The organism is Bradyrhizobium sp. UNPA324 (assembly GCF_006658635.1).
Taxonomy (GTDB): Bacteria; Pseudomonadota; Alphaproteobacteria; order Rhizobiales; family Xanthobacteraceae; genus Bradyrhizobium; species Bradyrhizobium nanningense.
In genome coordinates this window covers 2,974,270-3,372,254 of record NZ_LFJD01000004.1, presented here as the reverse complement: position 1 = coordinate 3,372,254, position 397,985 = coordinate 2,974,270, and the positions used below count along the sequence as shown (strand labels likewise).

The 397,985-nt window shown below is 63.9% G+C and carries 373 protein-coding genes, 1 tRNA gene and 5 pseudogenes; 143 read left to right on the top strand and 236 right to left on the bottom strand.

The features are described 5' to 3' along the window. Window positions 1–1,247, top strand: a 1,247-nt coding sequence (locus UNPA324_RS16305; protein ID WP_246667179.1) for a multicopper oxidase domain-containing protein, incomplete at its 5' end; no start/stop codon positions are given. A 6-nt stretch (window positions 1,248–1,253) separates the two neighbouring features. Here UNPA324_RS16305 and UNPA324_RS16300 read toward each other — a convergent pair. Continuing rightward, the gene (locus UNPA324_RS16300; RefSeq protein WP_246667178.1) at window positions 1,254–1,691 is read right to left on the bottom strand and encodes a GNAT family N-acetyltransferase; all 438 of its coding nucleotides are present in this window, start codon (window positions 1,689–1,691) and stop codon (window positions 1,254–1,256) included. Then, window positions 1,691–3,190 (bottom strand): NAD(P)H-hydrate dehydratase, encoded by a 1,500-nt coding sequence (locus UNPA324_RS16295; RefSeq protein WP_141935136.1) that lies wholly within the window; start codon window positions 3,188–3,190, stop codon window positions 1,691–1,693. The genes UNPA324_RS16300 and UNPA324_RS16295 overlap by 1 nt, the downstream gene beginning before the upstream one ends. A gap of 377 nt (window positions 3,191–3,567) precedes the next feature. Here UNPA324_RS16295 and UNPA324_RS16290 point away from each other — a divergent pair, with 377 nt between their 5' ends. Both UNPA324_RS16290 and glnA read left to right on the top strand, forming a co-directional pair. Continuing rightward, a complete protein-coding gene (locus UNPA324_RS16290; RefSeq protein ID WP_007603495.1) occupies window positions 3,568–3,906 on the top strand; it encodes a P-II family nitrogen regulator in 339 nt (112 codons plus the stop codon). 151 nt (window positions 3,907–4,057) lie between these two features. Beyond that, on the top strand, window positions 4,058–5,467 hold the full coding sequence (gene glnA / locus UNPA324_RS16285) for a type I glutamate--ammonia ligase (protein WP_128917437.1): 1,410 nt from the start codon (window positions 4,058–4,060) through the stop codon (window positions 5,465–5,467). A gap of 80 nt (window positions 5,468–5,547) precedes the next feature. Here glnA and UNPA324_RS16280 read toward each other — a convergent pair whose 3' ends face one another. Continuing rightward, window positions 5,548–6,687, bottom strand: a complete 1,140-nt coding sequence (locus UNPA324_RS16280; RefSeq protein WP_141935135.1) for an asparaginase — start codon at window positions 6,685–6,687, stop codon at window positions 5,548–5,550. 151 nt (window positions 6,688–6,838) lie between these two features. After that, the gene (locus tag UNPA324_RS16275) at window positions 6,839–7,102 is read right to left on the bottom strand and encodes a tautomerase family protein (RefSeq protein ID WP_128917439.1); all 264 of its coding nucleotides are present in this window, start codon (window positions 7,100–7,102) and stop codon (window positions 6,839–6,841) included. Window positions 7,103–7,253: 151 nt separating this feature from the next. Between UNPA324_RS16275 and UNPA324_RS16270 the strand changes: the two genes are divergently transcribed. Then, window positions 7,254–8,231, top strand: coding sequence for a GlxA family transcriptional regulator (locus UNPA324_RS16270; protein ID WP_141935134.1), 978 nt, complete (start codon window positions 7,254–7,256; stop codon window positions 8,229–8,231). Window positions 8,232–8,307: 76 nt separating this feature from the next. On the opposite strand, the gene UNPA324_RS16265 is transcribed toward UNPA324_RS16270, so the two are convergent. Next, window positions 8,308–9,270, bottom strand: coding sequence for an AraC family transcriptional regulator (locus UNPA324_RS16265; protein ID WP_141935133.1), 963 nt, complete (start codon window positions 9,268–9,270; stop codon window positions 8,308–8,310). Window positions 9,271–9,577: 307 nt separating this feature from the next. Here UNPA324_RS16265 and UNPA324_RS16260 point away from each other — a divergent pair, with 307 nt between their 5' ends. Next, window positions 9,578–11,095 carry an outer membrane protein gene (locus tag UNPA324_RS16260; RefSeq protein WP_141935132.1) on the top strand — a complete coding sequence of 506 codons (1,518 nt, stop codon included), beginning with the start codon at window positions 9,578–9,580 and terminating at the stop codon, window positions 11,093–11,095. A 119-nt stretch (window positions 11,096–11,214) separates the two neighbouring features. Here the strand turns inward: UNPA324_RS16260 and UNPA324_RS16255 are convergent, their stop codons facing one another. Together UNPA324_RS16255 and UNPA324_RS16250 are read right to left on the bottom strand one after the other, a co-directional pair. After that, window positions 11,215–11,976, bottom strand: coding sequence for a slipin family protein (locus UNPA324_RS16255; RefSeq protein ID WP_128917734.1), 762 nt, complete (start codon window positions 11,974–11,976; stop codon window positions 11,215–11,217). After that, the gene (locus tag UNPA324_RS16250; RefSeq protein ID WP_128917443.1) at window positions 11,973–13,355 is read right to left on the bottom strand and encodes an NfeD family protein; all 1,383 of its coding nucleotides are present in this window, start codon (window positions 13,353–13,355) and stop codon (window positions 11,973–11,975) included. Before UNPA324_RS16250 ends, UNPA324_RS16255 begins: the two co-directional genes overlap by 4 nt. A 504-nt stretch (window positions 13,356–13,859) precedes the next feature. Here UNPA324_RS16250 and UNPA324_RS16245 point away from each other — a divergent pair. The 3 genes from UNPA324_RS16245 (at window position 13,860) to UNPA324_RS35155 (ending at window position 16,525) form a co-directional block, all read left to right on the top strand. After that, on the top strand, window positions 13,860–14,078 hold the full coding sequence (locus UNPA324_RS16245) for a hypothetical protein (RefSeq protein ID WP_128917444.1): 219 nt from the start codon (window positions 13,860–13,862) through the stop codon (window positions 14,076–14,078). Between the two features lie 416 nt (window positions 14,079–14,494). Beyond that, window positions 14,495–14,686, top strand: coding sequence for a hypothetical protein (locus UNPA324_RS16240; RefSeq protein WP_128917445.1), 192 nt, complete (start codon window positions 14,495–14,497; stop codon window positions 14,684–14,686). A 1,686-nt stretch (window positions 14,687–16,372) separates the two neighbouring features. Continuing rightward, window positions 16,373–16,525 (top strand): hypothetical protein, encoded by a 153-nt coding sequence (locus tag UNPA324_RS35155; protein ID WP_181769413.1) that lies wholly within the window; start codon window positions 16,373–16,375, stop codon window positions 16,523–16,525. Window positions 16,526–16,607: 82 nt separating this feature from the next. Here the strand turns inward: UNPA324_RS35155 and UNPA324_RS16230 are convergent, their stop codons facing one another. The 3 genes from UNPA324_RS16230 to UNPA324_RS16220 form a co-directional block, all read right to left on the bottom strand. After that, window positions 16,608–17,216 (bottom strand): AbiV family abortive infection protein, encoded by a 609-nt coding sequence (locus tag UNPA324_RS16230; RefSeq protein WP_141935131.1) that lies wholly within the window; start codon window positions 17,214–17,216, stop codon window positions 16,608–16,610. Next, complete coding sequence (locus UNPA324_RS16225; RefSeq protein ID WP_141935130.1) at window positions 17,213–17,692, bottom strand: hypothetical protein; 480 nt, start codon at window positions 17,690–17,692, stop codon at window positions 17,213–17,215. The genes UNPA324_RS16230 and UNPA324_RS16225 overlap by 4 nt, the downstream gene beginning before the upstream one ends. A gap of 770 nt (window positions 17,693–18,462) precedes the next feature. Next, window positions 18,463–18,777, bottom strand: a complete 315-nt coding sequence (locus UNPA324_RS16220) for a hypothetical protein (protein ID WP_141935129.1) — start codon at window positions 18,775–18,777, stop codon at window positions 18,463–18,465. A gap of 154 nt (window positions 18,778–18,931) precedes the next feature. On the opposite strand from UNPA324_RS16220, the gene UNPA324_RS16215 reads away from it, so the two are divergent. Next, complete coding sequence (locus UNPA324_RS16215; protein WP_141935128.1) at window positions 18,932–19,276, top strand: hypothetical protein; 345 nt, start codon at window positions 18,932–18,934, stop codon at window positions 19,274–19,276. Between the two features lie 70 nt (window positions 19,277–19,346). Here UNPA324_RS16215 and UNPA324_RS16210 read toward each other — a convergent pair whose 3' ends face one another. Then, complete coding sequence (locus UNPA324_RS16210; protein ID WP_141935127.1) at window positions 19,347–19,679, bottom strand: P27 family phage terminase small subunit; 333 nt, start codon at window positions 19,677–19,679, stop codon at window positions 19,347–19,349. Between the two features lie 679 nt (window positions 19,680–20,358). Between UNPA324_RS16210 and UNPA324_RS16205 the strand changes: the two genes are divergently transcribed. After that, window positions 20,359–21,561 (top strand): hypothetical protein, encoded by a 1,203-nt coding sequence (locus UNPA324_RS16205; RefSeq protein WP_141935126.1) that lies wholly within the window; start codon window positions 20,359–20,361, stop codon window positions 21,559–21,561. Here the strand turns inward: UNPA324_RS16205 and gmk are convergent. The 9 genes from gmk to UNPA324_RS16160 all read right to left on the bottom strand — a co-directional run bounded on the left by gmk (window position 21,494) and on the right by UNPA324_RS16160 (window position 30,099). Then, on the bottom strand, window positions 21,494–22,153 hold the full coding sequence (gene gmk, locus UNPA324_RS16200; protein ID WP_141935125.1) for a guanylate kinase: 660 nt from the start codon (window positions 22,151–22,153) through the stop codon (window positions 21,494–21,496). The genes UNPA324_RS16205 and gmk overlap by 68 nt on opposite strands. Before the next feature lie 3 nt (window positions 22,154–22,156). Further along, on the bottom strand, window positions 22,157–23,044 hold the full coding sequence (locus tag UNPA324_RS16195) for a YicC/YloC family endoribonuclease (protein ID WP_128917550.1): 888 nt from the start codon (window positions 23,042–23,044) through the stop codon (window positions 22,157–22,159). A 114-nt stretch (window positions 23,045–23,158) separates the two neighbouring features. Continuing rightward, a complete protein-coding gene (mltG, locus tag UNPA324_RS16190) occupies window positions 23,159–24,433 on the bottom strand; it encodes an endolytic transglycosylase MltG (RefSeq protein WP_128917551.1) in 1,275 nt (424 codons plus the stop codon). 123 nt (window positions 24,434–24,556) lie between these two features. Beyond that, on the bottom strand, window positions 24,557–25,822 hold the full coding sequence (fabF, locus tag UNPA324_RS16185) for a beta-ketoacyl-ACP synthase II (protein ID WP_128917552.1): 1,266 nt from the start codon (window positions 25,820–25,822) through the stop codon (window positions 24,557–24,559). 108 nt (window positions 25,823–25,930) lie between these two features. Further along, on the bottom strand, window positions 25,931–26,170 hold the full coding sequence (locus UNPA324_RS16180) for an acyl carrier protein (RefSeq protein ID WP_008130699.1): 240 nt from the start codon (window positions 26,168–26,170) through the stop codon (window positions 25,931–25,933). 313 nt (window positions 26,171–26,483) lie between these two features. Continuing rightward, the gene (gene fabG, locus UNPA324_RS16175) at window positions 26,484–27,221 is read right to left on the bottom strand and encodes a 3-oxoacyl-[acyl-carrier-protein] reductase (RefSeq protein WP_126258275.1); all 738 of its coding nucleotides are present in this window, start codon (window positions 27,219–27,221) and stop codon (window positions 26,484–26,486) included. A 10-nt stretch (window positions 27,222–27,231) separates the two neighbouring features. Continuing rightward, entirely contained in the window at window positions 27,232–28,191 is a 960-nt protein-coding gene (fabD, locus tag UNPA324_RS16170) for an ACP S-malonyltransferase (protein ID WP_128917553.1), read from the bottom strand. 174 nt (window positions 28,192–28,365) lie between these two features. Then, window positions 28,366–29,391, bottom strand: a complete 1,026-nt coding sequence (locus UNPA324_RS16165) for a fatty acid desaturase family protein (protein WP_141935124.1) — start codon at window positions 29,389–29,391, stop codon at window positions 28,366–28,368. A gap of 3 nt (window positions 29,392–29,394) precedes the next feature. Beyond that, window positions 29,395–30,099: a TetR/AcrR family transcriptional regulator C-terminal domain-containing protein gene (locus UNPA324_RS16160; protein ID WP_141935123.1), complete on the bottom strand. Its 705-nt coding sequence runs from the start codon at window positions 30,097–30,099 to the stop codon at window positions 29,395–29,397. A gap of 336 nt (window positions 30,100–30,435) precedes the next feature. On the opposite strand from UNPA324_RS16160, the gene rpsF reads away from it, so the two are divergent. From rpsF to rplI, 4 genes are all read left to right on the top strand, one after another. Further along, entirely contained in the window at window positions 30,436–30,939 is a 504-nt protein-coding gene (gene rpsF, locus UNPA324_RS16155) for a 30S ribosomal protein S6 (protein WP_128917556.1), read from the top strand. Between the two features lie 5 nt (window positions 30,940–30,944). Continuing rightward, window positions 30,945–31,184, top strand: a complete 240-nt coding sequence (gene rpsR, locus UNPA324_RS16150; RefSeq protein WP_007592020.1) for a 30S ribosomal protein S18 — start codon at window positions 30,945–30,947, stop codon at window positions 31,182–31,184. A 131-nt stretch (window positions 31,185–31,315) separates the two neighbouring features. Then, entirely contained in the window at window positions 31,316–32,293 is a 978-nt protein-coding gene (locus UNPA324_RS16145; protein ID WP_141935122.1) for a hypothetical protein, read from the top strand. Between the two features lie 50 nt (window positions 32,294–32,343). Further along, window positions 32,344–32,943 carry a 50S ribosomal protein L9 gene (gene rplI, locus UNPA324_RS16140; RefSeq protein ID WP_128917558.1) on the top strand — a complete coding sequence of 200 codons (600 nt, stop codon included), beginning with the start codon at window positions 32,344–32,346 and terminating at the stop codon, window positions 32,941–32,943. A 133-nt stretch (window positions 32,944–33,076) separates the two neighbouring features. Here the strand turns inward: rplI and UNPA324_RS16135 are convergent, their stop codons facing one another. From UNPA324_RS16135 to UNPA324_RS16125, 3 genes are all read right to left on the bottom strand, one after another. Continuing rightward, window positions 33,077–33,544, bottom strand: a complete 468-nt coding sequence (locus UNPA324_RS16135) for a PaaI family thioesterase (protein WP_128948008.1) — start codon at window positions 33,542–33,544, stop codon at window positions 33,077–33,079. Window positions 33,545–33,555: 11 nt separating this feature from the next. Next, the gene (locus UNPA324_RS16130) at window positions 33,556–34,152 is read right to left on the bottom strand and encodes a TetR/AcrR family transcriptional regulator (RefSeq protein WP_141935121.1); all 597 of its coding nucleotides are present in this window, start codon (window positions 34,150–34,152) and stop codon (window positions 33,556–33,558) included. A 107-nt stretch (window positions 34,153–34,259) separates the two neighbouring features. Continuing rightward, window positions 34,260–35,228 carry a hypothetical protein gene (locus UNPA324_RS16125; protein WP_181769412.1) on the bottom strand — a complete coding sequence of 323 codons (969 nt, stop codon included), beginning with the start codon at window positions 35,226–35,228 and terminating at the stop codon, window positions 34,260–34,262. Between the two features lie 278 nt (window positions 35,229–35,506). Between UNPA324_RS16125 and UNPA324_RS16120 the strand changes: the two genes are divergently transcribed. From UNPA324_RS16120 to alr, 4 genes are all read left to right on the top strand, one after another. Further along, window positions 35,507–36,757, top strand: a complete 1,251-nt coding sequence (locus UNPA324_RS16120) for a cyclopropane fatty acid synthase (RefSeq protein ID WP_164935996.1) — start codon at window positions 35,507–35,509, stop codon at window positions 36,755–36,757. 350 nt (window positions 36,758–37,107) lie between these two features. Next, window positions 37,108–37,398 carry a hypothetical protein gene (locus UNPA324_RS16110; protein ID WP_141935119.1) on the top strand — a complete coding sequence of 97 codons (291 nt, stop codon included), beginning with the start codon at window positions 37,108–37,110 and terminating at the stop codon, window positions 37,396–37,398. 119 nt (window positions 37,399–37,517) lie between these two features. Then, on the top strand, window positions 37,518–39,026 hold the full coding sequence (locus UNPA324_RS16105; RefSeq protein ID WP_128917564.1) for a replicative DNA helicase: 1,509 nt from the start codon (window positions 37,518–37,520) through the stop codon (window positions 39,024–39,026). Between the two features lie 46 nt (window positions 39,027–39,072). Continuing rightward, window positions 39,073–40,350 carry an alanine racemase gene (alr, locus tag UNPA324_RS16100; RefSeq protein ID WP_181769665.1) on the top strand — a complete coding sequence of 426 codons (1,278 nt, stop codon included), beginning with the start codon at window positions 39,073–39,075 and terminating at the stop codon, window positions 40,348–40,350. Window positions 40,351–40,514: 164 nt separating this feature from the next. Here the strand turns inward: alr and UNPA324_RS16095 are convergent, their stop codons facing one another. After that, window positions 40,515–40,736: a cysteine rich repeat-containing protein gene (locus UNPA324_RS16095; protein WP_128917566.1), complete on the bottom strand. Its 222-nt coding sequence runs from the start codon at window positions 40,734–40,736 to the stop codon at window positions 40,515–40,517. Between the two features lie 40 nt (window positions 40,737–40,776). Here UNPA324_RS16095 and UNPA324_RS16090 point away from each other — a divergent pair, with 40 nt between their 5' ends. Beyond that, window positions 40,777–41,547: an exodeoxyribonuclease III gene (locus tag UNPA324_RS16090; protein WP_141935117.1), complete on the top strand. Its 771-nt coding sequence runs from the start codon at window positions 40,777–40,779 to the stop codon at window positions 41,545–41,547. Window positions 41,548–41,665: 118 nt separating this feature from the next. Here UNPA324_RS16090 and UNPA324_RS16085 read toward each other — a convergent pair whose 3' ends face one another. Both UNPA324_RS16085 and UNPA324_RS16080 read right to left on the bottom strand, forming a co-directional pair. Continuing rightward, complete coding sequence (locus tag UNPA324_RS16085) at window positions 41,666–42,481, bottom strand: SGNH/GDSL hydrolase family protein (protein WP_128917568.1); 816 nt, start codon at window positions 42,479–42,481, stop codon at window positions 41,666–41,668. 93 nt (window positions 42,482–42,574) lie between these two features. Further along, the gene (locus UNPA324_RS16080) at window positions 42,575–42,943 is read right to left on the bottom strand and encodes a GFA family protein (RefSeq protein ID WP_128917569.1); all 369 of its coding nucleotides are present in this window, start codon (window positions 42,941–42,943) and stop codon (window positions 42,575–42,577) included. Between the two features lie 296 nt (window positions 42,944–43,239). Between UNPA324_RS16080 and UNPA324_RS16075 the strand changes: the two genes are divergently transcribed. After that, the gene (locus UNPA324_RS16075) at window positions 43,240–43,965 is read left to right on the top strand and encodes a sulfite exporter TauE/SafE family protein (protein ID WP_128917570.1); all 726 of its coding nucleotides are present in this window, start codon (window positions 43,240–43,242) and stop codon (window positions 43,963–43,965) included. Window positions 43,966–43,971: 6 nt separating this feature from the next. Here the strand turns inward: UNPA324_RS16075 and UNPA324_RS16070 are convergent, their stop codons facing one another. After that, window positions 43,972–46,038 (bottom strand): putative bifunctional diguanylate cyclase/phosphodiesterase, encoded by a 2,067-nt coding sequence (locus tag UNPA324_RS16070; protein ID WP_141935116.1) that lies wholly within the window; start codon window positions 46,036–46,038, stop codon window positions 43,972–43,974. Beyond that, entirely contained in the window at window positions 46,038–47,198 is a 1,161-nt protein-coding gene (locus UNPA324_RS16065; RefSeq protein WP_141935115.1) for an ABC transporter substrate-binding protein, read from the bottom strand. Before UNPA324_RS16065 ends, UNPA324_RS16070 begins: the two co-directional genes overlap by 1 nt. A gap of 194 nt (window positions 47,199–47,392) precedes the next feature. Here UNPA324_RS16065 and radA point away from each other — a divergent pair, with 194 nt between their 5' ends. The 6 genes and pseudogenes from radA (at window position 47,393) to UNPA324_RS16035 (ending at window position 53,949) form a co-directional block, all read left to right on the top strand. Then, on the top strand, window positions 47,393–48,838 hold the full coding sequence (gene radA / locus UNPA324_RS16060; RefSeq protein ID WP_128917573.1) for a DNA repair protein RadA: 1,446 nt from the start codon (window positions 47,393–47,395) through the stop codon (window positions 48,836–48,838). 166 nt (window positions 48,839–49,004) lie between these two features. Continuing rightward, window positions 49,005–49,634 (top strand): CvpA family protein, encoded by a 630-nt coding sequence (locus UNPA324_RS16055; RefSeq protein ID WP_018646074.1) that lies wholly within the window; start codon window positions 49,005–49,007, stop codon window positions 49,632–49,634. 28 nt (window positions 49,635–49,662) lie between these two features. Continuing rightward, entirely contained in the window at window positions 49,663–51,186 is a 1,524-nt protein-coding gene (gene purF, locus UNPA324_RS16050; RefSeq protein WP_141935114.1) for an amidophosphoribosyltransferase, read from the top strand. Between the two features lie 139 nt (window positions 51,187–51,325). After that, window positions 51,326–52,066 carry an SDR family NAD(P)-dependent oxidoreductase gene (locus UNPA324_RS16045; protein WP_141935113.1) on the top strand — a complete coding sequence of 247 codons (741 nt, stop codon included), beginning with the start codon at window positions 51,326–51,328 and terminating at the stop codon, window positions 52,064–52,066. Window positions 52,067–52,140: 74 nt separating this feature from the next. Further along, window positions 52,141–52,554 (top strand): annotated as a pseudogene (locus UNPA324_RS16040) (NHL repeat-containing protein); the annotation flags it as partial. 168 nt (window positions 52,555–52,722) lie between these two features. Further along, window positions 52,723–53,949 (top strand): ABC transporter substrate-binding protein, encoded by a 1,227-nt coding sequence (locus UNPA324_RS16035; protein WP_141935112.1) that lies wholly within the window; start codon window positions 52,723–52,725, stop codon window positions 53,947–53,949. A gap of 89 nt (window positions 53,950–54,038) precedes the next feature. Here UNPA324_RS16035 and UNPA324_RS16030 read toward each other — a convergent pair whose 3' ends face one another. From UNPA324_RS16030 to UNPA324_RS15990, 9 genes are all read right to left on the bottom strand, one after another. Beyond that, window positions 54,039–57,305: an autotransporter outer membrane beta-barrel domain-containing protein gene (locus UNPA324_RS16030; protein ID WP_246667177.1), complete on the bottom strand. Its 3,267-nt coding sequence runs from the start codon at window positions 57,303–57,305 to the stop codon at window positions 54,039–54,041. Window positions 57,306–57,486: 181 nt separating this feature from the next. Continuing rightward, complete coding sequence (locus UNPA324_RS16025; protein ID WP_141935111.1) at window positions 57,487–58,743, bottom strand: TCR/Tet family MFS transporter; 1,257 nt, start codon at window positions 58,741–58,743, stop codon at window positions 57,487–57,489. Continuing rightward, entirely contained in the window at window positions 58,740–60,122 is a 1,383-nt protein-coding gene (gene der / locus UNPA324_RS16020; RefSeq protein WP_128917578.1) for a ribosome biogenesis GTPase Der, read from the bottom strand. The genes UNPA324_RS16025 and der overlap by 4 nt, the downstream gene beginning before the upstream one ends. Before the next feature lie 48 nt (window positions 60,123–60,170). Beyond that, window positions 60,171–60,725 (bottom strand): hypothetical protein, encoded by a 555-nt coding sequence (locus UNPA324_RS16015; protein ID WP_128917579.1) that lies wholly within the window; start codon window positions 60,723–60,725, stop codon window positions 60,171–60,173. A gap of 44 nt (window positions 60,726–60,769) precedes the next feature. Further along, window positions 60,770–61,423 carry a tetratricopeptide repeat protein gene (locus tag UNPA324_RS16010; RefSeq protein ID WP_128917580.1) on the bottom strand — a complete coding sequence of 218 codons (654 nt, stop codon included), beginning with the start codon at window positions 61,421–61,423 and terminating at the stop codon, window positions 60,770–60,772. 166 nt (window positions 61,424–61,589) lie between these two features. Beyond that, entirely contained in the window at window positions 61,590–63,182 is a 1,593-nt protein-coding gene (locus tag UNPA324_RS16005; RefSeq protein ID WP_128917581.1) for a class I adenylate-forming enzyme family protein, read from the bottom strand. Between the two features lie 131 nt (window positions 63,183–63,313). After that, window positions 63,314–63,898 (bottom strand): NnrU family protein, encoded by a 585-nt coding sequence (locus UNPA324_RS16000; RefSeq protein ID WP_128917582.1) that lies wholly within the window; start codon window positions 63,896–63,898, stop codon window positions 63,314–63,316. A 220-nt stretch (window positions 63,899–64,118) separates the two neighbouring features. Beyond that, a complete protein-coding gene (locus tag UNPA324_RS15995; RefSeq protein WP_128917583.1) occupies window positions 64,119–64,697 on the bottom strand; it encodes a UCP034077 family protein in 579 nt (192 codons plus the stop codon). A 253-nt stretch (window positions 64,698–64,950) separates the two neighbouring features. Then, on the bottom strand, window positions 64,951–66,573 hold the full coding sequence (locus tag UNPA324_RS15990; protein WP_128917584.1) for a peptide chain release factor 3: 1,623 nt from the start codon (window positions 66,571–66,573) through the stop codon (window positions 64,951–64,953). A gap of 172 nt (window positions 66,574–66,745) precedes the next feature. Here UNPA324_RS15990 and sugE point away from each other — a divergent pair, with 172 nt between their 5' ends. Further along, window positions 66,746–67,060: a quaternary ammonium compound efflux SMR transporter SugE gene (gene sugE / locus UNPA324_RS15985; protein ID WP_128917585.1), complete on the top strand. Its 315-nt coding sequence runs from the start codon at window positions 66,746–66,748 to the stop codon at window positions 67,058–67,060. Here sugE and UNPA324_RS15980 read toward each other — a convergent pair. The 7 genes from UNPA324_RS15980 to UNPA324_RS15950 form a co-directional block, all read right to left on the bottom strand. Then, window positions 67,053–68,060: an inorganic phosphate transporter gene (locus UNPA324_RS15980; protein ID WP_128917586.1), complete on the bottom strand. Its 1,008-nt coding sequence runs from the start codon at window positions 68,058–68,060 to the stop codon at window positions 67,053–67,055. The genes sugE and UNPA324_RS15980 overlap by 8 nt on opposite strands. A 12-nt stretch (window positions 68,061–68,072) precedes the next feature. Next, window positions 68,073–68,717: a DUF47 domain-containing protein gene (locus UNPA324_RS15975; protein ID WP_128917587.1), complete on the bottom strand. Its 645-nt coding sequence runs from the start codon at window positions 68,715–68,717 to the stop codon at window positions 68,073–68,075. A gap of 156 nt (window positions 68,718–68,873) precedes the next feature. After that, on the bottom strand, window positions 68,874–69,842 hold the full coding sequence (locus UNPA324_RS15970) for a branched-chain amino acid ABC transporter permease (RefSeq protein WP_128917588.1): 969 nt from the start codon (window positions 69,840–69,842) through the stop codon (window positions 68,874–68,876). A gap of 1 nt (window position 69,843) precedes the next feature. Beyond that, window positions 69,844–70,707: a branched-chain amino acid ABC transporter permease gene (locus UNPA324_RS15965; protein WP_128917589.1), complete on the bottom strand. Its 864-nt coding sequence runs from the start codon at window positions 70,705–70,707 to the stop codon at window positions 69,844–69,846. Between the two features lie 73 nt (window positions 70,708–70,780). Next, on the bottom strand, window positions 70,781–72,004 hold the full coding sequence (locus UNPA324_RS15960; RefSeq protein ID WP_141935110.1) for an ABC transporter substrate-binding protein: 1,224 nt from the start codon (window positions 72,002–72,004) through the stop codon (window positions 70,781–70,783). A 111-nt stretch (window positions 72,005–72,115) separates the two neighbouring features. Continuing rightward, on the bottom strand, window positions 72,116–72,862 hold the full coding sequence (locus tag UNPA324_RS15955) for an ABC transporter ATP-binding protein (protein ID WP_128917591.1): 747 nt from the start codon (window positions 72,860–72,862) through the stop codon (window positions 72,116–72,118). Further along, window positions 72,855–73,610 (bottom strand): ABC transporter ATP-binding protein, encoded by a 756-nt coding sequence (locus UNPA324_RS15950; protein WP_141935109.1) that lies wholly within the window; start codon window positions 73,608–73,610, stop codon window positions 72,855–72,857. The genes UNPA324_RS15955 and UNPA324_RS15950 overlap by 8 nt, the downstream gene beginning before the upstream one ends. A gap of 354 nt (window positions 73,611–73,964) precedes the next feature. Between UNPA324_RS15950 and UNPA324_RS15945 the strand changes: the two genes are divergently transcribed. Further along, on the top strand, window positions 73,965–74,612 hold the full coding sequence (locus UNPA324_RS15945; RefSeq protein ID WP_181769411.1) for a PAS domain-containing protein: 648 nt from the start codon (window positions 73,965–73,967) through the stop codon (window positions 74,610–74,612). A 3-nt stretch (window positions 74,613–74,615) separates the two neighbouring features. Here UNPA324_RS15945 and UNPA324_RS15940 read toward each other — a convergent pair whose 3' ends face one another. Next, window positions 74,616–74,975: an ArsC family reductase gene (locus UNPA324_RS15940; RefSeq protein WP_141935107.1), complete on the bottom strand. Its 360-nt coding sequence runs from the start codon at window positions 74,973–74,975 to the stop codon at window positions 74,616–74,618. A gap of 104 nt (window positions 74,976–75,079) precedes the next feature. Between UNPA324_RS15940 and UNPA324_RS15935 the strand changes: the two genes are divergently transcribed. From UNPA324_RS15935 to UNPA324_RS15925, 3 genes are all read left to right on the top strand, one after another. Next, window positions 75,080–75,454: a tRNA-binding protein gene (locus tag UNPA324_RS15935; RefSeq protein WP_141935106.1), complete on the top strand. Its 375-nt coding sequence runs from the start codon at window positions 75,080–75,082 to the stop codon at window positions 75,452–75,454. A gap of 209 nt (window positions 75,455–75,663) precedes the next feature. Then, window positions 75,664–76,296: a TetR/AcrR family transcriptional regulator gene (locus UNPA324_RS15930; RefSeq protein WP_128917595.1), complete on the top strand. Its 633-nt coding sequence runs from the start codon at window positions 75,664–75,666 to the stop codon at window positions 76,294–76,296. Window positions 76,297–76,299: 3 nt separating this feature from the next. After that, window positions 76,300–77,082: a sulfite exporter TauE/SafE family protein gene (locus tag UNPA324_RS15925; protein ID WP_141935105.1), complete on the top strand. Its 783-nt coding sequence runs from the start codon at window positions 76,300–76,302 to the stop codon at window positions 77,080–77,082. Here UNPA324_RS15925 and UNPA324_RS15920 read toward each other — a convergent pair. Next, window positions 77,079–77,789 carry a glutathione S-transferase family protein gene (locus UNPA324_RS15920; protein WP_128917597.1) on the bottom strand — a complete coding sequence of 237 codons (711 nt, stop codon included), beginning with the start codon at window positions 77,787–77,789 and terminating at the stop codon, window positions 77,079–77,081. The two genes, UNPA324_RS15925 and UNPA324_RS15920, sit on opposite strands and share 4 nt — an antisense overlap. 122 nt (window positions 77,790–77,911) lie before the next feature. Continuing rightward, window positions 77,912–78,058 carry a hypothetical protein gene (locus UNPA324_RS35150; protein ID WP_164935998.1) on the bottom strand — a complete coding sequence of 49 codons (147 nt, stop codon included), beginning with the start codon at window positions 78,056–78,058 and terminating at the stop codon, window positions 77,912–77,914. 143 nt (window positions 78,059–78,201) lie between these two features. Here UNPA324_RS35150 and UNPA324_RS15915 point away from each other — a divergent pair, with 143 nt between their 5' ends. Then, window positions 78,202–78,417, top strand: a complete 216-nt coding sequence (locus UNPA324_RS15915; RefSeq protein ID WP_128917598.1) for a hypothetical protein — start codon at window positions 78,202–78,204, stop codon at window positions 78,415–78,417. Window positions 78,418–78,422: 5 nt separating this feature from the next. Here UNPA324_RS15915 and UNPA324_RS15910 read toward each other — a convergent pair whose 3' ends face one another. The 5 genes from UNPA324_RS15910 to UNPA324_RS15890 form a co-directional block, all read right to left on the bottom strand. Next, complete coding sequence (locus UNPA324_RS15910; RefSeq protein ID WP_141935104.1) at window positions 78,423–79,088, bottom strand: DUF429 domain-containing protein; 666 nt, start codon at window positions 79,086–79,088, stop codon at window positions 78,423–78,425. Between the two features lie 22 nt (window positions 79,089–79,110). Continuing rightward, on the bottom strand, window positions 79,111–80,295 hold the full coding sequence (locus tag UNPA324_RS15905) for a serine hydrolase domain-containing protein (RefSeq protein ID WP_141935103.1): 1,185 nt from the start codon (window positions 80,293–80,295) through the stop codon (window positions 79,111–79,113). 72 nt (window positions 80,296–80,367) lie between these two features. Further along, entirely contained in the window at window positions 80,368–81,060 is a 693-nt protein-coding gene (locus UNPA324_RS15900; protein WP_181769410.1) for a GNAT family N-acetyltransferase, read from the bottom strand. Window positions 81,061–81,064: 4 nt separating this feature from the next. Beyond that, the gene (locus UNPA324_RS15895; RefSeq protein ID WP_018646107.1) at window positions 81,065–81,412 is read right to left on the bottom strand and encodes a Lin0512 family protein; all 348 of its coding nucleotides are present in this window, start codon (window positions 81,410–81,412) and stop codon (window positions 81,065–81,067) included. Between the two features lie 249 nt (window positions 81,413–81,661). Next, window positions 81,662–83,326 (bottom strand): acetolactate synthase large subunit, encoded by a 1,665-nt coding sequence (locus tag UNPA324_RS15890; RefSeq protein ID WP_141935102.1) that lies wholly within the window; start codon window positions 83,324–83,326, stop codon window positions 81,662–81,664. A gap of 447 nt (window positions 83,327–83,773) precedes the next feature. Between UNPA324_RS15890 and UNPA324_RS15885 the strand changes: the two genes are divergently transcribed. The 6 genes from UNPA324_RS15885 to UNPA324_RS15860 all read left to right on the top strand — a co-directional run bounded on the left by UNPA324_RS15885 (window position 83,774) and on the right by UNPA324_RS15860 (window position 89,591). Continuing rightward, the gene (locus tag UNPA324_RS15885; RefSeq protein ID WP_128917603.1) at window positions 83,774–84,076 is read left to right on the top strand and encodes a hypothetical protein; all 303 of its coding nucleotides are present in this window, start codon (window positions 83,774–83,776) and stop codon (window positions 84,074–84,076) included. 113 nt (window positions 84,077–84,189) lie between these two features. After that, the gene (locus tag UNPA324_RS15880) at window positions 84,190–85,932 is read left to right on the top strand and encodes a type I secretion system permease/ATPase (RefSeq protein ID WP_141935101.1); all 1,743 of its coding nucleotides are present in this window, start codon (window positions 84,190–84,192) and stop codon (window positions 85,930–85,932) included. Continuing rightward, window positions 85,929–87,248, top strand: a complete 1,320-nt coding sequence (locus UNPA324_RS15875) for an HlyD family type I secretion periplasmic adaptor subunit (RefSeq protein WP_141935100.1) — start codon at window positions 85,929–85,931, stop codon at window positions 87,246–87,248. The genes UNPA324_RS15880 and UNPA324_RS15875 overlap by 4 nt, the downstream gene beginning before the upstream one ends. Window positions 87,249–87,263: 15 nt before the next feature. Beyond that, window positions 87,264–88,205, top strand: coding sequence for a hypothetical protein (locus tag UNPA324_RS15870; protein WP_141935099.1), 942 nt, complete (start codon window positions 87,264–87,266; stop codon window positions 88,203–88,205). A 70-nt stretch (window positions 88,206–88,275) separates the two neighbouring features. After that, window positions 88,276–89,148 (top strand): bifunctional helix-turn-helix transcriptional regulator/GNAT family N-acetyltransferase, encoded by an 873-nt coding sequence (locus UNPA324_RS15865; protein WP_141935098.1) that lies wholly within the window; start codon window positions 88,276–88,278, stop codon window positions 89,146–89,148. Window positions 89,149–89,204: 56 nt separating this feature from the next. Then, window positions 89,205–89,591: an ester cyclase gene (locus UNPA324_RS15860; RefSeq protein ID WP_141935097.1), complete on the top strand. Its 387-nt coding sequence runs from the start codon at window positions 89,205–89,207 to the stop codon at window positions 89,589–89,591. 22 nt (window positions 89,592–89,613) lie between these two features. Here UNPA324_RS15860 and UNPA324_RS15855 read toward each other — a convergent pair whose 3' ends face one another. The 3 genes and pseudogenes from UNPA324_RS15855 to UNPA324_RS35960 all read right to left on the bottom strand — a co-directional run bounded on the left by UNPA324_RS15855 (window position 89,614) and on the right by UNPA324_RS35960 (window position 91,910). Then, entirely contained in the window at window positions 89,614–90,834 is a 1,221-nt protein-coding gene (locus tag UNPA324_RS15855; protein WP_141935096.1) for an MFS transporter, read from the bottom strand. A gap of 304 nt (window positions 90,835–91,138) precedes the next feature. Then, window positions 91,139–91,532: pseudogene (locus tag UNPA324_RS15850) on the bottom strand (helicase-related protein); the annotation flags it as partial. 255 nt (window positions 91,533–91,787) lie between these two features. Beyond that, a complete protein-coding gene (locus UNPA324_RS35960; protein WP_283810246.1) occupies window positions 91,788–91,910 on the bottom strand; it encodes a hypothetical protein in 123 nt (40 codons plus the stop codon). A 406-nt stretch (window positions 91,911–92,316) separates the two neighbouring features. Between UNPA324_RS35960 and UNPA324_RS15845 the strand changes: the two genes are divergently transcribed. Both UNPA324_RS15845 and UNPA324_RS15840 read left to right on the top strand, forming a co-directional pair. Then, the gene (locus tag UNPA324_RS15845) at window positions 92,317–92,814 is read left to right on the top strand and encodes a peptide deformylase (protein ID WP_141935095.1); all 498 of its coding nucleotides are present in this window, start codon (window positions 92,317–92,319) and stop codon (window positions 92,812–92,814) included. A gap of 110 nt (window positions 92,815–92,924) precedes the next feature. Then, window positions 92,925–93,338, top strand: a complete 414-nt coding sequence (locus tag UNPA324_RS15840; RefSeq protein WP_141935094.1) for a GFA family protein — start codon at window positions 92,925–92,927, stop codon at window positions 93,336–93,338. Window positions 93,339–93,427: 89 nt separating this feature from the next. Here the strand turns inward: UNPA324_RS15840 and UNPA324_RS15835 are convergent, their stop codons facing one another. From UNPA324_RS15835 to UNPA324_RS15825, 3 genes are read right to left on the bottom strand one after another with little or no spacing between them, the layout of a single operon-like run. Beyond that, window positions 93,428–93,790: an ArsR/SmtB family transcription factor gene (locus UNPA324_RS15835; protein ID WP_128917612.1), complete on the bottom strand. Its 363-nt coding sequence runs from the start codon at window positions 93,788–93,790 to the stop codon at window positions 93,428–93,430. Continuing rightward, window positions 93,790–94,452 (bottom strand): SRPBCC family protein, encoded by a 663-nt coding sequence (locus tag UNPA324_RS15830; RefSeq protein WP_128917613.1) that lies wholly within the window; start codon window positions 94,450–94,452, stop codon window positions 93,790–93,792. The genes UNPA324_RS15835 and UNPA324_RS15830 overlap by 1 nt, the downstream gene beginning before the upstream one ends. A 53-nt stretch (window positions 94,453–94,505) precedes the next feature. Beyond that, the gene (locus tag UNPA324_RS15825; RefSeq protein ID WP_128917614.1) at window positions 94,506–95,381 is read right to left on the bottom strand and encodes an AraC family transcriptional regulator; all 876 of its coding nucleotides are present in this window, start codon (window positions 95,379–95,381) and stop codon (window positions 94,506–94,508) included. 117 nt (window positions 95,382–95,498) lie between these two features. Between UNPA324_RS15825 and UNPA324_RS15820 the strand changes: the two genes are divergently transcribed. Next, window positions 95,499–97,046, top strand: a complete 1,548-nt coding sequence (locus UNPA324_RS15820; RefSeq protein WP_128917615.1) for a carboxylesterase/lipase family protein — start codon at window positions 95,499–95,501, stop codon at window positions 97,044–97,046. A gap of 7 nt (window positions 97,047–97,053) precedes the next feature. Here the strand turns inward: UNPA324_RS15820 and UNPA324_RS15815 are convergent, their stop codons facing one another. From UNPA324_RS15815 to UNPA324_RS15800, 4 genes are all read right to left on the bottom strand, one after another. Then, on the bottom strand, window positions 97,054–98,310 hold the full coding sequence (locus tag UNPA324_RS15815; RefSeq protein WP_141935093.1) for a serine hydrolase domain-containing protein: 1,257 nt from the start codon (window positions 98,308–98,310) through the stop codon (window positions 97,054–97,056). A gap of 159 nt (window positions 98,311–98,469) precedes the next feature. Further along, window positions 98,470–99,648: an acyltransferase family protein gene (locus UNPA324_RS15810; protein ID WP_141935092.1), complete on the bottom strand. Its 1,179-nt coding sequence runs from the start codon at window positions 99,646–99,648 to the stop codon at window positions 98,470–98,472. Between the two features lie 307 nt (window positions 99,649–99,955). Next, window positions 99,956–100,915 carry an OmpA family protein gene (locus UNPA324_RS15805; RefSeq protein ID WP_141935091.1) on the bottom strand — a complete coding sequence of 320 codons (960 nt, stop codon included), beginning with the start codon at window positions 100,913–100,915 and terminating at the stop codon, window positions 99,956–99,958. A 216-nt stretch (window positions 100,916–101,131) separates the two neighbouring features. Beyond that, window positions 101,132–101,692, bottom strand: coding sequence for a zinc metalloprotease (locus tag UNPA324_RS15800; protein WP_141935090.1), 561 nt, complete (start codon window positions 101,690–101,692; stop codon window positions 101,132–101,134). Window positions 101,693–102,368: 676 nt separating this feature from the next. On the opposite strand from UNPA324_RS15800, the gene UNPA324_RS15795 reads away from it, so the two are divergent. Together UNPA324_RS15795 and UNPA324_RS15790 are read left to right on the top strand one after the other, a co-directional pair. Then, window positions 102,369–104,234 carry a caspase family protein gene (locus UNPA324_RS15795; protein WP_141935089.1) on the top strand — a complete coding sequence of 622 codons (1,866 nt, stop codon included), beginning with the start codon at window positions 102,369–102,371 and terminating at the stop codon, window positions 104,232–104,234. Window positions 104,235–104,353: 119 nt separating this feature from the next. Next, window positions 104,354–105,346, top strand: coding sequence for a hypothetical protein (locus tag UNPA324_RS15790; protein WP_141935088.1), 993 nt, complete (start codon window positions 104,354–104,356; stop codon window positions 105,344–105,346). A 24-nt stretch (window positions 105,347–105,370) separates the two neighbouring features. Here UNPA324_RS15790 and UNPA324_RS15785 read toward each other — a convergent pair whose 3' ends face one another. From UNPA324_RS15785 to UNPA324_RS15775, 3 genes are read right to left on the bottom strand one after another with little or no spacing between them, the layout of a single operon-like run. Next, window positions 105,371–106,021: a DUF4384 domain-containing protein gene (locus UNPA324_RS15785; protein ID WP_141935087.1), complete on the bottom strand. Its 651-nt coding sequence runs from the start codon at window positions 106,019–106,021 to the stop codon at window positions 105,371–105,373. A 15-nt stretch (window positions 106,022–106,036) separates the two neighbouring features. Continuing rightward, the gene (locus UNPA324_RS15780; protein ID WP_181769408.1) at window positions 106,037–107,812 is read right to left on the bottom strand and encodes a caspase family protein; all 1,776 of its coding nucleotides are present in this window, start codon (window positions 107,810–107,812) and stop codon (window positions 106,037–106,039) included. 57 nt (window positions 107,813–107,869) lie between these two features. Continuing rightward, window positions 107,870–109,591: a hypothetical protein gene (locus UNPA324_RS15775; RefSeq protein WP_141935085.1), complete on the bottom strand. Its 1,722-nt coding sequence runs from the start codon at window positions 109,589–109,591 to the stop codon at window positions 107,870–107,872. 179 nt (window positions 109,592–109,770) lie between these two features. Here UNPA324_RS15775 and UNPA324_RS15770 point away from each other — a divergent pair, with 179 nt between their 5' ends. Both UNPA324_RS15770 and UNPA324_RS15765 read left to right on the top strand, forming a co-directional pair. Beyond that, a complete protein-coding gene (locus tag UNPA324_RS15770; protein WP_245471584.1) occupies window positions 109,771–110,028 on the top strand; it encodes a hypothetical protein in 258 nt (85 codons plus the stop codon). Window positions 110,029–110,078: 50 nt separating this feature from the next. Then, the gene (locus UNPA324_RS15765) at window positions 110,079–111,104 is read left to right on the top strand and encodes a DUF4424 domain-containing protein (protein ID WP_246667176.1); all 1,026 of its coding nucleotides are present in this window, start codon (window positions 110,079–110,081) and stop codon (window positions 111,102–111,104) included. Between the two features lie 9 nt (window positions 111,105–111,113). Here UNPA324_RS15765 and UNPA324_RS15760 read toward each other — a convergent pair whose 3' ends face one another. Genes UNPA324_RS15760 through UNPA324_RS15720 form a run of 9 tightly spaced genes read right to left on the bottom strand, consistent with a single transcriptional unit; the run spans window position 111,114 to window position 124,725 of the window. Continuing rightward, the gene (locus UNPA324_RS15760; protein ID WP_141935083.1) at window positions 111,114–112,922 is read right to left on the bottom strand and encodes a serine/threonine-protein kinase; all 1,809 of its coding nucleotides are present in this window, start codon (window positions 112,920–112,922) and stop codon (window positions 111,114–111,116) included. Next, entirely contained in the window at window positions 112,919–113,695 is a 777-nt protein-coding gene (locus tag UNPA324_RS15755; protein WP_141935082.1) for a PP2C family protein-serine/threonine phosphatase, read from the bottom strand. Before UNPA324_RS15755 ends, UNPA324_RS15760 begins: the two co-directional genes overlap by 4 nt. A 6-nt stretch (window positions 113,696–113,701) precedes the next feature. After that, window positions 113,702–114,403 (bottom strand): type VI secretion system-associated protein TagF, encoded by a 702-nt coding sequence (gene tagF / locus UNPA324_RS15750; protein ID WP_141935081.1) that lies wholly within the window; start codon window positions 114,401–114,403, stop codon window positions 113,702–113,704. Further along, window positions 114,400–117,951: a type VI secretion system membrane subunit TssM gene (gene tssM / locus UNPA324_RS15745; RefSeq protein WP_141935080.1), complete on the bottom strand. Its 3,552-nt coding sequence runs from the start codon at window positions 117,949–117,951 to the stop codon at window positions 114,400–114,402. The genes tagF and tssM overlap by 4 nt, the downstream gene beginning before the upstream one ends. Window positions 117,952–117,994: 43 nt before the next feature. Next, window positions 117,995–119,521 carry a type VI secretion system protein TssL, long form gene (gene tssL, locus UNPA324_RS15740; RefSeq protein ID WP_128917631.1) on the bottom strand — a complete coding sequence of 509 codons (1,527 nt, stop codon included), beginning with the start codon at window positions 119,519–119,521 and terminating at the stop codon, window positions 117,995–117,997. After that, window positions 119,518–120,855 carry a type VI secretion system baseplate subunit TssK gene (tssK, locus tag UNPA324_RS15735; protein WP_164936004.1) on the bottom strand — a complete coding sequence of 446 codons (1,338 nt, stop codon included), beginning with the start codon at window positions 120,853–120,855 and terminating at the stop codon, window positions 119,518–119,520. The genes tssL and tssK overlap by 4 nt, the downstream gene beginning before the upstream one ends. Window positions 120,856–120,904: 49 nt before the next feature. Then, the gene (gene tagH / locus UNPA324_RS15730) at window positions 120,905–122,275 is read right to left on the bottom strand and encodes a type VI secretion system-associated FHA domain protein TagH (RefSeq protein ID WP_141935079.1); all 1,371 of its coding nucleotides are present in this window, start codon (window positions 122,273–122,275) and stop codon (window positions 120,905–120,907) included. A gap of 12 nt (window positions 122,276–122,287) precedes the next feature. Further along, window positions 122,288–122,851, bottom strand: a complete 564-nt coding sequence (locus tag UNPA324_RS15725) for a DUF6931 family protein (RefSeq protein WP_128917634.1) — start codon at window positions 122,849–122,851, stop codon at window positions 122,288–122,290. Window positions 122,852–122,856: 5 nt separating this feature from the next. Further along, the gene (locus UNPA324_RS15720) at window positions 122,857–124,725 is read right to left on the bottom strand and encodes a type VI secretion system Vgr family protein (protein ID WP_128917635.1); all 1,869 of its coding nucleotides are present in this window, start codon (window positions 124,723–124,725) and stop codon (window positions 122,857–122,859) included. A gap of 347 nt (window positions 124,726–125,072) precedes the next feature. Between UNPA324_RS15720 and UNPA324_RS15715 the strand changes: the two genes are divergently transcribed. From UNPA324_RS15715 to UNPA324_RS15675, 9 genes are all read left to right on the top strand, one after another. Further along, on the top strand, window positions 125,073–126,389 hold the full coding sequence (locus UNPA324_RS15715; protein WP_128917636.1) for a type VI secretion system protein TssA: 1,317 nt from the start codon (window positions 125,073–125,075) through the stop codon (window positions 126,387–126,389). A 115-nt stretch (window positions 126,390–126,504) separates the two neighbouring features. Then, window positions 126,505–127,029 (top strand): type VI secretion system contractile sheath small subunit, encoded by a 525-nt coding sequence (gene tssB, locus UNPA324_RS15710; RefSeq protein WP_128917637.1) that lies wholly within the window; start codon window positions 126,505–126,507, stop codon window positions 127,027–127,029. Window positions 127,030–127,046: 17 nt separating this feature from the next. Next, entirely contained in the window at window positions 127,047–128,549 is a 1,503-nt protein-coding gene (gene tssC / locus UNPA324_RS15705; RefSeq protein WP_164936005.1) for a type VI secretion system contractile sheath large subunit, read from the top strand. A gap of 50 nt (window positions 128,550–128,599) precedes the next feature. Further along, a complete protein-coding gene (locus UNPA324_RS15700; protein ID WP_128917639.1) occupies window positions 128,600–129,085 on the top strand; it encodes an Hcp family type VI secretion system effector in 486 nt (161 codons plus the stop codon). A 175-nt stretch (window positions 129,086–129,260) separates the two neighbouring features. Beyond that, on the top strand, window positions 129,261–129,809 hold the full coding sequence (gene tssE, locus UNPA324_RS15695; RefSeq protein WP_141935078.1) for a type VI secretion system baseplate subunit TssE: 549 nt from the start codon (window positions 129,261–129,263) through the stop codon (window positions 129,807–129,809). 1 nt (window position 129,810) lies between these two features. Further along, complete coding sequence (gene tssF / locus UNPA324_RS15690; protein ID WP_128917641.1) at window positions 129,811–131,778, top strand: type VI secretion system baseplate subunit TssF; 1,968 nt, start codon at window positions 129,811–129,813, stop codon at window positions 131,776–131,778. Then, a complete protein-coding gene (gene tssG, locus UNPA324_RS15685) occupies window positions 131,742–132,806 on the top strand; it encodes a type VI secretion system baseplate subunit TssG (protein WP_141935077.1) in 1,065 nt (354 codons plus the stop codon). The genes tssF and tssG overlap by 37 nt, the downstream gene beginning before the upstream one ends. A 95-nt stretch (window positions 132,807–132,901) precedes the next feature. Further along, window positions 132,902–135,541, top strand: coding sequence for a type VI secretion system ATPase TssH (gene tssH, locus UNPA324_RS15680; protein WP_128917643.1), 2,640 nt, complete (start codon window positions 132,902–132,904; stop codon window positions 135,539–135,541). A gap of 5 nt (window positions 135,542–135,546) precedes the next feature. Then, window positions 135,547–137,133 (top strand): class I SAM-dependent methyltransferase, encoded by a 1,587-nt coding sequence (locus UNPA324_RS15675; RefSeq protein ID WP_181769406.1) that lies wholly within the window; start codon window positions 135,547–135,549, stop codon window positions 137,131–137,133. A gap of 83 nt (window positions 137,134–137,216) precedes the next feature. Here UNPA324_RS15675 and UNPA324_RS15670 read toward each other — a convergent pair whose 3' ends face one another. Further along, the gene (locus UNPA324_RS15670; RefSeq protein ID WP_246667175.1) at window positions 137,217–137,912 is read right to left on the bottom strand and encodes a hypothetical protein; all 696 of its coding nucleotides are present in this window, start codon (window positions 137,910–137,912) and stop codon (window positions 137,217–137,219) included. Between the two features lie 73 nt (window positions 137,913–137,985). Here UNPA324_RS15670 and UNPA324_RS15665 point away from each other — a divergent pair, with 73 nt between their 5' ends. Next, window positions 137,986–138,918 (top strand): hypothetical protein, encoded by a 933-nt coding sequence (locus tag UNPA324_RS15665; RefSeq protein WP_246667174.1) that lies wholly within the window; start codon window positions 137,986–137,988, stop codon window positions 138,916–138,918. Window positions 138,919–139,032: 114 nt separating this feature from the next. On the opposite strand, the gene UNPA324_RS15660 is transcribed toward UNPA324_RS15665, so the two are convergent. The 7 genes from UNPA324_RS15660 to UNPA324_RS15630 all read right to left on the bottom strand — a co-directional run bounded on the left by UNPA324_RS15660 (window position 139,033) and on the right by UNPA324_RS15630 (window position 145,283). Then, complete coding sequence (locus UNPA324_RS15660) at window positions 139,033–139,599, bottom strand: OmpA family protein (protein WP_128917645.1); 567 nt, start codon at window positions 139,597–139,599, stop codon at window positions 139,033–139,035. 356 nt (window positions 139,600–139,955) lie between these two features. After that, window positions 139,956–140,333: an NUDIX hydrolase gene (locus UNPA324_RS15655; RefSeq protein WP_128917646.1), complete on the bottom strand. Its 378-nt coding sequence runs from the start codon at window positions 140,331–140,333 to the stop codon at window positions 139,956–139,958. 3 nt (window positions 140,334–140,336) lie between these two features. Beyond that, on the bottom strand, window positions 140,337–141,176 hold the full coding sequence (locus UNPA324_RS15650) for an endonuclease/exonuclease/phosphatase family protein (protein WP_141935075.1): 840 nt from the start codon (window positions 141,174–141,176) through the stop codon (window positions 140,337–140,339). Then, window positions 141,176–141,985, bottom strand: a complete 810-nt coding sequence (locus tag UNPA324_RS15645) for a carbohydrate ABC transporter permease (protein ID WP_128917648.1) — start codon at window positions 141,983–141,985, stop codon at window positions 141,176–141,178. Before UNPA324_RS15645 ends, UNPA324_RS15650 begins: the two co-directional genes overlap by 1 nt. Continuing rightward, on the bottom strand, window positions 141,982–142,902 hold the full coding sequence (locus tag UNPA324_RS15640; protein WP_128917749.1) for a carbohydrate ABC transporter permease: 921 nt from the start codon (window positions 142,900–142,902) through the stop codon (window positions 141,982–141,984). The genes UNPA324_RS15645 and UNPA324_RS15640 overlap by 4 nt, the downstream gene beginning before the upstream one ends. A gap of 45 nt (window positions 142,903–142,947) precedes the next feature. Continuing rightward, window positions 142,948–144,201: an ABC transporter substrate-binding protein gene (locus UNPA324_RS15635; protein WP_141938886.1), complete on the bottom strand. Its 1,254-nt coding sequence runs from the start codon at window positions 144,199–144,201 to the stop codon at window positions 142,948–142,950. A 62-nt stretch (window positions 144,202–144,263) separates the two neighbouring features. Further along, window positions 144,264–145,283, bottom strand: coding sequence for an ABC transporter ATP-binding protein (locus UNPA324_RS15630; RefSeq protein ID WP_128917649.1), 1,020 nt, complete (start codon window positions 145,281–145,283; stop codon window positions 144,264–144,266). Window positions 145,284–145,518: 235 nt separating this feature from the next. Here UNPA324_RS15630 and UNPA324_RS15625 point away from each other — a divergent pair, with 235 nt between their 5' ends. Next, the gene (locus UNPA324_RS15625) at window positions 145,519–146,322 is read left to right on the top strand and encodes a DeoR/GlpR family DNA-binding transcription regulator (RefSeq protein ID WP_141935074.1); all 804 of its coding nucleotides are present in this window, start codon (window positions 145,519–145,521) and stop codon (window positions 146,320–146,322) included. Between the two features lie 12 nt (window positions 146,323–146,334). On the opposite strand, the gene UNPA324_RS15620 is transcribed toward UNPA324_RS15625, so the two are convergent. The 3 genes from UNPA324_RS15620 to UNPA324_RS15610 are packed head-to-tail and all read right to left on the bottom strand — an operon-like array spanning window position 146,335 to window position 149,809. Further along, window positions 146,335–147,057, bottom strand: coding sequence for a GntR family transcriptional regulator (locus UNPA324_RS15620; RefSeq protein ID WP_128917651.1), 723 nt, complete (start codon window positions 147,055–147,057; stop codon window positions 146,335–146,337). Between the two features lie 29 nt (window positions 147,058–147,086). After that, complete coding sequence (locus UNPA324_RS15615; protein ID WP_141935073.1) at window positions 147,087–148,682, bottom strand: GMC family oxidoreductase; 1,596 nt, start codon at window positions 148,680–148,682, stop codon at window positions 147,087–147,089. Next, on the bottom strand, window positions 148,682–149,809 hold the full coding sequence (locus UNPA324_RS15610) for a mandelate racemase/muconate lactonizing enzyme family protein (protein WP_141935072.1): 1,128 nt from the start codon (window positions 149,807–149,809) through the stop codon (window positions 148,682–148,684). Before UNPA324_RS15610 ends, UNPA324_RS15615 begins: the two co-directional genes overlap by 1 nt. 106 nt (window positions 149,810–149,915) lie before the next feature. Here UNPA324_RS15610 and UNPA324_RS15605 point away from each other — a divergent pair, with 106 nt between their 5' ends. From UNPA324_RS15605 to UNPA324_RS15585, 5 genes and pseudogenes are all read left to right on the top strand, one after another. Beyond that, on the top strand, window positions 149,916–150,686 hold the full coding sequence (locus UNPA324_RS15605) for an ABC transporter permease (RefSeq protein ID WP_128917654.1): 771 nt from the start codon (window positions 149,916–149,918) through the stop codon (window positions 150,684–150,686). Further along, on the top strand, window positions 150,683–151,492 hold the full coding sequence (locus UNPA324_RS15600; protein WP_128917655.1) for an ABC transporter ATP-binding protein: 810 nt from the start codon (window positions 150,683–150,685) through the stop codon (window positions 151,490–151,492). The genes UNPA324_RS15605 and UNPA324_RS15600 overlap by 4 nt, the downstream gene beginning before the upstream one ends. Window positions 151,493–151,515: 23 nt before the next feature. Continuing rightward, complete coding sequence (locus tag UNPA324_RS15595; protein ID WP_141935071.1) at window positions 151,516–152,511, top strand: ABC transporter substrate-binding protein; 996 nt, start codon at window positions 151,516–151,518, stop codon at window positions 152,509–152,511. 132 nt (window positions 152,512–152,643) lie between these two features. Then, window positions 152,644–152,859: pseudogene (locus UNPA324_RS15590) on the top strand (PIN domain-containing protein); the annotation flags it as partial. Window positions 152,860–153,024: 165 nt separating this feature from the next. After that, entirely contained in the window at window positions 153,025–153,402 is a 378-nt protein-coding gene (locus UNPA324_RS15585; RefSeq protein ID WP_141935070.1) for a Rossmann-fold NAD(P)-binding domain-containing protein, read from the top strand. Window positions 153,403–153,560: 158 nt separating this feature from the next. Here the strand turns inward: UNPA324_RS15585 and UNPA324_RS15580 are convergent, their stop codons facing one another. Together UNPA324_RS15580 and UNPA324_RS15575 are read right to left on the bottom strand one after the other, a co-directional pair. After that, complete coding sequence (locus tag UNPA324_RS15580) at window positions 153,561–153,926, bottom strand: VOC family protein (RefSeq protein WP_141935069.1); 366 nt, start codon at window positions 153,924–153,926, stop codon at window positions 153,561–153,563. A 497-nt stretch (window positions 153,927–154,423) separates the two neighbouring features. Continuing rightward, complete coding sequence (locus tag UNPA324_RS15575) at window positions 154,424–155,089, bottom strand: glutathione S-transferase family protein (protein ID WP_141935068.1); 666 nt, start codon at window positions 155,087–155,089, stop codon at window positions 154,424–154,426. A 277-nt stretch (window positions 155,090–155,366) separates the two neighbouring features. Here UNPA324_RS15575 and UNPA324_RS15570 point away from each other — a divergent pair, with 277 nt between their 5' ends. Continuing rightward, entirely contained in the window at window positions 155,367–156,410 is a 1,044-nt protein-coding gene (locus UNPA324_RS15570) for an AraC family transcriptional regulator (protein ID WP_141935067.1), read from the top strand. A gap of 101 nt (window positions 156,411–156,511) precedes the next feature. Here UNPA324_RS15570 and guaA read toward each other — a convergent pair whose 3' ends face one another. Beyond that, window positions 156,512–158,110 (bottom strand): glutamine-hydrolyzing GMP synthase, encoded by a 1,599-nt coding sequence (gene guaA, locus UNPA324_RS15565; RefSeq protein ID WP_164936009.1) that lies wholly within the window; start codon window positions 158,108–158,110, stop codon window positions 156,512–156,514. Window positions 158,111–158,291: 181 nt separating this feature from the next. On the opposite strand from guaA, the gene UNPA324_RS15560 reads away from it, so the two are divergent. The 3 genes from UNPA324_RS15560 to UNPA324_RS15550 all read left to right on the top strand — a co-directional run bounded on the left by UNPA324_RS15560 (window position 158,292) and on the right by UNPA324_RS15550 (window position 159,724). After that, window positions 158,292–158,717: a nuclear transport factor 2 family protein gene (locus UNPA324_RS15560; RefSeq protein WP_128917751.1), complete on the top strand. Its 426-nt coding sequence runs from the start codon at window positions 158,292–158,294 to the stop codon at window positions 158,715–158,717. A 199-nt stretch (window positions 158,718–158,916) separates the two neighbouring features. Continuing rightward, entirely contained in the window at window positions 158,917–159,249 is a 333-nt protein-coding gene (locus UNPA324_RS15555) for a DHCW motif cupin fold protein (RefSeq protein WP_141935066.1), read from the top strand. A gap of 265 nt (window positions 159,250–159,514) precedes the next feature. Then, entirely contained in the window at window positions 159,515–159,724 is a 210-nt protein-coding gene (locus UNPA324_RS15550; protein WP_008141931.1) for a cold-shock protein, read from the top strand. A gap of 209 nt (window positions 159,725–159,933) precedes the next feature. On the opposite strand, the gene UNPA324_RS15545 is transcribed toward UNPA324_RS15550, so the two are convergent. Both UNPA324_RS15545 and UNPA324_RS15540 read right to left on the bottom strand, forming a co-directional pair. Beyond that, window positions 159,934–161,235 (bottom strand): RsmB/NOP family class I SAM-dependent RNA methyltransferase, encoded by a 1,302-nt coding sequence (locus UNPA324_RS15545; protein WP_141935065.1) that lies wholly within the window; start codon window positions 161,233–161,235, stop codon window positions 159,934–159,936. A gap of 35 nt (window positions 161,236–161,270) precedes the next feature. Further along, complete coding sequence (locus UNPA324_RS15540) at window positions 161,271–161,693, bottom strand: MAPEG family protein (protein ID WP_128917664.1); 423 nt, start codon at window positions 161,691–161,693, stop codon at window positions 161,271–161,273. A gap of 161 nt (window positions 161,694–161,854) precedes the next feature. Between UNPA324_RS15540 and UNPA324_RS15535 the strand changes: the two genes are divergently transcribed. After that, window positions 161,855–162,469, top strand: coding sequence for an acriflavin resistance protein (locus UNPA324_RS15535; protein WP_141935064.1), 615 nt, complete (start codon window positions 161,855–161,857; stop codon window positions 162,467–162,469). A 69-nt stretch (window positions 162,470–162,538) separates the two neighbouring features. Then, a complete protein-coding gene (locus UNPA324_RS15530; RefSeq protein WP_141935063.1) occupies window positions 162,539–163,381 on the top strand; it encodes a metallophosphoesterase family protein in 843 nt (280 codons plus the stop codon). A 15-nt stretch (window positions 163,382–163,396) separates the two neighbouring features. Here the strand turns inward: UNPA324_RS15530 and UNPA324_RS15525 are convergent, their stop codons facing one another. From UNPA324_RS15525 to guaB, 3 genes are all read right to left on the bottom strand, one after another. Further along, window positions 163,397–163,696, bottom strand: coding sequence for a hypothetical protein (locus tag UNPA324_RS15525; protein WP_141935062.1), 300 nt, complete (start codon window positions 163,694–163,696; stop codon window positions 163,397–163,399). 167 nt (window positions 163,697–163,863) lie between these two features. Beyond that, complete coding sequence (gene curA / locus UNPA324_RS15520; RefSeq protein ID WP_164936010.1) at window positions 163,864–164,898, bottom strand: NADPH-dependent curcumin/dihydrocurcumin reductase; 1,035 nt, start codon at window positions 164,896–164,898, stop codon at window positions 163,864–163,866. A 298-nt stretch (window positions 164,899–165,196) separates the two neighbouring features. Continuing rightward, complete coding sequence (guaB, locus tag UNPA324_RS15510; protein ID WP_141935061.1) at window positions 165,197–166,690, bottom strand: IMP dehydrogenase; 1,494 nt, start codon at window positions 166,688–166,690, stop codon at window positions 165,197–165,199. A 483-nt stretch (window positions 166,691–167,173) separates the two neighbouring features. Between guaB and UNPA324_RS15505 the strand changes: the two genes are divergently transcribed. Further along, window positions 167,174–168,664, top strand: a complete 1,491-nt coding sequence (locus tag UNPA324_RS15505) for an MFS transporter (protein ID WP_128917670.1) — start codon at window positions 167,174–167,176, stop codon at window positions 168,662–168,664. A gap of 104 nt (window positions 168,665–168,768) precedes the next feature. On the opposite strand, the gene UNPA324_RS15500 is transcribed toward UNPA324_RS15505, so the two are convergent. After that, window positions 168,769–169,590 carry a class I SAM-dependent methyltransferase gene (locus UNPA324_RS15500; protein WP_206734084.1) on the bottom strand — a complete coding sequence of 274 codons (822 nt, stop codon included), beginning with the start codon at window positions 169,588–169,590 and terminating at the stop codon, window positions 168,769–168,771. 182 nt (window positions 169,591–169,772) lie between these two features. On the opposite strand from UNPA324_RS15500, the gene UNPA324_RS15495 reads away from it, so the two are divergent. Further along, window positions 169,773–170,471, top strand: coding sequence for a winged helix-turn-helix transcriptional regulator (locus UNPA324_RS15495; RefSeq protein WP_128917672.1), 699 nt, complete (start codon window positions 169,773–169,775; stop codon window positions 170,469–170,471). 124 nt (window positions 170,472–170,595) lie between these two features. Here UNPA324_RS15495 and UNPA324_RS15490 read toward each other — a convergent pair whose 3' ends face one another. Both UNPA324_RS15490 and UNPA324_RS15485 read right to left on the bottom strand, forming a co-directional pair. Further along, window positions 170,596–171,303, bottom strand: coding sequence for an RlmE family RNA methyltransferase (locus tag UNPA324_RS15490; protein WP_128917673.1), 708 nt, complete (start codon window positions 171,301–171,303; stop codon window positions 170,596–170,598). A 1-nt stretch (window position 171,304) separates the two neighbouring features. Further along, window positions 171,305–172,378, bottom strand: coding sequence for a Ppx/GppA phosphatase family protein (locus tag UNPA324_RS15485; RefSeq protein WP_141935060.1), 1,074 nt, complete (start codon window positions 172,376–172,378; stop codon window positions 171,305–171,307). A gap of 209 nt (window positions 172,379–172,587) precedes the next feature. On the opposite strand from UNPA324_RS15485, the gene UNPA324_RS15480 reads away from it, so the two are divergent. Further along, window positions 172,588–174,960 carry a xanthine dehydrogenase family protein molybdopterin-binding subunit gene (locus UNPA324_RS15480; RefSeq protein WP_141935059.1) on the top strand — a complete coding sequence of 791 codons (2,373 nt, stop codon included), beginning with the start codon at window positions 172,588–172,590 and terminating at the stop codon, window positions 174,958–174,960. A gap of 174 nt (window positions 174,961–175,134) precedes the next feature. Here UNPA324_RS15480 and UNPA324_RS35145 read toward each other — a convergent pair whose 3' ends face one another. Further along, complete coding sequence (locus UNPA324_RS35145) at window positions 175,135–175,935, bottom strand: hypothetical protein (protein ID WP_164936011.1); 801 nt, start codon at window positions 175,933–175,935, stop codon at window positions 175,135–175,137. Between the two features lie 104 nt (window positions 175,936–176,039). Between UNPA324_RS35145 and UNPA324_RS15470 the strand changes: the two genes are divergently transcribed. From UNPA324_RS15470 to UNPA324_RS15460, 3 genes are read left to right on the top strand one after another with little or no spacing between them, the layout of a single operon-like run. Beyond that, on the top strand, window positions 176,040–176,543 hold the full coding sequence (locus tag UNPA324_RS15470) for a YaiI/YqxD family protein (RefSeq protein WP_141935058.1): 504 nt from the start codon (window positions 176,040–176,042) through the stop codon (window positions 176,541–176,543). Between the two features lie 2 nt (window positions 176,544–176,545). Then, window positions 176,546–178,357 (top strand): ABC-F family ATP-binding cassette domain-containing protein, encoded by a 1,812-nt coding sequence (locus UNPA324_RS15465; RefSeq protein WP_141935057.1) that lies wholly within the window; start codon window positions 176,546–176,548, stop codon window positions 178,355–178,357. A 3-nt stretch (window positions 178,358–178,360) separates the two neighbouring features. Beyond that, the gene (locus UNPA324_RS15460) at window positions 178,361–179,440 is read left to right on the top strand and encodes a D-TA family PLP-dependent enzyme (RefSeq protein WP_141935056.1); all 1,080 of its coding nucleotides are present in this window, start codon (window positions 178,361–178,363) and stop codon (window positions 179,438–179,440) included. Between the two features lie 183 nt (window positions 179,441–179,623). Here the strand turns inward: UNPA324_RS15460 and UNPA324_RS15455 are convergent, their stop codons facing one another. The 8 genes and pseudogenes from UNPA324_RS15455 to UNPA324_RS15420 form a co-directional block, all read right to left on the bottom strand. Beyond that, window positions 179,624–180,844 carry a BaiN/RdsA family NAD(P)/FAD-dependent oxidoreductase gene (locus UNPA324_RS15455; RefSeq protein WP_283810313.1) on the bottom strand — a complete coding sequence of 407 codons (1,221 nt, stop codon included), beginning with the start codon at window positions 180,842–180,844 and terminating at the stop codon, window positions 179,624–179,626. After that, complete coding sequence (locus UNPA324_RS35730; protein WP_128917680.1) at window positions 180,841–181,758, bottom strand: SDR family NAD(P)-dependent oxidoreductase; 918 nt, start codon at window positions 181,756–181,758, stop codon at window positions 180,841–180,843. Before UNPA324_RS35730 ends, UNPA324_RS15455 begins: the two co-directional genes overlap by 4 nt. Before the next feature lie 118 nt (window positions 181,759–181,876). Then, entirely contained in the window at window positions 181,877–182,356 is a 480-nt protein-coding gene (locus UNPA324_RS15445) for a MaoC family dehydratase (protein ID WP_128917681.1), read from the bottom strand. Next, window positions 182,357–184,075: an AMP-binding protein gene (locus UNPA324_RS15440; RefSeq protein ID WP_141935054.1), complete on the bottom strand. Its 1,719-nt coding sequence runs from the start codon at window positions 184,073–184,075 to the stop codon at window positions 182,357–182,359. Between the two features lie 128 nt (window positions 184,076–184,203). Continuing rightward, window positions 184,204–185,097 (bottom strand): annotated as a pseudogene (gene mmsB / locus UNPA324_RS15435) (3-hydroxyisobutyrate dehydrogenase); the annotation flags it as partial. A gap of 19 nt (window positions 185,098–185,116) precedes the next feature. Next, window positions 185,117–186,184 (bottom strand): enoyl-CoA hydratase/isomerase family protein, encoded by a 1,068-nt coding sequence (locus UNPA324_RS15430; protein ID WP_141935052.1) that lies wholly within the window; start codon window positions 186,182–186,184, stop codon window positions 185,117–185,119. Next, a complete protein-coding gene (locus UNPA324_RS15425) occupies window positions 186,181–187,326 on the bottom strand; it encodes an isobutyryl-CoA dehydrogenase (protein WP_128917685.1) in 1,146 nt (381 codons plus the stop codon). The genes UNPA324_RS15430 and UNPA324_RS15425 overlap by 4 nt, the downstream gene beginning before the upstream one ends. Before the next feature lie 131 nt (window positions 187,327–187,457). After that, window positions 187,458–188,954, bottom strand: a complete 1,497-nt coding sequence (locus UNPA324_RS15420; RefSeq protein WP_128917686.1) for a CoA-acylating methylmalonate-semialdehyde dehydrogenase — start codon at window positions 188,952–188,954, stop codon at window positions 187,458–187,460. Window positions 188,955–189,052: 98 nt separating this feature from the next. Between UNPA324_RS15420 and UNPA324_RS15415 the strand changes: the two genes are divergently transcribed. After that, the gene (locus UNPA324_RS15415) at window positions 189,053–189,961 is read left to right on the top strand and encodes a LysR family transcriptional regulator (protein WP_141935051.1); all 909 of its coding nucleotides are present in this window, start codon (window positions 189,053–189,055) and stop codon (window positions 189,959–189,961) included. Window positions 189,962–190,097: 136 nt separating this feature from the next. Here the strand turns inward: UNPA324_RS15415 and UNPA324_RS15410 are convergent, their stop codons facing one another. Both UNPA324_RS15410 and UNPA324_RS15405 read right to left on the bottom strand, forming a co-directional pair. Beyond that, window positions 190,098–190,715 carry a TetR/AcrR family transcriptional regulator gene (locus UNPA324_RS15410; protein ID WP_141935050.1) on the bottom strand — a complete coding sequence of 206 codons (618 nt, stop codon included), beginning with the start codon at window positions 190,713–190,715 and terminating at the stop codon, window positions 190,098–190,100. A 64-nt stretch (window positions 190,716–190,779) separates the two neighbouring features. Then, on the bottom strand, window positions 190,780–191,313 hold the full coding sequence (locus UNPA324_RS15405; protein ID WP_141935049.1) for a PaaI family thioesterase: 534 nt from the start codon (window positions 191,311–191,313) through the stop codon (window positions 190,780–190,782). Window positions 191,314–191,466: 153 nt separating this feature from the next. Between UNPA324_RS15405 and UNPA324_RS15400 the strand changes: the two genes are divergently transcribed. The 3 genes from UNPA324_RS15400 (at window position 191,467) to UNPA324_RS15390 (ending at window position 194,983) form a co-directional block, all read left to right on the top strand. Then, entirely contained in the window at window positions 191,467–192,237 is a 771-nt protein-coding gene (locus tag UNPA324_RS15400) for an enoyl-CoA hydratase (protein ID WP_141935048.1), read from the top strand. A 141-nt stretch (window positions 192,238–192,378) separates the two neighbouring features. Beyond that, a complete protein-coding gene (locus tag UNPA324_RS15395; protein WP_141935047.1) occupies window positions 192,379–193,575 on the top strand; it encodes an acetyl-CoA C-acyltransferase in 1,197 nt (398 codons plus the stop codon). A gap of 112 nt (window positions 193,576–193,687) precedes the next feature. After that, the gene (locus UNPA324_RS15390) at window positions 193,688–194,983 is read left to right on the top strand and encodes an MFS transporter (protein ID WP_141935046.1); all 1,296 of its coding nucleotides are present in this window, start codon (window positions 193,688–193,690) and stop codon (window positions 194,981–194,983) included. Here the strand turns inward: UNPA324_RS15390 and UNPA324_RS15385 are convergent. The 8 genes from UNPA324_RS15385 to UNPA324_RS15350 all read right to left on the bottom strand — a co-directional run bounded on the left by UNPA324_RS15385 (window position 194,980) and on the right by UNPA324_RS15350 (window position 203,717). Next, the gene (locus tag UNPA324_RS15385; RefSeq protein WP_181769405.1) at window positions 194,980–196,371 is read right to left on the bottom strand and encodes a carbohydrate porin; all 1,392 of its coding nucleotides are present in this window, start codon (window positions 196,369–196,371) and stop codon (window positions 194,980–194,982) included. The two genes, UNPA324_RS15390 and UNPA324_RS15385, sit on opposite strands and share 4 nt — an antisense overlap. A 12-nt stretch (window positions 196,372–196,383) precedes the next feature. Next, a complete protein-coding gene (locus UNPA324_RS15380) occupies window positions 196,384–197,400 on the bottom strand; it encodes a transporter (protein WP_141935044.1) in 1,017 nt (338 codons plus the stop codon). Window positions 197,401–198,512: 1,112 nt separating this feature from the next. Next, complete coding sequence (locus tag UNPA324_RS15375) at window positions 198,513–199,259, bottom strand: CoA-transferase (RefSeq protein WP_141935043.1); 747 nt, start codon at window positions 199,257–199,259, stop codon at window positions 198,513–198,515. Then, window positions 199,256–200,026: a CoA transferase subunit A gene (locus tag UNPA324_RS15370; RefSeq protein WP_502705466.1), complete on the bottom strand. Its 771-nt coding sequence runs from the start codon at window positions 200,024–200,026 to the stop codon at window positions 199,256–199,258. Before UNPA324_RS15370 ends, UNPA324_RS15375 begins: the two co-directional genes overlap by 4 nt. 116 nt (window positions 200,027–200,142) lie before the next feature. Beyond that, on the bottom strand, window positions 200,143–200,718 hold the full coding sequence (locus UNPA324_RS15365) for a peroxidase-related enzyme (RefSeq protein WP_141935041.1): 576 nt from the start codon (window positions 200,716–200,718) through the stop codon (window positions 200,143–200,145). Between the two features lie 368 nt (window positions 200,719–201,086). After that, window positions 201,087–201,731, bottom strand: coding sequence for a TadE/TadG family type IV pilus assembly protein (locus UNPA324_RS15360; RefSeq protein ID WP_141938884.1), 645 nt, complete (start codon window positions 201,729–201,731; stop codon window positions 201,087–201,089). Between the two features lie 8 nt (window positions 201,732–201,739). After that, window positions 201,740–202,288 carry a TadE/TadG family type IV pilus assembly protein gene (locus tag UNPA324_RS15355; protein ID WP_141935040.1) on the bottom strand — a complete coding sequence of 183 codons (549 nt, stop codon included), beginning with the start codon at window positions 202,286–202,288 and terminating at the stop codon, window positions 201,740–201,742. 10 nt (window positions 202,289–202,298) lie between these two features. Then, window positions 202,299–203,717, bottom strand: coding sequence for a TadE/TadG family type IV pilus assembly protein (locus tag UNPA324_RS15350; protein ID WP_141935039.1), 1,419 nt, complete (start codon window positions 203,715–203,717; stop codon window positions 202,299–202,301). Window positions 203,718–204,210: 493 nt separating this feature from the next. Between UNPA324_RS15350 and UNPA324_RS15345 the strand changes: the two genes are divergently transcribed. After that, complete coding sequence (locus UNPA324_RS15345; protein ID WP_141935038.1) at window positions 204,211–205,686, top strand: FAD-binding oxidoreductase; 1,476 nt, start codon at window positions 204,211–204,213, stop codon at window positions 205,684–205,686. Window positions 205,687–205,770: 84 nt separating this feature from the next. Here UNPA324_RS15345 and UNPA324_RS15340 read toward each other — a convergent pair whose 3' ends face one another. From UNPA324_RS15340 to UNPA324_RS15330, 3 genes are all read right to left on the bottom strand, one after another. Continuing rightward, window positions 205,771–207,468, bottom strand: coding sequence for a GMC family oxidoreductase (locus tag UNPA324_RS15340; RefSeq protein ID WP_141935037.1), 1,698 nt, complete (start codon window positions 207,466–207,468; stop codon window positions 205,771–205,773). Between the two features lie 277 nt (window positions 207,469–207,745). Beyond that, a complete protein-coding gene (locus tag UNPA324_RS15335; protein ID WP_141935036.1) occupies window positions 207,746–209,305 on the bottom strand; it encodes an acyl-CoA carboxylase subunit beta in 1,560 nt (519 codons plus the stop codon). After that, entirely contained in the window at window positions 209,235–210,209 is a 975-nt protein-coding gene (locus UNPA324_RS15330) for an IclR family transcriptional regulator (RefSeq protein WP_128917704.1), read from the bottom strand. The genes UNPA324_RS15335 and UNPA324_RS15330 overlap by 71 nt, the downstream gene beginning before the upstream one ends. A gap of 93 nt (window positions 210,210–210,302) precedes the next feature. On the opposite strand from UNPA324_RS15330, the gene UNPA324_RS15325 reads away from it, so the two are divergent. The 4 genes from UNPA324_RS15325 (at window position 210,303) to glsA (ending at window position 216,041) form a co-directional block, all read left to right on the top strand. Continuing rightward, window positions 210,303–210,524, top strand: coding sequence for a biotin/lipoyl-containing protein (locus tag UNPA324_RS15325; protein WP_128917705.1), 222 nt, complete (start codon window positions 210,303–210,305; stop codon window positions 210,522–210,524). 166 nt (window positions 210,525–210,690) lie between these two features. Next, window positions 210,691–211,857, top strand: a complete 1,167-nt coding sequence (locus UNPA324_RS15320) for a TAXI family TRAP transporter solute-binding subunit (RefSeq protein WP_141935035.1) — start codon at window positions 210,691–210,693, stop codon at window positions 211,855–211,857. A gap of 242 nt (window positions 211,858–212,099) precedes the next feature. Next, the gene (locus tag UNPA324_RS15310) at window positions 212,100–214,172 is read left to right on the top strand and encodes a TRAP transporter permease (protein WP_181769404.1); all 2,073 of its coding nucleotides are present in this window, start codon (window positions 212,100–212,102) and stop codon (window positions 214,170–214,172) included. Between the two features lie 21 nt (window positions 214,173–214,193). Next, a complete protein-coding gene (gene glsA, locus UNPA324_RS15305; RefSeq protein WP_141935033.1) occupies window positions 214,194–216,041 on the top strand; it encodes a glutaminase A in 1,848 nt (615 codons plus the stop codon). 201 nt (window positions 216,042–216,242) lie between these two features. Here the strand turns inward: glsA and UNPA324_RS15300 are convergent, their stop codons facing one another. From UNPA324_RS15300 to UNPA324_RS15235, 14 genes and pseudogenes are all read right to left on the bottom strand, one after another. Continuing rightward, the gene (locus tag UNPA324_RS15300) at window positions 216,243–216,545 is read right to left on the bottom strand and encodes a nucleoside triphosphate pyrophosphohydrolase family protein (protein ID WP_164936014.1); all 303 of its coding nucleotides are present in this window, start codon (window positions 216,543–216,545) and stop codon (window positions 216,243–216,245) included. Window positions 216,546–216,573: 28 nt separating this feature from the next. Next, window positions 216,574–217,101, bottom strand: coding sequence for a carboxymuconolactone decarboxylase family protein (locus UNPA324_RS15295; protein WP_141935032.1), 528 nt, complete (start codon window positions 217,099–217,101; stop codon window positions 216,574–216,576). Between the two features lie 489 nt (window positions 217,102–217,590). Beyond that, entirely contained in the window at window positions 217,591–217,950 is a 360-nt protein-coding gene (locus UNPA324_RS15290; protein ID WP_128917711.1) for a Zn-ribbon domain-containing OB-fold protein, read from the bottom strand. Further along, a complete protein-coding gene (locus UNPA324_RS15285; protein WP_141935031.1) occupies window positions 217,947–219,083 on the bottom strand; it encodes a thiolase family protein in 1,137 nt (378 codons plus the stop codon). The genes UNPA324_RS15290 and UNPA324_RS15285 overlap by 4 nt, the downstream gene beginning before the upstream one ends. Window positions 219,084–219,105: 22 nt before the next feature. Further along, window positions 219,106–220,304 (bottom strand): annotated as a pseudogene (locus UNPA324_RS15280) (CaiB/BaiF CoA transferase family protein). A 124-nt stretch (window positions 220,305–220,428) separates the two neighbouring features. Continuing rightward, entirely contained in the window at window positions 220,429–220,635 is a 207-nt protein-coding gene (locus UNPA324_RS15275) for a hypothetical protein (RefSeq protein WP_124158772.1), read from the bottom strand. A gap of 184 nt (window positions 220,636–220,819) precedes the next feature. Further along, window positions 220,820–221,989, bottom strand: a complete 1,170-nt coding sequence (locus tag UNPA324_RS15270; RefSeq protein ID WP_128917714.1) for an acetyl-CoA acetyltransferase — start codon at window positions 221,987–221,989, stop codon at window positions 220,820–220,822. A gap of 60 nt (window positions 221,990–222,049) precedes the next feature. Further along, window positions 222,050–222,700: a bifunctional 4-hydroxy-2-oxoglutarate aldolase/2-dehydro-3-deoxy-phosphogluconate aldolase gene (eda, locus tag UNPA324_RS15265; RefSeq protein ID WP_141935030.1), complete on the bottom strand. Its 651-nt coding sequence runs from the start codon at window positions 222,698–222,700 to the stop codon at window positions 222,050–222,052. A gap of 17 nt (window positions 222,701–222,717) precedes the next feature. After that, window positions 222,718–223,686, bottom strand: coding sequence for a sugar kinase (locus UNPA324_RS15260; RefSeq protein ID WP_141935029.1), 969 nt, complete (start codon window positions 223,684–223,686; stop codon window positions 222,718–222,720). 24 nt (window positions 223,687–223,710) lie between these two features. After that, complete coding sequence (denD, locus tag UNPA324_RS15255) at window positions 223,711–224,697, bottom strand: D-erythronate dehydrogenase (protein ID WP_128917717.1); 987 nt, start codon at window positions 224,695–224,697, stop codon at window positions 223,711–223,713. Window positions 224,698–224,765: 68 nt separating this feature from the next. Then, window positions 224,766–225,632: a carbohydrate ABC transporter permease gene (locus UNPA324_RS15250; protein ID WP_430641867.1), complete on the bottom strand. Its 867-nt coding sequence runs from the start codon at window positions 225,630–225,632 to the stop codon at window positions 224,766–224,768. A 52-nt stretch (window positions 225,633–225,684) separates the two neighbouring features. After that, window positions 225,685–226,602, bottom strand: coding sequence for a carbohydrate ABC transporter permease (locus UNPA324_RS15245; RefSeq protein ID WP_164936022.1), 918 nt, complete (start codon window positions 226,600–226,602; stop codon window positions 225,685–225,687). Window positions 226,603–226,702: 100 nt separating this feature from the next. After that, window positions 226,703–228,022 (bottom strand): ABC transporter substrate-binding protein, encoded by a 1,320-nt coding sequence (locus tag UNPA324_RS15240; RefSeq protein WP_128917720.1) that lies wholly within the window; start codon window positions 228,020–228,022, stop codon window positions 226,703–226,705. A 47-nt stretch (window positions 228,023–228,069) separates the two neighbouring features. Continuing rightward, complete coding sequence (locus tag UNPA324_RS15235; RefSeq protein ID WP_128917721.1) at window positions 228,070–229,137, bottom strand: ABC transporter ATP-binding protein; 1,068 nt, start codon at window positions 229,135–229,137, stop codon at window positions 228,070–228,072. Between the two features lie 202 nt (window positions 229,138–229,339). Here UNPA324_RS15235 and gntR point away from each other — a divergent pair, with 202 nt between their 5' ends. The 7 genes from gntR to UNPA324_RS15200 all read left to right on the top strand — a co-directional run bounded on the left by gntR (window position 229,340) and on the right by UNPA324_RS15200 (window position 235,850). Continuing rightward, window positions 229,340–230,440 carry an HTH-type transcriptional regulator GntR gene (gene gntR / locus UNPA324_RS15230; protein WP_128917722.1) on the top strand — a complete coding sequence of 367 codons (1,101 nt, stop codon included), beginning with the start codon at window positions 229,340–229,342 and terminating at the stop codon, window positions 230,438–230,440. A 122-nt stretch (window positions 230,441–230,562) separates the two neighbouring features. Continuing rightward, entirely contained in the window at window positions 230,563–232,392 is a 1,830-nt protein-coding gene (locus UNPA324_RS15225; RefSeq protein WP_128917723.1) for an IlvD/Edd family dehydratase, read from the top strand. A gap of 136 nt (window positions 232,393–232,528) precedes the next feature. After that, complete coding sequence (locus UNPA324_RS15220; RefSeq protein ID WP_128917724.1) at window positions 232,529–233,260, top strand: SDR family oxidoreductase; 732 nt, start codon at window positions 232,529–232,531, stop codon at window positions 233,258–233,260. 124 nt (window positions 233,261–233,384) lie between these two features. Next, on the top strand, window positions 233,385–234,131 hold the full coding sequence (locus tag UNPA324_RS15215) for an SDR family NAD(P)-dependent oxidoreductase (protein WP_128917725.1): 747 nt from the start codon (window positions 233,385–233,387) through the stop codon (window positions 234,129–234,131). Between the two features lie 7 nt (window positions 234,132–234,138). After that, window positions 234,139–234,531: a GFA family protein gene (locus tag UNPA324_RS15210; RefSeq protein WP_141935028.1), complete on the top strand. Its 393-nt coding sequence runs from the start codon at window positions 234,139–234,141 to the stop codon at window positions 234,529–234,531. Between the two features lie 153 nt (window positions 234,532–234,684). Next, window positions 234,685–235,365 carry a site-2 protease family protein gene (locus tag UNPA324_RS15205; protein ID WP_128917752.1) on the top strand — a complete coding sequence of 227 codons (681 nt, stop codon included), beginning with the start codon at window positions 234,685–234,687 and terminating at the stop codon, window positions 235,363–235,365. Window positions 235,366–235,427: 62 nt separating this feature from the next. After that, window positions 235,428–235,850 carry a hypothetical protein gene (locus UNPA324_RS15200; RefSeq protein ID WP_128917753.1) on the top strand — a complete coding sequence of 141 codons (423 nt, stop codon included), beginning with the start codon at window positions 235,428–235,430 and terminating at the stop codon, window positions 235,848–235,850. Here UNPA324_RS15200 and UNPA324_RS15195 read toward each other — a convergent pair. From UNPA324_RS15195 to UNPA324_RS15170, 6 genes are all read right to left on the bottom strand, one after another. Further along, window positions 235,838–236,656: an energy transducer TonB family protein gene (locus UNPA324_RS15195; protein WP_128917727.1), complete on the bottom strand. Its 819-nt coding sequence runs from the start codon at window positions 236,654–236,656 to the stop codon at window positions 235,838–235,840. The genes UNPA324_RS15200 and UNPA324_RS15195 overlap by 13 nt on opposite strands. Before the next feature lie 11 nt (window positions 236,657–236,667). Next, complete coding sequence (gene exbD, locus UNPA324_RS15190; RefSeq protein WP_128917728.1) at window positions 236,668–237,123, bottom strand: TonB system transport protein ExbD; 456 nt, start codon at window positions 237,121–237,123, stop codon at window positions 236,668–236,670. 3 nt (window positions 237,124–237,126) lie between these two features. Further along, window positions 237,127–238,083 (bottom strand): tonB-system energizer ExbB, encoded by a 957-nt coding sequence (gene exbB / locus UNPA324_RS15185; RefSeq protein WP_141935027.1) that lies wholly within the window; start codon window positions 238,081–238,083, stop codon window positions 237,127–237,129. After that, on the bottom strand, window positions 238,080–238,769 hold the full coding sequence (locus tag UNPA324_RS15180; RefSeq protein ID WP_141935026.1) for a Fe2+-dependent dioxygenase: 690 nt from the start codon (window positions 238,767–238,769) through the stop codon (window positions 238,080–238,082). Before UNPA324_RS15180 ends, exbB begins: the two co-directional genes overlap by 4 nt. Window positions 238,770–238,788: 19 nt before the next feature. Continuing rightward, window positions 238,789–241,326 carry a TonB-dependent receptor gene (locus UNPA324_RS15175; RefSeq protein WP_141935025.1) on the bottom strand — a complete coding sequence of 846 codons (2,538 nt, stop codon included), beginning with the start codon at window positions 241,324–241,326 and terminating at the stop codon, window positions 238,789–238,791. A gap of 222 nt (window positions 241,327–241,548) precedes the next feature. After that, window positions 241,549–241,788: a hypothetical protein gene (locus tag UNPA324_RS15170; protein ID WP_128916226.1), complete on the bottom strand. Its 240-nt coding sequence runs from the start codon at window positions 241,786–241,788 to the stop codon at window positions 241,549–241,551. A gap of 375 nt (window positions 241,789–242,163) precedes the next feature. On the opposite strand from UNPA324_RS15170, the gene UNPA324_RS15165 reads away from it, so the two are divergent. From UNPA324_RS15165 to UNPA324_RS15155, 3 genes are all read left to right on the top strand, one after another. Beyond that, window positions 242,164–243,333, top strand: a complete 1,170-nt coding sequence (locus UNPA324_RS15165) for an efflux RND transporter periplasmic adaptor subunit (RefSeq protein WP_128916225.1) — start codon at window positions 242,164–242,166, stop codon at window positions 243,331–243,333. Next, on the top strand, window positions 243,330–246,476 hold the full coding sequence (locus UNPA324_RS15160; protein WP_141935024.1) for a multidrug efflux RND transporter permease subunit: 3,147 nt from the start codon (window positions 243,330–243,332) through the stop codon (window positions 246,474–246,476). Before UNPA324_RS15165 ends, UNPA324_RS15160 begins: the two co-directional genes overlap by 4 nt. Window positions 246,477–246,540: 64 nt before the next feature. After that, a complete protein-coding gene (locus UNPA324_RS15155; RefSeq protein ID WP_164935835.1) occupies window positions 246,541–247,107 on the top strand; it encodes an invasion associated locus B family protein in 567 nt (188 codons plus the stop codon). A gap of 151 nt (window positions 247,108–247,258) precedes the next feature. On the opposite strand, the gene UNPA324_RS15150 is transcribed toward UNPA324_RS15155, so the two are convergent. After that, window positions 247,259–249,547: an arylsulfatase gene (locus tag UNPA324_RS15150; RefSeq protein ID WP_128916222.1), complete on the bottom strand. Its 2,289-nt coding sequence runs from the start codon at window positions 249,545–249,547 to the stop codon at window positions 247,259–247,261. Window positions 249,548–249,668: 121 nt separating this feature from the next. On the opposite strand from UNPA324_RS15150, the gene UNPA324_RS15145 reads away from it, so the two are divergent. Next, the gene (locus UNPA324_RS15145) at window positions 249,669–250,337 is read left to right on the top strand and encodes a TetR/AcrR family transcriptional regulator (RefSeq protein ID WP_128916221.1); all 669 of its coding nucleotides are present in this window, start codon (window positions 249,669–249,671) and stop codon (window positions 250,335–250,337) included. A gap of 371 nt (window positions 250,338–250,708) precedes the next feature. Here UNPA324_RS15145 and UNPA324_RS15140 read toward each other — a convergent pair whose 3' ends face one another. From UNPA324_RS15140 to UNPA324_RS15105, 8 genes are all read right to left on the bottom strand, one after another. Further along, window positions 250,709–251,071 (bottom strand): DUF1428 domain-containing protein, encoded by a 363-nt coding sequence (locus UNPA324_RS15140; protein ID WP_164935834.1) that lies wholly within the window; start codon window positions 251,069–251,071, stop codon window positions 250,709–250,711. A 170-nt stretch (window positions 251,072–251,241) separates the two neighbouring features. Next, window positions 251,242–251,315: transfer RNA gene (locus tag UNPA324_RS15135), tRNA-Gln, on the bottom strand. 145 nt (window positions 251,316–251,460) lie between these two features. Then, the gene (locus UNPA324_RS15130) at window positions 251,461–252,432 is read right to left on the bottom strand and encodes a Bug family tripartite tricarboxylate transporter substrate binding protein (RefSeq protein ID WP_181769403.1); all 972 of its coding nucleotides are present in this window, start codon (window positions 252,430–252,432) and stop codon (window positions 251,461–251,463) included. A 57-nt stretch (window positions 252,433–252,489) separates the two neighbouring features. Next, window positions 252,490–253,620: an iron-containing alcohol dehydrogenase gene (locus UNPA324_RS15125; RefSeq protein WP_246667298.1), complete on the bottom strand. Its 1,131-nt coding sequence runs from the start codon at window positions 253,618–253,620 to the stop codon at window positions 252,490–252,492. 13 nt (window positions 253,621–253,633) lie between these two features. Further along, window positions 253,634–254,671, bottom strand: a complete 1,038-nt coding sequence (gene pdxA / locus UNPA324_RS15120) for a 4-hydroxythreonine-4-phosphate dehydrogenase PdxA (protein ID WP_128922366.1) — start codon at window positions 254,669–254,671, stop codon at window positions 253,634–253,636. Next, window positions 254,668–255,774 carry a four-carbon acid sugar kinase family protein gene (locus UNPA324_RS15115; RefSeq protein WP_141938882.1) on the bottom strand — a complete coding sequence of 369 codons (1,107 nt, stop codon included), beginning with the start codon at window positions 255,772–255,774 and terminating at the stop codon, window positions 254,668–254,670. The genes pdxA and UNPA324_RS15115 overlap by 4 nt, the downstream gene beginning before the upstream one ends. Before the next feature lie 2 nt (window positions 255,775–255,776). Next, a complete protein-coding gene (locus tag UNPA324_RS15110) occupies window positions 255,777–257,216 on the bottom strand; it encodes an FAD-binding oxidoreductase (protein WP_128922367.1) in 1,440 nt (479 codons plus the stop codon). Between the two features lie 27 nt (window positions 257,217–257,243). Beyond that, on the bottom strand, window positions 257,244–258,164 hold the full coding sequence (locus UNPA324_RS15105; RefSeq protein WP_181769402.1) for a dihydrodipicolinate synthase family protein: 921 nt from the start codon (window positions 258,162–258,164) through the stop codon (window positions 257,244–257,246). Window positions 258,165–258,284: 120 nt separating this feature from the next. On the opposite strand from UNPA324_RS15105, the gene UNPA324_RS15100 reads away from it, so the two are divergent. Then, window positions 258,285–259,118 carry an IclR family transcriptional regulator gene (locus UNPA324_RS15100; RefSeq protein WP_141935021.1) on the top strand — a complete coding sequence of 278 codons (834 nt, stop codon included), beginning with the start codon at window positions 258,285–258,287 and terminating at the stop codon, window positions 259,116–259,118. Window positions 259,119–259,134: 16 nt separating this feature from the next. Here UNPA324_RS15100 and rnz read toward each other — a convergent pair whose 3' ends face one another. Continuing rightward, entirely contained in the window at window positions 259,135–260,037 is a 903-nt protein-coding gene (rnz, locus tag UNPA324_RS15095) for a ribonuclease Z (RefSeq protein ID WP_141938879.1), read from the bottom strand. Window positions 260,038–260,404: 367 nt separating this feature from the next. On the opposite strand from rnz, the gene UNPA324_RS15090 reads away from it, so the two are divergent. Then, complete coding sequence (locus UNPA324_RS15090) at window positions 260,405–261,907, top strand: amidase (RefSeq protein ID WP_502705455.1); 1,503 nt, start codon at window positions 260,405–260,407, stop codon at window positions 261,905–261,907. On the opposite strand, the gene UNPA324_RS15085 is transcribed toward UNPA324_RS15090, so the two are convergent. Then, window positions 261,908–262,513: a TetR/AcrR family transcriptional regulator gene (locus UNPA324_RS15085; protein ID WP_128922370.1), complete on the bottom strand. Its 606-nt coding sequence runs from the start codon at window positions 262,511–262,513 to the stop codon at window positions 261,908–261,910. A 199-nt stretch (window positions 262,514–262,712) separates the two neighbouring features. Between UNPA324_RS15085 and UNPA324_RS15080 the strand changes: the two genes are divergently transcribed. Further along, window positions 262,713–263,954 carry an efflux RND transporter periplasmic adaptor subunit gene (locus UNPA324_RS15080; protein ID WP_128922371.1) on the top strand — a complete coding sequence of 414 codons (1,242 nt, stop codon included), beginning with the start codon at window positions 262,713–262,715 and terminating at the stop codon, window positions 263,952–263,954. Between the two features lie 182 nt (window positions 263,955–264,136). Beyond that, window positions 264,137–267,325, top strand: coding sequence for an efflux RND transporter permease subunit (locus UNPA324_RS15075; RefSeq protein WP_141935019.1), 3,189 nt, complete (start codon window positions 264,137–264,139; stop codon window positions 267,323–267,325). Here the strand turns inward: UNPA324_RS15075 and UNPA324_RS15070 are convergent. From UNPA324_RS15070 to UNPA324_RS15040, 6 genes are all read right to left on the bottom strand, one after another. After that, window positions 267,322–268,050, bottom strand: a complete 729-nt coding sequence (locus UNPA324_RS15070) for a sulfite exporter TauE/SafE family protein (protein ID WP_128922373.1) — start codon at window positions 268,048–268,050, stop codon at window positions 267,322–267,324. The two genes, UNPA324_RS15075 and UNPA324_RS15070, sit on opposite strands and share 4 nt — an antisense overlap. A gap of 186 nt (window positions 268,051–268,236) precedes the next feature. Continuing rightward, entirely contained in the window at window positions 268,237–268,473 is a 237-nt protein-coding gene (locus UNPA324_RS15060) for a hypothetical protein (protein WP_245471873.1), read from the bottom strand. A 250-nt stretch (window positions 268,474–268,723) separates the two neighbouring features. Continuing rightward, a complete protein-coding gene (locus UNPA324_RS15055; RefSeq protein WP_141935018.1) occupies window positions 268,724–269,842 on the bottom strand; it encodes a helix-turn-helix transcriptional regulator in 1,119 nt (372 codons plus the stop codon). Between the two features lie 204 nt (window positions 269,843–270,046). Further along, window positions 270,047–270,295, bottom strand: coding sequence for a DUF6894 family protein (locus tag UNPA324_RS15050; protein ID WP_128922377.1), 249 nt, complete (start codon window positions 270,293–270,295; stop codon window positions 270,047–270,049). Between the two features lie 102 nt (window positions 270,296–270,397). Next, window positions 270,398–271,363 (bottom strand): helix-turn-helix transcriptional regulator, encoded by a 966-nt coding sequence (locus UNPA324_RS15045; RefSeq protein ID WP_181769663.1) that lies wholly within the window; start codon window positions 271,361–271,363, stop codon window positions 270,398–270,400. 237 nt (window positions 271,364–271,600) lie between these two features. After that, a complete protein-coding gene (locus UNPA324_RS15040) occupies window positions 271,601–272,530 on the bottom strand; it encodes a helix-turn-helix transcriptional regulator (RefSeq protein WP_246667171.1) in 930 nt (309 codons plus the stop codon). Here UNPA324_RS15040 and UNPA324_RS35725 point away from each other — a divergent pair. Next, window positions 272,501–272,905 carry a hypothetical protein gene (locus UNPA324_RS35725; RefSeq protein WP_246667170.1) on the top strand — a complete coding sequence of 135 codons (405 nt, stop codon included), beginning with the start codon at window positions 272,501–272,503 and terminating at the stop codon, window positions 272,903–272,905. The two genes, UNPA324_RS15040 and UNPA324_RS35725, sit on opposite strands and share 30 nt — an antisense overlap. Before the next feature lie 146 nt (window positions 272,906–273,051). On the opposite strand, the gene UNPA324_RS15035 is transcribed toward UNPA324_RS35725, so the two are convergent. The 6 genes from UNPA324_RS15035 to UNPA324_RS15010 form a co-directional block, all read right to left on the bottom strand. Then, a complete protein-coding gene (locus UNPA324_RS15035) occupies window positions 273,052–273,549 on the bottom strand; it encodes a hypothetical protein (protein WP_141935016.1) in 498 nt (165 codons plus the stop codon). A 429-nt stretch (window positions 273,550–273,978) separates the two neighbouring features. Continuing rightward, window positions 273,979–274,401 carry a hypothetical protein gene (locus UNPA324_RS15030; protein WP_128922381.1) on the bottom strand — a complete coding sequence of 141 codons (423 nt, stop codon included), beginning with the start codon at window positions 274,399–274,401 and terminating at the stop codon, window positions 273,979–273,981. Window positions 274,402–274,413: 12 nt separating this feature from the next. Beyond that, window positions 274,414–274,635: a hypothetical protein gene (locus UNPA324_RS15025; protein ID WP_007592399.1), complete on the bottom strand. Its 222-nt coding sequence runs from the start codon at window positions 274,633–274,635 to the stop codon at window positions 274,414–274,416. Between the two features lie 194 nt (window positions 274,636–274,829). After that, the gene (locus UNPA324_RS15020; RefSeq protein ID WP_128922382.1) at window positions 274,830–275,645 is read right to left on the bottom strand and encodes a lytic murein transglycosylase; all 816 of its coding nucleotides are present in this window, start codon (window positions 275,643–275,645) and stop codon (window positions 274,830–274,832) included. A 119-nt stretch (window positions 275,646–275,764) separates the two neighbouring features. Then, on the bottom strand, window positions 275,765–276,568 hold the full coding sequence (locus UNPA324_RS15015; RefSeq protein WP_128922383.1) for a shikimate dehydrogenase family protein: 804 nt from the start codon (window positions 276,566–276,568) through the stop codon (window positions 275,765–275,767). Next, a complete protein-coding gene (locus tag UNPA324_RS15010; protein ID WP_141935015.1) occupies window positions 276,565–278,418 on the bottom strand; it encodes a flavin-containing monooxygenase in 1,854 nt (617 codons plus the stop codon). The genes UNPA324_RS15015 and UNPA324_RS15010 overlap by 4 nt, the downstream gene beginning before the upstream one ends. Window positions 278,419–278,594: 176 nt before the next feature. Here UNPA324_RS15010 and UNPA324_RS15005 point away from each other — a divergent pair, with 176 nt between their 5' ends. Beyond that, window positions 278,595–280,220 carry a long-chain fatty acid--CoA ligase gene (locus UNPA324_RS15005; protein ID WP_141935014.1) on the top strand — a complete coding sequence of 542 codons (1,626 nt, stop codon included), beginning with the start codon at window positions 278,595–278,597 and terminating at the stop codon, window positions 280,218–280,220. Window positions 280,221–280,267: 47 nt separating this feature from the next. Continuing rightward, window positions 280,268–281,479: an acyl-CoA dehydrogenase family protein gene (locus tag UNPA324_RS15000; RefSeq protein ID WP_141935013.1), complete on the top strand. Its 1,212-nt coding sequence runs from the start codon at window positions 280,268–280,270 to the stop codon at window positions 281,477–281,479. A gap of 51 nt (window positions 281,480–281,530) precedes the next feature. On the opposite strand, the gene UNPA324_RS14995 is transcribed toward UNPA324_RS15000, so the two are convergent. Further along, a complete protein-coding gene (locus UNPA324_RS14995; protein ID WP_141935012.1) occupies window positions 281,531–282,439 on the bottom strand; it encodes an amino acid ABC transporter substrate-binding protein in 909 nt (302 codons plus the stop codon). 176 nt (window positions 282,440–282,615) lie between these two features. After that, window positions 282,616–283,035, bottom strand: a complete 420-nt coding sequence (locus tag UNPA324_RS14990; protein WP_164936627.1) for a nuclear transport factor 2 family protein — start codon at window positions 283,033–283,035, stop codon at window positions 282,616–282,618. Window positions 283,036–283,180: 145 nt separating this feature from the next. Between UNPA324_RS14990 and UNPA324_RS14985 the strand changes: the two genes are divergently transcribed. Further along, window positions 283,181–284,422: an amidohydrolase family protein gene (locus tag UNPA324_RS14985; protein ID WP_141935011.1), complete on the top strand. Its 1,242-nt coding sequence runs from the start codon at window positions 283,181–283,183 to the stop codon at window positions 284,420–284,422. A gap of 207 nt (window positions 284,423–284,629) precedes the next feature. Further along, window positions 284,630–284,950, top strand: a complete 321-nt coding sequence (locus UNPA324_RS14980; protein ID WP_141935010.1) for a hypothetical protein — start codon at window positions 284,630–284,632, stop codon at window positions 284,948–284,950. Window positions 284,951–284,966: 16 nt separating this feature from the next. Here the strand turns inward: UNPA324_RS14980 and UNPA324_RS14975 are convergent, their stop codons facing one another. The 8 genes from UNPA324_RS14975 to UNPA324_RS14940 all read right to left on the bottom strand — a co-directional run bounded on the left by UNPA324_RS14975 (window position 284,967) and on the right by UNPA324_RS14940 (window position 292,161). Continuing rightward, window positions 284,967–285,881, bottom strand: a complete 915-nt coding sequence (locus UNPA324_RS14975; protein ID WP_141935009.1) for a DUF1932 domain-containing protein — start codon at window positions 285,879–285,881, stop codon at window positions 284,967–284,969. Continuing rightward, entirely contained in the window at window positions 285,881–286,750 is an 870-nt protein-coding gene (locus UNPA324_RS14970; RefSeq protein WP_141935008.1) for a substrate-binding domain-containing protein, read from the bottom strand. Before UNPA324_RS14970 ends, UNPA324_RS14975 begins: the two co-directional genes overlap by 1 nt. Window positions 286,751–286,774: 24 nt before the next feature. Further along, window positions 286,775–287,458 (bottom strand): 4-carboxy-4-hydroxy-2-oxoadipate aldolase/oxaloacetate decarboxylase, encoded by a 684-nt coding sequence (locus UNPA324_RS14965; protein ID WP_141935007.1) that lies wholly within the window; start codon window positions 287,456–287,458, stop codon window positions 286,775–286,777. Next, on the bottom strand, window positions 287,455–288,168 hold the full coding sequence (locus tag UNPA324_RS14960) for a PIG-L deacetylase family protein (protein WP_141935006.1): 714 nt from the start codon (window positions 288,166–288,168) through the stop codon (window positions 287,455–287,457). Before UNPA324_RS14960 ends, UNPA324_RS14965 begins: the two co-directional genes overlap by 4 nt. A gap of 66 nt (window positions 288,169–288,234) precedes the next feature. Further along, the gene (gene dctA / locus UNPA324_RS14955; protein WP_141935005.1) at window positions 288,235–289,536 is read right to left on the bottom strand and encodes a C4-dicarboxylate transporter DctA; all 1,302 of its coding nucleotides are present in this window, start codon (window positions 289,534–289,536) and stop codon (window positions 288,235–288,237) included. Continuing rightward, window positions 289,533–290,417: an amidohydrolase family protein gene (locus UNPA324_RS14950; RefSeq protein WP_141935004.1), complete on the bottom strand. Its 885-nt coding sequence runs from the start codon at window positions 290,415–290,417 to the stop codon at window positions 289,533–289,535. The genes dctA (UNPA324_RS14955) and UNPA324_RS14950 overlap by 4 nt, the downstream gene beginning before the upstream one ends. Then, window positions 290,417–291,376, bottom strand: coding sequence for an amidohydrolase family protein (locus UNPA324_RS14945; RefSeq protein ID WP_141935003.1), 960 nt, complete (start codon window positions 291,374–291,376; stop codon window positions 290,417–290,419). The genes UNPA324_RS14950 and UNPA324_RS14945 overlap by 1 nt, the downstream gene beginning before the upstream one ends. A gap of 74 nt (window positions 291,377–291,450) precedes the next feature. Then, complete coding sequence (locus UNPA324_RS14940) at window positions 291,451–292,161, bottom strand: TetR/AcrR family transcriptional regulator (RefSeq protein ID WP_141935002.1); 711 nt, start codon at window positions 292,159–292,161, stop codon at window positions 291,451–291,453. A 116-nt stretch (window positions 292,162–292,277) separates the two neighbouring features. Here UNPA324_RS14940 and UNPA324_RS14935 point away from each other — a divergent pair, with 116 nt between their 5' ends. The 3 genes from UNPA324_RS14935 (at window position 292,278) to UNPA324_RS14925 (ending at window position 295,188) form a co-directional block, all read left to right on the top strand. Continuing rightward, entirely contained in the window at window positions 292,278–293,255 is a 978-nt protein-coding gene (locus tag UNPA324_RS14935; RefSeq protein ID WP_141935001.1) for a tripartite tricarboxylate transporter substrate binding protein, read from the top strand. 10 nt (window positions 293,256–293,265) lie between these two features. Then, window positions 293,266–294,066 carry an ABC transporter substrate-binding protein gene (locus UNPA324_RS14930; protein WP_141935000.1) on the top strand — a complete coding sequence of 267 codons (801 nt, stop codon included), beginning with the start codon at window positions 293,266–293,268 and terminating at the stop codon, window positions 294,064–294,066. A gap of 198 nt (window positions 294,067–294,264) precedes the next feature. Then, entirely contained in the window at window positions 294,265–295,188 is a 924-nt protein-coding gene (locus UNPA324_RS14925; RefSeq protein WP_141934999.1) for a PepSY domain-containing protein, read from the top strand. Between the two features lie 12 nt (window positions 295,189–295,200). On the opposite strand, the gene UNPA324_RS14920 is transcribed toward UNPA324_RS14925, so the two are convergent. Further along, window positions 295,201–296,340: a mechanosensitive ion channel family protein gene (locus tag UNPA324_RS14920; protein ID WP_141934998.1), complete on the bottom strand. Its 1,140-nt coding sequence runs from the start codon at window positions 296,338–296,340 to the stop codon at window positions 295,201–295,203. Window positions 296,341–296,467: 127 nt separating this feature from the next. On the opposite strand from UNPA324_RS14920, the gene UNPA324_RS14915 reads away from it, so the two are divergent. Beyond that, window positions 296,468–297,718: a DUF763 domain-containing protein gene (locus UNPA324_RS14915; protein WP_141934997.1), complete on the top strand. Its 1,251-nt coding sequence runs from the start codon at window positions 296,468–296,470 to the stop codon at window positions 297,716–297,718. A 34-nt stretch (window positions 297,719–297,752) separates the two neighbouring features. Here the strand turns inward: UNPA324_RS14915 and UNPA324_RS14910 are convergent, their stop codons facing one another. From UNPA324_RS14910 to UNPA324_RS14880, 7 genes are all read right to left on the bottom strand, one after another. Beyond that, the gene (locus UNPA324_RS14910; RefSeq protein ID WP_141934996.1) at window positions 297,753–297,995 is read right to left on the bottom strand and encodes a hypothetical protein; all 243 of its coding nucleotides are present in this window, start codon (window positions 297,993–297,995) and stop codon (window positions 297,753–297,755) included. A gap of 25 nt (window positions 297,996–298,020) precedes the next feature. Then, on the bottom strand, window positions 298,021–298,284 hold the full coding sequence (locus tag UNPA324_RS14905; protein WP_128922403.1) for a hypothetical protein: 264 nt from the start codon (window positions 298,282–298,284) through the stop codon (window positions 298,021–298,023). A gap of 15 nt (window positions 298,285–298,299) precedes the next feature. Then, window positions 298,300–298,500 (bottom strand): hypothetical protein, encoded by a 201-nt coding sequence (locus tag UNPA324_RS14900; RefSeq protein ID WP_141934995.1) that lies wholly within the window; start codon window positions 298,498–298,500, stop codon window positions 298,300–298,302. A 14-nt stretch (window positions 298,501–298,514) separates the two neighbouring features. Beyond that, a complete protein-coding gene (locus UNPA324_RS14895; protein ID WP_128922404.1) occupies window positions 298,515–298,700 on the bottom strand; it encodes a hypothetical protein in 186 nt (61 codons plus the stop codon). Between the two features lie 151 nt (window positions 298,701–298,851). Then, window positions 298,852–300,123 carry a cytochrome P450 gene (locus UNPA324_RS14890; RefSeq protein ID WP_141934994.1) on the bottom strand — a complete coding sequence of 424 codons (1,272 nt, stop codon included), beginning with the start codon at window positions 300,121–300,123 and terminating at the stop codon, window positions 298,852–298,854. 96 nt (window positions 300,124–300,219) lie between these two features. Next, entirely contained in the window at window positions 300,220–300,543 is a 324-nt protein-coding gene (locus UNPA324_RS14885; RefSeq protein ID WP_128922406.1) for a hypothetical protein, read from the bottom strand. A gap of 95 nt (window positions 300,544–300,638) precedes the next feature. Beyond that, entirely contained in the window at window positions 300,639–301,412 is a 774-nt protein-coding gene (locus tag UNPA324_RS14880) for a ferredoxin--NADP reductase (RefSeq protein ID WP_128922407.1), read from the bottom strand. A gap of 159 nt (window positions 301,413–301,571) precedes the next feature. Between UNPA324_RS14880 and UNPA324_RS14875 the strand changes: the two genes are divergently transcribed. Beyond that, window positions 301,572–302,768 carry an amidohydrolase family protein gene (locus UNPA324_RS14875; protein WP_128922408.1) on the top strand — a complete coding sequence of 399 codons (1,197 nt, stop codon included), beginning with the start codon at window positions 301,572–301,574 and terminating at the stop codon, window positions 302,766–302,768. 114 nt (window positions 302,769–302,882) lie between these two features. Here UNPA324_RS14875 and UNPA324_RS14870 read toward each other — a convergent pair whose 3' ends face one another. The 8 genes from UNPA324_RS14870 to UNPA324_RS14835 form a co-directional block, all read right to left on the bottom strand. Continuing rightward, the gene (locus tag UNPA324_RS14870) at window positions 302,883–303,338 is read right to left on the bottom strand and encodes a MarR family winged helix-turn-helix transcriptional regulator (RefSeq protein WP_128922409.1); all 456 of its coding nucleotides are present in this window, start codon (window positions 303,336–303,338) and stop codon (window positions 302,883–302,885) included. 25 nt (window positions 303,339–303,363) lie between these two features. Then, on the bottom strand, window positions 303,364–304,068 hold the full coding sequence (locus UNPA324_RS14865; RefSeq protein WP_141934993.1) for an ABC transporter ATP-binding protein: 705 nt from the start codon (window positions 304,066–304,068) through the stop codon (window positions 303,364–303,366). Continuing rightward, a complete protein-coding gene (locus UNPA324_RS14860; protein ID WP_141934992.1) occupies window positions 304,065–304,856 on the bottom strand; it encodes an ABC transporter ATP-binding protein in 792 nt (263 codons plus the stop codon). Before UNPA324_RS14860 ends, UNPA324_RS14865 begins: the two co-directional genes overlap by 4 nt. Next, window positions 304,853–306,742: an ABC transporter permease gene (locus UNPA324_RS14855; RefSeq protein ID WP_141934991.1), complete on the bottom strand. Its 1,890-nt coding sequence runs from the start codon at window positions 306,740–306,742 to the stop codon at window positions 304,853–304,855. The genes UNPA324_RS14860 and UNPA324_RS14855 overlap by 4 nt, the downstream gene beginning before the upstream one ends. A 179-nt stretch (window positions 306,743–306,921) precedes the next feature. Then, window positions 306,922–308,124 (bottom strand): ABC transporter substrate-binding protein, encoded by a 1,203-nt coding sequence (locus tag UNPA324_RS14850; RefSeq protein WP_141934990.1) that lies wholly within the window; start codon window positions 308,122–308,124, stop codon window positions 306,922–306,924. Window positions 308,125–308,202: 78 nt separating this feature from the next. Continuing rightward, window positions 308,203–308,787, bottom strand: coding sequence for an amino acid synthesis family protein (locus UNPA324_RS14845; RefSeq protein WP_141934989.1), 585 nt, complete (start codon window positions 308,785–308,787; stop codon window positions 308,203–308,205). A 15-nt stretch (window positions 308,788–308,802) separates the two neighbouring features. Continuing rightward, entirely contained in the window at window positions 308,803–309,699 is an 897-nt protein-coding gene (locus UNPA324_RS14840) for a UPF0280 family protein (RefSeq protein ID WP_141934988.1), read from the bottom strand. Then, entirely contained in the window at window positions 309,696–311,153 is a 1,458-nt protein-coding gene (locus UNPA324_RS14835; RefSeq protein ID WP_141934987.1) for a 6-hydroxynicotinate reductase, read from the bottom strand. Before UNPA324_RS14835 ends, UNPA324_RS14840 begins: the two co-directional genes overlap by 4 nt. A gap of 248 nt (window positions 311,154–311,401) precedes the next feature. Here UNPA324_RS14835 and UNPA324_RS14830 point away from each other — a divergent pair, with 248 nt between their 5' ends. Both UNPA324_RS14830 and UNPA324_RS14825 read left to right on the top strand, forming a co-directional pair. Continuing rightward, a complete protein-coding gene (locus tag UNPA324_RS14830) occupies window positions 311,402–311,884 on the top strand; it encodes a (2Fe-2S)-binding protein (RefSeq protein WP_128922417.1) in 483 nt (160 codons plus the stop codon). Further along, a complete protein-coding gene (locus UNPA324_RS14825) occupies window positions 311,884–315,405 on the top strand; it encodes a molybdopterin cofactor-binding domain-containing protein (protein ID WP_141934986.1) in 3,522 nt (1,173 codons plus the stop codon). Before UNPA324_RS14830 ends, UNPA324_RS14825 begins: the two co-directional genes overlap by 1 nt. A 209-nt stretch (window positions 315,406–315,614) precedes the next feature. Here the strand turns inward: UNPA324_RS14825 and UNPA324_RS14820 are convergent, their stop codons facing one another. Further along, window positions 315,615–316,583, bottom strand: coding sequence for a catechol 2,3-dioxygenase (locus UNPA324_RS14820; protein WP_141934985.1), 969 nt, complete (start codon window positions 316,581–316,583; stop codon window positions 315,615–315,617). A gap of 438 nt (window positions 316,584–317,021) precedes the next feature. Between UNPA324_RS14820 and UNPA324_RS14815 the strand changes: the two genes are divergently transcribed. After that, window positions 317,022–318,761 carry an ATP-binding protein gene (locus UNPA324_RS14815; protein ID WP_128922420.1) on the top strand — a complete coding sequence of 580 codons (1,740 nt, stop codon included), beginning with the start codon at window positions 317,022–317,024 and terminating at the stop codon, window positions 318,759–318,761. Window positions 318,762–319,095: 334 nt separating this feature from the next. Continuing rightward, window positions 319,096–319,599 (top strand): MgtC/SapB family protein, encoded by a 504-nt coding sequence (locus tag UNPA324_RS14810; RefSeq protein WP_128922421.1) that lies wholly within the window; start codon window positions 319,096–319,098, stop codon window positions 319,597–319,599. Here the strand turns inward: UNPA324_RS14810 and UNPA324_RS14805 are convergent. Next, window positions 319,596–322,160 (bottom strand): cation-translocating P-type ATPase, encoded by a 2,565-nt coding sequence (locus UNPA324_RS14805; protein WP_141934984.1) that lies wholly within the window; start codon window positions 322,158–322,160, stop codon window positions 319,596–319,598. The two genes, UNPA324_RS14810 and UNPA324_RS14805, sit on opposite strands and share 4 nt — an antisense overlap. Next, the gene (locus UNPA324_RS35140) at window positions 322,157–322,324 is read right to left on the bottom strand and encodes a hypothetical protein (protein WP_164936628.1); all 168 of its coding nucleotides are present in this window, start codon (window positions 322,322–322,324) and stop codon (window positions 322,157–322,159) included. Before UNPA324_RS35140 ends, UNPA324_RS14805 begins: the two co-directional genes overlap by 4 nt. Window positions 322,325–322,740: 416 nt before the next feature. Between UNPA324_RS35140 and UNPA324_RS14800 the strand changes: the two genes are divergently transcribed. After that, window positions 322,741–323,691: a hypothetical protein gene (locus tag UNPA324_RS14800; RefSeq protein ID WP_128922423.1), complete on the top strand. Its 951-nt coding sequence runs from the start codon at window positions 322,741–322,743 to the stop codon at window positions 323,689–323,691. Between the two features lie 33 nt (window positions 323,692–323,724). Here UNPA324_RS14800 and UNPA324_RS35135 read toward each other — a convergent pair whose 3' ends face one another. Further along, the gene (locus tag UNPA324_RS35135; protein WP_164936629.1) at window positions 323,725–323,868 is read right to left on the bottom strand and encodes a hypothetical protein; all 144 of its coding nucleotides are present in this window, start codon (window positions 323,866–323,868) and stop codon (window positions 323,725–323,727) included. A 274-nt stretch (window positions 323,869–324,142) separates the two neighbouring features. On the opposite strand from UNPA324_RS35135, the gene UNPA324_RS35130 reads away from it, so the two are divergent. Then, window positions 324,143–324,298 (top strand): hypothetical protein, encoded by a 156-nt coding sequence (locus tag UNPA324_RS35130; protein ID WP_164936630.1) that lies wholly within the window; start codon window positions 324,143–324,145, stop codon window positions 324,296–324,298. Between the two features lie 13 nt (window positions 324,299–324,311). On the opposite strand, the gene UNPA324_RS14795 is transcribed toward UNPA324_RS35130, so the two are convergent. Further along, on the bottom strand, window positions 324,312–324,941 hold the full coding sequence (locus tag UNPA324_RS14795; RefSeq protein ID WP_128922424.1) for a ParB-like protein: 630 nt from the start codon (window positions 324,939–324,941) through the stop codon (window positions 324,312–324,314). A gap of 340 nt (window positions 324,942–325,281) precedes the next feature. Here UNPA324_RS14795 and UNPA324_RS14790 point away from each other — a divergent pair, with 340 nt between their 5' ends. The 6 genes from UNPA324_RS14790 (at window position 325,282) to UNPA324_RS14765 (ending at window position 330,052) form a co-directional block, all read left to right on the top strand. Then, complete coding sequence (locus UNPA324_RS14790; RefSeq protein WP_128922425.1) at window positions 325,282–325,623, top strand: hypothetical protein; 342 nt, start codon at window positions 325,282–325,284, stop codon at window positions 325,621–325,623. A gap of 221 nt (window positions 325,624–325,844) precedes the next feature. After that, complete coding sequence (locus UNPA324_RS14785; protein WP_007592476.1) at window positions 325,845–326,132, top strand: acyl carrier protein; 288 nt, start codon at window positions 325,845–325,847, stop codon at window positions 326,130–326,132. Between the two features lie 10 nt (window positions 326,133–326,142). Continuing rightward, the gene (locus UNPA324_RS14780; protein WP_128922426.1) at window positions 326,143–326,613 is read left to right on the top strand and encodes a 3-hydroxyacyl-ACP dehydratase FabZ family protein; all 471 of its coding nucleotides are present in this window, start codon (window positions 326,143–326,145) and stop codon (window positions 326,611–326,613) included. After that, complete coding sequence (locus UNPA324_RS14775; RefSeq protein ID WP_141934983.1) at window positions 326,610–327,815, top strand: beta-ketoacyl-ACP synthase; 1,206 nt, start codon at window positions 326,610–326,612, stop codon at window positions 327,813–327,815. The genes UNPA324_RS14780 and UNPA324_RS14775 overlap by 4 nt, the downstream gene beginning before the upstream one ends. 18 nt (window positions 327,816–327,833) lie before the next feature. Continuing rightward, window positions 327,834–329,111 carry a beta-ketoacyl-ACP synthase gene (locus UNPA324_RS14770; protein WP_128922428.1) on the top strand — a complete coding sequence of 426 codons (1,278 nt, stop codon included), beginning with the start codon at window positions 327,834–327,836 and terminating at the stop codon, window positions 329,109–329,111. Window positions 329,112–329,119: 8 nt separating this feature from the next. Next, window positions 329,120–330,052 (top strand): lipid A biosynthesis lauroyl acyltransferase, encoded by a 933-nt coding sequence (locus UNPA324_RS14765; protein ID WP_141934982.1) that lies wholly within the window; start codon window positions 329,120–329,122, stop codon window positions 330,050–330,052. A gap of 135 nt (window positions 330,053–330,187) precedes the next feature. Here the strand turns inward: UNPA324_RS14765 and UNPA324_RS14760 are convergent, their stop codons facing one another. From UNPA324_RS14760 to UNPA324_RS14710, 11 genes are all read right to left on the bottom strand, one after another. Next, the gene (locus UNPA324_RS14760; RefSeq protein WP_141934981.1) at window positions 330,188–331,315 is read right to left on the bottom strand and encodes a polyamine ABC transporter substrate-binding protein; all 1,128 of its coding nucleotides are present in this window, start codon (window positions 331,313–331,315) and stop codon (window positions 330,188–330,190) included. 2 nt (window positions 331,316–331,317) lie between these two features. Continuing rightward, window positions 331,318–332,499 carry an aminotransferase gene (locus UNPA324_RS14755; protein WP_141934980.1) on the bottom strand — a complete coding sequence of 394 codons (1,182 nt, stop codon included), beginning with the start codon at window positions 332,497–332,499 and terminating at the stop codon, window positions 331,318–331,320. Window positions 332,500–332,507: 8 nt separating this feature from the next. Beyond that, window positions 332,508–332,834: a rhodanese-like domain-containing protein gene (locus UNPA324_RS14750; RefSeq protein WP_128925005.1), complete on the bottom strand. Its 327-nt coding sequence runs from the start codon at window positions 332,832–332,834 to the stop codon at window positions 332,508–332,510. A gap of 158 nt (window positions 332,835–332,992) precedes the next feature. Further along, a complete protein-coding gene (locus UNPA324_RS14745) occupies window positions 332,993–334,921 on the bottom strand; it encodes a potassium transporter Kup (protein WP_141934979.1) in 1,929 nt (642 codons plus the stop codon). 141 nt (window positions 334,922–335,062) lie between these two features. Then, entirely contained in the window at window positions 335,063–336,961 is a 1,899-nt protein-coding gene (locus UNPA324_RS14740) for a potassium transporter Kup (protein WP_164936631.1), read from the bottom strand. A gap of 261 nt (window positions 336,962–337,222) precedes the next feature. Next, the gene (locus tag UNPA324_RS14735) at window positions 337,223–338,053 is read right to left on the bottom strand and encodes an OmpA/MotB family protein (RefSeq protein ID WP_128922435.1); all 831 of its coding nucleotides are present in this window, start codon (window positions 338,051–338,053) and stop codon (window positions 337,223–337,225) included. A gap of 23 nt (window positions 338,054–338,076) precedes the next feature. Then, window positions 338,077–338,850 carry a motility protein A gene (locus UNPA324_RS14730; RefSeq protein ID WP_128922436.1) on the bottom strand — a complete coding sequence of 258 codons (774 nt, stop codon included), beginning with the start codon at window positions 338,848–338,850 and terminating at the stop codon, window positions 338,077–338,079. Window positions 338,851–339,306: 456 nt separating this feature from the next. Next, complete coding sequence (locus UNPA324_RS14725; RefSeq protein WP_181769401.1) at window positions 339,307–340,026, bottom strand: RraA family protein; 720 nt, start codon at window positions 340,024–340,026, stop codon at window positions 339,307–339,309. A 120-nt stretch (window positions 340,027–340,146) separates the two neighbouring features. Then, window positions 340,147–341,028: a CDP-alcohol phosphatidyltransferase family protein gene (locus UNPA324_RS14720; RefSeq protein WP_128922438.1), complete on the bottom strand. Its 882-nt coding sequence runs from the start codon at window positions 341,026–341,028 to the stop codon at window positions 340,147–340,149. A gap of 86 nt (window positions 341,029–341,114) precedes the next feature. Further along, window positions 341,115–341,819 (bottom strand): phosphatidylserine decarboxylase, encoded by a 705-nt coding sequence (locus UNPA324_RS14715; RefSeq protein WP_283810312.1) that lies wholly within the window; start codon window positions 341,817–341,819, stop codon window positions 341,115–341,117. A gap of 72 nt (window positions 341,820–341,891) precedes the next feature. Next, window positions 341,892–343,850 (bottom strand): ABCB family ABC transporter ATP-binding protein/permease, encoded by a 1,959-nt coding sequence (locus UNPA324_RS14710; protein ID WP_128922440.1) that lies wholly within the window; start codon window positions 343,848–343,850, stop codon window positions 341,892–341,894. 200 nt (window positions 343,851–344,050) lie between these two features. Between UNPA324_RS14710 and UNPA324_RS14705 the strand changes: the two genes are divergently transcribed. Further along, entirely contained in the window at window positions 344,051–344,656 is a 606-nt protein-coding gene (locus tag UNPA324_RS14705; RefSeq protein ID WP_181769400.1) for an LOG family protein, read from the top strand. 4 nt (window positions 344,657–344,660) lie between these two features. Here UNPA324_RS14705 and UNPA324_RS14700 read toward each other — a convergent pair whose 3' ends face one another. The 4 genes from UNPA324_RS14700 to cysS all read right to left on the bottom strand — a co-directional run bounded on the left by UNPA324_RS14700 (window position 344,661) and on the right by cysS (window position 348,770). Then, on the bottom strand, window positions 344,661–345,038 hold the full coding sequence (locus tag UNPA324_RS14700) for a VOC family protein (RefSeq protein ID WP_128922442.1): 378 nt from the start codon (window positions 345,036–345,038) through the stop codon (window positions 344,661–344,663). Between the two features lie 147 nt (window positions 345,039–345,185). Then, window positions 345,186–346,784, bottom strand: coding sequence for a citramalate synthase (gene cimA, locus UNPA324_RS14695; protein WP_141934975.1), 1,599 nt, complete (start codon window positions 346,782–346,784; stop codon window positions 345,186–345,188). Then, entirely contained in the window at window positions 346,781–347,272 is a 492-nt protein-coding gene (locus UNPA324_RS14690) for a GNAT family N-acetyltransferase (protein WP_164936634.1), read from the bottom strand. Before UNPA324_RS14690 ends, cimA begins: the two co-directional genes overlap by 4 nt. Window positions 347,273–347,387: 115 nt before the next feature. Next, window positions 347,388–348,770, bottom strand: a complete 1,383-nt coding sequence (gene cysS, locus UNPA324_RS14685; protein WP_141934974.1) for a cysteine--tRNA ligase — start codon at window positions 348,768–348,770, stop codon at window positions 347,388–347,390. A 292-nt stretch (window positions 348,771–349,062) separates the two neighbouring features. Between cysS and UNPA324_RS14680 the strand changes: the two genes are divergently transcribed. Next, window positions 349,063–349,368: a hypothetical protein gene (locus tag UNPA324_RS14680; RefSeq protein ID WP_128922446.1), complete on the top strand. Its 306-nt coding sequence runs from the start codon at window positions 349,063–349,065 to the stop codon at window positions 349,366–349,368. Between the two features lie 157 nt (window positions 349,369–349,525). Then, entirely contained in the window at window positions 349,526–350,719 is a 1,194-nt protein-coding gene (locus UNPA324_RS14675) for a DUF2865 domain-containing protein (protein WP_128922447.1), read from the top strand. A gap of 179 nt (window positions 350,720–350,898) precedes the next feature. On the opposite strand, the gene UNPA324_RS14670 is transcribed toward UNPA324_RS14675, so the two are convergent. From UNPA324_RS14670 to UNPA324_RS14660, 3 genes are read right to left on the bottom strand one after another with little or no spacing between them, the layout of a single operon-like run. After that, window positions 350,899–352,656, bottom strand: a complete 1,758-nt coding sequence (locus tag UNPA324_RS14670) for an NAD+ synthase (RefSeq protein WP_141934973.1) — start codon at window positions 352,654–352,656, stop codon at window positions 350,899–350,901. A gap of 24 nt (window positions 352,657–352,680) precedes the next feature. Next, window positions 352,681–353,034 carry a diacylglycerol kinase gene (locus tag UNPA324_RS14665; protein WP_128922449.1) on the bottom strand — a complete coding sequence of 118 codons (354 nt, stop codon included), beginning with the start codon at window positions 353,032–353,034 and terminating at the stop codon, window positions 352,681–352,683. Between the two features lie 4 nt (window positions 353,035–353,038). Then, complete coding sequence (locus UNPA324_RS14660; protein ID WP_141934972.1) at window positions 353,039–354,427, bottom strand: class II 3-deoxy-7-phosphoheptulonate synthase; 1,389 nt, start codon at window positions 354,425–354,427, stop codon at window positions 353,039–353,041. 181 nt (window positions 354,428–354,608) lie between these two features. Between UNPA324_RS14660 and UNPA324_RS14655 the strand changes: the two genes are divergently transcribed. After that, window positions 354,609–355,505, top strand: coding sequence for an alpha/beta hydrolase family protein (locus UNPA324_RS14655; protein ID WP_141934971.1), 897 nt, complete (start codon window positions 354,609–354,611; stop codon window positions 355,503–355,505). Window positions 355,506–355,845: 340 nt separating this feature from the next. On the opposite strand, the gene gstA is transcribed toward UNPA324_RS14655, so the two are convergent. Next, window positions 355,846–356,478 (bottom strand): glutathione transferase GstA, encoded by a 633-nt coding sequence (gene gstA, locus UNPA324_RS14650; RefSeq protein ID WP_128922452.1) that lies wholly within the window; start codon window positions 356,476–356,478, stop codon window positions 355,846–355,848. A 253-nt stretch (window positions 356,479–356,731) separates the two neighbouring features. On the opposite strand from gstA, the gene UNPA324_RS14645 reads away from it, so the two are divergent. Both UNPA324_RS14645 and UNPA324_RS14640 read left to right on the top strand, forming a co-directional pair. Further along, complete coding sequence (locus UNPA324_RS14645) at window positions 356,732–358,498, top strand: adenylate/guanylate cyclase domain-containing protein (protein WP_246667169.1); 1,767 nt, start codon at window positions 356,732–356,734, stop codon at window positions 358,496–358,498. A gap of 297 nt (window positions 358,499–358,795) precedes the next feature. After that, window positions 358,796–359,326 (top strand): DUF2380 domain-containing protein, encoded by a 531-nt coding sequence (locus UNPA324_RS14640; protein WP_128922453.1) that lies wholly within the window; start codon window positions 358,796–358,798, stop codon window positions 359,324–359,326. 181 nt (window positions 359,327–359,507) lie between these two features. Here the strand turns inward: UNPA324_RS14640 and UNPA324_RS14635 are convergent, their stop codons facing one another. From UNPA324_RS14635 to UNPA324_RS14605, 7 genes are all read right to left on the bottom strand, one after another. Further along, window positions 359,508–359,771: a hypothetical protein gene (locus tag UNPA324_RS14635; RefSeq protein ID WP_141934970.1), complete on the bottom strand. Its 264-nt coding sequence runs from the start codon at window positions 359,769–359,771 to the stop codon at window positions 359,508–359,510. A gap of 203 nt (window positions 359,772–359,974) precedes the next feature. Continuing rightward, on the bottom strand, window positions 359,975–360,559 hold the full coding sequence (locus tag UNPA324_RS14630; RefSeq protein ID WP_128922455.1) for a TIGR00645 family protein: 585 nt from the start codon (window positions 360,557–360,559) through the stop codon (window positions 359,975–359,977). Between the two features lie 34 nt (window positions 360,560–360,593). Next, window positions 360,594–361,229 (bottom strand): TerC family protein, encoded by a 636-nt coding sequence (locus UNPA324_RS14625; RefSeq protein ID WP_128922456.1) that lies wholly within the window; start codon window positions 361,227–361,229, stop codon window positions 360,594–360,596. Then, window positions 361,226–361,585 (bottom strand): hypothetical protein, encoded by a 360-nt coding sequence (locus tag UNPA324_RS14620; protein WP_141934969.1) that lies wholly within the window; start codon window positions 361,583–361,585, stop codon window positions 361,226–361,228. The genes UNPA324_RS14625 and UNPA324_RS14620 overlap by 4 nt, the downstream gene beginning before the upstream one ends. A gap of 2 nt (window positions 361,586–361,587) precedes the next feature. Beyond that, window positions 361,588–362,061 (bottom strand): TerB family tellurite resistance protein, encoded by a 474-nt coding sequence (locus UNPA324_RS14615; protein ID WP_128922458.1) that lies wholly within the window; start codon window positions 362,059–362,061, stop codon window positions 361,588–361,590. A 393-nt stretch (window positions 362,062–362,454) separates the two neighbouring features. Next, on the bottom strand, window positions 362,455–362,937 hold the full coding sequence (locus UNPA324_RS14610) for a hypothetical protein (RefSeq protein WP_141934968.1): 483 nt from the start codon (window positions 362,935–362,937) through the stop codon (window positions 362,455–362,457). Then, entirely contained in the window at window positions 362,934–363,533 is a 600-nt protein-coding gene (locus UNPA324_RS14605) for a hypothetical protein (protein ID WP_245471859.1), read from the bottom strand. The genes UNPA324_RS14610 and UNPA324_RS14605 overlap by 4 nt, the downstream gene beginning before the upstream one ends. Window positions 363,534–363,745: 212 nt before the next feature. Here UNPA324_RS14605 and UNPA324_RS14600 point away from each other — a divergent pair, with 212 nt between their 5' ends. The 3 genes from UNPA324_RS14600 (at window position 363,746) to UNPA324_RS14590 (ending at window position 366,072) form a co-directional block, all read left to right on the top strand. Next, window positions 363,746–364,573, top strand: a complete 828-nt coding sequence (locus UNPA324_RS14600) for a class II glutamine amidotransferase (protein ID WP_128922460.1) — start codon at window positions 363,746–363,748, stop codon at window positions 364,571–364,573. 20 nt (window positions 364,574–364,593) lie between these two features. Next, window positions 364,594–365,823: a carboxylate-amine ligase gene (locus UNPA324_RS14595; protein WP_141934967.1), complete on the top strand. Its 1,230-nt coding sequence runs from the start codon at window positions 364,594–364,596 to the stop codon at window positions 365,821–365,823. Window positions 365,824–365,886: 63 nt separating this feature from the next. Next, window positions 365,887–366,072 (top strand): hypothetical protein, encoded by a 186-nt coding sequence (locus UNPA324_RS14590; protein WP_128922462.1) that lies wholly within the window; start codon window positions 365,887–365,889, stop codon window positions 366,070–366,072. A 13-nt stretch (window positions 366,073–366,085) separates the two neighbouring features. On the opposite strand, the gene UNPA324_RS14585 is transcribed toward UNPA324_RS14590, so the two are convergent. Then, the gene (locus UNPA324_RS14585) at window positions 366,086–366,394 is read right to left on the bottom strand and encodes a hypothetical protein (protein ID WP_141934966.1); all 309 of its coding nucleotides are present in this window, start codon (window positions 366,392–366,394) and stop codon (window positions 366,086–366,088) included. A 379-nt stretch (window positions 366,395–366,773) separates the two neighbouring features. On the opposite strand from UNPA324_RS14585, the gene UNPA324_RS14580 reads away from it, so the two are divergent. Further along, complete coding sequence (locus tag UNPA324_RS14580; RefSeq protein WP_128922464.1) at window positions 366,774–367,913, top strand: hypothetical protein; 1,140 nt, start codon at window positions 366,774–366,776, stop codon at window positions 367,911–367,913. An 8-nt stretch (window positions 367,914–367,921) separates the two neighbouring features. Here UNPA324_RS14580 and gor read toward each other — a convergent pair whose 3' ends face one another. From gor to rpiA, 3 genes are read right to left on the bottom strand one after another with little or no spacing between them, the layout of a single operon-like run. Further along, on the bottom strand, window positions 367,922–369,310 hold the full coding sequence (gor, locus tag UNPA324_RS14575) for a glutathione-disulfide reductase (RefSeq protein WP_141934965.1): 1,389 nt from the start codon (window positions 369,308–369,310) through the stop codon (window positions 367,922–367,924). Window positions 369,311–369,356: 46 nt separating this feature from the next. After that, a complete protein-coding gene (locus tag UNPA324_RS14570) occupies window positions 369,357–369,902 on the bottom strand; it encodes a DUF2059 domain-containing protein (protein WP_141934964.1) in 546 nt (181 codons plus the stop codon). Between the two features lie 2 nt (window positions 369,903–369,904). Further along, entirely contained in the window at window positions 369,905–370,618 is a 714-nt protein-coding gene (gene rpiA / locus UNPA324_RS14565; RefSeq protein WP_128922674.1) for a ribose-5-phosphate isomerase RpiA, read from the bottom strand. Between the two features lie 154 nt (window positions 370,619–370,772). Between rpiA and UNPA324_RS14560 the strand changes: the two genes are divergently transcribed. From UNPA324_RS14560 to UNPA324_RS14535, 6 genes are all read left to right on the top strand, one after another. Beyond that, a complete protein-coding gene (locus UNPA324_RS14560; RefSeq protein WP_128922467.1) occupies window positions 370,773–371,447 on the top strand; it encodes an HAD family hydrolase in 675 nt (224 codons plus the stop codon). A gap of 158 nt (window positions 371,448–371,605) precedes the next feature. Continuing rightward, window positions 371,606–372,100 (top strand): hypothetical protein, encoded by a 495-nt coding sequence (locus UNPA324_RS14555; protein ID WP_141934963.1) that lies wholly within the window; start codon window positions 371,606–371,608, stop codon window positions 372,098–372,100. Between the two features lie 107 nt (window positions 372,101–372,207). Next, window positions 372,208–373,227, top strand: coding sequence for a GTP 3',8-cyclase MoaA (gene moaA / locus UNPA324_RS14550; protein WP_128922469.1), 1,020 nt, complete (start codon window positions 372,208–372,210; stop codon window positions 373,225–373,227). Between the two features lie 169 nt (window positions 373,228–373,396). After that, window positions 373,397–373,978, top strand: a complete 582-nt coding sequence (locus UNPA324_RS14545; protein ID WP_128922470.1) for a TRAP transporter small permease subunit — start codon at window positions 373,397–373,399, stop codon at window positions 373,976–373,978. Window positions 373,979–374,004: 26 nt separating this feature from the next. Further along, a complete protein-coding gene (locus UNPA324_RS14540; RefSeq protein WP_128922471.1) occupies window positions 374,005–375,660 on the top strand; it encodes a TRAP transporter large permease in 1,656 nt (551 codons plus the stop codon). 119 nt (window positions 375,661–375,779) lie between these two features. Further along, window positions 375,780–377,069 (top strand): M20/M25/M40 family metallo-hydrolase, encoded by a 1,290-nt coding sequence (locus UNPA324_RS14535; protein WP_141934962.1) that lies wholly within the window; start codon window positions 375,780–375,782, stop codon window positions 377,067–377,069. 73 nt (window positions 377,070–377,142) lie between these two features. Here UNPA324_RS14535 and UNPA324_RS14530 read toward each other — a convergent pair whose 3' ends face one another. The 5 genes from UNPA324_RS14530 to UNPA324_RS14510 form a co-directional block, all read right to left on the bottom strand. Beyond that, window positions 377,143–377,457: a type II toxin-antitoxin system RelE/ParE family toxin gene (locus UNPA324_RS14530; RefSeq protein WP_349630208.1), complete on the bottom strand. Its 315-nt coding sequence runs from the start codon at window positions 377,455–377,457 to the stop codon at window positions 377,143–377,145. After that, the gene (locus tag UNPA324_RS14525; protein ID WP_245471860.1) at window positions 377,429–377,767 is read right to left on the bottom strand and encodes a type II toxin-antitoxin system ParD family antitoxin; all 339 of its coding nucleotides are present in this window, start codon (window positions 377,765–377,767) and stop codon (window positions 377,429–377,431) included. The genes UNPA324_RS14530 and UNPA324_RS14525 overlap by 29 nt, the downstream gene beginning before the upstream one ends. Window positions 377,768–377,823: 56 nt before the next feature. Further along, window positions 377,824–379,209 (bottom strand): sensor histidine kinase, encoded by a 1,386-nt coding sequence (locus UNPA324_RS14520; protein WP_181769399.1) that lies wholly within the window; start codon window positions 379,207–379,209, stop codon window positions 377,824–377,826. A gap of 1 nt (window position 379,210) precedes the next feature. Further along, complete coding sequence (locus tag UNPA324_RS14515) at window positions 379,211–379,885, bottom strand: response regulator (protein WP_128922474.1); 675 nt, start codon at window positions 379,883–379,885, stop codon at window positions 379,211–379,213. A 191-nt stretch (window positions 379,886–380,076) separates the two neighbouring features. Continuing rightward, a complete protein-coding gene (locus UNPA324_RS14510) occupies window positions 380,077–380,640 on the bottom strand; it encodes a MarR family winged helix-turn-helix transcriptional regulator (protein ID WP_128922475.1) in 564 nt (187 codons plus the stop codon). Between the two features lie 428 nt (window positions 380,641–381,068). Between UNPA324_RS14510 and UNPA324_RS14505 the strand changes: the two genes are divergently transcribed. Then, on the top strand, window positions 381,069–381,593 hold the full coding sequence (locus tag UNPA324_RS14505) for a P-loop nucleotide/nucleoside kinase family protein (protein WP_245471861.1): 525 nt from the start codon (window positions 381,069–381,071) through the stop codon (window positions 381,591–381,593). Window positions 381,594–381,989: 396 nt separating this feature from the next. On the opposite strand, the gene UNPA324_RS14500 is transcribed toward UNPA324_RS14505, so the two are convergent. The 4 genes from UNPA324_RS14500 to UNPA324_RS14485 all read right to left on the bottom strand — a co-directional run bounded on the left by UNPA324_RS14500 (window position 381,990) and on the right by UNPA324_RS14485 (window position 386,258). Next, a complete protein-coding gene (locus UNPA324_RS14500; protein WP_128922476.1) occupies window positions 381,990–383,078 on the bottom strand; it encodes a TRAP transporter substrate-binding protein in 1,089 nt (362 codons plus the stop codon). A 168-nt stretch (window positions 383,079–383,246) separates the two neighbouring features. Beyond that, the gene (locus UNPA324_RS14495) at window positions 383,247–384,335 is read right to left on the bottom strand and encodes a TRAP transporter substrate-binding protein (protein WP_128922477.1); all 1,089 of its coding nucleotides are present in this window, start codon (window positions 384,333–384,335) and stop codon (window positions 383,247–383,249) included. 219 nt (window positions 384,336–384,554) lie between these two features. After that, a complete protein-coding gene (locus tag UNPA324_RS14490) occupies window positions 384,555–385,691 on the bottom strand; it encodes an Mrp/NBP35 family ATP-binding protein (RefSeq protein WP_141934960.1) in 1,137 nt (378 codons plus the stop codon). Window positions 385,692–385,820: 129 nt separating this feature from the next. Beyond that, window positions 385,821–386,258: a VOC family protein gene (locus UNPA324_RS14485; protein WP_128922479.1), complete on the bottom strand. Its 438-nt coding sequence runs from the start codon at window positions 386,256–386,258 to the stop codon at window positions 385,821–385,823. A 198-nt stretch (window positions 386,259–386,456) separates the two neighbouring features. Here UNPA324_RS14485 and UNPA324_RS14480 point away from each other — a divergent pair, with 198 nt between their 5' ends. The 5 genes from UNPA324_RS14480 (at window position 386,457) to UNPA324_RS14460 (ending at window position 391,289) form a co-directional block, all read left to right on the top strand. Then, a complete protein-coding gene (locus UNPA324_RS14480) occupies window positions 386,457–387,329 on the top strand; it encodes an NAD(P)-dependent oxidoreductase (RefSeq protein ID WP_128922480.1) in 873 nt (290 codons plus the stop codon). Between the two features lie 114 nt (window positions 387,330–387,443). Next, window positions 387,444–388,724, top strand: a complete 1,281-nt coding sequence (gene nhaD / locus UNPA324_RS14475) for a sodium:proton antiporter NhaD (protein ID WP_128922481.1) — start codon at window positions 387,444–387,446, stop codon at window positions 388,722–388,724. A gap of 138 nt (window positions 388,725–388,862) precedes the next feature. Then, window positions 388,863–390,458, top strand: a complete 1,596-nt coding sequence (locus UNPA324_RS14470; protein ID WP_128922482.1) for a sensor histidine kinase — start codon at window positions 388,863–388,865, stop codon at window positions 390,456–390,458. A 44-nt stretch (window positions 390,459–390,502) separates the two neighbouring features. Next, entirely contained in the window at window positions 390,503–390,706 is a 204-nt protein-coding gene (locus UNPA324_RS14465; protein ID WP_128922483.1) for a DUF1289 domain-containing protein, read from the top strand. Window positions 390,707–390,734: 28 nt separating this feature from the next. Then, entirely contained in the window at window positions 390,735–391,289 is a 555-nt protein-coding gene (locus UNPA324_RS14460; protein WP_128922484.1) for a TIGR02281 family clan AA aspartic protease, read from the top strand. Between the two features lie 90 nt (window positions 391,290–391,379). Here the strand turns inward: UNPA324_RS14460 and UNPA324_RS14455 are convergent, their stop codons facing one another. Next, window positions 391,380–391,982 (bottom strand): metallophosphoesterase family protein, encoded by a 603-nt coding sequence (locus UNPA324_RS14455; RefSeq protein WP_128922485.1) that lies wholly within the window; start codon window positions 391,980–391,982, stop codon window positions 391,380–391,382. Window positions 391,983–392,001: 19 nt separating this feature from the next. Further along, window positions 392,002–393,042, bottom strand: coding sequence for a phosphonopyruvate hydrolase (locus UNPA324_RS14450; protein WP_245471862.1), 1,041 nt, complete (start codon window positions 393,040–393,042; stop codon window positions 392,002–392,004). 46 nt (window positions 393,043–393,088) lie between these two features. Between UNPA324_RS14450 and UNPA324_RS14445 the strand changes: the two genes are divergently transcribed. Next, window positions 393,089–393,943 (top strand): LysR substrate-binding domain-containing protein, encoded by an 855-nt coding sequence (locus tag UNPA324_RS14445; RefSeq protein ID WP_181769398.1) that lies wholly within the window; start codon window positions 393,089–393,091, stop codon window positions 393,941–393,943. A 30-nt stretch (window positions 393,944–393,973) separates the two neighbouring features. On the opposite strand, the gene UNPA324_RS14440 is transcribed toward UNPA324_RS14445, so the two are convergent. The 3 genes from UNPA324_RS14440 to dctA (UNPA324_RS14430) are packed head-to-tail and all read right to left on the bottom strand — an operon-like array spanning window position 393,974 to window position 396,707. After that, the gene (locus UNPA324_RS14440; RefSeq protein WP_128922679.1) at window positions 393,974–394,813 is read right to left on the bottom strand and encodes a bifunctional allantoicase/(S)-ureidoglycine aminohydrolase; all 840 of its coding nucleotides are present in this window, start codon (window positions 394,811–394,813) and stop codon (window positions 393,974–393,976) included. Window positions 394,814–394,847: 34 nt separating this feature from the next. Then, window positions 394,848–395,348: an ureidoglycolate lyase gene (locus tag UNPA324_RS14435; RefSeq protein WP_128922487.1), complete on the bottom strand. Its 501-nt coding sequence runs from the start codon at window positions 395,346–395,348 to the stop codon at window positions 394,848–394,850. 24 nt (window positions 395,349–395,372) lie between these two features. After that, entirely contained in the window at window positions 395,373–396,707 is a 1,335-nt protein-coding gene (gene dctA / locus UNPA324_RS14430) for a C4-dicarboxylate transporter DctA (protein WP_141938873.1), read from the bottom strand. A gap of 215 nt (window positions 396,708–396,922) precedes the next feature. Here dctA (UNPA324_RS14430) and UNPA324_RS14425 point away from each other — a divergent pair, with 215 nt between their 5' ends. Then, window positions 396,923–397,819 (top strand): LysR substrate-binding domain-containing protein, encoded by an 897-nt coding sequence (locus tag UNPA324_RS14425; protein ID WP_141934958.1) that lies wholly within the window; start codon window positions 396,923–396,925, stop codon window positions 397,817–397,819. Window positions 397,820–397,985 lie beyond the last annotated feature (166 nt).

Genomic DNA, 397,985 nt, shown 5'->3' with positions numbered 1-397,985 from the left:
GCGCGGCGGGCGTGCGGGCGGGCGGAGCACCCCCGCCTGTGACCGCCCAGCTCGCCCTTCAGGCAAGGGCGTCAACCCTGGCTCTGGGAGCGGGGCAGCCGGCTACACCAATTTGGGAGCTGGCCGCCATAAGCCATCTCCGGGACGTCCGGCTCAAGCGCGGCGACCGTTGCGAAGTGGTGTTTCGGAACGACCTTCCTGTGCCACTTGCGCCAGTCTGGTACGGCCTCAATGGCCCTGTTACGACCGACCCGCTGCGAGGGCGCGCTCCCGCGCCGCCGAACGCAGTCGAAACATCAATTATTTCAATACCCAATGCAGGAACCTTGCTGGCCGACTTCCGCCTGTTCGAGGATGGCCTGAAGCAGCCCGCGCGCCCACTTCCGATCATCGCGGCCGAGACCAGCCCGGCCGTCGTCGATCGTGACGAGGTGCTGTTGATCGAGGAATGGCGCCTGCGCCCCGATGGCACGGCTGTCCCGCCGGGCGAGACCCCAAAGGACGCGACGCCGCTCTATACGATCAACGGGCAGACTTCATTCGAACTCTCAGCGTTGGGCCATCAACGGCTGCGGCTGCGCTTTATCAACGGTTCCCAACGCACTGTTCTGGCTATCAAATTGGAAGGCCACGACGTCCGCGTGCTGGCTTTGGATGGACAGCCGGCCGAGCCGTTTTCGGCGCGCAACGGCGCCCTGGTTCTGGCGCCCGGCGCACGGGCCGACGCCTTTGTGGATGCGGCCGCATCAGCCCCATTCTTGCTGCATGACGGCAAGGCGGCGCACCAGGTCGGCAGCCTCAAGATCTCGGACCAATTGGAGCGGCGCGTTCTGCTGGCGCCGCCGCCGCCGCTCCCTTCGAACGACCTTCCCGAGAAGCTCGACTTAAGAGGCGCCCTGCGGTTCGATGTCGCGCTCGGCTTCCCCGACGCCGGCTGGACGCGGCCCGTGTACTTCTCCACGGCCTCCGCGCCCGCCTTCCGGGCCAAGACCGGCCGCACCGTCGTGCTGGCCCTCAACAACCCCGGCTCTGTCACCGCCGTGTTCCACCTGCACGGCCACCCCTTCCGCCTGCTCGACAAGCTCGACGATGGCTGGAAGCCCTATTGGCTCGACACGCTCGTGATCGAGCCCGGCCAGACCCACCGCATCGCCTTCGCGGCGACCGCGCCCGGACGATGGCTGCTCGAATCCATCGCGACCGACTGGGCCGCGCCGCGGCTGGTGCGCTGGTACGCGGTGGAGTGAGGCCGCCTATTGGCGCTGCCAGAGGTAACGGACGTCCGGCTCCTTCTCCTCGTTCCGCGCCCCATCGGTCTGCTCGACCGGCGCGAAGCCGCGCGCTTCGTAGAAGTGCCGTGCCTTCGTGTTGCGCTGGAAGGTCCAGAGCTCCAACCGATCACAGGCCTGCTTGGCGATATCAAGGAACTGGGTACCGGCGCCGCGGCCCTGGACGGTGGGGAGCACGTAGAGCTGCTCGATCCAGCCCTCGCGGAACGCAATGATCCCGCCGAGCACCTCGTCGTCAAAACATCCCCACACGCGGCATGCCGGAAAGACACGCTCGCGATAGAACCAAAGGTCCTCATCCGGCGTGTGCAGCCCGGCGAGCCACGGCATCGCCTGGTCGAATGCGATCCGATGGACCCGCGCAGCTCCGCCCATGTCCGCGAGCGCGAGTTGTCTGAGCACTAGTACTCCACCCCCAGCGCATCATAGATCCTCCGGTGCACGGCGGGCAGCGTTTCGGTGAGGTCCTCCGCAATCAGTCCGGGCCCGGCTTCGCGCGCCGCCTCGCCATGCATCCAGACGCCGATGCTGGCGGCTTCGAATGCCGGCACGCCCTGCGCCAGCAGGCCTGCAATGATGCCGGAGAGGACGTCACCAGCTCCGGCGGTGGCGAGCCAGGGCGGCGCGTTGGCGGCGATGGTGGCACGGCCGTCGGGGGCGGCGATCGTGGTGTCCGGCCCCTTCAGCAGCACGACGGCGCCGGAACGCTCGGCGGCGGCGCGAACGCGCTCCAGCTTGGAACGGCCCGGAAATTTGTTGCTGAGGTCGGAGAACAGGCGCGGAAACTCGCCTTCATGCGGCGTCAGCACCACCGCATTGTCCTGGGAAGACTTGATCGATTCGAACAGCCGCTCGGGGGTTGCGGCAAAGCTCGTCAGCGCATCGGCATCGAGCACCAGACGACGCTGCGCGGCGAGCGCGGTGTGGACGAGATCGCAGGTGCGCTCACCGATGCCCGCGCCGGGGCCGATGATGCAGGTGCCGTAGCGCTTGTCGCCGAGCAGCTCGCCGAACTCGATCGCCGTGTCGACGGGGCGAACCATCACCGCCGTCAGCGCAGCCGCATTGATCGCGAGCGCATCGCGCGGGGTCGCCAGCGTCACCAGGCCCGCCCCTGCCCGCAGCGCGCCGCGCGCGGCGAGCCGCGCCGCCCCGGTTGCCGCGGCATCTCCCGAGACCGCCAGCACGTGCCCGCGCGCGTATTTGTGACCGTCGATGCGCGGCACCGGAAAGGCGGCGCCCCAGACATCCGGATCGTTCTCGAAGGTCTGCGGCGCGATCTCGTCCAGCACCCGCGTGTCGATGCCGATGTCGGCGACGCGCACGCGGCCGCAATGCATCCGGCCCGGCAGCAGCAAATGCGCCGGCTTCTTGCGAAAGAAGGTGACGGTCTCGGTGGCGTTCACCGCCGCGCCCATCATTGCCGCGCTGGTGCCGTTGATGCCGCTCGGCAGGTCGACCGCGAGCACCGGGGCGCCGTTGGCGTTGATCGCCTCGATCATCGCGCGCGCCTCGCCATCCACGGGGCGGCTGAGACCGGCGCCGAACAGCGCATCGATGATCAGCGCGGGCTTTCCGATCGCCTGCGGATTGAACGGCAGCACCGGGTGCTTCCAGCCGCGCGCGGCGGAGGCCGCATCGCCCTGGAGCTGGTCGCGCTCGCACATGGCGATCACCGAGACCTCCCGCCCCTGGGCCGCGAGCTCGGCGGCTGCGACAAAACCGTCACCGCCATTGTTGCCGGGACCGGCCACGATCAGGATCGGCCCCTCCTCCACCAGCGCCTGGGCGGCATCAGCGACCGCCTGGCCCGCGCTCAGCATCAGCTTGAAACCGGGTGTGCCGCCCGCGATGGTGAGCTGGTCCGCCCGCTGCATTTCCGCGTTGGTCAGAACTTCCATGCCACTTCCCTAGTACAATCGCCTTTTCAACAGGCATCTTCCGCGCCGATCCGACGCGGGGAACAACGATCTGCACACATATTGAACCGTTTGCCTATTTCGTAGTCTTCGGTATTTTGTGCAAGTTGGCGCCACCACTCAGAGATGCTCGTTAAAAGGCTGATAACGCTCCAATAATCAGGGCATTTGCAACTTGGCATAGACCCTGCTTTCGAGGAAGCCGCTTCGGTTCGTCGTGCTCACTGGCATTTATCAGGGTGTCGCCGGCCGTTGGTGCCGGTCAGGTCAGGATTTCCGGCATAGCGAAGACAAGATCATGCGTATAAGGCGCATCCTGACGAAGACGTTGCTATTGATCGAAAGGCCGGAGGCGCGCAGTGAAGAAAATCGAAGCCATCATCAAGCCATTCAAGCTCGACGAGGTGAAGGAAGCGCTTCAGGAAGTCGGCCTTCAGGGCATCACCGTGACCGAGGCCAAGGGCTTTGGCCGGCAGAAGGGTCACGCCGAGCTCTACCGTGGCGCAGAATACATCGTCGACTTTCTGCCCAAGGTGAAGATCGAGATCGTGATCGGCGACGATCTGGTCGAGCGCGCCATCGACGCGATCCGCCGCGCCGCGCAAACCGGGCGCATCGGCGACGGTAAGATCTTCGTCTCCAACATCGAAGAGGCGATCCGCATCCGAACCGGCGAATCCGGGCTGGACGCTATCTGAGCCGGGTGCTATCCCGAATTTTGCGACACTCCGACTGGAAATAAGGCTGCTTCGGCGGCCTGATTTCGTTTGTGCGGTCGCGCAAAACTCGCCCGAGCGAGAATAATTTTGCTCATCTGGAAACCGACCCGCAGAGCCAAAAGGGGTATGCATGAAGACCGCCAAAGACGTCCTGAAATCGATCAAGGACAACGACGTCAAGTACGTCGACCTGCGCTTCACCGATCCGCGCGGCAAGTGGCAGCATGTGACGTTCGATGTCAGCATGATCGATGAAGACATCTTCGCCGAAGGGACGATGTTCGACGGCTCCTCGATCGCCGGCTGGAAGGCGATCAACGAGTCCGACATGTGCCTGATGCCCGATCCGGTCACCGCGACGATCGACCCATTCTTCGCCGAGACCACCATGGTCATCACCTGCGACGTGCTCGAGCCGACCACCGGCGAGCCCTACAACCGCGACCCCCGCGGCATCGCCAAGAAGGCCGAAGCCATGGTGAAGTCGATGGGCGTGGGCGACAGCGTGTTCGTCGGCCCCGAAGCCGAGTTCTTCGTGTTCGACGACGTGCGCTATTCGGCCGAGCCCTACAAGACCGGCTTCCGCCTCGACTCCTCGGAGCTGCCGACCAATTCCGACACCGAATATGAAGGCGGCAATCTCGGCCACCGCGTCCGCACCAAGAGCGGCTATTTCCCGGTTCCGCCGCAGGACTCCGTGCAGGACATGCGCTCGGAGATGTTAGGGGCCATGGCCAAGATGGGCGTCAAGGTCGAGAAGCACCACCACGAGGTCGCGTCCGCCCAGCACGAGCTCGGCATGAAGTTCGACACGCTGACGCTGATGGCCGACCATCTGCAGATCTACAAATACTGCATCCACCAGGTCGCCCACATCTACGGCAAGACCGCCACCTTCATGCCGAAGCCGGTCTTCGGCGACAACGGCTCGGGCATGCACGTGCATCAGTCGATCTGGAAGGACGGCAAGCCGGTGTTCGCCGGCAACAAATACGCCGACCTGTCGGAAACCTGCCTGCACTACATCGGCGGCATCATCAAGCACGCCAAGGCGATCAACGCCTTCACCAACCCGTCGACCAACTCCTACAAGCGTCTGGTCCCGGGCTATGAGGCCCCCGTGCTGCTCGCCTACTCCGCGCGCAACCGCTCGGCCTCGTGCCGTATCCCCTACACCGCTTCGCCGAAGGCCAAGCGCGTCGAGGTGCGCTTCCCCGATCCGCTCGCCAATCCCTATCTCGGCTTCGCCGCGATGCTGATGGCCGGCCTCGACGGCATCAAGAACAAGATCGATCCGGGTCCGGCGATGGACAAGGACCTCTACGACCTGCCGAAGGAAGAGCTGAAGCAGATCCCGACCGTGTGCGGCTCGCTCCGCGAGGCGCTGGAAAACCTCGACAAGGACCGCGGCTTCCTCAAGGCCGGCGGCGTGTTCGACGACGACTTCATCGACGCCTACATCGAGCTGAAGATGACCGAAGTCGCCCGCTTCGAAATGACCCCGCACCCGGTCGAGTTCGAGATGTACTATTCGGGCTAAGCGGCTCGGACTTTATGCGACAAGCAAAAGGCGCTTCCGATGGAAGCGCCTTTTCGTTTGGGGACTCGTAGGGCCGGCAATCACCACGTCGCCGTGAACGCCTTCTGCAGCTCGGCCGGCGCGGTCACGCCGCCCGCGATCAGCAACTGGGTGAGCACACGGGCCTTCTGCGGATTGAGATCCTCGGACACGACGAAGCCGTTCTTGTCGTCGTCGACCTCGACGTTGCGCGTGACGAAGCCGGACCGGACCCGCGTCGAGCGCACCACCATGATGCCCTTCTTCGCCGCCGCTTCGAGCGCATCGAGCGCCGGCTTCGAGGTGTTTCCGTCGCCAACGCCGGCCAGCACGATGCCTTTGGCGCCGTGCGCAATGGCGTCCTCGACCGGAACGGCGTCCATGTTGGCGTGCGAGTACACGATCTCGACGCGCGGCAATTGCTCGCCCGCCGGCAGCTGATAGGTCCCGCGCCTGAAGGCGGCGCCTTGGGTCATGAAGCGAATGCCGCCGGCGGCGTCGACATAGCCGATCGGTCCGTCATTGGGTGAGCTGAACGTCTCGATGCTGGTGGTGTTGGTCTTGGTGACCGAGCGCGCGCCTTGAATCTTGTCGTTCAGCACCGCCATCACGCCGCGCCCGCGCGAGCGCGGATCGGCGGCGACCTGCACGGCTTCATAGAGATTGCCGGGGCCGTCGGCGCTGACCGCCGTGGCCGGCCGCATCGAACCGACGATCACCACCGGCTTGTCGCCGCGCACCACATTGTCGAGAAAGAACGCGGTCTCCTCGAGCGTGTCGGTGCCATGGGTGATGACGACGCCATCCGCTTCGTTCTTGTCGAAAGCGTCCTGGATGCGGCGGGCCAGCGCAAACCAGACCTTGTCGTTCATGTCCTGGGACCCGATGGACGAGATCTGCTCGGCATTCAGCTTCGCCAGCTTGTCGAGGCCCGGGACGGACTGCAACAGCTGCTCGCCCGTGATCTGGCCCGACTTGTACGCGCCGGTCGCGCGCGCGTCGGCCTGGCCCGCGATGGTGCCGCCCGTCGCAAGAACGAGAATGCGCGGCAGGCCGCCAGCTGAAGCATCCTTGCCCGGCTCCGCCGCCTGCGCTGTCGCGCCGATGCAGCCAGACCAGAGCACGAAAGCCATCAGCGGAATGGCAAGTCGCGATATTCGGCAAGGCCAGTGAAGTGCTGATGTGACGGCGTCGCTGATCATCGAATGTCCTCCTGCTGTCCCGGGCAGGCTATTCGAAACCGCGCAATGGGGCCGAAGATGGGCGGCACACGCAGGGCGGGTAGAGTCCTTGCAAAACATCATCTCGCCGGCCGTATCGAGATGCCCCGCTCCGCCCTACCCGCCCAGGCAGTTACGGCTTCGGCGGCGCGATCCGCAGCCCGTCGGCGCCGATCGCGCCGAACGTGCTCGCAATGATCTCAGCTGTCGGCTCCATGCCGCCGAGCGACCAGTGCGAGGGCTCCTGCTCTTCGATCCTGACCCAGACGTTGCGGCGGAAGTCCGCATTGCCCTGCCCCTCGACCTCGACCAGGAGGTCGGTGACGCGTTCCAGCAGTAGCTTCTTCTGTGCGGCGTCCAGGATGCCGCGGACGGTGGAAATGGTGACGTAAGGCATGTCTCTCTCCAATCATGTGATGTGACGACGGCGGCAGATTGCCCCCAACGTGACCGGCGCGGCAGTGGCGGATAAGACAGAGATCGGGCAATTTCCGCCACGCGCCCGCGGACCCGATCGGATAGGATCGCCGCGTCCGCCTGGAGGTCTCATGAAGCTTGCAATTCTGGCCGTGGAAGGCTGCATGCACTCGGCGATCGCCGGTGTCGCCGACATCCTGGCGCTCGCCAATCACGTCATGCAGCAGAGCGGCGCAAAACCCCGCTTCAGCTGGCAGACGCTCTCGCTCGACGGCAGGCCGGTGCGTGCAGGCGGCGGCCAGATGATCGCGGTCGATGGCGCGATCGGACGACGCGGGCGCTTTGACGCGATCCTCGTCCCCGGCAATCTCGTCGATCACGTCACGGCGGAGCGACTGCAACCGCAATACGCCCGGGCCGGCGCCTGGCTCCGGCAGCAGCACGCGAACGGCCGGCTGATCGGCGCCTTCTGCAGCGGCGTGTTCCTGTTGGCCGGCGCCGGCCTGCTCGACAATCGCCGCGCCACCATCACCTGGTGGCTGCAAGGCGAGTTGCGGCAGCGTCATCCCACGGTCGACCTCGCCGCCGACGCCGTCGTCACCGTCGCCGACCGCATCGTTTGCGCCGCCGGCCCGATGTCGTGGGTCGATCTTCTGCTCAGGCTGATCGAGATGGTCGAAGGCAAGGAGATCGCAAGACTATGCGCGGACTACGTCGTCATCGACACGGCGCAGCGCAGCCAGTCGATCTTCATGCCGGTCGGCTATCTGCTCTCGCAGGACCCGCTGCTGACCAGGGCGGACCTGCTGGTGCGCCGCACCGGCAAGGCTCCGATGACCGTCAAGCGCCTTGCCGGCGCGCTCGGTGTCAGCGAGCGCACGCTGAACCGGAAGTTTCAGGAGCTCACGCGCGAGCCGCCGCAGGCCTTCATCATGCGCCGCCGCGTCGAGCACGCGCGCACGCTGCTGGAGACGACGAGGCAGCCGATCAAGGCCATTGCACGCACGACCGGCTATGAGGACGAAAGCAGCTTTCGCAAGGCGTTCCGCAAGCTCACTCTGATGTCGCCGCAGGCCTATCGCGCGCGGCGGATGGAGCGAACGGCGTGAGGCGGCCGCGCGTGCCGCTCTACGATCTCACTCGTCCGGAAATATTCCTCCCGATCTCCGTCGCTGCCGGCCGCCGTCATTTGCGAACCCGGATTTCCGATGGAGAGGCGCCGTAGACACGACGAAAGGTTCGATTGAAATACGAGATGTCGTTGAATCCGGACTGGTGGGCGATCTCGCTGATCGAACGGCCTGCGAGCCTCACGTCCGTCAACATCTTGTAGGCCGAGGCCAGCCTCTGATTGAGAACGAACTCGGTAAAGCTCGTGCCTTCGAGTTCGAACAGCTTTCGGACATAGGACTTTGAAATGCCCTGCTTGGCAGCCACGGAGTCCAGGCTCAGCCCGGGACTGCCGGACTGCGCGCGAATGTTGGCCTTGATGCTCCGCATTCTGGCGGCGGCAACGCCGCGCATGTTCGCCATCTCGGCGGCATCCGGCGTGGCGCCGAGCAACAGGGCGCCGAGATCGAGCATGTGGTTCACGACGGCCCGCCGCATCGCTGCGTTCGCGAGCGTCTGCCTTTCATTGACGATGCCGAGGTAATCCAGAAAGAGCGACAACGCCGGATTGCGCCTGTCGAGCGGCCTGCCGATGGCGTCGTCGAAATTGCTGACCAGGGGCGCAATCAGTGCGCGGCTGATCCGCCAAGTGACCACGCGCCTCGGCGTGCAATTGGTCGCAGTCCCCGGCAATCCATTCGTAGTCAAGATCGCGTCGCCGGGACCGAGATGCGTCTCGTGACCGTTTTGATTGTGGGTCGCCGCACCGTCGCGGTTGAGCACGATCACCGGATCGTCGTTATCGATCATCGCTTCGGTATGGCGACAGAAAATCGGAGAGACGGCCGCGACCGCGACCGACATTCCGGGCAACGCCCGCAACTTCATATCGATCTGAAGCGCCGTGTCGGGCAACGGCTCGATCTCGAGCTTGAGGATTTCGCGGCCGTAGATTTCCTGAAAGGCTTCCGTCCTGTCGCGCCCGGCAAACGCGGAGCTGGACAGCTCCAATGCGATCAATTCGTCGCCACTATCCAACGCACCGCTCCATAAGAGTGAGATCGCCCGGCGCTCCTTTTGTCGCAGGAAATCCTGCAGCGTTCAAAGGCCTTTCCTTGCCGCCTCCAATTCGGATCGTGCGCGTTGAAGCGCTGTCTGATGCGACACCGGCTCCGGACCGATGCGCCTGCCGATGTGGCAAGGTGATCACAGTGGATGGCAATCGTCGGGCTTGTGGTGATCAGTCCAAGTCGATGTAGCGCGTACCCCAAGCCGAACCAGCCGCACTCCCGGTATAGCTCTTCGACGTCGCTTGACGTTGCGCGCACCGGTTGCAGAGGGGCTCATGGCAATCACGGGAAAGATCATTTCGGTTACTGTCCTTGGTCTGGCATTGACGCAGGCGGCGTCCGCCGCGGACCTGCCAGTCAAGGCGGCCGCGTTTCCGGCCCCCCTCGTCGACTGGAGCGGCGTCTATGTCGGCGTGCATGCCGGCTATGGCGGCGGCATGAAGGATTGGACCAACCAGCAACTCAACTTTCCCGCGCAGGGCCTCTTGAGCGGCGCGCAAATCGGCATCAACAAGCAGATCGCCAGCCTCGTGTTCGGCGTCGAGCTGGAAGGAGCCTGGACCGGCATCAGCGGCTCACAAACTGTTACGACCGGCAGCATGGGGCCCTTCTTCCTGGGCACGGTCACGGCTTCCGGGACTTCCAGGATCGAGGCGATGGCCAGCGTCACCGGGCGCGCCGGCCTCGCCGCTGACCGCTGGTTTGTCTTTGCCAAGGGCGGGCTGACCGGCGCCTGGGAGAAGCATTCTTACAACCTGGCCCTCAACGATGCCTTCGGCGGAGCGATTGTCGAGACTTTGGAGGCTCGCGAATTTCGCTTGGCTCCCACGATCGGCTTTGGCGCCGAATACGCCCTTGATGGCCGTTGGTCGGTCAAGGCGGAGTACGACTACGTGGCCTTGGGCACCCGGACTGCGCCCCTTACCGGCCCGGCCACGTTCAATGGCGGGACCCTGCCCTCCTTCAGGGTAAACGAGCCGATCGCGCAGGATGCAATCCATCTGCTCAAGGTCGGAGCGAACTACCGGCTCGGCACTGTGGCAGTCGATCCGATCTATCCGCGAGTCAAACCGGCGTCGGGCGCCGACTGGACCGGCGCTTTTCTGGGTGCGCAGGGAGGTTACGGACTCGGCCACATGGGACGTTCGACGCTCGTTGACCCGGCCAATCCCGGACGTGGCACTTACGACATGAAGGGCTGGCTCGGCGGGATCAACGGAGGCGTCAACGTCCAGTCCGGTGTGCTCGTCTTCGGCATCGAGGGCGAGTGGATGTGGACTGGCATGCGGGGTGGCCAGACTCTCACGGGGCCCGATCCGTTCTTCGGCGGCACCGCGGTCACTAAGCTCGACAGCTCGATCGACTGGCTGGCGATCGCCAGCGCCAGGGCCGGATTTGTCGCCGGCGACCGGCTGTTGATCTATGGCAAGGGCGGCATTGCGATCGCCAGCGAAAGACACTCGGCCAGTACCGTCGAGCCCCTCCCCGCTATCGGCGGCCTCGTCACATCATCGATCAGCGGAAGGGCCACGCATTCCGGAATCGCCGTTGGCGCCGGCGCCGAGTATGCACTGGGAGGCAATTGGTCGATCAAGGGCGAGTACGATTACATCAAGATGATGGCGCAGCAACATACCGATACCGGTCTTCTGACGATCAATGCAGGCCTGGCGACGGATCAGGGCAACATTGCCCCGGGCGTCGACAAGGTCGGTCAGACCCTGCATCTGTTCAAGCTGGGCGTGAACTACCATTTCAATCCGCTGCCGGGAGCCGTCGCCGCACGCTACTGACGCGGTCAGCCTGCCGCTTCACTTGTCGGGAAAATTCGACCCGATCTCTGTAGAGCCGCGCTGGCGTCTCGGCAAATAGAGGAAGCGGTGGGTGCAAGGGGCTCAACCCATCCTACAGGCTACGGGTTGTCACGCCGCGGCATCAAATGGTCGAGCAGGCCCGTCGGCAGCGGGAAGACGATGGTCGACGACCGCTCGCCGGCGATGTCGTGCAAAGCCGCGAAATAGCGCAGCTGCATCGCCTGCGGCTCCTGGGCCAGGATGCGGCCAGCCTCGACGAGCTTTTCGGCGGCCTGCTGCTCACCCATGGCGTTGATCACCTTGGCGCGCCGCAAGCGTTCCGCCTCGGCCTGCTTGGCGATCGCACGCACCATGGTTTCATTGATGTCGATGTCCTTGATCTCGATGCCCGTGACCTTGATGCCCCAGACGTCAGTTTGCTTGTCGAGGATCTCCTGGATGTCGGCGTTCAGCTTGTCGCGTTCGGCCAACATCTCGTCGAGATCGTGCTTGCCGAGCACAGAGCGCAGCGTCGTCTGCGCGAGCTGGCTGGTCGCGGCCATGTAATCGCCGACCTTGATGATGGCGCGCTCGGGATCGACGATGCGGAAGTACAGCACGGCGTTGACCTTGACCGAAACGTTGTCGCGCGAGATCACGTCCTGGGGCGGCACCACCTGCACCATCACCCTGAGATCGACCTTGACGAGCTGCTGCACGACCGGAATGAGGATGACGAGGCCCGGGCCCTTCACCCCGGCGAAGCGGCCGAGCGTGAAAACGACGCCGCGCTCGTATTCCCTGAGGATGCGAACGGCCTGGGTGAGAAACACGACGACGAGCAGCGCAAGCACCGCATAGATCGAATATTCAATCATCAGAGTTGACCTCCCTCGCCGCCGGCCGGACCCGGACGCCGGACCACCAGCGTCAAATCGACGATGCTCGCGACCTCGACCCGCTCGCCGGGCCTGAAGGCGTCGGCACCGCGCGCTTGCCAGCGTTCGCCATGCGTAAAGACGTGGCCCTCGGTCTCGTTCCAGTCGAGAACCTCGGCGGACAGGCCTTGCATGGCTTGTGCGCCGACCCGGGCCGGACCTTTGCCGGCGCGCCGAAGCGCGCCGAGCACGACGAGAATGAAGCCGGTGAACGTCGCCGCGACGATGGCGATCACCGTCCATGACAGCCGGTAGCCCGGCGCTTCGACCCGGATCAGCATGATCGCTCCCAGCACGAAGGCGACGACGCCGCCAAGACCGACCACCACGGTCGGATTGAAGGCCTCGACGGCGAGGAGCGCGATTCCGATCAGCATCAGGCCGAGGCCGGCATAGTTGATCGGCAGCAGGTTGAGGGCATAGAGGCCGATCAGGAGGCAGATCGTCCCGACGACCCCCGGAGCAACCGCGCCGGGGGACATGAACTCGAAGATCAGGCCGTAGATGCCGACCATCAGGAGAATGAAGGCGACGTTGGGATCGGTGATGACCGCGAGGAATCGCGAGATCCATCCGGGGTCGACGACCTCGACCACCGCGTCCTTCGTCGCGAGGCGCCGTGACCCGCCGCCCGCGATCTCGACCACGCGACCGTCGATCTGCCGGAGCAAATCGGCCGGATCGCGCGCGACGAGGTCGATGACCTGCGCCTGCAACGCGCCATTGGCGGAAAGGGTGGCGGCTTCGCGGACCGCCTTCTCGGCCCAGTCCGCATTGCGATTGCGCAGCTCGGCGAGGCTGCGGATGAAGGCGACGGCATCGTTCGTCACCTTTGCCGTCATCGCATCCTTCGGCTCATCCTTCTTGTCCTTGCTGTCTTTGTCGGGCGTGCCGCTCGGCAGGCCCGGGAACGAACCGCCGATCTGCACCGGCGTCGCGGCACCGATATTGGTGCCCGGCGCCATCGCCGCGATATGGGTGGCATAAAGAATGTAGGTCCCCGCGCTCGCCGCATGGGCGCCCGAGGGCGCGACGTATCCCACGACAGGAACGGGCGAGCCGAGCACATCGGCGATGATCTCGCGCATGCTGGAATTGAGGCCGCCCGGCGTATTCATTTTCAGAATCACGATCTCGGCGCGTCGCTCGGCTGCCCTAGCCAAGGCGTCCTTGACGTAGCTGGCCGACGCCGGCCCGATGGCTCCGTCGATCGTGACAGTCAGGGCACGACGCCCGCTCTCCTCCGCCAAGCCGGGCAGGAAGCAGAGAAGCAGGGCGACGAAGGCAATCGCCGCGACGAGGGCCGCCTTGATGATCTGCACGGCAAGGGCTCCCTTGCCATGAATATGGTAGCGGGTTCGCGAACCTCAATGCGGTGGCTGTCGGCCGCAATTGTGATTGTGCGATGCGGTGGACGCCTTGGAGGTGCCGATGTCGCGGGCGACCCGCGCCCGCTGCCGCGACGATGCCGCGGCCCCGTTCGCGCCGTGATCTCCGCCCGATTCTATGCGACGTGCCAATCGTGATGGCTCATCGAGTTGAACACCAATGATCGATGTCGAGCGATGGCGTGACGCCGGAAGCGTGGTCCTGCCCTGCGCCTTCACCTTGGCCGGTGCCCGAGTTCTATCGAAGTGGACCAGCTTGGAGACCATAGCTCGCTTTAGTCGCCTCTGGTCGCCTCCGATCTATTCCGATTGACGGACGATTGGGCGCCGTCCATGGGCATCGCATAGGATTGATCCTTTGGGCGGTCCAATCGCGTACGTCCGATTCTTGATGTACTATCTAGTTGGGTGGCAAGATGGTCGCAGGAGAAGCCGATCATGACTGACGATCAGGTCAATCTCGTCGTTCAGCACCTTTGCGAGCAATTGCACTTGGCGCTCCGATTGAAGGACAGCGAGGCACATCCACCAAATGCCAAAGATATTGGATTTGATCCTGCTTCTGTAAGAACTGTATTGCTGACCGGGTTACGTTCGGCGGGTGTCATGCCCCACCACGAGGCAGCCGGGGCAAGCGAAGAGCCGCCGTGGTCCTAAACGCAGAATGCGGGACAGAAGCCGGCGCCAATGTCTCAGTTGGGTCAAAAGCGGCAAGAGCGGGATGGGACGGCGCGGAAATATGCCGCGTGGGCGCGCGGCGAAAGGACGCTGGTCCGGTGAAGCGCACCACCGCTGCGCTCCGGGGAAGGACGTTCTCAGCCAAGGTGCGCCAGCAGGAGCCAAGCGGTGATAGAGAGGCAGACGGCAATTCCGGAATAGGGCAACGCGACCCGCATGGTCGATCCCCTTGCGAAGCAGCGCTCATACGCGCTCTTTCGCGGCCGTTCGTCGACGACATTCAAAGGCGGTCGATGGTATCCGCACTCCTTACGTCGGACTCGACTGGGCCGCCCGCTTTCCGATAGGTTTACCCATGGACTGCGGCTTTCCAATTACAACTAGCGGGGAGCGAAATGGCAGAAAAAATCGATGTCGCGGTTACCGGCAAATCGCAGTTTGAAGTCGCCTATGAGATGGCGAGATTCATTCTCACCAATATGGAAGGCCGCCAAGTGAAAAGCATAAAGCGGCAAGAACTCTTGCATTTGGTGGCCGACTGCATCGAAGCCTTGCGCGGCATCAAGGTCAAGGAGATCATCAGCTAGAAAGGTAACTGGCAGGTCCCGCCGCCTCTTGTCCGAGCGACAAGGAAGCAGAATGCATCTGCCGAGCCCACAACAAGGCACTCATACGCTGTTTGGTGAAACCCGCCACGCGTAAAGCCCAAATCGATCAAGCGATCAGACAGCCCACTAGGCCCAGCGCGGCGCACGAGGATGGGCATATAACCGAAGCTCATAGCTGACGTCGGTATCTTCCAGCCATGCGCAGCATGTTGAATTTTGCGGGCAACTCCCAAGCGGGCGCGTCGGGACGACACCCGGCTCCGCGGGGTTTACGCCAAGCGCGCCACCCGTAAATTTCCCAAGTGCTGACAACCAGGCGCACTGATTAACTGGTGCGGGTCGAGCGCCGCACCATGAAAACACCGAAGCCAAAGCAATGGGCCGAGCAGGAGGTCCGACGATTGGTCAGGCTCGCCCGGCAGGGAGTTGGCGCATCGAAGATAGCCGCCGAACTTGGCCGCTACGCCGGATCAGTAAGGCGAATGGCGCGAACGATGGGAATACTGTTGAAGAAATAGCCGCAGACCAAGCGCAGCGGAAATTGGGGACAAGTTTCGTCGACTTCGCTAAGAAACTAGAGGTTTGAACCCGACGCAGCCGTCGAGCTGCACTTGTCTGTGCTGATCTCGCTTTGAGCCATTTAGCCAGAGCCCGTAGCCGACAGCTCGTAGGATGGGTAGAGCGAAGCGATACCCATCGTTTCCGTCACGCGACGATGATGGGTTTCGCAAGGCTCAACCCATCCTACAGCACCCATTGTTCTGGTTTGCCGCGGCGATACTTCGATCGGGTCGAACGTCTGACATTCCCAACCCCTGGACCGCATTGGCTATTTAAAGTGAGCCAACATGCAAGCGACGACTTGACGACAAGCGATACGACTCTTCGCGCGCCCCTGATCACGTCGGCAGTGACGTAGCTGTTGACTGAGTCACCGTCGCCACAACCTCCGTCATTCCGGGATGCATACGCGAGGACGCAGGGCCTGAATCCATCCATCCGCATGCTCTGCCGTACGTTGGATTCCGGGTTCGCCCTTTCAGGACGCCCCGGATTGACGAGCGGAGGTCGAGACAGGCCCCGGCGAGGCGTCGGGCAACACACCCCGTCAAGCCCTCACGTCAAAAATATTCCACTTTCCCGAATTTCGGATTTGTGGCATACACACCTCATCCCGGCCCTGCCAAAGGGGCGCTTCGCGATCGTCACGAGATGCGGGCCGGGTGGCGGTGGACGCGGTAGCGCCGGCGCGGCGTGCGTGACGACAGGGCGGGCAACCGTGAGTCCTCAGGCGGCGCGATACGACCCGGCGCGGTCACAGCGGTCTCGTTGATGCCTGGGGGCGAGCACACGCAAGCCTTCAGGTGTTTCGGCGGGATCGTCCGCGGACGGAGAAGTCGTGTGGTTATGTCGCTTCCTAATGAAATCAAGGGGATACGTTATCTAACCGGCATTCTCCGGTCCTTGATACATTTAGGCTTTTTGCCGATTTGGCTAACCGATAGGCCCTCCGCGCGAGGTGCGGTCAATCCTGTCTCTGCCAACCGGATGTGCGCCACGTCTGTTCGGTGGCCCAGTAGCTTCGCTTGTTGTGGCCGCGCGCGCGAGCCGAACGATCCTGCCCTCGGCGACAAGCTTGGCGAGTGCGCGCCGGACACTGACCAATTGAGCGTCATCGAGCAGGACTTCACCGAGCCTGTTCGGCTTGACCCGGTAAACGTCCGCCGCGAGATCGAACGTGTCAACCGGCGCGACCTGCCGCTCCACTGCGGCGATCAAGTCGCGCTGCAAATGTCCATGCCCTCGGCTCATTTTTAAGTGTTTCGACAAAAGATCCTATGGCGCTCGAACGAAACACTTAGACCACGGCCTTTTTGTGCCAAAAGTCCCCTGCCGCTAGTCACAGCGTTTGGGAATTGATCCGGTCAATCACCGAAATGCCGAGCACGGTCGCTTCGTAGAACGCTCGGGCTGCAGCTCGGTTGAAGGGGCTGGCCAGCGCTTCCTGTGCGTGGCGGGCAATGTCGAAAATCCCGCCGACATGCAGCTCGGCGAACTCGTCTTCGACAGCAGTGATCAGGTCGTCCTGATACAGCGATTCCTGCTTCCTGCGGTCCAGATGGCCTTCGCGGATCAACACGAGTAGCCGGCCCTCGTCGCTGTCATTGAACGCCTCGGTGAGCGCGTTGGTGTCGAGCATCTTCCAATCGACGCCGTGAGGAAAGGTCCGTGCTAGGAGTGCGCCAGCCAGCAGGTTCGCCACTGCCGCTTGCTTCAAGATATGTTGTGAATACCGTTTCTTGGCCTTCGCGAGAGGCTGCTCCGCCTCCCAGCTCGTGAGCAGCACCTTGCCGATCTCTTCCATGCCGAGCACGGCAAGTGCGAACGCGCTCGCGTAGCGCCGACGATCGACCAGCAGCCGTGCGTCGTCGAGCAGGCGTGTCGCTTTGCCGAGAATTACGCTGAGTTGTTGGGGGTGCGCCGCAGCGACAGCAGGGAGCCTCATCATGGAGGATTCTCCACGCGAGCCTGCAATGATTCCAAGTGACGAATGACCTGAGTTCGAAGACTCAAAAAATCCAGCATAATCGGGAGCAACGTCGGCGCATTTTGTAAGACACGGTCAACCTGCGTCGGTCCGAAATCATGAAAGAGGCGATCGCGAATTCGTTTTGCCGACGTGGGTTGTGCTGCATTCGCTTGCCGCTCAAACAGAAGCTTGAGCCTTTGGGCATCGAACTGGATGTTGAGCTTCAACAATCCGCTAGAAACGTGAAGGTGGTCCTTGATCGACTTGCCTAGCTTGTCTTCTGGCATGTGCGTTGTTGCAGGACTCTCATCCGCAATTCCGATGATAGCTCGACCCAACTTTTCGCAAGCCCAGTAGTACGCGACAAATTTGGCAGCAAGTGGAAGTTCGCGGGCTCCGTACTTTTCGAGGGCAAGGTCGATATCGTTGATTCTACGAAGATAGGTGCCCTTCACCTTTCTCCCATTGTGAACCTCTTTGATTGAGAATGTCCAATGCAGCATCACGGTCGTCCCTCTGCGAGAGCGCGGGGGTCTCAATTCCGCGCTCTCTAAGAAACCTTGATTGTGAAACGGTTCAGAGCCGCCAACGCAAGCCCGTCACCGTAAACAGCTCAGGACCTAGTCCTTGGGCCGGAAGTGAGCGCGCACGTGCTCAGGCCGACGATGCCGGACCCGAACATAGGAACGCACCCAATGCCTTTGACGTTTACGCATCCGTAAACCTCCGCACAGGGTTGTTTAGAGGTCCGGTTGAAAAGCTCGTACGAACATGCAAGTCTGCGAGTGCGCCCCGCGATCATGCTGAGTCTCCCAACCGGGACCGGTTTACGCGGTCTGAGGCCTGCATCACGGGCAAGGTGGTGCAGGCCTTTACGCCATCAGGGGCCGACCGCACGCCCCTGACGCGGCTAACGTCATCCCATCGGTTAGTCTCCACCATCTGTCACGCGTGCTGAAGTGCAGCGCATGCGAGTGATCTGCTGCATCATCATTCCCAAAGCTAAAACCGGGGCGGTTACCGGACCGTTCCTCAGGCCGTTTTGGAATCAGCGCGAGCACATGACGATCATTGGACACCCGGGTGCCAACTCGACGCAACGCACATCGTAGGCACTCGTGAAGTTACGAACAGGCACATGCCTGTTATTTGTGCGAATCTCTGTCTATATTGGCTCGTTTCCAGAAAATGTCACTTGGTCGCAACATCCGGGCATTGCCGGAGATCAACCATTAAGCGCTGCAGCATCGATCAATGCTCGACGCAGCTGCGCCGCCTTGCGCCACAGTTTCGGATTGATCTCCCATGCTGGCGGTGCGCCCTCGCAGGCGAGCGGCGACAGGTCGAATGCCTGCAGGCCGAGCGCACGGTACAGCTGATCGACGACGTCGAGATATTCGCGGCGGCTGCCGCCATCCTCTTCCCAGAAGCTTTGATCGTCGCAGGCCTCGATGGCGAGCGCGCGCCTGAACAACGCGATGGCCTCGGGCGTGATGCGCGCGTGCGGCGGGCGGTTGATCGGGTGTCGCGTGGTGGGCATGGTGCGCCTCCAAGGAAGGCACGGACGCAATGTCGGCTTTCTGGAGTTTAGCAGAATTGTTATAGCTCAATCAGGGTATTGCTGCTTGTGACCCGTAGCGGGCATTTGCCTGAAGCGTTATGGTCTTGGCATGAATAGAGACATAATCGCTGCGATGCTGGCACCGCTGACGTTCTTTGAGGCTCGGTGCGAGGACAAGGATACGCTTCGAAAACTGATTGCACTGGCGAACGATAGGTCCCGCCGCAAGCAAGCGCACGCCCTGTTCTATGACATCAGAAATAAAACGCTGGCGGCACAAAAACGCGACGATCAATTAGGTGTGGCCCAATATGCCTTCGAAGAGATTTGCGCCAAGACACTCTACAATCTCACCCGTGAACCCGCGCCGTTCGATCCCGATGCTCCATTTTGGGTCTTGCCGCTTGCGCTGAAGCTGGCGCGAATGCTCGGCATCAAAAACGCGGGCTTGATAAGTCCACTTCTGAAATCAGAGTGAGTCCCCTTTTGGCCCATTGCTGACCTCAAGGCGATGCCACCCTTGGTCCGCATTTGAGGGCAAAGCGGGCCTAGTCACAGCCACGCCATCCGAGCCCGCCGCTCGGCGGTCGGCCGGGTGACTTGACCGTTTCCAGATTCAAACCCAGGCGCTGCAAATTTCGCGTGACGAAGGCTCTGCACGCCAGTTCCGCCTTCATTGCTGGATGCTCGCGCATGCCGGCTTTTGTCATGATCATCGGACCGTCGCGCGCAACTTCGTCGGCCAGCTGTTCGGCACGATCCACCGCCGCGCAAATCTGTGCCAGAACCTCAACACCGCCCGCATCCCCGATGCGGTACTCGGACTGGATTTTGTCCCACAATGCCGCGCCGTGTTTGCCGAGCTTGCGTGGCGGGGCCATGTCGGACGATCTCGATGCGATGACGGACAGCGGCGGTGTCTTTGGCAAGGACGATTAGCCAAAACAGCCAAAAAGCGTTGTGAAAACAACGCGAAATTTCTGAGGCGACAGGTCGTGTGGTCCTGACGCCCGGGGTCTGTGCGTCAAGTCTCAGCGGTGGTGCGGCGGCCCGACCGGGTGCGCGCATCGATCATCCGCAAAGGCGACGGGGGCAATAGTGCATCGCTCCCCGAGGAGAGCACGAAGGACACCGTTAAAACCATCCGCGCAGGGAAGGCCGGGAGCCGGCATCACCTGTGGTCCACCCCGTGTGCAACTCTTGTCGCGCACGGACTTGCGGGTGCCGCCGGCACCCGGCCTTCCCTGCGCCCTTTGGCTTCATCGGGCGCAAACGAAGCTGCAAAGCTCGGGCGGAACGCGCCGCGAGACTGCACGGCCGCGGCCGCTGCCCGGTCAGATCATCGGCGCAAGGACGTCGGAACCCTCATGCGGAAGCTTCTTCGGAACCCAACTCTCCGCCTAGCCAGAGCGCCACGAAAACACCCTCCTCACTGCGGAACAAACATCCCGCAGGCCCGATTCAAGCCACATCCTCTCCGGATTTGCGGCTCATTGCCACCCAAGTCTTTGATGACAAAGGGCTGGTTAGAGTTGCGTCACGCGTAACCGGGAGACCAGGATGGGCAACCGCACCGCAAAATTCGTATCCGCGCTGGTCGGCAGCATCATTGCCGGCGCGCCACTGGCCGCCGTGTCGCAGAACGCGCCGAGCGCATCGAGCACCGCCAACGCGGCCGCCGACTGCCTGGCCTCGCCGAAGGGCGCCGCGCCGCAGGGGCAGCACTGGCATTATCGCCTCGAACGCACGACCAAACGGCAGTGCTGGTATCTCCGGGCCGCCGGAGACAAAGACGGCGCTAAGGCCGTGCAGGCCACGGCGGACACGCCACCGGATTCAACAGCTTCGCCGCAGCAGACCGTGCAGGACGCGCGCGCCGAATATGTGGGTCCGCGCAGGGGAGCAACTCCCAAGGAGCCGAACGCAATCACGCCGGCCGCAACAACGCCGGCACAGCAACCTGCGGACCAGGTTGATAGCAGCGCGCAGCAACCTGCCGCCGCCACGGCGTGGCCCGATGTCTCCACCGCATCCGCCGCGCCAGCGCCGCAGCCCGCGCCGACCGTGGTCGCAGCAGCCGCGCAGCCGAACGCAAAGCCGTCGAAATCCCCTGCCCCACTCCCGCCCGCCGCAGCAGAGGGCACGACCGACAAGCCCGCCGGCTCGGTGCAGATGCTGCTGCTCGTGATCGGCGGCGCGCTGGCGCTCGCAGGGATCCTCGCCAGCCTCATCTACCGCTTCGCCGGCGGACGCGTCCGCGTCCGGGCCGCCGACCGCCGCGGGCATTGGGACGATTGGGCGCCGCAAGACCATGCCGGAAGCCGCGCGCCCTGGCTCGGTGCGACGCCGGCCGTCACGCCGCGCCCGCAGCCGAGGCCGGTCGACTTCGACGAGGCACGGCCGCAGACCGCGCAACTCGCCGCATTCACCAAGGAGATCGGCATTATCGCGGCCCAATCCTCCTCCATTCGCAACAAGGCCGCAGAGCTCGACAAGGCCGACATATTCAACGGCGAGTTCGAGATCGGGCCATCGCCCCTACGCCTCGCGGCCAAGGAGATCGATGACAAAAAGCCCGCTGCTCGCGACGAGATCGATCGCGCTGAAGATGTGCAGACCGAGGATGCCGTCGACGTCGACGTGATCACCGCGATGCTGGAACGGCTGGCGAAGCAAGGGCCGCGGCTGCGAGAGCCTAGCCCTGAAGCTGCCCTTGTAAACCTCGCACGAAACCAACGAGGCCAATCCGCCGCTCGCGCTTGAGGCGCTCGGCCTTCAGGATCGACTGCACCTCGGCGAAGGCCTCATCGACATCGTGGTTGATGACGATGTAGTCGTACTCGGCCCAGTGGCTCATCTCGTGGCTGGCGCGGCTCATCCGCTTGCGGATCACCTGGTCGGAATCCTGCGCGCGCGAATGCAGGCGCTTTTCGAGATCGGCCGCCGAGGGCGGCAGGATGAAGACGCTGACGACGTCGGCGCGCGCCTTCTGCTTCAATTGCTGCGTGCCCTGCCAGTCGATGTCGAACAGCACATCCTGGCCCGCTGACAGCGCCGCCTCGACGGGGCCACGCGGCGTGCCGTAGCTGTTGTCGAACACCGTCGCCCATTCCAGCAGCTCGTCGGCTTTCACCATCGCGTCGAACGTGAGCTTGTCGACGAACGTGTAGTCCTTGCCGTTGACCTCGCCCGGCCGCATCGGCCGCGTGGTCGCCGAGACCGACATTTTCAGGCCGGACATCCGCTCGATCAACAGACGCGACAGCGTCGTCTTGCCCGCGCCCGAGGGCGAGGACAGCACGAACATCAGTCCGCGCCGCTCGACACCGTCAGTTCCGTGACCGCCCGCCGTCATCGATCACTCCAGATTCTGGACCTGCTCGCGGAACTGCTCGACCACGTTTTTCATGGCCAGCCCCGTATTGGTCAGCTCGATGTCGTTCGACTTCGAGCAGCAGGTGTTGACCTCGCGGTGAAACTCCTGCGCCAGGAAATCGAGCTTGCGGCCGATCGGGCCGCCCTTGCCGATCAGCTCACGCGCCTGCGCGATGTGGGATGCGATGCGGTCGAGCTCCTCGCGGATGTCGGCCTTGGTCGCGATCAGGATCGCCTCCTGCATCAGGCGGTCGGAATCGAAGCGGTCGGAGGTGTCGAGCAATGCAGCGATCTGCTCGGCGAGCCGGGCCTTGATCGCCTCCGGCTTGCGGCCGGGCGCGGCTTCCGCCCTCCTGGCCAGCTGCTCGATCTCGTCGACGCGCTGCGTCAGGATCTGCCCGAGCGACGTGCCCTCGCGCTTGCGCATCGCAACGAGCTCGTCGAGCGCCTTGTCGAAGGCCGCGGCGGCAGCAGCGCGCGCCGCCTTGTCCTCCTCCTCGTCACCCTCGGGCTCGGCGACCTCGACCACACCCTTGATCGCGAGCAGGCCGTCGATGCTCGGGGCAACCGCGTCGACCTTGCCGGCGATCATGGCGGCGGCCTTCAGGACGGCGTTGAGCACGTCCTCGTTGACGCGAACCGTTGCGGCAGCGTTGGCGCGCTTGACGGTGAGATTGGCGTAGACCGTGCCGCGCGACAAAAGCTCCCCGGCGCGCTTCTTGGCGTGCGCCTCGAGCTCGTCGAAGCCCTGCGGCAGCCGCACCCTGAGGTCAAAGCCTTTGGCGTTGACCGACTTCAATTCCCATTCGAACGTGTACGGCCCGCTTGCGCCGTGGCTTCGAGCAAAGCCGGTCATGGACGACAGCGCCATCAGGTCAAGTTCTCCAGAAACACGGGATTCGCGAGGCATCAAGCCACGCGAATCTTAAGACTATTTTGCAGGAAAGTGGAATCCGCAAAGTCCCGCAGGCAGGTCTGCAACGCACTAGCGCTGGACCACCGGCGGCGAGGGCTGCACCGCGCCCTGCCGCGCAGGTGGCGGAGCCGCGGGGCGTGCCGCCGGCGGCTTTTTCTGCTGGTTGGGCCGCGCCGGCGTGGTCGCGGTCGGCGTATCGGCGGCCCCGGGCGCGGCGGCAGCCGGCGGCGGCGCATCCTCGGCCGGCTCGACCGTGTCGTTCTGGATCTGCTTTTCCATCGCGCGCAGCTTGGCGACGTTCTTCTGATGCGCGTCGTAGGTCTCGGTAAAGGCGTGCCCGCCGGTGCCGTCGGCGACGAAATAGAGGTCGCGGGTGCGGGCCGGATTGGCGGCGGCCTCCAGCGAGGCACGGCCGGGGTTGGAGATCGGGCCCGGCGGCAGGCCCTCGATCACATAGGTGTTGTACGGCGAAGGCTGCGTGATCTCGCTGCGCTTGATCGGGCGGCCCAGCGTGCCCTTGCCGCCGACGAGACCATAGATGATGGTCGGATCGGACTGCAGCTTGATCCGCTGCTTCAGGCGATTGACGAACACCGCGGCGACGCGGCTGCGCTCGTCGGGCTTGCCGGTCTCCTTTTCCACGATCGAGGCCAGCGTCACCAGCTGCTCTGCCGTCTTGACCGGGATGTCCTGACTGCGGCGCTCCCAGATCTCGGCGAGCACGCGCTTGTGCGCCTGCTGCATGCGCTGGATCACCTGTTCGCGCGGCGTGCCGCGCGGGAATTTGTAGGTCTCCGGCAGCAGCGTACCCTCACGCGGCAGCTCGCGCACGCTGCCGGTGAAGATGTCGTTATCGGACAGGCGCGCCACGATCTGCTCGGAGGTCAGGCCTTCCGGAATCGTGACGGCGTGCTGTACCACCTTGCCCTCGACGATGGTGGCGATGACGTCGCGGAGCGAAGCGTTCTTCTGGAACGCATATTCACCCGGCTTGAGGTCCGAACTCGCCTTCAGCGCGGCGACACTGGCGATGAACACCCAGGGATTGACGTCGGTCACGCCTTCCCGATTCAGAGTCTCGGCGATGTCGCGCTTGCCCGCGCGCTGCGGGATGTTGACGATCTTGTCGTCCTTGAGCGGCCCGGGCGCCTCGAGCACCTGCCGGCCGTAATAATAGATGCCGCCGGCGCCGAGCATGGCGATCAGCAGAAGGGTGATGATGGCGTTGCCGACGACCACGAAGGGATTGCGCGCACGGTCCGATCGCTTCGGCGGCGGCGGGAGCTGCTCGGGCTCGAGTGCTGCCCGTGGGCTCCGGGGCGAAATGGGCGGCCTTTCACTCATAGAAGCAACCTGAATCCTGCCGGTTCAATAGCGGCCCGACAATCGCTTGCCGAGCCAAATGCACGCCCACTTCCATGACTATCGCCGAATACGGCAAAACGGTGGATTCGTTTCAAACGCAAACTAATTGGCCAAGCGCCGGACGATCACCGACGCATTGGTACCGCCAAAACCAAACGAGTTCGACAAGGCGACATTGACCTCACGCTTCTTGGCAATGTGCGGCACGAGGTCGATCGCGGTCTGCACCGACGGATTGTCGAGGTTGATGGTCGGCGGCACGACATTATCCCGAATCGCGAGGATGGCGAAGATCGCTTCGATCGCACCGGCCGCGCCGAGCAGATGACCCGTCGACGATTTCGTAGATGACATCGCGACCTTGGAGGCGGCATTGCCGAGCAGACGCTCGACGGCGCTGAGCTCGATCTCGTCACCGAGCGGTGTCGAGGTGCCGTGCGCGTTGATGTAGTCGAGATCGGACGCGGTGAGGCCAGCGCGCTTCAGCGCCGCCGACATGCTGCGGAAGCCGCCATCGCCGTCGGGCGAGGGCGAGGTAATGTGATAGGCATCGCCCGAAAGACCATAGCCGATCACCTCGGCATAGATCTTCGCGCCGCGGCGCCTGGCGTGCTCGAGCTCTTCCAGCACGAGGACGCCGGCGCCCTCGCCCATCACGAAGCCGTCGCGGTCCTTGTCGTAGGGACGCGAGGCCTTCTCGGGCGTGTCGTTGAAGCCGGTCGAGAGCGCGCGCGCGGCGTTGAAGCCGGCGATACCGATGCGGCTGATCGGCGACTCGGCGCCGCCTGCGACCATCACGTCAGCATCACCCAGCGCGATCAGGCGGGCGGCATCGCCGACCGCATGCGCGCCGGTCGAGCAGGCCGTGACCACCGAATGGTTCGGTCCCTTCAGGCCGTGCGCGATCGAGACGTAGCCGGAGGCAAGATTGATCAGCCGGCCGGGAATGAAGAACGGCGACACCCGGCGCGGTCCGCGCTCCTTCAGGAGGATCGCGGTGTCGGCGATGCCGCTGAGGCCGCCGATGCCGGATCCGATCATGGTTCCGGTCGCGCACTTGTCCTCTTCGGACTCGGGGTGCCAGTTGGCATCGTCGAGCGCCTGGCCCGCCGCGGCCATGCCGAAGATGATGAAGTCGTCGACCTTGCGCTGGTCCTTCGGCTCCATCCACTTGTCGGGATTGAAGGTGTCGTTCGTGCCGTCGCCGCGCACGACGGTGCAGGCGTATTTTGTCTGAAGATCGGAGACATCGAAGCTCTCGATCCGGCGCGCGCCGCTTTCGCCGTTGAGGATGCGTTTCCAGGTCGGTTCGACGCCGCAGCCGAGCGGCGACACCATGCCGAGACCAGTGACGACAACCCGCCTCATATCCGAAAACTCCGCATCGAAAGACTCACGGCCAATAACAAGAAACCGGCTGACCGCTGCGAAGCGGCCCGTCCGGTTTCAATGTTGTCCCCGCGAAAATGAAGAGCCTTAGCTCTTCGCGTTCTTCTCGAGAAACTTCGTGGCATCGCCGACGGTGAGAATCGTTTCCGCGGCGTCGTCCGGAATCTCGCAACCGAATTCCTCTTCGAACGCCATCACCAGCTCGACGGTGTCCAGACTGTCGGCGCCGAGGTCGTCGATGAAGCTCGCAGCGTCGACAACCTTCTCGGGTTCAACACCAAGGTGTTCGACCACGATCTTCTTAACCCGCTCGCCAATGTCACTCATTGCTTAACCTCGTGTTGTTCCCTGTAGACCCGACCCCCCGGGACGATACGAGCCGTCGTGGTCGTGTTACTTGCCTTCGCTTACGAACTTTGATTTGGCCCCATCTAACCGATACAGGGCCCGGCGAACGACGGCCAAGGCTCCGCATCGCCAATATACAGGGTTTCAAAAACCTGCAATGGCGTTCTTTGCCCATCCGTTGAAGGTCCGGTTATCACACTTCAATTGCCTTGACTACAAGCCTCATTTCGCTCCGGAAACGGCCGTTTGCCGCATCCCGCGCCGCCGATGTGGGCAGTGCGGAACGAAGGCCTCAGATCATGGCCATGCCGCCGTTGACGTGGATGGTCTGGCCGGTGACGTAGGCTGCTTCGTTCGAACTCAGGTACACGGCCGCCGCCGCGATGTCCTCGGGCGTCCCCAGACGGGCAGCCGGAACCTTGGTCAGAATCGTTTCGCGCTGCTTGTCGTTGAGCGCGTCGGTCATCGGCGTCTTGATGAAGCCCGGCGCGATGCAGTTCGCGGTCACGCCGCGCTTGGCGTATTCGGCCCCTAGCGTCTTGATCATGCCGATCAGGCCCGCCTTCGAGGCGGTGTAGTTGCCCTGTCCGGGATTGCCGGTGACGCCGACCACCGAGGTGATGGCGATGATGCGGCCGAAGCGCTTGCGCATCATCAGCTTGGTCGCGGCACGCGCGAGGCGGAAGGTCGCGGTCAGATTGACGTTGATGACCTCCTCCCAGTCCTCGTCACGGAGCTGCACGAAGAGATTGTCGCGGGTGATGCCGGCATTGGCGATGAGGATGTCGACCTGGCCCATTGCCGCTTCCGCAGCCGGCACCAGCGCTTCGACCTCGTCGGCCTTGGAGAGATTGCAGGGCAACACAAAGACGCGTTCGCCAAGCTTGCCGGCAAGCTCGTCCAGCACCTCCTTGCGCGTTCCGGAGATCGCAACGGTCGCGCCCTGCGCGTGCAGCGCCTGCGCAATCGCGCCGCCGATGCCGCCGGTGGCGCCGGTGACGAGCGCCTTTTTGCCAGTCAGATCGAACATCGATAACTCCTCAACCCTGCTTCGCGGCGGCCAAGGCATCCTTGGCGGCGGCAATGTCATTGGGACCGCCGACCGCAACCCCGACGGCGCCGTCCGCAATGCGCTTGACGAGACCGGTCAGCACCTTGCCGGCGCCGATCTCGAAGAAACGGGTGACGCCCTGCCCTGCCATATAGGCAACCGACTCGCGCCAACGCACCGTTCCCGTGACCTGCTCGACCAGGCGGCGGCGAATCTCGTCGGGGTCGGTGATGGCGCTCGCCAGCACGTTCGACACCAGCGGCGCGGCCGGCGCCTTGATCGTGACTTTCGAGAGCGCCTGCGCCATGGCGTCGGCCGCGGGCTGCATCAGCTTGCAATGGAACGGGGCGGACACCGGCAGCAGCATCGCGCGCTTGGCGCCCTTGGTCTTGGCGATCTCGACGGCGCGATCGACGGCGGCCTTGTCGCCTGAGACGACCACCTGACCGCCGCCATTGTCGTTGGCGGCCTGGCAGACCTGCCCCTGCGCCGCTTCATTGGCGACCGCCATGGCAGCCTCGTAGTCCAGACCAAGCAGAGCGGCCATCGCGCCGGCGCCGACCGGCACGGCCTTTTGCATTGCGAGACCGCGGGTGCGAAGCAGACGGGCGGTATCCGAAACCGTCAGGCTGCCGGCCGCAGCCAGCGCCGAATATTCACCGAGCGAGTGGCCGGCGACGAAGGCCGCGTCTCGTCCCACGGAAAAACCGGCCTCGGCCTCCAGCACGCGCAGGGTGGCGATAGACACCGCCATCAGCGCCGGCTGGGCGTTTTCGGTGAGCTGAAGGGTTTCGGCCGGGCCATCCCAGATGATGGCCGTCAGCTTCTCGGAAAGCGCGGCATCGACCTCGTCGAACACGGCGCGCGCCACCGGAAACGCGTCGGCCAGAGCCTTGCCCATGCCAACCGCCTGGGACCCCTGCCCCGGAAATGTGAATGCTGCCGTCATCGGCGCTCCCTGCTTGTCGGGCACGATCCCTCTTAAGAACCGGCAGCCGATTACGCGCGGCCTTGGGCCATGGTTCCGGATCACGCTCCAAAGGGGGCCGTAGACACTGTCCGGGGCGGGACTGTCAAGCCGAGATGGGAACCCCGGCCGGCATTCAATTGGGGATACGCCGCTTCAAAACCCGCCAGCGGTCTGATTGCCATCGACCTTCGCCCCGGCCTGCGCACGGCGCGCGCTGTTCACCAAGCGACCCGGCCGATCGTCCCGGTCGGGCTTCGCCGTCGCCAGCCGCAGCACCGCGGCATAGCCCGGCTGCACTTCCATGCGGCCCGCATGCCGGCTTGCGCTCAGCAGCCGATGCACCTTCGGCAAATTGTAGCAGGGCACGTAGAACAGCAGATGATGCTCAAGGTGATAGTTCACGTAGTACGGCGCGATGAACAGGCGCTCGAGAAAATTGGCATGCGTGGTGCGGGTATTGCGCAAGGGATCGCTGCTGTCGGGGACGACGGCATGCTCGGCGATATTACGGATACGGGTGATGACCATCATCCAGGTCAGGAGCGGCACCAGCCATAACAGCGGATAGGCCCACCATACGCCGGCCGCCGCGCACGCGGCGAACATCACGGCATTGACCATGCATTGCGGACCGAGCTTGTCCCAGAAATGCGCCAGGCGCTGACGCCATGGCCAGTCCTTCGAGCCGAGCGCGTTAAGCAGTTGCGCCTTGCGCTGCTGGTAGCCGGTCTGTCCGGTAATGTCGCGAATGAACTTGCGGCGATAGCTCAGCTTGGTGATCGGAAACGGCGCCGACAGCACGAGATCGGGATCGTCCTCCTGCTGGGTGCGCGCATGATGCTGAAGGTGGTAACGCCGGTAGCTGCGCGTCTCCGCAAACAACGGATAGGCGCATAACCATTGGCTCAGGGTCAGATTGATTTTCTCGTCGGCGGACAGGCAGCCATGCGCGCCGTCATGCATCAGGATCGCAAGGCCCAGCTGGCGCGAGCCGATGATCGCGACAGCGAGGACATAGGTGACCGGATTGGGCCACCACGCGACCAGAGCAATCGCGCCAACGATCAGCGCCCAGGCGTGCGCGATCAGCGCAACGCCTTTCCAGGTCACACGCTGGCGCACGTCGGCAAGCTGATCGTCGGTCAGGAAATCGCGGGCACGCATGCGAAGCGCGGTCATGGCCTAACTCTCCTCATCCGGAGTGGTCGTTGCGTCACGCTCATCGACAAGGCGCAGGCGCGCCATGTCGGTGGATTTCGCCTGCTCGCCAAGCACGCGTAGCATCTCGGCGCAGAGCTCCTCGGGCGAGCGGCCCATGGCGTAGCCTTCGAGGATGACGCCGACGGCGACGGCCCAGAACCGCCGCGAGCTTTCGTCGGGCGCGCGCAGCGAGCGCCAGCCGTGCCGCGCCACCTGGCTCGCATAGGCGCGCGCGCCTTCTCCGTGCAGACGCTCGATCGTGCGCTCGACGAGCGGCGCCAGATCCTGCCGGCGCCGCGTCAATGTCAGCGCTTCGGCGAAGAAAGCGACGGAATCGCTCGCCGTCACGGTCTGCGCCAGCGCATGGGTGTATTCCCGTGGCGTCCGCGCCTTCAGCGCCGCCTGCTCGGTCGCACGTGCCAGATACAAGAGGTCGCGGCAGGCGCATTCGACGAACAGCGCCTCCTTGGTGCGGAAGTAATAAGTGATCTGGCTCGGGAATGCGTCCGCTGCGGCCGCGATGTCGGTGATCGCCGTGCCCGACAGCCCCCGCTCCCGGAACAGCGGACTTGCCGCATCCAGCAGCAAGGAGCGCATCTTGCGGCCGGCCGACCGTGTGGCGCGCGCGGTGTGCTTGGGGTCGCCAGTCGAAGTCTCGAACGGAGCCTGAATCGATTCACCCGTCATCAGTACCTCCCGACCCGTTATTTGTATGGCATACAAACAAATAAATCAAGCCGGTATGCGAGGGTGGGTTTGGCGAGCCGACCAGCACCGTTTCGCCAGAAGCGAGGCGTTCAAACCTTGCCAAGTCAGCCAAAATCCGTATAAGGCGCGCATCCGCAGACCCCGGCCGGGAGCTGAACGGACGGTCTCAGCAAATCCTTCGTGATTTTGGTGTGGCAGGGCCAGTCGGCCCGTCGTCCCGTGTTTCCGCCTTCTGAGCTTAATCCCAGAGTCCTTTCCGAAGGCCTCTTAAGGGCTTGACGCCGGGCGATGCGCCAACATGAGGAAAGGACCACCATGGCTCTTTATGAGCATGTTTTTCTCGCGCGTCAGGACGCGAGCACGCAGCAGGTCGAAGAGCTGACTGCGCAGATGACCGGCATCGTCGAGGGTCTCGGCGGCAAGGTCACCAAGACCGAGAATTGGGGCGTGCGCTCCCTCACCTACCGTATGAACAAGAACCGCAAGGCGCACTTCGTGCTGCTCAACATCGACGCGCCGTCCGCGGCGATCGCCGAGATCGAGCGCCAGGAACGCATCAGCGAAGACGTGATCCGCTACCTCAGCGTCCGCGTCGAGGAGCTCGAGGAAGGCCCGTCCGCGATGATGCGCAAGGCCGACCGCGACCGCGAGCGTGACGATCGTGGCGGCGGCTTCCGCGATCGTGAAGGCGGCGGCTTCCGTGGCGACCGCGAAGGCGGTTTCCGTGGTGGCGATCGCGACGGTGGTGGCTTCCGCGGTGATCGCGGCCCGCGCCGTCCGCGCGACGAAGCTGAAACCACGACGACGGATGGGGAGTAAGAACAATGGCTGAAGCTGGTGCACGCCGCCCGTTTTTTCGTCGTCGCAAGAGCTGCCCGTTCACGGGCGCCAACGCTCCGAAGATCGACTACAAGGACTCCAAGCTCTTGATGCGTTACGTCTCCGAGCGCGGCAAGATCGTGCCGAGCCGCATCACGGCGGTGTCCGCGAAGAAGCAGCGTGAGCTCGCCCGCGCCATCAAGCGCGCGCGGTTCCTGGGCCTGCTGCCCTACGTCATTCGCTAAGATGACCAATTCGGCCGGCGGCCTCGAGCCGCCGGTCGCAACTTTTTCGAACTCATAAGGCTTCCGGGTCGTCCGGTCGCCGATGGTTGGGGCGAAATGCCTCTAACCGCTCGAAGGGAGCGGGACAGCTGATGATGCCATTTGTGCTGATCGCCCTGATCGCCGGCGCTGCGTCGGCCCTGATGTTCGCCTCGATCATTTCGGGCGCGCTGATCTCGCTCGTCCTGTTCTATCTCGCACCGCTGCCGCTGATGGTCGCCGCGATCGGCTGGGGACCGCTTTGCGCCAGCCTCGGCGGCATCGCTGCTGCGATCGGCCTCGGCGCCCTGTTCGGCCTGCCCTATTGCATCGCGTTCGCCGTCACTGTCGCCCTTCCCGCATGGTGGCTCGGCCATCTCGTGCTGCTCAGCCGTCCCGTCGGACCTGGCGCGCTGGACGACGCCACCGAACCGCCCGCCGAGCCTGAGCTCGAATGGTTTCCGGTCGGCCGCATCCTGCTATGGCTCGCCGGCTTCGCCGCGCTGACCACGATCGCCGCCCTGCTCACGCTCGGGACCGACGCCGACACCATCCTCGGCACGCTGCGGCGCGGCCTGATGCGCCTCCTCCGGGCCACCGACCCGCAAGGCTCCGGCGAAGCCGGTCAGTTCGTCGACGCGCTGGTGCGCATCGCACCGGCCGGGGCCACCATCATCGCGATGATGACGCTGACCCTCAACCTCTGGCTCAGCGCCAAGATCACGGCGACGTCGGGCCGGCTGCGGCGCCCGTGGCCGGACATGATGACGGCCGAGCTGCCGCCGATGACGCTGGTGGCGCTCTGCATCGCGCTCGCCTTCTGCTTCACCGGCGGGCTGCTCGCGATCGTCGCTCAGATCGCCGCGGCGGCGCTGATGATGGGCTATGCGCTGACCGGCTTCGCCGTGCTGCACACCCTCACGCTGGCGATGAAGAGCCGCACGTTCTGGCTCGGCTCGACCTACGCCGTCGTGGTCGTGTTCGGATGGCCCGTGATCGCGATGGTGATCCTCGGCCTTGCGGACGCCGTGTTCGGCTTCCGCGAACGTTTCCTGCGCAGCCGGCAACCGCCGCCGCTGCCGACCCCTTGAGTTCAACCCCGAAACCGAAACCAAGAGAGCACTTCAAAAGGAGAACGAATATGGAAGTCATTTTGCTGGAACGCGTCAACAAGCTCGGCCAGATGGGCGAAGTCGTGAAGGTTCGCGACGGCTACGCCCGCAATTTCCTGCTCAAGCGCGGCAAGGCGCTGCGCGCCACCGCCGACAACCGTTCCAAGTATGACGGCATGAAGGCCGAGCTCGAGGCCCGCAACCTCCAGGCCAAGGGTGAGGCGTCCAAGGTCGCCGAGAAGATCAAGGACAAGAACATCATCGTGATCCGCCAGGCCTCGGAAGCCGGCCAGCTGTTCGGCTCGGTCACGGTGCGCGACATCGTCATGGCGTTCGAAGCCGACGGCGTCCACCTCGACCGTCCGCAGGTGCAGCTCGACGCGCCGATCAAGACCATCGGCAAGCACACGGTCATCGTTGCCGTTCACCCCGAGGTCGAGGTCGAGATCACCGTCACGGTCGCCCGCAGCCAGGACGAGGCCGAGCGGATCAACCGCGGCGAGGACATCTCGACCCGCAACGAGGACCGCGACGCGGCCGCCGAGGCGATCGCCGCCGCCGGCGAGTTCTTCGATCCGGAAGCCGAGCACGACGAGGTCGAGCCGGCGGCGGCCGCGGAAGAGAAGTAACTCCAACATTGTCATTCCGGGATGGTCCGAAGGACCAGACCACAGGTGCGCAATTGTGCACCGGGGAATCTCGAGATTTCGGGTTCGATGCTTCGCATCGCCCCGGAATGACCAACAAAAAGGCTCGGTCGCCTCAGGCGGCCGGGCTTTTCGTTTTCGCGGCAACGTCCTCGCTCAACATCGCGATCGAGGCCAGCGCCGTTGCCGTATGCTTCTCGACACCGTCGCTGACGCAGAACACGTCGGCCGCAACCACCGAGACCTGGCGGCCCGGCTTGATCACCCGGGCGCGGCAGATCAGCTTCTCGCCGACCGCGGGCGACAACAGGTTGAGCTTGTATTCCGCCGTCAGCGCCGGTTGGCCGCGCGAGGTGGCGGCTGCGATCGTCGTGGCGTTGTCGACCAGAAAGGCGGTCACGCCGCCGTGGAAGAAGCCATGCTGCTGCAACAGCTCCGGCCGGCGATCCACGGCAATCGTGCAGGTGCCGCGCGACAATTCCGAAAGCTCGGCACCGACCAGGTTCATGAAGCCCTGCCGGCCGACATTGGCATGAATGCGCTCGGCAACGGCTGCGAATTCGGGGTCTGCTTCGGCGCGCATGCAGTCTCTCCTTATTGCTTGTTGATGCGATCGGGCGGCCGTAGCGCACGGATGGCGCAGGCGATCAGCGTGTCGGCCTCGACGCGCGGATCGGCGCGGTCCCGTCCCGACAGGAAGGCGCGGCAGAAAATCTGCGCCGGACCGATGAGCTGGCTGACGAACATCGCCGGCGTCATCGCCAAGAGCTCGCCGTTTGCAACCAGCGGCGCGCGCCAGCGCTCGATGCCTTCAGTGAGCCGCGCATTCTGTGCGCGCTGGGCGTCGCGAACGTCCTCGCCCCACTCGCTGCGCGAAATCTCGAAGAGGTAGCGCGCCTCGCGACGGCTGGTCACGACCCAGCCTAGATGTGCCCTGATCAAGCGATCGATTCCCTGCTCGGCACCCGGGGCGGGATGGAGCGCGACCAGCACCGCGGCGTGGTAGTGCCGCAAGACCTCCAGGAACAGCGCACCGGCAAGCTCCTTCTTCGAGCCGAAGGCGTGGAAGAAGCTGCCATTGGAGGCGCGCGCCCGGCTGCGGATCGCGGCCACCGTCGCAGCTTCGAAGCCGACGCGGTCGAACACGATCAGCCCGGCCGCCAACAGGTCGTCTCGCACGCTCGTCGTCATCGACGCCTCCTAGAGTATTACTCTAGAGTAAAGCTCCAATCCTGGTCAATACAGTGCGGAGGCCGCGACGAGCGCGGCCTCCGCATCTCGATCGAAAACGAGCTGGCTTAGCGCGAGATCGGCGGCGCTGGAGGCCCGGAGGACTCGGCTGGCGGGGCCGCGGCGGTCGCGGGCGGTGCCGGCTCCTGCGGCTTGGCCGCCGGTTCAGAGCTGGCAGCCGGCGCGGCGGGCTTGGGAGCAGCCTCTTCCGCCGGTTTGGGCTCGGCAGGCTTCGCGGCCGGTGCAGCCGGCGTTACCGCCGGGACCGGATCTGGCCGCAGAGCCGGAGTCTCGCTGCCGCGGGATTCGACCTTGGCGCTGTCAGGCTTGATCTCGACTGGTTTCTCGGACGCCTTGCTGCTGTCGGGCTTGGCCTCGTCGCGGCTGGGCTCGACCTTGGCTGCGTCGGGCCTGGTCTCCGGCTTGGTCTCGGGCTTGGGCTCGCTCTTCTCTTCAGTGGCTGGCGCAGCGGCGTCGAGCTTCGGCGTCTCTCCGGCGGCGGGCTTGCCGCGGCGCTTGCCCTTGCGTCCCTCGGGCGCAGCCTGGCCCTCGGGCTTCGAGCCGTCCTCGGCCGGCCGCGCCGCACGCTTCTGGCGGGCGCCCTCGGGCGCCGGAGCAGCAGCCTCGCCCTCCGGCCTGGCGGCGTCCTGGGCGCGCGGGCGGCGGCCCTGATGCTCGCCCGCCTGCCCCGGAGCGGTGTTGGCTTCCTTGTCCCTGGCGCCGTCCTTCTTGTCCTTGCCGTCCTTGGCCTGGAAGCGGGCGTCGGTGGCGCCGTTGGAGACGAGATAGGAGGCGAGAATGCCCGCCATGTCCGAGCTCGTGGTGTAGTGCTGGCGCAGGAAGCCCGGCAGCGAGCCCGGCGCGACGGACTTCAGAAGCCCGCGCGGGCTCTTGTGGCACGCGTTGCAGGTCTGCGCGAAAATCTGAGACGGGGTTTTGCCGGCCTCGAGGTTCGTCGCCTGCGCAAGGACGGTATCGGTCGCGCCGAAGCCGATCAGAAGCAGTACCGTCGCGAGGCTGAGCGCTCGGCTCGACATTCCCATCATCTCCATTGAATTCCGAGGGGTGCCGCCGGCCTCCGGCGCGGCGGCGGGTCACCTTTTATCCGATTGGGCCGCGAATGGAAGCAGCCTCCAAGCGCAAGGATGTGATTAAGCGCTTTTCGAATATCGGCTGTGAACTCAGCGCAATAGCGCAACCCGCCCCCGCACCCTAGATTTAGATGCAAGCGCATAGGAACCGCTGCGGCGCCTGGGCGTCAGATGTGAAGGCCGGGTTAGTCGCATCTTTCGGGTTCGCTCGAGAGGAAATGTCGATGGACCGTTTGTTACGTAGATTCCTGTCTCAATTCATCCGCCGCGGGTCGATGACGGTGACCGGCTCCAGTGGATCGAAGTTCACCGTCGGCGACGGCACCGGCGAGCCGGTCGCGGTGCGCTTCGGCACCGCAGAGGCGGAGCGGAAGATCCTCGTCAATCCCGAGCTCGGGCTTGGCGAGGCCTATATGGACGGCGAGTTCATCGTCGAACGCGGCACCATCGCCGATGCCCTCGCTATCCTGCTCGATCAACCCGACCTATTGCCGCAATGGGCCAAACCCTGGTGGCATCTGCGCTATCTGACGCGGCACCTGAAACAGTTCAATCCGCGCTCGCGCTCCCGCCAGAACGTCGCGCATCATTATGATCTCGACGCCCGGCTCTATTCGCTCTTCCTGGACGCCGACAAGCAATACAGCTGCGCCTATTTCGAGACGCCGGAAAGCACGCTCGACGACGCGCAGCTTGCCAAGAAACGGCACATCGCCGCCAAACTGCTCATCAAGCCCGGCCAGCGCGTACTCGACATCGGCTCCGGCTGGGGCGGGCTCGGGCTCTATCTCGCCGAGACCACGGGCGCCGATGTCACGGGCGTGACGCTGTCGACCGAGCAGTTGCAGATCGCCAATGCGCGCGCGGCCGAAAAGGGCCTGACCGGCTCGGCCCGATTCCTGCTTCAGGACTATCGCGACGTCGCCGGCCCGTTCGACCGCATCGTCTCGGTCGGCATGTTCGAGCATGTCGGCGCCCGCTTCTACGACACCTACTTCCAGCGCTGCGCCGAGCTGCTCAGCGAAAACGGCATCATGCTGCTGCATTCGATCGGCCGTTCGCAGGGCCCGGATTCGACCAACCCCTGGATCGCCAAATACATCTTCCCCGGCGGCTACATCCCGGCCTTATCGGAGGTGCTGCCGGCGATCGAGCGCGCCGGCCTCCTGGTCTGCGATATCGAGATCCTGCGCCTGCACTACGCGGAAACGCTGAAAGCCTGGCGGGAACGTTTCATGGCGCGGCGTGAGGAGGCCGTACAGCTCTACGACGAGCGCTTCGCGCTGATGTGGGAATTCTATCTGGCGGCCTGCGAGATGACGTTCCGCAAGCAAGCCATGATGAACTTCCAGATCCAGCTCACGCGCCGCCAGGGCGAGGTGCCGATGACCCGCGACTACTTGCCGCGCGAAGAAGCCCGGCTGCGCGCTCACGAAGGCGTGGCCAGGCCGAGGCTCAAATTGGCTGGTGAATAGGTTCTAGTGACGCAGGGTCGAAATCGGGGGGCACCGGACGAGGGCCGTTAACGCCAGTTGCGCCCGCAGTTCACGTAGGATTTCGGGAGCGACAGGCTGGCAACGCACTTCGGGTCGTTCAGCGTGCTCCATGGCCGCAATCAGTCCCGACAGCCAAAGCCGGCTACCTGCCTCGCTTCGCCAAATCTGGTGCTGCCGTTCTGGCCGCATCGCTTGCCTCGTTCCCTGTTGGCGGGCCGTGGGAGACAATTCCCTGCCCGTCCGCCTGTTCCGCTCATAGCCCCGAAAGAATCCGGGAGGATGTGATCCAGTTCACATAAGTCCGGTCGGGCCTGGCTTAGACCGTCGCCATGAGCAAAGAGACCCGAACCTCATTCGACGTGCAGGACGACCTCCGCACTGATTACGCCCTGATCATTACCGGCGTCGGGGCGGCTCTGGTTGCGCTGGTCTACCTTCCTGCTGGTCTGAACCCGAGCCGGAAGCGCGCCGGCGTGCGCCTTTTCGCGCGCTTCTTGATTAGGTCTGCACGCCAATCCATAAAGTTCATGATTTCAGGATCTTTCCATGGCGCGGCCGCATCCGGGCCGGAGCGGGTTCCGCGAAAATCCGTCAAGCGCGGCGCGTGCTGCGACTGCTAATCATCCACCATTTTAACTGAGCGGTTGATAGCGGTCAGCTTTCGCTTCCGCTTTGACCTGCGGCGGCGCTTTATCCCGGCCCCGCATCCGCCCAAGAAAATTGCTAAGCACGTCCGACCATGGCCCTGACTGATTCGAACGTTCTCAAACTCGCACCCGACGCCGGAACTCCCGCCTATCGGAGCGCTCCGCATAATATCGAGGCGGAACAGAGCCTTCTGGGCGCGATCCTGGTCAACAACGATGCCTTCTACCGCGTCTCCGACTTCCTGGAGGCGAAGCATTTCTTCGAGCCGCTGCACCAGACCATCTTCGAGACCGCCGGCAGCCTGATCCGGATGGGCAAGATCGCGACGCCCGTCACGCTGAAGACGTTCCTGCCCGCCGACACCGATGTCGGCGGCATGACCATCGGGCAATATCTTGCGCGGCTCGCCGCCGAAGCGACCACCATCATCAACGCTCAGGATTACGGCCGCACCGTCTACGACCTGTCGCTTAGGCGCGACCTGATCGGCATCGGCGAAGACATGGTCAATGTCGCCTATGACGCTCCGGTCGACTTCCAGCCCCGGGCGCAGATCGAGGACGCCGAGCGCAAGCTTTACGAACTCGCCGAATCCGGCCGCTATGACGGCGGCTTCCAGAAATTCTCGCAGGCACTGGCAGTCGCGGTCGATCTCGCGGCCAAGGCGTTCCAGCGCGACGGCAAGCTGTCCGGCATCTCGACGGGCATGCGCGACCTCGACACCAAGATGGGTGGCCTGCAGCACTCCGACCTCATCATCGTCGCGGGCCGTCCCGGCATGGGCAAGACCTCGCTGGCGACCAACATCGCCTACAACGTCGCCCAGGCCTATGTGCCGGAGCTCCAGGCCGACGGCACCATGAAGGCCGCCAATGGCGGCGTCATCGGCTTCTTCTCCTGTGAAATGTCGGCCGACCAGCTCGCCACGCGTATCGTCGCCGAACGCACCGGCGTCCCCTCCTCCCAAATCCGCCGCGGCGGCATCTCGGAAGCCGATTTCGAGAAGATCCGGGAGGTCTCGATCGAGCTGCAGTCGCTGCCCTTCTACGTCGACGCCACCGGCGGCCTGTCGATCGCGCAGCTGATGGCGCGGGCGCGCCGGCTGAAGCGCCAGAAGGGCCTCGATCTCCTCGTGATCGACTACATCCAGCTGCTCTCGGGCTCGGGCAAGCGAAGCGACAATCGCGTGCAGGAAATCACTGAGATCACGACGAGCCTGAAGGCGCTGGCCAAGGAGCTCAACGTTCCCGTGATCGCGCTGTCGCAGCTCTCGCGCCAGGTGGAATCGCGCGACGACAAGCGGCCGCAGCTCTCCGACTTGCGTGAATCCGGATCAATCGAGCAGGACGCCGACGTCGTGCTGTTCGTTTACCGCGAGGAATATTACCTCGCGATGAAGGAGCCGCGCCCAGGCACGCCTGAACACGAGAAGTGGCAGCTTGACATGAGTCTTGCGCATGGAAAGGCCGAGGTCATCATCGGCAAGCAGCGCCACGGCCCGACCGGCACCGTCGATTTGGCGTTCGAAGCCTCAGTCACGCGGTTCGGCGACCTCGCGCCTGACAGTCAGCTCCCCGCGCGCAGTGGCAACGACTACTGAGTTCCTTGAACAATATCTGCCTCTTGCGTAAAACGGCGCCATGACAATGGCGTCCGATCCGAAAATGAACCCGCAATCCGGCCTTCTCTCCGCGGAGGCCAATCAGGCTGCCGCGCTCGCCGCTTATGGCGGCGTGCTGACCGTCGATCTCGACGCCATCATCGCCAACTGGCGCAAGCTCGAGAAGACGGCGGTGCCGGCCGAATGCTCGGCGGTGATCAAGGCCGACGCCTATGGCTGCGGTGCCGAGCAGATCGCGCGTGCGCTGAACAAGGCCGGCTGCAAGACCTTTTTCGTCGCCACCATCGAGGAAGCGCGCAAGGTGCGCGCGGCCGTCCCGGAGCCCACGATCTACGTGCTCGGCGGCTATTTCCAGAACACCGGCGAGCACTACGCCAAGATCAATTGCCGCCCGGTGATCGGCGACCTCAACGAGCTTGCCGAATGGGACGTGTTCTGCCGTCGCACCGGCTGGACCGGCGGCGCGGCGGTTCACATCGACACCGGCATGAACCGGCTTGGCCTCACGCTTGCAGAAGCGCAGGCCATCATTCCCCGCATCAACGCCGGCGATCACGGCATCACCCTGGTGATGAGCCATCTGGTCTCGGCCGAGCAGCTCAACAGCCCGGTGAACGCCAGGCAGCTCGCCGCCTTCCGCAGCATCGCCAGCGAATTCTCCGGCGTGCCGGCCGCGCTCGCCAATTCCTCCGGCATCTTCCTGGGCGCGCCCTTCCAGTTCGACCTGGTGCGGCCGGGGGCTGCGCTCTACGGCGTCAACCCGACGCCGGAGGCCGACAATCCGATGCAGCAGGTGGTCGACCTCAAGGCGCGCATCGTGCAGACCCGCACCATCGAGCGCGGCGAGAGCGTCGGTTATGGCGGCACCTGGACCGCACGGCGGCCGACGAAACTCGCGATCATCGCGGTCGGTTATGCCGACGGCTATTTCCGCGCCGCCAGCTCCAATGACGGCACCCGCGGCGCCGAAGTCATCGTCGCCGGCAAGCGCTGTCCGGTCGCGGGACGCATCTCTATGGACCTCATCGCGATCGACATCACCGATCTGCCGCCAAATGCGGCGCGGCGTGGCCATATGGTGACGCTGCTCGGCGAGGGCATCACCGTCGACGAGCTCGCACATCATTTCGGCACCATCGGCTATGAAGTGCTGACCAGCCTCGGCCACCGCTACGCGCGACTCTACAAGGGCGGCAATGTGGAGGAGCCGCTGGCGAAGCCGGAGCCCGCGTCGAACGCCACGCAGCCGCCCTCGCCGCCACCACTCGAGCAGCCCGCCGCCCCGCCGCCGCTGCCGGGCTAGACGTCGCGCACGTGCCCCGGACGCAGCGCAGTGCGCCCCTGGCGATGCGAAGCATCGTCCAGCACGCGGTGCGCTGCAGAGCCGGGGCCCATCTCGTTACATTCTGACCGTGTTGCCCTTCTGGGTCCCGGCTCGCACTAAGTCCGGGACACGGAAGGGATCGCTTACTTCTTCTTCCTGTTGTCCAGCGCCTCTTTGCAGGTCGCGCTGAGCTGATCGCGCTTGTCGGTGAGGCAGGCGACGACTCGGCCGCCACCGGGCGCGATGCCGGCGCAGAATTTGTCGTAGTCTGCCTTGCAGGCACCGCGCGGGTCGGACGATTGTGCCGACGCGAGCCCGGAGAGCGCGACGGCGACGACGATGACGGCAAAGTTCAACTTGGACATTGTATCTCCGGGTACGGAAGGCAGGAGCCGGTAGCTCTACATGAAGATCGCGACATTCAACATCAACAACATCAACCGCCGCCTGCCCAATCTCTTGGCGTGGCTGCGCACGGCGAAGCCCGATGTCGTCGCGCTTCAAGAATTGAAGGCAAGTGATGGCGAATTTCCGGCGGCCGCGATCGAAAAGGCCGACTATGGCGCGGTGTGGCGCGGACAAAAGACCTGGAACGGGGTCGCCATCCTCGCACGCAAGGCTACGCCGATCCTGACCCGCGACCGCTTGCCCGGAAGACCTGGCGATCACGAAGCCCGCTACATCGAGGCCGCCGTGCGCGGCATCATCGTCACCAGCATCTATCTGCCGAACGGCAATCCGCAGCCGGGTCCGAAATTCGACTACAAGCTGGACTGGTTCGCGCGCCTCAAGCGCCACGCCAATACTTTCATCAAGCAGGATCTGCCCGTCGTGCTTGCCGGCGACTACAACGTCGCGCCAACGGAGATCGACATCTATCCGACGCGCTCATGGGACAAGGATGCGCTGGTCCAGCCCAAGAGCCGCGCGGCATTTGCCTCGCTGGTCTCACAGGGCTGGTGCGATGCGATCCGCGAGCAGCATCCGGAGCGGCGCATCTACACGTTCTGGGACTACAAGCGGAACCGCTGGCCGCGCGATGCGGGCCTCAGGCTCGATCATCTCCTGCTCAGCCCTGCCCTTGCCTCACGGTTGGCGAAGGCTGGTGTCGACAGAGACGTGCGCGGCGAGGACGGTGCGAGCGATCACGCGCCGGCATGGGTGGTTTTGAAATAGCCACGATGACGGTGCCGTAGGTGAGCAAAGCGGAGCGTGCCCACCATAATTCGCTTACCGAGACAGGTGGTGGGCGCGGCGCAAGTGCGCCTTTACCCAGCCTACAAAAGAGTGTGGTTCACCGTCCGTAATATTCCTGAACCGTATCCCACGCCGCCTTCTGCAGCAATTGCCTCGTCCCGGCGTCCAGCCCCACGATCGTGTATGCATTGTCGACCGGCGAACGTCCCGTCACCGCCGCGAACGTCACGCATGCCGCAAGGTACGTGCCCGCCGGACTCGGATGCCGCTTGTCCGGCGCGTAGAGATTGAGTTCCGGCTGCAGCTTGCGCACGCGCGCGAAGGCAAGACCTGCGGGAATGACCAGTGCATCGTTGGCATTGCCCGCGGTCGTATAAGCCTCGGCCAATGCCTCCGTCATCTCGGGCTTGTCGGCATAGGCCCAGGACATGAACAGCGCCGGCCGCATGCCGTGGGTGCGGACGATCTCGCTGTCTTTCTTCGCGAAGGTCGTGAACGCATCCTTCAATTGCGGATGGATCGGGCACTGGCTGCAATCCATCATCACGACGGTGTCGTACTGCCGGCCCGGCTTGTTGAAGATGACGTTGTTCTGCTCGTCGAAGGAATAGGCGCCGAGGCCGGCCGGCCGCAGCAGATTGTCCATGTCGTGCCAGTCGAGGCCGGAGCCGCCGATGGTCACCATGGTGTTGCGGTACGCCCTCTTGTTTGCGGGATCGGCAGCCCGCTCCATGAAGGTGAGATGCCCGGGCATGCCGTTGTTGTAGTAGAAGAAGCTGTTGCCGACGAACAGCACGGCCTTTGGGAAGTCAGGTCCGAGCGATGTCACCTTCGGCTTGGTCTGCGCCTCTGCGTTGAATCCGGCTACAACGGCCAGACACATTGCGAGCATCACTCGCGCAAAAAGACGCATGGCTTCCTCCCTATTCTTCAGAGCCGGAACCAAATCAGCTTTTCAAAATCGCCTCAAGAGCACCAACACGCGGCGGACATGCGCCTTGCATGCTCACCACAGATTCTTCCCGTCGATCACGTTGACCGGCACCGCCTCGAGATCGAAATCGTCGAACAGCCGCGCATTCACCGCGACCTTGGGATTGTCGAAGTCGGGCTTGCCGGTCGACCAGTCCGGTGACTCCGAATAGGTGCCGCAGCCGCAATTCGCGCAGAAATGGTGTTTGACCGTGCGGCTGCCCCAGAGATAGGTCGCGACATTGTCCAGCGGTGACAACAGGCGAAACTGCGCCGGCGTGTAATAGGCCCACAACGCGCCGCGCTTGGCGCAGAGCGAACACGTGCAGCGCGTGACGTTCGAGGGCGCCTCCGTCACCTCGAACACCGTCTCCCCGCAATGACAGCTTGCCTCGATCGGCATGACCCGCTCCCCGTTTTGTCAGGGGATGGTCGTAGCCAGCCCCTGCTGCCAACATGCTGTCAGCAGCGCGACGCCTGAACAAGAAATACGAAAACAACCCCATGCAAAGTAGCCGGCCTCAGTTGATTCAATGACTTACGGGTATTCCGAAAGTCCCCAGCCCCGGCCTGAAATGCCTCGAGTCCGTCCCGAGACCGGCATGGCCCATGCGCCATGCAAATAGGTTCCTTCGCCGGGGACGGATCGCTCGCGCCGCTGCCAGCGGCTAAGCTCTCCCGATTCCCGGAGCGTTCTTCGTGGCCTTTCTCTTCGTCCTCGCGGTCGGCCTCATCGCCGGCACCATATCAGGCATCGTCGGCACCGGCTCGTCGATCATGCTGATGCCGGTGCTGGTCTATGCCTATGGGCCGAAGGAGGCCGTGCCGATCATGGCGGTGGCTTCCGTGATGGCGAATTTCTCGCGCATCCTGGCCTGGTGGCGTGAGGTCGACTGGCGGGCTTGCGCGGCCTATTCGGTCACGGGCATTCCGGCCGCGGTGCTCGGCGCGCGAACGCTGCTGGCGCTGCCTTCGCATGCCGTCGACCTCGCCATCGGCGCCTTCCTGATCGCGATGGTGCCGGTCCGGCACTGGCTGGCGCGGCACGATTTGAAGGCCAATCTCCGGCACCTTGCGATCGGCGGCGCGATCATCGGCTATCTCACCGGCATCGTCGTCTCCACCGGCCCGCTCAGCGTGCCGCTGTTCCTGTTCTATGGCCTCAGCAAAGGGGCGTTTCTTGCCACCGAGGCCGCCTCCTCGCTCGGTCTCTACTTTGCGAAGTCGGTGACCTTCGAACGTTTCGGCGCGCTGACCGGCGATGTCTTCATGAAGGGCCTGATCGCGGGCGCCTCGCTGATGTCGGGCGCCTTCATCGCCAAGCGCTTCGTGCTGCACCTGAAGCCGGACATGTTCCGCCTGCTGATGGACGCAATCATGATCGCAGCCGGGCTCTCGATGCTGTGGAACGCGACGCAGTCCTGATCGCGCTCAGGCGAATTCGGGCGCGATCGAGGGGCTGTCGACGAGGACGCAGCTGTTGGCCGCCGGCTGCCCCTCGAGCCATTGCAGCACGGCGTCGAGCGGCTGCGGCCGCTGATAGAAATAGCCCTGCCCGAACCTCACGCCCATCTCACGCATGGCCGCGGCCTGTTCGGCGCGCTCGATGCCCTCCGCGACCAGAGTGAGCCCCAGCGTGCCGGCGAGCGATGCGATCACGCCGACGATCGCCTTGTCTTCGGCGCTATCGGGAATCTCGCTGATGAACGCCTTGTCGATCTTGACCTTGTCGAGCGGGAAGCGCCTGAGATGAGCGAGCGAGCTGTAGCCGGTGCCGAAATCGTCGAGCGCGATCGTGGCACCGAGGCGGCGCAGGCGATGCAGCGTCTCGGCGGCGCTGGCGATATTGTTGATCAGCGAGCCCTCGGTGATCTCGAGCTCCAGCAGCGATGCCGCGACATCGAAGCGCGCGCAGGTCGCGCGCAGCTCGGCGGCGAGCGAATGGTCGGCGAGCTCGGACGGCGGCAGATTGATCGCGATCCGGATCTGCGGCCTGCCGGCGGCGGCGAGCCGTTGCAGCGCCCAGCAGGCGTCGGTCAGCACGTAACGGGTCAGTCGTGCATTATTGCCGCTGCGCTCGATCAGCGGCAGGAATTCGGCCGGCCCGATCACGCCGTGTTCGGGATGACGCCAGCGGATCAACGCTTCCAGGCCGACCACGTCGTGGCTTTCGAGGTCGACCTGACTCTGGTACCAGACCTCGAACTGTCCCTCGGCAAAGCCCGCGGGAATGGCGAGCTCGAGATCCCTGCGGCGGCGATAGTCGCGCTGAAGCGCTTCATCCAGCACCGCGACCGTGCCCGGCGCCTTGCTCTTGGCATGATAGAGCGCGATATCGGCCAGCGTCGGCAGATGCGACAGCTCCGGATCGTCAGCGCGGCGCACGGCAAGGCCGATGCTGGCGCGCGGCACCACCTGCTTGTCGTGGAGCCGGATCGGATCGGAAATGGCGTCCAGCACCTGCTGTGCGAATGCGTGCGCCGAGGCTTCGTTGCTCACCTCGGGACGAATGACGACGAATTCGTCGCCGCCGAGCCGGGCGACCCAATCTTCCGCTTCGACCGCGCGACGAAGACGCTGGGAAATCTGAACCAGGAACTTGTCGCCGGCCTCGTGGCCGAAAGTGTCGTTGATGCCCTTGAAGTCGTCGAGATCGATGAAGCAGAACGCGACCAGCGCGTCCGGCCTGCCTCCATCGCGGCTCGCGACGGCCAGACGCTCGGTCAGGGAGCGCCGGTTGGGTAGCCCCGTGAGCGGATCGTGCGCGGCCATGTGTCCGAGCCGGTCGAGCGCGCCTGACGTCGTATGCTGCATGGCGTTGAAGGCGCGCGCGAGCTGGCCGAATTCGTTCGAGGATGTGACGTCCGCCGGATAGGCCCGGCCATCCTGCTTGCTGCGCTGGATCGCCGACATCATGGCCGCCAGCGGCCTGCCGATGAAGATGTTGGCGGAAATCCGCATGGCGATCAGGGTCGCAAAGGTTGCGAGCAGGCCGACGACCAGCAGCAGCACCAGCCGGCTGCCCGCGTCGGCGGAAAGCGCCGCATGGGAATAGGCGATCGCGATGCGACCGGCCTGAACGGCCATGTTGCCGTTGCTGTAGTGGATCGGACGCGAGACCTCCGCGACCGCCTGGCCTTCGGGGTGCGCCACCACGCGGGCAATCGCCGCGCCCGTATCGTCATAGACGGTCGCCGCCGCGATGGTCTCGTCGTGCATGATCTCGTTGAGCACGCCCGTGACCTGGTCGTAGCGCATCTTCCAGAGCGGCTCGGCGATCAGCTCGGCCCGGCTCTCGGCGACGCGGGCCATGCGGGCGTCGAGCTGCCTGATCTGCGACCAGAAGCTCGAAGCCTCGACGCCGGCCGAGGCGAGCAATTGCACCAGCAGCAGAACGGGGACGGTGGCCCAGATCATGGCGCGGACGACGGAGCGCAAGCGCGGCGGCGCGGCCTCGTCGTTGCGTTCGGGATCGGTCATCGCCTCGTCCTTGCGCATCAGTCTGCGGCGCCTTCGGGAAGCGGCAGGGACGAAATGAGCGCGTCGAGGGAAAAGTCATAGTGACCGCAGCGTCCGGCCTTCGCCCGGAACTTCGCGAAGTCGATCCGGTCGAAGGCGCGCGTCTTGATGAGATCGCCGACCGAGGCGAGATTGTCGCGCGTGATTGCTGAGGTCTTGACCTCGACGCGGGGTGAAACTGCCGCGAAATCGCAGCCGTCGGCATAGTCGCGCAGCAGGACGATCGACCAGCCGCCGAGCAGGAAATGCCCGCCGTCGGTCAGCAGCAGGCGGCCTGCCCTGATCTCGCGTAGCGCATCCTCCGACCAGTTGAGGCCGACCAGCTGGATGTCGCGGCCGGGCACGAGGCCGGCCGCGACCACAGCGCGCAGCGCGCCGAGCGCCATCGGATCGTTTCCGGCCCAGATGCCGGCGGGCCGGATCTCCTTGCGCGAGGCCCAGCCCAGATAATTCGTCGTGACCTGCTCGGCCTCCGACTGCGTCCAATTGGCGAACAGCAACCGGTCCATCACGACGTCAGGCGCGGCATCCACCGCGAGCTTGAGACCGGCATTGCGCGCGATCGAGGCGGGCGTGATCTCGTCGCCGCCGATGCCGAGAAGATGGATCTTGCCGTCCGCGCTCTGCCATTTCTCGGTACGCGCCGCCGCGATCAGGGCATTGGCCATCCGTGCGCCCGCGGTCTGAAGGTCGGTGGTGATGTCGCCGAGCCATGTCTTGAGCTTTTGCCGCGGCGGTCCAAGACGCGCCGCATCCTCGCCGATCAGCGTGTTCGAGAGCAGCAGCGTCTTGACGCCCGCAGCCTCGGCCGCCTCCAGGATCGGAACGGCGGCGGATTCCTCGTTCGACAGGATGAGGAAATCGGGCTTGTCGCGACGTGCCACCACGCCGAGGCCGAGCTCCTGCATGGTGCGGTAGTTGCGTTCGCTGGTCAGCACCTCGACATGCGCGTCGAGCTTGCGGCCGGCGGCCTGCATGCTCTGCGCGACCATGTCCCAGAAGACCTCGCCGGTCTTGCCGGGATTGACGAAGACGATGTCGAGGGGCTTGGCAAGGGGCTTGGCAAGGCTACGGCCGGCAGACGCGAAAACGCCGCAGGCCATGCCCGCAGCGAGCAATATTCGCAGGAATCCCTTCATTTCGCTTCGCCCGCCCCTGATGGTTCCGAGGTTGGACCCACGTCCGCTAACATTTCGCAAAATCCACCGGGCCACAGCGGCACAGAGCTAATGAAAGGTTTATCTGCCGTTCCGGATTGAGATAATCGAAGCGCCGGCGATCACCCCGCCATTCCGTGCTATCAGCAAGCTGAAACCTCGACTCATCCGTCCCCATGGCCAAGAACACGCTTTCCTTCGTCTGCCAGAACTGCGGCGCGGCCTATAACCGCTGGCAGGGCAAGTGCGAGTCCTGCGGCGAGTGGAATACGCTCGCCGAGGAGGACACCAGCGGCAGCGTGCCCGTCTCGATTCGCTCCAGGCGCAAAGGGCGGACGTTCGCGCTGGAGAGCCTCGCCGGCAAGAGCCCGGACGCGCCGCGCCTGTCCTCAGGCATGACCGAGCTCGACCGCGTCACCGGCGGCGGCTTCGTCCGCGGCTCGGTGCTGCTGGTCGGCGGCGATCCCGGCATCGGCAAATCGACGCTGCTGACGCAGGCGACCAGCCTGCTGGCGCGCGCCGGCCACCGCGTCGTCTACATCTCCGGCGAAGAGGCGGTCGCGCAGGTGCGCCTGCGCGCCGAGCGGCTCGGGCTGTCGGATGCGCCGGTGCAGCTCGCGGCCGAGACGTCTGTCGAGGACATCGTCTCGACCCTGTCGGAGGGCGCGGTGCCCCGGCTGATCGTGATCGACTCGATCCAGACCATGTGGACCGACACGGTGGAATCGGCGCCCGGCACGGTGACGCAGGTGCGCGCCTCGGCGCAGGCGCTGATCCGTTTTGCCAAGAAAAGCGGCGCGGCCATCATCCTGGTCGGCCATGTCACCAAGGACGGCCAGATCGCCGGTCCCCGCGTGGTCGAGCACATGGTCGACGCCGTGATGTCGTTCGAGGGCGAAGGTTCGCAGCAATTCCGCATCCTGCGCGCCGTGAAGAACCGTTTCGGCCCGACCGACGAGATCGGCGTGTTCGAGATGACGGGGCTGGGCCTGCGCGAGGTCACCAACCCCTCGGAGCTGTTCCTGTCCGAGCGCGATCTCGGCACGCCCGGCACCGCAGTCTTCGCGGGTATCGAGGGCACGCGGCCCGTTTTGGTCGAATTGCAGGCGCTGGTGGCGCCGACCTCGCTCGGCACGCCGCGGCGCGCGGTGGTCGGCTGGGATCCGAGCCGGCTGTCGATGGTGCTGGCGGTGCTTGAGGCCCATTGCGGGGTCAAGCTGTCCGGCCACGACGTCTATCTGAACGTGGCGGGCGGCCTGCGCATCCAGGAGCCGGCAGCGGACCTCGCCGCGGCGGCGGCGCTGGTGTCATCCCTGGTTAACGCGCAATTGCCGACCGATGCGGTCTATTTCGGCGAGATCTCGCTGTCCGGCGTGGTTCGCCCGGTGGCGCAGACGCCGGCCCGGCTGAAGGAAGCCGCCAAACTCGGCTTTCAGCGCGCCGTACTGCCCGAATCGGCACGCGGCGAGAGCGGCGGCGATGCCGGATTGTCGCTGAATGCGGTCAATAGCCTGACGACCTTGGTGGCCGAGATCGCCGCCCGCGGCTCCCGCCGGGGCGAATCGAACGCGCCGGCAGAGAAAAATGCCACACCAGCAAGATTCCGCCGCGGAGAGGGTTAGGTGGAGGTGACGCCGGAGGCCCCCGCCGCTATACAGCCGTCACAAAAGCAGCATGGGATTGCGTGGTTGCGGCCTTGCCGGGAACGCCGTCTGCCCCTCTTTTAAGGCAGCGGCCAAGCACCGATTCGCTGAGCACCTTTGAAGTACGAGCGGACCAGACCAGCCGATGCCAGTAACACTCCTCGACCTGATCCTGCTCGGTGTGATGCTGATCTCGGGCCTGCTCGCCATGGTCCGCGGCTTCATGCGCGAAATCCTCTCGATCGCAGCGTGGGGCGCGGCCGCGATCGTGACGCTCTACTCCTTCTCCAAGCTGCTGCCGACCGCCAAGACCTATTTCAACAACGACACCGTCGCGAGCGTGGTCGTCGTCGCGGGCGTGTTCGTCGGCACCCTGGTCGTGGTCTCCGTGATCACGGTCCGAATCTCCGACATGATCCTGGATTCGCGCATCGGCGCGCTGGACCGCACCCTCGGCTTCCTGTTTGGCCTGGCTCGCGGGCTTTTGATCGTCGTGGTCGCCTTCCTGTTCTTCACCTGGCTGGTGCCGGACAAGCAGCGCCCGGACTGGGTCACGGGGGCCAAGTCCCGCGTGGTGCTCCAGGGAACCGGGGATTGGCTGATGGCCCTCTTGCCTGACGACCCCGAGAACACCATCTTGAAGAGATTCAAGAAAAACAAACCAGATGATGATCAAGCTGATTCCGAGCAGCAGCCTTCGGGCGGTGGCGACGGATACAGTAAACCTGCTCGCGACAGTTTGAAGAAACTGATCGAGAAACCTGCGGCGCGTTGATTGCCCCTAAATGAGAGGCGCGGACGAGATGCGACACCCTGACCAGGACGCCCAACTTGATCTCGATCCAAACGCCGGTCCGGGCCCGGCCACGCTAGAGGTTCAGGACGACCTGGAGGGCGATACGCTGCGCGAGGAATGCGGCGTATTCGGCATCTACGGTCACCCCGACGCCGCCGCCATCACCGCGCTCGGCCTGCATGCCCTTCAGCACCGCGGCCAGGAAGCCGCCGGCATCGTCTCCTACGACGGCGGCCGTTTTCACAGTGAACGCCGGCTCGGCCTCGTCGGCGATACTTTCTCCCGCCGCGAGGTGATCGACCGCCTGCCCGGCAATATGGCCGTCGGCCATGTCCGCTATTCCACCACCGGCGCCACCATCCTGCGCAACGTGCAGCCGCTGTTCGCCGAGCTCAATGCCGGCGGCCTCGCGGTGGCCCACAATGGCAACCTCACCAACGGCCTGACGCTGCGTCGCGAGCTCGTGAAGAGCGGCGCGATGATGCAGTCGACCACCGACACCGAGGTGATCCTGCACCTGGTCGCGCGCTCCAGACGCAGCCGCTTCATCGAGCGCTATATCGACGCGCTGCGCGAGATCGAGGGCGCCTATGCGCTGGTCTCGCTGACCAACAAGAAGCTGGTCGGCGCGCGCGATCCGCGCGGCATCCGCCCGCTGGTGCTCGGCGAGCTCGAAGGCTGCCCGATCCTGACTTCGGAGACCTGCGCACTCGACATCATCGGCGCGCGCTTCATCCGCGACATCGAGCCAGGTGAGGTCATCGTGTTCGACGAGAACGGCCAGGACATCCACAAGCCGTTCCCGCCGATGGCGCCCCGCCCCTGCATCTTCGAGTACATCTATTTCTCCCGTCCGGATTCGATCGTCCACGGCCGCTCGGTCTACGAGGTCCGCAAGGCCTTCGGCGCACAGCTTGCGCGCGAGAGCCACGTGCCGATCGACGTCGTCGTGCCGGTGCCGGATTCCGGCGTGCCCGCCGCGGTCGGCTACAGCCAGCATTCCGGCGTACCGTTCGAGCTCGGCATCATCCGCAACCATTATGTCGGCCGCACCTTCATCCAGCCGACGCAGGCGATCCGCGAATCCGGCGTGCGCATGAAGCACTCCGCCAACCGCGCCGCGATCGAGGGCAAGCGCATCATCCTGATCGACGACTCGCTGGTGCGCGGCACCACCTCGAAGAAGATCGTGCGCATGATGCGCGATGCCGGCGCCAAGGAAGTGCACTTCCGCCTCGCTTCGCCCCCGATCCTGTATCCCGATTACTACGGCATCGACCTGCCCGACCGCGGCGGCCTTCTGGCGGCGACGCATTCGCTGGAGGAGATGCGCGAGATCATCGGCGCCGACTCGCTCGCCTTCCTGTCGATCGACGGCATGTACCGCGCCATGGGCGAGCCCGGCCGCGACCCCGCCAATCCGAAATTCTCGGATCATTGCTTTACCGGCGCCTATCCGACCCACCTCACCGACCAGACCCAGACCGAGCAGCAGCCGCGGCAGCTGTCGCTGCTGGCGGAGGCGAGCTGACGGCGGAGCGCCCCCCGGGGGCTCATCAGAGGTCCTTTTCGTCATGGCCGGGCTTGTCCCGGCCATCCACGTCTGTAATACCCGCCACAAAGAACGTGGATGCCCGGGACAAGCCCAGGCATGACGGAAGTATTCGACGATGACAAAACCCCTCACCGATCGCATCGCTCTCGTCACCGGCGCCTCGCGCGGCATCGGCTATGCCACGGCCCTCGCTCTGGCGAAGGCTGGCGCGCATATCGTTGCCGCCGCGCGCACGCAAGGCGGGCTGGAAGAGCTCGACGACGAGATCCGCAAACTCGGCGGCAGCGCCACCCTGGTGCCGCTCAACCTCACCGATTCCGACGGCATCGCACGCCTCGGCGCCGGCCTGCACGAACGCTATGGCAAGCTCGACATCCTCGTCGGCAATGCCGGCGTGCTCGGCCCCTCCTCGCCGATCGGCCATATCGAACTCAAGACATTCAACGACGTGATGGCCGTCAACGTCTCCGCGAACTTCCAGCTGATCCGCTGCATGGAGCCGCTGCTGAAGCAGTCCGACGCCGGCCGCGCCGTGTTCATCACCTCGGGCGCCGCCACCAAGGCGACCGCCTATGTCAGCCCCTACGCGGCATCCAAGGCCGCGCTGGAAACATTGGCGCGCGCCTGGGCGCAGGAGACCGCGAACACCAAGCTGCGCGTCAATCTGTTCAACCCCGGCCCGGTCCGCACCCGCATGCGGGCCACGCTGATGCCGGGCGAGGATCCGGCAGCGCTCGACACGCCCGAGCAGGTCGCCGAATTCATCGTGCCGCTATGCACGCCCGACTGGACCGAGACCGGCAAATTCTACGACTACAAGACCCGCAAGCTGATGAGCTTCCGTTCGCCCGCCTGATTGACTCGCTAACCTCCCCGCGATTGACTGCCGCTGCTCAAGCGGCAGCAAGCCGCGAGCCAAGAAATGGGAGACAGCAATTCGGCAACCCGGTCCATTGCGTGAAGCTCGCCAATGACGGCCTCGCCGATGTCTGCGACCGCATCAACAACCGCATCCAGGCGTTCAGGAAGGACGGCAGCTTCGTGAAGGAGTTCTTCTTCGAGAAGAACACGCTAGGCAACGGCGCGGTGTGGGACATCGCGCTCTGGCCCGATCCAAAGCAGACCTATCTGCTCAACGCCGACGGCGAGAACAACGAAATCAGGATCATCAAGCGCGAGGACGGCAGCGTGGTCGGCAGCTTCGGGCACAGCGGCCGCAATGCCGGTCAATTCCACTGGGTGCACGCCATGGCAATCGACGGGAGGGGTAACGTCTATACCGCCGAGGTCGACACCGGAAAGCGCATCCAGAAATTCAAGCTGACATCGGATGCGCTGAAATAGCGTCTCAACGCATTTTGTCCAAAAGTTAACCGACGGATGACGCTACGGCGCCGTGTCATCCGGCTTTAGGCGCATTGCCGCCGGGCCTCGGACAGGCTAGAGCCATCGGAAGGACCAAGACTCCGCAAAGAGAGCCGTCCGCATATTTGACAATGGAGGAAACCTTTTATGACGACGACGTTCGCGCGCCGCTCCGCGGCCCTTCTCGCCTGTGCCGCCTTCGGTTTTGCAACATCCGCTTTCGCGCAGGACAAGACCGTCAAGATCGGCGTGCTCAACGACATGTCGAGCCTCTATGCCGACATTGGCGGCCCGAACTCGGTGGTCGCGATCAAGATGGCGGTCGAGGATTCCGGCCTGCTCAAGAAGGGCTGGAAGATCGACGTCATCAGCGGCGACCATCAGAACAAGCCCGACGTCGGGGTCAACATCACCCGGCAGTGGATCGACACCGAGAAGGTTGACGCCATCGCCGACACGCCGAATTCCGGTGTGGCGCTCGCGGTCAGCAACGTCGTCAAGGAGAAGAACGCCGTGCTGCTCAATTCGGGAGCGGCCTCGGCCGACCTGACGGGCAAGGCTTGCACCCCGAACACGATCTCGTTCACCTACGACACCTACATGCTCGCCAACGGCACCGGCAAGGCGCTCACGAAAGCGGGCGGCGACAGCTGGTTCTTCCTGACCGCCGATTATGCCTTTGGTCATGCGCTCGAGCGTGACACCAGCGCCGTTGTCACGGCCAATGGGGGCAAGGTGCTCGGTGGCGTCAAGCATCCACTGAACACGGCGGACTTTTCGTCCTTCCTACTGCAGGCGCAATCCTCCAAGGCCAAGGTGATTGGGCTCGCCAATGCCGGCGGCGATACCACCAACGCGATCAAGCAGGCCGCCGAGTTCGGCATCGTTCAAGGCGGCCAGAAGCTCGCCGCGCTCCTGCTCTTCATCAACGACGTGCACTCGCTCGGTTTGAAGACCGCGCAAGGCCTGACGTTCACGGAATCCTTCTATTGGGACCTGAACGACAAGACCCGCGAATGGTCCAAGCGGTTCGCCGCTGCCGCCAGCAAGAACGCGATGCCCTCGATGACCCAGGCCGGCAATTACGCGATGGTCCTGCACTATCTCAAGGCCATGGACGCGCTCGGCGGCAATCCGCATGACGGCGCCAAGGTCGTCGCCAAGATGAAGGAGCTGCCGACCGACGACCCGCTGTTCGGCAAGGGCCCGCTGCGCGAGGACGGCCGCCGTATCATCCCCGCCTATCTGTTCGAGGTGAAGAAGCCCGAGGAATCGAAGGGCCCGTGGGACTATTACAAGCAGATCGCCACGATCTCGGCGGAAGACGCGGCCAAGCCGCTCAAGGACAGCGATTGCCCGCTGGTGAAGAAGTAAATCAAGCAGAAGGCGGGCAAGGCGCCGCATGCGTCTTGCCCGCGTTCACTCTGCAATGGAAATACATCGGGACCAGCATCCCCGCATTGTCACCAAGTGTAGCGCGCTAGGCCTTTTCCGGCGAAGCTCGAGGTGACGCTTGAGAACTCGCCCTCGAAGGTTGCCGCGAGCGAGAACCCGTTCAGCCATCTCATTTCGGCTGTCGCGGAAGTAAGCGCAGCATCCCGCGCTGGCGCTGCCCCACCCACAACAAAGGATGCGCCTGGCAACGTCTGGAAGGTCGCGGCAATGCTGCGATCGGTGTTGTAGTCGTGTGCCCAGCCGAAGCGGCTGCGTAGGGTCAGGATCGAGCTCGACCATGCGAACGACCTGTCGGTACGAAAGCCGAGCTCCGAGCGCGGCGACGTTACGTTCTTGGCGGCATAAGCCAGCGCAAAGGTGTTGGTGCCGCCAACGGCTTGCTCGGCGTAATTCGGCAGTTCGAAGCTTGTAAATTGCGCGGCGGCATAGGGTGTGACTCCCACCCCGCCCCAGGGGATGATGAAGCGATAGCCGCCTTCGAGACGCCCGGCCCACGCATTGGCGTTGAACTGCGCGCGCAATTGGTCAGCGCCGGCAATCGCAACCGTCCGGTTGGTCGTGACATCCTGCCAGCCATAGGCCAAAGCGGCCGAGACATAGGCAGCACCGGCCGTATGGAGCACATTTGCACCGGCCTGGAACAGATCGGATCGGCCTGAACCAAGACCATTGGCGACAACGAAGTTGGTGCCACCGCCTGCGAGCGCGAAACCGATTTGTGTGAATGGCGAGATCCGGTATGCGGCGCCGACGGCCGCGCCGCCGATGCGGCTTGTCGCCGCGTTCGATCCCTGTGCCGCATTGCCATCGGTGGTCTGCGAACCGCCAAAGCCCGCGCCCCACACCTGCCAACGCTGGTCGAAACCGGCAGCCGCCGTTGCCTTGGTGATCATGGTGTAGGCGTCACGTTCGGAGCCGGAGCGGCGGCGACCGCCGCTTGCATAGCTATCGACCGTCCCCTCGTCCTGAAATGAAGTCGCTGTCGACGCAATCCTGTCCCGTCCTGCAGCCAACGGATCGGTCAGCAAATTGACGAACAGGCTCATGACGTCGAACGTCGCCTGCTGTGAACCCGTAGCTACCTCGCCTGACGCCTGGGTCAGGTTTGCCGGAACGTTCCCGCTGAAGATGCCGCCATATGCCGCGGGCACGCTGCCGAAGGAATTGAACGCATGATCCAGCACGGTGGCAACCGCGCGCTGGTTCTTATTGAGGCCGGTGATTTGCGCAAGACCCGAGCCTAGAACGAGTTGTACCGTATTGCCCGAATATGTCAGCGAGCCGGAGATTCCGGTTGGCGTCGCCACGGAATCAAACCGGGAGCCGTTCAGCGTCGCAGCACTGAGGATGGTGTAGGGCGAATTGAATCGGACGGTACCGTCGGCGAGAGCAACCCGGACCGTGCCGGCCAGTGTCGCCGCCCCCGTCACATTGGTGAGGTCGGAGGCGGACGACGACACCTGAACCAGGTAGGCCGAAGCCGCCGTGAACACGAGGCTACCCTGAACCGCAATCGTCCCGATCGAATTGCCCGGGGAGAGGATACCGCCGCTTACGACGGTGTTACCGACGGTGCCGATGCCACCGAGAATCCCGCCGGCGTTGACCACGAGATTGTTTGCCGACGCGATATTGCCGTTCACGATGAGCGCGCCGCCATCGACATGAATGTCACCGGCAAAGGAGCCCGTGCCGGTCAGCGTCCAGATTGAATCGTTCACCTTGTTGAAGCTGCTGAATCCCTGGTACTGGGCAGCCGCACCCAACGCGCTGACATCGAAGGTCGCGGCACCGCTGCCGCCGAGCTGGAACGTATCGCTGCCTCCGCCAAGCACATTGCCGGTGATGATCGATCCAGGCGCGAGCGTGAGAACGTTGCCGCTGCCGGCAAATTGTATGGCGGCCGTCCCGCCGCTTATGGTGCCCGCGTTGAAGACGGACGACCCGCCCGTCCCTGCATAGATGCCGTTGCCCGCGAGGCCCGAGATCGCGCCGTAATTGATCACCGAGACAGATCCAGCGCTGGCGCGGACGCCGGTGTCGCCGCCACTGATCTGCGCACCGATGTAATTGGTTACAACCGCGCTCGTCTCAGCGCGAATGGCATAGCCAGAACCGCCTGCGCTGATCGTCCCGGAGTTGGCGATGGAGGCGACCCCATGATTGGCATAGATCGCGTTATTGATCAGGCTCGTGATCTGCCCGCCGACGCCATTGGTCACATTGACGTCAGTGAAGGCAAGAATCGCGGTGTTGTTCAGGCCGGCAATGGTCCCGAAGTTTGTGACGCTTGCAGAGCCCGCATTGGCGACCAAACCACCGCTCAGGCTTCCACCGGCGCCATTCGCTATCGTCAGATTGGCGTGCGCGGAGGCGGCCGATCCGGCGCTACTTGTGATGGTCCCGAAATTCCTGATCGTAATCGATCCACTGGAGGTGTGGACGCCGTCCGTGGCACCGGTAATGGTCCCGGTGGCAGCGTTGGTAACGTCGACGTCGCCGGTCGCATCGAGCCCGTAACTGGTGCTACCTGTAATCGTGCCGGCATTGGTGAGGTTCAATACCTGATTGGCCGCAACGCCGGTTATGCCGCCGGAAATCAGGCCGCCTGCCATGTTGGAGACGGTCGCTGTACCGTAAGCAAGAACGCCATATGAGGTGCCGACGATATTGCCGAAATTCGTGACATTGGCGGCAGCGGAATATCCGGAATTGATGCCCAGATCGCCTGTGATTGTACCGCCCGCATTGTTGGTAACCGTGGCGTTGACAAAGGCGAATACGCCAATGTTCGCGTTGGCCGTGATGGTGCCGGCGTTGATGACAATCACGCTGCCATTGTTCGAGCCAACGCCGAATGACGCAGTCCCGGTGATACTGGCGCTGGGGCCATTTGTGACGGTGAGGTCGTTCTGTGCGAAAACGCCGCTTGTCGCCCCGGTGACGGTTCCGGAGTTACTGACCGTCGCGCTCCCGACCCTGATTCCGCTGCCAGCGCTTCCCGTCACCGAGGCGCCGCTGCCGACATCGATGACGATGCCGGCTTGATTGCCGGTGCCGTAGCCGTTGGTCCCATTTTGGTCGGTCGTAGACCCCGAGCATGCGACGATCGTACCCGGTGGGGGATTGGGACTATTGTCGGCCGCCGGTGAACAAGCCGCAAGCGCCCCATCCGTCAGCGCGAGCGTTACGCAACCAGCGATCGCAGCAACAGCTCCCAAAGATGGCAAGCGCAACCGGGGAAAATACCCTGTCCAGACCGGCACACGCGCCATCGCAATCTGCTTTGCCTCGGGCACAATAGATTGCCCGACCTTCAATGCGGAAAAGAACGAATCAACAGATCCATTTTTTGCACGCCAAACCCACGTTCGGAAGCTTCTGCGCGGGTCAATCGGACAGAATTCCTAAGAAACGCACATGCTGTTGCAGATCGGCGACAGTCGCAACCGCGCGTCAGCGGATGGGTGCGGCCATCGCCGTCGCACGAGCCGCGATCATGAGCGACAGCACGATCAAGGCCGCCGCCAGCAGGAACGGCGCGCCGGGCAAATGCAACGGCGCGCTGCTGCCGATGAAATACGAGAACGTCAGCGTGAACAGGAACGGGCCGACCAGCTGCGACACGCTCTGCACGCTCGCGGTCGCGCCCTGCAGCTGGCCCTGCTGATCGGGCGCGACGAGCCGCGTCATCAACGCTTGCGACGCGGCGCCCGAGATGCCCCACAGCGCCAGAATGGGAATTCCGATCCAGGACAGCGGCCCCGTCGGTGCAGCGCCGAGGACCACGAAGCCGACCGCGCCGCAGCACAGCCCGAGCAACAGGGCCTTGGGTTCGCCGAGCATGCGCACGATCGGGCCGATCGCGAGCCCCTGCACCACCATGGCGCAGATGCCGACCATCGCCAGCGTCAATCCCACGGTCTTGGAATCCCAGCCATAGCGATAGGTCGCATAAAGCACGAAGGTCGAGGGCAGCACGACATGCGCGACCTGCGCGATGAAATTGACGACCGACAACGCGGCAAGCGTTGCATTGGAGCGCAGCAGGCGCAGCGCCCCGAGAGGACTGGCCGTTCGCCAGCGAAACGGCGCGCGCTTGTCGGCCGCCAGCGATTCCGGCAGGACGAACAGCCCATAGAGCGCGTTGGCGAGGCTCAATCCCGCCGAGGCCCAGAACGGCAGGCGCGGATCGATATCGCCGAGCAGGCCGCCCAGCGCCGGACCGAGCACGAAGCCGGCACCGAAGGCTGCGCCGATCCGGCCAAAGACCGCCGCACGCCGCTCCGGCGGGGTGATGTCCGCGATATAGGCAAAGGCCGTCGAGATGCTGGCCGAGGTAATGCCGGAGATCACGCGGCCGACGAACAGCCAGGCCAGCGACGGCGCCAGCGCCATCAGCACATAGTCGGCGGCAAGGCCAAAATTCGACAGCAGCACCACCGGCCGTCGCCCGAACCGATCCGACAGCGCCCCTAACAGCGGCGAGAACACGAATTGCATCAGCGCCCAGGCGGTGCCGAACAGGCCGAAGATGCGGGCCGCATGCGCGGTGTCGTTGTCGACGAAGCTCTCGATCAGCTTCGGCAGGATCGGCATGATGACGCCGAGCGCGAGCATGTCGAGCAGGATGGTGACGAAGATGAAGGCGACCGCCCCGCGCCTCGCCGGCACAGCGCCCTGCGCCGTCGCCTCGCCGGCACTGTGGCTCACGACGGGCGCTTGCGCTTGTGCGCGAAGGGATTGGCCTTCTCGCGCAGGGTGATGCGCACCGGCGTGCCCGGCAGATCGAAGGTCTCGCGCATGGAATTGGTGAGATAGCGCAAATAGGACTGCGGCACCGCGTCGGCGCGCGAGCAGAACAGCACGAAGCTCGGCGGGCGCGCCTTGTTCTGCGTGATGTAGTTCAGCTTCAGCCTGCGGCCGGACACCGCCGGCGGCGGGTTGGCCTGGACCGCCTGCTCGAACCAGCGATTGAGCGCCGAGGTCGGCACGCGCCTGTTCCAGACCGCATAGGCATCCTGGACCGCCTGCATCAGGCGGTCGATGCCTTCGCCCATCAGACCGGAGACGGCGACGATTGGCACGCCCTTGACCTGCGGCAGCCAGTGATCCGCATCACGGCGCAGAGTCGAGATCGCGCCGCCGCCCTTGGTCTCCATCAGATCCCATTTGTTGACGGCGAGCACGATGGCGCGGCCCTCGCGCTCGACCAAATCGGCGATGCGCAAATCCTGCTCCTCGAAACGGTTCTGCGTGTCCATCATCAGCACGACGACTTCGGCAAAGCGGACCGCGCGCAGCGCGTCGGCGACCGAGAGCTTTTCCAGCTTCTCCTCGATGCGCGAACGCCGGCGCAGGCCGGCGGTGTCGAACACGCGAAATTCGCGGCCCTTCCAGTTGATCTCGACCGCGATCGAATCCCGCGTGGTGCCGGCCTCCGGGCTGGTCAGCAGGCGCTCCTCGCCGAGCAGGTGGTTGATCAGCGTCGACTTGCCGGCATTGGGCCGGCCCACGATGGCGACGCGGATCGGGCGGGTCGCGGCCTCTTCCTCGGAGAGCGGCTCGTCGTCCTCGGTCTCGTCTTCGTCGACGGGCTCCGGCATCAGCTTGGCGAGCGCATCGTAGAGCTCGCCCATGCCCTCGCCGTGCTCGGCCGAGATCTGGATGGGATCGCCAAGGCCGAGCGCGAAGGCTTCCATCGCGCCGGCATCGCCGTGCTTGCCCTCGCTCTTGTTGGCGATCAGCAGCACCGGCTTGTTGGCCTTGCGGGCGAAGTCGGCGAAGGCGCGATCGGTGGGCGTGAGGCCGATGCGGGCATCGATGACGAAGAACAGCGCGTCGGCTTGCGCGATCGCGGTCTCGGTCTGCTCCTGCATGCGCGCGGTCAGCGAGCCCTTGGCGCCCTCGTCGAGGCCGGCGGTATCGATGATGGTGAACTCGAGGTCGCCGAGCCTGGCCTCGCCCTCGCGGCGGTCGCGGGTGACGCCCGGCAAATCATCGACGAGCGCGAGCTTCTGTCCGACCAGGCGGTTGAACAGCGTCGATTTGCCGACATTGGGCCGGCCGATGATGGCGATCGTGAAGGGCATCGGTCATTCGTGCGCTGCCGGGGCTGCGCGTGTCAATGAAATGAATGATCAGCGCGAGAAGCTGCCGCTCGGCAGCGGCGCCGGAAACGCCCCCTGCGATTGCTGCTGCGTGGTCTGGGTGGGTTGCGCCTGCTGGACGGGTTGATCCGGCGGCGGCGCGGTGGTGCGCTTGCGTACGATCTTGTGCTTGGGCGGCGGAGCGGCCGTGGACGGCGCCGCCTCCGGCTGGGCCTCGCCGTCAACCTCGCCGGCAGGCGCCTCGGCCGGCGCGACGGCTGCGGCGGCCGGCTGCCTCGTGTGCTTCGCCTTGGCGCCCTTCGCCGGCTTGGCCGGCTCGGGCGGCGGCTCCGCAGGCAAGGCCGCCACGGCGGGTGCGTTCGGATCGGGCTGTTGCTGCTGCGCGCCCTTGTACAACTCCTTCGGCACGCCCTGCTCGAGGCCCGGCACACCTTCCGGAAAGACCGGCTTGCGGTCGCCCGGCAGCTTCTTCTTGGTGTCGAGGAAGTCGAGCATGTCGCTTGGATCGAAGCTGGAGCAGCCGCCCAGGACGCCGGTGAAGGCGATCAGGACGGCGGCTGCGATCAAGCGTGGCGTGCGGCGCATCTTGTGTCTCGTTTACGTCAGAGGGCCCGTCAGTCAGCTCTTGGTCAGCTCTTGGCGACGGGCGGCAGCAGGGCCTGGAGCGCCTCGGCGCGCGAGCGCAGACCGGGCGGCGTTTCGCCGTCCTCGGCGATCGCGTCGAGCCATTTACGGGCCGCGGTCATGTCGTTATTGCGCCAAGCCGACAGCGCCAGCATCTCGCGGGCGCTGTGGCGGAAGGTCGCCTTGGGGGCGGCAGAGGGCTCGAGCCGCTGCTGCACGTCGGCATAGCTGGCGCTGTCGAGGAGCAGGCCGGCAGCGCGAATCTTCGCCAGATCCTGCCACTCACCACCCACGCCGCGATCCGCAGCAAGCTCATCATACATCTTCGCGGCAGCCTTGGGATCGCGTGCGGCAACCTCGGCCGCGGCGCGCAGCCGCGCCAGGGTGCGATAGCCCGACGGCGCCTTGGCCGCGAGTTCGGTGAAGGCCGTCTCCGCCTCAGCGTGTTTGTCCTGCTCGGCCAGCTCGGCGGCCTTGTCGAAGGCGGCGCCGGCCTCGGCGGCCTTCTTGGCTTCGAGATATTGGTAGCCGCGCCAGCCGCCGACGGCGGCCACGATCAGGACCATCAGGGCGATGAAGTAGATCGAATATTTATCCCACAGCTTCTTGAGCTGTTCGCGACGTACTTCCTCGTCGACTTCGTCAAATAATTCAGACACTTATGCTAATCCCATGCCCATCCGGGTGCGCGCGCCGAAGCGTCCGCGTCAGGAATCCCGTCCCCCGTGTGGCGGCGAGGTACCCTAACGTTATGGCGGTGGCAAGGCAAAGCGAGCCCGATCAAGGCGTTAACCACCCGGGAGAGCCCGGATGCCGCCGCCCGGCTCAAGCTCCCAGCAGCTCCCGCAGCTGCCGCTTCAGCACCTTGCCGTTGGCATTGCGCGGCAGCGGTTCCGCCGTGATCGCCATGGTCTCGGGAACCTTGTAGTCAGACAGCCGCTCGGCGCACCAGGCCCGCAGGACCTCGCCGGCGACCGGCTCCCGCGTCACCACCACGGCGTGGACGCGCTCGCCCAGCACCGGGCAGGCCCTGGCAACGATCGCGCTCTCGACCACGGCGGGATGGCCGGCCAGCACGGATTCGACCTCGGCCGAATAGATCTTCAGGCCGCCGCGATTGATCATGTCCTTTTGCCGGTCGAACACGCGGACGAACCCTTCCGCGTCGACCGAGCCGAGATCGCCCGAGTGCCAGAATCCGCCCGTGAAGCTTTCGGCGGTGGCTTTCGGGTTATTCCAATAGCCCTTGATGACGGAGGCGCTCTGGATCCAGAGCTCACCGATCTCGCCGCGCGGCAATGTGCGCCCATCTGGGTCCATCGCCACGATGCGCGCGCCGGGGCACGGCAGGCCGACGCTGTCGATGTGGCTCTCGGTCAGCTCGCCCGGCATGATCGTCGAAGGCGACGTCGTCTCGGTCGCGCCGTAGCAGTTCATCAGCTTCAGGCCCGGAATCTTCGCCTTGAGCTTCTCGATGGTCGCGACCGGCATCGGCGCGCCACCAAAACCGCCGATGCGCCAGCTCGACAGATCGTAACCGTCGAAATCGGGCTGCAGCAGGCAGAGATTATACATCGCCGGCACCATCACCGTGTAGGTGACGCGCTCGCGCGCGGCGAGCTTGAGGTAATCGGCAGCCTTGAACTCGGGCATGATGATCAGCGCGCCGCCGCAGCGGATCATGGTCGTGATGTTGGCGACGACGCCGGTGACATGGCCGAGCGGCACCGCCGCGATCGAGCGATCGGCTTGCGTCAATTGCAGGCAGGACACGAACACCATCGAGGAATGCACGATGTTGCAATGGGCCAGCATCGCGCCCTTCGGCTTGCCCGTGGTGCCCGAGGTGTAGAGGATCATCGCGGTGTCCTCCTCGCTCACCTCGACCGGCGCCGGCGCCGGGGCGTTGTCGGCGAGCGCGGCGAAGCGCGATCGGGCAGGATCCTCGTCGATGGCGATGCGATGGATCAGATCGGGCACATCCTGCGCGTCGGGCAGCCGCTCGGCAAGCGAGGCTTCGTGGATCAGAATCTTCGCGCCGCAATCGGCGAGCACATAGGCGATCTCCGGCTTCTGCTGGCGCGTGCTGAGCAGCACCGTCACCAGCCCCTCATGCGCGGCGGCAAACAGCAGCAGCGGAAATTCGATGCGGTTGCCGAGCAGGATCGCGACACGATCGCCGCGCTGCAAGCCCAGCTTGCGAAAACCCGCGGCGATCCGCGTCGCCTGCTCCACGGCCTGCCGCCAGCTCAGCCGGACATTGCCTGCGATCAATGCCTCGCCATTCGGATGACGCGCGCAGGCGTCCGCGACCATCGCCCACAGGCTCGCCGGCCGGTCGCAAAAGGCCGGCACCACGCGATCGCCAAAGCGCGCCTCGAGCCGCATCGGCGGGATCTGAGATTGCGACCAATCCATCGGAACACCCTCGGCCTGTTGCTTTGCCACCTTCCGCGCACGGCTGCGCGGAACGGTCTTGCGCTGAGCGGCTGGCTAATTTTGGCGCATGATCTTGTCGGAAAACCGCCCGCACTTTTCCGGATCATGCGCTACACGCCTATGACCGGCACGCCGATCACGACCGGATGGAACGCGAACGCGAGAGCAAGATAGGCGACGACACCGACCGCGACCGCGATCAGGTCATTGGTGACGCCGCCGACCGGGATAGGCGGGCCGCCGGCGTCGGTGCGAGCTTTAAGCGAAATGCGGTCATAGACCGCCCAGCCCAGGAACGAGCCGAACAGGATGATGGAGCCGAGATCGCCGTTGGCCAACAGATGCGCCGCCGCCCACAGCTTGACGCCGGCCAGCATCGGATGCTTCAGCGTCGCGTAGATGCGGCCGCGCAAATAGGAGGCGACCACCAGGATCACCGCAGGCAGCATCAGCGCGACCGTGATGTGCTTCATCGCCTTCGGCGGATACCAGACGTCGATCCAGCCGGAGCTGCGGTAATGGGCAAAGCCCCAGATGATCAGCGCGAGCCCCGCAAGCGAGACCAGCGCATAGAGGATCTTGTAGGTCCCCTCGCCCAGCCTCGCGATTGCCTGCGCACGCGCCTCACGTTTCGTCGTGAAAACATGGGTGGCGAAGAACAGCACCAGCCCCAGGATCATGACCAACAGACCCACGACATCCTCCCCGCAAAGCAGCCCCGCCCCAATGGCGTATCATCGATCGGCCGCAGCTCGCAACTCTTCCTCCTCGTGGTGAGGAGGCGCGAAAGCGCCGCTAACGGACGGCGCTGCGCATCGCCGGGCGAACCATGCAGGCCCGGCTGTTGCGACATTTGGGCCTTTCATCCTTCGAGACGCGCGTGAAGAACGCGCTCCTCAGGATGAGGGGATAGAGCTACTTACCGAGCTCGCGATTGTCGACATAGCGGATCGCGATCGGCCGCCCGGCCAGCGCGCCGCCGAGACCGCCAGTGAATTTCAGCGGCAGGCAGGCTTTCAGCGACGAATTGATCGCATTGAGATAGCTGGTTCGGGTCTCTGCGGGCACGCCCGTAGTCGCATATGTCAGGCGCGGCGGGCCGATCAGGCCGCCCGCCTTGTTGAAGCTGAAGCGCACCGACATCTGCATGCCCGCGCGCGCATTGTCCGATGGCGGCGACCAGCAGCTGCGCAGCTCGGCGAAGAGGTCGCCGATCGTATCGAGATCGTGATCGGGCTTTTGATACTTGGCGCGGTCGGCCTCTGATGGAACGCTCTGGATGATGAGCTGGAGGTTCTGGCCGTAGGGGTAGTCGATCTCGGGAATGCAGGGGCCGGGTTCGAGCGGGCTGCAATAGGACGGCGTGCAGGGCCTGTAGTCGAGCACGCTGCACGGCTCGTGCGCAAACGGGATCGGATTGATCTGGCGTGGCCGCGCGTCGGCGGCGACGATTGATAGCGCCAACAACGTGAAAAAGAAAATGCCGCGCCACATGATGCGAGCTCGCGATGCCACTCAGGGAGATGTGGCATTATCCCTGAACGCGTCAACTCCGTGCGCGTTCACATGCCCGCGTTCAGGCACGCTGTCGTCGCCCGGCTTGACCGGGCGACCCAGTATTCCAGAGACGACAGTGATTGAGCCGAGGGGCCGCGGCGTACTGGATGCCCCGGACAAGCCGGGGCATGACAGCGGTGGGGGTGGCTGCGAGCGGAGAACGTATCCGCTTGGTCGAGGACGTCGCCACCTACCCTTTCTTCTTCACGTCCTTGACGTTGGTGAACTCGATGCCCTCGGCGCGCTCCTTGGTGTAGCCGAGATAGAACTCGTTTCGCGCCAGATACACGGGATCGCCATCGACGTCGTCGGCGATGCTGGAGGTGTTGGCGGCGATGAAGGTGTCGAGCTTCTTGCGGTCCTCCGAGGAGACCCAGCGCGCCAGCTGGAATTCGCTGACCTCGAACTCGACCGGCAGCGAATATTCGGCATCGAGCCGCGCCTTCAGCACGTCGAGCTGCAGCGCGCCGACGACGCCGACCAGCGCCGGTGCGCCATCGCGCGGCCGGAACACCTGCACCACGCCCTCTTCGGACATCTGCTGCAGCGCTTCCTTCAACTTTTTCGCCTTCATTGCGTCGGTGAGCCGCACGCGGCGGACGATTTCCGGCGCGAAGCTCGGCACGCCCACGAAGTTGAAATCCTCGCCTTCGGTCAGCGTATCGCCGATGCGCAGCGTGCCGTGATTGGGAATGCCGACGACGTCGCCGGCGAAGGCTTCGTCCGCGACAGAGCGGTCCTGCGCGAAGAAGAATTGCGGGCTCGACAGCGGCATGCTCTTGCCGGTGCGCACCAGCTTTGCCTTCATGCCGCGACTGAGCTTGCCCGAGCAGAGGCGCGCAAACGCGATGCGGTCGCGGTGGTTCGGATCCATGTTGGCCTGGATCTTGAACACGAAGGCGCTCATGCGCGGATCAGTGGCCTCGACCTTGCGCTGGTCACTGTCCTGCGCGCGCGGCTCGGGTGCGAACTTGCCGAGGCCTTCCAGGAGATCGCCGACGCCGAAATTGCGCAGCGCGCTGCCGAAATAGACCGGCGTCAGATGGCCCTCGCGGAACGCCGCGAGTTCGAACGGCTTGGACGCCGCGGTGACGAGTTCGAGCTCGTCCTTTACGGCAGACACGTCGAGATTGGCGCTGAGCTTGGCCAGTTCCTCGATCTCAATCTGCTGCGCCGCGCCGGTCTTGGCGCCGCCGCCTTCGAGCAGGCGCACGCCACCATTGACGACGTCGTAGGTGCCGAGAAAGTCGCGGCCGCGGCCGACCGGCCAGGTCATGGGCGTGGTGTCGAGCGCCAGCGTCTTCTCGATCTCGTCGAGCAGCTCGAAGACGTCGCGGCTCTCGCGGTCCATCTTGTTGATGAAGGTGATGATCGGGATATCCCGAAGACGGCACACCTCGAACAGCTTGCGGGTGCGCGCCTCGATGCCCTTGGCGGCGTCGATCACCATGACTGCGGAATCGACCGCGGTGAGCGTGCGATAGGTGTCTTCCGAAAAGTCCTCGTGGCCCGGCGTGTCCAGGAGGTTGAAGACGAGGCCCTCGAACTCGAAGGTCATCACCGAAGTTACGACCGAGATGCCGCGCTCGCGCTCGATCTTCATCCAGTCCGAGCGCGTGTTGCGCCGCTCGCCCTTGGCCTTGACCTGGCCGGCGAGGTTGATGGCGCCGCCGAACAGCAGCAGCTTCTCGGTCAGCGTGGTCTTGCCGGCGTCAGGATGCGAGATGATCGCAAAGGTGCGCCGCCGCGCCACTTCAGCGGCAAGCGGGGAACGGGCCGGCGATTCGGCCGTGGTGGTGGCGATGTCGGACATAGCGGCAGCGTTTGGCAGGGAAAATGGGCCTGATCAAGCCTCAATTGGCGATTGCGGAGCCCTTCGGCCAGCCCCATATCGGCTTGACCGGATCGATCATGGGGAAGGACGGCCTTCCCGCTCGTCAGCATATCAGCCGCGGGGACGACCCTGCCTTGAATGGAGGGTCGTCATGGCCTGGAGCATCCTGTTCGTCGCCGGGCTTCTCGAGATCACCTGGGCGATCGGCCTGAAATACACCGAGGGTTTTAGCAGGCTTGTTCCGTCCGTCGTCACGCTCGCGGCCATGGCCGGCAGCATCGTCCTGCTCGGCCTCGCCCTCAAATCGCTGCCCGTCGGAACCGCCTATGCGGTGTGGACCGGGATCGGCGCGGTCGGCACCGCGACGCTGGGCATCGTCCTGTTCGGCGAGCCGGCCACGGCCCTGCGTCTTGCCAGCATCGCCCTGATCATCGCTGGGATCGTCGGGCTGAAGCTGGTTACTTGACGAAGATCTTGACCGCCCACCAGGTCAGCGCCGCGACGATCGCGGACGCCGGCATCGTGATGACCCAGGCATAGACGATCGAGCTGGCGACGTTCCAGCGCACCGCCGAGAGGCGACGGGCGGCGCCAACGCCGACGATGGCGCCGGTGATCGTGTGCGTGGTCGAGACGGGAACCCCGAGATAGGTCGCCATGAACAGGGTCGCGGCGCCACCGGTTTCGGCGCAAAAACCCTGCATCGGCGTCAATTTGGTGATGCGCAGGCCCATGGTGCGGACGATGCGCCAGCCGCCCATCAGCGTGCCCATCGCCATCGCCGCCTGGCAGGACAGCACCACCCAGAATGGCACGAAGAATTCGCCGCCGAGATGGCCCTGCGAATAGAGCAGCACGGCGATGATGCCCATGGTCTTCTGCGCGTCGTTGCCGCCATGGCCGAGCGAATAGAGCGAGGCGGAGGCGAATTGCAGGATGCGGAAGGCGCGATCCACCGCAAAGGGTGTGGAGCGCACCGAGGCCCAGGACACGATCGCAACCAGCACCATCGCGAGCAGGAAGCCGACCAGCGGAGACAGCACGATTGCAATCACCGTCTTGGACAATCCGCTCCAGACCGCCGCCGAGATCCCGGCTTTGGCCACGCCCGCACCGAATAACCCGCCGATCAGCGCGTGCGACGAGGAGGACGGGATGCCGAGCGCCCAGGTCACGAGGTTCCAGACGATGGCGCCGACCAGGGCCGCAAAGATCACCTGGGCGTCGACGATCGAGGGATCGATGATACCGGTTCCGATGGTCTGAGCGACGTGCAGCCCGAACACCATGAAGGCGACGAAATTGAAGAACGCGGCCCAGAACACCGCGAATTGAGGCCGCAGCACCCGGGTCGAGACGATGGTCGCGATCGAATTGGCGGCATCGTGCAGGCCGTTCAGGAAATCGAACAGCAGCGCGACGGCGATCAGTCCGACCAGGACGGGAAGACCCAACGCAGCATCCACGGCAACCCTGCCCTACACTTGCTCGATGACGATGCTGTTGATCTCGTTCGCGACGTCGTCGAAGCGATCGGCCACCTTCTCCAGATGGTCGTAGATCTCGACGCCGACGATGAAGTCCATCGCATTGCCGTCGCGATGCTTGAGAAACAGCTCCTTCAGCCCGATGTCGTGAAGATCGTCGACGCGGCCTTCCAGCTTGCCCAGCTCTTCCGTGATCGCGGTCAGCATGGCCACGTTGGGGCCGATCGATTGCATCAGCGGCAGCGCACGGCCGACCAGATTGGCGCATTCGATCAGAAGCCCGCCGATCTCGCGCATCGGCGGCTCGAAGCTGCGGACCTCGAACAGCATCACGGCCTTGGCCGTCTGCTGCATCTGGTCGATGGCGTCGTCCAGCGAGGTAATCAGGTTCTTGATGTCGCCGCGGTCGAACGGGGTGATGAAGGTGCGGCGCACCGCCGTCAACACCTCGCGGGTGATGTTGTCAGCGTCGTTCTCGAACTGGTTGACGCGCTGGCAGTAGACCGGCGTCTCCTCGCCCCCGTTGAGCATGCCCTGCAGCGCGATCGAACCCTGGATCACCGTCTGGGCATGCCGGTCGAACAAGTCGAAGAACCGTTCTTCCTTGGGCAGGAAAGCGCGAAACCATCGCATCATGGGGATAGGCTACCGGTTGGAAATGGCGCGGCCCGAGGGGGCCGTCATGAAACTGTCATAGACCATTTTCGATCCGCGCGCGTGTCATCTCACGCCCGCGGAGCCGGATCATCCACCGCTTTCGCGCGCTAAGTAAATTGACTTTAAATCAACTACTTAGAGCGATCTCCGGAAGTAATGCGCGATTTCACCGATGACGCCGCGGCGGAAGGTGAGCACGCAGATCACGAAGATCGAGCCCTGGATCACCGTCACCCATTGGCCGAAACCCGCCAGATATTGCTGCATGGCGATGATCACGAAGGCGCCGACGACGGGGCCGAAGATGGTGCCGAGGCCGCCAACCAGCGTCATCAGCACGACCTCACCGGACATCGACCAATGGACGTCGGTGAGCGAGGCGTTCTGCGCCACGAACACTTTCAGCGCACCGGCAAAACCGGCCAGCGTACCTGACAGCACGAAGGCCAGGAACTTGTACTGGTCGGTCCGGTAGCCGAGCGAGATCGCCCGCGGCTCGTTCTCGCGGATCGCCTTCAGAACCTCGCCGAACGGCGAGTTGATGATGCGGAAGATCAAGAGGAAGCCGGCGAGGAACCCGGCCAGCACGACGTAATAGAGCACCGTCGGCTTGGACAGATCGAAGAGGCCGAACATGTGTCCCTGCGGGATGCCCTGGATGCCGTCCTCACCGTGGGTGAACGGGGCCTGGAGGTAGATGAAGTACAAGAGCTGCGACAGCGCCAGCGTGATCATCGAGAAGTAGATGCCCTGGCGCCGGATCGAGATGTAGCCCGTGATGAGCGAGAGCACGAAGGCCGCGGCGATGCCGACGAGGATGCCGAGCTCGGGCGGCAAGGCCCACACCTTCAGCGCATGCGCGCTGCAATAGCCGGCGGTGCCCAGAAACATCGCGTGGCCGAACGACAGCAGGCCGCCGTAGCCGATCAAGAGGTTGAAGGCGCAAGCGAGCAGCGCAAAGCACAGCGCCTGCATCACGAAGAACGGGTAGACGCCCGTGAATGGCACCGATGCCAGGAGCAGCGCCATCAGGGCGAAAGCGATCATCTCGTCGCGCATCGCGCGCGGGGTTGCCGGCAGCGTGTCGTCCGTCAGGGTTGTCATATCAGGCCGCCCTTCCCGTCAATCCCGTTGGCTTCACCAAGAGCACCAGCACCATCAGCACGAACACGACGGTGTTGGAGGCCTCGGGGTAGAAATATTTGGTCAGCCCCTCGATCACGCCGAGTGCGAAGCCGGTGATGATGGAGCCCATGATCGAACCCATGCCGCCGATCACGACCACGGCGAACACGACGATGATGAGATCCGCGCCCATCAGCGGCCGCACTTGGTTGATCGGCGCCGACAGCACGCCGGCGAGCGCGGCAAGGCCGACGCCGAGACCGTAAGTCAGCGTGATCATGCGCGGCACGTTGACGCCGAATGCGCGGACCAGCGTCGGGTTTTCGGTGGCGGCGCGCAGGTAAGCGCCGAGTCGGGTCTTCTCGATCAGGAACCAGGTGGCGAGACAAACCACCAGCGAGAACACGACCACCCAGCCGCGATAGATGGGCAGGAACATGAAGCCGAGATTCATGCCGCCCTTGAGCTCGTCCGGGATGGCGTAAGGCAGACCGGACGAGCCGAAATAGTTCTGGAACACGCCCTGCACGATCAGCGCGATGCCGAAGGTCAAGAGCAGGCCGTAGAGATGGTCGAGGCCGGTCAGCCATTGCAGCATGGTCCGTTCGAGGATCATGCCGAAGATGCCGACGATGATGGGGGCCAGCAACAGCGCCCACCAATAGTTGATGCCGCCGAGGTTCAGCAGGAAATAGGCGACAAAGGCGCCCATCATGTAGAGCGCGCCATGGGCGAAATTGATGATGTTGAGCATGCCGAAAATCACGGCAAGCCCGAGACTGAGCAGCGCGTAGAACGAGCCGTTGATCAGTCCCACCAGTAGCTGAGCGTATAGAGCCTGCATCGATCCCGCACCCGGTCCCTTCGGCGTTCCCTGAAAGTCGCCCGCAAGCCTTTAAGGCCTGCGGGCGGTTATCTTACTTCTTAAGCAGCGCGCACTTGCTTTCGGACAGCGGCGTAAAGGCCTGATCGCCCGGCACCGTGCCGACCAGCTTGTAGAAGTCCCACGGACCCTTGGATTCCGAGGGCTTCTTCACTTCGAACAGATAGGCGTTGTGGATGGTGCGGCCGTTGGGCTGGATCTCGCCCTTGCCGAACAGATCGTCCTCCGTCGGCATCGACTTCATCTTCTCGACGACCTTGACCCCGTCATGGGGATTGCCGCCGAGCGCGTCCAGCGCCTTGAGATAGTGGCGCACGCCCGCATAGACGCCGGCCTGCACCATGGTGGGCGGCGCGTTGTTCTTCATCTTCTCGGCGAAGCGCTTCGAGAACGCCCGGGTCTGGTCGTTCATGTCCCAGTAGAACGTCTCGGTGAAGTTGAGGCCCTGCGCGGTCTCCAGGCCGATTGCCTTGACGTCGGTGAGGAAGAGCAGCAGCGCCGCGAGCTTCTGACCGCCCTTGCCGATGCCGAACTCGGCAGCCTGCTTGATGGTATTGGTGGTGTCACCGCCGGCATTGGCAAGACCGATGATCTTCGCCTTGGACGACTGCGCCTGAAGCAGGAAGGACGAGAAGTCCGGCGTATTCAGCGGATGCTTGACGCCGCCGATCACCTTGCCGCCGTTGGCGGTGACGACCGCCGTGGTGTCGCGCTCGAGAGCAGCACCGAAGGCATAATCGGCGGTCAGGAAGAACCAGCTGTCGCCCCCCGCCTTGACCAGCGCCTGGCCGGTGGTGTGGGCCAGCATGTAGGTGTCGTAAGTCCAATGCACGGTGTTGGGCGAGCACTGCGCGTTGCTGAGGTCGGAGGTCGCCGCACCCGAATTGATGTAGACGCCGTTCTTTTCCTTGATGACGTTGTTGACGGCGAGCGCCACGCCGGAATTCGGCACGTCGACGATGATGTCGACCTTGTCGACGTCGAACCATTGCCGCGCGATCGCGGTGCCGATGTCGGGCTTGTTCTGGTGATCGCCGGAGATGATGTCGATCTTCCAGCCCTTCGCAGCGAGGCCGGAATCCTCAACGGCCATCTGCGCCGCGAGCGTCGAGCCGGGACCGCCGAGGTCGGCATAGAGGCCGGACTGATCGGACAGTGCACCGATCTTGACGGTCTTGTCCTGCGCAGACGCGACGCCTGCCGCAGCGAATGTCAGCGCGGTGGTCAGCAGCAATGACGCAATCGACCTGGTCTTCATGCAACTTTCCTTTTTTGAATTCTTCTCGTTGGCAGTTCGTCTTGAGCATGATCTTTCGGAAAACCGCTACACTCTTTGCGCTAACGCGGCCCTCCGGGTCCGGATCATGCGCTAGACACCAAGATAGGTGTGCAGCTTGTCCATGTTGGCGGCAAGCTCGGCATTGGAAAATCCGTCAATGATCTTGCCGTGCTCGACCACGTAGTAGCGGTCGGCGACGGTGGACGCGAAGCGGAAATTCTGCTCGACCAGGAGGATCGTGAAACCCTCCTTCTTGAGCCGCGCAATGGTGTGGCCGATCTGCTGGATGATAACGGGCGCGAGACCCTCGGTCGGCTCGTCCAGCATCAGGAAGCTCGCGCCGGTGCGCAGGATGCGCGCAATCGCGAGCATCTGCTGCTCGCCTCCGGACAGCTTGGTGCCCTGGCTATTGAGGCGCTCCTTCAGATTCGGGAACAGCTCGAAGATCTGATCGAGCGGCAGTCCGCCCTCGCGGACGACCGGCGGCAGCATCAGATTCTCGCGCACGTCGAGACTGGAGAATATGCCCCGCTCTTCCGGGCAAAACGCGATGCCCATGCGCGCGATCTTGTCGGAGGTCGCGCGGATGATCTCCTGGTTGTTGAACTTCACCGAGCCGGTACGCTTGCCGATGATGCCCATGATCGACTTCAGCGTGGTCGTCTTGCCGGCGCCGTTACGCCCGAGCAGGGTGACGACCTCGCCCGCTTTCACGTCGAAGCTGATCCCGTGCAGGATGTGGGACTCGCCGTACCAGGCTTCGAGGTTGCGGACTTGAAGGATGTTTCCGCCGGTCGCAGCCTTGGCCGGAGCCTCGGCGATCGCAGTGTCAGGCATGACCGGCTCCCAGATAGGCTTCCTTGACGCGCTCGTCCTTGGTGAGCTCGCTGTAATGACCTTGCGCGAGCACCTGGCCGCGCGTCAGCACGGTGATGATGTCGGAGAGGTTGGCCACGACGCTTAAGTTATGCTCGACCATCAGGATGGTATATTTCGCGGAGATGCGCTTGATCAGCGCCGCGATCTTGTCGATGTCCTCGTGGCCCATGCCGGCCATTGGCTCGTCCAGCAGCATCATCTCCGGGTCGAGCGCGAGCGTGGTTGCAATTTCGAGTGCACGCTTGCGCCCATACGGCATCTCGACCGCCGGCGTGTTGGCAAACTCGTCGAGGCCGACGTCGTTGAGCAACTCCCGCGCGCGATCGTTGAAGCGGTTGAGGACCGACTTGGAGCGCCAGAAATCGAACGAAGAGCCGTGCTGGCGCTGGAGCGCGACACGGACGTTCTCCAGCGCGGTGAGATGCGGAAATACCGCCGAAATCTGGAATGAGCGAACAAGCCCCAGGCGGGCCACGTCCGCCGGCGCCATCGCCGTGATGTCCTGCCCCTTGTACAGGATTTTTCCGGCGGACGGTTTGAGGAACTTGGTCAGAAGATTGAAGCAGGTCGTCTTGCCGGCCCCGTTCGGGCCGATCAACGCATGAATGCTCCCACGGCGAACCTTGAGCGCAACGTCGCGGACGGCGAAGAAGCCCGCGAACTCCTTGGTCAAGCCTTCCGTTTCGAGAATAAACTCATCGGCCAAACAGATTTCCCCCTGCCCGCGCCTCGCGCGTGGCTATCCTTGTTGCTTCGGCTTTCCGGAGGCCTTGGAGCCACTCCTTGGAGCCCATCCGGAACGCCGCCTCCGGGCGCGGAATATGCCGGAGGTGACGGGGGTTAGGCAAGGCGGAAAGCTGAGCAGATCAGGTCTCCGGCTGGGATCCAAATGCTCCCTTAGTCGGAGGTGCGTGATGTCGTGCCTGCCCGGCCTCCCGGTTCGCAAGGCACCGGTCGTCAAGCCGTCGTTAACGGTCTTTCGTTCGGTGCGCCAGCCTTCATCAAAAATTTTCCCGCACCTGGCATCTTGTGCGGGTTTCGACGCTCCGGGAATATTGTCTTGGATTTCGCAAGCGCCGCTCCATCCGTCGTCAAGTCGATCAGGCAGCGTGATCTCCTCAACACGTGGCTGCGACTTTATGCGCGCCAGCAGATCGCGCCGGCGGTCTGGGAGTATCAGCCTGCACGGCTCGAGGAAGAGCTGTCCGATCTCATCTATTATACGGTGGACGCTTCGACGCCGGCGCCGCGCCTGACCATCCAGAGCGAAAACACGCGCATCTCGCGCGCCTATGGACATACCGGCAAGGGCGTTCTGCTCGACGAGTATCTCGGGCCGCGACTCGCGCCGTTCGTGATGCCGATCTACCACGAATGCGTGGCGCGCGGGCTGCCCGTCTACAGCGTTGCCGACGTCGACGACATCTACGGGCGCATCGTCGCCTATGAACGGCTGCTGCTGCCTTTCCAGACCGACGGCAAGGTCTGTCACATCATCGCGTCGGTCAAAATCTTCTGCGAGGACGGCAGCTTCGAGATCAAGAATCTGATGCGCGGAAATGACGCGCCGCCGCGCCCAAAACTGCGCGCCGTGATCGATCGCGAGCTCTTCCATCGCGCGCCTGGCCGCATCGCGACGGCCGATGTGGTCGAGTTCGCGGACCAGCCGCGCCCCGGCGTCAGCAACGAGATCATCGAGCTGAACTAGCAGTCAGCGCGATTTGGCGCCGACTTCCTTGGCATAGATATCCGGCTTGAATCCGACCAGCAGCTTGCCGCCGATTTCCAGCACCGGCCGCTTGATCATCGATGGTTGCGCTAGCATCAACGCCAGCGCCTTCTTCTCGGAGAGGCCTTCCTTGTCGGAATCGGGGAGCTTCTTGAACGTCGTCCCGGCGCGATTGAGCAGCGTCTCCCAGCCGACCTTGTCGCTCCACTGCTTGAGCTTGTCCTTCTCCACGCCCGCCGCCTTGTAGTCGTGAAACGCGTAAGACACACCATTTGTGTCGAGCCAGGCGCGCGCCTTCTTCATGGTGTCGCAGTTCTTGATGCCGTAGATGATGTTGGACAAGACGTTCCTCGCGCATGACGGATCATGATGGACGTGGCGTTGTACGAAACTCCGGTTCGCGCGACAATATTGCGAACGACGCCAACTCGCCGAACGGACATCCCATGCACGTCACCCACGATCCCGCAGCCGCCGCCGCCGCGCCGACCATCGACTTCAACAGCTTCCTCGCTGTCGATATCCGCGTCGGCACCATCGTCGACGCCAGGCCGTTTCCCGAAGCACGCAAGTCTGCCTTTCGGCTGTGGATCGACTTCGGACCCGCGCTCGGCGTGCGCAAGAGCTCGGCCCAGATCACCGAAAACCATCCGCTCGAGACGTTGGTGGGACAACAGGTCGCGGCCGTCGTCAATTTCCCACCACGCCAGATCGGGCCGGTCGTCTCGGAGGTGCTGACGCTCGGTTTGCCCGACGCCGAGGGCAAGGTCGTGCTGGTGCAGCCGAGCAAGCCCGTTCCGAACGGCGGCCGGCTGTTCTAGCCGCGCGATCCGGTGCTGCGCGCAGCCTCTGCCGGCGCATTCGCAACGAATCCCCCATTTTCCGCCTTCGGCTGGTCAGGACTTGACCAGATCCATTTTCCATCATAAAAATGACTGACTGATCATTTTTTTATTTAGATCGGCCTGCCTTAGACCAAACCGTCGCCCACAAGAAAACGATCGACCTGTCAGTTATTTGAGGCGGCCGAATGCCCAAGATCAGCGATAAGCAACGCGAAAGCCGGCGGCAGCAGATTCTCGAGGCGGCCCTCGCCTGCTTCGCCGAAGACGGTTTTCACCAGACCGGCATGGCCGACATCGTGAAGCGATCCGGCCTGAGCCACGGCGCGGTCTATCTCTACTTCCAGAGCAAGGACGATCTGATCGAGGCGCTCGCCGACGACCGGCATCGCCGCGAAGCCGTGCTCAATTCGGTCGCGCAGGGATCCGGCGACCCGATCGAAGGCCTTCACGCGTTGATCCGCGTCTACGCGCAATGGCTGACCGATCCCGCCGGCGAAGCCCGCCGCCGTGTCGGCATCCACGGCTGGGCCGAAGCCCTGCGCAACCGTCGCGTCCGCGCCAGCGTCGTCGAAGGCATCGACATGCCGCGCGCTCTGATCGTCGCGCTGGTCGAGCGCGGCCAGCACGACGGCCTCATCAAACGCGATCTCGGCGCGGACGCGATCGCGCGGGTGCTGATCGCGATCTTCCAGGGTTTCGTGCTGCAAAGATGCTGGGGCGAGGATGTCGACATCGAGGCCTGCATGGCGGCTGTGGCCGCCGTGATCGAAGGATTTCGCACGACGAAGCCCGACGTCAGGCGGCGAGCCAGGACCTGAGGGATGTCGGGGATTCACGACCTCCTCGCCGGTGGTGGCGTCGGTCTGGTCGCAGGCCTGGCATCGGGCTTCACGGGGACGAGCCCGGGCGGCGGCCTCGTGATCTTCTCCGTGCTGCTGCTCGGGGCCGAGCAACACGTTGCCCAGGGCACCTCGCTGATCACCCAAATTCCGCCGACGGGTCTCGCCGGCATACGGCGCTACCGGCAAAACGGCAATCGCAGCCCCTTGCCGTGGATCATCTGGATCGGCTTCGGATTTCTGATCGGTGGCGCCGGCGGCGGCTATGCCGCAACATTGGTTTCCGACTCCGTCCTGCAATGGACTTACGTCGTCTATCTCGTCGCGCTGATCGCCCTGTTGATCGTGCGCCGCGAAAGCAAGGAGGGTAGCCACGAAGTCGGCAAGCGCGATGAACTTCACTGGCTGCCCCTGCTCCTGATCGGCACGCTTGCAGGCTTTTCCTCCGGCTTCATGGGCATCGGCGGCGGCCTCGCGATCACCGTCGGCCTCGCCGCCGGATTTCGCGTGCCACAACATCAGGCGCAGCTCGTCAGCCTCGTCTTCTCGGTGATCCCGACCAACCTTCCGGCAGCCTGGATCTACTGGAGCAAGGGGCTCATGGTCGGCTGGCCGGCCATCATCGGCATTCTCGCCGGTCTCTGGATTGGCACCGACCTCGGCGCACGCTTGGCCAACGGTGTCAGCCGCTCCGTGCTCCGCCGGGCCATGATCGCCCTCGTCTCGCTGATGGCGCTCTATATGACGTACAAGGCGCTGAGCTAGCCTTGCGGCCGCGGTGGAATGTTCAGCCCGCGCTGCACCGCCGGACGCGCAAGCCCCCGCTCAAGCCAGGCACCGACCGATTTGAACTGGGTGAATTCGACGAGATCGCCGGCGCCATAGAAGCCGATGAGATTGCGCACCCAGCCGAGCATGGAGATGTCGGCGATGGTGTAGTCGTCATCCATGAACCATTGCCGCCCCGCAAGATGCGTCTCCATCACACCGAGCAGGCGCCTGGCTTCGGCGACGTAGCGGTCACGGGGCCGCTTGTCCTCGAAATCCTTGCCCGCGAATTTGTGGAAGAAGCCGACCTGGCCGAACATCGGCCCGACGCCGCCCATCTGGAAATGCAGCCACTGGATGGTCTGGTAGCGCCGCGCGGCGTCTTCGGGCAAGAGCTTGCCGGTCTTCTCCGCGAGGTATTGCAGGATCGCCCCGGACTCGAACAGCGGCAGCGGCCTGCCGCCAGGGCCGTTGGGGTCGAGGATCGCCGGGATCTTGCCGTTCGGATTGAGCGAGAGGAATTCAGCCGTCTTCTGGTCGTCCTTGCCGAAATCGACCAGATGGACTTCGTAAGGCAATCCGATCTCCTCCAGCATGATCGAGACCTTGACGCCGTTCGGCGTCGGCAGGGAGTAGAGCTGGAGCAACTCGGGATGCTTGGCCGGCCAACGTTTGGTAATGGCAAAGGCGGACAGATCAGACATCGGCGCTCCGGCGGTTCGTGAGATGCCGCCTAATCTAGGCGAGCAAGCGAACGGCGCAAGGCCGACAAATCGTCTGGAAGATCGCAGGGAAGCGGTGATGGGCCACAATGCCCATGAAGCGACTAGGGCGGCAGCGTCGCGACCTTCACGATCGGGGTCATGGTTTCATGCTGCAGTCGATACTGGATGAACCATTGACCTGTGATCAGCAGCGCGGCCGTGAAGGCAATCGCAAGCGTCGCGGTCGCCCATTGGCAAACATCGTACATGGCATCTGTCCCTCAACTCCTTTGGCCTAAACGCCCGCTCGCCTGCCGGTGTTCCTACCTTGTATGAAAATTTTGCCGGTTTTTCCCGCTCCTTAAACAGGTTGTTTCGAGGGACCATCGAGCGTCTTGCGCGTTGTGAGGAGATGAACATTGAGAAGTGCGCCCTGCTCGATCACGCTCAGCGCTGTCGCCGCGTCGCGGACGATCTCGCCCATCGCGAAGCCGCACGACGGCTACGGGCGATGGCCGACGTGTACGAAGCGAGAGCAGCACGACTGGACGACGACGAGGCCGGCTCCTCGACGCCGGGCCATCACGGCCACGGCCATCTTGCCGGTGCAAGCGATCGGCAGAATTGAGCGATTCAATAATTGATCTCCATCCGCAGTCCGCGCGGATCGAGCTCATCCCCACCAACGCGCCGCGTGCTGTCGCGCGCGGCGACCGCGCAGGCACAGGCATCGATGAGATCGTCGCGGCCGATGCCGGTGCCGTGGCGCAGCGCCAACCATCTTTCGACCTTCGTGAAGCCACGGTCTCTCAGCAGCGCAACGCGCTGCTCGCGGCCCCGCGACGACGCCTTCGGGTCAAGCCGCACGCGCCCTGCCAGATTCCAGAACACCAATTCAGGATGCGCTTCGCCGATCGAAGCCTGTAGCGACGGCGTTATGACGTCGTCGACCTCCTTGAGCTTGTCCCTGATATTCCAGAGCTGCGCCGACACGCCCCTGCCCTTGCCTTCGCGCTCCCAGTAATGGCGATTGGCCGTGGCCATGTCCGGGAATGTCCAGAGGTCGCGACGTGCGTCGAGAAACACGGATGGGCCAACCAGCTCGCGTGCGCGCAGATCGCATGTACGATAACCGCTAAGGTCCAATCCGATCGGCATGTCGATCATCGCGCGCGCATGCGGCAGCGCGAGCAAACGCGTCAGGCCCGGCGAATAGTCGAAGCCGTGACCGCCGCGCTCGTCGATCCAGGCTGCGACCCAGCCGAAACGAAATCCGTCGAGGCCGAGATAGGCTCGCATGACGCGCCGAACGGACTTGCCGTCAGCCTCCGACGGCCTGATAGGCCAGGCGCTTGAACTCGAAGAAGAACGGATTCCAGAAGCCCATGTAGCGCTGGGCCATCAGCACGCCGGCGGTATTGGCCTCAGGGCAAATCCACCAATGGGTGCCTGCCAGCCCGCCCCATTGGAATTCGCCGGTGGAGTTCGGCGGATCGAACGGCGTCGGCGCAAAGGTGACGGCGCCGCCGAGGCCAAAACCCTTGCCGGGAATCGGGCCGAGATTGGCAAAGCGGATGGTCTGCCCCGCGGGCAGCTGGTTCGTCATCATCTGCCGCAATGTTTCCGGCTTGAGCAGCGCGTCCGAACCCGGCAGCAGCGCGCGGACCAGCGCGAGCATGTCGGGCAAGGTCGAGACCAGACCGCCACCGCCCGAGAGCCGCGGGAAAGGCCGGCGATAGGCCTGCGGAAACGGCAGATTATCGGCGCGTGTGAGACCCGGCTTCATGGGATCGAGCACGTCGGCGCCATTGTAGAGCGCGACCAGCCTGCCCTGCTGTGCCTCGGGAACGTAGAAACCGGTGTCGGTCATGCCCAGGGAATCGAAAATGCGCGCCTTGAGGAAGGCATCGAGGGATTTACCCGAGACGACCTCCACCACGCGGCCGAGCACGTCGGTGGCAACGGAATATTCCCAGGCCGTGCCGGGATGATAGGACAGCGGCAGATCGGCAAGCTTGTCGATCATATCGGAGAGCGGCGTCAGCGGATTGAGCACGCCCGCCTCGTTGTATCCTTTGAACAGCACCGTTCCGGGATCGAAGATGCCGTAGCTGAGACCTGAAGTGTGGGTCAGGAGCCGGCGGATCGTGATCGGGCTCTTCGCCGGCTCGACATCGGCAAGGCTCGAAGCGCCCTGCTTGAGCACCTTGCGATGGCCGAGCTGCGGCAGGAATGTCTCGATCGCTTCGTCGAGCCCGATGCGGCCTTCCTCGACGAGCAGCATGATCGCGCAGGTGACGAAGATCTTGGTGTTGGAGAACGCGCGGAAGATATGGTCAGGCCGCAGCGCGGTGTTCGCTTCGCGGTCGGCGAAGCCGACGCATTGCTGGTCGACCACCTCGCGCCCGCGCAGCACGGCCCAGGATGCGCCCGGAATGATCTCCTGATCGACGTAGCGCTGCATCGCCGTCCGCGGGGCGGAAAAATCTGTCGTTCTGGCGTCCATGTGCTTCCCCAATTATGGTTGGGACGGATATAGCGGAATCTCATAGGAAATGAAGGGCGCTCCGGAGCGCGCCTATCCTTCCCTCATGAACGCCGTCACGTACAGCCGACGCCGGATCCGCATGCCCTGCCGCTCGTAAAGCGCGATCGCAGAGGTGTTGTTCGAAAACACGTGCAGGAACGGGATTTCGCCGCGGGCCTCGATCCGTCGCGCGACCGCCGCGAGCAGCGCCTGCGCATAGCCGCGCCCGCGATAGTCGGGATGCACGCAGACCGCCGTCATCTCGACAAACTTTCCCGGCTTCATCCGCTCGCCCGTCATCGCGACCAGTTCGCCATTGGCGCGGATGCCGAGGAACGTGCCGAGCTCGTGCGTACGCAGCGCGAACGGCCCGGGCTTGGTCAGCTCCGTCAGCGCCATCATCGCGGGAACGTCGGCGGCACCGAGCGTGACGATCTCCGCGTCGCGCAGCGGACTATCGGCGGGCGAGCCGATCATCTGCTCACCTGTCTCGGCCAGCACGACCTTGAAGCCGGCGGGCATCTCGACCGGCTCCGGCGTGAACAGCGCGGCGACCTGCGACCCCGACAGGAGATCGCGGAGCGCAGCAAAGCTCGCCGCGGACATGTCGACCATGTCGGCAAACGGCGTCATGTCGATGGGATAGCGCAGTGCCCGCGGACCGCCTTCGGCCAGATGCTTCTGGCTGGTCGTCAGCGCGCTCCAGATCGGACGATCCAGCAGCGCCTCATTGTTGTCGGACACCGGTCTAGTCCTTGTCGAAGCTGACGATGACGGCAGCGTTGGCAATGAGGATGGGGTCATTGGCCACTTCCGTGGCCGAGGGAATCTCCAGCCCGCCCTTGACCGCGGTGACGGTCACGGTGCCGTAAGGCAGCTCCTTGGCGACGGCTTCCTTGTCCACCGCCTCGGGGTTGGGCACGCCGATCGTGACGTCGACGAACATGTCGTTCGCGGTCTTGCCGATCATCCGGAAGAAGCCGAGGCTGGAATGCCGGATCGCATCCGACACCGCCCGCTTCGCCGCCTTGGTCGCATCCCTGCCGTGGACGTCGACGCCCATGCCCATCTCGGTGACACAACGAACGCGGGTCATAGTTTTCATTCCTGTGGTTGGTTAAGTTTGGAGTGTCGGCGATCGGAGAGTGCGACACAAGTCGTTGGTCTCGTGTCCCGGACGCGCTGCAACGCCATAGCGTGTCGAAGACGCGCGTAAACGCGCTTGTGGCGTTGCTGCGCCGATCCGGGACCCAGGAAGCCGCAGAGCTCGCTGATGTATGGGCCCCGGCTCTTCAGCGCACCGCCAAGGGGCGCTGCGCTGCGTCCGGGGCACGAGACCGTCGTTTCACGCCTTCGCCTTCTCATGCGCCCGCAGTTCGTCCACGAGCACCCGCACATTCTCCGAATAATCGATCGGGATCGAGACCAGATGCACGCCGCCTTCCTTGAAAGCAGCGTCGAGCGTCGGACCAAAACTATCGATGCTCTCGATCCGATGGCCCTTGGCACCGTAAGCCTTGGCGTAAAGTGCAAAGTCCGGGTTGCCGAAGGTCATGCCGTAATCGGCAAAATGATCGACGGCCTGCTTCCAGCGGATCATGCCGTAGGCGTTGTCCTCCAGCACCAGCACGACCAGATTGAGCTTGAGGCGGACGGCGGTCTCCATCTCCTGGCTGTTCATCATGAAGCCACCGTCGCCGGCGACCGCGAGCACGCGGCGGTCGGGATAGAGCATCGCGGCCATCATCGCCGACGGCAGGCCGGCGCCCATGGTCGCCAGCGCATTGTCGAGCAAGAGAGTATTGGCAACGCGGGTCCGGTAGTTGCGCGCAAACCAGATCTTGTACATGCCGTTGTCGAGCGCGACGATACCGTTCTCGGGGATTACCTGGCGGATGTCGTGCACGATGCGCTGCGGCGTCGGCGGCCAGCGCGCCTCGGTGGCGCGGTCGGCGATGTGCCCTAGGATTTCCTCGCGTAGCGGCAGCAGCGCTGCAGCCTGCGGCAGCTTGCCTTCAAGCCGGTCGGCGAGCAGCTCCAGGCTCGGGCCGACATCGCCGACCACCTCGGCGTCCGGAAAGTAGACCTGCTCGACGCTGGCCGACGTGTAGCTGACGTGAATCACCTTCGGCCCCGACGGACCCATGATGAAGGGCGGCTTCTCGATTGGGTCGTGACCGATCGCGACGATCAGGTCGGCGGCGTCGATGGCGTCGTGGACATAGTCGCGCTCGGACAGCGCGGCGGTGCCCATGTAGAGATTGGTGCCGCCGGGCACGGTGCCCTTGCCCATTTGCGTCGTGAAGAAGGGAATGCCGGTGCGCCGCACGAAGCTGGCGATGCCGTGGGTCGATCGCGGCCGGCTGGTTGCCGCGCCCATCATCACCAGCGGGCGCTTGGCGGCTAAAATCATCTCGGCCGCACGGTCGAGCGCGGCGCGATGGGCGACGGGAATCTCGATCGGATGGACGGGGATCACCGGGACGGCAGGCACCTCGTCGCCGGCGATGTCCTCGGGCAGCTCGAGATGCACCGGTCCGGGCCGCTCCTCCATCGCCACGCGAAAAGCGTCGCGCACCACGGTCGGAATGCTGGAGGCGCTGACGATCTGCCGCGACAGCTTCGTCAGCGGCTTCATGGTCGCGACCACGTCGACGATCTGAAAGCGCGCTTGCCGGCTGCTCATGATCGGCTTCTGGCCAGTGATCAGGATCATCGGCATCGCGCCTAGATGCGCATAGGCCGCACCGGTGGACAGGTTGAGCGCACCGGGGCCGAGCGTCGACAGGCAAACACCGGGCTTGCCGGTCAGCCGGCCATGGGTGGCGGCCATGAAGGCGGCGGCCTGCTCGTGGCGGGTCAGGACCAACTCGATCTTGGACGTGCGGAGCGATTCCACCACATCGAGATTTTCCTCGCCGGGGACGCCGAAGATGCGATCGACACCCTCATTCTCAAGCGCGGCGACAAACAGATCCGATCCCTTCACCTTGCGCTCCTGCCCGCTCATGTCATCTCCCGCCCGTTGCGCATCCCGCACGCCGGGAGCCGCCGCATCGTAGCCGTCCATCGACCCGGCACAACTCACAATGCAGCGTGGTCCGGGCGCAATCTTCTGTCCGTCATCCTGAGGCGCGAGGGATGCGATGCGAATGCATCGCGTCCAGAGGCTCGAAGGATGAACGGCCGGAGACAGAGCCGGGCCGCCGCCCCTTCGAGGCCCGCCTCGCGGCGCGTTTGCGCCGCCAGACGAGCACCTCAGGGTGACGGTGTTCGCGACAGCGTCTGAAGCACACGCCCATGCGATTCAGGCCCGCTGCCCTTCCCGCATCAAGTTCCTCGCCCAACAAATCAGCACCAAATGGCCGCATATGAGTCCGCAACCTTCCGCGCCGCAGGGGATTCATGGGCAGCGGCTATTCTGTCGCGATCTCAACTGCCAACCAAAGGAGTTCACATGGCTCTTCTCGGAAACCTGCTCGGCACGGTCGATGGCCTGCTTGGAACAGCAACGGGTACGCTGTCAGGCGTCGCCGATGCAGGTGGAAGTGCAACGGCCGGCGCCAGCGGCTCGGTCGACCTGTCGCACACGCTCGATGTCGGGGCATTGATCGAGACCAATCCCAGCATCGACGTCTCCGCGTCAGGCCTTGCGGGAACCGGTGGCATCGACGCCTCGGTCTCCGCACCGACCGCGATCGGACTCAGCGCAGACGTCGGACACCTCGACGTCGGTGGCCTCCTCCACGGACTCGTTTGATCGCAGTTCCCTGACGAACGATAGACGGCGTGGGGCTTCGGCCCCACGCCAAGCTGCGCGTGAGCCGCCAGCGTCCGGACACAGATACGTTTCACCCTTTAAGGACATCTAAGATGGCGGCAGCGCTTTCGACGGTCGCGGGCGAGGCGGCAGAGCCGTCGTATCGTCGCGGCGACGATTTGCGCGAGGCGCTCCAAAACCTCTGGCCGCACTTTCTCTGGGCCGGATTGTTCTCGAGCGTGATCAATCTGCTCTATCTCTCTTCGCCGCTCTATCTGATGCAGGTCTACAACCGCGTCCTGCTCAACGAGAACATCTCCACACTCGTCCTTCTCACACTGATCCTCGCCATCGCGCTTCTAACCATGGCCGGGCTCGACGCCGTACGCGCCTGGATCCTGATCCGCTGCGGCATCCGGCTGGACATGGAGCTGTCGACGCGCGTGTTCGAAGCGCTGGTGGTGCGCTCGGCTGAGCGCGGTGCCTCGCGGGGCGCCCAGCAACTGCGCGATCTCGACCAGTTCCGCACCTTCATAACCGGCCCCGGCATCTATTTCGCGTTCGATCTTCCCTGGATTCCGATCTACCTGCTGCTGCTGTTCTTCATCCATCCCCTGCTCGGCCTCGTCGCCGGCATTGGCGCGCTGTTGCTGCTGGGGCTCGCCGGCGTGAACGAGGTCCTGACCCGCAATCCGATGAAGCAGGCCGAGGCATCCGGCAACCAGTCCTACGTCTTCACCGAGAATGTGCTGCGCCACGCCGACGTGATCCGCGCCATGGGCATGCAGCCGGCGGTCGAACGCAACTGGCAGAGCCAGCGCTCCGCGATGCTGGTGCAGCAGGCCATCGCCAGCGACAAGAATGCGGTGATGACCTCGTCGATCCGTTTCTTTCGCCTGCTGCTGCAGTCGCTCATGCTCGGTGCAGGTGCCTGGCTCGCCATCGACCACGCCATTACGCCTGCAACCATATTCGCCGCGAGCATCGTCATGGGCCGCGCGCTGGTCCCGGTCGAGCAGGCGGTCGGCACCTGGAAGCAGTTCATCGGCGCGTGCGATGCCTACACGCAGGTGCGCGACCTCCTCGCCACCATTGATCTCACCACGCCGCAGACCATCGTGCCGAAGCAGCGCAACACCGTCGAGGTGCGGGATCTCGTCTGCGAACTGCCGTCGCGGCAAGAGCCGGTGCTGAAAGGTCTGTCCTTCGAACTCGCCGGCGGACAAGCACTCGGCATCGTCGGCCCCAGCGGGTCCGGAAAGAGCACGCTGGCGCGCCTGCTGGTCGGCGCGATGGCACCCGCCGCGGGGCGGCTGCGCTTCGGCGGGCTCGACTACAATCACTGGGATCCCCTCGAATTCGGCCGCCATGTCGGCTATCTGCCGCAGGACGTCGGCCTGTTCGCCGGCACCGTACGCGAGAACATCGCGCGGTTCGGGGACGCCTCGACCGACGAGATCATCGATGCTGCGATCCGCGCCGGCATTCACGACATGGTGCTCGACCTGCCCCGACAGTACGACACACGGCTCGGCGTCGGCGGCGTTGGACTATCCGGCGGTCAGCGCCAGCGGCTCGGCCTCGCGCGCGCCCTGCTCGGCCGTCCTCCGCTGCTGGTGCTGGACGAGCCCAATGCCAATCTCGATGGTCCCGGCGAGGAGGCGCTGAAGGACGCCCTGCTCCAGGCCAAGGCCGACGGCGCGGCCGTCATCGTCATCACCCACCGCACCACGATCCTCGACATCGTCGACATCATGATGGTGCTGCGCAGCGGCATGCTCGACATGCTCGGACCGCCCGGCGAAGTCTATCAGGCCCTGCAGCAGCAGGCGGCCGCTCGGACGGCTGCGTCATGAGCACCGCAACTTATATCGCCGATCGCGAACGCGCCTATTACGCGCGGCCGGAGCGGCCCGCCCTGGTGGGCGCGATCGTGGTCGGAGCATTTGCTTCAGCCATGACGCTGTGGGGCACACTCGCTCCGATCTCGGGCGCGGCGATCGCCAGCGGCAATCTCCAGGTCGAGGGGCGGCGCCAAAACGTGCAGCATCCCTATGGCGGGGTGATCCGCCAGCTTCTGATCCGCGACGGCGCGCACGTCGAGAAGGGACAACTTCTGCTCGTACTCGACGATAGCGACCCCCGCGCCAAGCTGGACGTGCTGGTTGCCGACCGCGATGCATCGCGCGCCGCGCAAGCGCGGCTGATGGCCGAGCGTGACGGCCGCGCAGCACCCGACTTCGGCGTCGATCCGAACGACGCCAAGCCCGCGCTGCGTCAGGCGATGGCGAACGAGATCGCGATGATGGCCGCGCGCAAGCATCAGTTCGAGGCCGAGACCGCCGTGCTCAAGGGCAAGATTGCCGAGCTGACCGCCCAGATCGGCGGCACCCAGGCACAGCTGACCGGCACCGAAAAGCAGCGCGAATTGCTGTCGGACGAGATGAACGGTGCGCAGCACCTCTACGAACAGGGCTACACGCCCAAGACCCGGATCCTGGCCTTGCAGCGCGAGGATGCCAAGCTGCAGGCCGACATCGGCGCGCAGCGTGCCACCATCGCCGGCATGCAGCAGCAGATCGCGCAGAACGAGGCCGAGATCGCCAAGGCCGAGCGCGCCCGCATGAGCGAGATCACCGACCAGCTCCGTTCCACCGAGAACAAGCTCGCAGAGCTCGCCCCAAAAGTCGACGCCGCAACCGACGTGGTGACCCGTACCCAGATCCGCGCGCCCGCCACCGGCTCGGTGGTCGGGCTCGACGTCTTCACCGAAGGCGGGGTGATTCAGCCCGGCGCAAAACTCATGGACATCGTGCCGTCGGACAATCCGCTAATCGTGGATGCCCAATTGAAACTGTCCGACATCAACGATGTCACGGTCGGCCGCCGCGCCGAGATCCGGCTGACCGGCGTCAACTATGTCGAACGTCCCCGCCTCTACGGCACCGTGCGGACGGTGTCGGCCGACCGCGTCACCAACGAAAAGACCAGCGGCCCCGGCTATTACGCCGTCGAGGTCTCGCTTGAGCCGGAGGACGTGAAGAAGTCTCGCATCGAATTGCAGTCGGGCATGCCGGCCGAGGTGATCGTACCGACACGCCCGCGCACGCTGTTCGAATATCTGTTTGGTCCGCTCCGTGACGAGCTGACCCGTGCCTTCCGCGAACGCTGACGAGGAGCAAGGCCGATGTCTGCATCCGAGCGGAACAGCCGTCGCGCCGAGAAGGCGGAGACGGCCCGCAACATCACGACGGAAGAGACGGTTGCGTTCATGACCGCCCTGGTCGCCTTCCTGAAGGAGGCCGAAGGCGCCGGGCATCATGGCGGCGATGCGCAGCCGGCACCCGCGGATTTGCCGTCCATGCCGGTACACGCCGCTGATCCGACGCCTGCGGAAGCGATGCCTGCTGAGCATCAGACCGCCCCCGACGATCGGCACGCCGATGCCGGCGCGGCCCCGACGGAGGAGACCGCGACGGCGCTTCACGCGGATCGGACGAGTGGCGACCTCGCGCACGCCGACGAAAACACCGGCCTCGCCGCGATGACGGACAGCCCGGTCAGCGCGTCCGTTTCACCTGCCAGTCACATCGTGACGCCCACCGCCGTTGCCTCCGATCATCTTTCGGGAGCCGGCGCCAACGCCACTCACACCGATCTCGCGACATCCACGCCCATTGATCCAGCCTCGTCCCTGCATGAGCTCGGCAGCACGATCACGAACCTCGTCGACACCTCGCTGTCGGCGATCTCGCATACGCTCGACAGCCTGAGCACCACTGTCAGTCAGTTAACATCCACCATCACCGGAACGATCGGACAAGTCACCGACAGCGTCACCGGCCTTGTCGGCGGCTTGCTGCATTCCGTCGATGGCAGCGCCCATGATGCGGCCTCCCCCGACCTGTTCAGTGCACTGGTCACGGATATCGTGAGCACGCCGATCGCCACGCCGCATGATGCCGCGACGACGCACGCCGTCGATATCGGCGGCCTCGACACCGCCGGCGCAGTGCCGATGGCGGCGCTACCGCCGCTGACGCTGCATCTCGGCTTTCTCGGCCAACCCAGCGACGGCCACGAACTTCACGATGGCGCGTTCTCGGCGCTCGGTGTGCATCATTTCTAGCGGGTTCCCCCAATCGACGCCGCGGCCACGCGCGTTGACAGAACGGCATATCTGACTAAAGTCAGACATCATGCTGGACCCGATCTCGCGCGTTCGCCGCTTCAACCGCGCCGTCACCTCGGCGGTCGGCGCGCTCGACACCTCCTTTCTGGGCCGCGGCCGGCCGCTGGGCGCGGCGCGCGTGCTCAATGCGATCGGACATGGACGCTCGGACGTGGCGGAGATCCGCGACTATCTCGGTCTCGATTCCGGGCTGATGAGCCGGCTGCTCCGCAGCCTCGAGGACGAGGGGCTGATCGAGACCGCCGCGCGTGAAGACGATGCGCGCTGCCGTGTCGCGACCTTGACGCGTGCGGGTCGGCGCGAGTTCGCCGCTTATGAGGCGCTGTCGAACGCGCAGGCCGAGGGCTTTCTCGCGCAGCATTCACAACGCGAGGCGCTGCTGGCGGCGATGGACCTGATCGCCTCCACCCTGACGCGCGAGCGAGTTGCGCTGGACGAGATGGATCCTCGAAGCGAAGAAGCGCGCCACTGCCTCGGCAAATATTATGCCGAGCTCGGCCGCCGCTTCAGCCAAGGCTTCGACGTCTCGCTGTCGCGCGACCCCGACGCCAAGGACATGCGCCGCCCGCGCGGCACCTTCATCGTCGCGATGTCGGACACGCTGCCGATCGGCTGCGTCGGCTTGAAGGGAACGGAGAGCGGCTACGCCGAGGTCAAGCGTCTGTGGGTCGCTCCCTCCGCACGCGGATTGCGGCTCGGCCGGCGGCTGATGGATGCGACCGAGAGCGCCGCGCGCGAGCTCGGCATCTCGCTGCTGCGGCTCGACACCAACAGCGCGCTGCCCGAGGCGGGCCAGCTCTACCGCAGCACGGGCTGGCGCGCGATCCCGCGCTACAACGACGATCCCTATCCCGACCTGTTCTTCGAAAAGCAGCTGTGACGCCGCGAGGCGAATTCGCCTCTGCTGCGTTGTCCTTGCGGCATGGGAGCTTCACGATGAACGCCGCCGATCTCGACGAGACCTATCGCAGCTACATCGCCTGCCTGAACCGGCAGGACTGGCCGGCCCTCGGCCGGTTCGTGCATGACGACGTCGTTCACAACGGCCGGCCGCTCGGCCTGTCCGGATATCGCGCGATGCTGGAGCAGGATTTCCGCGAGATTCCGGATCTACGCTTCAACATCGCGCTGCTGATCTTAGATCCGCCCACCATCGCCTGCCGGCTGACATTCGACTGCACGCCGGCCGGAAAATTCCTGGGCCTCGACGTGAACGGCAGGCGCGTGTCCTTTTGCGAGCACGTCTTCTATGCGTTCCACGATGGAAGGATCCGGCAGGTCTGGTCGCTGATCGACAAGACGGCGATCGAGGCGCAGCTCTGACGCTTGCGCCTCGATCTCGAACTTACGCCGGCACCGGTGCCGCCTCGCCTTGCGGCTTTGCGAAGGGGCGGAACGTCATCGCCATCAGGAAGGCGCCCAAGCCCATCGCCCAGGAGGCGATGTAAAGCCAAGCGTAGCTGGAGAAGGCGTCGTAGATCAGGCCGCCGGCGAGCGGGCCGGTGGCCATGCCGAGGCTGCCGGCCATCGCCGTGCCGCCGATCACCGTGCCCATCATCTTGAGCGGGAAGTTCTCGCGGATGATCACCGCGTAGAGCGGCATGGTGCCGGCATAGATGAAGCCGAAGACGGCGCCGACCGCATAGAAGGTCGCAAGCTGATGGGCAAAGACGTAAGCCAGCGCGCCGAACGCCTGCAACGACAGGCCCGAAACCAGCACCCGCTTGGCGCCGAACTTATCGCCCATCAGGCCGAAGGCGATGCGGCCGCCGAGGCCCGCAAACCCCTCGATGCTGTAGATCGTCACCGCCGCGATCAGCGGGATGCCGCAGCTCACGGCATAGCTGACGGTATGGATGATCGGGCCGGAATGGGTGGCGCAGCAGAAGAAATTGGTCGCGAGCAGGACCAGGAATTGCGGCGAGCGCAGCGCCTCGCTCATCGACATCTCGCTCTGCGCGGCGCCCTCGCCCTTTGGGGCGGCCTCGGCCTGCGCGAGCGCGGGCGGACGGCGCACCAGCAACGAGACCGGGATCATGATGGCGCCGACCACCAGCGCCACGATCTGCATCGAGGTGCGCCAGTCGTGGCCGGAGACCAGCCAAGCCGCGAACGGCGCCATCGTCATCGGCGCGATGCCCATGCCGGCCGACACCAGCGACACGGCGAGGCTGCGATGGGTCTCGAACCAGCCGGTGACGGTCGCCATCATCGGCGCGAAGATCGCGGCGCAGGACGCGCCGACCAGAAGGCCGAACACGAACTGGAACGCAAGCAGCGAGGCCGCATGGCTCGCGGCGAACAGGCTGAGCGCCAGCACGGTCGATCCCGTCAGCACCACCGGCCGTGGCCCGAACCTGTCGGTCAGTGTGCCCCAGGCCATGCTGGTGAATGCCATCGCCAGAAAGCCGATCGTCATCGCGCTGGAAATGCCGGTCACCGACCAGCCGGTGTCCTTGACGATCGGCTGCAGGAACACCGGCAGCGAAAACATGCCACCGATCGCGACGCAGCCGAGCAGGCCGCCGGCGGCGACGATCACCCAGCGATAGGGGGATTGGGTCATATTGGTCTCCCGAGATGATCTTGTCTGAGTGGAAGACGAATGGGAACCACGCCAGCCGACAGGATCGAGCAAGTTTTTGCGGACCTGCCGACACAAAACGCGAAAACAACCCCATGCACAGTAGCCGGCCTCTGCGAGATCAAGGACTTAGCGAGCAGGCAAGATGAGCCATCGGCGGCTTGCGACGGCCGGCCGCGATTTGACTCGTCGGGCAAAACCCCGGCGTCGCGGCATCATCCCGCCGGTATCGCGCGCAAGAGGCCATGGTTCACGGCCTCGTGCGCACGACGGCCATCGGGTTCGGTCAAGCTTCGAACAGAGCTTTCACATCGTTCTCAGTGAGCGCCGAAGCGATCTGTCCATCTCGCTCGAACAGGCTGTCGGCCAGGGCCCGCTTTCGGGCCTTGAGCTCGTCCATCTTCTCCTCGATCGTGCCGGCAGCGACCAGTCTGTAAACGAACACCGCTTTGTCCTGCCCGATCCGGTAGGCACGATCGATCGCCTGTTCCTCAACGGCGGGATTCCACCAGGGATCGAAGATGATCACGGTGTCGGCGGCGGTGGAGATTGAGGCCCACCCCACCCGCCTTCAGGCTGACGAGGAACACCTCCGCCGCTCCGTTCTGGAAAGCCTCGATCGCCGCTTTGCGATCCTTGGTGTCGCCGGTCAGCAGGCTGTAACGCAGGCCGTCGGCGTCGTGAAGCCGGGCGCCGAGACCAGCGCGGCGACGTGCGGGGCAAGGTCGTGGCGCTCGCCGTCGATGTCGATGCCGAGCGCGAGCTCGAACCAGTCGATACCGCTCGATTCCAGCGCCGCGTCGAAATCGCCCGAGGAGTCCGCGAGCCGGAACGGAAAATCGTCGTCGAACAGAATCTCGAACCCTTTCGACGCCGCGCACCTCCGCGGTGACTTGCTTCAGGTCATCGCTGACCTTCAGATTCGAGACGCGGGCCTATGCCTGATAGGAGACCGCCTTCTCCATCGCCGATCGGCTGAAGTAAGTGTAGATCGATTTGCGCTTGAGAACGTCCGAGAGCACCGCAGCATTCCACGACAGGCTTTGAGCTTTCAGCATAGCGCCCAGGACCGGATGAGTGTAGCCACCCTGTCCAGCTTGCAAACAGGAACCGCAACCATCGCGGCCTGAAATGACAGGGAAGCCGCAGGAAGGAAGTGATTCAATGATCGGTGAGTGCTAGGGGAATGGCTTTAGGGAGCGATCTCGCCCGTGGCCATCCTTCGAGACGCCCGCCGTTGGCGGGCCCTCAGGATGAGGACCGGGCGCGCGGCGCCAGTTTCAGCGAGCACCAATGCTGCTGAGCCTCATCCTGAGGAGACCGCGAAGCGGTCGTCTCGAAGGACGACGCGCTTGCTCAATTGCCGCTCTGAAGTCATATGCGATTGCCCTCTCCCGCAAGCGGGAGAGGGAGTGCACTTGGCTTGTAGTCAAACCTGATCTCATCACGCCCTAGGGGAGCCATATGGCCATCCGCCCTATCCTGCGCTATCCCGACCGCCGCCTCGCGAGCCCTGCCCACCCCGTCACCGCGTTCGACCACGGCTTGCGCGAGCTCGCGGCGGATTTGCTGGAGACGATGCGGGCCGCGCCGGGGATCGGCATTACCGCGCCGCATATCGGCGTGCCCTTGCGCGTCGTCGTGCTCGAGCTCGACGCCAAGGACGGCCCCCTCACCTACGTCAATCCGGTGATTGAATGGGCCTCACCCGAGATGATCCTGCACCGTGAAGGCAGCGTCTCGATGCCAGGGGTCAACGACGAGGTCCAGCGGCACGCGCGCGTGCGGATCAGCTACTCCGATCTCGACGGCAACATGCAGAGCGAGGAATCGGAGGGCTTATGCGCCGTATGTCACCAGCACGAGATCGACCAGCTCGACGGCATCTTCTGGATCCAGCGATTGTCGCGGCTGAAGCGGGAGCGGCTGGTGAAGAAGTACGAGAAGATGGCGCGGGGGTGACCTGCGGTCCGGGATCGACCTTGTTTGACCCTACCCTGCCGTTCGATGTGGAGAAATGAGCCGGGGCAGATAAGATCACGATCTGTCGGCTTCACCGCGGGAGCGAAACGATGAATTTTTCCGGCCGCTGCGCCTGCGGCGCGGTTCGTTACACCGTCGCCGCCGCCCCGATCCGCAGCTTCCAATGCCAGTGCACAGATTGCCAGCGCGACACCGGAAGCGGCCACAGCTCCGTCTTCGTGTTCGCGCGCAGCGCGGTCTCCGTGACCGGCGAGGTGCGCGAGATCGCGCGCTCCGCCGACAGCGGCGCCATCAAGCGAAAAGGCTTTTGTCCGAATTGCGGCTCGCCCATCTACAACAAGCCGGAGGAAAAGCCGGACTACATCGGCATCTATGTCGGCACTCTGGACGATGCCAGCACATTCAAGCCGTCCGTCGTGCTGTACTGCTCGCGCGGATATGCCTGGGATCGCCTTGATCCCGAGGTCCCAAAGCTTCCGGAATGGCATTCGGGATCGCGATAGGTTCCGTCAGGCGGATCAGCGAAGCGTAATCCGCCCTCTATCGACAAGGCGCGATACGGAGTGGCCCGTGATGCCCCCGGTCAATGTGTTCACGCCCTCTTCCCGCTCCGTTTGGTCATCGGCGCGTTGCGACGTTCCCGTTTGCCGCGCGCGATTTCGGTCGCCAGCGCGTCCAGTTTCGGCTCCCAGAAATTGCGGAACTGACCGATCCAGGCATCCACCGCGCGAAGCCCGGCGACGTCGACTGAATAGAGCCGTCTTTGCGCCTCCGCCCGAACCGTCGCAAAGCCGCTCTCTCGCAGCACCTTGAGGTGCTGCGAGACGGCGGCCTGGGTGATTCCGAACTCGGCGCCGATCAATTCGACGACCTCACCGGACGCCATTTCGCCGTGCGCCAGCTGTTCGAGGATGCGGCGGCGAACAGGATCAGCGAGGACCTCGAAGACGTGCATCAGCTTCCTGTGCCGGGATGAGCGATGTCGGACGGCATCTCGCCGCGATAGAACGCGATGGTGCGGTCCGAGCGCTGCTTCGCCTCGGCAGGGTCGACCCCGCTTGCGACATGCGCCGCGCGCCAAAACTCGCCGCTGGTCGTCATGAATTCCTTGCCCTCCAGCGAGCCCATCCAGGCTTCGGCCGTCTCGTGGTCGACCGATGCGCCGGTCGCAACATATCGCTCGAGTCCCGCAAGCGCGAGGTCCCAACCGATGCCCACCGCACCCGGGCCGAACTGATTCCAATGATCCTCGATGATCGCAGTGTGCTCAAGCGTCAAACGCGACTGACTTCGTTCGGCTGCCAGCTTGACGTCGATCCAGCTCACCGCCCCTGCAAACTCCCACGTTGCCGCAAAATGGGTCGGCGGCGTACATGCCGTGATGGTGCCGCCCGCATTGCCCTTGAGCTGGTACCGTCCACCGAGTTCAAGGTCACCCTCGACCGGCAAGAACCAGCGCGGAATGCGCTCCCTGCTGGTCACGGCGTCCCAGAGATCGTCGACGCTGGTGTCGTAGAGCCGCGTCAGGGTCACCGTGCTGGCGGGTCTTCCGTCTTTCTCAAGGCTCGTCACCGAACGCGTGACAAGCCCCAACACCCTGGCGACGTCGATCTGCATTGCGCTCCTCCTCGTTGTTGCGAGGTCTTAATATCAATCCAAACTAATATAAGTCAATTCTTATATTTCGGCAGGCGCCGCCGTGGCGGCCTCGCGTTCTGGGCCGACCGCGGGCGAACCGGACCATGGCTGCCTTCCCCGGAGTCCTGCAGCACATGGGCGAGATATCTCGCCGGCGGCTTGCCGAGCGCCTTCTTGAACATGGTGATGAAGGCCGCGACGGAATCATAGCCGAGATCGGCCGAGACCTGCTGCACGCTGGCGCCCGAGGTGAGCTCCCGCAAGGCGACGATCAGGTGCAATTGCTGGCGCCAGCGTCCAAAGCTGAGGCCGGTCTCCCTGACGACGAGGCGTGCGAGGCTGCTCTCGCTGAGCGCGACCCGGCCGGCCCATTCGGCGAGCGTGCTGCGATCGGACGGGTCCTTCGCCAGGACCGCCGCGATCCGCTTCAAGCGCGGCTCCGACGACAGCGGCAGATGCAGCTCTTGAACCGGCATGCGCGGAAGCTCACGCAGGAGCACCTGTGCCAGCAGCTTTTCCCTCGCCTCGTCGCCAGAGGCCGCAGCCGACAGTTCGACGATCAACTCACGCAGCAGCGGCGAGATCGAGAGCGTGCAGCACCGGTTCGGCAGATCGACGATGTCGGGCTCGATATAGACGAAGAACAGCCGGGCATTTGCCGTCGCGCGGTTGCTGTGCTGCATGCCGCCGGGAATCCACACCGCGCAATGCGGCGGCACCATCCATAGACCCGTGGGCACGCGACATGTGACGCCGCCGGCCAGGGCGAAAACCAATTGCCCCTTGCGGTGGCTGTGATCGGGCACCTCCTCTTTCGTCCCGCTGACGTCGACGCGTACGACGATGACGGGCGCCGAGCGATCGTCGACGTCGAGGTCCAACCAGGGAAAGCGAAGGGGCCGCCGCATGCTTGACTGTTTTTAGAAATTGATTGGCCAAGTATCTAAATTCAGCAAGGCGGTAAGTCCATAGATTGCTGACCTACTCGCCCGCCCGATGGCTGGGCACTCACGGGAGAGAGAGCCATGCATGGCATGATGACCTCGAAAGCCGAGCTCGGACGCGAGGTTCGCACGCAAGCAGGTCGCGTGCGCGGCACCTTACGGGACGCAAGCGGCGTGCTGGCCTTCAAGGGCATTCCCTACGCCGCCCCGCCGCTCGGGCCTCTGCGCTGGCACTCCCCGCAGCCGCCGGCGCGCTGGGCTGGCGTGCGCGATGCGCTTGTCTTCGGCGCGGGTTGCCTGTCCTCGCTGGAGAACGACCATCGACCTGGGCCGCGCCATGAGGATTGCCTCTACCTCAATGTCTGGACTGCGGCGCGATATGCGGACGAGAAGCACCCCGTGATGGTGTGGATCCACGGCGGCGGCTTTCAGTTCGGCTCCTCCGCCAACCCCGCGACCGACGGCGGCACGCTGGCCGCCAACGGCGTCGTCGTCGTCAGCTTCAACTATCGCCTCGGTATCTTCGGCTTTCTGGCACATCCCGATCTCGACGCGGAGGCGCCCTCGGGCAATTACGGCCTGCAGGACCAGCTGGCGGCGCTGCGCTGGGTGAGGACCAATATCGCCGACTTCGGCGGCGATCCAGACAATATCACCCTGTTCGGCGAATCCGCCGGCGCCATGGCTGTCGGCATCTTGATGGCTTCGCCTCTCGCGCACGGGCTGTTTCACAAGGCGATCGGCCAGAGCGGCGCATTCTGGGACGGCCGGCACGGGCCGCTGCAGAGTTTTGACGAAGCCCGCGCGCGGGGTGTCGCCTTTGCCCGGCAACAGGGCGATGGGTCGATCGCGGCGTTGCGCGACCTGCCGGCGGACCGGTTGAACGCCGCCGCGCCGTGGAGCTTCAAGACCAGCCCCGTTGTCGGCGCGTTCTCGCCGAGCATCGATCATCACGTGGTGCCTGACGTGCCCGCGCGGCGCTTCCTGCGTGGCGAGCAGATGCGCATCCCGCTGCTGACGGGCTGGAATGCCGCCGAGGAATTCCCGTTCATGGCGCAGGCCCTGCCCCACCCATCGGCGGATGCCTTTCTCGCCGCAGCCGACGCGATGTTCGGCCGGGAGCGCATGGTCGATTTCCGCAAGCTCTATCCCGCCGCGACCGACGCTGAGGCAACGATCTCCGCGGCCGCGCTCACGGGTGACATTGTGATCGGCGAACAGTGCTGGCAGTGGCTGCGCCTGCATCGGCGAACGCAGCACGCACCGGTCTACGGCTATCTCTTCAGCTACACCTCGCCCTACACGCCGATCGCCTCGCACGTCACCGAGATCCCCTTTGTGTTCGGCACGCTGACGCCGCAGCAGGTGATCGGCAGCATGACGCCGCCGGCGGAGGAGGACCTCGCGCTGGCGCGGACCATGATGGACTATTGGGTGAATTTCGCGGCACATGGCGATCCGAATGGACCAGGTCTGCCGCCGTGGCCGCATTATGACGAGAGCGACGTCGTGCAGATCATCGGCACGACGATCGAAGCCCGCCCCAATCCCCAAGGCGAGCGCTTCCGCTTCCTCGACGGCTTCAGGCAGGACGGCGTGCTGCCGGTACGATGGCGTGAGGTGGGTTAAGCGCCCCCTATCCGCCCGCCATCAACGACTTTGCCAGCGCCATGTAGGCCGGCAGCGTCACGGGGTCGTTGGCGGCGTTGCCCGCGACGGGGTGCGAGGCGTAGCGCGCGATCACCATCTCGGCTTTGGGATCGACGTAGATGCCCTGGCCGTAGACGCCGCGCGCCATGTAGGCGCCGTGCTCGTTGTGCGTCACCCACCATTGATTGCGGTAGGACGCACCCGGAAGCGTGGTGTATCCGGCCGGCTTGAACTTCTCGGGATCGCCGCCGCCCGCGATGTCCTCGACCACCTGCGACGCCACGATCTGGCGGCCGTTGAAGCGGCCATGATTGCGCATGGTCTCGCCGAAGCGAGCGAGATCGCGCAGCGTCGTCGACAGGCCGCCGCCGCCGCTTTCGGTGCCGATGCGGTCGACGTGATAATACGCATCCTCCTCCGCGCCCATCGGCTGCCAGATCCGCTCGGACAGAAGTTCGGACAGCGTCATGTTGCTGGCGCGCCGGCAGATCCACGCCAGCACGTCCGTGTTGACCGTCTTGTAGGCGAAGGCCTTGCCGTGCTCGCCCTGCTTCGCCTGCGCGATCAGGAAATCGAAGATGTTGGTCGGGCCGTCATAGTCCGGCGGAATCGGCGCCATGCCGTTGGCGCGCCGAAGGCCCCAGACGTCCGAGTTCTTGTCGGTGTAGATTTCGGTGTAGGCGAGCCCCGTGGTCATATCCATGACCTCATGCACCCGCGCATCGCCAAACCCGCTCCGCTTCAGCTCCGGCACATAGTCCGTGACGGGCGCCTGCGGATCGATCTTGCCCTCGACGACCAGAATGCCGGCGAGCACGCCGGTGAAGGACTTCGTCACGGACATCCCGATATGCGGCTTGTGCGGCTTCAGCGCACCAAAGTAGCGCTCGTAAATCAGCCTGCCCCGATGCAGCACGGCGATGCCGTCGGCATAGGTCTCCTCCAGCATCTTTGCGAACGTCATGGGCCGGCCATCCATCGTGGTCGAAGCGATCGCGCCGATGTCGTGATCTTCGCGTGGCAGAGATGATGCAGGCCCCGCCCCGCGCCAGACGTTCATGGTCGGCACCAGCTGGCGGATGTTGCTCCAGGCCCAGCGCAGCTCGGGGAAATTGCGGAACGAGCCGTCGTGGAAGGTGATGAGGCGATCGGGCGCCGGCGGGAAGCCGCGCATCCAGCCGAGGGTTTCCGGGTCCGTGGAGGTGGCGGCGGGAGATTGAGCGGGCGTGGACGCGACAGACATGAACTTGAACTCCGGAGACGACCTTGCCGACCTCATAGCACGGCATCGCGCGCCGACTGGCTACGGATGGCCAGTCTGGCACCACCACGAAGATGACGTCCGTCTCAGCGACGGACACCGTTTTTCACCCCGAACCCGCATTCCCGGTCGTGGAGAATTTCACAATGGCAATCGTTCTCGCGGCGCTAACGACGTGGCATTTGGTCGTGATGCCGCGGAGGAGCGTGGCTTGCGGAATGGCGCGATTGGAAATCTTGTGTGCACGGCAAACAAGTAGCTGGCAAGCTGCTTGTGGCGCATCTCTGTGACGCTGGCGAGAGTTGCTGCGATCACGTTGGCGAGGATGACGGTGCATCCAAAAACGAGCCAGCCGCCGTCCTTCCAGAGCAGGAACGCTGGGTACATGATTGTGTGGTGGAGCAGGTAGAGGGTGAAGGAGTACCCCGAAAAGAACCGGACTACTCGCGCCATCGCAGCTGAGGAGGTGGCAGGCATCGCCTGCGTTGCCCCTACGATCCCGAACAGGAACAGCAACAGCAGAGGATAGGTGCTCGGCCGGTATTCGGCATAGGGCCGCACAACCATGAAATACGCCGCGGCGGATGCAACGACGATCGCCAGCGATACGCCGCGAGGGGGAAGCCATCCCCGTCTTGCCAGAAAGTAGACGTAGGCGCCTCCGAGCCACAACAGAAACAGTGATTGGCCCACCCCATCATCCTGAAGGGCGCCGAAGACGTAGTGCGTTGGAATTTGCCCGAAAACAAGAGCGATCGGGATAAGCAACAGTGCCGCCGCCGGCCGCGCGCCCAGGAAGAAAAGCGCGGCCACGAAAAGGTAGATGTGCCATTCGATAACGAGCGTCCACAATTGGCTTCCAGATCCGAATGCCGGCGCCCGCAAGAAGCTTAGATGTGCAAGCGGGCCGCGGTAGGTCTCAATCATGAATATGTTTGCGACGAACGCCTTGAAATTGTAGCTGGCTGCCAAAGCGGCATTTCCGATCAGATGCAGTGTGGCGGCATCGATCACGGCGATTGCGACCAGGCAAGGAAGCAGACCGGAATAGATGCGGGCGAAACGTTCAACGAAGAACTGCGAAAAACCGTACTGCGGGTCCCGTGATGATCTCTCGACCAAGGTATAGCTGATCAAGAATCCCGACAGCACGAAGAAGAGCAGCACCCCGACGTTTTGCGGAAGAGGGAACTGACCGCCCCGTAGCTGGGGCATGAAGAATGAGATTCCGTGCCCTACACAGACAGCTTGCGCGGCAATGGCGCGGAGCGCGTCTAGCGTAATCGAGGTTCCGTTCTTGGCGGGATTAAGGTTGAACATGCGGGCTGCCAGTGAGGCCCGGACACTACGCGACAACTTCTAATCGAGCAACGACCGGCTCGCCAATTTTCGCATAGTACAATCCAAAGGAGATACTTCGGCTCAACAAGGCCACCCAAGATTTCGAGGCCAAACTGCTCCGGGTGCACTAAAGCGCGATGCGATTAGGATGAAACGTCATCGCGCTTTAGGTTGTTGTTCAAGCATGATCTTTTCGGAAAACCGCTGCGCACTTTTCCGGATCATGCTTTAGCGAAGTCCGGCGGAAGCAAACCAGGCGCCGAGCAAGGAGTTATGATAGTCCGTTTCACGGCCCGCTAAACGGTTTCGGTCTCTCCAGCGGCACGAACGCGCTCAAGTGGGCCGGATATGTCGATGCTCCGCCGCCTATGGTCGTGCCGGTGCTGATGTTCAAGTAGACGTCCTTCACTCCCCTCGGTGTTTCCAGCAGGATCCAGTTCTCGCTCACGTCACCTATGCCGATCGTCGTGAAGCGCATCGACTTGCCGAACTGCGAGCAGGAAATCGGCTTTTCGGTTGTAAACGCATTCCAGGGACCATGCAGTGTACCCGATCTGCTGCCGGTCTTCGGAAGGGTCAATCCAAAGCCCAGACCGACCGCCGCATAGACGTAGGTGCACTTCAGATTGTTTTCCGTATCCCAGATGGAGAACAACGCGCTGGCAAACGCAATCCCGGCTCCAGCCCGCCCCTTAACGATCCGTTTGATGGCCGATCTCGCTGTAAACGAGATCGATCCGTCGACCTCAAGCAGCATGGCAATCTTGAAATTTCGGCTGACTTTTGGCTTCGGCGGAACGGTCCGCGGCAAGTTCGGCTTTATGATTGGTTCAAAATAGACTTTCGGCAGCACCCAAAGGGCCACCGATCTATCGGCGTCTTCATCGAGCTTGTGATTCCTGGTCTGCGTATTGCCGATGGCATGCGTCTGCATTTGTTCCGGGTGGATGCCCATCTCGGACAGACACTTCGCGACCGTAATCACGCGGTTGGCCGACGTCGTCATATTCCAATCGGCCGTACCGATCCGGCTCGCGGCCCCCGTCATCCAGATCTGACCTGCGTCATCCTGGAGCAGAGGAACCACTCTGCTCCTTAGAAATTCGAGATGCTCTGTCTTCAAGCCACGGAACTGGTAACCGGCAAAGTCGTCGAAGTCGAAATTCCAGAGTCGCGCGTGCAGAACTCCCACTCCGGAAAAATCCAAGTCCAAGTCAACCTTGCCCGGACCGGTTTTGTGAAACATGTCTCTTACCCGCAATAAGACGGCAGGAACTCGTCGGTGATCAACGGGACGGCCCGCCCGTTCCTAGTAGCGGTGGCCGTCAGGAGGGTTCATCGAATCGAGAGTTACACACCATAGCGATCGCGATCTTGGACTTTCGCGCTCAGCTCCGGACTGGAGCGACGGATATCTCGAACAGGAGTTTCGGGTCGTTCTCAACAATTGAACCGCCTTGTCCTATCCCCCAAATCGCTTGACCAACCCTGAGCCTTTGGCTGCATTGATCTGCGGGCCAGTCAAGTCGGACCCGGCGTTCAATCCCGCCGTCATGAGATTCTTGACGCGCTGTGCCGCCTGCTTCTCGTTGGAATAGTCGATCTCGACATGATCGAGGCTCATCAGATGGCCGAGCTCGTGAGCCCAGGCACGTCCATTGGCATGATCGTCGCCATACCACTGCACGAAGCTTGCCGGCTCGGGATCGCTGTCAAGGTAAGAACCGCCGCCGGCTGAAAGGTTTGGAATCGGATTGACGAGAAAGATATGAACCGCATTGTCCTTCGTACGGCGGAGGCTAAGGACATCCAGCACCTGCTTGTCATTGTTGCGGGCGCTCTTTGCCATATCGAGCGGCTTGTCTATCAGGCAATCATTGATCACGAACGCAATCTTGGCCTTCGACCAGATATTGTTGACCACATCCAGAGCTTTTTTGGCTGCATCGCAATCCCATTTTGCCGGCTCCGGAACACCCCTTTCGGCAAATGGCGTGATGTAAACCTTCAGTGGAATGGACACGAGAGTCTCCAAGGTTGATGTTAGAATTCATGCCTGAAAGGTGGAGTTCGCGCTCCGCTGGAGAGCCTCCCCACCTGGCAAGGCGTCCAGATCTCATTCGATCGAACGACGACCACCCGACTTCGCTCCAACCGGGGGAGGCCTTCGAACCTCATTGCCTTGGTGCTATTCTCCGGCAAATGATGCTGGACAACGATCTGACCATCAAGCTGCGGTGATTTTCTCCATCTGTGACGGTGGAACCTCGTGGGCGCATGGGCGCCGCCCAATCGCTGGCAGGGTCCGAGAGACCTTCAGTACCGAGCCTGCGGCTGGTTCCCGCCCTCACGTGCCGCTCACCGAAACGTTGCTTCAAACGCGGCGCAACCGCCCTGTCACGGGGACGAGGCCAGATACAAAAATCAACAATTGTATCAATGACTTATAAAATTTCGGCGGTCGCGACGGCGGATGCCCCTGGCTTCTGAGCCATCGCCTGCCAAAACTTTAGATGCGAACTTGAACGCGTTCACTCCGACCAGCGACAACATGGAGAATGGATCAGCCTCGAAATTGTTACTGTACGCAAATCGGTGGCCGCCTCTAGCTTACAGATTGGTTCAGTGAGCATTATCTACGTTCGACGCGGCCATCTGAGCAACGCTACTCCTATTCGGCAGATGCTGGGTGTTTCGCCATGAGATTGTACAGACACCTCCAAGTTTGTCTCCTTCTTGCTGCTGCGCTGTTCCTCGCCTCTCAACCAGCTTGGGCAACAAAGCGCGTGGCCTTGGTCGTCGGCAATTCCGGCTACCAGAACGCCCCCCTGCTCCCGAATCCAGCCAACGACGCTGCGGCCATCACTGCGACCTTGAAGGCCGCAGGTTTCGACGTGGTTGACTCGAGGCTCAATCTCGCCGCGACCGACATGCGGCGAGCCCTGAGAGAGTTCGCCGATCAGGCCCGCGACGCCGACATTGCCCTGGTGTACTATGCGGGCCACGGTATCGAGATTGACGGAACGAACTATCTGATCCCGATAGACGCCAGACTCGAACGCGACACGGACATCTATGACGAGGCGTTCTCGCTTGACCGTGTCCTGCTTGCGATCGAGCCTGCAAGGCAGCTGCGCGTTGTGATCGTCGACGCGTGCCGCAACAATCCGTTTGCCGACTCGATGAAACGTACCGTTGCCTCGCGGTCGATCAGCCGCGGGCTGGCGAGGGTCGAGCCCACCGTCTCCAACACGCTGATCGCGTTTGCCGCCAAGGCCGGCCTTACCGCACTGGACGGCAACAGCAAGAATAGCCCGTACGCGACAGCTCTCGTGAAGTACATCGCAAAGCCGGGGCTCGACTTGCGCAGGGCCTTCGGCTTCGTCCGCGATGACGTCTTGCAGGCCACCGGCAACCGGCAGGAGCCCTACGTCTACGGCTCGCTGGGCGGCGAGGACGTTGCACTTGTTCCGGCTGCCAAGGCAGAGGAGCCGATCCAAGCTGCCAATCCCCAGTCGGAAACTCGCCGCGACTACGAATTGGCGTTGCAGCTGCGCAATAAGCCCGCCCTGAACGCATTCCTGAGCCAGCATCCGGATGGATATTATGCAAATCTGGCCAAGCTGCAACTTAATCAGCTCGAGGCCGAAGAGGCACGCGTCGCGGCGACAGCGAAGGCGCAGCAGGCCGAGGAGCAGCAAGCGCGCCTGATGTCCCAGGGAGCCCAGCGTGCCGACCGGGAGAAGGCCGCTGCGGACCTGAAGGCTGCGGAAGAGGCCCGCGTCGTCGCCGAGAAAGCGAAGCAAGCGGCGCAAGAGCAAGCTGCCGAGGCGGAGCGGAAACGAACCGCACCGGAATCCACAATCGTCGCTGCGCTTTCCGAGAATAATCCGGCTGTCGAGAGCACGGTTGCGGATAGCCCCGCAGCAGCTAAGTCCGCCGAGGACAACAAGACGCCCAAGCTCGCCGCGCTGAGCGCCGAGCCGCGCCAGACCGATATCGCAAAAGCCGATATCGCCAAGTCGGTCCAGAGCGAATTGAGTCGCGTCGGCTGCTTCACCGGCGCCGTCGATGGCCAGTGGAATGCGGCTTCACAGCGCTCGTTGGCGCTGTTCAACCGGCACGCGGGAACGAAATTCGACGTAAAGCTCGCAAGTCTCGACGCGCTTGACGCGATCAAGGTCAAGCCAGAACGGGTCTGTCCCGTGATCTGTGATCATGGCTACAGGGCTAGCGGCGACCAGTGCATCAGGATCACTTGTGCCGAGGGCTCGTTCCTCAACGACGACAACGAATGCGAGAAGCGGCGCGGGAAGAAGCCGGTTGCCAAGCGCAACACGGACGAAGGTTCGTCACGTGCGGATCGTTCGGCGCGCGAAAGATCGGAGCCCATGGCAGACGTTCCGCGGCGGCAAGCCACTGCGAAGGCGAGTGGCGGCGGCGGCAGCGGCCAGATCGTGTGTGACCAATATCTGTGCCGTCAGGTCCGTCGGGGCTGCCACCTCGACTACCGCGGCGGGGGAGGCCCCGGCAACAACACTGGGAATGTCGAGGTCTGCAATTAGCAAGGCGCGAGTTCGCCACGCCGTCATCGGAAGCCGCTTCGAGGATATGGCGAACAATGGAATTGTAACATCGGGTCGGCCAGGTCCGTGCCCGACGCGGCCGATGCGGAGCGACCCTCGTGGTGGCGTGTGAGCTCGAACAGAAGGATGCCCAGTCGTTTCCAGGGGTGACGCTCTTTACGAAGCGGCTGGCGCCCGGCATGAAGCCGACCGCGGTCTATCTTCCGCCAAAGCACGCAACCGCTGCCACCAAGCTCGACATCGTGATCTGGCTGCATGGCTTCTACGTCAAGGACCATGAATTTCTGTTTCGCAACGATCCTGCGCGGCTCCGCGAACAAGTTCGGGATTCCGGCAAGGACGTCGTGCTCATCGCGCCGTTTTTGGGCTATGAATATGCCGTCGGCGAGACCTTTGCTGGAAATTACAGCGTCAACGATCTGGCAGCGCCGAACTGGGGCGAACGCTATCTCGAGGAAATCCTTGGAGCCCTGGCCAAGTTCTTGGGAGGCTCTTCGACGTCCATTCCTCAGCTCCAGATCGGCAAGCTCATCATCGCATGCCACTCCGGCGGTGGTAACGGCATGCGCAATCTGGTCGGGACCCTCGGAAGGTATCAGGCGAAGCTGACTGCCTGTTGGGGATTTGACTGTCTCTACGGAGCCAAGGCGCGGCCTGACGATGCCACCTTCTGGTATCAGTGGCTGTCTGGACAGAGCGGCTCTGCGCTCGAGATCGTGTATGGTCCATCAACGCTGCCGCAGTCCGTGAAGTTGGATCTGATAGGACGCGGGCTGGCGACCCCCGACGGCAATCAAGCGCAGCCTCAGCGCCCTGCCCTCAAGAACCTCCGCGTGAGCGTAGGTCACTACGATCTGTTCCCGGCATTTGGTCAGATGGTCAGAGTCGCCGATCTGGACGAAGCTTACGTGGATCGGTTCATGATACCCCAGGTCGCCGACCAACCACGGCTGCATCAGAAGCCTGCGCCGTCGAGTGGTGAGTTCCTCCAACACGCGATTTCCAATGTTCGCCGCGCGTTTCCCTTCCCTAACGACATTCATTACATGATCGCCCGTGGCGGCTTCTTCAGCCGGCTCAGCAAGCTTTGACCTTGGCGGCCTATCCGCACGAATTCACTTGATGGAATAGGATTTGACGTCGAACGACCAATTGTTCGGCACGAGCTTCCCGGTGGCGTTGTCCGGCACGCGCAGCCCACTGGTCCAGGCCGATAGATAGCTAAGGGCCTCGGCTTGATCTTTGAGCTTGCGCGGCAAGTCCGGCAGATCGAGCAATTGGACACGTCGCTCGCTCAGGATGGCGATCATCACTGCAGACCCGGCCGGCGGTGCGACGACGTACTCAAAACCTCGCTGCCGTGCAGCCGGGCTCGGAACGACAAATTCGACGCCGGGCTTGACGAGATTGATATCGCGGCCGTCCGACTGCGCCAGGAGTTCGGGAGTCGGAAAGATCTGGGACATGCGTCCTTCCGCATCGATGTCCACCAAAATGAGATATCCAGGCTTCCTGGCGGTGACGCCGAACGAGACCTTGCCGCCGAGGTTGACGGTCTGGCCTGGCAGGATCTGGAGCGACACGCTTGCAGTATTGGCTTGGCTACGCGCCGCCTGCACGGGCCAAAGCCAAGATGCATGCGTGCCGACAGGAAGCGATGCCGACGGCAACGGTGCTGCGCACGCTGCTCCGCCACCCGCCAATAACGGCAGCAGAAGGATTGCGAACCACGGTCGCTCGCGGTGGATCAGATGCAATGACGGCACCGGCTGCCCCTCCCGCTAGGGAGCACTGAAGAAGCCGATCGAAGCAATTCGGGCGTCCGCGGGCAAGTAGCGTTCAAGGCTTTTGATCATCTGCCCCGAGGCGCGACGCCGGTTAAGCTGGATCAAGGCCGTCTCAAGATCGACCATGCGTTGCTGCGAGGTCACCGCAACGATCTGTTCCGCACCGAAGGGTTCACCGACCCTCAGCGGCAGGCGCAAGCTCGTCGATCGGGCCAATGCAGGATCAGAACCCACCGGATACAACATTTGGATGGTGCCATCGCCGGAGACATTGAACAACAACACCGCCCTCGACGCCACATCAGACAGATCAACCTCGACGGTTTGGCCAGCCTTCTGCTGGCGGTCATCTGGCCATATGCGCATCATCTGCGGCGACCGAACCGCCATACGCTTGAGTTCGCGAATTGCCGCGGTCCGGTCCACAACGGTTGATAGGCCGGCAACGTCCATCCCATACGCAACCACGTCGCCCCATGCGATCACATCGTGCGACACCGGATCCCAGATCAGGTCCGGATTGTCCGTCGGCTGAACGGCCTGGACGGGAATATCCTTTGTCGTCACGCTCGCAAAGTAGTTCGTCTTGCCGTCGAGCGCCGCGAGCCGGATCGGCGAAGTGAGGCGAAGCGGTGGCGTTTCGCCGATCGGAAGGTCCTTGGTCGGTGCCGCGGCAAGGGTCGGAACGGTGGATGCCTTGGCCGTGACCGCCGGCGGCGGCGCCTGGGCCTCGACGGGCGCGGCGGTCCCGGCCGGACCAGAGGCTGCCCTTGCGGCCGGCCCCTGAATCAAGACGACGCCGCGCGTCAATCCGAAGGCAATTTCGGTGTCCGGTGTCTGAGCCGGCGATGATATCGTCACGATGTTCTGGCGCTGGTCCGATAGCTGATAGACCACCTGCCGAACATTGCTGAAGAGCTCCTTGAGCGTCACCTTCCCATCGTGATTGATGTCCGCACTACCTTCGACCGCACGCGCGACTGCATAGCTGAGAGCCCCGCGAAGGCCATCGACGCCGGGAATGCGGACTTCGGGCGCCTTCGTATAACGGTCCACCGCGGCCAGGAACGCCGTGCGGTCAAGGTCGAGCTCCGACTTCGGATCGTTGCTATCAGAGACCGGCTTCAGTTCGTCGACCAGCAATGTATAGCGCGGCACCTGCCGGAAGCTCATTTCAGCGGCACGCGGATCGATATCGCGCACCATACCGCCGCCATGGCAGGTATCAGCCACGAAAATCACCTTCGCTCCGCGCAACTCGAACTGCCGGATGAAATGGTTGAACTCGCTGCCCAGAATGCGCTCGACAGAACCGGTCGGCGTGGTTTCGAAGCCCGGCAGCAGGAATACGTTTTCCATCCCGTCCGGCTCCGAGCCCTTGACGCGCTCCGGTTCCTGGGTGCCATGACCGGCGATCGACAGAAAGATGAGGTCGTTGCTCCCGGTCCGCTCCACCAGCGCACTGATTTCGCGCAAAACGCTTGCCCTGTCGGCCTGTGCATTCGCGAGTTCGACGACGTCGGCGACCCCCATCGACTTCAAGCTGGCGACAATGTCGGTGGCGTCGGCGACCGCGCCCTTCAACTTGCGTACGTGCTGATAATCATCGATGCCGATGACGAGAGCGCGCACCGCCGCTCCCTCCGGATTGCTGATCGACAACCCGCCAGCCGCATGCGCGCGCGGGGCCGTCAGCCCGATCAACCCAGCCAGACCGATGGTTGCGCATAGCCGCCCGATCTTCCAATCAAGTCGCCTGGGCATCCGCATCGTAAGCCACCTCGACATCCTGCCTACCCATTCTGTAGCGCGAACGGCATGGCCGGTTCAGCGCCTTTTGCTTGCCGTCTTGCGCCCCGCCTGCGGTTCGGTCTCTTGATAGGCGCTCGCGGAAACCGTCGCCTGATCATCCGCGAAGGCCTTGAAGCGGACAGGAACGTAGCCGCGCGAGAGCAGGCTCGCCAACGGATAGACGTTGCGGCAGACGCGACCGTTGCAGCCGCCAGTCGAGGATTCCATCACCTCGGCCTTGCGATCGGACGTGAATCGCAGGAACAGCATCACGTGCGAGCCAGGCTTGTTCAGCGCATCGCCGGGCTTCAGGTCCCATGGATTTGTCACGGGGGCTGCAATCGCAGGAATTGCGGCAGTCGTATAGTGGACGGAGAGCCCCCACGCAGCGCTGACGAATGCCGAACAGTCGACGCCAGCCACATCCGGTCGCGGCGCGTTGCGAGTGCACACATTGCCGGCCAGCGTTCCGCTCTCGATCCGCTGCCGGAAGCTTGCGAGCGAACCGTGGCAGCCCCAGCAATAGGGTACGCCGCGCACCTCCTGGTTCACCTTGCCCTGCAAATACCACGGCCGCCGAATACGGCTGAAGCCGCTGCATTGGCTGTCGGGATCGCTGCCGTAGTTCGCCTGCGTCAGCTTCCACTGGATGCCCTCGAATGCAAACGCGGTCTCGATCGCCTGCTGCCGATTGGACGGCCTCACCGCAGCCGACGCGTTGAATGTGGCGCCGGATTGCGGTGCTGGCGCAGCTGCCGTTCGCGACGGCCGCACGTCTATGATCGAAACGTTGTTGAGAGGCCTGAAACCGACGCCAACCACCTCAATACCGTCGGGCTTGGTCCGCAGGAAATAGACGTCACCGTCGCCAGAGACCGTGACGAATCGCCTCGTCAGCGGCGCATTTTCAAGAGGAAGCTCATAAATTCCCTCGAGACGCCCATTCGCGGCGTAGCGTGCGACGAACGTGGAGGCGTTCTTTCCCGATGGCGGAATGTCTTCCGCCAGCACGTAGAAGCGGTCGCTGTTGTCTATCTCGAGGAATTCCACCGCGCCGAGCTGGTTGCGGACCCGGAGGGCGAGTTGGCCGATCGTCTCGTTAGTGACCATCGTCTGGATCTCGACTCGTACGCCCGCATTGCCCTTGTCCGGAATGATATCGGCGATCACGGAGCCCTTGCCTCGAGACGCCACATATTGCCGGTCGGGCTGCCGCGTCGTCTTGATGATGGCTGCGCGGGTGTTCTGGTCGAGCAAGTCGGCCGCGCTGCCGGGCGCCTGCGATCCCATCTGGGCGAAAGCGGAAACGGCAACCTGGTCGTCCGCCCCACGGCTCGAGACCTCCTCGAGCTGGATCACGTCGCCGCCGAGTCCGCGCGTAGATTGTCCGGCCGCCGCCTTCAGCGTCCGCACGCCGCCGTCCCAAACCATGATGTCGTCGTTGCGGACGACAAGGTCCGTCGGCTGAACGTCCTTCGGCATCTTCAGGATGTCCGGATCAGAATTCGGCTGCTTGGGATCGAACTGGAGAATACGGCCGTTAATCTGATCAAGCACAAACAGGTTGCCCTGCCCGTCGGCGCTGATCGCTTGCGGACCTGCGAGTTCCACGTCCTCGCTAGGCGGGACAATGCCAACCATAGAAGCAGCCGAACCGTCGCCAAAGCTGCGTACGACGGTATCGTCGGCATGCGCCTGGGTTCCGAAGATGCCAGCGCCAACGATGACGGCCCAGATCCAACGCTTTAGACGAAGCATGTTCTCGATGTATCCCGAACCAATCGCCGCGTCGGATCGACTAATCCCAGATGCCGGTAACGCGGCGCTTCAATTAGTGGTGAGCAATCTCAATCTCGTTCAATTCATCACTGGACGGTGATTGTCCTAACCCTCTTCAGCTTGAGGTGCAAACCATGGCCCGGAACAGATTTGAGCAAGTGAATGAAGTCCAGCCCGACGCGATCACACTGGTGCTGAAGCGCGACAATGACGGCGCTTCCGGATCAGTCGTGCTGCCGGCGGCCGCAAGCGGGGGACGACTGGCTACCGACCAGACCAGCGCACTTTTGCCGGCGCAGGATGCCTTTCGTGGCGCGATCCGACTGGCGAACGACCTGAAGCTCGCGGTCGTGGTGTGCGACCCGGACGGGGTCTGGAAATCCGAGTGGGGCGATCTCTATCAGCCGATCGATTGAGGCATACCGGACGCAACCAACATATGCTGCGCTGCCACATGGAGACAGCCATGGTGAATGGCTCCCCTGCCCAACCGTCCTTCCGAATACCGGCTTTGACGTTGGTGTTTTTGGTTGCGACGGTGTGGCCGGCCCGCGCCAACGATTCAGCCGCGGAATTATCAATCGGCGGGCTCCAATTCGTGCGCACCAATAACGTGACTATGGAGAGCGAGAACCTTCGTATCGCGCTCGACAACGTCACCGTTCGGTACCAGTTCGCCAACGTCACCGCCAAGCCGATCACATTGACTGTCGCCTTCCCGCTGCCCGACATCGACCTCTCGGAGGCCGAGAACATTGCTCTGCCGTCAAATGATCCGGTCAACTTCGTCGACTTCACGACCAAGGTCGACGGCAGCCCGACGCCTCTGACCATTGATCAGCGGGCCATGGTCGGCAACAAGGATGTCAGTGCCTTGCTGCGCGAGCTCAAATTGCCGCTGCTTCCGATCGGCGGCCGCGAGATCCGGGTGGCTGACCTGCCCGAGGCGACCCGAACCCGGCTCGTGAACGAGGGACTTCTGCTGCCTGCCGGGATGAGTGACAACGGTGGCCAGCAATATGCACCCGGCTGGGTTATCAAGACCTCTGCGGTACGTCAGCAGGTATTTCCGGCCGCGAACACCGTCACCGTTGAACACCAATATCGGCCGAGCGTCGGCTCCAGTCCGGACACCATCCTACGCTCCGGCCTGCGTCGCAGCAGCGCTCTCAGTCAGGAAGTCCAGCGTTACCGGAAAGAGTACTGCGTTCAGGACGCGTTCCTTGCAGAGCTCGACAAGCGCGCAGGCAGCAACCAGGCCAACACCAAGAACCTGCAGGAACGGCGCATATCCTACGTGCTCAAAACCGGCGCGAATTGGGCGGGTCCGATCCGGTCGTTCAAGCTGACGATCGATCCAGGCGGCAGCGACCGCCTGGTGAGTTTCTGTCCGGGGCGGCTCAAAGCATCCACCGGCAGCACGCTTGAATATACATCAAGCGACTTCAAGCCGGATGCCGATCTGAAGATCCTGATCATCGGAACATTCTGAGCGTGCCGATCAGTTCGTGAGCAGCACGTACCGTGCGGCTGCGATGATTGCTACCTTGTTCCGCTGAGATTCGCTGAGCGCCTGCAGGAAGAATGTGTCGGCAGCGATCGGCTTCGGCTGGCGCAAAGAATCCAGGACCTGCGGGGTCGCTACGACCAGCAGCAGCTGCGGTCCGCTCCCACGTGGTGTCGGGAGCGCAAACGAAAGCGAGTCGATACCCGGTTTCAGAAGATAGCTCAGGCTCTGGACCTCGCCACGATCCGACACCATCAGCAGCTCCACAACGCGGTTGGCGAAGTTCTCAATGGTGCCGTTGAGGGTTTCGCCGCCCTTGAGCTCTGTCGCCGACAGGTTGATGCGCGGCGCTCGCGCCTGATCGCTCCCGACCTCTCTCAAGAACTTGACGGCCGGACATTGAGCTGGGGTCACCTGCCTGACGCCGACCGAGGCCTCGAAGCCCTGCTCACGCCGGAACGCCTTGTCGAAAGCGTCGAACGGGACGGTCGAGGCGCCGAAGCCTTCGATGACGGCGGCGTTCTGGCTTACGGCGACCGGCAGGATGAAGAAGCAGTCGCCGCCGGAATATTGCGCCACATATTTGCGGATGCGATCGGTTCGCCCGGCCCCATCGGGTGTTGGAGATGGCGTCACCGTCGGCGGCACCGGCAGCTTGACCGGCTCCTGGCGTCCCCCCTGCGGGACAGCTGGCTCGGCCTTCGGCGGCGCCATCGTCCCGGCAAGTTTCGGAGGTGGCGGCAACACCGTAGTGCCCGGACCCGACCAGATCAGCTTGTAGAAGGCATATCCTCCTCCGCCGAACAGGAGCAACATCATTACCACTCCCGCGCCGTACCAGAGACGACCCCGCCTCCACACCGTCGGTGGCGGCCTGTCCTGCGGCGCCGGCGCCCCTCCTTCCGGCCGCCGCAGCGGATCGACCCCGTACAATGGCGCGACTGGTGTCTCCGCCGAACCAACCGGCGCCCAGTTAGCGACCTCCGCCATGCTCGGACGCAATGCCGGATCAGGCTGCAGCATCCGCTCCAGCAAAGGCCGGATGCGCATGTCCACCGCTCCGAGATCCGGCACACGCCGGCGCTTCTCCACCAGTTGAAATTGACTGCCGCCCATGTCGAGCTTTTGCCCGGTCAGCGCGTGGAACAGGACGAGCCCGAAGCTGTAGACATCGGATTTAGCGGTGACCTCGTTGCCGTAGAGTCCGACCTGTTCCGGCGATGCGTAATTGTCCTTTCCGGCAAAGCCCGAGCCAATGATGGTCTTGTCCCCCAGCTGGGTCGATCGGGCGATGCCGAAGTCGATGAGCTTGGCCCGCCTGACGTCGTCGAGCGGCACAATGATGTTGTCCGGGGAAACGTCGCGATGGATGATGCCGTGCTCATGGGCGGCATGCAGCCCTGATGCGACGCGCTGCATCAGCTTGATCAGCGCTTCGAGGGTCAACGGGCCGTCATCGAGCATGTTCGAGAGCGAGCGGCCGTTCACGAACTCCATCGCGAGATACGGCCGCTGCAATACGGGCTCCACCGTGAACAAGAAGTAGCGAACGATCGCGTCGTGCGGCAGATTGTGGAGCGCTGCGGCCTCTCGACGGAACAGCGCCAGAGCGGCTTCGTTCTCGACCATATCGGGCAGCAGCATTTTGACCGCAACAGGCGATCCGGTCTGGATCTCGCGGCATTTATAGACTTCACCCATGCCGCCGGCGCCGATCATCGCTTCGATCTCGTAGATGCCATTGAGTCGGGTGCCGGTCGGCACGCCTCTGTAAGACGATCGGAACGGATCGTTCGGGGTCATAATTGCGGCTTCCAATCGAGCGGCGATCTTGTTGTCTCCTGTGATTGTGGTGCCAGCAGCCGCACAATCACGATCGTCACGTTGTCGAGACCGCCACGATCAAGAGCCAGCGCGAGCATGTCATCGCAGGCCGCCTGTGCCCGTCGCGTCGCCGCATGGTGCAGGATCTCCTCGTCCTGCAGGTGCTTCGTCAGGCCATCGCTGCAGATCACGAAGATGTCTTCCTCCACGGCCGGGCCGGTCACCACCTCAAACTCCGGATCATCGGCGATGCCGACGGCGCGCGTAATGGCATTGCTCGGCCAATCCTTCACGTCTTCGCGCGACAGCGCACCTTCGGCGATCAGTTCCTCGAGTTCGCTATGATCATGCGACACCTGGTTAATGATCCCGCGGTTGATCAGATAGACCCGGCTGTCGCCCGCCCATATGCAGGCATAATAGCCGTCGCGAACGAGCAAGACCGCTGCCGTGGTCCCGACGGTTGCTCCCTGTCGCTCGCGGCTAAGCGCCAGGATCTGCTGGTTTGCGCTGAACAGCCGCACCTCGCATTCCGTCAGCAGGTCTGCGGCGGACTCGAGCGTTCCGATCGCGTCGAGCGACTGCACCACGATGCGACTGGCGAGATCGCCGGCCTCGTGACCGCCCATCCCGTCGGCCACAGCCCACAAGCCGACGTCTGTTCGCACCAGGAATGAATCTTCGTTACGCTCCCGCACCCGTCCAGCGTGAGTGACGCTACCGACGTCGAATAAGGTTGGGACGTGTATCATCGCGCGTCATCCCGCCGCCGGTCCCGCAACTGCGAGATCGCCGGTCAACAGCATCGAATAGTGAAACGGATCCGGCAACCCGCGGCAACTCAGCGCCATTGAAGGAAACCCTTCGCCTCCTGCGGTCCACCAGAAGCTCGCGGCGGCGTAGACCTCGGGGGCGGCGGTGCAAAGTGTGGCAAACGTTCCCGCGAACGCATCGATCGCCGACCCCCTTGCTACTGCGGTGGTACCAAACGAAATGATCGATGGACCGCCGGCGGCGGTCTCCCGCAATCGCGGCACCTCAAGACGATCCAGGGCGTCGGATATCTGCTCGAAAGTCGCGGTCTGATCCAAGGTCGAAAGCAGGAACGCCTCCGCTTGCCCGAACCATTCATCCTGCGGGTCGATGTTCGGTGGTGGCAAGCCCCCGCCCTCGCGCGCCATTGCGTGTAGCGTCAATGGATAGTACCGCCCGACCCCGTCGAGCGATGGCATGATCGCTCCTGTGACCGTGGTACCGCAGATCGTCGCGCCGAGCCAAAATCGCCAAACCGGTGCGGTCACGAAGGCCTGCCGCCAATCTGCGCCCAGCTGGTGACGACTTGCGGACAGCGCAGCCTGCACCCACGGCTCCCAGGCTTCAAGGAAGCTGCGCGGCGTCGCGATTGCGATAAAGTCGCGTTTTGCACCGATCTTGCCGAATAAACCGCAGCGCATGGTCATATTCCCGTCGGGCAGCGAAACTCGCGGAGCACTGACATGTTCAGGGGATTGCGCAACGATCCGGTCGAGATCTGATAGTTGAGCTCGCGTCCGGCGACGATGAAGGTCGCGCTGGCAGTTTCCGCCTTCGCCACCAATGAACCGGCTTCCAGCATCCGGAACAACGACCAGGGACCGGTTCGCTCGAGGACGGAGGGCGGGCCGGTGTCGTTGCTCACGGAAATTGCCGTTCGCGGCGACGGGCCGGGCCATAAGACCGTCGTCGGCGCGTTGCTCTGTGGTTGCGGCGCAGGCGGGGGTTGCGGACCGCCGAACAAGGATGACGTCGCCGGTCCGGGACTGGTCGGGCCCGTAATCGTGGTACCGCCGATCTCGGTCTTGACGGTCACGCCCGGTCCGGCTGAACCGGGCGGCCGAATTGCGAACGATACCGCCGGCACGGCCCCACCCGTCTGGAAGAACGCATCGCGGATATAGGCGGCATTCTGGAATTGCTTGAGCGTATCCGGAGAAAACGATCGTCCGACGGGACTTTCCTTCCGCCAGACCCAGTCCGACCGAGACGTATCGGCGTAAGGGGCGAGGTATTGGGCGAAGAACTTATCCATGATCCCGTTCGGGCTGAATACCTTGGCGAAGTCCGCGAGCGGAACCTCTTGGGTGCTGCCCCGGACGAACGGATAGCGGTTGGTCACCGTCTGTTGGCAGGCCGGCGTGACCTGATCGCGCAGCGTCTGCAGGATCTGTCCCGCGGTCGAGGCCGCGATGCTCCCTTCGAACTCGGCAGCCGCCGCTCGCAGCATGTCGGAGAACGGCGGAGGCATCCGCGAGGCATTGTTGCGAAGGGCCGCGACCTGGGTCTGAAGCGCGGCAGTCGCCTGCGCGGTCAGTTGCGGATTCTCGATGATCAGCGTGAGGCTCTGCGCGATGTCGTTCAGGTTGGCGATGGTCGAGTCGATCGGCCGGCGTGTACTCTCGCCTTCGAGCACGGCGTGGTAGGGTTTGAACTGTGCCTCGATCGTCGCGCCAGGGGGACCGTCCTGCGCATTTGTGAACAGTGCTGGTGCCGGTGGCACGGCAACCGCCGCCGCGGGTGCCGCGGAGTTCGCCGCCGTCTTTGGGCGTTCCTTTGTCAGCATTGTTTCGTCGCGAACCGATTCCAGTATCTGCCGCATCGGCGAGGTCGGCGCGGAAAGCGCTCGCAGCACCTCGTATTTGGGCTTGTCGGCGAGCAGCTTCTTCAGGCGCAGGCTCCCAAGTGCCGTGCGCCAGGTCGTCACGAAATCGTTGGAATAGATGCTGAGCAGATCGCTCGCCAAATTGTCGTATTGCTGCTCGATGGCCGACTGCTGACCGGCATCACCCAAGACCCAACGTTCCCGCTTCATCCGCTCCGACAGTCCAGGCAGCCGCGCCACGAACTTCTGATGGAAGCCGTTATACGTGAAGAACTCCGGCACCCGCACGGCATCAAGCGGCTGCCCGGTCGTGGATTCGAACACGACGGCCATGTCCGGACCACCGCGCCGGCTGGCGATCCAGTCGCCAGCTGTCGACGCACGCGCCTCCGATTTCAAGAACTCGTAGGCACGTTGCGAGACGCTCAGGCGCGCGAGGGAGCTCTGGGCCTGCTTGATCAATCGGCCGTCGAGTTCCACCAGCGGGGGCTGTTCGGTCTCGAGGTCGAACATCGCTACGAGGTTGTCGTCGAGCAGACGCCGCCCTTCCGCATTGGTCGCGCCGGGATAGAGGTTGTCGGCCCAGTCACGCTGCATCCAGGAGCGGATCAGCTCGCGGTCCGGCGACTGCAGGCCACCAAGCATCAGGTAGACCTTCAGCGCCTCGTAAACGAAGGCCGGCTCGTTGATGCGGGCGTTGAGCTGCTCCTCCAGGCGATAGAGAAGGCGCGGCCGGAACATGCGCTCGAGCGCCGTATGATAGGCTGCTTTCGAGGGCGATAGCAGCCGGGCGTGCTGACTGAGCCCATAGCGGGCCGACAGAGGCACCGATTCGTTGCGCGATCCGTAGCCCGCCGGTGCATTGCGCAGCCGGTAGAGCAGCGGCAGCACCTTGTCGAGATCACGATCGGCGATCAGCGTCTCCTTGATAAGTGGCGCTCCGGCGGTCGCATACTCCCCGTCCGCCTGCAGGCTCTGCTCGATCAAATCGGAATTGCGCTTGTAGCTCGTCAGCCAGGCTGCGATCAGCCCGATCGAGACCAGTCCGATCAACGACAGCGCTGCGGTTTTCAGGATCAGTGCACGGCGTACCGCGGCGCGGTCGGTCGAGACCCAATCGGCCTCGCCGATGATGACTTTGGAAATCAGGTCTGCCAGGAAGTAGCTCTTGCCTGTGCCCGAATAGGATCCGGAACCAACCTCCTCCGCGCCGAACGTACGCGCCAACGATCCGATCAATTGGTCGATCGGCGTGCCTTGCTGTGTGCCCGAAGTGAAGTAGAACCCGCGCAGGTTCGCATTGACGTGATAGCGCGTCGGCTCGAAGATCTGGTTGAGGAAGTCGTGGATCTGGGGTTTGAGCCGCGCCATCTGCGCCGGGAAACCGAACAATTGCACACGATGCTGCGGCGTCGGCTCGTCCTGCAGACGATCGAGCGTTTCCTCGCTCAGGCGCTCCAGCAGACGGTCGAACTCGACCGGGATCTGCCCCACCAGATTTTGGGTCTTGTCGGCGGTCTGGAACGTGGCACCCCAGACCTGACGGCGGCCAGCCTCGCCGAGATAGGCGAAATATTCGGTGAAGCCGGCAACGAGATCGGCCTTGGTAAAGAGCGCATAGACCGGGAAGCTGACCTTCAGCCTTTGGTGCAATTCGAGCAGGCGCATCCTGATGGCGTCGGCGTGGAGCGCGAGCTCCTGCTTCGGTAGCGTCAAGACGTCTTCGATGCTGATGGCGACGAGAACGCCATTGATCGGCTGGCGGGACCGGCTCTTCTTCAGGATATCCAGGAACGCCAGCCAGCTGTCCTTGTCGGCCTTGCTGTTGGAATCCTGGGTGGTGTAGCGGCCGGCCGTGTCGATCAGCACCGCTTCGTCGGTAAACCACCAATCGCAATAGCGGGTACCGCCGACCCCGGCGATCGCCGCCGGCGTCGCGCCACGCGCGAGCGGAAATTTGAGGCCGGAATTGACCAGCGCCGTGGTCTTGCCGGCGCCGGGCGGGCCGATGATGACGTACCAGGGTATATCGTAGAGATAGCCCGACTTGTTGCCACTGGCGGTCTTCAGCGTCGCGAGCGCATCCTTCATGCGCTCCTTGAGCACCGGCTCGTCGCTGACCGGCTGATCCGCACCGGCGATACCGTCGGCAATCTCCTTGGCATTCTTGCGCCGCCTGAACAGATTGAGGCCGACGACAGCTGCCACGGCCGCGGTCAGCAGCAGAATAGCGATCTGGCGGACGATATGGTTCTCCAGCGGCCGCCAATCGCCGAACGCGATGAAGGGACCGGCGAAATAGATCACCGCGCCGAGCGAGCTGAGCCCAACCCCGTAGAGAATGATGCGGATAATGTCCTTGGCAAGCATCTAACCGTACCTGTCGCAAACCGCGTGAGCCCGCGGTATCTGCCTATTCACTGCGCTCGATAAAGATCTCGACGCGCCGGTTCTTGGCGCGCCCCTCAGGTGTCGTATTGCTGGCAATCGGCGCGTCGGCTCCCTTGCCCTCGATGTCGACGCGCGAACCATCGGTCATGCCAGGCTTGAGTGCGGCGGCAACCGCCTTGGCGCGCTCGACCGACAACTCGAAGTTCGACGGGAAGCGCACCGTGCGGATCGGCGAACTGTCGGTATGGCCGACGACGCGGATCCGTCCCGGCTCCTTGTCGAGTGTTGCCGCGACGCGGAGCGCGACCGGCTTGAAGCCGTCGAGGATGGTGGCCTGACCCGAGGCAAACAACGCGAGGTCGCAGACCCTGATCACGATGAAGCTCGCGGTCTGGTCCGCCGTCATGGCGCAGGCGGTGTTCTCCTTCGCCAGGGCGTTTCGGATGCGCTGCAACTGGGTGATGCGGTCCGGTGGCGGCGGAGGTGGCGGCGGTGGCGGGGGTGCAACGATCCGGCGCTTGAGCTCGATCGGACCGTCCGGATGCAGCGCGAGCGCGACCTCGGCAGCATTCTCCGCCCGGCCGGCCAAAAGCGTCCGAAGGACGAAATAGGACCCGGTCAGCAGCGCCGCAACCACGGCCGCGACCAGCCAGACTGGAACACGCAGACGCTGCCGGCGACCCGCCAGCGCCTGCCCGCGCCAGTTGGGCGACAGGTCACTCATCGTTTTGGGCCGGACCCGGCGCAGCAACTCGTAGAGGTTACGCTGGATCAGCTGCAGGTTCGCAAGCCCGCCTGCCGATGTACGGTGAATGCCCTGGAAGCCGAGCGCCAGGCAGGCGTGCTGAAGCTCGAGCACCGGATAGTTGATCAAAGGATCAACTTTCAAATGGTCGAGGATCTCGAAGAAGCGGACGCCACCGACCCGTTCGCCGAAGAATCGGCTCAGCATCGAATACTGCGTCCAGACGTGGCGTTCCTCGGTCGGGATATGCTGCACGATATCGTCGGCCGTGGCGCATAGGATGTATTTCGCGGTATTGGCCTGATACTCGGAAATGCCCGCTGAACGGATATCCTTTTCGAAGAACTTGATGGCGTCGGCGACCTGCTCCATCAGGCTCGCGAATGACGCACGCATGAGCGCCACCCGCAAGCGGCCAAGCAATTGGAGCAACGGGCCCGCAGCGCGCATCACCGGATTGGCATTTGGCGCGACCAGATCGTCGACGCGCAGCGGCGGTCCGGGCGGCAATAGAGGCTGCGGCGCCTGGTTTTGCGCGGGCGTCGAGATCCATTCCTCGGTCGGATGGCTGACCGGCGGGGCTGCGTAACCCGAGCCCTGCGGGACGGGAGAAAAGGACGGCGGCGCTGCTGGCGTGTCGCGAGACGGTACGGGCGATGGCGAATAAGCCGGACGTGCCGCAGGTAGCTCGCCCGCCGGAGGCTGAGGGGTCGGTGCCGGCGGCAACTTCCCGCCGGGGTTGGGACGGATGATCGTCCGTTCGCCCCGACCGAAAGGATTGACCGGCTTGTCCCTGTCGCTCATGGCCTGTCTTCCAGGATGGCCCAAAGGTAAAGCTCGAGCTCCGGCCAGTCGCCGGAAAAGTGCATTCCAATCGAGGCCGCAGTGCTGAACTCAGGCCACAACGGCGACTTGCGGTCGAGATAGAAATAGACGTGATCGGTGATGGCACGGATGTGCGGCGGCGGCGTCGGCAAATGCACCAACGTCAGACCCGGCAGGTTTGCGTGCACGATCTCGTTCATCTTCGTGTTCGGCCCGACCTTGAACAGGTGCGGGAAATCGTTCTGGATCTCCACGAGCGGCCGCCGTGCGGCAACCTCCAGCACCAGGGTCGCAGTTCGGAACAGCGCCCGATCCCGGATCGGCGATACGAAGGCGTTCTGAGCGCGTTCGATGATCTCCAGACGGATCGCCCGCCGGCCGAGCCGTGCGCTCAAGAAGTCCTGGATGTCGCTCACCAAGGGCGTGAACACGTTTTCGAGATCGTCGTGATCGTACGCCGGATAGTTGCGCGCGCGGCGCTCCGCCGTCGCAAACGTTGCAAGTTCACCCGCGAACCTCAGCAGCTCCTCGTACAGCCGCTCGGGGTGCACGCTGCCGGAACGCTGGAAATGAGTCAGCACGGGAATGGTGCGGTTCAGCACTTGCAGCACCAGATAGTCGACGCTTTGTAAGCCGCCTCCAGACGACGGATCGACCGCGTAACGCGCAAGCTCGTCGAGCTTGGTCTCGACCCAGCCAATGACGCGGTTGAGCCAACCGTCGATGACCGGGTGTGCAGCGCAGACCAGCATCGGCGGCACGAACTTGTCATCGAACAGGATGTTCTTGTCGCGCACTTCCAGAATGCGCGCGATGCCGAGGCCCATGTATCCGGGCTTGCTGGTCTTGCGCAGCTCGAACGACAACCGCGGATAGGCGATGTCGATCTCCTCCTCTATGCGCAGCGCCGAGGTCGAGTCGATGAAGGTCTCCGACGTGCGAACATAGCGACTGGCGCTGTCGGTGCGGTCCTCATCGACCTCGCGGGTATTTGGCGCCGCGACCGGCATCATCAGCCAGACGATCTGGCCCGCGGCCGTTTCCGGCACTTCGATCGCTTCCGGGATCGGGCTATCGGCGGGAATATCGAACGGCGTTCCGTCCGGCATGACGCCGGACGCATTGCGCACCGCGAACTTGCTCTGTTCGGTAAGATCCTTGTCAATCTCGAGCTGGGCAAAGCCCCAAGGGTACGGCGTGGTGTAGCGAACGCGCTTTTCCAGCAAATGTTCGATGTAGCGGTCGTTCTGCTGCAAATGATGCGGTCGCAGAAACAGACCTTCCGACCAGAAAACCTTGCTGTACCAAGACATTCCTGCATCCACTTAACAAATTGTCGGCGACCGCACGGCCGCCGGTAGTTCACTTTGAATCAGCCTTATCGGCACGGTCGTAATAGTCGGCGAAATGCAACATAAAGATCTCGATTGGCGCGCTGCTGTCGCGGCCGAGATGCGCCTTCCAGCGCGTCAGGAATTCGTCCCAGAGCTTGCTCTTGTTCGTTCCGAACCAGGAGTTTGCACCGCGCTGAAGCTCGAGTTCGCGCGCCATCAGCGTGGGATCGATATCGGCGATCAGCTCGTGGACAGCGTGCTGCATCGCCATATACGTCCTCAATTGATGTGATTTGAGGTCGCCGAAGGCCTGCGCCAAGGCGCGTTGCGCGTCGAGGTAACTGCGCGTCCGCGGTCCGAAAAGAATGCGCAACGCCTCTTCCGAGGTCGGCGAGAACTTTAGCGGATTGTTCTCGATGGCCTGGACGGTGGTCTGACTGGTGCTGCGTGTCAGCTGCTTGGCCTGGGTTCGCGCCTGCAGCAGCGCCATCAGATTATCCACGGTCATGCGCAAGATGATGCCAAGCTGTTCGGCGAGCTCAGCATCGGTCTGGTGCGCAAAGAAATTGTCCGGCAATCCGGCAGCGCGCGCGACCATCCGCGTGAACTCGACACCGCCGGTTGCCATGGCGGTGACGGGTTCCTCCGCTGGCGCCTGCGGCGGGCGGGGCGTCTCGGCGCGCTGCCGCGATTGCGGCGGCTGGGCAGCCGCTGGCTCATCATCGGTCCAAACGGACGGCCGGCGCGGGGTCGGCACGGCGGGCGGACGCTCGACTTGGGGGCTCGGGACGGCGACCGGACCGGCTGCCCAACTCATGTCATCCTGCCCGGAGGGCTGGTAAGAAGACATCGGCGACGAACGTCGAACAGGATCGACGCCCGGCGCCGGGACGCTGGCCGCCCAATCCAGAAATTCCGGATTCACGGGCCGTGCAGCCTCACGCGGCTTCTTCAACTGCTGCGGGTCGATCGGCGGCGGTACGTCCCGATCGGCGGTCCAGAGCTCCCCGTAATCGGCATATTGCTGGACGAGAGGTTCGTGGTGCTGCGCCTCCTGGTTTGGGGCGCGCCCGCCGGCCTCATCCTCGAGCGAAACTGCGATGATGTAATGGCCGATCGTGAGCCGGTCACCGTCGCGCAGGCGGTGCGGCCCCCGCAGCCGCTGGTCGGCGCCATTGAGAAAAGTGCCGTTCGTCGAGACGTCGTGCAGCCAATAGCCGCCGTCGCGAAAGTGCACCTCGCAATGCTTTCCGGAAATCATCCGCGCCGGATCCGGCAGCGTCCAGTCGAGGTGACGGTCCCGGCCAATATCGACCGAACGCCTGCCGGTGACCGTAAATGATACAGGTCCGCCATCCGGAAGGTTCGGTTCGTTCTCGATATTAAAGCGAAGCACCATCGCATCGTCTCGTCAGCGTGGAGGGCGCGGTTCGCCGCGTGCTAATTGAATACCATCCTTCAGGCATGTCGTCATTATTCGGTCCCGGGCGTCACGGGGAAGCCGGCAAAGGCCGATCAGCAGGGCAGCCCGCACCGCCCGCGCTGCTTGATCGGGCTTGGCTTCAACCGGTGCAAATTCCGCGGGAACCACGCTTCCTCCAGACCAGCCGGCCGCCAGCGCGAGCCATGTTGCCGGCTGCTCGGGGTCGTTGGCATTGCCGACGGCCAGCGCCTTGTTCCGGGATTGCTCATCCGATTGGTGGACCCAGGTCTCGGCGAAATTCAGCGACCTGCTGTCGTTGGCGTCGAAATGGTCGAACATCCGTCGCAGCGAGCGGCACCCCCACGCGACGGCCACGCGCCGGGGGAGCAGGTAGGCGCAGAAGGATACGGCCTGGTGCCAGTTGCGCGCGTCGGCGGCCTCCTGGAGGAAATCCAGCGACGGCTTGTCGGCGTCGGCCTTGCCAATATCATGGCGCGCCATGGGAAAGGCTTGAAGCAGATCCTGAACCGTACCGAACCGAACCTGACCCATAACCATCAGCCGACAAGGGTTGGAGTGCCGTGGGCGGCCAGCGGACCGCCGGCGGATAGTGCCATGGCGGCCTGCGCCGTCATGGCGATCGTCGGCGCGTTAATGATGATGCCTCCCGGGGTCAGGATAATCTGGCTGGGACCCACCTGCAGGGTGATGTTGGCATTCGCCGTCAGCGTGATGCTGAGGCCTGCATTGACAGACTGGTCCATGGCCAGCGTGATGTGCTGACCGCCCAATTCGATATCGAGCTTGTCATTGCCGTTCTTGAGCGTTGTCTTGCGGGTGTCACCGCCAAATGCAGCTTCGCCGATGGTCCGAGTTTCGGTGTCGCGGACCGTCACGTCATGGTCCTTCTCGGCATGCACTGTGATCTTCTCGGATCCCTTCTTGTCCTCGAAGCTCCACTCGTTGAAGCCGCCGCCACCTTTGGTGGAGTCCGATTTCAAGCCGCCAATCGTCTTTTTCGACGGCAGATCGTAAGGCAGCTTGTATTCGTCATTGTACACGGTGCCAATCACCAGGGGCCGGTCCGGATCCCCTTCCAGGAACTCGACAACGACTTCCTGTCCGACACGCGGAATGATCTGACCGCCCCAGCGCTTGCCGGACCAAACCTGCGCCACGCGCAACCGGCACGACCGCTTCTTCTTGCGATCCCAGAAAAAGCGGACATAGATTTCGCCGAGCGACTCGACGTCGATTTCCTCGCTCGAATTGTCGTCCTTGGTCACCACTTTGGCGGTCTGGACGCCGTTGATCCTTGGCTTCGGTGTCATCATCAGCGCCCGAAACGGCCGATCGCTCGGCAGAAACTCGTAGCTGCCGAAATAGACGTGTTGCCCGGCGTCGCTGGGACCGCCGGTGCGATAGGATTCGACCGAGAAAGAATGCGTGGATCGCACCACGAGATAGTCGATGTTCTGCGAATCCTTGGAATGCTTTTCGAGCTTCGTCAGCCCGCCGGGGAACAGGTTGACGGCGTCGCCGTTGCCGCGGCGCCGACGGTCCATCGCCTGCTCGGCCTGGAGCTGGATCTTCGCGTAGCGCTCGCCGTCCGATTTTTCCTTGAACTTGCCGGGATAGTCGTAAAACTCCATCTCCGACCGGGTGTAATGCTCGGTGCCCTTGGCGTCGCTGATCATCTTCGCGTTGGGCTTCTGATAGTTGTAATCGTTGAGTTCGATTTTGCCGGTGCGAAACCGGCGCTCCGAAACCCATTCGTAGATGTGCTGCTCGCCGCGACGGTCGGCTCCCGTCAGCGGGATGTAGGGAATCGTGGCAAGACCGCTGATCGGGCTGTGCGACGATTTGGAGTCCGCCAGCACGAGCGTGTGCTTGCCGCCCTCATGCTTGAAGAAATAGTAGATGCCGTGCTGCTCCATCAGCCGGCAGACGAAGTTCAGGTCAGTTTCGCGATATTGAACGCAATATTCGAGCTTCGGACAGGAGCCCTCTTCGGTCAGCTTGGATTCATAATCGGTGAAGCCGCGTTCGTTGAAGACCTCCTTGATGATGTCGGGCGCCTTCTTGTCCTGGAAAATCCGGCAATCGGTGGTGCGCGACAACAGCCATAACCAGGGTCTCAGCACGATCCGATAGCTGAAATAGTCGTTCTTCACCCCGAGCCACTGGGCCTCGGTCAAAATGCCGCTGAACTCGCGCTCCTTCTCATGCAGCTTTATCTTCAACGTGCACTGCTGACCGATCGCGCGATCGAAGTCGAGGTCGGCATCTTCGCTGAGACACTCGATACGGTATTCGAACAGTTCGCTGAGACCTTCCGAGCCCTCGAATCCGGCAAAAACCAGAACGTCCTTGCCGAGAGGGGTCTTGAGTTCGCACAGACGGGTATCCTGACTAAGCTGGCCCATGTGGGCTTAAACTCCCTCCTCCGATCGAATGACCCGCCGCGCAGAGCTGGTCAAACGCAATGCAACAACCACGGGAATCCTAGGCGCGCTTGCTGCGCCGGCAGGTCCGCCCCGGCACAGGTCTTCTCGCGCGTCCACCAGGATAGCCCAAAGGGCCACCCCCGCTATCAGGTAGTCGGCTACAAGCGCTTGCCGGTTCACGCAGAAATGGCATGATCTTCGGGAATGAACCAAGATCGGAAGGCGCCTCACTCACAGGAGATGATCGGATCATGATCCACTACCTGATGCGCAAGTCGTCGTTGGCAGGCAGCGGCACGTGACCGAGCAGATGGATGGGCCCTTGCATGCTTGATCTGGCTTTACTGACGCAGCCCATTGCCGCTGACGATCCCTGCGGGCCGGATCTCGACGCCATAGGGGACGTCGAATATCTCAACTTCTTCGCAGGTGCGGAATCTCTCCTCCCGATGTCGTTCTTCGAGGTCGTCAACGCCAATGGAGAGCGTGGGCGCTTCGATCCAAAGGCGGTCGATTTTGCCGGGCAATTTGCCGCCGCGGAGCCGCTTCTTGCGCGCACCCGCGACCTCCGCCTGAACTTGCTGCTTGCCAAATTTGCCGTCCTCAACCGCGATCTGGACGGCTTTCTCTGCTGTCTGAAGGCAACCCACTTGCTACTTAACGAGCATTGGGAAGCGGTACATCCCAGAGACGAGGACGGCGACTACGCGCTTCGCGCCGTCACGGTCGAATCGATCGACGTCTTCCCGACGGTCATCAACCCGCTGCAGTTCCTTCCCCTGATCGAGAACCGCAGACACGGCACCCTCAACTACCGGGCCTATCAAGTTGCAATGGGCGAAATTCCCGCGGGCGGCGCCGACGCCGACGCGCCCGATCTTGCAACCATCGAGCGTATCGTCGGCGAGGCGGATCTCGATACGCTCAAGGCAACCAGCGCCCGATGTTCCGCAGTCGCTGCCGAAATCGCGGGTATCAAGGAGGCCTGGCACGAAAAGTTGAACGGGGGGCCTTCCATCAGCTTGGACAGGGTCTCCGGCTTGGCGAATGGCATGGCGGCTTGGCTTGCAGGTCTGGTCGCGTTGCGCGATCCGGCGGCGGCAGTTGCGGCAGGCGCGGAGAGCGTCGAAGCTGTGGAGGCACAGGCGCCGCTAGCCACGACCGGGGAGTTGGCTTCTTCCGCCCAGGCCTCCGCAGCGCTTGCGACGGTGGCCGACTATCTTGCCCGGATGGAACCATCCAACCCGGCGCTGCTCCTCGTGCGTCAGGCACAGGAGATGGTCGGCAAATCATTTATCGAGGTTATGCGGATGCTCGTGCCCTCGCACGTGGAGATCGCTGCGATCAACATCGGGCGCGACAAGGTCTTCGACTTGCCGATCGAACGGATGGCGGAACTGGCCATCCCGCTCTCGACGAGCGCCGATAACAACGATCAAGACGTTGTATTTTCAGTAGAAAATCGAGCGCAGGCCTTGGGCCTGCTGGCAAGGGTGGCGTCGTTCTTCCGAAGCGCCGAGCCTTCCAGCCCCATCCCGTTTTTGCTCGATCGCGCGCGCGACCTCGCGCAACGTGATTTCCTCAGCCTTTTGAATGATGTTTTGCCGGAGGGAACGCTTAAAACAATCGACAGATCACATTGAACCGAGTTTTCGCCCGAGGGCACTAATCTGACACGAGACTGTTTGCCGACCACAACTCAAAGCGCCCTCGTCGATCCCGTGTCGGCGTCTAACGCGATTTCGTAGTGAGGACACCATGGCTACAGACAGCGGTCAAAAATTCATTCGCCGAAACCGCGCACCGCGCGTTCACATCACATACGAAGATCCGTACGACGCGGAGCGGCTGATAGAATTGCCGTTCGTCATGGGCGTCCTATCCGACCTCTCCGGCAACAACCCCGGCGTCGAGAAAACGAAGGTCGAAGAACGCAAATTCCTCGAATTCGACATGGACAATTTCGACAACCGCATGGCCGCGATCCAGCCCGGCGTGACGGCACGCGTCGCCAATCGTCTCACCGATGGGGCGGACGAAAAGCTCTCGGTCAACCTGCGCTTCAACAAGATCTCCGACTTCACGCCGGTGGCAGTCGCCCGTCAGGTGCCGGCTACTGCCAAGCTGCTCGAGGCGCGCGAACAGCTCGCCAACCTGCTGCGCTACATGGATGGCAAGGTGGCCGCCGAGGACCAGTTGAAGAAACTTCTCGCCGACCCTCAACTGATGGCCGCGTTGCGGGAGCGCGCGAGTCAACCTAACGAACCCGGCACCGAGAGCTAAGGGAAGGAATGGGGACCATGGCAAAAGAAGCGGCTCATAAGGAAACCACCACCCAGGTCAGCACCGTCGAGGCTGACGAGTTTTCCGCTCTCTTGAAGCAAAGCTTCAAGCCGCGCACTGAACGTGCCGCGACCGAAGTCGAAAATGCGGTGTCCACGCTCGTGCAGGAAGCGCTGAAGGACACGAGCGTCATCAAATCGGACGTGCTCGACACCATCGAGGAGATGATCGCGCGGATCGACCAGAAGCTGACCGCGCAGATGAACGAGATCCTCCACGCCCCCGAGTTCCAGGCGATCGAAAGTGCCTGGCGCGGCCTCCACTACCTCGTCTTCAATTCGGAGACCGACGCCAACCTCAAGATCCGGGTGATGAACGTCTCGAAGACCGAGCTGTATCGGAATCTGCGGCTTTACCCCGATGCGCGCTGGGACCAGAGTCCGCTGTTCAAGCAGATCTACGAGTACGAATTCGGCCAATTGGGCGGCGAGCCGTTCGGCTGCCTGATCGGCGACTATTATTTCAGCCACCTGCCCACCGACGTGCAGTTGCTGCGCGATCTCAGCAAGATCGCAGGCGCCGCTCACGCGCCCTTCTTCAGCGGCGCCGAGCCGACGCTGATGGGAATGGATTCATGGACCGAGCTGTCCAACCCGCGCGACATCGGCAAGGTGTTCGACACGCCGGAATATGCCGCCTGGAAGGGACTGCGCGATCAGGACGACTCGCGCTATCTCGGTCTGTGCATGCCGCGTGCCCTCGGTCGCCTCCCCTACGGGGCGAAATCAGAGCCCGTGGAGGAGTTCGCCTTCGAGGAGGAGACGGACGGGCACACCGGCGACAAATACGGCTGGATCAACGCCGCCTATGCGATGGCCGTCAATATCAATCGCGCCTTTAAAGAATTCGGCTGGTGCACACGCATCCGCGGCGTGCAGTCCGGTGGCGAAGTCATCAACCTGCCGACGCACACGTTCCCCACCGACGATGGCGGCGTCGACCTGAAATGCCCGACCGAGATCGCCATCAGCGATCGCCGCGAGCACGAACTTGCAAAGGCGGGCCTCATCCCGCTGATCCATCGCAAGAACACCGACAAGGCGGCGTTCATCGGCGCTCAGTCACTCTATAAGCCAAAGAAGTATTTCGGCGAGAAAGGCGTGGATGCCACCGCGTCTGATAACCTGTCGTCACGACTGCCCTACATGTTCGCTGTGTCTCGCTTTGCGCACTATCTGAAGTGCATGGTTCGCGACAAGATCGGATCCATGAAGGAGAAGGATGAGCTGACGGTCTGGCTGCAGACCTGGATCAACGAGTACGTTGATGCCAACCCAGCCCTGTCGTCAGAAGCTCAGAAGGCGCGCAAGCCGCTAGCCGCTGCGAAGGTAGAGGTCATAGCAAACGAGGAGAACCCGGGATATTACAACGCGCGCTTCTTTCTTCGTCCACACTTTCAGTTGGAGGCGATGGACGTCGGCCTCAGTCTGGTTTCGCGCCTGCCAGGCCCCGGATCCTGACGCCGCAGCATCGCAACCGTAAACATGCAGAATTTTGAAAGGACTATGCTATGGCTGTCGATATTTTCCTGAAACTCGATCCGATCAAGGGCGAGTCGCTGGACGACAAGCACAAGGACGAAATCGATATCTTGAGCTGGTCGTTCGGCGAGAGCCAGACCGGCTCCTTCCACAGCGGCTCCGGCGGCGGCGCCGGCAAGGTCAGCATTCAGGATCTCCACTTCACCCACTTCGTCGACAAGGCCACGCCGGAACTTTTCAAGGTCTGCGCCAACGGCAAGCACATCGACACGGCGATCCTGACTGTCCGCAAGGCCGGAGAACATCCGCTGGAATATCTCAAGATCGAGATGAAACACGTCATGGTCAGCAGCGTATCGACGGGCGGATCGCACGGCGAAGAGCGCCTCACCGAAAACGTCAGCCTGAACTTCGCGAAGGTCAAGATGACCTACAAGACCCAGACGGAAAAAGGCGGCGCTGGAGCTTCGCCGACGTTCGGCTGGGACGTTCCTGCCAACAAGGAATGGGCCTGATTTTCGGCCCCTTGCTTGGCGCCGGTTGCGAACAGCGCAAACCGGCGCCAAGCGTTGCAATTTTGATCGTACCTTTCGGTCGGCCGTCGTGAGCCGACCGCCTGCTGAGGCGGCCTCGGAGATCGACTAGCGCCCTACCGAATTGCGTGCGAGCCAGGCGTCATGGGGACCGTAAATGACCATTGCACCAAAGAGGGATCGACTCTCTCCTCCATTGATGCTGGCCTTTCGCTCGGCCCATGAAGCGCGCGATGCGCGCAAGAAGATCAATCTGCGCGACGAGTTCGGTGAGCGGGTCATTGCCGGGCGTCGCAGCACGGGTCGCTTTCCGATCTCGGAAACGCTGCTCCGGCGCGAGGTCTCCCATGACCTCGAAACCCTCCTCAATACCATTGCTCTGGAATCGACCCTGGACCTGATCGGCCGGGATTGCGTGCGGACATCGATCCTGAACTACGGCTTCCCCGATATCGCCCATCGATCGATCGACGAGGTCACCGACGACGAACTCACCGACGCGCTACGCGCAACGCTGACAACTTATGAACCGAGGCTCGACCGCAAGACGATCCGGGTCCGCCGCGACGGCTCGGTCGGCCCCGAACAACTCAAGCTGCGCTTCATCGTTCACGCAGACCTGAAGACCGAGCCGCTCAACGTCCCCGTGGAATTCGTCGCCGACGTCGATCTCGACAGCGGCGACATTCAAATCAACCGACTTTAACATGAATCGCGAATTCCTGGATTTCTATAACCGCGAACTGTCACTGCTGTACGAGCAGGCAGGCGATTTCGCCGAAGAATATCCTGGCATCGCAGAGCGCCTCGGCGGCCTCGTTCGGGAGCGGTCGGATCCGATGATCACGGGGCTGCTCGAAGGCGCCGCATTTCTCGCCGCCCGCGTTCAGCTCAAACTCAAACACGAATTCCCGGAATTCACTGCCAATCTGCTTGAGCAGCTGGTTCCAAACTACCTTGCCCCTACCCCGTCGGCCATGCTGGTCACGGCACGACCGCCCTATGCCGATCCGGCGCTGCGCGACGGCAAGAAGATCGCACGCGGCGCCTATTTCGACGCCACCTACCGCGAACGAGAGCGAAGTCTTTCCTGCCGATTCCGACTTTGCCGCGATATCGCGCTCTGGCCGTTTGATGTCACCGGCGCAGAGTATTTCTCAACGGCAGGCGCGCTGCAGGCGCTTGGGATCTCGGTCGGCAGCGACGTCATCGCTGGACTGAAGCTGTCACTGACGCATCGTACTGCGGCCCGGCTCGATGAGGAACCGCCGGACGCAGAGGCCCGGACCAAGCCGGAAACCTGGTTTGCCGGCTGCCGCGTGAGCGAACTCCCGATCTATCTGTCCGGCGCGGAATCCGACGCCATCGCGCTTTACGAGCAGTTGATCTCGAATTGCAAGGGCGTCTACTTCCGCCATCTTGACGACTTCGGCGACCCGGTGGCCACCCGCGCACCCGACGACTGCGTGCAGCAAATTGGCTTCGAAGAGAACGAGCTGCTCTTTCCCAACGACAATCGGGTCTTTCGCGGCTCGGAGCTGCTGCGCGAATATTTCATGTTCCCTCGCAAGTTCCTCGGTATCAACCTGACTGGACTCCGCAGCGTGATGCCACGGCTGCGCAGCAAATCGGTCGACATCGTCTTTGCCTTCGATGAACACAATTCACGGCTTGCCGCTGCGGTGCGTCCGGATATCTTCAAGCTCTATACGGCGCCGGCGATAAACCTGTTCGAGAAGACGAGCGATCGCATCGTCGTCAAGTCGAATACGCACGAGTACCATGTCGTGCCGGATCGCAGCCGCTATCTGGAATACGAGCCGCACCAAGTGCTCGAAGTCTACGCCCACTTTCCGGCAGAAAAGGACAAGCGGCCGGTGCGCCCGCTGTATTCGGCGGCCGTCGACCGGACCAGCGGATCGGTCGAAGGGCTTTATTTCACTGTGCGCCGGTTGCCTCGGCGCCGCACCGTCGAAGAGAAGACGTACGGCGCATCCTCCGACTACACGGGGACGGACATGTTCCTGTCACTGCTCGAGCCCGGTGAACTGAGTGGTGAAGGCTCGGTCGCCGAGCTCAGCGTTCGGGCGTTGTGCTCCAATCGCCATTTGACCGAGCATTTGCCGGTCGGCCAGGGCGGCGCCGATTTCCGCCTGCTGGACGATACCTCCCTCGATCTCATGTGCGTCGCGGGTCCCACCCCGCCGCGCGAGCCGGTGGTCGCCCAGTTGCGCAGCCGGAGCGAGATCGCCAACAGCGGGCTTGTCAGCTGGCGGCTGATCAACATGCTGAGCCTGAACTATCTTGGCCTCGTCGAACGCGGTGGCGGCAAGAACGCCGGAGCGCTGCGCGAAATGCTGTCCTTATTCGCCGACCAGTTTGATGACGCCACAGAACGCAAGATCCGCGGTGTGCGAAGCATTGAAAGCCGGCCCGTGGTGCGGCGGGTGCGTGAGCGCACGGGCAGCGGCGCAGCGCGCGGGCTGGAGATCACCGTCACTCTCGACGAGAAAGCATTCGAAGGCAGCGGCGTGTTCTTGCTCGGCGCCGTGCTGGAGCGCTTCTTCGCCGATTATTCGGGCTTCAATACCTTCACACAGACGGTCATCTCGACGCCGGAGCGCGGCGAGATCATGCGGTGGCCGCCGCGCATGGGCACGCGGAGACCGTTGTGACGCTGACCGAGCAGATGAAGGCCGAACCCTGGAGGTTCGATTTTTTCAATACGTTGCGCCAGCTCGAGCGGGCCAATCCGGGTCGGCCGCGGATCGGCGACAGTGCCACACGCCGCGACGAATATGTCGACCTCGGCCAAGCGCCCTATCTGGAGTTCCCCGCCTCCAACCTCGCGGCGGTCGACGACCAGTCTGGCCGGCTCAGAATACTCGTCAAATTTCTCGGCCTTCTAGGACCACAGGGCGCGCTGCCGCTTGCCACCACCGATGAAAGCCTGGGTTGGTGGCTGATGCGGGATGACGCATTCCCGCGCTTCCTCGACCTGCTCAACGGACGCTTCCTGCAACTCTTCTTTCGCGCCTGGGCTGACGCGCGGCCGATCGCCCAGCATGATCGACCAGCGGAGGATCGCTTCATCGCCTATGTCGGCTCCTTCGCTGGCCTCGGCTCCGACGTGTTCGCCGATCGAGACACCGTACCGGACATGGCGAAGCTCAGCTTCGCTGGCCTGATCGCCCCGAGGGCCAAGTGTGCGTCACGGCTGACGCGGTTCCTGCAGGGGTTGTTCGACGTCAAGGTCGAGATCGACGAATTTGTCGGCACCTGGCTCTCGTTCGACCCGAGTCATTGCAGCCGCCTTGGCGGGACGCATGCCAGAATCGGCCGGGACGCTCTTCTGGGCTCACGCGTCTTCAGCGTCGAGGACAAGATCAGGGTTCGAGTCTTCGTCAAGAATTTTACTCAATACGAGCAGTTCCTGCCGACCGAAACACCCAATTTGTCGGAGCCACTGGCAGATGCCTTGTTCTTCTACATTGGCGATGAATTGGAATGGGAGGTGGAACTCGCAATTCCTGCGGGAGAGGTCATCCCGGTCAGGCTCGGACAAAGCGGACGGCTTGGTTGGACCACCTGGGTTTCTCCGAACTGGACCTCGACGGAAGAATTTCGCCGCGATGCCCGCTTCCAGCTCGGCGAGCGCCTGAGGGCCCGTCGGGCCGCCGCGGTCGATGCGGCCGCGATTTGAACCTATCCACCGCGCCGATCGCCATAACACTAGGGATTTGACGTATTTTCCGCTTGGTGCCGGGCACCGCGGAGGAATTAAGCAGGAGGGCCGCCGTGACAGACATCAGCCTTGAAGCTGTAACGGGCAAGCTGAACCGGGCCGGCTATGATGCCTTCATACAGGCGCTGCGCCATGCCAAGAGCGCGGGTAACCGCAATGTGGAGCTTGCGCACTGGCTGTTTCATATCCTGCAGCAGGAGCGCACGGACCTCAGCCTTTCGGTGGATCACTACAAGCTCGACCGGGCACGCTTGTTGTCGGATCTTGCCGGAGTCATCAATGGATTTCGCAAGAACGAAACCGACATGCCGGGTGTCGCTAATGCGGTCATCGATCTCCTCGATCGGGGCTGGCACTATGCGACGCTCTTCTTCGGCGAAACTCAGATCCGCACCGGCCATCTGCTGGTGGCAGGTCTGAAGTCGAACGATGTCCGTCGTGCCCTGAACAACCTCTCGCAGGAATTCGCAAAGGTCAACGTCGAGGCACTGGCCGCGGAGCGCCGCGCTATCTGGGCCGGCTCCGATGAGGAGACCATGCGGCCGATGGACGGCTCGGGACTGGTCGGTGCCGGTACGGCGGGTGCGGACCAAACAGGCCCCAAGGGAACGACAGCGCTCGACCGCTTCTCCCAGAATCTCACCGCCAAGGCCAAATCGGGCCAGATGGATCCGATCCTCGGCCGGGACGAAGAAATCCGCCAATTGATCGACGTGCTGATGCGCCGGCGGCAGAACAATCCAATCCTCACCGGCGAGGCCGGCGTCGGCAAGACCGCCGTGGTCGAGGGCTTCGCGCAGCGTATCGCCGCTGGCGATGTACCGCCGCCGCTGCGCAATGTAACTCTCTGCGCCCTAGACATCGGCCTGATGCAGGCTGGCGCTTCGATGAAGGGCGAGTTCGAACAGCGCTTGCGCTCTGTGATCGACGAGGTCCAGAACTCGCCCACTCCCATCATCCTGTTCATCGACGAAGCCCATACACTGATAGGCGCCGGAGGCGCGGCCGGCACGGGGGACGCGGCCAATCTGCTAAAACCTCCCCTCGCCCGTGGCACGCTGCGTACGATCGCCGCCACCACATGGGCGGAATATCGCCAGCATATCGAGAAAGACCCGGCGCTGACACGACGCTTTCAGCCGATCCAGATCGACGAACCCGATGTGGAAACCTGTTGCATCATGCTTCGCGGACTTCTTGGTCCGATGGAAAAGCACCATGGCGTTCGTATCTCGGATGCCGCGATCACCGCCGCAGTCAACCTATCCCACCGCTACATTCCCTCCCGGCAATTGCCGGACAAGGCGGTCAGCTTGCTTGACACCGCTTCGGCACGCGTGGCCATCAGCCAAAGCGCGACGCCGGCTCTCATCGAAGATGCGCGCGTCGCAATTACCGCTCGTCAAGCTGAGCGATCAGCGCTCGTCAGCGACGGCGATCTTGGAATCGAGGATAGTGATCGCATCGCGGCCATCGACAGCGACATCGGGACATTGGAATCCAAGCTGGCAAATCTCGAAGCGGACTGGGCTGCCGAGCAGAAGCTCGTCGCGGACATCCGCAGCATTCGTGAAATCCTGTCCGGCCCCAAGGAATGCGAGGACCCGGCAACAAGGCGCCTCGAGCTGCGTGACAAGTTCAACACGCTCGAAGGCATCAATCCGGAAAAGCGGATGGTCTACGCCCATGTGGATCAGCAATCGGTGGCGTCCGTCGTGTCCGACTGGACCGGCATCCCGGTCGGCCGGATGATGCGGGACGAGATCGAAACCGTGCTGAAGCTGCCGGAGATTCTCAACCGCCGCGTCGTCGGCCAGTCCCATGGGTTGACGATGATCGCCAAGCGAATCGAAACCAGCCGCGCCAAACTGGACAACCCGTCGAAGCCGATCGGAGTGTTCATGCTGGCCGGGCCGTCCGGCGTGGGCAAGACTGAAACCGCCTTGGCGCTCGCCGAGACCCTCTACGGCGGCGAGCAGAACATGATCACGATCAACATGTCGGAGTTTCAGGAAGCGCACACCGTTTCGACCTTGAAGGGGGCACCTCCCGGCTATGTCGGCTATGGCGAAGGTGGTCGCCTGACTGAGGCCGTGCGGCGCAAGCCCTACAGCGTCATCCTGCTCGACGAGGTGGAAAAGGCCCATCCCGACGTCCATGAGATATTCTTTCAGGTGTTCGACAAGGGAACCATGGAGGACGGCAACGGTCGGCGGATCGACTTCAAGAACACCTTGATCATTTTGACGACCAACGTCGGCACTGATCTGATCATGGGCCTCTCGCGCGATCCCAAGTATCGCAACGAGCCGGAAGAGCTCGCCAAGATGCTGAGACCGGAATTGCTGAAAGTGTTTCCGGCGGCGCTGCTTGGACGCATCGTCTCGATACCGTACTTCCCGCTATCCGACGAGATGCTCGCAGGGATCGTTCGGTTGCAGCTCGACCGGATCGGACGACGCCTCCGCGACAATCACAACGCGTCCTTCGGCTACGATGACGCGGTCGTAGAGCACATCGTGTCGCGTTGCAACGATCCGGATTCCGGCGGGCGCATGATCGACAACATCATCACCAACACCCTGCTCCCGGAGCTGTCGCGCCAATTCCTCAGCAAGTCGCTTGCCAAGGAAGAAGTCAAGCAAGCGCGGGTCTCGATCGAGAACGACAAGTTCGCATATTCGTGGAATTGAGGACGATGAACATTCAAACCGAGCATCGCCAGGCGAGCACCGGTCCCACGCCATACGACGAGGTCTACTACCCCGGCCACGTCTACGGGCTCACTCATCCGAACCATCTTGCTACCATAGCTGCCGTTTACGGCATGCAGCCGGCACCCGTCGAGCGTTGCCGGGTGCTGGAGCTCGGCTGCGGCGTTGGCGGCAACCTGTTGCCGATGGCCTTTCAATATCCAGACAGCACGTTCGTCGGTGTCGACCTGAGCCGCGTGACGATCGAGCGTGGCCAGCAAAATGTCGCCACATTGGGCCTCAGCAATATCAAGCTCCTGCATTGCGATATCATGAATGTCGACGCAAGCTTCGGGCAATTCGACTACATCATCGCGCACGGCGTGTATTCCTGGGTGCCGCCGGCAGTGCGCGAGAAGATGATGACGATCTTCAAGCAGAACCTCGCGCCGCAGGGGGTCTGTTACGTCAGCTACAACGCGCACCCGTTCTCACATATGCGCGACATGGTGCGCGACATGATGCGGTATCACACCCGCCGCCTCACCAGCATGAAAGAAAAAGTAGGACAGGCCCGCGCAATCCTGAAGTTCTTGAGCGAGGGCTCGAAGGCCAGCTCGGTTCACGGTGCGGTTATGCGCGATCAGTACAACCGCGTCCTCAAGGCCCCCGACGAGCTGTTGTTTCATGACGATCTCGACGAAGGCGCCGAGGCCTTCCTGCTGCACGAAGTTGTCGAGCGCGCGGGCGTTCATGGTTTGCAATATCTCAGCGACGCCGATTTCTCGCGACGCTATCTGGCGGGCTATTCCGAGGAGGTGCGCGCGACGTTGCAACGCTTTCCGGACAGCGAGTTCATGGCGCGCGATCAGTATCAGGATTTCATCGACGGGAACGGCTTTCGCCGTACCTTGCTCTGCCACGACAACGTCTCGCTCTCCCGCCAGATCGACCTCGATTTCGTCACCCGGTTCCATTTGCTGAGCACGACGAGCCCGGTTGATCCGGACGCCAGCGTAACCGACGATTCAGCGATGGAATTCGAAAATGAGGACGGTAGCAGGATCACCGTGACCAATCCGCTCTTGAAGGCCGCGCACCTGTGTCTCGGCCGCGCCTGGCCTCGCGCGCTGTCATTTGACGAATTGCTCGATGGCGCCCGAGCGCTGCTTGGCGGCCGGCAGGCAGATGATGACCAAAAGGCGCTGACCGAGGCGATGTTCATCCTGGCTTGCAGCGGCGAAATTTCGTTCCTGCTGTCGCGTCCTTTCTTGTTGACGGAAGCGACCGAGCATCCGCAGGCCAGTCTGCTCGCGCGAAAACAAGCGCAAACAGGTCCGCTCGTCACCAACCTCCTCCACCAAACGGTGCAGTTGGAGGACGACCGAACCAGGGATTTCCTGCAATTGCTCGACGGTGCGCGGTCCATCGACCAGATCACGGCCGAAATGACCGAAAGATTCGGCCCAACCATCCGGATCGACCAGAAGGATAAAGCCGGGCAGCCCGCCGAGCCATTGCTGCTGTCAACGCAAGAAGGCGTTCGGCGCTCTCTTGCGGTGGTCGGCAAGCTGGGGTTGCTGGTCGCCTGATGCGTTCGAGTGCATGGGCTCCGTTGGCGATGAACGGCAGGAGTCGGAAGCTCCTTCTTGAAACGGACGCGGTCCCCGGTACTCTAGCCGTCGTGGGTATATTGCTGGCCGAGGAGCCATCCCGTGAGAATACCGCCGGGACCGCTGAGATAGACCGGATCAAAGCCGACGCCCGCGCGCAGCATCTTCCATTCATGCTCGCCGACCCAGGGAATCCCGGGATCGCCCTTCTGATACTGGGACAGCAGCGTTCGGGCGACCTCTGCGGCATTGGCGTAGATCGGCCCGTTGGCCCAGCGAGGGCGGGGCAGGCCTGTCATGCGGCAATAGAGCGCCGTGCAGACGTAGGCAGACGCCTCTTCCGCATTGGCATCAAGGCCGGTACGCAACAGATCGTATGCCGCATGCAGGCTCTCGTGGACGATATAGGCCTCGTCCAGCCGCCCCGTCGCCGACACGACCTCCAGCGTATTGGCCGCGACCGCCGTGCCGTCGGCTCGGGTTCGCGCGACATCGTTATATTGCGCGGCAACATCCGCGGCGAGATCGGTCGGAACCGCGACGGTGACCCGCCCCAGCCGGATCGCCCGGGCAACGTGATGAAACGTTTGCGGCGCAATCGTCACGTGGCTGCCGCGGATCGGAAACCGGAAGCGCATGCGTGCGACGGCCGGGCCATTGAGTACGTCTAATACCCTGCTGCGCAGCGACATTTGATCGTCCTCGCTGTTCACACTACCCCACGGATGGTGGTCGCCGTTTCCGATCGGCAGGTTCAAACAATCTCTGCATTAGCGCGACAAGGACTTCGAGTGATCCGGGCCGGGCACAGCATCATCGAGCGAGCCGGCATTGAACCCGGACCGCTCCCGGCCTGACCAATCAGAGACTAGTCTCGACTCGAGGGGACCTGCGATGACCACGAACCCGACGACGACCGACACTTTCCGCAAGATCGCGGCGCGGCTGACCATGTTTCGGCCGCAGATCGATCTGACGCAATACTTCGCCGGGCCCGACCCGAATGTCCGCCTCTATGGCGAAAAGCCCTACATCCGCCATCAGCTCGAGAAGTACGGCGTTGCGGCCGCGACGACCACGCTCGACGGGGTCACTTTTCTGCCGAAGAATTGGGACGAGCTGATCAGGCAGCTGCGTACTGCCAAGACACCGGACGGATTCGACGCTTTCGCCGAGGGACAAAGCCCGGAGAAGTCGTCGCATTGGGCGCTCGATCTATCGATGGCTGCGACGATCGGCAAGGGGTTTCGGGAGATCTGGCGTCCGACGCTGTCCGACAGACCACTCTCAACGCGGGACCTTCCGGGCCGGCACGGCTTCGGGCTTGGACGCGATCGCGGACAGTGGAGCGACGGCTACAGCTCACAATTCGGCAAGGACCCGCAGCCACAAGACATTACCTCGCTGCATTTCGCAGTGGCACCCGATCGGGTGAACGTTCACATCGACGAAACTGGCTTTGTGTTCGAGGGCGCGGACGGCGCACTCACAGTCGGGCCCAACTTCGCGCACCACGCTGGCAACGAACTGTGGTGGAAGAGCAACCCACATCCACATCTGCCGGATTGGGCAATCGAACATATTGACCTCATCCTGCCGAATAGCGCCAACGACTTTTCGCGCTTGGGACTCTCGGTCGATATGTACCGGCGCAAGGACTTGCGCGTCAGGGTCACCGGCTCCTGCGGAATTTTCGGCGGGTTCGAGTGCTCGGGAACGGTGAGCATCAGCGGGACGCACGATTTGCTCGGCTCGAAGCGCTAGCGCGCCCGCTGAAATGGATCTGGCTTCTCTACAAATCTCAAGCCCGAGGATCTGCAGAGATCACGGACCGACGGAGTCCATTCGACGCGATTCCGTTCGCATCATGGAAGGCGGCTAGATCGTCCCACCGCCGACGAAGATTTCGACGACCACGGCTCGATTGGCGGCCCTGTTGATCACGGTCGTATTGTCCTTCAGATACTCGTAGTGTGGAGCGGGCTTGACGGAGAAGACACGTGAGCGAGCGCTGGGGCCGAACAGGTGAAAGACATTCCTGGCCCGACCTGTGCGCAGGAAGGTGTTGTTCCGTTCGCCGCCGGTGCTGTCACTGTATCCGACGATCTGGAACTGCAGCGACTTGTCAGTCTCGAATCGCATGAGCTGCGCTGCCAGCAGCGGATCGCGCTTGGCGATGGTCTTGAGATGTCGCCAGTCGACGCCGAAATCCCAGATGACGAGATATTGGCAGCTGCCGACCGGCGGGACCAGACTGACGTCCGCAGCGAGATGGCCGCCCTCGGTGCGGGACGTCGCAACTTCATTGGCCTGGTAGGGAAACACGTCGGCGCTGCGCACCTTGGCAAGCGCCGTGCACTGTCGTTCCGGAGCCCCCAAATTCGGCATCTGTTCAACCGGGCCCGGCGGCGTGTATTGAGGCAAGGGTTGCGGCGCGCGTCCCATGGCAATTTCTCCCGTTGCTGGCGTGGCTTGTCCAAAGCAGAGCACTGGAGAGAGCGCTGGCTCCCACCACGGTTTTGACTAGTAGTGACGTGAGCGGTCGGGGAAGTTCAAAGGCGAGGTGCTGGCCGCAATCACAACATCGCTGGCTTGGTCTGCAGATCGGGAGACGGCCCCTCGCCGTCGTTTGCCGCCTAGAACAGGGCGGGCTTCGACCTCCTGCCTCGGCTTCGGCCGCGCCATGCGGAACACGTCACGCAGCTTGACCTTTCCAGCGCGCCGCCGCGTCGGTACCTCGGGCACGCCGATGAAGCACGGGCTCAACTACAGGCGAGCTTACCGTTATCTCCCAACTTCGTTTATGTTGGAAACAGCTTGTCGCGAATGTAGCGTGAGGTTGGCGTCAGTTTGAGTCCTCGCGGCTTTCGCCATGCCGCCCTATCGATCTCCCTCTTGTCGCCGATCTTCAATGGACCCGAAGCCTTCTTGGTCAGGAAGATCGCGTCGCTCATCCTTCGGCCGGTCTGGCGATTCTTGCCATTCACTTCCTTCCACAGCCTCAACTCACCAAGCCTGAGTTTGGGCAACTCTTCCATGATCTCGCGACGGAGACATTTTCTCTCACTCTCGCCGGCTCGCCTGCGGCCGCCCGGAAACATCCAGCGCTTGTCGCGCCGCCGTCTGACCAGGAGCACCCTGCCCTTCCTTGCGACGACAAGTTTTGATGATTTCGCCATTCTCTATTCCGCCAGTTCGATCGCAACAGGTTGGTGATCCGAAGCGTCGGTCGCCTCGTTGACGTCGATGCTGCGAACGTGACTGATCAAATCTTCGGTTACGAAAATGAAGTCGCGACAGTCGGGCCCGTCGGCCCATTGCGCACGGTCGTAGATGCCGCAGGTCGGCACGCGCGGGCGGCCAGGACGATCGGCGGTCCATGCATCCCGATAATTCAGACCGGGACGGTCGGAACGGTCGATCAAGGCATGCTGGGGGTCTGTGACGTCAAAATTGAAATCGCCGCACATCAGGCTCGACGCAGCAACAATCTGGCTTTCATATGGCTCATCGTGCCGGGAGCCGGCCTGCCTGGGGCTCTCCGACGCGTCCTGTTGCAGATCCAGCAACCGCACGATCTGCGCCTCGCGTTGAGCGGCCGAATGAAACTCCAGATGCGTATTGACGATGCGGATCGCGCCAAACGAGGCCTGAACCGTCACCTCCAGCGCGTGACGGCGCATGCTGCGCACCCCGGCTGCGCCCGGCCACGGCAGCAGGTGATTGGCGATCTGCAACACCGGCAACCGCGACAGCGTCATGTTGCCGAAGCGGTGAAGGCTGCCGTCTCGATCTAGCGTTTCGATGGCCGGCCGGAATATGGCGGAGTAGCCGGGCAGCAGGGCTGCAAGCTGCGCGCTCTGGTCCGCGCCATCGCCGAGTCTCGAAAAATTGGCGCTCACTTCCTGGAAGCAGAACACGTCGGCGTCGAGCGTCTGCCGGGCGACAGCAACGATCCTCGACAGATCGGTGACGCCGTCGCAACCTCTTCCGCACTGTATGTTCCAGGTGACAAGCTTCATTACCGGATACCTGCCCGCATGAACGACTGAACGAACTGGCGCTGGAATAGCAGAAACGCGATCAGCAGCGGCGCCATCGTCATCACGGTCGCCGCCGTGATCACCGACCAATCCACGCCGGTCTCAGGGGCGCCGAACACGGCAAGACCCACCGTGAGCGGCCGCGCCTCCACCGAGTTCGTGACGATCAACGGCCACAGGAAGTTGTTCCAGTGATAGCTGACCGAGACGAGCCCGAAGGCGACATAGGTGGGGCGGGCCAGCGGGACATAGACCCGCCAAAGGATTCCGAGCGGGCCCGCTCCCTCGACGCGGGCGGCTTCGACCAACTCCTGAGGCACGCTCTTGAAGGTCTGCCGCAGCAGGAAGATGCCAAAGGCGCTCGCGAGATAGGGCAGCGCGATGGCGGGAATCGTGTCGAGCAATCCCAGCCTGGCGATCGCGCGGTAGTTCTCGACGATCAGGACGTCCGGCATGATCATCAGCTGGAGCAGCACCAGGGCGAAGGCGATGCCGCTGCCTCTGAACTTGAAGCGCGCAAAGGCATAGGCGGCCAGCGTCGACAGGATGAGCTGGCCGACCAGGATCAGCGTCACCAGCACGACCGTGTTGAGATAGTACCGGGCAAATGGCGCCTGCCTCCAGGCCCGGGCAAAATTCTCGAACGTCCAGGGGGCGGACAGGCTGAACGACGTGGCGTAGGCGGCCGGATGCAGCGCGCTCCAGAAGGCATAGGCCAATGGGGCCAGCCAGATCAGAGCCAGAAGCCATGCTGCGACGGCCTCGACGGGGTGGGTCCGGCCCCTCATTGGTAGTGGATCCTGCGATCGAGATAGCCGAACTTGAGCAGCGCGATCCCGCTCAGGAGCGTCAAAAGCACCACGGTGAGCGTTGCCGCATAGGAGGAATCCTGGAAGGTGAAGGCGACCTCATAGATGTAATAGAGCAGCAGCGTGCTGGCGTTGTTCGGACCGCCCTTGGTCATGATGACCAGATGATCCACCAGCTTGAACGAGTTGATGACCGCATTGATCACCACGAACAGCGTGGTCGGCATCAGCAGCGGGAACGTGATGCGGCGGAACGTGTACCATCGGCTTGCGCCTTCGATGGAGGCGGCTTCTTCGAGGTCCGGCGAGAGCTGCTGCAGCGCCGCCAGATAGAAGATCATGAAGAAGCCGGCTTCCTTCCAGATCACCATGACGATCAGGCAGCCCATCACCGTCGAGGGATCGCCGAGCCAGTTCCAGCCGGCGAGGCCGAAGAGACCGCGAAGCTGATCAAGCAGCCCATAATCCGGCGTGTAGAAGAACAGCCAGACGTTGGCGACGGCAATCATCGGCAGCACGGTCGGCGTGAAGTAGGCCAGTCGCAGAAAGCCGCGACCGCGCATGTTGCGATTGACCCAGACCGCCATCACCAGGGCCAGGGCAATCGAAGTCGGGATCGTGCCGAGTGCAAACCAGAAATTATTGCCCAGCGCCTTCCAGAAGATCGGATCAGCCGCCATGGCCCGATAGCTGTCGAGGCCGACGAAGGCTTCCGTGCCGTTCCGGCGCGTGATGAACAGCGAATGCCGGATCGTCGCCAGGATCGGAAAATGCGTGAACGCGATCAGCAGGACCGCGGCCGGCAACAGCAAAAGCCACGCATTCACGGCATTCCACCACGCCTGCGATCCGGCGCGGCGCGACACAATCGGCGATGAGGCGGCGTGGTCGGTCATTCGTGAGCCGGCGAGATGGCGGCGATCCGCCATCCCGCCACGTCCCTATTTGTAGGCCCGCAAGACGCGGTCGGACTGCGCTTGCGCGGCGGCCAGCGCCTCCTGCGGCTTCTGCGCGCCCGTGATCGCGGCCTGCACGGCATCACCGACGAACTTGTAGATGCGGCCGTTCTCGTGGACGGAGAGCTCCGGCACCGCATGCTCCAGCTGATCGCGCGCGACAATGGCCTGCGGAAAGCTCTTGGCGTAGGCCTCCATCGCCGGCGTCTTGTAGGCGGCCGGCGACACCGCCACGTAGCCGGTCTTCATGCTCCATTCCGCCGCACGTTCCGGAGCCGTCATCCATTGAACGAACTTGACCGCTGCCTTCTGCTGCTCGGGAGATGCGCTCTTGAAGATGTAGAAATTGCCGCCGCCGGTCGGCGATCCGCGCCGCTCCTTGGCCGGCAGCATGGCCACGCCGAACTGGAATTTCGCGGCATCCTTGACCGCCGTCAGATTGCCGGTGGTGTGCCACATCATCGCGGTCTTGCCTTCGAGGAAATCGGTGCGCAGCGTCGCCCAGTCGATGCTGCCGGCCGGTGCGACGTTGTGCTTGCGCGAGAGATCGACCCAGTACTCGAGGGCGGCAACGGTCTTCGGAGCGGTCAGATAGACCTCGTTGCCAGGCTCGTTCATCATCTTCTGGCCGTTCTCGATCGCCAGCGCCTGCAGCATCCAGTAGGCATAACCGGTCGAGGGAATTTCGACGCCCCAGCGCGTCGTGTTGGCGCCATCCTTCTTGACCAGCTTCTTCGACATCTCGACCATGTCGTCCCAGGACGCCGGCGCCTTCTCGGGATCGAGGCCGGCCTCCTTGAAAGCGTCCTTGTTCCAGTACAGCACGATGGTCGAACGCTGGAACGGCACGCTCCAGGTCTTGCCGTCGATCTGCCCGTTCGCCATGAACGCGGGATAGAACTCCTTGAACCAGGCCTTGTCGCTGACGAGGCCGTCAAACGGCACGATGGCGTTCTCGTCCATCAACGTGAACACGTCGGTCGACAGCAATACCGACAGTTGCGGCGGCTGCCCGCCCTTCATGGCGGTCATCGCCTTGGTCATCGTATCCGTGTAGTTGCCGGCATAGACCGCCGTCACCTTGATGTCCGGATTGTCCTTCTCGAAGCGCGAGACCATATCGTCTATGATCTTGGTGACGGGACCGCCGACCGCGACCGGATAGTACATCGTCAGATCCACCGCGGCGGCGGGACGTGCCCCCATCGAGAGCACGGCAAGTGCGGCTGCCATCAACATCGTTCGTCGCGCAAACATCTCTCTCTCCCTTGTTAACCGCCGACCACCTGAAACCGCCGCTGCTATCCGACGGATGTCGCCAGCCGGCCGTCCTGGACCGAAGCCTCCAATCGGCGTTCCGAAACCGGATCGAACCGATGCTCGTGTCCGGCCTCCCACGCCAGCCGGACATCCTCACCGGGCTGAACCTTGCTGAAACCATCTGATCGAACCGAGATCGGCTGACCATCGATCTCGCACAGCACGATGCTGTCGGCCCCGAGATGCTCGACAGCCTTGACCCGCGCAGCATGATCTCCGCCAGTCACGATGCGGATGTGCTCGGGCCGGATACCGATGAGATGATCGCCCTGACGCACCAGATTCATCGGCGGGGTGCCGATGAACCGCGCCGTGAACGCCGTTGCCGGTCGGTTATAGAGCTCTTCCGGTGAGCCGTTCTGCTCGATGCGGCCATCGCGCATCAACACGACGCGGTCCGCCATGGTCATGGCTTCCGTCTGATCGTGGGTCACATAGACCATGGTCATGCCGAGGCGTTGTTGCAGCGCGCGGATTTCCGTTCGCATTTCGTGCCGCAGCTTGGCGTCCAGATTGGACAGCGGCTCATCCATGAGGCAGACCCTCGCCTCCGCGATGATGGCGCGCCCCAGCGCGACGCGCTGGCGCTGGCCCCCGGACAATTGCGCCGGCTTGCGCTCAAGCAGATGCGCCAGACCGACGATGTCGGCGACGCGACGGAGCCGGGCGTCGCGCTCGGCGCGCGACACGCGCCGCACGCGCAGACCGAAGACGATGTTCTCGGCCACGCTCAAATGCGGAAACAGCGCATAGGATTGGAAGACCATGGAGATCTTCCGCTGCGCCGGCGTCAGGTGAGTGACGTCGACGCCGCCGATCGCGATCGCGCCGCCATCGGCATCCTCGAGGCCGGCGATCAGCCGCAGCGTGGTCGACTTGCCGCAGCCGGACGGTCCCAGCAGCACCAGCAGCGAGCCCTCGTCCGCGGTCAGGCTGACGTCATCGACGGCGCGCATCGCGCCCCAGGATTTCGAGACATGGCTCAGCGTGATCGCCGACATGGCCGGTTCGCTCTCAGCATGATGCGGCTACGCGCGCTGGCTGCGGCTCGCTCCAACGGAGCACCGCAAAGCCGGTCACCGCCGGCAGACCGGACCATTGCGTCCCTCCCTCGATCCCCGCGCATTCATCAGCGCGGCTGACTATTATGTTCATATGAACATAACATGACACCATGTGAAACAGAAAATTGCGTCTTGGTCGTTCAAATGATACTTTCGATAGAACGGAGGGCCCATGCTCAAAAGCGCCACGACACGTCAGGCCCACATACTGGAGATCGTGCGCGAGCAAGGCTTCGCCTCCATCGAGCAGCTTGCGGGGCGTTTCGACGTCACCCAGCAGACCATTCGCCGCCTTGTGAATGCGCTCTGCGATCAGGGACTGCTCCGGCGTGTGCATGGCGGCGTCAGCCTCCCCGTCCAGAACCAGAACCTCGCCTACGGCAGCAGGCACAGGTTGAACGCCGACGCCAAGCGGCGGATCGCGCACGCGACCGCCAAACTCATCCCCGACGGGACGTCGCTGATGATCGGGCTCGGCACCACGCCCGAATATGTGGCGCAGGCACTGTCCCGCCGACGGGACCTGCGGGTGATCACCAACAGCCTGAACGTCGCCGCGGCGTTCGCGCACAATCCCGAGGTGGAGATCAGCATCGCGGGCGGCACGCTGCGGCCACTCGACCGCGATATCATTGGCGAGGCCGCGGTACGCTTCTTCTCGGGCTTCCGCGCCGATTTCGGGATATTCGGCGTCGGCGGGATTGATCAGGACGGCACGCTGCTCGATTTCCATGTCGATGAAGTCAAAGCACGGCAATCCATCGCCGCCAACTCGCGAACAATCGTGCTCGTGGCCGACATCACCAAGTTTGGGCGCAATGCGACGGTTCGAGGCGGCCATCTCGACGACTGCCACCATCTCGTCATCGATGACCAATTGCCTGGAGCGTTTCAGCCGATCGCCGACGGGTATGGCGGTCTGATCCATACAGCCCGCGCCGCTCGCGCAGATTTCGAGCGTCTTGGCCACACCTAGAGCGGAATGGCTTTACGGCCGCAGATCCATATCGATCCGCACGAAGTCGCCGCGATAGGTGACTTCGCCGAGATAGATCACGGTGCGGTCCTGGGTCGTGAAGATACGGCGGACCTCGGCCACCGGCGAGTTCAGGGGGACGCGCAACAGCCGCGCCGCTTCGATATCCGCAGTACCAATCGTCAGGGTCTGGCGCGCGCTGGCGATGGCGGGATCCCTGAGATCGCTAAGGATCGGGATCACGGTCTCGTTGCGAAAGCGTTTCGGCGATCTGCGGAAGATCTTCTCGTCGAGATAGATGGAGATGACGCAGTATGGCTGCTTCTGTCGCGAATGCAGCCGACGCATGAAGACGTACTTTTCGGCCGGCTTGCCGTCCTCGGGAAGCAGCGGCGCATCGCTGCGGCTTTCAGAGATGTTGATGATCTCGGGCGAGGTGTCGCGGTACATGTCGGCGAGATCGGATAGCGTGGTCTCGACCTTGAGCCAGCGATCCTGCCGCACCGTCCCCGTGACGAAGGTGCCGCGGCCCTGCTGCGCCTCGATCACGCCGTCGCGGGCGAGCAGCTCGACCGCCTGTCTGATCGTGACGCGCGACACGCCGAATTCGGCCGCCAGCTCCTCGTTGGCCGGCAGACGAAACCCCTGGGCCCAGACGCCGCGCGCGATCCGCTGCCGGAAGATGTCGGCAATCTGCGCGTATTTCGGGACGTGACTGTCGGAACTCAACTCCATCTCGTCCTCACGAATTCAGGGCCGCGCCATCATGCCATGACCAGCGCGGCACCACGTTCGCCGATCATCAGACTGGTCGCATTTGTGTTGGCCGAGGTGATCTGCGGCATCACCGAGGCATCGATCACGCGCAGCCGCTCGACGCCGCGCACGCGCAGCTGCGGATCGAGCACGGCCTGCTCGTCCCGGCCCATCCGACAGGTCCCGACACAGTGAAACACCGTGCCGCCGGTGTTGCGCGCAAAATCCCACAGCCCGGCATCATCCCTCGCTGCCTCACCCGGCACCATCTCGATATCCCAGAGCGGACGAAACGCCTTCTGCTGATAGATCTCGCGCAGAATCTTCAGACCCGCAACGATGGTCTTGCGGTCGATCTCCTCGGCGAGATAGTTCGGGACGATCAGCGGCTGCTCGAACGGATCGGTCGAGCTGATCGCAAGCCGTCCACGTGACTTTCCATGGCACTGCCAGACCGAGGCGGTGAATCCGGAATAGCTGTGCAGGGGCTCGCCAGGCTTGTCGACCGAGAGCGGCATCACGTTGAACTGCACGTCGGGCCGGCCGCCGACGGCGTATTCGGTGCAGGCGGCGCCACCTACTTGCCCTGCGCCTACCGTTAACGGGCCGCTGCCCGCCAGCATCCACTGCAAGCCCATCTTCGCGAGTTCGACGGGATTGCGGACCTGATCGTTGAGCGACATTCGCTGCTTCAGGCGAACGATCAGCCGGGCTTGATAATGGTCCTGGAGATTGGCGCCGACATCAGGAGAATCTGCAACGACGGGAATGCCGAGCTTGCGCAGCAGGTCGGCCGGACCGACGCCGGACAACTGGAGGATCTGCGGCGACTGCAGCGCGCCACCGGACAGGATGATCTCACGATCAGCCGTCGCGCTGTGGACCTGCCCCTTGCTGATCCACTCGACGCCGCTCGCGGCGCGACCGTTGAAAACGACCCTGCTGACCTGCGCGTGGGTGATGATGGTGAGGTTGGGACGGCCGGCGACGGGGCGCAGAAACGCAGAGGCGGAACTGGTCCGCCAGTGCCGCCCGATGCCGAGTTGGTAGGTGCCGACGCCCAGCGTCGTGGCGCCGTTGAAGTCGGGATTGCGCGGCAGGCCGAACTGCACACCCGCCTCGACCCAGGCCTTCGAGGCCGGATTGTCGTTGCGGAGATCGGACACCTCGAACTCCCCGAGCCCGCCGTGAAACTGGCTCTCGCCGCCGCGGTAGCGTTCGTAGCGCCGAAAATACGGCAGGAGTTCGCGATAGCTCCAGCCATCCGCGCCAAGGCGTTCCCAATCGTCAAAGTCCTCGTGCTGGCCTCGGATGAAGATCAGCCCGTTGATCGACGATGAGCCGCCGAGCACGCGGCCCCGCGGCCAGACGATGGCGCGACCGCCGCTCCCTTCCGAGGGCTCGGTTTTGAACAGGCGCGAGAATCGCTCGTTGTAGATGGTCCGGTAGTAACCGACCGGAAGTTTCAGCCAGAAATTCCGATCCGATCCGCCGGCCTCCAACAGGAGGACGCGGCAGGACGGATCGGCCGACAACCGGTTCGCAACGACGCAGCCGGCCGAGCCCGCGCCGACGATGATGTAGTCGTAGCCGCGTGCCGACATCAGATCGTCCGGTATTGTTCGATGGAGGCGAGATCGGGCGTGATGCCGAGGCCGGCCTCGTCGCTGAGCGCGATCATGCCGTCGCGGACATCGAGCACCGGACCGCAGAAGCGGTCGCGCAGCGGGTTCTCGTTGCAATCGACTTCGAGTAGCCCGTCGCCGCCGACACCGGCGAGAAGATGCGCGGATGCCAGAAGGCCGATGCCGGCACCGAGATAGTGCGGACAGAACATCTTTCCCGACGCCAGGATGTCACGGGCAATGCCTGCGCAAGCCGACAGCCCGCCCCATTTGGCGATATCGGGCTGGACGACACTGAGAACCGGCTCACCCAGCACCTCGGCAAAGCCGGCGTGGCTCGCGATGTTCTCGCCGGCTGCGAGCGGAAAGCGAACTGTCTCGTGCAACTGCTTCCATTCCTGCCGGGGGCGGTCCGCAGGGATCGGCTCCTCGAGCCACGCGAGATCGAAGCGCTCCAGGCGCGGCGCAAGTTCGAGCGCCTGCGCAATGGCCCAGCCCTGGTTGACGTCGGCAGCAAGCAGGCTTTCGCCCACAAGACGGCGCAGCGCGGCGAGATTGGCGCGGTCAGTTGCCGGATCGAAGCCGATCTTCAGCTTCAGAGCGCGGTAGCCGCGGCCCAGGGCCGCTTCGGCCGTCCGCTCGGACCCGACCGGATTGATGCCGCTGGCATAGACCTTGATCATGCGCCTCGCCCCGCCGAGCAGCTTCCACAGCGCGACGTTCTGCCGGCGCGCGTAGAGATCCCAGACGGCAAGATCGATGCCGGCGATCGACTGCGCAAACGGGCCGGCTTCTCCGGATTGTAGCGCGAGCACCGAGGTTCCCTGCGTCACATGCTCGAACACAGCGGACGGATCGAGCGCATTGAATCCGACGAGAGCCGGCGCAAGCACCTCGTTGACGAGCCGAACACGATGTTCGGCGCCTGGTGCCGGAAAATTGCACCACACTTCGCCCCAGCCGATATGTCCGTCGGTGTCTTCAACGCGAACGAAGACAGCGGGCCGATCCTTCATCCGCCCGAAGGACGTGATAACCGGAATCGTCAGCGGATAGCGATAGCCAAAGGCCTGGACACTTCGGATGGTGAAAGGCGGCGATGTCATGCGGGAAAGCCTGCGACGCCTACGACCAAAGGCGCCACTTGTATGGTCATCCTATTTATAATATGACCTCTGAAAACATCAACCGCAATCTGGGTGGACGCGTCGAATGAACGGAGCTGGCCTGAGACGCTTTGGTCTCGGATTGATACCGTGGATCGGCGCAATCCTGCTCTGGTACGCCGTGCGCTGGAGCGGCTTCGTCAACACCTCGCTGATCCCAGCGCCGCACCAGGTCGCCGCGAAATTCTTCGAGCTTCTCACCAAAGAAGGCCTGCTGATCGACATCTTCGCGTCGACCCGGCGCGTGTTCCTTGGCGTCGCGCTCGGTATTCTCGTCGCCGTGCCGGTCGGATTTCTGCTCGGGTGGTATCGCCCCGCCCGCACCTTCGCCGACCCCATGATCAACTTCTTTCGCGCGCTGCCGCCGATCGCACTGATCCCTCTGGTGATCGTCTATTTCGGCGTCGACGAGCTGGCAAAGCTCGTTATTTTGTTCTACGCCTCGTTCTTCTCCGGCGTGATCGTGATGTATGAGGGCGTGTCGCAAATCACGCCGCTCTACATCCGCGTGGCGCAGACGCTCGGAGCCAACCAGGCCGAGATCTTTCGCAAGGTCATCATTCCCCTCACCGTCCCGCACATCCTCACAGCGCTGCGCGTAGCGTTGGGCGTGGCCTGGGCGACGCTGGTCGCATCCGAGCTGATCGCGGCGCAGCGCGGGCTCGGCGCCATGATCCAGAATGCCTCGACCTATTTCCTGCTCGACGTGATCTATGTCGGCATCATCTGCATCGGCCTGATCGCGCTGATCATGGATTTGATCCTGCGCAGGATCACGGCCCGGTTGCTGGTCTGGCAGGATCGGGCCATCGCATGACCAAGCGCGCACAGTTCGACAAGGTCTCGCTGTCTTTTGGTACACCGAAAGGCCGCCTCAACGTCGTCGAGGACGTCAGCTACGACATCAACGACGGCGACTTCATTGCGGTGATCGGCCCGTCCGGCTGCGGCAAGACCACGATGATGAGCATGCTCGCCGGTTTCCAGAAGCCGACGACGGGAAAAGTCCTGTTCGACGGGCGTCCCGTCGCCGGGCCCGGCCCCGAGCGCGGCGTCATCTTCCAGGAATATGGCGTGTTCCCGTGGTTGACGGTGAAGCAGAACATCGCCTTCGGCCTGACGCTTAGGGCCAATCACGTTCCGGCCGCGGAGCGCGAGGCGATCTGCGATCACTATCTTGGCCTGATGGGCCTGTCCGACTTCGCCAACTCCTATCCCAAACATCTGTCCGGCGGCATGCGCCAGCGGCTCGCGATCGCACGGGCCTACGCGGTCAAGCCGCAATTCCTGTTGATGGACGAGCCGTTCGGGGCGCTCGACGCCCAGACGCGCTCCAACATGCAGAACCTCCTGCTCAAGGTGCTGGAGACTGAAGGCAAGACGGTCATGCTGATCACCCATTCCGTGGAAGAAGCGATCTACCTCGCCTCCCGCATCGTGGTGGTGACGGCGCGACCGGCGCGGATCAGGGAAATCATCGACGTTCCGTTCCCGTATCCGCGCGATGAATCGGTCCAGGAGCGGCCTGAATTCGGCGAACTTCGAAGCCACATCAGACAGCTCGTGATGGACGAATATCGTGCCCAGCAGGCGCAGATGCGTCCGGTCTCATTCTCGGAATAATAGACAAAACGGAGGACGACCATATGGATCGGCGGCAATTTCTGACCACGACGGCAGGCCTTGCGCTCGGCACCTTCACGGCCTCGGCACCGGCGATCGCGCAAGCCAAGACAAAAGTTCGCGTCGGCTATCTTCACACCGTCGCCGTTGACGGCCAGATCTGGACCGGCATGGATCGCGGCTCCTTCGAAAAGCAGGGCCTCGATCTCGAGCTGCGGCAGTTCAACACCGGCCTTGAGATATTCCAGGCGCTGATCGGCGGCAGCCTCGACGTACTGGCCACCGGCGCCGTGCTGTCGAACTTCCCGGCCCGCGGCCAGGGCAAGGTGTTCCTGATCAACGACATCGAGGTCGCGACCGCGCAGCTCTGGGTTCGCGGCGATCAAGGCATCAAGTCGTTCGAGGACTTGAAAGGCAAGCGCATCGCGACCGCGACCGGCACCACAGCGCATGTGTTCCTCGATACCGCGCTTCGCGCCAACAAGGTCGATCCCAAGGAGGTCGAGCTCGTCAACCAGACCATGCCTGCCGCCGTAACCGCCTTCATTTCCGGCGCAGTGCCGGCCGTCGCGCTCTGGGTGCCCTTCAACGTCACGGTTCGCGATAAGGTGCCGGGCGCGGTCAAGCTCGCCGACGCTTCCGCCTTTTATCCAAAAGCCGCGATCATCGGCGGTTGGGCGGCGGCCAACGACTATTACGAGCCCAACAAGGAGACGCTGGCGAAGTTGATCCGCGGCTGGGCCGATGCGAATGACTACATCGTCGCGAACAGCACCGAGGCAATGGAGAAATTGCAGAAGGGCCACTACAGCCAGACGCCTCTCGCGGACATCAACGAGTCGTTCGGTGCCCAGAAGATGTTCACGTCCAAGGATTGGAAACGCATGTACTCGGACGGAACGGTCACGAACTGGCTGCAGCAATCGACAGACTTTTTCATGGCCAACGCTGGCATCAAGGACTTCACGCCCGCGAGCAAATACTTTGATTCGAGCCTCTATTTAAAGACGATCGCCTAGAGACCAGGACACTCAGATGTCAGCGCCGCACACTAGTTCTGCGGCGCGATCGGACTTTCTTGAGCACTCCTGTCGTATCCGGCACGTGCTGGGCCATCGCCGTTGAACGCCTGTCCCTTCTGCACGCGACGGCCGCAGGCGCTTTTTGCGAGCCGCATTCTTTCCTTCGACGACAAGGCGGGACTCGTCTGGGCGCGACTGATGGCCGAAGGCAAGACAGCAGGCAAACCGCGAAGCGCGCTCGACATGATCATCGCCGCCGTCGGCGAGACAAACGACTGTGCCGTGGTGACGGATAACGAAAAGGACTTTGCGGGGATCAGGGTCTTCAATCCGGTACGCGGATGAGCCTGATGTAGCCGCAGGATGGATGGAGCGAAGCGATACCCATCAAGTCGCGATGGGTTTCGCTGCGCTCTACCGATGGGCGCCGGAGTTGTTGCGGAGATTTGGCCTTCTCGGCCGAATACAGCGGCCGTTCTACTTCTGCACGGGCTTGCGGAGGTTCCACAAGTGGCACGACCCGGCGAAGTCGCGCCTCTCGGGATCAAGGTCACCATCCTCGAGCCGGAGCCGTTTCGCACGCGCTTTCTCGGCAGCGGGTCGGCCAAATGGGCGCGCCCTATGAAGGAATACGACGCCAGCGTTGGAAGAGTGCGACAGACGCTCAAGCAACTGGACGGTAAGCAGCCTGGCGATCCCGCCCGCGCCGCGCAGGCGATCATACAGGTCGTTGCGGCCGAGAACCCACCCCAGCGACTAGCGTTGGGAAGTATGACGCTCGACCACGTCCGTGCCACGTTCGAAGCCGAAGAAAAGGAACTTGAGATCTGGGCGCATCTCAGCGCCACAACAGATTTCCCGACCGTCAGACAACAAGCGATGCAATGAGGATGTGCTTGCAGCTCCATCGCGCACAGCGGTCTGCAGGAGATGGCAAACGGGTGACCACGGACATCCGACTGTCAGCGAGCCAGGAGGGCAGCTCCCTCAGCTGAAGTCGCTCTTGCGGAGTGCATGAACGTCGTTGTCGATCATTTGTGCGCCGCTCATTTCTTCTTGAACTCAAACAGTTCAACCAGATTGCCCGATGGATCTTCCAGAAGTCTGGCGCGACCAGCTCCCGCCTCGCTGATTTCTCCTCTGAATTTGGCACCAGCATCGTTCAACCGTCCGACGAGGACGTCTATGTCTTTCGTGATGATCATGAATCGGTTCCATCCGCCGGACTCTGGTTTGCCGCCAGCAGTTCCCCCACTGCCTGCCCCCGGAGCGCTAAGGTAAAGCGTGAGATCATCGCGAATGAGCGCTGCGAACTTGCCAGGGTTGTGCATGTCAACCTTGAACTCGAGTCTATCGCGATAGAACACGACCGAACTGTCAATGTCTGTCACAATATATCGGATGGATGCCATGGTCCGTTCCTTTCACTATGGAAAGTAAACCGGCTAATGCGAATGTGGTTGCCTTGACATTGGTGATCACGGCCAGCCGACGGTTGGCCTAGCCTTCTACGGCCTGCGGAGCCGCGTCGCTCGATTTCTATCGGCTGCTATCGCTGGCCTCCAATTCGCTTGCGCATCCTCTCCTATCTCGTTGAAGAATTTTCGGCGATCTCCGCGGTCCATCTATCGACAACTATCGGCTCTCAGCCCGCCATTCCCGGCTCTGATGTTCGCGCCGCCAATGGGGCCAAAAGTACCGTCGGCGTTGGTCTCCAACATCCAACATATCCGGCCGCCGTCCCGCCGGAGGCGGCGGGGCGGCACTTCTGTTGGTTCGCATGACGGCGAGCTGACGTTCCGTCCTCGGTCGGGCGCACCCGCGTGCGCCTGGGTTGGCCCCCGCGAGAACCCGGCCTCCTCGCCGACTTGGTCACGGCGGGATATTTCGAGGCGTGACGCAGCCACATCTAGGCAGCGGCTGCCGTCTCGCTCTTTGCGGCAGCCCTTCGGAAGCCGTCCCGCTGTGTGATTCTGCCGAGATATTCCAGGAACGCGTCGCGCTTCGGGAGTGTCTGGAGCCCAAGGCCCCAGCCGATATGCGATCCGACGTAGACGTCGGCTGCCGTGAACCGATTTCCAGCGATGAAGGGCTTCGAGCTCACTGCGCGCTCGAGTTCGTTGACGGTACGTTCGTAGCTGCCGTACCCGAAAAAGAACTCCTGCTCGGGCGCGGGAACGAAACCAGCCCGATGATTGGTCACAGCCTGTTCCAGCGGTCCTGCCGCGAAAAACATCCACCGGTAGTAGTCCGCCCGCTCGTCCGAGGTCGGCGCCAATCCCGCACTCGGGAAGGTCTCAGCGAGGTACGCGACGATAGCGGCGCTCTCGGTGACTACCCGGCCGTCGTGGACGATCGCGGGTACCTTGCCCATCGGATTCACTTCGGTGAAAAAGCGGCCGCGTTGGCTGGAAGCCTCGTCCGGGCGCGCAAGCGCCGCGCCGCCCCATCGGTCCGCCGCGCTGGAGCGCTCGTAGTCGAGGAGAACGGTGTCGTAGGCGCACCCTACCTCTTCGAGCATCCATTGAACGATGCGGCCGCGGGAATTGGGATTGGTGTAGAATGTCAGCGACATAGTCTATCTCCTGAAAACTGGATTTCGGCCTGCTTGCGATGGCCGGATACTCGGCCGGTTCGCAAAGCTCATGGAGTGAAGGTAGAGATCGAAACGCGCGGTCGCATCGGCATAGAGTGCCAAGTTACTTGCGAAATGCGCCAAGGTGATCGAGTGTCGTTTCGGCAGACCCGGACCACGGCAGCGGCCGCGTTCCTGTCGTTCATTGGGTATGATCGGCGGGATCGGAGCTCCGGTAGCCGCCAACTGAAGGCTGCCCCCGTTGAGTAGGATAGTGATGAAGGACATTCGCGCGGATCGTTGCGCGCTACCCCAGGCTTTCTGGCGCGCCGTCGAGCTTCAAGGCCTGCGCCCGACGGCTGTGCTGAGGCAATCGCGCCTTCCCGTGACCCTTCATCACGATTCCGAGGCGACCATCACCACAGCGCAGCTTTTCGCGATTTGGCGAGCCATCGAAGCGCTGTCCGGAGATGCGGGCTTTGGCATCAAGATGGTTCGCGAGACCAGCACTGCAACCCACATGCTCGCTTTCATCGCCGCTTCGTATGCGGAGAACTATCGCGATGGCCTAGCACGGCTCGTACGGTTCAAGCGGCTTTGCAGCCCCGATGAACTGCACTGCGAGGAGGGAAACGGCCGCGCCGTTTTCACGATTGAGTGGCCGCCGGGCACGGAACCGGAGCCGGCTCTTGCAGTCGATGCGAGCTTCGCGATGTTGATCGAGCTGGGGCGGCGGGGAACGGGGCAGCCTCTTGCTCCAATCGCAGTCGAGTTCGAGCGTGCTGGACCATCCACCGATCTCCACGACGCCTTCTTTGGTTGTCCAATCCGTTTTGGGACGTCCAAAAACCGGCTTGTCCTGGCATCGGTCGATCTTGACCGCCCGTTCATCAGCCACAATCCCGAATTATTGCAGATGCTGATGCCAGCGCTTTCGGAGGCGATGCGCGAACGGGAGGGGGGAAGCAGCTTCGTCGAGCAGGTCAAGTCGGTGCTAAAGCGCGCCTTGCCGAGCGGTCGTCCCGAAGTGGTTGATGTCGGGCGCGATCTGGGCATGAGCAAGCGGACGCTGCAGCGCCGCATCACTGAGGAGGGAACGTCGTTCCGGTCTATTCTCGACGACGCACGCCATGAACTCGGCATGCAACTGGTGACGGACCCAGCGATCAGGGTCGAGGAGATTGCCTGGCTCCTGGGATATCGAGATGTGAATTCCTTCTATCGTGCTTTCAAGGAATGGACCGGCACAACGCCGATGCGATGGCGGCAGACGGGAATTCCGAGGCCAAGCATCCAACGCATGTCGCACAAAAGTGCGTAGCGGTTTTGCGAGCACGACATACTTTAGCGTCCCACCTGGATGCCGAATAAAGTGTACTAAACAGTCGTCGAAACTGCGCTATCGCCGCCGTTTGTATCCCCTCACTCCCACTCAATCGTCCCAGGCGGCTTGCTCGTCACATCGTACACCACCCGGTTCACGCCCTTCACCTCGTTGATGATGCGCGTCGCGGTCTCACCCAGGAACTTCATGTCGAACTGGTAGAAGTCCGCGGTCATGCCGTCGGTCGAGGTGACGGCGCGGAGGCCCACGACATAATCATACGTGCGGCCGTCGCCCATGACGCCGACCGTCTTCACCGGGAGCAGCACCGCAAAGGCCTGCCAGATCTCGTCGTAGAGGCCGTGCCTGCGGATCTGGTCGATGTAGACGGCGTCCGCTTTGCGCAGGATGTCGAGCTTGTCCCTGGTGATGTCGCCGGGGCAGCGGATGGCAAGGCCGGGACCCGGGAACGGGTGACGGCCGACGAAGATTTCGGGAAGGCCGAGCTCGCGGCCGAGCTTGCGCACCTCGTCCTTGAACAGCTCGCGTAGGGGCTCGACGAGCTTCATGTTCATGCGCGCAGGGAGTCCGCCGACATTGTGGTGCGACTTGATGGTGACTGAAGGGCCGCCGGTGAAGGAGACGCTCTCGATCACATCAGGATAGAGCGTGCCTTGCGCCAGGAAGTCGGCGCCGCCGATCTTCTTGGCCTCGGCCTCGAACACCTCGATGAAGAGGCGGCCGATGGTCTTGCGCTTGGTTTCGGGGTCGGTGACGCCTTCGAGCTCGCCGAGAAATTGCTTGGAGGCATCCACGTGCACCAGCGGGATGTTGTAGTGGTGGCGAAACAGGTCGACCACCGTCTTGGCTTCGTCGAGGCGCAGCAGGCCGTGATCGACGAAGACGCAGGTGAGCTGGTCACCGATCGCCTCGTGGATCAACACGGCCGCGACCGCGGAATCGACGCCGCCGGAAAGGCCGCAGATCACCTTGCCCTTGCCGACTTGCTGGCGGATCTTTGCGATCTCCTCCTCGCGGAAGGCGCGCATGGTCCAGTCGCCGGAAAGGCCGGCGATCTTGCGGACGAAGTTGCGGATGAGTTTCGCGCCGTCGGGCGTGTGCACCACTTCGGGGTGGAACATCAGGCCGTAATATTTGCGCTTCTCGTCCTGGATGATCGCGAACGGCGCATTCGGCGAGGTGCCAGCGACGGAAAAGCCCGGCGGCATCTTGGTGATGCGGTCACCGTGGCTCATCCAGACCTGGTTCTTGCTGCCTGACGACCAGACCTCCGCGAACAGCTGGCTCTCAGCCTTGACCTCGACATCGGCGCGGCCGAACTCGCGGTGATGGCCACCCTCGACCTCGCCGCCGAGCTGCGCGGCCATGGTCATCTGGCCGTAGCAGATGCCCATCACCGGCACGCCGGAATCGAAGATCAATTGCGGGGCGCGGGGCGAGCCGGCCTCGTGCACCGATTCAGGGCCGCCGGAGAGGATCACCGCCTTCGGCTTCATCTCCTTGAAGGCGCTTTCTGCCTTGTTGAACGGGACGATCTCGCAATAGACGCCGTCCTCGCGCACGCGGCGCGCGATCAGCTGCGTCACCTGGCTGCCGAAGTCGACGATGAGAATCTTGTCATGCGCCGAGGCCACGGAGGGCGTCGACGCGGAGCGGTCGTTCTGTGCTGCTGTCATGGCCAGCAAATACGCTGGCGCGGCCCTGCCCGCAACCGCGCAGGCTGGAGCGCCCACATGCTTCTTTGGGCATGGACAAACCGATATAGGTAAGTATTGTTGACCTATTATTATGCCCCACTCTCAAACAGGGGCGATCAGGGAGAACGCCATGTCTTCGCCTGCCATGTCTTCGCCTGCCATGTCTTCGCATCATCAGCCATCTACGCTCGCCGCGCTCGGCCGGGCCTGGGTCGAGGCCTGGAATGCGCGCGATCTCGAACGCGTGCTCACGCTCTACGACGAGGCGGCTGTCATGACTTCGGACCGCATTCCGATGCTCGGGTTCGATGCCAGCGGCACCGTGCGCGGCAAGGACGCTTTACGCGCCTATTGGGGCAAAGCGCTCGGGTTGTTGCCAGAGCTGCATTTCACGCTGATCGATCTGTTCGTCAGCCCGGATAGCGTGGTGGTGTTCTACGCCAACGAGCGGGCTAGGAAGATCTGCGAATATCTGCGGGTGAACGAAAAGGGGCTGATTGTGCAGGGCTCGGCGAACCATTTGCAGGAGCCTCGAAGGATGCACGGCCCGGACGCAGCCGGGCCGGCGCCCTTCGAGGGCCGCTGAAGAAGCGGCCACCTCAGGGTGACGGTTCGATAGGGAGCGCGCTGCTTCCACAAGCGTCATTGCGAGCGCAGCGAAGCAATCCAGGCTGCCGCCGCGGAGATGCTCTGGATTGCTTCGTCGCAAGTGCTCCTCGCAATGACGTCGGCACGCGGCTGCGCTAACAACAGCACTGCCGGCTCTCGAGACAGGACCCCCCGCCATGAAGCTCCCCGCCTCCCCCTTCACCATCACCGACTGGAGCAAGGTCGAGGCGACCACGCATCCTGGTGAGACCGGCGAGGCCAAGTGGCGCACGCTGAATATCGGCGATCTCCGGGTGCGGATGGTGGAATATTCGCCGGGCTATTTGGCCGACCATTGGTGCGATCGCGGCCACGTGCTCTATGTCGTCAAGGGCGAGCTCGACTCTGAGTTGCGCGACGGGCGCAGATTCAAGCTGACGGCGGGGATGAGCTACCAGGTCTCGGATTTCGGCGATGCCGCGCACCGGTCCTCGACCGCAACCGGGGCGACGCTCTTCATCGTGGACTGACATCGCCTGGACGGTTACTTTGCACCGCAAAATAGAAAACTCGTGCCACGTCCCGGGCCACGGGTGGTGCCTTGAACTGGCCCCAAATTCTCGCTATATTGTGATCATCGATACTTGGCCGAACGACTGGGCCGCTTCGCCTCGTTGCTGACGGGCGCGCACGCTTCAGATGACTTCTCCAAACATCGACTGAACAGGGCTATGGGCGCAATGCTGCGTACCGGTCCACGTGCGTACTCTCTCTAACTAACTAAAGGAAATTCCCATGGCTATGGGCACCGTGAAGTGGTTCAACACCCAAAAGGGTTATGGTTTCATCCAGCCGGACGACGGCCAGAAGGACGTGTTCGTGCACATCAGCGCCGTCGAGCGCGCTGGCCTCTCCTCCCTCAACGAGGGTCAGAAGGTCTCGTTCGACATCGTCGCCGACCGCCGCAGCGGCAAGTCGTCGGCTGACAATCTCCGCGTCGGCTAACGCCCGCGCAACGTTCTGACCGCGGACGAACCGGCAGAACGTCAGAGTTAAAAGGCCCCGCGACCGGGATCCGGTTCGCGGGGCTTTTGTTTTTGGGGGGCTGGAACGGGCCGTCGCGTCAAGGGCGGTCTCGTAGGATGGGCAAAGCGAAGCGTGCCCACGCATTTCAACAACGGGCGTGGGCACGGCGCTTTGCGCCTTTGCCCACCCTACGAGACCTTTTTCAGAACTGAGACGAAAAACCCGTCCGTTCCGGTCCGCCGCGGCGTCATCAGCCAGCCTTCGTCCGATCGCAGCGCGGCCTCCGCAAATGCCTCCGCCTTGTCCCAGAGCACGCTGGCGGTCTGCTTGGGCGGCACGATCGCAAACTCGCCATGGCGCGCGACGAAGGCCCTCACCTGCTCACCGTTCTCTTCCGACAGCACCGAGCAGGTGATGTAGGCGATGCGGCCGCCCGGCTTCACCAGCGGAACCGCACGCGCGAGCGCCTCGATCTGGTCGCGCAGGCGAATCTCGAGCGCGCCGGGGCGCATGCGCCATTTCGCGTCGGGGTTGCGGCGCCAGGTTCCAGTTCCCGTGCAGGGCGCGTCGATCACGACCAGATCGGCCGAGGCGCGGATGTCGGCCAGCGGATCGGCCTCGCCCTTGGGGGTGCGAACATCGGCATTGTGGACGCCGGCGCGCGACAGCCGTTCGTGGATCGGCGCCAGCTGGCGCTTGTCGCGGTCGGTCGCGATCAGCCGGCCCTTGCCCTGCATCAGAGCCGCGAGCGCCAGCGTCTTGCCGCCGGCGCCCGCGCAGAGGTCGATCACCTGCTCGCCGGGTTTTGCGCCGGTGAATTGGGCCGCAAGCTGCGATCCCTCATCCTGCACTTCAATGGCGCCCTTGATGAAATCCTCTTCCGCCTGGATGCCGGGGTTGCGCGCATCGGCCGAAAGCTCGATGCGCAAGCCCGTTGCGGACCAAGGCGTCGGTTTCGCATGAAGATGAGAAAGCGCCTTCAGCACCTTGTCGCGATTGGATTTTAGCGTGTTGACGCGCAGGTCGAGCGGCGCCCGGCTCGCCATCGCGGCCGCTTCCGCCACACGGTCCTCGCCGAACACTTTTGCAAGGTGCGGATCCAGCCATTCGGGATAGTCGCCGGCGATTGCGGCCGGCGCACCCTCGAGGGACCGCGAGGCGAGCGCGGCCTCTTCGGCCTCGGTCAGCGGCGCCGGCGCGAAGCGGCTGCCGTCGAACAAGGCGCCCATCGTCGCCGCGTCCATGTCGCGCTCGAGCCGGAGCATGCCGATCAGCCGCGCACGCGCGGTATCGGAATCCATCAGGAACGCGCTCGAGGCGTAGCGGCGCAGCACGTCCCAGACGAGGCCGGCGATGGCGGCGCGGTCGCCCGAACCGGCGAAGCGGTGCGCGGTGCCCCACTCCTTCAGCGCCTTGGCCGCGGGCACGCGGTCCTTCTCGATGGTGTCGATCAGTTCGATGGCTGCGGACAGCCGGGCAGCGGGGGTCATTCTCGATCTTTCAGATCAGCATCGGCGGCGAGCGCCTAGATCAGCAACAAGAGCTTCAGGGCGAAGTAGATCCACATCGCCAGCAGCACCAGCACGCCGGCGAGCCAGACCGTGGAGCGCCGGCCGAGATCGTTCGAGGAGACGAACACCCCGGCATGGGCAAAGCGCGTCACCACGAACACCCAGGACATCAGCACGATGAAAAGATCGGCGCGGCGCAAGGGCAATGCCAGCGCGATCAGGACGTAGAACAGCACCGGCAGCTCGAACTGGTTGCGGTAGCAATTGGCGATTTGTGTCGCGCCCTTCGGCCAGTTCGGCTCGCCCAGCGCAATGTCGCGGATCTTGGTCTCGCCCGAGACCAGCGTCTTGCGGCGCGCGAAAACCATGCCGATCAGCAGAGCGAAGGTGAGCCCGATCTGGACGAAGACCGGCAGCAAGACCATTTGAACCGACATCGGAACTTTCCCATCCGGCGAAGACCGCCGGACCCGTCCATTAGCCGCCACTCCTCGTCCTGACAATCAACGAGTTGAACCGGCCTTCCCGATCTTGCGACCAACCACCGATAGTTAAAGCGATTTCGGCCCCTGTCGGGAGCGCAAGGCGAGATGGCGCCATGACCACCCCGTCCAGCCTCTGGACCGAATCCGCCGACGGCCAGCTCGGTATCCTGATGTCGGCACTGTCGGGTATCGCGATGGCACTCGCGGTCGCGCTGGCCATGACGGTGTACTTCCGCCTGAGCTACCGCACCTGGCGCGACATCGTCCGGCATGGCCTTGCGGCGCTCGCCGCGGTCACCCTGTTCGCCTTCGCTGCCTACGACATGCGCCATGCAGCCCTCGCCTACCTCGGTCTCAATCCCTCCAAGCCCGCCGTCGAGTTCGAGATCCGCATGCCCCGGGAGATGCTGACGGCGATGACCGACAGCCAGATCGAGCTGCACACCGACCGCAACCAGATCCTGGCGCTGATTGACGGCGTGCGCGACCTCGCCGAGGGCCGCGCGCTGTTGCGCGGCGCGGTCGCGCTCAACCACCGCACCGTGGACCGCATGCTCGTCGTGAACCTGCCGGGCAAGGGCACGTTCGAGTTCCGTCTTCGCCTGCCCGCCGAACCGCATCGCACCGGCGAGTTCGGCCCCTGGCACCTCGCCGACCGCATCGCCTCGCCGCTCGCAGGTCCCATCGCGCCGCAGGACGCCTACACGATCCGCTACCGCGTGCTTTAAACTTTGTTCGCTGCGATCCATGCCGGCGCCGTCATCGTTCCGACGTGCGGCAACGGGTAAGTTGATCGCATGTCCGAATTTCGCCTGACCCAGATTTCCGACACCCATCTCGGCCGGCGCTTCCCTGGCCTCGTCGCCAACTTCCATCGCGTTTGCGAGCACATCGACGCTGACAGGCCCGATCTCGTCGTCAACACCGGCGACGTCTCTTTCGACGGGCCGACCGGCCGCGACGATATGGTTTTCGCTAAAGGCCTGCACGATGCCCTGCCCGTCGCCTGCCGCTACATCCCCGGCAATCACGACATCGGCGATAATCCGACCGCGATCGGGCCGGCGCCGAAGCCGCCGGTCAGCGAAGCGCACCGCCGCCAGTTCTGTGACATCATCGGCGAAGATCATTGGGCATTCGAGGCCGCGGGCTGGCGTTTCATCGGCCTCAATTCTCTGGTGATGAATTCAGGGCTCGCCTTCGAGGCCGAGCAATTCGACTGGCTGAGCTTCGAGCTCGCTCGCACGAACGGCAGGCCGGTGGCGCTGTTCCTGCACAAGCCGCTATTTCTCAACCGGCCCGACGATCCCGAGACGCCGGAGACCTCGATCCGCTACGTGCCGCAGCCGGCGCGGGCACGGCTGATCGAGATGTTTGCGGGCATCGACCTGCGGCTCATCACCAGCGGCCACGTGCACCAGCGCCGCGATTTCACCTGGCGTCACACCCGCCATGTCTGGGCACCGTCGGCCGGCTTCGTGATCAATGATGCGCGGCAGGACAGGATCGCGATCAAGGAAGTCGGCCTGGTCGAGTATCGGTTCCGGCCCGACAGTTTCGAGGTGCGCCACGTCAGGGCCGCAGGCCAGGTCGATGTCGACATCGAGGAGCTCCTCGCCCAGATGGGCGGCGAGCACTAGCGCAGGCCGATCAGTTCAGGCGACGCTCTTGAGGTCCTGCTGGATCGCGGCGAGCAGGGATTGCAGCGCCTCGCTGTTCACCGGCTTGGCCGCGAGATCATTGTCAGGCGGTTGCCTGGCAGATTGCGCGGCCTTGACCGGGCGCTTCGGGAACGGCGGCGGCGGCGCTGGCATCGCGGGACGGGTGAAATCGCCCTCCTCGTCGACATGGACGAACTTGCCATGGATGACGTCGTCGTGACGGCCCATGACGAACATGGTCGTCCAATAGCCGGCAGCCAGCAGGATAACGCAGAAAACACTGATCTCTAACATCGCAACACCCAAAATATGCGCGATGATTCAACGTCTTCGTCGTGGGGTCAATGAACCGGCGGTCACACCTGCGGCTTTTGCGGAACAGGTGTGGCCAATCGGTCACTCTTTATTAACCATGTTCGCCCCACCGCGGGAGGCGGGACGCGACAGGTCAGGCCTTGCAGCTAAGCCTTGTCCGGCCCGACCCGAACCAGCTGCTTGCCGAAATTGGCGCCCTTCAAGAGGCCCATGAAGGCGCCGGGCGCGCTCTCCAGACCCTCGGTGACGAACTCCTTGTACTTGACCTTGCCGTCGCGAACCCAGCCGGACATGTCGCGCAGGAAATCGCCATGGCGCGCAGCGAAGTCGGAGACGATGAAGCCGCGGAAGGTCAGCCGCTTGGTCAGCGTCGCGCGCATCATGCTGGCGGCCCATTTGGGCGGCTTGGCCTCGGTGTCGTTGTAGTGCGCGATCAGGCCGCACACCGGTACGCGGGCAAACGGGTTGAGCAACGGGAAGACCGCCTCGAACACGGCGCCGCCGACATTCTCGAAATAGACGTCGATACCTTTGGGGCAGGCGTCCTTCAGCTTCGCCGCGAGATCAGGATCGCGGTGATCGATGCAGGCATCGAAGCCGAGCTCCTTGACGACGTAGTCGCACTTGTCCTTGCCGCCGGCGATGCCGACCGCGCGTGCGCCCTTGATCTTGGCAATTTGGCCGACGGCTGAGCCGACCGCGCCGGAGGCGCCGGCAACGACGACGGTCTCGCCTGCTTGCGGCTTGCCGATGTCGAGCAGGCCAGTATAGGCGGTCATGCCGGGCATGCCGAGCACCCCGATGGACGTCGAGATCGGCCCGAGCTTGGGGTCCACCTTGATCAGACCTTTGCCGTTCGAGATCGCATGCGTCTGCCAGCCGGAACGAATGCGCACGATGTCGCCGACCGCGAAATCAGGATTGTTGGACGCCGCGACCTCGCTGACCGCCTCGCCTTCCATCACGCCGCCGACTGGCACCGGTGCGGCATAAGACGGACCATCGCTCATGCGGCCGCGCATATAGGGATCGAGCGACAGCCAGATCGTGCGCAGCAGAACTTCGCCCGCGCCCGGCGTCGGCACCGCGAATTCCTCCAAGCGGAAATCCGACGGCTTGGGCTCGCCGACGGGACGCGCGGCGAGAACGATGCGTTTGGCGCTACGTTGATCTTGGGACATGGCTTCCTCCACTTTCTCTGTCATTGCGAGCGAAGCGAAGCAATCCAGTCGCGTCAACCAAAAAGGTCTGGATTGCTTCGTCGCAAGAGCTCCTCGCAATGACGAGTTTGTGGCGCGTGCACGCCACACACCCGCTGTCATCGCCCGACTTGATCGGGCGATCCAGTATTCCAGAGACAGTCGTGATTGAGCCGAGAGGCCGCGGCGTACTGGATGCCCCGGTCAAGCCGGGGCATGACACCGTTGTTGAGGCAAGCGCGCCAAAGTCCACGCGCTCGCGCGTGTCAAAGAGCGGCGACTAACCCCCGCCCGGATAGTTCGGGCTCTCGCGCGTGATCGTGACGTCGTGGACGTGGCTTTCGCGCAGGCCCGCACCGGTGATGCGGACGAACTGGGCCTTGTCGTGCAGCTCCTTCATGTCGCGCGCGCCGACATAACCCATTGCGGCGCGAAGGCCGCCGGCGAGCTGGTGCATGACGTGGCCGACCGCACCCTTGTAGGGCACCTGGCCCTCGATGCCTTCGGGCACGAGCTTGAGCGTGTCCTTGATGTCCTGCTGGAAGTAGCGGTCGGCAGACCCCCGCGCCATCGCGCCGACCGAGCCCATGCCGCGATAGGCCTTGTAGGAACGGCCCTGCCACAGGAACACCTCACCCGGCGTCTCGTCGGTACCGGCGAGCAGCGAGCCGACCATGGCGATGTCGGCGCCGGCCGCGAGCGCCTTGGCGAGGTCGCCGGAGAACTTGATGCCGCCGTCGGCGATGACGGGGATATCGGCCTTCTTCGCCGCCTCCACCGCGTCCATGATCGCGGTGAGCTGGGGAACGCCGACGCCGGCGACGATGCGCGTGGTGCAGATCGAGCCCGGGCCGATGCCGACCTTGATGCAATCCGCGCCGGCATCGATCAGCGCCTGCGTGCCCTCGGTGGTGGCGACGTTGCCGGCGACGACCTGCACGGAGTTGGAGAGACGCTTGATCCGGTTCACCGCATGCAGCACGTGACGGGAATGGCCGTGCGCGGTGTCGACGACGACGAGGTCGACGCCGGCATCGATCAGCCGCTCGGTACGCTCGAAGCCGGTGTCACCGACGGTGGTGGCGGCGGCAACGCGCAGGCGCCCCTGCGCATCCTTGCAGGCGAGCGGATGGGCAACAGTCTTCTCCATGTCCTTCACGGTGATCAGGCCGACGCAGCGATATTGCTCGTCGACCACGAGCAGCTTCTCGATGCGATGCTGATGCAGCATCCGCCGCGCTTCGTCCTGGCCGACATTCTCGCGCACCGTGACGAGCCCTTCATGGGTCATCAGCTCGGAGACTTTTTGCCGGCGGTCGGTGGCAAAGCGGACGTCGCGGTTGGTGAGGATGCCGACCAGCTTGCCGGGCGTGCTCTTGCCGGCGCCGGTAACCACGGGAATGCCGGAGATGCCGTGATCGCTCATCAGCTTGAGCGCGTCGTCGAGCGAGGCCTCGGGGCTGATGGTGAGCGGGTTCACCACCATGCCCGACTCGTAACGCTTGACCTGCCGCACCTGGGCGGCCTGCCCTTCGGGATCGAAATTGCGGTGGATGACGCCGAGGCCGCCGGCCTGCGCCATCGCGATCGCCATGCGCGCCTCGGTGACGGTATCCATGGCCGAGGCCATGATCGGGATGTTGAGCGGAATGGCGCGAGTAACGCGGGAGCGGATGTCGACCTCGCCCGGCATGACGTCCGACAGGCCCGGCTTCAGCAGCACGTCGTCGAACGTAAAGGCTTCGCGGATGCCCTGAAGTTGCACCGTGGCCATTTGCCAACTCCTTCCTGCGGCCTTGCCGCAAATGCTAATGGATGAGCGCCGCCCTCGGCGTACCTTGCGGCATCGCCTTGAGAATCGGAGCCCATCGGTGGGGTTGACGCGGGTCGATAGCACGCCCGCGCGACGAATCAAAGCAATTCGGACCGCCGGCCAGCCATGCACAGGCTTTTTTGCGTTAATTCGGCGGGGATAGGCCGTGCGCCGGTCCACCCGCCGTCATTCCGGGGCGCGACAAAGTCGTGAACCCGGAATCCATCCCACGGCGGTCCCGCGGCCCAATGGATTTCCGGGTTCGCGCCAAGGGACGCGCCCCGGATGACGAAAGAGCGGAATTCCGCCCCGGGCACAACCGAAAGGGTCACACCGTTGTTACGCAGGACTTAGGTGCCATGCGTCGATCCGCAATGGTCGCAGGCGAGCGACGGTGATAAGCCGCAATCAGCCCTTCCTTCCGATTTTCATTACCAATCCGTCATGGTCGACAAGCAACGCGTCATTCCGCTGATCGTGGCCACTGCTCTCTTTATGGAGAACATGGACTCGACGGTCATCGCCACCTCGCTGCCGGCGATCGCGGCCGACATCGGCACCAGTCCGCTGACGCTGAAGCTCGCGATCACCTCCTATCTGCTGTCGCTCGCGGTGTTCATTCCAGCGAGCGGATGGACCGCCGACCGGTTCGGAGCGCGGATGGTGTTCGCGATCGCGGTCGGCGTGTTCATGGTGGGCTCGGTCGGCTGCGCGCTCTCCTCCTCGGTGACCGATTTCGTGTTCGCGCGCATCCTGCAAGGCATGGGCGGGGCAATGATGACCCCGGTCGGGCGCCTCGTGCTGCTGCGCTCGGTGGACAAGAGCGCGCTGGTCAACGCCATGGCCTGGGTGACGGTCCCTGCTCTCATAGGTCCGGTGATCGGCCCGCCGCTCGGCGGCTTCATCACCACCTACGCCTCCTGGCACTGGATCTTCCTGATCAACATTCCGATCGGGCTGCTCGGCATCTTCATGGCGCTGCGCTTCATCGATCCCATCAAGAGCGAGACCCAGGAGCCGTTCGATCTCTACGGCATGGTCCTCGCGGGTATCGGGCTTGCCGGCATCGCGTTCGGCCTCTCGGTGGCCGGGCTCAACCTCCTGCCCTGGAGCACGGTGGCCGCGCTGGTCGTGGGCGGCGCGATCTCGATGACGCTGTATGTCCTGCACGCCCGGCGCACGGGGTCGCCGGTGCTGGATTTCTCGCTCCTGAGGCTGCCGACCCTGCGCGCGGCCGTGTTCGGCGGCTTCATGTTCCGGCTCGGCATCGGCGCGCTGCCGTTCCTGCTTCCGCTGCTGATGCAGATCGGCTTCGGCCTCTCCCCATTCCATTCCGGCCTCGTCACCTTCGCCTCCTCGCTCGGCGCGATGGGCATGAAGACGCTGGCGGCACGCCTCATCCGCACCTTCGGCTTCCGCAATCTGATGACGGTGAACGCGATCGTCAGCGCGTTCTTCCTCGCCGTCTGCGCGCTGTTCACGGTGACGACGCCGCTGCTCATCATCATGGTGATCCTGGTGGTCGGCGGCTTCTTCCGCTCGTTGGAATTCACCGCGATCAACACGGTCGCCTATGCCGACGTCGAGACCGGGCAGATGAGCCGCGCCACTACGCTCGTCAGCGTCAACCAGCAGCTCGCCGTCTCCGCGGGCGTCGCGGTCGGCGCGGCGTGCGTGGAAACGACGATGTGGGTCCACCATGTCAGCGAGATCGACGCCACAATGTTTGCGCCGGCCTTCGTCGTGGTCGCGCTGACCTCGGCGGCCTCGAGCTGGTTCTTCTGGCAGATGCCCGTTGATGCCGGCCACGAGATCTCCGGCCGCAAGGCTGTGGAGATCGCGAGCCGCAAGGGCGCCGCGAAGAGGGCGGCCAACGCCGCCGTCAAGACGGCGACCGAGGATACGCAGGACGTGAGGGATCAGCGGCTGGGGTGAGCTCAGTGTTAATTCCTGATCTGGGTGCTTGCGAAATCCTTTCGCAGGATAAAGCCTCCTGAACCCAGGCATTTCGCGGCCGCCCCCCGCTCCTCATTGCGCTCTCACGCTGTCGTGATCACCACTTCCAGGTAGGTGCTGGGGACGACGAGGCCATCGGGGCCAGCCCAGTTCGACTTCTCGAGCAGATCCAGAATGTCCGCCTCCAAGCCAGCTGCCTTGTCGGCCTCAAGCGCGGCGAACGCGCGATTGGTGGGGCCGTAAAACGAACGAAAGACATGAAGCCAATGTTCTGGGGACTGATAGCGGAAGGTGAAGGTCTGCTCCGAGACGCTGACTTGGTGTCCGGAAAACAGCTCGCCAAGCCGCGCCGCGGTGCCCCACAGGGTCGGCGGCCTTATCCCGGAAGGCGGAGGCGCGTACTTCCCGACGAGCCTGAGGAGCTGACCGATGAAACCCTCCGGCGTCCAGTTGGCGAGCCCGATCTTCCCGCCTCGGCGCACCACGCGAACCAGCTCGGCGGCCGCTTTCTCCTGGTCGGGAGTGAACATCACGCCGAAGGTGGATAATACCGCGTCAAAGCTGCCGTCATCGAACGGGAGCGCCTCCGCATCAGCTTCCCGGAAAGTGACGGCGAGACGCTCTGCCGCGGCGCGCTCCTTACCCCGCTCGAGCAGAGCGCTCACGTAGTCGGTGGATGTGACCTCAGCAAAGCGTCGGGCCGCGGCGAGCGTCGCGTTCCCGTTACCAGCGGCGACGTCGAGCACGCGGCTTCCGGCCCGCAGATCGACGGCCTCGCAGAGCCTCTCGCCGACGATCTGAAGTGTCGTCCCGATCATCGCATAGTCACCCGCCGACCAGACGGTGCGCTGTCGTTGCTTGATGGCAGTATAGTCCAAGGGTAGCGTCGCCACTGACATGGTCATCTCCTTTTCGGGAACCTGCCGGAAATCGGCCCGGTTTCACCAACGGGCCGCAGACTCTCCTGGCACCCGCGAAGCATCCAGTTCTGAATCTGAATCTGAGCGGTACAGATTCTGAACTGGCCAGTGTGTGGGATCGCTCTTAACCTCCCGGCCTTCGGAGGCGACGAAAGGGAGGCGTTCGAATGTCGGACGGCGGTTACAATCAGTTCTGCCCCGTTTCGATGGCAGCTGAGATCATCTGCTCGCGCTGGACGCTGCTCGTCTTGCGGGAGCTCGTAATGGGTTCGACCCGCTTCAATGAGCTGCGCCGCGGTGTGCCGAGCATGTCGCCCGCTCTCCTCTCCAAGCGGCTGAAAGAACTCGAGGCCGCCGGCATCGTCACGCGCATCGCCACCGAGCGCGAGTCTGGCGGACACGAATATCGTCTCACTGAAGCGGGAACGGAGCTACGTCCCATCATCGAAGCGATCGGCGTATGGGGCCATAGATGGGTGACGACGGAAGCAACGTTGAAGAACCTCGATCCCAATCTGCTGATGTGGGACATCAGGCGAAACATAGATACCGACCCCATGCCAGCACGCCGCAACACCATCCAGTTCATTTTCAAGGACAGGCCGGTCTCAGAGCGCAACTATTGGCTGATCGTGGAGCCGAACAGAGATGTTGATCTCTGCCTCGTCAATCCAGGGTTCGATGTCGATCTCTACGTGACGACTGATCTGCAATCGATGACCGAGATATGGCTCGGTTTCAGGACCGTGGTGCAAATGGCCGATGATGGTCGGTTCGTTCTGACAGGCAACAGCAAGCTGGCTGCCGACCTGCGAACATGGTTGAAGCTCAGCGTGTTCGCGAGCTTCGAGAAGAAGGTCGCGTAGGCACTGTCGCTCCAGCGCGGCCCCGCGTGATGGCAAGACGACAAGGCTGCCGGCGGAAACCCGTCGGTCAACGCTGCGAGCATGCCGGATGGGAGGCCTCAGCGGCCCTGAAGGGCGCGCCACGTCAATGCGAGCTGGGCCGCTCATCCTTCGCTGCCTCACCACGAAACCCCGTCGCCAGCACGTAGCGTTCCGAGGAATCCTGCCGGCTCGCGGCGGGCTTGACGTGGCGCACCGTGGCGAAGTCGCGCTTGAGCTGGGCGAGCAGATCGGCGTCGGCTCCGCTCTGGAAGGTTTTTGCCAGGAAGGTGCCGCCGGGCTTGAGCACGTCGCAGGCAAACGCCGCCGCGGTCTCGACCAGGCCGACGATGCGGAGCTGGTCGGTCTTGCGGTGGCCGGTGGTGTTGGCGGCCATGTCGGACATCACGACGTCGGCGCCGCCGCCCAGCATCGCGGTAAGCTTTTCGGGCGCGTCGTTGTCCATGAAATCAAGCTGCGCGAAATCGACACCGGGAATCTCGGGCATCTCGAGCAGATCGATCGCGACGACCTTGCCCTTGCCTTCCGTGGAGCCGACGCGCTTGGCGGCGATCTGGCTCCAACCGCCGGGCGCGGCGCCGAGATCGACCACGGCCATGCCCGGCTTCAAGAGCCGGAACTTGTCGTCCATCTCCAAGAGCTTGAATGCGGCGCGCGAGCGATAGCCCGCCGCCTTGGCCTTGGCGACATAGGGATCGTTGAGCTGCCGCTCCAGCCAGAGCTTCGACGACAATTTGCGCTTGCCGCCGGTCTTGACCTGGACGTGCAGGCGGCCGGTGGTGTCCTTGGCCATCTCACCAGCTCCTGAGCGCGCCGTCCTCGCGCATCATTTCGACCAGCATGCCTTCGCGCAGGCCCCGGTCGGCGACGCGCAGGCGCGGCAGCGGAAAGGCGCGGCGGATGGCATCGAGGATGGCACAGCCGGCGAGCACGAGATCGGCGCGCTCGACGCTGATGCAGTTGTTGGACGCGCGCTCCTCGTAGCTCATGCCGAGCAGCTTGTTGATGGTCGCGGTGATGTCGGAATCGTTCATCCAGATGCTGTCGATGCGGCGGCGGTCGTAGCGCGCGAGGTTGAGATGGATACCGGCGAGCGTCGTCACCGTGCCCGAGGTGCCGAGCAGGTGCATGTCGGCGAGATCGCCGCCATGCTCTTCCGCAAACGGCGCGACGTGGTTCGCGACCTCCTGCTCCATCGCCGCGTAGATCTCCGGCGTCACGTCGCGTCCGCCGAACTGCTCGGCGAGCGTGACGACACCATAGCGGATCGACATCCAGGCTTTGATGCGCGGCTCCGGATTTTCGCCGTCGCGCTCGATCCGCACCAGCTCGGTCGAGCCGCCGCCGATGTCGAACAGGATTGCGCCCCGCCCCCTCGGGTCGACCAGCGGCGAGCAGCCGAGCACCGCGAGCGCGGCCTCGGTCTCGCGGTCGATCACCTCGAGCTCGATGCCGGTCTCGGCCGCCACCCGGCTGCGGAAACCCTCCGCATTCGAGGCCGCGCGGCAGGCTTCGGTTGCGATCAGCCGCAGCCGGCGTGCTTTCCGCATGTTGATCTTGTCGCGGCAGATGCTGAGCGCGGCGATGGCGCGCTCGATCGCGGCCTCGCTGATGCAACCGGTCGCCGAGACTCCTTCCCCGAGCCGGATGATGCGCGAGAAGGAATCGACGACGCGAAAGCCGTCCTGGGTCGGACAGGCGATCAGCAACCTGCAATTGTTGGTGCCGAGGTCCAGCGCCGCATAGACGCCGGTTCCCGGCGCCTGCGCGCCGACGGCCGGTTCGGTGGCCAACGCCACCGCCGCCATCGACCCCTCCAGCTCACCGTGCGGCGCATGGCCGTCGCGGAGCCGCGTGTGGTCATTCATACAAACTGTCTTTCCGCGGCCGGTCGGGCCGGTCTGGAATTGCTTTTTCGCCTGAAACATTAGCAGCGCGGCGGGTATGCGCAACAACGCATCACATGGGACCATGTCCATTCGTGCGTTGTCGTGAACGGGGTCGTGGGTTATCTCAAGGGAGTCCGGTGCCCCGCTGCCGCGAAAATGCGCAAATGCCGGCTTTTCAGGTCAATTCCATGCAAGAACACACCAAATCGTCCACGCTCGAAAACGCTATTGCACTGCAAAAATATGGCGTCGGGCAGCCTGTCCGCCGCAAGGAGGACGACACGCTGGTGCGCGGCAAGGGCCGCTACACCGACGATTTCAACCTGCCTGGCCAGGCCTATGCCGTGGTCGTCCGTTCCACCCATGCCCATGGCACCATCCGTGGCATCGGCATTGATGCCGCCAAGGCGATGCCGGGCGTGCTGGGCGTGTGGACCGGCAAGGATCTCGACGCCGCCGGCTACGGTCCCTTCACCTGCGGCCTGCCGCTGAAGAGCCGCGACGGCTCGCCCCTGCTCCAGACCAACCGCCAGCCGCTGGCGACCGACAAGGTTCGCTTCGTCGGCGATCCCGTCGCCTTCGTGGTGGCGGAGACGCTGGCCCAGGCCCGCGACGCCGCCGAAGCGGTCGAGCTCGACATCGAGCCGCTGCCGGCAGTGACGGACCCCGAGGAAGCCGCCCAGCCCGGCGCGCCGCAGCTTTACGACCACATCCCGAACAATGTCGCGCTCGACTACCACTATGGCGACATGGACAAGGTCAACGCCGCCTTCGCCAGCGCCGCCCATGTCACCAGGATCGACATCGAGAACACCCGCGTCGCGGTGGTCTCGATGGAGCCGCGCGTCGGGCTGGCCTCCTACGACACGAAGACCGAGCGCTACACGCTGCAGGTGCCGACGCAAGGCGTGGCCGGCAACCGCGCCAATCTCGCCAAGAACCTGAAAGTGCCGAACGAGAAGGTGCGCATCCTCACCGCCAATGTCGGTGGCTCCTTCGGCATGAAGAACATCAACTATCCCGAGTACATGTGCATCCTGTACGCGGCCAAGGTGCTGGGCCGCCCGGTGAAATGGCTCGACGAGCGCTCCACCAGCTTTCTCTCCGACAGTCACGGCCGTGCCCAAAAGATCCATGCCGAGCTGGCTCTCGATGCGGACGGTCATTTCCTCGCCGTAAGGCTGTCCGGTTACGGCAATCTGGGCGCCTACATCACGGGCGTGGCGCCAAGCCCGCTCTCGCTCAACACCGGCAAGAACTTGTCCAGCGTCTATCGCACGCCACTGATGTGCGTGGACATCAAGACGGTGCTGACCAACACCACGCTGATGGGCGCCTATCGCGGCGCCGGCCGGCCCGAGGCGAACTATTACATGGAGCGGCTGATCGACCGCGCCGCCGACGAGATGGGCATCAACCGGCTGACCCTGCGCAAGCGCAACTTCATCAAGCCGAACCAGATGCCGTTCCCGGCCTCCTCCGGCGTCACCTATGACAGTGGCGACTTCCAGGCCGTCTTCAACAAGGCGCTCGAGATCTCTGACCACGAGAATTTCGCCAAGCGCAAGAAGGAGAGCAGGAAAGCGGGCAAGCTCCGCGGCATCGCCGTCGGCTCCTATCTGGAGGTTACCGCGCCTCCCGGCGTCGAACTCGGCAAGATCGTGTTCGATCCCGATGGCTCCGTGCAGCTCATCACCGGCACGCTCGATTACGGCCAGGGCCATGCCACGCCGTTCGCGCAGGTGCTGAGCGCGCAGTTGGGGGTTCCCTTCGAAAGCATCAAGCTGGTGCAGGGCGACAGCGACATCGTCCACACCGGCAACGGCACCGGCGGCTCACGCTCGATCACTGCGAGCGGCCAGGCCATCGTTGGGGCAGCAAAGCTCGTCATCGAGAAAGGCAAGCGCGCGGCGGCGCATGTGCTCGAAGCATCGGAAGCCGACATCGAATTCGAAGGCGGCAGCTTTACGATCGCCGGCACCGATCGCAGCATCGACATCATGGAGCTCGCCAAGAAACTGCACGACGGCAAAGTGCCGGAGGGCGTGCCTGATACGCTCGACGTCGATCACACCAGCGAACCGATCGCCTCGGCGTTCCCGAACGGCTGCCATGTCGCCGAGGTCGAGATCGACCCGGAGACCGGCGTGGTGCAGATCGTGCGCTACAGCGCGGTCAACGATTTCGGCACGGTGATCAACCCGCTGCTGGTCGCGGGCCAGCTCCATGGCGGCGTGGTCCAGGGCATCGGGCAAGCGCTCATGGAGCACATCCGCTACGACGAGAGCGGCCAGCCGATCACGGGCTCGCTGATGGACTATGCCCTGCCCCGCGCCGAGGACGTGCCCAACATGACGATCGGCGATCATCCGGTGCCCGCCACCACCAACCCGCTCGGCAGCAAGGGCTGCGGCGAAGCCGGCTGCGCCGGCAGCCTGTCGACGGTGGTGAACGCCGTGCTCGATGCGCTCTCGGATTACGGCATCAAGCACATCGACATGCCGCTGACCCCGGAGCGCGTGTGGCGCGCGATCCAGGACGCGAAGGCAAAGGCGGCGTAAGGGACTCTTTCGCAGACGGTCACTCGCCACCACACGCACAACTGTCATCGCCCGACTTGATCGGGCGATCCAGTATTCCGAGACAGCAGTAATTCACGGATGGGCCGCGGCGTACTGGATGCCCCGGTCAAGCCGGGGCATGACATCGCGTTTGTGGTGACAGGCTTGCCTCCCCTAAGCCGCCGCCTGCTCGCGCGGCTGGTAGATCGCGGTGTGCTGGCAGTGGGCGAGCGGCGTGGTGCCGTTGGCGACGACGAGCGCGTCGAGCTCGACGAAGCGATGGCCTTTCTTCTCGTAATTCGCGGTGACCTTGGCCAACGCGGTGATCTCGTCGCCGGCGCGGGCGGCGGACAGCAGCTGCATGCGGCTGCCGACGTGGATCCAGGGGCCCAGAATGGTGTTGTCGACCAGCACCCGGTTCATGACGCGCTGGATCAGGCCGGGATGGCCAAGCCCTTCGCGCGCGAAGATCGGATCGTTCTCCCTGACGTCAGTGAGATAGTCCGTCGCATCCTGCCCGGCCCAACGGCGCGGCGTGGTCCCCAGCCATTTGCCGGTCTCGAACGTCGCAGGGCTCACCGGCTTGCGCTCGGTCACCGCGGGCACCGCGACATAGTCGCTGAGCGACACCGCCGGCGCAGCCGCCGGCAGCGAGGCCGTCCCGGTCGCGCAGAGCTCGGTGCGGCTGAACACCTCGATGGTCAGCAAGCCGTTATGCTCGGTGGCATCGACATCGGCCGTCTCGCCGTCATAGACCGGCTTGATGAAGCGGGCCTCGACCAGCCCGCAGCTCAGGAAATCGCGGCCCCAGCGCGCGATCGGCACGTGCATCATGTAGGCAAAGACGTCGACGCCCGGGACAAGCCCGCCGGAAAACCCGAAGCGGCGCGCCACCTTGTCGTCATGCATCTTGTTTTCGGATTGTTTTGCGGTGTTGTAGGCCTCGACGCGGTAGGTTTCGAGCCGGTTCGGCATGGCTGGCGTTCCCATATTCTTGTTGTTTCGGGCCGATCGTAGGCCCCGGGGAACAGCGGTCAATCCCCTCGCCTTTGCGGCCCGAATGGGGTACCACGCGGCGAATGACTGAGGCCCCCACCCGTATCTATGTCGACGCCGACGCCTGCCCGGTGAAGGACGAGATTTATCGCGTCGCGCTCCGGCACGGCGTGCCGGTCAGCGTGGTCGCGGGCAATTTCATCCGCGTGCCGCAGGACCCGCTGATCGAGCGCATCGCCGCAGGTAGCGGCATGGACGCGGCCGACGATTGGATCGCCGAGCGCGCCAAGCCGGGCGACGTCGTCATCACCTCCGACATCCCGCTCGCCAGCCGCTGCGTGAAGGCGGGGGCCGACGTGATCGCGCCGAACGGCAAGCCGTTCACCGACGAATCGATCGGCATGACATTGGCGGTGCGCAATCTGATGACGGATCTGCGCTCGGCCGGTGAGGTCACCGGGGGCCCCAGATCGTACTCGCCGCGCGACCGTTCCGCCTTCCTCTCGGCGCTTGACCAGACGCTGCGCCGAATCCAGCGCCGCCGCGCCGATCAGGCGGCAACGAGCCAAAATCTGAATCAAGGCTGATCATGGCGCCGCCGCTGGTCCAACTGAAAGACATCCGGCTGACTTTTGGCGGGACGCCGCTTCTGTCCGGCGTCGAGCTCAATGTCGCCCCAGGCGAGCGCGTCTGCCTGATCGGCCGCAACGGCTCCGGCAAATCGACGCTGCTCAGAATCGCGGCCGGCCTGGTCGAGCCCGACGGCGGCACGCGCTTCGTGCAGCCCGGCGCCACCGTCCGCTATTTGCCGCAGGAGCCCGATTTCGGCGAGCACAAGACCACGCTTGCTTACGTCGAGTCCGGGCTTGCGCCCGGCGACGACCAGCACCAGGCGCGTTATCTCTTGGAGCAGCTCGGCCTCACCGGCGAGGAGAACCCGCATGATCTCTCCGGTGGCGAAGCCCGTCGCGCGGCGCTGGCCTATGTGCTGGCGCCCTCGCCCGACATTTTGCTGCTGGACGAGCCGACCAACCATCTCGATCTCGCCACCATCGAATGGCTGGAACAGGAGCTCGACGGCCGCCGCAGCGCGCTGGTGATCATCAGCCATGATCGCCGCTTCCTGACCAATCTGTCGCGTTCCACCGCTTGGCTCGACCGCGGCAGGATCAAGCAGATCGACCGCGGCTTTGCCTCGTTCGAGACCTGGCGCGACGAGGTGCTGGCCGAGGAAGAGCGCGACCAGCACAAGCTCGACCGCAAGATCGTCGACGAAGAGCACTGGCTGCGCCATGGCGTCTCCGGCCGGCGCAAGCGCAACGTCAAGCGCCTCGCCAATCTGCACGCACTGCGCGACCAGCGCCGCAACTATCACGGCACCGCCGGCACCGCCAGTCTCGCGGCCGCCGAAGCGGAGCAGTCGGGCAAGCTGGTGATCGAGGCCAAGGGCATCACCAAGGCCTACGGCGATCGCAAGATCGTCGAGAATTTCTCGACCCGCATCCAGCGCGGCGACCGGCTCGGCATCATCGGGCCGAACGGCGCCGGCAAGACCACGCTGGTCAATCTGCTCACCGGCGGCATGCAGCCGGATTCCGGCATGATACGTCTCGGCGCCAATCTGGAGACGGCCACGCTCGACCAGCACCGCGAAAGCCTCGATCCCAAATCGACGCTGGCCGAAGCCTTGACCGGCGGTCGTGGCGATCAAATCATGGTCGGCGGCAAGCCGAAGCATGTCGTCGGCTACATGAAGGACTTCCTGTTCGCGCAAGAGCAGCGCGGCACTCCGGTGGAGGTGCTCTCCGGTGGGGAGCGCGGCCGGCTGATGCTGGCGCGCGCGCTGGCAAAACCCTCGAACCTCCTGGTGCTGGACGAGCCGACCAACGATCTCGATCTCGAAACGCTCGACGTGCTCGAGGAGATGCTCGGCGATTACGAGGGCACCGTCATCCTGATCAGCCACGACCGCGACTTTCTCGACCGCGTCGTGACCTCCGTGATCGCGCCCGAGGGCAACGGCAAGTGGATCGAGTACGCCGGCGGTTACAGCGACATGCTGGTGCAGCGCGGCGCGGACCTGAAGCGCGAGACGGCGAAGACGCAAGTCCCGACGGAGAAGAAGGAAGAGCGCTCCGCTGCTCCCGCCTCCACGCCGAAGCGGAAGCTGAGCTTCAACGAGAAGCATGCGCTGGAGACGCTGCCGAAGAAGATGGAAACGTTGCAGGCCGACATCGCCAAGCTGCAGCGGGTCCTCGACGATCCCAACCTCTACGCCAAGGATCGCAAGACATTCGACGACACCTCAGCCGCCATCGCCAAGGCGCATGACGAATTGTCGGCTGCCGAAGAGCGCTGGCTCGAACTGGAAATGCTCCGCGAAGAAATTGAACAGGCATAACTCATGACCACTCCCCTCGCCGCCAAGATCGCCCGTGAGTACGGCACGCCCTGTGCCGTCATCGACATGGACAGGGTCGAGCGCAACATCGCGCGAATTCAGAAGGCCTGCGACGACGCCGGAATCGCCAACCGGCCGCACATCAAGACCCACAAGAACCCGACCATCGCGAAGATGCAGGTCGCGGCCGGCGCCAAGGGCATCACCTGCCAGAAGCTCGGCGAAGCCGAGATCATGGCCAATGCCGGCATCGACGACATCCTGATCAGCTACAATCTGCTGGGTGAAGAGAAGATGGCGCGGCTCGGCGCGCTGCAGGCCAAGGCCAACATGACGGTGGCCGCTGACAACTCCACCGTCGTCGCCGGCCTGCCCAAGGCGGCCGCGGCGTCCGGCCGTCCGCTCTCGGTCGTGGTCGAATGCGACACCGGCCGCAAGCGCGCCGGCGTCGAGACGCCAGCTGAAGCGGTAGCGCTGGCGCGCGAGATCGCGGCGTCCAAGGGACTCGAGTTCGCCGGCTTCATGCTGTATCCGACCGAGACCGGCTGGGCGGACGCGCAAAAATTCTACGACGAGGCGCTGGCGGGCGTGCGCGCGCACGGGCTGGATGCAAAAATCGTCTCCACCGGAGGCACGCCGAACCTGAAGAACATCGGCAAGCTCAAGGGCGGCACCGAGCATCGCTTCGGCACCTACATCTACAACGACCGCATGCAGGTCGCGGCGGGCTCGGCGACCTGGGACGATTGCGCGCTGCACATCTATTCGACGGTGGTGAGCCGCGCTGCGGCCGAGCGCGGCATCCTCGACGCCGGTTCGAAGACGCTGACCACGGACACCGGCGGTCTCGACGGCCACGGCCTGATCCTGGAGCACCCCGAGGCCAAGATCGCCAAGTTCGCGGAGGAGCACGGCTTTCTCGACCTCTCCCGCAGCAACACGCGCCCCAATATCGGCGATGTCGTCCGCATCGTGCCGAACCATGTCTGCGTCGTCGTCAACATGATGGACGAGGTGGTGATGGTCCGCGGCGAGGAAATCATCGGCACGCTGCCGGTGGCGGCGCGGGGAAAGCTGCGGTAGAGAGCTGCGTCGCTGGCGTCGGAACGCTCGCGCATCCTTCGAGGCTCCCGGCGCGCTGCTTTGCATCGCGCCGCTCGCACCTCAGGATGACGCTCTCTCTAGGCCATCGCAAGCTAACGCTCTCTCGTAGCCGTCACCCTGAGGTGGCCGCTTCGTCAGCAGCCCTCGAAGGGCGGCGGCGTTCTACGAACGCTGCAGCCACGCCAACACGCCCCTGCCCGCCGCAGCCCCCGTCGCGAACGAGGCTTGCAGCAGATAGCCGCCGGTCGGTGCCTCCCAATCCAGCATCTCGCCGGCCGCGAACACGCCCGGCAGCTCGCGCAGCATGAAGTGCTCGTCGAGTTCACCAAGAGCGATCCCGCCCGCGGTCGAGATCGCGCGATCGATCGGAGCGACGCCGGTGAGCTGAATCGGAATGGCGTTGATCAGGTGCGCAAGCTCCGCCGGCGAGAGCGATGCGAGCGGCCGTCCTGAGGCGATGGCGGCTTCCTGCATCAAGCCGATTCCGACCGGCGTCACTTGCGCCGCCTTGCGCAGGAAATTCGCCAGGGATTGCTTGCCGCGCGTGCCCGATAGCCGCGTGGTCAGCGCGGCCGCGTCGAGGTCGGGCCGCAACGCGATCATCAAATTCGCTTGCCCGAGACCCAGTACCGCCTCCCGCAGCTCCGCCGACAGCGCGTAGACCGTGCCGCCTTCGATACCGCTGCGGGTGATCATGGCTTCGCCGCGCACCGTGTGTGCGCCGACCGTCAGCGCCACGCCCTTGAGCGGCTGTCCCTCGAAACGATCGCGAAACACATCTGACCAAGCAACCATGAAGCCGGAATTGGCTGGCCGCAGCTTTGAGATGGCAACGCCTTTTGCCGCGAGGAATTCGACCCAGCTGCCGTCCGAGCCGAGCCGTGGCCAGCTCGCGCCGCCGAGCGCCAGCACGGTCGCGTCGGCAACGACGGCGGCCAGGCCTTCCTGCGTTCGAAACAGCAGCCGTCCCTCGCCATCCCAGCCGGTCCAGCGATGCCGGAAGGCAAACCGCACGCGGCTCGCATCGAGGCGCCGCAGCCAGGCGCGCAGCAAAGGCGAGGCCTTGAACGCTTTTGGAAACACGCGCCCGCTGCTGCCGACAAAGGTCGGCTCGCCGAGCGCCTCGCTCCAGACACGCAGCGCCTCAGGCGAAAACGCCGCGATCGCCGCTTGCAGCGTCGGTGCGGCCTCACGATAGCGCGCCATGAACTGCGGCAGCGGCTCACTGTGGGTGAGGTTGAGCCCGCCCCGGCCCGCCATCAGGAATTTGCGGCCCGCGGACGGCATGGCGTCGTAGACGGTGACGCGGGCGCCGCCCTGCGCCAGCACTTCCGCCGCCATCAGCCCGGCGGGACCGGCGCCGATGACGGCGATGTCAGTCAGAGCTTGATCCCCGCCCGTGCCGCGGCCTGCGCCACGTATTTCTGCGTCTGCTCGAACGCGCCTGTGAGCGCCTTGGCCTTCGACATGTCGCTGATCTCGGCGAAATGCGCGGCGACGGCGTCCGGCGTCCATTCAGACTCCGGCAGGTTGATGCCTTCGCTCTCCAGGATCTTGATCACGGCGAAAGAGCCGGCGCCGGCGCCCATGATGGTGCGGGTCGGCGCGTCCTCGCTCAGCATGTACTCGACTGCGGGCGTGATCGCGTTCGGCTTCATCAGTTGCAGCGCCTGGGGCGGCAGCAGCTCTTCGGTCATCCGGGTGGCCGCCGTCGGCGAGATGATGTTGACGCGGATGTCGTTCTTGCGACCTTCCTCGGCCAGCACGTTCATCAGGCCGACCATGCCTGATTTCGCCGCGCCGTAATTGGCCTGGCCGAAATTGCCGTAGAGGCCCGAGGACGACGTCGTCAGCACGATGCGGCCGTAGTTGCGGTCGCGCATGCCGGCCCAGGCCGCCTTGCAGCAATAGAAAGTGCCGACGAGATGCACGTCGAGCACCTTCTGGAAATCGGCCGCTTCCATCTTGCCGAACGACTTGTCGCGCAAAATGCCGGCATTGGCGCACATGAGATCGACGCTGCCCCACTCCCTGGTGGCGCGCTCGACCATGGCGGTGACCTGCTCGAAATTGGAGACGTCCGCGCCGTCGGCCATCGCGGTGCCGCCGGCCTTGCGGATCTCCTCGACCACGGCCTCGGCCGGCGACAGCGAGCCGCCGGTGCCGTCGCGCCCGCCGCCGAAATCGTTGACCACCACTTTCGCGCCGCGGCTGGCCAGCCCCAGCGCATGCGCCTTGCCGAGACCATTGCCCGCGCCGGTGACGATGGCGACGCGTCCGTCGAACCTGATTGCCATGAGTGCGTTTCCTAGATGCTAGTTCGTCATGGCCGGGCTTGACCCGGCCATCCATCAAATCGAAAGGCTTTTGAGCAGCGCTGGATGGCCGGGTCAAGCCCGGCCATGACGGCTCGGATCAGGCGAAATAGATCAGACCCAGCCACTCCGCGATCAGCGCCGGCTTGTCCTCGCCTTCGATCTCGACCGTGACATTGGTGCGGGACTGCAGTTCATTCGGCTTGCGCAGCTTGGCTTCGGCCAGTACGAAGCGGCCGCGGATGCGCTTGCCCGAGCGCACCGGCGAGATGAAACGCAGCTTGTCGAAACCGTAATTGACGCCCATCGTGGTGCCCGCAATCGCCGGCATCACCTCGTAGGACATCACCGATAGCATCGACATCGTCAGGAAGCCGTGGGCGATGGTGGTGCCGAACGCGGTTTCCGTCCTGGCTCTTTCAGGATCGACGTGGATGAACTGGTGATCCTCGGTCACGTCGGCATAGGTGTCGATACGAGGCTGGTCGATCAGATGCCAGGACGACACGCCGATCTCCTTGCCGACCAGGGCCCGATAGGCCTCCAGCGTGATCGGCGGCGACTTCCAGATTTGGTTCACTTAGCTCTCACTCCGTGTTTTCGACAAGTCAGGAAAATCCTCCTCGCGGAATTCCCGGCCGCGCAGGGGATCCTCGCGATCGTCGTCGCGTTCAAGCCGTCGTAGCTGCACGCGACGGATTTTGCCAGAGATCGTCTTCGGCAGCTCGGTGACGATTTCGAGGCGGCGGATGCGCTTGAACGGGGCAAGCCGCGTATGCAGGTGCCGGAAGATGGAGAGCGCCGTCTCCGGCGTCCGCTCGGTGCCCGAGGTCAGCAGCACGAACGCCTTGGGGACGGCAAGGCGGATCGGGTCCGGGCTCGGCACCACCGCAGCTTCCGCGACGAGCTCGTGCTCGAGCAACACGCTCTCGAGCTCGAACGGGCTGATGCGGTAATCGGATGATTTGAACACGTCGTCGGAACGGCCGACGAAGGTGAGATAGCCTTCGTCGTCCTCGAACACCACATCGCCGCTGCGGTACAGCTCGCCCTCGGCGCCGGACAGCTTGCCGTCGTCGCTCTGGTAGCCCTGCATCAGGCCGGCGGGCCGCTCGGCGCCGAGCACCAGCGTGACCTCGCCTTCCCTGGCGGGCTGGCCGTCGGCGTCGCTGATCTGTACGCGATAGCCCGGCAGCGGCCGGCCCATCGAGCCGATCTTGATCTTCTGGCCCGGCGAGTTGCCGGCGAGCGCCGTGGTCTCGGTCTGGCCGTAGCCGTCACGAATGGTGAGGCCCCAGGCCGCCCGCACCTGGTCGATCACTTCAGGGTTCAGCGGCTCGCCGGCGCCGCAGACCTCGCGCAAGGCCACCTTGAACGATGCGAGGTTCTCCTGGATGAACAGCCGCCACACCGTCGGCGGCGCGCACAGCGTGGTGACGCCGCAGCGGCCGATGGTGGCAAGCAGGCCTTTCGCATCGAAGCGCGGCTGGTTGACCACGAACACCGTCGCCCCCGCATTCCACGGAGCGAAGAAACAGCTCCAGGCGTGCTTGGCCCAGCCGGGCGAGGAAATGTTGAGATGGACATCGCCGGGCTTCAGCCCGATCCAGTACATGGTCGAGAGATGACCGACGGGATAGCTGCGCTGGCTGTGCCGGACCAGTTTTGGCTTCGCCGTCGTGCCCGAGGTAAAATAAAGCAGCATCGGGTCGTCGGCGTTGGTCGGACCGTCAGCGCTAAAACTCTCCGAAGCCTTTGCCGCGTCATCGTATGACAGCCATCCGTCGGAGGCCGCGCCGACCACGATGCGGACGACATTCTCGGCGCCAAGGCTTGCGAATTTCGTAACCTGGTCCTCAGCCGCCACCACGGCTCGCGCCTTGCCGCGATCGAGACGATCGCGGAGCTCATCCGCGGTGAGCAGCGTGGTGGCGGGAATTACGACGACGCCGAGCTTCATCGCCGCCAGCATGGTCTCCCACAGCGGAACCACATTGCCGAGCAGCAGCAGGAGATGATCGCCGCGCTTCAGGCCCTGCGCACGGAGGAAATTCGCGACCTGGTTGGAGCGCTTCGAGAGCGCCGCGAAGGACAGCTTCGTCTGGCGATCCTGTGCGGCATCGACGATCCAGAGCGCGGGACGATCCCTGCTCTCCGCATTTGCTGCCAGCTCGGCGTCGAACCAATCGAGCGCCCAGTTGAAGGCAACCGGATCCGGCCAGCGGAAGCCTTTGACCGCGGCCTCGTAGTCCGTGCCGTGATCCAGCAGAAACGCGCGCGCTTCCAAAAATGTCGTCATGATCCGGGCCCGTCGATTTGATCTTCGAGCGTAGCCCGGATGGAGCGAAGCGCATTCCGGGGCCAACTTGGCCTCGGCGAGGACCTATCCCGGATTGCGCTTCGCTCCATCCGGGCCACGAAGCCTCGCTATTTTCCAGCGAGGCTGCGAACGTGCTTGATAATTCCGGAAAAATCCACCCCACCCTGGCCTGCTGCGTCGAAAGACTGATAGATCTCCTGCGCATGCTTGCCGAGCGGCGTGGCCGCGCCAGTAGCCTTCGCGGCGTCCTGCGCCAGCGTCAAATCCTTCACCATCAGCGCCGAGGCAAAGCCCGGCTTGTAGTCGTTGTTGGCGGGCGAGGTCGGCACCGGGCCCGGCACCGGGCAATAGGTCGTCAACGACCAGCACTGGCCCGACGAGGTCGAGGCGACGTCGAACAGCGCCTGGTGCGAGAGGCCGAGCTTCTCGCCGAGCGCAAAGGCTTCGCTGACCGCGATCATGGAGATGCCGAGGATCATGTTGTTGCAGATCTTGGCCGCCTGGCCTGCGCCGGCGCCGCCGCAATGGACGATCTTCTTGCCCATGTTCTCCAGCACCGGCTTGGCCGCGGCAAATGCCTTCTCCTCGCCGCCGCACATGAAGGTGAGCGTCGCGCCCTTGGCGCCGCCGGTGCCGCCGGAGACCGGCGCATCGACCGAAAGCACGCCGTTCTTGGCGGCCAGCGCATGCGCGGCCCTCGCGCTCTCGACGTCGATGGTGGAAGAGTCGATGATCAGCGCGCCCTTGGTCATGGCGGACACGACCTCGTTCCAGACGCCGAGCACATGCTTGCCTGCGGGAAGCATGGTGACGACGACATCGGCACCCCTCACCGCACCGGCTGCGCTCTCGGCAATGCTGGCGCCATCGGCCTTCGCCTGATTGCGGGAGGCTTCGACGAGGTCGAACGCCACGACCTTGTGGCCGGCCTTGACGAGGTTTGCGGCCATCGGGCCGCCCATGTTGCCGAGACCGATGAATGCGATCGTGGCCATTGTCGTTTCCTCCGCTGTCGCGTTGTTAGCTAAACTTCAGCTCATCAGTGCCGATCTCGGCAAAATATGGTGCAAGCATCTCCGGCGTCACATCCTCGATTGCTCGCGGCGACCAGGTCGGGTTGCGGTCCTTGTCGATCACGGCAGCACGCACGCCTTCGCGAAAATCGTCGCTGCGGAAGACTTCCAGCGCAGCGCGGTATTCCCGCACCAGACACTCCTCCAGGCTCGATGAAGCGCGCGCGAGCCGCAAGAGCTTCAGCGTCACCACCATGCCGCGCGGCGATTTTTCGTTGAGCGCCTTCAGCGTTGCAAGTGCAAATTCGGAGCCGTCGCGGTCGAGCGCCGCAAGGATGTCCTCCATGCGATCGAAGCCGAACAGCGCATCGATGATTGGCTCCTTCGCAGCCACCGACCCCGCGGTCTCACCGGTGGCAAAGCCGCTGATGAGCTTGCCGACATCGGCGGCGGCCGCGCCGGAACGCAGCTTCGTTAGCGCCTCGCGCAGCTCCGGCAACTTCACCGCCGGCACGACCCAATCGGCGAACTTCGCATGGATCGCGTCCGGCCCGTTCATGGTCTGGCCGGTCAGCCCGAAATAGGTGCCGATCTCGCCCGGCGAATGCGACAACAGATAGGTGCCGCCGACATCGGGGAAGAAGCCGAGACCGACCTCGGGCATGGCCAGCTTCGTCCGATCCGTGACGACGCGATGGCTGGCATGGGCCGACAGACCGACGCCGCCGCCCATCACGATGCCGTCCATGAAGGCGACATACGGCTTTGGGAACTTCTTGATCCGGGCGTTGAGGATGTATTCCTCGCGCCACAGGATCTTGCCGAGGTCGCCGTTCACCTTCGAGCTCTCCCAGAGCGCGCGGATGTCGCCGCCGGCGCAGAGGCCACGCTCGCCGGCACCTTCCAGCACGATGACGCTGACGGCCGGATCGGATTCGAAACGGTCGAGCGCCTTCTCGATGTCGCGAAACATCTCCAGCGTCACGGCATTGATCGCCTTGGGACGGTTGAGCCTGATGATGCCGGCCGCACCCTCGACGCGGGCGACGAGATCGCCCTCTTCCGCTGCATTCATCGCGCGCCCTCGATCAGCTTGCGCGCCACGATCAGCCGCATGATTTCATTGGTGCCTTCGAGGATCTGGTGCACGCGTAAGTCCCGCACGATCTTTTCGATGCCGTATTCGCTGAGGTAACCGTAGCCGCCGTGAAGCTGCAGCGCTTGGTTGGCGACTTCGAAACCGACATCGGTGCCGAAGCGTTTGGCCATCGCGCACAGCATGGTGGCATCAGGGTCCTTGCGGTCGAGCGCTGCGGCAGCCCGCCACAAAAAGGTGCGCGCGGCCTCGAGCTCGATCGCCATGTCGGCAAGGCGGAATTGTAGCGCCTGGAATTCGTCGAGACGTTTTCCAAACGCCTTGCGCTCCTTCATGTAGGCGCGCGCCTTGTCGAGCGCCGTCTGCGCACCGCCCAGTGAACAAGCCGTGATGTTGAGACGGCCACCGTCGAGGCCGGCCATCGCGATCTTGAAGCCGATGCCCTCCTCGCCCAGGCGATTGGTAACAGGCACGCGGGCGTTCTCGAACATGACCGCACGGGTCGGCTGCGCGTTCCACCCCATCTTGCGCTCATTGGCGCCGAAGGAGACGCCCGGCGTCTTGCCGTCGATGACGAGGGTCGAGATGCCGCCGGGGCCGTCACCGCCGGTGCGCACCATCGCCACCAGGAGATCAGTGCCGCCGGCGCCGGAAATGAACTGCTTCTGGCCGTTGAGGACGTAATGGTCGCCCTCACGCACCGCGCGGGTGCGCAGAGCCGCCGCGTCCGAGCCGGCGCCCGGCTCAGTCAGGCAGTAGCTCGCGATCAGCTCCATGGTGCAGAGCTTCGGCAGCCATTGATGGCGCTGGGCGTCGCTGCCGTAGGCATCGATCATCCAGCTCGCCATGTTGTGGATGGAGATGAAGGCCGAGGTGGTCGGGCAGCCCGTCGCCAGCGCCTCGAAGATCAGCGCTGCGTCGAACCGCGTCATCGCGGATCCCCCGACATCGTCGCGGATGTAGATGCCGCCCATGCCGAGGGTCGCCGCCTCGCGCATGACGTCGACGGGGAAATGCTTCTCCTCGTCCCAGCGCAGCGCATGCGGCGCGATCTTTTCCGCCGCAAACGCGAGCGCCATGTCGCGAACCGCGATCTGATCCTCGTTCAGAGCGAACTGCATGCTGCCGCCTACCCTCTTGCCCCATCGTCATTGCGAGCGCAGCGAAGCAATCCAGGCTGCCTCCGCGGAAAGACTCTGGATTGCTTCGTCGCTACGCTCCGCTCCTCGCAATGACGGACTGGGCTACAGCCTTACTTCATCAGCGGGATCGAGAACTCCGCACCTTCCTTGACGCCGGACGGCCAGCGCGAGGTCACCGTCTTGGTCTTGGTGTAGAAGCGGACCGAGTCCGGACCGTGCTGGTTGAGATCGCCGAAGCCGGACTTCTTCCAGCCGCCGAAGGTGTAATAGGCGATCGGCACCGGGATCGGCACGTTGATGCCGACCATGCCGACGTTGACCTTGGCCGCGAAGTCGCGCGCGGCGTCGCCGTCGCGGGTGAAGATGGCAACGCCGTTGCCGTAGTCATGGTCGGACGGCAGCGCCAGTGCTTCCTTGTAGTCGTGCGCGCGCACGACCGAGAGCACGGGGCCAAAGATCTCTTCCTTGTAGATCCGCATGTCCTTGGTGACGTTGTCGAACAGCGAGCCGCCAAGATAAAAGCCCTTCTCGTAGCCCTGCATCTTGAAGCCGCGGCCATCGACGGCGAGCGTCGCGCCTTCCTTGATGCCGATGTCGATGTAGCTCTTGACCTTCTCGACCGCCTCGCGCGTCACCAGCGGGCCGTAATCGGCGGACGGATCGATCGAGGTGCCGATCTTGAGGCTCTCGACGCGCGGGACCAGCTTTTCCATCAGCCGATCGGCCGTGGCCTTGCCGACGGGGACGGCAACAGAGACCGCCATGCAGCGCTCGCCGGCCGAGCCGTAGCCGGCGCCGATCAGGGCGTCGACCGCCTGGTCCATGTCGGCGTCGGGCATGATGATGGCGTGGTTCTTGGCGCCGCCGAAGCACTGGCAGCGCTTGCCGGTCTGCGCTGCGCGTTCATAGATGTACTGCGCAATCGGGGTGGAGCCGACGAAGCCGATCGCCTTGATGTCGGGGTCATCGAGGATGGCGTCGACCGCTTCCTTGTCGCCGTTGACGACGTTGAGGATGCCGGCCGGCAGGCCCGCCTCGATCATCAGCTCGGCGAGCATCATCGGCACGCCGGGATCGCGCTCCGACGGCTTGAGGATGAAGGCGTTACCGCAGGCAATCGCCGGCGCGAACTTCCACATCGGGATCATCGCCGGGAAGTTAAACGGCGTGATGCCGGCGACGACGCCGAGAGCCTGGCGCATCGAATAGATGTCGATGCCGGGGCCGGCGCCTTCAGTGTACTCGCCCTTCATCAGATGCGGGATGCCGCAGGCGAATTCCGCGACCTCGAGGCCACGCTGGATGTCGCCCTTGGCGTCCGGCACCGTCTTGCCGTGCTCGCGCGCGAGCAGCTCGGCGAGCTTGTCGTAGTCGCGCTGCACCAGCTCGACGAATTTCATCATCACGCGGGCGCGGCGCTGCGGGTTGGTCGCGGCCCATTCGGGCTGCGCGGCGCGCGCGTTCTCGACGGCGGCGCGGACCTCGGCCTTGGACGCCAGCGCCACCTTGGCCTGGACGTCACCGGTCATCGGCTCGAAAACGTCGGCGGTGCGGCCCGAGGTACCCTTGACCTCCTTGCCACCGATGAAATGTCCGACTGAACGCATGGAATGCTCTCCTTGAGGCCTGATCCGCTTTGACAAATCCTATCGACCTGCATTTATTGGGATTCAAGTCTGAGATATTGCACCATAGATGTGCGAAAATGCTGGATCAAGGCGCTATCGATTGGGACGACTTCCGCTTCGTGCTGGCCATCGTGCGGGGCGGCTCGGTCTCGGCTGCGGCAAAACAGCTCGGCGTCGACCATGCCACGGTGATCCGCCGCGTCGACCGGCTGGAAAAACATCTCTCGGCAAAACTGTTTGACCGGCGCAAGACCGGCTACCTCCTCACCGAGGCCGGCCAGCGCGTCGCCGATAGCGCGGAAGCCATGGAATCGACCATCGTCGCCAACCAAGAGCAGGTCGGCGGCTCGGTGGCGCGGCTGACCGGCACGGTCCGGATCGGCGCGCCCGACGGCTTCGGCACCGCCTTCCTGGCGCCGCGGCTGGCGCCCTTCGCCGACCGGTATCCCGATCTCGATCTGCAACTTGTGGCGACCGCGCGGCTGTTCAGCCTCTCCAAGCGCGAGGCCGATATCGCCATCAGCCTGACCATGCCGAAGGAAGGCCGCATCGTCGGCCGCAAGCTGCTCGACTACCGCCTCGGTCTCTATGCGGCCCCCGCCTATCTCGACCGCTTCTCAAAAATCGCCTCGCGCGAGGTGCTGCCGCAGCACCGCTTCGTCGGCTACATCGAGGAGCTCTTGTTCACGCCGGAGCTCGATTATCTGCCACAGGTGTCGCCGCGGATCTCCGCGCGCTTCCGCAGCGCCAATCTGATCGCCCAGCTCAATGCCACGCTCTCCGGTTTCGGCATCGCGGTGCTGCCCCACTTCATGGCGAACGACTATCCGCAACTCGTTCCAGTGCTGCCCGACGAGATCTCGATCACGCGGACGTTCTGGATGTTGATGCACGCCGACAGCAAGGATCTGGCGCGCATACGCGCGGTGGCGGATTACATCGGCGAGATCGTCGAGCGCGAACGGGCGCTGTTTGCGGGGCGGTAACACCGTTCTTGTAGGGTGGGCAAAGCGACGAGACGCGCGCATGCGCTGCGCGTGGCGTGGCCACCACGTCAACCGCCCGCGCGGCGAGATGGTGGGCACGGCGCTCTGCGCCTTTGCCCACCCTACGGGACCTCGCCTAGCTCTTCGCCTTCTTCGCCGCCGCAGCCTTCGGCTCGCGCTTCGTACCCTCCAGCGCGCTGTCCCGGCCCGCCTTCAACACCTCGTCCGACAGCTCGCTTGAGCCCGCGACGCGCGCCAGCAGCATGGTGCCGGCCATCGTCGCCAGCGTCGCAATCGCCTGCTTGCGCGCGGCCTTGCGCGGCATGTTCGGGATATAGTCCGCCAGCAGCTCGATCATTTCGTCGAGCTTGCCGGCAAATGCCTTTCGCGCCTTCGGGCTCTCGCGGGCGATCTCCGCGCCCAGCGCGGGAATCGAACAGCCTTGGCCGGGATTGTCGCGATGCAGCGCGGAGAGGTAGGCCTCCGCGATCAGTGCCAGTCGCTTTTCCGGCGAAACCTCGTCCGTGATCTTGCGCCAGTGCTCCATCGAGCGGTCCATCGCATAGCCGAACGCCTCGATCACCAGCGCCTCGCGGGAATCGAAATGCGCGTAGAAGCCGCCATGGGTCAGGCCGGCCTCCTTCATGAGGTCGGCGACGCCAATGCCGTGGGCGCCCTTTTCACGCAGCCGCACGGACGCCTTCTTGACGATGCGGTCGTGGGTTTCCTGCTTGTGTTCCGGGGAATAGCGCATGCGGTTCTCATTGGATGTCGATGGTCATCTCATAACACGCAAATGACGAAATAGGTGCATTAATTCATGTTAAGTTGCTTCCGATCATCGAAAACGTCGCAGTTGCATGTACCGCAAGGGCGCCCTTGCCGTCCCGGACGAAGCCTTCGGCGTAGCTGGTTTGCCGCCCCAGCTTGATCACCTTACCCTCGGCCGAGATCAAACCGGAACGGACCGAGAGCGGACGCAGGAAGGCCAGCTTCAAGTCCAGCGTTACCGAACTCTGCCCGGCCTGGAGCCGGGTCGAAATGGCGCAGCCCATGGCGGTATCGAGCAGCGCCGCGGCTGTCGCGCCGTGGATCAGGCCGATGGTGTTTTCGAGATCCTCACGCGGCTCCAGTTCCATGACGATCCGCCCGGGCTCGACCACGGCCATGGTGAAGCCGATCAGTTTCGCGAACGGCGGCGGCGGCAGTCGGCCGTCGCGGATGCCGAGCATCGCATCCATGCCCGACAGGCCCATGGCCACCTTCGCAACCGGGGCCGGCACCTGCCAGTCCACCACACGCTCGCGCCGCTGTGCCGGCGAAAACAGATCGGGTCGATCGATATCGGTCATGTCATCCTCTTCGTATGATGACAATCATACTATGCGACGGACTTCGCGCTGACAACTCTGGCCCCATCCCGCTTGACAAGCAGGTGGTTTCAGCCCGGAGTGACCCCGATCGGCGCGCCTTGCGCCGGTCCACGAAAGCTTCGAGATCCCACGATGCAAATGCTCAACAACCATTGCGGCGTGACGCGCGATACGCGCGGCGTCGTCCATGTCGCGATCTGCAACGCCGGCCCGCTCAACATCCTCGGCTCGCCGGTGACCATCGCCGTGCGCGAGGGTTTGCAGCAGCTTGCATCCGACCGCAGCATCCGCGTTCTGGTGCTGCGCGGCCAGAGCGAGAAGAGCATGATCGGCGGCGCCGACATCAAGGAGATGGCGAAGCTCGACCGGGCATCGGCCGAAGCCTTCATCAGCCGCCTGCGCGATCTCTGCGAGGCGGTGCGTGCTTTCCCCGCTCCTGTCATCGCACGCATGCCCGGCTGGTGCCTCGGCGGCGGGCTCGAAGTCGCCGCCGCCTGCGATTTCCGGATCGCGGCGCATGATGCGCATTTCGGCATGCCCGAGGTGCGCGTCGGCATCCCCTCGGTGATCCACGCGGCCCTTTTGCCGCGCCTGATCGGCTGGGCCCGCGCGCGCTGGCTGGTGATGACCGCGGAAAACATCGACGCGCCGACGGCGCTGGCCTGGGGACTGGTCGACAAGGTCGCTCCGGAAGGCGAATTGGATGCGGTTATCGAGCACCTCGTGCAGGCATTGCTCGCATGCGGACCCGAAGCGTTGCGGTCGCAGAAGGCGCTGCTGCGCCAGTGGGAGGAACTGCCGCTGACGGAGTCGGTGAATTTGAGCGTGAAAGTGTTCGGCGAATCGTTCCTCACGGACGAGCCGACGCGGCTGATGGACGCGTTTGTGAATAGGAAGCGGTAGGCGCGCGCGCCGACCTCCTCCCATCGAACGAGCAAATCTCATCCGAACCACGACATTTTCTCATCCCTGGCGTGGTTGCATTTTTTGCGCCGCATCATATGATGAACATCATCTTACCCGTCCTCGCAGGGAGTTCTCGTCATGGCCGAAGCCGCCGATCCCGTCGTCATCGTCTCAGCCGCCCGCACCCCACTCGGTCGCTTCATGGGCGAGTTGTCGCCGCTTGCCGCGCATAAGCTCGGCTCGCACGTGATCGGCGCGGCGCTGGAACGCGCCAGGCTCGCCCCCGAGAAGGTCGACGAGGTCTTGATGGGCTGCGTGCTGCCGGCCGGACAAGGCCAGGCGCCGGCGCGCCAGGCCGCGCGCGCAGCCGCCCTGCCCGATGCCACCGGCGCCACCACCGTCAACAAGGTCTGCGGCTCCGGCATGAAGGCGACCATGCTGGCGCACGACATCATCCGCGCCGGATCTGCCGACATCGTCGTCTCCGGCGGCATGGAGAGCATGAGCAATGCGCCCTATCTGCTGGCCAAGGCGCGCGGCGGCTATCGTGCCGGCCATGACCGCATCATCGACCACATGATGATGGACGGGCTGGAGGACGCCTATGAGACCGGCCGCTCCATGGGCGATTTCGGCGAGGCCACGGCGGAGGCCTACCAGTTCACCCGCAAGGACCAGGACGCCTATGCCATGGAGACGCTGGGCCGCGCCCGCAAGGCGGTCGAGGGCGGCGCGTTCAAGGCCGAGATCGCACCGATCACCCTGACCGAGAAAGCCGGCCCGCGCATCGTCGCCAATGACGAGCATCCGCTGAAGGTCGATCCGGCCAAGATCCCGGGGCTCAAGCCGGCCTTCCGCGCCAACGGCACCATCACGCCCGCTGCCTCCTCCGCCAATGCCGACGGCGCCGCGGCGCTGGTGCTGACGAAGCGCTCGCTCGCCGATCGGAACGGGCTGCCTGTTCTCGCCGAGATCAAGGGCCACGCCACCCACAGCCAGGAGCCGCAATGGTTCACCACGGCGCCGATCCCGGCGATCCGCAAGCTGCTCGACAAGATCGGCTGGGCTGCCTCCGATGTCGACCTGTTCGAGATCAACGAGGCCTTCGCCGTGGTGGCGATGGCGGCGCAGCGCGATCTCGGCATTCCCCGCGACAAGCTGAACGTCAATGGCGGCGCCTGCGCGCTCGGCCACCCCATCGGCGCCACCGGCGCGCGGCTGATCGTGACGCTGCTGCATGCACTCGAGGCCAACAACGTCAAGCGCGGCGTTGCCGCGCTCTGCATCGGCGGCGGCGAAGCCACGGCGATCGCCGTCGAACGGTCGGCCCGCTGACGGCAATGTCCGAAATTGAGGGAAGTCTGACATTTTAGACTTCCCTTATTTGTGCCAGATTGCAACGATGATGCGGGTCCCTCTCGGGCTCGCCAACCAAGATTGAGGCCCAATGATCTCGAACTGGCTCGCGGCAGCACTCGTCCGCCGCAACATCCATTACGGCTGGGTGATGGTCGGCGTGACCTTCCTTGCCGCGCTGATCAGCGCCGGCACGGTTGGCGCGCCCGGCGTGTTCATCGTTCCGCTTCAGAAGGAGTTCGGCTGGAGCACGGCGGAGATCTCGTCCGCGCTGTCGATCCGCTTCATCCTGTTCGGGCTGATGGCGCCGTTCGCGGCAGCGCTGCTGAACCGCTATGGCCTGCGCAACGTCACGCTGGCCGCGCAGCTGATCGTCGTCTCGTCGCTCGTGCTCTCGCTCGGCATGACCGAGGTCTGGCAGCTCGTGGCGCTGTGGGGCGTGGTGATCGGCATCGGCACCGGCATGACCGCGCTGGTGTTGGGCGCGACGATCGCGACGCGCTGGTTCGCGGCGCGGCGCGGCCTCGTCGTCGGCATCATGACCGCGAGCGTCGCCACCGGCCAGCTCGTGTTCCTGCCGCTGCTCGCGAGCCTCACCGAACGTTACGGCTGGCGGCTCGCGCTCGGCTTCGTCTGCATCATGCTCGGCGTCTCCGCGCTCGCCGTCCTGCTCGCCATGCGCGACCGGCCGAGCGATGTCGGCCAGCGTCCGTTCGGCGACGAGGGCACCACACCCCTGCCCGCGCCGCCCGTCAGCCACGGCTCGATCACGGGTGTGGCGCTCGGCACGCTGCGCGACGCCTCGAAGTCGACCGCGTTCTGGATCCTGTTCGCGACCTTCTTCGTCTGCGGTGCTTCCACCAATGGTCTCGTCCAGGTGCATCTGATCCCGATGTGCCTCGATTTCGGCATCCCCCAGGTGCAGGCCGCGAGCCTGCTCGCAGCGATGGGCATCTTCGACTTCTTCGGCACGATCATGTCGGGCTGGCTGTCGGACCGCTACGACAACCGCTATTTGCTGTTCTGGTATTACGGCCTGCGCGGGCTCTCGCTGATCTTCCTGCCCTTCAGCGATTTCTCGTTCTATGGCCTCTCCGTGTTCGCGATGTTCTACGGGCTCGACTGGATCGCGACGGTGCCGCCCACGGTGCGGCTCACCGCGCAGAAATTCGGCCCCGAGCGCGCCAACTTGGTGTTCGGCTGGATCTTCGCCGGCCATCAGCTCGGCGCCGGCACCGCCGCCTTCGGGGCAGGTTTTTCGCGGACGGTCTATCAGAGCTACCTGCCCGCCTTCTTCATCGCCGGTGCGCTCTGCGTGTTCGCCGCGCTGATCGTGCTGGCGCTGTCGCGGCAACCGCAGCCGCAGCCGAAACCTGCCATGGCCTAGTACCTGATCGTGGTGGTGACGCCGAACACAGCGGCGTCACCAATTCGCGCGACGCCGGACGGATCGTTCGGATTTGGGATGCCGCCCGAGGGACGGAATACATATTGAAGGTATGGCGCCACGAGCCATCCCGGCCTGACATGCGCCTCGTAAATTATCTCGATCAGCGTCTCGTTGCTCCGTATCGGGCTCTGAACGCCCGTGAATAATTGCGTGTCCAGATCGAGATTGCGCGCCGTGTTCGATATCCGCATGTACGCCATCGCCACGCCGAACCGGTCGAGCCGACGGCCGGGGGTGAAGCCGACGAAGCCGATGCCGCCGTCGAGATAGAGGTCGATCAAATTTCGATCCGGCGGGCTGTAGGCGATGCGGCCGAACGCGGTCACTCCAGGCAGCGAGGCCGACGTGCTGTTCTCCCTGACCTCAAGCGGCCGGTACAGCACCTGCTCGACGACCGCGAAGATTCCATAATTGCCGCGAAGTTTTGCGGGAATGCCGCTTCCGCCGGGATCGGCGATCGACAGGCCCTGCGCCGTGAAACGCTGGCTGTCGAACGAGCCGTAATGCTTCCAGGCACCTGGCGTGACATTGCCGGCAAGCGGCCGGCCGCCGATATCGATGTCGTAGTTGAAGCGGATCTGCCCGATCACCCACGGCGGATCGTTGATGCGGAAGGCCAGACCGTGATGGTCGCGCAGCTGTGGATCCTGATCGCCCGGCCCCGACGGATCGCCGTTGAACACCGCAGCGTACGCCGTGATCTGGTCCGACAGCGCGGCCTTGATGCGAATGCCGGGCACCGCGATCGGCGGCGCCGGGCCACCGGCCGGGAGGTTGGACGCCTTGATCGCGGGCCAGCCGAAGGTGCCGTTGATGAAGAGGTCGTCGGTCTGGCTGTCGAAGAACTCGACGTCGGCCGCCTGTTGGCCGGCTCGGATGTTCAGCCTGTCACCAAAGAAGCTCTGCTCGACATAGGCGTTGTAGAGCCGCTGGTCCGGCAGCGCCTCGATCTCGCTGATCGTGGCGAGGTTCATCACGTAATTGCGGCTCAGCCCTCGCCCGTAGATCACGAAGGCATTGGCGTAGAGGCGGCCGCCGGTCCAGCCGACCAGCTTGTCGAGATCGGCATCGACCGACAGATCGAGACGGCCGAAATGGATGGCGCCGCGCTTCACGCCGCCGGAGGCATTGGCGATGTTGTCGGCGATATAGGTCGCGCCGAAGTTGAGGCCCTTGTCGGCAAGCCCGTCGTGCCACTCGTCGAACCATTTCGGCGCCAGCCATTCGGCCGCGTTCTCGTCCTTCGCGCCGGCGAATGCGCTGGTGCTTGCCGCCGTGCAGGCCAGGGCGATCGCAGCCAGGGTTCTTCGGATACTCCAACTCACGATCGGCGCGCTCTATTTGAAAATGCCTGTGCGCCGCATGAATAGATAGGCCGCGCCGACGGATGACGCCATCAGCACCGCCGCCACGAGAAATCCGCTCTCGACGTCCGTCAGCGGCAGGCCTTTGGTGTTCATACCAAAAATGCCGGTGATCAGCGTCGGCGGCAGCAAGAGTGAGGTCACGATCGAGAGCGTGTGCAGGTGGCGATTGCTCTCCTCCTCGTTCTTGAAGCGTAGCTCCTCCTCGAGCAGGCGGCTACGCTCCCTCAGCTCGACGATGTCGTGATCGAGGCCGTCGAGCCGCTGCGCAAGCTTGCCGGCCCGGATCCGCAAGGCGGGCGAGAGGTGATCGGTGTCCTTCTGGTCGAGCCGGTGAAACAGCACGCGCAGGCCGGTGAGCTGCCGGTGCAATCTCACACAGGTCCGGCGCAGGCGGCCGAGCTTGCGGCGCATCTCCGGTTTCGTATCGTCGGCGAGGATGCGCTCCTCGATCTCGTCGATCTCCTGGCCCAACTTGTCGGTCATTCGATCCAGCGTGTCGGCGACCTCGTCGACGATCTTCTCCAGGAGATGGGCGACATTGTCGACGCGGTAGCCGCCTTCGAGCACGCGCCGCGTCGCGTCGGCCGAGCACAGCGCCTGGTGGCGGCCGCTGACGAGAAGGCGCTCGGTCATGGCGAAGCGCAGGAACGCGGTCTCCTCCGTCGCGGCGTCGATCTCGCGCACGAGATCGGAGAACACGCCGTAGACGCAGTGGTCGATCACGTGAAGCTGCTGGAAGGTGTCGTTCGACAGCAGCAGCTCGCGCGCGAGCGGCGGCAGCTGTGACGCCGAGATCCACGGCCGCGCGCGCGCATCGGTCAGGTTGAAATGCAGCCATAGTCGGCCGTCATGGCCGAGCTCGATCGGCTGGTCGAGCGGCAGGGCCTCGGCGCTGCCGTCGCCGTGCAGGCGAAACGCCCAGACCAGCCCGGGAATGGCGGGTTCGACGTTCACTAGCGCGCTGACAAGCTTAGCCGGCTCGGCCATGGCCGCCCCCTACCGTCACCGACCACCCGTTCCGAAAGATGGTTGACGGCATCTTCTTCCGGACCCACGCGGGTACTCAATTACGCCAGTGTTACAGCTTGATGATAGCGCCCTATGGCGCCGCCACCTTCGTCGCCGCCGGCATCCGGGCGCGAGCGCACCCACAACACTTGATCCTTTTCAGAAGACACATCTTCGCGTTCTCGCGGCTCATTTCGCCCGAGCTTTGCTCTCTTCGTTGCTCCCTTGGTGAGAAAGGGCGCAGGGAAGGCCGGGCGCCGGCTGGCACCCGCGGTCCCGTGTGCGAACAAGACGCGCACGGGGTGGACTACAGGTGACGCCGGAACGACCGGCCTTCCCTGCGCGGATGGTTTTACGGCTTATGTCGCGCTCTCCCCGGGGAGCGATGCACTATTGCCCCCGTCGCCTTGCGGATGGCTGATGCGCGGACCCGGTCGGGCCGCCGCAATCACCGCAACACTTGACGCACAGACCCCGGGCGTCAGGACCACACGATTTTGCCGCCGCGCACATCCCCGCGCTTGTCTCCGATGGCTGGCGTGCGCTCGCCATCGGGACCGAACGAGGACGCTGTCAGCGCCGTGTCGTATCGCGCGTGCTGCTGCTCACGGGAATTCCGCCCTGCAGCCAGCCCGGCGCGCCGACGCCGTCGCAGCCACCGCCTCCCGGCCCGCGTCTCGTGACGATCGCGAAACGCCCCTTGCGGCGGGCGGGATGCGCGAAACATACGGTATATCCGAATTCTTGTAAAGCGAATTTTGGACCGGGACCGGCCACAGGAGACGGTGCGCGCGTACGAGTGGTCAAACAAAAGCGAGAAAACAACCCCATGCACAGTAGCCGAGACACGAGCGATCAATGACTTAGCTCTGACGAGGACGCGCCACTCGCAGGGCCATCGCATAGGAAAGCTTCCCTGCGGCCATTCTTCGAGACCCCCGCCGTTGGCGGCCCTCAGGATGAGGACTGAGCGCGCGGCTGTCGTTTCAACGCGCACCGATGCTCCTTAGCCTCATCCTGCGGAGACGCGTAAGCGCCGTCTCGAAGGACGAGGCGCGCGCTCAGGTCTCGCGAAATGCCATACGCGATCCCTACCCCGGCCCCGGCATATTGCCGGCGAACTGCGGATAGCATTCGCGCAGCTCCTCGCGAATTCGGCCCCGGATCAAGGCCAGCGTCGTCTCGTCCGGCATCGGTGTCGTGGCCTCGCATTGCTCATTGTCGTACGCGAAGCCCGTCGTGGCTCGGATGTCACGCCAATCATATCCCCGATGCGTGCTCTGGAGGCGAAAGCGTCCCGCCTCGCGCTCGAAGGAAAACAACGCCGCGTTGGTCAGCAGCGCGTGCGGGCCGCCGCGCCGATAGACCGTCTCGTCGGTAACGCCAGGCGCAGACACGAAGTCCACGCGCTCGACCAGGGATCGCAAGCTGTGCTCTTCCCGGAACAGAATGACCCGCGGAACGAGAAAATAAAGGTAGGCGGAGCCGAACGAGCCGGGCCATCTGACTGGATTGTTCGGGTAGTCGCCGGTGCCGACGAGATTGACGTTGCCCTGGCCGTCGATCTGGCCCCCGCCGAGAAAGAAGGCATCCAGGCGTCCCTGCGCGGCGCAATCGAACAGCTCCTCGGCGCCGCCGGTGAAGGAATTGTGCTTGACCGACCCGAGGATCGAAACCTGCACGCGCTCCCGTCCATCGCGCTCGTTGATCGCACGCAACAGCATCGCGCCTGCGGCCGGCATCGGAGACGACTGGCCGACCGCAACATGCCGCACGCCCTTCAGCAGCCGCGAGATCGTGTAGATCATCAACTCACGGCTGGTGCATGCCTCGCTCATGCCGCGCTCCTCGAACCCTGGATGTAGGTCTGGAAGCCTTCCGGCGAGCGCGCCGCCCGCGCGTATTTCTCGACTTCCTGCCCATCCCTGGGATATTCGGCGTAAAGCCCGGTGGGCCATCCGCCGTTCTTCAGCTGCGCCACCGCACTCACATAGATCGCAGGCAGCACGCCCGCGGCCATCTTCTCGTCTTCGAGCAGCGACACGTCGGAGATGCGCTCCACGGTCACGAATGCTTTCTTCGACGCGTGCGCCAGCAACATCACCTCGCGCCGACGCCCCAGCCGAACGTTGCCGAACCGGTCCGCTTCAGGCGCATGAAACAATGCGATGTCGGGCTGGATCGCCGAGACCACGACGATCTTCTCGCTGTCGTCGAACGGGTTAGACGTCACCTTCCAGTCGTCCCGTTTCTCCAGGACGTCACTGCCGATGATGCCGCGAATCGGCATGAACGGAACGCCCTTCTCGGCGGCCGTCAGGCCTGCGAACACTGCGGGACAGGTTGCGTCGCGGAGACGAATGGATCCGTCGCGAACGGCCCGGCTGAAACACGGTGCGCCGCCCGCCTCTCCGAGACTGACGGCGCTCGTCTCCAGCGTCGCCACGGCACCGGCGCCGATGAGCATATCGACCTGCATGCCGCCGATCGGCGCACAGAACACGTGCAGATCGCGGATGCCGCGATCGATCAGCATTCGAACCAGTCCAGGAGCCGCAGCATAGTCGTCCGGGGCCAAGCCGAGCTTACAGCCCGAGGGTATCATCTCCGCCATCTTCTGCGGCGTTACGAAATCCGTCATCTCTTCGCCTCTCCCTCGCTTCCCGAATCCCTTCTCAGCACCTGAGCCGCCCCCCCCCGATCGTGAACTTGCGGACTCCGTCAGCCGCGTCCCATGCTGTAGAATTCAGCGTTCGGGCGCATGCTGGTGACGTTGGCAAGCCGGTTGGAGAGGCCGAAGAAGGCCGTGATCGCGGCAATGTCCCAGACGTCTTCTTCCGTGAACCCATGCGATTTCAGCGTGGCGAAATCGGATTCGGAAACCTTGTAGGCCTCCATCGAGACGCGGACGGCGAAGTCGAGCATCGCCTTCTGCCGATCCGTGATGTCCGCCTTGCGGTAGTTGACCGCGACCTGGTCGGCGATCAGCGGATCCTTGGCCCGGATGCGCAGGATCGCGCCATGCGCGATGACGCAATATTGGCACTGATTGAGGTTGCTGGTCGCAACCACGATCATTTCCCGCTCGGCCTTGGTGAGGTTGCCGGGCTTGTCCATCAGCGCATCGTGGTAGGCAAAGAACGCGCGAAACTCGTCCGGCCGGTGCGCGAGCACGAGAAACACGTTCGGAATGAAGCCGGACTTCTCCTGCACGGCCAGAATACGGACCCGGATGTCGTCAGGCATGTCGGCGAGATCAGGGACAGGGAAGCGACTGATGGCAAGTGCCTGGGTCATGGTCTGAATATCCTTGGGGCTGGTCGATGGGAATTGCTCGCCGTCGCTTTCTTCATGTCCTTGGCCCGGGTGATGGCAAGAAATCCTCCGATACGTCGTCCCAGCTCCGCCCGAAGCACCGCACCCTCCCAGCCGATGCAGAAGAAGCACGTGAGGCTGTCGCCATCAATGCCTGCCTCGATGTCGTAAAGCAATGCGGGGTGCTGTAGACCAGCCCCGCGCGCCGGGCGAGCCTAGGCGACTGCAGGCGAGCCTATGCGCAGGCCCACTGCCATACAAGCCCATGTTCCAGCGAGATGAACTTCTCTCGGGGAGTAGGACACGCCGGCTCTGCGGCGCCCCGTTCGGTCAAGCCCGCTCGCGCGAGACTAACAGGTCTTCTGCTGCAAATGCTGGACGCAGGTGCAGGTGGCCGTCGCCGGATATTTCACGTCGTAATAGGGAAAGCTCGAGGAGTTGGTCGAGCAGCGCGGGAACAGATAATAGCTGTCGGACAGCTTGACGGTACCCGCGATGGTGAAGCCGAGGTTGGGCGTGTAGTCGTAGGATACCTCGCTCAGGATAAGCGAGATCTTGGCGTTGGCGGTCCCGCCCGGCGCGGTGAAGGACGACAAAGTCATCGCCTGACCGACAGTCCTTGCTCCCGACGCGCTGGTCGATTTGCTCCATCGCACCGTTGCGTTGCCGCTGGCGTCGGTCGAGACTTCCGAGACGGTGATCGTCATCAAGGAGGTGGTGCCGCTCTTGATGGGATATGGGGCCATGATGGCGGTCGCGGCCGCCAGAATGCCGTCCATCTGGGTCGAGGTAAGGGCCGTGTTCTGCGTGATCATGTCGGCGACACTGTGCGCGGTCGCGCTGACCTTGACGTTCATGGCAAGTCCGTTGCCGAGCTCGACGCCGCCGATATAGAGCAGTAGCATGAACGGCGTCACGATGGCGAACTCCGTTGCTGCAACGGCGCGGACATCGGACAACAGGTGACGGGCGCGAGACGACAGGGCGGAGATCATCAGGTAGCTCATGGCTCGTTCTGGAACGCGGCGGACGACATGATCAGCCGGTTGCCGTCGCTGAGGTTCGACAGGTTGAAACCGAGCGGACCGAGGACGACCGGCCACTCGTACATGATGCGGAGCACGACGATATCACCGGCCACGCCCGGGTTGTATTGCCAGATGTTGGAGACCGTGCCCGAGCCGTCGTAGGTCAGGGTTGGCATCGCCGTGTCCGCGGACGTCCACGAGGTCGCGACCTGCATGTCCACCATCAGGCCGCTGCAATTGAACAGGATCAAGATCTGATCGCAGACCTTCTGCTTGAACACATCCTTCGTCATGTTCGCGGACTGAACCTGTCCGGTCATGACCAGGCGCGCCGACTGTCGCACGATGGATTCGAGCGTCTGCTGGGCGAAGAAAACCAGAAAAGTCTGAATGAGTGCGATGACGAGGGCGAGGAACGGCGGAGCGACGAGCGCGAACTCGACGGCCGTGGCTCCGCTGTCATTGGCGGGGAAAGCGGCGCAGCGATTGCGGCGTCTCCTCATCGTCGAGGCGGTTCCGAACATAGCCCTTTTCCTACTGCACGAGGCTGGCCGTGCTGGACGCAACCTTGATGAACAGGTCGGTCAGCGCCGTGGAAATGTCGCCACCGTTCTGAACGTTTGCGTACAGGCCCGGTGACGCGCAGGATTTCAGCCGTTGCGCGATCGTGCCGGTCGACGAGGTCGGATTGTTGAACTGCGAGATCCGGTTGGTGTACCAGCCGTCGCTCAGTTGCAGATACTCGGTGTAGAGGATCGCGATACGAATATTCCGCTGCTTGATGGTATCGCATATCGCCGTGTTGAGCGGTTGCTGGCATCGCAAAGTCGTCGAGTTGGCCGACGGGAGCGCGTAAGTGGCATTGGGGTCGCAGCTGCCCCCCGTCTTTGGGATGAGCTTGTCTTCGACGCCGTCGGTGACAAGGAAGACCACTTCCTGCGGCGTACCGGCCGCTGTACCGTCGCCGGGATTGGGCATGGCGGCGTTGAGGTCCGTCAGCCCCTTCGAGATATCGGTGCCGTAGTCGGTGGTGTAGATGCAGTTGCCCTTGCTGTCGAGAACGGGGCAGTTCTGGTGATCGACCGTCAGGAGCTGAATGTTGCCGATCTGCGCGCCCGCGGTGGTCGGTGTGGTCAGCGTCTGGATCGTGTTCAGGGCGTAGTCGAAGGTGTAGATGGCAGCATTGTAGGTCGTGTTGTTGAGCGCCGACATACACTGCATGACGCCGCCCGACGTGCCCGACTGCGGGCACGACCAGGGTCCGACCATCAATTGCTTGACGGCATTGGTCACGAGATCGATCCGCAGCGTAATGTTGTTCGCACGCGCGACCGTGAGATTGTCCTTGTTCGTCGAGCTAGGGGCTGCGTTATTGGGATGCGCCTCGTGGCAAGCGAATGAGCAATTCTTCGCGTAAGTGGGTTGGTTTTTCGTGGCGAGAACCATGTTGTCGATGTCGGTCTGGGTCGCCGCCAGCGCCATCGACGGGGAATCATCCAGCAACAGGTAGAAATTCATGTTGGGCGCGCTGGACGCCTTCGCCGTCGCCGAACCGGCCACCTTCCAGGTCTGCTTGCCGAGAATGCCCGGGAAATTGTTGACGGACTCCGCGGTGTAGGACACCGTGATAGTCCGCGACAAACCGACATCCGTGACCGTGACCGTCGGCGTCGGCACGGCCGCCAGCCCAGAAAGATTCGCCTTCGCAGCAAAGACGGCAGCCGCCGTGTTCTCGACAGTGGTCTTGTCGGTCTGCGTCAGCATCGCGGGCCGCACGGCTGCGATCGCGGCCGCGTCGGCGGCTGCGTTCAATTGCTCACGCTTGCGCAAGGCCAGCGTGTAGTCGAGCGTCATGCCCAGGAGAAAGATGATAGGAACCATCGTCATTGCAAAGATGATGGCGACGTTGGCCTTCCGGTCTGTCGCGAAACAGAGCATTGCGCGGCGGAGCATGTCGTTCATCCTGGCTGCCGTCGCTGCGGCAGCAGCGGCCCTTTCTCTGAAGTCGACGGAAGAGGCTGTCGGGATTTGATCCCGGCACTCGCCCATCACGGGGCGGAATATGGCGATGGCTCTCTTAATCAACGCTTACGGACGGTTCACAAAATGGAACCTGACGGGATCCAGATGTCTCATATCGAGAAGGCATCATTAACGTCGCTTAAATGCGGACGCAGGGATTGGCGCTAAACCCCGGGAAAACACCGTAGAATTGCGGATGAACTGCGCGCGCCGGGTGGCCGCGCGTACGGCCGGCGTCTCGTGCGGTGCCGGCCCAAACGGGAAATCCGAAACACCCCATGCACGGTCGTCGGTGCGAGGCGACTACCGACGTGGCCATCTGGGTGAGACACATATTGCCGTTAGACTCCACGGCGCAAACGTGGACAATGCCCCGACGCACGTCGCGTGCGCAGTGCACATCAAGATGCGCCAGGGAAAACAAATGCCGGCAGCCGGTCCGTCGTCCGAACCCATCATTCCAACCGTTCCGCTCACCGCCCAAATGCGCGATTCCCTGCGCGCGATCGTGGGCGCGAAGGGCCTTATCGAGGACGAGCACGGCAAGCAGCCGTTCGTGACGGATTGGCGCGGATTGCTGGTTGGACGCGCCGGCGCCGTGGTTCGCCCCGGCAGCACAGAGGAAGTCGCGCAGGTGGTCAGGCTCTGCCATGACCATGGGATCGCGATCGTACCGCAGGGTGGAAACACCGGTCTGATGGGCGGAGCCACGCCCTGGCCCGCGCACACGGGCATCGTGTTGTCGCTCGGCCGCATGAACCGCGTGCTGGAGCTCGATCCCACAGGGTACACCATGACGGTCGAGGCCGGCTGCGTGCTGCAGACTCTGCAGGAGACAGCAAGCCGGCACGACAGGTTCCTGCCCCTCAGCCTCGGCGCCCAGGGCTCGTGCATGATCGGCGGCAATCTGTCGACCAACGCCGGTGGCGTGCAGGTTCTCCGCTATGGCAATGCCCGCCATCTCGTCCTGGGACTTGAAGTCGTGCTGCCGAGCGGCGAGGTCTGGGACGGATTGCGTGCGCTCAAGAAGGACAACACGGGCTACGACCTCAAGCACCTCTTCATGGGCGCCGAAGGCACGCTCGGCATCATCACGAAGGCCGTGCTCAAGCTATGGCCGGCTCCCAGGGACGTCTGCACCGCGTGGCTGGCGATCCGGGATCCGCGCGCGGCGCTGGAAATCCTGTCGGAAGCCCATAGCGCATCCGAGGACAATGTCGGCTCCTGCGAGCTGATGAGCCGCAGCGCGATCGACATGGTGCTCCGCCACATACCCGGCGTGCAGGATCCGCTGAGAGCGGAGACGCCATGGTACCTGCTGCTGGAATGGTCGTCCGCGCGCGCACGCCGGGACGGCGCCGAGGGCATGTCCGAGAAGATGGAGCAGTTTCTGGCCGATCAACTCGAGGCCGGGCGCGTGCTCGACGCAGTCATCGCTCAGACCGGACATCAATCGCACAACATGTGGCGCATAAGGGAAAACGTCGCAGAAGCCTCCCGCGCCGAGGGGCCGGGGCTCAGCTACGATGTCTCGGTGGCCATCTCAAGGATTCCGGAGTTCATCGACCTCGGGCTCAAGGCCGTGCTCGACATTCTCCCGTCCATCCGGCCCTATCCTTTGGGACACATCGGCGACGGCAATCTGCATTTTTCGTTCATGGCGCCGGTGGGCATGGATCAGCAGACGCTGACGCAATACAAGGCCGCCATCACGCGGGCCGTGAACGACCTCGTCACCTCCATGGACGGCTCGATCTCGGCCGAGCACGGCATCGGCATCGACAAGCTGGACGAGCTCAGCCATTACCGTTCGAAGACCGAGCTCGACATCATGCGCACCATCAAGCGCGCGCTCGATCCGCAGAACATCATGAATCCCGGCAAGGTGCTGCGGCTGTAGGATTGCAGAAACTCGCCTGCGGCCGTCCTTCGAGACGCCCGCTTAATGCGGGCTCCTCAGGATGAGGACGGAACGCGCGGGGCGCTACTGCATGATCGCGGCCGCGATCTTCTCCGCCGACATCAGGACCGGGAAGTTGGTGTTGGCGCACGGCACCACCGGGAAGATCGAGGCGTCGACGACGCGCAGGCCCTGGATGCCCTTGACGCGACCCTGGTTGTCGACCACCGCCATCGGATCCTCAGTGCGACCCATGCGGCATGAACACGAGGCGTGCCACACACCAATGGTCGCCTTGCGCACGAAGGCCTCCAGCGCCTCGTCGTCGTTCATGACCTGATCGAAGGTGAAGCCTTCGACCACGAAATTGTCGATCATGTAGTGGCGCAGCGCTGCCGGCCCGTCCATCAACGCCGCGGCGACCTTGGTCAAGATCCTGTTCCTGGTATTGACCACGCCGATCTTGCGGACCTTGTCGGTATAGGCGGCCGGGAACGGCTTGTCCGTCACCTTCCTGACGATGTCGCTCATCTGGATCGCAGCCATCTTGCGGAAGCCGCTCATCAGCCGGTCGAGATCGCGCCGGTCGGACAGCAGGTTGAACTCGACGATCGGCTCTGCCGACGGATCGCGCGAGGCGAGCTTGACCTGTCCGGTCTCTGAATAGGTCTTGTTGACGAAGGTGAGCAGCGAGCCGATCTGCTCGCCGACCGCATGCCAGGCCGACTTGGAGAGCAGGACGACGAACATATCGCCCTTCGGCACGCCTGCAAGGTCCGACGAATAGCGCAGGCCCAGCTGCATGTGGCGCCTGGTGTGCTCGTTCATGCGCGCGCCGCGGCGGACAAAGGACGACAGCGAGATCGAGGGATGATCCATCAGGCGCTGCCCGACGCCCGGCAAGCCCATCAACACCGGAATCCCCAAATCCTTGAGATGGCCGACCGGACCGATGCCGGCACGCAAGAGATGCGCGGGCGAATGGATGGCGCCGCTGGAGAGGATGATCTCGCGTCCCCGGAATTCCTGCTCGCGTCCGCCGACGACAGCCTTCACGCCGACGCATTGCGTGCCATCGAACAGCAGCTCGCGCACCTGGGTGTCGGTGGAGATGGTGAGATTGGCGCGCTTGCGGGTGTCGCGGTCGAGATACCCCATGGCAGCCGAGACGCGCTGCTCGGCCTGGTTGGAATGCGTCACCGGAAAATAACCGTCGACGAACTCGCCGTTCTGGTCGGGCAGGAATTGATGGCCGGCCTGCTGGAAGGCTTCTGCAAACGCCTGCGAATGCTTCGTCCAGTGCTCCCTGGGAATGCGGCGGACCGGGATCTTGCCGTCCTTGCCGTGATACGGTCCGTCGAAATCGAGATCGCGCTCGACCTTCTTGAAAAAAGGCAGCACGTCGTTCCACGTCCACCCTTCGGCGCCGCGCGCGTTCCATTCGTCGTAATCGGTCGGCGCGCCGCGGTTGGCCATCTGGCCATTGATCGACGAGCCGCCGCCGAGCACGCGCGCCTGCTCGTATTTGCGCAACGGAGGACGGGCCTCGTTCGGATTGTTGTGGCTGACGACCTGGGTCGTGACCTTGAGCTCGGTCCAGTGGAAGCGCGGATCGAAATAGGCCGTGCCCGGATAGCTGTCCCTGATCTCGGCCGGCTCGTTGCCGGGCGGTGTGTCCTGACCGGCCTCGCACAGCAGGACTTTGTTGGCGCTCCTCGCCGAGAGCCGATGGGCCAGCACGGACCCCGCCGAGCCGCCGCCCACGATAATGAAGTCGTACACGATTGACGCCTTCCTGTTGTTTTTGTTGACGGAGCTTAGCGCGTTATTGTTTTGCCGTGGAAGGGTTTTGGATTGCGTCGGCGTCGCACCTCGTGTCCCGGACGCGCGGCAACGCTTCAAGCGTTGCGGCGCTGAGCCGGGACCCAGGAGGCTCCGGATTCGCTTTGGCATGGGCCCCGGCTCTGCAGCGCACCGCTGCACTGGACGATGCTTCGCATCGCCAGGGAAGCGCTGCGCTGCGTCCGGGGCACGCGCGTCACGGCTTGCCGCAAGGATGCTAAGGCCTGATCGAAAAATTCTCCGGCGGCCCCGGCTTGCGCAGCGGCTCGGCGAGGCGGGCGAACTCGCACAGCAGCGACCTCGTCTTGCGGGGATCGATGATCTCCTCGACCCAGAATTTCTCGGCCGAGCGGAACGGCGAGCGCAGCTTGTTGAGACGCTCCTCGATCTCCTTCAGCTTGCCCGCCTTGTCCTCGGCCGCATCGATGTCGGCGCGATAGGCGGCTTCGATGCCGCCTTCGAGCGGGAGCGAGCCCCAATAGGCCGACGGCCAGGCGTAGCGGATCGAGAAGCGATCGGCCGGCTGGTGCACGACACCGGCGACACCAAAGGCGTTGCGCAGGATCACGGTGCACCAGGGCACGGTGGTCTGGTTGACCGCGGCCATGGCGCGGACGCCGTGGCGGATGGTCGCCGCCTTCTCGGCATCGAGGCCGATCATGAAGCCGGGGCAGTCCATGAGGTAGACGATCGGCAGGTGGAAGGTCTCGGCGAAGTCGACCCAGCGCACCACCTTCTGGCAGGCATCCGCCGTCCAGGAGCCGCCATAGTGAAAGCTGTCGCTGGCCAGCACCATCACTGCCCTGCCCTCGAGTCGCGCCAGGCCGACGATGATCGGCTTGCCGAAATTCTTGGCGACCTCGAAGAACGAGCCCCTGTCGACGACCGACTCGATGATGGGGCGTACCTTGTAGACTTGCTTGCGGTTACGCGGCACCGCGTTCATCAGCGCTTCGTCGCTGCGCTCCGGATTGTCGGCGCAGGCCAAGGTCGACGGCAGCTCGTAGACCGACAATGGCAGATAGGACAGGAAACGCCGCGCGCAGGCGAACGCCTCTTCTTCCGTATCGACGGCATGGTCGATCGCGCCTGCGCGAGTCTGGATGTCGGCGCCGCCGAGCTCCTCCTTCGAGAGGTCCTGCCCCAGCGCCTTCACCACCGGCGGGCCCGCGACGAACATCGCGGACTTCCGTGTCATGATGGAATAGTGGCTGGCGGCAAGGCGCGCGGCCCCTAAGCCCGCCACCGAGCCGAGGCCGAGCGCGACCACCGGCACGCGCGACAGATTCTCTGTCGTGAAGCGGTACCAGCGCGTGCCGCCGATGCCGCCCGGCAGGTTGGCCGCGCCCTTGGTCTCGATGGTCTTGACCGAGCCGCCGCCACCGGAGCCTTCGATGATGCGGACGATCGGCAGACGGAAGTCGTGCGCCATCTCCTCCGCCATCAACGGCTTTGCCGAGATCGACGCATCCGCCGAGCCGCCGCGGACCGTAAAGTCGTCGCCGACCACCACAACGGTGCGGCCGTCGACGCGCGCACGGCCAAACACGCAGTTGGCCGGCGTCAATTTCTGCAATTCGCCGCTGGAATCGTACTCGCCGATGCCGGCGACGGCACCTATCTCGTGAAAGCTGCTTTTGTCGATCAGCTTGTCGATACGTTCCCGAACAGTCAGCCGGCCCTGGTCATGCTGTCGCTTGACCTTGTCAACGCCGCCCATCTCCCGCGCGAAGGCTTCGCGCCGGGCGAGCTCGTCGAGTTCCGGCTTCCAGTTCATTCACTCCCTCCGAATGGATCGGCTTGTTATTGTTGTGCACGGCCATTGCGACCGGTTTACGCGGGATGCGGTTGTTGAAGACGTCGCCTTCCGCGCCCTCGAGCAGGCCGCCGAGCGAACGACCGAGTTCGAGCATCAATGGCGCGACTTCGGCATGCAGCCGCTCCTCGTCATACATCGCCGACAGCAGGCCGATCGTGATGACCACGAAAGTCTGGTACTGCGGCGACCATATCGGCAGCGCGAGACCGTTGATGTGTGGGCTCCACAAGCCGCAGGCCACGACGTAGCCGCGCTCGCGCAACATCTGACGGTTGGCTTCGATGCGAGGCTTCAGGATCTTCGCGGCCTCGGGAGCTTCCCGCTCCATGTCCGCGATGAAGGCATCGCCGACTTCCGGCGATAAGGCCGCCGTGTAGGCCGCGCCCGCGGCGGTCGAGGCCATCGAGATGCGGCTGCCGGTGCCCTCGTGCAGGCCGAGTGCGGTCGCCGAGCGCGCGAATAGGAGATAGACGAGATGGAAGCGATCCGGAACGACGAAGCCGACCGTGCCAGGAAGCTGCTCGGCGACTTCCTGCAGCCGCTGACGGATCATGCTGCGCAGTTGCGCGCCCTTCATCATCGTGGCGCTCATCGCGACCGCGCTCGGCCCGATGCGATACTTTTGATCGCGCGGCAGGTAAACCAGCTGCCCCATGCGAGTCAGCGTGTGCGTGAGCCGCGACACCGTCGAGCGCGGCAGGCCGCAGCGATTTGAAATCTCGAGATTGCCGAGTCTCGCCTCGTGGCCCTCGAAGCATCGCAACACGTCGAACGCGCGCGAGACCACCTGGATGACATCTCCCTCGCCGGCATCGCCAGCGAGTACGCCTTGCCTACTCAATCGCTCGGATCGTCGTCCCATGTTCCCTACCGTCTGTTCCGCTGTGCGGAATTAAATTCCACTTGCAGACGACGCTACCTCAGGCATTTTGCGACGACAACAAAAAGGGATGGCATGCCAGAAATTAAGATCGTCACGGAGGTCGCCGGTCGCATCTGCGCAACTCCCGTGCAAGTTGGAGGAACCGTCGCGGATGGCGATGACGTTGTGGTGGTCGAAGCCATGAAGATGGAGATACCTGTGCCCTCGCCTGCGAACGGCACGATCACATCACTGCTGGTGAAACTCGACGACGTCGTCGCAGAGGGCCAGGCCATCGCGATCGTCGCGAGCTGAGTGCTCTATCTGTCGTTTGCGCGACAATCTGTCAGCCTCATTCCCGCATGCGCGGTACGGCGTTGCCATCGCTTGATCGCGGTGACATGATCTGTTGCAAACAAAACGTTGTTTCAAACAAAGAAAGAAAATCTTCGCGGCAAAGCGAGGATGATTGGAGGGAAACATGCTTCGTGGGCTGCTCATGCTCGCGCCTGCGCTGGTTGCGGGCATTTCTTTTGCGTCTACACGCTACTCATTCGCTGAAGACATCAAGCTGCCGCCGACCCTGGCCTTCACCGCCTATGACACCGGCACCGCCGGCTTCAACATCGCGGTCGGCGTCGGCAAGATGATGAAGGACAAGTACGGCACCGACGTGCGCGTGCTCCCCGCAGGCAACGATGTCGCCCGCCTTGCGCCGCTGCGCTCCAAGCGCGCGGCGTCCGCGGCCATGGGATCGGGCACCTATTTCGCGCAGGAAGGCGTGTTCGAGTTCGGTGCGAAGGAATGGGGCCCACAGCCGCTCCAGATCCTGCTCTCGTCGGTCGACTGCAATTGCGGATCGCTCGGCGTTGCCGCCGACACCGGCGTGAAAGAGCTGAAAGACCTCAAAGGCAAGCGCGTCGGCTTCGTGGTCGGCTCGCCCGCTCTGAACCAGAACTCGCTCGCGGTGCTCGCCTTCGCCGGCCTGACGCAGAAGGACGTCAAGGTCGTCGAGTTCGCGAGCTACGGCGCGATGTGGAAAGGTCTGATCAACAACGACGTCGATGCGGCCTTCGGCACCACCATCACCGGCCCCGCCAAGGAAGCCGAGACTTCGCCGCGCGGTCTGATCTGGCCACCGCTGCCCGCCAAGGACAAGGAAGGCTGGGCGCGGATGCAGAAGGTCGGCTCGTTCTTCTTCCCACAGTTAGCTACCTGCGGCGCCGGCATCTCGCCAGAGAAGCCCGTCGAACTCGGCAACTATCCCTACCCGATCTTCGTGGCCTACGCCTCGCAACCGGCCGACCAGATCTATGCCATGACCAAGGCCATGATCGTGAACTACGACGCCTACAAGGATTCCGCGCCCGGCGCCGGCGGTCTCGCAGCCGACCGTCAGACAAAGAACTGGGTGGTGCCGGTGCATCCCGGCGCCGTAAAGGCCCTGAAGGAAGCCGGGCAATGGAGCGATGCGCAGGAAGCGCACAATAACAAGCTGATCAAGCGGCAAGAGGTGCTTGGCGCAGCATGGGCTGATTACGGCAAGTCCAATCCGCCGTCCGATGACAAAGCCTTCCTCGACGGCTGGATGAAGGCGCGCGCGGCGGCGCTTGCGAAGGCTGACATGCCGAACGGGTTCGAGGAATAGAGCGCGATGTTGTTGCGCTTGATCGCCGCCCCGCAAGAAGTGCGCTCCCTCCCCCGCTTGCGGGGGAGGATTGGGGAGAGGGTGTTTCCACGGTGGGACTCCCCGAGAGGAGAAAGCCCACACCCGCGCCTTCGGCGCGACCTCTCCCGCAAGCGGGAGAGGTCGAGCCCGTGGCGCGGGCGATTCAACCAACTGCCATTCGATTGATCTGCTTTCAGTAGCCCACGCGCGGGATCCATGTGATGTCAGCTTCCATCTCCACCGCCCCGCAAGACGAGGCCAAGCGGGTCGTGTTCGACGATCCGCATGGCGCCGCCGCCAACATGCAGGAAGCGGAGGTCACGCGCGTGCGTGCGCTTCGCGGCGCCTGGCGCTGGCTGCTGGTGGCCGCGACCGCGGCGACCATCCTGATCTGCATCAACCAGCAATTCTCGCTGCGATTCTTCATCGGCTATACCCAGCTCAACACGGAGTATTTCTATCTCCTGATCGCGTTGATGCTACCGTTCACTTTCCTGATCTTCCCTGGCACCGAGCGCGCGCCGCTCGATCGCATTCCCTGGTATGACCTCGTCCTGTTCGTCGCGACGTTTGCCGCCGCGCTGCTGTTGATGTCGAATGTACGCAAGGCGGCCGAGGCGGGTTGGGAGTTCGGCGGCGCGCCGAACAACGTCATCGCCGCGGGCCTCGTGATGTGGGTGATGCTGATGGAGGCGCTGCGCCGCACCGGCGGCTGGAGCCTGCTGCTCAGTGTGCTCCCCTTCACCGTCTATCCGCTGTTCGCCGAAGCTGGCTGGCTCGGCCCGTTCCGCGGCACGCAATCGACGATCGAACAGGCGACCGCCTATCACGTGCTGTCGGGCGAGAGCCTGCTTGGCATTCCCATCCAGGCCTTCGCCGACACGGTGATCGGCTTTTTGGTGTTCGGCACCGCGCTGATGATGACCGGCGCCGGAAAGTTCTTCATCAACCTCGCCTTCGCGCTGTGCGGCACCTTCCGCGGCGGCGCGGCAAAAGTCTGCATCTTCGCCAGCGGCCTGCTCGGCATGATGTCGGGCTCGATCATTTCCAACGTGCTGACCGCCGGCACCATGACCATCCCCGTGATGAAGAAGAGCGGTTTTCGCGCCTCCTATGCCGGCGCGATCGAGGCCTGCGCCTCGACCGGAGCGGTGCTGGCGCCGCCGGTGATGGGCGCCACCGCCTTCGTGATCGCGCAGTTCCTCAATGTCAGCTATGCCGACGTCGCGGTCGCCGCGATCATACCCGCCGCGCTCTATTACGTCGGCCTGTTCATGCAGGTCGACGCCTACGCCGCGCGCCACAAGCTGAAGGGCATTCCGCGCGCCGAGCTGCCGCGGATCATGGATACGATCAAGGACGGCTGGTACTACGTCTTCGTCATCGCCCTGCTGATCGTGATGTTGCTCTACTTCAAGCGCGAGAGCCACGCGCCGTTCTACGCCACGGCGCTGCTGCTCGTGCTCAACCAATTCTTCTCCAAGGACACGCGCTGGACGCTTGCGACCATCGGCAAATTCCTCGAAGTTAACGGTCGCACCTTCGTCGAGCTGGTCGGCATCCTCGCCGGCTGCGGCCTCTTGATCGGCGCATTCTCGATGACCGGCGTGGTGTCGAGCCTTGCCAATGACCTCTTGCATATTGCCGGCGACAATCCCTTCCTGCTGCTGGCGATGTGCGCGCTGACCAGCCTGATCCTGGGTCTCGGGCTGACGACGACGGCCTGCTACATCTTCCTCGCCATCCTGGTCGCGCCCGCGCTGGAGAAGCTCGGGCTCAACCGCATGGCGGTGCACATGTTCATCTTCTATTGGGGCATGCTGTCGTCGATCACCCCTCCGGTCGCGATCGCGTCGTTCGCCGCAGCCGGCATCGCCGGCTCGCCGGCGATGAAGACCGGCTGGGAATCGATGTGGGTCGGCAGCATCATCTATTTCCTGCCGTTCTTCTTCGTGCTCAATCCCGCGCTGGTGTTGCAGGGGCCGAGCCCGTATCTGGCCGGCCTCGGCCTGATGGGACTTGCGGCGTTCGGAACGCTGTTCATCTGCGGCGGCATCCAGGGCTACCAGCCCTTCGTCGGTGACTTGCGCGGCACCGGCGCGCTGGAATGGCCGTTCCGCGTGCTGCTGGTGATCGGCGGCTTCGTGGTGGCGACTCCGGGCGGCGGGATCATGCCGCTGTCGCAGCTGCAGGTGACGATGCTGGGCCTTGCCATCCTTGCGCCCACGGTCTTGCTGGCACTTGTACTGGTCCGGCGGCAGACCATGGTGCCGGACGGGTTGCGCGCTCCCTGATTGCGTTGCACAAGTGAGGCGATGACACCGCTCTCGCCTCTCGCCGCCGCCTGGACCCGCTCGAAACCGCCTTTGCTGCGGTTTCTGGACAATTGCCTCAATGAATTCTCCGCCGAAACTGCGGGCAACGTCGCCGACTACATTCCCGAGCTGAGCAAGGCTGATCCTGCCCATTTCGGCATCAGCCTCGCGACATTGGATGGCCACGTCTACGAGGTCGGCGACTCCAGGGTGCCCTTCACCATCCAGTCGATGTCAAAACCGTTCGTGTTCGCGCTGGCGCTGGACCTTTTGGGCGCAGGCAAGGTTGAGAGCGCGATCGGCGTCGAGCCCTCGGGCGATCCCTTCAACTCGATCCGCCTCAACTCCGAGAACCACCCGTTCAACCCGATGGTCAATGCCGGCGCAATCGCCTGCACCGGGCTGATCCACGATAGCAAGGGCGCGGATGCCTTCGAGCAGATCCGTCTCGCACTCGGCCGCTTTGCGGGCCGCGAGCTCGCCGTGGACGAGGCCGTCTATGCTTCCGAAAGCCAGACCGGCGACCGCAACCGCGCGATCGGCTACTTGCTCAAGACCAACGCGGTGATCTCGGACAACGTCGCCGCCGTGCTCGACGTCTATTTCCGGCAATGTGCCGTGCTGGTCACAGCGCGCGATATCGCAGTGATGGCGGCAACGCTGGCCAATCGCGGCGTCAATCCGGTTACCGGCGAGCGGGTGCTGAGCGCTTACGCGATCTCGCGCACGCTTTCGGTGATGACCTCCTCGGGCATGTACGATTATGCCGGCGAATGGATCTACCGCATCGGCATTCCCGCCAAGAGCGGCGTCGGCGGCGGCATTCTGGCCGCGCTCCCTGCCCGCCTCGGGCTCGGCAGCTATTCGCCAAGGCTCGACAAGCACGGCAACAGCGTGCGCGGCATCAAGGTCTGCGAGGCGCTGTCGGCGCATTACGACCTGCACATGCTCAACCGCAGCGACGATGCCCGCAACGCCGTCATCGCCGATTACGACATCGGCAAGAGCCCGTCACGCCGTGTGCGCCGGCCGCAGGAGCGTGAGATCCTGGCGGCCCATGAGCAGGAGGTGCGGGTCATCGAGCTGGTCGGCACGCTGTCGCTGTCGGCCGTCGACTACGTCTCGCGCCGGCTGGCCGGACGACCGCGGCCGCAAATCGTCGTGTTCGACCTGCACCGCGTCACCTCGACCACGCGCGCCGGTGCGCGCCTGATCGCCGAAGCGTTCGAGGAGCTCGCGGCACTGAATGTCACGGTGGTGCTATCCGGCGTCGGGCGCGCCTCCAGGGAATGGGAGTCTTTGCGGGAATGGACCGCCGAGCTGAAGAACGTCCGCGACTTCTATCTGCTCGACACCGCGATCGAATGGGCGGAAGATCAGATCGTCTATCGCTATGGCGGCTCGATCGACTTCCACGAGACCACCGCACTTGCCGAGCAGCCGCTGCTATCAGGCATGAGCGAGGAAGAGCTGACGGATCTCGCCTCGATCTGCACGATCCGAACCTTTCAGGCCGGCGCGAAGATCATCACCACGGGCGATCCGGCCTCCTCCCTGTTCTTCCTGCGCAGTGGCGCGGTGCATGTCACGCTGCCCGATGGCGTGCGGCTGGCGACGCTGACTGCCGGCATGGCCTTCGGAGAGATGGCGCTGCTCGAGACGAAGCGCTCGGCCGACGTGTTCGCCGACATGGCGGCGACCGCGTTCGAAGTGCCGCTGAAGGAGTTCGAACGCTTCCGCAAGCAGCACCCACGCGCCAGCGAGCGCATCATGCGCAACCTCGCGCAACTGCTCGCCGACCGCCTGATCGTCGCCAACGCGAAGGTGGATATTTTGACGTCGACGTGAGCGGCGGGATCCTTGCATTTTGCGCGAGCTGGGCGCGCGCCTCGTCCTTCGAGATGACCGCTTCGCGGTCTCCTCAGGATGAGGCCAAGCGGCATCGTTGCTCGTTGAAGCTGCTGCCGCGTCCTCGGTCCTCATCCTGAGGGCCCGCCACCGGCGGGCGTCTCGAAGGAAGGCCACAGTGAAGTCGTTGCCTCGCTCGTCTCAGCGGCTCGCGGCCTCGCTCAGCCGACGCTTGATCTTCTTTGCGCTGGCCTCCAGCAGCTCGGATGGCTGCTGGCCGGTCGCGGCGCACAGGCAGGCCCAGTAGTAGATGACATCACCGAGCTCATCGACCAGACCCGCCTTGTCGAGCCAGTCGTCGCGCAGCAGCTTCTTGATGTGGTCGGCGACTTCGCCGGCCTCGCCGGCGAGGCCGAGCCCGAGATAGGACAACCGCTCGTTGGACGGATGCTCATCGACTTTGGCAATGGTTGCGGCCCAGGCCGCATATTCATCGATCGTCATGAGCATCCCTCGCAAGCCAAGCTTTGGATCAGCCCACCACTTCAGTGACGGGCTGGAGATCGATCTCGAACGTTTCCAGAAATTTCGAGGTCATGATGTAGAAGCCGACCGAGAGCTGCAGCTCGACCAGCGCGGCCGGCGTCAGCTTTGACGCGATCGCCTTGAAGGTCGCATCCGTCGGCTTCTTCAGCTTCACGATCTCGTCGGTGAAGGCGAGCGCGGCGCGCTGCACCTCATTGAAGCAGGTCGCGGCCTGCCAGTTCTCGAGCGCCTCGTTCTGTGCGTCGGTGACGCCGACATTCTTGCCGATCCGCTTGTGCGCGACGATCTCGTACGGCGCCTCACACAAGATGCCGGTGCGGGTGATCGCGAGTTCGCGAACGATCGGATCGAGTTCGCCCTTGTGGCGGATCGCGCCCCCGAGCCGGCAGTACTGTTCGAAATAGCTCGGCGAGTGCGACATCATGCGGAAGATGTTGGCGTTGCGGTTCTTGTCGAGGATCTCGCGGGTGCGGTCGGATGCCTTGGACGGGTCGCTGTAATCGATGCGGGCCATGATTTTCCTGAAGTTTTCCCTGAGTTTTTGATGCTTTTTGTAACTGCCGGCGAGAGTTCCTTGAAACTCTATTCTTGCACCGACGCGGGAGCAACATCATCGAGTCAAAATGCCGCCGCATTGCTGATCGACCTTGAGACAGTCGATATTCGCCGCGTGGGGAGACATTGCGGTGAGTACTCGAGAAGTGGGGTGTTCCGAGTAAAACAATTGGCCGTCGGGTGCGCTAGCCGCACAACGATGAGTCACGCCCAAGTCTAGGGAGTAAAGGCATGAAGGAAGCCACCAAGGGGGCGGCCTCGGGAGCGCTCGCGCATATGCTGGCGGTGACGGCGATGCTCGTCATCGCCAGCATCTTGTTCTACGGGCGTTAGTTCGAGTTTTCGAGTTTTCGTCATTCCGGGGTGGCTCTCGCACAGGCCAGGCCCAGAATCCCGTTCCAGGCTCGGTCCCTTGGACCGCCCCCGAATGACGAATCCCGCTCCCCCACTATTTTTTCTTAGCAAAGAACGGCACGAGCTTGCCGGCGAACGGCCTGAAGCTCGCAACAACCGAATCGCCGATGGCAAGGTCATTCTCGCCGTGCGCCATCATGCGAAATCCCTCGGCGCAATCGACCAGCAGGATGTTGTAGGGCACGTGCGCCCGCGTCTCGGGCGTCGCGGCGCGGCAGACCAGCGAGGTGGCGTAGACCCTGCCCTTGCCGCTGGCGCGCAGCTCGCGCGGACCCGATTCGCCACACGCCGCGCAGAAGGCGCGGTGGAAATACTGCACGTGCCCGCATGAGGTGCAAGCCTGGTAGGTGATGGCCTCTCCGCCTTTGGTCCAGCCTGCCAGAGGTTCACTCATCGCACCCGCTCCAGGAACATGCTCACGTGCGACGATAGCACGCCGCCATCGCCATGCAGCAGCGCGATCGAGGCATCGCGCACCTGACGGGTCGCCGCCCGTCCCGTCATCTGCAAATGCGCCTCAACCAGATGCGCCATCGCGCCGCCGACGCCGCAATGGCCGTAGCTGAGCAGGCCGCCATGGGTGTTCAGCGGCATCGCACCGTCGCGGCCGAAATGACCCGCGCGCACGCGAGCCGCGGCTTCGCCGCGGCCGGCAAGGCCGAGGTCTTCCAGCAGCATCGCGAGCGTGATGGTGAAACTGTCGTAGATCGCGGCGTAGCGCACGTCGGAGATTGCGAGGCCCGTGGCTTCCTTGACACGGGCGATAGAGATTTCCGCGCCGAGTTCGCTCAATGCCGGTGCTGCGGTGACATGCTGATGCGTGTGCGCCTGGGCGCAGCCGCGGATGCGCACGCCCGCTTCCCCGGTCCGCTCGCGGCTGACGACGAAGGCCGCGCCGCCGTCTGACACCGGGCAGCAGTCGAGCAGCTTGAGCGGCATTGCCACCGGCTTCGAGGCCATGACGTCGGCGACCGTGATGGGATCTTGAAATTGCGCGCCGGGATGGGTGCAAGCGTGCGCGCGCATCAGCACGGCGAACTCGGCGAGGTCTTCTTCGGACACGCTATATTCGTGCATGTATCTGCTGGCGACGAGGCCGTAATAGGCGGGAATGGTCGGCCCCAACGGCACCTCGTAGTCGGGATGACCGACCTGCGCCAGCGCCTGGATCGAGGCATCGCGGCTCTGCCCGGTGAGGCGGTTCTCGCCGGCGACGACGAGCACGTTGCACGCAACGCCTGACGTGACGAGGTGATGCGCCAGCATCGTCATCGCGAGCCCCGTGGCGCCGCCGACCTGCACGGCGTGGGCGTAAGACGGGCGGATGCCGAAATGCTCGGCGAAGACGGTCGCCAGCATGATGTGGGGCGAGACGGTAGAATAGCCGCAGAGGATGCCGTCGATCTCGCTCCGCTTGAGGCCAGCGTCATCGAGCGCGGCTTGCGCGGCCTTGCTCATCAGATCGAGCGAGGACGAGCCTTCATGCTTGCCGAACGGGGTGAGGCCGACGCCGGTGATGAAGCTCATGGTCGCTCCTCCTCGTCATTCCCTACTCCGGCGCCGAGCGGGTGACGCCATCGCGCACCATGGCGGCGATCTCGTCTTGCGAATAGCCGAGCTCGCGCAAGATATCCGCGCCGTGCTCGTTGAGACGCGGTGCGAGCTGCACCGGCTCCGCCTCGGTCTCCGACCAAGTCGCCGTCACCTTCATGCTGCGGATCGGGCCCTCGGTCGGATGGGTCACGACCGGAAAGAAATTCGTCGCTTCCAGATGCGGATCGTGCAGGATCGAGGCGAGATCGTGCATCGGCATGACCGGCACGTCGGCCTTGGTCAGCAAGTCGATCCATTCGGCGGTTGTGCGCGTCTCGAAGATGCGCGCGAGCTCGGCATAGACGACGTCGATGTTGGCAGCGCGGCCGGCGAAGGTTGCGAATTTGGGATCGGCGCGCAGGTCGTCGCGGCCTGTCGCCTTGAAGAATTCTCCCACTGCTTGTCATTGTAGACGATGACGCTGAGATAGCCGTCCGAGGTCTTGTAGGGCCTGCGGTCGCGCGAGAGGTGGCGGGCGTAGCCGCCCTTGTCGAGCGGCGGCTCGTAAGTGAGGCCGCCCATATGGTCGCCCATGACGAAGCCGGCCATGGTCTCGAACATCGGGATGTCCAGACGCTGGCCGCGGCCGGTGCGGTCGCGGTGCACCAGGCTGGCGCAGATCGCGCCGACCGCGGTGAGACCGACGATGCGGTCGATCAGCGCGTTCGGCACGTAGCGCGGCACACCGTCGCCGGTCTGCGCCATCAGCGCCGGCAGCGCGGTGGCGCCCTGGATCAGATCGTCATAGGCGGGCTTTGCCGCATAGGGCCCGTCCTGGCCGAAGCCGAACACGCCGGCATAGACCAGGCGCGGATTGATTGCGGACACGACATCGTAGCCGAGCTGCAACCGCGCCATCGCCTGCGGGCGGACGTTGTAGACGAGGACGTCGGCGTCCTTCAGCAGCCGCAGCACCGCATCGCGACCCGCTGGCTTCTTCAGATCGAGGCAGATCGAACGCTTGCTGCGGTTGGTGTTGAGAAAGACCGGGCCCATGCCGGCGTGGCGCATCGGGCCAATCAGGCGGGTAACATCGCCGTCGAGCGATTCCACCTTGATGACATCGGCACCATAGTCCCCGAGCATCTGGGTCGCATACGGCCCCATCAGCACGGTGGTCATGTCGATGACCTTGATGCCCTTCAGCGGCCCCATCGTTCGCTCCCGATTGCGCGGGCTCTGGACACGGCCCGGCGATTTCGGCAGCTAAGGGCACTGATGCCCCGCGCGCAAGGCCGGCCGGCGTATGGCCGCATGCGCCGCGCGGCGATACCGGCCGCTATTTCTTCTGCCGGGATTCGCGGATCTTGAGCAGCCGGTCGAGCTCCTCGTTCTGCTGGCTGATCCGGTCGGCGATGCGCGACTCGTTCTGCTCGCCCGAGGCGGCCGCGGCCTGCTCGATGAGCTGCCGGATGTTGTCCTCGAGGATCGCGATGCGATCGTTGAGTGCGTCCATCGACAGCGAGTCTTCGTAGTCATTGCTCATGATGCATTCCCTGCAAGTCAATCAAGAGCTTTAGGGGCCCCCGGCGTACCGACCATGATCTAGCGCAAAGGTCGTAGGGTGGATTAGCCGCAGGCGTAATCCACCAAATCTGTCCCCGCGGAGACAAAAGAGGTGGGTTACGCCAGCACCTGCGCTTCGCGCAGCCGCAGGCTAACCCAGGAGCCTACTTCAGCGGCTCGAGCACGGAGACGTAGTTCGCGACCGCGGCACCGCCCATGTTGAAGATGCCGCCGAGCTTGGCATTCTTGAGCTGCATGCCCTCGGGTGCCTGGCCTGCGAGCTGCATTGCGGTCATCACGTGCATGGAAACGCCGGTGGCGCCGATCGGATGGCCCTTGGCCTTCAGACCGCCGGACGGGTTGACCGGCAGCTTGCCGTCCTTCAGCGTCCAGCCTTCCTTGATGGCGCGCGCGCCCTGCCCCCTCGGCGTCAGGCCCATCGCTTCGTATTCGATCAGCTCAGCGACCGTGAAGCAGTCATGGGTCTCGACGAAGGAGAGATCGGACAGCGTGACACCGGCCTTCTCCAGCGCGCGCTGCCAGGCGACGGTGCAGCCCTCGAACTGCAGGATGTCGCGCTTGCTCATGGGCAGGAAGTCCTGGGCATGCGCGGTGGCGCGGAAGCCGATCGACTTCGCCATGCTCTTGGCGGTCTCGGCATCCGCCAAAACCAGCGCCGCGGCGCCGTCGGAGACCAGCGAGCAGTCGGTGCGCTTCAGGGGGCCGGCGACGTACGGGTTCTTTTCGCTCTCGGCGCGGCAGAAGTCGAAGCCGAAATCCTTGCGCATCTGGGCGAAGGGATTGGCGACGCCATTCTTGTGGTTCTTGGCCGCGATCAGCGCCAGCGCATCGGACTGGTCGCCGTATTTCTGGAAATAGGAGCTGGCAATCTTGCCGAACACGCCGGCGAAGCCGCCGACGGTGTCGCCGTCCTCAGGCAGGTAGGATGCCTTGAGCAGGTTCTTGCCGATCTCTGCGCTGGGGGTGCGGGTCATCTGCTCGACGCCGACGACGAGCACGATTCTAGCCGCGCCTGCGGCGATCGCGCGCAGGCCCTGGTGCACGGCGGCAGAGCCCGTCGCGCAGGCATTCTCGACCCGGGTCGCCGGCTTGAAGCGCAGCTTCGGATCGGCCTGGAGCACCAGCGAAGCGGTAAAATCCTGCGGCGAGAAGCCGGCGTTGAAATGGCCGAGCACGATCTCGTCGACATCGCCGGCCGAAATGCCGGCATCGGCCATCGCCTCGTTGGCGACGCGGGTGACGAGGCTTTCGACGGTTTCGGTATCGAACTTGCCGAACGGCGTATGCGCCCATCCGACGATGCTGGCGGTCATGGTCATCTCTCCCTGGGGGTCTTGTCCTGAGCTAAGTCTTAGCCCAGGGATGGCAAGACTTCACGCGGCTTTCAGGGCCTTCAGGCTGCGCTGGCAGATGGCAGTTATGCCCGCCCAGTTCCCGGCCCGGATCTCCGCCGTCGGGCACAGCCAGGACCCGCCAACCGCGACCACGTTGGGCTCGGCCAGCCAGCTCGCCGCATTGGCCTCGCCGACCCCGCCGGTCGGGCAGAATCGCACGTTCGGGAACGGACCACCGAGGGCGCGCAGGCCCTTGATGCCGCCGGCCTGCTCGGCCGGGAAGAATTTTGCGACGTCGAAGCCGTGCGACAGCGCCATCATCAGCTCGGACGCCGTGGCAATGCCCGGCGCGAACGGCAAGGAGCTATGGGTTGCGGCCTTCAGGAGATCGGGGGTCAGGCCCGGGCTGATGCCGAAGGCGACGCCGAGCTTCTCGACCCGGGTGAAGTCGGCCGGATTGAGGATCGTGCCGATGCCGACGACAGCCTCGGGCACTTCGGCCATCATCGCCCGCGCCGCCTCGATCGCGACCGGGGTGCGCAGGGTCACCTCCAGCGTGCGGACGCCGCCGGCGACCAGCGCACGCGCCAGCGGCACGGCATCCTGGATGCGCTCGATGGTGAGAACGGGAATGACGGTCGCCGCCTTGAACAGCGCGACGAGATGATTCTGTTGGGCGGTCGTGGGCATCTGGTGGATCTTTTCGTTTACTTGGTCGCTTGACGCGTGGTCGCCGGCCGGTGCCGCTTCTTCGGCGGCATGGCATAGCCCGGAATGATGGCGCCAGGATAGCAGATCACGAGGCTGGCAAGGCGATGCCCGGCCTGGGCGGCCTCGACCGGCTCGGAACCGGCGAGCCGGGCGGCGATGTAGGCCGCGGCAAAGCTGTCGCCGGCCGCCGTGGTGTCCACGACCGGCTTGGTCATCGGCTCGGCGCGGACCTCGCTCGTGCCACCGGGGGAGCGCAGCAGGCTCACCGGCTCGGCGAGGCGGAACACCAGCTCGGGCGTCGGGATGCGCGCCATCAATTGCTCGTTGCTCTCGCCGGGATAGAGCGCGAGCAGGTCCTCGGTCGAGGTCAGGACGATGTCGGCAGCCGCGAACGCTGCGGCAAACACCTCGCGCGCGACGTCGCGGTCCGGCCATCCCCGCGCACGAAAATTGGTGTCGAACACGAAGCGGGTGCCGAGCAGGCGCGCGCGCCTGATCGCCGCGAACAGGCGATCGCGCCCCGCCGCATCGTAGATCGAGAGCGTGATCGCGGAGAGATAGACGATGTCATAGCTCATCAGCGAATTGAGCAGCTCGTCGGTCTCCGGCAGGCTCATCAGCTGGCGCGCCGCCGCGCTGTCGCGCCAGTGAAAGAACTGGCGCTCGCCCTTCGCATCGAGCTGGATCATGTAGAGGCCGGGCAGCTTGCCCGCGATCCGCACGACGCGCCTGGTGCCGACGTTCTCCGCGTTCCAGGCCGCGATCATCTCATCGCTGAGACCGTCATCGCCGAGCGCGGTGAGATAGTCGACCTTGACCTCGAGCCGCGCCAGATAGACGGCGGTGTTGAGGGTATCGCCGCCGAAGCCGCGTGAATAAAGGCCGCCCCCCTGCCCCGCAGACGCGCCGCCTTGCGCCTGCCTGAGCTCGACCATGCATTCGCCGATGCAAGCAACGCTCGCCATCACTAGGGCCCGCTCTGTCAGAGATCAGGCGACGAAATTGCCGCCGAGCTCGTCTTCGATGTGAATGCGGATGATGTCGTCGAAAGTCTTCTCGGCGGTGGTGAAGCCGAGCTCGCGGGACCGCTTGGCATCGAAATTACGCGGCCAGCCGCCGACGATGCCGACGATGAAGGGATCGGGCTCGCGCTTGATGCGCGCGGCGACCTTCTCACCCGCAACCCGCTTCAACGCGGCGATCTGTTCGCCGACCGTGGCCGACAGACCCGGCATGGTCAAATTGCGGCGCGGGCCGACCGCGGCAAGATCCATGGTGCCGGCGTGAAGCAGGAAGCCGACCGCCGAGCGCGGCGTGGCGTGCCAGTGACGAACGTCCTCGGACACCGGGAGCACCGCTTCCTTGCCGGCCAGCGGCTCGCGCAGGATGTTGGAGAAGAAGCCGGAGGCCGCCTTGTTGGGCAGGCCAGGACGGATGCATATGGTCGGCAGGCGGATGCCGATGCCGTCGAGGAAGCCGCGGCGCGAATAATCGGCGAGCAGGAGTTCGCCGATCGCCTTCTGGGTGCCGTAGCTGAGAAGCGGAGTGTGGAAGAACTCGTCGCCGATCGCATCCGGGAACGGCGCGCCGAACACCGCGATCGAGGACGTGAACACCACCCGCGGCTTGTAGCCGCCGCCAACGAGCCTGACGGCATCGAGCAGCATTCGGGTGCCGTCGAGATTGATGCGGTAGCCCTTGTCGAAATCGAGCTCGGCCTCGCCCGAGACGATGGCCGCGAGATGGAAGATCACGTCCGGGCGGCCGGCGATCAGTTTTTCGGCCGCGCCCGGCACAGCGAAATCGCCCGACACCGTCTCGACGGGGAAACCGGCCTTCTCCGGCCTCTTCGGCTCGACCACGTCATGCATGGTCAGTTTCGTGATGTCGCTCTTGCCGAGGCGACCGTCGCGCAGCAGCCGTTCACAGAGTTTGCGGCCGACCATGCCGGCAGCGCCCAGAACCAGAATGTGCAAGAGCTCAACTCCTTGTTATTGGCCGGAGCGCGCCACTCCTGACGCGCTCTCGGCTAGCCGCCCCGCGATCATTCCTTCACGGCGCCGGTCATCGCGGACACATAATGCTCCACGAAGAAGGCGTAAAGGATGACGAGCGGCAGCGAGCCGGCCAGGGCTCCCGCCATCAGCGACCCCCAGCGGTAGATGTCGCCGTCCACGAACTCGTTGACGATCGCGACTGGCACCGTCTTGTTGCTGGTCGACTGCAGGAAGGTCAACGCATAGATGAACTCGTTCCAGCACAGCGTGAAGCAGAAGATGAAGGCCGAGATCAGGCCGGGAATCGCGAGCGGCAGCACGATCTTGATCAGGATCTGCCAGCGGCTCGCCCCGTCGATCAGCGCGCATTCCTCGAGCTCGAACGGGATGGTCTTGAAATAGCCCATCAAGAGCCAGGTCGAGAACGGGATCAGGATGGTCGGATAGGTCAGGATCAGCGCCAGCGGCGAATCGAACAGGCCGTACTGGAACACGACGGTGGCGAGCGGGATGAACAGGATCGACGGCGGCACCAGATAGGCGAGGAAGATCAGCCCGCCGACGAGGTTGGCGCCCTTGTAGCGCAAGCGGACGATGGCGTACGCCGCGAGCACCGACGCGATGATCGAGAGCACCGTGGCGCAGATCGCCACATACATCGTGTTCCAGAGCCAGTGCGGATAGTAGCTCTCGAACAGCAGCTTGTGGAAATGCTTGAAGGTCGGATTCCAGGTCCAGAACGGGTTGAACCTGTCGAGATCGAGCAGCTGATCGTCGGGCTTCACCGAGGTCAGCGCCATCCAGTAGAACGGAAACAACAGCACCACGACGATGATCGTGAGCGGCAGGTACAGCGTCACGATCCGGCGCGGCACCGACTGGAGATAGCTCATGCCCTCGCTGTGATCGGCCATAGGCGCCGAGCCCGACAGCACATTCTTGAGATCGATGGATCTGGTGGGCAGGTCAGTCATTGCTCTCTCCCTGCTGCCATTTCCGGCGCTGCAGGCCGAACCAGGACACCATGATCGCAGCGAGCAGGAACGGAATCATGGCGCTGGATATCGCCGCGCCCTCGCCGAGCTGCCCGGCGATGATCGCGCGCTGGTAGGACAGCGTCGCCATCAGATGGGTGGCGTTGACGGGGCCGCCGCGCGTCATCGCCCAGATCAGCTGGAAGTCGGTGAAGGTGAACAGCACCGAGAAGGTCATCACGACGGCGATGATCGGCGTCAGCAGCGGATAGGTGATGAACCGGAAATTCTGCCAGCGCGTCGCGCCATCGAGCGTTGCGGCTTCATAGAGCGACGGCGACACCGTCTGCAGGCCAGCGAGCAGCGTGATCGCCACGAACGGCACGCCGCGCCAGATGTTGGCGAAGATCACGCAAATGCGGGCCCAGGTCGTGTCGCCGAGGAAGTTGATGTTCTGATCGATCACACCGAGATGCCTCAGCGACCAGGAGATGATGGAGAATTGCGAATCGAAGATCCACCAGAACGCCAGCGCCGAGAGCACCGTCGGCACGATGAAGGGGATCAGGACCATCGCGCGCAGCATCGCCTTGAACGGCATGTTCTCGTTCAGCAGCAGCGCGAGATAGAGTCCGATTGCAAATTTGAGGGCGCTGGCGACGAAGGTGTAGAGCAGCGTGTTGAACACCGACAGCCAGAAGATGGAATCGTCCCACAGCCACTCATAATTCTCGGTGGCGACGAAGTGCCCGACCCTGCCGATCCGGGTGTCGGTGAAGGACAGCCAGATACCGAGTCCCAGCGGATAGGCCAGGAAGAAGATCAGGAACGCCATGGCCGGCACCATGAACCAGAAGCCGAGCCAGTTGCGATTGTGTTTGAGCTGGGTCCAGGCGCTGTCCTCGCTCATCTGAGGCTTGGCCCGGGGAATTGCGACATCAGCCATGCCCGATATCCCTGATCGAAATGTTGACGAGCGGGCGGCGCAAGTGCCGCCCGCTCCGTGACCCTCAGCGATAGATGCGCTTCAGCTGGCGCTCGGCTTCCGCCATCGCGCCCTTCGCATCCTTGGTGCCGGTGCAGTAATTGGCGAACATGTCGACGACGATGAAGTCGGCGATTGCCGTTGCCGCCTTTTCGCCGACCGTGCCGATGCCGGACGCCGGCAGCGTGCGCTTGGACGCCTGCGCGAACACGGCGTTCTTGGGATCCGCCGTCCAGATCGGCGCCGACTCATAGGCGTTCAAGGTCTGCGTCAGATAGCCCTGCGCGCCATCCAGCCACTTCTCGTAGTTCTCCTTCTCCAGCATGAAGGCGACGAAGGCCTTCGCCGCGTTCGGGTACTTGGTGAAGTTGAAGGCGAGGATCGGCAGCGCAAGCTGCAGCTCGGTCGGCTTGCCGACCGGTCCGACCGGCCAGAGCGCGTGATAGGTATCCTCGGCGAGCTCCTTCTTGCTGGCATCGGTCTTGGCGGCGACGTAGATCGAGATGCCGTTCGCCGTGCAATAGAGCTCGCCGGCGAGGAACGCCTTGTTGTTGGAGGAATCGTTCCAGGACGCGGTGCCCGGGATGAAGTTGTCGTACAGCGCCTTGCAATATTCCAGCGCCTTCGCCGTCTCCGGCGAATTGATGATGATCTTGTCGTTCTGGTCGACCGTGTAGGCGCCGTGGCCCCACAGCACCCAGTGCAGCCAGGAATTGCCGTCGCCCGAGGCATGCCCGAGAGCGAAGCCGGCCGGCGTGTTGTTCTTCTTCAGGGCCTTGCACATCTCGAGGAAGCCGGGGAAGTCCTTCGGGAATTCCTTGAACCCGGCCTTGTCGAGCGCTGACTTGCGGTACGTCATGTAGCCGCCGTTGGTTGCGACGGGAATGCCGAGCCAGTCGTTGCCCTGCTTGCAGGTCTTGGCCGCCGCATCAGTCCAGCCGCCATATTTCTTGCCGAGATAATCGGCGACGTCGTTCATCTTCAGCACTTTGGTGGGAAACAGCTGCGGCAGCGTGTGCAAGCCCCAGGCGAGATCGAGCCCCGAGCCGGTATTGGCCGCAACCGAGGCCTTCGGCTGCACGTCCTCGAAGGACTCGCTGAACACGTTCATCTCGGTGCCAGTGGCCGCCTTGAACGCCGCCACCATTGCGTTGAACGCATCGTCCTCCTGCGGCACGAAGCGCTTCCATCGCATCACGGTCAGCTTGGCACCGGGCTCCGCCTTCCAGGGCGCGCTCTGCGCCCAGGCCTTGGCGAACTCGAACAGCGCCGGCCCCGTGAGCATGCCGGTCGCAGCCAGTGCAGTTCCGCCTTGAAGCAGCGTCCGGCGGGTAAAGTCTTGCATGTCGTCCTCCCTGTGATGCTTTTTTGTTGTCTTAAGTAGAACTCACACTACGCGTTCAGGCGTTTTCCTGTCGCTTCGTCGAACAAGTGCACCAGTGACGGGTCGGGCTTCAGCCGGATCTTGTCGCCCGGGTTGAACTGGTGACGCTCGCGGAAGACCGCGACGACCTGCTCGCCGCCGATCTTGGCGAACACCTGCGTCTCCGAGCCGGTCGGCTCGACCACGATGATCTCAGCCTCGGCGCCGTCGTCGGCGATGGTGAAATGCTCGGGCCGCACGCCGTAGACCGCAGGACGGCCGTCGGACGCGGCGGGCGCGGTCTTGAGCGGCAGCTTGACGCCGTTCGGCCCCTCGAAGGCAGCGACGCCGTTGACGCGCACATGCCCCTTCAGGAAGTTCATCGCGGGCGAGCCGATGAAGCCGGCGACGAACTGGTTGTCGGGCTTGTCGTAGAGCTCGAGCGGCGTGCCCATCTGCTCGACGATGCCGTCATGCATGACGACGATCTTGTCGGCCATGGTCATGGCTTCGATCTGGTCGTGGGTGACGTAGACGGTCGTCGTCTTCAGCCGCTGGTGCAGCTCCTTGATCTCGGTGCGCATGGCGACGCGCAACTTGGCGTCGAGGTTCGACAAGGGCTCGTCGAACAGGAAGACCTGCGGGTCGCGCACGATGGCGCGGCCCATCGCGACGCGCTGGCGCTGGCCGCCGGAGAGCTGACGCGGGTAGCGATCGAGCAGCGGCGCCAGCGCGAGGATCTCGGCGGCGCGCTTGACGCGCTTGTTGATCTCGTCGGCGCCCGCATTCCGCAGCTTGAGCGAGAAGCCCATATTGTCGGCAACGGTCATGTGCGGATAGAGCGCGTAGTTCTGGAACACCATCGCAATGTCCCGCTCCTTGGGCTGGACATTGTTGACGACGCGGTCGCCGATCGAAATCGTACCGGAGGTGATGTTCTCGAGACCGGCCAGCATGCGCAGAAGCGTCGACTTGCCGCAGCCGGAGGGGCCGACCAGAACGACGAATTGGCCGTCCTCAATCGGTACAGTCACGCCGTGCAGGACTTCAAAATTGCCGAACGATTTCCGCACGTCGCGGATTTGCACAGACGACATCTAGCTCCCTCCTCGAAAGTCCACGACGCCTTTCGCGCCGCGACCGTCTTGTTTTTTCAGACTTCGCCGAACGAAGCCCGACCGTAGCGGGCAACATTGTCGGCAGTTTGTGCGGTTTTGGCAATTTGTCTTTGGTTAGTCGTTGCTGGTAGCGCTGTCAACGTTCCTTTGTTTGCGGGACCGAGTGTGTTAAGAGCAGCAAATGGGTCGAAAACGCACCAAGTCAGGCAAAATCCGGCTGGCGGAAGTCGCCGAGCTTGCCGGCGTCAGCCCGATTACGGCGTCCCGCTTCTTTCGCAATCCGGAAGCCCTGTCGATCGCCAAGAGGACGCGGGTGGAGAGCGCGGCCAAGGAGCTCGGCTATGTGCCGAACCTTGCGGCACGCGCACTGGCCTCGCAACGCACCGAGGTCATCGGTGTCTTGATCCCCTCTCTCACCAACAACGTGTTCTCGGACGTGCTGCGCGGCATTTACGACGCGTCCGAAGGCAGCCGCTACTCGATCCAGCTGTCCAACACACGCTACAGCATTCTCCAGGAAGAGAAGCTGCTGCGCCTGTTTCTCGCGCAGAAGCCGGCCGGGTTGATCGTCACCGGAATCGACCAGACCACGGAATCGCGAGCGATGCTGGAGGCCGCCGACTGCCCGATCGTGCAGATCATGGAGATCGGCCCCGATCCGGTCGACATGATGATCGGCTTTTCGCACTATGATGCGGCCCGCGCAGCGGTTGCGCACCTGTTCGAACAGGGCCGCCGCAAGATCGGCTTCGTCGGCGCGCGCATGGATCCGCGGGTGCAGCGGCGGCTGGACGGATATGTCTCGGCCATGAAGGACGCTGCATTGTTCGAGCAGCGCCTCGTAGTCACCACCGCGACACCGACCTCGGTCACGCTCGGCTGCGCCCTGTTCGCCGATCTCCTGGCCCGGGAGCCCGACCTCGACGCAGTGTTCTGCGCCAATGACGACCTCGCACTCGGCGTGCTGTTCGAATGCCGCCGCCGGGAGATCGCGATCCCCGACCAGATCGCGATCGTCGGCTTCAACGACCTCGAATTCATGGCATCCGCCGTCCCGACCCTCACCAGCGTGCGCACCAACCGCTACGAGATGGGCAACACGGCCGCCACCATGCTGATCGAGGCGATCGACGGACGGCGCCCCGAGCAGCCGGTGCTCGATCTCGGCTTCAAGGTGATCGAGCGGCAAAGCTCGACCTCGCGCCATTCGGACAGCAGGCCAGCCGTATCGGGCGCGAGTGCGGCGAACAAAATGGTAGCGTTACCAAGTGGCCATGACTAGTATCGGATTTGTGAGGAAACGACCCGCCAGCGGGCCAGCGATCCATCATTCGCGCCGTTGGGCATCGCACAAGCCGACACCCGAGGACGGACGCCAGTGCGTTTGCATTGCAGGAGAAGCCAATGACAAGAAAACCAACCAATGGGCATGCGCCCGCCGGCAACGGCTCACGACGCCATCTTCGCTCGCAGGAATGGTTCAACAACCCGCATAATCCGGGCATGACCGCGCTCTATATGGAGCGCTACCTCAATTACGGCCTCACCCGCGCCGAGCTGCAGTCCGGCAAGCCGATCATCGGCATCGCCCAGACCGGCAACGACCTCTCTCCCTGCAACCGCCATCATATCGAGCTGGCTCACCGGGTCCGCGAGGGCATCCGCGAGGCCGGCGGCATCGCCATGGAATTCCCGACCCATCCGATCCAGGAGACCGGCAAGCGCCCGACCGCGGCGCTCGACCGCAACCTTGCCTATCTCGGCCTGGTCGAGATCCTCTACGGCTATCCGCTCGACGGCGTCGTGCTCACCACCGGCTGCGACAAGACCACGCCGGCCTGCATGATGGCGGCGGCGACCGTGAACCTGCCCGCGATCGTGCTGTCGGGCGGTCCGATGCTGAACGGCTGGCATGCCGGCGAGCGCACCGGCTCCGGCACCATCGTCTGGAAGTCGCGCGAGCGGCTCGCCGCGGGCGAGATCGACTATGAAGAGTTCATGGAGATCGTGGCCTCCTCGGCGCCCTCGGTCGGCCATTGCAACACCATGGGCACCGCCTCGACCATGAACGGGCTCGCCGAAGCGCTCGGCTTCTCGCTGCCGGGCTGCGCGGCGATCCCCGCCCCCTATCGCGAGCGCGGCCAGATCGCCTATGAGACCGGCAAGCGCATCGTCGAGATGGTCTGGGAAGACCTCAAGCCTTCGGACATCCTGACCCGCAAGGCGTTCGAGAACTGCATCGTGATCAATTCGGCGATCGGCGGCTCGACCAACGCGCCGATCCACATCAACGCCCTCGCCCGCCACATCGGCGTCGAACTCTCGATCGAGGACTGGCAGAAGGTCGGCCACGACGTGCCGCTCTTGGTCAACATGCAGCCGGCCGGCTTCTATCTCGGCGAGGAATTTCACCGCGCCGGCGGCGTCCCGGCCGTGGTGCGCGAATTGATGAAGCACAAGCGCATCCACGAGGACGCCGTCACCGTCAACGGCCGCGGCATCGGCGAGAATTGCAAGGATGCGCCAAAGCCCGATAACGACGTGATCTGGGCCTACGACAAGCCGCTGGTGAAGGACGCCGGCTTCCTGGTGCTGAAGGGCAATCTGTTCGACTCCGCGATCATGAAGACCAGCGTGATCTCGAAGGAATTCCGCGACCGCTACCTCAGCAACCCGAAGGACCTCAACGCCTTTGAGGGCCGCGCCATCGTGTTCGAGGGTCCGGAGGACTATCACGAGCGGATCGACGATCCCTCGCTCGACATCGACGAGCGCTGCGTGCTGTTCATCCGCGGCACCGGCCCGATCGGCTATCCCGGCGGCGCCGAGGTCGTGAACATGCAGCCGCCGGCGGCGCTGATCAAACGCGGCATCCTGTCCCTGCCCTGCATCGGCGACGGCCGCCAGTCCGGCACCTCGGGCTCGCCTTCGATCCTCAATGCTTCGCCGGAAGCGGCCGCCAACGGCGGGCTTGCGATCCTCAAGACCGGCGACAAGGTCCGCATCGACCTCAACAAGGGCAGCGCCAACATCCTGATCTCGGACGAGGAGCTGAAGAAGCGCCACGCCGAGCTGATGGCCAATGGCGGCTTCAAGCATCCGGCGAACCAGACGCCGTGGCAGGAGATCTATCGCAACACCGTCGGCCAGCAATCGACCGGCGCCTGCATGGAACTCGCCACGCGCTACCAGAACGTCGCCGGGGCGTTTGGCGTGGCGCGGGATAATCACTAGCAGCCACACCGTCATTGCGAGCGAAGCGAAGCAATCCAGTCTGCCTCCGCGGAGAGACCCTGGATTGCTTCGTCGCAAGGGCTCCTCGCAATGACGTGGGGCTGGCATTCGAATGCACACAAAGGAGAAAAACAACATGGCAGACCGCCTCAGGGGCAAACGCGCCGTCGTCACGGCTGCAGCCGCCGGCATCGGGCGCGCATGCGCCATCGCATTCGCGCGTGAGGGTGCAACCGTGATCGCGACAGACATCAATGAGGCCGGCATCGCCGGCCTGACCAAGGAAGGCATCGCCGAGGTTGCAAAGCTCGACGTCCGCAACACCGCCGACGTCAACGCGTTTGCCAAGCGCGTCGGCAAAATCGACATCCTGCTCAACGCGGCCGGCTTCGTGCACCACGGCACCATCCTGGAATGCTCGGAAGAGGATTTCGATTTCTCGTTCGACCTCAACGTCAAGTCGATGCACCGGACCATCAGGGCGTTCCTGCCCGACATGCTCGCGGGCGGCGGCGGCAGCATCGTCAACATCTCGTCCTGCGCCGCGCTGCGGCCGCCGGCCAATCGTTACGTCTACAGTGCCTCGAAGGCCGCGGTGTCGCTGCTGACCCGCGCGGTGGCGCTCGACTTCATCACCAAGGGCATCCGCTGCAACTCGATCTGCCCGGGCACCGTCGAGACGCCCTCGATGCTCGACCGCGCCGCCGCGCAAGGCCCGCAGGGCAAGGAGATGTTCATCTCGCGCCAGAAGATGGGCCGGCTCGGCACCGCCGAGGAGATCGCATCCATGGCGGTCTATCTCGGCAGCGACGAGAGTGCCTTCACCACCGGCGTCGACCTCGTCGTCGACGGCGGCTACATGCTCTGATCAACGCCTCATCCCGAGGAGGCGCGACAGCGCCGTCTCGACGGATTGGCCACGGGCTCTATGGTTCGAGACGCGCGCGAACTGCGCGCTCCTCACCATGAGGGATAGATAGGGGGATTTCTCGATGAACAAGATCGATCTGAACGGTCGCATCGCTGTCGTCACCGGCGGCGCGCAGGGTTTTGGCCGCGCCATCGCCGAGCGTTTCGCCGCCTCCGGCGCCAAGGTCGCGATCTGGGATTTTGACTCGGCGCTGGCCGAGAAGACGGCGAAGGAGATCGGCGGCGAGACCAAGGTCTTCAAGGTCGACGTCACCGACACCGCGGCCGTCGAGCAGGCCCGCGATGCGACGCTGGCTGCCTTCGGCAAGATCGACATCCTCGTCAACAATGCCGGCATCGCCGGAATCAACAAGCCGGTCTGGGAGACGGACCTCGAGGAATGGCGCAAGGTGCTGCGCATCAACCTCGACGGCCCCTTCATCGTCTGCAAGGCGATCGTGCCGGCGATGCTGAAGCAAAAATACGGACGGATCGTCAATATCGCTTCGATCGCCGGCAAGGAAGGCAATCCGAACGCGGCGCACTATTCGGCGTCCAAGGCCGGCCTGATCGCGCTGACGAAGTCGCTCGGCAAGGAGCTCGCGGCGCACGACATTCTCGTCAACGCAGTGACGCCGGCGGCGGCGAAGACGGCGATCTTCGACCAGATGACGCAGCAGCATATCGACTTCATGCTGTCGAAGATCCCGAAGGCGCGCTTCGTGCTGGTGGAAGAGCTCGCCGCGATGGTGAGCTGGCTGGCGTCGGAGGACTGCGCGTTCTCGACCGGCGCCGTGTTCGACATCTCGGGTGGGCGCGCAACCTATTGAGGACATCATGATCCGGGAAGGCGGATGCCTGTGCGGCGCGGTGCGGTTCAAGGCGGAGGGCGAGCCGCTCAACGTCCGCGTCTGCCATTGCCGCCTCTGTCAGAAGGCGATGGGCTCGCCCTTCTTCGCCCGGGCGCAGTTCGACCAGCGCGCGCTGACCGTCGAGGGTGAAACGGAGCGCTATGCATCCTCGGAGAACATCGACCGCGTGTTCTGCAAGCACTGTGGCACGCGGCTGTTCGCGTGGCGGCGCAACGGCACGCTGGCGGGCGTGTCCCTCGCCGTTTTCGACGATCGCAACGCCTTCGCACCGACCGAGCACATCTGGGTCTCGGAGAAGCCCGCCTGGCTGAAGCTCGACGACGGCCTGGTGCAGTATCAGGGGACGATTCCTGCGTAAATCCGCACGGACGGCGTGGCGACTTCGGGGCGGCCGATCATCAGCGGCGTGGCATTTCCGGACCGGCCGCCCTATGTTGCGCTGAAGCGTTGCTGCACCGCCGGTTCGGCTGGGTCGTCTGCAAGGCCGCAGGCAAACCGGGATCAACGAGCCGTGAACATTTCCCTTTATGACCTTTCCGTCTGGGTGCTGCCGCTGGTGCTCGCCATCACCTTCCATGAGGCTGCGCACGCCGTCGTCGCGGACCGGCTCGGCGATAACACGGCTTCGCAGCTCGGGCGGGTCAGCTTCAATCCTGTCAGGCACATCGACCCCTTCGGCACGCTGATCCTGCCGGCGATGCTGCTGTTCGCGCATTCGCCATTCCTGTTCGGCTATGCCAAGCCGGTGCCGGTGAACTTTCGCAAGCTGAACAACCCCAGGCTCGACATGGTTTGGGTGGCGCTGGCGGGCCCTGCCACCAACATCCTGCTGGCGCTCGCCGCCGCCCTCGCGTTCCATGCTCTGCCCCTGGTGCCGGCGAGCTCGGCGAAATGGGTGGCCGACAACCTCAAGAATGCCCTCATCATCAACGCGATCCTGGCCGTGTTCAACATGATGCCGATCCCGCCGCTCGACGGCGGGCGCGTGGCAGTCGGGCTGTTGCCCCGCCCCCTCGCCGCGCCGCTGGCCCGGCTCGAGCCGTTCGGTATGCTGATCCTGATCGGCCTGTTGATCCTGCTGCCGCTGGCGGGTTCGCAGTTCGGTCTAAATCTTGATGTTATTTCAGCAATACTGCGAACGTTGACCGGTCATGTGATTCAGGCTGTTCTCTTCCTGACCGGCAACGTTTAGTTGAACAGCGACACCGAACACAAGCCGAAGGGCCAGAGGCCGACTTGGTCAAAGCTGCCGACATGCTGATCGCGCGACGCGCCGACACCCGTGCCCGTGCCGATTTCGCCACCTGGAAGATGATGGCCAAGCTCAACGGGGCGTCCGCGTTGCCTCCGGAGGCCCAGGAATTCCTGGCGAGCTACCAGAACCTGCTGGCGCAGATGAGCGAGGGCGAGGCCACCGAGGCCACCATCGGGGCGATCTACAAGGCCTATTATGCCGAGATGGGCGGCGCGGGAATCCCGCCCGACGTCCGCCCACGCGCGGCTGAGCCGGCAGCGGACAATGTTACCGCCTTCCGCCGCCCGGCACCGTCTCCAAAGAAGTCCGCCCCCTTCGGGACGGCGGCATTCGCTGGACCCCAGAAACGACCGCTCCCGGTGGCGCTGATCTTCGCGTGCCTGGTCGTGGTCTATGTCGGAATCCGGCTCTATTGGCGCTGAGCCGTCTTCTTCTTTTTCTTCTCTTCCGGTGGCTTGAAGATGATGGGGACGGTGCGTTCGATCCGATCCTCAGTTATCGCGGCAGGCGGTGTCGGGAAAGGGTCGGATTTGTGGACCATGGAAACTGCGGCAGCATCGTAAGCCGCATCTCCCGATGATTCCGCGACGTCAACCGAGATCACGTTTCCCCTCCGATTGAGGGCGAAGCTGACTTTTACAGTTTGATTGCTGGGATCCTTGCCCTCCGGATTGACCTTGTGAGCCGCAAGATGCGCGCTGATCTTGCGGTTCCAGTCGGCCGTGATCTTCAGGATGTCCTTGCCGATACCGACCACAGGAGCCATCGCCTTATCAGCCTCGCGCGTTGCGTCCTCGAAAGTCTGCCGCGCTTGGTCGATCTGCTTTGGCGCTGCTTCCATGGCTGGCGTTTCGACCGCAGCCACCTTCGGATCGTCGTCCTGCTCCTTCTTCGCCTTGTTTTCGCTGACGATACGATCGGGGTTCTCGGCCTCTTGCGGTCGATCCTGCGGAAGCTCCGTCTCCTTTATCTCGGCCTTCTGTTCCGGAAGTTCCGGGCGCTCCTCCTGCGCCGCTGAGTCGTTCGGTCCGACCGGAACGTCGGATTCTTGAGCTTCCGGCGAAGCCATCTCGACCGCGAACTCTGCGCCGGCCGCACCCAGGCCGTCGCCGTCGTCGTCGGCCCGCAAATGAGCCAGCGCGAGCGCAGCACCACCCAGATGGAGCGCGAGCGCCGCCACCGCCGCCAGGATCCAGAGTTTTCGGGATGGTCTGAGTTCGTCCGACATAGCGCGTCTTCTCAAGGCTGAGCGGCGCCGGCCGCAGGCGCTCCCGGCGGGCCTTCCAGCGCCACCAGCTTCACCCGCGCATAGCCGCCTGAGCGCAGGAGCTCCATGACGCCCATCAACTCCCCATACGGCACCGAACGATCGGCCCGCAGGAAGACGTATTTGTCCTTGCTCATGTCGGATAGTCCGTCGAGCGTCCCGATCAACTCGGCCCGCTGGACCGGGTTTTCTCCGATGGCAAGCGTCAGATCGGGCTTGATGCTGAGATAGGTCGGCTTGTCCGGCTTCTTCTGCGGCGTCGCGCTCGACGTCGGCAAGTCGATCGGCAGATCGACCGTGGAGAGCGGAGCCGCGACCATGAAGATGATCAGCAGCACCAGGATGACGTCGATGAACGGCGTGACGTTGATGTCATGCGTTTCCGAGAAATCGTCGTCGTCATCGTTGTCTGCGAGCGAAACAGCCATGATTCACTCCGCTGCGCGCGAATGCACGCTGCCGTGGCTGCGGTCGAGATCACGCGAGAGCAGCCGCGCCGCGGCACCCGAGGCGCGGCTGACGAGCTCGAGATAGCCCTTCGTCACGCGCGAGAAGTGGTTGTAGATGATGACCGCGGGAATGGCGGCGACGAGGCCGATCGCGGTGGCAAGCAGCGCCTCGGCGATGCCGGGCGCGACGACGGCAAGGTTCGTGGTCTGCGACTTCGAGATGCCGATGAAGCTGTTCATGATGCCCCACACCGTGCCGAACAGGCCGACGAAGGGCGAGGTGGAGCCGATGGTGGCAAGCACGCCCATGCCGATGCGGATGCGGCGCGCCTCTGCGCGCACGATCTCGGCAAAGCTGGAGGCCGCGCGCTCCTTGATGCCGGAATCGCTGGACAGACCGGCCGACATCCGCGCCTCGCGCAGCGCCGCCGCCAGGAAGGACGGCAGGATGCCCTCCTTGGCACCGAGCGCCATCTGCGCTTCGGCAAGCGAGCGCGTGTCCGCAATCTTCTTCAGTGCCGAGCGAAGCTTGGTGGAGGCGACCGACAGCTCGATCGACTTGGCGATGAAGACGGTCCAGGTCATCAGCGACGCGAAGGCGAGCCCGATCATCACCGCCTTCACGATGACGTCGGCCGACATGAACATGACCCAGGGCGACAATTCCTTCATCGCCGGCGCGACGGACCCCGTCTCGGACTTTGCAGGCGCCGGAGCGGCGATCACGGACGGGGTTGCCGGAGCGGTCGCCGTCGGCGCCGCAGGTGCGGTTGCCGAGGGCGCGGCCGCCGGGGCCGGGCCGGCCGCGGGCGGCTGGGCCGCCTGCTGCGCCGCCGCCGAGGGCGGCGTTTGTGCCTGGGCGGAAACGGGGGATGCGAGCCAGGCGGCCGTCAGCATGACGGCGGCGGCAAGGCTTGCTTGGAAGGACATGGTCTTCATACTTCGGCCCAGTAGCGAATGAGGTTGTGATAGATACCCGTCAATTTGACCGTTTCGGGATCGTCACGCCCGAGCCGTTCCACCAGCGCCTGTATCGCGGTGTCGAGGTCAAAGATCATGCTCCGGGCTTGATCGTCCCGTATCATGCTCTGAAGCCAGAAGAAAGACGCAACCCGCGTTCCCCTCGTCACGGGGGTGACGAGATGGAGGCTGGTCGAGGGATAGAGTACGCAATCGCCCGCCGGCAGCTTGACTTCGTGCGAACCGTAGGTGTCCTCGATCACAAGTTCGCCACCATCGTACTCTTCCGGCTCGGCGAGGAACAGCGTGACCGACAGGTCTGTGCGGATGCGAAGGCCGGTCAGGCGGTCACCGCGGATCGCATTGTCCACGTGCAGGCCGAAATGGTGGCCGCTATCGGCCGCATAGCGGTTGAACAGCGGCGGGAAGATCTGGAGCGGAACCGCGGCCGCGATGAAGCGCGGGTTGGACGTCAGCGCCGAGATGATGCGGTTGCCGAGTTTTCGCGCGACTTCGCTATTGGGCGGCAGTTGCTCGTTGCGTTTGACCATCGCCGACTGCGCGCCGGCGGTAGAGCGGCCATCCTCCCATGTGCTGGCGTCCATGATGCGGCGGAAATCCGCCACATCATCCTTGCTGAGAACGTTTTCGATGCATGTCAGCATGAAACTCGTTGTTGCTCCATCAGTAGCGCGCGGAGAGCACCACGTAGGCAGCGCGGCCCGGTGCTTCCAGCACGAACGGTGCTGCGCTTTGGTACAGTGCGTCGTAATAGCGCTTGTCGAAGATGTTGTTCACGAACAGCTTGAGCTTCCAATGCTGGTCGAGCTTCGCCTCGGCGAAAGCGTCGAAACGCCAATAGCTCGGAAGCGAAGTGCCCTGATTGGCCGCGAGCAAGGTGCCGCCGTAGATCTTGGAGCGATACACTGCCTGCCCGCCTAATTCCCAGGTGTCGTTGAGCTGATATTTCGACAGCAGGCTGAACGACTCGTGCGCGACGTTGGCGAGCGGACGTCCGACATTGGTCGGATACAGCGTCTTGTTGGCCGACGGCGCCAGCGACTGCGTCACTTCCGACTGCATCAGCACGAGACCGCCGAACACGCTCCATTTGTCGGTGATCTTGCCGCCCACGCCGAGATCGATGCCGCGGATGCGGTAGGCGGCACCGGCGGTGATGCAAGATATGTTGCCGGTCGTTCCGGTCGGATAGACGCATCCCAAGGGGGCAGCAGCGGCCGCACTACCAACATTCTGCGACTCGCGCGCGTTTTCCTTGGTGGTCTGGAACAGCGCGGCGGTCAGCAGCAGATGGCGGTCGAACAATTCCCACTTGGTGCCGAGTTCGATGGCCTTGTTTTTCTCGGGCCCGAATATCTGGGTGTTACCGCCGGCGAGGGTCGGATTGAGGCCGCCATAGGCGGTGCTGGTCCCGTCGAACTCAGCACCGACCGGGTTCGCGGAAGTTGCGTAGGCCACATAGACACTGCCGTTCGGCAGAGGCTTCAGGGTCAAGCCGAGATTGAAGTTGGGAATCAGGAATTCCGCCGACTGCTGGCCGAACGTGCCGTTGGCGGAATAGCCGGATGCCTTGATGCTGTAGTCGTCATAGCGGAAGCCGCCGTTGAGGATCACCAGATCGCGATAGTTGGCGGAATCCATGACATAACCGCTGACGGTATCGATGGCGACCTTGGTCGGAAGGCCGGACAGCGAGGGAATGTCGTAAGGCAGGTAGGTGTTTTGCGGAAAGAAGACGCTGGTGTTCGTCGGTGAGCCGGACGGGCTTGTGGGAAGGCCGGTCGCCTCCGAGGTGAGATTCAAGTACCTGTCGATCGAAGATCTCTCACGATCGACTTCGACGCCGGCCAGCGCTGTATGTTTGAACCCGGCGGCATCCTGGAATTTGTAAGTCGCCTCGGTTTGGTTGGCGAGCACGTCGGTGATCTGAAAGCGGCTCTGCGGATTGGACGTCAGCGTCGAGGCCGAGAGCGGGTCCTTTAGCGAGGGGGATTCCGGCAACGTTCCGATGTAGTTTTGAGTCGAGCGCGACGCGCGGAACTTGTTGCTGAGCATCAGGTCAGGGGTGACCTGCACTTCCGCGTTGAGTGTGCCGATATCCTGCCCGGTCCGATAGAAGTCGCGGTTGATCGCTCCGTACCAGTTCCTGCGGCTCGCTCCGAAATCCGGGAACGGACCGCCAGCGGTGGACGAGGTGCTCGGCCGATAATAAGGCACGCCGAAGTCCGGAAGACCGGTCAGTTCGGTGTGGATGTAGTTGCCGGTGACCTTGATAGTGTCGGTCGGTTTCCAGGTCGTGGCGATGAAGGCGCCGTTCCGGTTGTCGGTGACGTAGTCGCGGCCGGCGACATTGGCATCCTGAAACAGGCCGCCGACACGAACGGCGAGCGTCGGGTCGATCACCTGGTTGACGTCGAGCGTGACACGCTTGGTCTGGTCGGTGCCAAACGTGCTGTCCATGTTGTAGAAGCTGTTCCCGGTCGTCGCCTGCTTGGTGACGATGTTGATCGCGCCGCCGGCGACACCGCGGCCGGAAAAGGTGGAACCGGGACCGCGCAGAATCTCGACCTGTTCGGTGAAGAAGTTTTCGCGCACGCTGACGCCGGAGTCGCGCACGCCGTCGATGAAGATGTCGTTGCGCGCGTCGAAGCCGCGGATGAAGAAGCGGTCACCGAAAGCGTTGCCGCCCTCGCCCGAGCCCAGCGTCACGCCGGCCGTGCTGAGGATCGCCTGCTTCAACGTCGTGGCATTCTTGTCCTCGAGGACTTCCTTGCTGAGAACGGTGATTGACTTCGGCGTATCAACCAGTTTCTCCGGAAATTTGCCACCGGCCTGGACGTGGTCGACCTTGTAGGGCGCCGCCGGATCGGCATAGGGATTGGCATCGGCGGGGCCTGACGGCGTAGTGGGAGCCGTCAGCTGCGCCTGCTGGCGCTGCGCGGCACGGCGAAGCGCGTTGCGGGCGCGGACCTGCTCCGGCGAAGGCTTCGAGGCTACCGGACGCGGACGCTCGACCGGAGCATCGACCGTCACCGGCGGCAGGTTCGACTGCTGCGCCTGTGCGCCGCTCGACACCGACGCCACCGCGATCAAGCTTGCAACCGCCGAGGCCTTCTTGCCGGAAACGCCTGCGAATTTTTCATCCACCAGATCGAACGCTGCGACCGAACGCAACGACTTCGGTGCGACCACCTGCCCCATTACCAACGCCCCATCTTCCTGTTCGCTCATTCACGTCGACGAACGATGAGTGTTGGTATCGGCAGCAAAATAGCGGGTCAATGCGAACGCCTCGCAAGAACCCTTGAATCAATCCAGATCAAAACAATTCTAAACTGCAGTTTGAAATCGTTCTAAATCAATATTGGACTCGTTCTAAGAAACAGCGCCGTTCGCTGCACAATCGCAGTTTCTCTTACAGCATCAATCGCTGCTCGGCGGCTTCATTAGCGAAAACAATTCGTCGACGGTTTTCTGCGCGACGGCGCGCACGCGATCGGTGCTGTCCATGCCGGCGATGTTGACGCCGCTCACCACGGCCTTGATCTCGTCCCGGAAGTCGGTGAGGAAGCGCAAGGGATCGCGCTGCTCGTTGGCCACCCGCGCGATCAATCCGGTGATCAGAATCTGACACGCGATCAGCTTGCCGTTCAATTCGTCCATGCTGCGCTCCATTGGTGGCGGCGCCGATATGAACGATGCCGAAATTGCTGACAACGGAAACGGCGTCCGCGCGATTTAGAACCATTCTTGTCAGCAGCACCGAGCGGCGGCTCGGCGCGCCGTCATTGGGGGCGAGCACATTTGTCTGCGAGTCCCGCACAGACTCGCCCGACCGACCCGGCCGAGAAAATGCAGCACTGCACACCGCCGCGCCAGAGCATTGCCCAGACGGTGCAAAGCTTTCCAATTGTTTAGGATTCTCAACGGATAGTGCTGTTTACACTGGAACTTGGCGTGTATTATAGAAACGCGCTGGAACCCTGCGATTGCCCCTTAATTCGTTAGCTTAGGGCATACGAGCCGACACGAGACGACATGAAAAAGTCCCGGCCGATCCTCTGGCTTCTGATCATCGCGGCCGTGGCCTCCGCGGGTTATTATGGTTGGCAGAAATTCGGACCTGGGGCCGGGAAAACCCAGACCGCCCAGAAGGGACCACCCCGCCCGGCCGCCGTCCCTGTCAGCGTTGCGCCGGTCCAGAAAGTCGACTTCCCCGTCTACCTGACCGGTCTCGGCACGGTTCAGGGCTTCAACACCGTCCAGGTCCGCAGCCGGGTGGATGGTCAGATCGACAAACTCACCTTCAAGGAGGGCCAGATCGTCCAGGAGGGCGAGCTTCTGGTCTCGATCGATCCCCGTCCCTATCAGGCGACGCTCGACCAGGCCAAGGCCAAGAAGGCGCAGGACGAGGCGAGCCTCGCCAACGCCAATCTCGAACTTCAGCGCGCCATGAAGCTCGGCGAATTCGCGACCGCGCAGCGAGTCGACACCCAGCGTTCGACCGTCGCCCAGCTCACCGCCCAGATCGCCGCCGACGAAGCCGCGATCGCCAACGCCCAGACCCAGCTCGACTACACCCAGGTCAAGGCGCCGATCACCGGCGTCGCAGGCCTGCGCCAGGTCGACATCGGCAACATCGTCAACGCCTCGACGCAGACCGGCATCGTCACGATCTCGCAGGTCGAACCGATCTCCGTGATCTTCACGGCGCCGGAAGACCAGCTTCCCTATATCAGCGAAGGCCAGAAGACCGGTGCGCTCAAGGTGGTCGCTTTCACCACCGACGGCAAGAAGACGCTGGCCGAGGGCAAGCTTGCTGTCATCAACAACCAGGTCGACACGACCAGCGGGACGATCCGGCTCAAGGCTGTGTTCGACAACAAAGACCACACGCTGTGGCCGGGCCAATCGGTCTCGACGCGGCTTCTGGTGCGGACGCTCAAGGATGCGACCGTCGTCCCGGATGATGCGGTCCAGCATTCCACCAACGGCCTCTACGCCTATACCGTCAATCAGGACAACAAGGCCGAGGTGCACAAGGTCAAGGTCAGCTATGCCATCGACGGACGGGCGGTCATCGAGGAAGGCCTGAGCCCAGGGCAGCAGGTGATTGTCGGCGGTCAGTTCAAAGTCCAGCCCGGAAGCCTCGTGTCGACGGCGGTGGCGAGCTCGGATCCGGCCCAGATCAAGGTACGACAAGAATGACCGGGGGCGGGATTTCGGCACCTTTCATCCGATATCCCATCGGCACCTCGCTGCTGATGGCCGGCATTCTCTTTATCGGTCTCGTCGCCTATCCCCTGCTTCCGGTCGCACCGCTGCCGCAGGTGGACTTCCCGACCATCCAGATCACCGCCAACCTGCCGGGCGGCAGCCCCGAGACGATGGCCTCGTCGGTGGCTCAGCCGCTCGAGCGGCAGTTCGCCCAGATCCCCGGCATCGCGCAGATGACCTCGACGAGCTATCTGGGCACCGCGTCGGTCACCATTCAGTTCGATCTCAACCGCAGCATCGACGGTGCCGCCAACGACGTTCAGGCAGCGATCAACGCGGCTTCCGGCCAGTTGCCGAAGAACCTGCCGTCGCCGCCGACCTACCGCAAGGTCAATCCGGCGGATTCGCCAATCCTCATCATGTCCGCCACGTCGGACACCCTGCCACTGACCACCGTCAGCGATTCCGTCGATGCGCAACTGGCGCAGCAGATCAGCCAGATCTCCGGCGTCGCGCAGGTCATCATCGGCGGCCAGCAGAAGCCGGCAATCCGTATCCAGATCGATCCGGCCAAGCTCGTCGCCAAGGGCCTGTCGCTGGAGGACGTGCGCAGCCAGATCGCGATCACGACGGTCGACAGCCCCAAGGGCAACATTGACGGCCCCAACCGCGCCTACACGATCTACGCCAACGATCAGCTCACCCACTCCAAGGACTGGAACGACGTCGTCATCGCCTACCGCAACGGCGGGCCGCTGCGCATCCGCGACATCGGGCAGGCCGTCACGGGTCCGGAAGACGCCAAGCAGGCGGCCTGGGCGAACGGCAAACGCGGCGTCTTCCTGGTCATATTCAAGCAGCCCGGCGCCAACGTCATCGAGACCGTGGACAAGATCAAGGCGGCGCTGCCCCGCCTGGTCGCGGCGATCCCGCCCGCGATCAAGATCGAGCTGATGAGCGACCGAACCCAGACGATCCGGGCCGCGGTCGAAGACGTCCAGTTCACCCTGCTCCTGACCATCTTCCTGGTGGTCATGGTCATCTTCATTTTCCTGCGCAGCTTCTGGGCGACGGTCATTCCCACGATCACCGTGCCTCTGGCGCTGCTCGGCGCCTGCTCGCTGATGTGGGTGACCGGCTATACCCTGGACAACCTTTCCCTGATGGCGCTGACGATCGCGGTCGGCTTCGTGGTCGATGACGCCATCGTCATGCTCGAAAACATCTCCCGCTACGTCGAGGAAGGCGAAGCGCCGATGGCCGCCGCCTACAGGGGCGCGAAGGAAATCGGTTTCACCATCGTTTCCATCAGCATCTCGCTGGTCGCGGTGCTGATCCCGCTGCTGCTGATGGGCGGCATCATCGGCCGCCTGTTCCGCGAGTTCGCCGTCGTGCTGGCGATGACCATCTTCGTCTCGATGGTCGTCTCGCTGACGCTGACCCCGATGATGGCCTCGCGCTTCCTGCGCGCCCATGGCGAGGTCAGGCACGGCCGCTTCTATCAGTGGAGCGAACGCGCCTTCGACGCGATGCTGCGCGGCTATGAGCATGTTCTCGACATCGCCCTGAGCTGGAAGCGCATCACGCTCCTCATCTTCTTTGCGACCCTCGCTTTGTCGGTCTATCTCTTCGTGCTGATCCCCAAAGGCTTCTTTCCGCAGCAGGACAACGGCCTGATCACCTCCACCTCCGAAGCATCGCAGGACATTTCCTTCGCGGCCATGAAGGAGCGGCAGGAGGCGCTCGCCACGATCGTGCAGGCGGATCCCGGCGTCGCCAGCGTCGCCATGGCGATCGGCGGCAGCGGCAGGGCGGGCAACAACGGCGGCCTGTTCATCACGTTGAAACCGCGCGATCAGCGCGACGCTTCGGCCCAGGAGATCATCGCGCGCCTCCGTCCCCAGCTCGACAAGGTCCCCGGCGCCCGCCTCTACATGCAGGCGGCCCAGGACGTGCGGCTCGGCGGCCGGCCAACGCGCACGCAGTTCGAATTCACGCTGCAGGACGCCAATCTGGACGAGCTCAACGAATGGGCGCCCAAAATTCTCGCCAAGATGCAGACGCTGCCGCAACTGCGCGACGTCGCGACCGACCAGCAGACGCAGGGCACCACCGTCCAGCTCAAGATCAACCGCGATACCGCCTCACGCTACGGCATCCAGCCGCAGCTGATCGACGACACGCTGTATGATGCCTTCGGGCAGCGGCAGGTCACGCAGTATTTCACCCAGCTCAACACCTACAAGGTGATCCTGGAGATCCTGCCGGAGATGCAGGGCAATCTCGACAGCCTGAACAAGCTCTATCTCAAATCGCCGCTGACCGGCGACCAGGTGCCATTGTCGACGTTCGCGACCTGGACCACAGATCCGGTCCGCCCGCTCTCGATCAGCCATCAGGGGCAGTTTCCGGCGACCACGATCAGCTTCAACCTCGCGCAAGGGGTCGCGCTCGGCCAGGCAACCGAGGCCGTGCAGAAGGCGATGGCCGAGCTCGGCGCGCCGCCGACACTCAATTCGACCTTCCAAGGCACCGCGCAGGCGTTCCAGCAGTCGCTCGGCACCGTGCCGCTGCTGATCCTCGCCGCACTCGTCGTGGTCTATCTGATCCTGGGCATTCTCTATGAGAGCTACATCCATCCGATCACGATTCTGTCGACGCTGCCCTCGGCCGGCGTCGGCGCGCTCGCGATCCTGATGGTGGCCGGCTTCGACTTCAGCCTGATTGCGTTGATCGGCATCATCCTCCTGATCGGCATCGTGAAGAAGAACGGCATCATGATGGTCGATTTTGCGATCGCCGCCGAACGCGACGAGCACAAGACGCCGGAGGAATCGATCCGCCAGGCCGCGCTGCTGCGCTTCCGTCCCATCATGATGACAACGATGGCCGCGCTGCTCGGCGGCGTGCCGCTGATGCTCGGTCACGGCACCGGCGCCGAGATCCGCCAGCCGCTCGGCTATGCCATGGTCGGCGGCCTGATCGTCAGCCAGGCGCTGACGCTGTTCACCACGCCCGTCGTCTATCTCTATCTCGACAAGCTCAACAACTGGTTCTCCACCTGGGGCCGTTCGGATGACGACGAAGGCGACGAAGCGCCCGAGCGCGGCACCGTCAAGCAAGCCGCCGAGTAAGCTTGCACCGCGGCCCCCGCGACGCTACAGCGAGACCCTCGGTTAACGCCAACGTGGTTTCGCCATGCTCATGCAATCCAGACTTGTCGCACTCGCCGCTGCCGTGCTGTTGCCCTTGGGCGCTGTGTATGCCCAGCAGGGCGCGAAGAAGAACGCAGCGCCTGCTCCTGCCGCGCAGCCCTCGCCTGCGCCGACGCAGCCGCAGGCCGACGGAACTCCCGGGCAGCCCGGCTGGATCGTCCGCTGCACCAGCGCCAGCCGCGATGCACCGCTCGAATGCGCGATGGAGCAGAACGCGGTGCTGACCAAGACCGGCCAGACCGTCGTCCTGATCAACCTCCGCATCGCGCCCGATACCCGCACGCCGATCGCGCTCTTGCAATTGCCGCTCGGCCTCAACCTTCCCGTCGGCGCCAAGCTCCAGGTCGACGAAGGCAAGACGTTCGACCTGCAGATCCAGACCTGCGAGAGCCGCGGCTGCTACGCCTCGACCCCGGTCGCGGCGGACCTGCTCGCCGCTTTGCGGTCGGGCAAGCAATTGAAGGTCTCCTTCCAGAACATGGCCAAGGAGACGATCGCGATCCCGATGCCGCTGGGCGATTTCGCGGCAGCCTACGACAAGATCAAATAAGGCCTGCTCCCGTTCCCCGCTGGGGTGCACGCCTCTTCATCCCGTCATTGCGAGCGTAGCGAAACAATCCAGCAATCTTTCCGCAGAGGCAGTCTGGATTGCTTCGCTACGCTCGCAATGACGGCGCGGCTGCAACGACACCCCTTCCCTCTCACTGCCGCGCCATCTGCGCGTTGCCGACGGCTTCGCCGTCGAGCTTCTGGTCGTCATGCATGGCGACCGTGACGCGCAGCAGCCGCCCCTGGTACTCGAACGGCGCCTCGTAATGTGAGACGGGGCTGCCGCGGTCGCGGCCGATGTCGAGCCCGGACCACGAGATCAGCGTGTGAAATCCGAGCTGGGTCTTCAGCGAACCCGCCGGCTCACCGTCGATCAGGAGGGTGTATTCGCTGACGCCGGTGCGCGCGCCCTTGGCCGGCGGCTCCTTGCGCACGAGACGTTCGACGTGCACGCCGAGCCGCCGCGCGCCCGACGGCACCTTGCGGTCGGAGCGCACGATCTGGTGGCTGCCGCCGATGTTGAGATCGTGCACGAGATGGCCGTCCTTGACATAGAGGCTGTAGCCCGATGTCGCATCGCCGTGCGAGATCAGCACGCCGTCTGCGCCCTGCTCGTCGATCTCGACATACGCCTCAACCGTGTAGCTGCGGCTGCGCACGTCAGGCGCGACGTCGGTCGGGACGTGTCCCATGCCGGCGTGGAAGACGAAACGGTGGCGCGCACCGTGGAAGCGCGCGGCATTCTGCGCGAAGCGCGGCCCGAAACGGTCGTCGAGCGGCAGCACGTTGTGCTTCTCGGCCTCTTCCCACCACATCGCGATCATCCGGCCGAGGCGCTCCGGCTCGGTTGCCGCAAGGTCGTTGGTCTCGGAGAAATCCGCGTCCAGGTGAAACAGTTCCCATTTGTCGTTCTCGAACGGCGTGCCCGACGGATGAAAGGCGACCGCCTTCCAGCCCGCCTGCCAGAGACCGCGATGGCCGAACATCTCGAAATATTGCGGCGAGCTTCTTGACGGCGCGGACGCATCGATGATCGACCGCGCAAAGCTCTCGCCTTCGAGCGGCATTTGCGGGCAGCCCCCAATCGTGTTGGGAGGCTCGATGCCGATCAGCTCGAGCAGCGTCGGCGTGAGATCGCAGGCATGCACGAACTGGTGCCGGAGCTCGCCTTTGGCCGCGATCCGCTGCGGCCAGTTGATGACAAAGGGATCGCGGATGCCGCCGCCATGGGTGTTCTGCTTGTAACGCCGCAGCGGCGTGTTGGACGCCATCGCCCAACCATGCGGAAAATTGCTGTGGGTGTCGGGCCCGCCGATGTCGTCGATGCGGGCGAGCTTTTCGGCGATCGGCTCCGGTTTGAAATTGAACGGCCCCATCGCGTTGACGAAACCAAGCGGCCCACCCTCCTGGCTCGCGCCATTGTCGGACATCACGATGATCACAGTGTTGTCGCGGATGCCCGCGGTCTCCAGGAAGGCGACGAGACGCGCAAGATGGCGGTCGGAATGATCGAGCATGCCGGCGAAGGCCGCCTGCAGGCGCGTGAAGACGCGGCGTTCGTCGGCCGAATGCTCCTCCCAGGCCTTCACCCCATCGTTGCGCACGGGCATCCGCGTATTCTCGGGCACCAGGCCCATCGCTTTCTGACGCGCGAGACGCTGCTCCCGCTCGACGTCCCAGCCGTGGGCGAAGGCGGCGTCATAGTTTCTGATGATGTCGGCCGGCGCCTGGTGCGGCGCGTGGCAGGCCCCCAGCGCGACCCAGGTCAGCCAGGGAATTTCAGGACGATCGGCGAGATGATCGCCGATGAAGCGGATCGACTGGTCGATCAGGTCCTCGGTCAGATGATAGCCGTCGGCATAGGTGCCCGGCGGGTCGATATGCCTGTTGTCGGAGACGAGTTCCGGCGCGTACTGATCGGTCTCGGCGTCGAGGAAGCCGTAGAAGCGATCGAAGCCGCGCCCGAGCGGCCAGCCGTCGAACGGACCGGTGGCGCCGCTCTCGGTCAGCGGCGTGACGTGCCATTTGCCGACCATGTAGTTGCGATAGCCGTGCACGCGCAGCATCTCGGCCAGCGTGCCCGCCTCACGCGCGATCTTGCCGCGATAGCCGGGATAGCCGGAATCGAAATTGGCCAGGCACCCGACCCCGACCGAATGATGGTTGCGCCCGGTGAGCAGCGCGGCGCGCGTCGTCGAGCACATCGCCGTGGTGTGGAAACCGCTGTAGCGCAGGCCCTCTGCGGCCAGCCCGTCGATGGTCGGCGTCCTGATCGCCGAACCATAGCAGCCGAAATCGGAGAAGCCGACGTCGTCGAACAGCACGACAAGGATGTTCGGCGCGCCCGCGGGCGGCCGTGGCGGATCCGGCCACCAGGGCATCGATTCCGCAACTGTCTTGCCGACGCTGCCGCGGAACGGCGTGCCGCTGCCTGAACTCATCTGATCCTCCCTGCTGGACCCGGTGTTCGTTGTCTTGGTTCGTTGTCTTGGCGCCCGCGGTTGACCCGCGGCCCGCGACGCCCTAGATTATAATCCGAATTATGATTATTATTTTTGGTGGATGCAAGCACGGATGCGCCTACGGTCCGAACAGCCGGAACTTCGCGATTTCGACCTGCCGGGCGTCGCCCCTTCGCGGCAGAAGCGGAGCCGGGAAACGACGCTGGCGCTGCTGCGCGCCGGCGCCGCGATGCTAAGGACGCGCAGCCTTGCGGAGCTCTCGATCGAGGCGCTCTGCGCCGAAGTCGGAGCCACCGTCGGCGCCTTCTACAGCCGCTTCGAGAGCAAGGAGACCTATTTCAACGCCTTGATGGCGCTGGCCGCGCGTGATGGCGAGCAGCGGCTAAACGAGATCAGGCGACCGTCACCGGATGTAGGCCTCGACCAGCTCTGCCACACCATCGTCAGCGGCATCATCGCGTGGATTCGCAAGCACGAGGGCGTGTTGCGCGCCGCCCTTCAGCACGACGACACCCGTCCCGACAAATGGACGCCGTTCAAGGCCCTCGCTCGCGCCACCACCGAGCGCGCCACCCCGCTCCTGCTGCCAGCTATGGGCAAAGGCCGCAAGGCGGCAAAGACCCGCGCCATCGCCTTCGGCTTCCAGATCGTGCTGGGCACGCTGGTGAACGCGATCCTCAACGATCCCGGACCGCTGTCGCTCTCGTCGAAAGAGATGGAGACGCGACTCGCCGGTTGCCTGGCGCTGCTGCTGCAGGCCGAGCTATGACAGACCTTCCTCGCGCAAGATCTGTTTCGCCTCCTCGTCACCAAGCGCCGTCGCCTTCGTAGCCAGTAGATCGCGCGGTCAGTGTCTTTCGGCGCACCATTGAGACCTTCAAGACATGACGATCATCTCTCGAATGGCCGCCAGATGGCCGGCCTCCGCAACACGCTCTTTCAGGTCCAAGGCTCTGAAGTAGCGCTCGCCTCACGCGAACCGATCAGCCGACACCGAGATAGCCTTGATGTCGGACGTGGATCTGCGCGACTGCATGAGCTTGCAGCGCGCGCCTGGAGTACAGCGCGATGGTGCGGCACCCGGATTTCGCTTGCGCTCATCCGGGCTACGCGCCGCACCGTTGCTGTCGGCAGTCTCAGTTAGTTCGCGACGTCGCTCGCCCGCAGCAGCGTCGTGAAGCCGCCATAGATCATGCGTTTGCCGTCGAACGGCATGCCCTCCATCTTCAGCCGCGGGTCCGCCATCACCTTCTTGTTGACGGCATCGCGGGTCTCCCGGTCGCGGTACACGATCCAGGAGAACACCACGACCTCGTCCTCTCCAGCCATCACGGCGCGCGGAAACGAGGTCAGCTCGCCATAGGGAACGTCGTCGCCGATGCATTCGACATAATCGAGTGCGCCGTGCTGCATCCAGAGCGCGCAGGCGGTCGTCGCCAGCGTCTTGTAGGCCTCGAGCTTGTCCTTCGGCACGGCCAGAACGAAACCATCGACATAGGGCATCACGGATCTCCTTGGGTCGGATGGCCCAAGGACGTTGGAGCGCGCCGCGTTCCGACCGGGACTTGCGATTTCAGATGAGACAAACCGTCGCGATCGGCGATGCGGTCAATGAACCGAACGTCGCTACCTGGCGGCATACAAAGGAGCTGGAGCTGAAAAGGGCCTGAAGCTGGCTGGGGAACCTGGATTCGAACCAAGACAAACAGAGTCAGAGTCTGTTGTGCTACCGTTACACCATTCCCCAACGGAATAGCTGAACAAATTCAATAACTTGCTGACTTGTTCAACTGTCGCCGGAAGCGCGTTTGGCGCAAATCACGGCTCAGGCGTGGCAGGGTTCTACCCGCTCGGCTCTGGGCTGGCAAGCGCTCCGGTGGATGGATCACAGCCTAGTCCAGCTTGATGTTCGCGGCCCCGATCACCTTCTTCCAGCGCGCGGTCTCGGCGGCGATGTAGGCCGCGAACGGCTCGGAATCCACCGCGACCGCGGTGGCGCCGAGCTCGGCCAACTTCTGCACCGTCTCCGGCTGCTGCATGAAGGCGCGGATCTCGGCCGAGAGCTTTTCAACGATCGGCTTCGGCGTACCGGCGGGGACGAAGAAGCCGTGCCAGGCCACCGCCTCGAAGCCGGGCAGGAATTCGGCGACGGCCGGCGCTTGCGGATCGAAGTCGGCGCGCTTGGGCGTTGCGGTCGCGAGCAGCGCGAGCTGGCCGGTCTTCACCTGCGGCAGCAGCAGCGGCACGTTGTCGAAGGCGAGATCGATCTGCCCGCTCAGCAGATCCGTCAGCATCTGGCTCGAGCCCTTGTACGGCACGTGCATCATCTTGGTGCCGGTCATCTGCTGGAACAGCTCGCCGGCAAGATGCTGCGAGGTGCCGACACCGGCCGAACCGAACGAGACCTTGTCCGGATTCGCCTTCAGATAGGCGATCAGCTCCGGCACGGTGCGCGCCTTGATCTTGTTGGGATTGACGACGAGCACGTTGGGCACGACGCTGATTTGGGCGATCGGCACCAGGTCCTTGTCCGGCTGGTAGCTGAGCTTCGGCCCGTAGAGCGACGGGTTGATCGCAAGCGCGGACGTGCTGGCAAGGCCGAGCGTGATGCCATCAGGCGCCGATTTCGCCAGCCGGGTCACGCCGAGGATCGAGCCGGCACCGCCGACGTTCTCGACCACGAAGGGCTTGCCGAACTTCGTCTGCAAATGGTTCGAGACCATGCGCGCGAAGATGTCCGCCGTGCCGCCGGCCGCGAAGGGAACGATCACCGTCACCTGCTTGGACGGATAAACATCCTGCGCCTTCATTGGCGACGTCGTCAGCAGTACCGCCGACACAAGACCAAGCCACATCGATCTCATCGAAGTTTCCTCACCTTTCACTGTGTTGTTGATTGACTGCCGCGCGCGACAGGACTGTTAGAACGCGACCTCGTATATGTTCAGGATCGCATCCCGACCCAGATCGCGCGGATTATTGTCGAGCAGGCGGCGAATGGCGTGCGCCTCATCGGCCATCACGCCGAGATCATGTTGGGGCACGCCGAGCGCGGACAGCCGCATCTCGATGCCGAGGTTCTTGCAGAAGGCGTAGGTGGCGTCGAATGCGAGCTTCGGATCGTTGCGTTCCGGCAACCCAAGCGCAGCCAGCACCGCGACCGTCTTCGCCTCCACGGCCGGCATGTTGAAGGCCAGCGTATGCGGGAAGATCGCCGCGCAGGCCAGTCCATGCGCCACATGATGACGCGTGCCGAGGGGATAGGCCACCGCATGGCCGGCGGTCGTGTTCACCGGTCCCAGGCAATAGCCGCCGTAGAGCGAGGCCAGCGCCAGGCCGGCGCGCGCCTCGCGGTCGTCGCCGTCGGCGACGGCACGCTCGAGATAATGTCCGACCAGCCGCGCGCCTTCGAGCGCGTAGAGGTCGATCGCCGGATGCGCCTTGCGGCTGGTATAGGCCTCGACGCAATGCGCCAGCGCATCGACGCCGGTCGCCGCCGTGACCTCCTTCGGCACGGTCATCGTCAGGTCGGGATCGACGATGGCGATGTCGGCCAGCATGAAGCGGCTCTGCACCGCCTGCTTGTTCTGGCTGACGGGATCGGTGACGAGCGCACGGGTGCCGGCCTCGCTGCCGGTGCCGGACGTCGTCGGAACCTGCATCAGCGCAACGCTGCGGCCAGCCACCTTCTCGGGCCCGACGATGTCGGCAAAGGGCACGTCATTCGTGCACATCACCGCGACCAGCTTGGCGAGATCCATCGCGCTGCCGCCGCCGAAGCCGACCACGAGATCGGGCTTGACATCGCGCGCCATCGCCACCGCCTTCTCGAGATTGGGCAGGTCCGGCTCGGGCTTGACCTCGCCGAACACCTTGACGGCGCCCGGCAGCGCCAGCGTGTCGACGCGGCGCGCGTTGAACGGGTCGGAGATCACCAGCGGCCGCTTGGCGCCGATCCGCTCGGCAAAACGCGCTGCGGCAATGATGGTGCCGTTGCCGAACTCCAGGATGGTGGGCCGCTGGATTTCGATGGGCGTGAAGGCGTTGGTCATCATGCGTTCGATCTCATGATTTCGATGCGGAGGCGCCAGCGGCCAGCCGCTCGGCATAGTCGATGGCCTCGATCAGGCTGTGTTCGTTGGCGATGCCTTTGCCAGCGATGTCGAAAGCGGTGCCGTGATCGACGGAGGTACGGATGATCGGCAGGCCCAGCGTGATGTTGACCCCAGAGAGCTCCTGCCAGCGGCCGGTCGCGGGATCGACCTGGAAGCCGAGCAGCTTGACCGGAATGTGCCCCTGGTCGTGATACATCGCGACCGCTGCATCGTACTGGCCGGCGCGCAGCTTGACGAAGATGGTGTCGCCGGGGACGGGGCCGACGACATCGAGACCATCGGCGACCGCTTTCGCGATCGTCGGCGCGGAAACGTCGATATCCTGCCGGCCGAACAGGCCGCCCTCGCCGGCATGCGGATTGAGCGCGGCAATCGCGATCTTCGGCTTGGCGATGCCGAGCCGCAGCAACGCGTCGTTGGTGAGGTCGATCACCATGCGCAACCGTTCCGGCGTCAGACGCTTCGGCACGTCCTCCAGCGCCACATGGGTCGAGACGTGGCTGACACGCATGTTGCCATGGGCGAGCAGCATCACCGAGCCGCGCACGCCGGTGAGATGCGCCAGCATCTCGGTATGACCGGGGAAATGATAGCCTGCCTTGTTGAGCGCTTCCTTGTTGAGCGGCGCGGTGACGATCGCTGCGGTCCGGCCCGCCTGCGTCAGGCGCACGCCCTGCTCGATCGCCTTGTAGGCAAAGCGGCCGCCATCGGCGCTGAGCACGCCAGGCTTGATCGGATCGCCTTCGGCGTCGGCTTGCAGGTAGCAGAGGTTGGGCCAGTCACGCTCCGCCGTCGAGACTTGAGGGATTGCAATGTCGGTCCCGAGTACAGCCTTCGCGCCATCGAGCGCCGCGCCGCTGCCGATGATCAGCAGGCGCAGATCGCCTTTCGCGATCCGGTCCTTCAGCCCGACGCAGGCCTTGACGATGATCTCCGGCCCGATTCCCGCAGGATCGCCCATGGTGATGGCAAGATGACGAGAGGTCACGTCAGACTCCCCTTGCTGATTAAATGATTGTCTCGAAGTAGATCGCGCCATAGCTCGCTCGGGCCGAATGCGCCTGATTTCGAGATGACATCGACACCGGCCCAGCGGCCGCCTTGCAGGATCGAACGCGGTAGTCCCGGCACGATACGTCCTGTCACCTGAAGCGCCTGAGCGCCAAGGGCAACGCAGGCCGCTTTCAGGGTCTCTCCACCGGCCACGATCAGCGTGCCCGGCGGTTCGAGGGCCGCGATCAGCGCCGTCATCTCGCGCGCGATCCGGCGCGCCGCCTCGGCGCGCGACAGCCCGCCGGCAAGGGCAAATTTGACCAGCGCCACGCCCTCGTCGGTCAGCTTGCCTCGAACGCCCGCACCACCCTCGCCTTCAGTCAGCGCAATCGTAGCTTCGCCACACGCCGCGAGCTGGGCCGCGGTGGCAGTTTGATCGGAGCCGAACAGGCCCAGCACCGGCAGATTCAATCGGCTCGGCGCATCGGCACGATGACCGCGGGCCAGCGCACCGGCCAGGCCGCCGCTGCCACACCACAGCATGGGCCCGGGCATGCGCCGCGCCATGTCGACGACGCGATCGAGGTCGAGGTCGCTCTCGGCATCGAACACCTGAACACCGCCTTGCGAGAGCGTGTCAGGCGTGCCCTGTCGTGCCTCGATGCCGTCTTGGCTCAGTTGATCCAGCAAATTGTCGCCGACCCGATGCCAATCGCCATGCACCGTGCGCGCGAATTGCTGGCCACCGACGGTGCGACGCCCCTGATAATCGAACGCGGGCGCGACCACGCAGGAGGCCCAATGTCCGCTGCGCAGACAGGCGCCAAGCTCGGCTGCCCACGGGCCCCGAAGGAGGCTGTCGACTTTCTTGTAGGCGATCGTCCCGCCCTGAAGGTACGGCACCAGTCGCCCAACGATCTCGACGCTCTCGGCCTTCGACCGCTCACGGGTACCGCTATCGATTGCGAGGCTCCCGGACTCTCGCGGCGCAAACCCTTCCGACCAGATGACATCGAACGGTCCGCACAGGCCGACGAACTCCGCTGCGGTGTCGAGCGCACCAGTGAGATCGTCGGCCAACAGGCGGATGCTCGTCATCGTCATGCTGCTCCCGCGCCGAAGATCTTGCCCGGGTTCATCAAGCCGTTCGGATCGAACAGTCGCTTGATGTCGCGCATCAGCTCGATGTCGTTGGGATCGGTGACGCGGGCGAGCCGGCCACGATTAGTAATGCCGATGCCGTGCTCGGCACTGATCGCCCCGCCCTGCGCCGCGGTCTCGTCGTCGACAATCTCATTGATCTCGGTCACCAGAGCAGCCGTCGCGGCCGGGTCCTGGCAACGGGCGCGATCGATCAGTGCGATGACGTGGATGTTTCCGTCGCCAATATGGCCGTGCATCACCACGTTCGCATGCGGAACGGCGGCCTTGATGCGGGCTTCGACATTGGTGACGAAGACAGCCTGACGCTCCAGCGGTACCACGCTGTCATGCGACACGACATAGCCGCTGCGTTTGTTGCCTTCGGACACACTGTGCCTGACAGCCCAGATCGCCTTGGCCTGCGCGAGGTTGGACGCAAGGATTACATCCTCCGCAAGCCCGGCCTCCATCGCCTCCCCCAGCACCGTGGCGAGCGCCTCGTCGAGATCGACGCCCGCGAGCGTATCGGTGACTTCGACGATCAAATACCATGGCGTCGTCAGCTCGAAGGGAATGGTCACATGCGGCACGGTCTCTGCGATCGCCTCGATCTGCGAGCGCGACATGATTTCGAGGCTGCCGAGCCGGTCGCCGACCGTGCCGCGCAGGCGCTGCATGATCTCGAGCGCCTGCTCCACGCCCTGCAATTTCAGCAACGCCAGCGCCGAGCTGCGCGGCGGCGCGAACAGCTTCAGCACGGCCGCCGTGACGATGCCGAGCGTCCCCTCTGCCCCGATGAAGAGCTGCTTGAGCGCGTAGCCGGTGTTGTCCTTGCGCAATGCGCGCAGGCCGTTGAAGACGCGTCCGTCAGCCAGCACGACTTCCAGCCCGAGCACGAGATCGCGCGTCGGCCCGTAGCGCAGCACTGCCGTGCCGCCAGCATTTGTCGAGATGTTGCCGCCGATCTGGCAGGAGCCTTCTGCCCCAAGACTCAAGGGGAAATAACGGTCGGCGGCGCGGGCGGCATTCTGCACGTCGGCTAGAATGCAGCCGGCTTCCACCGTGATCGTGTCGGCGAGCGGACTGACGTCGCGCACGGCCCGCATCCGGTCGAGTCGGATCACGACATTGCCCGGACGATCGTCCGGCGTCGCTGCCCCGCACATGCCCGTGTTGCCGCCCTGCGGCACGATTGCAAGCTGCCTCGCGCCGCAGAATTTCACGACGGCAGCGACCTCCGCGGTCGAGCCCGGTTTCACCACCGCGGCCGCGCGACCTTGATAGCGCCCGCGCCAGTCCACCACATAGGACTCCTGGTCGGACCCGGGCGCGATGACGTGCTTGTCGCCGACGATCGCAGCAAGCCCGGCCAACGCATCCTGGAAAGAGTCGGACATCGGATCGCCCCGCCTTTCGCGCCGGGTCTAGGCGACGGCCGCGAATGCAGCGGCCGTCGCGAGCAGCTCCTTCGCCTGAGCTGACGGCAAGGACTCCAGCGGCGGCCGCAGACGCTGCCATCCGGCATGGCCGGTGCGCTCGGCCACCAGCGCCTTCAGCGACGCCATCTGCGGGAAGCGCGACACCAGCTCGCGCGCCTTCACGATGCGCGCCTGCGCCGCCTTCAGCGCCGCGTCGTCGTCACTGTCGCGATAATGCTTGTAGACATAGGCAAGGTCGCGCGCGACCAGATTGGAGGTCGCGGTGATGCAGCCCGCACCGCCCTTGCGCAGCAACGGCAGCAGCAAAGGATCAGCTCCGACCAAGACTGAAAAGCCCGGGAAGCGTTCGACCATGGCGGTCATGTTGGCGAAATCGCCGGAGGAATCCTTGATGCCGGTGAAGGTGGCCGGATAGGCCTTGCGCAGCCGCTCGATCAGCGCATGCGAGATCGGCTGCGCCGACATCTGCGGGATGTGATACAGCACGACCTTAAGCCTGGCATCGCCGATGCGCTGCACGACTTCACTATAGGATGCAAAGATGCCGTCGTCCGTGACACCCTTGTAGTAGAACGGCGGCAACATCACGACGGTATCGACGCCGACCGAGAGTGCATGACGCGTCAGCGCAATGGTCTCGGTGAGCGCGGCGACGCCCGTTCCGGGAAGAAGCCGCTGCGGCGCGATGCCCGTGGCCACCGCCGCTTCGAGCAGCGCCATGCGCTCAGCCGCGGAGAACGAGTTCGCCTCGCCTGTCGTTCCCAACAGCGCGATGCCGTCGCAGCCTTCATCCAGCAGATAGCGGCAGTGCGCGACGAAGCGCGCATGATCGGGCGCGAGCTCGGCGTCGAGCGGCGTCAGCGCCGCGGAAAACACGCCATGTGGATGGAGCGATGATTTCGACAAACTTCCTCCGATCGTCAAGGTATTGTTCGGAATGCGAACATTTGTTATTAGCTAGGCCTGTCGTAAAATCAGCTGGCAGCCACGTCAAGGGCGGTAGCTGCCGTGGCAAGGTATTCGAGCATGGCGAAGGTCGAAAAGAAGGCCACCAAGCGCAAATCGGAATCGCCCCCGAAAAATCCAAAGAACTACGTTGCTTCCGTCGGGAAGGCCTTTGCCGTGCTCCAGAGCTTCAGCAGCGAGGCTTTCGAGCTGACCCTGAGCGAGATTGCCGCAACTGCCGATCTCGATCGCGGGACGGCGTTCCGCCTGATCCAGACCCTGGTCGAGCTCGGCTATCTCCAGGCCGTTCCGCAAAGCCGCCGGTTCCGACTTGGCGTCGCTTGTCTCGACCTCGGTTACACCGTGCTCTCGCATGGATCGCTGCGGCCGATGGTCGAGCCGCTGCTGCGCGACCTCGTGCCGGATGTCGGCGACGCGGCCTCACTCGGCATCCTCGACGGCGGCGACGTCGTCTATCTTGCGCGGATCGGCGCGGGCCTTGATCGCCACAAGATGGACCGCCGGCCGGGCACGCGTATTCCCGCCTACAGCGCCGCACTCGGCCACGTCATGCTGGCGCATCTGGCGCAGGACGAGCAGATCGCGCGGCTGGAATCGCGCCCGCGCGTCAAACTGTCGGAGCGGACGCTGACCGATCTCGATGCCCTGCTCGCCCGGCTCGATCAGGTCAAGAAGAAAGGTCATGCCGTCTCCGACGGCGAGAACGCCTATGGCCTGCGCACGCTGGCAACACCGATCTTCGACGCGCAAGGTCACGTGATCGGAGGATTGAGCGTCACCGTCGATGCGATGCGCATGGACATGGCAGCCTTCCGTGATCAGGCGCTGCCGCGGCTGATGCAGGTGACGGCCCAAGTGCAGGATCTCGCGATCAAGTCGGGATTGACGAACTGAGCGCAGGTCGGCGCGACTAGATCACGATATGATCGAAATCGGCGGCGATCCCAGTGTTCGGAAATATCCTCGCCGCCTCGGCCAAAATCTCATCGTCCTCGTACCGTCCCGACATATGGGTCAGCACGAGTTGGCGGACGTTGTTCGCGGCCGCAAAGGCGGCCGCTTCGGCCGCGGTGAGATGGCCGTAATTCCGCGCGGTTGCGGCGTCGCGTTCGAGGAACGTCGCCTCGATTACCAGCATATCGGCGTCAGCGACGTAGTTGGACAGTCCGTCGGTGGTCTCGATGTCGCCGATCACCACGAGTTTCCTGCCGCCGCTGGGCGGGCCCAAAACCTCTTCCGGATCGACCGCCCGGTCGGCGATCACGACCGCTCGACCTGCGGCCAGTTCGCCGCGCACGGGACCATCAGGGACACCAAGCGCTTCAAGGCGCTCGGGTCGAAGGTGGCGACGTGCGGGGCTTTGGAACACGAAACCAAGACTATCGGTGTCGCGATGACGGACCGGAAAGCAGGCGATGGTGAAATCCCCCGCGTCGATGACCTGTCCTTCGGTCAGGGCTACGAACTCGACCGCGATCGGCGCCCCGCCCGCACCCCACAGGCCGGCGAGCATTCGGATGACGACGTCGAGTGTGCCCTGCCCGCCATGGACGGTCATCACCTCGGCGCTCTGCCGCAATCCCAGTGTTGAAAACAGACCGGGGATGCCGAGCACGTGGTCGAGATGAGCGTGCGTCAGCAGCACGCGGTCGAGCCGCCGAAAGCCCGCGCCGCTCCTCAAGAGCTGGCGTTGCGTGCCCTCCCCGCAATCGATCAGGATGCGCTTGCCCGCGGCCTCCACGAGGAGAGCCGGATGGTTGCGTTCCGCGGAGGGGACGCTTGCCGAAGTGCCGAGAAATGTCAGGGCGAACATGATCGTCGATGTCCAGCGACCGCCCCTCGCCGCGACGACACGGTGGACGGTCTCACCGCCCCCAATGCCACGCGAGCGGCAGCACGTACAGGCCCATCGAGCCGCTCGTGCGGTCGAGTTCGGTGACGCGTTTGACAGGTGGGGCAAAACAGCGGCACGCTGGCAGAATCGCCTTTCGTAAGTTCGTCTCCGCACCGAGGCCACCAGCCGTTCCGGACCAGGGCTGGTTCGGATCGCGAGGTCTCCAATCGGCAGCAGACCTGCTGCCCGTTGCGCGGTCTCCTCGTCACGTTTCAAACGTTGCATGATCCATGCATGGTCGGTTCGCGAATTGCAGCTTCGCGGCCGAGATGGAATGGAGGTCTTGATGCAGAGAGCCGCAGGCGCTGCTGACTTGGATTACGGCTCGATCAGCGCACTTCTCGGCGCCCTGCACGCGCGCAAGGTGTCAGCGTCGGAGTTGCTCGAACACACGATTGCGCGCATCGAGGCGCTGGATGGCAAGATCAACGCCATCATCGTTCGCGATTTCGATCGCGCGAGAGAGGCCGCGCGCAGTGCCGATGCCGCGCTTGGCCGCGGCGAACGGAAGCAGCTGCTCGGCATTCCCGTGACGATGAAAGAACCGTTCAATGTTGCCGGCCTGCCGACGACCTGGGGCTTTCCGCATTTCAGGGATTTCCAACCGACGGAGGATGCGCTCGTCGTCTCGCGTCTCAAGGCAGCGGGCGCCATTATCGTCGGCAAGACCAATATTCCGATCGGCCTCCGGGATTTCCAGAGCTACAACGAGATCTACGGAACCACCAACAACCCCTGGGATCTCGGCCGCTCGCCCGGTGGCTCCTCAGGCGGATCGGGAGCGGCGCTGGCCGCCGGCTTCGGTCCGCTCTCGATCGGCTCGGATATCGGCGGCTCGATCCGGGTGCCAGCGCATTTCTGCGGCGTGTTCGGACACAAGCCGAGCCTCGGCTTGGTCCCGCTGCGCGGATACAGCCTGCCGCCGGCACCGCCCGTCCCTGGCCAGGGCGATCTCGCTGTCGTCGGGCCGATGGCACGCACCGCCTCGGACCTCGCACTGTCACTCGACGTCATTGCCGGCCCCGACGAGTGGCGCGACGGGATCGGCTATCGCCTGGCGCTGCCCGCCCCGCGGCATGACCATCTCAAGGATTTCAGGATCCTCGTGATCGATACCCATCCGCTGATGCCGACGGGCGACGCCGTGCGTTCAGCCATTGGGCGATTGGCCGACCGGCTCGACAGATCGGGCGCACGGGTCGCCCGCTCAAGCACCTCGTTGCCCGATCTTGCGGAGTCCGCGCGGCTCTACATGAAGCTGCTCAACGCCGCACGAAGCCCGCGCCTGACGCCGGCCGCGCTCGCCGAGGCGCAAAGACTGGCCGCGGCCCTTTCGCCCGACGACCGCAGCCTTGAGGCCGAACGCGCCCGCGGCTGGGGCATGATCCATCGTGACTGGCTCGCGATCGATGCGGCGCGCCTGCAGCTGCAGCAGCGCTGGCAGCAGTTCTTCCGCGACTTCGATGCGGTGATCTATCCCGTCGCCGCCGTGCCGGCCTTTCCTCACGACCATTCCGAGCCGTTCGACGCGCGGCAGCTCGATATCGACGGCAAGCTCTACAACTACTCGGATGCGTGCTTCATCTGGGCCGACCCGGCTTCGACCTGCGGTCTGCCGGCAACCGCCGTTCCAATCGAACGAACGCCGACCGGCCTGCCCGTCGGCGTTCAGATCATCGGGCCGTATCTGGAGGACCGAACGACGATTGCGCTCGCCGGCCTGATCGAACGCGAGTTCGGCGGCTTTGTCCCGCCGCCGGGGCTGCCTGCAACGCGATCTGCGAGATAGCTACGTCTTGTCGACCGACTGCGCCTCGACCGCCTGTACGGCAACGGTCGCGACCTGCCGCAGCGCTTCGCGATCGGCGCCGGAGGACGCCATCACGCCCATGCCGACGGACACGGCCGAGACATAGCGCGCCAGCGCGGCAGGATCGGAGCTCTCCTTGAGATCGCCTTCTGCCTTGGCGCGGATGAAGCGGTCGCGGAGCTGGTCCTCGTTCTGGGCGCGGCGGGCGGCGAGCTCGAACGGGACATTCTCGGAGCCGCTGCCGCAGGCGATGCCGCCCTGCACGAGCAGGCAGCCGGGCGGATTGGCGGGATCGGTCTGCTTGTCGGCGATGCCCATCAGCATCCGCTCGGCGACGTCGCGGGCGGTCGGAGCCGCGACCACCTCGTCCATCCAGACGCCACGCAATTTGGTGTAGCGGTCGAGCGCGGCCTTCAGCAGACCTTCCTTGTTGCCGAAACAGGCGTAGAGACTCGGGGGATTGATGCCCATGGCCTCGGTCAGCTGCGCGATGGTGGCGCCTTCGTAGCCATGGCGCCAAAACACTTCCATCGCCTGGTCCAACGCCGTTTCGGCGTCGAATTCGCGGGGGCGTCCCATGCGCATGTGCCTGTCTCCTCGGAATCGGCTAACCTTCTCAGGCTAACGCTTGCTCCTATCTATTTGTTCTAACTTTCTTTTTCTTGTGTCTTCCAATTGTCGCGGTATCGGCGTACATTTTTCTTAGCGATTGGTACATAAGTATCTTGCGCTGCGGTATCCAGCTCCACATCTGTAGTGAACACTACATATCTGGAGCGCGCAAATGCACCCCTCCCAAGAAACGTCTTCGGCTGGCCGTTTTCGCCGTCTTCTCGGCGGCGTCGCCATCGTCGGCGCCCTCGCCGCCGCCGGCTCGATCGCGACCGGCCACTACTTCCACGCCGCCCAGGCGACGGCAACGGCCGCCGCGGCTGAACAGGCCGTCCCCGTCACGGTCGCGCTGATCGAACCCAAGCAGACCGTGCTGTGGGACGATTTCTCCGGCCGGCTCGAAGCCATCCAGCGCGTCGAGCTGCGCCCGCGCGTGGCCGGTGCGATTCTGTCGACCAACTTCACCGAAGGCGCGCTGGTGAAGGCCGGCGAGGTCCTGTTCAAGATCGACCCGGCGCCTTACGCGGTCGAGGTCGACAAGGCCAACGCCCAGCTCGAGGCGGCGAAGGCGCGCGTGGTGTTCACCACCAGCGAGGTCGAACGCGGCGCGCAGCTCGTCGGCAATGCCGTGGTGACACGGCGCGATTTCGATCAGCGCGAGAATGCCAACCGCGAAGCGATCGCCAATGTGAAGGCGGCCGAGGCAACGCTCCAGACCGCAAAGCTCAATCTCGATTACACCGAGGTCCGCGCGCCCGTGGACGGCCGCGTCGGCAAGATCGAGGTCACCGTCGGCAATCTTGTCGCCGCCGGCACTGCCTCCCCGGTGCTGACCTCGCTGGTCTCGGTCAATCCGATCTACGCCTCGTTCGATGCGGATGAGGAGGTCGTGCTGCGCGCGCTGAACTCGATCGCGGATGCCACGGGCCAGCGCGGCAAGCTCGACCAGATTCCGGTGGAGATGACGACCTCGGGCGGCCTTTCCGCCAAGGGCCACATCCAGCTGATCGACAACCAGGTCAACGGCCAGAGCGGCACCATCCGTGTCCGCGCGGTGTTCAAGAACGAGGATGGCCGCCTCATCCCCGGCCAGTTCGCCCGCGTGCGCATGGGCCAGCCGAAGCAGCAGACGCTGGTGATGATCGACGAGCGCGCGATCGGCACCGACCAGGACAAGAAATTCGTGATGGCGGTCGGCGACGACAGCCGCGCGGTGTACCGACCGATCACGCTCGGCGGCGCCGTGGATGGATTGCGCGTCGTGACCGCGGGCCTGAAGCCCGGCGACCGCATCGTCGTCAACGGCCTGCAGCGTGTGCGTCCGGGCGCCCTCCTCAAGACGGAGATCGCGGCGATGGGCGCGCGGGGGCAACAGGCTTCGAACCACAGCAACCAGGACGTGGTGCAACGCTAGTTCTCTGTCATTCCGGGGGCGCCTAGCGCGAACTACGGTGCGCAACTGCGCACCTGAGGATCTCGAAGTAACAGAACTCCGAACGTTTCACCTCCGGATTCCGGGTTCGCGCGCAATGCGCGCGCCCCGGAATGACGGGGGAGTTGCCGGAGACACGAACGATATTGCCCAGGGGCAAGACCATGAATCTCTCAAAGTTCTTCATCGATCGTCCGATTTTCGCCGGCGTGCTGTCGGTCCTGATTTTCCTCGCAGGGCTGATCTCGCTGTTCGCGATGCCAATCTCGGAATACCCCGATGTCGTGCCGCCCTCCGTCGTCGTGCGTGCGACCTATCCCGGCGCCAATCCCAAGGTGATCGCGGAGACGGTGGCAACGCCGATCGAGGAGCAGATCAACGGCGTCGAGAACATGCTGTACATGTCGAGCCAGGCGACCACCGACGGCGCAATGACGCTGACGGTGACGTTCCGCCTCGGCACCGACCCTGATAAGGCGACGCAGCTGGTGCAGAACCGCGTGCAGCAGGCCGAACCGCGCCTGCCGGCGGTGGTGCGCCAGCTCGGCATCATCACCAAGAAGTCCTCGCCCGACCTCACCATGGTGGTGCATCTGCTGTCGCCGAACGGCCGCTACGATATGACGTATTTGCGCAACTATGCGGTGCTCAACGTCAAGGACCGGCTCGCCCGGATCGACGGCGTCGGTGACGTCCAGCTCTATGGTGCCGGCGACTATTCGATGCGGGTCTGGGTCGATCCGCAGAAGACCGCCGAGCATGGGCTGACCGCAAGCGATATCGTCAAGGCGATCCAGGCCCAGAACGTCGAGGCCGCCGCCGGCGTGGTCGGCTCCTCGCCCAACGTGAAGGGCATCGACCTGCAGCTCTCGGTCAATGCCGAGGGACGCCTTGCCAACGAGGACCAGTTCGGCGACATCGTGGTGAAGACCGGCGCCCGTGGCGAAGTCGTTCGCCTGCGGGACCTCGCGCGTATCGAGCTCGGCGCCTCCGAATACGGCCTGCGCTCGCTGCTCGACAACAAGCAGGCGGTGGCGATCCCGATCTTCCAGGCGCCCGGCTCCAACGCGCTTCAGATCTCCGACAATGTTCGTGCCACCATGGCCGAGATCAAGAAGAACATGCCCGAGGGCGTGTCCTACCAGATCGTCTACGACCCCACGCAGTTCGTGCGCTCCTCGATCGAGGCGGTGATCCATACGCTGCTCGAAGCGATCGCACTGGTGGTGCTGGTCGTGATCCTGTTCTTGCAGACCTGGCGCGCCTCGATCATCCCGCTGCTGGCAGTGCCGGTGTCGATCGTCGGCACCTTTGCCGTGATGCACGTGTTCGGCTTCTCCATCAACGCGCTCAGCCTGTTCGGCCTGGTGCTCGCGATCGGCATCGTCGTCGACGACGCCATCGTCGTGGTCGAGAACGTCGAGCGCAACATCGAGGCCGGGCTGTCGCCGCGCGATGCCACCTATCAGGCGATGCGCGAGGTGTCGGGACCGATCATCGCGATCGCCATGGTGCTGATCGCGGTGTTCGTGCCGCTCGCCTTTATCTCCGGCCTCACCGGGCAGTTCTACAAGCAGTTCGCGCTGACGATCGCGATCTCGACCGTGATCTCCGCCGTCAATTCGCTGACGCTGTCGCCAGCGCTATCGGCCCTGCTGCTCAAGGGACATGACGAACCGAAGGACAAGCTGACGCTGATCATGGAGAAGGGTCTCGGCTGGTTCTTCCGCCGCTTCAATCGGGCGTTCACCTATTCGTCTGGAAGTTACAGCGGCACCGTTACCAAGGTGATCTCGGGCAAGGCCGCCGTGATGGGCCTCTATGTTGTGCTGGTCGGCCTCACCGCTCTGTTGTTCCAACAGGTGCCGAGCGGTTTCGTGCCCGGTCAGGACAAGCAATATCTGGTCGGCTTCGCGCGCCTGCCCGACGGCGCGACCCTCGACCGCACCGAAGAGGTGATCCGCAAGATGAGCGACATCGCGCTGACCCAGCCCGGTGTCGAGAGTTCGGTGGCCTTCCCCGGCCTGTCGATCTCCGGCTTTACCAATTCGTCCAATGCCGGCATCGTGTTCTCGACGCTGAAACCGTTCGACGAGCGGAAGGATCCCTCGCTGAGCGGAAATGCAATTGCGGCCGAGCTCAACAAGAAATATGCCGGCATCCAGGAAGCCTTCATCGCCATGTTCCCGCCGCCGCCGGTCAACGGCCTCGGCACCATCGGCGGCTTCAAGCTGCAGATCGAGGACCGCGCCGGTCTCGGCTATGACGCACTGAACGAGGCGACCAAGGCGTTCATGGCGGCGATGCAGAAGGCGCCGGAGATCGCCGGCGTGTTCTCGAGCTTCCAGGTCAACGTGCCCCAGCTGTTCGCCGACATCGACCGCACCAAGGCGCTGCAGCTCGGCGTGCCCGTCACCGAAGTCTTCAACACGCTGCAGATCTATCTCGGCTCCTACTACGTCAACGACTTCAACAAGTTCGGCCGTACCTATTCCGTCCGCGTCCAGGCCGACGCGCCGTTCCGCGCACGTGCCGACGACATCAGGCAACTGAAGGTGCGCTCGTCGTCGGGCGACATGGTGCCGTTGTCGGCGCTGCTCAAGATTCGCCAGAGCGCGGGGCCGGAGCGCGCGATCCGCTACAACGGATTCCTGTCATCCGACATCAACGCGGCGGCCGCGCCCGGCTTCTCCTCGGGCCAGGCGCAGGAGGCGGCGACGCGGATCGCGGCCGAGGTGCTGCCGCCCGGCTTTGCCTTCGAATGGACCGACCTGACCTATCAGGAATTCATCGCCGGCAATTCCGGCATCTGGGTGTTCCCGCTGGCGATCCTGCTGGTCTTCCTGGTGCTGGCAGCGCTTTACGAGAGCCTGACACTGCCGCTCTCGATCATCATGATCGTGCCGATGGGCCTCTTGGCCGCGATGTTCGGCGTCTGGATCTCCAAGGGCGACAACAACGTCTTCACCCAGATCGGACTGATCGTTCTCGTGGGGCTCTCGGCCAAGAACGCGATCCTGATCGTCGAATTCGCGCGCGAGCTCGAATTCGCCGGGCGGACGCCAATCCGGGCTGCGATCGAGGCGAGCCGCTTGCGGCTTCGCCCGATCCTGATGACGTCGATGGCCTTCATCATGGGCGTGCTGCCGCTGGTGCTCTCGACCGGCGCGGGCTCGGAGATGCGGCGCGCCATGGGCGTTGCCGTGTTCTCCGGCATGATCGGCGTCACCGTGTTCGGCCTGTTCCTGACGCCGGTGTTCTATGTGTTGCTGCGGACCGTCACCGGCATGAAGCCGCTGACGCATCACGGCAGCGACACCAGCGCGGCGCCAGTCCAGACCGTGAGCCACTAGACCAGGGAAATCCCTGAGAGCAGCAACAACACGAGCACGGTCTTGCGAAAGACCGTCTCGTTGACGCGGTGGAAGGCGATCACACCGAGCGCCGAACCGGTGAACAACGCCGGCAGGCTGATTGCGAGATCGACGAAGACCTTGGACGACAGGTCCTGATGTCCGACCAGCAGCGTGATGGCGAAGAGCTGCATGGCGGCGATGAACGGCTGCACAAGGCCGCGTTGCTCGCTTTTGGGCATGCCGCGCATGTCGCACCAGATCGTGGGAACGGCGCCCGGCATTGCCGTCAAACCGCCGACGAGCCCGCCTCCGAACCCGATCAGCGCGACCCAATGCCGGCCGACGGCCTCGCCCGCCGTGACCAGCGTCGGCCGCAGCAGCATGTAGGCCGCATAGAGCGCGACGACGATGCCGAAGCCGCGACGGAGCAGATGCGTGTCGATGCTTTGCAGCAGCGATACCGCGATCGGAACGCCGATCAATCCGCCGACGATCAGCAGCAGACTGCCCTCCCAGCGGATGTTGCGCCGGAGCGCCCACAGATTGGTCGCCTGCACGCCGATGCTGCACGCCATCATCAGCGGCACGGCCTCAAGCGGCTGAAACACGCGCAGCAGGACAGCGCCGGCGACGGCCGAAAACGCGAAACCGGAGAGCCCCGAAACGAAGGCCCCGGCGAATACGGCAACGCTCAGCAGAATCAGAGTCGTGACATCAGGCACGGACCGTCCTCCGGTCAATCGGTAGGAATCTGCGGAGCGTCGGCATCCAGGCCCTCGGGGCAGACGGCCGCCGTGTGCGCAAACGACATTTGTGTCGCCTGGGCGCGGGACCGTTCCAGGATTGCGAGTCCGACCAGCTGAAGAGTGACCAGCGCCGCGGTCAGAACGATCGCGACGATGTTGAAATTACGCGCGCTCGAAGGCCGGCTGGCCGGTGGGACGTTCACCCGCATCAGATCCGTGGGCATTTCTCGAAATATCCTTTTCCTTGCTGACCGAAATGATGTCGTTCAAAGGCAATGTTTCGTCCGGCCGAGCCAGCAGATGGTGATAGCGCCGCAAAGCGCGCTGAGCGTCGATCTTGCGCTGCTCGCGAAACACAGCACCGACGCGAGCGATGATGTCGCGGAACTTGTCGGCCATAAGTGCGATCCTTGGCATGACGATCTCCTCTCAACCTGTACGGGATGATGTTGAGATTCACTCCAGCCTGCTGTGAGTTGCTTCACAGAAAAAACTGACACGTCGAACAAGAAGCCGTGTGACGTGTCTCTAGAAGAGAACGAAAAACATCGCGTCATTCGATCGAACGACGCGCGATAACTTTCTAATGATGTTGCTGTTGGAACCTGGCTGCGAGCTAAAGCGATCAGTCCTATAACGCGGGTGCGCGTCAGTGCAGGAGCGGATTGGAAAATCCCGCCACGAGCTTGACGAGATCGGCCTGACGGGAAACGCTGGTCTTGGCGAAGACGCGATGCAGATGCGTCTTCACTGTCGTTTCGGCGATTCCCAGCGCCGCCGCCGTCTCCGGCACACCCCCGACCTCGACGATCGACTGCAGAACCCTCAGTTCCGCAGGCGTCAATTCGAAGGTGCGGTCGATCAGACCGGCACATGAGCGGCTGTCGAGTTCCGCTTTCCAGACAAGCAAGGCTCCGACGGCCGACGTACGCTCCGTCGCGCCATCGCGCAGCAACGACGGCAGCGCAATCACGTGAGCGACGAAGTGCGATCCGTCATGCGACGTCAGAGGGATCTTTCGGCCCTCGGCCGCCGCGACGGCAACCTCTCCAGGGTCACGGAAGATGTTGCGCAGGTCCCGATTGGCCTCGGGCGATCTCGTCACCAGCCGGCCCGAAATGGAGCGCAGAACATCGTCGGCGGCGAGGATCGTCTCCGCGGCCGGATTGCTGTGGACGATCCGGCAGGCGGAATCGAGCACGATGACGCCGGCATTCAGGCGGTCCACGACGTCGGCCAGCGCGGTCGCGCGTTGCTGCTTCCGCTCGATCGCGCGGTTGATCATCAGCGCCCGGCTCGCATGCGGGACGAGGGACTGCATGCGCGCACGTTGCTCGGCATCGAGCATGTCCCTGCCCGGGATGACGGTCATCAACATCGGACACGGCGACGTCGACTGCTCCAGCACCACGTTGGCGACGTCGACGCAGCCCTGGGGACGCAGCCATTCCTGATAGAAGCGCCCGCGGCGGTACTCGTCGAAATTCACGAGGTCCGGAATGTTGCGCACTTCGCCGTACCGGGGGAGCCGGGCGAGCGGATCGTACTTTGAGTAGGTTTCGGAATAGAGCTGGATGTAGTGCGGATCGACCCCGCAATAATAATGGGTCGCACCGGACTTGCTGACCGTATCCTTCGAAATCAAGCCACAGGCCCGGCTGCCGATGAACGCATTGAGCATGACGACGACTTCGGCCCACAGCTCAGGGTGGAGCCCTGCATCGTAGATGCTCTCGATCAGCTCGGCTTGCTGGGGAACTCGGGACATCCGAAGAGCTATGGTCAAACGCGATTGCGGAAAATGTTCTTCATGCCCTGCGGCTATCGTGAGTCTGTCACGGCGACAAAAGGTTCAACCCCGACAGCGGGTTTGGGCGGATCAATTGACGAACGGATTGGCAAGTCCCGCCGTGAGCTTGACGAGATCGGCCTGCCGGGGAACGCCGGTCTTGGCGAAGACGCGACGCGTTGCTCATGCCTGGTCCCAGCCCTGCTTTTCCCTACACTCCGACCAGACCGGGGCGCGATAGATCTCATTCCCGCCGGCGTCCCTGACACGGATCCAGGCGTCACGATCGCGCAGATCGTCGCGCCAAATGAACAGGTGTCTGGCCATCTCGTCGGCAACGACGAACGTCGCGCCAGCTTGCTCGAAGATCATGCCGCCGGGATCGATCTTCACGATATTGCCGACCAGGAGGTCGAAAAAGAAACGGCGCATTTGATACTCCGGCTGCCGATGCCGCACTGTGGTCGCGTGTTCGCAATCAGGGATCAGGTCGAATCCCCGCACGCGGATTGAAATTGGGAAAGTCGCGCGCGGCTACGGCATCTCGCCGCTCCTGACGTCGCTCGGCGTCGCGTTATAGGTCCGGCGGAAGCAGCGGTTGAAATACGAGAGATCGCCGAATCCGACGTCGTAGGCGATCGAGCTCACCGTCCGCTCGGCATATCCGGGCTCGCGCAGCATGCGATGCGCGCGCTTGACGCGCTGCTCGATCAGGAAGGAGGAGAACGTCTTGCCGTCAGCCTCGAACAGGCGCTGGAGATAGCGCGGCGTCACGCCGAGCTCCTGGGCGACTGAGGCTACCGACAGATCCTGCCGCCAGCAATTGTTGGCAATGGAGACTTTCGCCTTCTGCAGCCGAGCCGCCTTGACGCCGCGCCGTCCGGCCAGCTCCCGCGTCTCGCCGCTCGCGCCGAGGACGACTGCCAGAAGATCATGCAGATGCCGGACCCCGAGTTGCCGGAGCTCGGGCGTCTCGAACGCTTTCTCCCGCACCAGCGTCACCGCATAGTCGACCAGCAGCCTGAGCCCGGTGGACCATCCCGGCATGACACGCATCACGGCATCATCGACATCCACGATCATCGGCGCCAACACACGCCTCGGCACACGCAGCGAAAAGCAGCCCCCCAGCGACAACCGTTCGAACGTCGTGACGTCCTCCGCGCTTGTCAGGACCGCCTCTCCCGCATGGAGCCTCAGGTCGTGCCCTCGCTCGGATATCCCGAGAACGCCGGACCTGTTCACGATCAAGGCGAGACTGTCGTCGCCATCGGCCACCAGCTGCTTGGTGCGGATGACCCGCGCTCCGCACAATCCTCCGATCAACAACTGGGCTCCCGGCAGGACGTGCGACGTGAAGCTCGCCGCGGCCGGCTTTCCTTCTCTTGCCTCGACCTCCGCCTTCAACACTCCGCGACAATAGAAATCGCGAAGCATCGAAATGCGCTCGCATTCTGGAATTTCGTTCGTTGAAACATTGAGAACCGAAAAATCAATCATGCTGCTCACTGCAATCTCTCCAACCGACGAGCAGGCCGGCCATTTGCTGTCGTTCCCTCACACGCGCTTTCGATGCCGACGCGGCATGTTCGTGCGGCACACGCTGCTCTTCTTTTCGGAAGCGCGATATACGAAAGTCTCGAATGACTCGCGTCCTGCGTTCGGATGACCCGCGAGATCGGCTCATCACAATGGATTGAGAGCGCGGCGCGTAACGTCGACGCATGTGAAAACGAATTATACGGCCCCGTCGCCGCCCTGCGTTCGCCGCGCGAACGGCACGGCAAAGCCGGCGGCGATCTTCACCAGATCGGCCTGCCTGCCTGCGCCTGTCTTCTCGAACAGGCGCCCAAGATGCGTTTTCACCGTGGTCTCCGCGACGCCAAGCTTTGCAGCGATGTCGGGAACGCCGCCGATCTCTATGATTGCCATCAGCACGCGCAATTCGGACCGCGTCAGCCTGAAGGCCGCCGCAATCGCGTCGCTGGCGAGCAATGGCAGCATGGAAGCTCTTTGAACGAAGAGCATCGTGGCTGCAGCGTCGCGCGGTAGATTGCCATCCCGCTTCAGCGGAAAGGCATGGAGCAGATAATGCTGCCCATCGGCCGACGTCGCAAGCTCGATCTGACGAGGAGTGTCGGAATGTGTGCCTGCATCGATTTCGCACAGGCCGCGGAATATTTTGTCGGTCTGGGTGTTGCGGGCCACGATCCTGTCGCCAACCAGCGCAAGCAGGTTGGCATCGGCGAACAACTGGCGGCATGCCGCGTTGGCGTGGACGACCCGGCCGTCCGCGTCGAGCAGGCAGATCGCCGTGTTCAATCCGTCGAGCACGTCGGCAAGGTCGTCCACCGTATGAGAGCGGGCGCGGATGTGCCGGCCCATGAACTGCGACCGCTGGATGTGCGGGGCAAGCAGCCGCATGCGTTCACGCATGGAGTCGTCGACGGTTCCGCGGGAGCGATGGCGCAACACCTGGAGAATCGTGGTGCGGGCGACCGTCTTCTCGAGTGCGACCGTGGCGAGGTCGATCGCCCCTTGCGGTTCCACCCACTCGCGATAGAAGCTCGTATCCAGAAAATCCGCATGGGGCATGATGTCGGTGACGCCGATCGTCTGTTCGGACGCGCGAGAGAGATGGCGATCGAGCAGAAGGTCGAGCTCCACATAGCGGTCGCGATAAAGCTGGCGGAAACGCGCATCGGTTCCAAAATGCTGGTGAATCTCGATCGAAAGCCGCGCCGAATCCCTGGACACGATCATCGCGGCACAACCGCCGACGTAATGCGCAACCTGCTCCAGTGCGCCGCTACGCAGCGCGGGATCGACCGCCGCATCGTAGATCTCGCCGATGAGGGACGAGAACCGATTTGCCTGGTAGGTGGTCATCGGGCGGACAACACAATCTGCGCGCGCCCCGTGCGAGACGCAGAGCCCGCGATCCGGGAACCAGGGGAGAAGACGGGCCGGTCAATTGCCGCGTTCGACGAGGAAAAGACGTGGCAGCCAGATGCTGGAATATCGAACATCGTCCTTGCGTAACGTCAACCGCAGGGTGCGGCTTGGACTGTTTCGCCAAAGACTAGGATAAATGCGAACAGCGCGCGGACTGTGTGCGATGAGTCACGCGCCTGCTCGCTGCGACTCGGGGCTGCCGTCCCGTCGGCTTCACGGCCGGCATCGGCAATCTATTTCCTGTTCTCCTCGCAGAACTTCAATGCGGCTAGCGCTTCGCCTGCGCGCGGTATCTGCATCTCGATACTGTCGTCATCATCGTCCTCGAAGTCGAGCGTGAGGCGCTTGGCCTTCGACAGGCGGTCCATCATCGACTGGTCGTACTCGAAGATGCCGCGCACGGTGGTCTTGTCCATGACCTCCCACTTCGCTTTCTTCATGATATCTGCATCGTCAGTGCCGACATCGACCCGGAGGATCTCGCCGGTCGTCTCCCACTCCCAGCCGTCGTAGATCATCACGATCACGATCGCCTTCTCGGAATAGGTGATCACGATGACGTAGTCGCGGTTCTCGTCATCCTTGTCCTTGTAACCCCGGCTCGCATTGCAATGGGTGTCCTGCGTCCGCTTCTCGATGGTCCAGTCGCCGACCCTGGATTGTTGCGCAAGTGCCGGCCCAGCGCCCAGGACTCCCGCGGTCAGCAAGACGGCGAGAAGGAATCGTTTCATGTCGGCCTCCAGCGCGTTCCCCGGGCCGAGATGACCACCTCTGCGGGAGGGCCGCAAGGGTCCGCGCCAGCTGCAAGACGTGCCTGGATCCTTATCCGGCCCCGGCATTGGGTGCGGCCGCAGCGCACAAACCTGCCCCCTGGGTTCCGCGCGAAACCCCATTCCCCACGCGACGAAACACCCCTGAAACAGATCGCCGGTTAAGTGGTTGTCAAAACAAGTACAGGGACGGCCACCATGCAATTCCTTCTCGACCTGATCTACGAATATTCCTGCTGTCAAAACCTCGTCGCCCAGCCGCCACAGGAGGACGAGCTATGATCGAGCTGATCTCCGCCCTTCTCGCCCTTTGCAGCGTCGGCGTTTTTGCGGCGCACGCGCTGGATGCGTACCGCACCACGCATTACTGACCGCTTCGGTTCTCCGGCGCTAGAACGGCCGCCGGTAGAAATGCTCCGAATGCGTTGCCGGCGGAAACCGGTTGGCAAGCGCCAAGGCTCCCTTCTCGTCCGTCTCGAGCGCGATCTTCTGCGCCAGCATCACATCGCCGGGCACCAGAAAGCCTGACGGGACGAAGCACCAGCCCATCGTCGCATGCCCGGCCTCGTCGATCTCGTGGACATTGGCGGCCGTGCCGTAATGAATACGGTAGGTCTTGCCGGTGTCACAGCCGACCACGTCGAAGTACCGGTGCTCTTCGAACTGCGCGCGCTGCGCCGGCGACAGCCATTCGGCCAGAAGCCGACGGCCCCGGGCATCCGGCGTGTTCTCGCCGAAGAACCGCCGATAGAGTTCACGCAGCGCATGCAGACGCGCACGCGCCGGCGCGCGGAGCCAAACTGCCGCGATCATGAGCAGCTCAGATCAGCCGCCGACCAGGCGCGGGTAGAACAGCGTTTCCTGCGCGGTCGGATCGAACGATCTGATGCGGGTGACTTCGCCAGGCCCGGTTCGCAGGGCGGCGGTGAAGCCGGCGCCGGTCAGCTCCCGAAAGCGTCGTTCGGCTCGCGCCAGCGCTTCGGCATTGCCAGGATCAAACTCGTGGCGCGTATCGCCCGTCTGGTCCATCACGATCTGGGTTGCCATGTTGAGTCTCCTCATGCCCAGCCCTGAATCTGATCAAAGCAAACGTCGTGCCGTCGGTTCCCGATAGCAACAACTTTCTCGCGCCAGCGCATCACGCCTTGCTGAACAAGAGCGTTTTCGAGCGAAGTGGACGCCGGTTCGCGTAAAGAAAACGCGCCAAAACAAGAATCGAGAGCGCCGAAACGGGGCTCTCGTCAGCGCAAGGCGGCCGCCCCTCCGCCCTCGTCGATCTGCCGGCCCATCAGCGCGATCGCCTTCTGATAGACGCCGGCCGCATTCCAGGCCTCGATGGCGGCGAAATTCGGCTCGCCCGGCTGGTATCCCGCTCCCGCGCGCCAGCCATGGGCCTTAAGGAAATTCGCCGTCGAGTTCAGCGCATTGGCGGCCACATCGAGATTGCCGGTGCCGTAGGCCAGGATGTTCTTGGGCATGAACTGGGTCTGGCCGACCTCCCCGTGCATGGAGCCGCGGGTCGCCCCCGACAGCGTACCGCGGTCGATCAGCTTCAGGGCGGCATAGAGCTGGTCGGTGAAGAATTCGGGACGGCGGCAGTCATAGGCCAGGGTTGCGATCGACGACAGCATGTTCTGGTTGCCGCGTTGGCTGCCAAAGCCGGTCTCCATGCCCCAGATCGCGATCAAGGGTCCGGGCGGGACGCCGTAGCGCTGCTGGATGGAGGCGAACAAGGCAGCCTGCGACTGCTTGAGCTGCCGCCCCTTGGCGACGATGGTGGTGGCGCCGCGCTTGGCGAGGAACTGGTCGAGCGTCAACGAAAAGCTGCGCTGGCCGCGGTCGGCGGCGATGGTGGCACTGGCGTAGTTGGCCTGCATCAAGGCCGAGAGCGCGGTCTGACCGATGCCCTTGCCTTGCGCCTCCGAGCTGAACTCGCGCTTCCAGGCCTCGAAGCCGCCGGGCCCGTTGCCGCAAGTGGCGGCCTCGGCCATGGACAGAGAGAGTAGCAGCGCGGTCGCGCCAATCACCGCCGTTGCGACTGTCCTGCCCTTGATCATTGCGCGTTCCTTTTGCTGCTGCGCGACCGGCTCGCGCGAGCGCATGATCCTACGTCGGTTGCCATCGCTCAAGTCCCGACGGCACCAATCAATCCGGTCAAAGCCCTTGACACCAGCGGTCACGCCTCATCCGTTCCCAGCAGGAAATCCACCATGATGCTCTGATGCCGCTGGTACATATCCGTGCCGGTCGCCGTGACACAGCCGAGCATTCGGGCTGCTGCGATGAATGGCGAGACCTCGGGCCTGGTGATGACGCAGCCGCAATAGGCCGACGGCGCGAGTCGCGCGACGTCGACCGGCAGCGGATCGCCTTCTTTCATCCCCGCGGGCGTCGCATTGGCGACAAAATCGAAGCCGGCAGGGTCCATGGTGCCGGCCCGCACCGACGCCTTGCCGAGGGCGTTGAGCCGGCCGATCAGCGCGTCCCGGCGCCCGGCCAGGCCGTCATGAATGGCAAGCTCGCTGACGCCGGCCTCCACCAGCTCGAGTGCGATCGCCGATCCCGCACCGCCTGCGCCGACAAGCAGCGCCCGCATGCCTCTGGGATCGATCCCCTTCGCCCGCGCCGCACCGAGGAAGCCGAGACCATCCACCATGTCGCCGTGCCACGAGCCATCGGCGCGCCGCCGCATCAGGTTCACGACACCCAGGAAATGAGCGCGATCGGTCGCACTCGTGCAGGCCTGGTAGCAGGCGAATTTATGAGGGATGGTCACGACGATGCCGTCGAGGTTCTTCAGGCGCGCCGCGACCGAAAGGAAATCGGGCAAGTCCGCTGGCGCGACCTGAACGGGCATGAGAATGCCATCGTGCCCCCGCGCGGCAAAGGCGGCGCTCACGCCTGCCGGCGAGCGCACCTGCGCGATGGGATCGCCGACAATGACGTAGAGCCGTGTCGCACCTGTTGGGGCAGGAATCATGCCGTTCGAGCCGGAGCTGGGGAGCCGTCTCCCGAGGTCAGTTCGAGTCCATCCAGATTGCCTTCCTTGCGCCATTTGTCGAGCAGCCGCAGGAACGCCACCGGCCCGCGCCAATATTGGCTGTTTCTCGCCGCGATCGGATCGAACACGCCTTCGTTATTGTAGTAGCCGGGCGTGCATTCCGCGAGATAGGTCTGCCGGCCGATCGCGGCCTTGACGACCTCGTCGACCCAGGCATTCTCGGCGGCGAGCGTCGGCTCCAGCGTTCTGGCGCCGCGCTTGCGTGCCTGATCGATGACATAGGCGATGTGTCGCGACTGCTCGTCGATGATATGCGGGAAGTTGGCGCTCTGGCCGGCCTGCACCGTGACGATCAGGAAGCAATTCGGGAAGCCGCGGCTGTAGAAGCCGTGCATGGTCTTGACGCCGCCCTGCCAGCGCTTGGACAGGCTCATGCCGTCGCGGCCATAGACCTCAAAGCCCATGCGGCGGGCGTAATCGGTGCCGACCTCGAAACCGCTGGCGTAGATCAGGCAGTCGAGCTCGTAGGCCCTGCCGCCAGCTACCACGGCGTTTTCCGTAATGCGTTCGACACCCTGCCCTCTGGTGTCGACAAGATGCACGTTGGGACGATTGAAGGTGTCGAGATATTCGTCGTGGAAACACGGCCGCTTGCAGAACGCCTTGTACCAGGGCTTGAGCGCGTCCGCCGTCGCCTTGTCCTTGACGACCGCGTCGACGCGGGCGCGGATCTCCTCCATCTTGCGGTAGTCGGCCCGCTCGATGACCTTCAGCGCCTCTTCCATCGAGGTCACCGGTTGCGGCTGACGGCGCGGCGCCAGCAGGATCTCGCCGAGCAGACCGGTCCAGCCATCCTGCACCAGATCCCGCTCGAACGGCTCGCCTGATATCACGGCGGTGAAATTGTCCATGCGCTCGCGCTGCCAACCGGGCTTGAGGCCCTGCGTCCAGCCCTGATCCGTCGGACGGTCGTCGCGCACGCCGATCGCGGACGGCGTGCGCTGGAAGACATAGAGCTCTTTCGCCGAACGGCCGAGATGCGGCACGCATTGCACGGCGGTGGCGCCGGTGCCGATGATGCCGACGCGCTTGTCGGCAAGTTCGGTCAGGCCGCCATCGGCGTTGCCGCCGGTGTAGCCGTAGTCCCAACGGCTGGTATGAAAGCTGTGGCCCCTGAAGGTTTCGATGCCGGGAATGCCCGGCAGCTTCGGCCGGCTGAGCGGACCTCCCGCGAGAATGACGAAGCGTGCGCGGATCTGGTCGCCCCGATCGGTCTCGACCAGCCAACGCGCCTCCCGCTCCTGCCACACCATCCGCGAGATGACGGTCTGAAACAGCGCGCGCTCGTAAAGACCGAAATGACGGCCGATGCGGCGGGAATGCTCATAGATCTCCGGCGCCCGGGCGTATTTGCGCACCGGCATGTAGCCGGTCTCTTCCAGCAGCGGCAGATAGATGTAGCTCTCGGTATCGCAGGCAGCCCCGGGATAACGATTCCAGTACCAGGTGCCGCCGAAATCGGCGGCCTTTTCCACGATGCGGAAATCATCGATGCCAGCCTCGCGCAAGCGCGCGCCACAGAGAAGCCCGCCGAAGCCGCCGCCGACGACCAGCACCTCGGTCTCTTCACTGACAGGTGCGCGCGCAAATCCCGGATCGGCCCAGGGGTCGTCAAGGTAGCGACCGAAATCGCCTGCGACCTCGACATACTGAGCCTTGCCCTCGGCACGCAAACGACGATCGCGCTCGTCGCGATAGCGCGCGCGGAGCGCCGCAATATCGACGGTAGGTTCGCCGGCTGTACCGGTCTTGTGTCTTTCCGCTGACATGCATTTCCTCCACGGAGAACGCTGCTTCGCCGGCAGCTCACTCACGTTAGCCCTGAAAAAGTGACGCATGCAATCACGTCCAACGCTTTTTGCGTGAACGCCGCGCGGCGTTCCGCTAACCTGAAGCACAAACCGCAAGCGTACGCCACGCAACGACGTGGCTTCCGGAGGAGACCATGCAGGGATTGATGATGGACATGCCGCTTCTGATCAGCGGCCTGATCCAGTATGCCGCCGATTATCACGGCGAGGCCGAGATCGTCGCACGCGAGATCGAGGGCGACATTCATCGCTATACCTATGCGGACGCCCACCCGCGCATCAAGCGCATGGCGCTGGCATTGAAGCGGCTTGGTATGAAGCAAGGCGACCGCGTCGGCACACTCGCCTGGAACACCCACCGTCATTTCGAGATGTTCTACGCGGCGCCCGGCATGGGCTATGTGCTGCACACCATCAACCCGCGGCTGTTTCCCGAGCAGCTTGTTTACATCATCAACCACGCCGAAGACCGCCTGCTGTTCATCGACCGCGCCACGCTGCCGATCGTCGAAGCGATCGCGCCGCAGCTCAAGACGATCGAGGCCTACGTCGTCATGTCCTCGCGCGAGCGGATGCCCGAGACGAAGCTAGAAAACGTGCATTGCTATGAGGAGCTTCTGGCACGCGAGAACGACGCCGGATTCACCTGGCCCGAGTTCGACGAAAAATCCGCATCGACCATCTGTTACACCTCGGGCACGACGGGCAACCCGAAGGGCGTCATCTATTCGCACCGCGCCGCGATCCTGCAGACCATGACTTGCTGCAATTTCGACTTCCTGCCGGGCCATGTCGAAGGCGTTCGCGAGGTGATGATGCCGATGGCGCCGCTGTTCCACGGCAATGGCTGGAATATGCCGTTCACCGCGCCCTATACCGGCTCGAAGCTGGTGCTGCCCGGCCGCAACTACGAGCCCGACAAGCTCTATGAATTGCTCGAGGGCGAGAAGGTGACGCTCTCGGCCGGCGTGCCGAGCTTCTGGCTGATCCTGCTCGACTGGCTCGGGCGCACCGGCAACAAATTCTCGACACTGCGCGCAACGCTGTCGTCGGGCTCGGCCCCGCCGCGGGCGATGGTCGAGAAGCTGAAGCGCGAGTACGGCATCGACTACATCCAGGCCTGGGGCATGACCGAGGCCCTGGGCTGCTCGATGCCGGGCTTGCGGCCCGGCTCGGAGCACCTCACAGAGAAGGAGAAGTTCGATCGGCGTCAGGTGTCCGGCCGCGCCTGTTTCGGCACCGCCTTGCGCATCGTCGACGACGCCGGAAACGAGCTGCCGCGCGACGGCAAGACCGTCGGTCATCTGCGCGCCCGCGGCCCCTGGGTCGCCTCCGGCTATATGAAGCTGGACGAAGGTCTCGACCGCGACGGCTGGCTGATCACTGGGGACATGGCGGTGATCGACCCGCAAGGTCACGTCACGCTGACCGACCGCTCCAAGGACGTGATCAAGTCCGGCGGCGAATGGATCTCCTCGATCCAGCTCGAGGACGTCGCACTGTCGCATCCCGATGTGCTTCAGGCCGCGGTGGTCGCGATCAACCATGAGAAATGGCAGGAGCGCCCCCTCCTGCTCGTCGTCCGCAAGAAGGGTTCGACTGTCGACGGCAAGACGCTGCTCGACCACATGCGCCCGAAGGTCGCGAGCTGGTGGCTGCCGGACGCCGTCGAATTCCTCGACGAGTTTCCAATGACGGGGACCGGCAAGGTGCTGAAGTCGGCTCTGCGCGAGAAATTCAAAGAGTATCGCGTCGCGTAAGCCGCCGCGCCCAAAAAGATTCCGTCCATCGATCGAGGAAGCCAAAGATGATCTACCCGATGTCGCCGAAGGTCGTCGAGCTCAAGCGCAAGCTCGAAAGCTTCATGGACCGGCACATCTATCCGAACGAGGAGCGGTTCTATCGCGAGGCGGAAGAGCTGGGCCCCTGGAAGGTCTATCCCGTCGTCGAAGAGCTGAAGCCGCTGGCGCGCGCGGAAGGTCTCTGGAACCTGTTCCTGCCGGAGAGCAGCCACGGCGCGGGCCTCACCAACCTCGAATACGCCCCGCTCTGCGAGGTGATGGGCCGTTCGCATCTGGCGCCCGAGGTGTTCAACTGCTCGGCACCCGACACCGGCAACATGGAGGTGCTGGAGCGCTATGGCACCGAGAAGGACAAGGAGCGCTGGCTGAAGCCGCTGCTATCAGGCGAAATCCGCTCCTGCTTCGCCATGACGGAGCCTGCGGTCGCATCGTCCGATGCGACCAACATCGAAAGCTCGATCGTGCGCGACGGCGACCATTACGTCATCAACGGCCGCAAATGGTACACGACAAACGCGACCGACCCGCGTTGCAAGATCTGCATCTTCATGGGCAAGACCGATCCTGACAACCCCAACCGCCACAAGCAGCAATCGATGATCCTGGTGCCGATGGACACGCCGGGCATCGAGGTGAAGCGCCCCCTGCCCGTGTTCGGCTTCTACGGCGTGCCCGATCGGGCCTCCGAAGTCGTCTTCACCAATGTGCGGGTGCCGAAGGAGAACATGCTGCTCGGCGAAGGCCGCGGCTTCGAGATCGCGCAGGGCCGCCTCGGGCCCGGCCGCATCCATCACTGCATGCGGCTGATTGGATTAGCCGAACGCACGCTGGAGAAGATGTGCCGCCGCGTCCGCAGCCGCGTCGCCTTCGGCAAGCCGGTCTCCGAGCAGACGGTGACGCAAGAGCGCATCGCGGAAGCCCGAATCATGATCGAGCAGGCCCGGCTGCTGACGCTCAACGCCGCCTATGCCATGGACACGGTCGGCAACAAGGTGGCGAAGAGCGAGATCGCCATGATCAAGGTCGCCGTGCCCAACATGGCCTGCCAGGTCATCGACTGGGCGATCCAGGCCCATGGCGGCGGCGGCACCTCCAACGATTTCGGCTTGACCCAGGCCTACGCCACCGCGCGCCTGCTGCGGCTGGCGGACGGGCCGGATGAGGTTCACCGGAACCAGATCGCACGCATCGAGCTGAAGAAATATTCGAACGCGTAGGGCGACGGTGCCCTCTTCCGCAAGGGGAGAGGGCACCGCAATGCACAGCCCTCAATTCACCACATAAACGTCGGGATCGGCGCTGGAGCTCGGCTTCTTGAAGGCGTTGCGCAGGGCCGGCGACATCGGAACGTTATAGTTGAGGCCGTTCGGCGGCGTCGGCGATTGCAGCCATTTTTTGTAGAGCACCTCGATCTCCGGGCTTGCGTAGAGCTCCGCGGTGGCGCGATCGGCGAGCGCCTTGAACGGCGCATCCTCCCGCCGCAGCATGATGCCGTAAGGCTCCGGCTTCGAGAACGCCTCCTCGCTGATCATGTAGAGTTGCGGCTCCTTGGAGCGCGCGATCGCGACGGCCAGCTGCACGTCGTCGAGGGCGTAGGCCTGGGCGCGATCGGTCTCCAGCAGCAGGAAGGCCTCGGCCTGGTCCTTGGCCGGCATGATGTTGATGCCGAGATTGCGCTCGGTGTTGACCTTGGCGAGCTGCGTCAGGTTGACCGAGCCGGCCACGGCCGTGACCGCCTTGCCTTTGAGGTCGTCGATGGTGTTGATCTTCGCGGCCTTCTTGGCAGCGAAGCGCGTCGCGCTGAGGAAATGCGTGTTGGTGAAGGCGACCTGCTTCTGGCGGTCGGCGTTGTTGGTGGTGGCCGAGCAGTGCAGATCGAGCGTGCCGTTGACCATCAGCGGGATGCGGTTCGACGAGGTCACGGCGAGCGTGTCAACGGTAATGCCGGGCATGCCGAGCTGCTTCTTCACGGCCTCGACGATCCTGAGGCAGATGTCCATGGCAAAGCCGACCGGCTTTTGGTTGCCGTCGAGATAGCTGAACGGGACCGAGGCCTCCTGATAGCCGAGCGTGATCTTCTTGGTCTCTTTGACCTTCTGGAGGGTACCCGACAGATCTTCGGCCGAGGCTGCACTCGCAAGACATGTCAGGGCCAGGATAACAATAGGTAGACGCATCGGCTGCTCCTCGAGGGGGCTGGCGCCTCCATGCCGGGCGCAAGCGCGGAATTTGATAGCGCGGCCTCGCTCCAGCCGCCAGATGTGCTTGCGCCTATCAGCTATCGCAGCCTTTGATATGAAGAGTGGCGTTGCGCTTCCGCCGAAACAGCCCCGCCCGAACGGCGAGATGGCCCTTACGCGTCGATGCCGCGCTGGACCAGGATGCGCTCGGCACTGTCGTTCCAGACGTCCATCTTGGTGATCTTGCCATTGCGTACCACGAAGCGGTCGACGTAACGGTTGCCCTCGAACGGAGTGCCATCCATCCATTCGCCGTAGAGCGTGCCGACGCTGTAAACTACGGTCTCGCCGTCGCCGGGGCAGACGTCGAACCGGTCCATCCTCTTCTTGACCCAGCGGTAGCGCTTGGCGTTAAAAGCGGTCGGGCCGCGAGGATGATCGAACGTGCGCCCGCCGGTGAAGGTGATCACGGTGCCCGGCGCCATATAGGCCGCTGCAGCGTCCGGATCGGGAATCATCGAAGCCGTGAGATAGGCCTCGACGATCGCAGCGTCGGACAATTGAGCGTTTTCGGCTCTTGCGGCAACGGACATGGCTGACTCTCCGGCGGATTCGCGGAATATTACCGCCACACGCGCGAAATCCGTGCATATATTTTGAACATTTGCCTCGCTACACTGCCGACAATCTGGAGCCGCCGATCCCGGCTGATTGCTCTAAATTACGTCCGCAAGAGCCATGATCACCCAGCCCGCCTTCGACCTGATCTTCCGTAGCGCATTGTTGCGATCATCCGCCACGCCCGTCGATATCGGCATGAAAGGCGGCCGGATCGCCGCGATCGAGCCAAAGCTCGCCTGCGAAGCGGTCGAGGTCGATATCGGCGGGCGTCTAACCCTGCCCGGCTTCGTCGACACCCACATCCATCTCGACAAGGCCTGCCTGCTCGACCGCTGTGGGCATAATCACGGCAGTCTCGGCGACGCTATCCGGGCGGTGTCGGCGATGAAGCGCGACTTCACCGTTGAGGACGTCTACGCCCGCGGCGCCAAGGTGCTCGAGCGCGCGATCGTGCGCGGCACGACGCGCATGCGCACGCATGTGGAGATCGATCCACGGATCGGCCTGCGCAGCTTCGAAGCAGTGAAGGCGCTGAGGCGCGATTACGCCTGGGCGATCGACCTGTCGCTCTGCGTCTTCCCGCAGGAAGGCCTGACCAACGATCCCGGGGCTGAGGACCTGCTGATCCAGTCCTTGCGCGACGGCGGCGACGTGATCGGTGGCTGTCCTTATACCGACACCGATCCGGACGCGCATCTCGAGCGCATCTTCGATCTCGCGCAGAAGTTTGACGTCGATGTCGATCTTCACCTGGATTTCGATCTCGATCCCTCCTGGTTCCACCTCGACGAAGTCTGCCGGCAGACCGAGCGGCGCAACTATCACGGGCGGGTCACGATCGGCCATGCGACAAAGCTCTCGGCCCTGCCGCCGGAGCGAATGAAGGCTGCCACCGCGCAACTGACAAGAGCCGGCGTCGCCGTCACCGTGCTGCCGGCGACCGATCTCTATTTGATGGGGCGCGAGGCCGCCCACAACGCGCCGCGCGGGCTGACACTCGCCCACAAGCTCGCGGGCGATGGCGTCGTGTGCTCGGTCGCGACCAACAACGTGCTCAATCCCTTCACACCGTTCGGCGACGCCTCGCTGCTGCGGATGGCGAACTTCTACGCCAATGTCGCGCACGCCTCCGTGAACGATTTCGACACCTGCCTCGATCTCGTGACCGAACAGCCGGCACGGCTGATGAACCTCGACGATTACGGCATCAAGGTCGGCAATCCCGCCGATCTCATCGTGCTTGATACGCAAGACAGCCGCTTCGCCGTCGCCGAGCTGCCAGACATCATGATGGGCTTCAAGCGCGGCCGGCAGACCTTTGAGCGGCAGCGGCCCGTTCTGTTCCGGCCCGGGAGCTGATCGCGTTTCCAGCCGAAACTCCAATGGTAAAATCGTGGGGAAACGCGGCCGATCATCGGGCGTTTCGCGCTGATTTTGCCGCGGATCTTTCCTCAAATCCGAGTCCGGTAGAATCCCGGACCGTAGCTGCGCGCATTGCACAAGAGGCCGTCCGGATCATACTAAGGGGCGCTCTGAACCATCTGGGTTCAGTGGGGAAGTCTGTCTATGTTCAGCGCATTCAGTAGCAACGATTATCGCTCCAATCGGGCCAACACGCCTGCGGAATCGGCCGTCAAACGATTGAATGGAATCGGCGAAGTCCTATCGAGCCTCGATATCTCGGCGGTCCACACGCAGGACGACATGACCCGCGCGCTCTGGACGCTCGATACCGCCGACAAGTGCATCCGCATGATCCTTTCGGAGTTTCGCACGGCGCCTGCCAAGGAGCAGGTCGTCCGCAAGGCCAAGAGCCTGATCGGTCTGATCGAGCTCGCCCGCGACGAAATCTCGAACTATCGCGACGACGGCAGGGTGTTGAGCTGAACGCACGCGTTCGGCGTCAGCGCTTGATCTTCGCCAGTATCCGGTCTGCCTCGGTACGCCAATCAGCGCTGCGGGCGAATTCCTTGGTGCCCCTGGCGCCGAACAGCCCTTCATCGGCGAGGTCAGCCACCCACGCCTGCCGTTCAGCAGTGCCTTGCGCGGACCATGGTGTCAGTCCCGCCTCACGTACGGTCTCGGCAACCTCCCGCACTTCCTCGGCACGCCGGCGTCCGTGCTCGATCACGCGCTGGAAGAAATAGGCGCCCTGCTTCTCCCAGTTGATCCCGGGAAACGTCTCCGCGAGCGAGGCCAGCACGGCATCCTCGACCCCATAGGCGCGCGCGGTCGTGAAACTCTCGATGACCATGGCCTCAAGACCCTTGATCATGATGCTGCGGCACATCTTCACCGCGGAGGACACACCGAGCTCGTCGCTCGCAACCTTCGCGGCAAAGCCGATCGCGTTCAAAAGCGGCTCGATCTCCCTCGCGCCGGGACCGCCGAGCAGCAGCGGCACCTTGATGCGATAGGGCGGCACCGAGGTCATCACCGCGCCCTCGACATAGCGACCGCCTCCGCCATCGATCAGGGCTGACGCACGCTGCTTGGCGCCGGGAGAGGCCGCATTGAAATCGAGGAACCAGGTGCCCTGGTTGATCGCGGCGGCACAGGCCTTTGCCACCGGCACGGCCTGGCTGGCGGTGACGGCGGAGATGATGAAGTCGCATTTCGCAGTCAGTTCGGCGTGCGAAACCGCGAGCGTCACACCGAATTTTGCCGCATGCTGCTTCAGCGAGGTACCCTGCTCGCTTCCGAGCTTGATGTCGTAGGCTAAGACCTTGATATCCTGCTGACGCAAATCCTCGGCCAGGATCCGGCCGACCTCGCCATACCCAACCAGCCCGATCTGCCAGCGCTTCGGATCGGCCATCAGTTCAATCCTCGTGTCGTCTCGTCGAACAGCTCCTCGACCGCATAGCGGCGCGGGATCAGCGCCTGCTGGAAGGCGTAGTCGACAATCAGCTCGAGCGGCTTCCTGTTGGCCTCGATCCCGAACGGAACGAGATCGGGTGCGGTCGCAAGCCCTACCTGCTCCTTGTTCCGCTTGAGCAGATCATAAACGCCCGCGACCACGTCAGGACGGGATTTTGCGAGCTGCTCGGTCACGACCACGAGATGATTGACGGGCACGACGCCGCGATGGGCATACCATTTGGCGGCCTCCGCGGCCGGATCGGGGAAGAGTGGTTTCAGCTTGGGATCGTTCGAAGTCTCGCCAAGCACGGCATCGAGCTCGCCGTCCAGCAGCATTTGCAGGATCTTCTTGTCCTTGGCCGCGCGCTCGGTGGTGTCGACATATTCCGCCACGTGCGGATCCTCGAAGGTGATCCAACGGATCTTGTCGAGGTTGACGCCGTAGTCGTTGGCGAGGATACCCCTGATCCAGGCGCCGGTCGTCGTCGTGAACGACCGGATACCGACGCGCTTGCCTTCGAGATCGGACGGTCCGAACGATCCACGTGCAGGATCGTAGAGCGCATAGGAATGCTGGAAGCGCCCGAGCATGGCCGCCGGCAACAGGACCAGCGGCTTGCCATGCGCCTTCGCCATTAGAAAGGTGACGATCGCCATCTCGCAGACGTCGAAGGCCTGCTCCCTCACCATCGGCTTGAACGCGGTGTTGGTCGGCGTGTACTCGATGAAGTCCAGGTCGAAGAGGTCGGAGCGCAGCGCGCCGCTCTTCACCGCCTGCACATGGGGGTGACTGCCGAGCACGGCCTTCAGCTTGAGACGATCCATCCACCCGCTCCGCTTGTCTTCGCCTTAGACGTCCTCGGGATTGTCGACATAGACGAGCCCGGCCTTCGCCAGCGCCTCGCGCATATTGTACATGTCGAGCCCGAGTTCGCCCGAGGCCAGGCGCTTGCGCTTGCCGCCCTCGTCCGCGTTGCGCTTCTTCGCCTTCTCGGCGACCTCGGCTGCATAACGCTTCGGCACGACGACGACGCCATCGTCATCGGCCACGACGATGTCGCCGGGGTCGACGTTGACGCCGGCGCAGACCACGGGAACGTTGACCGAACCGAGCGTGGCCTTGACGGTGCCTTTAGCCGAGATCGCACGCGACCACACCGGAAACCTCATCTCGTGCAGCGCCTTGACGTCACGGCAACCGGCATCGATGATCAGCCCTTGCACGCCGCGCGCCCTAAGCGAGGTCGCCAGCAGTTCCCCGAACATGCCGTCGGTATTGTCGGTGGTGCAGCCGACGACGAGGATGTCACCCTTTTTGCACTGCTCGACGGCAACATGGATCATCCAATTGTCGCCGGGCTGCGCCAGCACGGTGACCGCGGGGCCGGCAATCGCAGCACCGGGCCAGACTGGCCGCAAATATGGCTTCATCAGGCCGATGCGGCCATAGGCCTCGTGAACGGTCGAGACGCCATATTCCGCCATGCCGGCGGGATCGGCGCGCCTGATGTTGCGAACGACGACCGGCTTCATGCCAGCTCCTCCGCAACCGTCGGGAACAGGCGCTGATAGGCCTCGCCATAGGTCATGGGCACGCCGGTGTTGCGGCTGCCCTGGATGCCGCGGTTGAGCGCGACGCGCTCGTAATAGCCCCACAGATGCTTCTGCGCGGCCAGGATCTGGAACGCTTCGTATTTCTCCTTCCAGACCTCGTCGATCTTGAGCAGCAGATCCGGCTTGTAATTGCACTGCTCGGGCTGATGCGGCTCGAACAGGAAGACCGGCGGCGCGGAGTATTTGTACTGCGCGCCGGGCTTGTGGCCCATCGCCTGCGCGACCACGCGCGTCTCCTGCGCGAAATGCGCCGCGTTCGGATGGTCGAAATTATAGGGGTCCTCCAGCGCGTGCGTCAGCACGAAGCTCGGATTGAGCTCGCGGTAGATGTCGACCATACGGTCGAAATGCGTCTCGGTGAGCTTCAGTGGATAGTCGCCGCAGTCGAAGAACTCGATCTCGGCACCCAGCAGCTTCGCAGCGCGCTCCGCCTCGTCCTTACGCCCGGCCTTGACCGATTCCAGCGTCGCGCCCTTCTCCTTCCAGGCGAACTGGCTCTCGCCGCGCTCGCCGAAGGACAGGCAGACGATCTTCATGCGATAGCCCTTCTTCGCGTGCAGCGCGATGGCGCCGCCGGCGCGCCAGACGAAATCGCCGGGATGAGCGGTGACCACGAGACCTGTCTTCATGGGACGAATTCCCTCTTTCGTTCGTAAGCATCATAGGCTCCCTGCCTCATGCAGGCAGCAAGTTCCTCAAGCCATTGCGGCGGCTTGTTCCTCACCGTCGAGCACGCGTCTCAGCCGATCGCCATCGAGCGCCCCTTCCCATTTCGCAATCGCGATCGTCGCGACCGCATTCCCGATGAGATTAGTCGGCGTCAGCCCCTGCGACATCAGGCGGTGGATGCCCAGCACCAGCGCGACGCTCGTGACTGGGATGGTGCCGGTGGCAGACAACGTCGCCGCCAGCACGACGAAGGCGGCGCCCGCGATGCCCGCCGCGCCCTTGGAGGTCACGAGTAGGATCAGCAGCAGCTCGATCTGTTCAGCGAGCCCGAACGGCGTGTTGGTCGCCTGCGCCAGGAACACCGAGGCCGCGGCGAGGTAAAGGCAGGTGCCGTCGAGATTGAAGGAATAGCCGGTCGGGATCACCAGTCCGACCACGCTCTTCTCGCAGCCGGCCTTCTCCAGCTTGATCAGCATCCGCGGCAGCACCGTCTCGGACGACGTCGTGGCGATGCAGATCAGCAGCTCCTCCCAGATGTAGCGAATCAGTTTCACCAGCGAAAAGCCGCAGAACCGCGCCACCGGCCCGAGCGCCACGACGATGAACACCACGCAAGTCAGATAGAAGCCGCCCAGCAGTTTTCCGAGCGAAGCCAGCGAGCCGACGCCGAACTTGCCCACCGTGAAGGCAATGGCCCCGAACGCGCCGATCGGTGCCGCCCACATCACGAAGCCGACGACCGCGAACACCATCTTTGCGGCGATATCGATCAGATGGACCAGTGGCGCGCCGTGCTTGCCGAGCTGCACCAATGCAAAGCCGCACAGCACGGAAATGAACAGCACCTGGAGAATGTTGCCTTCGGCGAAGGCGCCGATGAAGGTCGCAGGCACGATGTTCATCAGGAACGGCACGAAGCCGATCGCACCGGTCTGCTTGACGTAAGGCTCGATCGCGCTGGCATTGATGCTGGCGGGATCGATGTTCATGCCGACGCCGGGCTTGAGCAGATTGACCGCAATGAGGCCGATGATCAGCGCAATCGTGGTCATGATCTCGAAATAGACGATCGCTTTGACAGCGACGCGCCCGACGCGCGCCATATCGGCCATATGGGCGATGCCGTGCACGACGGTGCAGAAGATGATCGGCGCGATCAGCATCCGGATCGCCTTGATGAAGGCGTCCCCGAACGGCTGCATCTTGGCGCCCGTCTCGGGACTGACGATCCCAAGGGCGATGCCGGCCGCCATGGCGATCAGCACCTGGATCCAGAGCTCCTTCCACCAGGCGCGCCCGCTCGGCTTGTCGACCGAGAGCGCCGTCATCGGTCGAACTCGAACAGGCGCGCGGGATTATCGACGAGGATCTTCTGCTGAAGCTCCGGCTCCGGCGCGAGCAGCGGGATCAGATCGACCAGGTCGCCGTCGTTCGGCATCGCCTTGACGTTGGGGTGCGGCCAGTCGGTGCCCCAGATGACGCGGTCGGGCGCGGTCTCGACGATCTTTCGTGCAAACGGCACCGCGTCGGTGAACGGCGGGCCGGCCGAGGACACCCGCTCCGAACCGCAGATCTTGACCCAGCATTTCTCGTCGCGCTGCATCAGCTCGATCAGGATCTTGAACGGAAGTTGGTCGAGCCCGTCGGACGCCTTTACCCGCCCCATATGGTCGATCGTGTAGCTCAGCGGCAACTTTGCCAGCATGTCGGCATAGTCCGGCAAATCGATCGCGTCGAAATGCAGGTCGACGTGCCAGCCGAGCGGGCCGACCATCGCGATGACGCGATCGAACACACCCTTGTCGGGCACGCCGCCGAGATGGCGGACGAAGTTGAAACGGCAGCCGCGGAAGCCGCCCTCGTGCAGGACGCGAAGCCCGCGCTCGGTGATGGTGTCGTCGATATTGGCGACAGCACGATAGGCGCCGTTACTCTGCGCGATGGCATCGAGCGCCACACTGTTGTCGGTTCCGTGTACGCTGGCGTTCACGATGACGGCCCGCTCGACCCCGAGCTTGGCATGCAGGATGCGAAAATCCTCGAGCGGCGCGTCCGGCGGCGTGTAGGAACGATCCGGCGCATAAGGATATTTCGCGCCGGGCCCGAAGATGTGGCAATGCGCATCGCAGGACAGCTTCGGCAGCTTGAACCTGGGCGTGCGCGTGTTCGGATCCGGCGGCGGAATAGTCGGCGTGTACATCATCGTCATCAGCTGAACTTGAACAGGCGGGCGGGATTGTCGACCAGCAGCTTCTGCCGGATCTTTGCGTCGGGCGCGTAGAGGGGAATGAGGTCAACGAGATCGCCGTCGTTCGGCATGACCTTGACGTTGGGATGCGGCCAGTCGGTGCCCCAGAGCACGCGATCGGGTGCATTGTCGATCAGCGCCTTCGCGAACGGCACGGCGTCGTGGAACGGCTTGCCGGCGCTCGAGGCCCGTTCGAGGCCGGTGATCTTGACCCAGCACTTTTCGTCCTTTTTCTGAAGGTCGAGCAGCGCTGTGAAGCCGGGATCGTCAAGACCTTTCGCAGCCTGCACCGTGCCCATGTGATCGATCACGTAGGGCGTCGGCAGCGCGGTGAGGACGGGCGCGAATTCGGCAATCGTGCCCGGCTCGAAATAGACGTCGATATGCCAGCCGAGCTCCGCGACGCGGTGCACGATGCGCTGGAACTTGTTCATGTCACCGACGCCGCCGAGGCGCTTGAGGAAGGCGAAACGGCAACCGCAGATGCCGGCCTTGTCGAGCGCCGCCAACTCCTTCTCGGTCATCTCGTCATTGACGTTGGCAATGCCCTTATAGGCACCCTCGCTCTGGGCGATGGCATCGGTGACGACGCGATTGTCGGTGCCGTGCACGGTGGCATTCACGATGACGCAGCGCTCGACACCGATCTTCTCATGGACGCTGCGGAACGCCTCCAGCGGCGCATCAGCCGTGTTGTAGGGACGCTTCTCCGCGAACGGGTAACGCGACGCCGGGCCGAAGATGTGAGTGTGGCTATCGCATGATTTTGCCGGCAGCTTGAACGACGGCATCTTGGGACTCGGATCCGGCGGGGCGATCGTCGGCATGGCTTTCGGCTCTGCGCCTTGCGCGCGCGCTTCGCTCGCGAGCGCGGCGCCCGCCAAGCCGGTCAAGAGATGCAAGCACTCCCGCCTGTTCATGTTTCCATCACCCCGTGACATCGTCCGCCTGCGAGCGGAAGCGCTGTTACGCGCCTCCCCTCGGGTGGCTTCTTTCAAGTCTTGCTGCTGACGACCGGCCGCCGACGCGCCGGCGCGGCATGATCGAGCGGCGGCGCCTGGAACGAGGCAACCGTCGCCTGCACCAGTTGCTCGATGGCACCCGCGGCATCGCCGCCGTCGGCCTCGCCGCGCGACAAGCGCGAAACGCGGTCCGGCGTCACCAGCGAATAATAGAGCGCGCCGAGCAGGAAGTGGCTGCGCCAGACGATGTCGTTGCGCGGAATGTGCGGCAGGCTTTCGTGGATCGCATCGATGAAGGCGTGGCTGGTGTCGTCAAATGTCTGCGCGATGATCTTTCGCGCGACCTCGTTGCCTTCCGCCGACATCACGGCGCGCAGCCGCGTGAAGCGCGCCCCGCCGCCGGCGAGATCGCTGCCCGAGGTGAAGGCCGGCACCACGTAGGCGCGCACGATCGCTTCCAGCCGGTCCTGGAGATCGCGCACGCGCCTAGCTGCCGCGAGCAACTCCGAACGACGCAGATTCATCGGCCCGCAATGGCGCCGATAGATCTCCAGCAGCAGACCGTCCTTGGTCTTGAAATGATAGGTCACACTGCCAGGATTGGCCCCGGCAGCTTGCGCGATGTCGCGCACCGAGACGGCGTTGAAGCCGTTGGTGGCGAATAGCTCCTCGGCCGCGGCGAGGATTGCCTCGCGCATATTCGGCTTACGGGCCGTTTCCTTGCTGGTGGGCTTGCGTACCATGTGATTTGTACTATCGTACAAAAGATCAGGTCTCGTCAACAAAAACCATGGGCGGCGTTCAAGCCGGCCGGAAGACCGACGGCAAGCACGCAAACGCCCTCAAGGAGTGCTGGGAAATGTTGGGTTTGAACAAGACGATCGGCGGTTTGGTGCTGAGTGCCGGTCTGCTGCTGGGCGGCGTCGCGCAGGCCGCCGACAATTATCCGAGCAAGCCGGTCCACATTCTGGTCCCCTATGCGGCCGGCGGCGCGGTCGACGTGCTCGCGCGCACGCTGGGCCAGGCGCTGGCGAAGACCTGGGGTCAGCAGCCGGTGGTCGACAATCGCCCCGGCGCCGGCGGCATCGTCGCCTCGCAGGCGTTGACGCAGGCCGCGCCCGACGGCTACACGCTGATCCTGGTGGCGAGCGGCCATCCGCTCAACCAGTTCATCTATCCGAGCGTGCCCTACGACACCTTCAAGGACTTTACGGCCATCACGGAAGTGGCTTCCTCTCCGCTCGCAATCGTGGTGGCGAAGGACAGTCCTTACAAGACGCTCGGCGATCTCCTCGCTGCAGCAAAGAAAGAGCCGGACAAGCTTTCCTATGGCATGTCCGGCAACGGCACCTCAGCGCATCTCGCCGGCGAATTGTTGAAATACATGTCCGGCACCAGGATCGTCTCCATCCCCTACAAGGGCGGCGCACCGGCACTGACGGCAGTGATATCAGGCGAGATCCCGCTCAGCATCAATCCGCTCGCCGAAGCGATCGGCCAGCTCGAAGGCGGCCCGGTGCGCGCGCTCGCGGTGACCTCGGCCGAACACTCCAAGGCCCTGCCGAACGTTCCGACCGTCGCGGAGTCCGGCGTGCCCGGCTATGACGTCTCGGTCTGGTGGGGCGTGCTGGGCCCGGCCAAGATGCCGCCGGAGATCGTGGCGAAGCTCGAGACCGATCTCAAGGCCGCGCTGCAGGATGCGAATGTGCTGTCGACGCTCGGCAAGATCGGCGCAACTCCGGTCGGCTCGTCCGCCAAGGATTTCGACGCCTATATGCACGTAGAGGCGACGAAATGGGAGCCGGTGCTGAAGGCGGCCAATATCCGCGCGCAGTGAGACTCTTCAGATGAAGCCCTTTTCCAGATGCCGGCCGTGCACCGCGCTGTTCCTCATTGCAGTCATCAGCCTGTTCGGCACGCCTGTGCGCGCCGACGGCGAAGTCAAACTTCTGGCGCCGAGCGGGGCGCTGCGCGTCGGCGTCTATCCGGGCAGTCCGACCTCGATGGTCTCGGATGCGGCCGGCAAGCCGCACGGCCTCAGCTACGATCTCGGCGCCGAGCTGGCGAAGCAGCTTGGCGTCGGCGTCGATTATGTCAGGTTTCAGCGCGTCGCCGACATCGTCAGCGCGATCCATGACGGCAAGGTCGACTTCACCGTGACCAACGCCACGCCAGCCCGCGCAAGCGAAGTGAGCTTCAGCCAGCCCGTGCTGGCGATCGAGCTCGGCTTTCTCGTCCCGGCGAAGTCACCAATCGGCAAGATCGAGGATATCGACAAGCCGGGTGTGAAGATCGGCGTCACCAAAGGCTCGACCTCAGAGCGCACTCTTCCGACGAAGTTCAAGAACGCGACCATCGTCCCCGCCGAAAGCGTCAAGGCCGCCATCGGCATGTTCGGCCGCGGCGAGATCGATCTCTATGCGACCAACAAGCCGACACTGTTCGAGATGTCCGACCAGATGCCGGGCGCGCGGATTCTCGACGGCAATTGGGGCCTGGAGCACATGGCCATCGCGATTCCCAGGGGACGCGAGGATGCCCTTCCCCTGCTCAACCGCTTCGTGGCGGACGAGCAATCATCCGGCGCGCTCGACACGATCCAGCAGCAGGCGGGATTGCGCGGCGCGATCAAGGCCAAGCGCGAATAGGCCTTTCATTCACGGTAGCACGCGCGCCGGCGCACAGCGTGCCACGACGCGTAGCGCGCGACTCGAGTACCGTCAGCGCGCATCGCAGCGAACTTTAATTCCGGTTGCCGTAAATCAACGCAACAACATGGATAAAGCGTCATTTGTGTTTTGGACGGCTCTGCGCGAGCACGGTCTGGAGAACATCGAGGACGACGAATGAGCAAACCCGCATTGTTGAGACTTCATCGCTGGATTACTCTGGTCTTCGCCCTTCCCCTGCTCGCGATCATCGTCACCGGTCTGATCCTGTCCGTCGAGCCCCTCGTGCAAACGAGTGGCATTGGCGGTCCCGCGATCGAGGCCGGCCGTGTCGTCGAACTGATGAAGCGATACGATCCCGACGGCAAGGCGCGCGGGCTCTCCATCAACGCGGCCAGCCAACGGATCACGCTGCAGGGCACCAACGTGCCGGCGATCGATCTTTCAAGCGGCGAAGCCGCCTCGACCGGTTCAACCCTGTCGGATGTCTTCCTCTGGGCGCGGTTCACGCATGAACGACTGATGGGGCAGGCCTGGCTGGTGACGGCATCCACGCTGGCCATGGTGATCATCCTGCTGCTCGGCATCGTCATGGGATTGCCGCGGCTGCGCAACACGCTCTCGGGATGGCATAAGGCAACCGCGTGGTTCACGCTGCCGCTGATCCTGCTCAGTCCATTGACCGGCCTTTGCATGGCGTTCGGCCTGACATTCCAGAGTGGAGCTCCTCCGGCCGCAACCGGCCGCCCTCTCGCCCTACCCGACGCGACACGCATGGTCGCGGCCTCGCATGAGCTGTCGCATGTGATCTCGATCGGTACGCGCGGCGGCCGCATGATGGCGAGACTTTATGACGGCGGCGAGCTGCGCGCTTATGCCGTCACGTCGTCGGAGGTCACAGCGCTGCCGCGCAACTGGCCGCGCCTGATCCACGAAGGAAACTGGTCGGCCCTGATCGCCTCGCCGCTCAATGTCGTAACGTCGATCGCGCTCTTGACGCTGCTGTCGACCGGCCTCCTGATCTGGGCGCGGCGAACTTTGCGCAAGCGGCGACCGCGCGCGGACGGGTCGGCCGGCGCGGCCGTGGTCGGCGCCGGCTGATCGCGCAGAGAGTCAATTGCGCGCGCTCGCCCGCACCTTCTCCGGTGCGACGCGCTGGAGGAGATCGCCATCGTCTTGGGCTGACGGGATCAGGATCGCGCGATCGCGCGGCAGCGCTTCCGGCATCTCGTCGCGAATGAAGGCCACGAGCCTTTCCCTGATCTCGCAGCGAAGGTCCCAGGATTGCGGCGCGTTCCGCGCGCTAACCAGCGCCCGCAGCTCGATGGTGCGGGAGTCCGCGTCGATCACCTGAAGATTGACCACCGCCCCATCCCAGAGCTTGGACTGCCTCACCGCCTCCTCCAGCCAGCGCCGAATGCGCGGAACGTCGGCGCGATAGTCGACGTGGAGCGCGATCACGCCGATCAGGGATGCGGTGTCGCGGGTCCAGTTCTGGAACGGTTTTTCGATGAAATACGAGAGCGGCACCACCATGCGGCGCCAGTCCCAAAGCCGGATCACGACATAGGTCGCAGCAATATCCTCGACCCATCCCCACTCGTTCTCGATGATCACGGCGTCCTCGATGCGGATCGGCTGGGTGATCGCGATTTGCAAGCCCGCGATCAGGTTGCTCAGCAATGGCCGCGCGGCAAGACCGACGATGATACCGGCCGCGCCGGCGGAGGCGAACAGGCTGACGCCGTATTGCCTCACCGAATCGAACGTCATCAGCGCGGTCGACACCGTGATGATGACGATGATGGTGTCGGTGACGCGCTTGAACACGCGGACTTGTGTCACGTGCTTGCGCGCGACGAAATTCTCCGTGACGTCGCGGAAATTCTGCAGGTAGCGCGCCGCGCTCATGTCGACGATCCTGATCGATATCCAGCCGATCAGGGCGATGACGGCCACGACGAACAGGCGCATCAGCGGTGTGCGGATCGTGTCGTCGAGCGGCGCAAGCGGCAGCACCAATGCGACGGCCGCCAGGCACAGCGCCAGCTGGGCCGGGCCCGACGTGCGCTCGATGAACACGTTGAGGAGCGGAAGGCGGGTCCCAAAGGCGCGGTTAAGCAGCCATTTGGCGATCCGGTAGAGCGACAGTGCAAGGAGCATCGCGCCCGCAACGAGGCTGAGACCGATGAACCATGACGGTATCCAGCCGAACATCCTGTCGATGTCGGCCATCAAGGCCTGCCAATGCATCGCTATTCCCCACGTTGCTCTGCGGTAGCCGGCTCAACGTCTCTCGACCGGCTTCGCTCCCCCGCCCTGTGCAACGCAGCATTCCGTAGGTGCAAGTGTTGCCGAACTGGGCTAATTTAGGGAGCTCATGACTCGACGTAGCGGCAGCGCCGATCTTCCCTTGCACACCGGACGGGTTCCGCCGTGGCTGGCGAGCCGCATGGCCTCGCTCGGGTCGATCGTCACGCAGGCGATCGTGCATCATTACGGGCGCGACGCCTTTCTGCAGCGGCTGTCCCACCCGTTCTGGTTCCAGTCGTTCGGTGCCGTGATGGGAATGGACTGGCACTCCTCCGGCATCACGACCTCGGTGATCGGCGCGCTGAAACGCGGGCTGGGGCCGCTTCAGGACGAGCTCGGGATTTATGTCTGCGGTGGCAGAGGCCAGCATTCGCGCAAGACGCCGGACGAGCTGATGCAGCTCGGCGACCGCGTCGGATTCGACGGCGCGAAGCTGACCCGCGCCAGCCGCCTGGTGGCGAAAGTCGACAGCGCGGCTGTGCAGGACGGTTTCGACCTCTATCTCCACGGCTTCTTCGTCACCGCCGACGGCAAATGGACGGTGGTGCAGCAGGGCATGAACGGCGACAAGCGCCAGGCTCGCCGCTACCACTGGCATTCGGAGGCGCTGAAGAGCTTTGTCGATGCGCCGCACAGCGCGATCGACGGGCCGCAACAGGGGGAGATCGTCAACCTCACCGACCATCGCGCCGATGTCTCACGCACAGCGCAGCTCGATCTGTTGGATGATCTCGGCCCCGATCGCATCGTCTTAGAATTCGAACGCCTCGTCGGGACTGTGTCCGAGCCGGCGCAGGCCATGCTGCCGCATCTGATCATGCCCGCGCATCACGATGTCAGGCCCAAGGACGTGTTCGCGCGCCGCCTGCACGGCACGCTCGCCGCAGCAGCCGAACGCGGCCCGGTTGATTTCCCGGAGCTCTTGCTGACGCCGGGCGTCGGTGCCCGTACCGTGCGCTCGCTGGCCATGGTCGCAGAGGTCGTGCATGGCGCGCCCTATCGCTTCGCCGACCCCGCGCGCTTCTCGCTCGCCCATGGCGGCAAGGACAGGCATCCCTATCCCGTGCCGATCAAGGTCTATGACGAGACCATCCGCGTGCTGAAGGGCGCGATCCAGAGCGCCAAGCTCGGGCGCGAGGAAGAGATGCAGGCGATGAAACGACTCGACGATCAGGCGCGGCGGCTGGAGCGGACCGCGCGCGGGCCTTCCGTGGAGACCTACATCGCCGGCGAGCGCGCCGCCTCGCCGGATCTCGACGGCCGCTCCGTGTTCGGCTGGGAGTGCGATCTTGCGGCAACAAAAAAGCGAACCGGCTGAACACCGGTCCGCGAGTTGGTCGGGAGGAACCCTCTCAGATCTCGTCGTCCTCCGGCTTCTCGTCGAGCCGGTTGGCTGAATGGTCCTGATATTGTTCGGTCTGGATGGACTTGCCGTCCATGCCGCGAATGTCCGAATGCTGCTTCTTGTCGCGGTTGGACAGGACCATGTTGTCGCCGATCTTGTCCTTGGGGATCTCGGACATGGCACCGGTGCCGGTGCCCTTGCCGTGCATGCCCGATCTGAAGTGCGTCTTGCTGCCGTGCCCAGCTGGCATCGGTTTCTCCTGTTGCAGTGATCTCTTAGTGCTTTTGCTGCGCCGCTGTCGGTTTCGGCGGCTTGTGACCGCTCTGGCCGGGATCGTTGTGCTTGTTGTGGTCGCTCTCCTGGCTGAGGCCGCCGCGGCTCACCGGAAACTCGCTGTGGCGCGCCTCCTGCCGTGCGCGATGAACAGCGGCATCCTGGGCCCTGAGGCCTGACGCCTGATCCAGCTCTCGCGCATCGGGAGCGTTAGGCTTGCGCTCGAGAATGCGCACCTGCTGTTCGTGGGTCTTTCTGCCTTGCATGGGAATCTCCAATCTTCACCTGCCGCCGCCCTTGCCGGCCTCGTCGTGTGAGTGATGGGAGTCGTGCTCGCCTCCGCCACCCGAGACGCTGCTGTGGCTGCGCTGCGAATTGTCGGCGGGCGGCTTCTTCACCTCCAGAGGCGCCTTTGCATTCTCGTGCGAAGCGCCTGGTCCACCCTGACGGATGCTGTTCGGGATCTTGGTGGATGTCGACATGGATGTCGCCCTCCTCAGCGATCTTGCTGATAGCCTTGATTGGTCGTGTTCTGCTTGATGTTGCCCTGCTGTCCCTGCTGGTCCGGGTTTTGCGCACGCTGCTGGCCGTGCGGCGTCTGATCAGCGGACATTTGCTTGCCGTCGCCGGTTCCCTTGCGGCTCTGATTTTGCGGCGGAACAGGTGGCATCTTGCTGGTCATGATCTTGTCTCCCGTTCAGACGTGATCTGCGACATCTGCGGCCATGGAACCGTCGGCGCGTCCGATGTGCCCGTGACAACAAGGACGAACGGCACACCGTTCCGGATTGATCCCGCTCGCCAAAGATTTTCCGCAGGGACGCCCGCTGGTGTCAATTCGCCGCGGTCAGGGAACGATCGATGCTTGCTTCGTTACGCGCACTCGTCCGTGTTCCGCGGCCCTCGGCCGTGACGGGAAGTTTCGCGATCGCACGCAAGCCTGGCCGCTTGCGCCAGCGGACCTCGGCGGGATCGACAGCCAAGCCAAGTCGTGGCCAGCGCACGAACAGCGCTTCCAGCGCGCAAGCCGCCTCGATGCGCGCGAGTTGATGGCCGAGGCAGAAATGGATTCCTGTCCCGAACGAGATGTGACGGTTCGGCTTGCGTTCGAGATCGAGGCTTTCGGGACGATCGTGCACCGCCGGATCCATGTTCGCGGCGGCGAGCATCACCATGACACGATCGCCCTTCTTCAAACGTACGCCATCGACCTCGACATCCCGCCGTACATAGCGCGGCTTGGAGAACTGCACCGGCGAGACGAAGCGCAGGAACTCCTCCACCGCAAGCCCGATACGGCTCCAGTCCTGCTCGAGCCAATCGCGCAAGTCCGGACTTCTGAGCAGCTCGTAGGCGGCACCACTGATGAGATGCGTGGTGGTCTCTGATCCCGCCGCGAGCAGCAGAAAGACCATCGAGACCATTTCATCCGGCGTGATTTGGCCGCCCTCGCGCTCAACCTGGATCAATTCGGCAATCAGGCCCTCGCCGCCCCGTTCGCGCGCGATCTGCAATTGGCGTTCGAGATAGGTGCGCATCTTGCGGAACGCGAATAGCAGTCGGAAGAAACTGACGACATTGGTCAGCGAGGACATCTCGTTGGCCCAGGCGATGAACCGCGGACGATCCGCCAACGGCAGGCCCAGGAGCTCGGAGATCACCGCGAGCGGGAGGATACGTGCGTAGCGCTGAACGAGATCGGCCGGACTTCCATTCGCGAACAGCTCGTCGGCGAGACCGTCGGCGATGACGCGGATGCGAGGCTCCATCGCCACGATCGCGCGGCGGCGAAAGGCTTCGTCCACGATGCTGCGCAGCCTGGTATGGTCAGGCTCGTCCATCGTCAGCATGTTGTTGGCGATGGTCCTGACGTATCGCGGCATCCACCAGCGCAGACCGGCGACGTCGCCATCTTCCTTGCGCAACGTGAAGGTCGCGCCGTCCTTCAGGACTTGCGCGGTGGCGTCATGGGTCGTGGTGATCCAGACGTCGCCGATCAGAGGGAAGCGCGTCGCGACCACGGGGCCGGACCTGCGCAACGTCGCAATGGCCTTGGGCGGATCGCGAAAGAAGGCCTCGCTAGTGAAATCGAGGCGCACGCTCATGGGATCACCGGACTGATTGCTGGCGTCTCACCCAGATGGTGCGGAGGGCGGCCGGTACAAGGGGGGCTGCTCCTCGCCGGCTGCGAACGAAACGCGCTATCCACGTCCCGGCGAACGCTGGCCAGTCTTGCGCTGCTGCTGGGTGTAGGCGTCCCAATGGCTCCAACTGCCGTTGCTGAGGCTCTGCAGGTCAGTTGCGAGCGGACGGCGGGTGCGCTTGTCGTGATCGGCGATCACGCGCTCGGACTGCGCGATCTTGCGCTTGAGTTCCGCGATGGTCTTCTGGGTCTGGCCGTTCCGCTTCGACGAGGCGATCTCGCCCATCGTGAAGCGCGCGGTCTCCACCGCCTTCAACTCGGCGCGGTTCTTCTTCAACTGGACCCGGTGCCAGGCGATGTTGCTGTCGCTGTCCGCAACCATGTGGGAACTCCGCTGATTCGCTCCCACAGTGTATCAAGCGCCGAATCGGCGCCGCAACGCCCGCCCGAGGGCAAAAATACGGTCTTTCTGCGGACTTAGCGCTCGGCGAAGGCCTTTTCGACCACGAACTGGGCCGGCTCGCCGTGATTGCCCTCGACGAAGCCTCGCTCGCCCAGGAGCACGCGGGTGTCCGCCACCAGCGCCGGGCTGCCACAAATCATGACGCGATCATGGGCGGCTTCCAGGGCCGGCAGGCCGATATCGGCGAACAGCTTGCCCGAGGTGATGAGGTCGGTGATGCGGCCCCGGTTACGGAAGGGATCGCGCGTCACGGTCGGATAGTAGATCAGCTGTTCGCGGATGTATTCACCGATCAGCTCGTCCTTCGGCAGCGTCTGCGTGATCATCTCGCCATAAGCGAGCTCCTTGACGTGCCGGCACCCGTGCAGCAGCACGACCTTCTCGAACCGCTCGTAGGTCTCGGGGTCCTTGATCACGCTCAGGAACGGCGCAAGGCCGGTGCCGGTGCCGATGAGGTAGAGGTTGCGCCCCTCCTCCAGATTGTCGATCACGAGCGTGCCGGTGGCCTTGCGGCTGACAATGATCTCATCGCCTTCCTTCAAGTGCTGGAGACGCGAGGTCAGCGGCCCGTCCGGCACCTTGATCGAGAAGAACTCCAGCGTGTCCTCGTAGTTGGCGCTGGCGACGCTGTAAGCCCGCAGCAGCGGCTTCTCGCCGACCTTGAGCCCGATCATGGTGAACTCGCCGTTGCGGAAGCGGAAGGTCGGGCTGCGGGTGGTCTTGAAGGAGAACAGCGTGTCGGTCCAGTGGTGGACGCTCAAAACGCTTTCCTGATTGAAATTGCTCATCTCACCTTCCCTGTCGCTTCCAATGCGGTTTTCGAGGCGGGCCAGCTATGCGTCGTTTGTACACGATCATTCGTGTACTAATGAATAATCCTGCTTGATCCCGGGGTCAAGGCTGCCCAAGATCGAAAGCGTTGCAGTTAGGAATAAGGAGCCCCTTCCATGGCGCATGACGCACCCCAGGCCACCGGACCCTCGAAGCTCGTGATCCGGAATATCGGCCTGATCCTGTCCGGCGCTTTGGAAAAGCCGATCCTGGACGGCGACACCATCGTCGCCGAGAACGGCAAGATCACCGCGATCGGCCGCTTCAAGGACGTCGACATCGAAGGCGCGACCACCATCGTCGACGCCCAGGGCACCACGGTGGCGCCGGGCCTGATCGACAGTCACGTCCACCCCGTCGCCGGCGACTGGACGCCGCGCCAGAACCAGACCAACTGGATCGACAGCTACCTCCATGGCGGCGTCACCACCATGATCTCCGCGGGCGAAGTGCACATGCCAGGCCGCCCCCGCGACGTGGTCGGCCTGAAGGCGATGGCCGTGTTCGCCCAGCGCGCGTTCTGGACCCTGCGCCCCGGCGGCGTGAAGGTGCATGCCGGCGCGCCGGTGATCGAATGCGAGATGGTCGAGGAAGACTTCAAGGAGATGGCCGCCAACGGCGTCAAGCTGCTCGGTGAGGTCGGCCTCGGCGGCGTCAAGGACGGCCCGACCGCGCGCAAGATGGTGGGCTGGGCGCGCAAATACGGCATCCAAAGCACGATTCACACCGGCGGCCCCTCGATCCCCGGCTCCGGCCTGATCGACAAGGACGTGGTGCTGGAAGCCGACACCGACGTGGTCGGCCACATCAACGGCGGGCACACCGCGCTGCCCGACGACCAGATCCGCTGCATCTGCGAGGGCTGCAAGCGCGGGCTCGAGCTCGTGCACAACGGCAATGAACGTTCGGCCCTGTTCACGCTGCGCACCGCGCGCGAGATGGGCGATCTGCACCGCGTCATCCTCGGCACCGACGCGCCGGCCGGCTCCGGCGTGCAGCCGCTCGGCATCCTGCGCATGGTCTCGATGTTGTCCTCGCTCGGCGAGCTGCCGGCGGAGATCGCGTTTTGTCTGGCCACCGGCAACACCGCGCGGATGCGGCAGCTCGATTGCGGCCTGATCGAAGTCGGCCGCTCCGCCGACTTCGTCATCATGGACAAGGCGCAGCACTCGCCCGGCAAGAACATCCTGGAGAGCGTCCAGCTCGGCGACCTCCCCGGCATCGGCATGACCATCATCGACGGCATCGTGCGCACCCAGCGCAGCCGCAACACCCCGCCGGCAGGGAAAGTGCCGGAAGTGGTGGCGAAGTAAACCACGGAAACAGTGCCGTAGGGTGGGCAACGGCGCGAAGTGCCGTGCCCACCATCCTCAATTTGAGGAAGAATCGTGGGCACGCTTCGCTTTGCCCACCCTACGGCACTGTCGCTACCGCAGCTTATTCAACAGCGCCATCAACGTCTCGCGCTCCTTGGCGTCGAGCGGCGCCAGGGTCTCGCGGGTAATGGCGAGCGCATTGGGCGCGAGCTTTTCCGCCAGCTGCTGGCCAGCGCGCGTCAGGCTCACAAGCAGACGCCGTCCGTCCCCGGGGTCCTGACTGGTCTCGGTCAGGCCACGCGCTGTCAGGCGGTCGATCACGCCCTTGATGGTCGCGACATCCATCGCCGTCAGCCGGCCGAGCTGGTTCTGCGAGCACGGACCGGTCTCGGCGAGCTTCGACAGCGCCGCCCATTGCGTCGGGGTCAGATTGGTGCCGATGTCGCGGGAGAAGATCGAGCTGTGGCGCTGCCAGACCTGACGCAGGATGAAGCCGACCTGCTCGTCGAGCACGTAAGGCGGTTTTCCCGGTTTGATGCTCTTCTTCGCCGTGACGCTTCTCGCCATCCGCTCGCAGCCCTTCCCTTTGCCCTTACAACGACAGATGCGCGTCGCGGATGTCGGGACGCGCGTCAAGCTCGGCCATGGTGCCGCCGAAGCAGATGCGGCCGCGCTCGATGATGTAGGCGCGGTCGGAGATCAGCCGCGCGAAATGCAGATTCTGCTCGGAGACGACGATGCTGACGCCCTCCTTCTTCATGGTCAGGATGGCATCGACCATCTGCTCCACGATCTTCGGCGACAGGCCTTCCGAGGGCTCGTCGAGCAGCACCAGCGAGGGATTGCCCATCAGCGTGCGGGCAATCGTCAGCATCTGCTGCTCGCCACCGCTCATGCGGCCGCCGGGACGGTTCTTCATCTCACCGAGATTGGGAAACAGCGCGAACAGCTTCTCGCGGGTCCAGTGCGGCGCGTTCGGACGCTTCGGCTGGCGGCCGACTTCGAGATTCTCCTCCACCGTCAGGTCGGTGAAGATGCGCCGTTCCTCCGGCACATAGCCGAGCCCTTCGCGCACGATCTCATGGGTCGGACGCAGCGAGACGTCCTTGCCCTCGAACACAATGCGGCCCGAGCGCTGCGCGACGAGACCGACGATCGAGCGGAACGTGGTCGACTTGCCGGCGCCGTTGCGGCCGAGCAGCGCCACCACCTCGCCCTCCCCGACCTCGAAGCCGATGTCGAACAGGATATGCGCCGGGCCGTAGTGGCTGTTGAGGCCTTGCACCGCCAGCTTCATGCTGAGGCTCCCTCACGATGGCGGGCGTCGTAGACGAGACCCTCGCCGAGATAGACCGCCTGCACTTGCGGATTGCCGCGCACCTCCGCCGGCGAGCCCTCGGCAATCAGCGCGCCGCGGTTGAGCACGATGATGCGGTCGGCATGCTCGAACACCACGTCCATGTCGTGCTCGGTGAAGAGCACGCCGATCGATTTTTCCCGCGCGATTCGAGCCGTGAGCCGCATCAGATCGACACGCTCGCGCGGCGCCATGCCGGCGGTCGGCTCGTCCATCAGCAAGAGCTTCGGCTGGTTGGCGAGCGCCACCGCAAGCTCGAGCCGCTTCAGGTCGCCATAGGCAAGCTCGCCGCAGGGGCGATCCGCATAACCGCCCATGCCGACCAGTTCGAGCAGACGGCCGGCTTCGTCGCGGTCGAACTTGGGTGCCGAACCGAACAGACTGAACAGCTGCTTCCCGTAGGAGATCAGCGCAACCTGCACGTTCTCGCGCACGGTCATGGTGGCGAAGGTCGCGGTGATCTGGAAGGTGCGCCCGACGCCGAGCCGCCAAACCTCGCGCGGCTTTCTGCCGGTGATCTCTTCGCCGAGCAGGCGAACATGGCCGGTATCAGGCTGGTTCTGGCCATTGAGCATGTCGAAGCAGGTGCTTTTTCCCGCGCCGTTCGGCCCGATCAGCGCCAGGATTTCGCCGGCCCGCAGCGAGAACGACACCCCGCGCACGGCGTGGATGCCGCCATAGGATTTGGTCAGACCTTCGACCGCGAGAAGTGGGGGTGCAACGCTCATTCGGCGGACTCGATCGGCTTGGCAAGCAGGGGAGATCCCGGCGGCGATGACTTCCGGCGGCGCTGCGCCAACGTTTCCAGCATGCCGACGATGCCCTTGGGGAAGACGACGACGATCAGCACGATGAAGCCGCCGAGCACGAGCTTCGACAGATCGGTCTGGCTGACCAGCCAGATGTTCAGAGCCTTGTAGACGATGGCGCCGATCACCGCGCCCGACACCGTCTCGACGCCGCCGAGCAGCACCATGACCAGCGCATCGACCGACAGCGAGATGCCGAGATTGTCGGGGAAGACGCTGCCCTTCAGATACGCGAACAGCGCACCGCCGATGCCGGCGGTCGTGCCGGCGATCACGAAAGCCGTCCACTGGATGCGCTTGGCGTTGATGCCGATCGCTTCGCTGCGCAGCAGCGAGTCGCGCGTCGCACGAAGCGCATAGCCGAACGGCGAGAACACCATGGCGCGCAGCGCGATGGTCACCAGCGCCGCAACGCCGAGCGCCAGCCAATAGAAATGCGACGGGCTAGCCGCCCACTTTTCCGGCCAGACGCCCAATATGCCGTTGTCGCCGCCGGTGACGCTCACCCATTGGAACGCGATCGACCAGACAATCTGGGCGAAGGCCAGCGTCAGCATCGCAAAGTAGACACCGGAGAGCTGCACGGCGAAGAAGCCGAACACGGCAGCGCCCATGCAGCCGAGCAACGGGCCGAGCAGCAGACAGGCGACCATCGGCAGCCCCGCCATCTTGGCGAGGAACGCGACGCCGTACGCACCGAGGCCAAAATAGGCGGCGTGGCCGAAGGACGCGAGCCCGCCGACCGACATCAGGAAGTGCAGGCTGACGGCGAAGATCACGAAGATCGCGATCTCCGAGCCAACGGTCAGCGCGTAGTTGCCGGCAAACAGCGGCAGCGTCGCCGCGATGACCAGCGCCGCAAGTGCGGCCAGCCGCTCATTGGACGTCAACGGCCGCCACGGATTGACGGTGAGCCCCGGCGTCTTGCGCGCGGGCGCCTCCGGCTTGCCGAACAGACCCCAGGGCCGCACGATCAGCACCGCCGCCATCACGAGGAAGACCAGGATGATGGAGATTTTCGGGAAGATCAGGATGCCGAAGGCATTGAGCTCGGAGACCAGCACCGCGGCAACGAAGGCGCCGATGATGCTGCCGAGGCCGCCGATCACGACCACGACGAAGACCTCGACGATGATGCGCAGGTCCATCGCGTGGTGAACGGCGTCACGCGGGATCTGGAGCGCGCCGCCGAGGGCGGCCAGGAAGACGCCGACCGCGAACACCGATGTGAACAGCCATTTCTGATTGACGCCGAGCGCTGCGACCATGTCGCGGTCCTGCGTCGCGGCCCGTACCAGGACGCCCCAGCGCGTGCGCTGAAACAGCAGCCAGAGGATGCCGAGCACGACCGGTCCGAGCACGATCAGGAACAGATCGTAGCTCGGGATGTTCTGGCCGAAGAAATCGATGGCGCCCTTGAAGCCAGGCGCGCGGCGGCCGACAAGATCGTCGGGCCCCCAGATCAGCACGACAAGATCCTCGACCATCAAGGTTAGGCCAAAGGTCGCGAGCAGCTGGAACAATTCGGGCGCATGGTAGATCCGGCGGAGCAGCACCATTTCGACGATGACGCCGATCAGCGCCACGGCGAGCGCCGCCAGCACGATGCCGCCCCAGAAGCCGAAGGCACCCGACAGGCGCTCAGTCAGCGTGAAGGCAATATACGCGCCGATCATGTAGAAAGCGCCATGCGCGAAATTCACGATCCGCGTCACGCCGAAGATGATCGACAGGCCCGAGGCCACCAGGAACAGCGACGCCGCGCTGGCGAGACCGGTCAGAAACTGTACGACGTAAAAGGCCATCGGCGGTCCGGGTTGGGTGTTGCATCTCATCCCGTGCGGGGAGAGAGAGCTTCGTAGGGTGGGTTAGTCCTGCAGATGCGCGAAGCGCATCTGCTCGGCGTAACCCACCTCCTCTGGTTCTGCGGATGCAGACCGTGGTGGGTTACGCCTTCGGCTAACCCACCCTACGGCAGCGGAGTTCAATCCTTCGGCCGCAGCTTCTGAACTTCCGCGTCGCTTGGCAGGTAGTCCGCGCCCTTCTTGTAGGACGAATCCACCATCACGCCCTTGCCGTCCTGCAGCGCGGTCTTGCCGACGAAGGCACCGAGTGTCGATTGGTGATCGATCTTGCGGAAGGTGATCTCCCCGAACGGCGACGGCACGGAGAGGCCTTCTGCCGCAGCGATCAGCTTCTCCGGATCGCTCGAGCCGGCCTTCGCCAGGATCGCAGCCGCCGACTTGATGGTCTGGTAGCCGACGATCGAGCCAAGACGCGGATAGTCGTTATACTTGGCTTGGTACGCCTTCAGGAACGCGTCATGCTCGGGCGTCTTGATCGAGTACCAGGGGTAACCGGTGACGATCCAGCCCTCGGGCGTCTCGTCCTTGAGCGGATCGAGATATTCGGGCTCGCCGGTCAGGAACGAGACGACCTCACGGCCCTTGAACAGGCCGCGGGTGTTGCCTTCGCGCACGAGCTTGACGAGATCAGCGCCGAAGGTGACGTTGAGGATCGCTTCCGGGTTGGCGGCGGCAACCGCCTGCACCACGGGACCTGCGTCGATCTTGCCCTGCGGCGGCCATTGCTCGTCGACCCACTGGATGTCCGGACGCTTCTCCGACATCAGCTTCTTGAACACCGCGACCGCCGACTGGCCGTATTCATAGTTCGGCGCGATCGTCGCCCAGCGCTTGGCGGGCAGCTTGGCGGCAGCCTCGACCAGCATCGCCGCCTGCATGTAGTTGGAGGGGCGCAGGCGGAAGGTGTATTTGTTGCCCTTGGACCAGGTGACGGCATCCGTCAGCGGCTCGGCCGCGAGGAAGAACACCTTCTTCTGGTTAGCGAAGTCGCTGACAGCAAGGCCGATATTGGACAGGAACGTGCCCGCGAGCATCGCAACCCCTTCGCTCGACACCAGCTCGTTGGCCGCTGTCTGCGCGTCCGCCGGCTTGCCGCCGTCGTCCTTGGAGATGACCACGAGCTTCTTGCCATTGATGCCGCCGGCCGCGTTGACCTCCTCGACCGCGAGCTGCCAGCCCTTGCGGTACGGGTCGGTGAAGGCCGGCAGCAGCGAGTAGCTGTTGATCTCACCGATCTTGATGTCCTGCGCCATCGCCGAATGAGCCATGCCGCCCGCCAGAAGCGCGAAGGCCGCTCCCACAAAAGTGTTTCTCGCTCGCATCCCAACCTCCAGTTTTGAACTCTACGTCTTCAGCGTGACCTTGTCGGGGAAGCTGTGCCCACCTCCCCGGTTCAAACCCTATCTCAGACCGTCTTCGCCCTTGATCTCCGCAACCGTGAGCCCACCGACGCGCGGCAACGGGCGCCCGCTGTCGGTGACAGCGACGGCGACCATGATCTCGTTGGCGCGCGGCGCGTCGTTGATCTGAACTTCCATGCCGTCGAAATGGCTGCGCACGAAGGCCGCGTCCTTGTGCCCGAGCGGAATGTCCAGCGTCGTGCCGGGCCCGCCGCGCTTCTTCGACGACGGGATCAACGCTGCGCCCTTGCTCAGGACTTTACGCACCGGCGCTCCCATTTTCGGGTGAAGGATCGCGGCGGCGTGTTCCAATTCGCCGTTCTCGCCGACGGCCGCGGCCTTGCCATAGCTCTGCGCCTTCGCGCCGTCGATACCGAGCGCCGCCACCGCGCGCTTCGACAAGAGCTCGCCGAGCTCCTCGCCGATCGCGATCAACGGCGAGAGGTCCTCGACATATCGTCCAGCGAAAGGATTTTCGATCACGGCAATGGCTGCGGCACGCCGGGTCGGCGGCGAGACCTGGCGCCCCATCTCCATCTGCGTCTCTTCGACGACTGTGACGATCTTGCGGATGATCGCGCTCATGTTTCGCTTCCCTGTTCAGGCACCAACCGCGCTCTCCAGCAGACGCGGGCGCGTTCGTTGCTCTTCTATATCCTTAGGTCCGATGACAAGCATATCACCACAAAGCTGCAATACGGCACCCTCGATCAATCCGCGATCGAACAATTGACGTGCACATTCCGCGCCAGAATCGAGGGCGGCAGTGATCTCATCCTGTGACAATTGACCGACATTTCGGGTGACAAGACGCGCGCCGAGATCGTTGTCGGGCTGAAGCTCGCAGGCCGGTTGCCTGACGACGGCAGGATGCCCCGGCAGATCGACGGCGTTGGCAATCACCGTCGCCGCGGCATCGGCCTGTGAAGCCGTCGCGGCCAGCACCGTCACCGCATCGGCAATCCCGAGCGAAAAGCTGCGGCCGTGCCGCCCGCTGGTCGCGACGCCCCCGACCTGGTCATCCGCATCGACCCTCATGGCTCGTATCACGCCGTCACGATCGGGACGATCCATCAGTCCAATCGAGAAATTCTCGCCTTTGCCCAGATGAAGGGCGATGTCGCCGCCATTGTTGACATAGGCCCGATCGAGCGTCGCAGCGCCCAGCATGGCGCCGAGGATCTCCTCCGCCACGCTGCCGGCGACGGCGGCCATCGGCGTGATGAAGCAATCAGCGGCAAAGGGCGCCACCGCCGCGTGCATCCGGCACGCCACCACGCCCCTCAGCGAGGTGCGCTCCTCCGCAGCAGCGCGCAGCTCCGGCAGCTCCACGCAGAGCTCGTCAAGCAGCCCGGTGAACCGCCGCGCCGCAGCCTCATAGGCCGCTCGCACCGCGTCTGTGCGCCCCCTCGCCTCAACGATCAGGTCAATCGGTCCATCCTGCAAATGCAGCCGCCGGCCATCAGACAGCAATGCGATTTGCGGCAGCCTCGTCATGCCCGAGGTCCTGGAATGGGGCTCTGCCAGGGCAACTGCCGGACATCCTCGCCGTTCTGCACGTCGGACAGCGGCTTTACGTAATCCATGTGGCCACCGAGCGCCGCGTAATCAGACAGCTTCATCGTGAACTCGATCGGCGCGACCAGCGCCGGCGTCGGCACATAGCCGAACGCACCCGCCGGCATCTGGGTGACATCGACCATGTAGGTGATGCCGCCGCCGGGCCAGACATAGACCGGCGCGCCGCCGCTGGTGACGCGCGTCAGAGCATCCTTCACCGAGCGCGTCAGCCGCACCGGATTGTCGGTGACGCCGGCGCGCAAGGAACCACCGGCGCCGGCCATGAACAGCACCGTGCACAGCGCCGGTTCGCAATTCTCCTGGATGCGCTCGACCGAGAACTTCAGATCGGCAGGCATCTCGGTCTCGACCGGCTTCAAGGCCTCGTCGAGCACGTAGTAGGACGAGTGCTCGCCGGTCGTGGACACCATCAGCATGGTCAGACCGGGCTTTGCTTCTTTGGGATCGAACGGCCCGAGGATCGCCAGCGGATCGGAAATGTTGGTGCCGCCCCACCCCGTGCCGGGATCGGCGACCTGGAAATAGCGGCCGGGCGTCGAACGCCGGCCTTTCATCTTGATGCCGGTGTCGGCGATGTCGAGCAGCTTGCCGGCCTGATGCTCCGAGAGCACCCCGGTGATGTGATCGTCGACCACGACGACCTCGTCGACCTTGCCGTGCCATTGTTTTGCGAACATGCCGATCGTCGCCGAGCCGCAGCCGACCCGCATGCGCTCTTCCCTGATACCGTTGACGACAGGCGGCTCGCCGGCCTGCACCACCACGGTGGCGCCGCCGTCGATGGTGAGCTCGACCGCCTTGCAATTGGCGAGGTCCATCAGCGTATCGCAGGTGACGCGGCCCTCCTTCTTGGAGCCGCCGGTCAGGTGATGCACGCCGCCGAGCGACAGCATCTGCGAGCCGTATTCGCTGGTGGTGACGTGGCCGACTGCCTCGCCCTGCGCGCGCACGGTCGCGGTCTCCGGCCCGAGATAGCGGTCGGTGTCGATCTTCACCTTGACGCCGCAATAGGAGAAGATGCCCTCGGTGACCACTGTCACCATGTCGACGCCGTCGACCTCAGCTGAGACGATGAAGGGCGCCGGCTTGTAGTCGGGATAGGTCGTGCCCGCGCCGATCGCGGTGACGAAGGTCGAGGGTTCGTGGACGATCTTGCCGTCCCAATCTTCCGTTCGGCTGAACGGGACCAGCTTGCCGCCATGCGAGACGGTGCGCTCCAGGATCACGTGCGGATCGACGCGGACGAGCTTGCCGTCGTGGTTGGCGTAGCGGTCGCAGGCACCCGCTGCGCCCGGCTTGATGTAACACATCACCGGACAAGCATCGCAGCGGATCTTGTCGATGGCGGCGTTCGTTGTTTCAGTCACCATGTCGAAGCCAGCAGGACCGCGGTTATCATTCGTATACGAACGATGTTGCGCGCGCTCCCCTCCGGCTGTCAAGCGGCGGTGCAGTGCAAAAGATACAGCTGCCGCATAAAACCTCATTTGCCTATCCGCACTGTCCACAAAGAAGGCAGTCGCGCTGCAGTGCGGCATGCATGGCTTGCACGTTTGTGTACAAACGGTATCGTCGCGGTCGAGATTTGGCAGCAATTGCCGCGAGCTTGAGAATGAGGATGACGCAGACACCGATCCGCCTCACCGTGAACGGCAGGATCCACGAGATCGCCGCGGCGCCGGAGACGCCGCTGCTCTACGTGCTGCGCAACGATCTCGGTCTCAACGGCCCGAAATATGGATGCGGCCTCGGCGAATGCGGCACCTGCACTGTCCTGATCGATGGCGCGGCAGCGCGCTCCTGCGTGATTCCCGTCAGCGGCTGCGTCGGCCGTGACATCGTGACGCTCGAAGGGCTCGGCACGCGCGACAAGCCCGATGTGGTGCAGCAGGCCTTCATCGACGAGCAGGCCGCGCAATGCGGCTACTGCCTCAACGGCATGATCATGACCACCAAGGCGTTGCTCGCGATCAACCCGCGACCGACCGAACAGGAGGCGCTGGCGGCGTTGCGCTATAATCTCTGCCGTTGCGGCACCCATGTCGAAATCCTCCGCGCCGTGATGCGGGCGTCGGGCCAGCTCACCGAGGCCGCGGATTGATGGCCTTCCCTGTTTCGAACGGAGCTGAGCGTTCACCCGGCTCGCTCGTCGTCGTCCGCACCGTGGACGAGGTCACATCCGAGACCTTCGTGCGGATCGCCGCCGACGGATCGGTCACGGCCTATAACGGCCATGTCGATCTCGGCACCGGCATTCGCACGGCACTCGGCCAGATCGTCGCCGAAGAGCTCGACGTGTCCTTTGCGCGCGTCGTCGTGGTGCTCGGCGACACCGCTTTGGTGCCGAACCAGGGCGCGACCATCGCGAGCGAGACCATCCAGATCACCGCCGTCCCCCTGCGCAAGGCCGCGGCGCAAGCGCGGCACTTCCTGATCGCGCGCGCGGCCGAGCGGCTCGAGCTTCCGGCCACCGACCTCAGGATCGAAGACGGCCTCGTCCGCGGGCACGATAATCGCAGCGTCAGCTACGGCGAGCTGATCGGTGGCGAAGAGATCAGGCTCGAGCTTGCTGACGATGTCGCGGTCAAACCGGTCGGCGATTACGCCATCGTCGGCCAAGCCGTCCCGCGCGTCGACCTGCCGGCCAAGGCCATGGGCGAGCTGACCTTCGTCCATGACATCCGCGTGCCGGGCATGTTGCATGGCCGCGTGGTGCGCCCGCCCTATTCTGGTGTCGATGCCGGCCCGTTCGTCGGCACCAGCCTGATCGCGGTCGACGAAGCATCGGTCCGCAACGTTCCCGGCCTCGTGGCAGTGGTGCGCATCGGCGACTTCGTCGGTGTCGTCGCCGAGCGCGAGGAGAATGCGATCCGTGCGGCGGAGCAGCTCAAGGTAAGCTGGAAGCCGACGCCGACCCTCACCGATCTTTCCGACGTCGAGACCGCGCTGCGCGCCAATCCATCGACGCCGCGCACGCTGATCGACAAGGGCGATGTCAGCGCGGCCATCGCCGGCGCGACCAAGCCGATGCAGCGTACTTATGTCTGGCCGTATCAGATGCACGCCTCGATCGGCCCGTCCTGCGCCGTTGCCGATTTTCAGGACGGCAACATCAGGGTCTGGTCGGGCACGCAGAATCCACACGTGCTGCGCAGCGACCTTGCGCTCCTGATCGAGCGGCCCGAGAGCGAGATCGAGGTCGTCCGCCTGGAGGCCGCGGGCTGCTACGGCCGCAACTGCGCCGACGACGTCACGGCCGACGCGCTGCTGCTGTCGCGCGCGGTCGGCCGTCCCGTCCGCGTACAGTTGACACGCGAGCAGGAGCACGCCTGGGAGCCCAAGGGCACCGCGCAGCTCATCGACGTCAATGGCGGGCTGAATGCGGACGGCGGCGTTGCCGGTTACGACCTTGCCACGCGCTATCCCTCGAACGCCGCCCCGACCCTGGCCCTGCTACTCACGGGACGGATTTCCCCGGATCCCGTGGTGCTTCAGATGGGCGACCGCACCGCGATCCCGCCCTATGACTACGACCACATGCGCGTCGTCGCCCACGACATGGCGCCGATCGTGCGCGCCTCCTGGTTTCGCGGCGTCTCCGCGCTGCCGAACACCTTCGCGCACGAATCTTTTATCGACGAGGCCGCCACCGAGGCCGGCGTCGACCCGATCGAATATCGCCTGCGCTACCTGAAAGACCAGCGCGCGGTCGATCTCGTCAATGCAGTGGCCGAGCGCGCCGGCTGGACGCCACGCCCTGTGAGGCGGGACAAGGACGGCGAAATCGTGCATGGGCGCGGCTTTGCCTATGCGCTCTATGTCCACAGCAAATTTCCCGGCTATGGCGCGGCGTGGTCGGCCTGGATCACCGACGTTGCCGTGAACAAGACGACGGGCGACGTCAGCGTGACCCGCGTGGTCGCGGGCCAGGACTCCGGCCTGATGATCAACCCGGACGGCGTGCGCCACCAGATCCACGGCAACGTCATCCAGTCCACCAGCCGCGCGCTGATGGAAGAGGTTTCGTTCGAGCGCGGCGCCGTGGCGGCGCGGGAATGGGGCGCCTATCCGATCATCCCCTTCCCCGACGTGCCGGAGATCGACGTCTTGATGCTGCCGCGTCAGGATCAGCCGCCGCTCGGCGTCGGCGAGTCTGCCTCGGTGCCGAGCGCGGCGGCGATTGCGAACGCAATCTTCGATGCCACCGGGGTGCGCTTTCGCGAGCCGCCGTTTACACCGGAACGCATCCTGAAGGGGCTTCGCGGTGAAACATCGCCCGTGCCGCAGCCCCTGCCCGCGCCCGCGGCCTCGCCTCCGTCCCGCATCTGGGAAAATCCGTTCGCGAAGCGCGCCGGCATCTTCGCCGCGGTCGCGGCGGTCTGCACCGCCGCGATCGGCATCGGTGCATCACTGCTCCCGGGGCGCGCCATTGCGCCGATCGCACGACCGGATGCATCGGTTTATTCCGCGGCAACCATTGCACGCGGCCAACAACTTGCGGCGCTCGGCAACTGCGCGGAATGCCACACCACGATCAATGGCGTGCTCAACGCCGGCGGCCGCGCGCTGGAGACGCCGTTCGGCATCATCTACAGCACCAACATCACGCCCGACGTTGAGACCGGCATCGGCGCCTGGTCCTATCCCGCCTTCGAGCGCGCGATGCGCGACGGCCTGCATCGCGACGGGCGGCAGCTCTATCCCGCCTTTCCCTACACGCATTTCGCCAAGGCTGGCGATGCCGACATGCAGGCGCTCTATGCCTACCTGATGGCGCAGCCTGCGGTGCGCGCGACGGCGCCGGCGAACGAGCTCGCCTTCCCTTACAATTTCCGGCCGCTGCTTTCCGGGTGGAATGCGCTTTTCCACCACACACGCGAGTTCAAGTCCGATCCCGCAAAGTCAGAAGCGTGGAATCGCGGTGCCTATCTCGTCGAAGGTCTCGGCCATTGCAGCGGCTGCCATTCGCCGCGCAACGCGCTCGGCGCCGAGCAGCGCAATGCCTATCTCGCTGGCGGTTTCGCCGAAGGCTGGGAGGCACCGCCGCTGACCTCGCTGTCGCACGCGCCGATCCCGTGGAGCGAGGACGAGCTGTTCGCCTATTTGCGCACCGGCCATTCGCGCTATCACGGCGTCGCCGCCGGTCCGATGGCGCCTGTCGTCAGGGACCTCAAGGCCCTGCCCGATCAAGACATCCGTGCGATGGCGGTCTATCTCAACTCCTTCAACGACGCCGCGGCCGATGCGCCTGCTCTTGCAACGAAGCTCGAGAGCGCAACGCAGGTCACCGTCGCCTCTTCCACCGGTGCGCGCCTCTATCAGGGCGCCTGCGCCGTCTGCCACGAGGTCGGAGGCCTGCCGCTGTTCGGCAGACGTCCTTCGCTCGCACTCAACAGCAATCTGCATAGCGCGACGTCGGACAATCTCGTGCAGGTGATCCTGCAGGGCATTGCCGAACCTGTAACGAGCGATCTCGGCTACATGCCGGCGTTCAGGAACAGCATGAGCGATGCGCAAATCGAGGAGCTCGTCACCTTCCTGCGCAGACAGTTCGCGCCGGACAAGCCGGCCTGGACCGGCGTGCGCGAAACGATCGCGCGGGTGCGCGCGTCGGCGCACTGAGGTAAGACGAAGGAAGGCGTGGCTGAAAGCTCGCCTGCGGCCATCCTTCGAGACGCCCGCCTGCGGCGGGCCCTCAGGATGAGGACGTAGTGCCTGACAGCAGTTCAATAAGGCAAAGCTGCCGCTTGGCCTCATCCTGAGGAGACCGCGAAGCGGTCGTCTCGAAGGACGAGGCGCTTGCTCAGACCTCTCCCAGCTCAGCTTTAACTCTAGCCGTGCTTCTTCGCCTCCACCGGCGGCGTGCCGTGGGTGTGGAAGGACTCGATCGTCTTCAATCCCCAGGCCTGGCCTTTCTTGCGCTCCTCCTCGGTCCACACGATCGGCTTCCAGTCGGGCGCGAGAATGAGGCGCGCGCCGGCATTGGCGACCTCGACGCGGTTGCCGCCGGGCTCGTAGACGTAGAGGAAGAAGGTCTGCTGAATCGCGTGCTTGTGCGGTCCGGTCTCGATGTGGATGCCGTTCTCCAGGAAGATGTCGGCCGCACGAAGAATCTCCTCGCGGCTGTCGAGCGCGTAGGTGACGTGGTGGAAGCGGCCCGGCACGCCGGAATGGTCGAGCGAATAGGCAAAATCGTAGCTCTTGTTCGACATTGTCAGCCACATCGCAGCTTCGCGGCCGTCATTGAGCACGATCTGCTCCGTGAGGCGGCAGCCGAGGTAATTTTCGAAGAACTCTCGATTGGCCTTGATGTCGACGGCGAGGCAGTTGAGATGGTCGAGGCGGCGGACATTGACGCCGCGCGCGGGAAAGCGCTGCGCCTGGTTCTTCAGCGCAGGCTTCAGCTCCGGCGGAGCTTGATACCATTCGGTCTCGTAGTAGAGCTCGACGATGTGACCGTCGGGATCGCGGCAGCGGAAGGTCGGGCCCTGCCCCATGTCGCCGTCGATCCAGCCGATGTCGAAGCCGGATCCTTTCAGCGCGGCGACGCGCCGCTCCAGCGCCTGCTGGCTGCGCGCGCGGAGCGCCATGTGCTCCATGCCCGAGGTCCTCGACGCGGTGAGCTTGAGCGAATACCGCTCGTAATCGTCCCAGCCGCGCAAATAGACCGACTCGCCCTTCTGGCCGCTGACGGTCATGCCCATGACGTCGACGAAGAATTTCAGGCTCTCATCGGGCTTGGGAGTCAGCAGCTCCATATGACCGAGATGGGCAAGATCGAGCATCGGTTCGGGCTGCATGTTGTCCTCCAGCACAGCTAGCGATCCGCCGGGCCGGATCGCGCGATCGGGTGTAGGGCTGCAACACGCCGCCCCGACCGAAGGCGGCACTGAAGCCGCCGGTTCATTTGTACTAATGTACAAATGATTAGGTCTCGTCAACAAATCAACGCTGTCCTGAACCGCATCAAGTTCGCGGCACAAACACCCATATTCCTCCAACGGCGGGCTGACCGGCCGGATGGTAAAATCTTCCTAAACTTGCTCTTTGGGCTCCAATGATCTGGAATTGCAGCATTTTCCCGCCGTTTCCGCCCATAGATGGGCAATCGGAACAAAGCTCCTGGCCGAATTGTCGCGGATTTAACGAAGCGGCCGCGCCTGCCGCTTAACCGTTTGTCCAGCCACGGCCGCGCATAGTCCAGGGCAAATCCCTCGCTCTTGCCAGGTTCATTGATCGTGACATCCTTTGGACGCGTGATTTCGGTTCGCGGATCGCTCGCCCGGGTCGGGCTGCTGGCGGAAAGCCAGATGCCCATCTCGGAAGTTCGGGCGACCGTGGGCCGCTTCGTCAGCATCCGCAGCGCCAGCTCGGTCATCGTCGCGATGATCACCGAGGTATCCTGCGAGAATTTGTCGAGCAGCGACAACTACATCGCGGTCGCCTCGGTCGACCTGCTCGGCGAGATCCTCAACGCCAGCGACAAGCCGAAATTCCAGCGCGGCGTCACCAACTATCCGACCATCGGCGATGCTGTCGACCTGATCACCAGCCAGGAGCTGCGCACGATCTACGCGCCGACCGGCTCGGACCAGATCAATGTCGGTTTCCTCCAGCAGGACCGCTCGGTCGTCGCCTATGTCGATGTCGAGGAAATGCTGTCCAAGCATTTTGCGGTGCTGGGATCGACCGGCGTCGGCAAATCCACCGGCGTGTCACTGCTGCTCAACGAGATCCTGAAGGCGCGCCCGAACCTGCGTATCTTCCTGCTCGACGTCCACAACGAATATGGCCGCTGCTTCGGCGACCGCGCGCTGGTGCTCAACCCGCGAAACCTGAAGCTGCCGTTCTGGCTGTTCAATTTCGAGGAAATCGTCGACGTGCTGTTCGGCGGCCGCGCCGGCGTGCCCGAAGAGCTCGACATCCTGGCCGAGGTGATCCCGCTTGCCAAGGGCGTCTACACCCAGTACCAGAACGCCGACCGCATTGGCCTGAAGCGCATCGATCCCAAGCAGATCGGCTACACCGTCGACACGCCGGTGCCCTATCGCCTGGTCGACCTGATGTCGCTGATCGACGAGCGCATGGGAAAGCTGGAAAACCGCTCCTCGCGCATCATCTATCACAAGCTGATCTCGCGCATCGAGGCGGTGCGCAACGACCCGCGCTACACCTTCATGTTCGACAACGCCAATGTCGGCGGCGACACCATGGCCGAAGTCATCAGCCATCTGTTCCGCCTCCCGGCGAACGGCAAGCCGATGACGGTCATGCAGCTCGCCGGCTTCCCGGCCGAGGTCATCGATTCCGTCGTCTCGGTGCTCTGTCGCATGGCCTTCGATTTCGGCCTGTGGAGCGACGGCGTCTCGCCGCTGCTGTTCGTGTGCGAGGAAGCGCATCGCTACGCCTCCGCCGACCGCAACATCGGCTTCGGGCCAACCCGCAAGGCTGTGTCGCGCATCGCCAAGGAAGGCCGCAAATACGGCGTCTATCTCGGCCTCATCACCCAGCGTCCGGCCGAGCTCGACGCCACCATCATCTCCCAATGCAACACGCTGTTCACGATGCGTCTTGCCAACGAGCGCGACCAGACGCTGCTGCGCGCCGCCGTGTCGGACGCCGCCGCAAACCTTCTCTCCTTCGTGCCCTCCCTCGGCACGCGTGAAGTGCTGGCCTTCGGCGAGGGCGTCGCGCTGCCGACCCGCTTGCGCTTCAAGGAGGTGCCGCCGCATCAATTGCCGCGCGGCGAAGCCACCATCTCGAGCGTACCGTCCGTCACCTCCGGCCACGACATGCATTTCGTCAGCGCCGTGCTCGAGCGCTGGCGCGGCGCCACCTCGCAGCGCGACGTGCCGAACGATCCGGTGTTCTCGGCTCCGCCCGCCAAAACGCTCTCCAACGTCGAGGCCCCGCTGCTGCAACCCTCGATGGGGCTCGATCCGGACCGCTTCTCGCTCCTGAAGAAGCCGCTGCGGTAAGGCGCGGACACCACTTCCACAGATTCCGCTGTCATGCCCCCGGCTTGCCGCCTTCGCCAAAGCTCCGGCGTGCCGAGCACTCTTGTAGCCCCGGCGTAGCCTTGGCGGAGACGGGACCGGGGCATCCAGTAATCCGCGGCCTCTCGATTGAATCAGTTCTGTCTCTGGAATACTGGATCGCCCGATCAAGGTCGGGCGACGACACTGAGTGCGTGGCGGGCACCTCGGCACATTGAGGCGGCCGCCCGCATGGACTATGTTTTGCCCGCTCGAAGCCGGCTTTCCTAACCGTGGCAAGCCTGCGCACGAGTGCCGAAGACGTGACGGACAAGACATGACCGAACTGGACTGGCCCGAAATTCTGCTGCGCCTCGGAGCCGCGACGCTCGCCGGCGGCGCGATCGGCCTGGACCGCGACCTGCACGGCAAGCCGATCGGGCTGAAGACGCTCGGTATCGTCGGGCTCTCCACTGCGACCGTCGTGCTGCTTGCGGTCCAATTTGCCGAGCCCGGCAAGATGACCGATGCGGCGAGCCGTGTGATCCAAGGCATCCTGACCGGAATCGGTTTCGTCGGAGCCGGCGTCATCGTCCACGAGAGCGAACGTTTTCGCGTGCGCGGCCTGACCAGCGCGGCCTGCACCTTCCTTGCCGCCTGTCTCGGCATTGCGTGCGGCATCGGGCAATGGAAGATTGTCCTGGTCGCGCTGGCCCTTGCCTTCGTTCTGCTCACGATCGGCCGCCGCGTCGAGCGCTGGTTGCATCGGATGCTTGGTGGCAGGGATGATTCGCACCGGGTGGAGGCTTCGACAAAGACGGGCTCCCAGGACGGTGGCTAGAACCGCAACCGCCGCGCCCAGATCGGCTTCAGCAATTCGAGCACCGTGAGCACCAGCAGTCCCGTGCCGAGCGTGACCATCAGATCGTCCAGGTGCAGGGGACCAAAACGAAACAGGCTGGACGCCGGCGGCCAGAACAAGGCCGTGGCGAGAACGAGCGCGATCGACAGGAAGATCCAGAGCAATGCCGGGTTCGGGCGGAAGAAGGCAGACAAGAACGACGCGCTGAAGGACCGGTTGACCAGCACCAGCGCGACGACGCAGACGACGAGCGCAATGAAGGCGAGTGCGCGCGCCTCATCGGCAGGCATGCCGGAACGAAGCGCGACGACGAAGATCGCGGCGATCAATGCAAACGCCATCGCGCCCTGAAGAACGCTCCAGCCGACCAACGGCCACGAGAACAGCTCCGCATCGGCGCGCCGCGGCGGGCGCGTCATGACATCGCGTTCCTCCCGCTCGGCTTCGAACACGAGCGAGCACACGGGGTCGATGATCAGCTCCAGAAACGCAATGTGAACGGGACCGAGAATCAGGGGCAGCCCGAAAACCAGGGGAAGCAGGGCAAGCCCCGCAATCGGAACGTGGACGGCGAAGATGAAAGCCATCGCCTTGCGGAGATTGTCGTAGATCCGGCGCCCCAGCCGGATCGATGCAACGATGGAGCCGAAATCGTCGTCGAGCAGGACGATCGAGGAGGCCTCGCGGGCGACATCGGTGCCGCGACCGCCCATCGCAATCCCGATATGGGCAGCCTTCAGGGACGGCGCATCGTTGACGCCGTCGCCGGTCATCGCAACGATCTCACCGTTGCGCTTCATCGCCTGAACGATCCGCAGCTTCTGCTCCGGCAGGACTCGCGCGAAAACGTTCACGTTCTTGACGCGCGCCTCCAACTCGCTGTCGTCCGCGAGCTTGATCTGCTCGCCGGTCATGACCTCGTTGACGTCGAGCCCGGCCTGCGCGGCGATCGCCATGGCGGTCGCCGGATAGTCGCCCGTGATCATGACGACGCGAATGCCGGCCGAGCGGCATTCGCCGACCGCCTCGGGGACGCCAAGGCGAAGCGGATCGGCCAACCCGACGAGACCGAGGAAGCGAAACGAAAAGCCTTCCTGTGAAGTCGGCAGGACCTCGCCGTCGCAGGTCGCCGCGGCAACGCCCAGCACGCGAAGACCATTCTTCGCCATAGCCGCGACCGAATCGCGCATCGCCGCCTGCTGCGCACCATCCAGCTTGCAGAGGCGCGCAATCGCCTCGGGGGCACCTTTCGCCGAGGCGAAGATGTCCTGCCGACGCGGCAATCGCCAAACCTGGGTCATCGCCAGCAGCTCGGGCCGCAGGCCGTAGCTGCGGATCAAGGTCGGGACGCCACCGGCTTCCTCAGCCTTCGGCAGATTCGCCTGCACGAACGTATGCAGGGCCTTCTCCATCGGGTCGAACGGTTCCGGCGAGCTCGCCAGAACGCTGCAACGCGCCAGCTCGAAAAACTCTGCGCCCACAGGAGCAGGCTGCGACGAGGCAATGCGCAAGCTCGTCCCGTCGCGCAGCCTCAGTTCCGCAACCGACATCCGGTTCTGCGTCAGCGTGCCAGTCTTGTCGGTACACAGCACCGTGGCGGAGCCAAGCACCTCGATCGCGGCAGCGCGCCGCGTCAGCACGCGCGCCTTCGAAATGCGCCAGGCGCCCATGGCCATGAACACCGTGAGGACGACGGCAAACTCCTCAGGCAACATGGACATGCCGATTGCGATGCCGCCGAGCAGCGCCTGCAGCCAATCCCCGCGCAATGTCCCGTAAAGCAGGACCGCGGCCAGGCTGATCGCCACGCCGCCGAGAAAGCAAAGCCGCACCAGCCGTGCGGTCTGTTGTTGCAACCGCGGCCGCTCTGTCTGCAAGCCATGCAGCGACAGCCCGATCTTCCCGATCTCGCTGCGAGGGCCGGTGGCCTCGACCTCGGCCAAGCCCTCGCCCCGCACCACCAGTGAGCCCGAATACACGAAAGGCTGATCGTCGCCGCCCGGGCGATGCTCGGCCAAAGCGGCTTCGGGAGCCGCCATCTTGGGGGCCTGCTTGCGCACCGGGACCGACTCTCCGGTCAGCAGCGACTCGTCGACCGCCAGATCGCGCGTGCTGACGAGCAACGCATCTGCCGGAACCCGATCGCCTTCGGCCAGGACGAGAAGATCGCCACGGACGACGTCCCGGCCCGCGATCCGCTGCCGCTCCCCGTCCCTGACTACGAGCGCTCGCGGACTGGTCAGCTCTCGCAGCGCTTCCAGCACGCGTTCGGTGCGGGTTTCCTGCACGATCGTGATCACGACGGAGATGGCACCGAATGCCAGCAGCAGCAGCGCCTCGCGGAGGTCGCCGAGCAGGAGGTAAATCAGCCCGCCGAAAAGAAGGAGTGCGAGCATCGGCTCGCGCAACACCTCGAGAACGATGCGCAGCGGAGTGCGCCGTTCGGGCCGAGGCAGTTCGTTGTAACCGTCCTGTTGCAGTCGCAGCCGGGCCTCGGCTTCGCTCAGCCCGGCCGAACCGCCGCTTACTTCCTTGCTCACGTCTTCCGCCGCAGGCTCCAGAGACTTCCAGCCCCCACGATGGCCGTCACGAGCAGGACGGCGACGAAGGTCTGGATGATGGTGAAGTTCAGGGCATCACGGGCGACGAACAGCGCGGTGATCGCGCCGGCAAGGACAAAGAGGATGCGGAAGATGATGCTCATGGTCGCGTCTCCGATCGGCATGACCTGAAGCCCACCTCGCCCTCGACATCGGGGCGCAACGCTCTTCGGCATTCATGCAAGAGGACAGTACCGGCCAGCACCGACACGTACTTGCGGAATGTCAAACCGTGCCTGGGACGCGATGTCGCTGATCCCGAGAACGCCGCCGCTTGCTTCATGAGATATCCACGACAGGCCCGGCCGACGATGGGCGCGTGACACGCATGCGAAATGACGCCGCGGCGGGAAATAAAGTTCCCGCCTGACGGGAACCAAAATGAATCCACAATCGCATACGTTTTGTTAAGAGCCTCGCTCATAACTAGCACAAACACGTCGGCGCAACCTCCACAAGTTTCCGTCAAGACCATGGACGGAGACGCGGACGAGTCGTGCCTGCCAAAGGGCGCCATCTCATGAACCTGCGAGCATCCATCATTGCGACGTGCGTCGGCGCAGCATTCTTCGGGGCTGGCTACATGTGGAACTACCAGCCCGACATCGTCAATTCCGATGAAATATGGAGCCTGTTTCAATCTGAGCATCGCAAGGCCCGAGCGGCGGTCTCTCGCATGCTCCTCGAGCCACGTTCAGCTCACTTCAGCGGCCTGCGAACGGTCGAGGCAGACGCTGCGAGATACGTATGCGGCGCCGTGAACGCGAAGAACAGGGCGGGCCACGCGATCGATGCCGCGTTCGTTTACACCGTCGCCAGCGACTTCGCCCGGGTCGACGACGACGGCCGGATCACCTCCCAACACTTTCCATACAAATCGTGCCCAATCGCAACCGACGTCAGGACTGCCGAACAACAAACGCCGATAGCGCCCGGCGCGCTGGCGGTGGCCAAGGCCGTCGGGAAGGTCATCCCCCAATCCAGCGGCGGGACGATGGAGCAACAGCTTGGCCAACTGGCCGCGCAGACAGCAGCAGTCGCATCGGCTGCGGGAAGCCCGTCGGGTCCGGCGGGGACAGGACCGGCCGGGACGGGACCGGCGCCGGCAGGGCAGCCTTCAATTTCGCAGATGCGGTCTTCAGTTTCGCAAATGAAAGCCGCCCCCGACACCGAACTCACCTGGCAGACCGATCGGCCGCCGGTCGCATGGCCGGCGCTCCCTTCAGGCCAATGCCCGGCGAAATCAACGCAGGAGCCGACGGCCGCCGAAGCCTTGGCTCTTGCGAAGGAGATCGAGGCCCGCTGGGAGCAGTCGAGAACATTGGAGCCTCCGACGAAACGTGTGTCGTCGGAAGAGATCAGGAAAGCACGCTGCGCGCTGCTTGCGATCGATCCCGCCGACAAGGACTATCCGCAGGCTTGGGCAGCCTTCGTGCGGCTGCGGAACATCGATCGCGAACTGGCCGGTTGAAGCCATCCGCTCTCGCGCGCAAGGCGTTTTGCGCTAGCGCTTCGCCATCAACTCGAGCGCCGGAGCAAAGCGCTCCGCGAACGTCAACGTCTTGGCGTGGTGAACTGCGGCAAACGATGCCGAGATTCCCGCCGACGCAACCGCGAGCAAGGCAATTACGAAAACGAGACGGCGCATGTTCGCCTCCTGTGTGAGCTCGACTACTCCATAGAGATGGGCCGGCTCTGTTTCAGGACGGTTTCGTGGGTGCGGAAATTGATTTCGCTCAAGCGGCTGTGATGAGATTCGGCTTATCTGGGCGCGTGCCGCGGCTACCTAATATAATAATGGTCGACGTGTTTTTGCAGAGGAGCGCGACCGGTGTTGGGAATTTCACACCCGCGGCCACGATCCTAAGCACTGCAGCGACAAGCAGCATTCGCTGGAATGGGAGTCATCGAGGACTATTCAAATGAAGATCGTGATCCAGAAGCTCAATGGCCTGTGGCACCTCATCGTCGGGTCGTGCCAGATCCGAACGCCCTTCCTGGACACCCAGGACCGCGCGCTGGTGGTCACTTACGCCCGCCGCGCCTACCCCGGCGCCAAGATCTTCCAGCGCGATTGATGAACGATCGCGTCTAATCTTCGTCCGCCGGGCCGCACCAGCCAGGCAGATAGATCGCATCCTTGCTCTTGGCCGCGGACATCGCCTTCTCGAGGGCCTTGTCGAAATCGCCCTCCACCACCTTGCGCGAAACCTTCCGGCGCAGGAAGTCGGCCCACAGGAATTCGGAGAAGGGTGTGGTGTCCTTGGCGAAGCCGCCCATGCGGCGGATTTCGCCGGCAAGGCTGCGGAACGGATCGTCCTTGAGATCGGCGATCGATTTCGGCAGATCGCGGAACGACCGCCGCTCGCCCTTAGCGTCGTAAGGGTAGACCCAGCGCTTGTTGTCCATCACGCCCCAGAACGCCTCGCGCTCGACCATGCGGAGATCGCCGACGATGGTCACCAGCACCTCCTTGACGCCTTCGTCGTGCAGCGCGCGGCCAAGATGATGATGGTCGATCACGTAATAGCGCGCGTCGGGGCCGTAGACGACGGGGATCATGTGCTTGCCGAGCAGATCGGCCTGCTTCTTCTTGTCATGCTCGCGCCAGCGCTTGCGCTTCTCCTTGACCTCGCGCATGCCGACCGTCATCTGCGTCGGCCGGAGCGACAGGATCGGGATCGGATGCACTCTCGGCTCGCGCGCGTTGGTCGTGGTCATGGTCGAGGGCCCCTCGCATGGATGCAACTGAGGTTCAGGTTCCCCCGACTATGACATGGACTTGGCGAGGGCAAGACGCGTTCGGAAGGACGCCGAGATCAAAAGCCGATGTAGACGGAAACGAACGCGCGAAGTCCTTGCCCGTCGCCATGCCCGTTGTTGCAACGCAAACCCTCGCGCACTGCCGTCGACACGACGGCCGGTTCCACGATCGCTCCGGACCGGCCCCTTGCACAGATAGCGCGAGAGCACAATTACACGCGGACATTGCGAAGATTTTCTGCAACGCGTTCATCACGTGTGCTATCTAAAACCGCTGCTTCGGAGTGATCCCTACCCTATGACGACCCGGCGGCCCATAAGCTCTGACGACGAGCACCGGGTGCTCCAGTTCAGGCCGCGCACCTCGCCTTCCCCGGCGGTCCACCGCGGCAGCGGTACCGTGCAGCCGTTGCGCGTCGCGCCCGAACCGCTCGACCTGTCACGCTACGAGCAACCCCGCGCCGAGCCGGACGATTTCCGTCACCGCATGCTCGCCAACATCGCGGCGCTGGCCTTCACCATCGCGTTGACCGCAATCGGAATTTGGCTCGCGGTCAGCATTGCCGACCTGCGTCGGACCCAGGATTGCGTGCTGATGGGCCGCCGCGACTGCGTCAAGATCACGACGCCGCATATCTAGGCCCGATTCGCCGCCCAAGCCCGGCGGAAGAGGCTCCGGCGGGCATCCCCAGCCCCGTCTCCTCGCCTGCCCGGCTCCATTGAACTCGGGGCGGCGCTCCGATATACGGGCTCTCGACCCGGCCAGAGGGGGGTTGAGGGCGTCATCGGGGGCGCGATGCCCACCCACCGTGCCACTCTGGATAATCTGGAAAATACCCGCAATATATCAAAGGCTTAGTGATGTCTTCCACATTCGATCAGGTCGCCACGATCATCGCTGAAACCTGCGACATCCCGCGCGACACGATCACGCCGGATAGCCATGCCATCGATGATCTCGGCATCGACAGCCTTGATTTCCTGGACATCGCGTTCGCGATCGACAAGCAGTTCGGCATCAAGCTGCCGCTGGAAAAGTGGACCCAGGAGGTCAACGACGGCAAGGCGACCACCGAACAGTATTTCGTGCTGAAGAACCTGTGCGCCCGCATCGACGAACTGGTTGCGGCCAAGGGCGCGAGCGCGTAAGCGCGCGACCATGCAACTCGAATACTTCCACATGATCGATCGCATCGTCGACCTCAAGGTCGACGAGAAGACGATTGTCGTCGAAGCCCAGGTCCCGAAGGAGAGCACCATCTTCGAGGGGCACTTCCCGGGTTACCCCTTGATGCCCGGCGTGCTCCTGATCGAATCGATGGCGCAGGCCTCGGGCTGGCTCCAGCTCGGCGTGTTCAAGTTCGAACGCATGCCGATCCTTGCCGCCGTGAAGGAGGCCAAGGTCCGCGGCTCGGTCTTCCCCGGCGATCTCATGAGCATCGAGGCGAGCCTCACCCATGAAGGCTCCGGCTATGCCATGACCGAAGCCAAGATCAGGGTCGGCGGTAAGCTGCGCGCGAATTCAGCGCTGACCTTCACACTGATTCCCTTCCCCAATGCGGATATGCGCGGTTACATGGCGAAAGTCGCCGAGCGTGTCGGCTTTCCGCAACAGGCCGTATCGCCATGACTGACACTGCTTCGAAGCCCGGCCAGACCGAAGTCTGGATCACTGGCATTGGCCTTGCGACCTCGCTCGGCGAGGGCCTCGAGGCCAATTGGGCCGCGCTTCAGGAGAAGCGCATCAATGTCGACGAGAAGGGCTTTGCGCCCTACATCGTGCATCCCTTGATGCCGGTCAGCTTCGACGCCCAGATCCCGAAGAAGGGCGACCAGCGCCAGATGGAAGCCTGGCAGCGCATCGGCACCTATGCTGCCGGCCTTGCGCTCGATTCCGCCGGGATCAAGGGCAACAAGGACATCCTATCGAAGATCGACATGGTGGTGGCCGCGGGCGGCGGCGAGCGCGACCTCAACGTCGACACCGGCGTCTTGACGGCCGAGGCCAAGGGGGCGAACGCGCCCGGTTTCCTCAACGAACGGCTGATGAGCGATTTGCGCCCGACCTTGTTCCTGGCGCAGCTTTCCAACCTGCTCGCCGGCAACATCGCCATCGTGCACGGTCTTGGCGGCACCTCGCGCACCTTCATGGGCGAAGAGGTGGCGGGCGCCGATGCCGCCCGCATCGCGCTGGCGCGCATCGCCTCGGGCGAGAGCGACATTGCCCTCGTTGGTGGCTCGCACAACGGCGAGCGCAAGGACCTGATGGTCCTCTATGAATTCGGAGACTTCAACCTGAAGCACAAGTTTGCGCCGGTGTGGGCGCGCAAGGACCACGCCGGCTTCGCGCTCGGCTCGGCCGGCGCCTTCCTGGTGCTGGAGTCGAAGGCGCATGCGCAGGCGCGCGGCGCAAAGCCGTTCGCAAGATTGTCGAGCGTCGTCGCCGACCTCGCCCGGCGCAAGCAGCCCGGCGACATGGCCGCCACGCTGGAAAAGCTCTGGGCCAAGCTGCCTAAGCGCGAGGGCAAGGGCGCCATCATCACGGGGGCGACCGGCGCGGAGCCGGCGACCAGCGAAGAGCGCGGCTTCCTGAAGGGCCATGCCGACTTCCCGGTGCGCTCGACCGGCACGATGTTCGGCCATACCATGGAGACGCAATTCCCGCTTGGCATCGCACTCGCCGCGCTGTCGATCTCGCGTGGTGCGCTGTTCCCGCCGAACGATTCCACGGGCACCGAGATTGAAATGCAGGGAGCCCCCACCCAGATTGTGGTGGTGGGAGCCGGACACTGGCGCGGCGAAGGCATGGCGCTGGTCGAGGCGGTTAGCTAGCTCACCCGGGGGATCGACATGACTGCACCACGCGACAAACTCGGGCGGCCCGTCGTCGTCGTCACCGGCATGGGCATCATGACCTCGCTCGGTGCCGGCAAGGCCGACAATTGGGCGAAGCTCGTTGCCGGCGAATCCGGTATCCGCACCATCACCCGCTTTCCGGTCGACGGCCTGAAGACCACGATGGCCGGCACTGTCGATTTCGTCAGCGTCGATCCGTTTTCCTCCACCGGCCTGTCCGAGCGCATGGCTGAATTGGTGACGCAGGAAGCGCTCGAGCAGGCCGGCATCGGCGCGAAGGCAGATTTCCCGGGTCCCCTTTTCCTCGCGGTCGCGCCGGTCGAGGTGGAATGGCCGCAGCGCCGCGAGCTCGGCCGCGCCGTCGGCAAGCCCGACTTCACCTATGACGATTTGCTGCGCATCTCCGGCGGCGGCAAGTACGCCGCCTATCACCACCGCTTCATGTTCGGCTCGGTGGCGGCCCACCTCGCCGAAACCTTCGGCACCAAGGGCTCGCCGATCTCGCTGTCGACGGCCTGCGCGTCCGGAGCCACCTCGATCCAGCTCGGCGTCGAGGCCATCCGCCGCGGCGAGACCGACGCCGCGCTGTGCGTCGCGACCGACGGCACGGTCAATCCTGAAGCCATGGTGCGCTTCTCGCTGCTCTCGGCGCTGTCGACCCAGAACGATCCGCCGCAAGCGGCCTCCCGCCCCTTCTCCAAGAACCGCGATGGCTTTGTCATGGCCGAGGGCGCCGGCGCGCTCGTGCTGGAGAGCTATGAAGCCGCCACCGCGCGTGGCGCAAAGATCCTCGGCGTGATCGCCGGCTGCGGCGAGCTCACCGATTCCTTCCATCGCACCCGCTCCTCGCCCGACGGCAAGCCGATCATCGGCTGCATGAACAAGACGCTGGCCGATGCCGGCATGACGACGGACCAGATCGACCACATCAACGCGCACGGCACCGCGACGCCCGAGAACGACAAGATGGAGTACAACACGACGTCGGCCGTGTTCGGCGAGCTCCTGCAGAAGATTCCGGTCACCTCCAACAAGTCGATGGTGGGCCACACCATCTCGGCCGCCGGCGCGGTCGAGGCGATTTTCTCGCTGCTCACGCTCGAGCATCAGCGCATTCCGCCGACGATCAATTACGACACTCCGGATCCCACGATCCTGTTCGATGTCGTCGGCAACAAGGCGCGGGATGCCCGCGTCACCGCCGTGATGTCGAACTCTTTCGGCTTCGGCGGCCAGAACGCCTCGCTGATCCTGACCCGCGAACCGGCCTGACCGGACGCATGGCGCTGATTCCTATCAGCACGAAGATTCGCGCGCGGAATGCAGCCAAATCGATCAGTGGCAGCCTGATCGGCGCGGCCACGGTCGGTATGCTGCGCACGACACGCTATTTCGATCCGGTCAAGACCTCGGACTTCTTCGCACGTGCGACCAAGCTGATCGGGCGGCGTCTGCGCGAGCACCGCATCGGCCGCGCCAATCTCACTGCGGCCTTCCCCGAGAAGTCGCCGGAAGAGATCGAAGACATCCTGATGGGCGTGTGGGACAATCTCGGTCGCGTCGGTGCCGAATTCGCCCATATGGACCACGTCTGGGATTACGACCGTGCCCATCCGGAAAACAGCCGGATCGAACTGCCCCAGAGCAGCGTCGAACGGTTCGACCGCATCCGCGACGACGGCAAACCGGCTTTGATCTTCGCAGCGCATCTGGCCAACTGGGAATTGCCGGCGCTCGCCGCGGTCGCGCATGGGCTGGACACCGCGATCCTCTACCGCCGCCCCAACATCGCCTCCGCCGACCGCATCATTCAGGAAATGCGCCAGGTCAACATGGGCACGCTGATCCCCGCCGGCCGCGACGCGCCGCTGCGGCTCGCGCAGGCGCTGAAGGACGGCAAGCACGTCGCGATGTTGATCGACCAGTACCTGACCGGCGGCGTCGAGGTCAGCTTCTTCGGCCGCAAGACCCGCGCCAATCCGATGCTGGCGCGCCTGCTCCGCCAGGTCGAATGCCCGATCCACGGCGTACGCATCATCCGCCTGCCCGGCTTTCGCTTCCGCGCCGAGCTCACCGAAGAGATCCCCCCAGTGCGCGATGCGGACGGCAAGATCGACATCCAGGGCACGACGCAGGCGGTCACCAATGTGGTCGAGAGCTGGGTGCGCGAGCATCCCGAGCAATGGCTGTGGCTGCATCGCAGGTGGCGGTAGCTCGTCGTCATTGCGAGGAGCTCGCGACAAAATTGCGTAGCAATTTTGCGCTGAAGCGACGAAGCAATCCAGAGTGCCGCCGCGGAGAGATTCTGGATTGCTTCGCTTCGCTCGCAATGACGAAGTGCGGCCCCTCTACCTTCCCGTCTTCACCTTGGTCCAAAGCCTATTGATGATGCGCTGCGTCGCCGGCTCCCGCGCCGTGATGACGAACAATTTTGCGAGCGTCGCCTCGTCCGGATAGATGTTCTTGTCGTTCAGGATCTTCAGATCGACCAGCTTCTGGCTGGCGAGGTTGCCGTTAGCGTAGGACAGGAAGTCCGAGTTCTTGGCGGCAACGTCCGGACGGTAGAGATAGTTGATCAGCTCGTAGGCTTCCTTGACGTTCTTGGCGTCCGCCGGGATCGCGAGATTGTCGAAGAACATCTGCGCACCCTCCTTCGGAATGGCGTAGCCGATCTCGATGCCGCTCTTGGCTTCGGCGGCGCGGGCGCGGGCCTGCATGATGTCGCCGGACCAGCCGACCACGAAGCAGATCTCGCCGGTGGCGAGCGCGCTCAAGTATTCGGACGAGTGGAACTTGCGCACGGACGGGCGGACTTTTGCGACCACATCGGCGGCCTTCTCCAGGTCGGCCTGCTTGGTCGAGTTCGGATCGAGCCCGAGATAGTTCAGCGCTGCCGGAAAGATGTCGTCGGCGGAATCGAGCATGTGCACGCCGCAATCTCTAAATTTTGCCAGGTTCTCCGGCTTGAAGACGATGTCCCAGCTGTCGATCTCGGCATCGGCCCCAAGGATCTGCTTCACCTTGGCGACGTTGTAACCGATGCCCGTCGTGCCCCACATGTAGTTGGCGGCGTAGACGTTGCCGGGATCGTAGATGCCGAGGCGCTGCGTCACCACCGGCCAGGCATTGGCCAAGTTCGGCAGCTTCGACTTGTCGAGCTTCTGGAAAATGTTGGCCTTGATCTGGCGCTGCAGGAAATAGGCGGTGGGCACCACGACGTCGTAGCCGGACCTGCCGGCCATCAGGCGCGTCTCCAGCGTCTCGTTGGCATCAAAGGTGTCGTAGACGACCTTGATGCCGGTCTCCTTGGTGAAGCCCTCCAAGACATCCGGCGCCATATAGTTGGACCAGTTGTAGAAGTTGACGACCCGCTGCTCGGCCCCTGCGGGGGCGATGAGCAACGTCAGCGCTGCGGCGATTGCAAAACCAAGGCAAAGCCAGGAAAAGCAAAGCCTCAAGCGGCCGACCTTCGTCATCGCTACCTCTTGCGTCCGCGCACCGCGTCCGACAGCCGCTCCAGCGCGGTGTCGAGAGTCTCATCCTTCTTGGCAAAGCAGAAGCGAACCACCGAGGTCACCGGATCCTGCTCATAGAACGCCGAGACCGGGATCGCCGCGACCTTATAATCCCTAACGATGCGCCAACAGAACTCGGTGTCGCTCTCGTTGAGCCCGAGCGGCGACAGGTCCACGGTGAGGAAGTAGGTGCCTTGCGACTTCAGCACGGGGAAGCCGAGGCTTTCGAGCCCCTTGGTCAGGCGGTCCCTGCTCCGCGTCAAATCCTTGCGCATCGACAGGAAGTAATCGTCGGACTTGCCGAGGCCGTAGGCCACGGCGGCCTGCAGGTTCGGCGCGGTGGTGAAGGTCAGGAACTGGTGCACCTTGGCGGCGACACGAAGCAGCGGCGGCGCGGCGCAGACGAAGCCGATCTTCCAGCCCGTCAGCGAGAAGATCTTGCCGGCCGAGCCGACCTTGATGGTGCGCTCGCGCATGCCGGGGATGGTGATCAGCGGGATGTGCTTGTGCTCGTCGAAGGTGACGTGCTCCCAGACCTCGTCGCAGATCGCGATGACGTCGAACTCCTGGCAATAGCGTGCAAGCAGCTCGAGGTCCTCGCGCGGATAGACCACCGCGGACGGATTCAAGGGATTGTTGAACAGCACCGCCTTGGTCTTTGAATTGAAGACGCTTTTCAGCATGTCCTCATTCAGCCGCCAGTGCGGCGGCTCGAGCCGGACGAGGCGCGGAATACCGCCGGCCTGGCGGATGATCGGCAAATAGGAATCATAGACCGGCTGGAAGCACACCACCTCGTCGCCGGGCTGGACCACCGCGAGGATGGCCGATGTCAGCGCCTCGGTGCCGCCGGAGGTCACCATCACCTCGCTCATCGGATCGAGCTTGAGGCCGTGCCAATGGCCGTAATGGGTTGCGATCGCCTGGCGCAGCTCCGGCAGGCCCATCATCGACGGGTACTGGTTGTAGCCGTTCAGCGAGGCCTCGGCCGCGGCGCGGCGGATGTCCTCCGGGCCGGGATCGTCGGGGAAGCCCTGGCCGAGATTGACCGCATTGTTGTCGCGCGCGGCCTGCGACATCGCCTCGAAGATGGTGACGGGAAGGTCGGCGAAGACCTTGTTCAGCGAGGAGCTCTTGGTTGTCATCGGCCCGATCAGCCACCGACCTTGCTGGGAAGACCCGCCGCCTTCCAACCGAGCATGCCGCCGGCCAGATGCTTGTCGTAAGGCAGCCCCGCCGCCTGCGCCGCGAGCGAGGCCGTCACCGAGCGTTTGCCCGAGCGGCAGGCAAACACGACCTGCTTGCCCTGGGGATCGGGGATCGCCTTGGGATCGAAGGTCGAAAGCGGCACCACGACGCCGTAAGGATAGGCCTCGGCTTGCACCTCGTTCGGCTCGCGAACGTCGACCAGCAGATAGCGTCCTTCCGCGACACCTTTGGAGACCTCGTCCGGGGTCAGATCCTGTACCTGGTTTGCCACATCATCCTCCAACGTCGCGGGGCTCATGCCGGGGCGCCCCGGCCGGCGGCAACCTCGCCTCTCGGGAGACGAAAATCAAGCGCTACAAAGGCTTGAGCCGCGCGGCGCAAGTTAAAGCTAAATCGCAGCGACTTGAAGTGCGGCCTTGGTTTGGCCGCCTAGATCGCCACCTGGGTGCCGACTTCGACCACGCGGCCGCTCGGGATCTGGAAATAGTCCGTGGCATCGTTGGCGGAGCGGCTGAGCGAGATGAACAGCCGGTCCTGCCAGCGCGGCATGCCCGAATGGGCGGCGGGTTTCAGTGCCCGGCGCGACAGGAAGAACGAGGTCGACATGATATCGAACTGCCAGCCGAGCTTGCGGGCGATCGCCAGCGCCTTCGGCACGTTGGGCGATTCCATGAAGCCGAACTTGAGCGTCACCTTGGAGAAGGTCGGTGAGATCTGCTCCAGCCTGACGCGCTCGGTCGGATTGATCCGCGGGGTCTGCGCCGTCTCGATGGTGAGAATGACATTCTTCTCGTGCAGCACCTTGTAGTGCTTCAGACTATGCATCAGCGCCGTCGGCGCGCTGAGCGGGTCCGAGGTCAGGAACACGGCGGTGCCGGGTACGCGCTGCGGCGGCCGCTTCTCCAGCATCGCCACGAGGTCGGCCAGCGGGAACTCGAGCTTGCGCGACTTCTCGAACAAGAGGCGGCTGCCGCGGCGCCACGTGTACATCAGGATGATCATGATCGCGCCGAGCGCAAGCGGCACCCAGCCGCCCTCGAACACCTTGAGCAGGTTGGCGGCCAGGAAGGTGAGGTCGAGGAAGAGGAAGGGCGCTATCAGGGCTGCGGCCGCAACCGGCGACCACCGCCAGACCTTCCAGATCACGACGAAGCCCATCATCGCCGTGACCACCATGGTCCCGGTAACGGAGATGCCGTAGGCCGAGGCCAGCGCGCTCGAGGAGCGGAACAGCAGCACCAGCAGCACCACCGCGATCAGCAGCAGCTGGTTGATCCGCGGAATGAATATCTGGCCGGAATGGGCTTCCGACGTATGGCGAATTTCGAAGCGGGGCAGCAGGCCGAGCTGGATCGCCTGGCGCGTCAGTGAGTAGGCGCCGGTGATGACGGCCTGGCTGGCGATGACGGTCGCGGCGGTGGCAAGCACGACCATGCCGCCACGGACCCAGCCTTGCGGAAACAATTGGAAGAACGGACTCTCGATCGCGCCGGGATTGCCGAGGACGAGGGCCCCCTGCCCCAGATAGTTCAACGCCAGCGACGGCAGCACGATGAACAGCCAGGCGGTCTGGATCGGCCGCTTGCCGAAATGGCCGAGGTCCGCATAGAGCGCCTCGGCGCCGGTGACCGCCAGGAACACCGCGCCCAGCGTGACGAAGCCGATGACGCCGTGATGGAGCATGAACGACACGGCGTAGAGCGGGTTCAGCGCGTACAGCACTTGTGGCTGCTGGATGATCGGATGGATCGCCACCATCGCAAGGACTGCGAACCAGACGCACATGATCGGGCCGAAGAAGGCGGCGACGCGGGCAGTGCCGCGCGACTGCACGGCGAACAGGCAGACCAGGATCACCACGGTCAGCGGCACGACGTAAGGCTCGAATGTCAGGGTGACATCCTTCATGCCTTCGATCGCAGACAGCACCGAGAGCGCGGGCGTGATGACGGCATCGCCATAGAACAGCGCACCGGAGATGATGCCGAGCAGGACGATGGTGGCCCCGCCGGTTCCGACCGCGCGCTGGGCCAGCGCCATCAGCGCGAGCGTGCCGCCCTCGCCATTGTTGTCGGCACGGAGCAGGATCACGACGTATTTGAGCGTCACCACGACGATGAGCGCCCACAGGATCAGGGAGAGCACGCCGAGCACGGCCGCCGGTGAGGCGACGCCCTCAGCGCCCGAGGCTGCCGTCACCGCCTCGCGGAACGCGTAGAGCGGGCTGGTGCCGATGTCGCCATAGACAACGCCGATGCTGCCGAGCGTCAGCGCGCCGAAGCCGGCCGTGGTGTGGGCGTCGCCATGCCCATTGGCCGCCGCCGTTTCCGGGGCGGGAACTGCTACGTCGCTTGTCATGGGAGAGCCAGTGGCCTCTAAGAATGCTTCACTGCACAATGGCGGAAGAGCGCGCGGGCTTATAGTCCTGCGCTACCGGCATAGCCTAGCCCGATTTCGGGTCCTTACCATGCAAAATTCACATAGGTCCGCCAGTTGCGTTCAAATGGTGACTTGTGTGCCGACTTCAACCACCCGCCCAGTGGGAATCTGGAAATAGTCGGTGGCATCATTGGCCGACCGGCTCAGCGCAATGAAAAGGTGATCCTGCCACAGCGGCATGCCCGACTGCGCGGACGCCTTCAGCGACCTTCGTGACACGAAGAACGACGTGGACATGATGTCGAACTGCCAGCCCTGCTTGCGCGCGATCGCGAGCGCCTTGGGCACGTTCGGCTGCTCCATGAAGCCGAAGCGCAGACGAACCTTGGAGAACTTGTCGCTGATCTTCTCCATGCGGAATCGCTCCGACACGTCGACCCGCGGCGTGTGGGCGGTCTCGATGGTCAGGATCACGTTGTGCTCATGCAGGACCTTGTTGTGCTTGAGATTGTGCAGCAGCGCGGTCGGCACGAACGCGGGATCGCTGGTCAGGAACACCGCGGTACCCTTGACGATGTGCGGGGGCCGCTTCTCGAGACTCCGGATCAGGTCGTCGAGCGGCACCTCGATCCGGCGCGTCTTCTGGATCAAGATCCCGGATCCCTTCCGCCAGGTCCAGATCGTTCCCGCCATGGCCGCGCCGAACAGCAGCGGCACCCAAGCGCCCTCCAGCAGCTTCAAGAGATTGGCGCTGAAAAAGCTGAGGTCGACGACGACGAAGGGCACGATCACGGCAGCAGCGGTGGCGGCGCGCCAGTTCCACAATTTCCAGATCACGACGAAGCCCATGATGCCGTCAGCAACCATGGTGGTGGAGACCGCGATACCGTAGGCCGAGGCCAGATTGCTCGGGGTATGGAACAGCAGCACCAGCAGCATCACGCCGATCAGCAGCAGCCGGTTCACGCGCGGCAGGTAGATCTGGCCGGCATGGGTTTCCGAGGTGTAACGCACCTCGAAGCGCGGCAGCAGGCCGAGCTGCACCGCCTGATAGACCAGCGAATAAGCGCCGGTGATCACCGCTTGGCTCGCGATCACGGTGGCCGCAGTCGCAAGTCCGACGAGCGGCAGCACCAGCTTCTCGGGTACCATGCGATAGAACGAGTGCTCGATCGCGCTGGGATCGGACAGTACCAGCGCACCCTGTCCGAAATAGTTGATCAGGAGCGCGGGCAGCACGAAGAACATCCAGGCCGACTGGATCGGCTTGCGTCCGAAATGGCCGAGATCGGCATAGAGGGCCTCGCCGCCGGTCACCGCCAGGAACACCGCGCCGAGTGTCACGAGGCCGATCGTGCCATGCGACAGCACGAACTGCACTGCATAGTATGGATTGATCGCCGCCAGCACGGAGGGGTCGTCGACGATGTGGACCGCCCCCATCACAGCGATGACGGTGAACCAAACCACCATCACCGGCCCAAAGGCCGAAGCGACCAGCGCGGTCCCCTTACTCTGCACCGCGAACAGCAGCACCAGGATGAGGACGGTGAGCGGCACGACGTAGTGCTCGAGCGCAGGGGTTGCGAGCTTCAGGCCTTCCACTGCCGATAGCACCGAGATCGCCGGCGTGATCATGGAATCGCCGATGAACATGGAGGCGCCGACCACGCCGAGGGCGAGCAGGAACCAGCTCCGCCGTCCGAGCGCACGCTGGCCGAGCGCCATCAGGGAGAGTGTGCCGCCCTCCCCGTTGTTGTCGGCACGCAGCAGCAGCAGGACGTATTTGGCGGTGACGACGATCAGCAGCGCCCACAGGATCAGCGAGAGCACGCCGAGCACCATGACCCGTGAGACCGGCTCGCCATGAGCTGCGCCCCGGACAGCCTCGTGGAAGGCATAGAGCGGCGAAGTGCCGATATCACCGAAGACGACGCCGATGCTCCCGAGCGTAAGGGCCCAAAAACCTGATCGGGCCGGCCCTTCGTGGGTCTCGGCCTGTGTGATGCTCGCCGTCATGAGGGTGGAGAACGCTTCGTCCCTGGAATTGATCCGGCGCCTTTTGACGCTTCCGGCGCGCCTGTCAATCGGCGCGCCACCATAGCAGGCGCGGAGCCGGATGCCGTAACGCCGCAGCCACGCTCATCGCCAGCGCGACGACATGCCTCAGGTAAGATAGTAGCGCAAGGGGGCCAAGTCAGCCCATTTTCCGGGCATAATCACCGTCGGAAAACCGGTGCCCGCTTTGCGCTAGCACTGCCCTCCGGGCCCGGATCATGCTCATGGCTTCAGATTCGGCGGCAGCGGCGGATCCTCGCGCATCAGGGTGATGGTCACCCGCCGGTTGGCTGCGAGCGAAGGATCGTCCGGAAAGAGCGGCTGGGTGTCCGCCTTGCCGGAGACGGCGAAAATGTGCGACGGCGGCAGCCCCTCGCGTTCGAGGATCTGACGCACGGCATTGGCGCGGTCGGCCGACAGATCGAAGGCGCCATAGTCGCTGCGGTTCGGCACGAAGCCGGCCGCCGTGTGGCCGGCGATCGAGACGCGGAGCGGCGTGGCCTTGAGCGGGACTGCGAGCTTCTCGACCAGGCGGCGGGTGCGATCATACGGCACCTTGGAGCCGTCGGCGAACATCGAGCGGCCGTCCTGATCGACGATCTCCAGGTTGAGCCCCTGCTTGGTCTCCTCGAACATGATGTGCTTGGACATCTCGGTCAGCTCCGGCATGTCCTGCAACGCCTGGCGCAGCGAGGCTGCGGCGAGCGCGAAATTGCGATCGACCTTGATCTTCGCCCCCGAGGTCTTGTCGCGATCTTCCTGGTCCGGGGTCGGCGTATTGGAAGCATCCTCGGGCTGGATATGGTCGACGTTCTTCAGCCGCGGACGGGTCGGCAGGCCGTCGGACTCCACGATGCCGGAATAGCGCGCCTCGCTCTGAATGCCGAACGCATCGCGCATCGAACCCGCGACGATCTTCAGCTTGTTGGCGTCCTGGGTCGAGAACGCCACGAGCATGACGAAGAAACTCATCATCAGGCCCATGAGATCGGCGAAGGTCACGAACCAGCCGTGACCGCCGCCGTGCGCATCGCCGCGTTTCTTCTTGGCCATGGCCTAAATCCTGGGGCGCGCGATCAGGCCGGCACCGGCTCGCCTTCGGCGTTCCGATGCTTCTCCGGCAGATAGGCCAGCAGCATTTCGCGCACCAAGGTCGGGCTCTTGGAGTCGCGGATCATCAGGATGCCGTCGATGATCAAGGTGCGATTCGTTTCTTCATCCAGCAGCTTGCCATGCAGCTTGTCGGCGATCGGCAGACAGAACAGGTTCGCGACCAGCGCGCCGTAAAGCGTGGCGAGCAGCGCCGTCGCCATGAACGGGCCGAGCTTGGACGGATCGGTCATGTTGGCGAACATCTGCACCATGCCGATCAGGGTGCCGACCATGCCGAACGCCGGAGCGCAGTCGCCGATGGCGCGGTAGATCTTGCTGCCCTCGTCGAGGTGCATCAGGAAGTTGTCACGGTCGCGCTCGAGATTGTCGCGGATGAAATCAAGGTCGTAGCCGTCGGCGACGTAACGGATGCCCTTGGCCAGGAACGGCTCGTCGGTCTCGACCTTTTCCAGGCCGACCGGACCCTGCTTGCGGGCGATCTCGGCAATGCGCGCAAGCTCGTCGACGAGGTCATGCGCCGACAGCCGGCTCATGGTGAAGGCGAACTTGGCGCCAAGCGGCAGCCCATGCAGCAGAGCGCTGAGCGGAAAGCGGATCATGGTGGCGGAAACCGACCCACCGAAAATGATGATGATCGCATGCTCGGAGATGAACATGTGGAGGTCGCCGCCCAGCAGCATCATCGTCGCGATGACGATCGTGCCCGCCACGAGCCCAACGCCCGTCATAATATCCATCGGAGACTCCAACGCGTACGCAACAACGGCCGTCCTGGCCGCTGGCGCGGCCCAACCCCGAACCGCATCGGAAACCCTAGAGCGCCGCCCTTAAAGCCGCGTAAAGGTTAAGTTGAGGCGGCGCGAGGGAGCGGCACAGTCCGCTCGGAGGATGCCGGCTTTGCCGCTTGCCGACAGGATTCTCAATGCTTTGCTAACCATGATTGCGCGCTAGCGTGCCAGCCCCGTCAGTTCAGACCCAGCTCGCGCAGGCGCTTGCGCGCATCGGAATCGCCGATCTGCGGATTGGTGCGCGCGTTGATGCCGTTCAGGACGACGCGCGACGGCCCTGCTCTCTCGAGGCCGTCTTCGCTGTAATCGCTGCGCGATTGATCAAAAACCCCGGCGCCGCAAACCTGATCGGGCTGCCTCCTGACCGAACAAGGTAAGCGCGCGTCCGGCGTCGTTGCCGTAAGCTCAATGAATCTCCGCCGAGCGCTTCAGTGCGGCCTTCAGCTTCTCCAGCGAGAAGTCGGGGCTGCGGGCGATCTCCAGGATCGGCGTCTCGCGGCGGCCGCAGAGTTCGGCAGCCTCGGGCAGCTTTGCCGCGACGTCGAGCGGGATCACGATGGCGCCGTGCTGATCGGCGTGGATGAGGTCGTCAGACCTCACGGTCATGCCGGCGACTCGCACCTCGCCGCCAAAACTCTCGGCGTGGACCCAGGCGTGCGACGGGCCGATCGAGCCGGCCAACGCCTGGAAGCCCGGCGCCCATTGTGGAATGTCGCGGATCGAGCCGTCGGTGATGACGCCGAGGCAGCCGAGCGCCTTGTGCACGTTGCTCTGCACCTCGCCCCAGAACGCGCCGTAGCCGACGTCAGGACCGTCGATGTCCTGGATCACCGAGATGCGCGGCCCATGGCCGGTGCCGACATATTCGTAATATTCGATGCGGCGCTTCGATTGCTCCTCAGCCGGAAGCGAGGATTTCAACACCGAGCGGATCGCGACCGTGCGGGCATAGCCGACGATCGGCGGCAAATCGGGGAACGGGCAGACCAGTTGCTTGGTGGTGTAGCCGATCAGCCGGCGCTCGGGCGCCACGATCTCCATGGCATTGCAGATCGTCGGCGTATCATAGCGGCCCAGCGCTTCGAGGACGGAAGCGGGCAGCGGCCCGGTCGCTTTATCAGTCACGGCGTTCTCTCCCAGATTGGCGGCTGATTGACGCGACGCCGCCGTCACAGGGCGATATAGCCGAGATCGGGTCTCAACCCAACTCGGCGGTCCTCATGGCAGATATCCGCGTGTCGCCGTTCAGTGCAGCCGTCCGGGCCGGTCGTCGTCGTGCGGCGGCTCGGACAAATTCGCCAGCGTCGGCGCCGAGGGTGGCGACGAGACCTCGCCGCCCGCAGGGGCCGCCGCCTCCATCGCGCGTGCCTGGTCGCGATAGGATTTGTAGCCGAGCGGCAAAGCGAGAAGATACAGCACCGTGCCGATCGACAGCACGTGCCAGGGATAGGCGATCAGCAGTGCGATGAAGACGATCACCGCGACGAACGCCGGCAGAACCAGTTCCGGCGGCACCCGCATCCGCATGCTCTTGCCGGAGAACACCGGCAGGCGCGACACCATCAGGAAGGCAATCAGCAGCGTGTAGCCGGCCGTCAGCGCCGCAGGCCAGCGTCCCAGATCAAGGAAGACCGCATAGATCGGCAACATCACGGTGATGGCCCCGGCCGGCGCCGGCACGCCAGTGAAGAAGTTGGCGGCAAAGGCCGGTTTGTTCGGATCGTCCAGTGTGGCGTTGAAGCGCGCGAGCCGCAGGCACATGGAAATCGCAAACACCATCGCGGCGATCCAGCCGGCGTTGCCGAGCTCGTGCAGTTGCCAGAAATACAGCATCAGGCCGGGCGCGACGCCGAAATTGACGAAATCGGCGAGGCTGTCGAGTTCGGCGCCGAACTTGGACTGGCCCTTGATCATGCGCGCGATGCGCCCGTCGATACCGTCGAGCGCGGCGGCGAACACGATGGCATAGACGGCCAGCGTCATCCGCCCCTCGATCGACAGCCGGATCGCCGTCAGCCCAGCGCAAATCGCCAGCAACGTGATGACGTTGGGCACCAGCATCCGCACCGGAATCGGGCGGAACCGCCGGCGGCGAACGTCAGGATTCTTGAAGTCGTAGGGCGTCATGGCTGATCCTCACCTCAAGGCGAGATATAGCAAGCCACGCCCCTCTCCGCCATTGTGGCGGAAAGCCCTCGTCGACCGACTATTGGTTAATTGGCGCGGTAGGCGCGGCTGGGGTCGTCTACGACAAGATCGGCCAAAATCGTCTCGCCGGCGATGGCGGTCTGCCCTTCCGAAACCAGCGCCTTGGTGCCTACAGGCAGATAGACGTCCAGCCGCGAGCCGAACCGGATCAGACCGAAGCGCTCGCCGGCGCCGATCGCCTGACCTTCCCTGACGAAGCAGACGATGCGCTTGGCGACGAGGCCTGCGATCTGGACCACGCCGATGCGAGCCGTCGGTGTCGAGATGACCAGCGAGTTGCGCTCGTTGTCTTCGCTGGCCTTGTCGAGCTCGGCATTGATGAAGAGGCCCGGGCGGTAGGCGATGCGGTCCACCCTGCCCGCGACGGGCGCGCGGTTCACGTGGCAATTGAACACGCTCATGAACACCGAGATGCGCGGCAATGGCCGGTCGCCGAGCCCAAGCTCGGCCGGCGGCAGCGCCATGGTGATCATCGAGACGCGGCCGTCGGCCGGCGACACCACCAGCCCCTCGCGCACCGGCGTCACGCGCACGGGATCGCGGAAAAACAGCGCGCACCACACCGTCAGGATCGTGCCGATCCAGCCCAGCGGCGACCACAGCCAGAACAGGATCAGGCTTACCAGCGCAAAGCCGCCGATGAAGGGATAGCCCTCCTTGTGGATCGGCGGGATCTGACGCTGGATCGAATCGAGAATGGACATCGTTATCTGCCGCTCAGGGTTGATGGCGCGGATCGTCGCGCGGGTCTGTTTAGGCCAGAGTTGGGACCGGAGACAAGGTCACTCCGCCGCCGCAGGCGCCGTCAGGGCGTCGTCGACCGGCGGCGGCTCCCGGTTGGGGGCCTCGCCGGTATCGGCCATCTTGGCCAGCTTCTCGCGTGCAGCCTCGGCCTCGCGCTGCCTGTTCCACATGCTGGCATAGAGACCGCCATGCGCGAGCAGCTTGGCGTGGGTCCCGCGTTCGGCGATGCGGCCCTGATCCAGCACGATGATCTCGTCGGCCCCAACGATGGTCGAGAGCCGGTGGGCGATCACCAGCGAGGTGCGGTTCTTCGCCACGCGGTCGAGCGCACCCTGGATCTCGTGCTCGGTATGGGTGTCGAGCGCCGAGGTTGCCTCGTCCAGCACCAGGATCGGCGGCGCCTTCAAGACAGTGCGCGCGATCGCGACGCGCTGTTTCTCGCCGCCGGACAATTTGAGCCCGCGCTCGCCGACCTGGGTCTCGTAGCCCTTCGGCGCCAGGCGGATGAAATGATCGATCTGCGCCAGCTGCGCCGCCTGCTCGACCTCGGCATCATCGGCGTCCCAGCGCCCGTAGCGGATGTTGTAGCGGATGGTGTCGTTGAACAGCACGGTGTCCTGGGGCACCATGCCGATCGAGGCGCGAAGCGAATCCTGCGTCACCGCACGGATGTCCTGGCCGTCGATCAGGATCTTGCCGCCGGAGACGTCATAGAGCCGGAACAGAAGGCGCGAGATGGTCGACTTACCTGCGCCCGACGGGCCGACGATGGCGACGGTCTTGCCGGCCGGCACCTCGAAGCTGATGCCCTTGAGGATCGGGCGCGTCGGCTCATAGGCAAAGCGCACGTCCTCGAAGCGGACGGTGCCGGCAGAGATGACCAGCGGCCTGGCATCGGGTGCGTCCTTGATCTCGGCCTCGCGGCCGAGCACGCCGAACATCTTCTCGATGTCGATGATCGCCTGCTTGATCTCGCGATAGACCATGCCCATGAAGTTCAGGGGCTGGTAGAGCTGGATCATCATTGCGTTGACCAGCACGAAATCGCCGACCGTGTTGGTGCCGTTGCGCACGCCGATCGCGCACATCAGCATGGTCGCGGTCAGGCCCAGCGTGAAGATCACCGCCTGGCCGGTGTTGAGCACCGCGAGCGACGTATAGGCCTGGACGCTCGATTCCTCGTAGCGCGCGACGGACTTGTCGTAGCGCTGCGCCTCGCGGGCCTCGGCGCTGAAATATTTCACGGTTTCGTAGTTGAGCAGCGAGTCGATCGCCTTGGTGTTCGCCTCGGTGTCGGAATCGTTCATCTTGCGACGAATGCCGATCCGCCACTCGGTCGCGATGTAGGTGTAGTACATGTAGATCGCGACGGTGATCAACGTCGCCACGACGTAGCGCCAGTCGAACTGCCAGAGCAGCACGGCGAGAAGCAGCGAAACCTCGACGATGGTCGGGATCAGCTGCAGGATCACCATGCGCACGATGACTTCGATGCCCTCGCGGCCGCGCTCCAGCACGCGCGTCAGGCCGCCGGTCTTGCGCTCGAGGTGGAAGCGCAGCGACAGCTCGTGCATGTGGATGAAGGTGATGGTGGCGAGCTTGCGCACCGCATGCATGGCCACGCGTGCAAACAGGCCGTCGCGCCATTGCGTCAGCACCGCCATCAGGATGCGCGTCACGCCATAGCTTGCGGTCAGCAGCAAGGGCGAGGCGATCACCCAGAGATGCCAGTTATCGGCCTGTATTGGCGCGGTGTTGGCGCCGGTGAGCGCGTCCGTCGCCCATTTGAAGCTGAACGGCACCGCCAGCGTAATCAACTTGGCCGCGAGCAGCAGCACCATCGACCAGACCACCCGCATCTTCAGGTCGACGCGATCGCCCGGCCAGATATAGGGCCACAGATGCGCCAGCGTGCCCATCAGCGTGGCCCGCTCCAGCGGGCCCGCGACGGGCGGATCAGGAACGTCGGCGCCGTTCAACGATTGAGGTTGGTCCATCAAGAGCCTGAAAGCCCGCCGGATGCGAGCAGCGTTGCGATTAACGATTTTCGCCTGTCATATAGAGCCTTCCCGATGCCAGCGCACCCCGCCAGATGGCGAATCTTCGATCGTTTGTCGCCATTTACCGGTAGATTTCCGGGTGATCCGAATCAGCGATTGGGCTTGACGCATCTTCGCTGCAATGCATCATGGCACCAATGAGCACGATCAAAACCGTCTGTGTCTATTGCGGCTCCGGCCCCGGAACCAATCCCCGCTTCACCGAAGGCGCCAAGGCGTTCGGCAAGGCGCTCGCCGAGAACGACATCCGTCTCGTCTACGGCGGCGGCTCGCTCGGCCTGATGGGCGCGGTCGCGACCTCCGTGCTCGATCACGGCGGCACCGTCACCGGCATCATCCCGGACTTCCTGCGGCTGCGCGAGAACGCGCTGACGCGTGTGCAGGAGATGATCGTCACTCCCGACATGCACGAGCGCAAGCGTTTGATGTTCGAACGCTCCGACGCTTTCGTGGCGCTGCCGGGCGGGGTCGGCACGCTGGAAGAGCTGGTCGAGCAGTTGACATGGAAACAGCTCGGCCGTCACGCCAAGCCGGTGCTGCTTGCCAACATCGACAATTTCTGGGAGCCACTGTTCTCGCTGCTGTCGCATATGCGCCAGACCGAGTTCATCCGCGCCGGCCTTTCGGTCGACATCCTCAAGGCCGATCGCGTCGAGGACATTCTGCCGAGGCTGAAAGCCGCCTCGGCCCAGATCGCCGAGGCCGAGAAGAAGCTCGCGCCGGAAGTGGCGCGCAAGCTCTGAAAGTCTACGCGCTCGGGAACGTCACCGCCTCGATCCGATTGCCGTCGGGATCGGTGACGAAGGCTGCGTAATAGCGCACGCGATCGTGCGGGCGGATGCCGGGCGGGCCGTCCGAAGCCCCGCCCGCCGCGAGAGCTGCGGCATGAAACGCGTCGACCTCGCCCGTCGTCTTCGCCCGCAGGCAGATGTGCACGCCGCTTTCCCGGGCTACAGGCGGCATGTTCTCGCGCAGATTGATCCAGAACTCGGGATAGGCCTTGCCGAAGCCGACCGTCCGCGGCCGCGCGACGAGGCGCGCAAGGCCGAGAGCTGCGAGCGTGGCCTCGTAGAATCTCGCGGCGCGCTCGAGATCGCTGACGCCGACGGAAATGTGGTCGATCATTGGTTAGGCCCCTCCTCTCTCCCCACGTCATTGCGAGGAGCCCTTGCGACGAAGCAATCCAGACTGTCCCTGCGGAGGGATTCTGGATTGCTTCGTTTCGCTCGCAATGACGGCGTTTGTGGCGCCGCCGTTCCCTAAGTCATCATCCTACGCCGGCGCGCCCGACTTCACGAGCTTGTAGATCACCGAATCCATCAGCGCCTGGAACGAGGCGTCGATGATGTTCGGGGAAACTCCAACCGTGGTCCAGCTGTCGCCGTTCTCGTCCTCGCTCTCGATCAGCACGCGCGTGACCGCGCCGGTGCCGCCGTTGAGGATACGCACCCGGTAGTCGATCAGCTTCAATCCCTCGATGTATTTCTGGTACTTGCCGAGGTCCTTGCGCATGGCAACGTCGAGCGCGTTGACGGGACCATTGCCTTCGGCGGCCGAGATCAGGTGCTCGCCGGCGACGTCGACCTTCACCACCGCCAGCGCCACGGTGACGCGCTCGCCGAGCGCGTTGTAGCGCTGCTCGACGTTGACGTCGAACTGCTCGACCTCGAAATAATGCGGCACCTTGCCGAGCGTGCGACGCGCAAGCAGCTCGAAGGACGCGTTGGCGGACTCATAGGCGTAGCCGGCAGCCTCGCGCTCCTTCAGCTCCTCGACCAGGCGCGTCAGCTTCGGATCGCTCTTCTCGTAAGCGATGCCGGCCCGGTCGAGCTCGGCGATGACGTTGGACCGTCCGGCCTGATCCGAGACCAGAACCTTGCGGTGATTGCCCACCGTTTCCGGCAACACGTGCTCGTAGGTCTGCGGGTCCTTCAACACCGCGGAGGCATGAATGCCGGTCTTGGTGACGAAGGCGCTCTCGCCGACGTAAGGAGCATGCCGGTTCGGCACGCGGTTGAGCATGTCGTCGAGCGTACGCGAGACCTTGACGAGCGTCGCCAGCTTCTCCGTCGTGACGCCGATCTCGAAGGCGTCGGCAAAACCCTTCTTCAATTTCAGCGTCGGGATCAGCGAGCACAGATTGGCGTTGCCGCAGCGCTCGCCAAGGCCGTTCAGCGTGCCCTGGATCTGCCGCGCGCCGGCGCGCACCGCGGCAAGCGAATTGGCGACCGCCTGCTCGGTGTCGTTATGGGCGTGGATGCCGACATGATCGCCGGGGATGTGCTTCGTCACCTCGGTGACGATGGCCTCGACCTCGTCAGGCATGGTGCCGCCATTGGTGTCGCACAGCACCACCCAGCGCGCGCCGGCATCGAAGGCGGCTTTGGCGCAGGCGAGCGCGAAGCTCGCATCTTCCTTGTAGCCGTCGAAGAAATGCTCGCAGTCGAGCATGACCTCACGACCGGCGGCCTTGGCGGCCGCGATGCTGTCGCGGATCGAAGCAAGGTTCTCCTCCTTCGTCGTCTCCAGCGCGACGCGCACCTGATAGGCCGAAGCTTTCGCCACGAAGCAGATCGCATCTGCCTTTGCCTCCAACAGCCCAGCCACCCCGGGGTCGTTCGAGACCGAGCGCCCGGCCCGTCGCGTCATGCCGAACGCGGTGAAGCGCGCATGGGCAAGCTTCGGCTTGGTCGCAAAAAATTCGTTGTCGAGCGGATTGGCGCCGGGATAGCCGCCCTCGACATAGTCGATGCCGAGATCGTCGAGCATCGCGGCGATGACCTGCTTGTCGGCCAGCGTGAAATCGACGCCATTGGTCTGCGCGCCGTCGCGCAGCGTGGTGTCGAACAGATAAAGGCGCTCTTTGCTCATTGCCCCGCTCCGAGCATCTTCTTCATCGTGGTATTGGCGAGCCATTCGTCGTTGACGGTGACGCTGTTGCGCTGCTGGGCCGTGTAGCCGCGCTTGGCGAAAAAGCCCTGCGCGGTATCGCTGGCATCGACGATGAGACTTTGCGCGCCGCGGCCGGCGGCAAGCTTCTCCAGCGCATCGACCAGCATGGTGGCGATGCCCTGCTTGGCTACGGCTGGATGCACATAGAGCATGCGGATATGGTCGTTGCCGCGCAACGAAGCAAAGCCGACCGGCGAGCCTTCGATCGTCGCGATCAGCGTCAGGTCGGAGGCGAGGTGCTTGCCGAACTCTTCGCCTTCCGCGACCTCCATCCAGGCCTGCTGCTGCGCTTCGCTATAATCCTCGCCGGTCAGCTCCTCGATGCTGGCGGTGAAGATCGCGGCGAGCAGGGGCACATCATCAGGCAGGAACGGCCGCAAGCCGGGCTTTGGCAAAGTCTGTCCCATCGTCCTCACCACATCCCATAGAGCTTGAGCACCAGCAGCACGGCGCCCACGAGCAGCGCGATCTTCAGCGCGATGTAATAGAGCCAGTGCCGCGGGAACGGCGTGTCGGGGCGCTTCATCGTACGACCTCCCACGTCGTTCCTTCCTTGGAATCCTTGATCGCAACGCCCATCGCGACGAGCACATCACGAATGCGGTCGGATTCCCCAAAGTCCTTGCGGCTGCGCGCCGCCGTGCGCTCCGCGATCAGGCGCTCGACCTCATTGGCATCGACGCCGCTCGCCTGTTGCTTGCGGCCTTCCCATTGCGCAGCGCTCTCGGACAGGAAGCCGAGCAGCCGCAATGACCCCGCCAGGGCGTGCACATCGCTGCCACGCAGGCTGTGCAGCGCCGCGATCGCCAGCGACGTGTTGAGATCGTCGAGCAGCGGCTCGACAACGGACGCAGCCGGCTTGCCGGGTTCGACGTCCGCCGCGACGCGATACCAGTCGTCGAGCGTCTTGGCGCTCTCCTCGAGCGACTTCATGGTCCAGTCGATCGGCGAACGGTAATGCGTCTTGAGCATGTTCAGGCGCAGCACCTCGCCCGGCCAGTCCTTGAGCAGCTCGTGGATCGTGATGAAGTTGCCGAGGCTCTTCGACATCTTCTCACTCTCGACCTGCAGGAAGCCGTTGTGCATCCAATAATTCGCCATGCGCTCTCGGTGGAAGGCGCAACAGCTCTGTGCGACCTCGTTCTCGTGATGCGGGAACACGAGATCGATGCCGCCACCATGGATGTCAAAGTGCTCGCCGAGATGCTTCCAGGCCATGGCCGAGCACTCGATGTGCCAGCCCGGACGCCCCTCGGCCGTGATGCCGGCCGGCGACGGCCATGACGGCTCGCCCGGCTTGGACGGCTTCCACAGCACGAAGTCGGTGTTGCCTTTCTTGTAGGGCGCGATATCGACGCGGGCACCAGCGACCATCTCGTCGAGCGAGCGATTGGACAATGCGCCGTAGCGCGGCAGCGAGGAGTTGGCCGCGTTCATCGCCTGCGGCGAGAACAGCACGTGATCCTCCGCGACATAGGCGAAGCCGCCCTTGACCAGTCGTTCGATGATCTCGCGCATCTCGGCGATGTGCTCGGTCGCACGCGGCTCGACGCTCGGCCGCAATGCGCCGAGTGCATCGACGTCGGCATGAAACTGCCTGCCGGTCTCTTCGGTGACCTTCCGGATCGCCTCGTTCAGCGGCAGGCCGGGGAAATCGCGTGCGGCACGGTCGTTGATCTTGTCGTCGACGTCGGTGATGTTGCGGACATATTTGACATGCGCCTCGCCATACAGATGGCGCAGCAACCGAAACAGCACGTCGAACACGATCACCGGCCGCGCATTGCCGATATGGGCGAAGTCATAGACGGTCGGTCCGCAGACATACATGCGGACGTTGTTCGGATCGAGCGGCACAAAGGTGCGCTTTTCCCGGCTCAACGTATCGTAAAGGCGCAATTCCATATGGATACCCGTCGGCTGTTGGCCGGGCGTCCAAGGCTCTCAATGTGTTTGAGAAAAGACGGCTCCAGCCAGCGAATCGCTAGCTCGTAATCTCGCGGCAAATGGCACAAATGGCGAGGAGACCGTTCATGCGGAACATATGGGCCATCAGGCGCCCCTGCGTCAAGAGAGCCGCGAAAACGCCATTTTGCTCCTTGCAAGGCGCTCCCCTGCCACAATGGTTCATGATCCCCTAACCATTTGAGCCCATTCTGGAACCGGCAGTTCCCCTTTTTGCCCCAGGTACCTTTTCATGCGATTCTTGCCCGCGCTGATTTCCAGCGCCTTCATCGTTGCGGCATCCAGCGCCTTCGCCGAGAGCCGCGTCTTCATCATCGCCAACCAGGCGGACGGCTACGGCATCGACCATTGTCTGGCCAAAGGCGACAAATGTGGCGCCTCCGCCGCGCGCACCTATTGCCAGTCACGCGATTTTGCCCAGGCATCGAGCTATCGCCGGGTCGATCCCGACGAAATTACCGGTTCTGTCCCCAAAACCGGCACAAATTGCTCCCAAGGCCGTTGCGACGAATATGTCGCAATCACCTGCCAGCGCTGAATTTGCTCGGAGCTGGCGCAGCTTAGGCCGGTCCTTTGGCCCCTGAAACGACGTGACGATGCCGCAGGAAGCGGCTATTGGGAGGGCGCGCTTCGGCCCTCCAAGTCACGTTGGAAAGTCACGTTGGAAAGTCACATTGGGCCGTGACCTCGCTAGAATGGCGGATATGCCTGAATTCCTGTCCCTCTCCCGTGCTCGCTTTCTCCTTGCCTGCATCGTGCTCCTGAGCACGGCCGTGCTCGCCACCGGCGCCTTCGCTCAGGCCGGTCCGCCCGGACCGCCGCCGCAAGCGGGCCAGAACGGCCTTGGGCCGAATCCGATGTGCGTGCGCCTCGAAGGCCAGCTCGCCGCGCTGGACCGCGGCGGCGGTGGCGATCCCGCGCGTGAGGAGCAGATCCGCCGCTACCAGGATTCCCAGACCCGCCAGCAGGCCGAGCTCGACCGCGTCACCATGCAGGCCAAGCGCATGGGCTGCGATTCCTCCGGCTTCTTCTCGCTGTTCAACGGCCAGTCGGCACAATGCGGCCCGGTCAACACCCAGATCCAGCAGATGCGCGCCAATCTGGACCAGATCACCGGCAATCTCGAGCGCCTGCGCGGCGGCGGCGCCGGCGGTTTCAATCCGGAGCGCGACAACCAGCGCCGCTCGGTGCTGGCGGCGCTGGCGCAGAACAATTGCGGCCCGCAATACGCCAACGCCGCGCAGTCGCAAGGCGGCGGCAACTTCCTGAGCAACCTGTTCGGCGGCAACAATGCGGGCAATCCGCAAGGTGTGCCGCCCTCCGATCTCGGGCCGCAATCGCAATCCGGCACCTACCGCACCGTGTGCGTGCGCACCTGCGACGGCGCCTATTTCCCGATCTCGTTTGCGACGGTGCCGGCGCGCTTCCCCGACGACGAGAGGACCTGCAAGGCGCTCTGCCCGGCCGCGGAAGCCGTGCTCTACAGCCATCGCAATCCCGGGGAAGACATGAACTCGGCGGTCTCGATCGGCGGCCAGCCTTACACGGCGCTGCCGACAGCGTTCAAATTCCGCAGCGAGTTCAACCCGTCCTGCTCCTGCAAGGCCGCAGGACAGACCTGGGCGGACGCGCTGAAATCTGCCGACGACAAGGCGGCGGCCGAGCAGCAGGGCGACATCATCGTCACCGAGGAGAGCGCCAGGAAGATGCAGCAGCAGCGGCTCAACAAGGGCGCGCCAGCCAATGCCAAGAAGGGCGCGGCCCCCGCGCCGACGACAGCGACTGCGCCGGCCGCAACGCCGCCGGCGGATGCAGCCCCTGCGACCTCGTCGGAGAACAAGCCGATCCGTTCGGTCGGCCCGACCTTCCTACCGCAGCAGCAGAAGTAGGCGTAAGGCGCCCGCTCCAATCTCAGCTGTCATGCCCGCGCAGGCGGGGCATCCAGTACTCCGCGGCGGGAATTTGGTGTTCACAATGTCCGCCGCGGAGTACTGGATCATCCGCCTTCGCGGATGATGACAGTACGTTATGTGGCCAGAGCGTTCGTCCAACCGACCGAGCTAGCCCCCTACCCCTCGAACGCGTCGATCGAGGCCTTGCTCCCGCGCGACACCAGCGTCTCATCCGCCGCCTGTAGTTTCTCACCCTTGTCGCGAAAGCGGTTGGTGATGGGATAGCGGCGGTCGCGGCCGAAATTTCTCGGCGTGACCTTCACGCCGGGCGCGGCCTGGCGGCGCTTGTATTCGGCGACGTTGAGCAGATGATCGATGCGGGTGACGGTCTCGCGATCGAAACCGGCGGCAATGATCTGATCCAGCGGCTCTTCGCGTTCGACAAGGCGCTCCAGAATGGCATCGAGCACCTCGTAAGGCGGCAGCGAATCCTCGTCACGCTGGTTCTCGCGCAGCTCCGCGGTCGGCGGCCGCGTGATGATGTCGGGCGGGATCACCTCTCCGGCAGGTCCGAGCGCGCCGTCCGCCTTCCAGGAATTGCGCAAGCTCGCCAGGCGAAACACCTGCGTCTTGTAGATATCCTTGATCGGATTGAAGCCGCCGTTCATGTCGCCATAGAGCGTGGCGTAGCCGACCGACATCTCGGACTTGTTGCCTGTCGTCACCACCATCAGGCCGGTCTTGTTGGAGATCGCCATCAAGAGCGTGCCGCGGGTGCGGGCCTGCAGATTCTCCTCGGTGACATCGGGCGGCAGATTCTTGAACAGGCCCGAGAGGATGGTCTCGAACCCGCTGACGGCTTCCGCGATCGGCAGGACCTCGTAGCGGATGCCGAAATGGCCGGCGAGTTCGCCGGCGTCCGCGATCGAGTGTGCCGCCGTGTAGCGATACGGCAGCATCACGCCATGCACCTGATCGGCACCGAGGGCATCGACCGCAATGGCCGCGCACAGCGCTGAATCGATGCCGCCGGAGATGCCGAGCAGCACACCGGGAAAACCGTTCTTGCCGACATAGTCACGCAGGCCCAGCACGCATGCAGCGTAATCGGCCTTGTCGCCCTCGGGCAGCGTCGCGATCGGCCCCGCGCAGCGCCAATCGTCACCGTTTCGCGTGAAGCGCAGCGTGGTGACGCTTTCCTCGAACGCCGGCAATTGCGCCGCGAGTGAGAGATCGCCGTTGAGTACGAAGGACGCGCCGTCGAACACCAGCTCGTCCTGGCCGCCGACCTGGTTGAGATAAACCAGCGGCAGCCCGCTCTCGGTGACGCGCGCGACCGCGACCGACAGGCGCACGTCGTTCTTGTCGCGGGCGTAAGGCGAGCCGTTGGGGACCAGGATGATCTCGGCGCCGGTCTCGGCCAGCGTCTCGACCACGTTCTCGTAGTCCTCGGACTCTTCCAGCCAGATGTCCTCGCAGATCGGCACGCCGATGCGCACGCCGCGCACAGTCACGGGACCCGCAGCAGGGCCACACGCGAACAGCCGTTTCTCGTCGAACACGCCGTAGTTCGGGAGATTGCACTTGAAGCGAAGTGCGGCGATGCGGCCGCCGTCGAGCAGCGCGCAGGCATTGTAGAGCTTGCCCTCCTCCACCCAGGGCGTGCCAACCAGCATGGCAGGCCCGCCATCGGCAGTCTCGCGCGCCAGAGCTTCGATCGCGGCGCGGCAGGCGGCCTGGAAAGACGGCTTCTGCACCAGATCTTCCGGCGGATAGCCGGCGATGAACAATTCCGGAAACAGCACGAGATCGGCGCCGTCGGCGATCGCCTGCCCACGCGCAGCCCGCGCCTTGGCGGCGTTGCCCTCGATGTCGCCCATGGTCGGATTGAGCTGGGCGAGCGTGACCGCGAATGCGTTGAGACGTTCGGTCATGGCCGCTTTGTCCGATCCTGTTGGCTAGAGGAACCCCAACCGCTCGACGACGGCAAAGATCCAGAACGCACCAGCCATCAGCAGCGCCACGCCGACCGCGGCCGAGCCCATGTCCTTGACCCGGCCGATCTGCTTGTCGTGGTCCATGGTCAGGCGGTCGGCGAGCTTTTCGATCGCGGTGTTGAGCAGCTCGACGACCAGCACGAAGGCGACGGCACAAACCAGCTCGACGGCCCGCATCGCAGTCGCGCCGATCAACCAGGCGAGCGGCACCGACAGCAGGAGCGCAAAGATCTCCTCGCGGACGGCCTGCTCCGATCCAATCGCATAGGCCAGACCGTTACGGGAATTGATCGTGGCCTTCCAGATCCGCAGCAAGGTTTTAGAGCCCCGCTGCGACCGGCATCGGCTGGGCCTTGCCGGCGCGCTCCTGCTTGAGCAGTTCTGCGACCAGGAAAGCCATGTCGATGGATTGCTCGGCGTTGAGGCGGGGATCGCAGACCGTGTGATAGCGGTCGTTGAGATCCTCGTCGGTGATCGCGCGGGCGCCGCCGAGGCATTCGGTGACGTCCTGGCCCGTCATTTCCAGATGCACGCCGCCGGCATGGGTGCCTTCGGCGGCATGGATCGCGAAGAACGACTTCACTTCGGACAGGATACGGTCGAAGGGCCGCGTCTTGTAGCCCGACGTCGAGGTGATCGTGTTGCCGTGCATGGGATCGCAGGACCAGACCACCGCCCGGCCTTCGCGCTTCACGGCGCGGATCATGTTCGGCAGATGCTCGCCGACCTTGTCGGAGCCGAAGCGGCCGATCAGCGTCAACCGGCCCGGCTCGTTGTCGGGGTTGAGCACGTCGATCAGCTTCAACAGCTCGTCGGGCTTCAGCGACGGGCCGCACTTCAGCCCGATCGGATTCTTGATGCCGCGGAAATATTCGATATGGCCGTGATCGAGCTGGCGGGTGCGGTCGCCGATCCAGATCATGTGGCCGCTCGTCGCGTACCAGTCCCCGGTGGTGGAATCGACGCGGGTCAGGGCCTGCTCGTAGCCGAGCAGCAGCGCCTCGTGGCTAGTGTAGAAATCGGTAGCGCGCAGCTCGGGATGGGCCTCGAGATCGAGGCCGCAGGCGCGCATGAAATTGAGCGCGTCGGAGATGCGGTCGGCCAATTCCTTGTAGCGGCGCGACTGCGGGCTATCCTTGAGGAAGCCGAGCATCCACTGGTGCACGCTGCCGAGATTGGCGTAGCCGCCGGTCGCGAACGCACGGAGCAGGTTCAGCGTCGCGGCCGATTGGCGATAGGCCATCAGCTGGCGCTGCGGATCGGGGACGCGCGCTTCCTTGGTGAAGGCGATGTCGTTGACAATGTCGCCGCGATAGCTCGGCAGCTCGACGCCATCAACCTTCTCGGTCAGCGACGACCGCGGCTTGGCGAACTGCCCGGCGATGCGGCCGACCTTCACCACAGGCACCGCGCCGGCATAGGTCAGCACCACCGCCATCTGCAGCAGCACGCGGAAGAAATCGCGGATGTTGTTGGCGCCGTGCTCGGCAAAGCTCTCGGCGCAGTCGCCGCCCTGGAGCAGGAAGGCCTCGCCGGCGGCAACGCGCCCCAGCGCCTTCTTCAGATTGCGCGCCTCGCCCGCGAACACCAGCGGCGGAAAAGTCGCAAGCTGCGCCTCGACGTCGGCCAGGGCCTTGGCGTCGGGATAGTCCGGCACCTGTAGCACCGGCTTGCTGCGCCAGGACTCGGGCGTCCACCGCTCGGACATCGCAATCTCTCCGTGAAGCAAAAAGCACAACCTGATCTAGGGGTTGCGAGGGCCGCCTTATACACAGGCTCGCTCCGCCCCGCCAGTTGTAAATCCGTTTTGCATCGCAAACCCTTGCGGGGAAAGCCAAATTCGCATTTGCTGGGAAAGCTAGAGGAAACTGGCAGGATACCTTCTGCCCATGGACGCAGCTTTGGACGACGTTTTCATCGACGAGATCAGCTTCCCGGCGACCGACGGGTATGGGCTCACCGGCACCCTGTTCCTGCCGCGGGGCGCCAAGCGCCATGCCGTGCTGATCAACTCGGCGACCGCCGTGCCGCGGAAAATCTATCGCGGCTTTGCCTCCTATCTCGCCCATCGCGGCTGCGCGGTGCTCACTTACGACTACCGCGGCATCGGCGATTCCCGGCTGCCGGCGATGGTCGGCTACAACCGGCCGAAATCGCTGGTCGGCTTCAAGGCCTCGATGTCGGACTGGGCCGCGCTCGACGTCACCGCCGCGGTGCGCTGGATGCGCGAGCGGTACAATACGCTGCCGCTCGCCTATATCGGTCATTCCTTCGGCGGTCAGGCGCTCGGGCTGATCGCGAACAATACCGACATCTCGCGCGCGGCCTTCGTGGCCTCGCAGGCCGCGACCTGGCGGCTGATGACCTCACCCGAGAAGTACCGCGTCTTCGCCTTCATGAATTTTGTCGGCGTGCCGCTCACCCACGCGCTCGGCTATGCGCCGGGCTGGGCCGGAATCGGCGAGGATTTGCCCAAGGGCGTCTTCCTGCAATGGGCCGAGTGGGTCTCGAGCCCCCGCTATCTCTTCGATTCCAAGCTGCCGGCGCTGGAGAACTTTGCAAAGTTCAGGGGCGAGCTGCGCGCGCTGTGCTTTTCCGACGATCCCTGGGCGACACGGCCGGCGGTCGAGTTGCTGGCGAGCGGCTTCACTACGATCAAGCCGGAGGTGTTGACCGTGAAGCCCTCCGAGGTCGGCGCCAAGGAAGTAGGCCATTTCGGCTTCTTCCGCCTCGAACACCGCGACACGCTGTGGCGCGGCGTCGCGGAATGGGTCCAGGGGGAGTGAGACACGCCTTCGCGTCCTCGCGGCTTTTCTCGCCCAAGCTTTTTGGCAATGAGGGTTGTCCCACCCCTGGCATGTTTTGCCCGTCGGGCAACGCAAGGACTTGTAGATCGTGCCCGGCAGCGGCTCGGGTTTCCACGCAGACGCTGAAAGGCGTGCGACTCCCGCGCAGCCGCCTTTGCCGACGCGCAAGCGGCCAAGCAGGAGGTCGCGGCCCGCCGGCGTAGGCATGAATCAGGACGTGTACTCATAAATGTCGGCTCGCCACCGTAAAGCGGAAGTCACCACCTTGAGCGTGATCTACTGCTCGTGACCCAAGGCGGACGTCGGAGGGAATGCGGCCTCAATGAGGTTGCTTGGCCGGCCAAGGCACAAGCCCTTCGGCCGTCAGAGCAGCAGCAACGGCAGGGCGAGATCCTACTCGCTGGCGATGCGCAAGTACCGAGCTGTACGGCGATAGATCGAAATCCACCCAGCTTGCCCAGTTCGATATGACGAAGAAGTGCGCATCTGCCACCGAATAGTCACCTCCCATCAGATATTCGTTCAATGAAAGATGACCATCGAGATAGGTGAAGCGCGCTCTGAGACGCGCGCGAAATACAGCTCTGCCTTGCTCGGGCACGCCCTCATAGAACAGCGGCGAGAAGCCACCCTTGTGCATCTCGCTTGCGAAGAAATTGAGCCACGCTTGAAGTTTCACGCGCTCGATCGTGCCGTTTGGCGGAGCAAGCTTCTTTCCGGGAACGAGATCGGCCACGTATTGAACAATCGCAGCTCCTTCCGTGAGCAACGTCCCATCGTCAAGCAAGAGAGCGGGTACGTAGCCTAGAGGGTTCACGGTCCTGTAATCGCCACCTCCCGAGATGGCCTTGGTGTGCTCGTCGATCCTGATGGGCTCGAAGGGGACTGCCGCTTCGTGAAGAACGATGTGCGGCAGTAGGGAGGACGAGCCGGGAGCGAAAAACAACTTCATGAGACTGCTACCAGCGCAAGCAGGGACAGATCGAACGACATCGTACTACGTTTCGACCATAGAAATGACGTTTGAAATGGCCCTGCGGGGCCATGTCGCTGGCTAACGGGGTTGGGTTACCGCTTAGCAGGAGTGCACACCCCATCAATCGCGGCGCTGCAGTGGCATACAAGGACCTCGATCGCCGGGCACGCTTACTCTTACCTTCGTCCTCAAATCGGGTACACTCGCCAAACCAAGGATGCGGGACGGCATGGACACCCCATCGACCATGAGGCGTTTGGCCGCGATCCTGGCAGCCGATGTTGCCGGGTACAGCCGCCTAATGTCGGCCGATGAGGAAGGCACGTTGAGGACTTTAGAGTCCTGCCGTCGTGCAATATCTGAGCTGGTATCTGAACATGCTGGACGGATTTTCGGCGGCGCCGGCGACAGCGTGATTGCGGAGTTCAGCAGTTCCGTCCAGGCAGTTCGCGCCGCAGTGGCAATTCAGCGCGCTCTTAGCCGCCACAACGCCGACCTTCCCGATGACAAGAAGATGGAGTTTCGCATTGGGGTCAATGTTGGTGACCTAATAGTTGAAGGCGATAATTTGTTCGGCGACGGAGTAAATATTGCCGCCCGATTAGAAGGAGTTGCCGATCCTGGTGGCATCTGCATTTCGGACGTGGTGCGCGATCAGATCGAGGGCAAGCTCAATTTTCCACTCATGTCACTCGGAAAACGATCGTTAAAGAACATTAGTCGGCCGGTTTCGGTGTACGCCGTGGATTGGCGGCTTCAGCATCCGGCAGCTACCGGCGTGTTGGGCGGTGACCTCTCGCTGCCGGATAAGCCCTCCATCGCGGTGCTCCCGTTCTCAAACATGAGTGGAGATCCCGAGCAGGAATATTTTGCGGACGGCATCACGGAGGACATTATTACCGCCCTGTCGCACCACCGATGGTTCTTCGTCATCGCTCGAAACTCAACGTTCGTCTACAAAGCTCGAGCCGTCGACGTGAAGCAGGTCGCTCGCGAGCTTGGCGTACGGTACATCCTCGAAGGAAGCGTACGAAGAGCCGGTCAGCGCGTGCGGATTACGGGCCAGCTGATCAAGGCGGAAACCGGAAACCATCTATGGGCCGAGCGGTTCGATCGCGACATGGCCGACATATTTGCTATCCAGGACGAGATCACCCAGAGCGTGGTCGGCGCGATCGAGCCCGAGATGTTGCTGATCGAAGGCAGACGAGCCTTTCGCAAGCCCGTCACCAATCTTGATGCATTCGACTGCTGCATGCGGGCCATGGGGCATTTTTCGCAAATAACTCCGGCGAACCAGGACCAGGCAGTCGTTTTGTTGCGACAGGCGATCAGCCTTGATCCGGCTCTCGCCCAGGCACACATGGCACTGGCGCGCACGCTGAACAGCCGGATTTGGCACGGCTGGACCAGGGATATCGCAAACGAGGCATCTGAGGCTCATGCGGCTGCGGCGCGCTCGGTTGCGCTTGATGACCGCGATCCTTACTGCCACTATGCGTTGTGCTGGACGAGTTTGGTAATGCGAATGCACGCACAAGCGCTTGCGGAGGCGCAGCGTTCGATCGACCTCAACCCGAACTTTGCACTCGGCTTTTTGAGTCTCGGTTTAGTTCGGGTCTATATCGGGCACTTCAGGGAAGCGCTCGACGCTCTGCTACGCTGTCTCCGGCTGAACCCGAACGATCCCCAGGCGGGTGCCTTTTTCAGCTTCGTCGGACTAGCACACTATCATCAGGAGAACTATGAGGAGGCTGGCCATTATGGTCAGCTTGCGATCCGCACGCGCCCCCATTATCTCGGTCTCAGAATTCTGCTGGCGAGCCTGGGCCAACTTGGACGAATTGAGGAAGCTCGGCCGTTACTGCATGATTTGATCGCCCGGCCGGCGGATCCGCAACAGCTGTTCGATGCCACTACCCCGTATCTCGAGACGAAATACCGGAAGCACCTCGCAGATGGGTTGCGTCGCGCAGGCGTGACGAGTCTGCAGTGACAGCTTCGTGGAATGGCGGCCCAGCTTCCATTGGCCCAACCGCAACGGTCCTGCCAGCGGAGAAGCGGTGCCTCAAAAGCGACCGGTTTTCAGCGCTCTCGGCAGGTCCCGTTATGGCCGTGACTGCCATTCGCCCGGATAGCCGCAATGTCGGCTTCCGGGCAGGTGAGCCGAACAGCATAGCGCTGCGCTGCCATGGGCGGCCGCATAGCGTTACCAAGGATTAATTTCTTCGACAGGAGACGGAAAGAATCGATCTTCCAAGATGGGCTTAGCTGAGGAGATCGAGTCATCGCCATGCGCCACAGCTCAGTCCTGCACGCTGTTACCGCAGCCGGTCTGTTCCTGGGATCCAGCCTCATCTCAGGTGCATCCGCCGAGACCGCCGGCCACGCCTTGGCTATCTCCGTCGACGATTTCAAATATAGAGACACGTCGAACGAGCCCGCCGATCAGACGGCCGTTCATGAAAAGCGATTGCGGGCCTTCATGACCGCGCTGCGGGACGATGTCACGGCGGACCACCGTTTTGAGCTTGTGCCGTCCTCCTGCTCTTCAAATTGTCCGACCGATGAACCGACGTTGCGCGATCGGCTGCGCGCGGCGTCACAGGACGGCGCGCGGATCCTGATCATCGGCGGCTTTCATAAGATGAGCACGCTGGTGCAGTTTGCGCAGATTGTTGCTATCGATACAGAATCCCAGCGCATCGTGTTTAGGAAATACTTCCAGTTCCGCGGCGACAACGACGAGGCATGGCAGCGGGCGGAGCGCTTTATATCGGAGGAGGTCCGCGACCGGCTGCTTGAAAGCAGATCGCAGCAATAGACTACGCGACGCATGTGCATGGCGCCGTCAGCCCGCTTATGGCCCCATAGCCGACCTCCTGCGGCGCTCGGGCCGACGTCCGCAACTGGGCCCATCTGCGACCTCGGAGGCCATCCGCTCCTCGGCTGATGCTGCCGGTAAGCCGGGCGTCAGGCGGACAGCCGATTAGCGAGGCCAGGCCCTAACGGATGATCGTCGTCAGCGACGAATAACGCTTATTCGGCTTGACCTCGCCGGCCGAGAACTGCGCGAACGCTTCGCTGACGCGGACCGCTGGCGGCGTGTCGGTCCCAAACCGAAACTCCTTCGGCCGCGGCGCGTAGAAGCTGGCGTGGTAATAGGCGTCGTCGAAGCGCGCCTCGCCGACCCCGAACAATGCGTCACAGACCAGCAGGAGCGCGTAGACTCCCGCGACTGCTGCGACGACCTCCCTGAGAACTGACATGCCCATAGCCCTGCCCTTTTGCAGGCAGGATGCAGATCGGTTCCAAAGGCCTGGTTTAAGGCGTCGGGCTTCTTGTCGGCAGGGTTTGCCGCCGCTGAACCGATTGCAGACAAGTTTATCGATCTCGAAAAAGAGCCCGCCGGATCGGACGATCAGGCGGGCCCAGGATCGGCCGCTCGGGAGGTCTCAGGCGGCCAGGTTCGTCAGTCGTGGCCGGCCTCCGTGCGGTGGCCGCTCTCGCTGAGGCGGTCGACCCAGGCGATGCCGATCGCAGAGATGATGAAGGTCAGGTGGATCAGCACCTGCCACATCACGCCGGTCTCGGTGAAGTTGCTGCGCGTGGTGCCGAGATTGCCGGCTTCGATGAAGGTCCTGAGCAGCGAGATCGAGGAAATGCCGATGATCGCCATCGCGAGCTTGATCTTGAGCACGCTGGCATTGACGTGACTGAGCCATTCCGGCTCGTCGGGATGCCCGCTCAGGTTCAGGCGGGAGACGAAGGTCTCGTAGCCGCCGACGATCACCATCACCAGCAGGTTCGAGATCATGACCACGTCGATCAGCCCGAGCACGACCAGCATGATCTGCTGCTCGCTGGCGTCGAACGAGTGCGCAACCAGGTGCCAGAGCTCCTTCAGGAACAGCAGCACATAGACGGCCTGCGCGACGATGAGGCCGATATAGAGCGGCAATTGCAGCCAGCGCGAGCCGAAGATCAGTTTCGGAAACAGGCCGATCGGTGGCTGCGGCGCGGTCGGCGCCGAAGGTGCTGTGGATTCAGACGTCATTGATCACTCCGGATTGCAGACAGGCATGCGCGCGTCAGAGACTCGCGATGACGGGTGCGAGCTCGAGCGAGCCCCGATAGATCATCTCGAACGCGACGTAGATGATGATGGCGAGGCCGACATAGGCGATCCAGCGTTGCTTCTGGAGCACGCGGCCGAGCAGATCGGCGGCGACGCCCATCATCGCGACCGACAGCAACAGGCCGAAGGCGAGGATGTAGGGATGCTCGCGCGCGGCGCCCGCGACCGCGAGCACGTTGTCGAGCGACATCGAGACGTCCGCGGCAACGATCTGCACCGCAGCCTGGCCGAAGGTCTTTCGCTGCGCCGGCGCAGCATCCGCGCCGGCGCCACGGCTGAACGCGAGTTGCCTCGCATGCGACTGCTCGCGCAGTTCGCGCCACATCTTCCAGCACACCCAGAGCAGCAGCACGCCGCCGGCAAGCAGCAGGCCGATGACCTGCAGCAGCTGGGTCGCGACGCCGGCGAAGACGATGCGCAGTGCCGTGGCGGCAGCGATGCCGACGATGATGGCGCGGCGGCGCTGCTCGGCCGGCAGTCCCGCTGCGGCGAGGCCGATGACGACGGCGTTGTCGCCGGCGAGCACGAGGTCGATCAGGACGACTTGAAGCAGCGCGGTCAGCGCATCGGGCGTGATGAATTCAGTCATGATCGGTCATTCGGTGCAGACGGATCGAGCCAATGCGGCTTCTTCCGCTCGACCCAATCCAGGACCTTCGAACATGAGGAGCGCAGCGCAGGCACGTCCTCGGCAAGCAGCGCGAGACCGAGCGGCAGCATCCAGACGCCGAGAATCGGCAGGAAGGAAAGCACGCCGCCAACGATGAGCAGCGTGCCCGATGGGATTCTGACCCAGCGGTTCGACGGTTTGAGCAGATAGGTGACGGTGTCACCCATGCGCGGCGGCAGCCGATCGACGAGCTTGTCGAGGCGCGGGTCACCGCCGGCCATCTCGCTGGCGGGACCTGCGGCCTCATTGCTGCGCTCGTCCGATGCTGCGCTCATGCTTACTTCTCCGTGGCCAACTGCCGTTCGATGCGCCCCTGACCCGATGTGACCGGCTTGGCGCGCGGCAGCGCCAGTGTCAGCAAGCGCAACAATTTGATCGCCTGCACTTCATGGGGATGGACGTCTTCGTCGGCCGCTGCGACCCGCTCCGACAGTTCCATCATATGTGACGACAGCGGCATGTCCGAGACCGGTCGCAGCGTGTCAATCACGACATTGGCGAAATCCGGCTCCTCCAGCCGTTCGGCCAGTGCGTCGAACATTGCAGACAGCCGCTCGTCGTCGAGATGCGGCGCCAATCCGCGCTCCCTGATGAACCGGATCACCTCGTCGCGCTCGACCGGCGAGACCCGCCGGTCGGCCACGGCGACGAGCGCGCCGGCAATCACCAGCGCGGCCGCGGCCTGCTCGTTCAGGCTGGACGGCTCCGCGATCTCGATCTCAACAGGATTTGAATGCTTGGCGTCAGTCATCGTTGCTCCTCAATCTTTGCGAAATGGCCGCACGGAGCTGCGATGGGGACGATGAGGTCGGAGAGAACATTAGGGGCCCGACGATCGGCCAATCCATCGCATTCGCGCGGGACAGGTCATCCGACATCACGAGGTTGGCCGACATCGTCGGCGTCCTCGCCAGAGGGGCCCGGATTCTTGTTCGTGTCAGAGATAAAGATGCGCCTGTCGGAATCAATACGAGATGACTGCGACCAGCCGCCGCATCGGGTTCCATGTCTATGGGGAACGGCCGAGGCGAACGACGCTTTCCGAACCCGTCATCCTGAGGCGTGAGGGTTGCGATGCATTGGCATCGGAGGCCGAGCCTCGAAGGATGACGGGTTGGCAATCAACGGCCGCAACATCCCGATGTCAGCTTGCGCAGGAACGAACCGTCACGCGCTCACTCCTGACAATTGCTTCAACCGCCTTGCGTGCGAGATCGTCAAAGTCGGACGGTTGCAGATAACCCTGCGCATACGCTTCCTGCGTCAATCGCTCGATGCGTTTGTCTTCGCCGGTGGACCATTGCTTCGCGATGTAGTCCGCACCGGGCTTGCCAAAGGTCTCGGGATAACGTTCGGTCTCGTTCTGACGGCGCGTGTAATATCCGCTGACCGAGCTGATGAACTGCCTCCGCCCCTCACCTGCGCAGCGCGAGCCATAGGGACGCTCGAACGCCAGCGTCGCTTCGTGGCGCGTGCTCGCTCTCCCGTGGACGAAGATCGCTTCGTTGGAGCCATAACCCGGACCGTCGGTTGGCCTCGCAGGCTCGGCTGGCTTTTGCGGCGCAAATGCCCATGCGGCGACCTGATAGACGACGAGGGCCCAGAGGATGAACCAGGCGCGGTTCATCTCGCATTCGTCCCGCGTTGCTGCGGCAGGCACACCGGAGACGGATCGGACCACAGGCCGGGCCCGGCAAACTGGAGCACCGTGAGGCGGATCTCCTCCGGGAAATCCTCCTTGACGATTCCTTTTTGTTCGAACGCCTCGGCGAGCTGCGCCTTGACGCGAACGTCAAGGGGCGTCGAATATGCGGCGTTGGCCCGATCACGCTTCTCTTCGCTACACAACATTGCCAGCGCCGGATTTGGGCAGTCGAAAATCTTCATGTAGCCCCGCGCATAAGCCGACGTGGCCGCGATGAGGTTCGCCTTCATCGTCTTGTCACACGGCGACATCGTGTAGGCGGTGCCCGCCTGCAGCGCGTCCATGCGCAGCGCATCGAGCTGCGGATCCTTGTCACTTTGCAGGGTGTGCTTGGCTTCCCACGCCTTGCGCTCGTACGCCTTGGCGCTCTCGTCGCCGAATGAGGCCGTGAGTGTCGCCTTCAACTCACCGGTCGGTGAAGAGGAAGGGACGGTCATGGGAAAGCCACGCATCGCCCAGGAGACAGCGACGAAAGCGGTGACGAACGCCATGCATGTGAAAAGAACGAAGCGGCTCATGATGCGCACCCAAATTACAGGGCGCAACCTAGCCGTGTCGAGTTAACAGACGTACTAGTCTACGCGTTGCACCTCCGCAGGGTGAATGAACGTCTAAGGATGCCACGCGAAATGCGAGTCCTTCCGAAGAGGACGAACAGCTGCGGTCAGGAACTATCATGCAGGCCAATCAATTACTGCACATCACGGTATCTCCCGACAGGATACATCTCATGTGCCGCTGGATTGCATACCGGGGCGAGACGACGTCTTTCGAGCCCTATGTCACCGAGCCCGAGCATTCTCTGGTCGCGCAGAGCATCCGCTCGCTGCAATCGACGGCGGGCTCGAACGGCGACGGCTTTGGTCTCGGCTGGTACGGCGAGCATCCGGAACCCGGCCTCTATCGCGAGACGCGCCCGGCGTGGTCGGACGAAAATTTGCGCTATCTCTGCCGGCATTTGCGCTCGCATTTGTTCTTTGCGCATGTGCGCGCCGCCACCGGCACGGCGGTGACGCGGCAGAATTGCCATCCCTTTGCCTGCGGCCACTGGATGTTCATGCACAACGGATTCGTCGGAAGCTGGAACCGGCTGCGGCGCAAGGTCGAGGCGCTGATTCCCGATGCCTATTACCCTTCGCGGCTTGGCACGACCGACTCGGAAGCCGTGTTCCTGGCGATGATGGGCGCCGGCCTCGACAGCGATCCGCTTCAGGCGACGCGGCGTGTGCTGCATGCTCTCGTCGGCCTCGTCAATGAAGGCCACTTGCGCGAACGGCTGCGCTTCACCAGTGCGATCGCCAACGGCAAGGATCTCTACGCCTTCCGTGTTGCGGTCAACGACGCCGCGAACACACTCTATTTCCGTGAGGACGGCGGCGAGGTCATCGTCGTGTCCGAGCCGTTCGACAAGGAATCGGACTGGACCGAAGTGCCGCCCAATCACGCGCTGATCGCGCGTGCGTCCGAAAACGCGAAGATTGTTCCGTTCGACGCGACAATTTGCAGTGAGTGCGACGCGGAACCCGCTCCTGCCAGAAGGATTATCGCCCGGAGGTAATGCCTTTGCCGGGTGGCCTAATGACATTTGCTTCGGACGTTTTGAAATTGCTGCGCCTCGATTCCTCTCATGACAAGCAGCACCTCGTCATTCGCTCCGCCGGCGCCGGCGGCAAGGCGGCTGAATATTCGTTCGGCATCGAGGAGGAATATTTCCTGGCCGATCGACGTACGTTCGAGGTCGCGATCCAGACTCCCAACGAGCTGTTCGAATCGGCGAACTGGTCGACCGGCGGCCAGGCCATGCGCGAGATGCTGCAATCCCAGCTCGAGGTCGCCACCAACGTTCACCTCGACGTCAACGATGCCCGCGAAGAGCTTCGCTTCCTGCGTCGCGAAATCGCGAACGTCGCCGCGCAATATGGCTTCGTGATCATGGCCTGCGGCACGCATCCGACGGCAGTCTGGCGCATGTCGCAGCCGAGCCCGAAGCCGCGCTATGAGGAGATGATCGAGGATCTGCGCAGCGTCGGCCATCGCAACATGATGTGCGGCATGCATGTGCATGTTCAGTTGCCCGATCCCGAGAAGCGCATGGCGGTGATGCGGGCGATGCTGCCGCATCTGCCGCTGCTCATCGCGCTGTCGGCCTCCTCTCCGTTCTGGAATTCGCACAAGACCGGACTGAAGGGCTACCGGCTCGCCGCCTATTCCGAGCTGCCGCGCACCGGCCTGCCCGAGCTGTTCGAGGCCAAGCAGGATTACGACGAATATGTCGGCACCCTGCAGCGCTCCGGCGTGATACCCGACGAGAGCCACATCTGGTGGGCGATGCGTCCTTCGATGCGGCACCCGACGCTCGAGCTTCGTGCGCCCGACACCTGCACCTTCGTCGACGATGCCGTTGCCATCGCCTCGCTCTATCGCTGCCTGACGCGTCACCTCCATCTGCGGCCTCATCTGTCGAAAGAGGTCACGGCGGTCGAACGCGCAATCGCGGTGGAGAATAAATGGCGCGCCCAGCGCTACGGAACCGATTGCATCTTTGCCTCTCGAGACGGACCGGTCACGATCTCGGAGCTGCTCTCCCGGATCATCGACGACACCGCCGAGGACGCGGACCTACTGGGTTGCGCCGCCGAGATCGAGCATTGCCGCGTCATTGTGGACCGCGGCAGCTCGGCCGAATTCCAGCTTCGCGCCTATCGCGAAAGCGGCGACGACATCGCAGCGGTGTCACGATGGATCGCTACATCGACGATCTCGGGATCGAGCGCGCCGATCGGACGCAATACGCCAGCGCCGTCGTAGCGCCCGCGCAAGCTTCGCGAACGAGAACGTGATTTCTGAATTTGGTACGCCGTAGGGGAATGCATGACTGACATCGCCTGGTGCGCCGGTTGCGGCCACAGCCTGGTCCCGATCCTGTCCAAGAACGGTCGCGCGCGGCCAAGCTGCTTCTGGTGCGAGGGCGTCGACGTGCGCACTATGGAGATGGCAAAGTGGGCGGACAGCCCGGCCGGCAAGCCGGATCGGGCCGCGCCGCGCGCTCTTGATTAAGGCGCCCTCCGCCTCAAGCCCGTGCCACCAGGCGCGGACGGAACACGGACTCGGCGGTCGGGGCCCGAGCATCGACCGACTTTCGCGTCGGCCGGCGCCGCGGGATGAAGAAATTGTTCATGAGGATCGGCTCGTGATCGTCGAGCGCGACCCGCTCCTTCGCGAGCAGGCTCATGACCGAGCGCATCTTGATGACTTCCCGCGCCACGAAGCTGCAGTCCTCGCTGCGATTGATCTGCTCGTGCATGATCGCCTCGGCTTCGCGCATGCTGACGCGGAGCGCTCTGATGGTTCTGCGAATTTCGCTGATACGGTTGTCCATGACTGCCTCCATCTCGGTGGCAGCATAAGAACAAAACATGAACATTCTGTCAATCGCCGCCTGTGCGGTCGCGACATTATTGCTGATCCCAAGAGCGGCATCGCGCCGATCTGGCACCAGCGCCGCTGCACCTGCACTGGCGAGGCTTGCCGACAAATTGGACACCCCCGTCGCCGCCCTCGGAAGCACGCGCCCCCGACACGGCGTCTGACGATCAGAACAAGCCGTCGATCTAACGTCCCGTGCAACCACCGGATTTTTTCCTGAACGGGCACGCTTGCATCGCGGCGCCGGGGCTCGCTCGCTGCTTCACAAACCAACTGGCCCAGAATTCGCAATGACGTTGTCAGCGAAGCAACGGCGCAGAGCGGAGAACGTCATGAACGTGCATGCTGCGGGCGATCTCAAGACGACCGGCCTCACCCATCCGAATGGCGCGCCGCTCCGCCTCAGCACCCAGGACTTCGTCGCAATCGATCGCGACCGGAATGCGAAGTTCGAGGCGACGTATCGCCCGCAAGCGCTCTACAATCGCGCCAACGAAGGCTTTCACGCCAACAACGAAACCTTCCTGCTCCACGAAGTCGCGACGAACTTGCCGATCTATCGCCCCGACACCGGGCCCACCGACTTCCACCTGCATCTTCCACCCGGCGGCTTTCAGCTGGTGCTGGTCACCTCGGGCGCGTTCACCTTCGACTATGACGGGCGCTTCTACAATGTCGGCCCCGGCGCGGTGATGCTGCAAAGCGCGATCGTGCATCGCCAGCTCTTCTACACCTGGTCGGGCCTGTCGACCGAAGAGAACTTGAAGACGCCGCAGACGGTGGTGCCGGATCCGATCTCGATGGGCTATTCGGGCAAATTCCTCGAAGCCTTCATCACCGATCCCACCACCTTTCCGAATCCGACCATCGTGGGCCCCGATCAGATCGTTGAAGCTGAAACGCCGCGCGTGGCCTGGAGCCATCCGCTGCACGATCGCCCGGCCAATGCCGGCTTCTGGCTTCAGGATCCGCTGGCGCTGGATGCACTGTTCAAGCCGCTCGCGGATGGCTCGATCAAATCGCCGCTGCCGGTTTGCGTGCGCGATATCGGCATCGAGACACCGAGCGGCGAGCTCGTCACCGGCCACATCATCGCGACCGACCCGCGCGGCCAGTCGCTTCTGCCGAAGAGTACATCGGCATCCGTGGACGCCGCCTCGTTCGCCAAGGGTGAGGTCGTGATCTATCGCGTCATTCGCGGCACGGCTGAATTCAAGAACAAGGCCGGCGAGACATTCGAGCTTGCGTCAGGCGATGTGTTGACGGCCGGCAAGAGCTCGATCAGCCTCGTCGCGGTTGGCGAGAACACCCAGGTGCTCCGGCTCGGCCTTCTCAAGGGCATCGACAACCTTCGCAGCTGGACGCCGACGCAGCGCGACGAGATCGACGGTCTCGCCGGGCAGATCATCACGCGGAAGGACATTCGTCCGCTGCGCACCGAAGGTGAGCCGGTGGGGTATCTGTACGGTTAGGAGACGCCCTACTCCGCCGCCTGGCGGACGTGGCGCGCGGTCGGCGTGCGCATGGTGACGAGTTCCTCGGCCGCGGTCGGATGCAGCGCGATCGTCGCGTCGAAATCGGCCTTGGTCGCCTTCATCTTCACCGCGATCGCGACGGCTTGCGTGATCTCGGCGGCGGCATCGCCGACGATGTGGCAGCCGAGCACGCGATCGGTCGCACCGTCGACCACGAGCTTCATCAGCACGCGAGTGTCGCGGCCGGACATCGTCGCCTTGATCGGGCGGAACGTCGTCTTGTAGATGTCGACGTGGCTGAATTGCGCGCGCGCCTCGGTTTCCGTCAGACCAACCGTGCCGACCTCCGGCTGCGAGAACACCGCGGTCGGGATGTTGGCGTGATCGACCCTCACCTCGCGCTTGCCGAACACGGTATCGGCGAAGGCATGGCCCTCGCGGATCGCGACCGGCGTCAGGTTGAAGCGATGGGTGACGTCGCCGATCGCATAGATGCTGTCGACCGAGCTCCTGGAGAAATGGTCGACCGCGATGCCGCCGTTGTTCGGGTTGATGGCGACACCGGCCTTCTCCAGGCCGAGATTGGCCACCGCCGGATGGCGGCCGATCGCGAACATCACCTGGTCGGAAGCGAGGCTCGATCCGTTCGACAGATGCGTGGTGAACTCCTCGCCGTGGCGATCGACCTTCGCCACCGTGCAACCGGTGAGAATGGTGATGCCTTGCTTCTCCATCTCGGCTCGGACATGGGCGCGGACGTCCTCGTCGAAACCGCGAAGGATGTTGTCGCCGCGATAGATCACGGTGACGTCGGAGCCGAAGCCGGCGAAGATGCCGGCGAATTCCAGCGCGATATAGCCGCCGCCCTGGATCACGATCCGCTTCGGCAGCTTCTTGAGATGGAACGCCTCGTTGGAGGAGATCACGTGCTCGATGCCGGGAATCGCGGCGCCGTGGTTGGGCGCGCCGCCGGTGGCGATCAGGATGTATTTTGCGGTGATCTTGCGGTCGTTCTCGAGCAGACGGACGGCGTGCTTGTCTTCGATCACCGCGCGGCTCTTGACGATTTGCGCGCCCGACTTCTCGACATTGGCAGTGTAGGCCGCCTCCAGCCGCGCGATCTCCTTGTCCTTGTTGGCGATCAGCGTCGCCCAGTCGAAGCTGGCGGGCGGAACGGTCCAGCCGAAACCCGCGGCATCCTCGAGCTCATGACGGACATGCGAGCCGATCACGAACAGCTTCTTCGGCACGCAGCCGCGGATCACGCAGGTCCCGCCCATGCGGTACTCTTCCGCGATCATCACGCGGGCGCCGTGACCGGCCGCGATGCGGGCGGCACGCACGCCGCCCGAACCACCACCGATGACGAAGAGGTCGACGTCGAATTCAGCCATTGTCCACTCCGACCTCCTTCAAAGATTCCTGATCAGATAGTGTCTGTCAGATTTCCTTGCCACGCTTGCGCATCTCGGCGCGGAAGGCCCCCATCACGGTCTCGGAGAAGTTCTGGGCCCAGGAGTTCATGAAGGCCATGCTGAGCCCGATGGCGCGCGGCTCGGCGTCGATCAGCTTCTTGCCGAGCGGCGACTTGTAGAAGGTGACGAGATCCTTCAGCTCCTGCTCGGTGAACTCGCTGGCATAGATCTGCGCCATGCCTTCGCCGATCTCGTTCTGGCGGCCCTGGAGCTGCTGCGCCACGATCGGCGCGACCTCGTTGAGGTCCTTCTGATAGTTGAGGTTCTGCTGGGTCAGCGCGATCTTGGTCTTCTCGACGAGGCCGGGCACGGCGCCGGCATACATCGCATTGGCGTTCTTGATCTGCAAAATTTCCCTGGCTGCCGCAATCGCCGCGGGCGAGGCCTTCGGCTGGGCCGGCGCGGCGCCAGCCTTTGGCTGGGCGGGCTGCTGCGCCACGACCGGGGCGGCCGTAAGGGCCAATCCCACGACGAGCGTCGCGGCCGGCAAGAACTTCAAAACGCTCTTCATTCCTAGTCTCCTTTCGGCTTGCGCCGTTCAATCACGCGAATTCCCTCAGCCCCCGCCAGAACGGCAGAGCTGGCCAAGCCGATGAACAATCCATGCTCGACCACGCCGGGGATCGCGCTCAACGCCGTGGCGAGGCTGGCAGGATCCTCGATCCGTCCGAGCTGGGCATCGACGATCCAGTGGCCGCCGTCGGTGACGAAAACGTGGCCGTCCTTGGCCTTGCGGACCGCCATTTGCCCGGAAACGCCGCATTCGGCAAATGCCTTCTCGATCGCGCGGCGCGTCGCGCCGAGGCCGAACGGAATGACCTCGACCGGCAGCGGAAATTTGCCCAGCGTCGGCACCCATTTGGTGTCATCGGCAATCACGATCATGCGATCCGAGGCCGCCGCCACGATCTTCTCGCGCAGCAGCGCGCCGCCGCCGCCCTTGATCAGGTTGAGCGCGGGATCGATCTCGTCGGCGCCGTCGACGGTGATGTCGAGATGGTCGATCTCGTCGAGCGTCGTGAGTGGGACCCCGCAACGCGCCGCGTCGAGGCGCGTCGCCTCGGAGGTCGGCACGCCGATCACCTTCAGCCCGGCGGCGACGCGCTCGCCGAGCAGCTCGACGAAATGCTTTGCGGTCGAGCCGGTGCCGAGCCCGAGCTGCATGCCGTCCCTGACATCCTCGAGCGCGCGAGCAGCAGCCTGTCGCTTCAACTGGTCCATATTCACGTTTGCGCCCACCTATGAAGTCTCGAACGTGCCGCCGATCATGGCCGCTTTCGGCGGCCTATGTAGCCTCGTTTTCCGCGCGGGAACAGGCCTATAAGGTGATCTTATGGGCCTGCCCCTTGCGTGGACACGAGCGGGCCGGTAGCGCTTGATCATGAACTCCCCTCACACCATCGTCTTCGATCTCGACGGCACGCTTGTGGATACGGCGCCCGACCTGATCACCGCGCTGAACTACGTGCTCGACCGCGAAGGGCTGCCGCCGGTGCCGATGGCCTCGGCCCGCAACATGATCGGCGCCGGCGCCCGCAAGCTGATCGAGCGGGGGCTGGAAGCGGAGGGTCGCACCGTCACCCCCGCCGACATGGACCGGATGACCGCCGATTTCATCGGCTATTATGCCGATCATATCGCCGTCGAATCCCGGCCCTTCGAGGGGCTCGAGGCCGCGCTCGACCAGTTTTCGGCGCAAGGCCACCGCCTCGCGGTCTGCACCAACAAGCTGGAATGGCTGTCGAAGCGGCTGCTGGACGAGCTCGACCTCAGCCGCCGCTTCGCGGCGATCTGCGGCGCCGACACCTTTGGCGTCCAAAAGCCGGATCCGACCATCTTCCGCGAGACCGTGGCGCGGGCCGGCGGAGCGGTCAAAGCCAGCATCATGGTCGGCGACGCCGGAACCGATGTCGGGGTGGCCCGCCGGGCCGGAGTACCCGTGATCGGGGTCAGCTTCGGCTACACGGATGTGCCGATTGCCGAGCTGAAACCGGACCGGCTGATCCATCACATGCGCGACCTGCCGGCCGCCGCCAGCAGCCTGATGACCGTATAACGCCAGCAAGCTCCTGGAATCGCGTTATTATTCCGCGATAGCCTCGCATTAACCATTCATTAACTATGCGCCGCCCGCCGGTTGCCTGCCCCCAACGACGCTCCTAAGGTCCGCGCGGGGCTTGTGTGGCGGTTCGTCGCAGTTGAAGTGGATGGGTCATGCGTCGTGTCATCGCGGTTGCGTTAGCGGGAGCGGGTCTGTTGGGGGCGGCAGGTCTTGGGGGTTGCTCCTCGATGTCCTGGGACATGTTCAAATCGGCCCCGCCGACCGTCCAGGTCCGGCTCGAATCCAATCCCCCGGGTGCGGACGCCACGACCTCGATGGGTCCGGGCTGCAAGACCCCCTGCTCCGTCTCGGTTCCCGCCCCCGAGGCCCCCTTCACGGTCGCTTTCGCGCTACCGAAGCACCAGCCGGCAAGCGTCCCGGTGAACGTGATCAAAAATCCCGGGGATTTCACCACCCCGGCGTCGGTGACCACGGACCCGAATCCGGTCTTTGCGGAACTCCAGCCGGCGACGCCGCCCAAGCCGGTTCGCAAGCCGCACCGGCCCAGGAAGCCCAAACCGGCCGCAGCCGCGCCTGCAGTGGCACCGGCAGAGGCGGCGCCGGCCGCGGCCTCACCGTTCCCCAATCCGAACGCCGGCAAGCGGTGATCTACGTATACCACCCGATTGTCCTCGTCGCGTCCGATGCTTAGATTGCGTCCCGAGCACCGCTGAAGCCAGGGTGCGCCCATTGCCGTAGTGACAAGGCCTCTCGCATGAACGGATCCGCCGCGCTGTCGACCCCGATGACCGACCCGTTCGGGCGGACCATCAGCTATTTGCGCGTGTCCGTCACCGACCGCTGCGACCTGCGCTGCTTCTACTGCATGTCCGAGGACATGACGTTCCTGCCCAAGGCGAACCTGTTGACGCTGGAGGAACTCGACCGGCTCTGCTCGGCCTTCATCGCCAAGGGCGTCAAGAAGTTGCGGCTCACGGGCGGCGAGCCGCTGGTCCGGCGCAACGTGATGTCGCTGGTGCGCTCGCTGTCGCGGCATCTTTCGAGCGGCGCTCTGAACGAGCTGACGCTGACCACAAACGGCACCCAGCTGGCGAAGCACGCGAGCGAGCTCGCCGATTGCGGCGTCCGCCGCATCAACGTCTCGCTCGACACGCTCGATCCCAGGAAGTTTCGCGACATCACCCGCTGGGGCGAGATCGACAAGGTACTGGAAGGCATCGAGGCGGCACGCGCCGCAGGACTTGCCGTCAAGATCAACGCGGTGGCGCTGAAGAACCTCAATGAGGACGAGCTTCCCGAGCTGATGCGCTGGGCCCACGGCAAGGGCATGGGCCTGACGCTGATCGAGGTCATGCCGATGGGCGAGATCGGCTCGGGCCGCATCGACCAATATCTGCCGCTCTCGCTGGTGCGCGCACGCCTCGCCCAGCAATTCACGCTGACGGACCTCGCCGAGAGCACCGGTGGACCGGCCCGCTATGTCAGCGTCGCCGAGACCGGCGGCAAGCTCGGCTTTATCACGCCGATGACGCACAATTTCTGCGAATCCTGCAACCGGGTTCGGATTACCTGCACGGGAACGCTGCACACCTGCCTCGGCCACGAGGACGCCTCGGATTTGCGCAAACCTCTACGTGCATCTGATGACGACCTGCTGCTTGCGGATGCGATCGACCGCGCCATCGGCCTGAAGCCGAAGGGCCATGATTTCATCATCGACCGCCGCCACGACCGTCCCAGCGTCTCCAGGCATATGAGCGTCACCGGTGGCTGACACCGGCGGACTACGGCCTTATTCCCCTTAACTATCAACAAACTTCCGATTGACTGGCGGCACGCCCGCTGATTTGGTGCGGCTGCCTCATGCCTGCGCGGCGAGACAAGCCACGCGCCCGCTCGGCGCAGTCAAGACGGCCGGGGCACAATCGGGGGAGGACCTATCGTTGCAAGCGCTCTTGAAGCTGAGCCAAGGGATTGACGCGTTCACGCGCTGGACGGGCAAACGCCTGGCGTGGCTGATCGTGGCCGCCGTCATCATCTCGGCGGTCAATGCGATCGTCCGCAAGACCTTCGACACGTCCTCCAATTCGTGGCTCGAGCTGCAATGGGTGCTGTTCAGCATCGTGTTCCTGCTCTGCTCGCCCTGGACGCTGCTCGACAACGAGCACATCCGCATCGACATCGTGAACAACGCGCTGCCGAAGACGGTCCGCAGCATGATCGACGTGATCGGTCACCTGTTCTTCCTCATCCCGCTGTGCATCGTCATGGTCATCACCGGCGTGCCGTTCTTCCAGCGCTCGTTCCACATCAACGAGCAATCCGGCAATGCCGGCGGCCTGCCGCAATGGCCCGCCAAAGCCCTGATCATGATCGGGTTCGCTTTCCTGCTCGTTCAAGGCATCTCCGAGCTGATCAAGCGGATTGCGGTAATGCGCGGAATGATACCGGACCCGCATGAATCCCAGGTGTCCGCGCTGGAAGCGGAAGTCGAGCATCTCGTCGAAGCGATCGAGAAGAAGTAGCTGTTGGCGACGGTGTAGGGGAAATCATGACCGCTTTTATCATCGCCAATATGGCGCCCATCATGTTCGCGTCGCTGGTCGTCGTGCTGTTGCTCGGCTATCCCGCGGCATTCTCGCTCGGCGCCGTCGGCCTGTTCTACGCCATCATCGGCGTCGAACTCGGCCAATTCCACCCCGACTTCCTCCAGGCGCTTCCGGAGCGGGTCTACGGCGTGATGAACAACGACACGCTGCTCGCCATTCCCTTCTTCACCTTCATGGGACTGGTGCTGGAGCGGTCGGGCATGGCCGAGGACCTGCTCGACACCATCGGCCAATTGTTCGGCACCATCCGCGGCGGCCTCGCCTATGCCGTGATCTTCGTCGGCGCGCTGCTGGCCGCGACGACGGGTGTGGTCGCCGCGTCCGTGATCTCGATGGGCCTGATCTCGCTGCCGATCATGCTGCGCTATGGCTATGACCGCCGCGTGGCAAGCGGCGTCATCGCCGCATCCGGTACGCTCGCGCAGATCATTCCGCCTTCGCTCGTCCTGATCGTGATGGCCGACCAGCTCGGCAAGTCGGTCGGCGACATGTACGAGGGCGCCTTCATTCCGGGCCTCGTGCTCGCCGGCCTCTATGCCGGCTACGCCTTCCTCGTCAGCATGATCTTCCCGAAGGCGACGCCGGGCCTGCCGAAGGAGGCGATCGGCTTCCGCGAAGACAGCGGCAGCCGCGGCCTCGGTTCGCTCGGCGTGCTGTTCCTCGCGAGCGGCGTATTTGGCTGGTTCATGATGCGCAATTCGGAGACGCATGGCGCCGATTACGTCGTGCTCAGCATGTTCTATGGCATCGTCTTCGCCTTCGCCATGGCCGTCGTGAACTGGATCATCGACAAGCTCACCGGCTTCCGTTTCCTGTCGAAGATGGCGCAGCAGACGACCTTCGTCATGGTGCCGCCGCTGTTCCTGATCTTCCTGGTGCTCGGCACGATCTTCATCGGCATCGCGACCCCGACCGAAGGCGGCGCGATGGGTGCCACCGGCGCCCTCATCCTCGGCGCCGCGAAGCGGCGGCTGAGCTGGGACCTGATCAGGCAGGCCACGGAATCGACGGCCAAGCTGTCGGCTTTCGTCGTGTTCATCCTGGTCGGCGCCCGCGTGTTCTCGCTCACCTTCTACGGCGTCAACGGCCACGTCTGGGTCGAGCACCTGCTCACCTCGCTGCCCGGCGGCCAGGTCGGCTTCCTGGTCTTCGTCAACGCGTTCGTGTTCGTGCTGGCCTTCTTCCTCGACTTCTTCGAGCTGGCCTTCATCGTGATCCCGCTGCTCGGACCTGCCGCCGAGCACCTCGGCATCGACCTGATCTGGTTCGGCGTCATTCTCGGCGTCAACATGCAGACCTCGTTCATGCATCCGCCGTTCGGCTTCGCCTTGTTCTATCTCCGCTCGGTCGCACCGAAGGAGCGCTACACCGATCGCGTCACCGGCAAGCGGATGGACCCCGTCACCACGGGCCAGATCTATTGGGGCGCGGTGCCTTTCGTGGTCATCCAGGTCATCATGGTCGGTCTGGTGATCGCGTTCCCCGCGATGGTCATGCACTACAAGGGCGTGCAATCGACCATCGATCCCAACACGATCAAGATCGAGGTGCCGCAGATCGAGCTGCCGCCGCTGGATCTCGGACCGCCGCAGAAATAGCGAGGACAACACCCGCCGTCGTGCTCCGCGCAAGTGGCGCACGACGCGCGACGGCGCGCGTGACAAGCACCGGAAACGCAGGCATACCGGGCCATCCTCAGCCCTAAGGATGCCCGCTCATGCCCCGATCGCACCGTGCTCTGTCGCTCGTTGGCCGGTTGATCGCCTCACTCTGGCTGACATGCGCCGCAGCGATGGTGCAGGCCGAGCCGGTCGCCGATGTCCACATGCTGGCGCAAAAGGAGCAGCAGCCGTTGCTCGACACGCTGCGCGATCTCGTCAGCATCGAATCCGGCAGCAAGGACATCGAAGGCCTGAACCAGATCGCCGAGCGCGTTGCCGGTCAGCTCAAGCAGCTCGGCGGCACGGTGGAGATCCTGCAGCCCACCGACGTCTATCGGCTCGACGACAGCCCCGAGAAGATCGGACCCGCCGTGCACGCCGTGTTCAAGGGCGCGGGAACCAAGAAGATCATGCTGATCGCCCACATGGACACGGTGTACCTGAAGGGCATGCTGAAGGACCAGCCGTTCCGCATCGACGGCGACAAGGCCTACGGCCTCGGCATCGCCGACGACAAGCAGGGCGTCGCGCTCATTCTCCACACCGTGGCGTTGCTGCAGAAATTGAACTTTAGGGATTACGGCACGCTCACGGTGCTCACGAACGGCGACGAGGAGATCTCCTCGCCCGGCTGGCGCAGCACCATCACCCGCCTCGCCTCGGATCAGGACGCGGTGTTCTCGTTCGAAGGCGGCGGCACTGACGGCACGCTGCGCCTCGCCACCAGCGGCATCGGCTCGGCCTATCTCACCGTGCAGGGCAAGTCGTCACATGCCGGCGCCAGGCCCGAGGGCGGCGTGAATGCGCTGTACGAGCTCTCGCACCAGGTGCTGCAGATGAAAGATCTGTCCAAGCCCGAGCGGGGCCTGAAGCTGAACTGGACGGTCTCCCAATCCGGCACCAACCGCAACGTGATTCCTGCGAACGCCACGGCCCAGGCCGATGCGCGCGCGCTCAAGGTGTCCGATTTCGACGGGTTGGAGAAGGAGCTGCAGGACAAGATCAAGAATCGCCTGCTGCCCGGCTCCAAGGTCGACCTGAAGTTCGAGGTGCGGCGCCCGCCGCTCGAAGCCAACGAGGCCTCGCGCCGCGTGGCGGCCTACGGCAAGACGATCTATGGAGAGATCGGACTATCCCTCAAGGTCGACGAGAAGGCGACCGGCGGCGGCACCGACGCCGCGTTTGCCGCGCTCAAGACCAGCGGAGCCGTGGTCGAAGGCATGGGCCTGTCGGGCTTCGGTGCACACTCCAACGATGCGGAATATGTGCAGCTGGGCAGCATCGTGCCGCGGCTCTATCTGGCGACGCGCATGATCATGGACCTGTCGAGCGGCAAGCTGAAGTAGCGGCGCCCTCGCCGGGTTCGGCAGTCAGCCTTTGACCAAAGACGAAGCTCTCTCGTTGGAAGCCGGAAGCGGCTCATAAATCGTCTTCGAAACGACGTCCGGCGTACGCGATGGTGACGATCTCAACCTCCGTCTTCAGGACGCGGAATGCAATCGTCACGCGCCGCTCGAATCCGACGGTACGCAGGCCCGGAAGAAGATCGTCGCGGCTGGTGCCACGTTTGGGAAAGGTGGCGAGAGCCATGCATGCCTCCTCGAGACGGTCGATATAGCCGCCTGCGATTCGATAGCCGGCACGTTCTGCGATGTACTCGTAAAGGCCGACCAAATCGGCCTCCGCCTCCGGTCGGAATACGACCTTAAGCGCCACGCTTGGCGGCTTTCGCATTCCTCGCGTGGCGCGTTCGCAAACGCTTGAAAACATCCGTCGCCGCAACGCTCGGGCGCGGATCCTGGATCGAAGCCCGAACCTTGGCGGCTAGATATTCGTCAAGCGCGGCATCCTGCCGATCGAGGGCGCGAAGGGCCGAGCGGATGACTTCGCTGGCGGAGGCGTATTCGCCCGATTTCAGGCGGGCTTCCAGGCTCGCAAGCTGCGGGCCGAGGGTCACGGTAATCGGCTTGCTGGTACGCATGCTGTCCCCTTTCACCGCCCTTATAGCACATGATATGACACTGTCATACACCTGAGGTGCCATACGGCGCCTTCCTCCCTGCTCCGTTGCCCAGCCTTAAGGAGGGAGAGCGTGCAGTGTCAGTGCCGCGCGAGTTCCTCCCCGACCTCTACCTTGTCCGCCGGCCGAAAACGCAGCGTGAACTCGGCCCCGCCCCCCGGAAGATTCTCCACCGCGACCGTCGCCGCGTGATCGTCCGCCACCGCGCGCACGATCGAGAGCCCCAATCCAGCACCATCGCTGCGGCGGCGGTCGGCGCGCCAGAAGCGCTGGAAGATCAGCTCGCGCTCGGCCTCGGCGATCCCCGGGCCGGAATCGCGCACGCGCACCGAACCGTCCTCGCCCACCTCGACGTCGACTGTGGTGTCCTTTGCCGTGAACTTGATGGCGTTTTCGGCGAGGTTGAAGATCGCGCGCTGCAGCATCTCCGCATTGCCGTGGATCAGCACCGGCGCGTCGGCGCCCTTCAGCGCGATGTCCTTGTGCTGCGCGATCGCAAACGGCGCGATCGAAGCGACCACCTCGGCGCTGACGGCGCGTAAATCCGCGGTCTCGCCGGGATCGAGCACCAGGGTGTCGAGCTCGGCGATCTCCAGGAGCTGGGCAACGAGGCGGCTCATGGTTTCGATGTCGGCATGCAGCGCCTGCCGCGCCGCGCGATCGTCAAGCGTCTCGATCCGCGTGCGCAGGATCGCGAGCGGCGTGCGCAATTGATGCGCGGCGTCCGCCGTGAACTGCCGTTGCACCCGAAAGCCGCCTTCGAGGCGGTCGAGCGCCTGGTTGACGGCGGTGACGAGCGGCAAGATCTCGCGCGGGATCTGCTCCGTCGGCAGCCGGATGTCGGTGCGCGCAGGGCCAATATTGCTGGCCTCCTCGGAGGCCTTCCATAGCGGCGCGACCGCCCGGCGAAAGATGATGATGTCGGTGGCGAGCAGGATCAGGAGGATCGGGATGGTGATCCAACCTACACGCCGGAAGAAGTTCGAGACAATGTCGTCGATGATGACGTCGCGATGCGCGAGGTCCTCTGCAACCTGGATGCGCACCGTCTTGCCGTCGATGTCGCGGGTGACCGCGGCGCCGGAAATGCTCTCCGACGAGCGAGGTGCAGCGGCGGCGGAGCGCCGGTGCGAGGAGAACAGCAAACGGCCGTCGGCATCGCGAATGTCGTACTGATAGCGGCCATACGCTTCGGAATAGAGTCCTTTGAGACTGTCGGGTAGATTGAACGTCAACAGGCCGCCCGGCTGCGCAACGATGCGCTCCGCCAGCACTTCGGCCTGGGCGCGCATGGCATCGCGATGCAGCTGGGTGATCTCGGAATTGAGCAGCCAGAACAAGACCAGCGGCAGGAGGATCGCGACCACCGCGACCGCCAGGATGTGCAGGAACACGATGCGCCAGATCAGCGATTTGAACGTCGGCGACCTGCCATAGGACCTGGCATAGGACCCGATCTGGGCCACGCTATTTCTCCACGTCCATGAGATAGCCGACGCCGCGAATGGTGTGGATCGCGACCTTGGCGCCGTGTTCGGCGAGTTGCTTGCGCAGCCGCGAGACATAGACCTCGACCGCGTTGGAGGCGACCTCGCCGTCCAGCCCGAAGATGTGGTCCTCGACGTTCTTCTTCGGCACCACCCGCCCCTGCCGGCGCAGCAGGATCTCGAGCACCGAGGTCTCGCGCGCGGAGATGATCCGCGGCTGGTCGTCGACGAAGATCTGGCGGCTCTCGGTGTCGTAGACGAGGTTGGCGAGGCTGAGCGAGCGGCCGAGCAGCTGGCCGGGCCGGCGCAGGATCGCCTCCAGCCGCGCCACCAGTTCCTCCATCGCGAACGGCTTGACGAGGTAGTCGTCGGCACCGCTGCGCAGGCCGCTGACGCGGTCCTGCAGGCCGCCGCGTGCCGTCAGCACCAGCACCGGGAGCGGTTCCATCTTGAGCCGCAGCTCGCGCAGCACCGACAGACCGTCGCCGTCGGGTAGCCCGAGGTCGAGGATCATTGCGGCATAGCTGACGCTGCTCACCGCCTCGCGCGCCTCGGCCGCGCTGCCCACGATGTCGCTCTGGTAGCCGGCCGCCGCCAGCCCGGCCGCGACGAGCCGCGACAGCTCGGCATTGTCCTCGACGATCAGAAGGCGCATTGCATGTCCGCCAAATACTCAAGTCGCCGCCCGGCCCGCGCGGCATCTTCGCTCTCTTCCATCATTCCGGCCGCCTCGGCCAGCGAAAAGTGGCCGGAAAGCAGGTCAGCCTGTCGTCAGGTTCGCGTCAACCGATGGAACATGGCCCGCCATTTCTGCCGGACCGCTCCTCGCGAGAGCAGCGGACCTTGCTAGCTCCGCCCTTCGAAATAGGTGCACAGCTGGCTCGTCTCCTTCAGGGCTATGGATTTCCGAAAGAGCCGGCACTTGAAGTGGCGGTCTCCGTCCTCCCCGCTCGCGACCAGAAACATGCATTGACTGCAAACGTCGGTGTGATGACGGCGCTCGGCAACATCGAGCCCAACGAGGACGCGGCGAAGCGTATCGCGCAGCCGAGATCGATCGGAGCCCTCGAGTGCCACAATCTGGTCTCGCAGGGCGTGGATCGGATCGCGCTCCAGGAGCTTCTTGCCTTCGCCCGTGACACATAGCGTAATCGAACGCTTGTCCTCCGCGGAGGGCTTACGGACCACCAATCCCTTGTCCAGGAGCGCGGCGGTAATCAGAGATGCGCCGCCGCGGGTCGTCCCCAGAAAGCCGGCGAGTGCCGTCGGGGTCCTCGAAAGTCTGTTGGCAAGCGCGAGAAAGCGCAAGGCCATCCACTCACGATCGCTCAGCCCCGAACGAGTGCCTTCAAAGAGCCAACTGCCGGCCGATTGCACGAGAAGTTGTACGATTTCAGTTGCCATGCTCATTGATAAATGCCGACGGGAAACGGCCGTTCGTCATCTCGATCGGGAATCGAGACTGGCCGCATTCGGTGAAAGCTGAATTTTGGTCGGGACTGGTTGAGTCCGGTATATTGTACCGTGAAGTCCGGACGGCGGGGAAACACGCCTGAGGCCGCGACTCCAGCCCGATTGCCGGATTCCGATAGCCCGGTCGTTCCGCGAAAGGAACACCGCAAGACTACGTACCGCGTTCACGACAAGGTTACGAACGCCCAATTTCGGCGCGTCCAGCAACTTCGCCCGCTCTGAATGCCGATCCGGAATTCATCGGCTATTCGGTGCAACTCGATTTGACACTGCGTAAGGTCTCACGCATCGGCCTGTCGGCTACCCATATTTGATCGGACATCGCCGCGTCCGCCCCGTTGCGGACCTCGAGCCGCCGCCCCATCATGGGCATCATGAATCCATTATCGGTACTCATTGTGTTCGGCGGCCTTCCGGGCACCGGCAAGACGACCATTGCTCGCGAGTTGACCGTTCGGCTCGCGGCGACATATCTGCGTATCGATTCGATCGAACAGGCGTTGCGGGACGCTGGCTTTACCGTCGGTGCAGAGGGCTATGCCATAGCCAACGCGCTGGCTGCCGAAAATCTCAAGCTCGGACGCATCGTTATCGCCGACTGCGTGAATCCAGTGCAGGCAAGCCGCGCTGCCTGGCGGCAATGTGCCTTGCAGACCTCGGCCCGCATGGTTGAGATCGAAATGGTTTGCAGCGAACCGGCGCTACACCGGCAACGCTTGGAAAGCCGGACACCCGACATTGATGGCCTCAAACTCCCAACCTGGAGTGATGTCGTGAGCCGCGCGTATGAACCATGGGACCGACAGCATCTGGTGCTCGACACGGCCAATTGTTCGCTCGATGATCTGCTGGAGCGAGCGGAGACCTATGTTCGCGACAAGATTGGCTAGCTCGGCAATTGGCCTCATGGTGGAGCTCGGCAGGCCGCCGCCGCGGGATTGCCCGCCGTCCATTGGCTCGCCGTCGACAGCGACCATGCCCTGCGCAGCGCGCCTTGAACGGCGGCTGGATCGAAGCTCATCGTCATCTCCAAATGAGTGCCAACGAAACGCATTTCGGATTATTCGATTCTAGCATTCTGCCACTGTTTTGCCCGACACGTCAAAGTGCTCCTGAGTTCGCAGGAGCTGCCGGGCGAAGGCCGCTTGCACCACTGATTTCTTCACGACTTATCAAGCCGTTGGCTACTGTGCATGGGGTTGTTTTTCAGCTTTTGAGTCTGCCTCCAAACACGACAACGCCCCGGAGCTTTCACTCCGGGGAGCTGCTTGTGACAGATAAAGCGATCAGCTCTGCGAGCGCCGCGCCATGAAGATGTCGTAGCCCACCTCGGCGACCTGGAACCAGGCGTAGCCGTCGCTCGTGAACTTGTTGAGAGAGTCGTGCACCTTCTTGAAGTTGGCGTTGGTCGCGCCGACCTCGGCGTGCAGCTCCTTGGCGGCCTTGTGGCAGGCGTCCATGATCGATGGCGAGAACGGGTGCAGCTTGGCGCCGCTGGCGAGCAGCTTCTTCAGCGCCAGCGGGTTGGCGGCGTCGTAGCGCGCCATCATGTAGTTGTTGGCGTAGTGGCCGGCCTGCTCCAGCACGCTCTGGTAATATTTCGGCAGCGCGTTCCACTTGTCGAGGTTGACGAAAGCCAGCAGCATCGGCCCGCCTTCCCACCAGCCGGGATAGTAGTAGTGCGGCGCGATCTTGTAGAAGCCGAGCTTCTCGTCGTCATAGGGGCCGACCCATTCGGCGGCGTCGATGGTGCCCTTCTCCAGCGCCGGGTAGATGTCGCCGCCGGCGAGCTGCTGTGGCACCACGCCGAGCTTCTGCAGCACCCGGCCGGCGAAGCCGCCGATGCGGAATTTCATGCCCTTGAGATCGTCGGGCGTGTTGACCTCTTTCCTGAACCAGCCGCCCATCTGGCAACCGGTGTTGCCCGCGAGCAGCGAGACGACGTTGTAGCTCTTGTAGAATTCGTTGAGCACGTCGCGGCCGCCGCCGAGCATGTACCAGGCCTGGTTGATGCGCATGTTGGGGCCGAACGGCACGGCCGAGCCGAAGGTGAAGGTCGGATCCTTGCCGAAATAATAATAGGAGGCGGTGTGGCCGATTTCGCAGGTGCCGTTCTGCACGGCGTCGAGCACCTGGAGGCCCGGGACGATTTCGCCGGCCGCGAAGATCTGGATCTGGAATTTGTTGTCGGTCGCCTCCGCGACCATCTTGCACATCATCTCGGCGCCGCCAAACAGCGTGTCGAGCGACTTCGGCCAGCTCGTCGGCATACGCCATTTGATTTCCGGCATGGACTGCGCGATCGCGGGAGCCGCGAGCGTGGCGGCGCCGGCCGCGCCAAGTCCTGTGACCTTGATGAAGTCTCTTCTCTTCATGATTTCCTGCCCTGATGTATCAGTGATTGTGGGCCTTCTTGCCGAGGCTTGGGGAACAGCATGACGCAAGCCGCGGCCGAATGCCATCCCGATCGCACTGCGGCAAAGAAAAAGCCCGGCCTCCATGGAGGCCGGGCTTTCCGGTCTTGCGACTTTAGGACTAGGCGATCAGCCGCGCGTGCGCGAGCGGATCATGAAGCTGTCGTAGGTATATTCGGCAACCTGCCACCACAGATATTCGTCAGAGCGGTAGGCCTGCATGGCGTCGATCGACTTCTTGAAGTCGGCGTTCTTGGCCGAGATCTCGCCCCACAGTTCGTTGGTTGCCTTGAGGCAGGCTTCCAGCACCTCGTTGGTGAAGGGACGAAGCTGAGTGCCGCCGGCGACCAGACGCTTCAGCGCCGCCGGGTTCTGCATGTCGTAGCGCGCGGCCATCCAGCTGTTGGCGTTCGCCGTCGCGTTGGCGAGGATCGCCTGGTAGCTCTTCGGCAGCGAATTCCACTTGTCGAGGTTGGTGAAGGCATGGACCATCGGACCGCCCTCCCAGAAGCCCGGATAATAGTAGTACTTCGCCACCTTGGCGAAGCCGAGCTTCTCGTCATCATAGGGGCCGACCCACTCGGCCGCATCGATGGTGCCCTTTTCCAGCGCCGGATAGATGTCGCCGCCGCCGAGCTGCTGCGGCACCACGCCGACCTTCTGAAGCACCTGGCCGGCAATGCCGCCGATCCGCATCTTGAGGCCGGAGAGATCGGCGACAGTCTTGATCTCCTTGCGGAACCAGCCGCCCATCTGGGTGCCGGTGTTGCCGCAAGCATGGCCGATTACGTTCGACTTCTTGAAGAACTCGTTGCCGAGCTCCATGCCGCCGCCTTGGTACCACCAGGAGTTCTGCTGGCGCGCGTTGAGGCCGAACGGCACCGAGGCGTAGATCGCGAAGGTCGGATCCTTGCCGACATAGTAGTACGAGACGGTGTGGCACATCTCGACGGTGCCGTTGGAGGTCGCATCGAGCGCCTGGAGCGCCGGGACGAGCTCGCCGCCGGCGAACACCTGGATCTGGAATTTGTTGTCGGTCATCTCGGCGACGTACTTCGCCACCTGCTCGGCACCGCCATAGATGGTATCGAGCGACTTCGGGAAGCTCGAAGTCAAGCGCCACTTCACCTCGGGCGAGGATTGCGCGATCGCCGGCGAGGCCACTGCGGTCGCCGCCGCGCCTGCTGCCGACACTTTCAGAAAATCACGACGCTTCATCTTCAGGTTTCTCCTTGCTGGGGCGTTTCCCCTTAAACTTCTCTTGTGCCGCCGCTGATTCCGGCGACGCGCCAGGGCGCGTCGCACCGAAGGGGCTTGGACTGCCGTGGGCCTTTAACACGGACGGCCCGGTTTCGGAACGCGACAATGGCATGACGAGGCTCTACGAAAGTCGCATGTCCTCCGAGGGAACGAGCAGGTGTGCCACGGGCGGCCGATTCAGGCCGCCGCGATGACGCCCTTGAGCTGGTCCCGGACCTGCCCTGCAATGGCACGGTAGATCGCCGCATGGGGACCGTCCGGCTCGCTATCGACGACGGGATTGCCGGCATCCGAGGTGGCGCGAATCGCCATGTGCAGCGGGATCTCGCCGAGGAACGGGACCTCGAGCTTCTCGGCCTCGTGCCGCGCTCCGCCATGGCCGAAAATGTCCGACCGCGTGCCGCAATGCGGGCACTGGAAATAGCTCATGTTCTCGACGATACCGAGCACGGGCACGTTGACCTTCTTGAACATGGCAAGCCCCCGCCGCGCATCGATCAGGGACAGGTCCTGCGGGGTCGAGACGATCACGGCACCCTTGAGCGGCACGTTCTGCGCCAGGGTGAGCTGGGCATCGCCGGTGCCCGGCGGCATGTCGACGACCAGCACGTCGAGCTTGCCCCATTCGACGTCGCGCAGCATCTGCGTCACCGCCGACATCACCATGGGACCGCGCCAGATCATCGCGGTCTCTTCCTCGACCAGGAAGCCGATCGACATGATGGCGAGGCCGAAGCGCCGAAGCGGAATCATTTTGCGCTCGTCGTTCAGTTCCGGCTTGTCGCGCAGGCCCGTCAGGCGCGGCACCGAGGGGCCGTAGATGTCGGCATCGAGCAGCCCGACCTTGAGGCCGAGGTCGCGCAGGCCCAACGCCAGATTCAACGCGGTGGTCGACTTGCCGACGCCGCCCTTGCCGGAGGCGACCGCGATCACGGCGGCGACGCCCGGAATCTCCGACTGCCGCGCCATGGGCGACCCGCCTCCCTGCGGCGGCTTATGGGCATGGGCCGGCTGCACGCCCGGCGCGCCGCGACTGGGTTGCGGAGGCCGCGGCGGTGCGGAGCCCGGCTTACGCTCGGCGGTCAGCGCCACCATGACGGTGGTGACGCCGGGGATGGTGCGCACGGCGGCCTCGGCCTCGGCCCGGATGGATTCCCAGGCCCTGGCCTCGGCGGCATCGACATTGATCGAGAAGAATATCTTGCCGTCGGACGCGCTGATCGCGCTCAGCACATTGGCATTGGTGAGCGCGACCCCGCGGGGCGACTTGATCCTGGCGAGGCTGTCGAGAACCTGTTGCTGCGTCACACTCAAGGTGCATCTCCTGGACGGAGCCTGATCCGGACCCGGAAGGGCCGCACCAGCGCAGAGCGTGGGCGGCTTTCCGGCAAGGTCATGCTCGAGACTTTAGGATGCCCCATTAGAGCGGAAACGCCCAAAAGGCTACTGCCTGCCGATATCGTCAGCCATCTCGGCGGGCGCCGACCCCTGCTCTTTGGCGGCCTCGTAATTCAGCTCGATCATGACCCCGTTGGGGTCGTGAACGAAGATCTGCCAGAGGTCGCCGCCGGGCACCTGGCGGGAGTCGAACTTCATCCCCTTGGAAGCCAGCCTCTGCTTCATGCCGTCGAAGCCGCGACTGACGAAGGCGACATGATGGACAACGCCGGAATCCGGCTTTTGTGGCTCCGCTGTCGCGGAAATATCGACCAGGTGCACCACCGCCCTGCCCTCGCTGTACATCCAGGCGCCGGGGAAGGCGAAATTCGGCCGGGCGCCTTTTTCCAGGCCCAGCACGTCCTCGTAGAAACGGACGGTCTCGGCCAGATTCCGGGTCCGGATGTTGAAATGATCGAGGACGCCAACGCTCACACCGCCCATGCTCTCGCTCCCTTTTTCGAAGTCCTTAGGTCCCGCCATCCTAGCACAGGGGGCCGCCAAACGAAGCCGTTGCCCTCCCGGCTTAACGGTTTATGGTGCGCCTCCGATCCGCCCTCGCAGCGGAACTTCGAGGGCGCCGCCCGGCGCCCTCGCCCGGCTACAACCGTAAAACTCAAAACTACGGACAAGGTACCACACATGGCTAAAGTCGCTTTCCTCGGTCTCGGCGTCATGGGCTTCCCCATGGCCGGACACCTCGTGAAAAAAGGGGGCCATGAGGTCACCGTCTACAATCGCACCGCGGCCAAAGCGAAGGAATGGGCTGACAAGTTCGGCGGCAAGACCGCAGCGACCCCGAAGGCGGCCGCCGAAGGTCAGGATTTCGTGATGTGCTGCGTCGGCAACGACAACGATCTGCGCGCGGTCACGATCGGCGCCGACGGCGCCTTCGCCGGTATGAAGAAGGGTGCGACCTTCGTCGATCACACCACCGCCTCTGCCGAGGTCGCACGTGAGCTGGATGCAGCCGCCACCAAGGTGGGCTTCAAATTCGTCGATGCGCCGGTCTCCGGCGGCCAGGCCGGCGCCGAGAATGGCGTGCTGACGGTGATGTGCGGCGGCGCGCCCGATGCCTATTCCGGCGCCGAGCCGATCATCACGGGCGCCTATGCGCGGATGTGCAAACTGCTCGGGCCCGCCGGAAGCGGCCAACTGACGAAGATGGTCAACCAGATCTGCATCGCCGGTCTCGTGCAGGGTCTCTCCGAGGGTATCCACTTCGCCAAGAAGAGCGGGCTCGACGTCACTGCTGTGATCGAGACCATCTCGAAAGGGGCCGCGCAGTCCTGGCAGATGGAGAATCGCTACAAGACCATGAACGAAGACAAGTACGATTTCGGCTTCGCGGTCGAATGGATGCGCAAGGACCTCTCGATCTCGCTGGCTGAAGCGCGTCGCAACGGTGCCACCCTGCCGGTGACCGCACTCGTGGACCAGTTCTATGCCGAGGTCGAGAAGATGGGCGGCAAGCGCTGGGACACATCGAGCCTGCTCGCGCGCCTGCAACGCTGAGGAACGCGTCGACGGTCGGGGCCGGGCTGCTGCGACCGTCACGGGTCTCGACGCCGCGCTTGCGCCGCGACGAGGCCCGCATCGAGCCGAAAAACGAATTCCGGGGGGACTGACTTGCTGAGCGTGATAGCCGTCGTTTTCATCGTTGCGTACGCTGCCATCGCGCTCGAACATCCGCTGGGCGTCAACAAGAGCGCTTCGGCTCTGCTGGGAGCGGGCCTGCTCTGGACCATCTACGCGATGTCCGTCGGTGACGCCTCGCTCGTCAACCACCAGCTCGACGAATCGGTCGCCTCGACCGCGCAAATCGTCTTCTTCCTGATCGGCGCCATGACGATCGTCGAGGTGATCGACGCCCACAACGGCTTCGAAGTCATCACCTCGGTGATCCGCACCACGAAGCAGACCACGCTGATGTGGATCATCGGTTTCGTGACGTTCTTCCTGAGCTCGATCCTCGACAATCTGACGACCACCATCGTGATGATCTCGCTGATCCAAAAGCTGATCGGCAACAAGGGCGATCGCCTGCTGTTCGCTTCCATCATCGTGATCGCCGCCAATGCCGGCGGCGCCTGGACCGTGATCGGCGACGTCACCACGACCATGCTCTGGATCGGTGGCCAGATCTCTCCCGTCAGCATCATGAAGGCGGTGTTCCTGCCGTCGCTGCTCAACCTGCTGATCCCGCTGCTCATCATCGGCTATTCGCTGAGGGGCAAGAACATCGTGCCCCCGTTGCAGGAACAAGCGAAGGCCCTCAGGGTCGAGCTGTTCGAGCGCAATTTGATGTTCTATCTCGGGCTCGGCACCTTGGTTGCCGTTCCGGTCTTCAAGGCCGTGACGCATCTCGCGCCGTTCATGGGTATCCTTTTCGGGCTGGGCATCCTCTGGCTGGTCGGCGAGATCGTCCACCGCCACAAGGACGAGGATGCGCGCCGTCCCCTCACCCTCGTCCATGCGCTGGCGCGCATCGACATGAGCTCGATCGTGTTCTTCGTCGGCATCCTCATGGCCGTCGCGTGCCTGGAGCACGCCCGCGTCCTTGAGCTACTCGCGAAATGGCTCGACGCCACGGTCGGCCGTCTCGACATCATCGTCATCCTGCTTGGCCTCTTGAGCGCCATCATCGACAACGTGCCGCTCGTCGCCGCCACGATGGGCATGTACAATCTGGTGCAATATCCGCCGGACAGCTTCATCTGGGAGTTCATCGCCTATTGCGCCGGAACCGGCGGCTCGATCCTGATCATCGGCTCGGCCGCGGGCGTTGCCGCCATGGGACTCGAGAAGATCGAGTTCTTCTGGTACGCCCGCCGCATCGCAGGTCCGGCGCTCGCGGGCTATCTGGCGGGGGCGATGGTCTACATCGTGCAGCACGCGGCGCTGCACTGAACGGCGCCGGCGAGATCCAAATTAACGCCGGGTTAACGTAATTCTTTAGCTCCTTAAGTCACCTCTTAAGGATTTCTTGCCAGAGATAGACAATGCAGAAGGCCCGCGTCCGGCGTGGGCAGGAATCGTTGTTGCTTGATGAGTAACCCCGCTGAAAAGCCCGAGGTTGTGCAGCTTCCGGCCGAGCCGGTGAGCGCTCCATCGGCGAGCAGCCGAAGGGCTGCGGCGCAGCGGGTGCGCGAGGCGCGCGACAGGTTAACGTCGACCAGCGGAACCCGACCGGCCTTCGACGCCGAGATGCTGCGCCAATATGCCCAGACCCGGCTGTCGGCTTCCTATGTCGTGATGCTGCTGGTGGTCGCGACCGGGGTGCTGTTCGGGCTGTGGATGCAGCCGATCCCCGCCGCAGCCTGGACGGTCGGCATGCTCTGCATCCACGCGGCGATGATCCGCAGTTGCCGGCGCTTCCTGACCGAGCCCGCCTCGCCCGCGGCGACGCGCGCATGGCGGACGCGCTTCGTCGTGCTCGATCTGCTCTATGGCCTGTGCTGGATGGCGATCCTGATCCACCCCGTGCTCGACATGGTCACGGAAACGCTGATGATGTTCCTGATGCTGCTGGTGATTGCAGTATCGAGCATGGTCGCCGCGAACTTGCCGATCGCAGCCCTTGCGGCCACCGCGCCGGTCGCGGTCGCCATGGCGCTGAGCTTTGCGATGACCGGCTCGCTGGACAATTATATCCTGGCCGCGCTCGCGCTCGCCGCCGAAGGCTATTTCGTGCTGCTGGCGCATCGCCTGCACTCCTCCACCTTCGCCACGCTGGAAGCGCGCGCCGAAAAGGACGCGCTGATCGGCGAGCTCGAACAGGCCAAGGCGATCTCGGACGAAGCGCGCCACCGCGCCGAATCCGCCAATGTCGCCAAATCGCGCTTCCTCGCGCAGATGAGCCACGAGCTGCGCACGCCGCTGAACGCGATCCTCGGCTTTTCCGAGGTGATGAAGAGCGAGATCTTCGGCGCGCATGCGGTGCCTGTCTACAAGGAGTACTCGGCCGACATCCATAATTCGGGCGTCCACCTGCTCAACCTCATCAACGAGATCCTCGATCTGTCGCGGATCGAGGCCGGCCGCTACGAGCTCAACGAGGAAGCAGTGTCGCTGGTCGGCATCGTCGCCGACTGCCACCATCTGATGAAGCTGCGCGCCTCGAGCCGCGGCATCACCATCCACGAAGTGTTCGAGCAGGCAATGCCGCGGCTCTGGGCCGACGAGCGCGCGATCCGCCAGGTCGTGCTCAACCTGATTTCCAACTCGATCAAGTTCACGCCGCAGGGCGGCGAGATCTGGCTCAAGGCCGGCTGGACCGCTTCGGGCGGACAATACCTCTCGGTGAGGGATACCGGCTCCGGCATTCCCGAGGACGAGATCCCGGTCGTGCTCGCCTCGTTCGGCCAGGGCTCCAACTCGATCAAATCGGCCGAACAGGGCGCAGGGCTCGGTCTGCCGATCGCCAAGAATCTGATCGACCTGCATGGCGGCACGTTCACGCTGAAATCGAAGCTGCGCATCGGTACCGAGGTGATCGTCACCTTCCCGCCGGAGCGTGTGATGAGCGCGCTTGCGCCGCTGTCGGATGATTCTCCACCGCTCCAGCCGGAGAATTCCGTACTGCCCGATGAGAAGCGCCGGCCGCGCCACAAGCCGATCATGAGCGCCGGCACGGGCTCTTAACCAGAAGCTTGCAGAGATGCCCGACAATCCCCCACTATATCCGAATGAGCAAAGAAACGCCGTGCGTCGCCGTCTGCATGATCGATCCCAGGACCAAGCTGTGCTTCGGCTGCGGCCGGACCCTGCCCGAGATCGCGCGCTGGCACGCCATGGAAAGCGCCGAACGGCTCGCGGTCATGGCCCTGTTGCCGGCACGCATGACGGAAGCCGGACTTGCGTCGATCGCGCCATCGCCGAAACGCACCTGACCGGCCTGCGCGCCTCCGGAGGCGCCCGATGATCCGCTTCCTGCTCGTTCTCGTCACGCTCGCCGGCACGGCAGGCGCGGTCGTCGCCTATGGCGATCCCGAGCAGATCGCGCGCGCCAGCCACAAGGTCTCGCACATCTTTCGCGCGCAGACGGTGGCGGCCGCCCCCGCCGTGCAGATCCCACGCGGCCAGGGCGGCGAATTCGCACTGCGCGCGAAGATCAATGGTGTCGCGGCGCCGATGGTGATCGATACCGGTGCGACGTCGGTGGTGCTGACGTGGGAAACCGCGAAAGCCATCGGGCTGCCGCTCGAGATGCTCGAATACGATGTCGATCTCGAAACCGCGGGCGGCCATACCAAGGCGGCCCGCCTCACGCTCGACCGTCTCTCCGTCGGTCATCTCGTCGAGAAATCGGTGCCGGCCCTCGTCGTCCAACGCGGGCAGATGAAGACCAACCTGCTCGGGATGAGCTTCCTCGACCGCCTGGAGAGCTGGGGCGTCCGCGCCGACAAGCTGATGCTGACCGGCTATCCCGAGCTTCAGAGCAGCCACCGCCGCTCGCGCACGGCGATGGACTAGGTCGCAACGGGACGTGCGGCGCCATTCGAGCGGACTCTCATTCCTGGCCACAACAAACCGCGAGAGCATGAAGGTGCGATCTGCATGCACCTAAGTGACGAACCAATTCACCGTTGGGCCCAGATTGTGAACCCGGCACTCGCCGAGAATGCCGGATCTGCCCCAGGCGTGATGGATGTGACCACATAGATGGAGCCGCGGCTTCGTCGACAGGACGGCATCGCGGATAGCGTGGCTGCCTTCGTGGGCGCCGTCCCTTTGAACGTCGGCGCAGCCGAACGGCGGCGAGTGAGTGACGAGAACCGCCCCCGGCGGACACCCGCGGATCAGATCCGCCGCCTCCGCCTCACCGAGCCGCCGATTCCAGGACTCGTCCCGCCGACCCGCGGGGATTTCAAATCCGAGGCCGAAGAACGGCACGCCTTCAACTGTCACGGCTTCGCCATGAAGAACGTGGATGGCAGTGTTGATACAACAGGCACGCCGCAACTCGTTCAGGTCGTCATGGTTGCCAGCGACGAGGACCATGGGAACGGTGATGGCGCGGAGCAGATCAACCGTCTCGCGCAGCCCGATCCCCTGGGTTGAGAAATCGCCGGCGCCCACCACGACGTCGGCCTCTCGCGAGGCACCGACGATAGCCTGTGCGGCATCACTGTCTCGATGCAAGTCGCTAAAGGCCAAGATCTTCATCAGCGCCGTCTCTCTTTGCTCATCTCAGATAGCGCTTCTCGTCGGCCCTGACTTTATCCATGCCCTGCAGACGGAAGATCTCCTCGACGGAGACGATTACCCTGTCGACATTCTGGATGCCGCCATCCTTCAGGATGGCGGCGAAAACATCCTTCATCGCCATAACGGCTGCGCGGATCGCGTGGTTGCCGTAAATGACCATCTTGATCTTTCCGAGCGCACGAATGCGTTCCGTCGTCATCTCGGGATACGCGGTCGGAACGATAACGAGCGGCACCCTGCCCTTGAAGGCGCGCACGAAACTCTCCACCTCGTCGGGCGTCTTTCGCTTGGAATGGATCAGGACCATGTCCGCCCCGGCCTCCTCATAGGCCGCAGCCCGCTTCAGTGCTTCTTGCTCTCCCAGCCCGGCTATCAACGCCTCGTCGCGCGCGACCACCAGGAAGCCGGCATCTTTTCGCGTCTGACACGCGGCTTCGATCTTGCCCTGAAACTCCTCGATCCGCAGCAACTCCTGGCGGCCATCCGTCACGAGGCTGGTCACCTTCGGAAACGACTTATCCTCGATGACGACAGCAGAGGCCCCAGCGCGCTCATACTGCTGCACCGCGTGAATCACATTGATGGCGTTGCCAAAGCCGGTGTCGATGTCGGCAACAATCGGTAGATCCACCCGCTCGGCCATGGCACGCATCATGTCGAGGTGCTGCGTCATCGAAATCAGACTGACATCGGCAAGACCGTACAGCGCCGAGAGCTCGAAGCCCGACGCCCAGATGCCGTCAAACCCCGCCTCCTGCGCGAGCAGCGCGGACAACGGGCTATGCGCCGCCATGATCTGGACGAGACCGGAATTGGCCATCTTGTCCCTGAGCAGATGTCCTTTGCCGTTCATGATCTTTATTTCCTCCGTGCGTCCAAAGCAGGCGCGGATCCGGCCCGGGGCAAAATGATAGGAATACTCACGAGCTGACAGCGCGGCAGCTGCGGCGCGATCGCCTTTCTGAAGCGATAATTGTATGAGATAATTCCTCCAGACCATCCCGAAATTCGCATCCATCTGTTAGATTTTCTAAATCATGAGACGCTTACCGCCCCTGAGAGCATTGAAGGTCTTCGAAGCGGTCGCCCGACACTCGAGCGTGACCGCCGCTGCCGAAGAGCTGTGTGTTTCTCACGGCGCGGTCAGTCAGCAGATCAGGATTCTGGAAGAGTATTTCGGCCGGTCTCTCTTCCGCCGCTCAGGGCGCGGGATCGAGCCGACGCTGGAGGCATCAACCTACCTCGCGGATGTCAGGGCGTGTCTGGATCGTCTGGCGATCGCGTCGGAACAACTGGCGCGGCGCAGGCCAGGCAGAATTCTCAAGATCAACGCGACACCGTCTTTCGCGATGCGCTGGCTGATCCCGCAGACATCGTCATTTCAATTGGCGAATCCCTCGATCGAACTGCGCCTGTCGACATCTCCGACCGACGAGATCGATCAGCTCGGCGAGCCCTTTGATTTCATCATTCGCCGTGACGTCATGCGGCGCAGCGATCACTCTTGCGGGAAAATCGCCGATGACGTTTCGACGGCGCTCGTGAGCCCCATGCTGCTCGAGAAGCACAGCATAAATGCTCCGCGAGATCTGCTAGCCGTGCCGCTTCTTCACCTCAAATCGCGACCCGACGCCTGGAGGGGGTGGTTCGGCGCCAGTGGCGTCGTGATCGGAGAAACAGTTGCCGGACCGTACTTCGATCATTTCTTCCTGTCCCTGCAGGCTGCGATCAACGGCCTCGGCGCCGCGGTCGGGCCGTTCGCATTGATCCAGGACGACCTCGCGAGCGGAAGACTGGTCGCGCCGTTTCCGGAGCGCACGCTGGTTGGCCCTGGCTTCCATGTCCTCTACAGAACGGCGATGAAGGACCGGGCCGGACGGCTGTTTCTGGATTGGCTTCTCGCGCAGGCAGGGCGGTGACGGGCTCGCCAAGCGGGCGGGCGCAGCAGGCTAAACCAGCGGCGGGCCCTGCCGCAGATTCATGTGACGGTTGACGTCCTTGTAGAGCAGATAGCGAAACCGGCCGGGGCCTCCGGCGTAGCAGGCCTGCGGGCAGAATGCGCGCAGCCACATGTAGTCTCCGGCCTCGACCTCCACCCAATCCTGATTGAGACGGTAAACGGCCTTGCCCTCGAGGACATACAATCCGTGCTCCATGACATGCGTCTCTGCGAAGGGAATCGTCCCACCCGGTTCGAACGTCACGATGGTGATGTGCATGTCGTGGCGCATGTCCGCCGGATCGACGAAGCGGGTGGTCGCCCACCTCCCTTCTGTGCCCGGCATCGCGATCGGTTCGATGGAGTCTTCGTTGATCACGATGGCCTCGGGCACGGCCACCCCCGGCACGCGCTGGTACAGTTTGCGGATCCAGTGAACCTGTGCAGGGTCCAGGCCGCGGTTGCGAATGCTCCAGGCGCAGCCCGGAGGCACGTAGGCGAAGCTGCCGGGCCGCAGCTCAAATTCACCATCGGCCAATTTGAGACTCAACTTGCCGCCGACGACGAACAACGCCCCCTCGGCATCCTTGTCCGGCTCTGGCATGTCACTTCCTCCGGCCGGCGCGATCTCCATGAGATAATGGGAGAACGTCTCGGCGAAGCCGGAGAGCGGTCGCGCCAACACCCAGACGCGCGTGCTGTCCCAATGCGGCAGGTAGCTGACGACGATATCGCGTTGCACGCCGCTCGGGATGACGGCGTATGCGTTCGTAAAGACCGCGCGGCCGCTCAGCAGGTCCGTCTGGGGCGGATGGCCGCCCTGCGGTACGTGATAGGTGCGCGACGACATCATCAAGCCTCGTGAAGGTTACCGATCGGACGTATCAGCTTGCAGCTGACTGAACACCGATCTGCATCGGCTCGCTCAGCCAGTGTTCTTCGAGATTGGCGCCATCCCCCTTGCGGTCGACGACGAGGAACGCGCTTGCGTCCTTCAGAACCAGGAGCGGATGGTGCCAGCAGTTTCTAGCATAGTTCACGCCCTGGTGGCCCTTTGCCGCGAACGCCCGGTAGCTGGCGGGGACGCCCGGGTCTGTGCAAACGACCACGAGCCAATCCGCTCCGTTCAGGGGGACGAACATCTGGCTTCCAAGCGGATGGCGCTCCATCAGGCGGATCGCGATCGGCGCAGGCCGCACTGAGGCGACAAACCAGCCGATGTTGACCTGTCCGCCTTCCGTGGCAATGTCGATATGGGCGAGCCCGTCAAAGCGCTGAGCGTAACCCTGGTTGATCGACAGCGGCGTGTTACCTTCCGTCTCGACGACGTCTCCGAACGGAGCGAATGCCTGCTGCGTCAAAGGCTCGATCGAGAGTGTCACCATTGCGGGCCTCAAGCGCCACCGTGTTCAAAGAGTCTGCAGACCTGCGACCGGAGCATCCGCACTGTTTGGATCCAATCGCAGATTCTCGACTGAAGGGTCAATCTCGCCGTTCAGAATGCGACGCGCCTTCGCGTGATCGAGGTCTCCCTCCCATGAGGCGACGACGACTGTCGCAACGCAGTTTCCGACGTAGTTGCCGAGCGCGCGGGCGATGCCGATGAACCAGTCTACCGACAAGATGAGCACCAGTCCAATCGCCGGGATGGCCGGAATGGCGGCCAGCGTCGCAGCGAGGACGACGATGGCCGAGCCCGGGACACCATGAGCACCTTTGGAGGTGAGCAACGCGACGCCGAGGATGGCCAGCAGGTCGCCCGTGGCAAGCGGCGTATTCGTCGCCTGTGCAATGAAGACGGCCGCCAGGGTCAAGTAGATGGAGAACGCATCCAGATTGAACGAGTACCCGGTCGGGATCACCAGACCGACGGTCGATCGCTTGATCCCGAGCAGCTCGAGCTTACGCATGGTCTGTGGCAGCACGCTGTCGCCCGCGGCCGTCCCGAGAACGATCAACAGCTCTTCGCGCAGATAGGCCAGCAGCTTGAACAGGCTGAAGCCGGAAAGCCGCATGATCGCGCCGAGAACGACGACCACGAACAGAACCACTGCCAGATAGAACAGGGCAACGAGGCCCCCGAGCTGCTTGAGCGAACTGATGCCGTATTTTCCGACCGTGAAGGCGATCGCACCAAAGACACCGATCGGCGCGAGCCGGACGACGAAGTTCATCATCTTGAAGATGATCTCGTTCACCCGCTCGACGAACTCAACGACTGGCCTCGCGCGTTCGCCGCACAGTGACACGGCGCAACCGAACATGATCGAGACGATCAGGACCTGCAGAACGTCGCCGGAGCTGAAAGCCCCGACAAGCGTCGAAGGAATGAGCTTCATCAGGAATTCGGAGATGCCCCCGCCGGCGACCTGGGCCGCCGTCTGGCTGAACCCGCTGAGCGCCTTGGCGTCCAACGCCTTCGGATCGATGTTCATTCCGGCGCCCGGCTGGAAATAATAGGCAAGCGCAATGCCAAACACCAAGGCAACGGTGGTAACGATCTCGAAATAGAGAAGCGAACGAATGCCGACCCTTCCAACCTTTGAAAGGTCGCCGGCCGCCGAAATTCCCTGCACGACGACGCAGAACACGATCACCGGCACCAGCATCTTGATCAGCTTGATGAAGCCATCACCCAGCGGCTTCATCTGCAATGCGGTATCGGGATAGGCGACGCCGAGCGCAATGCCGGCCGCGAGTGCAACGACGACCTGGAAGAAGAGTGACTTGAAGATCTTGGGCATGAAGAACATGGGCATGGCCTTCCTCGCTCGCTGGGCTTCCATCTGGCTTGGTCGGCCGGAGCCTTCGCCATTGTTGTCGTTGGCGGCGACGTGAGATCGCTGCGGACGGAGCGTTTCGCGGCGACAGGACGCTTGGAGGGCTCCGCCGGTCATTCGTTGACCAGGTGCGACATCAAGTCCAATATATAGAGCGACACGATTGATAGGTTTTCGCTATGGATCTCCGCCAGCTCCGGTACTTCATCGCGGTTGCCGAAGAGCGCAGCTTCACCCTCGCGGCCCGGCGGCTGAACCTCTCGCAGCCGCCGCTCAGCCAACATATCCAGGCCCTCGAGGCAGAGCTCGCGACCCCGCTCCTCTACAGGACCAGCCGCAGGGTCGAGCTGACGCAGGCGGGCGAGGCCATGCTCGTGCGGGGCCGCGCGATCCTGCAACAGGTCAAAGCCGCGGAAGACGAGGCGCGGTCGATCGGAGCTGGCCTGATCGGAACGCTGGATGTCGGCGCGACCGGCTCGATCCTGCGCGGCCGTCTCGCAGAGCTGCTCGCGGCCTACCGGAAGGTCGCTCCGCAGGTCAAGATGACGGTGCATGAGCAGGCGCCGGCACTGCAGATCGCGGCGCTGCTCAGCCGCACGACCAATATCTGTCTCATTCGCGGAATTCCCGGCGAGCGCGACCTGACCAGCAAGCTTGCATGGCGGGAAGAGGTCGTTCTCGCAATGCCCGGCACCCATCATCTGGCCCGCCGCAAGCGCATCGCGCTCGGCGAACTGGCGTCCGAGGATCACGTCGTCCTGGATCCGAACAGCTCCGATTTCGCACGCTACGTGCAGACCTGCTGTGTCGATGCCGGCTTCCTGCCAAGAGTGTCTCAGCAGGTCGTCGATGCCCAGTCGATCCCAAGTCTGATTGCCGCGGGTTTCGGCGTGGCGCTCGTGCCGCAGTCGATTGCGCGCTTCACCACAGCCGACATCGTCTTCCGTCCGATCAGGCCGTCGCCGCCCACGGCCGACGTGTTTCTGGTCTTCAGAGCCGACGAGACGTCGATGGTGGTGCACAACTTCATCAAGCTCGCGCTTCGATACCTCAATCATCGGAAGGGTGTGGGTTGATGCTGCCGTGTCTCCTCCGCATCGCCAGGCAAATCCGTCATCCTGAGGCTTGCTCCGCGGCGCGATGCGCCGCGTAGCGCGCACCTCAGGGTGACGGCGGTGAGAGCTGAGTTCGCATTGTCAATCTTCAGGCAAGCAGACACGCCTTCGCAGCCTCGCGGCTTAA

Bases quoted from the DNA above. Each gene is read 5' to 3' on its own strand.
- UNPA324_RS15245 (WP_164936022.1), bottom strand. From the start codon at position 226,602: ATGAGCGAGGACAGCGCCTGGACCCAGCTCAAACACAATCGCAACTGG.
- UNPA324_RS14675 (WP_128922447.1), top strand. From the start codon at position 349,526: ATGGCGGATATGCCTGAATTCCTGTCCCTCTCCCGTGCTCGCTTTCTC.
- UNPA324_RS15045 (WP_181769663.1), bottom strand. From the start codon at position 271,363: ATGATTGATTTTTCGGTTCTCAATGTTTCAACGAACGAAATTCCAGAA.
- tssC (WP_164936005.1), top strand. From the start codon at position 127,047: ATGGCAAAAGAAGCGGCTCATAAGGAAACCACCACCCAGGTCAGCACC.
- UNPA324_RS14925 (WP_141934999.1), top strand. From the start codon at position 294,265: ATGAGCAAACCCGCATTGTTGAGACTTCATCGCTGGATTACTCTGGTC.
- UNPA324_RS14985 (WP_141935011.1), top strand. From the start codon at position 283,181: ATGATCACCCAGCCCGCCTTCGACCTGATCTTCCGTAGCGCATTGTTG.
- UNPA324_RS15355 (WP_141935040.1), bottom strand. From the start codon at position 202,288: ATGTTCGGAACCGCCTCGACGATGAGGAGACGCCGCAATCGCTGCGCC.
- UNPA324_RS15965 (WP_128917589.1), bottom strand. From the start codon at position 70,707: ATGCAGGCTCTATACGCTCAGCTACTGGTGGGACTGATCAACGGCTCG.
- UNPA324_RS15200 (WP_128917753.1), top strand. From the start codon at position 235,428: ATGCTGATCGCGCGACGCGCCGACACCCGTGCCCGTGCCGATTTCGCC.
- UNPA324_RS15845 (WP_141935095.1), top strand. From the start codon at position 92,317: ATGGCCATCCGCCCTATCCTGCGCTATCCCGACCGCCGCCTCGCGAGC.
- UNPA324_RS15335 (WP_141935036.1), bottom strand. From the start codon at position 209,305: ATGAACTGGAAGCCGGAACTCGACGAGCTCGCCCGGCGCGAAGCCTTC.
- UNPA324_RS16135 (WP_128948008.1), bottom strand. From the start codon at position 33,544: ATGCGCGCCGAAGCAGACCCCGAATTCGCAGCCGTTGCCGAGCGCATT.
- UNPA324_RS15935 (WP_141935106.1), top strand. From the start codon at position 75,080: ATGCACGTCACCCACGATCCCGCAGCCGCCGCCGCCGCGCCGACCATC.
- UNPA324_RS14435 (WP_128922487.1), bottom strand. From the start codon at position 395,348: ATGGTGACACTCTCGATCGAGCCTTTGACGCAGCAGGCATTCGCTCCG.
- UNPA324_RS15140 (WP_164935834.1), bottom strand. From the start codon at position 251,071: ATGCCCTATGTCGATGGTTTCGTTCTGGCCGTGCCGAAGGACAAGCTC.
- UNPA324_RS14870 (WP_128922409.1), bottom strand. From the start codon at position 303,338: ATGGCGAGAAGCGTCACGGCGAAGAAGAGCATCAAACCGGGAAAACCG.
- UNPA324_RS15615 (WP_141935073.1), bottom strand. From the start codon at position 148,682: ATGTCGGCACGCGGCTACGACTACATCATCGTCGGCGCGGGCTCGGCC.
- UNPA324_RS14990 (WP_164936627.1), bottom strand. From the start codon at position 283,035: ATGTCCGTTGCCGCAAGAGCCGAAAACGCTCAATTGTCCGACGCTGCG.
- UNPA324_RS15035 (WP_141935016.1), bottom strand. From the start codon at position 273,549: ATGAAACGATTCCTTCTCGCCGTCTTGCTGACCGCGGGAGTCCTGGGC.
- UNPA324_RS15415 (WP_141935051.1), top strand. From the start codon at position 189,053: ATGCTGGATCAAGGCGCTATCGATTGGGACGACTTCCGCTTCGTGCTG.
- UNPA324_RS14940 (WP_141935002.1), bottom strand. From the start codon at position 292,161: ATGGTACGCAAGCCCACCAGCAAGGAAACGGCCCGTAAGCCGAATATG.
- UNPA324_RS15575 (WP_141935068.1), bottom strand. From the start codon at position 155,089: ATGTCGCTGACATTCTACACCAATCCCAATTCCCGCGGCCGCATCGTT.
- UNPA324_RS14890 (WP_141934994.1), bottom strand. From the start codon at position 300,123: ATGAGCGTGCGCCTCGATTTCACTAGCGAGGCCTTCTTTCGCGATCCG.
- moaA (WP_128922469.1), top strand. From the start codon at position 372,208: ATGAACGGATCCGCCGCGCTGTCGACCCCGATGACCGACCCGTTCGGG.
- UNPA324_RS15320 (WP_141935035.1), top strand. From the start codon at position 210,691: ATGCTTCGTGGGCTGCTCATGCTCGCGCCTGCGCTGGTTGCGGGCATT.
- radA (WP_128917573.1), top strand. From the start codon at position 47,393: ATGGCCAAGAACACGCTTTCCTTCGTCTGCCAGAACTGCGGCGCGGCC.
- UNPA324_RS14465 (WP_128922483.1), top strand. From the start codon at position 390,503: ATGAGCAAAGAAACGCCGTGCGTCGCCGTCTGCATGATCGATCCCAGG.
- UNPA324_RS14460 (WP_128922484.1), top strand. From the start codon at position 390,735: ATGATCCGCTTCCTGCTCGTTCTCGTCACGCTCGCCGGCACGGCAGGC.
- UNPA324_RS14625 (WP_128922456.1), bottom strand. From the start codon at position 361,229: ATGACTGAATTCATCACGCCCGATGCGCTGACCGCGCTGCTTCAAGTC.
- UNPA324_RS14855 (WP_141934991.1), bottom strand. From the start codon at position 306,742: ATGGCCTTTTACGTCGTACAGTTTCTGACCGGTCTCGCCAGCGCGGCG.
- UNPA324_RS14880 (WP_128922407.1), bottom strand. From the start codon at position 301,412: ATGAGCAATTTCAATCAGGAAAGCGTTTTGAGCGTCCACCACTGGACC.
- UNPA324_RS14835 (WP_141934987.1), bottom strand. From the start codon at position 311,153: ATGGTGACTGAAACAACGAACGCCGCCATCGACAAGATCCGCTGCGAT.
- UNPA324_RS14595 (WP_141934967.1), top strand. From the start codon at position 364,594: ATGACATTTGCTTCGGACGTTTTGAAATTGCTGCGCCTCGATTCCTCT.
- UNPA324_RS15895 (WP_018646107.1), bottom strand. From the start codon at position 81,412: ATGACCCGCGTTCGTTGTGTCACCGAGATGGGCATGGGCGTCGACGTC.
- UNPA324_RS15085 (WP_128922370.1), bottom strand. From the start codon at position 262,513: ATGCGCATGGGACGCCCCCGCGAATTCGACGCCGAAACGGCGTTGGAC.
- UNPA324_RS14960 (WP_141935006.1), bottom strand. From the start codon at position 288,168: ATGAAGACAGGTCTCGTGGTCACCGCTCATCCCGGCGATTTCGTCTGG.
- UNPA324_RS16080 (WP_128917569.1), bottom strand. From the start codon at position 42,943: ATGCCGATCGAGGCAAGCTGTCATTGCGGGGAGACGGTGTTCGAGGTG.
- UNPA324_RS15570 (WP_141935067.1), top strand. From the start codon at position 155,367: ATGAAGGACATTCGCGCGGATCGTTGCGCGCTACCCCAGGCTTTCTGG.
- UNPA324_RS15115 (WP_141938882.1), bottom strand. From the start codon at position 255,774: ATGACGAGCATCCGCCTGTTGGCCGACGATCTCACTGGTGCGCTCGAC.
- UNPA324_RS16070 (WP_141935116.1), bottom strand. From the start codon at position 46,038: ATGCGCAAGGACGAGGCGATGACCGATCCCGAACGCAACGACGAGGCC.
- UNPA324_RS14645 (WP_246667169.1), top strand. From the start codon at position 356,732: ATGGACACCCCATCGACCATGAGGCGTTTGGCCGCGATCCTGGCAGCC.
- UNPA324_RS15130 (WP_181769403.1), bottom strand. From the start codon at position 252,432: ATGAGATCGATGTGGCTTGGTCTTGTGTCGGCGGTACTGCTGACGACG.
- UNPA324_RS16230 (WP_141935131.1), bottom strand. From the start codon at position 17,216: ATGATGAGGCTCCCTGCTGTCGCTGCGGCGCACCCCCAACAACTCAGC.
- UNPA324_RS15885 (WP_128917603.1), top strand. From the start codon at position 83,774: ATGGCTCTTCTCGGAAACCTGCTCGGCACGGTCGATGGCCTGCTTGGA.
- UNPA324_RS15955 (WP_128917591.1), bottom strand. From the start codon at position 72,862: ATGCCTGACACTGCGATCGCCGAGGCTCCGGCCAAGGCTGCGACCGGC.
- UNPA324_RS15760 (WP_141935083.1), bottom strand. From the start codon at position 112,922: ATGACCCCGAACGATCCGTTCCGATCGTCTTACAGAGGCGTGCCGACC.
- UNPA324_RS16110 (WP_141935119.1), top strand. From the start codon at position 37,108: ATGAGCAAAGAGACCCGAACCTCATTCGACGTGCAGGACGACCTCCGC.
- UNPA324_RS15240 (WP_128917720.1), bottom strand. From the start codon at position 228,022: ATGCAAGACTTTACCCGCCGGACGCTGCTTCAAGGCGGAACTGCACTG.
- UNPA324_RS15560 (WP_128917751.1), top strand. From the start codon at position 158,292: ATGTCTTCGCATCATCAGCCATCTACGCTCGCCGCGCTCGGCCGGGCC.
- UNPA324_RS15640 (WP_128917749.1), bottom strand. From the start codon at position 142,902: ATGACCGACCACGCCGCCTCATCGCCGATTGTGTCGCGCCGCGCCGGA.
- UNPA324_RS14775 (WP_141934983.1), top strand. From the start codon at position 326,610: ATGACTGACACTGCTTCGAAGCCCGGCCAGACCGAAGTCTGGATCACT.
- UNPA324_RS15635 (WP_141938886.1), bottom strand. From the start codon at position 144,201: ATGTTGATGGCAGCCGCACTTGCCGTGCTCTCGATGGGGGCACGTCCC.
- UNPA324_RS15775 (WP_141935085.1), bottom strand. From the start codon at position 109,591: ATGCTTCGTCTAAAGCGTTGGATCTGGGCCGTCATCGTTGGCGCTGGC.
- UNPA324_RS15840 (WP_141935094.1), top strand. From the start codon at position 92,925: ATGAATTTTTCCGGCCGCTGCGCCTGCGGCGCGGTTCGTTACACCGTC.
- fabD (WP_128917553.1), bottom strand. From the start codon at position 28,191: ATGACGGCAGCATTCACATTTCCGGGGCAGGGGTCCCAGGCGGTTGGC.
- UNPA324_RS15150 (WP_128916222.1), bottom strand. From the start codon at position 249,547: ATGAGTTCAGGCAGCGGCACGCCGTTCCGCGGCAGCGTCGGCAAGACA.
- UNPA324_RS14630 (WP_128922455.1), bottom strand. From the start codon at position 360,559: ATGACGTCTGAATCCACAGCACCTTCGGCGCCGACCGCGCCGCAGCCA.
- UNPA324_RS14515 (WP_128922474.1), bottom strand. From the start codon at position 379,885: ATGCGCCTTCTGATCGTCGAGGACAATGCCGAGCTGTCGCGGCTCGTC.
- UNPA324_RS14730 (WP_128922436.1), bottom strand. From the start codon at position 338,850: ATGGATATTATGACGGGCGTTGGGCTCGTGGCGGGCACGATCGTCATC.
- UNPA324_RS14455 (WP_128922485.1), bottom strand. From the start codon at position 391,982: ATGAAGATCTTGGCCTTTAGCGACTTGCATCGAGACAGTGATGCCGCA.
- UNPA324_RS35960 (WP_283810246.1), bottom strand. From the start codon at position 91,910: ATGCTGAAAGCTCAAAGCCTGTCGTGGAATGCTGCGGTGCTCTCGGAC.
- UNPA324_RS14935 (WP_141935001.1), top strand. From the start codon at position 292,278: ATGTTGGGTTTGAACAAGACGATCGGCGGTTTGGTGCTGAGTGCCGGT.
- UNPA324_RS15210 (WP_141935028.1), top strand. From the start codon at position 234,139: ATGATCCGGGAAGGCGGATGCCTGTGCGGCGCGGTGCGGTTCAAGGCG.
- UNPA324_RS15110 (WP_128922367.1), bottom strand. From the start codon at position 257,216: ATGTCCGACTCTTTCCAGGATGCGTTGGCCGGGCTTGCTGCGATCGTC.
- UNPA324_RS14440 (WP_128922679.1), bottom strand. From the start codon at position 394,813: ATGTCGTCGCGCACCTATCACGTACCGCAGGGCGGCCATCCGCCCCAG.
- UNPA324_RS15175 (WP_141935025.1), bottom strand. From the start codon at position 241,326: ATGGGGCAGGTGGTCGCACCGAAGTCGTTGCGTTCGGTCGCAGCGTTC.
- tssM (WP_141935080.1), bottom strand. From the start codon at position 117,951: ATGCTTGCCAAGGACATTATCCGCATCATTCTCTACGGGGTTGGGCTC.
- UNPA324_RS15060 (WP_245471873.1), bottom strand. From the start codon at position 268,473: ATGGCCGACAAGTTCCGCGACATCATCGCTCGCGTCGGTGCTGTGTTT.
- UNPA324_RS14965 (WP_141935007.1), bottom strand. From the start codon at position 287,458: ATGAAGCCGGTCGTCGTTCGCAACATCAGGCGCGCCGATCCCGCCGGC.
- UNPA324_RS35145 (WP_164936011.1), bottom strand. From the start codon at position 175,935: ATGCCGAACCGGCTCGAAACCTACCGCGTCGAGGCCTACAACACCGCA.
- UNPA324_RS14705 (WP_181769400.1), top strand. From the start codon at position 344,051: ATGAGCACGATCAAAACCGTCTGTGTCTATTGCGGCTCCGGCCCCGGA.
- UNPA324_RS16195 (WP_128917550.1), bottom strand. From the start codon at position 23,044: ATGGCGCTGTCGTCCATGACCGGCTTTGCTCGAAGCCACGGCGCAAGC.
- UNPA324_RS15610 (WP_141935072.1), bottom strand. From the start codon at position 149,809: ATGACATCGCCGCCTTTCACCATCCGAAGTGTCCAGGCCTTTGGCTAT.
- UNPA324_RS15595 (WP_141935071.1), top strand. From the start codon at position 151,516: ATGGATCGGCGGCAATTTCTGACCACGACGGCAGGCCTTGCGCTCGGC.
- UNPA324_RS14760 (WP_141934981.1), bottom strand. From the start codon at position 331,315: ATGACGAAGGTCGGCCGCTTGAGGCTTTGCTTTTCCTGGCTTTGCCTT.
- UNPA324_RS15425 (WP_128917685.1), bottom strand. From the start codon at position 187,326: ATGCAGTTCGCTCTGAACGAGGATCAGATCGCGGTTCGCGACATGGCG.
- UNPA324_RS15010 (WP_141935015.1), bottom strand. From the start codon at position 278,418: ATGTCAGCGGAAAGACACAAGACCGGTACAGCCGGCGAACCTACCGTC.
- UNPA324_RS14830 (WP_128922417.1), top strand. From the start codon at position 311,402: ATGACGCAGACACCGATCCGCCTCACCGTGAACGGCAGGATCCACGAG.
- UNPA324_RS14600 (WP_128922460.1), top strand. From the start codon at position 363,746: ATGTGCCGCTGGATTGCATACCGGGGCGAGACGACGTCTTTCGAGCCC.
- tssB (WP_128917637.1), top strand. From the start codon at position 126,505: ATGGCTACAGACAGCGGTCAAAAATTCATTCGCCGAAACCGCGCACCG.
- UNPA324_RS15030 (WP_128922381.1), bottom strand. From the start codon at position 274,401: ATGATCGCGGCAGTTTGGCTCCGCGCGCCGGCGCGTGCGCGTCTGCAT.
- UNPA324_RS15005 (WP_141935014.1), top strand. From the start codon at position 278,595: ATGCAGGGATTGATGATGGACATGCCGCTTCTGATCAGCGGCCTGATC.
- UNPA324_RS14470 (WP_128922482.1), top strand. From the start codon at position 388,863: ATGAGTAACCCCGCTGAAAAGCCCGAGGTTGTGCAGCTTCCGGCCGAG.
- UNPA324_RS14615 (WP_128922458.1), bottom strand. From the start codon at position 362,061: ATGACTGACGCCAAGCATTCAAATCCTGTTGAGATCGAGATCGCGGAG.
- UNPA324_RS15405 (WP_141935049.1), bottom strand. From the start codon at position 191,313: ATGACCGATATCGATCGACCCGATCTGTTTTCGCCGGCACAGCGGCGC.
- UNPA324_RS14860 (WP_141934992.1), bottom strand. From the start codon at position 304,856: ATGAGCGTTGCACCCCCACTTCTCGCGGTCGAAGGTCTGACCAAATCC.
- UNPA324_RS15020 (WP_128922382.1), bottom strand. From the start codon at position 275,645: ATGATCAAGGGCAGGACAGTCGCAACGGCGGTGATTGGCGCGACCGCG.
- UNPA324_RS15490 (WP_128917673.1), bottom strand. From the start codon at position 171,303: ATGGCCAAGGACACCACCGGCCGCCTGCACGTCCAGGTCAAGACCGGC.
- UNPA324_RS14495 (WP_128922477.1), bottom strand. From the start codon at position 384,335: ATGAAGCGTCGTGATTTTCTGAAAGTGTCGGCAGCAGGCGCGGCGGCG.
- UNPA324_RS14765 (WP_141934982.1), top strand. From the start codon at position 329,120: ATGGCGCTGATTCCTATCAGCACGAAGATTCGCGCGCGGAATGCAGCC.
- UNPA324_RS15325 (WP_128917705.1), top strand. From the start codon at position 210,303: ATGCCAGAAATTAAGATCGTCACGGAGGTCGCCGGTCGCATCTGCGCA.
- UNPA324_RS15180 (WP_141935026.1), bottom strand. From the start codon at position 238,769: ATGCTGACATGCATCGAAAACGTTCTCAGCAAGGATGATGTGGCGGAT.
- UNPA324_RS16130 (WP_141935121.1), bottom strand. From the start codon at position 34,152: ATGACGACGAGCGTGCGAGACGACCTGTTGGCGGCCGGGCTGATCGTG.
- UNPA324_RS35140 (WP_164936628.1), bottom strand. From the start codon at position 322,324: ATGAGCATCATCTTCCGCATCCTCTTTGTCCTTGCCGGCGCGATCACC.
- UNPA324_RS15620 (WP_128917651.1), bottom strand. From the start codon at position 147,057: ATGGAGTTGAGTTCCGACAGTCACGTCCCGAAATACGCGCAGATTGCC.
- UNPA324_RS14450 (WP_245471862.1), bottom strand. From the start codon at position 393,042: ATGGATGCGAATTTCGGGATGGTCTGGAGGAATTATCTCATACAATTA.
- UNPA324_RS14770 (WP_128922428.1), top strand. From the start codon at position 327,834: ATGACTGCACCACGCGACAAACTCGGGCGGCCCGTCGTCGTCGTCACC.
- glsA (WP_141935033.1), top strand. From the start codon at position 214,194: ATGACACCGCTCTCGCCTCTCGCCGCCGCCTGGACCCGCTCGAAACCG.
- exbB (WP_141935027.1), bottom strand. From the start codon at position 238,083: ATGAAGACCATGTCCTTCCAAGCAAGCCTTGCCGCCGCCGTCATGCTG.
- UNPA324_RS14975 (WP_141935009.1), bottom strand. From the start codon at position 285,881: ATGGCCGATCCGAAGCGCTGGCAGATCGGGCTGGTTGGGTATGGCGAG.
- UNPA324_RS15100 (WP_141935021.1), top strand. From the start codon at position 258,285: ATGGCGAAGGTCGAAAAGAAGGCCACCAAGCGCAAATCGGAATCGCCC.
- UNPA324_RS15055 (WP_141935018.1), bottom strand. From the start codon at position 269,842: ATGTCCCGAGTTCCCCAGCAAGCCGAGCTGATCGAGAGCATCTACGAT.
- UNPA324_RS15195 (WP_128917727.1), bottom strand. From the start codon at position 236,656: ATGTCGGACGAACTCAGACCATCCCGAAAACTCTGGATCCTGGCGGCG.
- UNPA324_RS15170 (WP_128916226.1), bottom strand. From the start codon at position 241,788: ATGGACGAATTGAACGGCAAGCTGATCGCGTGTCAGATTCTGATCACC.
- UNPA324_RS14740 (WP_164936631.1), bottom strand. From the start codon at position 336,961: ATGACGGCGAGCATCACACAGGCCGAGACCCACGAAGGGCCGGCCCGA.
- UNPA324_RS15260 (WP_141935029.1), bottom strand. From the start codon at position 223,686: ATGGCGAGCGTTGCTTGCATCGGCGAATGCATGGTCGAGCTCAGGCAG.
- UNPA324_RS14655 (WP_141934971.1), top strand. From the start codon at position 354,609: ATGGACGCAGCTTTGGACGACGTTTTCATCGACGAGATCAGCTTCCCG.
- UNPA324_RS16215 (WP_141935128.1), top strand. From the start codon at position 18,932: ATGCTGGCACCGCTGACGTTCTTTGAGGCTCGGTGCGAGGACAAGGAT.
- UNPA324_RS14530 (WP_349630208.1), bottom strand. From the start codon at position 377,457: ATGCGAAAGCCGCCAAGCGTGGCGCTTAAGGTCGTATTCCGACCGGAG.
- glnA (WP_128917437.1), top strand. From the start codon at position 4,058: ATGAAGACCGCCAAAGACGTCCTGAAATCGATCAAGGACAACGACGTC.
- UNPA324_RS15480 (WP_141935059.1), top strand. From the start codon at position 172,588: ATGCAAGAACACACCAAATCGTCCACGCTCGAAAACGCTATTGCACTG.
- UNPA324_RS16120 (WP_164935996.1), top strand. From the start codon at position 35,507: ATGGACCGTTTGTTACGTAGATTCCTGTCTCAATTCATCCGCCGCGGG.
- UNPA324_RS14875 (WP_128922408.1), top strand. From the start codon at position 301,572: ATGGCGCATGACGCACCCCAGGCCACCGGACCCTCGAAGCTCGTGATC.
- UNPA324_RS15825 (WP_128917614.1), bottom strand. From the start codon at position 95,381: ATGCGGCGGCCCCTTCGCTTTCCCTGGTTGGACCTCGACGTCGACGAT.
- UNPA324_RS14810 (WP_128922421.1), top strand. From the start codon at position 319,096: ATGACCGAACTGGACTGGCCCGAAATTCTGCTGCGCCTCGGAGCCGCG.
- UNPA324_RS14995 (WP_141935012.1), bottom strand. From the start codon at position 282,439: ATGCGTCTACCTATTGTTATCCTGGCCCTGACATGTCTTGCGAGTGCA.
- UNPA324_RS15235 (WP_128917721.1), bottom strand. From the start codon at position 229,137: ATGTCGTCTGTGCAAATCCGCGACGTGCGGAAATCGTTCGGCAATTTT.
- UNPA324_RS15755 (WP_141935082.1), bottom strand. From the start codon at position 113,695: ATGATACACGTCCCAACCTTATTCGACGTCGGTAGCGTCACTCACGCT.
- UNPA324_RS14560 (WP_128922467.1), top strand. From the start codon at position 370,773: ATGAACTCCCCTCACACCATCGTCTTCGATCTCGACGGCACGCTTGTG.
- UNPA324_RS15310 (WP_181769404.1), top strand. From the start codon at position 212,100: ATGTCAGCTTCCATCTCCACCGCCCCGCAAGACGAGGCCAAGCGGGTC.
- UNPA324_RS16015 (WP_128917579.1), bottom strand. From the start codon at position 60,725: ATGCGCCGCACGCCACGCTTGATCGCAGCCGCCGTCCTGATCGCCTTC.
- UNPA324_RS15625 (WP_141935074.1), top strand. From the start codon at position 145,519: ATGCTCAAAAGCGCCACGACACGTCAGGCCCACATACTGGAGATCGTG.
- UNPA324_RS15400 (WP_141935048.1), top strand. From the start codon at position 191,467: ATGCAAATGCTCAACAACCATTGCGGCGTGACGCGCGATACGCGCGGC.
- UNPA324_RS15295 (WP_141935032.1), bottom strand. From the start codon at position 217,101: ATGGCCCGCATCGATTACAGCGACCCGTCCAAGGCATCCGACCGCACC.
- UNPA324_RS15810 (WP_141935092.1), bottom strand. From the start codon at position 99,648: ATGTTCAACCTTAATCCCGCCAAGAACGGAACCTCGATTACGCTAGAC.
- UNPA324_RS15370 (WP_502705466.1), bottom strand. From the start codon at position 200,026: ATGATACCCTCGGGCTGTAAGCTCGGCTTGGCCCCGGACGACTATGCT.
- UNPA324_RS14720 (WP_128922438.1), bottom strand. From the start codon at position 341,028: ATGACGCCCTACGACTTCAAGAATCCTGACGTTCGCCGCCGGCGGTTC.
- UNPA324_RS14690 (WP_164936634.1), bottom strand. From the start codon at position 347,272: ATGGGACAGACTTTGCCAAAGCCCGGCTTGCGGCCGTTCCTGCCTGAT.
- UNPA324_RS15890 (WP_141935102.1), bottom strand. From the start codon at position 83,326: ATGAGCGGGCAGGAGCGCAAGGTGAAGGGATCGGATCTGTTTGTCGCC.
- UNPA324_RS16275 (WP_128917439.1), bottom strand. From the start codon at position 7,102: ATGCCTTACGTCACCATTTCCACCGTCCGCGGCATCCTGGACGCCGCA.
- tssE (WP_141935078.1), top strand. From the start codon at position 129,261: ATGACCATTGCACCAAAGAGGGATCGACTCTCTCCTCCATTGATGCTG.
- UNPA324_RS15835 (WP_128917612.1), bottom strand. From the start codon at position 93,790: ATGCACGTCTTCGAGGTCCTCGCTGATCCTGTTCGCCGCCGCATCCTC.
- rpsR (WP_007592020.1), top strand. From the start codon at position 30,945: ATGGCTGAAGCTGGTGCACGCCGCCCGTTTTTTCGTCGTCGCAAGAGC.
- UNPA324_RS15720 (WP_128917635.1), bottom strand. From the start codon at position 124,725: ATGGGCCAGCTTAGTCAGGATACCCGTCTGTGCGAACTCAAGACCCCT.
- UNPA324_RS16065 (WP_141935115.1), bottom strand. From the start codon at position 47,198: ATGAAGGGATTCCTGCGAATATTGCTCGCTGCGGGCATGGCCTGCGGC.
- UNPA324_RS15855 (WP_141935096.1), bottom strand. From the start codon at position 90,834: ATGACCCAATCCCCCTATCGCTGGGTGATCGTCGCCGCCGGCGGCCTG.
- UNPA324_RS15430 (WP_141935052.1), bottom strand. From the start codon at position 186,184: ATGAATGCAGCGGAAGAGGGCGATCTCGTCGCCCGCGTCGAGGGTGCG.
- der (WP_128917578.1), bottom strand. From the start codon at position 60,122: ATGCCCTTCACGATCGCCATCATCGGCCGGCCCAATGTCGGCAAATCG.
- UNPA324_RS15330 (WP_128917704.1), bottom strand. From the start codon at position 210,209: ATGGGACGACGATCCGAGCGATTGAGTAGGCAAGGCGTACTCGCTGGC.
- UNPA324_RS15080 (WP_128922371.1), top strand. From the start codon at position 262,713: ATGCACCCCTCCCAAGAAACGTCTTCGGCTGGCCGTTTTCGCCGTCTT.
- UNPA324_RS16055 (WP_018646074.1), top strand. From the start codon at position 49,005: ATGCCAGTAACACTCCTCGACCTGATCCTGCTCGGTGTGATGCTGATC.
- UNPA324_RS15360 (WP_141938884.1), bottom strand. From the start codon at position 201,731: ATGATCTCCGCCCTGTCGTCTCGCGCCCGTCACCTGTTGTCCGATGTC.
- UNPA324_RS15650 (WP_141935075.1), bottom strand. From the start codon at position 141,176: ATGAAGCTTGTCACCTGGAACATACAGTGCGGAAGAGGTTGCGACGGC.
- UNPA324_RS16030 (WP_246667177.1), bottom strand. From the start codon at position 57,305: ATGGCGCGTGTGCCGGTCTGGACAGGGTATTTTCCCCGGTTGCGCTTG.
- cysS (WP_141934974.1), bottom strand. From the start codon at position 348,770: ATGGAATTGCGCCTTTACGATACGTTGAGCCGGGAAAAGCGCACCTTT.
- UNPA324_RS14500 (WP_128922476.1), bottom strand. From the start codon at position 383,078: ATGAAGAGAAGAGACTTCATCAAGGTCACAGGACTTGGCGCGGCCGGC.
- UNPA324_RS15495 (WP_128917672.1), top strand. From the start codon at position 169,773: ATGTCGGACGGCGGTTACAATCAGTTCTGCCCCGTTTCGATGGCAGCT.
- UNPA324_RS15485 (WP_141935060.1), bottom strand. From the start codon at position 172,378: ATGAATGACCACACGCGGCTCCGCGACGGCCATGCGCCGCACGGTGAG.
- UNPA324_RS14605 (WP_245471859.1), bottom strand. From the start codon at position 363,533: ATGAGCCGCTTCGTTCTTTTCACATGCATGGCGTTCGTCACCGCTTTC.
- UNPA324_RS15160 (WP_141935024.1), top strand. From the start codon at position 243,330: ATGACCGGGGGCGGGATTTCGGCACCTTTCATCCGATATCCCATCGGC.
- UNPA324_RS14850 (WP_141934990.1), bottom strand. From the start codon at position 308,124: ATGCGAGCGAGAAACACTTTTGTGGGAGCGGCCTTCGCGCTTCTGGCG.
- alr (WP_181769665.1), top strand. From the start codon at position 39,073: ATGGCGTCCGATCCGAAAATGAACCCGCAATCCGGCCTTCTCTCCGCG.
- UNPA324_RS14910 (WP_141934996.1), bottom strand. From the start codon at position 297,995: ATGCCAGCTGGGCACGGCAGCAAGACGCACTTCAGATCGGGCATGCAC.
- UNPA324_RS16260 (WP_141935132.1), top strand. From the start codon at position 9,578: ATGGCAATCACGGGAAAGATCATTTCGGTTACTGTCCTTGGTCTGGCA.
- UNPA324_RS15290 (WP_128917711.1), bottom strand. From the start codon at position 217,950: ATGAGTGAACCTCTGGCAGGCTGGACCAAAGGCGGAGAGGCCATCACC.
- UNPA324_RS15715 (WP_128917636.1), top strand. From the start codon at position 125,073: ATGCTTGATCTGGCTTTACTGACGCAGCCCATTGCCGCTGACGATCCC.
- UNPA324_RS16280 (WP_141935135.1), bottom strand. From the start codon at position 6,687: ATGATCAGCGACGCCGTCACATCAGCACTTCACTGGCCTTGCCGAATA.
- UNPA324_RS14635 (WP_141934970.1), bottom strand. From the start codon at position 359,771: ATGTCAGTTCTCAGGGAGGTCGTCGCAGCAGTCGCGGGAGTCTACGCG.
- UNPA324_RS14800 (WP_128922423.1), top strand. From the start codon at position 322,741: ATGAACCTGCGAGCATCCATCATTGCGACGTGCGTCGGCGCAGCATTC.
- UNPA324_RS14895 (WP_128922404.1), bottom strand. From the start codon at position 298,700: ATGACCAGCAAGATGCCACCTGTTCCGCCGCAAAATCAGAGCCGCAAG.
- sugE (WP_128917585.1), top strand. From the start codon at position 66,746: ATGGCCTGGAGCATCCTGTTCGTCGCCGGGCTTCTCGAGATCACCTGG.
- UNPA324_RS15165 (WP_128916225.1), top strand. From the start codon at position 242,164: ATGAAAAAGTCCCGGCCGATCCTCTGGCTTCTGATCATCGCGGCCGTG.
- exbD (WP_128917728.1), bottom strand. From the start codon at position 237,123: ATGGCTGTTTCGCTCGCAGACAACGATGACGACGACGATTTCTCGGAA.
- UNPA324_RS15870 (WP_141935099.1), top strand. From the start codon at position 87,264: ATGTCTGCATCCGAGCGGAACAGCCGTCGCGCCGAGAAGGCGGAGACG.
- UNPA324_RS15795 (WP_141935089.1), top strand. From the start codon at position 102,369: ATGAGATTGTACAGACACCTCCAAGTTTGTCTCCTTCTTGCTGCTGCG.
- UNPA324_RS15805 (WP_141935091.1), bottom strand. From the start codon at position 100,915: ATGTTTCACAAAACCGGTCCGGGCAAGGTTGACTTGGACTTGGATTTT.
- UNPA324_RS14590 (WP_128922462.1), top strand. From the start codon at position 365,887: ATGACTGACATCGCCTGGTGCGCCGGTTGCGGCCACAGCCTGGTCCCG.
- tagF (WP_141935081.1), bottom strand. From the start codon at position 114,403: ATGACCATGCGCTGCGGTTTATTCGGCAAGATCGGTGCAAAACGCGAC.
- UNPA324_RS15300 (WP_164936014.1), bottom strand. From the start codon at position 216,545: ATGACGATCGATGAATATGCGGCCTGGGCCGCAACCATTGCCAAAGTC.
- UNPA324_RS15655 (WP_128917646.1), bottom strand. From the start codon at position 140,333: ATGGCGAAATCATCAAAACTTGTCGTCGCAAGGAAGGGCAGGGTGCTC.
- UNPA324_RS15645 (WP_128917648.1), bottom strand. From the start codon at position 141,985: ATGAGGGGCCGGACCCACCCCGTCGAGGCCGTCGCAGCATGGCTTCTG.
- rpsF (WP_128917556.1), top strand. From the start codon at position 30,436: ATGGCTCTTTATGAGCATGTTTTTCTCGCGCGTCAGGACGCGAGCACG.
- UNPA324_RS15500 (WP_206734084.1), bottom strand. From the start codon at position 169,590: ATGACCATGTCAGTGGCGACGCTACCCTTGGACTATACTGCCATCAAG.
- gmk (WP_141935125.1), bottom strand. From the start codon at position 22,153: ATGACGGCGGGCGGTCACGGAACTGACGGTGTCGAGCGGCGCGGACTG.
- tssL (WP_128917631.1), bottom strand. From the start codon at position 119,521: ATGAGCGACAGGGACAAGCCGGTCAATCCTTTCGGTCGGGGCGAACGG.
- UNPA324_RS14900 (WP_141934995.1), bottom strand. From the start codon at position 298,500: ATGTCGACATCCACCAAGATCCCGAACAGCATCCGTCAGGGTGGACCA.
- UNPA324_RS15540 (WP_128917664.1), bottom strand. From the start codon at position 161,693: ATGTCGGTTCAAATGGTCTTGCTGCCGGTCTTCGTCCAGATCGGGCTC.
- UNPA324_RS14885 (WP_128922406.1), bottom strand. From the start codon at position 300,543: ATGGTTGCGGACAGCGACAGCAACATCGCCTGGCACCGGGTCCAGTTG.
- UNPA324_RS14425 (WP_141934958.1), top strand. From the start codon at position 396,923: ATGGATCTCCGCCAGCTCCGGTACTTCATCGCGGTTGCCGAAGAGCGC.
- UNPA324_RS16205 (WP_141935126.1), top strand. From the start codon at position 20,359: ATGGGCAACCGCACCGCAAAATTCGTATCCGCGCTGGTCGGCAGCATC.
- UNPA324_RS15050 (WP_128922377.1), bottom strand. From the start codon at position 270,295: ATGCGCCGTTTCTTTTTCGACCTCCTGGTCGGCAATATCGTGAAGATC.
- UNPA324_RS16085 (WP_128917568.1), bottom strand. From the start codon at position 42,481: ATGCGTCTTTTTGCGCGAGTGATGCTCGCAATGTGTCTGGCCGTTGTA.
- UNPA324_RS14640 (WP_128922453.1), top strand. From the start codon at position 358,796: ATGCGCCACAGCTCAGTCCTGCACGCTGTTACCGCAGCCGGTCTGTTC.
- UNPA324_RS15765 (WP_246667176.1), top strand. From the start codon at position 110,079: ATGGTGAATGGCTCCCCTGCCCAACCGTCCTTCCGAATACCGGCTTTG.
- fabG (WP_126258275.1), bottom strand. From the start codon at position 27,221: ATGTTCGATCTGACTGGCAAAAAGGCGCTCGTCACCGGCGCCACCGGC.
- UNPA324_RS14735 (WP_128922435.1), bottom strand. From the start codon at position 338,053: ATGGCCAAGAAGAAACGCGGCGATGCGCACGGCGGCGGTCACGGCTGG.
- UNPA324_RS15630 (WP_128917649.1), bottom strand. From the start codon at position 145,283: ATGTCGGCGATCACGCTGAGCCATGTCTCGAAATCCTGGGGCGCGATG.
- UNPA324_RS15660 (WP_128917645.1), bottom strand. From the start codon at position 139,599: ATGGGACGCGCGCCGCAACCCTTGCCTCAATACACGCCGCCGGGCCCG.
- guaB (WP_141935061.1), bottom strand. From the start codon at position 166,690: ATGGCCACGGTGCAACTTCAGGGCATCCGCGAAGCCTTTACGTTCGAC.
- UNPA324_RS14510 (WP_128922475.1), bottom strand. From the start codon at position 380,640: ATGAGCATGGCAACTGAAATCGTACAACTTCTCGTGCAATCGGCCGGC.
- UNPA324_RS15860 (WP_141935097.1), top strand. From the start codon at position 89,205: ATGAACGCCGCCGATCTCGACGAGACCTATCGCAGCTACATCGCCTGC.
- UNPA324_RS15465 (WP_141935057.1), top strand. From the start codon at position 176,546: ATGGCGCCGCCGCTGGTCCAACTGAAAGACATCCGGCTGACTTTTGGC.
- UNPA324_RS14535 (WP_141934962.1), top strand. From the start codon at position 375,780: ATGCCCCGATCGCACCGTGCTCTGTCGCTCGTTGGCCGGTTGATCGCC.
- UNPA324_RS16160 (WP_141935123.1), bottom strand. From the start codon at position 30,099: ATGACGGGTGAATCGATTCAGGCTCCGTTCGAGACTTCGACTGGCGAC.
- UNPA324_RS15960 (WP_141935110.1), bottom strand. From the start codon at position 72,004: ATGAAGACCAGGTCGATTGCGTCATTGCTGCTGACCACCGCGCTGACA.
- UNPA324_RS15995 (WP_128917583.1), bottom strand. From the start codon at position 64,697: ATGTGGCGCGGCATTTTCTTTTTCACGTTGTTGGCGCTATCAATCGTC.
- UNPA324_RS15780 (WP_181769408.1), bottom strand. From the start codon at position 107,812: ATGCGGATGCCCAGGCGACTTGATTGGAAGATCGGGCGGCTATGCGCA.
- UNPA324_RS14915 (WP_141934997.1), top strand. From the start codon at position 296,468: ATGACTCGACGTAGCGGCAGCGCCGATCTTCCCTTGCACACCGGACGG.
- UNPA324_RS14920 (WP_141934998.1), bottom strand. From the start codon at position 296,340: ATGCATTGGCAGGCCTTGATGGCCGACATCGACAGGATGTTCGGCTGG.
- UNPA324_RS16145 (WP_141935122.1), top strand. From the start codon at position 31,316: ATGATGCCATTTGTGCTGATCGCCCTGATCGCCGGCGCTGCGTCGGCC.
- tagH (WP_141935079.1), bottom strand. From the start codon at position 122,275: ATGGTGCTTCGCTTTAATATCGAGAACGAACCGAACCTTCCGGATGGC.
- fabF (WP_128917552.1), bottom strand. From the start codon at position 25,822: ATGAGGCGGGTTGTCGTCACTGGTCTCGGCATGGTGTCGCCGCTCGGC.
- UNPA324_RS15390 (WP_141935046.1), top strand. From the start codon at position 193,688: ATGATCTCGAACTGGCTCGCGGCAGCACTCGTCCGCCGCAACATCCAT.
- UNPA324_RS14680 (WP_128922446.1), top strand. From the start codon at position 349,063: ATGCGATTCTTGCCCGCGCTGATTTCCAGCGCCTTCATCGTTGCGGCA.
- UNPA324_RS14570 (WP_141934964.1), bottom strand. From the start codon at position 369,902: ATGAAGAGCGTTTTGAAGTTCTTGCCGGCCGCGACGCTCGTCGTGGGA.
- UNPA324_RS15675 (WP_181769406.1), top strand. From the start codon at position 135,547: ATGAACATTCAAACCGAGCATCGCCAGGCGAGCACCGGTCCCACGCCA.
- UNPA324_RS15875 (WP_141935100.1), top strand. From the start codon at position 85,929: ATGAGCACCGCAACTTATATCGCCGATCGCGAACGCGCCTATTACGCG.
- UNPA324_RS15000 (WP_141935013.1), top strand. From the start codon at position 280,268: ATGATCTACCCGATGTCGCCGAAGGTCGTCGAGCTCAAGCGCAAGCTC.
- UNPA324_RS15215 (WP_128917725.1), top strand. From the start codon at position 233,385: ATGAACAAGATCGATCTGAACGGTCGCATCGCTGTCGTCACCGGCGGC.
- UNPA324_RS15025 (WP_007592399.1), bottom strand. From the start codon at position 274,635: ATGGCAACCCAGATCGTGATGGACCAGACGGGCGATACGCGCCACGAG.
- UNPA324_RS15920 (WP_128917597.1), bottom strand. From the start codon at position 77,789: ATGTCTGATCTGTCCGCCTTTGCCATTACCAAACGTTGGCCGGCCAAG.
- UNPA324_RS14905 (WP_128922403.1), bottom strand. From the start codon at position 298,284: ATGCAAGGCAGAAAGACCCACGAACAGCAGGTGCGCATTCTCGAGCGC.
- gstA (WP_128922452.1), bottom strand. From the start codon at position 356,478: ATGAAGTTGTTTTTCGCTCCCGGCTCGTCCTCCCTACTGCCGCACATC.
- rplI (WP_128917558.1), top strand. From the start codon at position 32,344: ATGGAAGTCATTTTGCTGGAACGCGTCAACAAGCTCGGCCAGATGGGC.
- UNPA324_RS14525 (WP_245471860.1), bottom strand. From the start codon at position 377,767: ATGGCACCTCAGGTGTATGACAGTGTCATATCATGTGCTATAAGGGCG.
- UNPA324_RS14840 (WP_141934988.1), bottom strand. From the start codon at position 309,699: ATGACGAGGCTGCCGCAAATCGCATTGCTGTCTGATGGCCGGCGGCTG.
- UNPA324_RS15460 (WP_141935056.1), top strand. From the start codon at position 178,361: ATGACCACTCCCCTCGCCGCCAAGATCGCCCGTGAGTACGGCACGCCC.
- UNPA324_RS15880 (WP_141935101.1), top strand. From the start codon at position 84,190: ATGGCGGCAGCGCTTTCGACGGTCGCGGGCGAGGCGGCAGAGCCGTCG.
- eda (WP_141935030.1), bottom strand. From the start codon at position 222,700: ATGCCCACGACCGCCCAACAGAATCATCTCGTCGCGCTGTTCAAGGCG.
- UNPA324_RS16005 (WP_128917581.1), bottom strand. From the start codon at position 63,182: ATGGATTGGTCGCAATCTCAGATCCCGCCGATGCGGCTCGAGGCGCGC.
- UNPA324_RS15600 (WP_128917655.1), top strand. From the start codon at position 150,683: ATGACCAAGCGCGCACAGTTCGACAAGGTCTCGCTGTCTTTTGGTACA.
- UNPA324_RS14780 (WP_128922426.1), top strand. From the start codon at position 326,143: ATGCAACTCGAATACTTCCACATGATCGATCGCATCGTCGACCTCAAG.
- UNPA324_RS15470 (WP_141935058.1), top strand. From the start codon at position 176,040: ATGACTGAGGCCCCCACCCGTATCTATGTCGACGCCGACGCCTGCCCG.
- UNPA324_RS15420 (WP_128917686.1), bottom strand. From the start codon at position 188,954: ATGCGTTCAGTCGGACATTTCATCGGTGGCAAGGAGGTCAAGGGTACC.
- UNPA324_RS15905 (WP_141935103.1), bottom strand. From the start codon at position 80,295: ATGGACGCCAGAACGACAGATTTTTCCGCCCCGCGGACGGCGATGCAG.
- UNPA324_RS14710 (WP_128922440.1), bottom strand. From the start codon at position 343,850: ATGGACCAACCTCAATCGTTGAACGGCGCCGACGTTCCTGATCCGCCC.
- UNPA324_RS15815 (WP_141935093.1), bottom strand. From the start codon at position 98,310: ATGTCTGTCGCGTCCACGCCCGCTCAATCTCCCGCCGCCACCTCCACG.
- UNPA324_RS14670 (WP_141934973.1), bottom strand. From the start codon at position 352,656: ATGACCGAACGTCTCAACGCATTCGCGGTCACGCTCGCCCAGCTCAAT.
- UNPA324_RS16105 (WP_128917564.1), top strand. From the start codon at position 37,518: ATGGCCCTGACTGATTCGAACGTTCTCAAACTCGCACCCGACGCCGGA.
- UNPA324_RS14795 (WP_128922424.1), bottom strand. From the start codon at position 324,941: ATGACCACGACCAACGCGCGCGAGCCGAGAGTGCATCCGATCCCGATC.
- UNPA324_RS14785 (WP_007592476.1), top strand. From the start codon at position 325,845: ATGTCTTCCACATTCGATCAGGTCGCCACGATCATCGCTGAAACCTGC.
- UNPA324_RS15440 (WP_141935054.1), bottom strand. From the start codon at position 184,075: ATGACGACATTTTTGGAAGCGCGCGCGTTTCTGCTGGATCACGGCACG.
- gntR (WP_128917722.1), top strand. From the start codon at position 229,340: ATGGGTCGAAAACGCACCAAGTCAGGCAAAATCCGGCTGGCGGAAGTC.
- UNPA324_RS14540 (WP_128922471.1), top strand. From the start codon at position 374,005: ATGACCGCTTTTATCATCGCCAATATGGCGCCCATCATGTTCGCGTCG.
- UNPA324_RS15915 (WP_128917598.1), top strand. From the start codon at position 78,202: ATGAACATTGAGAAGTGCGCCCTGCTCGATCACGCTCAGCGCTGTCGC.
- UNPA324_RS15375 (WP_141935043.1), bottom strand. From the start codon at position 199,259: ATGAGCGAGGCATGCACCAGCCGTGAGTTGATGATCTACACGATCTCG.
- UNPA324_RS15380 (WP_141935044.1), bottom strand. From the start codon at position 197,400: ATGGCCGAGCCGGCTAAGCTTGTCAGCGCGCTAGTGAACGTCGAACCC.
- UNPA324_RS15910 (WP_141935104.1), bottom strand. From the start codon at position 79,088: ATGCGAGCCTATCTCGGCCTCGACGGATTTCGTTTCGGCTGGGTCGCA.
- UNPA324_RS16090 (WP_141935117.1), top strand. From the start codon at position 40,777: ATGAAGATCGCGACATTCAACATCAACAACATCAACCGCCGCCTGCCC.
- UNPA324_RS15970 (WP_128917588.1), bottom strand. From the start codon at position 69,842: ATGACAACCCTGACGGACGACACGCTGCCGGCAACCCCGCGCGCGATG.
- UNPA324_RS15930 (WP_128917595.1), top strand. From the start codon at position 75,664: ATGCCCAAGATCAGCGATAAGCAACGCGAAAGCCGGCGGCAGCAGATT.
- rnz (WP_141938879.1), bottom strand. From the start codon at position 260,037: ATGTTCGCCCTGACATTTCTCGGCACTTCGGCAAGCGTCCCCTCCGCG.
- UNPA324_RS14580 (WP_128922464.1), top strand. From the start codon at position 366,774: ATGAACGTGCATGCTGCGGGCGATCTCAAGACGACCGGCCTCACCCAT.
- UNPA324_RS16125 (WP_181769412.1), bottom strand. From the start codon at position 35,228: ATGTCGAGCCGAGCGCTCAGCCTCGCGACGGTACTGCTTCTGATCGGC.
- UNPA324_RS15525 (WP_141935062.1), bottom strand. From the start codon at position 163,696: ATGTTAGAGATCAGTGTTTTCTGCGTTATCCTGCTGGCTGCCGGCTAT.
- UNPA324_RS35150 (WP_164935998.1), bottom strand. From the start codon at position 78,058: ATGTACGATGTTTGCCAATGGGCGACCGCGACGCTTGCGATTGCCTTC.
- UNPA324_RS14865 (WP_141934993.1), bottom strand. From the start codon at position 304,068: ATGAAGCTGGCGGTGCAAGGCCTCAACAGCCACTACGGCCCGGCGCAT.
- UNPA324_RS15155 (WP_164935835.1), top strand. From the start codon at position 246,541: ATGCTCATGCAATCCAGACTTGTCGCACTCGCCGCTGCCGTGCTGTTG.
- UNPA324_RS15535 (WP_141935064.1), top strand. From the start codon at position 161,855: ATGACCACCCCGTCCAGCCTCTGGACCGAATCCGCCGACGGCCAGCTC.
- purF (WP_141935114.1), top strand. From the start codon at position 49,663: ATGCGACACCCTGACCAGGACGCCCAACTTGATCTCGATCCAAACGCC.
- UNPA324_RS14825 (WP_141934986.1), top strand. From the start codon at position 311,884: ATGGCCTTCCCTGTTTCGAACGGAGCTGAGCGTTCACCCGGCTCGCTC.
- UNPA324_RS14845 (WP_141934989.1), bottom strand. From the start codon at position 308,787: ATGAGCGCGATCATCCGCAAGATCGTCACAGTCGTCGAAGAGACGCAG.
- UNPA324_RS15865 (WP_141935098.1), top strand. From the start codon at position 88,276: ATGCTGGACCCGATCTCGCGCGTTCGCCGCTTCAACCGCGCCGTCACC.
- UNPA324_RS15250 (WP_430641867.1), bottom strand. From the start codon at position 225,632: ATGGCCGATCACAGCGAGGGCATGAGCTATCTCCAGTCGGTGCCGCGC.
- UNPA324_RS14585 (WP_141934966.1), bottom strand. From the start codon at position 366,394: ATGGACAACCGTATCAGCGAAATTCGCAGAACCATCAGAGCGCTCCGC.
- UNPA324_RS14950 (WP_141935004.1), bottom strand. From the start codon at position 290,417: ATGACGATGATGTACACGCCGACTATTCCGCCGCCGGATCCGAACACG.
- UNPA324_RS16165 (WP_141935124.1), bottom strand. From the start codon at position 29,391: ATGACCGCGCTTCGCATGCGTGCCCGCGATTTCCTGACCGACGATCAG.
- UNPA324_RS15530 (WP_141935063.1), top strand. From the start codon at position 162,539: ATGTCCGAATTTCGCCTGACCCAGATTTCCGACACCCATCTCGGCCGG.
- dctA (WP_141938873.1), bottom strand. From the start codon at position 396,707: ATGCCCAAGATCTTCAAGTCACTCTTCTTCCAGGTCGTCGTTGCACTC.
- UNPA324_RS15605 (WP_128917654.1), top strand. From the start codon at position 149,916: ATGAACGGAGCTGGCCTGAGACGCTTTGGTCTCGGATTGATACCGTGG.
- UNPA324_RS15830 (WP_128917613.1), bottom strand. From the start codon at position 94,452: ATGCAGATCGACGTCGCCAGGGTGTTGGGGCTTGTCACGCGTTCGGTG.
- gor (WP_141934965.1), bottom strand. From the start codon at position 369,310: ATGGCTGAATTCGACGTCGACCTCTTCGTCATCGGTGGTGGTTCGGGC.
- tssF (WP_128917641.1), top strand. From the start codon at position 129,811: ATGAATCGCGAATTCCTGGATTTCTATAACCGCGAACTGTCACTGCTG.
- UNPA324_RS15725 (WP_128917634.1), bottom strand. From the start codon at position 122,851: ATGGGTCAGGTTCGGTTCGGTACGGTTCAGGATCTGCTTCAAGCCTTT.
- UNPA324_RS15410 (WP_141935050.1), bottom strand. From the start codon at position 190,715: ATGCGCTATTCCCCGGAACACAAGCAGGAAACCCACGACCGCATCGTC.
- curA (WP_164936010.1), bottom strand. From the start codon at position 164,898: ATGTCCCAAGATCAACGTAGCGCCAAACGCATCGTTCTCGCCGCGCGT.
- UNPA324_RS14790 (WP_128922425.1), top strand. From the start codon at position 325,282: ATGACGACCCGGCGGCCCATAAGCTCTGACGACGAGCACCGGGTGCTC.
- UNPA324_RS35725 (WP_246667170.1), top strand. From the start codon at position 272,501: ATGGCGATCGAGCAGAAGGTCGAGCTCCACATAGCGGTCGCGATAAAG.
- UNPA324_RS14485 (WP_128922479.1), bottom strand. From the start codon at position 386,258: ATGGGCGGTGTGAGCGTTGGCGTCCTCGATCATTTCAACATCCGGACC.
- UNPA324_RS16240 (WP_128917445.1), top strand. From the start codon at position 14,495: ATGGCAGAAAAAATCGATGTCGCGGTTACCGGCAAATCGCAGTTTGAA.
- UNPA324_RS14555 (WP_141934963.1), top strand. From the start codon at position 371,606: ATGCGTCGTGTCATCGCGGTTGCGTTAGCGGGAGCGGGTCTGTTGGGG.
- UNPA324_RS15990 (WP_128917584.1), bottom strand. From the start codon at position 66,573: ATGTCCGACATCGCCACCACCACGGCCGAATCGCCGGCCCGTTCCCCG.
- UNPA324_RS14930 (WP_141935000.1), top strand. From the start codon at position 293,266: ATGAAGCCCTTTTCCAGATGCCGGCCGTGCACCGCGCTGTTCCTCATT.
- UNPA324_RS15075 (WP_141935019.1), top strand. From the start codon at position 264,137: ATGAATCTCTCAAAGTTCTTCATCGATCGTCCGATTTTCGCCGGCGTG.
- UNPA324_RS35130 (WP_164936630.1), top strand. From the start codon at position 324,143: ATGAAGATCGTGATCCAGAAGCTCAATGGCCTGTGGCACCTCATCGTC.
- UNPA324_RS15225 (WP_128917723.1), top strand. From the start codon at position 230,563: ATGACAAGAAAACCAACCAATGGGCATGCGCCCGCCGGCAACGGCTCA.
- UNPA324_RS15270 (WP_128917714.1), bottom strand. From the start codon at position 221,989: ATGACCGCCAGCATCGTCGGATGGGCGCATACGCCGTTCGGCAAGTTC.
- mltG (WP_128917551.1), bottom strand. From the start codon at position 24,433: ATGAGTGAAAGGCCGCCCATTTCGCCCCGGAGCCCACGGGCAGCACTC.
- UNPA324_RS14620 (WP_141934969.1), bottom strand. From the start codon at position 361,585: ATGAGCGCAGCATCGGACGAGCGCAGCAATGAGGCCGCAGGTCCCGCC.
- UNPA324_RS16220 (WP_141935129.1), bottom strand. From the start codon at position 18,777: ATGCCCACCACGCGACACCCGATCAACCGCCCGCCGCACGCGCGCATC.
- UNPA324_RS14700 (WP_128922442.1), bottom strand. From the start codon at position 345,038: ATGATCGACCACATTTCCGTCGGCGTCAGCGATCTCGAGCGCGCCGCG.
- dctA (WP_141935005.1), bottom strand. From the start codon at position 289,536: ATGACGGCGCTCTCGGTCGACAAGCCGAGCGGGCGCGCCTGGTGGAAG.
- UNPA324_RS15975 (WP_128917587.1), bottom strand. From the start codon at position 68,717: ATGATGCGATGGTTTCGCGCTTTCCTGCCCAAGGAAGAACGGTTCTTC.
- UNPA324_RS15285 (WP_141935031.1), bottom strand. From the start codon at position 219,083: ATGAGCTTCATCACCGGCGTCGGCCTCACCCCGTTCGGCAAGCATGAA.
- UNPA324_RS15580 (WP_141935069.1), bottom strand. From the start codon at position 153,926: ATGGCATCCATCCGATATATTGTGACAGACATTGACAGTTCGGTCGTG.
- UNPA324_RS15015 (WP_128922383.1), bottom strand. From the start codon at position 276,568: ATGATTCCTGCCCCAACAGGTGCGACACGGCTCTACGTCATTGTCGGC.
- UNPA324_RS15395 (WP_141935047.1), top strand. From the start codon at position 192,379: ATGGCCGAAGCCGCCGATCCCGTCGTCATCGTCTCAGCCGCCCGCACC.
- UNPA324_RS16045 (WP_141935113.1), top strand. From the start codon at position 51,326: ATGACAAAACCCCTCACCGATCGCATCGCTCTCGTCACCGGCGCCTCG.
- UNPA324_RS16210 (WP_141935127.1), bottom strand. From the start codon at position 19,679: ATGGCCCCGCCACGCAAGCTCGGCAAACACGGCGCGGCATTGTGGGAC.
- UNPA324_RS14505 (WP_245471861.1), top strand. From the start codon at position 381,069: ATGGGCATCATGAATCCATTATCGGTACTCATTGTGTTCGGCGGCCTT.
- UNPA324_RS15550 (WP_008141931.1), top strand. From the start codon at position 159,515: ATGGCTATGGGCACCGTGAAGTGGTTCAACACCCAAAAGGGTTATGGT.
- UNPA324_RS14610 (WP_141934968.1), bottom strand. From the start codon at position 362,937: ATGAACCGCGCCTGGTTCATCCTCTGGGCCCTCGTCGTCTATCAGGTC.
- UNPA324_RS15545 (WP_141935065.1), bottom strand. From the start codon at position 161,235: ATGACCCCCGCTGCCCGGCTGTCCGCAGCCATCGAACTGATCGACACC.
- UNPA324_RS14970 (WP_141935008.1), bottom strand. From the start codon at position 286,750: ATGGATCGTCTCAAGCTGAAGGCCGTGCTCGGCAGTCACCCCCATGTG.
- tssK (WP_164936004.1), bottom strand. From the start codon at position 120,855: ATGTCTTGGTACAGCAAGGTTTTCTGGTCGGAAGGTCTGTTTCTGCGA.
- UNPA324_RS15345 (WP_141935038.1), top strand. From the start codon at position 204,211: ATGCCGGCAGCCGGTCCGTCGTCCGAACCCATCATTCCAACCGTTCCG.
- UNPA324_RS15125 (WP_246667298.1), bottom strand. From the start codon at position 253,620: ATGACCAACGCCTTCACGCCCATCGAAATCCAGCGGCCCACCATCCTG.
- UNPA324_RS16270 (WP_141935134.1), top strand. From the start codon at position 7,254: ATGAAGCTTGCAATTCTGGCCGTGGAAGGCTGCATGCACTCGGCGATC.
- UNPA324_RS15505 (WP_128917670.1), top strand. From the start codon at position 167,174: ATGGTCGACAAGCAACGCGTCATTCCGCTGATCGTGGCCACTGCTCTC.
- guaA (WP_164936009.1), bottom strand. From the start codon at position 158,110: ATGACAGCAGCACAGAACGACCGCTCCGCGTCGACGCCCTCCGTGGCC.
- UNPA324_RS14660 (WP_141934972.1), bottom strand. From the start codon at position 354,427: ATGTCCGAGCGGTGGACGCCCGAGTCCTGGCGCAGCAAGCCGGTGCTA.
- UNPA324_RS14755 (WP_141934980.1), bottom strand. From the start codon at position 332,499: ATGACAACCAAGAGCTCCTCGCTGAACAAGGTCTTCGCCGACCTTCCC.
- UNPA324_RS14980 (WP_141935010.1), top strand. From the start codon at position 284,630: ATGTTCAGCGCATTCAGTAGCAACGATTATCGCTCCAATCGGGCCAAC.
- UNPA324_RS15365 (WP_141935041.1), bottom strand. From the start codon at position 200,718: ATGACCCAGGCACTTGCCATCAGTCGCTTCCCTGTCCCTGATCTCGCC.
- UNPA324_RS35135 (WP_164936629.1), bottom strand. From the start codon at position 323,868: ATGCGCCGTCTCGTTTTCGTAATTGCCTTGCTCGCGGTTGCGTCGGCG.
- UNPA324_RS14480 (WP_128922480.1), top strand. From the start codon at position 386,457: ATGGCTAAAGTCGCTTTCCTCGGTCTCGGCGTCATGGGCTTCCCCATG.
- UNPA324_RS15090 (WP_502705455.1), top strand. From the start codon at position 260,405: ATGCAGAGAGCCGCAGGCGCTGCTGACTTGGATTACGGCTCGATCAGC.
- UNPA324_RS14745 (WP_141934979.1), bottom strand. From the start codon at position 334,921: ATGACAAGCGACGTAGCAGTTCCCGCCCCGGAAACGGCGGCGGCCAAT.
- UNPA324_RS15700 (WP_128917639.1), top strand. From the start codon at position 128,600: ATGGCTGTCGATATTTTCCTGAAACTCGATCCGATCAAGGGCGAGTCG.
- UNPA324_RS16035 (WP_141935112.1), top strand. From the start codon at position 52,723: ATGACGACGACGTTCGCGCGCCGCTCCGCGGCCCTTCTCGCCTGTGCC.
- UNPA324_RS15145 (WP_128916221.1), top strand. From the start codon at position 249,669: ATGCAAGCACGGATGCGCCTACGGTCCGAACAGCCGGAACTTCGCGAT.
- UNPA324_RS15555 (WP_141935066.1), top strand. From the start codon at position 158,917: ATGAAGCTCCCCGCCTCCCCCTTCACCATCACCGACTGGAGCAAGGTC.
- UNPA324_RS16180 (WP_008130699.1), bottom strand. From the start codon at position 26,170: ATGAGTGACATTGGCGAGCGGGTTAAGAAGATCGTGGTCGAACACCTT.
- UNPA324_RS15925 (WP_141935105.1), top strand. From the start codon at position 76,300: ATGTCGGGGATTCACGACCTCCTCGCCGGTGGTGGCGTCGGTCTGGTC.
- UNPA324_RS16295 (WP_141935136.1), bottom strand. From the start codon at position 3,190: ATGGAAGTTCTGACCAACGCGGAAATGCAGCGGGCGGACCAGCTCACC.
- UNPA324_RS14945 (WP_141935003.1), bottom strand. From the start codon at position 291,376: ATGAACAGGCGGGAGTGCTTGCATCTCTTGACCGGCTTGGCGGGCGCC.
- UNPA324_RS15220 (WP_128917724.1), top strand. From the start codon at position 232,529: ATGGCAGACCGCCTCAGGGGCAAACGCGCCGTCGTCACGGCTGCAGCC.
- UNPA324_RS14820 (WP_141934985.1), bottom strand. From the start codon at position 316,583: ATGCAGCCCGAACCGATGCTCGATCTTGCCCATCTCGGTCATATGGAG.
- UNPA324_RS15350 (WP_141935039.1), bottom strand. From the start codon at position 203,717: ATGCTCCGCCGCGCAATGCTCTGTTTCGCGACAGACCGGAAGGCCAAC.
- UNPA324_RS16245 (WP_128917444.1), top strand. From the start codon at position 13,860: ATGACTGACGATCAGGTCAATCTCGTCGTTCAGCACCTTTGCGAGCAA.
- cimA (WP_141934975.1), bottom strand. From the start codon at position 346,784: ATGAGCAAAGAGCGCCTTTATCTGTTCGACACCACGCTGCGCGACGGC.
- UNPA324_RS35730 (WP_128917680.1), bottom strand. From the start codon at position 181,758: ATGGCAATCAGGTTCGACGGACGCGTCGCCATCGTCACCGGCGCGGGC.
- UNPA324_RS15820 (WP_128917615.1), top strand. From the start codon at position 95,499: ATGCATGGCATGATGACCTCGAAAGCCGAGCTCGGACGCGAGGTTCGC.
- UNPA324_RS15275 (WP_124158772.1), bottom strand. From the start codon at position 220,635: ATGAGCAATGACTACGAAGACTCGCTGTCGATGGACGCACTCAACGAT.
- UNPA324_RS16095 (WP_128917566.1), bottom strand. From the start codon at position 40,736: ATGTCCAAGTTGAACTTTGCCGTCATCGTCGTCGCCGTCGCGCTCTCC.